This is a genomic window from Cupriavidus sp. a3, from assembly GCF_051015765.1.
Taxonomy (GTDB): Bacteria; Pseudomonadota; Gammaproteobacteria; order Burkholderiales; family Burkholderiaceae; genus Cupriavidus; species Cupriavidus oxalaticus_A.
This window is the reverse complement of sequence record NZ_CP170644.1, coordinates 1,832,762-2,254,375: the sequence shown is the minus strand read 5'-3', so window position 1 is coordinate 2,254,375 and position 421,614 is coordinate 1,832,762. Positions and strand designations below refer to the sequence as shown.

At 67.6% G+C, this 421,614-nt stretch carries 378 protein-coding genes, 10 pseudogenes and 3 riboswitches; of the genes and pseudogenes, 234 read left to right on the top strand and 154 right to left on the bottom strand.

Translation table 11 applies throughout. The annotated features are described in order from the left end of the window. Positions 1 to 293 (bottom strand): hypothetical protein (locus tag ACAD63_RS32110; RefSeq protein WP_434034303.1); only part of this gene is annotated, 293 nt, incomplete at its 3' end. Between the two features lie 152 nt (positions 294 to 445). Here ACAD63_RS32110 and ACAD63_RS32105 point away from each other — a divergent pair. Together ACAD63_RS32105 and ACAD63_RS32100 are read left to right on the top strand one after the other, a co-directional pair. Further along, on the top strand, positions 446 to 2,047 hold the full coding sequence (locus ACAD63_RS32105) for a 3'-5' exonuclease family protein (protein WP_133098426.1): 1,602 nt from the start codon (positions 446 to 448) through the stop codon (positions 2,045 to 2,047). Positions 2,048 to 2,168: 121 nt separating this feature from the next. Beyond that, positions 2,169 to 2,609, top strand: coding sequence for a hypothetical protein (locus ACAD63_RS32100; protein ID WP_133098425.1), 441 nt, complete (start codon positions 2,169 to 2,171; stop codon positions 2,607 to 2,609). A gap of 103 nt (positions 2,610 to 2,712) precedes the next feature. Here the strand turns inward: ACAD63_RS32100 and ACAD63_RS32095 are convergent, their stop codons facing one another. Together ACAD63_RS32095 and ACAD63_RS32090 are read right to left on the bottom strand one after the other, a co-directional pair. Further along, positions 2,713 to 3,684, bottom strand: a complete 972-nt coding sequence (locus tag ACAD63_RS32095) for a pyridoxamine 5'-phosphate oxidase family protein (protein ID WP_135703679.1) — start codon at positions 3,682 to 3,684, stop codon at positions 2,713 to 2,715. Positions 3,685 to 3,742: 58 nt separating this feature from the next. Beyond that, positions 3,743 to 4,393, bottom strand: coding sequence for a glutathione S-transferase family protein (locus tag ACAD63_RS32090; protein ID WP_133098423.1), 651 nt, complete (start codon positions 4,391 to 4,393; stop codon positions 3,743 to 3,745). Positions 4,394 to 4,491: 98 nt separating this feature from the next. Here ACAD63_RS32090 and ACAD63_RS32085 point away from each other — a divergent pair, with 98 nt between their 5' ends. The 4 genes from ACAD63_RS32085 (at position 4,492) to ACAD63_RS32070 (ending at position 7,554) form a co-directional block, all read left to right on the top strand. After that, entirely contained in the window at positions 4,492 to 5,394 is a 903-nt protein-coding gene (locus tag ACAD63_RS32085; protein WP_084402443.1) for a LysR family transcriptional regulator, read from the top strand. A gap of 100 nt (positions 5,395 to 5,494) precedes the next feature. After that, a complete protein-coding gene (locus ACAD63_RS32080; protein ID WP_255519971.1) occupies positions 5,495 to 5,884 on the top strand; it encodes a VIT1/CCC1 transporter family protein in 390 nt (129 codons plus the stop codon). Positions 5,885 to 6,056: 172 nt separating this feature from the next. Then, on the top strand, positions 6,057 to 6,743 hold the full coding sequence (locus tag ACAD63_RS32075) for a TetR/AcrR family transcriptional regulator (protein ID WP_133098420.1): 687 nt from the start codon (positions 6,057 to 6,059) through the stop codon (positions 6,741 to 6,743). 136 nt (positions 6,744 to 6,879) lie between these two features. Next, positions 6,880 to 7,554 (top strand): histidine phosphatase family protein, encoded by a 675-nt coding sequence (locus tag ACAD63_RS32070; RefSeq protein ID WP_434034302.1) that lies wholly within the window; start codon positions 6,880 to 6,882, stop codon positions 7,552 to 7,554. Positions 7,555 to 7,744: 190 nt separating this feature from the next. Here the strand turns inward: ACAD63_RS32070 and ACAD63_RS32065 are convergent, their stop codons facing one another. The 3 genes from ACAD63_RS32065 to ACAD63_RS32055 form a co-directional block, all read right to left on the bottom strand. Continuing rightward, positions 7,745 to 8,920, bottom strand: a complete 1,176-nt coding sequence (locus ACAD63_RS32065) for an acetyl-CoA C-acetyltransferase (protein WP_135703677.1) — start codon at positions 8,918 to 8,920, stop codon at positions 7,745 to 7,747. Positions 8,921 to 9,119: 199 nt separating this feature from the next. Further along, positions 9,120 to 9,581 (bottom strand): PaaI family thioesterase, encoded by a 462-nt coding sequence (locus ACAD63_RS32060; RefSeq protein ID WP_133098417.1) that lies wholly within the window; start codon positions 9,579 to 9,581, stop codon positions 9,120 to 9,122. A gap of 4 nt (positions 9,582 to 9,585) precedes the next feature. After that, complete coding sequence (locus ACAD63_RS32055) at positions 9,586 to 10,560, bottom strand: NAD(P)H-dependent flavin oxidoreductase (RefSeq protein WP_368671211.1); 975 nt, start codon at positions 10,558 to 10,560, stop codon at positions 9,586 to 9,588. 196 nt (positions 10,561 to 10,756) lie between these two features. Between ACAD63_RS32055 and ACAD63_RS32050 the strand changes: the two genes are divergently transcribed. Together ACAD63_RS32050 and ACAD63_RS32045 are read left to right on the top strand one after the other, a co-directional pair. Further along, positions 10,757 to 11,632: a crotonase/enoyl-CoA hydratase family protein gene (locus ACAD63_RS32050; RefSeq protein WP_434034301.1), complete on the top strand. Its 876-nt coding sequence runs from the start codon at positions 10,757 to 10,759 to the stop codon at positions 11,630 to 11,632. Positions 11,633 to 11,674: 42 nt separating this feature from the next. Continuing rightward, positions 11,675 to 12,346 (top strand): nitroreductase, encoded by a 672-nt coding sequence (locus tag ACAD63_RS32045; RefSeq protein WP_133098414.1) that lies wholly within the window; start codon positions 11,675 to 11,677, stop codon positions 12,344 to 12,346. Between the two features lie 39 nt (positions 12,347 to 12,385). On the opposite strand, the gene ACAD63_RS32040 is transcribed toward ACAD63_RS32045, so the two are convergent. Further along, positions 12,386 to 15,160: a LuxR C-terminal-related transcriptional regulator gene (locus tag ACAD63_RS32040; protein WP_434034300.1), complete on the bottom strand. Its 2,775-nt coding sequence runs from the start codon at positions 15,158 to 15,160 to the stop codon at positions 12,386 to 12,388. A gap of 254 nt (positions 15,161 to 15,414) precedes the next feature. Then, positions 15,415 to 16,962, bottom strand: coding sequence for an AMP-binding protein (locus ACAD63_RS32035; RefSeq protein WP_135703674.1), 1,548 nt, complete (start codon positions 16,960 to 16,962; stop codon positions 15,415 to 15,417). Between the two features lie 267 nt (positions 16,963 to 17,229). On the opposite strand from ACAD63_RS32035, the gene ACAD63_RS32030 reads away from it, so the two are divergent. Next, positions 17,230 to 18,375, top strand: a complete 1,146-nt coding sequence (locus tag ACAD63_RS32030; RefSeq protein ID WP_135704014.1) for an acyl-CoA dehydrogenase family protein — start codon at positions 17,230 to 17,232, stop codon at positions 18,373 to 18,375. Between the two features lie 39 nt (positions 18,376 to 18,414). After that, the gene (locus ACAD63_RS32025; protein ID WP_434034299.1) at positions 18,415 to 19,650 is read left to right on the top strand and encodes an acyl-CoA dehydrogenase family protein; all 1,236 of its coding nucleotides are present in this window, start codon (positions 18,415 to 18,417) and stop codon (positions 19,648 to 19,650) included. A gap of 37 nt (positions 19,651 to 19,687) precedes the next feature. On the opposite strand, the gene ACAD63_RS32020 is transcribed toward ACAD63_RS32025, so the two are convergent. Beyond that, positions 19,688 to 20,251, bottom strand: coding sequence for a nuclear transport factor 2 family protein (locus ACAD63_RS32020; protein ID WP_434034298.1), 564 nt, complete (start codon positions 20,249 to 20,251; stop codon positions 19,688 to 19,690). Between the two features lie 112 nt (positions 20,252 to 20,363). Between ACAD63_RS32020 and ACAD63_RS32015 the strand changes: the two genes are divergently transcribed. Next, entirely contained in the window at positions 20,364 to 20,906 is a 543-nt protein-coding gene (locus tag ACAD63_RS32015; protein ID WP_133098409.1) for a MarR family winged helix-turn-helix transcriptional regulator, read from the top strand. Between the two features lie 13 nt (positions 20,907 to 20,919). Here ACAD63_RS32015 and ACAD63_RS32010 read toward each other — a convergent pair whose 3' ends face one another. Then, positions 20,920 to 22,143, bottom strand: coding sequence for an IscS subfamily cysteine desulfurase (locus ACAD63_RS32010; RefSeq protein WP_434034297.1), 1,224 nt, complete (start codon positions 22,141 to 22,143; stop codon positions 20,920 to 20,922). Positions 22,144 to 22,542: 399 nt separating this feature from the next. Between ACAD63_RS32010 and ACAD63_RS32005 the strand changes: the two genes are divergently transcribed. The 9 genes and pseudogenes from ACAD63_RS32005 to ACAD63_RS31965 all read left to right on the top strand — a co-directional run bounded on the left by ACAD63_RS32005 (position 22,543) and on the right by ACAD63_RS31965 (position 29,792). After that, positions 22,543 to 23,073 (top strand): flavin reductase family protein, encoded by a 531-nt coding sequence (locus ACAD63_RS32005; protein WP_434034296.1) that lies wholly within the window; start codon positions 22,543 to 22,545, stop codon positions 23,071 to 23,073. Positions 23,074 to 23,110: 37 nt separating this feature from the next. After that, positions 23,111 to 24,595 carry a 4-hydroxyphenylacetate 3-hydroxylase family protein gene (locus ACAD63_RS32000; protein ID WP_434034295.1) on the top strand — a complete coding sequence of 495 codons (1,485 nt, stop codon included), beginning with the start codon at positions 23,111 to 23,113 and terminating at the stop codon, positions 24,593 to 24,595. 48 nt (positions 24,596 to 24,643) lie between these two features. Beyond that, entirely contained in the window at positions 24,644 to 25,024 is a 381-nt protein-coding gene (locus ACAD63_RS31995) for a cupin (RefSeq protein ID WP_434034294.1), read from the top strand. 2 nt (positions 25,025 to 25,026) lie between these two features. Beyond that, positions 25,027 to 26,370, top strand: a complete 1,344-nt coding sequence (locus ACAD63_RS31990) for an amidase (protein ID WP_133098404.1) — start codon at positions 25,027 to 25,029, stop codon at positions 26,368 to 26,370. Between the two features lie 48 nt (positions 26,371 to 26,418). Beyond that, entirely contained in the window at positions 26,419 to 27,642 is a 1,224-nt protein-coding gene (locus ACAD63_RS31985; protein WP_434034293.1) for an ABC transporter substrate-binding protein, read from the top strand. A gap of 66 nt (positions 27,643 to 27,708) precedes the next feature. Next, positions 27,709 to 28,398: a DUF2848 domain-containing protein gene (locus tag ACAD63_RS31980; protein ID WP_133098402.1), complete on the top strand. Its 690-nt coding sequence runs from the start codon at positions 27,709 to 27,711 to the stop codon at positions 28,396 to 28,398. Between the two features lie 61 nt (positions 28,399 to 28,459). Further along, positions 28,460 to 29,236 carry an ABC transporter ATP-binding protein gene (locus ACAD63_RS31975; protein ID WP_434034292.1) on the top strand — a complete coding sequence of 259 codons (777 nt, stop codon included), beginning with the start codon at positions 28,460 to 28,462 and terminating at the stop codon, positions 29,234 to 29,236. 16 nt (positions 29,237 to 29,252) lie between these two features. Next, positions 29,253 to 29,393 (top strand): annotated as a pseudogene (locus ACAD63_RS31970) (ABC transporter ATP-binding protein); the annotation flags it as partial. 129 nt (positions 29,394 to 29,522) lie between these two features. Further along, the gene (locus ACAD63_RS31965; protein ID WP_063241085.1) at positions 29,523 to 29,792 is read left to right on the top strand and encodes a GIY-YIG nuclease family protein; all 270 of its coding nucleotides are present in this window, start codon (positions 29,523 to 29,525) and stop codon (positions 29,790 to 29,792) included. Positions 29,793 to 29,842: 50 nt separating this feature from the next. Here ACAD63_RS31965 and ACAD63_RS31960 read toward each other — a convergent pair whose 3' ends face one another. Continuing rightward, a complete protein-coding gene (locus ACAD63_RS31960) occupies positions 29,843 to 30,265 on the bottom strand; it encodes an organic hydroperoxide resistance protein (RefSeq protein WP_133097912.1) in 423 nt (140 codons plus the stop codon). Between the two features lie 33 nt (positions 30,266 to 30,298). Then, the gene (locus ACAD63_RS31955; protein ID WP_135703444.1) at positions 30,299 to 30,787 is read right to left on the bottom strand and encodes a MarR family winged helix-turn-helix transcriptional regulator; all 489 of its coding nucleotides are present in this window, start codon (positions 30,785 to 30,787) and stop codon (positions 30,299 to 30,301) included. A gap of 170 nt (positions 30,788 to 30,957) precedes the next feature. On the opposite strand from ACAD63_RS31955, the gene ACAD63_RS31950 reads away from it, so the two are divergent. Further along, positions 30,958 to 32,427, top strand: a complete 1,470-nt coding sequence (locus ACAD63_RS31950) for a DegQ family serine endoprotease (RefSeq protein ID WP_434034291.1) — start codon at positions 30,958 to 30,960, stop codon at positions 32,425 to 32,427. 235 nt (positions 32,428 to 32,662) lie between these two features. Then, positions 32,663 to 32,995, top strand: coding sequence for a hypothetical protein (locus ACAD63_RS31945; protein ID WP_133097915.1), 333 nt, complete (start codon positions 32,663 to 32,665; stop codon positions 32,993 to 32,995). A gap of 351 nt (positions 32,996 to 33,346) precedes the next feature. On the opposite strand, the pseudogene ACAD63_RS31940 reads toward ACAD63_RS31945, so the two are convergent. The 5 genes and pseudogenes from ACAD63_RS31940 to ACAD63_RS31920 all read right to left on the bottom strand — a co-directional run. After that, positions 33,347 to 33,738: pseudogene (locus tag ACAD63_RS31940) on the bottom strand (MFS transporter); the annotation flags it as partial. Next, the gene (locus tag ACAD63_RS31935; protein WP_434034290.1) at positions 33,735 to 34,205 is read right to left on the bottom strand and encodes a MarR family winged helix-turn-helix transcriptional regulator; all 471 of its coding nucleotides are present in this window, start codon (positions 34,203 to 34,205) and stop codon (positions 33,735 to 33,737) included. The gene ACAD63_RS31935 and the pseudogene ACAD63_RS31940, both read right to left, overlap by 4 nt. 31 nt (positions 34,206 to 34,236) lie before the next feature. Next, positions 34,237 to 36,210, bottom strand: a complete 1,974-nt coding sequence (locus ACAD63_RS31930; RefSeq protein ID WP_434034289.1) for a transglutaminase TgpA family protein — start codon at positions 36,208 to 36,210, stop codon at positions 34,237 to 34,239. Next, positions 36,207 to 37,274 (bottom strand): DUF58 domain-containing protein, encoded by a 1,068-nt coding sequence (locus ACAD63_RS31925; RefSeq protein ID WP_434034288.1) that lies wholly within the window; start codon positions 37,272 to 37,274, stop codon positions 36,207 to 36,209. Before ACAD63_RS31925 ends, ACAD63_RS31930 begins: the two co-directional genes overlap by 4 nt. A 5-nt stretch (positions 37,275 to 37,279) precedes the next feature. Beyond that, positions 37,280 to 38,206 (bottom strand): AAA family ATPase, encoded by a 927-nt coding sequence (locus ACAD63_RS31920; RefSeq protein ID WP_434034287.1) that lies wholly within the window; start codon positions 38,204 to 38,206, stop codon positions 37,280 to 37,282. A 250-nt stretch (positions 38,207 to 38,456) separates the two neighbouring features. Here ACAD63_RS31920 and ACAD63_RS31915 point away from each other — a divergent pair, with 250 nt between their 5' ends. Next, positions 38,457 to 39,317, top strand: a complete 861-nt coding sequence (locus ACAD63_RS31915) for a phytanoyl-CoA dioxygenase family protein (protein WP_434034286.1) — start codon at positions 38,457 to 38,459, stop codon at positions 39,315 to 39,317. Between the two features lie 30 nt (positions 39,318 to 39,347). Here ACAD63_RS31915 and ACAD63_RS31910 read toward each other — a convergent pair whose 3' ends face one another. Continuing rightward, on the bottom strand, positions 39,348 to 40,184 hold the full coding sequence (locus ACAD63_RS31910; RefSeq protein ID WP_133097921.1) for an IclR family transcriptional regulator: 837 nt from the start codon (positions 40,182 to 40,184) through the stop codon (positions 39,348 to 39,350). Positions 40,185 to 40,387: 203 nt separating this feature from the next. Then, on the bottom strand, positions 40,388 to 42,010 hold the full coding sequence (locus tag ACAD63_RS31905) for an MFS transporter (RefSeq protein ID WP_434034285.1): 1,623 nt from the start codon (positions 42,008 to 42,010) through the stop codon (positions 40,388 to 40,390). A 60-nt stretch (positions 42,011 to 42,070) separates the two neighbouring features. Here ACAD63_RS31905 and ACAD63_RS31900 point away from each other — a divergent pair, with 60 nt between their 5' ends. Then, positions 42,071 to 43,090: a LysR family transcriptional regulator gene (locus ACAD63_RS31900; protein WP_133097923.1), complete on the top strand. Its 1,020-nt coding sequence runs from the start codon at positions 42,071 to 42,073 to the stop codon at positions 43,088 to 43,090. Between the two features lie 54 nt (positions 43,091 to 43,144). Here ACAD63_RS31900 and ACAD63_RS31895 read toward each other — a convergent pair whose 3' ends face one another. Then, positions 43,145 to 43,438, bottom strand: coding sequence for a hypothetical protein (locus ACAD63_RS31895; RefSeq protein WP_135703452.1), 294 nt, complete (start codon positions 43,436 to 43,438; stop codon positions 43,145 to 43,147). A gap of 160 nt (positions 43,439 to 43,598) precedes the next feature. Beyond that, complete coding sequence (locus tag ACAD63_RS31890) at positions 43,599 to 44,162, bottom strand: YggT family protein (RefSeq protein ID WP_133097925.1); 564 nt, start codon at positions 44,160 to 44,162, stop codon at positions 43,599 to 43,601. Positions 44,163 to 44,373: 211 nt separating this feature from the next. Here ACAD63_RS31890 and ACAD63_RS31885 point away from each other — a divergent pair, with 211 nt between their 5' ends. Beyond that, complete coding sequence (locus ACAD63_RS31885; protein ID WP_133097926.1) at positions 44,374 to 44,832, top strand: MarR family winged helix-turn-helix transcriptional regulator; 459 nt, start codon at positions 44,374 to 44,376, stop codon at positions 44,830 to 44,832. A 174-nt stretch (positions 44,833 to 45,006) separates the two neighbouring features. Continuing rightward, entirely contained in the window at positions 45,007 to 45,708 is a 702-nt protein-coding gene (locus ACAD63_RS31880) for a glycine zipper 2TM domain-containing protein (protein WP_135703453.1), read from the top strand. 31 nt (positions 45,709 to 45,739) lie between these two features. Here ACAD63_RS31880 and ACAD63_RS31875 read toward each other — a convergent pair whose 3' ends face one another. The 3 genes from ACAD63_RS31875 to ACAD63_RS31865 form a co-directional block, all read right to left on the bottom strand. Then, positions 45,740 to 47,287, bottom strand: coding sequence for an acyl-CoA synthetase (locus ACAD63_RS31875; protein ID WP_135703454.1), 1,548 nt, complete (start codon positions 47,285 to 47,287; stop codon positions 45,740 to 45,742). Between the two features lie 121 nt (positions 47,288 to 47,408). Continuing rightward, entirely contained in the window at positions 47,409 to 48,119 is a 711-nt protein-coding gene (locus ACAD63_RS31870; RefSeq protein ID WP_135703455.1) for a dienelactone hydrolase family protein, read from the bottom strand. A 147-nt stretch (positions 48,120 to 48,266) separates the two neighbouring features. Further along, positions 48,267 to 48,962 (bottom strand): phospholipase D family protein, encoded by a 696-nt coding sequence (locus ACAD63_RS31865; RefSeq protein ID WP_133097930.1) that lies wholly within the window; start codon positions 48,960 to 48,962, stop codon positions 48,267 to 48,269. Positions 48,963 to 49,199: 237 nt separating this feature from the next. Between ACAD63_RS31865 and ACAD63_RS31860 the strand changes: the two genes are divergently transcribed. Then, positions 49,200 to 49,406, top strand: coding sequence for a dodecin (locus ACAD63_RS31860; RefSeq protein ID WP_029048440.1), 207 nt, complete (start codon positions 49,200 to 49,202; stop codon positions 49,404 to 49,406). Between the two features lie 147 nt (positions 49,407 to 49,553). On the opposite strand, the gene ACAD63_RS31855 is transcribed toward ACAD63_RS31860, so the two are convergent. Further along, positions 49,554 to 49,688 carry a hypothetical protein gene (locus ACAD63_RS31855; protein WP_276609531.1) on the bottom strand — a complete coding sequence of 45 codons (135 nt, stop codon included), beginning with the start codon at positions 49,686 to 49,688 and terminating at the stop codon, positions 49,554 to 49,556. 112 nt (positions 49,689 to 49,800) lie between these two features. Here ACAD63_RS31855 and ACAD63_RS31850 point away from each other — a divergent pair, with 112 nt between their 5' ends. Both ACAD63_RS31850 and ACAD63_RS31845 read left to right on the top strand, forming a co-directional pair. After that, positions 49,801 to 50,949, top strand: coding sequence for an exonuclease SbcCD subunit D (locus tag ACAD63_RS31850; RefSeq protein WP_135703456.1), 1,149 nt, complete (start codon positions 49,801 to 49,803; stop codon positions 50,947 to 50,949). Next, positions 50,946 to 54,008, top strand: a complete 3,063-nt coding sequence (locus ACAD63_RS31845) for an AAA family ATPase (RefSeq protein WP_135703457.1) — start codon at positions 50,946 to 50,948, stop codon at positions 54,006 to 54,008. Before ACAD63_RS31850 ends, ACAD63_RS31845 begins: the two co-directional genes overlap by 4 nt. A 42-nt stretch (positions 54,009 to 54,050) precedes the next feature. Here ACAD63_RS31845 and ACAD63_RS31840 read toward each other — a convergent pair whose 3' ends face one another. Beyond that, positions 54,051 to 54,290 carry a hypothetical protein gene (locus ACAD63_RS31840; protein WP_135703458.1) on the bottom strand — a complete coding sequence of 80 codons (240 nt, stop codon included), beginning with the start codon at positions 54,288 to 54,290 and terminating at the stop codon, positions 54,051 to 54,053. Between the two features lie 518 nt (positions 54,291 to 54,808). Between ACAD63_RS31840 and ACAD63_RS31835 the strand changes: the two genes are divergently transcribed. The 5 genes from ACAD63_RS31835 (at position 54,809) to ACAD63_RS31815 (ending at position 59,398) form a co-directional block, all read left to right on the top strand. Then, complete coding sequence (locus ACAD63_RS31835; RefSeq protein ID WP_195428012.1) at positions 54,809 to 55,471, top strand: 3-oxoacid CoA-transferase subunit A; 663 nt, start codon at positions 54,809 to 54,811, stop codon at positions 55,469 to 55,471. A 22-nt stretch (positions 55,472 to 55,493) separates the two neighbouring features. Beyond that, complete coding sequence (locus ACAD63_RS31830) at positions 55,494 to 56,132, top strand: 3-oxoacid CoA-transferase subunit B (RefSeq protein ID WP_063241051.1); 639 nt, start codon at positions 55,494 to 55,496, stop codon at positions 56,130 to 56,132. Positions 56,133 to 56,169: 37 nt separating this feature from the next. Further along, on the top strand, positions 56,170 to 57,372 hold the full coding sequence (gene pcaF, locus ACAD63_RS31825; protein ID WP_133097935.1) for a 3-oxoadipyl-CoA thiolase: 1,203 nt from the start codon (positions 56,170 to 56,172) through the stop codon (positions 57,370 to 57,372). Positions 57,373 to 57,462: 90 nt separating this feature from the next. Beyond that, a complete protein-coding gene (locus ACAD63_RS31820; RefSeq protein ID WP_133097936.1) occupies positions 57,463 to 58,194 on the top strand; it encodes an SDR family NAD(P)-dependent oxidoreductase in 732 nt (243 codons plus the stop codon). Between the two features lie 196 nt (positions 58,195 to 58,390). Beyond that, on the top strand, positions 58,391 to 59,398 hold the full coding sequence (locus tag ACAD63_RS31815; RefSeq protein WP_133097937.1) for a Bug family tripartite tricarboxylate transporter substrate binding protein: 1,008 nt from the start codon (positions 58,391 to 58,393) through the stop codon (positions 59,396 to 59,398). Between the two features lie 131 nt (positions 59,399 to 59,529). On the opposite strand, the gene tcuB is transcribed toward ACAD63_RS31815, so the two are convergent. The 3 genes from tcuB to ACAD63_RS31800 form a co-directional block, all read right to left on the bottom strand. Beyond that, entirely contained in the window at positions 59,530 to 60,729 is a 1,200-nt protein-coding gene (gene tcuB / locus ACAD63_RS31810; RefSeq protein ID WP_135703460.1) for a tricarballylate utilization 4Fe-4S protein TcuB, read from the bottom strand. Then, entirely contained in the window at positions 60,716 to 62,125 is a 1,410-nt protein-coding gene (gene tcuA / locus ACAD63_RS31805) for an FAD-dependent tricarballylate dehydrogenase TcuA (protein ID WP_135703994.1), read from the bottom strand. Before tcuA ends, tcuB begins: the two co-directional genes overlap by 14 nt. Positions 62,126 to 62,253: 128 nt before the next feature. Next, the gene (locus ACAD63_RS31800) at positions 62,254 to 63,180 is read right to left on the bottom strand and encodes a LysR family transcriptional regulator (RefSeq protein WP_133097939.1); all 927 of its coding nucleotides are present in this window, start codon (positions 63,178 to 63,180) and stop codon (positions 62,254 to 62,256) included. Positions 63,181 to 63,366: 186 nt separating this feature from the next. Between ACAD63_RS31800 and ACAD63_RS31795 the strand changes: the two genes are divergently transcribed. Beyond that, positions 63,367 to 64,365 carry a tripartite tricarboxylate transporter substrate binding protein gene (locus ACAD63_RS31795; protein ID WP_195428013.1) on the top strand — a complete coding sequence of 333 codons (999 nt, stop codon included), beginning with the start codon at positions 63,367 to 63,369 and terminating at the stop codon, positions 64,363 to 64,365. Between the two features lie 91 nt (positions 64,366 to 64,456). Continuing rightward, a complete protein-coding gene (locus ACAD63_RS31790) occupies positions 64,457 to 65,635 on the top strand; it encodes an FIST signal transduction protein (protein ID WP_434034284.1) in 1,179 nt (392 codons plus the stop codon). Between the two features lie 18 nt (positions 65,636 to 65,653). Here the strand turns inward: ACAD63_RS31790 and ACAD63_RS31785 are convergent, their stop codons facing one another. Both ACAD63_RS31785 and ACAD63_RS31780 read right to left on the bottom strand, forming a co-directional pair. Continuing rightward, positions 65,654 to 66,703 carry a phytoene/squalene synthase family protein gene (locus ACAD63_RS31785; RefSeq protein ID WP_195428014.1) on the bottom strand — a complete coding sequence of 350 codons (1,050 nt, stop codon included), beginning with the start codon at positions 66,701 to 66,703 and terminating at the stop codon, positions 65,654 to 65,656. Between the two features lie 123 nt (positions 66,704 to 66,826). Continuing rightward, positions 66,827 to 67,486, bottom strand: coding sequence for a dienelactone hydrolase family protein (locus ACAD63_RS31780; protein ID WP_133097943.1), 660 nt, complete (start codon positions 67,484 to 67,486; stop codon positions 66,827 to 66,829). A 167-nt stretch (positions 67,487 to 67,653) separates the two neighbouring features. On the opposite strand from ACAD63_RS31780, the gene ACAD63_RS31775 reads away from it, so the two are divergent. Together ACAD63_RS31775 and ACAD63_RS31770 are read left to right on the top strand one after the other, a co-directional pair. Then, complete coding sequence (locus ACAD63_RS31775; RefSeq protein ID WP_135703464.1) at positions 67,654 to 68,142, top strand: SixA phosphatase family protein; 489 nt, start codon at positions 67,654 to 67,656, stop codon at positions 68,140 to 68,142. Between the two features lie 122 nt (positions 68,143 to 68,264). After that, the gene (locus ACAD63_RS31770) at positions 68,265 to 69,191 is read left to right on the top strand and encodes a LysR family transcriptional regulator (protein ID WP_135703465.1); all 927 of its coding nucleotides are present in this window, start codon (positions 68,265 to 68,267) and stop codon (positions 69,189 to 69,191) included. Here ACAD63_RS31770 and ACAD63_RS31765 read toward each other — a convergent pair. Then, positions 69,188 to 70,762, bottom strand: coding sequence for an aldehyde dehydrogenase (NADP(+)) (locus ACAD63_RS31765; protein ID WP_135703466.1), 1,575 nt, complete (start codon positions 70,760 to 70,762; stop codon positions 69,188 to 69,190). The two genes, ACAD63_RS31770 and ACAD63_RS31765, sit on opposite strands and share 4 nt — an antisense overlap. A gap of 166 nt (positions 70,763 to 70,928) precedes the next feature. Next, positions 70,929 to 71,858 carry a dihydrodipicolinate synthase family protein gene (locus ACAD63_RS31760; protein ID WP_434034283.1) on the bottom strand — a complete coding sequence of 310 codons (930 nt, stop codon included), beginning with the start codon at positions 71,856 to 71,858 and terminating at the stop codon, positions 70,929 to 70,931. 142 nt (positions 71,859 to 72,000) lie between these two features. Between ACAD63_RS31760 and ACAD63_RS31755 the strand changes: the two genes are divergently transcribed. From ACAD63_RS31755 to ACAD63_RS31735, 5 genes are all read left to right on the top strand, one after another. Next, positions 72,001 to 72,948, top strand: coding sequence for a LysR family transcriptional regulator (locus tag ACAD63_RS31755; protein ID WP_135703468.1), 948 nt, complete (start codon positions 72,001 to 72,003; stop codon positions 72,946 to 72,948). Between the two features lie 107 nt (positions 72,949 to 73,055). Further along, a complete protein-coding gene (locus tag ACAD63_RS31750; RefSeq protein ID WP_434034282.1) occupies positions 73,056 to 74,048 on the top strand; it encodes a Bug family tripartite tricarboxylate transporter substrate binding protein in 993 nt (330 codons plus the stop codon). 22 nt (positions 74,049 to 74,070) lie between these two features. After that, positions 74,071 to 75,090: a 4-hydroxythreonine-4-phosphate dehydrogenase PdxA gene (locus tag ACAD63_RS31745; RefSeq protein WP_135703470.1), complete on the top strand. Its 1,020-nt coding sequence runs from the start codon at positions 74,071 to 74,073 to the stop codon at positions 75,088 to 75,090. Positions 75,091 to 75,179: 89 nt separating this feature from the next. Continuing rightward, the gene (locus ACAD63_RS31740) at positions 75,180 to 76,355 is read left to right on the top strand and encodes an L-rhamnonate dehydratase (protein WP_133097951.1); all 1,176 of its coding nucleotides are present in this window, start codon (positions 75,180 to 75,182) and stop codon (positions 76,353 to 76,355) included. 85 nt (positions 76,356 to 76,440) lie between these two features. Continuing rightward, positions 76,441 to 77,007, top strand: coding sequence for a DUF3016 domain-containing protein (locus tag ACAD63_RS31735; protein ID WP_434034281.1), 567 nt, complete (start codon positions 76,441 to 76,443; stop codon positions 77,005 to 77,007). 19 nt (positions 77,008 to 77,026) lie between these two features. On the opposite strand, the gene ACAD63_RS31730 is transcribed toward ACAD63_RS31735, so the two are convergent. Next, on the bottom strand, positions 77,027 to 78,007 hold the full coding sequence (locus ACAD63_RS31730; protein WP_195428017.1) for a LysR substrate-binding domain-containing protein: 981 nt from the start codon (positions 78,005 to 78,007) through the stop codon (positions 77,027 to 77,029). A gap of 192 nt (positions 78,008 to 78,199) precedes the next feature. Between ACAD63_RS31730 and ACAD63_RS31725 the strand changes: the two genes are divergently transcribed. Both ACAD63_RS31725 and ACAD63_RS31720 read left to right on the top strand, forming a co-directional pair. Continuing rightward, entirely contained in the window at positions 78,200 to 79,945 is a 1,746-nt protein-coding gene (locus ACAD63_RS31725) for an IlvD/Edd family dehydratase (protein ID WP_434034280.1), read from the top strand. Between the two features lie 75 nt (positions 79,946 to 80,020). Next, positions 80,021 to 81,385 carry an MFS transporter gene (locus ACAD63_RS31720; RefSeq protein WP_133097954.1) on the top strand — a complete coding sequence of 455 codons (1,365 nt, stop codon included), beginning with the start codon at positions 80,021 to 80,023 and terminating at the stop codon, positions 81,383 to 81,385. 9 nt (positions 81,386 to 81,394) lie between these two features. Here the strand turns inward: ACAD63_RS31720 and ACAD63_RS31715 are convergent, their stop codons facing one another. Further along, positions 81,395 to 81,631, bottom strand: coding sequence for a hypothetical protein (locus ACAD63_RS31715; protein WP_029048395.1), 237 nt, complete (start codon positions 81,629 to 81,631; stop codon positions 81,395 to 81,397). Positions 81,632 to 81,839: 208 nt separating this feature from the next. On the opposite strand from ACAD63_RS31715, the gene ACAD63_RS31710 reads away from it, so the two are divergent. Both ACAD63_RS31710 and ACAD63_RS31705 read left to right on the top strand, forming a co-directional pair. Continuing rightward, positions 81,840 to 82,385, top strand: a complete 546-nt coding sequence (locus ACAD63_RS31710; RefSeq protein WP_135703996.1) for a GNAT family N-acetyltransferase — start codon at positions 81,840 to 81,842, stop codon at positions 82,383 to 82,385. 86 nt (positions 82,386 to 82,471) lie between these two features. Then, complete coding sequence (locus ACAD63_RS31705) at positions 82,472 to 83,614, top strand: hypothetical protein (RefSeq protein ID WP_195428018.1); 1,143 nt, start codon at positions 82,472 to 82,474, stop codon at positions 83,612 to 83,614. A gap of 118 nt (positions 83,615 to 83,732) precedes the next feature. Here ACAD63_RS31705 and ACAD63_RS31700 read toward each other — a convergent pair whose 3' ends face one another. Beyond that, positions 83,733 to 83,957, bottom strand: coding sequence for a hypothetical protein (locus tag ACAD63_RS31700; protein WP_135703474.1), 225 nt, complete (start codon positions 83,955 to 83,957; stop codon positions 83,733 to 83,735). A gap of 352 nt (positions 83,958 to 84,309) precedes the next feature. Between ACAD63_RS31700 and ACAD63_RS31695 the strand changes: the two genes are divergently transcribed. Then, positions 84,310 to 84,870: a PadR family transcriptional regulator gene (locus tag ACAD63_RS31695; protein ID WP_133097957.1), complete on the top strand. Its 561-nt coding sequence runs from the start codon at positions 84,310 to 84,312 to the stop codon at positions 84,868 to 84,870. 66 nt (positions 84,871 to 84,936) lie between these two features. Here the strand turns inward: ACAD63_RS31695 and ACAD63_RS31690 are convergent, their stop codons facing one another. Together ACAD63_RS31690 and ACAD63_RS31685 are read right to left on the bottom strand one after the other, a co-directional pair. After that, positions 84,937 to 85,932, bottom strand: coding sequence for an NAD(P)H-dependent flavin oxidoreductase (locus tag ACAD63_RS31690; protein WP_434034279.1), 996 nt, complete (start codon positions 85,930 to 85,932; stop codon positions 84,937 to 84,939). A 69-nt stretch (positions 85,933 to 86,001) separates the two neighbouring features. Continuing rightward, positions 86,002 to 86,433 (bottom strand): nuclear transport factor 2 family protein, encoded by a 432-nt coding sequence (locus tag ACAD63_RS31685; RefSeq protein WP_133097959.1) that lies wholly within the window; start codon positions 86,431 to 86,433, stop codon positions 86,002 to 86,004. Between the two features lie 247 nt (positions 86,434 to 86,680). Between ACAD63_RS31685 and ACAD63_RS31680 the strand changes: the two genes are divergently transcribed. Then, complete coding sequence (locus ACAD63_RS31680; RefSeq protein WP_434034278.1) at positions 86,681 to 87,706, top strand: tyrosine-type recombinase/integrase; 1,026 nt, start codon at positions 86,681 to 86,683, stop codon at positions 87,704 to 87,706. A 171-nt stretch (positions 87,707 to 87,877) separates the two neighbouring features. Then, on the top strand, positions 87,878 to 88,897 hold the full coding sequence (gene galE / locus ACAD63_RS31675) for a UDP-glucose 4-epimerase GalE (protein WP_434034277.1): 1,020 nt from the start codon (positions 87,878 to 87,880) through the stop codon (positions 88,895 to 88,897). A 79-nt stretch (positions 88,898 to 88,976) separates the two neighbouring features. Here galE and ACAD63_RS31670 read toward each other — a convergent pair whose 3' ends face one another. Then, the gene (locus ACAD63_RS31670) at positions 88,977 to 89,285 is read right to left on the bottom strand and encodes an H-NS family nucleoid-associated regulatory protein (protein ID WP_133097962.1); all 309 of its coding nucleotides are present in this window, start codon (positions 89,283 to 89,285) and stop codon (positions 88,977 to 88,979) included. Between the two features lie 588 nt (positions 89,286 to 89,873). Between ACAD63_RS31670 and ACAD63_RS31665 the strand changes: the two are divergent. From ACAD63_RS31665 to cheZ, 18 genes and pseudogenes are all read left to right on the top strand, one after another. Next, a pseudogene (locus ACAD63_RS31665) lies at positions 89,874 to 90,353 on the top strand (Tar ligand binding domain-containing protein); the annotation flags it as partial. A gap of 241 nt (positions 90,354 to 90,594) precedes the next feature. Next, a complete protein-coding gene (locus tag ACAD63_RS31660) occupies positions 90,595 to 92,559 on the top strand; it encodes a putative bifunctional diguanylate cyclase/phosphodiesterase (RefSeq protein WP_434034276.1) in 1,965 nt (654 codons plus the stop codon). Between the two features lie 210 nt (positions 92,560 to 92,769). Beyond that, a complete protein-coding gene (locus ACAD63_RS31655; protein WP_434034275.1) occupies positions 92,770 to 93,189 on the top strand; it encodes a response regulator in 420 nt (139 codons plus the stop codon). 116 nt (positions 93,190 to 93,305) lie between these two features. Next, on the top strand, positions 93,306 to 93,803 hold the full coding sequence (locus ACAD63_RS31650; protein WP_133097965.1) for a chemotaxis protein CheW: 498 nt from the start codon (positions 93,306 to 93,308) through the stop codon (positions 93,801 to 93,803). A 124-nt stretch (positions 93,804 to 93,927) separates the two neighbouring features. After that, positions 93,928 to 95,589 carry a methyl-accepting chemotaxis protein gene (locus ACAD63_RS31645; RefSeq protein ID WP_135703479.1) on the top strand — a complete coding sequence of 554 codons (1,662 nt, stop codon included), beginning with the start codon at positions 93,928 to 93,930 and terminating at the stop codon, positions 95,587 to 95,589. A 39-nt stretch (positions 95,590 to 95,628) separates the two neighbouring features. Next, positions 95,629 to 97,473, top strand: coding sequence for a methyl-accepting chemotaxis protein (locus ACAD63_RS31640; protein WP_135703480.1), 1,845 nt, complete (start codon positions 95,629 to 95,631; stop codon positions 97,471 to 97,473). Positions 97,474 to 97,531: 58 nt separating this feature from the next. Beyond that, the gene (locus ACAD63_RS31635; protein ID WP_135703481.1) at positions 97,532 to 98,266 is read left to right on the top strand and encodes a DUF4088 family protein; all 735 of its coding nucleotides are present in this window, start codon (positions 97,532 to 97,534) and stop codon (positions 98,264 to 98,266) included. Between the two features lie 482 nt (positions 98,267 to 98,748). Continuing rightward, positions 98,749 to 99,066: a flagellar transcriptional regulator FlhD gene (gene flhD / locus ACAD63_RS31630; protein ID WP_022537455.1), complete on the top strand. Its 318-nt coding sequence runs from the start codon at positions 98,749 to 98,751 to the stop codon at positions 99,064 to 99,066. Further along, on the top strand, positions 99,063 to 99,668 hold the full coding sequence (flhC, locus tag ACAD63_RS31625) for a flagellar transcriptional regulator FlhC (RefSeq protein WP_133095423.1): 606 nt from the start codon (positions 99,063 to 99,065) through the stop codon (positions 99,666 to 99,668). Before flhD ends, flhC begins: the two co-directional genes overlap by 4 nt. A gap of 119 nt (positions 99,669 to 99,787) precedes the next feature. Beyond that, positions 99,788 to 100,651 (top strand): flagellar motor stator protein MotA, encoded by an 864-nt coding sequence (motA, locus tag ACAD63_RS31620; protein WP_063241017.1) that lies wholly within the window; start codon positions 99,788 to 99,790, stop codon positions 100,649 to 100,651. 24 nt (positions 100,652 to 100,675) lie between these two features. Further along, the gene (gene motB / locus ACAD63_RS31615; RefSeq protein ID WP_133095422.1) at positions 100,676 to 101,653 is read left to right on the top strand and encodes a flagellar motor protein MotB; all 978 of its coding nucleotides are present in this window, start codon (positions 100,676 to 100,678) and stop codon (positions 101,651 to 101,653) included. A 74-nt stretch (positions 101,654 to 101,727) separates the two neighbouring features. After that, entirely contained in the window at positions 101,728 to 103,755 is a 2,028-nt protein-coding gene (gene cheA / locus ACAD63_RS31610) for a chemotaxis protein CheA (RefSeq protein ID WP_195427994.1), read from the top strand. 35 nt (positions 103,756 to 103,790) lie between these two features. Continuing rightward, a complete protein-coding gene (locus ACAD63_RS31605; RefSeq protein ID WP_133095420.1) occupies positions 103,791 to 104,285 on the top strand; it encodes a chemotaxis protein CheW in 495 nt (164 codons plus the stop codon). Between the two features lie 37 nt (positions 104,286 to 104,322). Next, positions 104,323 to 105,246 (top strand): CheR family methyltransferase, encoded by a 924-nt coding sequence (locus tag ACAD63_RS31600; protein WP_195427993.1) that lies wholly within the window; start codon positions 104,323 to 104,325, stop codon positions 105,244 to 105,246. Beyond that, a complete protein-coding gene (gene cheD / locus ACAD63_RS31595; RefSeq protein WP_133095419.1) occupies positions 105,246 to 105,917 on the top strand; it encodes a chemoreceptor glutamine deamidase CheD in 672 nt (223 codons plus the stop codon). Before ACAD63_RS31600 ends, cheD begins: the two co-directional genes overlap by 1 nt. 21 nt (positions 105,918 to 105,938) lie before the next feature. Continuing rightward, positions 105,939 to 107,012, top strand: coding sequence for a protein-glutamate methylesterase/protein-glutamine glutaminase (locus ACAD63_RS31590; RefSeq protein WP_135703483.1), 1,074 nt, complete (start codon positions 105,939 to 105,941; stop codon positions 107,010 to 107,012). Between the two features lie 70 nt (positions 107,013 to 107,082). Further along, positions 107,083 to 107,469, top strand: a complete 387-nt coding sequence (gene cheY / locus ACAD63_RS31585) for a chemotaxis response regulator CheY (RefSeq protein ID WP_133095417.1) — start codon at positions 107,083 to 107,085, stop codon at positions 107,467 to 107,469. A gap of 18 nt (positions 107,470 to 107,487) precedes the next feature. Beyond that, a complete protein-coding gene (gene cheZ, locus ACAD63_RS31580; RefSeq protein WP_135703484.1) occupies positions 107,488 to 108,123 on the top strand; it encodes a protein phosphatase CheZ in 636 nt (211 codons plus the stop codon). 453 nt (positions 108,124 to 108,576) lie between these two features. Here the strand turns inward: cheZ and ACAD63_RS31575 are convergent, their stop codons facing one another. The 5 genes from ACAD63_RS31575 to ACAD63_RS31555 form a co-directional block, all read right to left on the bottom strand. Next, complete coding sequence (locus ACAD63_RS31575; RefSeq protein WP_135703485.1) at positions 108,577 to 108,966, bottom strand: cupin domain-containing protein; 390 nt, start codon at positions 108,964 to 108,966, stop codon at positions 108,577 to 108,579. 88 nt (positions 108,967 to 109,054) lie between these two features. Next, positions 109,055 to 109,534: a YbhB/YbcL family Raf kinase inhibitor-like protein gene (locus ACAD63_RS31570; RefSeq protein WP_135703486.1), complete on the bottom strand. Its 480-nt coding sequence runs from the start codon at positions 109,532 to 109,534 to the stop codon at positions 109,055 to 109,057. 275 nt (positions 109,535 to 109,809) lie between these two features. After that, on the bottom strand, positions 109,810 to 110,823 hold the full coding sequence (locus ACAD63_RS31565; RefSeq protein ID WP_195427992.1) for a 1-aminocyclopropane-1-carboxylate deaminase: 1,014 nt from the start codon (positions 110,821 to 110,823) through the stop codon (positions 109,810 to 109,812). 327 nt (positions 110,824 to 111,150) lie between these two features. Beyond that, entirely contained in the window at positions 111,151 to 111,867 is a 717-nt protein-coding gene (locus ACAD63_RS31560; RefSeq protein ID WP_135703488.1) for a hypothetical protein, read from the bottom strand. Positions 111,868 to 112,239: 372 nt separating this feature from the next. Beyond that, positions 112,240 to 112,695: a DUF1772 domain-containing protein gene (locus ACAD63_RS31555; RefSeq protein WP_135703489.1), complete on the bottom strand. Its 456-nt coding sequence runs from the start codon at positions 112,693 to 112,695 to the stop codon at positions 112,240 to 112,242. 376 nt (positions 112,696 to 113,071) lie between these two features. Between ACAD63_RS31555 and flhB the strand changes: the two genes are divergently transcribed. From flhB to ACAD63_RS31525, 6 genes are all read left to right on the top strand, one after another. Beyond that, entirely contained in the window at positions 113,072 to 114,214 is a 1,143-nt protein-coding gene (gene flhB / locus ACAD63_RS31550) for a flagellar biosynthesis protein FlhB (RefSeq protein WP_135703490.1), read from the top strand. Beyond that, complete coding sequence (flhA, locus tag ACAD63_RS31545) at positions 114,211 to 116,292, top strand: flagellar biosynthesis protein FlhA (RefSeq protein ID WP_135703491.1); 2,082 nt, start codon at positions 114,211 to 114,213, stop codon at positions 116,290 to 116,292. The genes flhB and flhA overlap by 4 nt, the downstream gene beginning before the upstream one ends. Before the next feature lie 23 nt (positions 116,293 to 116,315). After that, on the top strand, positions 116,316 to 118,655 hold the full coding sequence (flhF, locus tag ACAD63_RS31540) for a flagellar biosynthesis protein FlhF (protein ID WP_434034274.1): 2,340 nt from the start codon (positions 116,316 to 116,318) through the stop codon (positions 118,653 to 118,655). A gap of 11 nt (positions 118,656 to 118,666) precedes the next feature. After that, a complete protein-coding gene (locus ACAD63_RS31535; RefSeq protein WP_434034678.1) occupies positions 118,667 to 119,461 on the top strand; it encodes a MinD/ParA family ATP-binding protein in 795 nt (264 codons plus the stop codon). A gap of 102 nt (positions 119,462 to 119,563) precedes the next feature. Next, positions 119,564 to 120,280, top strand: coding sequence for an RNA polymerase sigma factor FliA (locus ACAD63_RS31530; RefSeq protein WP_133098475.1), 717 nt, complete (start codon positions 119,564 to 119,566; stop codon positions 120,278 to 120,280). Further along, on the top strand, positions 120,280 to 120,717 hold the full coding sequence (locus ACAD63_RS31525; RefSeq protein WP_434034273.1) for a flagellar protein FlhE: 438 nt from the start codon (positions 120,280 to 120,282) through the stop codon (positions 120,715 to 120,717). The genes ACAD63_RS31530 and ACAD63_RS31525 overlap by 1 nt, the downstream gene beginning before the upstream one ends. Positions 120,718 to 120,813: 96 nt before the next feature. On the opposite strand, the gene ACAD63_RS31520 is transcribed toward ACAD63_RS31525, so the two are convergent. The 3 genes from ACAD63_RS31520 to flgA all read right to left on the bottom strand — a co-directional run bounded on the left by ACAD63_RS31520 (position 120,814) and on the right by flgA (position 122,570). After that, the gene (locus tag ACAD63_RS31520) at positions 120,814 to 121,272 is read right to left on the bottom strand and encodes a flagella synthesis protein FlgN (protein ID WP_434034272.1); all 459 of its coding nucleotides are present in this window, start codon (positions 121,270 to 121,272) and stop codon (positions 120,814 to 120,816) included. Between the two features lie 7 nt (positions 121,273 to 121,279). Beyond that, complete coding sequence (flgM, locus tag ACAD63_RS31515; protein WP_133093411.1) at positions 121,280 to 121,588, bottom strand: flagellar biosynthesis anti-sigma factor FlgM; 309 nt, start codon at positions 121,586 to 121,588, stop codon at positions 121,280 to 121,282. A 172-nt stretch (positions 121,589 to 121,760) separates the two neighbouring features. Further along, positions 121,761 to 122,570, bottom strand: coding sequence for a flagellar basal body P-ring formation chaperone FlgA (flgA, locus tag ACAD63_RS31510; protein WP_434034271.1), 810 nt, complete (start codon positions 122,568 to 122,570; stop codon positions 121,761 to 121,763). A 230-nt stretch (positions 122,571 to 122,800) separates the two neighbouring features. Between flgA and flgB the strand changes: the two genes are divergently transcribed. From flgB to ACAD63_RS31440, 14 genes are all read left to right on the top strand, one after another. Further along, a complete protein-coding gene (flgB, locus tag ACAD63_RS31505; RefSeq protein WP_135703496.1) occupies positions 122,801 to 123,208 on the top strand; it encodes a flagellar basal body rod protein FlgB in 408 nt (135 codons plus the stop codon). A 34-nt stretch (positions 123,209 to 123,242) separates the two neighbouring features. Beyond that, positions 123,243 to 123,650: a flagellar basal body rod protein FlgC gene (gene flgC, locus ACAD63_RS31500; RefSeq protein ID WP_029048751.1), complete on the top strand. Its 408-nt coding sequence runs from the start codon at positions 123,243 to 123,245 to the stop codon at positions 123,648 to 123,650. 38 nt (positions 123,651 to 123,688) lie between these two features. After that, positions 123,689 to 124,360, top strand: a complete 672-nt coding sequence (gene flgD / locus ACAD63_RS31495; RefSeq protein WP_135703497.1) for a flagellar hook assembly protein FlgD — start codon at positions 123,689 to 123,691, stop codon at positions 124,358 to 124,360. 66 nt (positions 124,361 to 124,426) lie between these two features. Then, positions 124,427 to 125,689, top strand: coding sequence for a flagellar hook protein FlgE (gene flgE, locus ACAD63_RS31490; protein ID WP_195427988.1), 1,263 nt, complete (start codon positions 124,427 to 124,429; stop codon positions 125,687 to 125,689). A 44-nt stretch (positions 125,690 to 125,733) separates the two neighbouring features. Beyond that, on the top strand, positions 125,734 to 126,477 hold the full coding sequence (gene flgF / locus ACAD63_RS31485; RefSeq protein WP_195427987.1) for a flagellar basal-body rod protein FlgF: 744 nt from the start codon (positions 125,734 to 125,736) through the stop codon (positions 126,475 to 126,477). 89 nt (positions 126,478 to 126,566) lie between these two features. After that, positions 126,567 to 127,352 carry a flagellar basal-body rod protein FlgG gene (gene flgG / locus ACAD63_RS31480; RefSeq protein WP_063240993.1) on the top strand — a complete coding sequence of 262 codons (786 nt, stop codon included), beginning with the start codon at positions 126,567 to 126,569 and terminating at the stop codon, positions 127,350 to 127,352. Between the two features lie 11 nt (positions 127,353 to 127,363). Next, positions 127,364 to 128,062, top strand: coding sequence for a flagellar basal body L-ring protein FlgH (gene flgH, locus ACAD63_RS31475; protein WP_133093405.1), 699 nt, complete (start codon positions 127,364 to 127,366; stop codon positions 128,060 to 128,062). Then, positions 128,046 to 129,215 carry a flagellar basal body P-ring protein FlgI gene (locus ACAD63_RS31470; protein WP_133093404.1) on the top strand — a complete coding sequence of 390 codons (1,170 nt, stop codon included), beginning with the start codon at positions 128,046 to 128,048 and terminating at the stop codon, positions 129,213 to 129,215. The genes flgH and ACAD63_RS31470 overlap by 17 nt, the downstream gene beginning before the upstream one ends. Positions 129,216 to 129,217: 2 nt before the next feature. Further along, positions 129,218 to 130,273 (top strand): flagellar assembly peptidoglycan hydrolase FlgJ, encoded by a 1,056-nt coding sequence (gene flgJ / locus ACAD63_RS31465; protein ID WP_434034270.1) that lies wholly within the window; start codon positions 129,218 to 129,220, stop codon positions 130,271 to 130,273. A 221-nt stretch (positions 130,274 to 130,494) separates the two neighbouring features. After that, positions 130,495 to 132,417, top strand: coding sequence for a flagellar hook-associated protein FlgK (flgK, locus tag ACAD63_RS31460; RefSeq protein ID WP_135703500.1), 1,923 nt, complete (start codon positions 130,495 to 130,497; stop codon positions 132,415 to 132,417). Positions 132,418 to 132,458: 41 nt separating this feature from the next. Then, positions 132,459 to 133,682, top strand: a complete 1,224-nt coding sequence (gene flgL, locus ACAD63_RS31455; protein ID WP_133093401.1) for a flagellar hook-associated protein FlgL — start codon at positions 132,459 to 132,461, stop codon at positions 133,680 to 133,682. 1,236 nt (positions 133,683 to 134,918) lie between these two features. Further along, positions 134,919 to 135,077, top strand: coding sequence for a hypothetical protein (locus ACAD63_RS31450; RefSeq protein ID WP_434034269.1), 159 nt, complete (start codon positions 134,919 to 134,921; stop codon positions 135,075 to 135,077). 1,198 nt (positions 135,078 to 136,275) lie between these two features. Then, positions 136,276 to 136,566, top strand: coding sequence for a DUF2188 domain-containing protein (locus ACAD63_RS31445; RefSeq protein ID WP_434034268.1), 291 nt, complete (start codon positions 136,276 to 136,278; stop codon positions 136,564 to 136,566). 842 nt (positions 136,567 to 137,408) lie between these two features. Further along, positions 137,409 to 137,726 carry a hypothetical protein gene (locus ACAD63_RS31440; RefSeq protein ID WP_135703503.1) on the top strand — a complete coding sequence of 106 codons (318 nt, stop codon included), beginning with the start codon at positions 137,409 to 137,411 and terminating at the stop codon, positions 137,724 to 137,726. A gap of 6 nt (positions 137,727 to 137,732) precedes the next feature. On the opposite strand, the gene ACAD63_RS31435 is transcribed toward ACAD63_RS31440, so the two are convergent. Then, positions 137,733 to 138,590 (bottom strand): transglutaminase-like domain-containing protein, encoded by an 858-nt coding sequence (locus ACAD63_RS31435; RefSeq protein WP_135703504.1) that lies wholly within the window; start codon positions 138,588 to 138,590, stop codon positions 137,733 to 137,735. Positions 138,591 to 139,554: 964 nt separating this feature from the next. Here ACAD63_RS31435 and ACAD63_RS31430 point away from each other — a divergent pair. The 4 genes from ACAD63_RS31430 to ACAD63_RS31415 all read left to right on the top strand — a co-directional run bounded on the left by ACAD63_RS31430 (position 139,555) and on the right by ACAD63_RS31415 (position 141,437). Next, entirely contained in the window at positions 139,555 to 140,073 is a 519-nt protein-coding gene (locus ACAD63_RS31430) for a hypothetical protein (RefSeq protein WP_135703505.1), read from the top strand. A gap of 217 nt (positions 140,074 to 140,290) precedes the next feature. Continuing rightward, a complete protein-coding gene (locus ACAD63_RS31425) occupies positions 140,291 to 140,527 on the top strand; it encodes a hypothetical protein (RefSeq protein WP_135703506.1) in 237 nt (78 codons plus the stop codon). A gap of 347 nt (positions 140,528 to 140,874) precedes the next feature. Continuing rightward, positions 140,875 to 141,144 carry a GTP cyclohydrolase gene (locus tag ACAD63_RS31420; RefSeq protein WP_135703508.1) on the top strand — a complete coding sequence of 90 codons (270 nt, stop codon included), beginning with the start codon at positions 140,875 to 140,877 and terminating at the stop codon, positions 141,142 to 141,144. 50 nt (positions 141,145 to 141,194) lie between these two features. Then, complete coding sequence (locus ACAD63_RS31415; RefSeq protein WP_135703509.1) at positions 141,195 to 141,437, top strand: hypothetical protein; 243 nt, start codon at positions 141,195 to 141,197, stop codon at positions 141,435 to 141,437. Between the two features lie 89 nt (positions 141,438 to 141,526). Here ACAD63_RS31415 and ACAD63_RS31410 read toward each other — a convergent pair whose 3' ends face one another. The 5 genes and pseudogenes from ACAD63_RS31410 to ACAD63_RS31390 form a co-directional block, all read right to left on the bottom strand. Beyond that, positions 141,527 to 141,811: a hypothetical protein gene (locus ACAD63_RS31410; protein WP_135703998.1), complete on the bottom strand. Its 285-nt coding sequence runs from the start codon at positions 141,809 to 141,811 to the stop codon at positions 141,527 to 141,529. Between the two features lie 206 nt (positions 141,812 to 142,017). Beyond that, a complete protein-coding gene (locus ACAD63_RS31405; RefSeq protein WP_240745759.1) occupies positions 142,018 to 142,248 on the bottom strand; it encodes a hypothetical protein in 231 nt (76 codons plus the stop codon). A 1,235-nt stretch (positions 142,249 to 143,483) separates the two neighbouring features. Next, positions 143,484 to 143,705 carry a translation initiation factor IF-1 gene (gene infA / locus ACAD63_RS31400; RefSeq protein WP_135703512.1) on the bottom strand — a complete coding sequence of 74 codons (222 nt, stop codon included), beginning with the start codon at positions 143,703 to 143,705 and terminating at the stop codon, positions 143,484 to 143,486. A gap of 17 nt (positions 143,706 to 143,722) precedes the next feature. Beyond that, positions 143,723 to 143,998: an isochorismatase gene (locus tag ACAD63_RS31395; protein WP_434034677.1), complete on the bottom strand. Its 276-nt coding sequence runs from the start codon at positions 143,996 to 143,998 to the stop codon at positions 143,723 to 143,725. A gap of 465 nt (positions 143,999 to 144,463) precedes the next feature. Then, positions 144,464 to 145,189: pseudogene (locus ACAD63_RS31390) on the bottom strand (S1 family peptidase). 789 nt (positions 145,190 to 145,978) lie between these two features. Between ACAD63_RS31390 and ACAD63_RS31385 the strand changes: the two are divergent. Both ACAD63_RS31385 and ACAD63_RS31380 read left to right on the top strand, forming a co-directional pair. Continuing rightward, positions 145,979 to 146,182: a cold-shock protein gene (locus ACAD63_RS31385; RefSeq protein ID WP_010812830.1), complete on the top strand. Its 204-nt coding sequence runs from the start codon at positions 145,979 to 145,981 to the stop codon at positions 146,180 to 146,182. Positions 146,183 to 146,330: 148 nt separating this feature from the next. Next, positions 146,331 to 146,705 carry a hypothetical protein gene (locus ACAD63_RS31380; protein WP_195427982.1) on the top strand — a complete coding sequence of 125 codons (375 nt, stop codon included), beginning with the start codon at positions 146,331 to 146,333 and terminating at the stop codon, positions 146,703 to 146,705. A 689-nt stretch (positions 146,706 to 147,394) separates the two neighbouring features. Here ACAD63_RS31380 and ACAD63_RS31375 read toward each other — a convergent pair. Together ACAD63_RS31375 and ACAD63_RS31370 are read right to left on the bottom strand one after the other, a co-directional pair. After that, a complete protein-coding gene (locus ACAD63_RS31375) occupies positions 147,395 to 147,736 on the bottom strand; it encodes a zinc ribbon domain-containing protein YjdM (protein ID WP_133093400.1) in 342 nt (113 codons plus the stop codon). A 110-nt stretch (positions 147,737 to 147,846) separates the two neighbouring features. Continuing rightward, the gene (locus tag ACAD63_RS31370; RefSeq protein ID WP_135703514.1) at positions 147,847 to 148,773 is read right to left on the bottom strand and encodes a LysR family transcriptional regulator; all 927 of its coding nucleotides are present in this window, start codon (positions 148,771 to 148,773) and stop codon (positions 147,847 to 147,849) included. Between the two features lie 63 nt (positions 148,774 to 148,836). On the opposite strand from ACAD63_RS31370, the pseudogene dkgB reads away from it, so the two are divergent. The 5 genes and pseudogenes from dkgB to ACAD63_RS31345 form a co-directional block, all read left to right on the top strand. Beyond that, a pseudogene (dkgB, locus tag ACAD63_RS31365) lies at positions 148,837 to 149,029 on the top strand (2,5-didehydrogluconate reductase DkgB); the annotation flags it as partial. 292 nt (positions 149,030 to 149,321) lie between these two features. Beyond that, entirely contained in the window at positions 149,322 to 149,948 is a 627-nt protein-coding gene (locus ACAD63_RS31360) for a CsgG/HfaB family protein (RefSeq protein ID WP_133093421.1), read from the top strand. Between the two features lie 28 nt (positions 149,949 to 149,976). After that, a complete protein-coding gene (locus ACAD63_RS31355) occupies positions 149,977 to 150,396 on the top strand; it encodes a DUF4810 domain-containing protein (protein ID WP_133093420.1) in 420 nt (139 codons plus the stop codon). Next, entirely contained in the window at positions 150,393 to 151,049 is a 657-nt protein-coding gene (locus ACAD63_RS31350) for a DUF799 domain-containing protein (protein WP_434034267.1), read from the top strand. The genes ACAD63_RS31355 and ACAD63_RS31350 overlap by 4 nt, the downstream gene beginning before the upstream one ends. Positions 151,050 to 151,290: 241 nt before the next feature. Further along, positions 151,291 to 152,373: an AraC family transcriptional regulator gene (locus tag ACAD63_RS31345; protein ID WP_133093397.1), complete on the top strand. Its 1,083-nt coding sequence runs from the start codon at positions 151,291 to 151,293 to the stop codon at positions 152,371 to 152,373. On the opposite strand, the gene ACAD63_RS31340 is transcribed toward ACAD63_RS31345, so the two are convergent. The 5 genes from ACAD63_RS31340 to ACAD63_RS31320 all read right to left on the bottom strand — a co-directional run bounded on the left by ACAD63_RS31340 (position 152,360) and on the right by ACAD63_RS31320 (position 156,958). Then, the gene (locus tag ACAD63_RS31340) at positions 152,360 to 153,331 is read right to left on the bottom strand and encodes a quinone oxidoreductase family protein (RefSeq protein ID WP_133093396.1); all 972 of its coding nucleotides are present in this window, start codon (positions 153,329 to 153,331) and stop codon (positions 152,360 to 152,362) included. The genes ACAD63_RS31345 and ACAD63_RS31340 overlap by 14 nt on opposite strands. 56 nt (positions 153,332 to 153,387) lie before the next feature. Next, a complete protein-coding gene (locus tag ACAD63_RS31335) occupies positions 153,388 to 154,389 on the bottom strand; it encodes a tripartite tricarboxylate transporter substrate binding protein (protein ID WP_133093395.1) in 1,002 nt (333 codons plus the stop codon). 66 nt (positions 154,390 to 154,455) lie between these two features. Then, positions 154,456 to 155,514, bottom strand: coding sequence for a 3-keto-5-aminohexanoate cleavage protein (locus tag ACAD63_RS31330; protein WP_133093394.1), 1,059 nt, complete (start codon positions 155,512 to 155,514; stop codon positions 154,456 to 154,458). A gap of 32 nt (positions 155,515 to 155,546) precedes the next feature. Then, positions 155,547 to 156,392 carry a TauD/TfdA dioxygenase family protein gene (locus tag ACAD63_RS31325; RefSeq protein ID WP_133093393.1) on the bottom strand — a complete coding sequence of 282 codons (846 nt, stop codon included), beginning with the start codon at positions 156,390 to 156,392 and terminating at the stop codon, positions 155,547 to 155,549. Positions 156,393 to 156,670: 278 nt separating this feature from the next. Further along, positions 156,671 to 156,958, bottom strand: a complete 288-nt coding sequence (locus ACAD63_RS31320) for a DUF2188 domain-containing protein (protein ID WP_240745760.1) — start codon at positions 156,956 to 156,958, stop codon at positions 156,671 to 156,673. A 63-nt stretch (positions 156,959 to 157,021) separates the two neighbouring features. Between ACAD63_RS31320 and ACAD63_RS31315 the strand changes: the two genes are divergently transcribed. After that, entirely contained in the window at positions 157,022 to 157,459 is a 438-nt protein-coding gene (locus tag ACAD63_RS31315; RefSeq protein WP_133093392.1) for a MerR family transcriptional regulator, read from the top strand. Between the two features lie 40 nt (positions 157,460 to 157,499). Here ACAD63_RS31315 and mdeB read toward each other — a convergent pair. Next, positions 157,500 to 160,201: pseudogene (gene mdeB / locus ACAD63_RS31310) on the bottom strand (alpha-ketoglutarate dehydrogenase). 171 nt (positions 160,202 to 160,372) lie between these two features. Here mdeB and ACAD63_RS31305 point away from each other — a divergent pair. Continuing rightward, positions 160,373 to 160,891, top strand: a complete 519-nt coding sequence (locus tag ACAD63_RS31305) for an Lrp/AsnC family transcriptional regulator (RefSeq protein WP_133093390.1) — start codon at positions 160,373 to 160,375, stop codon at positions 160,889 to 160,891. Between the two features lie 11 nt (positions 160,892 to 160,902). On the opposite strand, the gene ACAD63_RS31300 is transcribed toward ACAD63_RS31305, so the two are convergent. Further along, the gene (locus tag ACAD63_RS31300; RefSeq protein ID WP_133093389.1) at positions 160,903 to 161,826 is read right to left on the bottom strand and encodes a LysR family transcriptional regulator; all 924 of its coding nucleotides are present in this window, start codon (positions 161,824 to 161,826) and stop codon (positions 160,903 to 160,905) included. A gap of 283 nt (positions 161,827 to 162,109) precedes the next feature. Here ACAD63_RS31300 and ACAD63_RS31295 point away from each other — a divergent pair, with 283 nt between their 5' ends. From ACAD63_RS31295 to ACAD63_RS31285, 3 genes are read left to right on the top strand one after another with little or no spacing between them, the layout of a single operon-like run. Continuing rightward, on the top strand, positions 162,110 to 162,568 hold the full coding sequence (locus ACAD63_RS31295; RefSeq protein WP_135703518.1) for a MaoC family dehydratase: 459 nt from the start codon (positions 162,110 to 162,112) through the stop codon (positions 162,566 to 162,568). A 38-nt stretch (positions 162,569 to 162,606) separates the two neighbouring features. Then, positions 162,607 to 163,773 (top strand): thiolase domain-containing protein, encoded by a 1,167-nt coding sequence (locus ACAD63_RS31290; protein WP_135703519.1) that lies wholly within the window; start codon positions 162,607 to 162,609, stop codon positions 163,771 to 163,773. A 24-nt stretch (positions 163,774 to 163,797) separates the two neighbouring features. Continuing rightward, entirely contained in the window at positions 163,798 to 164,196 is a 399-nt protein-coding gene (locus ACAD63_RS31285; RefSeq protein WP_135703520.1) for a Zn-ribbon domain-containing OB-fold protein, read from the top strand. A gap of 133 nt (positions 164,197 to 164,329) precedes the next feature. Here the strand turns inward: ACAD63_RS31285 and ACAD63_RS31280 are convergent, their stop codons facing one another. Further along, positions 164,330 to 165,595 (bottom strand): D-amino acid dehydrogenase, encoded by a 1,266-nt coding sequence (locus ACAD63_RS31280; protein WP_135703521.1) that lies wholly within the window; start codon positions 165,593 to 165,595, stop codon positions 164,330 to 164,332. Positions 165,596 to 165,649: 54 nt separating this feature from the next. After that, positions 165,650 to 165,780: riboswitch (glycine riboswitch) on the bottom strand. Then, positions 165,781 to 165,882: riboswitch (glycine riboswitch) on the bottom strand. 254 nt (positions 165,883 to 166,136) lie between these two features. On the opposite strand from ACAD63_RS31280, the gene ACAD63_RS31275 reads away from it, so the two are divergent. The 3 genes from ACAD63_RS31275 to ACAD63_RS31265 are packed head-to-tail and all read left to right on the top strand — an operon-like array spanning position 166,137 to position 170,175. Further along, positions 166,137 to 168,422 carry a TonB-dependent receptor gene (locus tag ACAD63_RS31275; RefSeq protein ID WP_135703522.1) on the top strand — a complete coding sequence of 762 codons (2,286 nt, stop codon included), beginning with the start codon at positions 166,137 to 166,139 and terminating at the stop codon, positions 168,420 to 168,422. Positions 168,423 to 168,427: 5 nt separating this feature from the next. Then, positions 168,428 to 169,678, top strand: a complete 1,251-nt coding sequence (locus tag ACAD63_RS31270; protein WP_431189852.1) for a sialidase family protein — start codon at positions 168,428 to 168,430, stop codon at positions 169,676 to 169,678. Continuing rightward, a complete protein-coding gene (locus tag ACAD63_RS31265; protein ID WP_135703523.1) occupies positions 169,675 to 170,175 on the top strand; it encodes a TlpA family protein disulfide reductase in 501 nt (166 codons plus the stop codon). Before ACAD63_RS31270 ends, ACAD63_RS31265 begins: the two co-directional genes overlap by 4 nt. Positions 170,176 to 170,226: 51 nt before the next feature. On the opposite strand, the gene ACAD63_RS31260 is transcribed toward ACAD63_RS31265, so the two are convergent. After that, positions 170,227 to 170,703 carry a DUF3597 domain-containing protein gene (locus tag ACAD63_RS31260; RefSeq protein ID WP_135703524.1) on the bottom strand — a complete coding sequence of 159 codons (477 nt, stop codon included), beginning with the start codon at positions 170,701 to 170,703 and terminating at the stop codon, positions 170,227 to 170,229. Positions 170,704 to 170,835: 132 nt separating this feature from the next. Then, entirely contained in the window at positions 170,836 to 171,777 is a 942-nt protein-coding gene (locus ACAD63_RS31255) for a LysR family transcriptional regulator (RefSeq protein WP_133093381.1), read from the bottom strand. A 132-nt stretch (positions 171,778 to 171,909) separates the two neighbouring features. Here ACAD63_RS31255 and ACAD63_RS31250 point away from each other — a divergent pair, with 132 nt between their 5' ends. From ACAD63_RS31250 to ACAD63_RS31230, 5 genes are all read left to right on the top strand, one after another. Beyond that, a complete protein-coding gene (locus ACAD63_RS31250; RefSeq protein ID WP_133093380.1) occupies positions 171,910 to 172,995 on the top strand; it encodes a tartrate dehydrogenase in 1,086 nt (361 codons plus the stop codon). A gap of 176 nt (positions 172,996 to 173,171) precedes the next feature. After that, on the top strand, positions 173,172 to 174,482 hold the full coding sequence (locus ACAD63_RS31245) for a glycerate kinase type-2 family protein (RefSeq protein WP_434034266.1): 1,311 nt from the start codon (positions 173,172 to 173,174) through the stop codon (positions 174,480 to 174,482). Further along, entirely contained in the window at positions 174,479 to 175,897 is a 1,419-nt protein-coding gene (gene pyk / locus ACAD63_RS31240) for a pyruvate kinase (protein ID WP_434034265.1), read from the top strand. Before ACAD63_RS31245 ends, pyk begins: the two co-directional genes overlap by 4 nt. A gap of 10 nt (positions 175,898 to 175,907) precedes the next feature. Continuing rightward, complete coding sequence (eno, locus tag ACAD63_RS31235; protein WP_434034264.1) at positions 175,908 to 177,194, top strand: phosphopyruvate hydratase; 1,287 nt, start codon at positions 175,908 to 175,910, stop codon at positions 177,192 to 177,194. 69 nt (positions 177,195 to 177,263) lie between these two features. Continuing rightward, positions 177,264 to 178,250, top strand: coding sequence for a Bug family tripartite tricarboxylate transporter substrate binding protein (locus ACAD63_RS31230; protein WP_133093377.1), 987 nt, complete (start codon positions 177,264 to 177,266; stop codon positions 178,248 to 178,250). Between the two features lie 72 nt (positions 178,251 to 178,322). On the opposite strand, the gene ACAD63_RS31225 is transcribed toward ACAD63_RS31230, so the two are convergent. From ACAD63_RS31225 to ACAD63_RS31215, 3 genes are all read right to left on the bottom strand, one after another. Further along, a complete protein-coding gene (locus ACAD63_RS31225) occupies positions 178,323 to 179,312 on the bottom strand; it encodes a Bug family tripartite tricarboxylate transporter substrate binding protein (RefSeq protein ID WP_133093376.1) in 990 nt (329 codons plus the stop codon). A gap of 67 nt (positions 179,313 to 179,379) precedes the next feature. Further along, complete coding sequence (locus ACAD63_RS31220; protein WP_133093375.1) at positions 179,380 to 180,366, bottom strand: tripartite tricarboxylate transporter substrate binding protein; 987 nt, start codon at positions 180,364 to 180,366, stop codon at positions 179,380 to 179,382. Positions 180,367 to 180,405: 39 nt separating this feature from the next. Continuing rightward, entirely contained in the window at positions 180,406 to 181,155 is a 750-nt protein-coding gene (locus tag ACAD63_RS31215) for a GntR family transcriptional regulator (protein WP_135703530.1), read from the bottom strand. 121 nt (positions 181,156 to 181,276) lie between these two features. Here ACAD63_RS31215 and ACAD63_RS31210 point away from each other — a divergent pair, with 121 nt between their 5' ends. Beyond that, positions 181,277 to 182,125 (top strand): amidohydrolase family protein, encoded by an 849-nt coding sequence (locus ACAD63_RS31210; RefSeq protein WP_135703531.1) that lies wholly within the window; start codon positions 181,277 to 181,279, stop codon positions 182,123 to 182,125. Here the strand turns inward: ACAD63_RS31210 and ACAD63_RS31205 are convergent. The 8 genes from ACAD63_RS31205 to ACAD63_RS31170 form a co-directional block, all read right to left on the bottom strand. Then, on the bottom strand, positions 182,122 to 182,814 hold the full coding sequence (locus tag ACAD63_RS31205; protein WP_135703532.1) for a DUF2894 domain-containing protein: 693 nt from the start codon (positions 182,812 to 182,814) through the stop codon (positions 182,122 to 182,124). The genes ACAD63_RS31210 and ACAD63_RS31205 overlap by 4 nt on opposite strands. Then, positions 182,807 to 183,457: an OmpA family protein gene (locus ACAD63_RS31200; RefSeq protein ID WP_133093371.1), complete on the bottom strand. Its 651-nt coding sequence runs from the start codon at positions 183,455 to 183,457 to the stop codon at positions 182,807 to 182,809. The genes ACAD63_RS31205 and ACAD63_RS31200 overlap by 8 nt, the downstream gene beginning before the upstream one ends. Next, the gene (locus ACAD63_RS31195) at positions 183,454 to 186,591 is read right to left on the bottom strand and encodes a DUF802 domain-containing protein (protein ID WP_195427978.1); all 3,138 of its coding nucleotides are present in this window, start codon (positions 186,589 to 186,591) and stop codon (positions 183,454 to 183,456) included. Before ACAD63_RS31195 ends, ACAD63_RS31200 begins: the two co-directional genes overlap by 4 nt. Positions 186,592 to 186,601: 10 nt before the next feature. Further along, entirely contained in the window at positions 186,602 to 187,345 is a 744-nt protein-coding gene (locus ACAD63_RS31190; protein ID WP_135703534.1) for a DUF3348 domain-containing protein, read from the bottom strand. Between the two features lie 182 nt (positions 187,346 to 187,527). Further along, positions 187,528 to 188,037, bottom strand: coding sequence for a 6,7-dimethyl-8-ribityllumazine synthase (locus ACAD63_RS31185; RefSeq protein WP_133093368.1), 510 nt, complete (start codon positions 188,035 to 188,037; stop codon positions 187,528 to 187,530). Positions 188,038 to 188,112: 75 nt separating this feature from the next. Continuing rightward, positions 188,113 to 188,264: riboswitch (FMN riboswitch) on the bottom strand. An 81-nt stretch (positions 188,265 to 188,345) separates the two neighbouring features. Next, positions 188,346 to 188,894, bottom strand: coding sequence for a GAF domain-containing protein (locus ACAD63_RS31180; RefSeq protein ID WP_346769547.1), 549 nt, complete (start codon positions 188,892 to 188,894; stop codon positions 188,346 to 188,348). Between the two features lies 1 nt (position 188,895). Next, entirely contained in the window at positions 188,896 to 189,873 is a 978-nt protein-coding gene (locus ACAD63_RS31175; RefSeq protein WP_195427976.1) for a Bug family tripartite tricarboxylate transporter substrate binding protein, read from the bottom strand. A gap of 60 nt (positions 189,874 to 189,933) precedes the next feature. After that, positions 189,934 to 191,763 carry a gamma-glutamyltransferase family protein gene (locus ACAD63_RS31170; protein ID WP_135703537.1) on the bottom strand — a complete coding sequence of 610 codons (1,830 nt, stop codon included), beginning with the start codon at positions 191,761 to 191,763 and terminating at the stop codon, positions 189,934 to 189,936. Positions 191,764 to 191,884: 121 nt separating this feature from the next. Here ACAD63_RS31170 and ACAD63_RS31165 point away from each other — a divergent pair, with 121 nt between their 5' ends. From ACAD63_RS31165 to ACAD63_RS31155, 3 genes are all read left to right on the top strand, one after another. Then, the gene (locus ACAD63_RS31165) at positions 191,885 to 192,838 is read left to right on the top strand and encodes a LysR family transcriptional regulator (protein WP_434034263.1); all 954 of its coding nucleotides are present in this window, start codon (positions 191,885 to 191,887) and stop codon (positions 192,836 to 192,838) included. A 159-nt stretch (positions 192,839 to 192,997) separates the two neighbouring features. Next, positions 192,998 to 193,606, top strand: a complete 609-nt coding sequence (locus tag ACAD63_RS31160) for a glutathione S-transferase (protein ID WP_195427973.1) — start codon at positions 192,998 to 193,000, stop codon at positions 193,604 to 193,606. 51 nt (positions 193,607 to 193,657) lie between these two features. Next, positions 193,658 to 193,810: a hypothetical protein gene (locus ACAD63_RS31155; RefSeq protein WP_195427972.1), complete on the top strand. Its 153-nt coding sequence runs from the start codon at positions 193,658 to 193,660 to the stop codon at positions 193,808 to 193,810. On the opposite strand, the gene dmpG (ACAD63_RS31150) is transcribed toward ACAD63_RS31155, so the two are convergent. From dmpG (ACAD63_RS31150) to ACAD63_RS31120, 7 genes are all read right to left on the bottom strand, one after another. Continuing rightward, positions 193,788 to 194,837 carry a 4-hydroxy-2-oxovalerate aldolase gene (gene dmpG, locus ACAD63_RS31150; RefSeq protein ID WP_434034262.1) on the bottom strand — a complete coding sequence of 350 codons (1,050 nt, stop codon included), beginning with the start codon at positions 194,835 to 194,837 and terminating at the stop codon, positions 193,788 to 193,790. The genes ACAD63_RS31155 and dmpG (ACAD63_RS31150) overlap by 23 nt on opposite strands. Positions 194,838 to 194,851: 14 nt before the next feature. Next, positions 194,852 to 195,802, bottom strand: a complete 951-nt coding sequence (locus ACAD63_RS31145; protein WP_133093363.1) for an acetaldehyde dehydrogenase (acetylating) — start codon at positions 195,800 to 195,802, stop codon at positions 194,852 to 194,854. 20 nt (positions 195,803 to 195,822) lie between these two features. Beyond that, the gene (locus ACAD63_RS31140; RefSeq protein ID WP_243736811.1) at positions 195,823 to 196,830 is read right to left on the bottom strand and encodes a Bug family tripartite tricarboxylate transporter substrate binding protein; all 1,008 of its coding nucleotides are present in this window, start codon (positions 196,828 to 196,830) and stop codon (positions 195,823 to 195,825) included. A 50-nt stretch (positions 196,831 to 196,880) separates the two neighbouring features. Next, a complete protein-coding gene (mhpD, locus tag ACAD63_RS31135) occupies positions 196,881 to 197,672 on the bottom strand; it encodes a 2-keto-4-pentenoate hydratase (protein WP_434034261.1) in 792 nt (263 codons plus the stop codon). 20 nt (positions 197,673 to 197,692) lie between these two features. Further along, positions 197,693 to 198,637 (bottom strand): 3-carboxyethylcatechol 2,3-dioxygenase, encoded by a 945-nt coding sequence (locus ACAD63_RS31130; protein ID WP_434034260.1) that lies wholly within the window; start codon positions 198,635 to 198,637, stop codon positions 197,693 to 197,695. 1 nt (position 198,638) lies between these two features. Next, complete coding sequence (locus ACAD63_RS31125) at positions 198,639 to 200,522, bottom strand: bifunctional 3-(3-hydroxy-phenyl)propionate/3-hydroxycinnamic acid hydroxylase (RefSeq protein ID WP_135703543.1); 1,884 nt, start codon at positions 200,520 to 200,522, stop codon at positions 198,639 to 198,641. Between the two features lie 91 nt (positions 200,523 to 200,613). Continuing rightward, complete coding sequence (locus tag ACAD63_RS31120; RefSeq protein ID WP_195427970.1) at positions 200,614 to 201,552, bottom strand: alpha/beta fold hydrolase; 939 nt, start codon at positions 201,550 to 201,552, stop codon at positions 200,614 to 200,616. Positions 201,553 to 201,694: 142 nt separating this feature from the next. Here ACAD63_RS31120 and ACAD63_RS31115 point away from each other — a divergent pair, with 142 nt between their 5' ends. Next, a complete protein-coding gene (locus tag ACAD63_RS31115) occupies positions 201,695 to 202,495 on the top strand; it encodes a DNA-binding transcriptional regulator (protein ID WP_135703545.1) in 801 nt (266 codons plus the stop codon). A 54-nt stretch (positions 202,496 to 202,549) separates the two neighbouring features. Here the strand turns inward: ACAD63_RS31115 and ACAD63_RS31110 are convergent, their stop codons facing one another. From ACAD63_RS31110 to ACAD63_RS31095, 4 genes are all read right to left on the bottom strand, one after another. Continuing rightward, the gene (locus ACAD63_RS31110; protein ID WP_434034259.1) at positions 202,550 to 204,562 is read right to left on the bottom strand and encodes an alkaline phosphatase D family protein; all 2,013 of its coding nucleotides are present in this window, start codon (positions 204,560 to 204,562) and stop codon (positions 202,550 to 202,552) included. A gap of 264 nt (positions 204,563 to 204,826) precedes the next feature. Next, positions 204,827 to 205,702, bottom strand: a complete 876-nt coding sequence (locus ACAD63_RS31105; RefSeq protein WP_434034258.1) for a citryl-CoA lyase — start codon at positions 205,700 to 205,702, stop codon at positions 204,827 to 204,829. After that, a complete protein-coding gene (locus ACAD63_RS31100) occupies positions 205,699 to 206,898 on the bottom strand; it encodes a CaiB/BaiF CoA transferase family protein (RefSeq protein WP_434034257.1) in 1,200 nt (399 codons plus the stop codon). Before ACAD63_RS31100 ends, ACAD63_RS31105 begins: the two co-directional genes overlap by 4 nt. A gap of 34 nt (positions 206,899 to 206,932) precedes the next feature. After that, the gene (locus ACAD63_RS31095) at positions 206,933 to 207,952 is read right to left on the bottom strand and encodes a Bug family tripartite tricarboxylate transporter substrate binding protein (RefSeq protein WP_434034256.1); all 1,020 of its coding nucleotides are present in this window, start codon (positions 207,950 to 207,952) and stop codon (positions 206,933 to 206,935) included. A 174-nt stretch (positions 207,953 to 208,126) separates the two neighbouring features. On the opposite strand from ACAD63_RS31095, the gene ACAD63_RS31090 reads away from it, so the two are divergent. Next, complete coding sequence (locus tag ACAD63_RS31090; protein WP_133093346.1) at positions 208,127 to 208,936, top strand: IclR family transcriptional regulator; 810 nt, start codon at positions 208,127 to 208,129, stop codon at positions 208,934 to 208,936. 22 nt (positions 208,937 to 208,958) lie between these two features. On the opposite strand, the pseudogene ACAD63_RS31085 reads toward ACAD63_RS31090, so the two are convergent. After that, a pseudogene (locus tag ACAD63_RS31085) lies at positions 208,959 to 209,189 on the bottom strand (glyoxalase superfamily protein); the annotation flags it as partial. Positions 209,190 to 209,461: 272 nt separating this feature from the next. On the opposite strand from ACAD63_RS31085, the gene ACAD63_RS31080 reads away from it, so the two are divergent. The 19 genes and pseudogenes from ACAD63_RS31080 (at position 209,462) to ACAD63_RS30990 (ending at position 229,261) form a co-directional block, all read left to right on the top strand. Further along, positions 209,462 to 211,585 carry a catalase gene (locus ACAD63_RS31080; RefSeq protein ID WP_135703549.1) on the top strand — a complete coding sequence of 708 codons (2,124 nt, stop codon included), beginning with the start codon at positions 209,462 to 209,464 and terminating at the stop codon, positions 211,583 to 211,585. Positions 211,586 to 211,792: 207 nt separating this feature from the next. Next, the gene (gene poxR / locus ACAD63_RS31075) at positions 211,793 to 213,496 is read left to right on the top strand and encodes a phenol degradation transcriptional regulator PoxR (RefSeq protein WP_434034255.1); all 1,704 of its coding nucleotides are present in this window, start codon (positions 211,793 to 211,795) and stop codon (positions 213,494 to 213,496) included. A 1,257-nt stretch (positions 213,497 to 214,753) separates the two neighbouring features. Next, positions 214,754 to 214,975 carry a phenol hydroxylase subunit gene (locus ACAD63_RS31070; RefSeq protein WP_133094757.1) on the top strand — a complete coding sequence of 74 codons (222 nt, stop codon included), beginning with the start codon at positions 214,754 to 214,756 and terminating at the stop codon, positions 214,973 to 214,975. Between the two features lie 53 nt (positions 214,976 to 215,028). After that, positions 215,029 to 216,024, top strand: coding sequence for an aromatic/alkene monooxygenase hydroxylase subunit beta (locus ACAD63_RS31065; protein ID WP_133094758.1), 996 nt, complete (start codon positions 215,029 to 215,031; stop codon positions 216,022 to 216,024). Between the two features lie 21 nt (positions 216,025 to 216,045). Next, positions 216,046 to 216,324 (top strand): MmoB/DmpM family protein, encoded by a 279-nt coding sequence (locus ACAD63_RS31060; protein WP_133094759.1) that lies wholly within the window; start codon positions 216,046 to 216,048, stop codon positions 216,322 to 216,324. Between the two features lie 31 nt (positions 216,325 to 216,355). Next, on the top strand, positions 216,356 to 217,867 hold the full coding sequence (locus ACAD63_RS31055; protein WP_135703551.1) for an aromatic/alkene/methane monooxygenase hydroxylase/oxygenase subunit alpha: 1,512 nt from the start codon (positions 216,356 to 216,358) through the stop codon (positions 217,865 to 217,867). Positions 217,868 to 217,895: 28 nt separating this feature from the next. Then, complete coding sequence (locus ACAD63_RS31050; RefSeq protein ID WP_133094761.1) at positions 217,896 to 218,255, top strand: phenol hydroxylase subunit P4; 360 nt, start codon at positions 217,896 to 217,898, stop codon at positions 218,253 to 218,255. Between the two features lie 28 nt (positions 218,256 to 218,283). After that, positions 218,284 to 219,351, top strand: a complete 1,068-nt coding sequence (locus ACAD63_RS31045) for an NADH:ubiquinone reductase (Na(+)-transporting) subunit F (protein ID WP_133094762.1) — start codon at positions 218,284 to 218,286, stop codon at positions 219,349 to 219,351. A gap of 16 nt (positions 219,352 to 219,367) precedes the next feature. Then, on the top strand, positions 219,368 to 219,691 hold the full coding sequence (locus ACAD63_RS31040) for a 2Fe-2S iron-sulfur cluster binding domain-containing protein (protein WP_133094763.1): 324 nt from the start codon (positions 219,368 to 219,370) through the stop codon (positions 219,689 to 219,691). 33 nt (positions 219,692 to 219,724) lie between these two features. After that, positions 219,725 to 220,660, top strand: coding sequence for a catechol 2,3-dioxygenase (locus ACAD63_RS31035; protein ID WP_133094764.1), 936 nt, complete (start codon positions 219,725 to 219,727; stop codon positions 220,658 to 220,660). Positions 220,661 to 220,778: 118 nt separating this feature from the next. Continuing rightward, positions 220,779 to 222,233 (top strand): 2-hydroxymuconic semialdehyde dehydrogenase, encoded by a 1,455-nt coding sequence (locus tag ACAD63_RS31030; RefSeq protein WP_434034254.1) that lies wholly within the window; start codon positions 220,779 to 220,781, stop codon positions 222,231 to 222,233. Positions 222,234 to 222,241: 8 nt separating this feature from the next. After that, on the top strand, positions 222,242 to 223,024 hold the full coding sequence (gene dmpE / locus ACAD63_RS31025; RefSeq protein WP_434034253.1) for a 2-oxopent-4-enoate hydratase: 783 nt from the start codon (positions 222,242 to 222,244) through the stop codon (positions 223,022 to 223,024). A gap of 30 nt (positions 223,025 to 223,054) precedes the next feature. Then, positions 223,055 to 223,843, top strand: coding sequence for a 2-oxo-3-hexenedioate decarboxylase (gene dmpH, locus ACAD63_RS31020; protein WP_133094767.1), 789 nt, complete (start codon positions 223,055 to 223,057; stop codon positions 223,841 to 223,843). Next, positions 223,812 to 224,072, top strand: a complete 261-nt coding sequence (locus ACAD63_RS31015; protein WP_368671140.1) for a 2-hydroxymuconate tautomerase — start codon at positions 223,812 to 223,814, stop codon at positions 224,070 to 224,072. Before dmpH ends, ACAD63_RS31015 begins: the two co-directional genes overlap by 32 nt. A gap of 41 nt (positions 224,073 to 224,113) precedes the next feature. Beyond that, positions 224,114 to 225,058, top strand: a complete 945-nt coding sequence (locus tag ACAD63_RS31010) for an acetaldehyde dehydrogenase (acetylating) (RefSeq protein ID WP_195427966.1) — start codon at positions 224,114 to 224,116, stop codon at positions 225,056 to 225,058. 30 nt (positions 225,059 to 225,088) lie between these two features. Further along, a complete protein-coding gene (gene dmpG / locus ACAD63_RS31005) occupies positions 225,089 to 226,153 on the top strand; it encodes a 4-hydroxy-2-oxovalerate aldolase (protein ID WP_133094770.1) in 1,065 nt (354 codons plus the stop codon). Further along, positions 226,087 to 226,772 (top strand): annotated as a pseudogene (locus ACAD63_RS31000) (methyl-accepting chemotaxis protein); the annotation flags it as partial. The gene dmpG (ACAD63_RS31005) and the pseudogene ACAD63_RS31000, both read left to right, overlap by 67 nt. Positions 226,773 to 226,974: 202 nt before the next feature. Beyond that, positions 226,975 to 227,949 (top strand): threo-3-hydroxy-L-aspartate ammonia-lyase, encoded by a 975-nt coding sequence (locus ACAD63_RS30995; RefSeq protein WP_434034676.1) that lies wholly within the window; start codon positions 226,975 to 226,977, stop codon positions 227,947 to 227,949. Between the two features lie 82 nt (positions 227,950 to 228,031). Continuing rightward, complete coding sequence (locus tag ACAD63_RS30990; protein ID WP_135703554.1) at positions 228,032 to 229,261, top strand: RtcB family protein; 1,230 nt, start codon at positions 228,032 to 228,034, stop codon at positions 229,259 to 229,261. Between the two features lie 82 nt (positions 229,262 to 229,343). On the opposite strand, the gene ACAD63_RS30985 is transcribed toward ACAD63_RS30990, so the two are convergent. Next, positions 229,344 to 230,336, bottom strand: coding sequence for a tripartite tricarboxylate transporter substrate binding protein (locus ACAD63_RS30985; RefSeq protein WP_133094772.1), 993 nt, complete (start codon positions 230,334 to 230,336; stop codon positions 229,344 to 229,346). A 43-nt stretch (positions 230,337 to 230,379) separates the two neighbouring features. Beyond that, on the bottom strand, positions 230,380 to 232,185 hold the full coding sequence (phnN, locus tag ACAD63_RS30980; protein WP_135703556.1) for a phosphonate metabolism protein/1,5-bisphosphokinase (PRPP-forming) PhnN: 1,806 nt from the start codon (positions 232,183 to 232,185) through the stop codon (positions 230,380 to 230,382). Between the two features lie 350 nt (positions 232,186 to 232,535). Here phnN and ACAD63_RS30975 point away from each other — a divergent pair, with 350 nt between their 5' ends. Then, positions 232,536 to 233,081 carry a MarR family winged helix-turn-helix transcriptional regulator gene (locus ACAD63_RS30975; RefSeq protein ID WP_133094774.1) on the top strand — a complete coding sequence of 182 codons (546 nt, stop codon included), beginning with the start codon at positions 232,536 to 232,538 and terminating at the stop codon, positions 233,079 to 233,081. A gap of 119 nt (positions 233,082 to 233,200) precedes the next feature. Here the strand turns inward: ACAD63_RS30975 and nadC are convergent, their stop codons facing one another. The 8 genes from nadC to fliL form a co-directional block, all read right to left on the bottom strand. Beyond that, positions 233,201 to 234,034 (bottom strand): carboxylating nicotinate-nucleotide diphosphorylase, encoded by an 834-nt coding sequence (gene nadC / locus ACAD63_RS30970; RefSeq protein WP_343657343.1) that lies wholly within the window; start codon positions 234,032 to 234,034, stop codon positions 233,201 to 233,203. A gap of 213 nt (positions 234,035 to 234,247) precedes the next feature. Further along, on the bottom strand, positions 234,248 to 235,033 hold the full coding sequence (gene fliR / locus ACAD63_RS30965) for a flagellar biosynthetic protein FliR (RefSeq protein WP_133094776.1): 786 nt from the start codon (positions 235,031 to 235,033) through the stop codon (positions 234,248 to 234,250). Between the two features lie 33 nt (positions 235,034 to 235,066). After that, entirely contained in the window at positions 235,067 to 235,336 is a 270-nt protein-coding gene (gene fliQ / locus ACAD63_RS30960; RefSeq protein WP_029047088.1) for a flagellar biosynthesis protein FliQ, read from the bottom strand. Positions 235,337 to 235,382: 46 nt separating this feature from the next. Further along, positions 235,383 to 236,204 (bottom strand): flagellar type III secretion system pore protein FliP, encoded by an 822-nt coding sequence (gene fliP, locus ACAD63_RS30955; protein ID WP_255519743.1) that lies wholly within the window; start codon positions 236,202 to 236,204, stop codon positions 235,383 to 235,385. Further along, on the bottom strand, positions 236,201 to 236,644 hold the full coding sequence (gene fliO / locus ACAD63_RS30950; RefSeq protein WP_133094925.1) for a flagellar biosynthetic protein FliO: 444 nt from the start codon (positions 236,642 to 236,644) through the stop codon (positions 236,201 to 236,203). Before fliO ends, fliP begins: the two co-directional genes overlap by 4 nt. Before the next feature lie 68 nt (positions 236,645 to 236,712). Next, on the bottom strand, positions 236,713 to 237,165 hold the full coding sequence (gene fliN / locus ACAD63_RS30945) for a flagellar motor switch protein FliN (RefSeq protein WP_135703558.1): 453 nt from the start codon (positions 237,163 to 237,165) through the stop codon (positions 236,713 to 236,715). Then, a complete protein-coding gene (gene fliM, locus ACAD63_RS30940) occupies positions 237,158 to 238,177 on the bottom strand; it encodes a flagellar motor switch protein FliM (protein WP_434034252.1) in 1,020 nt (339 codons plus the stop codon). The genes fliN and fliM overlap by 8 nt, the downstream gene beginning before the upstream one ends. 171 nt (positions 238,178 to 238,348) lie before the next feature. Then, positions 238,349 to 238,843 (bottom strand): flagellar basal body-associated protein FliL, encoded by a 495-nt coding sequence (fliL, locus tag ACAD63_RS30935; protein WP_135703559.1) that lies wholly within the window; start codon positions 238,841 to 238,843, stop codon positions 238,349 to 238,351. Between the two features lie 868 nt (positions 238,844 to 239,711). On the opposite strand from fliL, the gene acnB reads away from it, so the two are divergent. The 4 genes from acnB to ACAD63_RS30915 all read left to right on the top strand — a co-directional run bounded on the left by acnB (position 239,712) and on the right by ACAD63_RS30915 (position 245,728). Further along, positions 239,712 to 242,303: a bifunctional aconitate hydratase 2/2-methylisocitrate dehydratase gene (acnB, locus tag ACAD63_RS30930; RefSeq protein WP_195427963.1), complete on the top strand. Its 2,592-nt coding sequence runs from the start codon at positions 239,712 to 239,714 to the stop codon at positions 242,301 to 242,303. Between the two features lie 208 nt (positions 242,304 to 242,511). Continuing rightward, complete coding sequence (locus ACAD63_RS30925) at positions 242,512 to 243,216, top strand: glutathione S-transferase N-terminal domain-containing protein (RefSeq protein WP_135703561.1); 705 nt, start codon at positions 242,512 to 242,514, stop codon at positions 243,214 to 243,216. A 133-nt stretch (positions 243,217 to 243,349) separates the two neighbouring features. Further along, complete coding sequence (locus tag ACAD63_RS30920) at positions 243,350 to 244,693, top strand: PQQ-dependent sugar dehydrogenase (RefSeq protein ID WP_135703562.1); 1,344 nt, start codon at positions 243,350 to 243,352, stop codon at positions 244,691 to 244,693. Positions 244,694 to 244,903: 210 nt separating this feature from the next. Continuing rightward, a complete protein-coding gene (locus tag ACAD63_RS30915) occupies positions 244,904 to 245,728 on the top strand; it encodes a class I SAM-dependent methyltransferase (RefSeq protein ID WP_135703563.1) in 825 nt (274 codons plus the stop codon). A gap of 49 nt (positions 245,729 to 245,777) precedes the next feature. Here ACAD63_RS30915 and ACAD63_RS30910 read toward each other — a convergent pair whose 3' ends face one another. After that, complete coding sequence (locus ACAD63_RS30910) at positions 245,778 to 246,629, bottom strand: AraC family transcriptional regulator (RefSeq protein WP_135703564.1); 852 nt, start codon at positions 246,627 to 246,629, stop codon at positions 245,778 to 245,780. Between the two features lie 167 nt (positions 246,630 to 246,796). Here ACAD63_RS30910 and ACAD63_RS30905 point away from each other — a divergent pair, with 167 nt between their 5' ends. The 3 genes from ACAD63_RS30905 (at position 246,797) to ACAD63_RS30895 (ending at position 249,801) form a co-directional block, all read left to right on the top strand. Beyond that, positions 246,797 to 248,278 carry an SLC13 family permease gene (locus ACAD63_RS30905; RefSeq protein ID WP_135703565.1) on the top strand — a complete coding sequence of 494 codons (1,482 nt, stop codon included), beginning with the start codon at positions 246,797 to 246,799 and terminating at the stop codon, positions 248,276 to 248,278. A 210-nt stretch (positions 248,279 to 248,488) separates the two neighbouring features. Beyond that, complete coding sequence (locus ACAD63_RS30900) at positions 248,489 to 248,851, top strand: hypothetical protein (protein WP_135703566.1); 363 nt, start codon at positions 248,489 to 248,491, stop codon at positions 248,849 to 248,851. Positions 248,852 to 248,940: 89 nt separating this feature from the next. Further along, the gene (locus tag ACAD63_RS30895) at positions 248,941 to 249,801 is read left to right on the top strand and encodes a LysR family transcriptional regulator (RefSeq protein WP_195427961.1); all 861 of its coding nucleotides are present in this window, start codon (positions 248,941 to 248,943) and stop codon (positions 249,799 to 249,801) included. A gap of 15 nt (positions 249,802 to 249,816) precedes the next feature. Here ACAD63_RS30895 and ACAD63_RS30890 read toward each other — a convergent pair whose 3' ends face one another. Next, complete coding sequence (locus ACAD63_RS30890; RefSeq protein WP_133094789.1) at positions 249,817 to 250,071, bottom strand: hypothetical protein; 255 nt, start codon at positions 250,069 to 250,071, stop codon at positions 249,817 to 249,819. Between the two features lie 238 nt (positions 250,072 to 250,309). On the opposite strand from ACAD63_RS30890, the gene ACAD63_RS30885 reads away from it, so the two are divergent. The 7 genes from ACAD63_RS30885 (at position 250,310) to ACAD63_RS30855 (ending at position 260,518) form a co-directional block, all read left to right on the top strand. Beyond that, entirely contained in the window at positions 250,310 to 251,467 is a 1,158-nt protein-coding gene (locus ACAD63_RS30885) for an acyl-CoA dehydrogenase family protein (RefSeq protein WP_434034251.1), read from the top strand. A gap of 459 nt (positions 251,468 to 251,926) precedes the next feature. After that, on the top strand, positions 251,927 to 253,261 hold the full coding sequence (locus tag ACAD63_RS30880) for a TolC family protein (protein WP_434034675.1): 1,335 nt from the start codon (positions 251,927 to 251,929) through the stop codon (positions 253,259 to 253,261). A gap of 92 nt (positions 253,262 to 253,353) precedes the next feature. Continuing rightward, the gene (locus ACAD63_RS30875; RefSeq protein WP_434034250.1) at positions 253,354 to 254,493 is read left to right on the top strand and encodes an efflux RND transporter periplasmic adaptor subunit; all 1,140 of its coding nucleotides are present in this window, start codon (positions 253,354 to 253,356) and stop codon (positions 254,491 to 254,493) included. 13 nt (positions 254,494 to 254,506) lie between these two features. Next, positions 254,507 to 257,629 (top strand): efflux RND transporter permease subunit, encoded by a 3,123-nt coding sequence (locus tag ACAD63_RS30870; RefSeq protein ID WP_133094792.1) that lies wholly within the window; start codon positions 254,507 to 254,509, stop codon positions 257,627 to 257,629. A 255-nt stretch (positions 257,630 to 257,884) separates the two neighbouring features. Next, on the top strand, positions 257,885 to 258,496 hold the full coding sequence (locus tag ACAD63_RS30865) for a hypothetical protein (protein WP_133094793.1): 612 nt from the start codon (positions 257,885 to 257,887) through the stop codon (positions 258,494 to 258,496). A gap of 150 nt (positions 258,497 to 258,646) precedes the next feature. Next, positions 258,647 to 258,850, top strand: a complete 204-nt coding sequence (locus ACAD63_RS30860; protein ID WP_133094794.1) for a CsbD family protein — start codon at positions 258,647 to 258,649, stop codon at positions 258,848 to 258,850. 249 nt (positions 258,851 to 259,099) lie between these two features. Continuing rightward, a complete protein-coding gene (locus ACAD63_RS30855; RefSeq protein ID WP_195427998.1) occupies positions 259,100 to 260,518 on the top strand; it encodes a sensor histidine kinase in 1,419 nt (472 codons plus the stop codon). Positions 260,519 to 260,629: 111 nt separating this feature from the next. On the opposite strand, the gene ACAD63_RS30850 is transcribed toward ACAD63_RS30855, so the two are convergent. Then, positions 260,630 to 261,127, bottom strand: a complete 498-nt coding sequence (locus tag ACAD63_RS30850; protein ID WP_133094795.1) for an acyl-CoA thioesterase — start codon at positions 261,125 to 261,127, stop codon at positions 260,630 to 260,632. A 182-nt stretch (positions 261,128 to 261,309) separates the two neighbouring features. Here ACAD63_RS30850 and ACAD63_RS30845 point away from each other — a divergent pair. Then, a pseudogene (locus ACAD63_RS30845) lies at positions 261,310 to 261,709 on the top strand (thiamine pyrophosphate-dependent enzyme); the annotation flags it as partial. Between the two features lie 64 nt (positions 261,710 to 261,773). Here ACAD63_RS30845 and bcsR read toward each other — a convergent pair. From bcsR to ACAD63_RS30765, 16 genes are all read right to left on the bottom strand, one after another. Continuing rightward, positions 261,774 to 261,971, bottom strand: a complete 198-nt coding sequence (gene bcsR, locus ACAD63_RS30840; protein WP_135703571.1) for a BcsR/BcsP family cellulose biosynthesis protein — start codon at positions 261,969 to 261,971, stop codon at positions 261,774 to 261,776. Continuing rightward, positions 261,968 to 263,557 (bottom strand): cellulose biosynthesis protein BcsG, encoded by a 1,590-nt coding sequence (gene bcsG, locus ACAD63_RS30835; RefSeq protein ID WP_434034249.1) that lies wholly within the window; start codon positions 263,555 to 263,557, stop codon positions 261,968 to 261,970. The genes bcsR and bcsG overlap by 4 nt, the downstream gene beginning before the upstream one ends. Before the next feature lie 42 nt (positions 263,558 to 263,599). Next, positions 263,600 to 266,194, bottom strand: a complete 2,595-nt coding sequence (gene bcsA / locus ACAD63_RS30830) for a UDP-forming cellulose synthase catalytic subunit (RefSeq protein ID WP_434034248.1) — start codon at positions 266,192 to 266,194, stop codon at positions 263,600 to 263,602. Further along, positions 266,191 to 267,003: a cellulose biosynthesis protein BcsQ gene (gene bcsQ, locus ACAD63_RS30825; RefSeq protein ID WP_434034247.1), complete on the bottom strand. Its 813-nt coding sequence runs from the start codon at positions 267,001 to 267,003 to the stop codon at positions 266,191 to 266,193. Before bcsQ ends, bcsA begins: the two co-directional genes overlap by 4 nt. Next, positions 267,000 to 267,203: a hypothetical protein gene (locus ACAD63_RS30820; protein ID WP_029047114.1), complete on the bottom strand. Its 204-nt coding sequence runs from the start codon at positions 267,201 to 267,203 to the stop codon at positions 267,000 to 267,002. The genes bcsQ and ACAD63_RS30820 overlap by 4 nt, the downstream gene beginning before the upstream one ends. Positions 267,204 to 267,224: 21 nt before the next feature. Continuing rightward, the gene (bcsE, locus tag ACAD63_RS30815; RefSeq protein ID WP_135703574.1) at positions 267,225 to 268,964 is read right to left on the bottom strand and encodes a cellulose biosynthesis protein BcsE; all 1,740 of its coding nucleotides are present in this window, start codon (positions 268,962 to 268,964) and stop codon (positions 267,225 to 267,227) included. A gap of 14 nt (positions 268,965 to 268,978) precedes the next feature. Next, positions 268,979 to 272,821, bottom strand: coding sequence for a cellulose synthase subunit BcsC-related outer membrane protein (locus ACAD63_RS30810; protein ID WP_434034246.1), 3,843 nt, complete (start codon positions 272,819 to 272,821; stop codon positions 268,979 to 268,981). After that, the gene (bcsZ, locus tag ACAD63_RS30805) at positions 272,806 to 274,020 is read right to left on the bottom strand and encodes a cellulose synthase complex periplasmic endoglucanase BcsZ (RefSeq protein ID WP_133094801.1); all 1,215 of its coding nucleotides are present in this window, start codon (positions 274,018 to 274,020) and stop codon (positions 272,806 to 272,808) included. The genes ACAD63_RS30810 and bcsZ overlap by 16 nt, the downstream gene beginning before the upstream one ends. Position 274,021: 1 nt before the next feature. Next, positions 274,022 to 276,337: a cellulose biosynthesis cyclic di-GMP-binding regulatory protein BcsB gene (bcsB, locus tag ACAD63_RS30800; RefSeq protein WP_434034245.1), complete on the bottom strand. Its 2,316-nt coding sequence runs from the start codon at positions 276,335 to 276,337 to the stop codon at positions 274,022 to 274,024. A gap of 327 nt (positions 276,338 to 276,664) precedes the next feature. Continuing rightward, positions 276,665 to 277,327 carry a hypothetical protein gene (locus tag ACAD63_RS30795; protein WP_135703578.1) on the bottom strand — a complete coding sequence of 221 codons (663 nt, stop codon included), beginning with the start codon at positions 277,325 to 277,327 and terminating at the stop codon, positions 276,665 to 276,667. Positions 277,328 to 277,349: 22 nt separating this feature from the next. Then, complete coding sequence (gene surE, locus ACAD63_RS30790; protein WP_434034244.1) at positions 277,350 to 278,336, bottom strand: 5'/3'-nucleotidase SurE; 987 nt, start codon at positions 278,334 to 278,336, stop codon at positions 277,350 to 277,352. Positions 278,337 to 278,426: 90 nt separating this feature from the next. Next, the gene (gene dmpG / locus ACAD63_RS30785) at positions 278,427 to 279,452 is read right to left on the bottom strand and encodes a 4-hydroxy-2-oxovalerate aldolase (RefSeq protein ID WP_133094805.1); all 1,026 of its coding nucleotides are present in this window, start codon (positions 279,450 to 279,452) and stop codon (positions 278,427 to 278,429) included. An 11-nt stretch (positions 279,453 to 279,463) separates the two neighbouring features. Beyond that, on the bottom strand, positions 279,464 to 280,363 hold the full coding sequence (locus ACAD63_RS30780; protein WP_133094806.1) for an acetaldehyde dehydrogenase (acetylating): 900 nt from the start codon (positions 280,361 to 280,363) through the stop codon (positions 279,464 to 279,466). 47 nt (positions 280,364 to 280,410) lie between these two features. Continuing rightward, entirely contained in the window at positions 280,411 to 281,193 is a 783-nt protein-coding gene (gene dmpE, locus ACAD63_RS30775) for a 2-oxopent-4-enoate hydratase (RefSeq protein ID WP_135703581.1), read from the bottom strand. A gap of 59 nt (positions 281,194 to 281,252) precedes the next feature. Beyond that, positions 281,253 to 282,821 carry a DUF1302 domain-containing protein gene (locus ACAD63_RS30770; protein ID WP_133094808.1) on the bottom strand — a complete coding sequence of 523 codons (1,569 nt, stop codon included), beginning with the start codon at positions 282,819 to 282,821 and terminating at the stop codon, positions 281,253 to 281,255. A 122-nt stretch (positions 282,822 to 282,943) separates the two neighbouring features. Next, positions 282,944 to 283,735, bottom strand: coding sequence for an SDR family oxidoreductase (locus ACAD63_RS30765; RefSeq protein WP_195427954.1), 792 nt, complete (start codon positions 283,733 to 283,735; stop codon positions 282,944 to 282,946). Between the two features lie 129 nt (positions 283,736 to 283,864). Between ACAD63_RS30765 and ACAD63_RS30760 the strand changes: the two genes are divergently transcribed. The 4 genes from ACAD63_RS30760 to ACAD63_RS30745 are packed head-to-tail and all read left to right on the top strand — an operon-like array spanning position 283,865 to position 286,622. Then, positions 283,865 to 284,737, top strand: coding sequence for an alpha/beta fold hydrolase (locus ACAD63_RS30760; RefSeq protein ID WP_135703583.1), 873 nt, complete (start codon positions 283,865 to 283,867; stop codon positions 284,735 to 284,737). A gap of 40 nt (positions 284,738 to 284,777) precedes the next feature. Beyond that, complete coding sequence (locus ACAD63_RS30755) at positions 284,778 to 285,563, top strand: SDR family NAD(P)-dependent oxidoreductase (protein ID WP_135703584.1); 786 nt, start codon at positions 284,778 to 284,780, stop codon at positions 285,561 to 285,563. Between the two features lie 18 nt (positions 285,564 to 285,581). Further along, complete coding sequence (locus ACAD63_RS30750; protein ID WP_195427951.1) at positions 285,582 to 285,959, top strand: nuclear transport factor 2 family protein; 378 nt, start codon at positions 285,582 to 285,584, stop codon at positions 285,957 to 285,959. A 24-nt stretch (positions 285,960 to 285,983) separates the two neighbouring features. Next, the gene (locus ACAD63_RS30745; RefSeq protein WP_133094813.1) at positions 285,984 to 286,622 is read left to right on the top strand and encodes a TetR/AcrR family transcriptional regulator; all 639 of its coding nucleotides are present in this window, start codon (positions 285,984 to 285,986) and stop codon (positions 286,620 to 286,622) included. Between the two features lie 335 nt (positions 286,623 to 286,957). Here ACAD63_RS30745 and ACAD63_RS30740 read toward each other — a convergent pair whose 3' ends face one another. The 4 genes from ACAD63_RS30740 to cysD form a co-directional block, all read right to left on the bottom strand. Next, the gene (locus tag ACAD63_RS30740) at positions 286,958 to 287,428 is read right to left on the bottom strand and encodes an SRPBCC domain-containing protein (RefSeq protein ID WP_195427950.1); all 471 of its coding nucleotides are present in this window, start codon (positions 287,426 to 287,428) and stop codon (positions 286,958 to 286,960) included. Between the two features lie 263 nt (positions 287,429 to 287,691). Continuing rightward, positions 287,692 to 288,831, bottom strand: a complete 1,140-nt coding sequence (locus tag ACAD63_RS30735; RefSeq protein ID WP_434034243.1) for a helix-turn-helix transcriptional regulator — start codon at positions 288,829 to 288,831, stop codon at positions 287,692 to 287,694. A gap of 175 nt (positions 288,832 to 289,006) precedes the next feature. After that, positions 289,007 to 290,929: a sulfate adenylyltransferase subunit CysN gene (gene cysN / locus ACAD63_RS30730; protein WP_135703588.1), complete on the bottom strand. Its 1,923-nt coding sequence runs from the start codon at positions 290,927 to 290,929 to the stop codon at positions 289,007 to 289,009. Then, positions 290,929 to 291,825: a sulfate adenylyltransferase subunit CysD gene (cysD, locus tag ACAD63_RS30725; protein ID WP_063239596.1), complete on the bottom strand. Its 897-nt coding sequence runs from the start codon at positions 291,823 to 291,825 to the stop codon at positions 290,929 to 290,931. The genes cysN and cysD overlap by 1 nt, the downstream gene beginning before the upstream one ends. 211 nt (positions 291,826 to 292,036) lie before the next feature. Between cysD and ACAD63_RS30720 the strand changes: the two genes are divergently transcribed. From ACAD63_RS30720 to ACAD63_RS30705, 4 genes are read left to right on the top strand one after another with little or no spacing between them, the layout of a single operon-like run. Continuing rightward, a complete protein-coding gene (locus ACAD63_RS30720) occupies positions 292,037 to 293,146 on the top strand; it encodes a DUF1214 domain-containing protein (protein ID WP_135703589.1) in 1,110 nt (369 codons plus the stop codon). Then, on the top strand, positions 293,143 to 294,312 hold the full coding sequence (locus ACAD63_RS30715; RefSeq protein WP_434034242.1) for a sulfotransferase family protein: 1,170 nt from the start codon (positions 293,143 to 293,145) through the stop codon (positions 294,310 to 294,312). The genes ACAD63_RS30720 and ACAD63_RS30715 overlap by 4 nt, the downstream gene beginning before the upstream one ends. Positions 294,313 to 294,341: 29 nt before the next feature. After that, complete coding sequence (locus ACAD63_RS30710; protein ID WP_434034241.1) at positions 294,342 to 295,133, top strand: SDR family oxidoreductase; 792 nt, start codon at positions 294,342 to 294,344, stop codon at positions 295,131 to 295,133. 33 nt (positions 295,134 to 295,166) lie between these two features. Then, positions 295,167 to 296,171 carry an acetyltransferase gene (locus tag ACAD63_RS30705; protein ID WP_434034240.1) on the top strand — a complete coding sequence of 335 codons (1,005 nt, stop codon included), beginning with the start codon at positions 295,167 to 295,169 and terminating at the stop codon, positions 296,169 to 296,171. Here the strand turns inward: ACAD63_RS30705 and ACAD63_RS30700 are convergent. From ACAD63_RS30700 to ACAD63_RS30690, 3 genes are read right to left on the bottom strand one after another with little or no spacing between them, the layout of a single operon-like run. After that, a complete protein-coding gene (locus tag ACAD63_RS30700) occupies positions 296,137 to 297,258 on the bottom strand; it encodes a 3,4-dihydroxy-2-butanone-4-phosphate synthase (RefSeq protein ID WP_133094823.1) in 1,122 nt (373 codons plus the stop codon). The two genes, ACAD63_RS30705 and ACAD63_RS30700, sit on opposite strands and share 35 nt — an antisense overlap. Then, complete coding sequence (locus tag ACAD63_RS30695; RefSeq protein WP_434034239.1) at positions 297,255 to 298,208, bottom strand: alpha/beta hydrolase; 954 nt, start codon at positions 298,206 to 298,208, stop codon at positions 297,255 to 297,257. The genes ACAD63_RS30700 and ACAD63_RS30695 overlap by 4 nt, the downstream gene beginning before the upstream one ends. A 45-nt stretch (positions 298,209 to 298,253) precedes the next feature. Further along, complete coding sequence (locus ACAD63_RS30690) at positions 298,254 to 299,063, bottom strand: SDR family NAD(P)-dependent oxidoreductase (RefSeq protein ID WP_434034238.1); 810 nt, start codon at positions 299,061 to 299,063, stop codon at positions 298,254 to 298,256. A 449-nt stretch (positions 299,064 to 299,512) separates the two neighbouring features. On the opposite strand from ACAD63_RS30690, the gene ACAD63_RS30685 reads away from it, so the two are divergent. After that, complete coding sequence (locus tag ACAD63_RS30685; protein ID WP_135704007.1) at positions 299,513 to 300,700, top strand: helix-turn-helix transcriptional regulator; 1,188 nt, start codon at positions 299,513 to 299,515, stop codon at positions 300,698 to 300,700. An 8-nt stretch (positions 300,701 to 300,708) separates the two neighbouring features. Here the strand turns inward: ACAD63_RS30685 and ACAD63_RS30680 are convergent, their stop codons facing one another. Beyond that, positions 300,709 to 301,053: a VOC family protein gene (locus ACAD63_RS30680; protein ID WP_135703596.1), complete on the bottom strand. Its 345-nt coding sequence runs from the start codon at positions 301,051 to 301,053 to the stop codon at positions 300,709 to 300,711. A 215-nt stretch (positions 301,054 to 301,268) separates the two neighbouring features. Between ACAD63_RS30680 and ACAD63_RS30675 the strand changes: the two genes are divergently transcribed. The 9 genes from ACAD63_RS30675 to ACAD63_RS30635 all read left to right on the top strand — a co-directional run bounded on the left by ACAD63_RS30675 (position 301,269) and on the right by ACAD63_RS30635 (position 311,739). Continuing rightward, complete coding sequence (locus tag ACAD63_RS30675; RefSeq protein WP_135703597.1) at positions 301,269 to 302,420, top strand: LLM class flavin-dependent oxidoreductase; 1,152 nt, start codon at positions 301,269 to 301,271, stop codon at positions 302,418 to 302,420. Between the two features lie 180 nt (positions 302,421 to 302,600). Next, positions 302,601 to 303,794 carry a flavin-dependent monooxygenase gene (locus ACAD63_RS30670; RefSeq protein WP_133094829.1) on the top strand — a complete coding sequence of 398 codons (1,194 nt, stop codon included), beginning with the start codon at positions 302,601 to 302,603 and terminating at the stop codon, positions 303,792 to 303,794. Positions 303,795 to 303,821: 27 nt separating this feature from the next. Then, the gene (locus ACAD63_RS30665; RefSeq protein WP_434034237.1) at positions 303,822 to 305,576 is read left to right on the top strand and encodes an FAD-dependent oxidoreductase; all 1,755 of its coding nucleotides are present in this window, start codon (positions 303,822 to 303,824) and stop codon (positions 305,574 to 305,576) included. After that, positions 305,573 to 306,097, top strand: coding sequence for a flavin reductase family protein (locus ACAD63_RS30660; protein WP_135703599.1), 525 nt, complete (start codon positions 305,573 to 305,575; stop codon positions 306,095 to 306,097). Before ACAD63_RS30665 ends, ACAD63_RS30660 begins: the two co-directional genes overlap by 4 nt. A 17-nt stretch (positions 306,098 to 306,114) precedes the next feature. Then, positions 306,115 to 307,815 (top strand): FAD-binding protein, encoded by a 1,701-nt coding sequence (locus ACAD63_RS30655; protein WP_434034236.1) that lies wholly within the window; start codon positions 306,115 to 306,117, stop codon positions 307,813 to 307,815. After that, a complete protein-coding gene (locus tag ACAD63_RS30650) occupies positions 307,799 to 308,563 on the top strand; it encodes an SDR family oxidoreductase (protein WP_434034235.1) in 765 nt (254 codons plus the stop codon). The genes ACAD63_RS30655 and ACAD63_RS30650 overlap by 17 nt, the downstream gene beginning before the upstream one ends. A gap of 27 nt (positions 308,564 to 308,590) precedes the next feature. Continuing rightward, positions 308,591 to 309,634 carry a ferredoxin--NADP reductase gene (locus ACAD63_RS30645; protein ID WP_135703601.1) on the top strand — a complete coding sequence of 348 codons (1,044 nt, stop codon included), beginning with the start codon at positions 308,591 to 308,593 and terminating at the stop codon, positions 309,632 to 309,634. A gap of 1 nt (position 309,635) precedes the next feature. After that, on the top strand, positions 309,636 to 311,276 hold the full coding sequence (locus ACAD63_RS30640) for a FadD3 family acyl-CoA ligase (protein WP_434034234.1): 1,641 nt from the start codon (positions 309,636 to 309,638) through the stop codon (positions 311,274 to 311,276). A 16-nt stretch (positions 311,277 to 311,292) separates the two neighbouring features. Then, positions 311,293 to 311,739 carry a nuclear transport factor 2 family protein gene (locus ACAD63_RS30635; protein ID WP_135703603.1) on the top strand — a complete coding sequence of 149 codons (447 nt, stop codon included), beginning with the start codon at positions 311,293 to 311,295 and terminating at the stop codon, positions 311,737 to 311,739. 77 nt (positions 311,740 to 311,816) lie between these two features. On the opposite strand, the gene ACAD63_RS30630 is transcribed toward ACAD63_RS30635, so the two are convergent. Then, on the bottom strand, positions 311,817 to 312,683 hold the full coding sequence (locus tag ACAD63_RS30630) for an SDR family NAD(P)-dependent oxidoreductase (protein ID WP_434034233.1): 867 nt from the start codon (positions 312,681 to 312,683) through the stop codon (positions 311,817 to 311,819). Positions 312,684 to 312,915: 232 nt separating this feature from the next. Here ACAD63_RS30630 and ACAD63_RS30625 point away from each other — a divergent pair, with 232 nt between their 5' ends. From ACAD63_RS30625 to ACAD63_RS30615, 3 genes are read left to right on the top strand one after another with little or no spacing between them, the layout of a single operon-like run. After that, complete coding sequence (locus ACAD63_RS30625) at positions 312,916 to 313,335, top strand: nuclear transport factor 2 family protein (protein WP_135703605.1); 420 nt, start codon at positions 312,916 to 312,918, stop codon at positions 313,333 to 313,335. Further along, positions 313,335 to 314,189: an SDR family NAD(P)-dependent oxidoreductase gene (locus tag ACAD63_RS30620; protein ID WP_434034674.1), complete on the top strand. Its 855-nt coding sequence runs from the start codon at positions 313,335 to 313,337 to the stop codon at positions 314,187 to 314,189. Before ACAD63_RS30625 ends, ACAD63_RS30620 begins: the two co-directional genes overlap by 1 nt. 25 nt (positions 314,190 to 314,214) lie before the next feature. Further along, entirely contained in the window at positions 314,215 to 314,973 is a 759-nt protein-coding gene (locus ACAD63_RS30615; protein ID WP_133094840.1) for an SDR family oxidoreductase, read from the top strand. A gap of 42 nt (positions 314,974 to 315,015) precedes the next feature. Here ACAD63_RS30615 and ACAD63_RS30610 read toward each other — a convergent pair whose 3' ends face one another. Next, positions 315,016 to 315,915 (bottom strand): NAD-dependent epimerase/dehydratase family protein, encoded by a 900-nt coding sequence (locus tag ACAD63_RS30610; RefSeq protein ID WP_135703607.1) that lies wholly within the window; start codon positions 315,913 to 315,915, stop codon positions 315,016 to 315,018. Between the two features lie 56 nt (positions 315,916 to 315,971). After that, entirely contained in the window at positions 315,972 to 316,802 is an 831-nt protein-coding gene (locus ACAD63_RS30605) for an SDR family NAD(P)-dependent oxidoreductase (protein WP_195427939.1), read from the bottom strand. Between the two features lie 211 nt (positions 316,803 to 317,013). Between ACAD63_RS30605 and ACAD63_RS30600 the strand changes: the two genes are divergently transcribed. From ACAD63_RS30600 to ACAD63_RS30495, 22 genes are all read left to right on the top strand, one after another. Next, complete coding sequence (locus ACAD63_RS30600) at positions 317,014 to 318,201, top strand: helix-turn-helix transcriptional regulator (protein WP_133094843.1); 1,188 nt, start codon at positions 317,014 to 317,016, stop codon at positions 318,199 to 318,201. A 205-nt stretch (positions 318,202 to 318,406) separates the two neighbouring features. Continuing rightward, the gene (locus tag ACAD63_RS30595; protein ID WP_135703609.1) at positions 318,407 to 319,123 is read left to right on the top strand and encodes an EthD domain-containing protein; all 717 of its coding nucleotides are present in this window, start codon (positions 318,407 to 318,409) and stop codon (positions 319,121 to 319,123) included. A 105-nt stretch (positions 319,124 to 319,228) separates the two neighbouring features. After that, the gene (locus tag ACAD63_RS30590) at positions 319,229 to 320,125 is read left to right on the top strand and encodes a VOC family protein (RefSeq protein ID WP_434034232.1); all 897 of its coding nucleotides are present in this window, start codon (positions 319,229 to 319,231) and stop codon (positions 320,123 to 320,125) included. 5 nt (positions 320,126 to 320,130) lie between these two features. Further along, positions 320,131 to 321,024: a CoA transferase subunit A gene (locus ACAD63_RS30585; RefSeq protein WP_434034231.1), complete on the top strand. Its 894-nt coding sequence runs from the start codon at positions 320,131 to 320,133 to the stop codon at positions 321,022 to 321,024. A gap of 35 nt (positions 321,025 to 321,059) precedes the next feature. After that, positions 321,060 to 321,860: a CoA-transferase subunit beta gene (locus ACAD63_RS30580; RefSeq protein ID WP_434034230.1), complete on the top strand. Its 801-nt coding sequence runs from the start codon at positions 321,060 to 321,062 to the stop codon at positions 321,858 to 321,860. Positions 321,861 to 321,867: 7 nt separating this feature from the next. After that, positions 321,868 to 322,758: an enoyl-CoA hydratase gene (locus tag ACAD63_RS30575; protein WP_195427936.1), complete on the top strand. Its 891-nt coding sequence runs from the start codon at positions 321,868 to 321,870 to the stop codon at positions 322,756 to 322,758. An 8-nt stretch (positions 322,759 to 322,766) separates the two neighbouring features. Continuing rightward, entirely contained in the window at positions 322,767 to 323,849 is a 1,083-nt protein-coding gene (locus ACAD63_RS30570) for an NAD(P)H-dependent flavin oxidoreductase (RefSeq protein ID WP_195427996.1), read from the top strand. 19 nt (positions 323,850 to 323,868) lie between these two features. Beyond that, a complete protein-coding gene (locus tag ACAD63_RS30565) occupies positions 323,869 to 324,660 on the top strand; it encodes an enoyl-CoA hydratase family protein (RefSeq protein ID WP_133094849.1) in 792 nt (263 codons plus the stop codon). After that, on the top strand, positions 324,650 to 325,825 hold the full coding sequence (locus ACAD63_RS30560; protein ID WP_135703615.1) for an acyl-CoA dehydrogenase family protein: 1,176 nt from the start codon (positions 324,650 to 324,652) through the stop codon (positions 325,823 to 325,825). Before ACAD63_RS30565 ends, ACAD63_RS30560 begins: the two co-directional genes overlap by 11 nt. A 20-nt stretch (positions 325,826 to 325,845) precedes the next feature. Further along, entirely contained in the window at positions 325,846 to 326,925 is a 1,080-nt protein-coding gene (locus ACAD63_RS30555; protein WP_135703616.1) for an acyl-CoA dehydrogenase family protein, read from the top strand. Between the two features lie 29 nt (positions 326,926 to 326,954). Beyond that, positions 326,955 to 328,106, top strand: coding sequence for an acetyl-CoA C-acetyltransferase (locus tag ACAD63_RS30550; protein ID WP_434034673.1), 1,152 nt, complete (start codon positions 326,955 to 326,957; stop codon positions 328,104 to 328,106). 10 nt (positions 328,107 to 328,116) lie between these two features. Next, complete coding sequence (locus ACAD63_RS30545) at positions 328,117 to 328,992, top strand: SDR family oxidoreductase (protein ID WP_135703617.1); 876 nt, start codon at positions 328,117 to 328,119, stop codon at positions 328,990 to 328,992. An 11-nt stretch (positions 328,993 to 329,003) separates the two neighbouring features. Further along, positions 329,004 to 330,164, top strand: a complete 1,161-nt coding sequence (locus tag ACAD63_RS30540; RefSeq protein ID WP_434034229.1) for an acyl-CoA dehydrogenase family protein — start codon at positions 329,004 to 329,006, stop codon at positions 330,162 to 330,164. Beyond that, complete coding sequence (locus ACAD63_RS30535; RefSeq protein ID WP_434034228.1) at positions 330,161 to 331,363, top strand: acyl-CoA dehydrogenase family protein; 1,203 nt, start codon at positions 330,161 to 330,163, stop codon at positions 331,361 to 331,363. The genes ACAD63_RS30540 and ACAD63_RS30535 overlap by 4 nt, the downstream gene beginning before the upstream one ends. Beyond that, positions 331,360 to 332,163 carry an SDR family oxidoreductase gene (locus tag ACAD63_RS30530; RefSeq protein WP_133094855.1) on the top strand — a complete coding sequence of 268 codons (804 nt, stop codon included), beginning with the start codon at positions 331,360 to 331,362 and terminating at the stop codon, positions 332,161 to 332,163. The genes ACAD63_RS30535 and ACAD63_RS30530 overlap by 4 nt, the downstream gene beginning before the upstream one ends. Before the next feature lie 165 nt (positions 332,164 to 332,328). Further along, positions 332,329 to 332,784, top strand: a complete 456-nt coding sequence (locus tag ACAD63_RS30525; RefSeq protein ID WP_135703621.1) for a MaoC family dehydratase — start codon at positions 332,329 to 332,331, stop codon at positions 332,782 to 332,784. A gap of 14 nt (positions 332,785 to 332,798) precedes the next feature. Next, positions 332,799 to 334,001, top strand: a complete 1,203-nt coding sequence (locus ACAD63_RS30520) for an acetyl-CoA C-acyltransferase (RefSeq protein WP_135703622.1) — start codon at positions 332,799 to 332,801, stop codon at positions 333,999 to 334,001. 84 nt (positions 334,002 to 334,085) lie between these two features. Next, the gene (locus ACAD63_RS30515) at positions 334,086 to 335,057 is read left to right on the top strand and encodes a WD40/YVTN/BNR-like repeat-containing protein (RefSeq protein WP_195427931.1); all 972 of its coding nucleotides are present in this window, start codon (positions 334,086 to 334,088) and stop codon (positions 335,055 to 335,057) included. A gap of 42 nt (positions 335,058 to 335,099) precedes the next feature. Next, complete coding sequence (locus tag ACAD63_RS30510; RefSeq protein ID WP_135703624.1) at positions 335,100 to 337,544, top strand: efflux RND transporter permease subunit; 2,445 nt, start codon at positions 335,100 to 335,102, stop codon at positions 337,542 to 337,544. 29 nt (positions 337,545 to 337,573) lie between these two features. Continuing rightward, positions 337,574 to 338,815 carry an NADH:flavin oxidoreductase gene (locus ACAD63_RS30505; RefSeq protein WP_135703625.1) on the top strand — a complete coding sequence of 414 codons (1,242 nt, stop codon included), beginning with the start codon at positions 337,574 to 337,576 and terminating at the stop codon, positions 338,813 to 338,815. 71 nt (positions 338,816 to 338,886) lie between these two features. Then, the gene (locus ACAD63_RS30500) at positions 338,887 to 339,972 is read left to right on the top strand and encodes a Rieske 2Fe-2S domain-containing protein (protein WP_133094861.1); all 1,086 of its coding nucleotides are present in this window, start codon (positions 338,887 to 338,889) and stop codon (positions 339,970 to 339,972) included. A 2-nt stretch (positions 339,973 to 339,974) separates the two neighbouring features. Beyond that, positions 339,975 to 340,766, top strand: a complete 792-nt coding sequence (locus ACAD63_RS30495) for an SDR family oxidoreductase (protein WP_135703626.1) — start codon at positions 339,975 to 339,977, stop codon at positions 340,764 to 340,766. A 78-nt stretch (positions 340,767 to 340,844) separates the two neighbouring features. Here the strand turns inward: ACAD63_RS30495 and ACAD63_RS30490 are convergent, their stop codons facing one another. The 6 genes from ACAD63_RS30490 to ACAD63_RS30465 form a co-directional block, all read right to left on the bottom strand. Further along, a complete protein-coding gene (locus ACAD63_RS30490; protein ID WP_135703627.1) occupies positions 340,845 to 342,575 on the bottom strand; it encodes a ShlB/FhaC/HecB family hemolysin secretion/activation protein in 1,731 nt (576 codons plus the stop codon). A gap of 47 nt (positions 342,576 to 342,622) precedes the next feature. Continuing rightward, positions 342,623 to 342,757 (bottom strand): hypothetical protein, encoded by a 135-nt coding sequence (locus tag ACAD63_RS30485; protein WP_255519741.1) that lies wholly within the window; start codon positions 342,755 to 342,757, stop codon positions 342,623 to 342,625. A gap of 11 nt (positions 342,758 to 342,768) precedes the next feature. After that, positions 342,769 to 351,237: a hemagglutinin repeat-containing protein gene (locus tag ACAD63_RS30480; RefSeq protein WP_434034227.1), complete on the bottom strand. Its 8,469-nt coding sequence runs from the start codon at positions 351,235 to 351,237 to the stop codon at positions 342,769 to 342,771. A gap of 377 nt (positions 351,238 to 351,614) precedes the next feature. Next, the gene (locus tag ACAD63_RS30475; protein WP_195427927.1) at positions 351,615 to 352,994 is read right to left on the bottom strand and encodes a DUF1329 domain-containing protein; all 1,380 of its coding nucleotides are present in this window, start codon (positions 352,992 to 352,994) and stop codon (positions 351,615 to 351,617) included. Between the two features lie 194 nt (positions 352,995 to 353,188). Next, positions 353,189 to 354,316, bottom strand: coding sequence for an acyl-CoA dehydrogenase family protein (locus ACAD63_RS30470; protein WP_133094868.1), 1,128 nt, complete (start codon positions 354,314 to 354,316; stop codon positions 353,189 to 353,191). Between the two features lie 13 nt (positions 354,317 to 354,329). Then, positions 354,330 to 355,523 carry an acyl-CoA dehydrogenase family protein gene (locus tag ACAD63_RS30465; RefSeq protein WP_195427925.1) on the bottom strand — a complete coding sequence of 398 codons (1,194 nt, stop codon included), beginning with the start codon at positions 355,521 to 355,523 and terminating at the stop codon, positions 354,330 to 354,332. A 316-nt stretch (positions 355,524 to 355,839) separates the two neighbouring features. Here ACAD63_RS30465 and ACAD63_RS30460 point away from each other — a divergent pair, with 316 nt between their 5' ends. The 3 genes from ACAD63_RS30460 (at position 355,840) to ACAD63_RS30450 (ending at position 359,093) form a co-directional block, all read left to right on the top strand. Further along, positions 355,840 to 357,360 (top strand): class I adenylate-forming enzyme family protein, encoded by a 1,521-nt coding sequence (locus ACAD63_RS30460; RefSeq protein ID WP_434034226.1) that lies wholly within the window; start codon positions 355,840 to 355,842, stop codon positions 357,358 to 357,360. Positions 357,361 to 357,434: 74 nt separating this feature from the next. Next, a complete protein-coding gene (locus tag ACAD63_RS30455) occupies positions 357,435 to 358,406 on the top strand; it encodes a Bug family tripartite tricarboxylate transporter substrate binding protein (protein ID WP_195427923.1) in 972 nt (323 codons plus the stop codon). 336 nt (positions 358,407 to 358,742) lie between these two features. After that, positions 358,743 to 359,093 carry a hypothetical protein gene (locus ACAD63_RS30450; protein ID WP_135703634.1) on the top strand — a complete coding sequence of 117 codons (351 nt, stop codon included), beginning with the start codon at positions 358,743 to 358,745 and terminating at the stop codon, positions 359,091 to 359,093. A 95-nt stretch (positions 359,094 to 359,188) separates the two neighbouring features. Here ACAD63_RS30450 and ACAD63_RS30445 read toward each other — a convergent pair whose 3' ends face one another. The 5 genes from ACAD63_RS30445 to ACAD63_RS30425 form a co-directional block, all read right to left on the bottom strand. After that, on the bottom strand, positions 359,189 to 360,055 hold the full coding sequence (locus tag ACAD63_RS30445) for an FAS1-like dehydratase domain-containing protein (protein WP_135703635.1): 867 nt from the start codon (positions 360,053 to 360,055) through the stop codon (positions 359,189 to 359,191). Between the two features lie 38 nt (positions 360,056 to 360,093). Continuing rightward, positions 360,094 to 360,918 carry an HpcH/HpaI aldolase/citrate lyase family protein gene (locus ACAD63_RS30440; RefSeq protein WP_434034225.1) on the bottom strand — a complete coding sequence of 275 codons (825 nt, stop codon included), beginning with the start codon at positions 360,916 to 360,918 and terminating at the stop codon, positions 360,094 to 360,096. Positions 360,919 to 360,928: 10 nt separating this feature from the next. Then, positions 360,929 to 362,311 carry an MmgE/PrpD family protein gene (locus tag ACAD63_RS30435; RefSeq protein ID WP_434034224.1) on the bottom strand — a complete coding sequence of 461 codons (1,383 nt, stop codon included), beginning with the start codon at positions 362,309 to 362,311 and terminating at the stop codon, positions 360,929 to 360,931. Between the two features lie 87 nt (positions 362,312 to 362,398). Beyond that, positions 362,399 to 363,598 carry a CaiB/BaiF CoA transferase family protein gene (locus ACAD63_RS30430; RefSeq protein ID WP_434034223.1) on the bottom strand — a complete coding sequence of 400 codons (1,200 nt, stop codon included), beginning with the start codon at positions 363,596 to 363,598 and terminating at the stop codon, positions 362,399 to 362,401. A gap of 12 nt (positions 363,599 to 363,610) precedes the next feature. Beyond that, positions 363,611 to 364,780 carry an acyl-CoA dehydrogenase family protein gene (locus ACAD63_RS30425; RefSeq protein ID WP_133094876.1) on the bottom strand — a complete coding sequence of 390 codons (1,170 nt, stop codon included), beginning with the start codon at positions 364,778 to 364,780 and terminating at the stop codon, positions 363,611 to 363,613. Between the two features lie 492 nt (positions 364,781 to 365,272). On the opposite strand from ACAD63_RS30425, the gene ACAD63_RS30420 reads away from it, so the two are divergent. Beyond that, on the top strand, positions 365,273 to 365,740 hold the full coding sequence (locus tag ACAD63_RS30420) for an MgtC/SapB family protein (RefSeq protein ID WP_133094877.1): 468 nt from the start codon (positions 365,273 to 365,275) through the stop codon (positions 365,738 to 365,740). Positions 365,741 to 365,889: 149 nt separating this feature from the next. Beyond that, positions 365,890 to 366,399, top strand: coding sequence for a DUF2628 domain-containing protein (locus tag ACAD63_RS30415; protein WP_135703639.1), 510 nt, complete (start codon positions 365,890 to 365,892; stop codon positions 366,397 to 366,399). Positions 366,400 to 366,421: 22 nt separating this feature from the next. Here ACAD63_RS30415 and ACAD63_RS30410 read toward each other — a convergent pair whose 3' ends face one another. Beyond that, positions 366,422 to 367,324: a LysR substrate-binding domain-containing protein gene (locus ACAD63_RS30410; RefSeq protein WP_029047285.1), complete on the bottom strand. Its 903-nt coding sequence runs from the start codon at positions 367,322 to 367,324 to the stop codon at positions 366,422 to 366,424. A gap of 274 nt (positions 367,325 to 367,598) precedes the next feature. Between ACAD63_RS30410 and ACAD63_RS30405 the strand changes: the two genes are divergently transcribed. The 3 genes from ACAD63_RS30405 (at position 367,599) to ACAD63_RS30395 (ending at position 370,067) form a co-directional block, all read left to right on the top strand. Beyond that, a complete protein-coding gene (locus tag ACAD63_RS30405; protein ID WP_133094880.1) occupies positions 367,599 to 368,513 on the top strand; it encodes an SDR family NAD(P)-dependent oxidoreductase in 915 nt (304 codons plus the stop codon). Position 368,514: 1 nt separating this feature from the next. Beyond that, positions 368,515 to 369,768: a CaiB/BaiF CoA transferase family protein gene (locus ACAD63_RS30400; RefSeq protein WP_135703640.1), complete on the top strand. Its 1,254-nt coding sequence runs from the start codon at positions 368,515 to 368,517 to the stop codon at positions 369,766 to 369,768. A 92-nt stretch (positions 369,769 to 369,860) separates the two neighbouring features. Next, complete coding sequence (locus tag ACAD63_RS30395; protein ID WP_133094882.1) at positions 369,861 to 370,067, top strand: DUF6494 family protein; 207 nt, start codon at positions 369,861 to 369,863, stop codon at positions 370,065 to 370,067. A gap of 6 nt (positions 370,068 to 370,073) precedes the next feature. Here ACAD63_RS30395 and ACAD63_RS30390 read toward each other — a convergent pair whose 3' ends face one another. Next, positions 370,074 to 371,270: an AraC family transcriptional regulator gene (locus ACAD63_RS30390; protein ID WP_195427921.1), complete on the bottom strand. Its 1,197-nt coding sequence runs from the start codon at positions 371,268 to 371,270 to the stop codon at positions 370,074 to 370,076. 277 nt (positions 371,271 to 371,547) lie between these two features. On the opposite strand from ACAD63_RS30390, the gene ACAD63_RS30385 reads away from it, so the two are divergent. The 8 genes from ACAD63_RS30385 to ACAD63_RS30350 all read left to right on the top strand — a co-directional run bounded on the left by ACAD63_RS30385 (position 371,548) and on the right by ACAD63_RS30350 (position 382,816). After that, positions 371,548 to 372,561, top strand: a complete 1,014-nt coding sequence (locus ACAD63_RS30385; protein ID WP_133094884.1) for a Bug family tripartite tricarboxylate transporter substrate binding protein — start codon at positions 371,548 to 371,550, stop codon at positions 372,559 to 372,561. Between the two features lie 47 nt (positions 372,562 to 372,608). Further along, positions 372,609 to 374,321: a long-chain fatty acid--CoA ligase gene (locus tag ACAD63_RS30380; protein ID WP_195427919.1), complete on the top strand. Its 1,713-nt coding sequence runs from the start codon at positions 372,609 to 372,611 to the stop codon at positions 374,319 to 374,321. A gap of 34 nt (positions 374,322 to 374,355) precedes the next feature. Beyond that, a complete protein-coding gene (locus ACAD63_RS30375; protein ID WP_135703643.1) occupies positions 374,356 to 375,339 on the top strand; it encodes a Bug family tripartite tricarboxylate transporter substrate binding protein in 984 nt (327 codons plus the stop codon). Between the two features lie 32 nt (positions 375,340 to 375,371). After that, positions 375,372 to 376,151, top strand: coding sequence for an enoyl-CoA hydratase/isomerase family protein (locus ACAD63_RS30370; protein ID WP_133094887.1), 780 nt, complete (start codon positions 375,372 to 375,374; stop codon positions 376,149 to 376,151). Positions 376,152 to 376,271: 120 nt separating this feature from the next. Next, positions 376,272 to 377,459 (top strand): acyl-CoA dehydrogenase family protein, encoded by a 1,188-nt coding sequence (locus ACAD63_RS30365; RefSeq protein WP_195427918.1) that lies wholly within the window; start codon positions 376,272 to 376,274, stop codon positions 377,457 to 377,459. Positions 377,460 to 377,917: 458 nt separating this feature from the next. Next, complete coding sequence (locus ACAD63_RS30360) at positions 377,918 to 379,840, top strand: PrkA family serine protein kinase (protein WP_133094889.1); 1,923 nt, start codon at positions 377,918 to 377,920, stop codon at positions 379,838 to 379,840. Positions 379,841 to 379,877: 37 nt separating this feature from the next. Continuing rightward, complete coding sequence (locus ACAD63_RS30355; RefSeq protein WP_133094890.1) at positions 379,878 to 381,140, top strand: YeaH/YhbH family protein; 1,263 nt, start codon at positions 379,878 to 379,880, stop codon at positions 381,138 to 381,140. Between the two features lie 131 nt (positions 381,141 to 381,271). Then, positions 381,272 to 382,816 (top strand): SpoVR family protein, encoded by a 1,545-nt coding sequence (locus ACAD63_RS30350; protein WP_135703645.1) that lies wholly within the window; start codon positions 381,272 to 381,274, stop codon positions 382,814 to 382,816. Between the two features lie 68 nt (positions 382,817 to 382,884). On the opposite strand, the gene ACAD63_RS30345 is transcribed toward ACAD63_RS30350, so the two are convergent. From ACAD63_RS30345 to ACAD63_RS30330, 4 genes are all read right to left on the bottom strand, one after another. Further along, the gene (locus ACAD63_RS30345) at positions 382,885 to 383,868 is read right to left on the bottom strand and encodes an acyl-CoA dehydrogenase family protein (protein WP_434034222.1); all 984 of its coding nucleotides are present in this window, start codon (positions 383,866 to 383,868) and stop codon (positions 382,885 to 382,887) included. Between the two features lie 48 nt (positions 383,869 to 383,916). Next, the gene (locus ACAD63_RS30340) at positions 383,917 to 385,077 is read right to left on the bottom strand and encodes an acyl-CoA dehydrogenase family protein (protein WP_434034672.1); all 1,161 of its coding nucleotides are present in this window, start codon (positions 385,075 to 385,077) and stop codon (positions 383,917 to 383,919) included. 198 nt (positions 385,078 to 385,275) lie between these two features. Next, positions 385,276 to 386,469: a helix-turn-helix transcriptional regulator gene (locus ACAD63_RS30335; protein ID WP_135703647.1), complete on the bottom strand. Its 1,194-nt coding sequence runs from the start codon at positions 386,467 to 386,469 to the stop codon at positions 385,276 to 385,278. Between the two features lie 482 nt (positions 386,470 to 386,951). Next, positions 386,952 to 389,297 carry a mechanosensitive ion channel family protein gene (locus ACAD63_RS30330; protein ID WP_434034221.1) on the bottom strand — a complete coding sequence of 782 codons (2,346 nt, stop codon included), beginning with the start codon at positions 389,295 to 389,297 and terminating at the stop codon, positions 386,952 to 386,954. Between the two features lie 333 nt (positions 389,298 to 389,630). On the opposite strand from ACAD63_RS30330, the gene ACAD63_RS30325 reads away from it, so the two are divergent. Together ACAD63_RS30325 and ACAD63_RS30320 are read left to right on the top strand one after the other, a co-directional pair. Continuing rightward, the gene (locus tag ACAD63_RS30325; protein ID WP_133094895.1) at positions 389,631 to 390,413 is read left to right on the top strand and encodes an SDR family NAD(P)-dependent oxidoreductase; all 783 of its coding nucleotides are present in this window, start codon (positions 389,631 to 389,633) and stop codon (positions 390,411 to 390,413) included. A 37-nt stretch (positions 390,414 to 390,450) separates the two neighbouring features. Continuing rightward, complete coding sequence (locus ACAD63_RS30320; RefSeq protein ID WP_135703649.1) at positions 390,451 to 392,034, top strand: fatty acid--CoA ligase; 1,584 nt, start codon at positions 390,451 to 390,453, stop codon at positions 392,032 to 392,034. 37 nt (positions 392,035 to 392,071) lie between these two features. On the opposite strand, the gene ACAD63_RS30315 is transcribed toward ACAD63_RS30320, so the two are convergent. The 3 genes from ACAD63_RS30315 to ACAD63_RS30305 form a co-directional block, all read right to left on the bottom strand. Then, positions 392,072 to 392,563, bottom strand: a complete 492-nt coding sequence (locus ACAD63_RS30315; RefSeq protein ID WP_133094897.1) for a DUF421 domain-containing protein — start codon at positions 392,561 to 392,563, stop codon at positions 392,072 to 392,074. Between the two features lie 156 nt (positions 392,564 to 392,719). Beyond that, complete coding sequence (locus ACAD63_RS30310) at positions 392,720 to 393,706, bottom strand: Bug family tripartite tricarboxylate transporter substrate binding protein (RefSeq protein ID WP_133094898.1); 987 nt, start codon at positions 393,704 to 393,706, stop codon at positions 392,720 to 392,722. A gap of 118 nt (positions 393,707 to 393,824) precedes the next feature. Then, entirely contained in the window at positions 393,825 to 394,919 is a 1,095-nt protein-coding gene (locus ACAD63_RS30305; protein ID WP_135703650.1) for a porin, read from the bottom strand. 568 nt (positions 394,920 to 395,487) lie between these two features. Between ACAD63_RS30305 and ACAD63_RS30300 the strand changes: the two genes are divergently transcribed. From ACAD63_RS30300 to ACAD63_RS30240, 13 genes are all read left to right on the top strand, one after another. Further along, positions 395,488 to 396,360 (top strand): alpha/beta fold hydrolase, encoded by an 873-nt coding sequence (locus ACAD63_RS30300; RefSeq protein ID WP_195427914.1) that lies wholly within the window; start codon positions 395,488 to 395,490, stop codon positions 396,358 to 396,360. Positions 396,361 to 396,632: 272 nt separating this feature from the next. Then, complete coding sequence (locus tag ACAD63_RS30295) at positions 396,633 to 396,938, top strand: recombinase-like helix-turn-helix domain-containing protein (protein ID WP_371704171.1); 306 nt, start codon at positions 396,633 to 396,635, stop codon at positions 396,936 to 396,938. A gap of 34 nt (positions 396,939 to 396,972) precedes the next feature. Further along, complete coding sequence (locus ACAD63_RS30290; protein WP_133094902.1) at positions 396,973 to 398,043, top strand: aromatic ring-hydroxylating oxygenase subunit alpha; 1,071 nt, start codon at positions 396,973 to 396,975, stop codon at positions 398,041 to 398,043. Beyond that, positions 398,036 to 398,809 (top strand): SDR family oxidoreductase, encoded by a 774-nt coding sequence (locus ACAD63_RS30285; protein WP_195427913.1) that lies wholly within the window; start codon positions 398,036 to 398,038, stop codon positions 398,807 to 398,809. The genes ACAD63_RS30290 and ACAD63_RS30285 overlap by 8 nt, the downstream gene beginning before the upstream one ends. Before the next feature lie 35 nt (positions 398,810 to 398,844). After that, positions 398,845 to 399,381, top strand: coding sequence for a cupin domain-containing protein (locus ACAD63_RS30280; protein ID WP_133094904.1), 537 nt, complete (start codon positions 398,845 to 398,847; stop codon positions 399,379 to 399,381). 31 nt (positions 399,382 to 399,412) lie between these two features. Continuing rightward, on the top strand, positions 399,413 to 400,264 hold the full coding sequence (locus ACAD63_RS30275; protein WP_133094905.1) for an IclR family transcriptional regulator: 852 nt from the start codon (positions 399,413 to 399,415) through the stop codon (positions 400,262 to 400,264). 5 nt (positions 400,265 to 400,269) lie between these two features. Continuing rightward, the gene (locus ACAD63_RS30270) at positions 400,270 to 401,073 is read left to right on the top strand and encodes an SDR family oxidoreductase (RefSeq protein ID WP_135703653.1); all 804 of its coding nucleotides are present in this window, start codon (positions 400,270 to 400,272) and stop codon (positions 401,071 to 401,073) included. Beyond that, the gene (locus tag ACAD63_RS30265) at positions 401,066 to 402,775 is read left to right on the top strand and encodes a thiamine pyrophosphate-binding protein (protein ID WP_195427912.1); all 1,710 of its coding nucleotides are present in this window, start codon (positions 401,066 to 401,068) and stop codon (positions 402,773 to 402,775) included. The genes ACAD63_RS30270 and ACAD63_RS30265 overlap by 8 nt, the downstream gene beginning before the upstream one ends. Before the next feature lie 13 nt (positions 402,776 to 402,788). Then, entirely contained in the window at positions 402,789 to 403,589 is an 801-nt protein-coding gene (locus ACAD63_RS30260; protein WP_135703655.1) for an aspartate dehydrogenase, read from the top strand. Positions 403,590 to 403,628: 39 nt separating this feature from the next. Next, positions 403,629 to 405,107, top strand: coding sequence for an aldehyde dehydrogenase (locus tag ACAD63_RS30255; protein WP_135703656.1), 1,479 nt, complete (start codon positions 403,629 to 403,631; stop codon positions 405,105 to 405,107). 23 nt (positions 405,108 to 405,130) lie between these two features. Continuing rightward, complete coding sequence (locus ACAD63_RS30250; RefSeq protein WP_135703657.1) at positions 405,131 to 406,105, top strand: VOC family protein; 975 nt, start codon at positions 405,131 to 405,133, stop codon at positions 406,103 to 406,105. Positions 406,106 to 406,135: 30 nt separating this feature from the next. After that, a complete protein-coding gene (locus ACAD63_RS30245; RefSeq protein ID WP_133094911.1) occupies positions 406,136 to 407,092 on the top strand; it encodes a PDR/VanB family oxidoreductase in 957 nt (318 codons plus the stop codon). Positions 407,093 to 407,367: 275 nt separating this feature from the next. Next, positions 407,368 to 408,786: an MFS transporter gene (locus tag ACAD63_RS30240; protein ID WP_135704011.1), complete on the top strand. Its 1,419-nt coding sequence runs from the start codon at positions 407,368 to 407,370 to the stop codon at positions 408,784 to 408,786. An 88-nt stretch (positions 408,787 to 408,874) separates the two neighbouring features. Here ACAD63_RS30240 and ACAD63_RS30235 read toward each other — a convergent pair whose 3' ends face one another. Then, on the bottom strand, positions 408,875 to 409,390 hold the full coding sequence (locus ACAD63_RS30235) for a MarR family winged helix-turn-helix transcriptional regulator (RefSeq protein WP_133094912.1): 516 nt from the start codon (positions 409,388 to 409,390) through the stop codon (positions 408,875 to 408,877). Between the two features lie 324 nt (positions 409,391 to 409,714). Here ACAD63_RS30235 and ACAD63_RS30230 point away from each other — a divergent pair, with 324 nt between their 5' ends. From ACAD63_RS30230 to ACAD63_RS30200, 7 genes are all read left to right on the top strand, one after another. Further along, positions 409,715 to 410,704: a Bug family tripartite tricarboxylate transporter substrate binding protein gene (locus ACAD63_RS30230; RefSeq protein WP_431189856.1), complete on the top strand. Its 990-nt coding sequence runs from the start codon at positions 409,715 to 409,717 to the stop codon at positions 410,702 to 410,704. Between the two features lie 62 nt (positions 410,705 to 410,766). After that, positions 410,767 to 413,076 carry a xanthine dehydrogenase family protein molybdopterin-binding subunit gene (locus ACAD63_RS30225; RefSeq protein WP_135703658.1) on the top strand — a complete coding sequence of 770 codons (2,310 nt, stop codon included), beginning with the start codon at positions 410,767 to 410,769 and terminating at the stop codon, positions 413,074 to 413,076. Further along, positions 413,069 to 413,935 carry an FAD binding domain-containing protein gene (locus ACAD63_RS30220; protein WP_133094914.1) on the top strand — a complete coding sequence of 289 codons (867 nt, stop codon included), beginning with the start codon at positions 413,069 to 413,071 and terminating at the stop codon, positions 413,933 to 413,935. Before ACAD63_RS30225 ends, ACAD63_RS30220 begins: the two co-directional genes overlap by 8 nt. 9 nt (positions 413,936 to 413,944) lie before the next feature. Continuing rightward, on the top strand, positions 413,945 to 414,421 hold the full coding sequence (locus ACAD63_RS30215; RefSeq protein ID WP_135703659.1) for a (2Fe-2S)-binding protein: 477 nt from the start codon (positions 413,945 to 413,947) through the stop codon (positions 414,419 to 414,421). Beyond that, positions 414,411 to 415,133, top strand: coding sequence for a CoxG family protein (locus tag ACAD63_RS30210; RefSeq protein WP_434034220.1), 723 nt, complete (start codon positions 414,411 to 414,413; stop codon positions 415,131 to 415,133). Before ACAD63_RS30215 ends, ACAD63_RS30210 begins: the two co-directional genes overlap by 11 nt. A gap of 308 nt (positions 415,134 to 415,441) precedes the next feature. Then, the gene (locus tag ACAD63_RS30205) at positions 415,442 to 416,269 is read left to right on the top strand and encodes an IclR family transcriptional regulator (protein WP_133094917.1); all 828 of its coding nucleotides are present in this window, start codon (positions 415,442 to 415,444) and stop codon (positions 416,267 to 416,269) included. Between the two features lie 20 nt (positions 416,270 to 416,289). After that, positions 416,290 to 417,294, top strand: a complete 1,005-nt coding sequence (locus tag ACAD63_RS30200) for a Bug family tripartite tricarboxylate transporter substrate binding protein (RefSeq protein WP_135703661.1) — start codon at positions 416,290 to 416,292, stop codon at positions 417,292 to 417,294. A gap of 23 nt (positions 417,295 to 417,317) precedes the next feature. On the opposite strand, the gene ACAD63_RS30195 is transcribed toward ACAD63_RS30200, so the two are convergent. From ACAD63_RS30195 to ACAD63_RS30175, 5 genes and pseudogenes are all read right to left on the bottom strand, one after another. Further along, complete coding sequence (locus ACAD63_RS30195) at positions 417,318 to 418,160, bottom strand: IclR family transcriptional regulator (RefSeq protein WP_135703662.1); 843 nt, start codon at positions 418,158 to 418,160, stop codon at positions 417,318 to 417,320. 162 nt (positions 418,161 to 418,322) lie between these two features. Beyond that, positions 418,323 to 419,459, bottom strand: a complete 1,137-nt coding sequence (locus ACAD63_RS30190) for an FAD-dependent monooxygenase (RefSeq protein WP_135703663.1) — start codon at positions 419,457 to 419,459, stop codon at positions 418,323 to 418,325. A gap of 149 nt (positions 419,460 to 419,608) precedes the next feature. After that, positions 419,609 to 420,625: a branched-chain amino acid ABC transporter permease gene (locus ACAD63_RS30185; RefSeq protein WP_135703664.1), complete on the bottom strand. Its 1,017-nt coding sequence runs from the start codon at positions 420,623 to 420,625 to the stop codon at positions 419,609 to 419,611. After that, positions 420,625 to 421,509 (bottom strand): branched-chain amino acid ABC transporter permease, encoded by an 885-nt coding sequence (locus ACAD63_RS30180; protein WP_135703665.1) that lies wholly within the window; start codon positions 421,507 to 421,509, stop codon positions 420,625 to 420,627. Before ACAD63_RS30180 ends, ACAD63_RS30185 begins: the two co-directional genes overlap by 1 nt. Positions 421,510 to 421,527: 18 nt before the next feature. After that, positions 421,528 to 421,614: pseudogene (locus ACAD63_RS30175) on the bottom strand (ABC transporter ATP-binding protein); the annotation flags it as partial.

The window sequence follows — 421,614 nt, the reverse complement described above, 5'->3', positions numbered from 1 at the left end:
CGCTCACTCTCAGAAAACTGACTGACCAGATCCGAAGACCCAGTCACGTTTTGCTGTGCGAGCACTGTATAACTTGTGAAGCAACACTGTCCGAAGACAGCGGCGTCCGCTACCCAGCGCCCACACTTATCGGTTGTTTGTTTGTTAAAGAACTTCGCTTCCCGGCTTTGCCGTTCAGCGCGCTGCGTTGTCTGCAGCAGAGAAACGAGATTATGCAGAGCTTTCTTCGTTTCGTCAACCGTTGCAGCAATCTTTTTTTGCTGCGGCCAGCGCTGCCAACTTCGCTGCGCCAACCTTGCGGTCGACCCCGCAACCCTTGCTGCGTCTGCCTTGCAGCGCCGCGTTGTGTTGCGAGGGGGCGAATATTAAGGGACCCGGAGGTGCTTGGCAAGGGGTTTCTGAAAACTTCTTCGTGCCGCCATCGCCAGGCACTTAAAATCGGCTGATGCCGGATATGCCCACTTACCTGCCGTCGCGCATGCCCGCGGACGGCAAGCACTTTGCAGACGCCCTCGCGCTCGCCGCGGCGCTGTCGCGCCCGATCGTCTTCGTCGACCTCGAAACCACCGGCGCCGATGCCCAGCGGGACCGGATCACCGAGATCGGCGTCGTCGAGGTCGGCCCGGACGGAATTACCGAATGGGATACCTTGCTGGACCCCGGCATGGGGATCCCGCCGTTTATCCAGCGCATGACCGGCATCTCCGACGAGATGGTGCGTGGCCAGCCGACGTTCGAGTCACTCGCCGAGCCACTTGCCGAGCGCCTGCAGGGCCGGCTTTTCGTAGCCCATAACGCACGCTTCGATTATGGCTTCCTGAAGAACGCATTCCGCCGCGCCGGCGTTACGTTCCGTGCGGATGTGCTGTGCACGGTACGCCTGTCGCGCTCGCTGTACCCGTCGGTGGAACGCCATGGTCTCGATGCGCTGATCGCCCGCTTTGGCCTGACGCCTAAGGGGCGGCACCGCGCCCTGGCCGATGCCGAGCTGCTTTGGCAGTTCTGGCAGAAGATCCACGACACCTATTCGGTCGAGCTGGTCGAGGCCGCGGTGCGCACCCTGGTGCGTCGCGCCAGCCTGCCGGCTGGCCTGGACGAGACCGCGCTGGAAGACGTGCCCGCCGCTCCCGGTGTCTATATCTTCTACGGCGATGACGACGTCCCGCTGTATGTAGGCAAGAGCGTGCACCTGCGCCAGCGCATCGGTGCCCATTTCTCGGGCGACTACCGCTACGGCAAGGATATGCGGCTGGCGCGGCTGGTGCGCCGGGTCGAGTGGCGCGAGACCGGCGGCGAGACCGGCGCGCTGTTGCTCGAGGCCAGGCTGGTCAAGACGATGCAGCCTGTCCACAACCAGCTGCTGCGCAGCAATGCCCGGCTCTACGCATGGGAGCTGCCGCCGCAGTTGCCGGTGCCGCGCCTGCGCACCAGCCGCGACACCGATTTCTGCCGGCATCGCGATCTGTTCGGCGCCTTTGGCAGCCGCGGTGCGGCCGAGGCGCGCCTGCGTGCGCTGGCCGAAGAGCACGGCTTGTGCATGGCCACGCTGTCGCTGGAAAAGACCACGCCGCGAGGCAACCCGTGCTTCGCGCGGCAGGTACACCGCTGCGCCGGCGCCTGCGTCGGCGCCGAGCCGGCCGCCGCGCATCGCGCGCGCCTGGCCACCGCACTGGCGCCGCTGGCACTGGTGCCGTGGCCATTTGACGGTCCGGTGGCATGGCGCGAGGAGCATGCCGGACGCACGTGGTGGCATGTCGCCAACGACTGGTGCTATCTGGGCTGCTCACTCACGCTGGACGAGGCCCGCGCGCTGGCCGTTGCGCCGGCGCACTTCGACCTGGACACCTACCATATCCTCGCCCCGCGCATGGCGCAGTGGATGCCGGAAACGGTCCCGCTGCCGGTAGCGAGCCTGTTCGAGCTGACCCCGCCGGCGAAGCCGCAGGAGCAGGATGTACTGCGGCCGGTGCGTGCTACCGCGGCGACCGCCCCACGCAGGCCAGCCCGCGCGGCCGGTCAGCAAGCCCTGGATCTGTTCGCGGACTGAACCGCGCCGCCGGCTGCCCGCTGTGTGGGCTGGCGCGCAGACCGTGCTTGTGGGCAGGCGTGCCCTTCCGTTAGTCTCGACGGACCGCCCTTGCCGCCGGGCGCGCCGATGCGGAGTCTCAATGCCTGCCAAACTGTTCCGTCCTGCCGAATCGGCCCGCGGCGCCGCGCGGGTGCGCGCGTGCCTGGCCATCCTCTGGGCCGGAGCCTTCACCGGCGCGTGTGCCAACCTGGGCGGCGGCGCCATGCAGGAAATCTTCGACTCCTGGAAGAACGTCTCGGTCGACGAGGCCAAGCGCCAGTGGGGACCGCCACAGGCGGTTCAGGCGATGCCGTCCGGCACCGCCTATGTCTGGAACGAGACCATCCCGGCAGCCCGCGCGCCAGGCAGCGGCCCCCGCGATGCCGGCATGGAACGCACGCCGGTGCCGGGCCATTGCCAGCGCAAGCTGATCGCGGGCCCGGACGGCATTGTCATCGGCGGCGAATGGAGCGGCGATGCCTGCTGCATCAGCACGCTGGTCGGCCGCTGTGCCGCACTGAAATACCGAGGGCCCGGCTGACCGGCGGCACGGCGCCTTGAAGTCCTTGAAGTACTGCATGACCAGCAGGACCGGGGCCGCCATCAGCTGCGCCTGCCCTCCCGTCGCAGAGCGGAAGCGCCATTCAGGCCGCCGGCCACGCGCCGGTGGCAGCCAGGACCGGCGAGTATTCGCGCAACTGCCAGCGCATCGGCAGCACCGACGGGCGCCGCATCACCTGCTCGACATGCAGCCGCACCAGCCGCTCCGCCCCGGCGAATGTCGCCAGCTCGGCGCCGTCCCAGATCACTTCGGCATGGCCACCGACATGGAGCAGCGCGCCTTCGGCAAAATCGGGCACCACCAGCCCGGCGCGTGGGTTCTGCAGCAAGTTGCCGACGGTATTGAAGAAGTTGTTGCCGTTGAAATCCGGGAAGGTGAGCGTGCCATTGCCGTCCACGCGGATAAAACCCGGCTTGCCGCCGCGGTGCGATACATCGACGCCGCCGGTGTGCGCGCCCTCCTCCGGCGAGGCAGCATGGCTGGTGGCAATGAACAGCGTATCGGCGGCCCGCAGCCACGCTGCCGCGGCGTCGTCCAGCACCGTGCCGTGCCATGCCGGCACGGGAGCTCCCGGTTGTGCCATGGTGCCTTCGCGCAGCTGGATATAACGCGGGCAGTTGCCGAAGCTCTGCTCGACTTCGACCGTGAACCCGCGCTGGTCGCGCGCCACGATGATGCCGTTCATCCGGTTGCGCCGGCGCGTGGACAGCTCGATGCCCAGCAAGCCAACGCTCGCACCGTGCTCCAGGGCCTGTTCCAGCGGATCGCCAGGCAGCGGCAAGGAGTCGATGCGCAAGTGCGTGGCATCGGGGCTATATGCAAACCCCGGCGCACCGGCAAGCACCGATGCCCACGGCAAGCCACCGGCATCGACCGCGCCAACCAGCAGGATCGGCAGCTGGGCATAGAAGTCGCGATGCTGTGCGGGCATTTCGCCGCGGATCACGCGCGCGCCGGCCGCAGCCATGCGCTCGCGCTTGCCGGCGCGCTCCTGCGCGGCCAGTTCCCCGGCGTGGAAAGGCAGGCCGGCATGCGGCCAGACGGGCAGTTCCATGATGGACTCCTTGGCTGATGCAGCCGGCGCTCGCGCGGCGGCGTCCGGTTATCCGGCCTCAGGCAGCCCTGCCGGGCCGGGATACGATCATCGGCACGAAGCCGGGCAGCGCCTCGATGCGGCGCAGCCACGCGTTCAGTGCGGGATACGGCGCCAGGGGCACGTTGCCTTCTTCGGCGCGGGCAATGTAGCTGTAGGCGGCGACGTCGGCGAGCGTGGCATGGCTGGCTGCCAGGAACGGCTGCTCGGCCAGCAGAGATTCCATCAGCACGAACAGGCGCTGCGCGCGGGCGATGGCGTCGTCCAGCGGCACCGGCCGGCCGAACAGCACGCCCAGGCGCGCCGCGGCGGGGCCGAAGGCGATTTCCCCGGCGGCCACCGACAGCCAGCGCTGCACGCGCGCGGCTCCGACCGGGTCGCGCGGCAGCCAGCGGCCATCGTCATAGCGCGTGGCCAGGTAGACCAGGATCGCGTTCGAATCGCCGATCACCGCGCCGTTGTCGTCCAGCACCGGCACCTGCCCGAAGGGATTGAGCCGCAGGAACGGCTCGCGATGCTGTTCGCCGCCGCGCAGGTCGACGTCGACCAGCCGGTACGGCAGTCCCAGCAGCGACAGGAACAGTTCGGCGCGATGGGCGTGGCCCGAGAGCGGCGAGCGATAAAGGACGAGCGGAACGCGGGGCTCGGCGGGATGGCTGGCGGCTTGCATGACACACTCCTCGGGGGTTGGGATACCGGGATTCTGGACGCGGAAGGCGCTGCAATAAATGGGGCGCCTGATATTTGACTACTCCAAAAATCGGAGTAATGTGTGGCGCCATGGACAAGCTTCGAGCCATGCAGACCTTCGTGCGCATCGTCGACGCGGGCAGCCTGACTGCCGCCGCGGCGACGCTGCACACTTCCCTGCCCGCGGTGGTGCGCACACTGGCCGCGCTCGAGTCCGAGCTGCAGGTGCGGCTGCTCAACCGCACCACGCGGCGGCTGTCCCTGACCGGCGAGGGGCGCAGCTACCTGGACAGCTGCCGGCGCATCCTGGCCACCATCGATGAAGTCGAGGCCGGCCTGACCGCCAGCCATGTCGAGCCCAGCGGCCAGCTCACGCTGACCGCGCCGGTGCTGTTCGGGCAGATGTATATCGCGCCGGCAGTCACGCGCTTCGTGCAGCGCTATCCGCGCGTGCGCTGCCGCATGGAATTCACCGACCGCGTGGTGAACCTGCTGGAAGAAGAACTCGACGTCGGCGTACGCATCGGCCCGCTGGCGGATTCGACCCTGGTGGCGCAGCCGGTCGGCCATATCCGGCGCGTGGTGGTGGCCACCCCCGCCTACCTGCGCAAGCATGGCACGCCGCGCCATCCCGACGACCTCGCGCGCGCCAATTGCGTGCGCTTCACCGGCAATGCCGCGCACTGGTGGACGTTCCAGGAAAACGGCAAGCCGTTCCAGGTGCAGGTGACGGGCAACCTCGAATTCAACCAGACCGCGCCGGCCGTGGCCGCTTGCGCGGAAGGCGCCGGCTTCGGCAATTTCCTGTCGTACCAGGTGGCGCAACTGGTGCAGGCGCGCAAGCTGCGCATTGTGCTGGAGACGTTCGAGCAGCCCGCCTGGCCGTTGTCGCTGATCTATCCGCATGCGCGCTTGCTGCCGGCGCGCACGCGCGCCTTTATCGACTGGATGCGCGACGACCTCGGTCCGCGCTTTCGCTGAGACAGCGTTCCCGCGGTGCGCGAGAGCAAGACCAAGACGCAGAGATGCCGATTCCATGCCCCTGGCCAGCGCTCCAACTCCGACGGGCTTCGGCGCCCGCTTGCGCCACCTCATCCGCCGACCCAGCGGCAATGCGCTGCGCGCGGCGGTGCTTGGCGTCAACGACGGCCTCGTCTGCCTGGTGATGGGGCTGGAGGGCGCGGCCGCCACGCGTGAAGCCGTGATCCTGGCAGGGCTCGCCGGCCTGACCGCGGGTGCCTGCTCGATGGCACTGGGCGAATGGCTGTCGGTCACCAACAGCCGCGAGATGAACAACAAGCGGCTGCGCGACATGGCGCAACAGATCGCGCACGATACCGCCCGCGCGCGGCAGCGGCTGGTGGCGGTGCTGTCTGGCAAAGGCATGCCTCCGGCGGATGCGGAACGTGCCGCCGACGAGATCATGCGCGATCCGCGCGCCACGCTCGATATGGTATTCGGCTCGCTCTGATGCTGCCCGCCAGGGTATCCACGACGCGGAGCAACAGGCGTGCGTACCTTGCGCGCACGAGTGGCGACCCACCCGTTCGCAGCGACCGGCCACCCGACAAAAGCCTTGACGCCGCGCGGCGCGCACCGGTATTTTTCAAAAGCGAATCTGCATTCGAATACGGAAAATCCCTATGCCAGCGACGTCGTCCGGCCTTCCGGCCACCTCTTCCTTCCCCCGTATCGATACGCCCTCGATCCTGCAGCCGCCGCGGCAGCGGCGCGCGCGCGAGACCGAGCAGGCGCTGCTCGGCGCGGGCCGTGAACTGCTGGCGAAGCGCGATTTCGCCGCGGTTTCGGTGGCCCAGATCGCCGCTGCGTGCCAGGTGTCGGTGGGCGCTTTCTATGGCCGCTTCCGCGACAAGATGGCTTATTTCGAGGCATTGCGCGCGCTGGTGATGGAGGAAACCTCGGCATCGATCGACCGTTACCTCGCGCAGGAGCGCTGGGAAGACGTGCCGACCGCCGTACTGCTAGACAAGGCCGCGCGCTTCATGGTGCTGGGCACGCTGGCCAATCGCGGCGTGATGCGCGCTTCGCTGCGGCATGCCTCGACGAAGCCGGAAGAGTGGCAGCCGCACCGCCAGAATGGCGAAGCGATCGTCGAGCGGATGGTGCAGTTGCTGGTACCACGGCTGTCGCTGCCCGCGGATATCGCCGATCTGCGTGTGCGCTTTGCCATGCAGGCGGTCTTTAGCGTGCTGGTCAATGCGGTGCTGAACGATTCGGGGCCGCTGCATCTCGACGATGAGCGAATGATCCCCGAACTGAGCCGCATGATGGCGGGGTACCTCGGCGTCACAGGCAACGCCCAGGCCTGAATTCGCGCCGTAGTGCAGTCTGGTAATGCAGCGCGCCCATGGCCGCTATGAATTCGGTGGTGCTTGCTTGGCGGCGGCGCACGTCCTCTCTAGAATGCGTCCACGCTGACTGCATCCACGCCCACTGATACCGCACATGGCCACGCTTTTCCTCGTCCGCCACGGACAAGCCTCGTTTGGCGCCGCCAACTACGATTGCCTGTCGGAGACAGGCCGCCAGCAGGCGCGCTGGCTGGGCGAGTATTTCAGCGAGCGCGGCTTGCGCTTCGCACGCGTGGCCGCGGGCAACCTTGTGCGGCAGCAGGACACCGCGCGCGAGATCCTGGCCGCGATGGGCCAGCCGCAAGCGGAAATTGCCACGCATACCGGCCTGAACGAATATGACGGCGAGGCGCTGTACCGCTGCCACACCGGCGGCGCCGACCATCGCGCCCACCAGAACGGCGATTACAACGACTACTGGCGCACTTTCCGCGCCGCCTACCATGCCTGGACCCAGGATGGGCTGACCGACATGACGGAAAGCTGGGCCGATTTCGGCGCGCGCATTGCCGGCGCGCTGACGCAAGCCTGCGAAGGCACCACGCGCGAAGACGCCATCCTCGTGGTCAGCTCCGGCGGCGCCATCGGCCGCGCCACGGCCGACCTGCTCGGCGCCCCCGCGGCCACTGCCATCGAAATGAACCTGCAGTTCCGCAATACCGCGTTCTGCGAAATCATCGTCGGCCGCGGCGTGCAGCGCTTGCTGAGCTTCAACAATATCCCGCACCTGGACCGGCCGCAACGCCGCAGCGCGCTGACCTTCGCCTGAAGGCCACAGGCACCACGCGCAACAATGACAAACCCGCCTGACGGCAGGTTTCTGTTTGGCGTGGAATGCGGCGGCAATCGCTCCGGCAACTGGCGCGGGCACTTTGACATGCCCGCGCCGCCGGTCCTTCTCCCTTTACTACCTTTTCTGCTGCATTCCTGCTCGGTCGCCCGACACGGACGCCAGTGCCTTACAGGCGTTCGACGATGGTCACGTTGGCCAGCCCGCCGCCTTCGCACATGGTCTGCAGGCCGTAGCGCTTGCCGTGCGTATGCAGCGCATGCACCAGCGTCGTCATCAGCTTGGCGCCCGAGCCGCCCAGCGGATGGCCCAGCGCAATCGCGCCGCCATGCACGTTGAGGCGCTCCGGATCGGCGCCCGTTGCCTGCAGCCAGGCCAGCGGCACCGGTGCGAAAGCTTCGTTGACTTCGAACAGGTCGATGTCGTTGATGCTCAGGCCGGCCTTCTTCAGCGCGTGCATGGTCGCCGGCAGCGGCGCTTCGAGCATCACCACCGGGTCGTGGCCGATTACGGTCATATGGTGCACGCGCGCCAGCGGCTTGACGCCGAGCTTCTTCAGGCCAGCCTCGTTGACCACCAGCAGGCCGGCGGCGCCGTCGCAGATCTGGCTCGACGAGGCAGCGGTCACGCGCCCGCCTTCGGCGATCAGCTTGACCGCGCCGATGCTGTCCATCGTGGCGTCATAGCGGATGCCTTCGTCCGCGGTATGCATTTCGCCGTTGGCGCCCTCGGCGGTGCGCACTTCGACCGGCACGATCTCGGCGTTGAAGCGGCCCGCCCTGGTCGCTGCCGCGGCGCGCTGGTGGCTGAGCAGCGCGTAGGCATCGAGCTGCTCGCGCGACAGGTTGTACTTGCGCGCAATCATCTCGGCGCCGGTGAACTGGCTGAACTGCACGCCGGGGTAGCGCGCCTCGACGCCCGGGCTCTTGGGCACGCCGAAGCCGTTCTTGGCCGGCAACTGCGACGACAGGCCCATCGGCACGCGTGTCATGCTTTCCACGCCGGCCGCGATCACGATGTCCATCGCGCCCGACATCACCGCCTGTGCGGCAAAGTGCAGCGCCTGCTGCGACGACCCGCACTGGCGGTCGACCGACGTGCCCGGCACGCTTTCAGGCAGCCGCGACGCGAGGATGGCGTTGCGCGCCACGTTGCCAGCCTGCTCGCCGACCTGGCTGACGCAGCCCATGATGACGTCTTCGACCAGCGCGGGATCGGCGCCGGTGCGCTCGACCAGCGCATCGAGCACCTGCGCGGCGAGGTCGGCCGGATGCCAGCCCGACAGCTTGCCGCCCTTGCGCCCGCCGGCGGTCCGTGCCGCGGCGACGATATATGCCTCTGCCATTTGATCTCCTTGTTCGGTGCCAGCCGCCCCGCGGCCGGCCGGTGCTTGATGCGGGGTGCCGGCGGCTGCCGGCAGGTTGGACCCTATTGTTGTCCCGGGCCGGCCGGCCAGCGTCGTCGGAAGCGACGAAGTTGGCCGGCCGCCTCAGGGCGATGTCAGGGCGATGTCAGGGCGATGTCAGGGCCAAGTCAGCGCGGTGTCAGCTGCGCGGGCCGAGCACCGCGAAGATCGCGGTGGCGCGCAGCAGGCAGCGCTCGCCGCTGACCAGCCGGCAGCTGCCGTAGCGCAGCCGCGAGCCGAGCTTGTCGAACTCCACGCGCGCCTCGACCCAGTCGCCCAGGCGCGCCGAGTCCAGGAAGTCCAGGCTCAGGTTGGCGGTGACCGCGCTCTTCTCGCGGCCGGTCTCCAGCGACATCATCATGCCGATGGCGGTATCGGCCAGCGTCGCCAGCATGCCGCCGTGCGGGATGCCGAGGTTGTTGAGATGGCTCTCGTCGATGCGCACCGCCAGCGTGCGGCGTTCGCGGTTCAGGTAAAGCTGGCCGAAGTTGGCCATGTAGCCTCCCGGCTGCCGCAGCGGCACGAAGCCCTCGGGCACGGCAGAGCCACTGGAGCTTTCGGCCGCCTGCGGCATCGCCGCCTCGATTCCGGCTTCAGCCATGGCGTCAGGCGAAGTAGCGCGAGGCCGAGCCAAGTTGCTCGCGGCATTCGCGGACCATGCGTGCGAGCAACTCCTCGCAGCTCGGCACGTCGTCGATCAGGCCCACGCACTGGCCGGCGCTGATGATGCCGCCGTCGGTCTCGCCCGCTTTCAGCGCTGCCTTGCCGCGCACACCGGCAACCAGGTGCTTGACGTCTTCGAACTGCGCACCGCCGGGGCGGCGCTCGATGCTCACGACCTCATCCGACACGGCGTTCTTCAGCACCCGTGCGGTGTTGTGCAGCGTGCGGAAGATCAGGTTGGTGTCGCGCTCGCTGGCCTGCACCAGCGCCTGCTTGACGTTGTCGTGGATCGGCGCTTCCTGGGTGGCGCAGAAGCGCGTACCCATGTTCACGCCCTCGGCGCCGAGCACCAGCGCGGCGGCCATGCCGCGGCCGTCGGCGATGCCGCCCGAGGCGATCACCGGCACCGACAGCTTGCGTGCCGCCAGCGGGATCAGCACCATGCCGGGGACATCGTCCTCGCCCGGGTGGCCGGCGCACTCGAAGCCGTCGATCGACACCGCGTCGACGCCCAGGCGCTCGGCCGACTGGGCATGGCGGATCGCCACGCACTTGTGGATCACCTTCATGCCTGCGGCCTTGGCGCGCGCGATGTGTTCCCTGGGGTTGTTGCCGGCGGTCTCCAGCACCTTGACGCCGTTTTCGATGATGACGTCGAGGTAGCGCGCGTATGGCGGCGGGTTGATCGAAGGCAGCAGCGTCAGGTTCACGCCGAATGGCTTGTCGGTCATATCGCGGCAGCGGCGGATTTCCTCGCCCAGCGCCTCGGGGGTCGGCTGCGTCAGCGCGGTGAGGATGCCCAGCCCGCCGGCGTTGGAGACGGCAGCGGCCATCTCCGCATAGCCGACCCATTGCATGCCGCCCTGGATGATCGGGTAGCGGATGCCAAGCAGTTCGGTGATTCGAGTCTTCATGATTGTCCTTTTTGCTGTCAGCTAGCGGGCCTTGCCGGCGTTCGGGCCAGTCTACGGCGCGCGCGTGCGCGATGCTTCGTCGGAAGCGACGATTGCGGGCGGCGCATTCTGCACTAGTGTTGGCTGCCCCCGCGCCGTTCCGGGCCCTTGCCGCCCTCCGGCCCGCGGCACCCGCCCCCTTCCCTCAGCAGGAGTCGCCATGACGCAAGCCACGCCTTCGTTCGAAACCCTGCGCTACGCCGTTGAAGACGGTGTCGCCACCATCACGCTGCATCGCCCGGACCAGCTCAACGCCTTCACCGCGCAGATGATGCAGGACCTGATCGCCGCCTTCGACGCCACCGATGCCGACGACAACGTCCGCGCGGTGATCGTCACCGGCTCGGGCCGCGCCTTCTGCGCCGGTGCCGACCTGTCCGGCGGCAGCTCGACCTTCGATTTCGAGAAGCGCTATGGCGCCAGCCCCGACACCGCGCACCGCGACGGCGGCGGCCGCGTGTCGCTGCGCATCTTCCGCAGCCTCAAGCCGGTGATTGCCGCGGTCAACGGCGCCGCGGTCGGCGTGGGCGTGACCATGCAGCTGCCGATGGACATCCGGCTGGCCTCGACCGACGCCAAGTTCGGCTTCGTGTTCGCGCGCCGCGGCATCACGCCCGAGGCCGCATCATCGTGGTTCCTGTCGCGCGTGGTCGGCGTTTCGACGGCGCTGGAATGGTGCTATACGGGGCGGGTGTTCTCGGCGCAGGAGGCGCATGAGCGCGGGCTGGTGCGCTCGCTGCACGCGCCCGAAAACCTGCTGCCGGCAGCGCGGGCGATCGCGCGGGAGATTGCGGACAACGCCGCGCCGGTCTCGGTCGCGATCTCCCGCCAGCTGATCTGGCGCATGGCCGGGGCCAGCCACCCCATGGAGGCGCACAAGCTCGACAGCCGGGCGATCCAGTCGCGCGGGCGCTCCGCCGACGTCAAGGAAGGCGTCAGCGCATTCCTGGAAAAGCGCCTGGCCGCGTTCCCCGACACCGTCTCGCACGACCTGCCGGACTTCTTCGACTGGCGCGGCGAGCCGCCGTTCGCCTGAAGCGCCTGAAGCCGGCGCCACCACGTACCCACCGGAGTCAGCATGAAAGTCAGTCAAGCCGTCGCCAGCCGCAAGTCCGTTCGCGGCTTCCTGGACAAGCCCGTGCCAGCCGACACCATCCGCCGCGTGCTCGACGCCGCGGCGCGCGCGCCGTCAGGCGGCAACCTGCAGCCGTGGCATATCCACGTGATCGGCGGCGAGGCGCTGGAGCGCTTGCGCGGCATCATGCGCGAGCGCATCGCGCACACGCCCAAGGGTGAAGACCGCGAATACAACGTCTATCCGCCCGAACTGGTTGCGCCTTATCGCGACCGGCGCTTCGAGGTGGGCGAGGCGCTCTACCACTACCTTGGCATCCCGCGTGAAGACAAGGCGCGGCGCCTCGCCCAGTTCGCCAGCAACTTCACGTTCTTCGGCGCGCCGCTGGCGCTGTTCTGCACCGTGGACCGGCGCATGGGTCCGCCGCAGTGGTCGGACCTGGGCATGTACCTGCAGACCGTGATGCTGCTGCTGCGCGAGGAAGGGCTCGACAGCTGCGCGCAGGAATGCTGGGCGATGTATCCGGAGACCATCGGCAGCTTCCTGCAGCTGCCGGCCGAGCGCATGCTGTTCACCGGCATGGCGATCGGCTTCGAGGATCCGGAGGCGCCGGCCAACCAGTTGCGCGCGGCGCGCGCACCGCTGGCGGAGTTCGCCGAGTTCATCGGCATCTGAGAACTGGCGCCGCGCGCAGTTACGCACGCGGCGCCAGGATCAGAGCAGCCCCAGCTGCCGCGCGATCGCCACCGCCTGGGTGCGGTTGCTGGCGTGCAGCTTGGCGCTGATATTGCGCAGGTGCGTGCGCACCGTGGTCTCGGACACGAACAGGCGCTCGGCCATGGCGACATTGGAAAAGCCTTCCGCCAGCAACTGCAGCACCTTCTGCTCCTTGGGCGTCAGCGGCTCCACCAGCGCCGGCGGTGCGGGGCGGCCGGCCGCCCCGCCAGGCGCTTCGCCGGCTTGCTGGCCGCATGCATGCAGCAGTTTTTCCACGTAGGCGGATGGCAGGCTGGCGCCCTGGCGGGCGCAGGCGTCGGCCACCAGCCGGCGCACGTCGTCACCTTCGTCGGCGAAAATCCGCACGAAGCCCTCGGCTGCCCCGAAGCGCAACGCCTCGCCCATCACCACCAGCGCATGCGCGCCGTCGCCGCTGCGCTGGCACGCCTGTGCCAGCAGGATGCGCAGCTTGAGCGCGCGGCGCATCAGCTGGTTGCTGGTGGCGGCCGCCAGTTCGCGCTCGATCGCGTCGCGTACCTGCGCCCCCGGGCGGGCATGCACGTCCAGCCGCAGCCTGCCGACAAAAATGTCCTCGACGTCGCTGGCAAACGAGCTGACGCCCGGACGCGTGCGCCACAGCGCCGGGTCGGCGGCGCGCTCGATCGCCTCCTGCGCGGCGTGCACGTTGCCCTGGCGCAGCGCCAGCCGCGCGCGCTCCAGCATCGCCGCCATCACCAGCCGGGTCAGGCCGCGGTGGTGGCCGAGCGCCTCCAGCTGCGCCAGCCATTCATGGGCCTGGTCGGTCTCGCCACGCTCGAAGGCGATGCGGGCCAGCACGGTATGGCCGGTGATGATCTGGTCCGGCAGGCCGAGGTCGCGCGACAGCGGCAGATACACGGTAAGCAGCCGGCTGGCGCGGTCGGTATCGCCGCTCTCGTACAGCCCTTCGGCCAACAAAATGCCGGCCATGGCGTTGCCGTTGGTCGGGCCGAAGCGGTTCGGCAGCATCGTGCGCGCGGCGATGCGGAAGCGCCCGAGCGCCTGCTGCAGCCGTCCCTGGCGCAGGTCGATCAGGCCTTCGACCGATTCGGAGAAGATCTTGTTGAAGTTGCTGTCCGAGCCGCGCACGGCCTGGCGCGCGATCTGGAGCAGCCGGCGCGCCTCGGGATAGTCGCCGATGACCGCGGCCAGCCGCGCCATCGACGTACCCAGGATCGCATCCGGGAAGGCGTAGCCCATCGGCAGCGGCGGCACCTCGTTGCGGGCGAAGGCACGCGCGTCGTCGAAGCGGTCCATCATGTTGAGCAGCACGTGGCGCAGCGCGCGGATATGCGCGAGCAGGTCGCCGGCCGCGCCTTCGGTCGGGATCGCCTGCAGCAGCGCGATCGCGTCGGCCGGGCCGCGCGTGAATGACACCGCCCACGCATGCGCGATCTGCAGCTTGGGCCAGCGGGCCAGCTGTTCGGCCGGTACCGCCTCCAGCCAGCGTGTCAGCAGCCGCATGCGGCCCTGCCCCAGCAGGTCATCGACGGCGCTGTCCAGCAATTCCAGCGCATGGCCCAGCGCGCCGGCCGCGAGTGCGTGCTCGATGGCGGGCACCGGGCGGCCCTGAGACTCGTACCAGCGCGAGGCAGCCAGGTGCAATGGCGGCACGGCTTCGGGCATCGACTGCGCCAGCTGGCCGCGCAGGAAGCCGGAAAACAGGCTGTGATAGCGGTACCACTGCTCCGCTGCCGCGCCGGTGCCGCGCTCGCCGTAGCGCTCGCTCTCCAGCGGCAGCAGGAACAGGTTGGCGCGCTCCAGCCAGGCCAGGATTTCGTCGCTGCTGCCGGCGCCGCCCCCGGATGGCGGAGCGGCCTGGCAGACCGCGTCGCACAGCGGGCCGCAGAGCTGGTCGAGGATCGAGGTCCGCAACAGGAAGTCCCGCACCGCATCGGGCAGGTGCAGGAAGACGTCTTCGACCAGATAGTCGGCAATTGCCGCGTTGGAGCCGGAAAAGCCGGCAATGAACCCCTCGGGCTGGCTGCGCCGCTCCATCGCCACCGAAGCCAGCCACAATGCCGTGGCCCAGCCTTCGGTGCGCCGGTGCAGCGCGCTGATCGCGGCTGGCTGCAATTTGAGCCCACGGGCCTCGCGCAGGAAGGATTCGGTCTCGCTGGCGCTGAAGCGCAGTTGCGCGGGCTCGATCTCGAGCAGCTCGCCGCGCGCGCGCAGCCGGCCCAGGCCGCTCTCCGGCACCCAGCGCGTACCGATTACGACACGGCAGCCCGGCGGCAGGCTTTCGACCATCTGCCACACCAGGCCGCTGACGGCGGCGTTCTGGATCGATTCGAAGTCGTCGAGGAACAGCGTGAAGGCGCCGCTGTGGCTGCCCAGCCGGTCGATCAGCGCGAGCGCCTGCTCGCCGGGATCCTGCATCAGCCCGGAGCGGGGCGGCTGGGCCGCTGCGCCGAGCGCCTGCGCGATGGCGGCCTCGACCGAGCCCAGGAAGCGGGTGGCATCGTTGTCGGAGCGGTCAAGGGTGAGCCAGGCGGTGCGCCCGCCCGCGGCTTCCAGGCGCGCACGGCACTGGAGCATGGCGGTGGTCTTGCCAAAGCCCGCGGGCGCGCGCACCAGCACGAGCTTGACGAAATCCGCGGCGCACACGGCGTCGCAGATCGACGCGCGCTCGACCTGGAACGGCGTCAGCAGCGGTGGACGCAGCTTGGCGGCCAGCGCAGCGGCGCCGGTGGCGGACGGCATGCGCCGCCCGGTCTCCTCGATACTTGCCATTGGCGATTTGTCGTCTTCCGCGCCGCAGCGCCCTTGCGGCAATGCGAAGGGCAATGCGAAGCGATGCGCCCGCCCGCGCAGCAGCGCGGGCGGGCGTGACTGTGATGGAACACGGAATTATGGCGTAAACGCGCGCGGCCGCGCGCCGCCGAGGGTTCGGGGTCTCTTCAGGCGGCCTTCCGGCTGGATTAAGGGGCTCCCGGACCGCAGCGCCGCTGCGCTCGCCGGGCACAAGCCGGATGCCGGCGCCGCCTTCACACCAGCTTGTTGCCGTGGCCGGTCCAGTAGCGGTCGCGCAGCAGCCGCTTGAGCAGCTTGCCGGTCGGCAGGCGCGGCAGCTCGGACTCGAAATCGACCGAGCGCGGGCATTTGATGGTGGACAGGTTGGCGCGGCAGAACGCGATCAGCTCGGCTGCCAGTTCCGGCCCGGCCTGCGCCATGTCGGCCGGCTGCACCACAGCCTTGACCTCTTCGCCAAAATCCTCGTTAGGTACCCCGATCACCGCCACGTCAAGCACCTTGGGGTGCGTCATCAGCAGGTTCTCGGCTTCCTGCGGGTAGATGTTGACACCGCCGGAGATGATCATATTGGCCTTGCGGTCGGTCAGGAACAGGTAGCCGTCGGCATCGGCATAGCCGACATCGCCGATGGTGCTCCAGTCCGGATGCCGGGGATGGCGCGATTCGGCCGTCTTGGCCGGGTCGTTGTGGTATTCGAAGGCGCGGCCTTCGGCAAAATAGATGGTGCCGGGCTCGCCGGGCGGTTGCAGTTCGCCGTCGGGGCCGCAGATGCGCAGCTTGCCGACCATGGCCCGGCCGACGGTGCCCTTGCGCTGCAGCCATTCCTGGGTGCTGACCACGGTCACGCCGTTGCCTTCGGTGCCGGCGTAATACTCCCAGATCACCGGCCCCCACCACGCGATCATCGCCTCCTTGACCTGCACCGGGCATGGCGCCGCGGCATGGATCGCCACGCGCAGCGACGACACGTCATAGGCCCGGCGCTGTGCCTCGGGCAGTTTGAGCATCCGCGAGAACATCGTCGGCACCAGCTGCGTATGCGTGATGCGGTGCTGCTGCACCAGTTGCAGGTATTTCTCCGCGTCGAAATGCTCCATCACCACCGCGGTGCCCCCCAGCGCTTGCACCGACATGTTGTAGCGCAGCGGCGCGGCATGGTATAGCGGCGCCGGCGACAGGTAACGGGTCTCGGCATCGAAGCCATAGAGCCGCTGGCACAGGCTGGTCAACGTGGTGGCATCCTCGATGCGCGGGCTGCCCGGCGGCGCGAATACGCCTTTGGGCCGGCCCGTGGTGCCCGACGAATAGAGCATGTCGCCGCCAGTCACCTCGTCCGCGACGCGCGTCGTCGGGCAGCTTGCCAGGGCCGGTTCATAGGCGTCGTAGCCGGGCACCGTGCCGTCCAGCATCAGCCGGCGCTTCAGCGCCGGCGTCTGCGCCACCAGCGCGGCCGCGATCTCCGCCTGGGCGTGCGTGGTCACCAGCACCTGCGCGGCGCTGTCGTTGACGATGTAGGCGGCATCGGCCGCGTTCAGCTTGGTGCTCAGGCAGATATAGACGATGCCGCTGCGTTGCGCGCCCCAGCATAGCTCGAACATGCGCGGATGGTTCTCCAGCATGAACGCCACACGGTCGCCAGGGCGCAGGCCCAGCGTGCGGAACAGGTGCGCCACCTGGTTCGAGCGCTCGTCCAGCTCGCGGTACGTGACGACTGCGCCGCTGCTGCCCATGATGACGGCCGGCTTCTCCGGCGTGCGCTGCGCGTGGATGGACGGATGCATGGCGTTGGGCTCCTCGACAGGGGTTCGCTGGATTGGGATGGTGATCCCGCATTCTGTGAACGACCCGCCGGTTCAACCATCGTCGGAAGCGACGAAGCGTGGCGCCGGCATTTTGATGCGGCGCCGCATGAAACGAGCAAGTGCGGGCGTTGAGCGGCGCCTGCGCACCTTCGTCCGATGCGACGATGCGCCGCCCGTCGGCGTGCCCGGATCATGCTGACGCAAACTATCGCAGCCACGCCATCCCCCATTCCCGAAGGAGCCGAGGTGGATTTCAAGTTCAGCGAAGAACAATCGATGCTGCGCGACACGCTCGCGCGTTACCTGGCCGACCACTACGCTTTTGAAGCGCGCCGCGCCGCGGTCCAGTCCGCAACGGGCTGGCGGCCCGATTGCTGGCGTGCGTTCGCGCGCGACCTCGGCATCCTGGGCGCGGGCTTTGCCGAGTCGGTCGGCGGGCTGGGCGGCGGCGCTGCCGAGCACATGATCGTGATGGAACAGTTCGGCCGCCACCTGGTGCTCGAACCTTATCTCGGCACCGTGGTGCTGGCTGGCGGCGCGCTGGCGCAAGGCAGCCCGGAACTGGCGGCGCAGTGGCTGCCCGCCATCATCGGTGGCGAGGTCACCGCGGCCTGGGCGCATGCCGAGCCCGCCAGCCGCTATTGCCGGCATGACGTGCAAGCCAGCGCCACGCGCGCTGGCGACGGCTACAAGCTGAGCGGACACAAGCACGCCGTGGTGGGCGCGCCTTCCGCGTCGCACCTGGTGGTCAGCGCCCGCACCGCTGGGGCGCGCCGCGACCGCGAGGGCATCAGCCTGTTCTGGATCGCACGCGACACGCCCGGCGTGACCCTGCGCGAATATCCCACCTTCGACGGCATGCGCGCGGCCGAGGTGCTGCTCGATAACGTACAGGTGCCGGCCAGCCAGCGCATCGGCGCAGAAGGCGAGGCCTTAGCGCTGATCGAGCGGCTGTGCGACCACGCCCTGGTCGCGCTGGCCGCGGAAGCCAACGGCGCGATGGCGCGCATGCTGGCCGACACCATCGACTACGCACGCCAGCGCAAGCAGTTCGGCGTGCCGATCGGCACGTTCCAGGTGCTGCAGCACCGCATGGCCGACATGTATATGCAGCTGGAGCAATCCGTGGCACTGACGCAGGTCGCGGCGATGCAGGCCGACGGCGCGCAGGCGGACTTTGCGCAGGCGGCGTGCGCGGCCAAGGTCCAGGCCGGCCAGGCCGGGGCCTTCGTCGGCCAGGGCGCCGTGCAGATCCACGGCGGCATGGGGGTCACGGAGGAGCTGGCGGTGGGCCACTATTTCAAGCGCGTCACGGCGATCGACCTGCAGTTCGGCTCGGCCGAGCACCACCTGCGCCGCTACGCCGACCTGCTCTATCCCGTCGCGGCCTGAACCGCCACCCCCTGACGACTACCCCAGCGAGGCCCGTCGATGCATCTCGATTTTTCCCCGCAAGACCAGCAATTCCGTGAAGACGTGCGCGCCTGGATCACCGAGGCGTATGACGACGAACTGCGCGCGATGATGGCGCAGTCCAAGAACGGCTATCTCGACAAGGCCGGCCAGGTGCGCTGGCAAAAGGCACTGCATGCGCGCGGCTGGGCCGCGCCCAACTGGCCGCAGGAATATGGCGGCCCGGGCTGGACGCCGACGCAGCGCTTTATCTTCCAGTCCGAGCTGGCCACGGCCGGCTGCCCGCCGGTATCGCCGATGGGGCTGAAGATGGTGGCGCCGGTGCTCATGAAATACGGCACGCCGGCGCAAAAGGCGCGCTTCCTGCCGCCGATCCTGGCATCGGACGTGTGGTGGTGCCAGGGTTATTCAGAGCCCAATTCCGGCTCTGACCTCGCGTCCTTGCAGCTGCGCGCCGATCCCGGCACCGACAGCGACGGCGAGCACTACATCCTCAACGGCTCCAAGATCTGGACGACGCATGCGCAGTGGGCCGACTGGATGTTCTGCCTGGTCCGCACCAGCCGCGAGTCGAAGCGGCAGGAAGGGATCTCGTTCCTGCTGCTCGACATGCGTACCCCCGGCATCACGGTGTCACCTCTGCCGACGCTGGACGGTCCCGTGGCCGGGCAACAGGAAGTGAACCAGGTCTTCTTCGAGAACGTGCGCGTACCGGCGGAGAATCGCATCGGCGACGAAGGCAAGGGCTGGACCTATGCCAAGTACCTGCTGGAGTTCGAACGCGGCGGCACCTACAGCCCGATGCTGCGCAAGCAACTGGCCAAGGTGGCGCAGATCGCCGCCGAGCAGACCGCCGACGATGGCGGGCGGCTGCTCGACGACCCCTCCTTCCGGCGCAAGCTGGCCACGCTGCACGTGCGCACCGCCGCGCTGGAGGCGGTCGAACTGCGCGTGTTTTCGGGCGTGGAATCGGGCACGTCGATCGGGGCCGCGTCGAGCATGCTGAAGCTCACCGGCACGGAGACGTTGCAGGCCGTCAGCGAGCTGGCGGTCGAGGCCGCCGGTCCCGCGGCATTGCCGTTCGTGCAGGACACCTGGGCCGGAATCCAGGGCCGCGAGGCCGCGCTGCGCGTGGGGCCGGACTATGCGGCCGTGCTGGCGCCGCGCTACTTCAACTACCGCAAGGCGTCGATCTACGGCGGATCAAACGAGATCCAGCGCAATATCATCGCCAAGCTGGTGCTGGGGCTTTGACGTGGCGTGCCGGCAGGTTGGTCCTGCCGGCTAGGCCTCAGACAAATTCCTTCAGGAACGCCAGCCTGGCGTCAGCCGATACCTGGGCGTGAACTGCCGCCTGCAGCGTCTGCGACGGCAGCCAGGGATACGGCAAGGCAGCCTGCAAGGCCGCCAGCATGGCCGCGCCGGCATCCGGCACCACGTCCATCCGCGCGATATGGATGTGCAGGCTGCCGATGCGGTACGTCCCATCTTGCTGCCGCGCAAAGCCCCAGCGGTAGACGCCCTTCCCCGCGCGCAAGGTATGCACCGCCTTCTCGCGCATCAGCACCAGCCACGGCACCGTCAGCGTGGCTCCCGCCTCCGCCAGCGACAGGTCGCCGACGTAGTAGGTCCGGCAGCGGTCGAAGGTCTGCGCGAAGTCAGTCACCAGCGTCGCCGCGATCGCCGCGGCGCCTTCGGTCTTTGCCGGGAAGCTGATGGTGTCGGTGTCGATCGAGAAGGTCAGCGTCGCATCTTGCGCGAACGCCTCGTGGATCAGCGCGGGACGGTTGTTGTCCTTGGCCTCGACATAGCTGGCCAGCAGCGCTTGCGCTTCGGGTAGGGAGATCGGGTTCATACAGGCAACGCGTTGGCGTAAAAAGTGAGGCCGGGCAGCACGGCAGGCCGCGCGGCGAGTTTGGTAGAATTTGGCACAAAGCTTGCATTACAAGCTAATTGAACAATCCGCGATGGCTACGACTCCTGCAAACAAGACCCTGACAATCACGCATCCGGCTTGCCTGATCGATGGCTCGGACCGCGAGTTCCGGCACCTCGTCAATGGCCTGCTGCCGTTTGCCGCGCGGCTGCTGTCGGTGCGGGACGGCTTTGGCAACCTGGTCGGGCTGACCGGCGTGCAATATTCGCTGATCCGCTCGATCGCCCACCTGTCGCAGCAGGGCGAGGTGACGGTGAACCAGCTGGCCGACCACCTGCACCTGAGCGGGCCGTTCATCACCATCGAGACCGGCAAGCTGAAGAAGCTCGGCCTGATCGACAAGAAGGCGCACCCCGACGACAAGCGCAAGATGCGCCTGACCATCACCACGGCGGGCAACAAGCTGCTCAATGAACTGCTGCCGGTGCAGCAGCAGATCAATGACGTGCTGTTCGACGGCGTCACGCGCACCGAATTCAAGGTGCTGTGCTCGGTGGTCGATCGCCTTGTCGCCAACGGCGACCGTGCCGCGCTCGACCTTGAGCACCTGCAGGCGCGCCGCCTGAAAGGCTAGGGACATGCCCCTGTCAATGCGCGGCCCATTGCACCGTGCCGACATCGATGCCCTCCTGATGCATCTCCCATAGCGGGCTGAGCTCGCGCAGCTTCGACACCGTGGCGCTGACCTGGAGGATGACTTCGTCGACTTCGGCCCCGGTGGTGTAGCGGCCCAGCGTGAAGCGGATCGAGCTGTGCGCCAGCTCGTCGCTGCGGCCCAGCGCACGCAGCACGAACGACGGTTCCAGCGAGGCCGAGGTACAGGCCGATCCCGAAGACACCGCCACGTCCTTGATGCCCATGATCAGCGACTCGCCCTCGACGTAGTTGAAGCTGATATTCAGGTTGTGCGGGATGCGGTGTTCCAGGCTGCCGTTGACGTAGACCTCGTCCAGCCGCGACAGGCCCGCCAGCAGCCGGTCGCGCAGCGCACCGACACGGCGTCCTTCCTCTTCCAGTTCCAGCCGCGCCAGCCGGAACGCCTCGCCCATGCCCACGATCTGGTGCGTCGGCAAGGTACCGGAACGCATGCCGCGCTCATGGCCGCCGCCGTGGATCTGCGCCTCCAGCCGGATGCGCGGCTTGCGGCGCACGTACAGCGCGCCGATGCCCTTGGGCCCGTAGACCTTGTGCGCGGTCACGGTCAGCAGGTCGATCTTCAGCGCCGCCAGGTCGATGGGGATCTTGCCGGCGGCCTGCACCGCGTCGCAGTGGAACACGATGCCAGCAGCGCGGCAGATCTCGCCGATCCGCGCGACCGGCTGGATCACGCCGATCTCGTTGTTGACCATCATCACCGACACCAGGATGGTGTCCGGCCGCAGCGCCGCGCTCAGCACATCGAGATCGACCAGGCCGTCCGTTCCCACATCGAGATACGTCACCTCGAAGCCTTGCCGCTCCAGTTCGCGGCAGGTATCGAGCACGGCCTTGTGCTCGGTCTTGACCGTGACGATGTGATTGCCCTTGCCGCGGTAGAAATGCGCCGCGCCCTTGATCGCGAGGTTGTTGCCTTCGGTGGCGCCGGAGGTCCAGACGATCTCGCGCGGGTCGGCATTGAGCAGCGCCGCGACGTGCGCGCGCGCGGTTTCCACCGCCGCTTCCGACTGCCAGCCATAGCTGTGGCTGCGCGATGCCGGGTTGCCGAACTGCTGGTGAAGGAACGGCACCATCTTGTCGACGACGCGGAGGTCCACCGGCGTCGTCGCGCTGTAGTCCATGTAGATGGGAAGGTTGTCTTGCTGGTTTTGCATGGGGCGCATTCCTGGCTGCGGAGGGAGTACGACCGGGGGAGAAAGTGAAACCGCGCGAACCGCGCGAACCCGCTGGTCAGGGAAAGTGCGGCCGAGTCTAGCACCGGGCCGCGCGCCCGGGGGCGGGCCGCCATGCTGCCGATAGGGTTGCTCCGTGGTGTCGCACGCGCCATCTGCAACGCCCCAACCCCCAATTCCACTTCCCGAAAACCTTTGTGCCACAAGGCTTTCCGGCATTCACGCGGCGGCGCAGCGTGCGCGCCAGGCTCCTCGCCTAGGGTTTCCACCAACTTGAATACCGCAGTTTGTTAGCATTCAATGAAACCTAAGTTACAAAGCTAATTAAGAAAACAAACCGCGGCAGCCACAGCGGTTGCCCAAACATGCGTAGGAGTCGTGATGGCTGAGTCATCTGTCGATCAGGGCGTCGTAACGGACGCCGACGCGCAGCGCCGCTTTCGCAACGCGCTGGCCATGTTCGCCACCGGCGTCGCCGTGATCACCGCGCCGCGCGCCGGCGAGGTCCCGGTCGGCATCACGGTGGCGTCGTTCAACTCGGTATCGCTGGATCCGCCGCTGGTGCTGTTCTCGGTCGATCGCCGCTGCCTGAGCCTGGCTGACCTGCGCAGCGCGCCGCGCTACGCGGTCAACGTGCTGGCCGAGGCGCAGCAGGATCTCTCGAACCGCTTTGCCCGCGCCAGCTCGGGCAAGTGGGATGGCATCGACTTCGGCAACGTCAGCGACAGCCATGTGCTCTTGCCAGACACGCTGGCGACGTTCGAGTGCGAGCCCTATGCGATGCATGACGGCGGCGACCACGTGATCTTTATCGGTCGGGTGGTCCGCCATCACGCCCGGCATGACGGCCGGCCGCTGATCTTCTTTGGCGGCAAGTACCGGGCGCTGGAATACAGCCCCACCGCGGCCTGAACCCAACAACACAAGCAGTCAGCTACAGGAGAACGACATGATCAAGACCGGCACCCAGCACATCGCCATGCTGCGCGATGGGCGCGAAGTGTACCTCGATGGCAAGCGCGTCACCGACGTCACGGCGCACCCCGCCTTCCGCAACTCGATCCGCAGCTATGCCAATCTCTACGACTTCCAGGCGCTTCCCGAGAACGTCGACATGATGACCTTCCAGCCGGAAGGCAGCGACCGGCGCGTCAGCCGCATCTGGGAGCTGCCCACCAGCTACAACGAACTGGTCGAGCGCCGCGAGATGCTGGAAGCCTGGACCGCGCTGCACTACGGCTTCATGGGCCGCTCGCCCGATCATGTCGCGTCGTGCATCTCCGGCATGTACATGGGCATCGACGTGCTCGAGCAGGCCGATCCGGCGCGCGCCGGCGCCTTGCGCGACTACTACCGCTACGCCCGCGACAACGACCTGTTCCTCACCTATGTGATCGTCAACCCGCAGGCCAACCAGGCCAAGGCGGCGCACGAGCAGGAAGACAAGTACCTGGCGGTGGGCATCGTCGACCAGGACGCGGAAGGCATTACCGTGCGCGGCGCCAAGATGCTCGCCACCAGCGGCATCATGGCCAACGAAGTGTTCTGCAGCTGCATCCAGCCGCTGCGCGAGGGCGACGAGATGTATGCGCTGTCCTTCGCGGTGCCGATGAACAGCAAGGGCCTGAAGGTGATGTCGCGCAAGTCGTACGAGGCCAGCGCCACCTCGGTCTTCGACAACCCGCTGGCGAGCCGCTTCGACGAGAACGATGCGGTGCTCTACTTCGACGACGTCAAGGTGCCCTGGGAACGGATCTTCGTCGCGGGCGACGTCGCTATGTGCGCGAAGCAGTTCCATGCCACGCCGGCGCACGTCTACCAGAACTACCAGTGCCAGGTGAGGCTGATGGTCAAGCTGCGCTTCCTGGTCGGCCTGGCGCACCGCATCACCGAGATCAACGGCACTGCCGGCTTCCCGCAGGTCAAGGAGCTTCTGGGCCAGCTCGCCGCCGAGGCAGGCATGGTCGAGGCCTGGGTCTATGGAATGGAAGCGAAGGGCCAGGTCAACCAGAACGGCTACTTCATTCCCGACCGCGGCATGCTGTACGGCTCGCAGGTGGTGACGCAGCAGCTCTACGCCAAGGTGCTGAACACGCTGCGCGAGCTGGCCGGCGGCGGCATGATCATGCTGCCCTCCAGCATCGAGGATTTCGCCAATCCCACGCTGGCCGACATCATCGCCAAGACGCAGAAATCGCCGGTGTGCAGCCCGGAGGAGCGCGTCAAGTTCTTCAAGCTCGCCTGGGACGCGGTCGGCTCCGAGTTTGCCTCGCGCCACAACCAGTACGAAATGTTCTACGCCGGCGCCACCTTCGTCACCAAGGGCCATGCCTACCGCACCTACGACTGGAAGCGCGCGTCGGGCCTGGTCGACAGCATGCTCGGCAGCTATTCCCTGCAGGACGAACTGGCCCGGCTGCCGCAGGCCGCCTGACCCGCTCCCCTCCCGTTCCCCACCCTTGCCTCGATAACGGAGATCAGCATGGCGATCAACAAACTTCACGACGAGTTCCATACCCTGGACCTGGCCACCGGCTGGGAAGTGCCCGAAGGCTACCCCGCCGGCATCCAGCAGAAGATCCTGTCCGGCGCGCTGGACGAAAGCGGCCGCCGCGGCAGCCGTACCCGCCTGCTGCGCTTCGACGCGGGCATCTTCACCAGGGCGCCGTTCGTCCACGAGTACTGGGAGGAGGTGTACCTGCTCAGCGGCGACCTGACCGTCGGCAACGATGCCAACGGCGACGGCGGCGAAGCCTTCGCGCCCAATACCTACGCCTGCCGCCCTCCCGGCGCGTTCCACGGCCCGTTCCGGTCCAACGGCGGCTGCATGCTGCTGGAAATCCACTACTACGACCCGGCCTGATCATGGAAGCGACCGTAGCCACCGCCAGGCGCCAGCTTGCCGACGGCAGCGCCAATGCGCTGTCCCTGCTGGCCTCCTGTGTCGAACGCATCTGCAATCCCGGCGGCGAAGGCGCGCGCGTCTTCCCGCACGGCGTCAGCATGGCCGCCCGCAAGCAGGCGCAGGCCAGCGACATGCTGCGCGAACAGGGCGTGGCCGGTGCCCTTGCGGGGGTGCCGGTGTCGGTGAAGGACCTGTTCGACGTGCAGGGCGATGTGACCCGCGCCGGCGCGAAGGTACTGCCGGAACGCGCCGCCAGCGCCGATGCCCCGGCCATTGCGCGGCTGCGCGCCGCGGGCGCGGTCTTCGTCGGCCGGACCAACATGACCGAGTTCGCCTATTCCGGCGTCGGCATCAACCCGCACTACGGTACGCCGCGCAACCCGTTCGACCGGCAGGCCGGGCGCATTCCGGGCGGCTCGTCGTCCGGCGCTGCGGTCTCGGTGACCGACGGCATGGCGCTGGCCGCGATTGGGTCGGACACTGGCGGCTCGTGCCGCATCCCGGCAGCGCTGTGCGGGATCGTCGGATTCAAGCCCAGCGCGAGCCGGGTGCCGCTGCAGGGCGCGGTGCCGCTGTCGCCCAGCTACGACTCGGTCGGCTGCCTGGCCAATACCGTGGCGTGCTGCGCCGCCGTCGACGCGGTAATGGCCGGCGCAGCGCCGCCCGCGGCGCCGGCCAGCCTGGCCGGACTGCGCCTGGCCGTGCCCGGCGGGATGGTGCTGGATGCCATCGACTATGCGGTAGCGCAGGCGTTCAGCGACGCCCTGCGCCGGCTTTCCGCCGCCGGCGCGCTACTGCACGACGTGGATTTCGACACCTGGGGCCAGCTCGGCGACCTCGGCCACGGCGGCGGGCTGGTGGCCGCCGAGGCCAGCGCCTGGCACGGCAAGCTGATGGCGGCGCACGCCGACCGCTACGACCCGCGCGTGCTGTCGCGCATCCGGCTGGCCGACGGGCAGCTCGCCGCCGACTACCTGCGCATGCGCGACCGCCGCGCCGCGCTGTGCCGGCAGGCGGATGCCGAACTGGCGGGCTTCGATGCCGTGGTGCTGCCAACCGTGCCGATCCTGGCGCCGCGCATCGCCGACCTCGATGACGACGACGCCTTTTTCGCCACCAACCGCCTGCTGCTGCGCAACCCCGCCATCGCCAACATGCTCGACCTTTGCGCGCTGTCGGTCCCTTGCCATCGCCCTGGCGAAGCGCCGGTGGGCCTGATGCTGTTCGGCCGGCACGGCGCCGACCGCAGGCTGCTGGCGATCGGCATGGCCGTGGAAGCGGCGCTGCGGCAGTGCCACAGGTAGCGCAGCCTGAGCAGTACTCACTATTCCTACAAAACCCAAGGAGACAACATGCCTGATATCCGCATCGGCGCGGCCGCGCTCGCCTGCGCCGCCCTCATCTCGGGAACCGCCGTGGCGGCCGATCCCGCCCCCGTCAGCGATGGCGTCGTCAAGATCGGCGTGCTCACCGACATGTCGTCCATCTTTTCCGATATCGGCGGCAAGGGCTCGGTGATCGCCGCGCAGATGGCTGTCGACGACTTCGGCGGCAAGGTGCTCGGCGCACCCGTGCAGGTGGTCAGCGCCGACCACCAGAACAAGACCGACGTCGCCGCCACGCTGGCGCGCGGCTGGTTTGACAACCAGAAGGTCGATGTCATCCAGGACGCGCTGCCGTCGTCGGTGGCGCTGGCCGTTTCCAACCTGGGCAAGCTCAAGCACAAGATCGTCATTGCCAGTGGTGCCGGCACCACGCGGCTGAGCAACGAGGACTGCTCGCCCTATACGATCCAGTACTCGTACGACACCTACGCCTTCGCCGCCAACACGGTCAAGGCGCTGACCCGCGGCGGCGACAACAGCTGGTACTTCCTGACCGTCGACTACGCCCTGGGCGCGTCGCTGGAGAAGGACGGCACCGAGGCGCTGTCGAGCGTCGGCGGCACGCTCAAGGGCAAGGCGAAGCACCCGATCAACTCCGCCGACCTGTCGTCGTACCTGCTGCAGGGGCAGGCGTCCGGCGCCCGCGTGATCGGGCTGGCCAACGCCGGCGCCGATACCGTCAACGCGATCAAGACCGCGGCGGACTTCGGCATCAACGGCAGCAAGCAGCGGCTGGCGGGCCTGCACATGTTCATCAGCGACATCCACAGCCTGGGGCTGCAGGCCGCGCAAGGCATGACGCTGACGACTTCGTTCTATTGGGACCGCGACGACGCCACGCGCGCGTGGTCGCAGCGCTTCTTCGCCAAGACCGGCAGGATGCCGACACTGGTCCATGCCGGCGTGTATTCGTCGACCATGCACTACCTGAAGGCGATCCAGGCCGCGCGCACCGACGAAAGCGACGCGGTACTGGCCAAAATGCGCGCCACGCCGGTCAATGACTTCTTCGCGACCAACGGCACCATTCGCGCCGATGGCCTGATGGTGCATGACATGTACCTGGTCGAGGTCAAGCGGCCACAGGAATCGAAGCGCCCGTGGGACTACTACAAGATCAAGAGCGTGATCCCCGCCAGCGAAGCGTTCCGGCCGCTCAGCGCCAGCGCCTGTCCGCTGGTCAAGAAGTAAGCCAACCCGTCCATGCGGCCGGCGCTGACGCTGGCCGCCCCTCCCCCGCACAGAGAGCCCCCGAACATGAAGACCCTTACCTTTGATATCGACAGCCGCCAGGGCAAGTCGCAACGCGCCGTCGCCATTCGCCAGCTGGTGGTGGCGGGATGGACCGGCCGCGACGTCGAGGCCATGGAAGCCCATATCCGCGAACTGGAAGAACTTGGCGTCAAGCGCCCGCCCTACACGCCCGTGTTCTATCGCGTCGCCGCAGAACGGCTGGGCGCCGCGCCGGAGATCCAGGTTAGCGGCGAAGCCAGCAGCGGCGAAGCGGAATTCCTGCTCGTGAACGACGGCGGCGAGATCCTGGTGGGCATCGCCTCGGACCACACCGACCGCGAGGCCGAGATCTATGGCATCACTGTGTCCAAGCAGATGTGCGAGAAGCCCTGTGCGCAGACCCTGTGGAAGCTGGCTGAAGTGGAAGGCCACTGGGACCGGCTGGTGCTGCGCTCTTACGCCACCATCGACGGCGAACGCGTGCTGTACCAGCAAGGCGCGGTGACGGCGATGCGCTCGCCGGCCGACCTGCTCGACCGCTTTGCCGGGCATGGCGGCAGCTTTGGCGAGGGCTCGGCGATGCTGTGCGGCACGCTGCCGGCCATCGGCGGCATCCGCCCGGCGCAGCGTTTCGAGATCGAGCTGGAAGACCCGGTGCTGGGCCGCACGCTGCGCCACGCGTACGCGATCGCGACGCTGCCGGTGGAGGGCTAAGCATGGCGCGCTATCTCTTTCGCCACGGCAACGTGGCAGCCAACGATAAGGAGGCACGGCCATGCCGCATGACGACCTGATCCTGGCGACCCGCGATCTCGGCAAGTCGTTCCGCGGCTTTACCGCGGTCAACGGCGTCAACCTGCAAATCCGGCGCGGCTCGATCCATGCATTGATCGGCCCTAATGGCGCAGGCAAGACCACTTGCTTCAACCTGCTCACCAAGTTCCTGGAGCCGACCACCGGCACCATCGTATTCAACGGCATCGACATCACCCGCGAGAAGCCCGCGCAGATCGCGCGCCGCGGCGTGATCCGTTCGTTCCAGATCTCGGCGGTGTTCCCGCACCTGACGGTGATGGAGAACGTGCGCATCGGGCTGCAGCGACAGCTTGGCACCGCGTACCAGTTCTGGCGCAGCGAGCGCTCGCTCGATGTGCTCAACGACCGCGCCATGGAGCTGCTCGAGCAGGTGGGGCTGACCGAGTTCGCGCACACGCTGACGGTGAACCTGCCGTACGGGCGCAAGCGCGCGCTGGAGATCGCCACCACGCTGGCGATGGAGCCGGAGCTGATGCTGCTCGACGAGCCCACGCAGGGCATGGGCCACGAGGACGTGGACCGCGTCACGCAGCTGATCAAGAAGGTCTCCGCCGGCCGCACCATTTTGATGGTCGAGCACAACATGAGCGTGGTCTCGTCGATCGCCGACAAGATCACCGTGCTGCAGCGGGGCGCGATCCTGGCCGAGGGGCCTTACGCCGAGGTGTCGAAGGACCCGCGCGTGATGGAGGCCTACATGGGCACGGCCGATGCCGAGCTGCAGGGCGCGCACTGAAGCGGGGGACGAGCAAATGAGTACGATCAGCACGAACAACACTCCCGCCCTCGAAATCAAGGGCCTGCAGGCCTGGTATGGCGAATCGCACATCCTGCACGGCGTCGACCTCACGGTGAACCGCGGCGAAGTGGTGACGCTGCTGGGCCGCAACGGGTGTGAAAGTAGGTCATCGCCAGGCTCTTATTGTGCAAAACCCCTCGACAGCGTGTGCTGCGAGGGGTTTTTGCTTTTTGCGGCTTCGAGTTTATCAGCGGTTTATCGGCTCGCTTAGACCTTTCATTCCATGTCAGACGACTGCGCCTGGTATCTCTACCTGCTCGAATGCACCGGTGACTCGATCTATACCGGGATCACCACCGACGTCGATCGGCGCTTTGCGGAGCATCTGTCGGGAAAGGGGGCCAAATATACGCGTTCGCGCAAGCCCATCCGGGTCATGGTGCGGCTTCGTTTTGAAACCAAATCGGAAGCATTGAAGGCGGAAATCGAGATCAAGCGGATGAGTGCGGCGCAGAAGCGCGCGTTCTGTGCGCAGCACGAAGACCCAAAATAAAAACGGCCAGGACCGCTAGGCGATCCTGGCCGTTTTGTCTGGGCGCGGAATCAGACGACCGTCAGCGTCACGTCGATATTGCCGCGGGTGGCATTCGAATACGGGCAAACCTGGTGAGCCTGCTCCACCAGTTTCTCCGCCGCTTCGCGTTCGAAGCCCGGCAGCGAAATCTTCAGCTCGACCTGGATGCCGAAACCTTGCGGAATCGGCCCGATGCCGACGGCGCCTTCGATCGAAGCCTCTGCCGGTACATTGATTTTTTGCTGGCCGGCCACGTACCGGATCGCGCCCAGGAAGCAGGCCGAGTAGCCAGCGGCAAACAGCTGTTCCGGGTTCAGGCCGTTGCCGGCGCCGCCCATTTCCTTGGGCACTGCCAGCTTGACGTCGAGTTGGCTATCGGAGGTTGTGGCCCGGCCATCGCGGCCGCCGGTTGCTTTGGCATGGGCGGTATAAACGACTTTTTCGAGTTTCATTTAAGGCTCCGTTTGGTTGCCCGCAGGGGCGTATCAAGGCTTGCCGTCGTGCGGCGGTGGGAAATCGGTACGCGCTGCTTCCAGCGTGGACCGCAGTGCATGCAGGCGCTGCGTCAGGGCCTGGATTTCTTCGACCGGGCACTGCGTGGCGCACAACATCTGTTCAGGAATACGTTCGGCTGCATCGCGCAGGGCCCGACCGGCCTCGGTCACGCGCACCAGTACCCGGCGCTCGTCGCCGGTATCGCGGTTGCGGGTAACCAGGCCGGTGGCTTCCAGCCGCTTCAACAACGGTGTCAGCGTGCCGGAATCCAGCGCAAGGCGACCACCCAGTTCCGATACCGTCAGCGTTTCAGTCTCCCACAATACAAGCATCACCAGGTATTGCGGATAAGTGAGTCCAAGCTCACCAAGCATGGGCTTGTACAGCTTGGTCATCGCAAGCGACGTCGAATACAGGGCAAAGCATAGTTGCCGATCGAGCAGCAGCCAATTCGAGGTGTCATCGTTGTCGCGTTCCATGCCGATATATTATACGCAATTGAATTGTGTGCAACATAAATTTGTCATCTGCGCTAAAAGTGATAATCAAGGCACTCGTAACCTTAAGCCTGTTTTAAGTCTCGGTCGTTAGCATGATCCCGTCGCGTCGCAAAGTGCCGACGCCAGATCTTCTACGTAAGGACCCTGACATGATTCGCCAGACCATTGCTCGCACGGCCGTCGGTATTGCGGCCCTCGCCGCCCTGGGCGGCGGGTATGCCTACCTGCAGAAGGAAGTCGTCACGCCCGGATACGCTGCTCCCATGCCGACGCCCGTCGCAGCCACGCAGCCAGCGGCCGCCGTGGCCACGCCGGCGGACTTCTCCGGCATCGTTGCGCAATATGGACCCGCCGTGGTCAATATCAGCGTGACCGCGCGCGCCCAACGCACCGCCGCGCAGATGCCGCCCGGGATCGATCCCGACGATCCGCTGTTCCAGTTCTTCAAGCGCTTCGGCCCTCAGTTCCAGGGCCCGCAAGGTGGCCAGCAGCAACTGGTGCGCGGCCTGGGCTCCGGCTTTATCGTCAGCCCTGACGGCCTGATCCTGACCAATGCGCACGTCGTCGACGGCGCGCAGGAGGTGACCGTCAAGCTCACCGACCGTCGCGAATTCAAGGCCAAGGTATTGGGCACGGATCCGCAGACCGATGTGGCGGTGATCCGCATCGATGCCAAGAACCTGCCGACGGTTCGCTTGGGCGATCCCTCGCAGGTGCGCGTCGGCGAGCCCGTGCTGGCCATCGGTTCGCCGTACGGCTTCGAGAACACCGTGACTGCCGGCATCGTCAGCGCCAAGTCGCGCTCGCTGCCTGACGATACCTACGTGCCGTTCATCCAGACCGACGTGGCCGTCAACCCGGGCAACTCGGGCGGCCCGCTGTTCAACCAGCGTGGCGAGGTGATCGGCATCAACGCGCAGATCTACAGCCAGACCGGTGGCTACCAGGGCTTGTCGTTCGCGATCCCGATAGACGTGGCCACCAAGGTCCAGCAGCAGCTGGTGGCGACCGGCAAGGTCACGCGCGGCCGCCTCGGCATCAGCGTGCAGGAAGTCAACCAGGCGCTGGCGCAATCGTTCGGCTTGTCCAAGCCGACCGGCGCGCTGGTCAACTCGGTCGAGCCGGACAGTCCCGCAGCGCGAGCCGGCCTGAAGCCGGGCGACGTGATCGTGCAGCTGGGCAACGACGTGATCGACCATTCGGGCGACCTGCCCGAGCATGTGGCCGACCTCAAGCCCGGCACGCAAAGCTCGCTGAAGATCATCCGCAAGGGCGAACCGATGACCTTGTCGGTGAAAATCGGCACGGCCAAGGACCAGGCGGTGGCGCAGAAGGGCGGCACCAACGAGGCCAGCGGCCGGCTCGGGCTGGCGGTGCGTCCGCTGTCGCCGGCAGAAAAGCGCGACAGCGGCATCGAAGGCGGCCTGGTGGTCGAAGGCGTGGCCGGGCCAGCGGCGCGGGTTGGCATCCAGCCGGGCGACGTGATCCTGTCGCTCAACGGCACGCCGATCACTTCGGCCGAGCAGCTGAAAGCGCTGGTGGCAAAGTCCGGCAAGCAGGTGGCGCTGCTGGTGCAGCGCGACGATGCCCGCATCTTTATTCCGCTCGATATCGGCTGACACCGGGCGCGCCGGCGCTACCCGCTAATCGTTAACAGACAAGGCTTTTGGGTTAACGCGGGCCGTATACCTCGACCGGTATACGGCCCGCTAAGCCTTATGGGAAGCGGCATTCCGCACAACCAATTACTTACAGAAGGCGCGCCAACAGGTATTATCTCGACTGCGATGCACGAAGCATGCGGCGGTAGCCCCCGCCGGCCCTGGTTCTGCTGAATCGACAAAAAGGAAGTCTATGCAGTTGGATTTCACCCGCGCCACAACGCCGGGTACCGATAGAGCGCGGCGACTGGCGTCAACGACGTCGGCGGCCGGCTCCGCGCCGAAGCCCCGGCGGCGCAAGAAAGTAGTCGCCCCGCATTGGGAGCGCGGCTATCGCTCGCATTTCTACCGCAATGAACGCGGCGACAAGCTTGGCGAGGTGCGCCTGTCCGAGCGCGGCGAAGTTCCCGTGGTCTACCACTGGGCCGCAGGCAATTACTCGGGCGCCGAAGGATCGCTGGCCCACGCACGCGCGCGCGTCGAAGAAACCATCGGTTTCGGCATGCGCCAGCTGTCGCTGTTCTGAGCAGGTATTTCGCCGCTGCCGCCTCTGCCGGCACTGCGACCCGTCCGCGCCATCATCCGCTGCGCGGCGACTCCGCACCTCCCCGATTCATTCGCCCTGCAGTCAATCCAGCGTTCCGCCACTGACGGCGGGAAAATGCGCGCGTTTCAGGCCAGACGCCGCTGCGCCAGCATGAAACGCCGCCGCGCCAAGCGCGAGCACCGCAATCAACCGGTAGATATCCTCGCAGGCAATCAGCCTGGCCTGTTGCTCGACCATCGCTGCGAGTTGCGCCAGTGCTCCCTGGTGTGCCTGTGCCATGTCGAAGCCGCGCGCGGACAGCGCCGCCTGCACCGACGCCCCCCATTGCTGCACGCCCTGGACAAAACGCGCCGCCACATCTGCGCCAGCGTATGGCCGGTGGCCGCAGCAAGCGTACCGGCCATGAACAGCAGCAGGGCGCCGGTCAGCTAATAGCGGTACCCAAACCGGCGCAACAGCCACCGCTGCTTGAGGATCATCAGCATGCTGCCGACGGCGTAGGCCGCCTGCACCGGGGCAAAGGTGCGCGGATCGGCGCCGATGCCGCCGACGATATGGCTCGACGCGAACACGAACATGATGTTCTCGAGGAACTCCACGCCGGTGGCCAGCGCCAGCAGCATCATCAGCAGCGTCTGGCGCTGGCGGTGGCTGAGCCAGCGCAGCCAGCGCATGTCGACGCGCAGCCGCGACAGCGGCCGCCAGGATGTGCCGGCCGTCATGGCTGCAGGGCTTGCAGGGTCCGGTGCAACTGCGTCAGCGCGCGGGTGGCACCGGCGAGGCCGCTCGCGCCCACCGGTGCCCAGGCCTCGCCGTAGGCGGCGTGGACCACCGGCGCGGCCCGCTCCAGCAGGCGCCGTCCGGCCGCGGTCAGGGTCAGTTCGAGGCTGCGGCGGTCCTGCGCCGACGCCTGGCGGCGCAGCAGGCCGCGCGCTTCGAGCCCGTCCCGCAGCCTCGTCATCTGCGTGCGGGTGACGTCCAGTGTCGTACCCAACTCGGACGCCATGCTGGGCTGGCCTTCGTCGGCCGACAGCATGCTCATCACCAGGTACTGGTTCATGTCCAGCTCAAAGGGGGCGAGCGCCTGGTCGATATGCGCGCGCAGCAGCAAGCGCGAGGCCAGGATCAGGTCGCGCGGCGCTTCGGGATGGTTGGCGCAATAGCGATCTATGCGGGCTTCGAAACTCATGGCGGGCAGCAATCCGTTGGCGACGGATTGATTACCGACGCAGCGCGCCCGCGATGTCCCGCGTACCCGCCCGCATGCGCTCCGCCGCCTGCCGCACGTGAGCCGGATCGGCATTGCCATAGCGTTGCCCGATGTAGGCCGCGGCAACCGCCGCGATGGCTGCGGCCGCCTGCGGCAGTCGGGTGCTGGCGCGTGCGGCGAAGTCCTGGGGACCTTCGGCCGGCGCGCGCGCGCAGCCGTGCCGGGCCAACAGTTCGCAGAAGCGGTCGTAGGCTGCGTCAAGCGGATCGGCCCGCTCCCGGCGCCGCCACAGCGGCACCAGTGCGAGCAGGCACAGCACCCCGAGCGCGCCGGCCAGCAGCTGCCCGGCACTGGCGCCCGTGCCGAGGGTGGCCAGCAGGCGCGCCTGTTGCGCGTGGTCGTACTGCAGCACCCAGCGCTGCCAGCGGTAGACCATGCCCTCGTAGGCCCAACGGACATCCTGCAGCCAGCCCGGCTGGTGCGCCGGGCGCCAGGCCGCGGCCTCGGCGCCAAGGACGGCGTCCAGGCCCCGCTCGATCCGGCTGGGCGCGACCGCGCTGGTGGGATCGACGCGCACCCAGCCGCGGCCGTCGAGCCAGACTTCGGCCCAGGCGTGGGCATCGGACTGGCGCACCACGTAGTGGCCGCCGATGGGGTTGTATTCGCCGCCCTGGTAGCCAGTGACGACCCGTGCCGGCACGCCGCCGGCGCGCATCAGGAAGACGAAGCTGCTGGCGTAGTGTTCGCAGAAGCCGCGCCGGGTGTCGAACACAAAGCTGTCGACCTGCTCCGCGCCGAGCTGTGGCGGGCTAAGCGTGTAGGCAAACGGCGCGGCGGCGAACAGGCGCAGTGCCGCCTGCACGCGTGCGGCGGGATCGGCGTGCTGCGCGGCCCAGGTTGACGCCAGCGCGCGGGCGCGCGGGTTGCCTGCGGGCAGGGCCAGCGCCAGCCGGCGCGTGGCGGCATCCAGCGCCTCCGGTGCCGGCGTGAGCGTCGATCGCGCCTGGTAGCGGATGCGCTGGTCCACCGGCCGGCGCGACAGGAATTCGCCATCTGGCGTGACGGCGGCGTCGGCGGATGGCGACAGGGCCTGTCCGCGGTCCAGCACCAGCAGCCAGTGCTGCGAACTGGGCTCGAGCGTGATGCTGTAGTCGACTCCACGTCCAGCCACTGCCATCGCAGGTGCGGGCGCCTGCGCGTGCAGGCGCTGCCGCGCCGGACGCCAGGTGGTGCCGTCGTACTCCCACAGCACCAGCGCGCGCCAGTACAGCGCCGCGGCAGGCAGCGGCGGGCCGGTGACTTCAGCGCGCAGCGCCAGCGCCGGCGAGCGGATCAGCTGGCCGACGCTGCCTGGCCGCATGGTATCGCTGAGGCCGGTGGTGCCGGTGGGCGCGGACTGCGGCAGCTGCCACAGCGGATGCTCCAGCCGCGGGAACAGCACGAACATGGCCACCGCCCACGGCAGGCCGAGCAGCGCCATGCGGCCCAGCATCGGCCAGATCGCCAGCCGGCTGCGCGCCTCCGGGTGGTGCAGCAGCAGCCAGTTGCGCAACACCCAGGCGCCGATGGCCAGGCTGTACAGCGCCAGCCAGAAAGGCTGGTCCGACAGGTACAGCGTCAGTAGCAGGTAGAAGGACAACTGCGTCACCAGCGTGGCATCGCCGAGCGCGCGGCACTCCAGCAGCTTGAGGATGACGAACGCACCCAGCAGCGCCACCGCCAGCTCGCGCCCCACGCCGCCGCCGGCCTGCCAGGCCAGCGCACTGGCCATCAGCAGCACCAGCAGCGCGGTGGTGCCGAGCATCCAGCGCGACGGCAGCGGCGCGCGCCGGCGCCACAGCAGCCAGCGCCAGCCCAGCAGCAGCAACAACAGCAGGCTGACCGACACCGGCAAGGTCCGCGCCTGCGGCGCCAGCACCAGCGCCAGCTGGCCGAGCAGCATGCCGTGGTCTTCATGCCGCAGCGGCCTTGCCACGGCGTTCATCGGCGGGCTCCGGGCCGCGTTGGATGCTGCGGCCACAACGCCAGCGCTTCAAGACAGGCGCGCCGATGGCTTGCGCCGCATGCGGGCGGCAATTCGAGGCCCGGCAGGCGCAGGCCGATTTCCGCATCGTCCGGCGCGGCCAGCAGCCAGGCGCACAGCCGCGACAGCCGCGCTTCGGCGTCCATGCCCGCAGGCATCGCCTGCCAGTCGAGCCAGCGCGCCGGGCGCTGCGGCGGATCGCCGCTGCGGCTCAGCCATCGGCCGGTGCGCGCGCTGTGCTTCCACGCGATCCGGTGCAGCGGGTCGCCGCTGCGGTAGCGCCGCAGCTGGTCGATGCCGTCGTCGCCCGGAACGGATGACGCGGCAGGTCCCGCGTCATCCGCGCCAGGGCGATACGCGGCGGGCGGGGGCGGTGCATTAACTTCCGGCGCCGGGTAGACCAGCGTCGACAGCGGCAGGTCCGCATGGCTCCAGACGCGGAACAGCCCGAATGGGAAGCGGCTGCTGATCACCACGCGCGGCAGCACCAGCCGCCCGCGCCGCGGGGCCGGCACGTGCAGTGCAAGCGTGCCGCTGGCGTGGCCATCGAGCGTCAGCGTGGCCGGCACCACTTCTGGCAGCGCCGGCACGCGCGCCTCGATGCCGATGCGGGCGCCAGCGTCGGCGTTGTCGGCGCGCAGCGCAAACACCGCGAGCTGGCCGGCATGCACCGGCGCCACCGTGCCCGCGCTCACCGCCAGTTCGAGCAGGTTGCGGTAGGCCAGCCACATGCATGACATGCCGATGCCGGCCAGCAGGAAGGTCAGCGCGAAGCCTAGGCTGATGTTGTAGTTGAGCGAAGTCAGCAGCATCGCGCCGAGCAGCACGGCAAAGCCGATGCCGCCCCGCGCGGGAAGGATATAGAGATGGCGCCGGTCCAGCCGCACGGTGCCGCCGGACGGCCGGCGCGCGGCAATGCGCTGGCGGAAGAGCCTGACGGACGCGAACAGGCCTGGCCAGGGCAGGCGATGGTGTGCGGCCGCGTTCCGGTTGTCGTGCGGCGCCGCCAGCGGATCGCTCGCCATGGGCGTCAGGGAATGGCCACGCCGGCAAGCAGCGCCGCCAGCTCGCCGTCCACCGCCGCGGGGCTGCCGCCGCCCGCCGGCAGCAGCCGGTGCGCGGCAACGGCGGCAAAGACCGCCTGCACATCCTCGGGCAGCACCAGTTCGCGCTGCGCCAGCAGGGCCCATGCGCGCGCGCAGGCCAGCAGCGCCAGCCCGGCGCGCGGCGACAGGCCGGCGGCAAAGCCGCTGTGGCGCCGCGTGGCCTGCACCAGTGCCAGCACATAATCGACCAGCGCGGGGCTGGCGTACACCTGCGCGGCGGCCTGCTGCAGGGCCAGCACCTGCGCGGCATCCATGACCGGCGTGGCTTCCGCCGCGCTGGCGCCGCCGAGGTACAGCACGCGCTCGAAGGCGGGATCGGGATAGCCCAGCGACACGCGCATGGTGAAGCGGTCGAGCTGCGATTCAGGCAGCGCATGGGTGCCCAGCTGCTCCAGCGGATTCTGCGTGGCGATCACGAAGAACGGTTCCGGCAGCGCGTGCGTGGTGCCGTCATGGGTCACCTGTCGCTCGGCCATGGCTTCGAGCAGGGCGCTCTGGGTTTTGGGCGGCGCCCGGTTGATCTCGTCGGCCAGCACTACCTGCGCGAACACCGGGCCGCGATGGAAGCGGAATTCGCCCGCATCGCGCACGAACACCGAGACGCCGATCAGGTCCGCCGGCAGCAGGTCGCTGGTGAACTGCACGCGCTGGTACTGCAGCCCGAGCGTACGCGCCAGCGCATGCGCGAGCGTGGTCTTGCCCACGCCGGGCACGTCTTCCAGCAGCAGGTGGCCTCCCGCCAGCATGCAGGCCAGCGCCAGCCGGACCTGCTGCGGCTTGCCAAGGACGATGCGGCCCAGCTGGGCCTGGGCCTCGGCCAGCGAAGCGACGATGCGTGGGCGAGCAGTCACGTTGGACCTCGGCGCAAGGGAGTTGGAAGGGAGCCGGACCGGCGGCAAAAACGGGGACGCAGTGCAGCGCATTGTAGCGGCGTGCGCGGCACGCGGCACCGTCTGTTTCCGAACGGAGACACCCCGGGCCGGCGGCGATGCACCCGGATGGCGCACAGGCTGCGCCAGTTTGCGCCGGTTCTGGCATCATGAGCCTGTCGGGCCACCGCCGGCCCAACCGTATTTCTTTCTCCTTCCGCTGCCCGCTGCAATGACTGCCTCGCTGGACCCCTCCGCCGACCTCCGTGGCGACCTCCGTGCCGACCTCCCTGCGGCTGCCGTGCTGACCCCCGGCGCCGCCGATTCCGACGCGCTGCTGCGCCTGGCGCAGGCCTTCCATGCCAACGGCTTCGTGATCCTGCGCGGCTTCGGGAGCGAGGCAGACTGCGCCGCGCTGGAAGCGGTGGCGCGCAGGCACCTGGCGGCGGTGGTGCCACCGGTGGAGTTCGAGGCCGACCTGGGCTATCCCGGCGCCCCGGCCGCGCGCGACGCCGCCGGCGGCGGCACCGTCAGGCGGCTGCGCCAGGCCTACGGCCGCGACGAAGTGTTCCACGACTGGGCTACCGCTCCGAAGCTGGTGTCGGTGGTGCAGGCGCTGCTGGGCGAACCCGCGTGCCTGACGCTGGCGCACCACAACTGCGTGATGACCAAGCACCCGCACTACGGCAGCCAGACCGGCTGGCACCGCGATACGCGCTATTGGTCGTTTGCCAAGCCCGAGCTGGTGACGGTCTGGCTGGCGCTGGGCGACGAGGATGAAAGCAACGGCGTGCTGCGCGTCATTCCGGGCTCGCACCGCGCGGCGCTGGAGCCGGGCCAGCTGGATCCCGCGGAATTCCTGATCGAGGCGCATCCCGCCAGCCAGCCGCTGCTGCAGGCGGCGCGGCCGCTCGCGCTGCACCGCGGCGACGTGCTGTTCTTCGACAGCCGGCTGTTCCACGCGGCGGGCCGCAATGCCTCCAACGCGGTCAAGCTGTCGGTTGCCTTTGCGTACTTCGGCGCCAGCAACCGGCCGCTGGACGGCACGCGTTCGGCCGAGTTCGGCAGCGTGGCGCTGCCGGTGGCCGGCTGAGGCAGCCGGCGCGGGTGGTGGGGCCGGCCTTCAGGTACGCAGCCCGACCAGCCCCGAAATTTTTTCCGAAGCTTCGAGCAGCGGCGGCAGGAAGCGCTCCAGCATTTCCTGCGCGCTGGTGCGATTGGCCTGGCCGCTGATATTGATCGCGGCGATGGTCTGGCCGGCGCGGTTGCGGATCGGCGCCGCCAGCGACACCAGTCCCTCTTCCAGCTCCTGGTCGTTCAACGCCCAGCCGCGCGTGCGGATATCGGCGACGATGGTCTTCAGCGCTTCGATGTCAGTCACGGTGCGGCTGGTGCGCGCGCGCAGTTCGCTGGCGCGCAGCACGGCGTCCAGCTCGGCTTCGTTCAGCCCTGCCATCAGCACGCGGCCCATCGACGAGCAATACGCCGGCAGCCGGCTGCCGATCGACAGGTTGATGGTCATGATCTTGCGCGCCGGCACGCGCAGCACGTAGACGATCTCGGTCCCGTCCAGCACGGAGATCGAGCAGCTTTCATGCACCTGCTGCGACAGCGTCTCCATGATCGGCTCGGCCAGGTTCCAGAACGGCATCGAGGTCAGGTAGGCAAAGCCGAGGTCGAGGATCTTGGGCGTCAGCCGGAACAGCCGCCCGTCCGCCTGCACATAGCCCAGTCCCACCAGTGTCAGCAGGATGCGGCGCGCGCCCGCGCGCGTCAGGCCGCTGGCCTGGGCGATTTCCGTCAGCGTCTGTGCCGGGTGCTGGGCATTGAAGGCACGGATGACCGACAGCCCGCGTGCAAAGGACTGCACATAGCTGTCGCTTGGCTTCTCGGGCGCGGCGGCGCTGCCTGCGCCCTGGGGCGTCTGCGCGTCGCGGGGGGAGTCGGTGGAACTGGCCATCGGTGTAGCACCGGCGCGGGTCGCCGGATTGGCACGGAAAGGCCGAAAGGGTAGAGGAAATGCCGGCACAACGCCAGTGCCGGCCCCCATGGCTCACCACCAGCGGGGGATGGCGGCATGGCCCCGGCGGCGCCCGTTCGGAACGCCGCCGCCATGCTGTCTCCTGCACCGCCTCCCTTGTTATCGGGGGCTGGAGAGGCGTCTTAGCGGAAGCTGCGCTGCACCAGCACGAACACCGCGCCAAGCACACAGATCACCGCGAAGCCATGCAGCATGTCCATACCTGCCAGCAGCGTGGCCTGCCGGTCGATTTCCAGCGAGATCTTCGCCAGCCCGGAGGCCGACAGCGCATCCGGCGATTGCAGCGCCGGGTTGAAGCGCGTGACCTGCTCGACCAGGTGGGTGCGGTGCTCGGCCAGCCCGTCCTGCATGAACACGCTGGCCAGGCCGGTGCCCACGGCCGAGGCAATCTGCTTGCACACGTTCTTGAACTGGTAGGCGTGCGAGAAATCCTCGACCGGCACCTCCAGGTAGGTCATCGATGCCACCTGCACCATCAGCAGCACCGGCGTCAGCCCTTCCAGCAGCACCACCGGCACCAGCGCATAGTCGGGCGCGCCCGGCATCAGCTGGTGCGAAAACAGCATCGCTGCGCAGGCATAGAAGACAAAGCCAAGCGCGATCACGCGCCGCTTGCGGAACACCAGCGCCATGCCCAGCGTGATGACGATGGCGCCGATGGTCGCCACCGTGCCGCTGGTTGCCAGCAGCATGCAGGTGGTGCGGAAGGTCAGGCCCAGGCCGGTCTGCGTCAGCGACGGCAGCAGGAAGGCCCATGCCGACGACATCAGGTAATACAGCGTGTAGAAGCCCAGCCCGTAGAGATACTGGCGCCCGGCCAGCCGCGACAGGTCGATCCACGGGTCGGGATGGCGGTACAGGCGCCAGCCGGCGAAGGCAAACAGCGCCAGCCCGCACAGCGCCGCCAGCGGCATTTCCAGCGAACTGAAGAAGCGCGTGTAGCGCATTTCCTGCAGCGTATGCAGGAACACCAGCGCGCCGGCCGCGGCGGCGATCGCGGCGGGCCAGTCCAGCGTCGACACCGGCGGATGCCGGTCGCGCGGCGCGCGCGTGGGGTAGGTCAGCGCCACCGACAGCAGCACCGGCAAGGCAATGCCGGCCTGGAACAGGAACACCGCGCGCCAGCCGATATCGTCGAGGAACATGCTGGTCAGCCACGGCGCGAGCGCCAGCATCGAGAACGCGCCGCCGCCGAAGCGCAGCATCAGCGCGCCGCGTTCGGCCGGCGTCGACACCAGCTGCACCAGGATGCGCGAGGCCGCGAACAGGCCCCCGGCGCCCAGGCCCTGCACCGCCTTGCCGGAGATGAGCCCGGTGGGGCTGGCAAATTCGGCACAGATCAGCGAACCCAGGATGAACACCACCAGCGACACCAGCGTAAAGCGCTTGTACGTGATGCGGCGCGCGACCTGGTCGAGCACCATGTTCATCAGCACCGCGGTGGCGGCATAAGCCGAGACCGCGTACAGGTAATCTTCGGGCGCGGCGCCGACGCCGCCCTGGATATGCTGGCTGGCCACGCCCATCATCAACGTGGAAGAAAAGTCGATGCCGGTGACCAGGCCGAGCGTCAGGCCGAACAATGAAAGACGCCAGTGACCCATTTCGGGGTGACTGGTGAGTTGCATGCGGGGGTGTGCTGGGGCGGAGGCCGGTGTCGTAGCGGGGGCGAGGGCTGCCGGGACTGATGTTGCCAGCGCTGGGGCTGAGCCGTCCGGTGCAGCCGGGACAGGCGTTTGTTGCATCGCTCAAGCATAATGTCGCCTGCCGCCGAGAACTACAGGCTGTCAGGGAAACATTGTCCGGTGAATCAAACAATTCAATGGAACGACTGGGAAGCGTTCTGCTGCGTCGTCGAGCAGGGAACGTTCACGGCCGCGGCGGAGCAGCTCGATTGCCCCAAGTCGCGCGTCTCGGCCGCGGTCGCGCGGCTGGAAACCGCCATCGGCGCCAAGCTGCTGGAGCGCACCACGCGGCGCATGCGCCTCACCGATGCCGGCAAGGCGGTCTATCGCGACGTGGCGCCGCTGTTCGCGCGGCTGCGCGAGATCCGCCAGGAAACGCTGGCGCGCGAGGAGCGCGTGCAGGGCGTGCTGCGCATCGCCACACCTTATGAATTTGGCGCCCAGCAACTGGGCGGGGTGATCTGCCGTACACTCGTCGCGCATCCGGCGCTGGATGTGGCGGTCGAGATCACGCAGGGACTGGTCGACCCGATCCGCGACGGGTTTGACGTGGCGTTCGTCATCGTCGATGCCGACCTGCCCGACTCCGGCACGGTGGCCCGCCGCATCTACCACGTCGAGCGCGGGCTGTTCGCCGCGCCGTCGCTGGCGGACAGCCTGCCGGCGCAGCTGCGCCCGGAAGACCTGGCCAACATGCCGACGCTGACCACGCCGGGCGACACGGTGTGGGAATTCACCCGCGACGGCGAGACCGTCTCCGTGCCGATCCGCCCGCGCATGCAGACCTTCAACGCCGAGCTGCGCCTGCAGGGCGCGCTGGCGGGCCTCGGCATCGCGCGCCTGTCGGTGAACTACTGCGAGGCCGAGATCGCGCAGGGCCGCCTGGTGCGGGTGCTGCCGGATTTCCCGCTGCCGCCGCTGCGCGTGTTCGCGCTGCTGCCGGACCGGCGCCTGCAACCGCGCAAGGTGCGCGTGTTCATGGAAGCGATCGAGTCGATGATGGTGTCGGAGCTGGGGCCCGAGCCAGGCCTGGAAGGGATCGAGCCCGGCGAGTGGGCGAGGGAGGGCGCTGGGCCCGAAGACGACGCGCAGGCTGACGGAAGCGGCCTGGCACAGGGAGAGGCCCGCCCTGCGGGTTGAGGACGCCGGCGGGCCACCACGGCGCAAGGCCGTGGCAAGGGAAAACGCGCAGACTCAGGCGCCTTCGGTGAAGCTGTCGCGACGGCCGGTGATGGCGGCGCCGTCGGTGAACGGATCGACCTTGCCTTGCCTGGCACCGTCGGTGAACGGATCGGCGCGGCCGTTCCGGAAGGCATATCGAGCGCCGTCCAGGAAAGGATCGGCCTTGCTGGCGTGGGCGATGCCGCCGTCGAGGCGCGCAATATCGGAAACGGGTTCAGAGGCGTGCGCGGCAGCGGCGGCAAACGACAGGCCGGCCGCGCACAGCAGCGAAAGCGCCAGGTTGCGGGGTTGTGCGAGGGTCTTCATGGTGTGGTCCTTCTTGGCAGGGTGCGTGGCTGCAGCGCCACGTTGCCTGTAATGTAGGACTTCACACTAAGCAGAAAAAGCGTCAATTCTCGAAACACTGTCCAGACATCTGGACAATGCGCCGGCCAGTGCCCGGCCCCATCGCAGCGGCCTGCGGTCCTCAAAAATGCATGTTGAACACGCTCGCGCCCAGCCTGGCGACCACCATCAGCAGGATCTGCGCGATCACGAACAGCACCAGCGGCGAGACATCGAAGCCCCCGAGGCGGGGCACCACGCGCTGGATCGGGCGCAGCACCGGCGCGGTCAGGTGGTCGATGGCGGGCGTGATCGGCGAATGCGGGTTGACCCACGACAGGATCGCCATCAGCAGCGTGACCCACATCACCAGGCTGATCGCCCACTTCAGCACATAGAGCAACGCGGTCAGCAGCACCGCCGGCAGGAACGCCAGCAGGTCGGCGCCGCTGAGCAGCGCGACCAGCAGCAGGAACACGACCGCCGTCAGCCAGGCCGCCACCACCGTGGCCCAGTCGATGCCGCCCACGCCCGGAATGATCCGGCGCAGCGGCCGCACCAGCCAGTCGGTGATCTGGAACACGCCCTGCGAGACCGGGTTGCGCGTCGGCAGCCGCGTCAGCTGCATCCAGACGCGCAGCAGCAGGGCCATGCCGAACAAGGTAAAGATGGTATCCAGCAGGAAGAGGGCGATTTCCGTAAACATCGATGCGGTTTCCGGTGGGGTTAGGGTGTCTGCAACCGCACAGATTCTGCCATAGCCCGGCGTCACGTCGGCACATCCGGGTCGCGTGCCTGTGGCGCGTCCAACATGCCGGCGCCGCCCTATAATTGCGAGCGCCCGCGGCCGCACTGCGCCGGCGGCGGGCACGTCCCCGTTTTTTTTTGCGCCTTGCGCCGTTCTTCCGTCTCGTCCTATGCCCAGCAAGCCAGCCTCGTCCCGCAACCCTGCGCCGCTCAACAAGGCGGATTTCGAGGCGCTCTCGGACTTCCGCTACCAGCTGCGGCGCTTCCTGCGGTTTTCCGAGGATGCGGCGCGCGAGGAAGGGCTGACCGTGCAGCAGTACCTGCTGCTGCTGCATATCCGCGGCAGCGCCGACAAGGAGTGGGCCTCGATCGGCGAGCTGGCCGAACGACTGCAGGCCAAGCAGCACGGCGTGGTGGCGCTGGTCAACCGCTGCGAGGCGGCCGGACTGGTCAAGCGCCGCCTCAATCCCGAGGACCGGCGCGTGGTGCAGGTGCACCTGCTGGCCAAGGGCGAGCGCAGCCTGAACCGGCTGGCGATGCTGCACCGGACCGAGCTGGAATCGCTGCGCAACACCTTCCGCGTGGCACGCATCACGCAGTTCAACGACGACGGCGCCGAGCGCGGCTGAGCCTGCCAGCCGAGCGCCAACCGGGTGCCAACCGGGTGCCAACCGGGTGCCACGGATCCGGTTACAGGCGGTTACCAATCAAAAGCTCCGGTGACACCCGCCGCCCGCGCGCGGCCCTAGACTCGCGCGCATTCATCACCATCATCAATAAGCGCAGTGCGCAGGAGTCGAGCCATGTCCATCCCCTTTCGTTCGGTTGTGCTTGCGGTGCTGGGCGCCGGTGCGCTCGCCGGGTGTGCCACGCCGTATGGCTATGACAACGGCTATGGCGGGGGGTATGGCAGCGGCTACGGCAGCTACGGCACCAATACCGCCTATGGCGGCAGCTATGGTGGAAGCTATGGCGGCAACTACGGCACCAGCGGCACCACCATCAGCGGCTACCCGGCGCAGCAGGGCTATCCCCAGCAGGGCTACCCTCAACAGCAATATCCGCAGCAAGGCTATCCGCAACAGGGGTATCCGCAGCAGCAATATCCGGACGGCGGCTACGACAGCAACGGCTATGGCAACAGCAACTACGGCAACCAGGCGTACGGCGTACGCTACGGCTGGGTAGAGGCCATCGAAGTGGTTGCCGGCCAGCCGCCCTCGACCAGCGGCGCGGGCGCGGTGGTCGGCGGCATCGTCGGTGGCTTGCTCGGCCACCAGGTCGGCGGCGGCCGCGGCAATACGGTAGCGACCATCGGCGGCGCCGTGGTAGGCGCGGTGGCCGGCAACGAGGTCGAGAAGCGCACCGGCACCAGCGCGTCGGCCTACCGCGTGCGCGTGCGCACCAGCGACAACGCCTACCTGACGCTGACGCAGTCCAACGCCTACCAGATGCGCATCGGCGACCGCGTCAAGGTCGAGAACGGCGTGGCGGTACCGTACTGACCGATGCCGATGCGATGGCGCTCCCGGCCGGCTAGGCTTCGGTGCTGAACAGCTGCGCGTAATCCGTGCGCAGCTGGCGCTTGAGCAGCTTGCCGGCCGTATTGCGCGGCAGGTCGTCGACGAACACGATGCGCTTGGGCACCTTGAACGGCGCCAGCGCTTCGCGCGCATGCGCGATCAGCGCCTCTTCGCTGGCCTCCTGGCCGCGCTTGCGCACCACGCACGCGGCCACTGCCTCGACCCACTTCGGATGCGGCAGCGCGAACACCGCCGCTTCGGCCACCGCGCCATGCGTGTACAGGCACTCCTCCACTTCCCGGCTCGAGACCAGCACGCCGCCTGAATTGATCACGTCCTTGATCCGGTCGACCACGTACAGGTAGCCCTCGGCATCCATGTAGCCGAGGTCGCCGGAATGGAACCAGCCGCCGGCAAATGCTTCGGCGGTCTGCTCCGGCTTGTCCCAGTACCCGGTCAGCAGTTGCGGCGAGCGGTGCACGATCTCGCCGAGCTCGCCGGGAGGGACGTCCTGCATGGTCTCGTCGACGATGCGCGTCTCGACATTCAGCACCGGCCGTCCTGCCGACGCGGGCCGCGCCGCATGCTCGTCGGGGCCCAGCACTGTCGCCAGCGGCCCGATTTCGCTCTGCCCGTAGCAGTTGTAGAAGCGCAGCGCCGGCAGCTTCTGCTGCAACTCCAGCAGCACCGGCACCGGCATGATCGATGCCCCGTAGTAGGACTTGACCAGCGCGCCGAGCCTGGCGGGCTCGAACTCGGCATGGCGCAGCAGCGAGATCCAGACCGTGGGCGGGGCAAAGAAGCTGGTGATGCCTTCCGCGTGGATGGTGCGCAGGCAGTAGCCCGCCTCGGGGCTGTCGGCGATCAGCGTGGTGCCGCCGCACAGCAGCAGCGGCATCAGGAACACGTGCATCTGCGCCGAGTGGTACAGCGGCAGCGCTGCCAGCGAATAGTCCGTGGCGCGGATGTCGCAGGCGTCAATCGTGCTGACATACTCGGCCAGCAGCGCGCGGTGGGTCAGCACCGCGCCCTTGGGTGCGGAGGTCGTGCCGGAGGTGTACAGGATCTGCGCCGGCGTGGTGTCGGCGAGGCTGTCGAGTATTGGTGCTTCGGGCCCGCTGGCTGCCGCGGCGAGGATATCGCGCGCACTGCCGCCGCCATGCAGCGTGCCGCCGATGCGGCACGGCAGGCCTTCGATGCGCGCCGCCAGTACCGGGTCGGCAAAGATCGCGCTGGCGCCCGACTGCGTCACGAGGTATTCCACCTCCGCTCGCGTCATCGAGAAGTTGACCGGCACATGGACCAGGCCGCTGCGCAGGCAGGCCAGCCACAGCAGCACGTACGCATCCGAGTTCTTGCCAAAGGCCGCGACCCGGTCGCCGGGGCGCAGGCCCCATCGTGCCAGCGCGCCGGCCACGCGCGCGGCGGCGAGGTCGAGTTCGCGGTAGCTCCAGGCCCGCTCGCCGAAGCGGAGCGCGGTCTTGGCGGGACTGCGCCGCACCGCGCGGGCGATGGCGTCGGGGATGGTGTTGCGCAGGGCGCGCTGCTGCTCTGACTGCATGGTGGTCTCCGTCGTTATGGTTTGAGGGTCCAGCAAGTCTTTGAAGCCAAGCGCCGAGGATAAGGGCTGCCGCCTCGCCCTGGCAAGGCGGCGCAGGGGGCGAGCGCCCCCGGGTGGCCTGTTACAGCGTCTGCGCCAGGAAGGCCAGCGCGCGCCCGTGTGCCAGCGCGGCACTGGGCTGGTGGTACGAGGCCCGCGCCCAGCAGTTGAAGCCGTGGTCGGCGTTGCCGTAGACGTGGATCTCGGTGCCGGGTTTGCCGGCCACCGCGTCGCGCACGCTCAGCACGGCCTCGGGCGGGATGTGCGCGTCGAGCGCGCCGTAGTGGAACTGCACCGGCACGCGGATGTTCGCCGCTTCCTGCAGCTGGTTCTGGATGCCGCCGCCATAGTACGGCACCGCCGCGTCGACCAGCCCGCGCGCCGCGCTCAGGTACGACAGCAGGCCGCCGAAGCAGTAGCCCACCGCTGCGACCTTGCCGGCGCCGGTACGCTGGCGCAGCGCCTGCACGGTGGCGGCGATGTCGCCCATCGCGGCTTCGATGTCGACCGCCTGGCGCAGCGCCAGCGCACGCGTCATGTCGTCGCCGGCGTAGCCCAGTTCGACGCGCGGCGCGTCGCGCCAGAACACGTCGGGCGCCAGCACGGCATAGCCGTCGGCGGCGTACTGGTCAGCCACCGCGCGGATGTGTTCGTTCACGCCGAAGATTTCCTGCAGCAGCACGATGCCGGGCGCGCCGGGCCGGACGCCCGCCGGCGGCAGGCTGAGGTAGGCGTCGAAGCTGCCCGCGTCGCTGTCGACGCGGATCCATTGGCTGTCGGGAATGGCTGTCATGGCAAAGGCTCTCCGGAATGGCTCACTAGGTAGGCGGAACGCGCGGCGGGTCGGCGGAATGCGCGGCGCGTGCCGCGCGCCAGCCGCAAGTTTGCCACCGCGCGCGCCGTCGTGCCGGCGCTGTCGTTTGCCGGGTCAGGGAAGCGCTCAATATGCGCGCGATTGCCGGTAGCGCTTGTGCCAGTTGTCCGTATAGGCCTTCACCACCGCCGCATCGCCGCGGATCAGCATGCCGTTCTCGGCATTGCGCTCCTGCGCCGACTTGGTGAAGTTGAACGAGCCGGTGAACACTGCCTGTTCGTCGAACACCATCACTTTGTTGTGCGCGATCGCGGGCTTGTTGTCGATCACCACCGGCACGCCCGCGTGCTTGAGATAGGTGGCGCTGGTATAGCGCTCCGACTGCTGGCTCTTGTCGAGGATCACGCGCACGTCCACGCCGCGCCGGTGCGCCTGCGCCACGGCCTCGGCGATCGGTGCGCTGGTGAACGAGTAAGCCTGGATCAGCAGCTGCCGGCGCGTGCTGCGGATGGCATTGACCAGCAGCGCCTGGCAGCTCGCACCGTCGGGCACGAAGCACAGCGTGTAGCCGCTGCCCTGCGCGAACGCCTTGCTCGGCGCGGGGCTGGCCTCGGGCGGCTGCGCTGGCTTGCCGGACCGCGAAGGCAGGTGCTTCGCTACCGCTTCGCTGAAGGTGTCGCTGATGCTGTTGGTGATGGACTCGGTGACCTGGTCGAAGCCGGACGCCGAACGCGCATGCGCGATCAGGGCGAAGGGGCTGAACGAGGTGAAGGCCGATACGGCGGCGGCGAGGGCAAGGCCCAGTACGGTACGGCGGAACATTCGGTAAGTCAGGGCGCGTAGGTCGCGACGTTTATGCTGGCTTCGGTCAGGGACAGCCTGCGCGCGCCGCGCGGCGCGGGCTGTGGTGCGCGGGACCGCAGCGTAGCAGCCGCATACGCCACTGGCAAAGGGCGATGTGTAACAGGATATGCGCCGGCGGCACCGGCCTTGGGACTATCGGCGCATGGCGCCTATGATGGATGGAACCCCGCGGGCCTGCCCGCCAAGGAGAGGGACATGTCGAACCATACCTACAAGCTGGTCGAAATCGTCGGCTCTTCGCCGGATGGCTGCGATGCGGCGATCCGCAGCGCCATCGCCAAGGCTGGCGAAACCATCAAGAACATCGACTGGTTCGAAGTGGTGGAAACGCGCGGCCATATCGAGAACGGCAAGATCGCTCATTTCCAGGTCACGCTGAAGGTCGGCTTCCGCGTGACCTGAGCCCGGCGCGCTCGCGGCTTGCGCCGCGTATCGTTCCTGCTTCGGACTGCTTGGCCTCCTGCATTTACAGAGCGGCCGGCGGCGGCCCGTTCGCCGCGGTCAACTGCGGCGCAATCCCCGACGGGCGCATGCCCGCGCGGTCAACGATCAAGGCAGGCGGATTTCCTTCACGTCGAAGTGCGATTCGCCGATCAGCTCCGTGTCGTACTCGCCGACCAGCTCCACCGTGGTGCTGGCGTCGACGGGCTTCTGCGCCGGCCACACCTTCTGCTTGGTCTTCACGGATGATGCGCCGGCGCGGCTGAACCGTCGCTGAACGGTCATGCAGGCACCGCGACGATTTATCATGCTGGGTTCGCGCGCCACATGCGCGCAAAATCCACCGGATCCCAGATTGCGTTTCCTGCACACCGCCGACTGGCATCTCGGCCGGCTCTTCCATGCCCGCAGCCTGCTGGAAGACCAGGCCCATATCCTTGGCCAGTTCGTTGAACTGGTCAAAGCCGAACGACCCGACGCCGTGCTGATCGCCGGCGACGTCTATGACCGCGCCGTGCCACCGCCCGAGGCCGTGGCGCTGCTCGACGACGTGCTGGGCCGCATCGTCGTCGATGCCGGCGTTCCGGTGGTGATGATCGCCGGTAACCATGACAGCGCGCAGCGGCTGGAATTCGGCGCGCGCCTGATGCGCGCGCAGGGCCTGCACGTGGCCGGCCGCACGCTGGCCGAGGCCGCCAGCGTGACGCTGCAGGACGCGCACGGCGAAGTGCGCGTCTACGCGCTGCCCTATGCCGAGCCCGCGGTGGTGCGCGACGCCATGGGCGCCGATCTGCCCTCGCACGAAGCCGCGCTGCGCGCGCAGCTCGACGCGATCCGCGCGGTCCATCCCCCGGGCGTGCGCGCGGTGGTGGTGGGCCATGCCTTCGTGGTCGGCGGCGCGGCCAGCGAATCGGAGCGGCCGCTGTCGGTCGGCGGCAGCGGCGCCGTGGCGGCCGACCTCTTCGCCGGTTTCGACCTGGTCGCGCTGGGCCACCTGCACCGGCCGCAGACGCTTGGCGGGGGCCGCATCCATTACGCCGGCTCGCTGCTCAAGTACTCGCTGTCCGAATGCGCGCACGACAAGTCGGTGTCGCGCATCGAGCTGGATGGCGATGGCACCGTCTCGATCACGCCGGTGCCGCTGCAGCCGCTGCGCGACGTGCGCGTGGTGGAAGGCGAACTGGCCGCGCTGCTTGCCGCTGGCGCAGATGACCCGCAGCGCGACGACTATATCCACGCGCGCCTGACCGATGCCGGCGCGCTGCTCGACCCCATGGCCAAGCTGCGCCAGGTCTACCCCAATGCGCTGGCGATCGAGCGCGCGGTGCTGGCGCGCAGCGGCACGGCCTCGGAAGCGGGCCGCCAGCTGCGCCAGCTTGGCACCGGCGAGCTGTTTGCCAGCTTTTTCCGCGAGGTGGCCGATGCCGAGCTGGAGCCGGGCCACCGCGAGGTGCTGGACCATGTGCTGGCCGGCATGGCGGCGGCGGAGCGGGAGTCGGCATGAGACCTCTGCACCTGACCCTGCAGGCCTTCGGGCCGTTTGCCGCGACCGAGCAGGTCGATTTCACGCGGCTCGGCGACCAGGCCTTCTTCCTGATCCACGGCCCCACCGGCGCCGGCAAGACCACGCTGCTCGACGCCATCTGCTTTGCGCTGTATGGCGATACCTCCGGCGGCGAGCGCAGTGCGCAGGCCATGCGCAGCGCCAACGCCGCGCCGGGACTGCGCACCGAGGTCACGCTGGAATTCAGCCTGGGCGCGCAACGCTGGCGCGTGGTGCGCTCGCCCGCGCAGGAGCGGCCCAAGCAGCGCGGCGAGGGCTGGCTGACGGAGCCGGCCAAGGCGCAGCTCGACCAGCATGACGGCAATGGCTGGGTCAGCAAGGCTGGCCAGCCGGGCAAGGTCAGCGATGCCATCCGCGAGCTGCTCGGCTTCGACAGCGCGCAGTTCCGCCAGGTCATCGTGCTGCCGCAAGGGCGCTTCCGCGAACTGCTGACCGCCAGTTCGCAGGCGCGGCAGGCGATCCTGGAGCGCTTGTTCCGGACCGAGCTCTATCGCCGCGTGGAAGAACTGCTGAAGACGCAGGCGGCCGGCATCCGCCGCGATGCCGAGCGCATCGGCATCCAGCGCGACGAAGCGCTGCGGCAGGCCGGCATGGAGAGCGCGCAGGCGCTTGCCGACGGCATCGCCGCGCTGCAGGCGGAAATGCATGCGCTGCAGGCACAGGAGCAGGTCGCACGCCAGGCGCTGGCCGCTGCGCAGGCGGCGCTGGGCGCGGGCGAACAGGTCGCGGCGCGGCTGCAGGAGCGCCAGCAGGCCGAAGCCGCGCACACGGCGTTGCTGGCACAGCAACCCGTGATGGAGGCCGAACGCATGCGGCTGCAGGCGGCGCAGCGGGCGGCACGCGTCAACCCGGCATTGCAGCAGTGGCAGCTCGCGCAGCGGGACCTCACTGCGGCCGGGACCGCGCTTGAGCAGGCCGAAGCGGGCGCGGCACGCACCACGCAGCAGGCGGCGCAGGCCGCCGCCGCATTGCAGGCCGAGACCGGCCGTGCCGGATTGCGCTCGGCCGCGCAGCGGCGCTGCGCGGAACTGGACGCCATGCTGCCGCGCGCGCGCCAGCTCGGCACGCTGCGCGAGGCCCTGGAGGCGGCACAGCAGAAGCAAGCCGCCACCACCGCGGCGCGCGAGCGTGCCGCCGCCAGGCTGGCGGCGAGCCAGGCCGAGGCCGTGGCGGCGGAGGCCGCGCTCGGGCAGGCACAGCTGGCTGCCGCGCAGCTGCAAGGCACGCAACTGCAGCTCGCCGCGCTGCAGGAAAAGTCGCGGCAATTCAGCCGTCACGCGCAGGCGATGCAGGCGCTCGCCAATGCCGTCGCGCAGGCAGCCGACGTGGAAGCGGCGCTGCAACTGGCCGACCGCATGCGCGAACGCCGCCGTGCCGCGCTGGCCGAAGCCGAAGCCGCGTGGCGCGCCGGCCAGGCGGCCCGGCTGGCGGCGTTGCTCGCCACCGGCGAGGCGTGTCCGGTATGCGGCAGCAGTGCGCATCCCACGCCGGCGCAGCATGTCGAGACACCGCTGTCCGATGAGGCGCTGGAGCAGGCGCGCGGCGCCATGCTCGAGGCCGAGTCGCAGGCGGTGCGTTGCGCCGGCCAGCTACAAGCCGCGCAGGCCGCCAGCTTGCAGGCGCGCGAGCGCGCCGAGGAACTCGCGCAGGCCCTGGGCGATGTCTCGGAGGAGGCCGCGCGCCAGCTGAAGACAGACATGGCAACGCTGGAAGCCGCGCTGGCAGCAGGCCAGCAGGCAGCGGCCAGCGTTGGCCAGTGCGAAGCGGCCATCGCCGCCAGCCGCGCCGCGCGCGAAGCGGCGGAGCTCGCCGGCCGCGAAGCCGCCGCCGCAGCGGAAACGGCTTCGCAAGCGCTGGCGCAGTGCCAGGTCGAATGGCAGGTTGCCTGCGCGCAGGTCCCCGAAGACTCGCGCGATCCGGTGGCGCTGGCCGAAGCCCTGCGCCAGGCCCAGGCCGATGCCGCGGCGCTGGAGCACGCGCTCGCCACCGCGCAGGCGGCGGAACGGCAGGCAGCCACCGATGCCGCCGCCGCGCAGGCCGCGCTCGGCTCGGCCCGGCAGGCCCAGGCGCAAGCCGCCGCGCGCCTTGCCGAGTCGGAAGGCGCGCTGGCGCAAGCGTTGGCGCGTGAAGGTCTTGCCGATGCACGGGCGCATGCCGCGGCCAGCCTGCCCGATGCCGACATGGCGCGTATCGACCAGGCGCTGCGTGCATTCGATATGGAGCTGGTCTCCGCCGCCCGGCTGCGCGAGCGCGCCGACGCCGCCGCGCAAGGGCTCGGCGTGCCGGACCTGGACGGATTGCGCGCCGCCCGGCAGGCCGCCGCCGACGCAGTCGAAGCCCTGGTCCGGCAACAGGCGGATCGCGGCCGCGCGCGCGACACGCTGCAGCAATGCCAGTTGCGCCTGCAGCAGCTCGACGCGCAGGGCCGCGATATCGAAGCCCGCTATGCGGTGCTGGGCCGGCTGGCCGAGGTGGCCAACGGCAACAACCCGCGCCGCATGACCTTCCAGCGCTTCGTGCTGGCAACGCTGCTTGACGAGGTGCTGGAAGCCGCGTCGGCGCGGCTGCTGGCGATGAGCCGGGGCCGCTATGTGCTGCAGCGCGTGCGCGAGCAGGCCGACCAGCGCAGTGCAGGCGGGCTGGATATTGAAGTGTTCGACCACGACACCGGGGCGCCGCGCCCGGCCAATACGCTGTCGGGCGGCGAAGGCTTCCTGGCGTCGCTGTCGCTGGCTCTTGGCCTGGCCGACGTGGTGCAGTCGCGCGCGGGCGGCATCCAGCTCGATACGCTGTTCGTTGACGAAGGGTTCGGCACGCTGGATCCGGAAAGCCTGGACTTTGCCATCCGCACGCTGCTCGACCTGCAGCAAGCCGGCCGATTGGTAGGGATCATCTCGCACGTGGCAGAACTGCGCGAGCGCATCGACGTGCGTCTGGAAGTGCGGCCGGGGGTTGGCGGCAGCCGCGCCACGCTGAGCGGCGTGGCGGCCGCGGCCTGAGAATATTTGCGTATTTGCCGGCCGGGGTGGCCGGCATGCCGCTCAGCCGACGAACACCTGGCGGCAGCGGATCGCCATGACCTGCGCCTCGAACGCGCGTGCGGCGGCCCGCGCCAGCCGCGCGCGGCGCGACAGCTTGGGCGCAACGCCGAGACCTGTCGCGGACGCGATGCTTCGCTTGTTTTCCTGGCCCAATCCCCACGCCTGCTGCGTAACCTGCAGGATGCGCGCAAGGGCTGCGGCATGTTGCGTGGAGGCATTCGGGACATTGACGGTGGCCATGGTCTGACTCCTCGTTCTTGTCTGTTGCCTGGCGGCGCGCCTGAGCCGGGTGGTCCGGGGGCTGCTGTGCGGGCGCTGCCGTCCTCTGATTCAACGATAGTCCCCGCGACCCCGGCGCAACATCGACAGCGAACCGATTCCCCTGTCGGTTCTGTCCTACACGGGAAGCCGCCGTCACCTCGCGCGGTGATCGCCCACCGTGTGTGCCCTGGGCGGGCCCACTGGTTGACCGTCGCCCGCGCGCAGGTGTAATCTGTTCATTCTGCGAATTCAAGTTCTAATAGCGAACAATGGTCCAGCCAACCGCTGGCGGCTTTCGGATCGCGGCCGTGGGAACCGCGCGGCCCCAAACAACACCACGCAGACTGCTGGACCGTTCAACGGGCGGTACTGGCGGCGCCAATGCCGCCGGCTGCGAACGAACATCCTTCCGGCAGGACTATCGGAGACCGTCTTTCATGCGCCGCGCCTTGCGGCCCGCTCCGGTAGCCTGCGGATCTTCCGACCTGGAAACGCAAGTGATCAACAAGCTATACGACACGGTGGAAGCGGCGGTGGCCGGCATCCACGACGGCGCCACCATCCTCATTGGTGGCTTTGGCCTCGCAGGCATGCCCGCGGAACTGATCGACGCGCTGATCGAGCAAGGCGCGCGCGACCTGACCATCGTCAACAACAACGCCGGCAACGGCGACACCGGCCTGGCCGCGCTGCTGAAGGCCAGGCGCGTGCGCAAGATCATTTGCTCGTTCCCGCGCCAGACGGACTCGTACGTGTTCGACTCGCTCTACCACGCCGGCGAGATCGAGCTGGAACTGGTGCCGCAGGGCAACCTGGCCGAGCGCATCCGCGCTGCTGGCGCCGGCATCGGCGGCTTCTTTACCCGCACCGCCTACGGCACGCCGCTGGCAGAGGGCAAGGAGACCCGCATCATCGATGGCCAGGGCTACGTGTTCGAATCGCCGATCCACGCCGACTTCGCGCTGATCAAGGCCGACACCGCCGACCGCTGGGGCAACCTCACCTACCGCAAGACCGCGCGCAACTTTGGCCCGATCATGGCCATGGCCGCCAAGTGCGCCATCGTGCAGGTCAACAAGGTTGTCGAGCTGGGTGAGATGAACCCCGAACACATCGTGACGCCGGGCCTCTTCGTCAAGCGCGTCGTCAAGGTCGCCTGAGCGCGGCAACAGGAGAAACAGCATGCAACGCCTGACCCGCGACCAGATGGCCGCCCGCGTGGCCAAAGACATTCCGGAAGGTGCCGTGGTCAACCTCGGCATCGGCCTGCCGACGCTCGTCGGCAACCACCTGCCCGCAGACAAGGAAATCCTGCTGCATAGCGAGAACGGCCTGCTCGGCATGGGCCCCGCGCCCGCTGCCGGCGAGGAAGACGGCGACCTGATCAACGCCGGCAAGCAGCCGGTGACGATCAAGCCGGGCGGCTCGTACTTCCACCACGCCGATTCGTTCGCGATGATGCGCGGCGGCCACCTCGACTTCTGCGTGCTGGGCGCGTTCCAGGTGTCGGAAAAGGGCGACCTGGCCAACTGGCACACCGGCGCGCCCGGCGCCATCCCCGCCGTGGGCGGCGCGATGGACCTGGCGATCGGCGCCAAGCAGGTGTTCGTGATGATGGAACACCAGACCAAGCAGGGCGAAAGCAAGATCGTGCCGCAGTGCACTTATCCGCTGACCGGCATCGGTTGCGTGACGCGCATCTACACTGACCTTGCCACGCTCGACGTGACCCCCGACGGCCTGGTCGCGCGCGACCTGGTGGAAGGCCTGAGTTTTGAAGAACTGCAGCGCCTGACCGGCGTGCCCCTGAAGCAGGCCTGAGCGCCGCATCGATATCCATCACAAAGAGAGACACACCATGACCGAAGCCTTTATCTGCGACGCCATCCGCACGCCCATCGGCCGCTACGGCGGCAGCCTGTCCGCGGTGCGCCCGGATGACCTCGGCGCGGTGCCGCTGAAGGCACTGATGGCCCGCAATCCCAATGTCGACTGGAAGGCCATCGATGACGTGATCTACGGCAACGCCAACCAGGCCGGCGAAGACAACCGCAACGTGGCGCGCATGTCGTCGCTGCTGGCGGGCCTGCCGCAGGACGTGCCGGGCGCCACCATCAACCGTCTGTGCGGCTCCGGCATGGACGCCACCGGCACCGCCGCGCGCGCCATCAAGGCGGGCGAAGCGCAGCTGATGATCGCCGGCGGCGTGGAAAGCATGAGCCGCGCCCCGTTCGTGATGGGCAAGGCCACCAGCGCCTTCTCGCGCGATGCGCAGATCTTCGACACCACCATCGGCTGGCGCTTCATCAACCCGGCCATGCGCGCGGCCTACGGCGTGGACTCCATGCCCGAGACCGCCGAGAACGTCGCCACCGACTACAAGATCAGCCGCGAAGACCAGGACCTGATGGCGCTGCGCAGCCAGGAGAAGGCTTCGCGCGCGCAGGCCGACGGCACGCTGGCGCAGGAGATCACCGCGGTCACCATCGCCCAGAAGAAGGGCGACCCGATCGTGGTCGAGCGCGACGAGCACCCGCGCGCCACCAGCATGGAAGCGCTGGCCAAGCTGCGCGGCGTGGTCCGCCCTGACGGCACCGTCACCGCCGGCAACGCCTCGGGCGTGAACGACGGCGCCTGCGCGCTGCTGCTGGCGAGCGAAGCCGGCATCAAGCAACACGGCCTGACCCCGCGTGCGCGCATCGTCGGCATGGCCACCGCCGGCGTGGCGCCGCGCGTGATGGGCATCGGCCCGGCACCGGCGACGCAGAAGCTGCTCAAGCAACTGGGCATGACGCTGGACCAGATCGACGTGATCGAGCTGAACGAAGCGTTCGCCGCGCAGGGCCTGGCTGTGCTGCGCGAACTGGGCGTGGCCGACGACGACAAGCGCGTCAACCCGAACGGCGGCGCGATCGCGCTGGGCCACCCGCTCGGCATGAGCGGCGCGCGCCTGGTGACCACCGCGATGTACCAGCTGCACCGCACCGGCGGCCGCTTCGCGCTGTGCACGATGTGCATCGGCGTGGGCCAGGGTATTGCGATGGTGATCGAGCGCGTTTAATCGTTGTCGTCGCATTGCTGAGTGTTGGCTCCCCTCTCCCGCTTGCGGGAGGGGGAGCAAGACCGCGGTAGTCCTGAAAGTGAGTCAAAGATGTCCCTCCCCGTAGCCACCCTCGTCACCGGCGGCAGTTCCGGCATCGGCCGCGCCATCTGCGAAATGCTGCTGGCCGATGGCGTGACCCAGGTGGTCAATGTCGACTACGCCGCGCCGGCCTGGTCGCATCCCAACATGACCTTTTTCCAGGCCGACCTGACCGACGCCGACGCGACCCGCGCCGTGGCCGAGCAGGTCACGTCGCGCTTTGCCGTCACGCGCCTGGTGAACAATGCCGGCGCCACCCGTCCCGGCACCGCCGACAGCGCCACCGTTGCCGACCTGGACTACGTGACCGGCCTGCACCTGCAAGCGCCGCTGCTGCTGCTGCAAGCCTGCCTGCCCGCGATGCGCGCCGCAGGCTTCGGCCGCATCGTCAACATGGCCTCGCGCGCCGCGCTGGGAAAGCCCGAGCGCGTGGTGTACTCGGCCACCAAGGCCGGCCTGATCGGCATGACCCGCACGCTCGCGATGGAACTTGGCGGCGACGGCATCACCGTCAACGCGGTGGCCCCGGGCCCGATCGCCACCGAGCTGTTCCGCAAGAGCAACCCGGAAGGCGCCGAGCAGACCAAACGCATCCTTGCCAGCATCACCGTCAAGCGCATGGGCACCCCGGAAGACGTCGCGCGCGCCGCGCTGTTCTTCCTGTCGCCGGACAACGGTTTCGTCACCGGCCAGGTGATGTACGTGTGCGGCGGCACCACGCTGGGCGTTGCGCCGGTATAAGCGCGCCCCGGCACTCAAAGATTCGACAAGAAGAGACGTTAACCAAACGTCACGCATGGCGGCCCGGAGCCGGGCCGTCAACCGGGATGCGCGCGAGTGCGCGGCATCCGTTCGGGAACGGCAATCACGCCATTTCAGCACAACGTCCTGCACGGGCCCCAATCTCCGTTGGGACAGCTTTACCGGAGTAATACCGATGAGACACGATTCCCAGACCTCCACCACGCGCCGCCGCCTGCTCGCCGCCGGCGTGGCGCTGGCCACCACCTTTGCCGGCTTCGCTGGCGCCGCGCACGCACAAGGCGGCTACCCGACCAAGCCGATCACGCTGATCGTGCCGTTCTCGGCCGGCGGCACCACCGACATCCTGGCCCGCATCGTCGGCCTGCAACTGGGCAAGGCGCTCGGCCAGCCGGTGGTGATCGACAACCGTCCGGGCGCGGGCGGCAACATCGGCGCTTCGCTGGCGGCCAAGGCGCCGGGCGACGGCTACACGCTGTTCATGGGCACCATCGGCACGCACGCGATCAACCAGTCGCTGTATTCCAAGCTGCCGTATGACCCGGTCAAGGACTTCGCGCCGATCACGCGCGTGGCGATGGTGCCGAACCTGGTGGTGGTGAACCCCAAGGTGCCGGTCAACAACGTCAAGGAACTGATCGCCTACGTGAAGGCCAATCCGGACAAGCTGTCGTATGGCTCGTCGGGCAGCGGCTCGTCGATGCACCTGTCGGGTGAGCTGTTCAACTCGATGACCGGCCTGCATATCCAGCACATTCCGTACAAGGGCAGCGCGCCGGCGGTGAATGACCTGCTGGGCAACCAGATCGGCCTGATGTTCGACAACATGCCGTCGTCGTATCCGCATGTGAAGGCGGGCAAGCTGCGTGCGATCGCCGTGACTTCGGCCAAGCGCTCGCCGGCGCTGCCGAACGTGCCGACCGTGGCCGAGTCGGGCGTGCCGGGCTATGAGGCGACTTCGTGGTTCGCGCTGTACGCCACGGGCGGCACGCCGCAGCCGATCGTCGATCGCCTGAACGCGGAAGTGGTCAAGATCCTGGCCATGCCGGAAGTGAAGAAGCAGATGGCCGACCAGGGCGCTGAACCCAATCCGGAAAAGCCGGCGCAGCTGGCCGCGTTCATGAAGTCGGAAACCGCCAAGTGGGCGAAGGTTGTGAAGGCTTCGGGTGCTACGGTAGACTGAGCCTGAAGCTTTCTTAGCCTGGAAAATCGCCGGTCCCGTCGGGCTGGTCAGATGGTTGATAACCCCACATTCTTCGGAATGTGGGGTTTTGCTTTTTGGTGGCCAGGGTCAGACGCCCGACCTTACAAGCCTCAATCGCTTCCCAGCTGCGGCCCGCCCCCATGCCGCTTCTCGATCGCGGACTTGAGCAGCGCCGCGCTACGATAGATCCCGTGCGCAAACTTCCCATACGGCAGGGTCGCAAACAACGCCATCACCACGCCAAGATGCACCGCTAGTAGCAACGGCATCGCCAACGTGTCACGCAACGCCAGCAACCCGAGCCCGGTAGCACTGGTCAGCAACAACAGCGCGATGAAACCCCGATCCATCGGGCGTTGGCGCACATCCCCCTGCATCGGATGCCGCCGGAGATTCAGCCATAGCAAGCCAGCAGGCCCGATCAACAGCCCCAGCCCGCCAGCGATACCCAGCAGCACCGGCAGGCTGGCAACCGGATACGGCGCATGCCAGCCCAGCAGATAGTGGTACCCGGTAGCTACCGCCGTCGAGGCAAGGCACAGCATGAAGCCATAGAACGTGAAATGGTGGAAGCGCCGCCGTGCCAGCGTAAAGCGATCACTCGCCTCATTGCATCCATCGCCATGACCTCCGTCCAGGTAGGTCAGCGCCAGCACGTTCTTCGCCGCCTCGGCCACCGCAGGCGCTGACGCCGTCCCGGCCGACACATCGCGCCAGAAGCGCCGCACGCCAACCCCGAGCGCAAGCACCGAGAACCCAAACACCGCGCCAAACATCGCCGCCAGCGTGTTGTGCGGGAACACCGCGTAGAAGTTGCCGCCGGCATGCCGCTGCCACAGGGCACCGCCCGTCGTCACCGCCAGCACCAGGAACAATGCCAGCCCGATCGCCAGCGCCACCGCTACCGTCAGGCCGTTGCGCTGGTACAGCTTGCCCAGCGGCGCGGGCCACGCATACTCGCTGTACGTCTCCAGCCGCACCCTGGCCATCGCCTGCGGCACGTTGACGCCAAAGTCATGCGGCGGCGCATACTGGCAAGCGTGGTAGCACGCCCCGCAGTTGTGGCACAGGTTCGCCAGGTAGTTGACATCGGCCTTGCCGAACTCAAGCCGCCGCGTCATCGCCGGGAACACCGCGCAGAACCCTTCGCAATAGCGGCAGGCATTGCAGATCTGCATCTGCCGCGCGACTTCGGCTTCGTTGTCGGTCAGCGGCAGCACCCGGATCACGCGTGCGTTGCCATGCCTGGCGACAGCGTCTGCGCCTGCCAGATCGGCGGCCTCTCGCGCCAGGGCTTCAAGCTTCTGCATGGCTCGCTCCCGAGTTGATCCCAGCTGCCCGCGCGGCTTGCGTGCCGGCAATGCGCCCGAAGGCGGTGCCGATCGACATGCCGACTCCGGCCGTATATCCCTTGCCCAGCACGTTGCCCGCCATCATTTCTCCTGCCACAAATAGATTTCCGCTCGGCCTGCCGCCGAAATGCACCTGGGCCCGGTCGTTCACCTTTAGCCCCAGGTAAGTGAAGGTAATGCCCGGCCGCAGCGCATAGCCGTAGAACGGCGCCTGGTCCAGCGGTCGTGCCCAGTGCGTCTTGGCCGGTGCCAGGCCCTCGGTATGGCAATCGTCCAGCGCGGTATGGTCGAACGTGCCGACGCGGCACGCGGTGTTGTAGTCCTGCACGGTGCGCACGAACTGCGCCTCCGGCAGCCCGAGCTTGCGCGCGAGTTCGGGCAGCGTGTCGGCCTTCTCGCCGGGAAATACCGGCGGCATGAAGCGGCCGACGGCCTTGCTGTCGATGATCGAATAGCCGATCTGCCCCGGCTGCTGCGCCACGAGCCGGCCCCAGATCGCATAGCGCTTGGGCCAGAAGTCCTCGCCTTCGTCATAGAAGCGCTCGGCGTCGCGGTTGACGACGATGCCCAGCGACACGCAGTCGATGCGCGTGCAGATGCCGCCGTCATAGAGCGGCGCGCGCGCATCGATGGCGACGCAGTGCGATTGCGACGGATCGCCGATGGCATCGGCACCGGCTTCGATCATGTGCCGCAGCAGCACGCCCTGGTTGAAGCGCGTGCCGCGGATCAGGAAGTTGTCGGCGGGCCATTCGCCGCGTTCGTTCCGGCCCCAGGCCTCGCGCAGCCATTCGCGGTTGGACTCGAAGCCGCCGGCGGCCAGCACGCAGGACCGCGCGGTGAAGCGCTGGCCACCGCTGCGCGCGGCGACGAAGCGGTCGCCATCCATCTCGATCGCGTCGACCGGCGTTTCATAGCGGATCTGCACGCCCATCGCCTCGGCGCTGCGGTAATACGCATTGACCAGCGCCTTGCCGCCACCCATGAAGAAGGCGTTAGTGCGCGCCACATGCAGCGCGCCCGACAGCGGCGGCTGGAAGCGCACGCCATGCTTGCGCATCCACGGCCGGCAGGTGGACGAGGCGCGGATCACCAGCCGCGCCAGGTGCTCGTCGGTGATGCCGCCGGTGACCTTGAGCAGGTCCTGCCAGTACTCTTCCTCGGGATAGGCATCGACCAGCACGTCTTGCGGCGCGTCGTGCATGCAGCGCAGGTTGCGGGTGTGCTGGGAATTGCCGCCACGCCAGGCGCGCGGCGCGGATTCGAGCAGCAGCACCGAGGCCCCGGCTTCGCGCGCCATCAGCGCCGCGCACAGGGCCGCGTTGCCGCCGCCAATAATCAATACGTCCACCAATACGTCGACCATCGGGATTGTCTCCTTGCTGGCGCCATCTTGGCCGGCAAGGCGCACCGCCGCCATCAGGGCCGCGGCAAGGGGGCTTCAGCTTTCGTGAAGCCCTGGCGGGGACAATCCCGAAGGCGTCAGCGAGGGCGCAGCGTGGCCCCCGGCCAGCGCCCTTCGCGCACCAGCGTGGCGGCCACGTCGGCCAGCACCACGCGCGCGGCCAGCCCCGCCGGGGATAGCTCATCGTCCGACAGGCTCACCAGCAGGTTGGGGCGGGTCGCGCCGGTGTCGGTGAGCAGCACGCTACGGTAGGGCATGCCCTGGCTGCGCGCCAGCGCCGCGCCGGGCTGGATGGTGGCGCCCAGGCCACCCTGCACGGCATCCATCAGGATCGCCAGGCCATCGATCTCGGCCACCACCTGCGGCTCGCGCTTTGCCTGCCGGAAGCAGGCGGCGACCAGTGCGCGCAAGCCGTGCGAGCCGCTGGGCAGGATCAGCGGCAGCTTGTCCAGCGCCGCCACCGAGGTGCTTTCTCCGCGCGGCATCCCGGCCAGCCCTTCGGCGCCGATCACGAACAGGCGCTCGTCGAGCAGCGGCAGCACGCTCCAGCGCTGCGCCGGCTCCTCGCTGAACAGCACCGCCAGGTCGATCTGGCGCGCGCTCAGCATGGCGCCGAGATAGCCAGACAGGCTCTCCACCATGCGCAGCCGCACGTCGGGGTAGCGCTCGCGCATGGCCTGCATGAAAGGCAGCGCCAGTACTCCCGCCGTGCTGGGCGGCAGCCCCACGCTGACATGGCCGGACAAGCGCGCCTGCCGGGCCGCGAGCGCAGCGTCGTCGATATGGCGCAGCGCCAGCTGGGCCTGGCGCCAGAAGGCCAGGCCGGCATCGGTGGCGACCACGCCGGTCGAGGTGCGCTGCAGCAGCCGCGTCGACAGTTCGCTTTCCAGCCGGCTGATCTGCTGGCTCAGCGCGGAGGTGACCACGCCAAGCTCCAGCGCCGCCTTGCCCATGCTGCCATGCTCGATCACGCTGACGAAGTAGCGCAATTGCCTCAGTTCCATGTCGCATCCCCGCTGCCGCAAATTGGCGGCATGGTAGCGGAAAACCCGTCGCGGTTCACGAATCCTGAAGACCCCTTAACGCCCGCCCGATGGCGCGCGCCATGGCGGCTGCGTAGAGTCGCACCACCAGAAGCGGGCGCCCGCCCGCCGTCCCATAACAACATGACTTCCCGCAAAGGAGACTGCATGCCTTCCGTTTCGCGCATCCGCCGCGGCGTGCTTGCGGCGCTGGCCGCCGGCGCCGTGCTGGGCAATCCCGCCGCCATCACTTCCGCATTCGCTGCCGACAGCTGGCCGACCAAGCCGATCACGCTGGTGGTGCCCTTCGCCAGCGGCGGCACCACCGACATCCTCGCGCGCACCGTCGGCCAGAAGCTGGGCGAGGCGCTGCAGCAGCCCGTTGTGATCGACAACCGCCCCGGCGCCGGCGGCACCATTGGCGCGGCCAATGTCGCGCGCGCGCAGCCCGACGGCTATACCTTCCTGCTCGCCACCGTGGCGCACACCATGGCGCCGGCCATCTACAAGAGCCTGCCGTACGAGTTCACGCGCGACCTCGATCCCGTGGGGCTGGTGGCGCTGACGCCCAACGTGCTGGTGGTCAATCCCGCCATCCCGGCGCGGTCGGTGCCGGAGCTGATCGCCTACATCAAGGCGCACCCCGGCAAGGTCAACTACGGCTCGGCCGGCATCGGCAGCACCGAGCACATGTCCGGCGAGCTGTTCCGCTCGCTCACCGGGACCGATATCGCGCACGTGCCGTACAAGGGCGGCGCGCCGATGATGACTGACCTGATCGCCGGCCAGATCCAGATGGCGATCGAGACCAGCCCGTCGGCCTCGCAGCACGTGCGCAGCGGCAAGGTCAAGGCGCTGGCCGTCACCACCGCGAAGCGCTCAGGCGCCTATCCGGGCGTGCCGACGCTGGCCGAGAGCGGCGTGAAAGGCTATGAAGTCACCACGTGGTTCGCGCTGATGGCGCCGCGCGGTACGCCGGCGGCGATCGGGCAGCGGGTGTCGGCGGAACTGGGCAAGCTGCTGAAGGCGCCGGATGTGCAGAAGCGCTTCGAAGAGCAGGGCGTGACCGCCGGCGACATGACGCCGGCGCAGCTCGCGGCGTTTATCCGCGCCGAGACCGACAAGTGGGTCAAGGTCGCACGCGAGTCGGGGGCGAAGGCGGACTAAGCCAGGGCCACGCGCATCGACGCGGGACCTGAACACCCGCTGTCTGCCACAGTCCAATGGTATGACGCCAGCCTGGACCCGGAGGCAAGCCATGCATGACCTGACCTTTGTTCACGCTGACGCCGCCCATGTCGAGTGGCAGGTCGCACTGGCTGACTGCCAGAGGCAGCTGGACACGCAGGACCTGCTGCGCCAGGCGCGGCTGGATCATGCGCCGCCGCTGACGCTCGGCTGGTGCTACCTGAGCGATTACTACGCGCTCGCCGCCGAGGCGATCCTTGCCGCGTTGCAGCAGAACTGGCCCGGGGTGTCGTGGGTCGGCACGGTTGGCCTCGGCGTGTTGGCGAGCGGCGTGGAGTACTTCGACCAGCCGGCGATGGTGCTGCTGGCAGCGCCGCTTCCGCGCCAGGCCTTCCAGCTGTTCTCGGGGCGCCAGCCCTTGCCGGCCGCGTCGTCGGGCTTCGTTCCCCATACCGCGCTGGTGCATGCCGAAGGCAGCACACCCGACGTGCAGGAGCTGCTGCACGAGCTGAGCGTGCGTACCGCCACCGGCTACCTGTTCGGCGGACTGAGCTCGGCACGCAACCGTACGCTGCATATTGCCGACGGCGTGTATTCCGGTGGCCTGTCCGGCGTGCTGTTTGGCCCGGAAGTCGAACTCGTCTCCCGCGTCACGCAGGGCTGCCAGCCGATCGGCCCGGCACGCGCGGTCACGCGCAGCGAACACAACCTGCTGTTTGCGCTGGACGGCAAGCCCGCGCTGGATTGCGTGCTGCAGGACCTGGGCGTCGAGCGCGACGCACCCGTGGAAGCGATGGCGGCAGCGTTGTCGGGAACGCTTGCGGGCCTGAACGCTGCCACCGACGATGCGCCGGTGCAGCCGGGCCGGTTCGGCGCGGATACGCTGGTGCGCCACCTGATCGGCCTCGATGTGCAGCATCGCGTGCTCGCGCTTGCCGACCAGGTCGCGCCCGGCATGCGGCTGGCATTCTGCATGCGCAACGCCGCCGCGGCGCGCGCGGACCTGGAACGCATCGCCACGGAAATCCGCACGGATATCGAACACGGCGGCGGCCACGCGCGTGGCGCGCTCTATATCAGCTGCTCGGGCCGGGGCGGGCCGCATTTCGGCGCGCCGCATGCCGAACTGCAAACCGTGCGCGCTGCGCTGGGCGACCTGCCGCTGGCCGGCTTCTTCGCCGGCGGCGAGATCGCGAGGGATCACCTCTATGGCTATACGGGGGTGCTGACGGTCTTCACCAGCCATTGAACGGACCTGGCGCCCGAGTCAGCGGATGACGTTTTCGATGCTGCGCTTTTGGCGCGCAAACCAGCTGCTCAGCAAGCCGTTCGACCAGATCATCGGAAGCGAAGCCGCAACCATGCGGTAGACCTCGCGGCGCGGCATCTTCGAGGCGCGGGCCGGGTCCAGCCAGTACTCATTGCGCACCAGCAGCAGCAGGGTCTCCATGCCGATCAGGATCGGCCACAGGCAGGCCAGCCGCAGCCGGACGAAACGCTTAGGGATAGCCAGCGTGTATGCCATGGCCTCATGAAAATGCGCCAGCGTCATGCCGGCGAGCGAACGCATCAGGGCACGCGCGCGTTGCGAGGCGTCAGGCAGCAGCAAGTCCTGGGGGCCCAGCCCGTGCTGAACCAGTAGCGACGCCGGCAGGTAACACCGGCCGATGCGCAGGTCCTTGCCGCAGTCGCGCAACACATTGGTCATCTGCAAGGCTTTGCCGAAGCGGACCCCACTGCGCAGCATGGCGCCGAGGTCGCCATTGATCGCACCCGGCACATGCGCCGCGGTCATGCGGGTCCAGAATTCGCCAACGCAACCGGCGACCATGTAGGTGTAGTGGTCCAACGCCGCCAGGTCAGGCAGCGCCACGACACGGCCGGCGCGCTCGTCGGGGAACGTGCGCAGGTCGAACTCCATGCCTTCGCTGAGGATGGAAACGATCTGCCTCACCGCTTGCCGGTCAGCCGGTTCCAGCTGCGTCAGCACCGCCAGCGCGGGATCGAGCGACTCCAGCAGGATCCGCTCATCCGAATGCTCCTGGTGGCGAGCCATTTCCGTCGCGATGCTGAGCGCCGGCGCTGCGCCATCCGGGTTGCCGTTGACCTGGTCACGCAAGGACAGCAGCAACGCCAGCCGCCTTTCCGGCGCAACCAGCGCCGTATCCGCAATCGTGTCCGCAGCGCGCGCCAGCAGGTAGGCCAGGCCGACCGGATCGCGCATCCGGGCAGGGAGCACGCCCAGCGTGAGGTAGAACGAACGCGAAACGCCTTTGAGCAGCGGACCGAGGAGGAATTCCCGGCTGGGTTCGCGCATGGGTGGTGTCCTGTTCCCAGAGAGGTTTGCGGAATGGCATGGCCCGCCCGGCCGTCAGGCCGGGCCCGGGCGCATTGTACCTTTGGCGCGAAAAGCGGATCCCGGGATCCGCAGGCCCCGTGGTCAGGGCGAGGCCTTGCCCAGATAACGCTCGAACCACTGCGCTGCCAGGCGGGCGACGGATTCCAGTGCGCCGGGCTCCTCGAACAAGTGAGAGGCGCCGGGCACGATTACCAGCTTCTTCTGGCACTTGAGCTGGGCAAAGGCGAACTCATTCCGTTCAATGACGCTCACATCGAGTCCGCCGATGATCAGCATGGTCGGCGTGGACAGGCTCGCAAGGGCGTCGGCGCCCGCCAGGTCGACCCTGCCGCCTCGTGAAACGATGGCGTGTATCGGGATCGGCGACTGGCTCGCGGCACGGATCGACGCGGCGGCACCTATGCTGGCGCCGAAGTAGCCCAACCGCGGTGGCACGCCTTGCTGCCGCGCCACCCAGTCGGTCGCCTGTGCCAGCCGCTTGGCCAGCAGCCCGACGTCGAAGCGGATCGCCTGCACCTGGTCCTCCTCCGGCATGAGCAGGTCCATCAACAGCGTTCCCATGCCGCAGCGGTTGAGTTCGGCGGCCACGTACCGATTGCGCGGACTATGCCGCGAACTGCCGGTGCCGTGCGCAAACAATACCAGGGCGCCTGCGCCTGGCGGCAAGGCCAGCATGCCTTGCAACGCCACGCCATCCGCGGGGATCACAACCTCGCTGGCATCTGCACTGCTGCTACGCATGGCCGCCCTCCGGAAGATGGTGCTTCGACGCTGCCCGCGTTGCAATCGGCCCCATCGCAGTCCACTATAGGGCGAGCGTGGCGGCGAGGCCAGCCTTCGTCTGCTGGTCCGCGGACGCCCGCAATCGAACAACAGTCGACCAACATCCCGATGCATCAGGAGGGGCCATGAAGACCCTGTTTCTCGTCCGCCACGCCAAGTCAAGTCGCGATGACCCGTCCTTGCCCGACCGCGAGCGTCCGCTTGACGATCGCGGCCTGCGCGACGCCCCGGAGATGGGCAAGCGCCTGGCCGAGCGCAAGGTCAAGCCAGACCTGCTCGTGTCGAGTCCGGCCGTGCGCGCGCTGACCACGGCGCACCTGATCGCCGACGAACTCGGCATTGCCCGCAAGGACATCGAGATCGAAGACCGGCTGTACGCCAGTAGCGCGGATGACCTGCTCGCTGTCGTCCGTGCGCTCGACAAGAAGCTTGGCAGCGTGATGTTGTTCGGTCACAACCCCGAGTTCACTGACTTCGCGCAGCGCTTGTCGGACGAGATCAGCGACATGCCGACCTGCGCCGTCGCCAAATTCCGTTTCGACACCAAGGCATGGACGGATGTCGGGGAAATCACCCCGTCGAAAGTCTCGCTGGATTCGCCCAGGAAGTCGTAGTCGAATGTCGGGCGTGGGCTTTGCAGCGATATCTCCGGCTTGACCATCCGGGATGAAGCGATAAGAATTTGTGATCGCAGGCGCAAGCCGGCCTTCACGCTTTTCTGCCCCTCGCCCCACCCATGATCCCACCCGTCAGCACACTCCACGGCCGCCTCAAGATGCAGCACCTGCGCCTGCTGCTGGCGGTGGAGGAACGCGGCTCGCTGCGGCAGGCCGCCGAAGCGCTGACGCTGACCCAGCCCGCGGTCAGCAAGATGCTGCAGGATATGGAAGACCTGCTGGCCGTGCCGTTGTTCGAGCGCCATGCGCGCGGGCTGCGTGCGACGCGCTTCGGGATGGCGGCCACGCGCTACGCCCGGCTGGTGTTTGCCGACATGGATGGCTTGCGCGACGAGCTGGTGGCGCTGGAGTCGGGCAAGATCGGGCGCGTGCGGGTCGGCGCGGTGATGGCGCCGACGCCGGGCCTGCTGGCCGAGGTGATCCGCCGGCTGAATCGCGATCATCCGCGGCTGGAGGTGGCGGTGCAGGTGGAGACCAGCGACCTGCTGGTGCCGCTGCTGGAGCGCGACCAGCTCGATATCGTGCTGGGCCGCGTGCCCGATGGCTGGGACAGCAGCGGCCTCGAGTTCGAGCAGCTTGGCGACGAGGGGCTGGCGATCGTGGTCGGGCCGCAACATCCGCTGGCGCGGCGGCGCAAGCTGTCGTTCGCGGAACTGACCAGCTACCCGTGGATCATGCAGCCACGGCCGAGCCCGATGCGCGCGCTGATCGACCGCTCGTTCGAGGATGCCGGCGTGCCGGCGCCGCCGTCGACCATCGAGACCGCCGCGGTGCTGATGACCACGTCGCTGCTGGCCGACAGCGAGCTGATCGCGGTGCTGCCGGAGTCGGTGGCGGCTTACTACGGCCGCCTGGGCGCGCTGGCGGTGCTGCCATTGCCGCTGCCGCGGAAACTGGGGCCGTACGGCATCGTCACGCGGCGCGGGCGCCCGCCGACCGCATCGATGAGCCTGCTGATCGATACGCTGCGGGCGCTGTCGCGCTAGCGCTGCGGCTTGCCGTCGAGGCGCCAGAGATGGCGCTGTTCGCTGTCGGGGCGCAGCGACGCGGGCAGCAGGTCCGCCGGCATGTCCTGGTAGCTGACCGGCCGCACGAAGCGCGCGATCGCCAGGCTGCCGACCGAGGTCGAGCGGCCATCCGACGTAGCCGGCCAGGGGCCGCCGTGGACCATGGCATGTCCGACTTCAACGCCGGTGCCGAAGCCGTTGACCAGGATGCGGCCCGCCAGGCGCTCCAGCGCGGGCAGCAGCGTGCGCGCCGCGTCGTGGTCGGCGGGGTCGATATGCAGCGCCGCGGTAAGCTGGCCCTCCAGCGATTCGACCACGCGCCGCATTTCCGCGGCGTCGCGGCAGCGCACCACCAGTGACGACGCGCCGAAGACTTCATGGCGCAGCGTCTCGTCGGCCAGGAAGGCCTCGGCGCTGGTGCTGAACAGTGCCGCCTGACCTTGCAGCGCATTGCCTGCCTTGCCGCGCGCCACCAGCTGTACCTGCGGATGCTGCGCGAGCGTGCCCACGCCGTTGCAGAAGGCGCGCAGGATGCCGGCGGTCAGCATGTTCTGTGCGCCGATGTCCGCCAGGCTCGCCGCCGCCGCTTCCAGGAACTGGTCCAGGCCCTCGCTTTCCACCGCCAGCACCAGTCCGGGGTTGGTGCAGAACTGTCCGGCGCCCAGCGTCAGCGAGCTGGCGAACGCCGTGCCGATGGCTTGCGCGCGGTTGGCCAGCGCGTGTGGGAACAGCAGCACCGGATTGATGCTGCTCATCTCCGCATAGACGGGAATCGGCTCCTGGCGCGCCGCGGCGATCGCCATCAGCGCCTGGCCGCCGGCGCGCGAGCCGGTGAAGCCGACTGCCTTGATGCGGCGGTCCGCCACCAACCCCTGGCCGATTTCCAATCCGGTATCGAAGAGCAAGGAGAAGGTGCCTTCGGGCAGGTCCAGTTCCGCCACCGCTTTCTGGATGGCGCGGCCGACCAGTTCGGAGGTGCCGGGGTGCGCAGGATGCGCCTTGACGATGACGGGGCAGCCGGCGGCCAGTGCGGATGCGGTATCGCCGCCCGCCACCGAGAACGCCAGCGGGAAGTTGCTGGCGCCGAACACCGCGACCGGGCCCAGCGGGATATGGCGCAGGCGCAGGTCGGGGCGCGGCAGCGGCTGGCGCTCGGGCTGGGCCGGGTCGACGCGCAGCTCAAGGAAATCGCCCTGGCGCAGCATGCCGGCGAACAGCCGCAGCTGGCCCACGGTGCGTCCGCGCTCGCCTTCGATGCGGGCGCGCGGCAGGCCCGATTCGCTGACGCAGCGCTCGATCAGCGCATCGCCCAGCGCCAGGATGTTGCCGGCGATGGCTTCGAGGAAGTCGGCGCGCCGCGCGGGCGCGGTCTCGCGATAGGTGTCGAAGGCCTGCCAGGCGAGGGCGCAGGTCTGGTCGAGTTGTGCCAGCGTGGCGCCACCAAAGGCGGGTTCGAGCGTTGCGCCGGTGGTTGCGTCGATGGCGTGGAGGGTGCCGTGGGTGCCAGGTACGGATTGACGGCCGACCAGGAGTTCGCCGGTGAGGGTCATGGTTGGTCCTTTGAAAGGGTGTTGTGGCTAGCGATGGAGTATGCGCAGTGGCATTGGTTACCCGCCGCGACTTCGTGGAGGCTCTTGCCCTCTCCCCCGGCCCTCTCCCACTACGCGGGAGAGGGCCGGGGGAGAGGGCCGGCGCTACAAGATGCGTGGCGCTTCCTTACCGCCCCCAGCGCAGCACCAGCGGATCCAGCCGCCGCGCAATCTTCAGCAGCCCCTCGCGCGTGGCCGGATGCATCGGCTGCAGCGGATGCCTTACCGCATCCGAGGCAATCACCCCGCCTTCCTTCATCAGTACCTTGCTGGTTGCCAGCCAGCCCTGCCGGTTCTCGTAGTTGATCAGCGGCAGCCACTGCTGGTAGCGCTGCGCCGCCAGCTCGGCGTCGCCGGCCTGCCATGCATCCAGGACCTGGCGGATGCCGTCCGGGAAGCCCGCGCCGGTCATCGCGCCGGTGGCGCCCGCTTCCAGGTCGGCCATCAGCGTGATGGCCTCCTCGCCGTCCCACGGGCCAACGATGGCGTCGCCGCCCAGCTTGATGAGTTCGCGCAGCTTGGCCGCGGCCTGCGGCACTTCGATCTTGAAGTACGAGACATTGGCCAGCTCGCGCGCCATGCGGGCGAGGAAGGGCGCGGACAGCGTGGTGCCGCTGACCGGCGCGTCCTGGATCATGATGGGGATGTCGATGGCATCGGAGACGGTGGCGAAGAAGTCGTAGATGCCGCGCTCGGGCACGCGGATGGTGGCGCCGTGGTAGGGAGGCATCACCATCACCATGGCGGCGCCGGCGTCCTGCGCGGCGCGGCTGCGCTCGGCGCAGATGCGCGAGCTGAAATGCGTGGTGGTGACGATCACCGGCACGCGGCCGTCCACGTGCTCGAGCACGGTCTTCATCAGCACGCTGCGTTCGTCGTCGGTCAGCACGAACTGCTCGGAGAAGTTGGCCAGGATGCAGATGCCGTGCGAGCCGGCGTCGATCATGAAGTCGATGCAGCGGCGCTGGCCGTCGAGGTCGAGGCCGCCTTGCTCGTCGAAAATGGTTGGCGCTACCGGGAATACGCCGCGGTAGACGGGCGGCTGGGATCGGGTCATGGTCTCCTCCTTGCGGCTGGCACGCGGCCGGCGCGGGTTCTGGGCAGTCAATCGGGTCGGGCCAATATACGAGCGGGGGGAGGGCCTGTATATTGAATCATTTCCATCTTGTGATCGCTTTTGCGACTCACACGGTCCCGATATGAAATCCACCCTGGACACCCTCACCGGCCGACTGCGCATGAAGCAACTGCAACTGCTGATCGCGCTGGACGAGCACCAGTCACTGCACCAGGCCGCGGGCGCGATGGCGATGACGCAGTCGGCCGCCAGCAAGTCTTTGCAGGAACTGGAAGGCATGCTGGAAGCGCCACTGTTCGAGCGCTCCAAACGCGGCATGCGCCCCAACGCCTTCGGCCATTGCGTGATCCGCCATGCACGGCAGCTGGTGGCGGACCTGGGGGCGATGTGCGAGGAAGTGGCCGGCATCCGCGCTGGCAGTGGCGGGCGCGTCGCCGTCGGCGTGATCATGGGCGCCGTGCCCGAGGTGCTGGTGCCGGCGCTTGAACAACTGCGGCAGGCGCATCCCGACCTGGCGCTCGAGATCATCGAGGACACCAGCCTGCGCCTGCTCGGCCAGCTCGACGACGGCCACCTCGACCTCGTGCTCGGCCGCTCGCTGGTCAGCGACGAACCCGGCAAGTACCACTATCACCCGCTCGGCGACGAGCAGGTGTCCGTGGTGGTCGGTCACGTTCACCCCGCATCCAGGGTGCAGGCGATGGACTTTGCCGACCTTGAGGGTTATCGCTGGATCACTTACGCGGGGCACATGCCGATGCATGCCCTGCTGCAGCGCGAACTGGACCATGCCGGCGTCAGCTTCCCCGCCAACGCCATTTCGACGTCGTCGGCGCTGATCACCGTGGCCATGCTCCAGCGCGATCCCGGGCTGGTGTCGCTGCTGCCGACCAGCGTGGCGGAGCTGTTCGTGCGCCAGAAGATGCTGCGCATACTGCCAGTGCACCTGCAGTCGCGCCAGCAGACCTTCGGCATCGTCACGCGGCGCGGCGGCGCCTTGTCGGCTTCCGCACGGCAACTGGTGGCGATCCTGAAAGCGCAGGCGGGGAAGCCAGCGGCCGAGGTATAACGCCAGGTGATCGCCAGTTCAAAAAACGTCAGTAGTAGCGAATCGCTGATACCCATATAGTCTGCTCATCCGCGCCACCAGAGCCGGACAGCACAACGGAGACAGCGATGAAGACACGGAATGTTGGCAAGTGCGCCGGCAAACTCGCCGGCGCACTTGCCGGCCTGGCCACGGTGGCCGTTGCAGCGACGACCAGCGCCTGGGCGCAGGACACACGGCCGGTGCGCCTGATGGTGGGCGCCGCGCCCGGCGGCGGCACCGACGTGATGGCGCGTATCGTCTCCGACAAGCTGGCCGCACAGCTGAAGCAGCCCGTCGTGGTCGACAACCGCCCCGGCGCGTCCAACACCATCGCCGCGGACATCACCGCCAAGGCCGCGCCGGACGGCAACACGCTGCTGATGGGCGTGGTCACCTCGCAGGCGATCGCGCCGCACCTGCTCAAGCTGCAGTTCGACCCGCTCAAGGACCTGGCGCCGGTGGCGCTGGTGTCGTCGGTGCCCAACGTGCTGGTGGTCAACAACCAGGTCACGGCGCGCGACGTCAAGGCGCTGGTGCCGCAGATCCAGGCGAGCCCGGACAAGTTCCGCTTCAGCTCGTCGGGCGTCGGCAGCACCCAGCACCTGGCCGGTGCCGCGTTTGCGCGCCAGATCCAGGGCAAGCTGCTGCACGTGCCTTACAAGAGCAGCAGCAGCGCGCTGGTGGACCTGATGGGCGGCCAGGTGGACATGAGCTTCGAGACCATGCCGTCGGTGATCAACCATATCAAGGCCGGCAAGCTGCGCGCGCTGGCGGTGACCGTGAACAAGCGCTCGGCGCTGCTGCCCAATGTGCCGACGCTGGCCGAGGCCGGCGTGCCGGGCATCCAGATGAACGCCTGGTACGGCGTCTATGCGCCGGCCGGCACGCCTCCCGCCACGCTGCAGAAGCTCGGCACGGCGCTGACCACGGTGATCAAGGACCCGGATACCGTGCGCCGCCTGAGCGAGGTCGGCGCCGTGCCCGGCACGCTGACTGCCGCGCAGTTCGATGCCTTCTCGCGCGCCGAGTACGCGCGCTATGGCAAGCTGATCGCCGAGCTTGGCGTCAAGCTCGACTGAGCCTGTATTTCAAGAGAATTTCATGACTTCACGTCCACGAATCGCGATGGTGCTGGGCGATCCCGCCGGCATCGGCCCCGAGCTGATCGCACGCCTGCTGGCCGACCCGGCCACCAGCGAACAGGCCGACATCCTGCTGATCGCCGACCGCGACGAATGGCGCCACGGCATGCAGGTGGCGGGCGTCGAGCTGGCGCTGGCAGAGACCGATACCCTCGCGTTCGCACAAGGCGCGCCGCGCCTCTACCACTGGGAGCTGGACGGCAAGCCCGCCTATCCGCGCGGCGCATCCAGTGCCGAGGGCGGCCGCTACAGCCTCGGCACGCTGTCGCTCGCGCTGGAGCTGGCGCAGTCGGGCCAGGCAGATTCGATCCTGTTCGGGCCGCTCAATAAAAGCTCGCTGCATGCCGCCGGCATGGACCACAGCGACGAGCTGCACTGGTTTGCCGAGCAGCTCGGCTACCACGGCAATTTTTGCGAATTCAACGTGCTCGACGGCCTGTGGACCTCGCGCGTCACCTCGCACGTAGCCCTGAAGGACGTGCCGGCGATGATCACGCCGGAACGCGTCGGTGGTGCCATCGACCTGATCGACCAGGCACTGCGCCGCGCCGGCATGGCAAGCCCGCGCATCGCCGTGTGCGGCCTGAATCCGCACAACGGCGACAACGGCGCCTTCGGCCGCGAAGAGATCGACGTGATCGCCCCGGCCGTCGCCGCTGCCCGCGGGCGCGGCGTGAACGTCGAGGGCCCGTTCCCGGCCGACACCATCTTCCTGAAGGTGCAGGGCGGCCCGTCGCAGCGGCAGTTCGACGCCATCGTCACCATGTACCACGACCAGGGACAGATCGGCATCAAGCTGATGGGATTCTCGCGCGGCGTGACGGTGCAGGGCGGGCTGCCGGTGCCGATCACCACGCCGGCGCACGGTACCGCGTTCGATATCACGCAGCAGGGCCGCGCCGATCCCGGCGCCACGCAGCAGGCGTTCCAGATCGCCTGCCGCATGGGCGCGCAACGGCGCGCCGCCGCAAACGCCTAGCCACCATCAATCCATACCGGATCCAGCATGACCGCCCCCGGCGCGGCCGGGGAGCGTTCGCGCCAACGCATTGCCATCAGGAGCTGAACATGAAGATCACCAACGTCCGCGCCCGCGTCTTCGAATGGAAGGGCAAGACCGTGCCGCCGCAGGCGCATTTCTGCACCAACGCCACCGACATCCTGTTCGAGCGCGGCGACGCCATGGGCTCGTTCCGCTTCCACGGCTGGATGGTGGTCGAGATCGAGACCGATAGCGGGCTGGTCGGCATCGGCAACTGCGCGCTGGCCCCGCGCGTGGCCAAGCAGATCGTCGACGAATACCTGGCGCCGGTGGTGATCGGCCAGGACCCGTTCGACAACGAATACCTGTGGCAGAAGATGTACCGCCGCACCCAGGCCTGGGGCCGCAAGGGCATCGGCATGGCGGCGATCTCGGCGGTCGATATCGCGCTGTGGGACCTGATGGGCAAGGCCGTCGGCAAGCCGGTGTTCAAGCTGTTGGGGGGGCGCACCAAGGAGAAGATCTGGTGCTATGCCTCCAAGCTCTACAACAACGACGACCGCGACGCCTTCCTGGCCGAAGCGCAAGGCTACCTCGACCAGGGCTTTACCGCGATGAAGATGCGCTTCGGCTACGGCCCCAAGGACGGCCCTGCCGGCATGCGGAAGAACATCGAGCAGGTGCGGCTGCTGCGCGAGCTGGTCGGCGACGGCGTCGACATCATGCTGGAGTGCTACATGGGCTGGACGCTGGAATACGCGCGCCGCATGCTGCCGCGCCTGGCGGAGTTCAATCCCCGCTGGCTGGAAGAGCCGGTGATCGCCGACGATATCGAAGGCTATGTTGAGCTGAAGAAGGCGAGCCCGTTCCCGATCTCCGGCGGCGAGCACGAGTTCACTTCGTACGGCTTCAAGGACCTGCTGGAGCGCCGCGCCGTCGACGTGATCCAGTACGACACCAACCGCGTCGGCGGCATCACCGCGGCGCAGAAGATCAACGCGATGGCCGAGGCGTGGTCGGTGCCGGTGATCCCGCACGCGGGGCAGATGCATAACTACCACCTGACCATGGCGTCGACCGCATCGCCGATGTCGGAGTACTTCCCCGTGCACGACGTCGAGGTCGGCAACGAGCTGTTTTACTACATCTTCAAGGGGGATCCGGCCCCGGACAACGGCTACCTGCAGCTTGACGACAACCTGCCGGGGCTGGGGCTGGAGTTGAACGAGGAGTACTTCAGCCAGTTCAACATCATCGGCTGACAGGCTGACAGGCGGGCTGTCGCTGGCTGACCGGCCCTGGCGCACTACAATCAAGAAGCGCAATGCCCTTGTGCTGGAGTTCGCCATGGCCAGATCCCGCCGTCTGCTGGCCGCCTGCGCGGCACCCATGGGCCTGATGTGTGCCATCGGTGCCGTCAGCGCCATCAGTGCCTTCGCCGCGCCGCCTGCCGGAACGCTGACAGTTTCCTTCCCCCATCCCGAAACCTACACCGATGCCGCCTACCGCAGCGCATACGGCAGCGACCGCGAGCGCGCGCAGGTGATGAACGATATCCGCCGACACTTCGACGAGCTGGCGGCACGCTACCTGCCGCAGGGCTATGCGCTCAGCATCGCGGTGCTGGATGTCGATCTCGCAGGACATTTCGAGCCATGGCGCGTGCGCGGCGATGACGTGCGCATCGTGCGCGATGTCACCTGGCCGCGCATGACGCTGCGCTATGAACTGCGCGGCAGCGACGGTGCCGTGATCGGCAGCGGCGAGCAGCGCATCTCCGACCAGAACTTCAACATGGGTGTCAACGTCTACAGCCAGAGCGACAGGCTGCGCTATGAAAAGGCGATGATGGACCGCTGGTTCGACGAGACCGTCAGGCGCCGGATCGCAGCGCGCGAGGACGGGCAGGGATGATCTGAAGCGGGCATTAGCACTACGGGCCGTAGATGCGCAGCGCCGTCTCGCGCAGCGCATCCGCGACCAGCAGCGCGCCGGGCGACATCAGCCGGTCGGTCGGCGTGATCAGGCCGAAGTCGTCCATATGGCAGGGCATCGCCATCGGCAGCACCTCCACCATGCCGAACGCCGCGTAGTACTGCGCAACATCCGCGGTCAGCACCGCGATCATGTCTGACTGCGTCACCATGCGCGTCAGGAACAGCAGCGCGGCGGTTTCCACCACGTTGGTCGGCGGCGCCAGGCTCGCGCGCTGGAACATCAGCTCGAAGCGGTGGCGCAGCACCGTGCCGGCCGGCGGTATCATCCAGGCGGCGTCGGTGGTGTCGGCCAGCGACAGGGCGGGCGCCGCCAGCATCGGGTGGCCGGGCCGCACCACGGCGCAGACGGGCTCTTCCGCCATCGGCTCGTAGCGCAACCGGCCCTTGTCGTGCTCGGGAAACAGCCGCGCGACCACCATGTCCAGCTTCTCCTGCCCCAGCCGGTCGAGCAGCACGTTGCTGTTGTCGATCTCCACCGAGACCCGCAATCCCGGATAGCTGGCCTTCACCCGGGCGATCGCCGGCGGCAGCAGCCGCACGCCGGGCGAGGTGATCGCACCGATCGCCACGTGGCCGAGCCGGCCCGCCTTCAACGCCAGCACTTCCTCGCGCGCCTGGTTCAGGCTGCCGATCGCCGCGCGCGCGTGCCGGATCATCGCGCGGCCATAGTCCGTCGGCGCCATGCCGCGCGGAAGGCGCTCGAACAGGGGGACCGACAGCATCTCTTCCAGCTCGCGCAGCAGCTTGGACGCGGCCGGCTGCGTCATCGCCAGCCGTTCCGCGGCGCGGTGGATGCTGCCCTCGTCGGCGACGGCCAGTAAAAGCAGCAGCTGGCGCGTCTTCAGGCGGGTGTGGCTGTGCCATACGGGTGCCGCAGGTGCTGCATCAGCCGCGACGGAAAGGTTGGGGGCGTCCATAGGGTAAATACCAATGCCGATATCGATATCGCAAATGCCGAACTCTTCATTAGTAGCATATCGGCAAGCTGCATACACTCCGTCCGACAAAACAACAACGACAGGAGACAGCGTGGCGCTTGCCAGGCCGCTGGATCCGTCGTCCCTGCCATTCCCGCCGCCTTCCCGGGCAGCCCTCGCATCAGGAACAACATGTCGGATTCCAAGGACAAGCAACGCAAGCCGCTGCGCTCGACGGCGTGGTTCGGCACCGCCGACAAGAACGGCTTCATGTATCGCAGCTGGATGAAGAACCAGGGCATTCCCGAGCACGCGTTCGACGGCCGCCCGGTGATCGGCATCTGCAATACGTGGTCGGAACTCACGCCCTGCAACGCGCATTTCCGCAAGCTGGCCGAGCACGTCAAGCGTGGCGTGTACGAGGCCGGCGGCTTCCCGGTGGAATTCCCGGTGTTTTCCAACGGCGAATCGAACCTGCGCCCGACCGCCATGCTGACACGCAACCTGGCCGCGATGGACGTGGAAGAAGCGATCCGCGGCAATCCGATCGATGCGGTGGTGCTGCTGACCGGCTGCGACAAGACCACGCCGGCGCTGCTGATGGGCGCGGCCAGCTGCGACGTGCCGGCCATCGTCGTTACCGGCGGGCCCATGCTCAACGGCAAGCTCGACGGCAAGGACATCGGCTCGGGCACTGCGGTGTGGCAGCTGCATGAATCGCTGAAGGCAGGCGAGATCAACCTGCACCAGTTCCTGTCGGCCGAAGCCGGCATGTCGCGCTCGGCCGGCACCTGCAACACCATGGGCACCGCCTCGACCATGGCCTGCATGGCCGAAGCGCTGGGCACGTCGCTGCCGCACAACGCGGCGATCCCGGCGGTCGATTCGCGCCGCTACGTGCTGGCGCACATGTCCGGCATCCGCATCGTGGAGATGGCGCGCGAGGACCTGACGCTGTCGAAGATCCTGACGCGCCAGGCGTTCGAGAACGCGATCCGCGTCAATGCGGCGATCGGCGGCTCGACCAACGCCGTGATCCACCTGAAGGCGATCGCCGGCCGCATCGGCGTGCCGCTGGAGCTGGAAGACTGGAGCAACGTGGGGCGCGACACGCCGACCATCGTCGACCTGATGCCGTCGGGCCGCTTCCTGATGGAAGAGTTCTACTACGCGGGCGGCCTGCCCGCGGTGCTGCGCCGCATGGGCGAGGCCGGCCTGCTGCCGCATCCGGGCGCGCTGACCGTCAACGGCAAGGCGATCTGGGACAACGTCAGGGATGCGCCGATCACCAACGACGAAGTCATCCGACCGCTGGATAAGCCGCTGATCCGCGACGGCAGCATCCGCATCCTGCGCGGCAACCTGTCGCCGCGCGGCGCGGTGCTCAAGCCGTCGGCGGCAACGCCCAAGCTGCTGCGCCACCGCGGCCGCGCGGTGGTGTTCGAGAACCTGGAGCACTACAAGGAGCGCATCGTCGATGAATCGCTCGATGTCGACGAGAATTCCGTCCTCGTCCTCAAGCGCTGCGGCCCGCGCGGCTATCCCGGCATGGCCGAGGTCGGCAACATGGGCCTGCCGCCCAAGTTGCTGCGCCAGGGCATCAAGGACATGGTGCGCATATCCGATGCACGCATGAGCGGCACCGCCTACGGCACCGTGGTGCTGCACGTGGCGCCCGAGGCCGCCGCCGGCGGGCCGCTGGCGATCGTGCGCGACGGCGACTGGATCGAGCTGGACTGCGAGGCCGGGCGCCTGCACCTGGATATCGATCCCGCCGAGTTCGAACGCCGCATGGCCGACGTGCAGCCGCTGCAGGCGCCCGCCGACGGCGGTTATCGCAAGCTCTACGTCAACCACGTGCTGCAGGCCGACGAAGGTTGCGACCTCGACTTCCTGGTCGGCTGCCGCGGACGTGAAGTGCCGCGCCACTCGCACTGATTCCATCCCATTGCATTGAATGCGCGCGGCCCCGGCGGCGCGCGCGACCCCTTACAAGAACAGAGGAGACTAGCCATGCAAGGCACACAGACCGCGCCGCTGGAGCGCGCCGTCCCAGCACAGGAAACCGGCGCACAGGCGCAGGAAGAGACCCGCATCGTCGGCATGCTGGTGCGCCGGCTGATCCCGTTCCTGGCGCTGATCTACGTGGTCGCGTATATCGACCGCTCGGTGGTCGGCTTTGCCAAGCTGCACATGAACGCGGCGATCGGCATCAGCGACGCGGCCTATGGCCTGGGCGCGGGTTTGTTCTTCGTCGGCTATTTCCTGTGCGAGGTGCCGAGCAACCTGGCGCTGGAGCGCTTCGGCGCGCGCCGCTGGTTCGCGCGCATCCTGCTGACCTGGGGCCTGATCACCATGGCGATGGCGTTCACGCAGGGCGCGCACAGCTTCTACGTGCTGCGCTTCCTGCTGGGCGCGGCCGAAGCCGGCCTGTATCCGGGCATCCTGTACTTCCTGACCAAGTGGTTCCCGATGCGGCATCGCGCGCGCATCATCGGCCTGCTGGTGCTGGCCCAGCCGATCGCGCTGATCATCACCGGACCGATTGCAGGCCTGGTGCTGTCGACACAGGGGCTGTTCGGCATGTCCAACTGGCAGACGCTGTTCGTGCTGAGCGGCCTGCCCGCGGTGCTGCTGTGCCTGCCGACGCTGCGCATCCTGCCGGAATCGCCCGCCAGTGCCGCATGGCTGGCACCGGCCGACCGCGCCTGGATCGAGCGCGAACTCGCCGCCGACCAGGCCGCCTATGCGCTCAAGCCGCACGGCAATCCTCTGCAGGCGCTCAGGGACAAGCGCGTGCTGCTGCTGTCGCTGCTGTTCCTGCCGTTCCCGCTGAGCATCTACGGGCTATCGCTGTGGCTGCCGACCATCATCAAGCAGTTCGGCGTGACCGATGCAATGACCGGCCTGCTGTCGGCGGTGCCCTACCTGTTCGCCGTGGTCGGCCTGTACCTGGTGCCGCGCCACTCGGACCGCAAGGGCGAGCGCTACGGCCATATCGTGGTGGTGTCGGGGATGGCAGCGATCACCATGGCGCTGAGCGCCTGGGTGCAGTCGCCGGTGCTGCAGTTCCTGTTTATCTGCCTGACCGCGTTCTCGATCTATTCGATCCAGGCGGTGGTATGGGCACTGCCGGGCGAATTCCTGACCGGCGCCAGCGCCGCGGTGGGGATTGCCACCATCAACTCGCTGGCCAACCTCGGCGGCTACTTCGGGCCGTATGGCATCGGCGTGATCAAGGACGCCACCGGCAGCCTGGCGGCGGGGCTGTACTTCCTGGCGGCGATGCTGGTGTTCGCGGTGGTGATGGCGTTCGTGGTGCGCGCCGCGCTGCGGCCGGCGGCGCGCGCCGGTGCGGCGCAGCAGGCCGGTGCCTGACCGCAATCGTCACGGCCGCCGCTTCTTCCACTCGTAGTCGGGCGGCGGATCCGCCGCGCCGGCGCGGCCGACCGAGTTGGGGTTTTCCGAGCACAGCGTGACAAAGCTCACCGGCTCGCCCGCATGCTGGCGCTGGCGCAGCGCTTCGGTGAAGTGCAGCGCCTCGCGCATCGCGTCGCTCGGGAACGACTGCGCGTGCGGCGTCAGTCCGGTGCCGTGGGCTTCGGACCAGTAGACCATGTACATAAGGCATTCCTCTCGATTGCGCCGGTGACCACGAGGCGCTGCAACCTTCGTTCCCGGCAGGGCAGGGGCGAAGGCAGGGTTCGCGGTGCATGCCGATTGCAATCTGTTCCTCGGACTTTTGCAAGCTTTGGCGTGCCCCGGGCACAATGGGCGTTTCTGGCATCGTCGCTGTGCCGTTCCCGTCTCGTCCCGATACTCCATGCACTCCATGCCCGATATTGCGCTGATTCCCGCCACCGCAGCCGATGCCGACCGCCTCGCCGCCATGCACACCGCCAGCTGGCAGCACACCTATCCCGGCATGCTGCCAGACGCGTACCTGCGCGAGCAGGCCAATCCGGAGCGGCTGGCGGCCTGGCGCGCGCGCATGCATGACGGCGCGGATGGCCCCGTGGAGGCCACGCTGGCGCTGGTCGATGGCGCGGACGCCGGCTTTGCCTGCCTGTTGCCCGAGGCCGACCCCCGCTACGGCATCTACCTGGACAACCTGCATGTCCTGCCTGCCTTCCATGGCCAGGGACTGGGCAAGCGGCTGCTGGCGCATTGCGTGCAGCGCGTGGCGCAGCGCTGGCCCGGGCAGCCGCTGTTCCTCTATGTGCTCGAGGCCAATACGCAGGCGCGCGAGTTCTACCAGCGGCTGGGCGGCGAGGCATCGGAACCGTTCGAAGACGATTTCCACGGGCCGGGCCTGCGCGTCATGGTGCGGCGCGTGACCTGGCCCGACGTGGCGGCGCTGGCCAGGCGGCTGGCGTAACGCAGGGATGGCGGGCACGGCAGGCGTTGCCGAACCGCTTGCCCCTGGCCTACCATCGCCGGCATGCCAACCGGAGGCGCCCAGCCATGATCCTGTCGACCGCCAGCTTGCCTCAGCACAACCGTTCTCGCCTGTCCCTGGCCCTGGCCGCTGCAGCCATGACTGTGGTACTGGCCGGCTGCGCCGGCACGACGGCAGTGCCGCCCGCCGCGGCCAAGGCTGCCGATACCGCGGTGGCCGCACCGCACTGGCAACGCGTGCATCTTGGCGCTGGCGCCGGCTATGACTTCCCGGTCTATGCCAACCACCGGCTCGACGGCGACCTGTCGCGCATTCGTGAAGTCGTGTTTGTCCAGCATGGCCTGCAGCGCAACGGCGACGACTACTATGCCGCCGGCGCCGAACTGCTGAAGGCCAGCGGCCGCAAGCCGGACGAGGTGCTGCTGCTCGCGCCGAATTTTCCCGGCACGCCTGACCAGAAGAAGGGTTTTACCGGCATGCCGCAATGGTCGGTGCAAGGCTGGCTCAGCGGCGAGGACGCGATCGACGGCCCGGCCCGCGTCAGTTCGCTGCAGGTGCTCGACGACCTGCTCGCCTTCGTCACCGACAAGGCGCGGCTGCCGCAGGTCGGCAAGGTGACGGTGGCCGGCCATTCCGGCGGCGCCCAGGTCGTGCACCGCTACGCGGTGCTGAACAATGTCGACGAGCGCATCCGCGCGGGCGGCATCGACCTGCGCTACGTCGTGGCCAATCCGTCGTCCTACCTGTATTTCACGCCGGTACGGCCGGCCGGCGCCAATGGCAAGTCGTTCGCGCCGTATGACAAGGCCATTTGCCCGGACTACGACAAGTACAGCTACGGCGTGCAGGACATGGTGCCGTACGCGAGAGGTGCCGACGGCATGGCGCTGTACAAGCGCTATGCCGGGCGCAAGGTGACCTATCTCGCCGGCACCGAGGATAACGATCCCAACCACCGCGTACTCGACAAGGCCTGCGGCGCCGAGGCCGAGGGCGCGACGCGGCTGCAGCGTGCGCGCGGCTACCTGCGCTACGAGCGCTACCTCGCCAGCCCGGGCCTGGCCATCCGCCATCAGGCGTATGAAGTGGTGGGCGTGGGGCACGACCAGGCGCGCATGTTCGGTTCGCAGTGCGGGGCGCGGGCGGTGTTCGGCATGCCTGAAGCCGCCAATGCCGGCGGTGCGGCCTGCCGTGCGCCGCAGCTCTGAGGCGGGCGCATCCGGACACCGTCACGGCAAGAAAAAAACCCGCGGCAATCGCGGGTTCAAGTCCCTGCCCGCAGGATCGGGCTCGGAGGAGACAACCACAGGAAAGGCAGCGCGCCAGTCAGGTCAGGCAGTATTTGACGACCTGTTCTTCGACGCCGACAAAACGTACCAGCTGGCGCAGGCCGCTGGCGAATTCCTTGATATGGTGCCCGTCAGGCGTATCGGGCAACCGGTAGTAGATCGGGGCCTTGTCGCGCAGCGGCGCCAGCAGGCCGAACGGGCGTTCGCCCGCATCGGCTTCCCAGGCGACGTCGCGCTCTTCGGCAATGGGTTTTCCGGTCATGGGCATACTCCAGATTCGGTGCATGGTGCGGCCGGGGACGGATTTTTCTTGCTCGCACAGCGTTTCAATGTATGAAATGTATGGCAGGTAACGCAAAAATGCTATTCAGCATTATTTAATTCTGTTTGCTGCCAAATCTCGAAATTGCCAGATTTACCGAATATATGTCGGCGTTTGCAGGTATTGCCGGATTGCGGCGATCCTTGCATCACGGCTTGCCGACAGCAGGGGGGCATTGCGCTAACATAGCGCCAGTTTTTTGCGGTCCGTGGCGCACCGGCATGACCGGCGCTCCTGCCGCATGGCATCTCCGAAACCATCACCCGCCCCCGACGGGCCATTGCCAAGACGCATGTCGACCCAGCACGCCTTGTTGATCTCCCTGCTTGAAAAGCCGTCGTCCGGCTATGACCTGGCGCGCCGCTTCGATCGCTCCATCGGCTATTTCTGGCATGCCACCCACCAGCAGATCTACCGCGAGCTGGGGCGCATGGCGGACAGCGGGTGGATCGCGGCCGACGAGAACGAGGCGGCGGAAAACGAGGGCGGCGCCGACCGCAAGAATCGCAAGAAGGTCTACCAGGTGCTGCCGGCCGGGCGCGACGAACTGGTGCGCTGGGTGCTGACCCCGGGGGCCGGGCTCGACCAGCGCGAGGAAATCCTGGTCAAGCTGCGTGCCGATGCCGCGATCGGGCCGCTCGGCCTGGGCGATGAAATGCGGCGGCTGATCGCGCTGCACCAGGCACGGCTCGAGACCTACCTGGCGATCGAGCGCAAGGATTTTTCCGCGCCCGACATGGACCGCGCGCAGCGGTTGCGCTACGCGCTGCTGCGCCGTGGCATCCGCTTCGAGCAGGACTGGGTGGCGTGGGGCGAAGACCTGCTGCCGCTGCTGGAGCAGCAGTCGGCGTAGCGCGCCGCGCGCCAAAGCAAGACGCCGGCCTTGCGGCCGGCGCTCTTTATTGGGGTTTGGTCAGGCTCAGGCCACGTCGAGCGCGCGGGCATCCGCCTGGCTGGCTTCGCCCAACCCCAGGCGCCGGCGCGCCAGCGCATACTCCTCGGCAAAGCGCCGCACCAGCTCGCCGGCCGGCACCACGCGCTTGATCGCGCCCACGCCCTGGCCAGCGCCCCAGATATCCTTCCAGGCCTTCACGCTGGTCGAGCCGAAGTTCATCTTGGACGGATCCGACTGCGGCAGCGCCTCCGGGTCCAGCCCGGCGCGCTCGATGCTGCCGCGCAGGTAGTTGCCGTGCACGCCGGTAAAGAGGTTGGAGTAGACGATGTCGCCGGCGCTGCTGTCGACGATCATCTGCTTGTAGCCGTCCTGCGCGTTGGCTTCCTGCGTGGCGATGAAGGCAGAGCCGATGTAGGCCAGGTCGGCGCCGGCGGCCTGCGCCGCCAGGATGGCGTCGCCGCTGGAGATCGAGCCTGACAGCAGCAGCGGGCCATCGAACCATTCACGGATCTCGTGCAGCAGCGCGAACGGCGACAGCGTGCCGGCATGGCCGCCGGCGCCGGCCGCCACCGCCACCAGCCCGTCGGCGCCTTTCTCGATGGCCTTGCGCGCGAAAGCGTTGTTGATCACGTCGTGCAGCACGATGCCGCCATACGAGTGCACCGAGTCGTTGACTTCCTTGCGCGCGCCCAGCGAGGTGATCACGATCGGCACCTTGTAGCGCACGCACAGCTCCAGGTCATGCTCGAGCCGGTCGTTGGACTTGTGCACGATCTGGTTGACCGCGAACGGCGCCGCCGGACGGTCCGGATGCTTGTCGTTGTGCTCGGCCAGTTCAGTGGTGATGCGGTCCAGCCATTCTTCCAGCTTGGGCGCCGGGCGCGCGTTCAGCGCCGGGAACGAGCCCACCACGCCGGCCTTGCACTGGGCAATCACCAGGTCGGGGTTGGAGATGATGAACAGCGGCGAGCAGACCACCGGCAGCGACAGCCGGTTCTGCAGCAGGGCGGGGAGGGCCATGGGTGAAGTCTCCTGGGTAGTACGGTGAGGCAATGAGAATCTGGCGGGCGCGGGCGGCGGCCTGGCCGCTTACGCGGCACCGGTCAGTACGTCCTTCTGGCTGGCGAGGCGCGCGCCCATGGCGGCGGCCAGCGCCTCCAGTCCGGAGCGCGGGCGCACCATTACTTCGAATTCGGCAATATGGCCGGCGTCGTTGAAGCGGATCATGTCGATGCCCTTGAGCGCCTTGCCATCGACCGTGGCGCTGAACTCGAGCACCACGCTGTGGCCGTCCTCGCTGACGAAGCTGCGGTGGTAGCGGAAATCGCGGAACACCTGGTTCACCGTGGTCAGCACCAGTGCGATCGCGGCACGGCCTGGGTAGGCCGTATGCGCCACCGGCGAGCGGAAAACAACGTCGTCGGCGACGATGGCGTCGAGTCCGGCCATCGAATTGCTGGCAATCAACTGGTGCCAGGTGTCGAGCGAGGCCTGCGCTGCGGGAATCAGCTGGGTGGTCACTGCAGTCTCCTTAAACTGTTCTGGGCGGTCGCGGCATGCGCCGGCTACGTCGTGTTCTTGTTTGTGTTCGCGTCTTATGCAACCAGTTGCATAGTGGGATGAAAGGTAGCATGCGCTGCTGCACTGCGCAAGCCGGTTTTGGTCCCGTGCCCGCCCAGGGCGCCTTGCAGTGACGGGTTGACTACAATAGGCGGCATCGCACAGCGGGAATCCCGCCCGCGCCCGCAAGCCACCGGCAGGAGAGTCAGTGACCACTAAGTCGACCGCGCACCAACCCGGCCAGGCGGCGCTATTCGATGCCGACCTCGACGCCTGGCGCGCCCATCCCGAGCGCGCCTTCGACGGCTGGCTGGCGCGGCATGGCTTCCGCCACGGCACCAGCGTGGTGTACCGGGCGATGTGGGGCAAGCTGCTGCGCTGGTCGGCCGAGCGCGGACTGCCGCCGCTGAGCTGGTCGGCGGAGCAGATCGGCGAATTCCTCGACGCCCAGCAGTTGCACAAGTCGCACCGCTACCGCTATGCGCGGCTGATCGAACGGGTGTTCCACCATCTCTCCCAGTTGCGCGAGGGCATGCACAACCCGGGAAGCCAGGCGGTGCGCGCGCACCTCGCCGAGGGCGAGAACGACCCCACTGCCTTCCTGCTGCCGGGCGAGCGCGACCTGCTGGTGGCCCGCATCCTCGGCCCGGCCGGCATGCCGCCGACGGCGGAGGAATGCCGTGCGGCATCGCCGACGCAATGGAAGCGCGCGCGCGATGCCGCCTTGCTGGCGGTGCTGCTGGGCGGCGGGCTGAAGGTGGGCGAAGCGCGCGCCCTGCGCCTGGAGGCGATCGACGATGGCGCCCCGGGCCGAATGGCGCTGCGCATGGTGCGTCCCGACAATGGCCGCGCCTATACCGCGCCGTTGTTCGCGCTGGCGCATGCCCCGCTGCGGGCGTGGCTGGTGCTGCGCGAGGCGTCGGGCACGCTCGGCAGCCTGCTGTTCCCGGCCATGCCGGCGGGCCGGCCGATGCATGCGGCTTCGGTCTACCGACGCGTGGAAATTTTGCTTGACGAAGCCGGCGTACTAGCCGGCCGCCATGAACGGGCCTCGCCGCAGACCCTGCGCAATACCTGCGCGGCCATGCATTTCGAGGCCGGCACGACGCCGGCCGAGGTGGCGCAATGCCTGGGCATGCGCGACCTGGAATCGGGCTGGCGGCTGCGCGGCGCGTATGAGGCCTGGCAGGCACGGGCGGGGCTGGTGGTTCAGGCGAGCGACAGACACGCCTGAGTCCGGCGGTGCCATGCTTGTAACTGTGTGTGCCAGCTGAGCGGGTGCGGCTGACTCATCGTGGATAATAGGCGACACTACCGCCTGCGCGGGTTCAATGTGCGGTATCAGGCATTGCATGCTCGCGCATGAGACCGCGCCGCCCTGAATCGAAATCCGACGCTTATTTTCATGCCCGAAACCCTGCTTCTTACCGGTGCCACCGGCTATATCGCCTCGCATACCTGGGTCGCGCTGCTCAATGCCGGCTACCACGTGATCGGACTGGATAATCTGTGCAACAGCAGCCCGGTGGTGATCGAGCGGCTCGTTGCCATTACCGGCAAGACCCCGCATTTTGTCCAGGGCGACGTGCGCGACCGCGCCTTGCTGGACCAGCTTTTTGCCGAACACCGCATCAGCGGCGTGATTCATTTTGCCGCGCTCAAGGCGGTGGGCGAATCCGTGAGCCAGCCGCTGCAGTATTACAGCAACAACCTTGACGGCCTGCTGACGGTCTGCGCCGCCATGGGTGCGGCCGGGGTGAAACAACTGGTGTTCAGCTCCTCGGCGACGGTTTATGGCAATCCCCAGACGGTGCCGATCCTTGAGGATTTCCCGCTGTCGGCGACCAATCCGTATGGCCAGACCAAGCTGATGGGCGAGCAAATCCTGCGCGACCTGGAAAAATCAGACCCGGCATGGCGCATTGCCTACCTGCGCTATTTCAATCCGGTCGGCGCGCATGAAAGCGGTCTGATCGGCGAAGATCCGCGCGGAATTCCGAATAATCTGATGCCATACGTGGCACAGGTGGCCGGCGGGCGCCGCGAGAAACTGATGGTATTCGGCGGCGACTATCCCACGCCCGACGGTACCGGCGTGCGCGACTATATCCACGTGTGCGATCTCGCTGACGGCCACCTGGCGGCGCTGGTCTACTTGCGCGACCAGGGGCGGGGCATGACCGTCAACCTGGGCACCGGACGCGGCTACAGCGTGCTGGAAGTGGTCGAGGCCTACCAGCGCGCCAGTGGCAAGCCGGTACCGTATGAGATCGTGGCGCGCCGCCCGGGCGATATCGCCTCCTGCTATGCCGATCCCGCGCTGGCCAACCAATTGCTGGGCTGGCGCGCGCAGCACGACATCGAACGCATGTGCCAGGACTCGTGGCGCTGGCAGTCGATGAACCCGCAGGGATTCGGCGCTTGAGCGGCAACGCCGGTAATACACCAAACAAAAACGCCACGGTTTGCAACCGTGGCGTTTTTCCATGTGCCGGCGTCGCGCTTCAGCGAATCAGGAAGTCCTCGACAGTTTTGCCCTGTGCCAGGGCCTGGGTCAGCCAGCCCGGACGCTTGCCGCGGCCGGTCCAGGTATTGCCCGCACTGTCGCGATAGCGCACCGGCACCTTGCGGTTTGCCGCCTTCTTGCCGGCCGGCGCTTTCACGCCAAAACCCAGGTCTTCAGCGGTCAGGCCATATTGCTCGATTTTCTCGCGAATATCCGAGATCACCGAAGCCTGTTCGCGCGCCTTGATTTCCTCGGCTTGCTTCTGCAGTTCACTGATTTGCTGAACGATTTCCTGATAAGTCGCCATTGCGTCCTCGGTTTCCGGTGGGGTGATATGCGTGGGTGTCGGTACAGCGGGGTGTCGCGCAATGCTGCGCAGCGCTGTGGGTGTGCTGAAATGCTGAAAACAATTATAACGGGGTAGCGAGCCGCTGCAAATCCCGGGGCGCTATTCCTGCATGGTTTTTGCGAAAATTCTTGCAGCCGATATTGCTGTGAACTTTCGTGAACCATTCCGGTCGCCCCGCCGGATTTGAACCGGAACGCAATGCCGCACTACCTCTGTTGTACTGTCGGGCCGGCACATAAATCGGCCTGAGCGGCGCGATCCGCGCAAACCAGTGGCGCCGGGGCGCGCCGGCGCCGGGAAATCAAATTGCCATAATCGGCACCGCTCCGGTGAATAAAGCGTCTGCTTACATGCCGCGAGACGCGGCGTGCCGTATATCCGACATCCGGGTTAATTCCGGCCATTTGCCGCGCGGCCGGGCGCTGCTGCTCAAGTACCAGATGGGCCGCGCCGTTATCCGGGCAGGGCGGATCAAGCGGGTGTCTGGTCTTGCCGTAACGAGGCCAGGAGCGTGCCTCGCGGAATGCTTACGTTTTCCTTTCAACAATGTCTTTCCACCACAATATCCAGATCAAGACCCTGTTGCGGGGCGCCATGGGAATGCTGTCGGTGCTGCTGTTGCTGGTAGGCGGCGCCGGGCTGCACGGTATTTCCTCCGGCAACGACTCGCTCAAGGAGACGTATTCCAACCAGCTGGCTTCGTCCATTGCGCTGAGCGACGCCATGCTGGCCATGACCCGCATGCGCCTGGCCCGCAAGGTACTGCCCGATCTGCAACGCAGCATGTCCAGCGCGCATGAAGCGCTGCAGAAATTCCAGCTGGGCGCCGGCAAGGCCAATTTCGACGCCGCGCAGGCCAGCTTTGCCAGCATTCGCACGCTGTCGATCGCGCTGGTCGTGCTGGGGCTGGCGGTCGCGGTGCTGTGCACGGTGGCACTGAACCGCGCCATCGTCACGCCGGTGCAGGAAGCGCTGGCCATGTTCGAGCGCATTGCGCGCGGCGACCTGGCCTCGCGCATCACCAGCAGCTGAAGGACGTGGTTTCGGTATTTACCCTTGCAGGCGGTACCGTGGCCCCGGCACCGCGCCGCGGCCGGCGCCGGTCGCCGCCGGCCGCGACGATGACTGGAGTGCGTTCTAAACAGATGTCCCCGGCAGGGGACCCCCGTATTGTGTTGTTCACACGGCGACCGCAAGATGCCATGATGCGAGGTTTGCCCCGCGTCGGCTTTGTCTTCGCGCATTTTCTTTACCACCGCGCAGCCCAATGATTGCCCTGAGTACCGTCCTGTTGCTGCTCGCCGCCCTGCTGGGCGTGGCCGCCGCCCTCGGCGCCCGCGCCGGGCGTGCGGACGAGGGCGCCGGAAGCCGGTCGCTGCGCACGCTGACCTGGACGGCGGCGCTGCTGTCGCAGCTCGCCGTGAGCCTGCCCGTGGTGGTGGTGGTGCTGTCGGGCAGCGTGCCGGTGGCCAACGACACCGCCGAGATGGCCGCCAGCTTCGCCGCCGCCGCGGCCGCCACCGCCGCCGCCAAGCTGCTGTTGCAGTGGCTGCGCCAGGGCGCGCGCCTGTGGCGCGGCGCGGCGGTGCTGGCGGTGGTCGCCGGCGCCGGCATGGTGGCCGCGGCCGGCACCCACCTGGGCCGGGCCTGCGGCGCCGGCGCGCCTTCGGCGCGCGCCTGCATCGACGCGGCCGGACTGCCTCATCCCGCCTGGCTGGCAGGCGGCCTGACCGCGCTGTGCGCACTGATGTTCGCGCTGCACCGGGCGCAGTCGCGCGGCTGGCTGCCGGTATCGCGCACCGAGACCAGCCCCGCCGGGGATCTTGCCGATGATGCCGCCACCGCCCTGGTGCGCGGCGCCGAGCCGCGGCTGGTGCGGCGCGGCGCCCGCATTCCCGGCCGGCTTACGGTGCGCGCCACCGCGCGCGGGCAGGGCACGGTGGGCGAGTACAGCGTCGCCACCGTGATGCCCGACCGCGTCGCGTTCGGCCGCTGGTTGGACCAGGCCATGGCCCAGGCGCGGCTGGCCGACACCGGCTGCGCCGTGCTGCTGATCCATATTGCCGACTACCGCGAGGTCGACGAAGTCTTCGAGATCCGCGCCGACGATATCCTGGCGCAGGACGCCGGCGCGCTGGCGCAGGCCGTGCTGGAGCCGCACGACTTCCTCGCCCGGCTGGCGCGCGACGAGTTCGCCGTCGGCGTGCCCGAGCTGGTGCACCACGGCCGCGCGCAGGAGCTGGGCTCGCGCGTGCTGGGCTCGCTGGCGGAATTCATCGCCGCGCGCGGGCTGCAGATGCAGATCGGCGTCAATATCGGCATCGCCATCTACCCGCGCGACGCCCAGACCTCCGAGGCGCTGATGCAAGCCGCACGAGTGAGCCTGGCCGAGGCCCGCGAAAGCGGCTCGAACCAGGTGCGCCTGTTCAATAGCGCTGCCGGCGAGCGGGCCCGCCGCACCCGCGTGATCCGCCGCGACCTGTGGCTGGCGATCCAGGATGAGGCGCTGTCGCTGCAGTTCCAGCCCAAGTATGACGCCCGCCGCCGCACGCTGGTGGGCGCCGAGGCGCTGTGCCGCTGGCGCCATCCCGCGCTGGGCCAGGTCAGCCCGGCCGAGTTCATCGCCGTGGCCGAGCAGTCCGGCCAGATCGACAAGCTCGACGACTGGGTGCTGACCAGCGTCTGCCGCCAGGTGCGCCTGTGGCAGGACGCCGGCCTGCCGACCGTGCCGGTGGCGATCAACGTGTCGGGGTTGCGCTTTGCCAGCCGCAATTTCCCGCAGTACCTGCTCGAGCAGATCCACCAGCACGACATCCCGCCGTCGGCGATCACGCTGGAGATCACCGAGACCGCCGCCATGAAGGACATCGGCAAATCGCTGGAGACGCTGGCCGAGCTGCAGTCGCTCGGCATCCAGGTGGCGCTGGACGACTTCGGCAGCGGCTATTCGAGCCTGGGCTATCTCAAGCGCCTGCGCGTGGGCACGCTCAAGATCGACCGCACGCTGATCGGCGGGCTCGACACCGATGCGCAAGGGCGCGCCATCGTCGGCTCGATGGTGGCGCTGGCGCACGAGCTGCGCATGAAGGTGGTGGCCGAAGGCGTCGAGTCGGCCTCGCAGCTGGAAATCCTCAACGAGATGGGCTGCGACGAGGTGCAGGGCTACCTGCTGTCGCTGCCGCTCGATGCGGCAGGGTTTGCCGAGGCGTTGCGCGGGCCGCAGCCTGCCTGAGCGCCGCGCCGCACGCACGAGCACCAGGCCGAAAAAACGCCAAAAAACGCTAAAGCGTCGCGCCTGCCATGCCGATATCCACGCTGGCAGGGCCCGCGCGCTTGCAGCGCGGCCCTGCGCTGGCCTGTCCGTCGCCGGCCGCGCGCCATCCGCGCCAAGCACTGCTTCAGCATCCGGCGGATCAACCGAGCCCTGCCAACGGAGGCGCCAATGTCATTGCCCAGCATTCTCGTCGTCGACGATTCCCCCTCGCTACGCCGCATGATCGGCGCATGCCTGCGTGCCGGCGGGTTCGACGTCACCGAGGCGGCCGACGGCGAACAGGCGTATGCGCTGGCCGACACCGCGACTGCGGACGATGCCGCGGATCATGTCGCGTTCGGCATGCTGGTCACCGACCAGGTCATGCCCGGCATGGACGGCCTGACCCTGATCCGCCGACTGCGCGCCAGCGCGCGCTACGCCGCCATCCCGATCCTGATGCTGACCACCGAGCATGACGGCAGCATCCGCGAGCAGGCCCGCGCCGCGGGCGCCTCGGGCTTCCTGCCCAAGCCCTTCGATCCCGATGCGCTGATGCAGGCCGTGGCGGCGCTGCTGGCGCCCCCGCACCCCTCCTCGGAAGGGTAAGGAAGGCGCCGCATCGGCCTTCAGTCACCCCGTTTGCTGCCGTAAACACTGGTGGGCGAAACCACGCCCCGGCGCACGGCGCCAGGAAACCGGCATGACCAGAATGGGGGCTGACGATGCGGCATATCGACAAGGCAAACGGCGCGGCAGGCGTGAACGAAGGCGCGGGCGAGGAATTCCTGGCCTTCACGCTGGGCCGCGAAGAGTACGGCATCGATATCCTGAAGGTCCAGGAGATCCGCGGCTACGAGTCGGTCACCCAGCTTGCCAATGCGCCCGACTACATCAAGGGCGTGATCAACCTGCGCGGCATCATCGTGCCGATCATCGACCTGCGCATCAAGTTCCGCCAGGCCAACGTCAGCTATGACCAGTACACCGTGGTCATCATCGTCGATCTCAACGAGCGCACCACCGGCATCGTCGTCGACGGCGTCTCCGACGTGCTGACGCTGACGCCCGCGCAGATCAAGCCCACGCCGCATTTTTCCGGCGAGCTGGCTACCGACTACATCCGCGGCCTCGGCTCGGTCGAGCAGCGCATGCTGATCCTGGTCGATATCGAGAAGCTGCTCAATACCGAAGAACTGGCCGCGCTCGACGCCGTGGCCTGATCCCTGCCACACCTGCCTGTTCACCCCCGCCGCCCGGCTGGCACGCCTGCCGGATCGTACCGCCCGGAATTGCGCCATGCCTGGCAGCCATGGTTTCTTCGGGCAAGCAGTATCGATATCATCCATGCGAAACAACCAACCCGTTACGCAGCGCGAATACCAGCTCTCACCATCTGACTACCTGATCTCGCGCACGGACCTCAAGGGCCGTATCACCTTCGCCAACCGCACCTTTATCGAGGCCAGCGGCTATGCAGCCGAGGAACTGATGGGCGCGCCGCACAACCTGGTGCGCCATCCCGACATGCCGCCCGAGGCGTTTGCCGACCTGTGGCAAAACCTGGAAGCCGGCCGCACCTGGATCGGCGTGGTCAAGAACCGCCGCAAGAACGGCGACTTCTACTGGGTCACCGCCACCGTGACGCCCACGCGCATCGACGGGCGCGTGGTCGGCTATACCTCGGTGCGTTCGATGCCCTCGCGCGAGCAGGTCGAAGCCGCCGGCGCGCTGTATGCGCGCTTCCGAGCGGGACGCGCTGCGGGACTGGCGATCCGTGACGGCGCCGTGGTGCGCACGGGGCTCGCCGGCCTGGCGCAACGCGCGCTGCGCATGAACCTGAAGCGCCGCATCCTGTGGGCGCAGGCGGGCGGGCTGGTGTGGTTCCTGGCGGCGCTGGCAGCGGTCGAGATCCTGGACCCGGCAGGGGCCGCGACGCTGCGACCGTGGCTGTGGGGCGGCTTCGCACTGGCGCTGGCGACCTCGTTCGCGGCCGGCACCATGCTGCTGGCGCGCGTGCACCGGCCGCTGGGCGACATGCTGGACTTTGCGCTGCGGCTGGGCGCGGGCGACCTGACCACGCGCTTCGAGCATCGCAGCGGCGACGAGATCGGCGCGCTGGCGCAGGCGATGCAGACCATGCAGCGCAGCCTGCTGTCAGTGGTGCATGAAATCCAGGAAGGCATGGCCAGCATTTCCACGGCAACGCACCAGGTCGCTGCCGGCAACAACGACCTGTCGCAGCGCACGGAGCAGCAGGCGGCGTCGCTGGAGCAGACCGCCTCCAGCATGGAGCAGCTGACCGGCACCGTGCGCCAGAACGCGGACAACGCGCGCCAGGCCAGCGGGCTGGCGGCCAATGCGTCGGAGACCGCGCTGCGCGGCGGCGAGGTGGTCGGCCGCGTGGTGCAGACCATGGACGAGATCAACGATGCATCCAGGAAGATCGTCGACATCATCGGCGTGATCGAGGGCATTGCCTTCCAGACCAACATCCTGGCGCTGAACGCCGCGGTGGAAGCCGCGCGCGCCGGCGAGCAGGGCCGCGGCTTTGCCGTGGTCGCGGGCGAGGTGCGCAGCCTCGCGCAGCGCAGCGCCAACGCGGCCAAGGAGATCAAGGGCCTGATCGGCGATACCGTCGAGCGCGTCGACAACGGCTCGGCGCTGGTGGGCCAGGCCGGCAAGACCATGGACGAGATCGTGCAGGCGGTGAAGCGCGTGACCGACATCATGGGCGAGATCAGCGCGGCCTCGGCCGAGCAGAGCGCCGGCATCGAGCAGGTCAACCAGGCCGTGGCGCAGATGGATGAAGGCACGCAGCAGAACGCCGCGCTGGTCGAGCAGGCCGCAGCAGCAGCGGGCTCGCTGGAAGAGCAGGCTTTGCGGCTGCGCGATGCGGTTGCCACCTTCCGCGTCAGCATGCAGGCCGAGGTTCGTCCACAACGGCGCCCGCAACGCCTGCCGGCCGCGCAGCGCGAAGCGGCGGCCCGGTCCATGGCACAGGCTTAGTGCGAAGTTCAGTAACAAGGGTCACAAGGGGGAGTTGCTATGCAGTGGTTCAATCAATTGCGCGTCACGACCAGGCTGGTTGCCGGATTCCTGGTCGTCGCGGTGATCGGTGCCGTCATGGGCCTGTTGGGCGTCGTCAACATGGGGCGCATGGCCGACTGGACCGGCAGGATCTATCACGGCGACCTGCAGGCGCTCAAGGCCGTGCAGGACGCCAACATCAACCTGGTCTACGCCAGCCGCTCGCAGATCGGCCTGCTGTCCGCGTCGACCATGGGCGAGCGCGCCACCGAGAAGGAGCAGATCGCCAAGTCGCTGGGCGTGATGGACGAGCGCATCCGCAGCGTGGCAGGCGCCTTCTCGTCGACCGCCGAGTCGCAGGCGCTGGTCAAGCAGTACCACGACCTGGCGCCGGCCTTCCGGGCGCGCATGGAGAAGTACGTCGAGCTGGTCAGCAAGCAGCCGCTCGATACCTCGCAGTTCGAGAGCCAGGTGTTCACCGAGAGCACCGACCTGCTCAAGGACAGCCATGCGCTGGAAGCCGTGATGGCCAGGATGGTCAAGCGCCGCGACGACCGCGCCCGCGGCAACATGGAAGAGGCGCAAAGCGTGTATGACGCGACGCGGCTGTGGATGCTGGGCCTGGTGCTGGGCGGCCTGGCGCTCTCGGTGCTGCTGGGCGTGCTCCTGGCACGCGGGCTGTCGCGCCAGCTCGGCGGCGAGCCGGGCTACGCGGCCGAGATCGCGAAGCGCATCGCCGACGGCGACTTCTCCGCGCCGGTGGCTACGCGAGCCGGCGACAAGAGCAGCCTGGTCTATGCCATGCAGCAGATGCAGCAGCAGCTGTCGCACATGGTCCGCGATTTCAAGGAATCGGCCGAATCGATCGGCACCGCCTCGCGTGAAATTGCGGCCGGCAACAACGACCTGTCGCAACGCACCGAGCAGCAGGCCGCGTCGCTGGAAGAGACCGCCTCCAGCATGGAAGAGCTGACCAGCACCGTGCGCCAGAACGCGGATAACGCGCGCCAGGCCAGCGGGCTGGCGGCCAATGCGTCGGAGACCGCGCTGCGCGGCGGCGAGGTGGTCGGCCGCGTGGTGCAGACCATGGACGAGATCAACGATGCATCCAGGAAGATCGTCGACATCATCGGCGTGATCGAGGGCATTGCCTTCCAGACCAACATCCTGGCGCTGAACGCCGCGGTGGAAGCCGCGCGCGCCGGCGAGCAGGGCCGCGGCTTTGCCGTGGTTGCGGGCGAAGTGCGCAGCCTGGCGCAGCGCAGCGCCAACGCGGCCAAGGAGATCAAGGGCCTGATCGGCGATACCGTCGAGCGCGTCGACAACGGCTCGGCGCTGGTGGGCCAGGCCGGCAAGACCATGGACGAGATCGTGCAGGCGGTGAAGCGCGTGACCGACATCATGGGCGAGATCAGCGCGGCCTCGGCCGAGCAGAGCTCAGGCATCGAACAGGTCAACCAGGCCGTGGCGCAGATGGACGAGGTGACGCAGCAGAACGCGGCACTGGTCGAGCAGGCCGCGGCCGCTGCCGGCGCGCTGGAAGAGCAGGCCGGCCGCCTGCAGGGCGCGGTGGCGATGTTCCGCCTGGCGGCGGAGGATGCGCAGGCATCGTTCTCGCTGCCTGCCACGAAGCCAGTTTCCGCTGCGGTGCCAGGCAAGGCGGCGGGGAAGGTGCGCACGCCGGCCATCCACAAGCGTGCGGCCGCTCCGGTTGCGGCAAACGCGGCGGCATCCGCTGAAGCCGATGCCTCGCGCCCCGCCGAGCCGATGGAGCAGAAACAGCCAGTGCATTCGGTCACCACCGCACGCGCGCCGCGCCCCGCGCTGGCCGGCGCCGACAACGGCGACTGGAGCGCGTTCTGATCCACCGGCGCCTTCTACCGGAACCACGGGCCGTGGCGCGGCCCGGGATGGCAATGCTATGACGAGCGAGATCACCCTGGCCCTGCCGCCTGATGACGCGGCCAGGCTGCGCAAGGAATTCGACCAGTTCATCGGCGTCTCGACCGGCCTGGACCGCGAGTTCCTGCCGCCCGAGTTCAACGACTTCCTGCGCGCCAGGCTGCTGCAGCACGATGGCCCGCTGACCGAGCGCGCCGTGAACCGGCTGTTGTCCGGCGGCGAGTACGGCTGGGCCCGGCGCGTGTTCGACAAGCAACTGCCCAACGCGCTGGCGGCGCTGATGCGCGACGCGCAGCGTTTCGGCTTTGGCCTCGCGGTGCAGCCGGACTGGAACGCGGCGCAGCGCCTTGCGCATGCGCGCGAATGGGCCGCGAAGGTGCTGGCCGAATGCGGGGCTGACGCCGCCTTCACCGAAGCGCTTGCGACCCAGGTCGCGGCCTCGGCCGAAGACGTGCGCGCGCTCGAGGAGCGCATGCGCACACCGGCATGGCGGCTGGCCGAAAGCCTGCGCCAGCGTGCCTATGACCTGATGTACGCGCTGCAGACCGACGACAACGAGGCCACGGGCCGTGCGCGCGTCGGCGAACTGCGCGGCATGCTGGGACTGGCGCTCGAATATGGCTCGGTGCAGCCGGAAGAAGCCGCGCGCGTGCTCGAGCAGGTGGAGCGCTCGCGCCCCGCGTTGTTCCGCGACGCGCCCGACGATGTCTTTGCGCGCCTGGCGGCGTGGCTGCGGCGCATGTTCGGCGGTTGAACGCGCGCGTGCCGTGCCGCGGATTTTGGACATGCCGTTTTCGGACAGGGCAGGGCAAGCCACGTGCGCAATGAGCACCCCGCACGCACTTCGTCAATAGAGGAATCCAGCAGGCACCGGGACGGCGTTTCGCGCGTTTGGTTCTTATGACGATTGCGTTACAGCGTTGATCGAAATCAAGCTACGGGACTGTGAAATGTTACAAAATCCGCAGGCCTCATGTATGTTTCGTACGACATTTGCAACCCCCCCGCGTAAGTAGGGATTGGCATTGCGGGCAGATTGCCGATATAAACGTACCAGTCTCACTTACACTCTGTAACACTTGTAACGGGGCTGATAACAGTGTGACAAGGGCGCAGTTTCTTTAGGTCGTACGTTGTACCCGCCCAGCCGCAAATCAACGATCTGGTCGCCGGAGCCCTCGGGCCCGGTAAGCGCCGGACAAGCGGCAACGGTGGGTTTTTGGTAGCGGGGAAAAATTGGAAAGCAGTGAAGTTCTCCAGGAGATCAGGGAGGTTAACCTCGCCTATCTGCTGCTCGCGCAACGACTCGTGCGCGAAAACCAGGTCGAAGCCATGTTTCGGCTCGGGGTCAGCAAGGAAATCGCGGATATCCTCGGCAAGCTGACTTCGGCGCAACTCGTCAAGCTCGCGGCATCCAACATGGTGCTGTGCAGGTTCCGCTTCGACGACCATGCGCTTCTGTCCACTCTCACCCACACGGCCAAGAGCCATGACATGCAGCAGATCCACGCCGCGATCCTGCTTGCTCGCCAGCCTGTGGAGTCACTCAATTGACCGCGCTGCTGAAGGCCGAGCCGAACCGGAGTTTCACGGCCACCTCCACAGCCGCCCGCAAGAGCGTTCTCCAGGATGCCAACCAGACCCAGCTCGCCATCGAGCTGATCGGCCTGGGTGCGCGCCTGCAGGTGCTTGAAGCCGAGACCACGCTGTCGCGCGACCGGCTCATCCGCCTGTACAAGGAACTGCGCGGGGTCTCGCCTCCCAAGGGCATGCTGCCCTTCTCGACGGACTGGTTCACCACCTGGCTGCCGAATATCCACTCGTCGCTGTTCTTCTCTGCCTACCAGTTCATGGTGCAGGAAGGCGAGACCGTGGGCATCCGAGCCGTGGTGGCGGCCTATCGCCTGTACCTCGAGCACGTATCGCTGCTGGGCGGCGAAATTGTCTTAAGTTTCACGCGTGCCTGGACGTTAGTACGGTTCTTCGAGAGCAATATGCTGCAGCTGTCCGGCTGCACGTGTTGCGGCGGACAGTTCGTCACGCACGCGTATGAGCCGCACGCGAACTTCGTGTGCAGCCTGTGCCGTCCGCCCTCGCGCGCAGGGAAAGTGAAAAAGCTCTCGAAAGACGCAGCCGCCGTGCAGACCAACGCCTGATCCTGGTTGAGGTCCGTCGGCCGGCAAGCTTGCAGCGCTGGCGGACGGACCACTCCCCGTTCGCCCGTGCGCGGGCCATTGTGCGTGATTGACGCGCGTTTTTTGACGGGGATCCCATCGTGCTAGTAGTTCTTGGCTATGTCGTCGTGGTTGTCGCGGTGCTTGGCGGTTACGCCATGACCGGCGGCCACATGGGCGCGCTATATCAACCGGCGGAATTCGTCATCATCGGGGGCGCCGCCTTCGGTGCCTTCATCGCCACCAACACCACCAAGGCCATCAAGGCCACCGCCCGCGCCCTGCCGGGCCTGTTCAAGGGCTCCAAGTACAAGAAGGAGCTGTACCTGGACGTCATGTCGCTGCTCTACGTGCTGCTGTCCAAGGCACGACGCGAGGGCATCCTGTTCCTGGAAAAGGAAATCGCGGATCCCGCTTCCAGCAGCGTCTTCAGCCAGTACCCGCGCATCCTGTCGGATCCGGTGGTGATGGAATTCCTCACCGACTACCTGCGCATGATGGTCAACGGCAACATGAACGCCTTCGAGATCGAGGCCCTGATGGACCACGAGATCGAGACCTTCCGCCACGAGGCCGAGATTCCCGCCCATGCGCTGTCGCGCGTCGGCGATGCGCTGCCCGCCTTCGGCATCGTCGCCGCGGTGATGGGCGTGGTGCATGCGCTGGGTTCTGCCGACCTGCCGCCGGCCGAGCTGGGCGCGCTGATCGCGCACGCCATGGTCGGCACCTTCCTGGGCATTCTGCTGGCCTACGGCTTTATCTCGCCGCTGGCCGCGCGCATCGAGCTGCAGGTGTCCGAGAACGTCAAGGTCTACGAGTGCATCAAGGTGGTGCTGCTCGCCTCCCTGAACGGCTACGCCCCGCTGGTCGCGGTGGAATTCGGCCGCAAGGTGCTGTACTCCACGGTGCGGCCGTCGTTCCTCGAGCTCGACGACCACGTGCGCGAAGTCAAGAGCCTGAACTGAGCACGGCAAGGCAGGAGGCACCCCATGAGCAGCGCACATGACATGCGTCCGATCATCGTCCGCCGGGCGAAATCGCACGCCAGGCCGCACGGCAACCACAGCTGGAAGATCGCCTATGCCGACTTTATGACGGCGATGATGGCGCTGTTCCTGGTGCTGTGGCTGCTGTCCAGCGCCAACAAGAAGACGCTGGAAGGCATCGCGGAATATTTCCGCATGCCGCTCAAGGTGGCTGTCGTCGGCGGCGAGAAAAGCAGCCAGTCGCCCAGCGTGATTCCGGGCGGCGGCATGGACGTCATGCGCAAGGACGGCGAGATCATGCGCGCGCGCGACAACGAGCCGAGCGAGGAGCAGCGCCGCAACGAACTGCAGGAAGGGCAGCGCCTGCGCGCGCTCAAGCAGCGCCTGGAGCAGATCATCGAGAACAACCCGATGCTGCGCCAGTTCCGTCCGCAGCTGCTGCTCGATATCACCAGCGAAGGCCTGCGCATCCAGATCCTCGATACGCAGAACCGTCCGATGTTCCGCACCGGCAGCGCCGCCGTCGAAAGCTATATGCGCACCATCCTGCGCGAGATCGGCCCGGTGCTGAACGAGCTGCCGAACAAGGTCAGCCTGTCCGGCCATACCGACGCGGCCAACTATTCCAACGGCGAGCGCACCTACAGCAACTGGGAGCTGTCCAGCGACCGCGCTAATGCCTCGCGCCGCGAACTGATCGCGGGCGGCATGCAGGAGGGCAAGGTGCTGCGCGTGCTGGGCCTGGCCGCGACCATGCCGCTGGACAAGGGCGACCTGCTCGCACCGGTGAACCGCCGCATCAGCATTGTGGTGCTCAACCAGAAGGCGCAGGCGCGCTTCGAGGCCGAGAACGCCAGCGCCGCCGAGGTTTCGGTGTCGGCGCAGGCCGGCAAGGCGGCGCAGGAGATGCAGGCCGGTTTGGCCGCTGCCTCCGCGCCGGCGGCAGCGGCCGCCCCGGAAGCGCAGGGCCGCAAGCCATGACACAGCAAACCACCAGTCGCGGCCGCACCAGCGGCGCCCGCGCCTAGCGCAGTAACCTAGTGAGTCAGGACGCCATGTCTGTCGATATCGATATCACACAGTTTTACCAGACCTTCTTCGAAGAAGCGGAAGAACTGCTCGTGGAAATGGAGCAGCTGCTGCTCGGCCTGGACATCGAGTCTCCCGATGCAGAGCATCTGAACGCGATCTTCCGCGCAGCGCATTCGATCAAGGGCGGAGCCGCCACCTTCGGCTTCGCGGCGCTGACCGAGACCACCCACATCTTCGAGAACCTGCTGGACCGCACGCGCCGGCGGGAACTGGCGTTGACCAGGACCATCATCGACACCTTTCTGGAAACCAAGGACGTGTTGCAAGACCAGCTCAACGCCTACCGCAACGGCACCGAACCCGATCCGCAAACGCTGGCGCGCATCTGCGCCGTGCTGCAGCAGCTCGCGCAGGAAGCCGCCGGCGAGGCGGGCGCACCCGCGGCCGCGCCGGCCCCTGCACCCGCTGCCGCACCGGTAGCGACTCCTGTTGCCGGCGGCGCGCTGAAGATCCGGCTGATCAAGGTCTCGGCCAACGACCAGGCGCTGCTGCGCGAAGAACTCGCCAACCTCGGCGAGATCACCGGGCAGCAGGAGGTCAACGGCGAACTGGTGGTGTGGCTCAACACCCAGTGCAGCGCCGACGACATCATCGCGGTGTGCTGCTTCGTGATCGACATGGACCAGATCGTGATCGAGCCCGCGACCGACGCACCCACGCCGGCACCGGCACCGGCACCTGCGGCAGTGCCCGCGCCGGCTCCGGCCGCGGCCGCCCCGGCAGTGCCTGCTCCCGCCGCACGCGAGAAAGAGAAGGAGAAGGAAAAAGCCAGGCCGGCCCCGGCCGCCGCGCACGGCGAAGGCTCGATCCGCGTGCCGACCGAGAAGGTCGACCAGATCATCAACCTGGTGGGCGAACTGGTGATCACCCAGTCGATGCTGGCGCAGACCGCGTCGTCGCTCGACCCGGTGCTGTTTGACCGCCTGTTTTCCGGAATGGGCCAGCTCGAACGCAACGCGCGCGACCTGCAGGAAGCGGTGATGTCGATCCGCATGATGCCGATGGACTATGTGTTCTCGCGCTTCCCGCGCCTGGTGCGCGACCTGGCCAGCAAGCTCGGCAAGCAGATCGACCTGGTCACCTTCGGCAAGGCCACCGAGCTCGACAAGAGCCTGATCGAACGCATCATCGACCCGCTCACGCACCTGGTGCGCAACAGCCTGGACCACGGCATCGAAACGCCCGACAAGCGCGTCGCCGCCGGCAAGGAGCCGACCGGCCAGCTGGTGCTGTCCGCGCAGCACCACGGCGGCAATATCGTGATCGAAGTGAGCGACGACGGCGGCGGCCTGAACCGCGAGCGCATCCTGGCCAAGGCGATCCAGAACGGCCTGCCGGTGTCCGAGAACATCAGCGACGAGGAAGTCTGGCAGCTGATCTTCGCACCTGGCTTCTCCACCGCCGAAGTCGTCACCGACGTCTCCGGCCGCGGCGTGGGCATGGACGTGGTCAAGCGCAACATCCAGGAGATGGGCGGCCATGTGCAGATCAGCTCGCGCCCGGGCCTGGGCACCACCATCCGCATCGTGCTGCCGCTGACGCTTGCGATCCTGGACGGCATGTCGGTCAAGGTCGGCGACGAGACCTTCATCCTGCCGCTGAACTGCGTGATGGAATCGCTGCAGCCCAAGGCAGAGGACGTGCATACCGCCGCCAACTCTGACCGCGTCATGCACGTGCGCGGCGAATACCTGCCGCTGCTGGAAATGCACCGCGTCTTCAACGTCGCCGGCGCGCTGCAGGAGCCGACGCAGGGCATCGCCGTGATCCTGCAGGCCGAAGGCAAGCGCTTCGCGCTGCTGGTAGACCAGCTGATCGGCCAGCACCAGGTGGTGCTGAAGAACCTGGAAACCAACTACCGCAAGGTGCCGTGCATTTCGGCGGCGACCATCCTCGGCGACGGCAGCGTGGCGCTGATCGTCGATGTCGGCGCGCTGCAGCGCACCGGCGTGCGCCGGCAGGAGCCGGCGCTGGCCTCGTCGTTGGCCTGATCCCCCCGACCCACTACAGGAAGAGAAAACACATCATGGCCGGCATCGGACACATCGATACCCCCGGAAGCGACGCTTCGGGCCAGGAGTTCCTGGTCTTCACGCTGGGCTCGGAGGAATACGGCATCGACATCCTCAAGGTGCAAGAGATCCGCAGCTACGAGACCGTCACGCGCATCGCCAGCGCGCCCGAATTCATCAAGGGCGTGACCAACCTGCGCGGCGTGATCGTGCCGATCGTCGACCTGCGCCTGAAGTTCCGCCTGGGCAACGTGCGCTACGACCACCAGACCGTGGTCATCATCCTCAACGTGGCCAGCCGCGTGGTCGGCATCGTGGTCGATGGCGTGTCGGACGTGCTGACGCTGACCGGCGAGGCGATCAAGCCGGCGCCGGAGTTCGGCGTGTCGATCTCGACCGAGCACCTGACCGGGCTGGGTACCGTCGACGGCCGCATGCTGGTGCTGATCGATATCGAGAAGCTGATGACCAGCCCCGAGATGGCGCTGGTCGAGGCCGAGCTGGCCTGAACCCGGCGCCGCCGCAACCTGAAACGCCACGCCAGCCATGACGCCGTTCCGCACTGCCGCCAGCGCTCCCGCCAGCCTCCAGGGCCTGGCGGGCGCAGTCGCCGCGCCGGTCGCCAACCCGCGGCGCGACGAGATGCGCGACTTCCTGCTGACCGAGCGCGACTTCGAGAAGATCCGCGCGCTGATCCACAAGCGCGCGGGCATTTCGCTGGGCAGCCACAAGCGCGAAATGGTCTACAGCCGCCTGGCGCGCCGCCTGCGCACGCTGCAGCTGGCCGACTTTGCCTCGTACCTGGCGATCCTGGAAGCGGATGACCGCTCGCCCGAGTGGGAGTTCTTTACCAACTCGCTGACGACCAACCTGACTTCGTTCTTCCGCGAATCGCACCATTTCCCGCTGCTGGCCGAGCACGCGAAGAAAATAGGGCGCCCGTACAGCGTGTGGTGCTCCGCGGCGTCCACCGGCGAGGAACCGTACTCGATCGCCATCACACTGGCCGAGGCGCTGGGCGACCGCGCCGCCACCGTGCTGGCCACCGACATCGACACGCAGGTGCTGGCCAAGGCCCGCAGCGGTGTGTATTCGGCCGACCAGGTCGCACGGCTGTCGCCCGAACGGCTCAAGCGCTTCTTCCTGAAGGGCACCGGCCCGCGCGCGGGCTCGGTCAAGGTCAAGCCCGAGCTGGCCGCCACCATCACGTTCGATCCGCTCAACCTGCTCGCGCCCGACTGGGGCATCCGCGAGCAGTTCGATGCGATCTTCTGCCGCAACGTGATGATCTATTTCGACAAGCCGACGCAGGGCCGCATCCTGGAGCGCTTCGTGCCGCTGCTCAAGCCGCACGGCCTGCTCTTCGCCGGCCATTCGGAGAACTTTTCCTACGTCACGCGCGCATTCCAGCTGCGCGGGCAGACTGTCTACGAACTGGCGCCCGATGCCGCCAGGGCGGGAAGGGCCTGATGCGCACGCCCTATCTGCCCGAGGCGCTGGCCACGCGCACCTACTTCGACCGCGAGTTCGGCAAGCAGGCGGTCAAGCTGCTGCCCAACGAGTACTACGTGACGCGCGAGGACGTGGTGCTGACCACCGTGCTGGGGTCGTGCGTGGCCGCGTGCATCCGCGACGAGGTCGCCGGCGTCGGCGGCATGAACCACTTCATGCTGCCCGACGACGAAGGTGGCGGCGCTGGCGCCGACCGCATGCTGTCGCCATCGATGCGCTACGGCAGCTACGCGCTCGAGGTGCTGATCAACGAGCTGCTCAAGATGGGCGCGCGGCGCGAGCGGCTGGAGGCCAAGGTCTTCGGCGGCGGTGCGGTGCTGGCCAACATGACCACGCTGAACATCGGCGACCGCAACGCGGATTTCGTGCTGCGCTACCTCAAGGCCGAAGAGATCCGTGTGGCGGCGCAGGACCTGCGCGGCCCGCATGCGCGCCGCGTCAGCTATTTCCCGATCGGCGGGCTGGCGCTGGTGCGCCGCCTGACGCGGCAGGACGACGAGGTCTCGGTGGCGCGCGACGAACGCGCGCTGGCACGGGCCATCGCCACCTCGGCCAGGACCCCGGCGCGCGCGCCGGAGCGCACCCCCGAACTGTTTGCGCGGCAGTCTCCCACGCGCCAGCTTCCCTGACCCAACCGAGCACGAATTCCTATGACTGCCGCCAAGATCAAGGTGCTCTGCGTGGACGATTCCGCGCTGATCCGCAGCCTGATGACGGAGATCATCAACAGCCAGCCCGACATGGAAGTGGTTGGCACCGCGCCCGACCCGCTGGTGGCGCGCGACCTGATCAAGCGCCTGAACCCGGACGTGCTGACGCTGGACGTCGAAATGCCGCGCATGGACGGGCTGGATTTCCTTGAGCGCCTGATGCGGCTGCGGCCGATGCCGGTGCTGATGGTGTCGTCGCTGACCGAGCGCGGCTCGGAAATCACCATGCGCGCGCTGGAACTGGGCGCAGTGGATTTCGTCACCAAGCCCAAGCTCGGTATCCGCGACGGGCTGATCGAATACACCGACACCATTGCCGACAAGCTGCGTGCCGCATCGCGCGCGCGGGTGCGTGCGGCCGCGCAACCCGCGGCAGGCGTCGCTGCCCCCGCGCCGATTCTGCGCAGCCCGCTACTGTCGACCGAGAAGCTGATCATCCTTGGCGCCTCCACCGGCGGCACCGAGGCGATCAAGGAATTCCTGATGCCGCTGCCGCCCGACAGCCCCGCGGTGATGATCGTGCAGCATATGCCGGCCGGCTTCACGCGCTCGTTCGCGCAGCGCCTGGACGGGCTGTGCCGGGTCACCGTGAAGGAAGCCGAGCACGGCGAACGCGTGCTGCCGGGCCATGCGTACATCGCGCCGGGCGACTCGCACCTGCGCCTGGCGCGCAGCGGCGCCAACTATGTCGCGCACCTGTCGCAGGAAGCGCCGGTCAACCGCCACCGGCCCTCGGTCGACGTGCTGTTCGATTCCGCCGCCGAGCATGGCGGCAAGAACGTGATCGGCGTGATCCTGACCGGCATGGGCAAGGACGGCGCGCGCGGCATGCTGCGCATGCGCGAGGCCGGCGCCTATAACCTGGCGCAGGACGAGCACACCTGCATCGTGTTTGGCATGCCGAAGGAGGCGATCGCCACCGGCGGCGTGCATGAAATCGTGCCCTTGCCGGCGATGACCCAGCGCGTGATGGCGCGCCTGGCCACGTACGGCACGCGCGCGCAACGGGTCTAGTCGAGCCGGCAAGCCGAAACAACAAAGCCGGACCAACAAGCCATAACTGCATTTACCTGGAGCCCTCAAAGTGGACAAGAACATCAAGATCCTGGTCGTGGACGATTTCCCGACCATGCGCCGGATCATCCGCAACCTGCTCAAGGAGCTGGGATTCGTCAACGTCGAGGAAGCCGAGGACGGCGCCGCCGGCCTGGAGAAGGCCCGGGACGGCAGCTTCCAGTTCGTGATCTCGGACTGGAACATGCCTAACATGGACGGCCTGTCGATGCTGCAGGCGATCCGCGCCGACGCGAACATCGGCAAGATGCCGGTGCTGATGGTGACGGCCGAGGCCAAGAAGGAAAACATCATCGCCGCGGCCCAGGCCGGCGCCAACGGCTATGTGGTCAAGCCGTTCACGGCCGCCACGCTGGACGAGAAGATCACCAAGATCTTCGAGAAGCTCGCCGGTTGATCAAGAGGAGCCTTTGCCATGACTCCGACGCTGAGCAACGATTCGGCCGAGCAACTGATCCTGCGCATCGGCAACCTGACGCGGATGCTGCGCGACAATATGCGCGAGCTCGGCCTGGACAAGGAGATCGAGCGCGCCGCGCAGGCCATTCCCGACGCGCGCGACCGGCTCAACTACATCGCGGCGATGACCGAGCAGGCCGCCGAGCGCACGCTGAACGCGGTCGAACTGGCGCAGCCGATCCAGTCCGGCATCGAGCAGCAGGCCGAGACCCTGGACAAGCGCTGGGAGGCGTGGTTCGAGAAGCCGGTGGAGTTGGCCGACGCCCGCTCGCTGGTGCTCGACACGCGCGCCTTCCTGTCCGAGGTGCCGGGCCAGGCCCGCGCCACCAACAGCCACCTGCTCGACATCATGATGGCGCAGGACTTCCAGGACCTGACCGGGCAGGTGATCAAGAAGATGATGGACATGATCCGAACGCTGGAGCAGGAACTGCTGCAGGTGCTGATCGACAATGTCCCGTCCGAGCGCCGCGTGGAAGCGCAGGCGCCGTCGACGCTGCTCAACGGACCGCAGGTGAATCCGGAGGGCAAGGCCGACGTGGTGTCGGACCAGTCGCAGGTGGATGATCTGCTGGCTAGTTTGGGCTTCTGACGTTTCGTTTGGGCGCGCCTTTAAGAGTTTGCCCATACCCGCGCTTGCTGCCCCAGTTCCCGTTGGGTTCGTCGTTGCGCCGTGGCGACCGGGTTTAGCAGCCTGAGTGAGAAAGTTGGCCGACCGCCTTCTGGCGGTATCCTTACATCCGCCGTGTCTGCGCACGCCTCTTCCATGCGCGGGCCATGGCGGGGGAGCCCTCGGGCTCGCCGGCTCCTTCTCACCGGTCTGCTAACCCTGCCTTGCGCCTGCCCACCCCGATTAGCAGCGGGGTAGCGGGACTCAACCTGTAGGTCGGTGCTGTTTGGGGCCCCGAACGAATGCCCGCGGTGCCAACCTTCCTTTCTTGCCGATCAGTACGAGAACTCCCGCGGCTTTATGGTTCCTCTGAGGGAAGTCAAAGGCCTTGGCGCCCTCTTCTGATGTGCCAACCCGCACCGACCGACACATCACTCACGGCGCCGGCGATGCCAGCGGCTTCCCTTTCTCGACCACGTACACGCCCACCACCCGCGCCGCCGTGCCACCATTGTTGTGGGCGTCATGCACCACGCCGGCCGGCACCACGAACGACTCTCCGGCCTTAATGGTGCGCGGCGACTGGCCGTCGATCAGGAGTTGCACCTCGCCGTCCATGACGTAGCTGATCTCGTCTCCAGGATGCGTATGCCGCCCCGCATAGGTGCCTGGCGCCACCTCCACGCGCGCGACCACGGCTTCGCGACCCGGCACGGATACATCGGCCCGGCCGACCACGGTGCGGGTCAGTCCCGAACCCTGCGCCAGCGCGCTGCCTGTCATCAGCGCCACGATGCTCAAAATGACCAGATTCTTGTAGTGCATGATTTCTCCTCGAAATTATTTATCTTTTCCAGAGATGACTGCCCCGTCTGGTCCCCGCCGACATTCATGCTGGCAGGCTGTTACTACGTCAGCGCCCCTGCTTCTGGTAGGTCCCGATCAGTTCGGCATGGGCCAGTATGTGCCCCCGCATCGCCTGTTCCAGCGCCGCCTTGTCGGGCTTGCCGAGATCCGGCAGCACGACGTCCAGGGCATATAGCTTGTGGAAATACCGGTGCCGGCCAATTGGAGGACACGGCCCGCCGTAATCGGCACGGTGCCAGTCGTTCAAACCTTCGCGAGCGCCCGGCGGCAAGCTATGCCGGCTCATGCCCTGCGCAAGCGAGCCGGCCTTCGGCGGCAGGTTGTACACGACCCAATGGACCCATGTCATTTGCGGTGACGCCGGGTCCGGGGCATCCGGGTCGTCGACAATCAGGACCAGGCTGGCAGTGGAGGGTGGCAACCCAGACCAAGCCAGTGGCGGTGACACATCGGTGCCTTCGCACGTGTGCACGGTGGGGATCTCCCCGCCTTGGGCAAACGCGGGGGATGTCAGTATGAGCGGCATCGATGGCCTCTGCTGGGCAAGTAGCGTTGGTCCGAACAGCATGGCCGCTAAGGCCAGCCACCTCGGTAGAAGTGCCAATCGCACCATATCTGCCTCCGCCGGCGCATGACGGCTGTTCCAACTTAGCCCGGATTCAATCCCTGTACAAGGGACCGTGCAGCTTTCCGAAGCCGGCGGCTGACATTCGCGCGCGGATTCCCCTGTCTTGGGACATCTGATACGTGCAGGCCTGGCAAGCGCTTGCTATCAGACTCACACGATCTTGTGCAAGCCGATCATGCGAACGCCTTGTGATACGCGTTGAGTGCGGGCGCGCCGCCCAGATGCACGTACAGCACGTTCGTTCCCTTCGGAATCTCACCCGCCTGCGCCATCGCGATCAGGCCCGCCATGGATTTGCCCTCGTACACCGGATCGGTGAGCATCGCCTCAAGCCGCGCTGCCGTGCGGATCGCATCGATCGTCCGATCGTCGGGCAGGCCATAGTCCGGGCCCGCGAAACGCGGATCGACGATCACGTCGGCGTCGTCGATCGGCTTGCGGATGCCGATCAGTTCCGCAGTCTGCCGCGCGCTCTTTGTCACGGCGCGGCGGGTCATCGCCTCGTTGCAAGCGGTATCGATGCCAATCAGGCGGCGCGGCCTGTCCTGCGCCTTGAACCCAGCGACCATGCCGCCCTGTGTCGAGCCGGTGCAGGTCGCGGTAATCACGGTGTCGAAGAACATGCCCATTTCCTGTTCCTGGCGCGCAAGTTCCTCGGTGAAGTTCGCATAGCCAAGGCCACCAAGGGGATGGTCGGATGCACCCGCCGGAATCGCATAAGGCTTGCCGCCTTCCCGGCGCACCTGCTCGAGGGCGCGCGACCAGGTCTCCTTCACCTCGGTCGAGTAGCCCTCGCCCTCCAGCAGCGTCTCGGCGCCCATCAGCCGCGACAGCAGGATATTGCCGACCTTGTCGTAGACCGGATCGTCCCAGTGTGTCCACTCCTCCTGCACCAGCCGGCAGCGCATGCCGAGCACCGCCGCGACGGCCGCAACCTGGCGCGTGTGATTCGACTGAATGTTTCCGATGGAAACGAGCGTGTCGGCGCCTTTTTTCACTGCGTCAGCGGCGAGCCACTCGAGCTTGCGAATCTTGTTGCCGCCAAACGCGAGCCCGGACGACACATCGTCGCGCTTTGCCCACACCGAAATGCCGAGCACATCGGACAGGCGATTGAGCCGATGAATCGGCGATGGGAAGAAGCCAAGCGAGATGTGGCCGAAGCGATGCTCGAGATCAAGTGCCATGGCGGGCTCCCTGTCGAGGAACGGGGAAAGATTGACTCTAGATTAGGTCCAAAAGGCCGAGACATTGGAGCGTGGCGCGCATACACCTGGGCGCCTCGCCAGGGTCGAATCGGAATTCAAATGCGCCCTCGCTCTGGACGGAATGTTGAGGTGCAAACATCACATTCGAACGAGCTGCTTCGGCGCCGTCGAACGGCGCCTTATGGCCCGATTCCGGTCGGACGAGAAGGCGATCGCCGGCGCTTTTGTCGTTCGAGTCGTTAGATTCTAGAAGGCCAGGTATCAGTGGCCTCGCATGATTGGCCTATAGGCCTGCTCCTGACTACCCTACTGGAACACCAGCGTGCCCAGCGATTGCCCATTGATATTGAACATCGTGGATCTGGACGAAACAAAGCTGATGTTGCCGCTGGTGTCGATGCGGAATATGGTCTCATCCTCGGCGATGCGGGCATTGCTGTTGTCGAACACCTTGTCGAGCAAGGTCAAGAGCAGGCTGCTTCCGGTATCGGCGGCAACGCTATAGGACTCGGTAAGTGTTCCCACCTTCGTGGCCTGTGTGCTGTCCGAGTAAATCGTGGCGCTTGCCAGAGGTCCCGAGTCGCCGGCCTTCACTGTCGGTGGAATCGTATAGTCGGCGAACACCACAAAGGCATCCCCCTCGTCGATCACCATCACGGCATAGGTAACGGTATTGCGGGAGATGGTCCTGGTGTTCGAGAACGGCATCGAATTACCATTTGCGACAACCGTGCCGCTGACGGTTTCAGTGGTCCTCAATACCGAAGTGTTATTCAGAGAGGTCGCAACGAAAGGGGTTGCGGTCAGGGTTCCGGAGCCTGATACCGGCACATTCTCTACCGTGCCGGAAATCGAGAAACTTGCGGTCAGTCCATTCGCCGCCAGACTTGCCATGGCTGTGCTGAGCGGCACCGTCAGAGGCTGCACCGGCGTGGTGGCTGCTTCGTTGCTGTCGTTGTCGTCGCCGCCGCAGCCGCCGAGAAAGAATGAAATTGCAAGCACAAGAAGGAATCTCCCGGACATCGCAGTCTCCTGGCCGAAGTGCCCCGGATTCGAAACCTGTCTTGGCATGCGACCCGGCGGAACGGGTAGGGCATGGCGCAAACCCGCAATCTTTCCATACCCGCAACCCATGCAAAATGCCCTGCTGTTCGGCAGGCTTGGCGCGCGAGCCCGTCACCCCAAATAAGCCGCAACAAAGATGCCAACACTGCCGGATGTGTTGTTTTTATTATGTTATGGCAGACATATAGATTCGAGGCGCTGGTGAAATCGGTGCAATCTGTTTCGTTCGAGATACAGGCCGGAAGCTGTCAGGCGTATGCCCTCATCCGGACGCCGCGATGGGCGAACTCAGGGTCGTCATGTCATTCACCGGCTGGCGGGATCTTCAGTTCAAGTGACTCCATTTCCAACTCCACCCAACTGCCACACATCGATGGCGGACGCGACAAGACTCAATGCTGTGCGCACTCCATGCAGCCTGGCCCATTTCTGCAAGAGTTCCCGGGTCTCCACCGACGATAGATCGCGATCCGGCTCGAGAATCTTGTGGTTGATGGGCATTACGACGAGCAAGGTGTACGGCACGACAGATCCGATCAGTAGCGCGGCAGCAAACCACCAGATACTGGCGCCCAAAAGCCATGCCATCACTCCGCTCAGTAAGCTGACCAGCGCCAATGGAGCCTGCATGAGCGTGGCGCGCTTATAGCTGGGCGCCCACTGCTGTGCCGCGGACCTTGTCTCAAGCACCATTCTTGCGGGATGCTCAACCACGTTGATATACAAGGCGGCCCCGGCGAAGAGCATCGCAGCGAACGCGGCAATCATTTGCAGTGCGTGGTTCATCACACCCTCCGTGAAGCCTACCTCCAATTATGGTGAAGAACCCGAGAGGCCCCACAGGGAGTTCGTAAGGCATTGGAAGGCTTCCGGCGTTTTGCGCGCGACTGGCAGGTTCGCTGACGATGCCTGATGGACAAGCACAGCGCTCACCCACAGGAGTGCGTCCACGACGGGCGGTGGCTTGTTTCAAGGCACTCGCCGGTCGACGGCCACTCCAGATTTCCCTAAAGTCTCCCAACCCCCCGCCGTTAATCCCCCAAGTCCCCCGATTTCCCAAACAACACCCAAATCCCCCGCCTTTTCCCATGAATGGGAAGCCCCCCACGCTTCGATAATCCGTGCTGACGAATAGCGGTCTGCCGCTTCGCACGGAGCGTGGATGTCCGAAGAAAGCGATCTCGAGAAAACCGAACCCGCCTCACCCCGGCGCCTGGAAAAGGCGCGCGAGGAGGGGCAGGTGGTGCGTTCGCGCGAGCTGGCCACGTTCATCATGCTGATCGCCGGCGTCCTCGGCCTGTGGACGCTGGGCGGCCACATGGGCCGCAGCCTCAATCAGGTCATGCAGGGCGCGCTGCGCTTCGAGCGGGAAACCGCCTTTGATACCTCGCGCATGCTGTCGCGCTTCGTGCTGATGGTGTGGGACAGCCTGCTCGCCTTCCTGCCGCTGCTGCTGCTGTTCGGCGTTGCCGCACTGGCCGCGCCGCTGATGCTGGGCGGCTGGGTGTTCTCGGCCAAGTCGTTCGCGCCGCAGTTCTCGCGCATGTCGCCGATGGCCGGATTGGGCCGCCTGTTCTCCGCGCATTCCCTGGTGGAGTTGCTCAAGGCGGTGGCCAAGTCGCTGCTGGTCGGCGCGGTCGGCGCCTGGGTGCTGTGGCAGCGCCTGCCTGAGGCGATCGCGCTGATGAACGCACCGGTCCAGGAAGCGCTGCTGCACATGGTCGACCTGGTGCTGTACTGCTGCCTGGTGGTGTCGCTGTCGCTGCTGGTGGTGGCGGCCATCGACGTGCCCTGGCAGTACTGGGAGTTCTTCAAGAAGCTGCGCATGACCAAGGAAGAGGTCAAGCAGGAATTCAAGGAGAGCGAGGGCGATCCGCATATCAAGAACCGCATCCGCCAGCAGCAGCGCGCCATGGCCCGCCGCCGCATGATGACCGAGGTGCCCAAGGCCGACGTGGTGGTGACCAACCCCACGCACTTCGCCGTGGCGCTGCGCTATGAAGAGGGCCGCATGGGCGCGCCGCGCGTGGTGGCCAAGGGCACCGGCGAAGTCGCCGCGCGCATCCGCGCGCTGGCCGCCGAGCACCGCGTGCCGCTGATGTCGGCGCCGCCGCTGGCGCGCGCGCTGCACCGCCACGTGGAGCTGGGCCACGAGATTCCCGCCGGACTCTATACCGCCGTGGCCGAAGTGCTGGCCTGGGTCTACCAACTGAAGCACTGGCACTACTCGCAGGGCCCGCAGCCGCAGGCGCCGTCGGACCTGCTGGTGCCTGATGAACTCGCCGTACCGGAAAGCCGCGAATGAATGCTCTGAGCTCATTGCTGAACCTGCCTGGCCTGCGCTCGGCCGGCCAGATGAAGGCCTTCACCGGGCCGCTGCTGATCATCATGATCCTGGGGATGATGATCCTGCCGCTGCCGGCCTTCGTGCTGGATCTGCTGTTCACCTTCAATATCGCGCTGGCGATCATGGTGCTGCTGGTCAGCATGTACACGCAGAAGCCGCTGGACTTTGCCGCGTTCCCCGCGGTGCTGCTGTTTACCACGCTGCTGCGCCTGTCGCTGAATGTCGCCTCCACCCGCGTGGTGCTGCTCGAAGGCCATACCGGCCCGGACGCCGCCGGCAAAGTGGTGGAAGCGTTCGGCCACTTCCTGGTGGGCGGCAACTTCGCGGTCGGCATCGTGGTGTTCGCAATCCTGGTTGTGATCAACTTCATGGTCATCACCAAGGGCGCGGGCCGGATTGCCGAGGTGGGCGCGCGCTTCATGCTGGACTCGATGCCCGGCAAGCAGATGTCGATCGATGCCGACCTCAACGCCGGCCTGATCGACGAAGCGGCGGCCAAGAAGCGCCGCGCCGAAGTGGCGCAGGAATCCGACTTCTACGGCGCCATGGACGGTGCCAGCAAGTTCGTGCGCGGTGACGCCGTGGCGGGCCTGATCATCATGTTCATCAACGTCGCCGCGGGCATGGTGGTGGGCATGGTGCAGCACGACCTGGACTTCGGCACCGCAGTGCACAACTACACGCTGCTGACCATCGGCGACGGCCTGGTCGCGCAGATCCCGGCGCTGGTGATCTCCACCGCGGCCGGCGTGATCGTGTCGCGCGTGGCCAATGAGCAGGATGTCGGCGAACAGCTGACCGGGCAGCTGTTCTCCAACCCGCGCGTGTTGTACCTGACCGCCGGCATCATGGGGCTGATGGGCATCATCCCGGGCATGCCGCATTTCGCCTTCCTGCTGCTGTCCGGCGCGCTGGTCTGGATGGGCCGCTACCTGTCGCGCAAGGCGGCGACGCAGCAGCAGGTCAGGCAGCGCGAGGAACGCGCGCCCGCTGTCGCGCAGGAGTCGACCGAAGCCAGCTGGGACGACGTCTCGCTGGTCGACCCGCTTGGCATGGAAGTGGGCTATCGCCTGATCACGCTGGTCGACCGCGCGCAGGACGGCGAACTGCTCGGCCGCATCAAGAGCATCCGCAAGAAGGTGGCGCAGGAAATCGGCTTCCTGGTGCCGGTGGTGCATATCCGCGACAACCTGGAACTCAAGCCCAACGCCTACCGCATCACGCTCAAGGGCGTCGAGATCGGCCGCGGCGAAGCCATGCCGGGGCAATGGATGGCGATCAACCCGGGCCAGGTCAGCGGCACGCTGCCGGGCGCGGCCACGCGCGATCCCGCCTTCGGCCTGCCGGCGGTATGGATCGACGCGGGCATCAAGGAGCAGGCGCAGTCCTACGGCTACACCGTGGTCGATGCCAGCACCGTGGTCGCCACGCACCTGAATCACCTGATCCACATGCATGCGGCCGAGCTGCTCGGCCGCCAGGAAGTGCAGGCGCTGCTGGACCGCATCGCCAGGGACGCGCCCAAGCTGACCGAAGACCTGGTGCCCAAGACCATCTCGCTGACGGCGCTGCAGAAGATCCTGCAGAACCTGCTCGACGAAGGCGTGGCGATCCGCGACATGCGCACCATCCTCGACGTGGTGGCCGAGCATGCGCCCAAGATCAGCGATCCGAACGAACTGACCGCGATGGTGCGCGTGGCCATGGGCCGCGCCATCACGCAGCAGCTGTTCCCCAACAACGCCGACCTGCAGGTGATCGGCCTCGACGCCGGCCTCGAGCGGGTGCTGTCGCAGGCGCTGACCAACGGCGGCGGCATCGAGCCGGGCCTGGCCGATGCGCTGCTGCAGCAGACCCAGGGCGCGGTCACGCGCCAGGAGCAGATGGGGCTGGACCCGGTGCTGCTGGTGCCGTCGCAGCTGCGCCCGCTGATGGCGCGCTTCCTGCGCCGCACGCTGCCGCAGCTGCGGGTGCTGTCGCATGCCGAAGTGCCTGACAACCGCAATATCCGCATCACCGCCATGATCGGCGCGTGAGCGATCACCCGACAGAGCCAACGATGAGCGTAGCTAAATTTGTTGCCGCCAACGGCCGTGAAGCCATGCGCCAGGTGCGCGAAGCCATGGGCCCCGATGCCGTGGTGCTGTCCAACCGTACCGTAGAGGGCGGTGTCGAGATCGTCGCGATGCGCGATGCCGACCTGGGCAGCGTATCGGCCAGCGCGCAGGCCTATGTGCCGCCCGCGCCGGCGGCGGAGCCTGCAGCCATTGGCGACCTGCGCGGCGAGCTGCAGTCGATGCGCGCGATGCTGGAGCGCCAGCTTGCCGGCATCGGCAATGCGCCCACCGCGGCGGGCCACGGCGTTGCCGCCAGCGACCCGCTGCGCGAATCGCTGTTCGAATGGATGGTGGGGGCCGGCTTCTCCGGCCAGCTGGCGCGCACGCTGCTGGCACGCCTGCCGCTGTGCTACGACCGTCCGGCCGCGATGACCTGGATCCGCAAGGAGCTGGCCAGCAAGGTGCCGGTGCTGGGCGACGAAGACCAGCTGTTCGCACAGGGCGGCGTGCTGGCGCTGATCGGGCCCACCGGCGTGGGCAAGACCACCACCACCGCCAAGCTGGCGGCGCGGTTCGTGCTGCGCCACGGCGCTGACAAGCTGGCGTTGCTGACCACCGACAGCTTCCGTATCGGCGCGCATGAACAGCTGCGCATCTATGGCGACATCCTCGGCGTGCCGGTGCATGCGGTGAAGGACGCCGCCGACCTGCGCTTCGCGCTGGCGGCAATGAAGGACAAGCACCTGGTCATCATCGACACCGTCGGCATGAGCCAGCGCGACCGCAGCCTGTCGGAGCAGATCGCCATGCTCGCCGGCGTGCCCGCGCCGGTGCAGCGCGTGCTGCTGCTCAACGGCGCCAGCCACGGCGACACGCTCAATGAAGTCGTGCATGCCTACCGACACGACGCCGCGCCCGACGATGGCGGCATCGACGGCTGCATCATCAGCAAGCTGGATGAAGCTACCCACCTGGGCTCGGTGCTCGATGTGGTGATCCGCCATCGGCTGCCGGTGTTCTACGCCTCGACCGGCCAGCGCGTGCCCGAGCACCTGGAGCTGGCCAGCAGCGCCGCGCTGGTCGAACGCGCTTTCCTGACACCGCGCCGCGGCTCGGTCTTTAACGATGCCGACGTCGCGCGCCGCCGCCACGCGGCAGCGGACGATCAGTCCGGGAAGGGCGGGAAGGGCGGCGCCGAAGACGTGCTGCGCTCGCTCACCGACAGCGCCGATGCGCTGGGCCAGTGTGTCGCGGAACTCAACGGCGCGGGCCTGGGCTTCGACCTGGCGCGCTCGCTGTGGCAGCAGCGCACCGCGGGCGATACCGCGCTGCGCGCGATGGCGCAGCAGGTGCGCGAAGCGGTCTGCCGCGACGTCAACCGTGCCTGCGACCAGTACGTGCTGGCGCTGGCGGCCACGCTGCCGGTCAGCGTGCCCGGCCGCCGCACGCCGCAGCCGCTGCAGCACACGCTGTGGCTGGGCGACCGCGACGGCACGCCGCTGGCCGCCACCGTCACCGCCGCTGGCCGCGCCGGCCAGCCGCTGGGCGAGGCCGACGCCGAGGCCGCCAACCTGCGCGCCGCCATGAGCGCTGCGCGCAGGGTGGTCAACGTGGTCGACGCGATGCCGTCCGCCGCCACGCTGGCGCGCTGGCAGCAGGCCGGCGAACGCTGGATCGCGGGCGCGCGCAAGACCGTGCGCGTGGTGGGCGCAGGCGCCGCCTGGAAGCTCGATGCACTCGCCGATACGCTGACCTTCCACGCCATCGGCGACGCCATCGTGTGCGAGCGCGACGCGGTACGCTGGCTGGCCACTGCCGACGTGCGCGTGCCCGACAGCCCCGCGCGTGGCAAGGGCGCTCCCGAAGGCGGCATCGATGCCTGCCTGGTGGTGGTGCGCCTGGTCGACCGCGCCAGCGGCGAGCTGCTCGATACCCGTTATCTGCTGTGCGACCCGGCGCTGGCGCCGGATGCAGCACAGGTGGCGCACTGGGCGCCATGGTCGGATACGGCCGAAACGCGCCTGCGCACGCTGCGCCATGCCATCGACCACTTCGCGCAGGATGCCGAAGCCGGCCACGCCGCCAGTGCCGCGCTCGCGGCGCTGCAGCTTGGCCTGTCGGTGCTGTGCCTCGAACACGCGCCAACCGCGACCGCGCCGGCGTTCCTGGCACGCCTGGCCGGGCGCACCGTGCGAGCCGGCACGGCGGTGCCGGGCACCGTGCTCAATGAAGGCATGGGCCGCATGCTGGCGCTGCTCGACGTGCTGGAGAATTACTCCGGCCGCGCCGCGGCGGCACCCGCTGTCGCGGAAGCGGCCGATGTCATGGGAGCCCTGCAGTGAGCACGCTCGCCATGGACCAGGCGGAAAGCCTGCGGCGCATGCTGGCGCCGCGCACCACGCGCCGCATCGCCGTGGTCGCCAGCGAACGCGGTGCCGGCGCCACCACGGTGGCGCTGGGCCTTTCGCACGCGCTTGCGATGCAGGGCGAGCGCGTACTGCTGCTCGACGAAGACCCGGCCACGGCGCGCGCGACCAGGCTCGCCGGCGCGACCCCGGCCGGCACGCTCGCCGACGTGCAGGAAGGACGCCTGCCGCTGGAAGCCGTGGCGGGCGTCGGCACCGGCGGCGCGGTATCGGTGCTGCCGGCCGGCCGCCAACGCGCGGGGCTCGACGTGCCCGCCGCGGCGCTGTCGGCCTTTCGCAGCGTGCTGGTCGATGCCACCGCCGATGCCGACGGCGCGCTGTCGCCCTTTGCCGGCGGCGCGCACAACGTGGTGATCGTGATGCGCCCGGAGCTGGCGTCGATCACCGCCGCCTATGCCTGCATCAAGCGCCTGCATCACCTGTATGCCTGGCGCCGCTTCTACCTGGTGGTCAACATGGCCGCCACCGAAGCCGCCGTGCAGGCGATCCTGCGCAACCTGGCGCGTACCGCCAGCCAGTACCTCGGCGTGGAAGTGCTGTGCGCCGGCTGGCTGCCGGCCGACCCGCTGGTGGCGCGCGGCGTGCAGCTTGGCCGCTGCGTGGTCGAGGCCTTCCCGGCAGCACCCGCGACCAGCGCGCTGCGACGCACCGCCGGCAGCATCGGCGGCTGGCCGCTGCGCGCCGAGACGCCGGCCCCTGCCGCGACGCCGGTGCCGGCGTGAGCGCCACCCGAGCCATGCCTTACCAACGAACCAGACCCTGAGCCAGCCGGCGCGCCGCGTGGCGTGCCCGTCCAGCAATCCAGCATTCACGAGAATTGCACCATGTACACGATCCAGGGAAAGCTCGACCAGGCCGATGTGGTCAAGGCGCACGCACAGCTGGTGCGTCGCATCGCCTTGCAGCTGGCCGCCAAGCTGCCTGCCAGCGTGCAGATCGACGACCTGATCCAGGCCGGCATGATCGGCCTGCTCGACGCCGCCAAGCGCTATGAAGACACCCACGGCGCGCGCTTCGAGACCTACGCCAGCCAGCGCATCCGCGGCGCCATGCTCGACGAGGTGCGCGCTAACGACTGGCAGTCGCGCAGCCTGCGCCAGTTCACGCGGCGCATCGAACGCACCCAGCGCTCGCTCGAGCAGAAGCTCGGACGCACGCCGCTCGATTCCGAGGTGGCCGAGGCGATGGAGATGCCGCTGGGCGAATACCAGGTCCTGCTCAACGAGGTCTATGGCTGCCAGCTGCTGCATTACGAGGATTTCGAGCGCTCCGGGGAAGAGGATTTCCTCGACCGCCATCTTGCCGGCAGCGACGACGGCAATCCGCTGACGGTGCTGATGGAAAGCGGCATGCGCCAAGCGCTGATCCGCGCCATCGACCGGCTGCCCGAGCGCGAGAAGCTGGTGCTGTCGCTGTGCTATGACCAGGAGCTGAACCTGCGGGAGATCGGGGCGGTGCTGGATGTGACCGAGTCGCGCGTGTGCCAGATCCGGGGGCAGGCGATTACGCGGTTGCGGAACCAGTTGCGTGGGTTGTTGTGATGGGTGTTGGTGGCCTGCTTGCCCGCGGCGCCGGCGTCGTGCTGCTCGCTGCGTCGGCTTGTGCCTGGTCGGCGATCGAAGGTGGGACACGGCATGCGTGGACCGGGTCGGTCAATGGGCCGGCGTTGCATGGGCGGGGGCAGCGGGCGGTGTCGGCGCCGATTCAGCCTGTGGGGGTGTTGCCGCAGGCTGAAGGGGTGATTACGACGGTGCGGTGGCGTTACAGCTTTGCGCGGACGCCGCCGGCCGAGTTGCAGGCATATTTGTGCAATGCGCAGCGGTGTGTGATGTTGCCCCAGGCCGAGGGGCTAACGTCCGCGTTCTCCGGCGATGATGCTACCAAGGGGTTTGTGTTTGCGTTTCGGGTGCCGGGACAGGGGAGTCTGGTGCCGGTTTTGCAGGGGCGGAGTAATGAGGTGGTTGTGGGCTTTCGGTAGGCATCTGTTCTAGGTGCCTGGCTGGCCACCAGATGGGGACCTATCCGCAAGGCACGCAACAAAAAGCCGATGCCGGTCCGCAAAGCAAAACCCAAATCAGCCTGCCGCCAGGCTCACCCCCCCAACCCCGGTCGCCGCCTTCCCATCCTTCCCATACAACCCGGCATCCCCGCCACTATGCTGCCGCAGCGCCTGAATCGCCTGCTGCGTGAAATCGAGATGTGCCTTGATGACCGCGCCATTCAGCGCATTGCCATCCCGCGTCACCCGCGCAGCAAAGATCAGCTTGCGCCAGGCCTCCGCCACGCCGGCATCGAGCCGGCCAAGCAATTGCCCGTCCGCGCCAGCACGCAGGCCCAGCACCTGCATCTGCGCTTCCCGCGCCCGGACCTGCCGCGACAGCCCCTGACCCACTTCCACCTTGCGCGTCAGCAACTCGCTGAGCGCAGTGAAATCCCCGCGCTTGATGGCATCTCGCTCTTGCGCAAGAAGTTGCCCGAAAGCTTCAACGCCTTCGGTTTCACGCTGCAGGGACTGGATCAGGCTTTGGCTCATGATTTGGCTATTGAGGGTCGGCCTGGCCTAGCTCGCGCAAGCTGGCGAGCAGGCCATCGGCAATCTTGCCCGGGTCGATCTTGATCCGGCCTTCGGCGATGGCCTGGCGGATTTCTTCGACCTTGGCGGTATCGATATCGTCGTCGGTTTCCTGCGCCAGGCGGCTGCTGATCTCGCGCACCTGTGCGGCCAGCGGACTGACGCTCAGCCCGGAGGACGGCGGGGCGGCGCTGGCCGGTGCGGCCTGGGGCCGGGCGGCGGCGTCGCCTGCGGGCGCGTCGGCGGGCCGGGACGAGGTGGAATGGTTGATCTTCACGGGCGTTCCTTGCTGGTTTCCTATGGCATTACGGCCGTGGCGGGGAAATCTTTAGGGAACGTGCCCCAGGGGTGCGTCCCATATCGCCCGCACGGCTGGACCGGCGGCATTTTCGCATGCCGCGGTGCCATCGGAATCCGGCTGCCAGCCACGATCGGCAGACTCGAAGTGCTTATTGCAGCACGACGGTATCACCGCTGCGCACCAGCCCGTTGACCACCTGGCCGTTGCGCAGGCGGACCTGCACGGTATTGCCGGTGGCGGCGTCGGCCAGCACCTTGCCCTCGCTGGAGATCTGGAACGCCTCACCCTCGACCGACACCGTGACGGTCTGTCCCTGGCGCACCGCGATGGCCTTGCGCAGCAGGTCGCTGCGCATGGGCGAGCCGGCGGCGATGCGGTTGGCGGCGACGGCGCCGGCGAGCTGGGCCGGGTCGGTGATGACCGCGCGCGGCAAGGTGGCAAGGTCGCCCTGGCGCACTTCGATATCGGCCTGGCTGACCGGTTCGCCCGGACCCAGGGCGCGCGACGCGACGTAATAGTCGGTCAGCACCGATACGCGCGCCTGCATATAGCGCACCCACGGCCGCTCGCCGCCACAGCGCACGCCGACCGAGACCCGCCCCCACGGCGAGGCGCCGGCGGGCAGGAACGGGTCGGGCGATACGCACTCCGGCGCGCGGCCGCCCGACGGCGGAGCCACCTGCACGCTGACCTTGCCGGGCAGGCCGGCGGTCTGCTGCAGCAGGAAGCGCTCCACGGCAGCGCGTGCGGGATCCTCGGTGAAGGGGCTTGCAGTGGCCGTGTGCTGGCCGGCCGCCGGTGCCTGCATGGCGACCGGAGTGGCCTGCGCCGGCGCAGCGCCGGCGGCCCCGGCAAGGCACAGCAGGCCTGCCGCCAGCAGGGTCTGCGCCTTGCGCGGGCCGTTGCGGCGGGAATAGCGGCCGAGGGTGCGTCGGAGGGAGCGGCGATTGGGGTTCATCTGGTCTTCCCGGCAAGGACGGCGGGCCTGCGCTGGCATGCCCGGCGCGCTGCCCCGTGACCGGCGGCGCGCCCCCGTCTACATCAGTCATCGGGTTCCGATTGTAGGCAGCGCCTCGCGCGAGGGCGTGCCGAAATGCAAGGATTTCCCGTCCTTATTCATCCGATTGGCGCGACAGGCCCCCGCCTAAGATGGCACCCCTGAAGAAGGTCGTCCAGGGAGATGCCAGCATGATCGACAGACTCGACGCGTCGCTACGCTTCCAGCAGGAAGCGCTGAGCCTGCGCAACCAGCGGCAATCGGTGATTGCCTCCAACATCGCGCACGCCGATACCCCGGGCTACAAGGCCCGCGACTTCGATTTCGCCAGCACGCTGGCGCAGTCCGTGGAACGCGGCCATCGCAACGAAGGCATGTCGCTGTCGACCACCCAGGTCCGCCACCTGCCCGCGCAGGCGCCGACCCGCGAGGCGTTCGATCTGGCCTACCGCATTCCGCTGCAGTCCAGCGTCGACGGCAACACCGTTGAAATGGATGCCGAGCGCGTGGCCTTCGCCGACAACGCGGTGCATTTCGAGTCGGGCCTGACGGTGATGAACTCGAAGATCAAGACCATGCTGGCGGCGATCCAGCAATAAGCGAGCAACAGATCCAGCAGCAAGGAGGGAGCGCATGCCGGCAATGAACATCTTCGACGTCGCGGGCTCGGCCATGGCGGCGCAGTCGCAGCGCATGAACGTGACCGCGTCCAACCTGGCCAACGCCGACAGCGTGGTCAGCCCGGACGGGCAGGCCTACCGTGCCAAGCAGGTCGTGTTCGGCATGGCGCCCACGCCCGGCCAGAGCGACGTCGGCGGGGTACAGGTGGCCGGCATCAGCGAAGACCCTTCGCCGCCGCGCATGGTCCACAACCCCACGCATCCGATGGCGAACGCGCAGGGCTACGTGGTCATGCCCAACGTCAACCCGGTGGAAGAGATGGTCAACATGATCTCGGCCTCGCGCTCGTACCAGGCCAATGTCGAGGTGCTCAACTCCGCCAAGAACATGATGCTCAAGACGCTGACGATCGGCCAGTAACGGCCCTCGACGAGCTAAGGAAAGAGGAACCGCGCGACATGACAACCACTTCTTCGGTCAACAGCAACAGCAGTACCACCAACATCAACGATGCTCTGAAGAACAGCAGCGCCAGCGCCGCCGACCTGCAGAACAACTTCCTGAAGATGCTGGTGACCCAGCTCAACAACCAGGACCCGCTCAAGCCGCTGGACAACTCGCAGCTGACCTCGCAGCTGGCGCAGATCTCCACCGTCAGCGGCATGCAGACCATGAATGCGACCCTGTCGCAGCTGCTGAACCAGGTCAGCGCCAGCCGCGCGATGGACTCCGCCGCGCTGATCGGCCGCACGGTGATGGTGCCGGGCAAGCAGGTGTCGGTCGAAGGCGGTGTGCCCTCCAGGTTCGGCGTCGACCTGCCGTCCACGGCGGACGCCGTCACGGTCGACGTGCTCGACGACAAGGGCAACGTGGTGCGCACCATCGACATGAAGGGCCAGACCTCGGGCGTGCACGACGTGGCGTGGGACGGGAAGAATGATGCCGGTGTCGCGGTCGCGGACGGCGAATACACCTTCCGCGTCAACGCCACAGCCAACGGCACCTCGGTGCAGCCGGTGGCGCTGGTCTACGGCAAGGTACAGAGCATCAGCGGTGACGCGTCCGGCGTGCTGGTCAACCTGGCCGACGGCCAGGCAGCGAACGTCGACGAGGTGCGGCGCATTCTCTAATCGCAGGCGCTGGCGCATGCTGCGCGCACCGGCATCAACGACAGCCAAGTCAAAAGGAAGATATCCATGGGTTTCGGTCAAGGGGTAAGCGGCATCAACGCCGCGGCAGCCAATCTGGATGTAATCGGCAACAACATTGCCAATGCCAACACGGTCGGCTACAAGCAATCGAGCACGCAGTTCGCCGATGTCTACGCCGGCAGCAAGATCGGCCTGGGCACCACGGTGAACTCGGTGGTCCAGTCGTTCAAGCAGGGCAATATCGAGGCCTCCGGGCGATCGCTGGATGTGGCCATCACCAATGGCAGCGGCTTCTACCGGCTGGTCGGGACGGATGGATCGGTGCATTTCTCGCGCAATGGGCAGTTCCTGCGCACGGATGACGGCCGCATCGTCAACGCGCAGGGCCTGCAGCTGACCGGCTATCCGGCAGCCGCGGCCGGCGGCGGCGCCACGCCGCAGCCGCTGGTGGTATCCAATGCGCAGATGCCGCCCCAGGAAACCACCGACATCACGGCGCAGTACAACCTCGATTCGCGCAGCACCGTGCCGACGACCGCGTTCGCCAGCACGCCCGGCAACCTGCCTGACTCGTCGATGTACAACTACAGCACCAGCATGACGGTGTACGACTCGCTCGGCAATGCCAGGCAGGTGGTTGCCTATTTCGGCAAGGAGATGGGAGGGGCGCCGACGGTGCCCGGCGGCACCGATTGGGTGCTGAACGTGACCGACGAGGCCGGCAACCGGCTTGGAATCGGCGATGCCGCCACGACGCCGCCCACCCCCGCCGGCCAGACGGTCACGCTGGCGTTCGACAGTGCCGGCAAACTGGTCTCCACCAACCCCGCCTCGTTCGCATTGACCTCGCCGGCGGCAAACGGCGCCGGCGCCATGTCGATGAAGGTAGACCTGGCCGGCACGACGCAATTTGGCTCCGACCACGACGCCAAGCCGCCCCAACAGAATGGCTATGCCTCGGGCAGCCTGCTCGGCTTCTCGATCGAAGCCGACGGCACCATCCGCGGCAGCTACTCGAACGAGCAGACCCAGGAACTCGGCACCGTGGTGCTGGCCAGCTTCGGCAACGCCGAAGGCCTGCGCGCCGAGGGCGGCAATACGTGGGCAGCCACCGGCGCCTCCGGCCAGCCGGTCATCGGCACGCCGGGCGGCGCGCGCGGCCAGCTGATGTCGAACGCCAATGAAGCGTCCAACGTCGACCTCTCCGCCGAGCTGGTCAACCTGATCATCGCCCAGCGCAACTACCAGGCCAACGCCAAGACCATCGAGACCCAGAACCAGGTCATGCAGTCGCTGGTGAATATGTAAGGCACGACGCGTCGCGTGAAGAGCAAACCAGCTGAGGCAAGTCGATGGACCGCATGATCTATACCGCCCTGTCGGGCGCCAAGCAGATACTCGACCAGCAGGCGGCGGTATCGAACAATCTGGCCAACGTGTCGACGCCCGGGTTCCGCGCGCAGGTCAACCTGTACCGCGCGGTGCCCGTGGTCGGTGCCGAGGCCGGCACGCGCGCCTTCACGCTGGCCTCGACGCCCGGCGCCGACATGCGCGCCGGTCCGTTGACCTACACCGGCCGCAATCTCGACGTGGCGCTGCAGGGCAACGGCTGGCTGGTGGTGCAAGCGCCTGATGGCTCCGAGGCCTATACCCGTGCCGGCGCGCTGCAGGTCGCGCAGGACGGCCAGGTGCAGACCCTGTCCGGCCTGCCGGTGATGGGCGACGGCGGCCCGCTGGCGGTGCCGCCGGGCTCGCAGGTCACCATCGGCACGGATGGCACCATCACCGCGCGCGGCCCGGGCGAAGCATCGGCTGGCCTGGCCCAGGTAGGCAAGCTGCGCGTGGTCAACCCGCCCAACGACGCCATCGCGCGCGGCGACGATGGCCTGTTCCGCCTGCGCCCCGGCGCGCAGCCGCTGGAAGCCGACCCCACCGTGCGCGTGATTTCCGGCGCGCTCGAGGGCAGCAACGTCAACCCGACCGAAGCCATGGTCGAGATGATCGCCAATGCGCGCCGCTTCGAGATGCAGATGAAGATGATCCAGGGCGCGGACGGCAACGAGCAGCGCGCCAACCAGCTGCTGTCGACCAACTGACGCGGCGGCAAAACAGAACCGAGCGCGGCGCGCCGATTGCACGCCCCTCGCTCCAGCTACCAGCTACAAGACTCCCAGCAAGGACCACCATGATCCGCTCTCTCTGGATTGCCAAGACCGGCCTCGATGCGCAGCAGACGCAGATGGACGTGATCTCGAACAACCTGGCCAACGTGTCGACCAACGGCTTCAAGCGCGGCCGCGCGGTGTTCGAGGAACTGATGTACCAGACCATCCGCCAGCCCGGCGCGCTGTCGTCGGACCAGACCACGCTGCCCTCGGGCATGCAGCTGGGCACCGGCGTGCGCCCGGTCGCGACCGAGCGCATCCACACCCAGGGCAATCCGCAGCAGACCGGCAACAACAAGGACGTGGCCATCATCGGCCAGGGCTTCTTCCAGGTAGCGCTGCCCGACGGCACCACTGCCTACACCCGCGACGGCTCGTTCCAGGTGGACCAGAACGGCCAGCTGGTGACGTCCAGCGGCTTCGTGATCCAGCCCGCCATCACCATCCCGGCCAACACGCTGTCGCTGACGGTGGCGCGCGACGGCACGGTGTCGGTGACGCAGCCGGGCTCGAGCGCCAATGTGCAGGTCGGCCAGCTGCAGCTGGCCACCTTCATGAACCCGGCCGGCCTGGAAAGCATGGGCGAAAACCTGTATGTGCAGACCGATGCTTCGGGCGCGCCCAATACCACCGTGCCGGGCCTGAACGGCGCCGGCGTGCTGCAGCAGAACTACGTGGAAGCGTCCAACGTCAACGTGGTGGAAGAGCTGGTCAGCATGATCCAGACCCAGCGCGCGTACGAGATCAACAGCAAGGCAGTGCAGACTTCAGACCAGATGCTGCAGCGCCTGGCGCAGATGGGTTGAGAGTTGTGGACATGGCCACCTTGCTTTCCCGCCTGGGCGCGCATGCGCTGGTTTGCCTGGCCGGCGTGGCAATGCTGGCCACGAGCGGCTGCGCGCTGGTGCCGCGCGAGCCGCTGGTGCAACTGCCCACCACCGCGCGCGCCGAGCCGCGCCCGGTCGGGCCGGCTTCCGGATCGATCTACCAGTCGTCGTATGCCGGCAACCCGCTGTTCGAGGACCGCCGCCCGCGCAACGTGGGCGACATCCTGACCATCGTCATCACCGAGAACGTCAACGCCAGCAAGAACTCCGGCACCAATACCAGCCGTAGCGGCAGCACCACGCTGACGTTCGATGCCGTGCCGCGCGCACTGGGCGGGCTGTTCGGCGCCAGCCAGAACGCCGACATCAATGGCGGCAACAACATGAAGGCCAGCGGCGGCGCCAGCGCGGCCAACACCTTCAACGGCACTATCACCGTCACCGTGCTGGAAGTCTTGCAGAACGGCAACCTGGTGGTCTCCGGCGAAAAACAGATGGCGATCAACCAGGGCGCCGAGTTCATCCGCTTCTCGGGCGTGGTCAACCCGCGCACCGTCACCGGCGACAACGCCGTGCTGTCCACGCAGGTGGCCGACGCGCGCATCGAGTACACCGCCAAGGGCGTGATCGACGAAGCGCAGAACATGGGCTGGCTGCAGCGCTTCTTCCTCAATGTCTTACCGTTCTGACCGCGCCATGTCCGCTTCCATGCTCGCCTATTTCCTGTCACGCCTGCTGCGCGTGAGCGTGATCAGCCTGGCGCTGGGCGTGGCCTTCGGCGCCTTCGCCACCGCTGCCAAGGCCGAGCGCCTGAAGAACCTGGCCACTTTCCAGGGCGTGCGCGACAACCCGCTGGTGGGCTACGGCCTGGTGGTCGGCCTGGACAACACCGGCGACCAGACCATGCAGACGCCGTTCACCACGCAGAGCCTGACCAACATGCTCTCGCAGCTGGGGATCACGCTGCCGGCCGGCAAGAACATGCAGCTCAAGAACGTGGCCGCGGTGATGGTCACGGCCACGTTGCCCGCGTTTGCGCAGCCGGGCAGCCAGCTTGACGTGGTGGTGTCGTCGATGGGCAATGCCAAGAGCCTGCGCGGCGGCACGCTGCTGATGACGCCGCTCAAGGGCGCCGACGGGCAGGTCTACGCCATCGCGCAGGGCAACATGCTGGTGGGCGGCGCGGGCGCGTCGGCCAACGGCAGCAAGGTGCAGATCAACCAGCTTGCGGTGGGCCGTATCGCCAACGGCGCTATCGTCGAGCGCGCGGTCGCGCCGTTCCAGCCGGACGGCGGCGTGCTCAACCTGGAGCTGAAGGAAACCGATTTCGGCACCGCCGAGCGCGTGGTCGAAGCCATCAACCGTTCCATGGGCGGCGGCGTCGCCGCGGCGCTCGACGGCCGCACCGTGCAGGTGCGCGCTCCCGCCGCGCCGAGCGCGCGCGTGGGCTTCCTGGCCCGCATCGAGAATATCGACGTGACCCCCGCCAAGGCCGCGGCCAAGGTCATCCTGAACGCCCGCACCGGTTCGATCGTGATGAACCAGGCGGTGACGGTGGAAGACTGCGCGGTCGCGCACGGCAACCTGTCGGTGGTGATCAACACGCAGCCGGTGATCAGCCAGCCCGCGCCATTCAGCGAGGGCCGGACCGTGGTGGCGCCGGTGTCCCAGATCGACATGAGGCAGCAGGGCGGCTCGCTGCAGGTGGTCAGGGCGGGCGCCTCGCTGGCGGCCGTGGTCAAGGGCCTGAACGCGCTGGGCGCGACCCCGGCCGACCTGCAGACCATCCTGGAAGCGATGCGCGCCGCCGGTGCGCTGCGTGCGGAACTGGAAGTGATCTGATCATGAGCGCGTCCATGCCACCGCAGGCCGCGGACCTGACGCAGCGCTTCGCGCTCGACACGCAGGGCTTCGAGGCGCTCAAGCACAGCGCGCGCAACGGTGCCAACGCGGCCACCCTGCAGGCGGCCGCCAAACAGTTCGAGGCGGTGTTCACGCAGATGGTGCTCAAGAGCATGCGCAACGCCACGCCGCAGGATGGACTCTTCGACAACGAGCAGAGCAAGCTCTATATGTCGATGATGGACCAGCAGCTCGCGCAGCAGATGTCGTCGCGCGGCATCGGGCTGGCCGAAGTGATGGTGCGCCAGCTGGCGCGCGCCGCGGGCACGCCGATGCCCGCGGGCATGAATGCGATGACGCCGGCCGAGTCCGGCCGTGCCGCCGATGCCGAGATGGCTCGATTGCTCGACAGCCGCGGCGCGGCCTCCGCCGGCGGCAATGAAGCCGCGGACCTACCTGCTGTCGGCACGGTGGTGCCGGGACAGAACTGGAACCCAACCGCGGGCTTGCGCCAGTACCAGTCGCAGTTCTACGGCGACCGAGGCCAGGACGGGCAGGACGGCCAGGGCGGCGAAGTGCTCGGCCCGCTGCCTGCCGATGCGCCCGCCCACGTCAGCGCCTTTGTCGCGCGCATGGCGGCGCCGGCCGAAGCCGCATCCCGTGCCTCGGGCGTGCCGGCACGGCTGATCGTCGGCCAGGCGGCGCTCGAGTCGGGCTGGGGCCAGCGCGAAATCCTGCATGCCGATGGCTCGACCACCTTCAACGTGTTCGGTATCAAGGCCGGATCGAGCTGGAAGGGCCGCGTGGCCGAGATCACCACCACCGAGTACGTCGACGGCCAGCCGCAGAAGGTGAAGGCGAAGTTCCGCGCGTATGGATCGTATGACGAGGCCTGCGCGGACTACGCGCGGCTGCTGACCAATAATCCGCGCTATGCCGGCGTGGTGAGCGCGGGGTCGGCGGAGGAGGCGGCGCATGGGTTGCAGCGTGCGGGGTATGCGACGGATCCTGCGTACGGGCACAAGCTGGTGAAGATCATGAAAAAGGTGGCGGTTTAACGCGCAGGCCGTAGCTGACACCGCCGGAACGAGGCTCCCCTCTCCCGCGAAGTGGGAGAGGGGAGCAAACCGCCGCAAGTTGCGCGGCATATGGACCTCAAGGTCGCGCGCTATCCCCGCACGTCAGCCTAAAGTCCCACCTCAAATCGGCCGATAACACCCCCATCCACCACCGCCGCGCCACGCCGCGGGCAGCCCAACGAATCCGGGGTCAGAGCACAATGTCTCTCTTCAGTATTGGTCTTTCCGGCCTGAACACCGCGCAGAACGCGCTGACGACGACCAGCCACAACTTTGCCAACTCGGCGACCGAAGGCTATTCGCGCCAGAACACCATCGTGGCATCGGCCGGCGGCCAGTACACCAGCCAGGGCTTCTACGGCTATGGCTCCAACACCACCACCGTGATCCGCGTCTATGACGAGTTCCTGACCGGCCAGCTGCGTGGCGCCACCTCGGCCAGCGCCTCGCTGGCGACCTATTCCGACCAGATCGCCCAGATCGACAACCTGCTCGCCGACCAGAAGGGCGGCCTGGCGCCGCTGATGCAGAAATTCTTTGCCGCGGTGCAGGCAGTGGCCGACACGCCGGCCGACCCCGCCGCGCGCCAGGGCATGCTCTCCGCCGGCCAGGCCCTGGTCGGCCAGGTCCGCTCCGCCAGCAACTACTTCAAGCAACTGCAGTCGGGCGTCAACGAGCAGATCGGCACCGCGGTCACGCAGGTCAATGCCTACACCACGCAGATCGCCAACCTGAACCAGGAAATCACGCGGATGAAGGCCGCGTCCGGCGGCCAGCCGCCCAACGACCTGCTCGACCAGCGCGACCAGGCGGTGGCCGAGCTGAACAAGCTCGTCGGCGCCAAGGTAGTGGTGCAGGACGGTGGCACCTACAACGTCTTCGTCGGCAACGGCCAGCCGCTGGTGATGGGCAACGAGTCGTACGACCTGAAGGCAGTGACTTCCGCTGCCGACCCGGGCCGTACCGTGGTCGCCTATTCCCTGCCGAACGGCAGCGTCTATGAAAGCCAGCCGGGCGCGATCACCGGCGGCTCCCTGGGCGGCCTGCTGCAGTTCCGCACCGAGACCCTCGATGCCGCGCAAAGCGCGATCGGCCGGCTGTCGCTGGCGATCGGCCAGAGCTTCAACGAACAGCACAAGCTGGGCATGGACCTGAACGGCGACATCGGCACCGACATGTTCAAGCTGGGCAATGCCACGGTGCTGCCCAACGACAGGAACACTGCCATCAGCACCGTGGCCACGGCCACCATCGACGACGCCTCGGCACTGACCACCAGCGACTACAAGCTGCAGTTCGACGGCACCAGCTACACGCTGACGCGCCTGTCCGACAACGCGCAGGTGGCCACGCCAGTGCCGGGCACGCCCGCGCCCACCTATCCGCTGACCTTCAGTGCCGATGGCTTCAGCGTGACGATCGATGCGGCAATGGGCACCAACGATTCGTTCGTGATCCAGCCGACGCGCAATGCCGCGGCCGGCTTCGACATGGCGATCAGCGATCCCGCCAGGATCGCCGCAGCCTCGCCGGCGCGGGCCGATGCCGCTCCCGGCAACAAGGGCAGCGCCACTGCCAGCCTGAGCAACGTTGCGCCGGGCTTCACGCCGCTGGCGGGCAAGATCACCGCCGTCTATACCGCGGCCGGTTACGTGTTCAAGGATGCGGCAGGCACGAACCTGACGCCGCAGCCCACGGGCGTGCCTAATGGCAGCAATACCGACTACAACATCGGCGGCCTGACCTTCAGCTTTGGCGGCACGCCCAAGGTAGACGATTCCTTCACGCTCGGCGGCAACGCCGGTGGCGTCAAGGACAACGGCAACATGCTGAACCTGGCCAAGCTGCAGAACGCCAAGACCATCGGCGGCGTATCCAGCTTCAGCGATGCCTACGCGCAGCTGGTCAACGACGTCGGCACGCGCGCCAAGTCAGTCAAGATCGCCTCGGCATCGCAGGACAGCATCACCACGCAGATCAAGGCCGCCCAGCAGTCGGTGTCGGGCGTCAACATGGACGAGGAAACCGTGTCGATGCTGCGCTTCCAGCAGCTATACCAGGCCAACGCCCGCGTGATCCAGACGGCCGGCTCGCTGTTCGACACCCTCATCGGCATCCGGTAAGGCCAGCCGGCAAGTCAACGTATCCGAATAGGCAATCCATCATGCGTGTTGCAAGCTCTACCCTGTATCAGCAAGGCCTGGCGTCGATGAACCTGCAGCAGGGCTCGCTGCTGCATATCCAGCAGCAGCTCGGCACCGGCCGCCGTATTCTCACGCCGTCGGATGACCCGGTCGCGGCCACCCGCGCCCTTGGCGTCAGCCAGGCCCAGGCGGTCAACGGCCAGTACGCGACGTCGCGCAGCCAGGCGAATATCGCGCTGGCCGCGGAAGAAAACGCGCTGCAATCGTTGACCACCGTCACGCAGAACATCCAGACGCTGCTGGTGCAGGCCGGCAACGGCACCATGAGCGACGCCGACCGCGGCTCGCTCGCCACCGCGCTGGAAGGCCTGTACAACCAGCTGGTCGGCCTGGCCAACTCCGATGACGGCAACGGCCAGTACCTGTTCGGCGGCACCCGCTCCGGTACGGCGCCGTTTTCGCAAGCCAGCGGCGCCGGCGTCTACATCGGCGACACCGGCCAGCAACTGCTGCAGGTCGACGTCGCGCGCCAGATGCCCGCGGGCGACAACGGCCGCGACGTGTTCATGAGCGTCACCGGCGGTGCTGGTTATGTCGTCAAGGGCAATAGCGCCAACACCGGCAGCGCCACCTTCGGCACGGTCTCGATCACCGATCCCAGCGACCCGCTGTATGGCAAGTCGCTGCAGGTTACGTTCCAGGCCAACGCCGGCGGCCAGATGGAATACACCATCACCGACATGGCCGATCCCGCCGCGCCCGCGCTGGCCGGCCCGACTGCCTACAACGCACCGGCGCGCATCGAGATCGGCGGCGTGACCTTCAACGTCAGCGGCGAGCCGAAGGACGGCGATACCCTGACCATGCAACCTGCCAGGGAAGCCGGCACTGACATGTTCGCCAATCTGCAGAACGTGATCGACACGCTGCGCAAGCCGACTACCACTCCGGGCGATCAGGCCAACCTGAGCAACGTGCTGTCCACGGCGACGCGCCAGTTTTCCAACTCGCTGGATAACGTGCTGACGGTGCGCGCCTCGGTGGGTTCGCGGATGCAGGAACTGGATGCGCTGGACGATGTCGGCACGAACCGCGACCTGACGTACTCGCAGACGCTGTCGGGGCTGCAGGACCTGGATTATGCGGCGGCGATTACCGAGTACTACCAGCGGCAGACTGCGCTGCAGGGGGCGCAGCAATCGTTTATGCAGATTCAAGGAATGAATTTGTTTAAATATTTGTGATGCAAGAAATCCGCGCAGAATAAGCAAAGCCAGTGTGCGACGGAAACAAAGTCTGGAAAGACCTTCACTGAAGTTTGGAAAATTTGGCGTCGCTACCCTGGAAGCTGCGCCAGACAAGGATTTTCCAGACTTTGGCCGAGCGCGAGGTACCCGCGTGCGAGAGATCTGTCCGTCCATTTGGCTCCAGACCTCGCGCAAAGACCCAAGTAACCATTCTTCAGGCAGTTCGCCAGCGTCCGCCCCCAAATATAGGCTACTTGCGCGAGGGTGCATGGGGGGCTGTAGGCATTACGCATGAAACCGCATCGTTCCTGATGCACAACGCAAGCGATACGTTGGACGGAATTCCCACTTCGGTGCTGATACGTTCGGTCGGTGCCCTGCTTGAAGAGCTCGACCAGCTACCGATTCAGACGCTAGAGCGACTTGCCATTGAGATTGTGCTACCGCGTGGGAGCCAGCCTGTGAGTGAGCTGTGGTCCTACGAGCATAGTGGCGACAATGCGCTTCATTATGCCTTTGTGAGTCGGGATGGCACCATGGAGCCGTGCCATCCGGCGCAACCGCCAACTATGACGAGACTGAAGCGCAAGTTCGTCTTGAACGGGTACTTGGGTAGCAGTGGCGGGGCTGCTGTAGCAGCGGCAACGGCATCAACACCGGTCCGAGAAGACCAAGTTGTCAGCGATCAGGATAACGCTTGTCTTGACTAATGCTGAGAAATTCCACTACCAGCCTTTCGCGAGTGCATAACGCGGACACGGAGGTAGCCGATGATTCAGCGGTCAGAAGAACCGTCAAAAGGGCGCTCAATCAGTTATGCATGGAAGCTCCCGCGATCAGCCTAGCCTCCACACACAATCGACGACGCACCTGGCGCAGACGCGCGAGGCGCTTGCATCAGCGCGTCGAGTACATTCAGCAATCGATCGTCGATGATCGCGACGATGTGATTGAGATTTGGATCGCGGCCACGCGTGCGAACGCCGGTCGGCTGCCCGCAGGTCTGATTTCAGATCCGGCCTTGGCCGTCGCCGGAGAAAGCGATAACGCTGCCCTAGCGCCTTATCCCATCTGTGCTGGCGCGTGGGTCTCACCGAGCGACCCGCGCCTTGAGCGCGGAGGGCGCCGTCGCGCTCGGCAAAGAGATAGCCGCGAAAGGGGGAAGGTAACCAGCTTGGTCGGTTCGATAGTGGGCAAGAGATCCGTTCAATGAAGTTTAGGGAGATGCGCAAAATGAATCAGGAGCACGCGATGATCGACTTTCGCGAAACGAAATCTGAGGCAAACGCTGTCTCGTTGGATGCGATGTTCGAGAACGAACAAAGAATGAAGGACTTGGCCAAGTTGCGAGGCCGAAAAGATCTGCTGCCAGCGCTTGATCGGGCAAAGTAGTTGACGCTCTACAATTAGCCTTGGCGCCGCTCCGTCACCATGTGAGGCCTTAACCGGTCAATCTGACCGGCCCCTGCCGCATTGCTTGCTTCGTCCGCATCAAGCTCGGCGTGCAGAGGAAACTCGGTCATAACGCCTCTTCCGTCGATATTCGTCACAACTTCGGACGTTTGACGGAACGGATGTTATGCCTTGATGCTGGCCTGAGGCTGTCGGTTGTGAAGCGATACCTACAGGCTTCGCTGCAGACAATCGATGAGCAGGCATCGCTTGTAGTCCGATCCTCCCCTCAGGATCCCCTGCAAGGGGCTGTATTGGCCAATGCTTCCGCCATCGAAGCGCTAGCGGAAATGGCAGAAGCTGGTTTCTGCCGGCTACCCGAGCGCCGGCCACGGCTGTCTCTGATCGACTGCGGATTCAACCGGTGGTTGCTGCAAGGGTGGACGGCCGAGAATGGCCGGGCTCGGACGGATACCTGTCGCCAGAACTGCGCTTGTCGCTGATCGGCTCCCGGGCGGCCGTTCGAATCGGCGATTTCACTGCCCCCAAAGCCGCCGCTCAACTTTGCGATCACCGGTTTTTCCGGTTGGTAGAGAGACCTGCGGCGTTTAAACCCACCGATTGCAGCTAGCGTGGGAAGCGAGGGTGGGTATCGAGTCGCGCCGGCTACCATGGCTCTTCAGCTTCGACATAAATCATTGACTCTTAAAGATTGGCCGTTCGAAAGTAAAATTTGGCGAACCAGCGGCCAATGCTCAACTCGGCACTCGACAGAGGCGGCCCATGGCCGGACCAGCGCCAGATGGTGTCGCCAGTCTGCGAGCAAGAGATGATAGCCGGCGTCTGAATGCGTTGCCTTTCTTCTTCGTGCCAAAGGCAGGTGCCGACCCCTCTCAGTCATTCGCTGAGTTCGCTCCGAATGGCCGCTGCGATGAAGAGCGGACGTTTGGCAGCGGCACGTCCGTATGTTGCTCGGCATTCGCCATATCGGACTTGCGCACAGCAATCTCCCTGCGGCGCATGTGGGCGTGGCCATGGGTTGACTGACCTGTCGAATGGTCATAAGCATGTGCGCGCCTGATCTCCGCCGACACACGCTCGGACAGATGTGCGCTTTCCGTCTTGGGACAGCGACTGATTGTGGAGGCACAATTGTCTGCGCGAGACTGGCTGTAAGCGCGATCAACCGGGGGCGATCATGACTTCTCGAAATATCCACGTCATGCCGGAAGGCGATCGAGGCTGGGCTGTAACAGTGGAAGGCCCGAACGGCGCCACCGTCCTATTCCCAACGGAAGCTGAGGCAATCGCTGCTGGCACGGACGCGGCGAAGCAGGACGGGGTCGAGCTCTTCATTTATGATCGTGATGGCCAGATCCGTGAGCGCAATTCCTTCGATCCTATGAAGCATCCAATCATGACGACGCGGATTTCCTATGGGCGAGCTCCGAAAGCCGCGCCGCGGATGTGGCGTAGCCCTGTCCACTAACCGCATGTTCTCGCAGCTATCACTCACGGGTTCCCAGGCGCGCTCGATGAGCTCACAAGTCAAGGGAACTGCTATCGTTGGATACAACGTTCAGTGGGGCGTTGATGCCTAGCGTCTCCCGATTGTCGCGCACGAGGTCATGAACATCGGCAGCGACCATGCGTCACTGGGCACGGTGGCGAAGGTCGTGGGTGAGGCCTCGGGCTGGAACAAACTGCAAACCTCTGCCGATCGTGGGTACTTCAATGGGCCGGAGATCAGCGAGTGCGGAGACGCAGGCGTTACGCCCCATCGTACCGAAGCCAATGACGTCAAGCGCCAGGGCCGACGGACGTCTTGGCAAGGCAGACTTCATCTACGTGGCGCCGCCGGTGCTGGTGGATACAGCGGCGTCAGGAAATTGGGCGGCACGCACGCTTGTTCCAATCACGGGAAAATGGGCTGCGTATCGCTCGCGTCCGCGCTGGGGCGCGAGGCGGAAGGGTTCAGTCGCGATGCGAGGGACAGGGACTCTCACGCCTTGGAGCCATACGAAGTTGGACGAAATAATTCCCTTTGCCAAACATTAAGCGCGTATGCTGGGATTGCCAACCGGCAAGCAACACAATAGGAGTTCTCATGGCAAAAAGCCCACTACGCGGCAACCGCGAAGCGAAAAAGCTAAAGCAACCCAAGAAGCCATTCGCACCGACAACTCCGTTCAGCACGGTTCAGTCGCGGGTCCGGACCGACGGTCTGGCCAAGAGGAAGTCGTAAGCCGGGCAAGTGCCTGGCAAGTCGCGATATCACCGCAAGGTGATACCTCTTCATTCAACGTAAGCCGACCGATAGGGAGGCGCACCATGATCCACCCTGACACAGGCCCGACGTTCCGAGGCCTGCCACTTACCGCCGAGCAAGACTCGGAGGTTCGCCACTATCAGAACAGAAAAACGAGGCTTGGCAAGCCATGGGATACCCCGGAACTACGCGGGATGCTCGAAGACATGTTGCTGCCGCCGAAGACCGAGGATGGCGGTCAGGAAGATGTTCTTCTGGGACCGTTCGCTGCCGCGGAACGTGCGGCATCGTTCGTCGACGAGGCCATGGAACCGATTGCAGCATACGAAGATTGGAACGCCGCCATGGAAATCGAGGGGATGAAAGGCGAAGCGCGCTAATGCCGGTTACCAGGTAGAGATGGCGCTTGTCGTTGCGAGTGGCAGGCCAATACCGGCAGCCGGGTCGGCTATCGGCTGGATTTCGATAAAGGGCCGCTCCGACGCGACCTTGCCGAATATGGCGGCAAACGGAATGTCGGCGGCATCCCGGCCGGTGCCGATCCGCAGCAGGCCAGTCGGAATGGACACCCCCGAGGGATCAAGCAGGTACCAGCCGCCTGACAGGAACACCTCAACCACCGCGTGAAAGTCCGGCGCACCCAAGGCGGGATTCGCGCCATAGTCCACGCTGCTGGACATACGGGCGGGAATACTCAGGGCGCGGCAGATCGCGATCATCAGGTGGGAAAAATCCCGGCATACGCCGGTGCGCTCGACAATCGTATCGATCGCCGAGGTGCGCTCATTGGTGGATCGCGAAAGAAAGCGCACATGGTTGCGCACCCACTCCCGAATCGCATACACGCGCGAATAGCCGGGGCGCATGGCGCCAAACTCGCGCATGGCGAATTCCATCATGCGATCGGATTCGCAATACCGGCTCGGCGCCAGGTACGAAAGTACATCGAAGGGGAGTTCGGCGACGGGTACCTCCGTTAGTGACATGCCATCGTCCAGACGATGGTCGATGTCCACCACAGCTTCATAGCGGATGGCCAGTGGGCCCTTGTTCGCATGTATTCTGAGCAGGCGGTTGCAGAGTGGATCCGTGTGGCGAGCGGCGTGAACCGGTGGCGTGAGCGCCAGACGCTCGGAGACAACGGACTGTCTTGCAGTTTTCGCAGCTTCGACAATTAACAGAAAGTCTGCCGTGGGATCCAGGATCTCATAGGACAGGTTCACCGAGTACCGAAGGCGGTTCATTTCTGACCTTGTGTCGACATGAAGGCGGAGACGGTGTCGGCCGCGGGAACGGCTCTGGCCATCCAATTCAGTGTAGCGCCAGAAGCGGGCGAGCGGTCCGCGCCAGCGGGCACCGCAGGTGCGTGACGCAGCGCCTGCTTGACCAATTTGTAAGCGGGTTAGGACGGTGTGAATCACCCCCCTATACTGCTAGGTGTAGCGTTTCAGAAGCGAAGTGCTTCTGGTCCGCCTATCACTCGTTTCCGGGCCCTCCCCCTCGATGACGTCTTAGGACTGGTGACTCCTGAAGTCACTTATGGGGATTCCTGGAACATTCATGCAAGATGCCACGCGGCGACCGCCGTTCGCCCAATCCCCCAGTAGCCAGGCAAGGCAGTCTTTCGCCAGGATCGATCCAATCGATGTCTGGGGAGAGAGACTCTTCTTCGCAAAACCGATCGCAAAGTTGGCTTCCGCCTTCGTTGCTGCTCTTCCGCGTTTCACGTTGGCGGAGTCGTGCTCTCATCGTGATGAAGATGCCGTAACGATCCTGAGCAATGCGATATGGGTGGAAATGATTACCCGTTGGCAATGGAAGATCAGCGCCCACAACGGTGACAGTTGTTCAACACTGCCATCACCATGCCACCCTGGCAGGCAATGAAGGAAGATATCGTGCCGAGAGAATCTACAGAGACCACTTACCGGATCATACATGTCACGCGCCTTCTGCGCGACGGCCATGTAGGCACGTCGCAGAAGAGGAACACCCAGCGATTCGGAGTCATGCGATTGGCAGCGCCCAGATGGCGTCAGGCAATCACGCTGCTGATTGACTGGGATCGCGCTGTCAACGAAGGCTGGCCAGACCTGCGGTCACCGTCCTGCACCCGAACCAGGGCCATCAGGAGCATCGGTCGCAGTCATCAAGCAAGCATCCGCCGGCTCGCCAGAAATGGAAACTGAGATTGCGTGAGGCAACTTCATGCGTACGCTGTTGTATTTCAGTCTGAAAGACATCGCCACGGCACGACTGGCACAAGTGCGAATCGGCGATTTGGCCGGTACCTCAGCACGCGTCAAAGGGCCGTGGTTTGTCCAGCGCGACAATCAGCCAGTTGAGGGATTTCCGCAGACTGACATCGGCCAGACTACGTACCGCGAAGAGGCGGCGATCGCCGGAATCTTCGTCGGCGCGTTTGTGGGCGCGCTTGTCATCTTGCGATACGGAGTCTCCGTCGGCGCCGGTGCCACGGCCGTTGCGTATGTTGGCGCTGTCATGCTTGGCGCGATGATCGGCTGGTGGGCCGGCGGATTGGTCGGCGGCAAGATCGGTCGCCTTCGGTTGTGGCGGCAGAATGCGCAAACTGCACGGGGCCCGTTGCTGATGATAGCCAGTTGCGATTCGAAATCGAAGGAGGCCTTGAAGCAGATCATCAAGGAACTGGGCGGCGTCAGGATCGACGAGCATAGTGACCTGATGCCGAATTTCAGATGGCTATGATTGCCGCTTCGGATCGGCCGTGGCGATGCCCCCTCGGATACGTACGTTACGCAGGCTGAACGAAAAGGCGAAGCCCGAACTGTCACCAGGAAGTTTGGCTGTCAAATCGCCAGGTGCCTATGGTTGGATCCTGCTGCTCCGGGCTCAGATCAGCTTCGATTCCTACTGGGTAGGGCATTACGTTGACAAAGTCACTCCAGGAAGATTGAAGATGGCTATGGATCGCGTGACCGAGTATCGTGGGTTCGATATCCATGTCGATCTCCATATGTCAGCCAAGGACATGTTCGACGTCTGGTTCCAGGTCGAGGGGCCCATGAGACCGCCGGGCGTCGCGGCGTTTGGCAAGCGAATCAAAGTCTTTGGCGGGCCTTATTCCAGACGTTGGGCTTACCTCGTGGCGGAACTGGCAGGGCGGGCCGCCGTGGACGTTGTTCTTGGACCGGATGAATGAACGGAGGCCGGGAGTTGAGGTCAGATATGCAAAGACGCGTCACGATCGGTGAATACGAAGTGTTGATCGAGGCTGAGCAACACCTCGGTCCCACCCCGTTGGTCGGAGCGATTGGCTACGTAGTACGCTACTCGATCGCTCGTACGGACCGCCGGCCCGTCAGAGGTGATCTTCTCAGCGTACATTCCTACGATCTCATTGACGGTACCGGCTACTTCCACAGCCTCGATGCGGCGTTTGACTATGGAGACGCAAAGGCTCGCGATGACATTGCTACCTTGTCGCCGAAAGTAAATCGGACACATCCCGGCATATCCGCGTATGCTCGGTGATGAAAGGAGACCGACATGTCTCAGAACAACGCAATCTACAAAGGCTTCAGGGTATCTGCGAGGGTGCGTCACGTATCCGGTGCAGTCCCCGGTGGCGACCTGGTCCACCTGCGCTTCCTCGCTACCGTAACGATCACGCAAGTCAGTTCAGGAATGGGTTCCCGCAGACGGCTGCCACCCATGATCCAACATTTCGCCAGCGCGCCGCACACTGCCATCGCACTGGCCTTGTCATCGGCCAGGGACGCAATCGACGGCTTGCCCACCTTCGTCAAGGCGAGGTAGTCTCGGCGGCCATGCCATGGGCTCTGATCGAAAGAGAAGGGGAGGACATCATGTCGAGACAGCTCAAGAACAAGGCCGAACTACGCGCCATGCTTCGTGCGGAACAGGAAAAATTTACAGAATGCGAGGGCGCTTGCTTTGGCGACGTGTTCTGGCATGCCGCAGATGCCGGGGGCTGCAACTGGAGTCTGTCAACCATGGAAGGCGGCAACAGCGCCGCGTGCCTGGAGGCGATCCGCCCGTTCGCCAGCCGGCTGCGCGAGCTGTACAACGTGCCGGACGAGGGAAAATAACGCATTACGGCCGCCGTACGAGTGACCTGTGCATGGTTAGCCTGTCTGTAGGCAAGTGTATGTCCGAAGAAGGGTCTCAGCGTTTACGATCACAGGCCGACGATCGACTCACCTGCGACCAGGCCATCGATAACGTGTTCGCCGTGTCGTACGGCGGCACGCTTCGCCAATCCCAAGTCAGCCCAGTGCATATCTGGAACGTGGAACACCCGCGCGTTATTTCCACTAGGTGGCTGACCTTCCCGACAGATGACCACGGACGCACTGTATGAGCGGTCTGGCCGGCGCTCGTGCCATTTGCGAGGTGCGTCGAATTTATAGACCAACGGGTAGATATCAAAGCCCTTACAGTTTGCTGCAGGATAGTTGTCCATCATTTCACTCCAAGTATGGTTTGTTCCCGTATGCGCTTTTCGTGATGGCGTTAAGGTATTTCATCAGGATTTTTGACTATCCACTATGGCATTACTTTATGTTCTTCATATTCGATCTAAATAAAGGCCGCTAGTGCACGACAATTCTTATTCGCTGTGAACGCTCATGGAATTTTTACCTTTCCATGGCGATACGCGGCGACGCCTCAGATCAGGTCATGAATAATATCGACAGCGAATTTTCCATAGTGGACGGCAGCCTGCTCCGCGGCCGCGCGCGTGTAGTAATCATCCTCTTCGTCGAATGATTCACAGAGCATTCGATCGTCCCGATTCGCTGTGTAACGGATGGCCATCATATAGCGCCATTTCGGCCCGGGAGCGCCAGTTCGAACACACTCGCGGGGAGACTCGAATGCCGCGACGTGTATGTACATGCCTCGATACTCCTGGCACAGCCAACTCATTCGTGCTTGCATGGCGAACGCTCGTCAGTGAGCATCTTTGCAACAGCACATACCATCACCAGTAATGATGTGGAATAGGCGAACACACTGAGCCAATGGAGCATTCTGCTCGGTATTTCGCTTCGTCGTTGTCGCCAATCAAATAGCTGAGAGAGGACAAATAGGATAAAACTGGAAGAGTAAACTGCCAACACACGCCCCCCCCTCGTAAACGAATAGCGTTTCTCTACAGTCAGTGGTTCAGCGATCCCCGATGAGGAATGGCTCAATAGAAAAGAAGTGGGCTCTCGCAGACCCTGGCTGGCATATGGATTCGCACGCTGCGCGTTGTGTCTTGCGGCAATCTAAGCCTCAGTAAGTAGGGCGCAGCGAGAAGATCAAGGAGGCGGCATTGATGACGGTCGCCCCGTAGAGGCCGACGTTTCAACGCAGGTGGCATGGCTGCTTGAAGATCCTGCTCAGTAGTTATACGGAGCTTTCCAACCGTAGTCAATGAGACTATCGCGCGAATCTGCAAGCGGTCTACCCAAGGCGGCGTAGTATTGTTCTGCGCACTCGGATCGGCATGACGCTGTCTTGTAAGGAGAGCCGCTCGAGAGCGCCATGACCTGCGGAGCGGTTGCCATGACCCATGCGGATCATGCACAGCGCTGGCGCCAAGCGACGGTTCGCGCCAGGGTTGGATATCGCTACACGGTAACGGCCGGTGCGGTTGCAAAGGGATGCTGGCTCATGGGGATATTCTGCCAAAGCAGCCGTTCCGCGCGTCGTTCAGTAACCACGCCTGGCGCCAGCGAGCTAAGACTTCAGGCTGGCGTCTGCTCGATCGTGGCCGTTCCACGTCAGGCGCCACGCCATATTTGGGGTCTTCTCCACCAGTCTATGGTCCTGCAGGAGCAGGAGATGGTGGGCTAGCCTGGAAGGGTCGACATTGCAAGAGCCTTGCCAAGCTGGACGTCGGTCATCGAGGCCTGGATCTCGGCTCGTAGCGCCAAGAGGATTCTGTCCAGCAAAGACTTGTCTCGTTGCATCTCGCACCTCGGATCCTATTGGCTTACGCCATGTATTGTTGCTGCGTGGATTGGAGTGCTATGTGGATCCAGAGGTTGCGCTCTTGTGTACCTGGACGAAGACAAAGATGGTCCTATACCGAGGTGGTGTCAACGGTGGTCGCCATTTCGGGAACGTGGAAACGCCGCATTCGCTCAGAACTTGTGGCGATAGTTGATGCGTCCCTTTGTCAGATCGTATGGCGACATTTCGAGCGTGACACGATCCCCGGCAAGAATACGTATGCGATTCTTCTTGAGCCGCCCGGACGAATAGGCCCAAACCTCGAAGCCATTCTCCAGGGTGACACGAAAGCGGTTATCCGGAAGGACTTCCGAAACCTTTCCGCCAAATTCCACCAGTTCTTCTTTAGCCAAGGACGCTCCTTTCTGATTCAGCGAGTGCCACGCGGTAGCGTGGAATGGGTTGCAGCTTGCCGATGCGGGGATGGTTGCAGGCGTATGTGTACCACTGCGCTTTCCCCTGCGCTACGGGCGGCTTGCCTGGCCTTGGCTTCCGTATGGTGCGTGGCATGCCGCATCGAGACGTTGGCGACGATGCGTTCAGCGCCGTCCTTATACTCGGAGATCATGTAGTTCGCGAACCAGACGCCGGGCTCTTGTTGGATGGGGTAAACCGAAACGGTGAACGGAGTAATGCTGGGATTCAAATTGTTGCTTGTTCGGAAGGCGCTCGATTCCGGAGGGCATGTCCAGCGTTCCCATTTGGTGTGGTACGTGCGTGCCCGGCGATCGGTTGCCATTGCAAAAGCCAGTGTCGCGTCCCGCGTGCCATCGCAGGCGGAGAAACTGGCGTGGGATTGACCGTGCTTGCGCTAGCCAGTACGCCTAGTACATGCGCGCTGGTTACGGAGCGGACGCGCCGCGGGTCGGAGATGATTGCGGCCGATTGTTGCCGCGAAAGGTTCGGGTGTACGCCCGTGCTGCCGCTAATACTCTTCTAATGATGATGTCTGGCGGACGGCGCATTGGGCATCGACTGGTGTCGACACAAACGCATGGTACCACCTGCGGGGATTTCCTGCCTGGAGGGTGCGTCCTAGGCCGGCGGGTACCGCGCATCCGGGGTAATTCCATGGAGTGCCGAATCCATCAGGTCCGATCGCCTTACCGGATCATGCCTCGGTCAGGGGCAGTAGGATGTCGGCATACCAGGCGGAATTCAAGCCCAAGGCTTCGTCCAGTTCAAAGTCCCGCGAGCCCACGTCCAGTCTGGCCGAATGGGTGCCGAGCAGCATCCCCGGCAGCGCGCGCGTGGATGCATCGATCCTGGGTATGCGCATGACCACCGGTGCTCCACTTGTGCCGCGATGCGTCCTCGCATCGGTCAGGAAGTAGCCATGCCCCTGAAAGCGCATGCCGAACGAGGACGAGATGACTTCCTGGCGTACGACGGGCAGATGATGAAGCGTGTCATGGAAACCCAGCGGGAAGCCGACGCTCAGCACCGGAGTGCCTGCTTCGATGCGTTCGTGTGGCCGGTAAAGGTGGGCCGGCGTAAAGGCACGGTAGACCGCTCGACGGCAGAACGGTACGGTCGAGTTCGATCAAGGCCACGTCGATGCCGCCGCCATCGAGCCCATCGCGCCAAACACTCTTGCGGTCGCGATACAGTGGAATTGAGAAGCCGATGGACTCCGCCAAGTTGTCCGGATTGACGTGCAGCTCTGTCTCGATCCGGTCGGGAAGTGTCTTGTCGGCTCGTCGATCAGCACGTGCCGGCTTGTCACAATGAACAGTCGCTGGCCTCGTTTGAAGAAAAAGCCGGTGGCGTTGGTCTTTGCCTGTTGAGCTTCGAATGTGGCAACGCACGTGACGGCCAGCAGGATTGGCTCGATCATGATTCGGTGGTCCCCCTCTGCTCGCTCAACAGCATAGTCGGAATGCACCGCGGTTCAGCGCCGCCCAGTTCGATCGCGGTCCTTGCCTGAAAAATATGTGTTGGCGTTGGCATCCATCGACTACAGGCTTGTGCTGTCACCCAAGGCACGACGACCCAAAAGGTTGTGATGGCGGGAGTGTAGACGGTGCAAGAGACCGGTCATGTCTCTCCGTATCTGTGCAAGTCTGCAGCATGTGGCTCGGCGTATCAGCCACCATCGCCGGTCTTTTCGCACGGCACCAGCGACCAGCCTTGCGGACCGCTGTCCTTTGCTTCACGGTAGCTCCAGATTGCGCTGCAGTCCGAGCAGCGGAATGTACTGATCGTGCTCGTGACCGACCGAGGCATCTTGCTTCGACGGGTATCGATGATGCGCAACCCGAGATGTCCAGGGGCACCGGAGGCGTCACTCGCCACAGCGAGACAGTTTGCGCAGAGAAACATACCGACCTCTTGTGCTGAAGGCGTACCACTGTAGCATGCATCGCGGAACAATCCGGCACTCTTTCTCGGACGTCTTCAGCGCATTGGCTTGTGACGGACCTGGCGAGTACGTATCGGTCGCCGTGAGATCTTCATTGACCGCGATGCGGCATGCCTGTATAAGAATAAATGCAGGATCTTCAAGCGTAACCTCGAAGCGTTAGGTACACGCCCCGGCGGCGCCACTTTCTCTCCATGTTTCCTCCTTGATTGTCATGCCTCGCCCGCTTTTTCGGCTCGGCGAGAATTCTTAAGGGGTCCTCACATGGAAACCGGTACTGTAAAGTGGTTTAACGATTCAAAGGGTTTTGGCTTCATTACGCCTGATGCAGGCGGAAACGACCTGTTCGCTCATTTCTCCGAAATTCAGGGGAACGGGTTCAAGTCGCTCCAGGAAGGCCAGAAAGTGCGCTATGTGGCTGGCGTAGGCCAGAAGGGCCCGGCCGCGACCAAGATCGAACCGATCTAAGCCGACCGTTCAAGGTGCGCAAGAAGCCCCGCCAGGAAAGCCGGCGGGGCTTTTTCTTTATTGGTTCACCGTGATGGGTGCGGAAGGAGTAGAGTCGGAAACAGGTCTTGAAGTCGGAGACTCCCCCGAAACTCCAGGATCGCCAGTCATGCACAACGCAACCTCGCCATCCAGTTTTCTCTGCATGCTGTTCGCCGATGGCAAGGGCCTTGCCTATCACGTGTCTGTCAGCTTCCGCGACAGCACTCATGCCGGGGGCATCCAGTTCACCAGCTTTATCGGCACGGGAAGACGTTCTTTTACCGTACGAAGCACCGATAGCAATCTGCCGTCGGCAACTGACCAGACCTCCGAAGTGCTGTGTCGAATCGCGATCGGCCAGGTCGTACGAGATCATCTCTATGAGAAGGCCACCGAGGGAGAGCATCTGCTGGATCCGGATGCATTGCCATTGGAGGGGGAACTCAGACCCGTGGGAACCGGCAATAGCGCAAAGCCGCCACAGCGACGCTGGCCCGGCTAGAGCGATTGATACGGTCGGCCATGCCGCGCAGAGCGAGGGGTGAGGTGGCTGGGGGCCAGTAGTGTTCTGCGCCGCGATCAAGCCATCAATGTTCTGCTACCCTTCCTGATGGCCGCCCCCTCGCGAGACCCAGGCCGCGCCGGCGAAGGAGGGACGCCGCGTCTCCTTTCCACTATATTCCGATCGTGGCCGACGTTGGAAGCTTGCGCTGATAATCGACGGCACCGAAAGCAAAGCAAGTTGGGGAGCGCAAGCTGCCGTTCGGCAGTGCAAGACGGGTCCGGAAGTCTGTACCCGTGAAGGTGTCGCCAGGTTTTCCAAACTATGTTCCCGTTCTGGCTCAGGTGCCAGCATGCGTGAACTCTCGGCAAATTGGCCCGAAAAGCGAACCTCCCGATGAGTTGGAAGGTTTCCCGGAAACCCATACGGCACAACGGTTTCAGGCTGATTGATAGGGGCCAAAAGCTGAGCTTTCCATACTTTGTTCCCGACAGACAGCCAGTGCTTCATGCTGGACCGGCGAGAGCTTCGTCAGCAGCGCGGAAGCCGCGGCAGGGGCATCTCGGGTGCCATCGTCGACACGTTGGTCATGCATCGGAGGAAACCTCCTGTCGGGATCGATGGCATTGATGAGCCCCAGATAGGCATCGGTCTCCGCGCCTTGCGGGCGAAGCGCAATCTCGATCCCGTCACACCTTCCTGACGAACTCCGATTTCAGGCTCATGGCACCAAAGCCATCGATCTTGCAGTCGATATCGTGGTCACCGTCAACCAGGCGAATGTTCTTCACCTTGGTGCCCATCTTGACCACACCGGCCGATCCCTTCAGCTTGAGATCCTTGATGACTGTGACGGTATCCCCATCCTGCAATACGTTGCCGGCTGAATCGCGATAAACCCGGGCTTCCGCTTCGGCCGGTGCCGATGCCTGCGCCGACCATTCATGAGCGCATTCCGGGCAAATATAGAGACCCCCATCCTCATAGGTGAACTCGGAATGACATTTCGGGCAGGAGGGTAACGCGCTCATGGATAATCCTTGGGTACCTGGTGAAGGCTGGAAGTATACCGGCCGGTTCGGCGGCCAGGCTGAGTACGACAACTGGGCCAGCCAGGGTGCCACCGGGCTTGAGCGCGAGGTTACCGGTCCGTCCACGCCGGCGCCCCGCGCGCGGCGCTTCCGCTGCCGAGCACTTCGATCAGATACTCGACGAACGACGCGATCCGCGATGAAATCGCCGTGTTGCGGTAGTAGACCGCATGCACCGGCTGCCGCACGTCCTGCGTTTGGCGCGCAAGGACCTGCACGAGGCGCCCGGACTCGCGGTCCTGCGCGGTCATGAAATCCGACAGGCAGACGATGCCTGAGCCGTCGAGCGCAAGTTGCCGGAGCGTTTCACCGCTCGACGACCACACGGCCGGCGCGATCCGGTACGGTTCCCCGTCCGCGCCAAGTATCGGCCACACGTTCAGCGACTCGGGCTGGTTGAAGCCGAGCAGAGCATGCCCGCCAAGGTCGTCGGCCTTGCGCGGATGGCCATGTGCGTCGAGATAGGCGGGACTGGCGAGAATGCGCACCCGGCTATTGCCGATCAGCCGGCTATGCAGCGTCGAATCCTTCAGGCGGCCGATCCGGATCGCCACGTCGGTGCGCCGCTCGAGCAGGTCGATGATGCCTTCGTTGCTGTTCAGCTCCAGTTCCACCTGCGGATAGCGCTCGCGGTAGCCGCGCACGAGCGGCACGATCACGTGCAGCATGAACGGCGTCGCGGCGTCGACCCGCAAGCGCCCGGACGGCTTCTCGCGCCGCGCCAGCATCTGTTCCTCGGCGCTTTCGACCGAGTCGATGATCGCCCGCGCATTCTGCAGGAATGCCCGGCCTTCCTCGGTCAATTCCAGGCGGCGCGTGGTCCGGCGCAGCAGCGTGGTTTTCAGCTTTTCCTCGAGCCGCGCGAGCGTGCGGCTGGTGGCCGACACGGTCAGGTCCAGCTGCTGCGCGGCGGCGGTGATCGAGCCGGTGTCGACCACGGTCGCAAACGCCTGGATTTCGTCGAGCGTGATGTTCATTGTTGATCTGAAATCAAGACAGTCTGGTTTATAGACCACTTTTTGAGCGAAAGTAAAGCGGGCACACTGGCGTGCGGCAAGGTGCTTGGCGTACTCGGTGATCGGCGCGATCGCGCAGCGGCACCAGGCGACGCCGGCCCGGTAGTGCTGGCCTGGGCGCTGCAACTCGGCTACTCGGTGATCCCGTCGTCCACCAGGTGCGAGAACCTCGAGGTGCGAGAACCTCGCCAGCAACCTGCTCGCGAACGCCCTTCGGCGGCGTTGCGCAAGGCCTCACCGATTCCCCCGCGCTGGCCCCGGCCGCAGCCTGAACCCCGCCATTGCAGGGGCTTCTCTACCTCCAGCTCCCTCCTGCGGCCGGTCGCTGTAGCTGGCCGGATACACCTCCCTCCCTCTTTCCTCCCGGAATGACGCCGCCGGCTGTGCCACCAGTCGCGGCCCGGGCGCCGCCGCGCCATAATAGCCGCCGCGTCCCCACTGCAAACCAGGAGAAATCAGTGAAACAAGCCAAGACTTGCTGCCTGCTCGCCGTCGTTGCCGCGCTTGGCATGGCTGGCTGCGCCACCGAATCCTCGACCGCGTTGCCGGTCCAGAAGGTGGAAAGCGCCAGCCGCCCGTACAACGGCGTGCGCACGCCTATTGCGGTAGGCAAGTTCGACAACCGCTCGAACTACATGCGTGGTGTTTTTTCGGACGGCATCGATCGCCTGAGCGGCCAGGCCAAGACCAGCCTGGTCACCCACCTGCAGCAGACCAACCGCTTCAACGTGCTGGAGCGTGAAAACCTGGACGAGATCAGGCGCGAGGCAACCATCAAGAACCAGGCGCAGCGCCTGAAGGGGGCGGACTTTGTCGTCACCGGCGACATCACCGAATTTGGCCGCAAGGAAGTCGGCGACGTGCAGCTGTTCGGCATCCTTGGCCGGGGCAAATCCCAGGTGGCCTATGCCAAGGTCAACCTGAACATCATCAACATCTCGACCTCGGAAGTGGTTTATTCAACCCAGGGCGCGGGTGAATACACGCTGTCGAACCGCGAAGTGATCGGCTTCGGCGGCACCGCCAGCTATGACTCGACGCTGAACGGCAAGGTCATGGACCTGGCCATGCGCGAGGCCATCAACAACCTCGTGGCTGCCATCGAGAACGGGGCGTGGAACCCGGGTCAGAGATAACCATTCCATTACCAAAATGAAAACAATGATGATGCAAACGGTCACGCTGCGCAGGGCAGCGTTATGGTCTGTCGCTGGCAGTATCCTGCTTGCCGGCTGCGCGGCCCCACAGCCCATGTATCAGTGGGAGGGGTACCAGGCCCAGGTCTACGAATATTTCAAGGGCGAGTCCCGGGAGGCGCAAGTTACGGCGCTGGAAGCGGGCTTGCAGAAGATCCAGGCCAAGGGCGGCGCCGTGCCGCCGGGCTACCATGCCCAGCTTGGCATGCTGTACCTCAACCTTGGCAAGCCGGACCAGATGGTCAGCGCATTCCAGACCGAGAAAACCCTTTTCCCCGAAGCCACGCCGTACATGGATTTCCTGCTGCGTAACGTCAAGAGCGACAGCCGCACTGAAATCAAGGCGGACGCCGCCAAGGCCGCGCCCGCGGCAGGGAGTGCCAAATGATGCGCCGGATCCTGACCTATATCGCCAGCGTGGGTGTCGTGCTGCTGTTCGCCGGTTGCGCGGTGCAGAACAAGCAGGTGGACTACTCCGCGTTCAAGGCCAGCCGTCCCCGCTCGATCGTGGTGCTGCCGCCGCTGAACGAGTCGCCGGACGTCAAGGCCACCTATGCCATGCTGTCGCAAGCGACGGTCCCGCTGGCGGAATCGGGCTACTACGTGTTGCCGGTCGCAGTGGTTGAAGAGACGTTCCGGCAGAACGGCCTGACCGTGCCGGCTGACATCCATTCCGTGCCGGTGGCCAAGCTGCGCCAGATCTTCGGGGCCGACGCCGCGCTGTACGTGACCGTCACCGAGTATGGTTCGAAATACCAGGTCATCAGCAGCGTGACCCGCGTGGCCGCCAACGCCAAGCTGGTCGATCTCAAGACGGGCGACGTCCTGTGGAGCGGTACGGCCGTGTCAGCCACCGACAGCTCCAGCGGTGGCGGCGGACTGATCGGCATGCTCATCAATGCGGCGGTGACGCAGGTCATGAACCACACGTTCGATGCCAGCTACAGTGTGGCGGGCACCGCCAGCTACCGGCTGCTGTCTGCCGGCCAGCCTGCCGGCATTCTCTACGGGCCGCGCTCGCCCAAGTACCAGTCTGACTGACCTCAGGCAAAACGGACCGGTGCCATGTGCCGGTCCGACCATGCGATCTCTCCTGATCTGGTGCCTTGGTCCCGTGCCTTGATCGCGTGTCTTGAAATCTCCAACGCTCCCCACTCGCCGGTCCCAGGCCTCCGTTTGAGGCATACTGCACGCACCCGCGTGCGCGACCCCCGTCCCGCAGCGCCCCCATCGACTCACACGAATGCCCCGGCGCAGTCCCCGCGCGCGCCGGGTCCTCGCCATGCAAAACGTCGGAAGACTTGTCCGCAGCGCCAGCCTGAGTGGCTTCATCGAGCTGACGGAGTCGCTCGGGCATGATCCCGGGGCCTTGCTGCGCAAGGCCGGGCTGTCCGCGCGGCTGCTCAGGGACCCGCAGGCGCTGATTCCCAGCCAGGCGCTGCGCGAGTTGCTGGAGCTGGCCGCCAGCGCCACCGGTACGGAGGATTTTGCGCTGCGGCTGGCGGCGCGCCGCACGCTTTCCAACCTAGGGCCGATCAGCCTGGTGCTGAAGGAGGAGCCATCGCCGAGGCAGGCGCTCGATGCCTTGTGCCGCTACCTGAAGCTGATCAGCACTTCGCTGGTCATGCGCATCGAGGAGACCGGGCAGACCGTGGTCATCCGCGAAGACCTGCTGCCGGGGCCGGGCGCGCCAACGCGGCAGGCGATGGAGTTGAGCGTCGCCATGATGTTCCGGATCCTGCGCGAGCTGATCGGGCCGCAGTGGCGGCCGCAGCAGGTCTGCTTTACGCACCGGCCGCCGGCGGATATGGCGGCGCACCGCGCATTCTTCGGCCGCAACCCGATGTTCAACCAGTCGTTCAATGGCATGGTCTGCGCGACGGCCGACCTGGACACGCCGCGCACGCCCGACCATTCCGGGGCCATCCAGCTGGCACGGGACTACCTCGAGGCATCGCTGCGCCAGCGCGGCGAGGGCATGCGCGAGGCGTGCCGCGAGCTGATCATGGCGCTGTTGCCCGGCGGACGCTGTACCGCCCAGCAGGTGGCGCGGCATCTTCGGGTGGACCGCCGCACGCTGCATCGCCATCTCATCGTCGATGGGCTGACCTTCTCGGACTTGCTCGACGAGGTTCGTACCGAGCTGGTCAAACGGCACCTGCAGGAGAGCGACCTGCCGCTCGGCGAGATCGCGGGGCTGCTCGGATTCTCGAACCAGAGCAGTTTCAGCCATTGGTTTCGCGCGAGCTTCGGCTGCAGCGTCACGCAATGGCGCTTGCAGGCAGCCGTGTCGGGTGGCCAGCCAGCAGCGGAGCGCGCTGGCACGGGGCGCCGGCGCGCGGGAACTGCCGTCAGTCGGCAATAAGCACGATTTTTCCCATATGCTGGCTGCGCTCGATGTAGGCATAGGCCTCGCCGATCGCATCCATCTGGAAGGTGCGGTCGATCGGCAGGCGCAGCTTGCCTTCGCGGAAGAAGTGCATCAGGTCGCGCGCGCAGGCCTGCACGCAGGCGAGGCGTTCGGCCTCGGTGCGCGTGCGGAAGGTGGCGCCGATCAGCTTCAGCCGGTTAAGCCATAGCAAGTTGAGATCGACCTGGGCCGTACTGGCGCCGCCGAGGCGCGCCAGGTTCACCAGCCGGCCCTTGACCGCCAGGCTCTTGATGTGGTCTTCGAAGACCGTGCCGCCGATGGTATCGATGATGACGTCGACGCCACGCCCGTCGGTGGCGGCCATGATGGCCTCGACCTGCGATTCGCTCGATGCATTGACGCCGACATCGACGCCATAGCCTGCCAGCCGCTCCAGCTTGGCCGCCGAGCGCGACGATGCGATCACCTTCGCGCCAAGCGCGGAGGCGGCCATCACCGCGGCCATGCCGACCCCGCCCGAGGCGCCGTTGATGAACACCGTCTCGCCGGCCTTGAGCTCGCCGTTGCTGACCAGCGCGTCATGGGCGGTGATGAACACATTGGGGAATGCGGCCGCGTCGACCCACGATACCTCCGGCGGCACCGGCATCAGCGCCAGCGGCGCCGCGATGACGTACTGGGCATGACAGCCACGCCCATGGCCCATCACCCGGTCACCTTCGCGCCAGCCGCGGACCTGCGCGCCGACGCTGGCGACCTCGCCCGCGAATTCCACGCCGGCGGTCATCGGGGCACCGGTGCGGTGTTCCCGCATGTACTTGATTTCGCCATAGTTGATGCCGGATGCGCGTACGCGCACCAGCACCTCGCCGGGGCCGGGTTGCGGCGTGGGGATATCTTGCACGGCCAGCTGGCCACCCTCCGCGCGCGGTAGTACTCGTACTGCTTTCATGCTGTCTCCTGACAGGGATTGTGCTGGCAGGGCCGAGGCAGGCGCCCCGGCTGCCGTCATTCCGGCTTGAACTGAATCGAACGCAGCAGCTTGCCCTGGCGCTCGTAGGACTCGCGCACGTCTCTGGCAAGCTCATCCGTAGTGGCCGGCGTGCCGATCTCCATGCCCAGCTCTTCGATCTTGCGCTGCAGCGCGGGCGATTTCATGGCCGCGAGCGTGGCCTCGCGCACCTTGGCGACCACTGCCGGCGGCACGCCCGGCGCCGCCCACAGCCCCATCCAGCCCACCTCGCTCAGGTCGGGATAGCCCAGCTCGGCAAACGTGGGAACGTTCGGCAGCGCGGCGAGCCGCTGCGGGAAGGCCACCGCGAAGGCCCGCAGCTTGCCCGCCTTGATGAACGGCATGGACGTCGCCGGACCGTCGAACATCAGCGGAACCTGCCCGCCCATGATGTCCTGCAGCGCGGGCGGCGAGCCCTTGTAGCTGACCGCGCCGGTATCGAGCCCCGCCAGCCGGTTGAACTGGACGCCGATGGTGTGGCCGCGCAGGCCGATGCCGAAGTTCGCGATATCGACCTTGCCCGGATTCGCCTTTACGTACGTGACCAGCTCGGCGAGGTTCTTCGCGGGAAGACCGGGATTGCCGACCAGGACCAGGCCCTGGCGCGTGAGCTGGACCAGCGGGACGATGTCCTTGAACGGGTTGTAGGACACCTTGATCGCTTGCGGCACCTCCGAGGCGATGCCCTTCTGGATCAGCAGCAGCGTATAGCCGTCACGCGGCGCGGACAGCAGGCTTTGCACGGCGATGGTTCCCGCCGCGCCGGACTTGTAGTCGACGATCACGGGCTGCCCGAGCGGCCGTTGCAGTTCATGGGCAAAGAGCCGTGCCAGGATGTCAGCGGTGCCGCCGGGGGGCGCGCCGACGAGTATCCGCACCGGCTTGGTCGGCCACTCGGTGGCCGGCGCGGCGCGCACCGCCTGGGCGGCCGGCAGCAGTGCGCCGAGGGCAAGCGCGAGCACGACCGCGCGGCGCCGGGTCTGGGGGAAGCGTTTCATGTTTGTCTCCGTTTCTCTGTGTCCCCTCGGCCCTGTCGGCGGGCCGTGTCGGCGGGGGAGTGCGGCTTACTGGGTCTTGCGCAGGAAGCCCTGGGTAGCGCCGTTGCGGTTGGGCGCGAAGCCGTTGGCCCGCAGCGACTCTTCCACCGTGTCGTAGAACACGCCGATCCGGCAGATCTCGCGCGCCTCTTTGGCGGTGGCGATGTCACGGCCCAGTTCGCGGGAGATGCGCACCAGTTGCTCGATCTGGTCCACGGATCCCTGCTTTGCGGTGCGGCGCGGGTTCCACAGCACGTCCTCGGTGCCGCAGCGCACGTGCAGGCCCATGGCAATGCCCATGGTATTGACCGGCAGCACGTTGCGCACATTGCTCTCGACCGTCACCACCGCGCCGTCCGGCACCGCGCGCATGAAGTTGGCCAGGCTGTAGACGCTGGGCGTGTCCATGCCGCCGCCGATCGCCACCCAGTTGATGTTCAGCGGGCCCTTGTAGAAACCGCGCCGCATCAGCCGCTCCACCGACTCCAGGCTGTTGATGTTGTAGCACTGGAATTCGCTCTGGATGCCGGCGGCGGTCAGCCGGCGCACATGCTCTTCCACCCAGCCCGGATTGGCGGGCACCGTCATGTTCTTGTAGGCGTCGAAGAGCGCCATGTCCTGGCGCGAGGTGCCGTGGAAGTCAGCGTCTTCCGCATGGTCGGTGACGTTCATCTGCGAGGTATTGACCGTCACCGTGACCTGGTCCGGCGTGGGATCCAGGTCGGCCAGCATGTGGCGGGTGTCGTCCGACAGCCACTTGGCTGCCTGCCCTTCATCCTCCGGCGCGAAGGAAATCGAGCCGCCCACCTGGATGATCATGTCGGGCACCGCGGCGCGCACGCCGGAAATCAGTTCGTTGAACTTGGACAGGCGCTTGGAGCCCTTGCCGTCCAGTTCGCGCACATGCAGGTGCAGCACGGTGGCGCCGGCGTTGTAGCAGTCCACGGCCTTCTGGATCTGTGCCTCCATGGTGACCGGAATGTCTTCCGGGAAATCGGAAGGCAGCCAGCCGGGGGCATACGGTGCGGCCGTGATGATCAGCGGCTGCTGGTTTTCGGGAAAGAGGTGGCCGTCGAGGAAGTTCATGGGGAGTCTCCGGGTCGGAAGGCGGCTTCGGTTCAGTAGGGGATGTCGCCGACGATGGCTGCGCGCTCCATCTTGCGCGGCGCGGGAAAGTAGTCGTTGAGCGCGTAGTGCTGCGTGCAGCGGTTGTCCCACACGGCGACGTCGCCCCGCTGCCACGACCAGCGCACCTGGTATTCGGGAATGGTGGCGCGGCTGATCAGGTAGTTGAGCAGCAGGGCCGCGCCGGGCGCCTTGTCGATGCCGTGCCGCACATTGGCCGGCGTGCTGTAGTTGGTGAAGTAGGTCGAGAAGCCGGCACCGACGAACAGCACCTTTTCGCCGGTTTCCGGGTGCGTGCGCACGACCGGATGCTCCACGGGCGGATGGTCCTGCGCGAGCTTCGCGCGCGCCTCGGGCGTCATGACCGCGCCGAAGCTCTGCTCGATGCTGGCGCGGGCACGAAGCCCGTCGACCTTCGCCTTGATGTCGTCGGGCAGTTCCTCATACGCCTTCACCATGTTGACCCAGATGGTGTCGCCGCCGATGTCGGGGCATTCGATGCAGCGCAGTACCGCGCCCATGGCCGGATTGGGACGCCACAGGCCGTCGCAGTGGTAGTTGTTCTCGTAGCTGTGCGGGTTGTCGCTGCGATAGACACGCACCAGGCCAGGATGATCCGGATCGCTGCCGACCACGGGGTGGTCTTCCAGCTTGCCGAAGGCGCTGGCGAACGCCACGTGCTCGGCACGCGTGATGTCCTGCTTGCGGAAGAAGAGCACGCGATGCCTGAGCAGCGCTGCCTTGATGTCGGCGAACAGCGCGGGATCGCGCGCCGCGTCGCCGAGATGGATGCCCGTGATTTCGGCACCGATGGCCGGGGTGATCTGCCTGATCTCCATGTCATGTCTCCAGCAGTGATTGGATCTGCGTACAGGTTCAGGGCCTGCTTGGAGATGGAGTATCGGGCGATCGAAGCGGACCCGCTTGCTTTACGGGGACATTCGTTTGTTAATTTGGGACATGCGGAGCGCGCTTCGCCTGGCGGCGTGCCGCTTGATCAAGGCCACGTATCGACTGCTGACCTTTCCTCGCGAGATCTGTGCAAAAGGCTCGCTTTCCGGCGCACGCTAGTGATATGGCCTTGCATCACGCACGCGGCCGCCGCCGCTGCGCGGCATCACTGCTCCGGCTTCTGTTGCTTGTCGCCGAACGGGCTGCGCAGATGCACATCCCCGTCAAGACGATGGATATGCAATTCGGCCTGATGCCGCCTGGCCACGTTCCAGCCGGCCGCGATTGCCGCTTCCATGGTCGGAAACCGCTGGGGCTTGATATCGAGGCCGCTGAATTCCAATGTCCAGCCATGTTCCGCGGGCAGAACACGAATGATGCGCGATTGCATGATGACCTTTTTAGAGATACCGCTACGTAAGGCGGCCGCCGTCATTCTGCGGTCGAAATGCAATCCCCTTCACTTAAAGGCGGGTTTGGCATAGGCTAGGTCCGTACCAAGGTACGGAGTCAAGCGATGGAGCAAACACTGACGATCGGGAAGCTGGCCAAGGCGGCTGGCGTTGGCGTGGAGACGGTACGGTACTACCATCGCTGCGGGCTGCTGCCGGTGCCAGAGCGCGCCCATGGCGCAATTCGCCAGTATTCGCAACAGAGCCTGCAGCGGATGCATTTCATCCGCCAGGCACAGTCGCTCGGGTTCACGCTGGATGAGATCCGGGGACTGCTGCAGCAGAAGCATGGCCGGTGCAGCACGGCCCGAGCACTGGCCGAGCGCAAGCTCAGCCTGGTGGAGGAAAGGCTTAGGGATTTGCGCGGGATGCGCGCGGAACTAAAGATCCTGATCGGACAATGCCACGCCAATGGCACCGAGGATTGCTGCCCCTTGATGAACACCTTGTCTGCGAACGGCAACCCGGAAAACGGGCGCGCCGCGGCATTGCGGGGCCGGTGACGCAAGCCTGCTGACCGAGAAGGTCAGGGCATGCGGCGTGTCACGCCTGCCACGACGCGGCCTTGTCCCCCGACTTGCCATAGCGCTCCCGCGCCGCGCGCACGACATCGGAAGGCAGCTTGCCGTCATCGGCCAGCGCCCGCAGCGCCGCGACCACGACAGAATGGCGGTCCACCTCGAAGAACGCGCGCAACGCCTGCCGCGTGTCGCTGCGCCCGAAGCCGTCGGTGCCCAGCGTGACATAGCGCCCCGGCACGCACGCGCGGATCAGCTCCGGCACCGCGCGCACATAATCGGTGGCGGCGATCACCGGGCCGTTCGACCCTGCCAGCGCTGTTTCGACATACGAGCGGGCATGCTGGTCGTTCAGGCGGTTGCTGCGTTCCACGGCGATCGCGTCGCGCTGCAGCTCGGTGAAACTGGTCACGCTCCAGACCTGCGCCACCACGCCCCAGTCGTCTTCGAGCAGGCGCGCGGCGGCGATCACCTCGGGCAGGATGGCGCCCGCGCCGAGCAGGTCGACCTGGCTGGCATCGCGCCGTTCGGGCGTAAGCGAGTACATGCCCTTCAGGATGCCGTCGCGCACGGCATCGGCCGGCTGCGGCATCGACGGCTGCGCATAGTTCTCGTTGCCGACGGTGACGTAGTAGAAGACGTCGCGCTGCTGCTCACCCATCTCGCGCATGCCATGCTCCACGATCACTGCCACTTCATAGGCAAAGGCGGGATCCCACGCGCGGCAGTTGGGGATGGTCGACGCGGCCAGGTGGCTGGTGCCGTCCTGGTGCTGCAGCCCCTCGCCGCCGAGCGTGGTCTTGCCCGAGGTGGCGCCGATCAGGAAGCCGCGGGCGCGCTGGTCGGCAGCGGCCCAGATCAGGTCGCCGATGCGCTGGAAGCCGAACATCGAGTAGTAGATGTAGAAGGGCAGCATCGGCAGGTCGTGCACGCTGTAGGCGGTGGCCGCGGCGATCCATGACGAGATCGCGCCGGCTTCGGAGATGCCTTCTTCCAGGATCTGCCCGCCGGTGGATTCGCGGTAGTACAGCATCGAACCCAGGTCTTCCGGCTCATAGCGCTGGCCCAGCGGCGAATAGATGCCGACCTGCCGGAACAGGTTGGCCATGCCGAAGGTGCGTGCCTCGTCAGCAACCACCGGCACGATGCGCGGCCCCAGCGCGGCGTCCTTGAGCAGGCTGCCGAGCATGCGCACCACGGCCATGGTGGTCGACATTTCCTTGCCGTCCGCGGCCAGTGCGAAGCCGGCCCACTGGCCGGACGGCGGCACCGTGAGCGCGGTGGTCGCGGCCTGCCGGCGCCGCGGCAGGTAGCCGCCGAGCGCGGCCCGGCGTGCGTGCAGGTAGCGCATTTCCGGGCTGTCGTCGGCGGGTTTGTAGAAGCGCAGGTTGGCGACGTCGTCGTCCGACAGCGGCAGCTGGAAGCGGTCGCGGAAGGCCTTCAGGTCTTCCAGCTCCAGCTTCTTCTGCTGGTGCGTGGTCATGCGCCCCTGGCCAGCCGTGCCCATGCCGAAGCCCTTCATGGTCTTGGCCAGGATCACGGTGGGCTGGCCGCGGTGGCCCATGGCGCGTGTGTAGGCGGCGTGCAGCTTGCGCAGGTCGTGGCCGCCGCGGCGCAGGCGGTCGATGTCGTCGTTGCTCAGGTGCGCGGCGAGTGCGGCGAGCTCGGGGTTCTGCTGGAAGAAATGCTCGCGGTTGTAGGCGCCGTCGTTGGCGGAGAAGGTCTGGAACTGGCCGTCGACGGTCTGCGCGAAGGCCCGCACCAGCGCGCCGGAGCGGTCGCGGGCGAACAGCTCGTCCCAGTCCGAGCCCCACAGCACCTTGATCACGTTCCAGCCGGCGCCGGCGAACAGCGCTTCGAGCTCATCGACGATGCGGCCGTTGCCGCGCACGGGCCCGTCGAGCCGCTGCAGGTTGCAGTTGATGACGAAGACCAGGTTGTCGAGCTGCTCGCGCGCGGCCAGCGACAATGCGCCGATCGACTCGGGCTCGTCCATCTCGCCATCGCCGAAGAAGCCCCAGACCTTGCGCGACGACGCCGGCTGCAGCCCGCGGTTCTGCAGGTAGCGCATGAAGCGCGCCTGGTAGATCGATTGATGGGGCCGATGCCCATCGAGCCGGTCGGGAACTGCCAGAAGTCCCGCATCAGCCAGGGATGCGGGTAGGAGCACAGGCCCGGCCCGCCGATCTCGCGCCGGTAGTGCTGCAGGTGGGTCTCGTCGAGGAAACCCTCCAGGTAGGCGCGGGCGTAGACGCCGGGGGCCGAGTGCGGCTGGAAGTAGACCAGGTCGCCGCCCTGTTCGGCGCTGTCGCCGCGGAAGAAGTGGTTGAATCCGACTTCGAACAGATCGGCCGCGGAGGCATAGCTGGCGATATGGCCGCCCAGTTCGCCATAGGCGCGGTTGGCGCGCACCACCATGGCCAACGCATTCCAGCGCAGCGCGGCGCCCAGCCGGGCTTCGATCTCCAGGTCGCCAGGGTAGGGCGGCTGCGCCTGCACGGGGATGGTATTCACATAGGCGCTCGGGCCGGCGCCGGGCGGCGGCAGGCCCTGCGCTGCGGCATGCGCCGCCAGGCGCCGCAGCAGGAAGCTGGCGCGCGCGCTGCCGGCATGCGCCAGCACGCCTTCGAGCGCGTCCAGCCATTCGCGCGTTTCCTGGGGATCGCTGTCCTCGTTGGCCGAAGGCAGCGCGAGCATCGATTGCACACCGTTTGCCAGGTTGGTCATGGCACCGCTCCTGTCCATGTTGCTTGTCTGTGGCGGCATGTCAGTCACGCTCGCCGATGCCAACAAGATTACGCCTGGAGCCGCAGAGAATGTGTCTGAATTTCCTTGCCAGAAGCGGGTATCACAGTATAAAAATTCTCAATAGATGCCAAAATCCGGAATTGTTACATCATGAACGACACCTCGCTCAGGCTCGATCGCATCGATATCGCCATCCTCAACCAGCTGCAGCAGAACGCCCGCATCACCAATGCCGAGCTGGCGCGCGCCGTGAACCTGTCGCCGACGCCTTGCTTCAACCGCGTCAAGGCGCTGGAGAAAATGGGATTGATCAAGCAGCAGGTCACATTGCTGAATGCCGAGGCGCTGGGCCTGCGCATCAATGTGTTTATCCAGGTCAGCCTGGAAAAACAGGTGGAAGACGCGCTGCGCCGCTTCGAGGCGGCAATCGACAAGCGGCCCGAAGTGATGGAGTGCTACCTGATGACCGGCGATGCGGACTACCTGCTGCGCGTTGTCGTGCCCAGCATGCAGAGCCTGGAGCGCTTTATCCTGGAGCAGCTGACCAAGATCCCTGGCGTGTCCAATATCCGGTCGAGCTTCGCGCTGAAGCAGGTGCGGTACCGCACGGCGCTGCCGCTGCCGGCGGGCGGATTGACCTTGAGCCTGGCGGAAGAAGAGGGCGAATAGCCTGCTGCGGGCTACGGCGCGCCACGCTCCTCGTTGCCGCCATCCACCGCGAATTCCGACAACGCCACCTCGCGGAAATGCCGAACCACCGGGGTGTCGTGCGCCGGCAGCCAGGTGAGCGCCAGGCCGATACCGGCACTGTCCGGATAACCCGCCAGGTCGCGGATCACCATGCGGTCGTTGGCAAAGCGCTGCATGATCGACGGCACCAGGGCCACGCCCAGCCCGCTCTCCACCAGCGCCAGCACGGTCTGCACCTGCGTGGCCTCCTGCGTGACGCGCGGCTGGAAGCCGGCCACCTGGCACGCCGACAGCGCGGCGCTGCGCAGGCCCGACGCTTCGGCCTGCTCGTACATGACAAAGCGCTCCTGCGCGAGGTCGGCCAGCGTCAGCGCGGGCTTGCCCGCCAGCGGGTGGCTGCGCGGCAGGGCGGCGACAAAGCGGTCGCGCTCCAGCAGCGCCAGCGCGGTATTGCCCGGCGTCAGCAGCGGCGTGCGCACCAGGCCCACGTCCAGCGCCTCGTCTTCCAGCCATTGCATGATGCGGGTCGAGGTCGCTTCGCGCAGCACCAGTTCGACGCCGGGGTATTCATTGCGGAAGCGCGTCACCAGCCGTGGCAGCAGGTGCGAGGTCGTGGTGCCGACAAAGCCCACCCGCAGGATGCCGGCCATGCCGCTGCTGGCCGACTGCACCAGCTCGCTGAACTGGCCGGCGTGGAACAGGATGCGCCGGGCCTCGGCCAGCGCGGCGCGGCCGGTCTCGGTCAGCGTGACGCCGCGCGGCTCGCGCACGAACAGGGTGGCGTCGAGCTCGGACTCGAGCTTCTGGATCGAGACCGTCAGCGCGGGCTGGGCGATATGCAGGCGCTCTGCCGCGCGGCGGAAATTGAGGGTCTCGGCCAGCACGACGAAGTGCCGGATGCGGCGCAGTTCCATGGGGTCAGCGGGGATGCGGGAGCCACATCTTAGTGCGCCGCGCGCCCCCCGGGCAACCGCGCGCGCCGGGTGGGTCGATAAACAGCGCTTATCGATCGCGCGGCAAACGATATTGGACGCCGGTTCCGCGGCGTCGCTACACTCGATTGCAAGCTGCGGTGCAGCAACAGATTCCGTATCAAGGAACACTCAAGGAACACAACGGAGACAGCCGGCCGGGCGCAGGCCGATCGCGCCGATCGCGCCCGCCGCGCCTGACCAGGCCTGGACCGACAGGAGCCTCATGCACAGCATTGCATCGCTCGACGACCTGCGCGCGCTTTGCGCCGCGCCCGCCGCCGTGAGCGAGTATTTCCCCATCGGGCAGGACGCCATCGATACCTTCGCCGAGCTGACGCATGACCGGCAGTGGATCTACGTGGACCCCGAGCGCGCCGCGGCGGATTCGCCATACGGCTGCACGGTCGCGCACGCCTTCCTGATCGTGTCGATGGTGTCGGCGGCGTTCGGGCAGTGCTTTACCTTTCCGGGCCGCAAGCTGGCGCTGAACTATGGCTTCGACCGGCTGCGCTTCACCGGCCCGGTGCCGGCCGGCGCGCGCGTGCGCGGCGCGTTCACGCTGCAGCAGCTCGACGAAGTCCGCCCCGGTGAAGTGCGCTGCCACTGGAAGGTAGAGATGCAGGTCGAAGGCAGCGAGCGGCCGGCCATGGTGGCGACCTGGCTGGTGCAGATGCGCTTCTGAAGTTCCCCAATATCAATCCCAAGCAGGACGAGACTCCCATGAGCATCAAAGGCAAGGCATATATCGTCGGGGCCTACGAGCACCCGACCCGCAAGGCGCCGGACAAGTCGGTGGCGCAGCTGCACGCGGAATCCGCGCGCGGCGCGCTGGCCGATGCCGGCCTGACCCTGGCGGACGTGGATGGCTACTTCTGCGCCGGCGATGCGCCGGGGCTGGGCGCCACCAACATGGTCGACTACCTCGGCCTGAAGGTGCGCCACGTGGACTCCACCGACACCGGCGGCTCCGCCTACCTGGTGCATGTCTCGCACGCCGCGCAGGCCATTGCCGCCGGCAAGTGCAACGTGGCGCTGATCACGCTGGCGGGCCGGCCGCGCTCCGAAGGCTCGACCGGCACGCAGGCGCGCAACTGGGGCGCCAACCTGCCGGACGCCCCGTTCGAGGCGCCGTTCAATCCCGTCACCGTCAACCTGTACGCGATGGTGGCGATGCGCCATATGTACGAGTACGGCACCACGCCCGAGCAGCTGGCATGGGTCAAGGTGGCGGCGTCGCACCACGCGCAGCACAACCCGCACGCGATGCTGCGCAACGTGGTCACGGTGGAAGAGGTGCTGAACTCGCCGTTGATCGCCGACCCGCTGCACAAGCTCGACTGCTGCGTGGTGTCCGACGGCGGCGGCGCGCTGATCGTGGCGCGGCCCGAGATCGCGGCCACGCTCAGGCGCCCGAAGGTGAAGATCATCGGCGCCGGTGAATACGTCAAGGGCCAGCTCGGCGGCGAGGTCGACCTGAGCTGGTCGGGCGCGAAGTTTTCCGGCGCGGCCGCGTTCGCTGAAGCCGGCGTGACCCCGGCCGACATCAAGTACGCCTCGATCTACGACAGCTTCACCATCACCGTGCTGATGCAGCTGGAAGACCTGGGCTTCTGCAAGAAGGGCGAAGGCGGCAAGTTCGTGGCCGACGGCAACCTGATCTCGGGCGTCGGCAAGCTGCCGTTCAATACCGATGGCGGTGGCCTGTGCAACAACCACCCGGCCAACCGCGGCGGCATCACCAAGGTGATCGAGGCCGTGCGCCAGCTGCGCGGCGAGGCGCATCCAGCGGTGCAGGTGAAGAACTGCGACCTGGCGCTGGCGCAAGGCACCGGCGGCTACCTGGGCTCGCGCCACGGCAGCGCCACCCTGATCCTCGAGCGCGAATAATGAACGATCGCCGGAGCAACTGACATGACGACCCCGCACACTCCCATGGCCTACAAGGCCCCGGACGAACAGCCCGACAACATCGAATTCTGGCAGGCCGCGCGCGAAGGCCGGCTGCTGGTCAAGCACTGCCAGTCATGCGGCAAGACGCACTGGTATCCGCGCACGCTGTGCCCGTTCTGCATGGGCGATACGGTCTGGAAGACCGCCAGCGGCCGCGGCACCATCTACTCGTACAGCGTCACGCGCAAGGCTGGCCCGCAGGCGTATTGCATTGCCTATGTGACGCTGGACGAGGGCGTGACCATGATGACCCATATCGTCGATTGCGATCTCGATGAGGTGCGCATCGGGCAGAAGGTGAAGGTCAGGTTCGCGCCCAGCGTGGATGGGGCGCCGGTGCCGGTGTTTGCGCCGGCCTGAGCGGTTCACGGCGGGCGATGGCGCTTCACTCCGTGGAGGCTCCCGCCCTCTCCCCCGTACCTCTCCCGCGAGCGGGAGAGGGGCTGGGGGAGAGGGCCAGCGCTGGCAATAGCGAGGCGCTCAACTGGCAATCTCAAGCCTTGGCAAGTCCCAGCGAGCCCACGCCCGAGACTTTCGGCTCAACCAGCGCCTGCGCCACCACCCCCGCCACCATATCCGCCGTCACCGCCGACAGCGTCCAGCCAAGGTGCCCATGCCCGGTGTTGTAGAACACGCACCGGGCCCGCCCCCGCCCAACACGCGGCAGCATATCCGGCAGCATCGGCCGCAGCCCCGCCCACGGCACCACGCTGCGCGTGCTGACGCCGGGGAAGCACTGCTGCACCCATTCCACCAGCGGCCGGATGCGGTCGGCGCGGATGTCGCGGTTGAAGCCGTTGAACTCCGCGGTGCCGGCCACGCGGAAGCGGTCGTCGCCCAGGCGGCTGGTGACCAGCTTGGTTTCATCGTCGAGCAGGCTGACGGTCGGCGCCGCGGTGCGGCTGCCCGCGTCGTTCAGGTTGACGGTGATGGAATAGCCCTTGACCGGATAGATGTTGACGCGGTCGCCCAGCCCGGCGGCCAGCGCGCGGCTGGCGGTGCCGGCGCAGATCACCGCGCCGTCGAAGGTCGAGGTGGCGCTGTCCGCGCCTTCCTGCACGGTCACGCTGGCGCTGCGGCCATCGGTGGTGACCTTGCGCACGTCCTCGCCGTAGCGGCAGTGCACGCCCATGCGCTCGATGGCGGCGGCCAGGCCGCTGGTGAACTTGTGGATGTCGCCGGTCGAATCGCTTTCGGTGAAATAGCCGCCGTAGTAGGTGCCGGCCAGCGTCGGCTCGATCGCGCGCATTTCCGCCGGCGTCACCGCGCGGCGCTCCAGCCCGCCCTGCGCCAGCAGCGCCGAGACGCGGCCCGCGTGCTCGAAGCCCGCCTTGTCGCGATAGATATGCAGGATGCCTTCGCGCTTGTGGTCGAAGTCGATGCCTTCCTGCGCCGCCCACGCGAACAGGTGCTCGCGCGCCGCGATGGCCAGGCGCGCGGTCTCGATGGTGTTGCGGCGGTAATGCGGGATCGAGGCGATGAACTCGGCGAACCAGCTCAGCTTGTGCCAGCTCGGGCGCGGGTTGACCAGCAGCGGGGCGTCGCTGCGCAGCATCCACTTCAGGCCCTTGATGATGGTGGACCAGTGCGTCCACACCTCGGCATTGGAGGCGGATAGCTGCCCGCCGTTGGCGAACGAGGTTTCCATCGCGGCGTAGCGGTGGCGCTCGAACAGGGTGACGGAGAATCCGCGCCGGGCGAGCGCGTAGGCCGTGGTGACACCGGTGATGCCACCGCCGATGACGGCGATTGTCTTCATGATCTGGCAGTCCAGAAACGTCGGGGTGGGAGCCCGCACGCGACATGCGTGGCGGACGCCCCCTCTGTTCCTGACCTGAGAGATTCACGACAGCCGCCGGTGGTGCCCGGGGGTACCGGTGGCGGGGGCCGCTTGCTCCTTCGGTATGCCGGCTGACGATGGCGGCATTCTTCAGAGTGCTGTGACGCGTGATACCGGTCCTTTTGCCTGAGAGTTTCCGGGGCGGTTGCTCCTTCGGCGCTGTCCGCGGCGGCTGCCGCCGGATCAGTCTCTCCCAGCATCACGTTGGCGCGAACGCCAATCCGCGCAAATCTAGAGACAAAGGCCGCAAGTGGATATGCGGGTAAACGCGAATAGAGCCAGTCGTGTTCGCATGGATGGGTCGAGTCGCTTCTTTACCGGCGCGGCGCTATGTCGCACTGCGTCAAGCCGACCCGCCCCCTAGAATGTCAGCACTCGCTACGCGGAGGAAGTGCGCCGTAGCACGAGCCGGATACGGCGCACCGGTCGGGCGAGCCAGAAGAACAGAAAAGGTATTCCAGTGAGAAGAAATCGGATTGCGCTGGCCGCCTCGGCCGCGCTGATGGGCCCCGGCATCGCCGGCGCGCAGCCGGATGAACCCGTCAGCGCGCCGCAGCCCTTGCAGGAAGTCGTGGTCTCGGCGAAGACCGGGCGCGGCGAAACGCCGGCCACGCCGCCCAATACGCCATCGCCCGCCTATGGCATCAGCGCCGCACGCATGGCGGACTTCAACGTGGTCAACACCGAAGACGCGCTCAAGTACGCGCCCAACCTCGCCGTGCGCAAGCGCTTCATCGGCGATATGAACTCGATCATCTCGGTGCGCAGCACTAGCTCGCGCCAGTCGGCGCGCGGGCTGGTCTATGCCGACGGCCTGCTGCTTTCCAACCTGCTGGGCTCCGATTTCACTTTCCCGCCGCGCTGGTCGCTGGTCAACGCCGCCGAGATCGAGCGCGTCGACGTGCTGTATGGCCCGTATTCGGCGCTGTACCCGGGCAATTCGCTGGGCGCGACCGTGCTGATCAGTACGCGCACACCGGAGAAGTTCGAGGGCGATGCCAGCGTGCAGCTATTCACGCAGCGCTTCAACCTGTACGGCACGCACGACAGTTTCAACGGCGTGCACGCCAACGCCTACGTGGGCGACCGCGCCGGGCCGTTCTCGTGGCTGGTCAGCGTCGACCGGCAGGACAGCAAGAGCCAGCCGCTGAGCTTCTACACCGCGGCGCGCTCCAGCGTGCGGGCGACTTCGGCCGACAAGCCCGTGACCGGCGCCTACTTCGACCAGGACCAGACCGGCGCCGACCGCACCGTGATGGGCGTCAACAGCGAGGGCGTCACGCACACCGTGCAGGACCAGCTCAAGCTCAAGCTCGGCTACGACATCACCAATACCCTGCAGGCGCAATTCACCGCCGCCTACTGGCAGCAGGACCGCTCCAGCGCCACCGGCAGCTACCTGCGCGATGCCGACGGCAACGTGGTGTCGAGCGGCCCGGTCAATATCGGCGGCCTCCGCTACGTGATCCCCGCCAACGCGTTTGCGCCGGGCAATGGCGAGGACGCGCGCTGGCTCTACGGCCTGTCGCTGCGCACGCGCAACGAGACCGGGTGGAATTTCTCCGGCGTGGCATCGCTGTTCGATGTCACCAAGGACATCAGCCGCACCGCCAGCACCGCGGGCAATGGCCCGGGCACGGTGACCTATGGCGACGGCACCGGCTGGCGCACGCTCGACCTGAAGGCCGACTACCGCCCGCAGCAGCTCAAGGGCGGCCACTGGGTCACCCTCGGCTACCACTACGACAACTACAGGCTCAGCAACACCACCTACAACACCTCGGACTGGCAGGCCGCCACCATCTCCGCGTTCAACAACGCCTTTGCCGGCAAGACCGAGACGCAGGCGCTGTACGCGCAGGACGCGTGGTACTTCGCCGAGGACTGGAAGCTGATCCCGGGCGTGCGCTGGGAGCACTGGCGCGCCTATGACGGCAGCCGCAGCCAGCCAGGCGTAGATGTCGCCTACCCGGTGCGCAGCGAGTCCAACTGGTCGCCCAAGCTGGCGCTGGAAAAGGCCATCGGTCAGGACTGGCTGGGCCGGCTGTCGCTCGGCCAGGCCTGGCGCTACCCGACCGTCGCCGAGCTGTTCCAGGGCCGCATCACCGGCACCTCGCTGATCAACAACGATCCCAACCTGAAACCGGAGCGCTCCTTCTCGAAGGACCTGACCTTCGAACGCACGGTCGACCGTTCGTACTTCCGCGTGTCGGTGTATGAAGACGACATCCGCGATGCGCTGGTCAGCCAGACCAATACCACGGTGTTCCCCACCGTCACCAGTTTCCAGAACGTGGACCGCGTGCGTACGCGTGGCATCGAGCTTGCCTACGACGGGCGCGACGTGCTGACCAGCGGCTTCGACCTGTCGGCCAGCGGCGCGTACAACCATTCCAAGACGCTGGAGAATGCCAATAACCCGGCATCGGTGGGCAAGTATTTCTATCGCATCCCGCAGTGGCGCGCGAACCTGGTCGGCACCTACCGCTTTACGCCGGCATGGGCCGGCACGCTGGCGATGACCTATTCGGGGCGGCAGTACAATACGCTCGATAACAGCGACGTCAATCCCGACACCTTCGGCGGCACCAGCAGTTTCCTGACCTTCGACGTCAAGGTGACCTACAAGCCCGCCAGGAACGTGCGGCTCGGGCTTGGCATCGACAACCTGACCGACCAGCGTTACTTCGTCTACCACCCGTACCCGGGCCGGACGTTCTACGCCGAGGCCAAGCTTTCCTTCTGAGTGCAGTGACCAGTCCGATCCTGACCATTCCCCTGCAGCGCTTGCCCCGCAGCTTCCGCTTCCTTGCCGCCGGCGTGATCGCCTGCACGGCGTTCGCCGCGATGGCGCAGTCCCATGGCAACCATGCCGGCCACGGTGCGCAAAGCGCGGCGCCGAAGGCGATGAGCGAACTCGGCACCGGCGCCGCCTTCGATCGCGACGGCCGCTTGTGGATCGCCTACAAGGACGGCCAGCACGTGGCCGTGCGCGCGTCGGCCGACCAGGGTCGCAGCTTCGGGCCGGTGCAGCACGTCAACCGCGTGCCCGAAGCCGTGGCTGCTGACCACGACAGCCGGCCCAAGGTTGCCACCGGCCGCGACGGCGAGATCTACGTCACCTGGACCCAGCCGCTGCCCAAGCCCTATACCGGCTTTATCCGCTTCGCGCGCTCCGCCGACGGCGGCAAGACCTTTGCCGCGCCGGTGACCGTGCATGCCAACCGCGACCAGATCGCGCACCGCTTCGACGCGATCGCGGTGGACCCGGCCGGCCGCGTCTTCGTCAGCTGGATCGACAAGCGCGACGTGGTCGCCGCCGAAGCGCGCAGGCAGCCCTATGCCGGCGCTGCGATCTACTACGCGGTATCGGCCGACCACGGCAAGAGCTTCCAGGGCGATTACAAGATCGCCGACCAGTCCTGCGAATGCTGCCGCATCGCGCTCGCGCCGACGCCGGACGGCAAGATGCTGGCGCTGTGGCGCCACGTGTTCCCGCCCAACGCGCGCGACCACGCGGTGGCACTGCTCGGCGCCGACGGCACGCCCGCGCCGATGCAGCGCGCGACCTTCGACGACTGGCGCATCGACGCCTGCCCGCACCACGGCCCGGGCGCCGCGGTGGCGCCGGACGGCATGCTGCACATGGTCTGGTTCAACGTGAAGGCAGGCAAGCCGACGGTATCGGTCGGCCGCTTCCGGGACGGCAAGCTGCAGGCGCAGCGTCCGCTGGACGACCCGCGCGCGCAGCATGCCGATATCGTCGCGCTCGACGACCATCGCATCGTGGTGGCGTGGAAATCGTTCGACGGCCAGCAGACCCGGCTCTCGGCGATGCTGTCGCAGGACGGCGGCAAGACCTGGCAGACGCGCCAGGTTGCCGGCACCGCGCGCGATTCGGACCAGCCGCACCTGCTGCAGCACGGCGGCCGCGCCTACGTGCTGTGGCGCACCGAGGCCGAAGGCTTCCAGGTCTTCCCGCTGGCGCAGGAGGGCGCATGACATTGCGTCGCAAACTCATCGCCGCGCTGGCGGGCGCCACGATCGCGCTCGGCGTCGCCGGCATGGCGCACGCGGCCGAACGCGTATCGGTGTTCGAATCCGCCAGTGCCGCGCAGCTCAGTGCCAGCCAGCAGGGCAAGCCCTTCGTGCTGGTGGTGTGGTCGCTCGACTGCGTCTACTGCAAGCGTAATTTCGAAGCCATCGGCAAGCTGCAGGCGAAGCATCGCAGCCTGCGCGTGGTCACGCTGGCCATGGACCGGCCCGACGCGCTGCCGCAGGTGCAGCAGCTGCTCAAGCGCGTCAACCTGACGCGCGACGCGTGGATGTTCGGCAACGAGCCGCAGGAGAGGCTGCGCTATTCGGTCGATCCCGACTGGATGGGGGAGATGCCGCGCACGTACTTCTATCGGGCCGACGGCCAGCGGCAGGGCGTATCCGGCGTGATCGGCGACGCCGACTGGGACAAGCACCTGCGCTGGGCGGGCATCGGCGGCTGAGGCGGCCGCCGGCCCTTTCCTGAGGCAGCCGCCAACGCTTCCCGGATTTCCTTACGACAAGTCCGCCGGCAGCTTGCCGCCGTTGGCCGCAAGCTCCTGCATCAGGCGCTTGTGCAGCCAGACATTCATCCCGGCGGAATCGTTCATGTCGCCGCTGTAGTGCAGCTCGCGCGCCAGTTCCTTGCGGTGCTCGAGGCTGCTGTCGATGCCCAGCGCCTTCATCGTGTCAACGATGGACGTGCGCCAGTTCAGCGTCTGGCCGCTCTCCCTGACCAGGTTGTCCATGATGGATTCGACGTCGACGCCCGACAGCGGCGTGGGTTTGGCCGCGGCCTGGCCAGCGCTGCCTGCGGGCGTGGTGGCGCCTGCCGACGCGGGCGACGGGCTCGACGGCGCGGGTGCCGCGCCTGCCGAGGTCGGCGTGCCAGCCGCTGTGCCGGCGGATGTGCCGGCGGGGGTGCCCGAAGTCGTGGCAGCCGGCTTGGCCCGGCCCAGCAGCTTGTTGAGGATGTCCTTGAAGATGCTCATGGCGGTGGCCTCCTGTCCGTTTGGATCGCAGCACGTGGAGTACAGCGCCATGCAGGAAACGCACCATCCACGCAGGCCTTGCTTTCGGCGCACCAGGCAGCGCCGGGTTGTAAATGCTGCATGCAGCGACAGTCATGCCGGCACTTTTGCCGGCTCGCCGAACTCGCTGAACTTCGCCGCCATGAACTCGACGAACAGCCGGAGCCGCGACGACAGCTGATGCCGCTGGTGATAGACCGCGTAGATGTCGGCCTCCGGCGTGGCGTACTGCGGCAACACCTGCACCAACCGTCCGCTGCGCAGGAATCGCTCGATATCCCATTCGGCCCGCATCAGGATGCCGTGGCCTTCCAGCGCCCAGTTGACCGCGATCTCGCCGTCGTTGGTGGTCAGGTTGCCGCGCACGCGCACGGTTTCGGTACGCGCCTTGGCCCCCTTGCCGGTGGTCAGGCGCCACACGCCATAGGCGTCGCTGCCCTGCCGGATGCCGATGCAGTTGTGGCGGCGCAGGTCGGCCGGCGTGTTGGGGATGCCGTGATCGCGCAGGTACTTGGGCGACGCGCATAGCAGGCGCCGGTTGGGCGCCAGCTTGCGCGCCACGATGCGCGCATCGGGCGGCTGGCCGAAGCGGATGCAGACGTCGAACGCGTCTTCGTTCAGCGGTGGCGGGTCGGCCGACAGCTGCAGCTGCACGTCGACTTCGGGATAGGCCGCGACGTACTCGGAAATCACCGGCGCCACGTGCATGCGGCCGAACCCCAGCGTGGCATTGACGCGCAGCAGGCCGCTCGGCTTGCCCTTGGAACGCGTCAGCAGCTGGTCCAGGTCCTCGATCTCGCTCAGGATGCGCCGCGCGTGCTCCAGGTAGACCTCGCCCTCGGGCGTCAGGCTCATGCGCCGGGTGGTGCGCGTGACCAGCGGCATGCCGATTCGCGCCTCCATCTGTGCCAGCCGCTTGCTGACCGCCGCGGTTGTGATGCCAAGGTCGCGCGCGGCCGCGCTCAGGCTGCCGGCGGTGGCCACCGACGTGAAAAAGCCCAGTTCCGACGGCTGGATCCCTGCGGACGATGCCATGCCAGCTTTAATCTCAGGTTAAGAATGGTTTAACTTTACAAGCGATCCAAAACCTTGTCCACGGCCCAGAATCCATTCCACGCAATCGTGCAAACACACGGATTCACACGGATTCTGACCAGGAGACAAGAGATGAAGACCTACCGCATCGCGACCATCCCCGGCGATGGCATCGGCAAGGAAGTGATACCCGCGGGCCGCCAGGTGATGGAAGCGCTGGCCGCCGCCGGCGCCGATTTCCGCTTCGAGTTCGAAGACTTCGACTGGGGCGGAGACTACTACCGCCAGCACGGCGTGATGATGCCCGCCGATGGCCTGGACGCGCTGCGCGACAAGGATGCGATCCTGTTCGGCTCGGCCGGCGACCCGCATATCCCCGACCACATCACGCTGTGGGGCCTGCGCCTGAAGATCTGCCAGGGCTTCGACCAGTACGCCAACGTGCGCCCGACCCGCATCCTGCCGGGCATCGACGCGCCGCTCAAGCGCTGCGCGCCGGAAGACCTGAACTGGGTGATCGTGCGCGAGAACTCGGAAGGCGAATACTCGGGCGTCGGCGGCCGCGTGCACCAGGGCCATCCGATCGAGGCCGCCACCGATGTCAGCATGATGACCCGCGTCGGCGTCGAACGCATCCTGCGCTTCGCCTTCAAGCTGGCGCAATCGCGTCCGCGCAAGCAGTTGACGGTGATCACCAAGTCCAACGCGCAGCGCCACGCCATGGTGATGTGGGACGAGGTCGCGGTGCAGGTGGCGAAGGATTTCCCGGACGTCACCTGGGACAAGGAACTGGTCGATGCCGCCACCGCGCGCATGGTCAACCGCCCGAAGTCGCTCGACACCATCGTTGCCACCAACCTGCACGCCGACATCCTGAGCGACCTGGCCGCGGCGCTGGCCGGCAGCCTGGGCATCGCCCCAACCGGCAATATCGACCCGGAACGCCGCTATCCGTCGATGTTCGAGCCGATCCACGGTTCGGCCTTCGACATCATGGGCAAGGGCCTGGCCAATCCGGTCGGCACGTTCTGGTCGGTGGTGATGCTGCTGGAACACCTGGGCGAGCACGCCGCGGCCCAGCGTGTGATGGAGGCGGTCGAGGCGGTGACCGCCAACGCGGCGCTGCATACCGGCGACCTGGGTGGCAAGGCCACCACCGCGCAGGTGACGCAAGCCGTGTGCGAACTGCTGTCCGGCAAGCAGGCCAGGGCAGCCTGAGCGTTCGCGCGCCAACCGCTAGCCGCTACCCGTCGTGAACGCTCCCCTCTCCCGCGCGCGGGAGAGGGGAGCAAACCAGCGGCATAGCCGCACCGCCTTCCGCCACAAGCAGCACGCCCAGAGCTGTGCCGGGGGAGCGTTTGCCTTACGAAACACCGAATCAGCAGGAAACAGCCATGATCCATGAGCGCGCCGTGACCATGCCAACGATCGATCCCGACGTGCTGCTGCGGCGCATGTTCGACGCGGCCATCGCCGCCGCGCAGCCGGCACGCACGCTGGCGCGCCACCTGCCCGCAGCGCCGCGCGGCCGCACCATCGTCATCGGTGCCGGCAAGGCCTCTGCGGCCATGGCCGCAGCGCTGGAAGCAGCGTGGCCAGGCCCGCTGCAGGGGCTGGTGGTGACGCGCTACGGCTACGCGGTGCCTTGCGCGCGCATCGAGATCGTCGAAGCCGCGCACCCGGTGCCGGACGATGCCGGGCTGGCCGCCTCGCGCCGCATGCTGGAACTGGTGTCCGGCCTCAGCGAGGACGACCTCGTGATCTGCCTGGTCTCCGGCGGCGGCTCGTCGCTGCTGCCGCTGCCGCTGGCCGGCATCACGCTGGACGACAAGCAGCAGGTGAACCGCGCGCTGCTCAAGTCGGGGGCGACAATCTCCGAGATGAACTGCGTGCGCCGCCACCTGTCCGCGATCAAGGGCGGCAGGCTGGCCGCCGCGTGCTACCCCGCGCAGGTGCTGAACCTGCTGATTTCCGACGTGCCGGGCGACGACGCCATCGACGTCGCCTCCGGCCCGACCGTGCCCGACCCGACCACGTGCGCCGATGCGCTGGCCATCGTCAGGCGCTACGCCATCGACCTGCCTGCCCACGTGCTGGCCGCGCTGCAGTCCGACGCGGCCGAGACGCCCAAGCCCGGCGACCCGCGCCTGCCGCGCATCCGCACCGAGTGGATCGCCACGCCGCGGCTGGCGCTGCAGGCCGCTGCGCAAGCGGGCCGCGACGCCGGGTATGTCGTGCATGTGCTCGGCGACGCCATCGAGGGCGAGGCCCGCGAGGTTGGCAAGGTGCTGGGCGGCATCGCGCTGGCGGCGGCCAGGCACGGCCAGCCCTTTGCCGCGCCGTGCGTGCTGCTGTCCGGCGGCGAGACCACGGTCACCGTGCGCGGCAACGGCCAGGGCGGCCGCAATGTCGAGTTCCTGCTGTCGCTGGCGCTGGCCCTGCGCGGCGAGGCCGGCATCCATGCCATCGCCGGCGACACCGACGGCGTCGACGGGCAGGAAGAGATCGCCGGTGCGGTGATCGGCCCTGACACGCTCGAGCGCGCATGGCGCGCCGGCCTGAACCCGCAGGACGCGCTGGCCGCCAACGACGGCCATGGATTCTTCGAGGCGCTGGGGGACGCGGTCGTGACCGGCCCCACGCTGACCAATGTCAATGATTTCCGCGCGATCGTGCTGACGCGCGCTTCCGGAGCCAACACATGAGACGCCTTCGCAACGCAAAGATCGTGGCCACGCTCGGGCCCGCCAGTTCGGATCCGGCCACCATCGGCCAGCTGTTCGATGCGGGAGCCGATGTGTTCCGGCTCAACTTCAGCCATGGCTCGCATGAAGACCACAAGCAGCGCCTGCACGCCGTCCGCGCGATCGAACAGGAACGCGGCCGCCCGATCGGCGTGCTGCTTGACCTGCAGGGTCCCAAGCTGCGCATCGGCACCTTTGCCGAGGGTCCGGTGCAAGTGGCGGCGCAGGCAGCATTCCGGCTCGATCTGGATGCGTCCGTGCCCGGAAGCGCGCAGCGCGTGAGCCTGCCGCATCCGGAGATCTTCGCGGCGCTGCAGCCGGGCGCGGAACTGCTGGTCGACGACGGCCGGGTGCGGCTGCGCGTGGAGCGCTGCGGCGCCGACTATGCCGAGACCGTGGTCGTCAACGGCGGCACGCTGTCCGACCGCAAGGGCGTCAACGTGCCGGGCGTGGTGCTGCCGCTGTCGGCCATGACCGAAAAGGACCGCGCCGACCTGGACTTCGGGCTGTCGCTCGGGGTGGACTGGGTGGCGCTGTCGTTCGTGCAGCGCGCCGAGGATATCGAGGAGATCCGCCAGATCGTCGACGGCCGCGCCGGCATCGTCGCCAAGCTGGAGAAGCCGGCCGCGATCCAGAGCCTGGAGGCGATCGTCGAGGCGTCCGACGCAATCATGGTGGCACGCGGCGACCTCGGCGTGGAAATGCCTGCCGAACAGGTGCCGTCGCTGCAGAAGCGCATCGTGCGCGCCTGCCGCAAGGCCGGCAAGCCGGTGATAGTGGCCACGCAAATGCTGGAGTCGATGGTGGCCGCACCGGTGCCGACCCGCGCCGAGGCATCCGACGTCGCCACCGCCATCTATGACGGCGCCGACGCAGTGATGCTGTCCGCGGAATCGGCGTCGGGCCGCTATCCGGTGGAAGCGGTGAAGATGATGGACAGCATCATCACCCGCACCGAATCCGACCCGCACTACCACGAAGCCATCCAGGCCTCGCATTCGGCGCCGCGTGCCGACGCTGCCGACGCCATCGGCTACGCCGTGCGGCACGTGGCCAGCCTGCTGGGCGCGCCCGCGGCGGTAGCCTATACCAGCTCCGGCTATTCCGCGCTGCGCATGGCGCGCGAACGGCCCGAGGTGCCGATCCTCGGCATGACGCCGCGGCTTGCCACCGCGCGCCGCCTCGCGCTGGCGTGGGGCGTGCACGCGGTGCTCTGCCATGAAGTGGTCGACGTGGTGGAAATGACCGAAGTGGCCAGCCGCACCGTGCTCAAGGAGCAGTTCGGCGCGGCCGGCCAGTCGATCGTGATCTCGGCGGGGCTGCCCTTTACCGTCGCGGGCACGACCAACCTGCTGCGCATCGCGCAGGTCCAGTAGGGGGAGCGAGATGGCTGTCATCAAGGAAATCCTCGGCTACGAGATCCTCGACTCGCGCGGCAATCCCACCGTGGCCGCGCGCGTGCTGCTGGCCGATGGCGCGCAAGGGTTCGCGGCAGCACCGTCGGGCGCCTCCACCGGCTCGCGCGAGGCGCTGGAGCTGCGCGACGGCGATCCGCGCCGCTATCTCGGCAAGGGCGTGCGCAAGGCCGTGCAGCATATCAATGTCGATATCGCCCGCACGCTCGCCGGCATGCAGGCAGCGGACCAGGACGAAGTGGATGCGTGCCTGATCCGGCTGGACGGCACCGCCGACAAGTCGCGCCTCGGCGCCAATGCGTTGCTCGCGGTTTCGCTCGCCACCGCGCGGGCGGCTGCGGCGTCGGCGGGCGTGCCGCTGTACCGCTCGCTTGGGGCAGGGCGCGCCGAGACGCGCCTGCCCTTGCCGATGATGAACATCATCAACGGCGGTGCGCATGCCGACAACAGCGTCGACATGCAGGAATTCATGATCCTGCCCGTGGGCGCGCCCAGTTTTTCCGAAGCGCTGCGCTGGGGCGCCGAGGTGTTCCATACGCTCAAGTGCGTGCTGCGCGAGCGCGGCTTTTCCACCGCGGTCGGCGACGAGGGCGGCTTTGCCCCGGACCTGGCCTCGAACGAGCATGCGCTGGAAGTGATCCTGCAAGCGGTGGAGGCCGCCGGCTTCGGGGCCGGCCGCGATATCGCGCTGGGCCTGGACGTGGCCAGCTCGGAGTTCCATGCCGAGGGCCGCTACGTGCTGGCGTCGGAAGGCCGCAGCTACGACGCCGAAGGCTTTGTCGACCTGCTGGCCGGCTGGGTGCGCCAGTATCCCATCGTCACCATCGAAGACGGCATGGCCGAGCAGGACTGGCGGGGCTGGCGGCTTCTGACTGAGAAACTCGGCGCGCAGGTGCAGCTGGTAGGCGACGACCTGTTCGTCACCAACGCCGCGATCCTGTCCGAAGGCATCGCGCAGGGCGTTGCCAACGCGATCCTGATCAAGCCCAACCAGATCGGCACGCTGACCGAGACGCTGCAGGCCATCGACGTGGCCGAGCGTGCCGGCTATGCGTCGGTGATCTCGCACCGCTCCGGCGAGACCGAGGACACCACCATTGCCGACCTGAGCGTATGCACCGCGGCCACGCAGATCAAGACCGGCTCGCTTAGCCGTTCCGACCGCGTGGCCAAGTACAACCGGCTGCTTTGCATCGAAGCGGAGCTGGGCTGCGCCGCGGCCTTCGCCGGCAGCAGTGCGCTGCGACAACTGCGCTAGTGCCCGAAGCAGCAACCGACAGACAAGCCATGAAGGCTTGCTGAAAATCCATCAGACAGGAGACAAGACATGCATGCAACCGACTTTCTGCGCCGCGTATCGGCATTGACCCTGGCCGCCGCCGGCCTCGCCCTCAGCGGTGGCGCCATGGCGCAAGCCTGGCCGGCCAAGCCAATTACGCTGGTCGTGCCGTTCCCTTCGGGCGGCACCACCGACGTGCTGGCGCGCGCGCTGGGCGACCAGCTTTCCAAAAGCCTCGGCCAGCCGGTGATCGTCGAGAACCGGCCTGGCGCAGGCGCCACGGTCGGCGCCGACTATGTCGCCAAGAACAAGCCGGACGGCTACACGCTGCTGATGGGCGCGGTGCACCACACCATCGCCACCAGCGTGTACAAGAAGCTTCCCTATAGCTTCGAGAAAGACCTCGCGCCGGTGGCCCCGGTGGCGATGGTGCCCAATGTGCTGGTGATCAACGCCGCGAAGACGCCGGCGAAGACTGTCAGCGAACTGGTGGCGCTGGCCAAGCGTGCCTCGCCCGAGTTTGCCTACGGTTCCAACGGCAACGGCACCGCGCAGCACCTGATCGGCACGCAGTTCCAGGCCGCCACCGGCGCGCCGCTGCTGCACGTGCCTTACAAGGGCAGTGGTCCGCTGACCACCGACCTGCTTGGCGGGCAGGTGACCATGTCGTTCGACACGCTGACGCCGGTGCTGCAGCACATCAAGTCGGGCAAGCTGCGTGCGCTGGCGGTGACCACGGCGAAGCGTTCGACCGTGCTGCCCGACGTGCCGACGCTGGAAGAGGCCGGCCTGAAGGGATTCGACATCGGCACGTGGTTCGGCGTGATGGCGCCGGTCGCCACGCCGGAGCCGGTCGTGACGCGCCTCAACGCCGAGATCGTCAGGATCGTGAAATCGCCGGATTTCCAGCAGCGCATGCAGGCCATCGGCGCCGAGCCGATGACCAGCACGCCGAAGGAATTCGCGCGCCGCATCCAGGATGAGACGGTGAAGTTCGCAAAGCTGGTGAAGGACGGGAAGGTGACGATCGAATAGATGCTGCCCCGCGGTTTGCTCCCTCTCCCGCAAGCGGGAGAGGGAGCAAACATAGCATCCTCCGGAAGCCACTCAATCCGGCTTGATCTGCGCCCGCGCAATGATCGGCTTCCAGCGCTGCTGCTCCTGCGCGATAAACCGTGCAAACTCCGCCGGCGTATTGCCCACCACGATGGCCGCGTCCGCGCTCAGCCGCTCGACCGAGCTCTGGCTCTTGACGGCCTTGATGGTCGCATCCGCCAGCTTGTCCGCGGCCGCCTGCGGCAGCGTTGCGGGCGCGAGCAGCCCATACCACTGCGTCATCTCGAACCCGGGATACCCTTGCTCGGCCACGGTCGGTACATCCGGCAGCTGCGGAATGCGCTGCGTGGTGCCGGTGGCGATGCAGCGCACCTTGCCGGTCTTGATGAACTGCAGGATTGCCGGCGCGCCCACGGCGGCCGCTTCCAGCCGACCGGAGAGCAGGTCGGTGATCTGCGGGCCGCTGCCGCGGTACGGCACGTGCGTGATGAAGGTGCCGGTCGCCGCCTTCAGGTACTCGAAAGCCAGGTGCCCGGCGCTGCCATTGCCGGCCGAGCCGTAGTTGAGCTTGCCCGGCTTGCTCTTGGCCAGCGCCACGAATTCCTTCAGGTTCTTCGCCGGCACGTCGGGATGCACCACGTACAGGCTCGGCACCTTGGACAGCAGCGAGATCGGGCGGAAGTCCTTGATCGGGTCGTAGGGCAGCTTGGGGAAGATGAACGGGTTCACCGCCAGCGTGCCGATATGGCCGAGGATCAGCGTATGGTTGTCTTCGGCGCGCGCCACTTCGCCCATGGCGATATTGCCGGCGGCGCCCGGCTTGTTTTCCACGAACACCGACACGCCCAGCAGCTTGGTCAGTTCCGCCGCGGTGGAGCGCGCGACGATTTCCGAGCTGCCGCCCGGCGCGAACGGCACTACCAGCCGGACCGGCTTGGCCGGCCACGCCTGGGCGCGGGCGAGCGTGGGGAAGAGGGCGCTGGCGCCGAGTGCCGCGGTCGCTTGCAGCAACTGGCGGCGGGTGTGGTTGATGCGGGTCATGCGGGTCTCCGTGGGTATCCGGTCGTAGTGATTGCGGCGATTGCGGCGCGGCTGGCGATGCCGGCGATCATTCAGGCTTGACGTTGCCGTCTTTGATCACCTTGGCCCACAGCCGGGCCTGGCCGTCGATGAATTGCTGCGCCTGTGCCGGCGGCGCGGCCACCACCTCGCCGCCAAGTTCGGTCACGCGCTGCCGCGTCTCGGGGCTGTGCATCACCTTCTGCAACGCCTCGGCAAATTTGGCGACGATCGGTTCGGGCGTGGCAGCCGGCAGGAAGGCTGCGTTCCACTCATAGACTTCATAGCCGGGCACGCCGGCCTCCTGCATCGTCGGCACGCCCGGCAGCGCGTTGGTGCGCTGGTGGCTGGTGACCGCCAGCGGCTTGAGCTTGCCGGCCTTGATGTGCTGCAGGCTCGATGCAACGTTGGCGAAGAACAGCGGCACCTGCCCGGCGATGACATCGGTCATGGCCGGGCCGCCGCCCTTGTAAGGCACGTGCAGCAGGTCCACCCCTGCGCGCTGTTCGAACAGCACGCCCGCCAGGTGCTGCGCCGAGCCATTGCCGGATGAGGCAAACGCTACCGAACCGGGGTTCTGCTTCGCCATCGCCAGCACGTCGCCGACCTTGGTGGCCGGGAAGCTGGCAGTGGAAACCAGCACGTTGGGATAGCGCGCCAGCACGCCGACGGGCTTGAACGCCTTGGCCGGATCGTAGGGCAGCCTGGCGTAGAGGCTGGGATTCACGGCGTAGGAAGAGGCATCGACCATCACCGTATAGCCGTCGGGCGCCGCCTTGGCGACATAGGCCGCGCCGATCTGGCCGCCGGCGCCGGGGCGGTTCTCCACCACCACCGACTGGCCGAGTTCGCGGCCGAGTCCCGGCGCGATCAGCCGTGCCATCAGGTCGGCGCCGCCGCCCGGCGGATACGTGACCACGATCGTGATGGGCCGAGACGGCCACGTGGCGGCGCTCTCGGCGGCCTGCGCCGGCGCAAGTTGCAGCAGGATGCCGGCGGCGCCGATGGCCGCGCCCAGCGCCTTGATGGAATGCATGAAACGGTCTCCTCGGATGCGGATCAGGATCGGGATCGGTTAGCGGATGTCCGCGGTATAGCGAAAAGCGAAGGCATCGCCCCGGGTCAGCCGGTATTCGATGCAGGTGCCGCGCAGGTCGAAGGCGTGCCGGGTCACCACCGCGCAGGGGTGCGCATCGGGCAGTTCCAGCAACTCGGCCTCGTCATGCGCCAGCGTGCGGAAGGTGACCTCGTCGACCGCGCGGTGCACGGTGATGCCGCACTGGCTGCCGAGCAGCGGATACAGCAGGTCGCCCCATTCCCATACCGGCAACTGCTGCAGCGCTTCGCAACGCGGCAGCGGCAGCCAGATCGATTCCAGCAGGCGCGGCTTGTCGTCCAGCCAGCGGCGGCGCGTGATCGCCAGGCCGCGCGCTCCGGATGGCAGTTCGAAGCGCTCCGCCATGGCCTTGTCCAGGCGCACGGCGCGGCACGACAGGATTTCCGAGCGCGGCACCTTGGCGTCGCCGTCGGCGCCTCCGAAGCGGAAGAAACGCATCGGGCTGGCGCCGGTCAGGCCCTTGCGCACAAAGGTGCCCCGGCCCTGCACGCGTTCCAGCAGCCCTTCCTGCACCAGCACGGCGATTGCCTGTCGGATCGTTCCCAGCGCTATGCCGAATTCTTTCGCCAGGGCGCCCTCGGCGGGTATCGCCTCGCCCGGCGGCCAGTCGCCAGAAACAATGCGCGCCTGGAGCTGTGCGGCGATCTGGCCATACCGGCTCAGGCCGGCCGCGCTGGTGATTTTCTGAAGCAGGTCAATGTCCGCCATCGGTTGTCCGTCGGTCTGGAGCCGTGCTAAATTGTTGTCCATGTCCTCTAGAGGACTAGAATACTGACGCGGGCTTGCTTCCCCTATCCGGAATTACCCGCGGACACAGCAGGGCAGACAGATGAATCAACCCGAAACGCCGGTGGTGGACTGCCACTTCCATACCTTCGATGCCGGCCCGGCAGCGCCCTCCGCTCGCTACCGGCCCCCGTATGCCGCCACGCTGCCGGACTGGCGGCTGCTGGCCGGGGCGCTTGGCGATCCGTTCGGGGTGGTGGTGCAGACCAGCTTCCTCGGCACCGACAACTCCGCGCTGCTGGCGGCGCTGCGCGCCATGCCGGCGCGGCTGCGCGGCGTCGCGGTGGTCGATCCCGACGTATCCGATGCGGCATTGCGCGAACTGGACGACGCCGGCGTGCGCGGCATCCGGTTGAACCTCTATCGCGATCCCGGCTGGCAGCGCATCGGCACAGCGCCGTGGCGCGCATTGTTCGCACGTATCGCCGCGCTGGGCTGGCATGTCGAGCTCCATACCGACAACGGCGACGGCAGCGCGGTGCTGGCCGCGCTGGATGGCGTACTGGGCGAGTCAGGCGTACCGGTGGTGCTCGACCATTTTGGCAGGCCGGGCGCGGCGGGCGTGGCGGACCCGGTGTTCAGCGTGGCCGCGGCGGTGCGAGCGCGTCGGCAGGTGTGGGTCAAGTTCAGCGCGCCATACCGGTTGGTGGCGCCGGGGGCGTGGCGCGAACTGGCGCAGCGCTGGCTGGAAGTGGTCGGTGCCGACCGGCTGCTTTGGGGCAGCGATTGGCCGTGGACCAATCATGAAGCCGGGGAGCGGGCGGGGGAGTGCGGGGAAACCAGCCGCTGGCCCGGAACCGCGCCGGCGGAGGCTTCGCTGAATGAAGCGCTGCGCTGGCGCAATGCCGCGGCGCTCTACGGGTTTGCGATCGCGCCAGGGACGGCGGACTAGCCCGCCGCCTTGCGCGGCCTGGCGCGGGTGGTCTTCTTCGCGCTGGTGGCCCGCACCGCTTCGTTCTCGGCCGGTGCGCCGCCGCGATGCAGTTGCTCCAGCCACGCCATCGCCTCGACATACGAGAAGAACTGCTCCAGGTAGCCTGGCGACACCTCATGCATCAGCGTCAGCGCACGATGCACGAGGTGGTCGGAATTGAGCGGTCCGGCATTGCCCGGCAACTGCGCCTGCGACTGCCGCAACTGCCGGCTCACGCTGACGCGCGACCACGTGTCGCGGAAATAGTCGACCAGTTCCGGCTCGGGTTCGGGACGCACGGCGCGCGCCGGTGCAGCGGCGCGCGGCGCAGGGGCGCTCGGTGCGGACGCGATCCCTGCAGCGCGCGTATTAGCCTTGATGTAGCCGACCAGTCCGGCAAGCGTGCCGATCGGATTTGCGGTGGCTTCCTGTTCGGTTGCTGCGGCCGTTTCGCGCCGCGCAGCGTCTTGCGCCACGGCTTCGCGGTAGCTGTCGACCAGCGCCGCCAGCCGCGCATCCAGCATCTGCCGCACCGCGCCGTCATGGCCGGCCGAGCGCCGCGCCAGCGCATCGATCAGCCGGAAGCGCACCGGGTCGACGCCGGCGGCATCGCTGTCGCGCCAGGCGTCGAGCTGCGCGCGTGCGCTTGCGGCGACGTCTTCAGTCACGCGGCTTCCCCGTCCCCATGGTCACGCGCGGCACCGGCGCGATTTCCACGCGCCGGTTCTTCGCGCGGCTCCCGGCATCGGTATTGGCCGTGACCGGCTGCTGCGAGCCGAAGCCCGCGGAGAACAGCGAAGCGGGCGGCACGCCGGCATCGATCAGCGCGCGCGTCACGGTCAGCGCGCGCTGCGCCGACAGCTCCCAGTTGTCGGCGAAGCGGCGGTTGCCCTCGCGTACCTGCTGGTCGTCGGTGAAGCCGCTGACCATCAGCATCTCGTCGCGCGTGCGCAGGTAGGCCGACAGCGGTGCGGCCAGGCTGCGCAACAGCTCGCGGCCCTCGGGCTGCAGCTGGTCGGAGTTCAAGGCAAAGAGCACGCTGCCGCTGATGCCGATGCGCCCGTTCACCAGCGTCACGCGCCCGGCGGCGAGCGGGCCGGCCAGCGCCTGCTCCAGCGTCTGGCGGCGCTGCGCTTCTTCCTGCCGCTGCCGCACCTCGTCCTCAAGCCGCGCCGACAGTTCGAGCTGCACGCCGATGACGCCTAGCAGCACCAGCACGAACGCGCCCAGCAGCACCGACATCAGGTCGCCGAAGACCGCCCAGGCCGGCACCGTCGGCTCGGCGCCGGCGTCGATGTAGTCGTCCTTCATGCCGCCTCTGCGCGCGGTGCCTGCCGGCCGCCCAGATGCTGCAGGTCTTCCAGGATCTGCTTCTGCGACAGCATGCTGAGGTCGACCACCTCGCGCGCCTGCGCCACGTAGTAGGCCAGCTGCTCATCGCTGCGCGCCATCGACTTGTCGAGCGCGGCCTCGATGCGCTGCAGCTGTTCGGAGAGCTTGTCGTTGGAGGCGCTGAACATCTGCACCGCCACGCCGAAGGCTTCGCCCAGGCTCGCCACCTCGACGGCGCTGCCGGTGACCTGCGCCGCGGCCTGCGCCAGGCGGCCGGTCTCGGACTCTACCTGCTCGGTGAAGCGGCCGCCGACGCGCTCCAGCAGCTCGGACGTGGTCGCGAGCAGCGTGTCGACCGCGGCGCGCTGGCCGGTGGAGGCGTGGTTCACGGCGTCGAGCAGCGTGCCCAGCGTTTCCAGCATGCGGCTGCGCTCTTCCAGCATGGCGTTGTCGCGGGCCATGCCTTCGGTGAGCTTCTGGCGCAGTTCGGCGATGACTTCGGCCGCGGCCCTGGGCGCTTCGGCGGACGCCTGCATCAGGCGCGCGACTTCGGCGATGGTGCTGCTGGCGTGCGCCTCGGCCTGCGCGGTGATGTCGCGCGCGGTCTGCGCCAGCGTGTCGCAGATCTCCTGCTGGCGGCTGGCGCTGTGGCTGCCGGCCTGTTCCCATTGCTGGCGCAGCGAGCCGGCCATGCTGTCGAGGTGGCCGGTCCAGGCGGCCAGGCGCTGTTCGTCGCGCGCGGCCAGCTCGGCCTGCAGGGCGGCGGCGGCCCTGGGCGCCTCGGCGGCGGCCTGCACCAGGCGCTCGATTTCGGCCAGCGTGCCGCTGGCGTGCGCCTGCGTTTCGGTGGAAATCGCTTGCGCGGTCTGCGCCAGTGCTGCGCAGATTTCCTGCTGGCGGGTGGCGGTCTGCGCGCCCGCCTGCTGCCATTCCTGGCGCAGCGTGGCGGCCATCGCGGCGAGGGCTTCGGTCCAGGCTGCGAGGCGTTGCTCGTCGCGCGCGCTCAGTTCGGTCTGCAGGGCCAGCGCGGCCTTCGGCGCGTCGGCGGCGGCCTGCACCAGACGCTCGATCTCTGCGATGGTGCCGCTGGCGTGGGCTTGCGCCTGCGCCGAGATGTCGCTGGCAGTCTGCGCCAGCGCGGCGCAGATTTCCTGCTGGCGGCTCGCGGCCAGTGCGCTCGCCTGTTCCCATTCCCCGCGCAGTCCGGCGGCCATGTTGCCAAGCGCGTCGGTCCAGGCTGCGAGGCGTTGTTCGTCGCGCGCGCTCAGCTCGGCCTGCATGCCCAGCGCGGCCTTGGGGGCGTCGGCGGCGGCCTGCACCAGCCGGTCGATCTCGGCGATGGTGCCGCTGGCATGCGCCTGCGTCTGGGCGGAGATGTCGTTCGCCGTCTGCGCCAGCGCCGCGCAGATCTCCCGCTGGCGATGCGCCGTTTGCACGCTCGCCTGTTCCCATTGCTCGCGCAAGCCGGTAGCCATGGCGCCGAGCGAATCGGTCCATGCGGCCAGACGCTGTTCGTCGCGTGCGGCCAGTTCCGCCTGCAGCGCGAGGGCGGCCTTGGGCGCGTCGGCGGCGGCCTGCACCAGCCGCTCGATCTCGGCGATGGTGCCGCTGGCATGCGCTTGCGCCTGCGCGGCGATCTCGCGCGCGGTCTGCGCCAGCGTCTCGCTGATTTCCTGCTGGCGGCTCGCGGCCTGCGCGCTGGCCTGGTCCCACTGCTGGCGCAGCGCCTCGGTCATGCTGCCGAGCGTGCCGGCCCACGCAGCCAGGCGCTGCTCGTCATGCGATGCCAGGCCCGCCTGCAGGTCGGCGTGCGACTGGCCCACGGTGCACACCAGCGACGCCGCCTGCTGTTCGAATGCCGCCGTGGCGGCGGCCAGCGCCTGCTGGTTGTCGGCGGCGAGCTTCTCGCCGGTGCGGGCCTGCTGCGACAGGGCCTCGGTCCACGCCCGCGCGGTGCTGGCGGAGGTTGTTTCCAGCCGTGCCGCGACCTGCTCGACCAGGCCGGCCGAACGTTGCTCGAATGCCTGTGCAAAGCCGTCGAGCGCGCCGCGCAGTTCGCCCGTCAGGACTTCATTGCTGCGCTGCTGGCTGGCCAGCGCTTCGTTCCAGATCCCGGCGACGCCGGCGGTCGAGGTCTCGAAGCGTGCCGAGATGCCTTCGAGCTGCTGCTGCACGGACTGCGTGACGGCGTCGCGCATGGCGGCGGTCTCGCGCGCCAGGCCGGCCATGGTCGCTTCCACGGCCGGCTGGATCGCCGTGCCGGCGGCGCGCGCGCTGTCGGCAACGCTGTCTTTCAGCGATTGCCCGACCGCGGCGGCCAGCTGCGTGTACACCGTTTCGGTCTTGCCGTGGAAGGCTTCCTGGCTGGCCGCCAGGCGCTCCGCCATGGCCTGGTTCTGCTGCTCCATGGTCGCCATCATGGCCTGCAGCCGGTCGACCAGCGCCGGCATGGCATCGGCCTGGCGCTGCAGCAGCCGGAACGACTCGTCGCGCTGGTGGCTGCGGGAATAGGGGCGCAGCGTGGTGGCGATGCGCGCATCGAGCGCCTGCGCGGCCTGCACGCGTTCGCGCCGGCACAGGGCCGACAGCAGCCCCAGCATGGCCGACGTGGCCACGCCGGCCACCGAGGTGCCGAAGGCGAAGCCCAGCCCCTTCACCGGCGCCGCCAGCGACGCGCGGATCGCCTGCAGGTCGGTCGCGGTTTCCAGCGCCATGCCGGTGCCGCGCAGCGTCGACACCATGCCGAGGAACGTGCCGAGCATGCCCAGCAGCACCAGCAGGCCGACCAGGTACGGCGTCAGCGCCGGCCCCGGCAGCGCTACGCGCTCGCCCTCGACGCGCAGGCGCACCGCGTTGCGCAGTCCCGCGGGCAGGCGCTCCAGCCAGCCATCCAGGCTTGCCGGCGCTTCGGACAGCCCCTGCACCGCCTGCGCCAGCCCCAGCGTGCCCTGCCGGTAGCGCAGCAGCTCATGCGCGCCGGCCACGTAGCAGGCGCCGATCAGCAGCGTGACCGACAACGCCAGCGCATTCGAGCCGGCATAGCCTGCGGCGATCCAGCACACGGCCGCCAGGCCCGCCAGGAAAACAACAAGATGGAAGAAGTATCGGTTCATGGGGTCCTGGTCAGCTGCCGCGCAGCGCGGCGAGCAATCCTTCGACGGGTTGGAAGCGTATTTCCAGCTCGGCCAGCAATACGCTTTGCATATCCTTGCGAAACACGGCCAGCCACGCGCCGGGCGCGACCGGGGCTGCGGCGGCCGGCTTTGTGGCGGCCTGGGCCTCGGCCAGCGCCGCGGCTTCCGCCTGGCGCAAACGCTGGAAATGCCCTTCCAGCAGGGTCGGCACGCTGCCGAGCACGCTTTGCTCGCGCGCGCCCAGCACGCGCTCCATTACTGCATCGACCATGGCCAGCCGGGCCATGTCCGGCGCACGCGTCGACAACGCCGCCCGCAACCGCCCGCGCAAGGCGCCGATCGCGGTTTCCATGGACTGCTGCTGCGACACGTAGCGGTGGCGGTAGATGGCGAAGTCCACCTGCGCATCCACGGCCTCGGACGGTCGCCCCGGCCCGCGCCGGCGTGCGGCGAGGGCGTTGTCCCCCGCGATGGCGTCGCTCAGCGCCGCGCGCACGCGTGCGCACTCCTGCTCTTCGGCGGTGGCGCCGGAGGCACGTGCAACGGCCGGCCCCGCGCCCGGCGCGGCTTTCAGCGCCGCCGACAACGCGATCGCATCCGGCCAGCCCAGCCATTGGCTCAGCTGGCCCGAAAGTGACGTTGCAGGAGGTGGGGCGTCGGCGTCGGTCAGGCGCGCCAGCAGCCGGACTAGCGTCGGACCGCTGAAACCTGTGCGCCGGGGCTCTTGGGACATACCGCCGGATTCAAAAAGCCAGCAGTTTACACGCCTCGGGGAGGCGGAAGGCAGTATCCGGGGGAGGGGAGCGGCGGCAACGGATGCCGCCGCGGGCGAGCCGTGCCGTTTAGCAAGTCCCGCGGTTCATGATTCCTGAACATGCCGCGGACATGAACCGCGCGGCACAGCCCTTCAACGCATCAGGCCGCCAGCTTCTGCAGCGACGCCACCGTGCGGACGCAGGCCTGCGCCGCCTCGCGGCCCTTGACCACGAAATGCTCGGCAAAGAAGCGATGGTGCTCGTCGTGCTCATGGAAGCTCTTCGGCGTCAGCACGGCCGAGAACACAGGGATCTCGGTGTCGAGCTGGACGCGCATCAGGCCGCTGATGACGGCATCGGCGACGAATTCATGACGGTAGATGCCACCGTCGACGACAAAGCCGCTGGCGACGATGGCGGCGTACTTGCCGGACCTGGCAAGCCGTTGCGCATGCAGCGGGATTTCGAAGGCACCGGGGACATCGTAGATGTCGATGGCATCCGCGGCGACGCCGAGCTTTGCCATTTCGACCACGAACGCGTCGCGCGCACGATGGACGATATCGGCATGCCATTGGGCATGGATGTAGGCAATGCGCTTGCCGTCGGGGAGGGAAAAGCCGGCCGCGGGTGCGGTGGCGCGCTGGAATGCAGAGACAGGCTGATTCATGGTGTTCCTGTACGGATGGAGTTGGCCAGAATCAGGGCGCACGAGACTTGCCCCCGTGAAGACGGGGGCATTTTTGCTCGCTCTCTTTCATCCGGACTATCACCGTCGGCTTCGGATTTGAACCGAATCTGCTGACCCCGGCATGTGGGCATGCCGGGCGCTCGCGGGCTTGTGCGTCAGACGCCTTCACCGCCGGTAGGGACTTTCACCCTGCCCTGAGAACGTTGCCGCGCTGTGCTTCGTTGTGCTTTCAACGCGGCGGGGGAATCATACCGCAGAGTAGCGTTCGGCGTGGGCGGACGCTTCCGTCAGCGGCGCGCAGCGGTCAGCGCCTGCACCGGCGCCACCGCCAGCGCCGCCAGCAGCCTGAGCGCCGCAACCTCCGCCGCCGACCAGATGGCGCGATCGGCCAGGTAGTTGAAGGTGCCGATCACCGGGCCCTGATAGCCCAGCGGCACATTGACCACTGCCGTGCACCCGAGCTTGCGGATCACCTGCACGTCATCGAACACCGCCGCCAGCGCTTCATCGCCCTCGCCGACAAAGACCTCACCGCGCTCCAGCAATTGCCGGCGCCACGGGCTGTCGCCCTTGGTCTTGTGCCCGCCGACCGGATAGGCGGCGGTGTCGGATGACCACAGACGTTCGATCCGCGCCGTCTCCGCATGCCAGGCATTGATCGTCAGCAGGCCGGGGCCGAGCGTGCGCAGCGTGGCTGCGCCGATCGCGTCGAGCGCCGCGGCGGGGCCGCGCGCCTGCCGCAGCGCGTCGCACAGCAGGTTGACCTGCGCGATCAGCGAGCCGGCGTCTTCCAGCGGTGCGCCGGCTTGCGGGGCCGGGTGCGTTGCCTGGCTCACTTCATTCCCCCTGGATGCCCAGCTCGCGGATCAGCTTGCCGTAGCGGTCGGCATCGCGGCGCAGGATGGTGGCGAACTGCTGCGGCGTGGAGGTCGCGGTTTCAACGCCGATGGCGTTCATCTTGGCTTTCACTTCAGGCAGCGCCATCACGGCGTTGATCTCGCGATTGAGCCGTGCCGTCAGCTCGGCGGGCATGTCCTTCGGCCCGAAGGCGCCATACCAGACTGCCAGCTCATAGCCGGGCAGGGTCTCGGCCACGGTCGGCACGTTGGGCAGCAGCGGCGAGCGCTTGCTCTCGGTCACGGCCAGCAGGCGCAGCTTGCCTGCCTTGACGTGCGGCAGCGTCTGCGTGCCCGCCGAGAACAGCAGCTGGGTCTGCCCGGCCACGGTATCGACCACCGCCGGCGCGCCGCCCTTGTACGGCACGTGCAGCATCCGGATGCCGGCCATCTTCTCGAACAGCACCGCGCTGAGGTGGTTGGTGGAGCCCGGACCCGCGCTGGCGTAGGCGAGCTTGCCCGGATTGGCCTTGGCGTAGGCCACCAGCTCCTTCACGTTCTGCGCCGGCACCGAGGGGTGGACCACCATGGTGTTGGTCACGTAAGCCAGCAGGCCCAGCGGCGTGAAGTCATCCACGCCGCGGAACGGCATGTTGGACATCAGCGCCGGGTTCATGGCGTGGGTGCTCATCGAGCCCACCAGCAGCGTGTAGCCGTCCGGCCTGGCGCGCGCCACCATGGCCGAGCCGATGTTGCCGGACGCGCCCGGCTTGTTGTCGACGATCACCGGCTGGCCGAGCGAGCGCGTCAGGTGCTCGGACAGCACGCGCGCCAGGATATCGGTCGAGCCGCCGGCGGCCCAGGGCACGATCAGCGTGATCGGCTTCTGCGGCCAGGCTTCGCTGGCGCCGGCCGGGGCCGCCAGGCACATCGCCAGCGCGGCCACGCCGCCCAGCAGGGTTTTCAGTACTGCGCGCATTTTCCTTCCTCCTTGGGACTGGCGCGGACCTGGTGCGGTCCGCTGTCATGATTTGAATCGTCAGCGACCCACTGCGTAGCCCTGCATGCCGCGCGGATTGGCGCCGGCGCGCAGCACCAGCCGCCCGCGCCCGTCGCGTTCGCGCGAGCATGCCGACATGCGGCCTTCTGACCAGGGTTCGCCCACGCGGACTTCGTGCCCGCGTCCGCGCAGCGCCGCCAGCGTTGCCGCCGGGAAGCGCGATTCCACGCTGATGCGGTTGAGCACGGTCTGGCGCGGCCAGAACGAGCCCGGGAAATGGTCGATATGCCACGCGGGTGCATCGATTGCTTCCTGCAGGTTCATGCCATGCACCGCATGGCGCAGGAAGAATGCCAGCGACCACTGGTCCTGCTGGTCGCCGCCCGGGGTGCCGAACACCATATACGGCTCGCCGTCGCGCAGCGCCAGCGACGGCGACAGCGTGGTGCAGGGGCGCTTGCCGGGGGCCAGCGTGTTGGGCAGGCCGGGCTCCAGCCAGGTCATCTGCAGGCGGGTATTGAGCGCGAAGCCGAGCGCCGGGATGGTCGGGCTCGACGAGAGCCAGCCGCCCGACGGCGTGGCGGCGACCATGTTGCCGTGGCGGTCGATCACGTCGATATGGCAGGTGTCGCCGACAAAGAGTTCGCGTTCGGCCCATTCGGCTACCGGCGGCAGCTCGGCGAAGGTCGGCTCGCCCACGCCGAAGCGCACGTCGGCTTGCCGCAGCGTGCGCTCGGCGACACCCAGGTCGGGCAGGCGCGGCGCCATGCGATCGAGCGTGCCGGGATCGATCGCCAGCGCCGCGCGCTCGCCGATGCGCTGCGCGCGCGCGGCCAGGTAGCCGTCGTCGAGCAATGTGGCAAGCGGGCTCTGCGTGAAGCGGGGATCGCCGTACCAGGCCAGGCGATCGGCCATCGCCAGCTTGGTGGCTTCGGCAATGCGGTGCACGAATTCGGGCGAATCGGGCGCATGCTGCGCCAGCCCGGCGTGGCGCAGCATGCCGAGCTGCTGCAGGAACACCGGACCCTGGCTCCAGATGCCGCACTTGGCCACCGTGTAGCGGCCGAAGTCGAGCGTGACCGGATCCTCTTCCCCGGGTCTCCAGCCGGCCATGTCGTCGTAGCGCAGCAGGCCGGTGTGCTTGTCGCCGGTGGTGTCGCGCACCGGCGTGTTGCGGCAGTAGGCGTCGATTTCCTCGGCGACGAAGCCGCGGTACCAGCAATCCAGCGCGGCGTCGATCTGGCCGGTGCGGCTGTCGCTGCGGCGCTGGGCATCCTCGACGATGCGGGTGTAGGTATCGGCCAGCGCCGGCAACGTGTGCAGGCTGCCCGGGCGCGGCACCTTGCCGTCCGGCAGCCAGGTGGCCGCCGAGCTGTGCCATTCGTCGCGGAACAGCGCCTGCACCGCCAGGATCGCGCGCGAGATGCGCGGCACCAGCGGGAAGCCGTCGCGCGCGTAGCCGATGGCGGGCGCCAGCACATCGGCCAGCGACCACGTGCCGTGATCGCGCAGCATCGTCAGCCACGCGCCGAAGGCGCCGGGAACGGCGGCGGGCACCAGCCCGATGCCCGGCATCAGCTCCAGGCCCTGCGCGCGCAACGCGGCGGGATCGGCAAGCGCCGGTGCCGGGCCCTGTCCGCACAGGGTGCGCATGCGGCGCTCGCGCTCGCTCCAGAACAGGATCGGTACTTCGCCCCCGGGGCCGTTCAGGTGCGGCTCGACCACCTGCAGCACGAAGCCGGCCGCCGCCGCGGCATCGAAGGCATTGCCGCCGCGTTCGAGCACGCCCATGGCGGTTTGCGTGGCCAGCCAGTGGGTGGAGGCGGCAACGCCAAAGGTACCGACGATTTCGGGGCGGGTAGTGAACATGGGTTGCAACTCCGGTGATGCGAGCCAGTATAGGATTGTGGAATAACCGCGAGAGTCTGATTGGTTATCGTTGCATTACCATTTGGTAATACGACATTAGCGCCCCCGTTGCAGGATTCCTGTGCCCATAGCCGCCTCCGACAAGCTGGTCCACAACCTCGTCTCCCGCCTGCGCCTCAGGCACCTGCCGCTGCTGCTGGCGCTGGAGCGCCAGCGCTCGGTGTCGCGCGTGGCGGCCGAGCTGAACCTGTCGCAGCCCGCCGTCACCAAGACCCTGCGCGAGATCGAGGACATCTTCATGGTGCCGCTGTTCACCCGCACCCGGCGCGGCCTGGAGCCCACGCCCACGGGCCGCGCGGTGCTGGCGCATGCGCGGCTGACGCTGGCGGATACCGATGCGCTGGGGCGCGAGCTGGCGGCGATCGGCGCCGGCATGTCGGGGCGGCTGCGCATCGGCGTGATCCCGTTCATCAGCCGCACCGTGCTCGATGCGGCCTGCAGCTTCGGCCTGACCCAGTCGCCGCGGGTTTCGGTGCTGGTGCGCGAGGGCACCACCGACGAGCTGGTGGCGGCGCTGCGCGAACATGAGCTGGACTGCGTGGTGGCGCGGACCTTCTACGCGCCCGGCGCGGACATCGCCCAGCAGCCGCTCTACCGCGAAGAGCCCGCGCTGGTGGTGCCCGCCGCGGCCGCCGGCCGGCTCGGGCGCGGGCCGCTCGACTGGCGCCGGCTGGCCGAGCGCGACTGGATCCTGCCGCCGCCGAACACGCCGATCCGGCGCACCATCAACACCATCTTCGCGGTGGCCGGCGTGGCGCAGCCGGTGCCGATCGTCGAGACCTACTCGATCAAGACCATGGCCACGCTGCTGCGCAACCACGCCGCGGCTACCACCATCGTGCCGCGCGCGGTGGCTGCCGAGCTGGTCGAAGGCGGGGGCGCGGCGGTCCTGCCGCATGCGCTGAGCTGGGACTTGCCGCCGGTGGGGGTGATGTGGCGGCGGCAGGCGCTGGAGGACGATGTGGTGGTATCGCTGGTGGCGGCGTTGGGGAAATTGCGGTGGAAGGAGGGATAGGGCGCCGGGACTGCGCAGTCATCAGAGCTTGCTTCCGCCCCTCGCATACGCTCCGCTCTCCCGCGCGCGGGGTAGGCGAGCAAACCGCTGGCGGTCATGGCGCGTGCGCGCTCATAATCAGCCTCGCATCCCCAACCAACCCAACCCGGAGCCATACCCATGCGACTCATCGGCATGCTCGATTCCCCCTACGTGCGCCGTGCCGCCATCACGCTGCGCCTGCTGGGTTTGCCGTTCACCCACGAATCCATCTCGGTGTTCCGCACCTTCGACCAGTTCCGCGCCATCAACCCGGTGGTCAAGGCGCCGTCGCTGGTGTGCGACAACGGCGTGGTGCTGATGGACTCGACGCTGATCATCGACTACGCCGAAGCGCTGGCGGGCCGCAGCCTGATGCCGGCGTCGCTGGAAGAGCGCCAGCGCGCGCTGCGCACCATCGGCCTGGCGCTGGCGGCCAGCGAGAAGGCCGTGCAGCACGTGTACGAGCACAACCTGCGGCCGGCGGAGAAGGTGCACCAGCCGTGGGTGGAGCGCGTCGATGGCCAGCGCACCAGTGCCTTTGCCCTGCTGGAAGACGAGATCGCGCGCATGCCCGTGCCGGCCGATGAGGCGGCGGTGAGCCAGGCCACGCTGACCGCCGGCGTGGTGTGGACCTTCACCCAGGCGCTGCTCCCCGGTCATGTCGACCGCGCGGCGCACCCGGGGCTGGCGGCGCTCGCGGCGCAGCTCGAAAGCTTTCCTGCGTTCAGCGCGCTGCCCCACGCATGACAGCCCGGGGGATCGCGGTCGCGATGGGTGGCAATGGATCGGTCGTGGTTCATGGTGGTCCAGCACGTGCAGGTGCTGCCTCGCGTGTTCGGGGTAGACCTGCTCGCGCGCGGGCGCAACGAGGAAGCCTCGCAGGCGACGCGCGAGCACCTGCAGCACACGCTCAACGCGCTGGCGCAGATCAGCCGGCTGCTCGAGCCGTAGCCGATTGGTTCAGAGGCTGGTTCAGCAGGTCCAGCGCCACGTCCACGATCATGTCTTCCTGCCCGCCCACCATGCGGCGGCGGCCCAGCTCGACCAGCACGTCGACGGTCTTCAGGCCATAGCGTGCCGCGGCAGCTTCGCTATGGCGCAGGAAGCTGGAATACACCCCCGCATACCCCAGCGCCAGCGTCTCGCGATCGACCCGCACCGGGCGGTCCTGCAGCGGGCGCACCAGGTCATCGGCGGCGTCCATCAGCCGGTACAGGTCGGTGCCGTGATGCCAGCCCATGCGCTCGGCGGCGGCGACAAACACTTCCAGCGGTGCATTGCCCGCGCCCGCGCCCATGCCGGCCAGGCTGGCGTCGATGCGGTCGCAGCCTTCCTCCACCGCGACGATGCTATTGGCCACGCCCAGGCTCAGGTTGTGGTGCGCATGCATGCCGGTCAGCGTTTCGGGCTTGAGCACGTCCTTGAACGCGCGGAAGCGGTCGCGCACGCCGTCCATGGTCAGCGCGCCGCCGGAGTCGACCACGTAGCAGCAGGTCGCGCCGTAGCTCTCCATCAGCTTGGCCTGCTGCGCCAGCTGCTGCGGCGTGGTCATGTGGCTCATCATCAGGAAGCCGACCGCTTCCATGCCCAGCTCGCGCGCCGCCTCGATATGCTGGCGCGAGATATCGGCCTCGGTGCAGTGCGTGGCCACGCGCACGATGCGCGCGCCGGCCTGGTAGGCGTCCTTGAGGTCGTGCACGGTGCCGATGCCGGGCAGCAGCAGCGTCGCGATCCTGGCGTGGCTGACCACGTCGGCAACGGCCTCGATCCACTCCAGGTCGGTATGCGCGCCGAAGCCGTAGTTGAAGCTGGAGCCCTGCAGCCCGTCGCCGTGCGCGACTTCGATCGAATCGACGCCGGCCTGATCGAGCGCGGCGGCGATCTGGCGGACCTGCGCCACGCTGTACTGGTGGCGGATGGCGTGGCTGCCGTCGCGCAGCGTCACGTCGGAAATATAGAGTTTCTTGTCGATGCTCATGGCGTGGTTCCGGTTCAGGCGGCAGCGGACTCGGCCAGCATGGCTTCGGCCATGCTTTCGGCGGTGTTCAGCGCGGCGCTGGTCATGATGTCCAGGTTGCCCGCGTAGGCAGGCAGGTAGTGCGCGGCGCCCTCGACTTCGAGGAAAACCGTGGTCTTCAGGCCGGCGAGTCGGCCCAGCCCCGGGATATTGAGCGGCGCCTCCGCGGGGATTTCCTCGAACTGCACCGCCTGCTTGAGTCGGTAGCCCGGCACATAGCGCTGCACGTCGGCGGCCATGCGCGCCACCGATTCGGCAATGGCATCCTGGTCGGCCGGCTCGCTCAGGCAGTACACGGTGTCGCGCATGATCAGCGGCGGCTCGGCCGGGTTCAGCACGATGATGGCCTTGCCGCGGCGCGCGCCGCCCACCTGCTCGATGGCGCGCGAGGTGGTTTCGGTAAATTCGTCGATATTGGCGCGCGTGCCGGGGCCGGCGCTCTTGCTGGAGATGCTGGCGACGATCTCCGCGTAGTGGACCGGCGCCACGCGCGATACCGCCGCCACCATCGGGATGGTGGCCTGGCCGCCGCAGGTGACCATGTTGACGTTGGGCGCGTCGAGGTGCGCGGCGCCGTTGACCACCGGGATGCAGTACGGGCCGATCGCCGCCGGGGTCAGGTCGACCATGCGCAGCGCCGGGCGCAGCGCGCGCAGGAACGCATCGTTCTTCACGTGCGCGCCGGCGCTGGTGGCATCGAACACGATGTCGATGTCGCCGAACACCGGCAGCCGGGCCAGCCCTTCCACGCCTTCATGCGTGGTGGCAACGCCCATGCGGGCCGCGCGGGCCAGGCCGTCGGAGGCGGGGTCGATGCCGACCATCGCGCCCATCTCGACATGCCGGCCATGCCGCAGGATCTTGATCATCAGGTCGGTGCCGATATTGCCCGAGCCGATGATGGCGGCTTTGAGCTTGCGCGTCATAGGGATTCTCCTTGGATGGGTTACTCGACGCTGGCGCCGCTGGCCTTGACCAGCGGGGTCCAGCGCGTGCTTTCGCTGGCGAGGAAGGTGCCGAACTGCTGCGGGCTCATCGGCATGGGATCGAGGCCCTGGTCGGCGAAGCGCCTGGCCACTTCCGGGGCCTTGAGCGCCTTCAGCGCGGATTCATTGAGCCGCGCGACCACCGCGTCGGGCGTGCCGCTGCGCACCACCATGCCGAACCACACGCCGGCATCCAGGCCGGGCACGCCCAGCTCGGCCAGCGTGCGCACGTCGGGCAGGCTGGGGGAGCGCTTGCTTGAAGCGATCGCCAGGGCCTTGACCTTGCCGCCCTTGATCAGCGGCGAGGTGGTGATGACCGGGTCGAACATCATGTCGACCTGGCCCGCCATCACGTCCTGCAGCGCGGGGGCCGAGCCCTTGTAGGCGACATGGGTGAACTTGCCGCCGGTCTTGTCGCCGAACAGGCCGCCGAGCAGGTGCCCGATCGAGCCGATGCCCTGCGAAGCGTAGTTGACCCCGTCCGCGCGCGACTTCGCCAGCGCGACCAGGTCCTTCACGGAGCCGGCCGGGCTGTTCTGCGGCACCACCAGCACCAGCGGCGAGGCGGCCAGCGCCGTCACCGGCTTGAAGTCCTTGAGCGGGTCGTATGAGAAGTTGCGGTACAGGCCCGGGTTGATCGCGAACATCTCGGTGGCCGCGACGAACACCATGTGGCCATCCGGCTCGGCGCGCTTGACCGCCAGCGCGGCGATCTGCCCGCCGCCGCCGGGGCGGTTCTCGACGATCACCGGCTTGCCGAGGTCGCTCTGCATCTGCTGCGCGACCTGGCGCGCGATCATGTCGGTGATGCCGCCCGCCGGGAACGGGACCACGATGGTGACGGGGCGGTTGGGGAAGGCGGGCGCCTGCGCCGTGGCCGCGCCGGCGCTGCCGACCAGGGCGGCGCCGATGGCGAAGGGGGCGAGCAGCCTGGCAATCAGGCGATGCATGCGATGGGGGCGTTGCATGGTTGTCTCCGTTTCTCTGTCGTTATGGGTTCAAAGCTTCGGCAGTCATGTCAGCTGTCGGCGAACTTCGCGCGTACGGTGCCGACGCCGGTGATATGCGCTGCATAGGTCTTGCCGGCCTGCACCGGCACCATCGGCCCCAGCGCCCCGGTCAGCACCAGGTCGCCGGCGCGCAGCGGGTCGCGCAGGCTGGCCAGCTTGCGCGCCAGCCACACCGCGGCGTTGAGCGGATGGCCCAGGCAGGCGGCGCCGCTGCCGTGCGAGACGCGTTCGTCGCCGCACCGCATTTCCATCTCCACCGCTTTCAGGTCGAGGCCAGCCAGGGGCACCGGAACTGCGCCGATTACCACCAGCCCGCTGGAGGCGTTGTCGGCCACCGTGTCGACATACGAGATGTCCCAGTTGGCGATGCGGCTGCCGACCACCTCGATCGCCGGCAGCACGTAGTCCACCGCGCCCAGCACGTCGAGCACGGTGGCATCGGCCACGTCGAGGTCGCGGCGCAGCACCAGCGCCACTTCGGCCTCGGCCTTGGGCTGCAGCGTGCGCGCCATCGGGATCGGCTCGTCGTCGCCGTAGACCATGTCGGCGAACAACGTGCCGAAGTCGGGCTGGTCAACGCCCAACTGGCGCTGCACCGCGGGCGAAGTCAGGCCGATCTTGCGGCCGATCACGCGGCGGCCGCCGGCTTGCCAGACGGCGACGTTGGCGCGTTGCACGGCGTAGGCGGTGGCCGCGTCGTCCGTGGCGATCTCGCCGCGCAGCGGCGCTACCGGTGTGCGCGTTCGCTCGGCTTCGCGCAGGCGTGCGGCGAGGGCGAGGATGGTTTCCTGGTCTTGCATGGCTGTGTCCTTGAGAAGTGTCAGTGATGCGCGGAAGCGGCGTGCATCAGCCCGAAGCCGGCAATCCATTCCGGGATCGGGCGGTAGTAGTCCAGTTCGGCGCGGTAGGCGCCGCTCGCAGCGAGTGCGGCAAAGGCGGCGATCCACGTGCGCACTTCATGGGCCGACTTGCCGGCGTCACGCGTGATGCCGTCGTTGGTCATGCCGTCGACGCGGGTCAGTTCGCCGCTTGCGAGCAGCGCCAGCAACGCGCGGTCCCAGTCGGGGTTGAGCGCATGCAGGTGGCTGTCGCCGCCGGCAAAGGCGCGCGCGGCGGCCACGGTGCGCTCCTGCCGCGCCTGGCGCGAAGCCGGCGGCGGGTTGCGCCCCGCGATCAGGCGTTCCGCCACTTCCGCGCTGGCGCCGGCAATCTCCGGCACCGGCGGCTCGTGCGAGATCCCGCCGGAGCCGACCACCAGCACGCGCTTGCCCAGCCCCGACAGGTAGCGGCCGATGGCATCGCCCAGCAGGCGCGCGCGGCGGCAGCTTGCCATCGGCGGCGCGACCGAGTTGATGAACACCGGGATCACAGGGTAGCGGTCGAGCGCGCCGGTCAGCACTTCCAGCGCCTGCGCGCAGCCGTGGTCGACCTGCATGCGGTACGACACCGCCACGTCGAGGTCCTGCGCCATCACCGCTTCGGCCAGGCCCAGCGCCACGTCCTGCGGCACGTCGAGCGGACCGGCGAGGCTGTTGAAGTCGCCGATGGCGCTGGCCGCCACGCCGACGCAAAACGGCGGCATTACGTCATAGAAGAAGCCGTTGTAGTGGTCGGGCGCGAACACCACCACCAGCTCGGGATCGAAGGCTTCCACGCGGGCGCGCGCGGCGGCCTGCAGGCGCTCGACCTCGGCCACGATTGCCGGCGCCGGGTCGTAGTAACCGTGCAGCGGCGTATGCGACAGGCATTCGAGATGAATCGGCATGTCAGGCTCCCGCGGCAAGCTGCCGGACGGCGGCGGCCTGCGCCTCGTACGAAGGCGCGGCGGCACGGGCGGCGGCGCGCGTATCGGTTTCCCCGGCCTCCTCGGCCGCCGGCGTGCGCAAGGCCAGCTTGCGCGCCAGCGCCACCACCGAATCCGAGACCTGCTGCGGCGAGCACATGCCCGCGACAAAGCGGTCGGGCCGCAGCAGTACCACCGAGCCGGGCTGGTTGCCGAACCAGTCCTTGAGGCGGTTATGCACGTCGCCCACGGCGATCACGCCAGCGGGCACGTCGTCGCGGTAGTCGAGCTGCGGATCCGGCTTGGCCAGCACGAACACCCCGCCGAGCTGGCGCCACACCGCGCGCGCCTGCGCCGTCAGGCCGAAGGTGGGATCGGTGCCCCAGCCGAGGATGGCGAAGCGGTTGCCAATCACATCGTCGAGGCGCTCGACGTTATTGGCTTCGGTGCGCACCAGCGGCTGGATGAACATGCGGCCCACCGGCGAGTTGCCCGCGGGGTCGCGGCCATGCACCAGCCGGCCGACCAGCGATTCGCGCTTCTCGCTCATCAGGCCCAGCAGTCGGCCCAGCGCGGAGTTGCCGGAGCGCGCCAGGCAGCGGGCCAGCAGGCCGGGATGCGCGCGGCGCTGGCCTTCGGGCAGGAGCACGACGCCTTGCTCGTAGCGCGGCATCGGCTTGAAGCGCATCTCGACGAAGTACTGCTTGACCGCGGGGAAGCGGTTCAGCACCCTGGTCAGCCCGTCGCGCAGCGCCGAGCCCGCGCGGCTGGCAGGCGCGAAGATATCGCCGGCCACCTCCGACAGGTGGATCATCGAACGCGCATGGGCGCGGCGCTCGGCCGTATAGGTGTCGAGCAGCGCATCGCCGGCCTGGCCCTTGACCACCATCGCCAGCTTCCAGCCCAGGTTGCTGGCGTCGCGGATGCCGCTGTTGTAGCCCTGGCCCTGCCACACCGGCATGATGTGCGCGGCATCGCCCGCCAGCAGCACGCGGCCGGCACGGAAGTCGCGCGCCAGGCGTGCATTGTGGGTATAGACGCGCTTGCGGATGTAGTCGACCTTGTCCGGGTCGGCCACCACCTTGCGAATCAGCGCGGCCATGTTCTCGGGGCGCGACAGTTCTTCCTCGGTCTCGCCGGGCATGACCATGAACTCGAAGCGGCGGATGCCGTGCGGCAGCGCGGCCGACACATAGGGCCGCTCGGGGTCGCAGTGCATGTAGATGTGCGGCGTGCCGATCGGGTCGTTGCGCACGTCCACCACGATCCACTGGTTGGGCTTGGTGCGGCCTTCGAACGGCATGTCGAGCGCGCGGCGCACCAGGCTGTTGCCGCCGTCGGCACCGACCATATAGGCGGCACGGATGCGCACCGGCCGGCCGGCTTCGTCGGCGGCTTCGATCTGCACGCCGTGGTCGTCATGCGTGAACGACGCCACGCCGTGGCCCAGCAGCGTGCGCACATGCGGGAAGCGCCGCAGGCCTTCGAACAGGATGCGGTCGGCCAGCGGCTGGATGAAGGCATTACGGCGCGGCCAGCCGAACTCGTCGGTGCGCGGCTCGATCGACGCAAAGCAGCGCCCGCCCGCGGTGACGAAGCGCATCCAGTGGTGGGGCGTGGTGTGCGGCAGCAGCGTCTGCGCCAGGCCGACCGACTGGAATACGCGCAGCGCTTCGTCGTCGAGGCCGATGGCACGCGGGTAGTCGATGATCTGCGCGAGCTTTTCCACCAGCACCACGCTGACGCCCTGCAGGCCGAGGATATTGGCGATCATCAGGCCGACCGGCCCGGCACCGACGATGGCGACATCGCAATCGACAGTGTCAGGACGAGCGTCGCCGCCCGCCATGGCGATGGCGTGGGTCATGTCTGTCTCCGTTATGTGTTGTGGGTGTCCGGGCGCGGCCCGGACCGTCAGGGATGTGCGCAGCCCAGTCGTCAGGGATGCGCGCAGCGCATCAGACCGCGGTGGCCTCGGGCACCGGCTTGCCGAGCAGGAAGTTCAGGTGGATGCGGTTGAAGGTGTCGGCATCCTCGAACTGCGGCCAGTGGCCGCAGCCATCCATCACCGTGAACAGCGCGCCGGGAATCATGGTGGCGATGCGCCGTCCTTCCGAGACATCTGCGGTGGGATCGTCGGAGGTCCACAGCACCAGCGTCGGCGCCTGGATGCGGCCATAGTCGCCGGCGCGCAGGATGTTGCGCTGGCGCGTCTCCATGTCCTGCAGCACCATGTTGCCGCGCTGCGCCTCGACCATGCCGGGCTGCGCATAGATCGCCTGGCGCGTGGCGACGAGGTCGTCGAAGACCTTGGACTTGTCGGCCATCAGCCATTCCACGCGCGCCTTGATGAAGTCCCAGCTCGGGTCTTCGACCGCGCGCATCGACAACGTCTTCAGGCGTTCCATCACCACGGGGTCGGCCTGCGAGCCGCCGGCGGTGTTCAGTACCAGGCGCTCGACACGACCGGGATGGTCGATCGCCAACTGCGAGGCGACCCAGCCGCCCAGCGATTCGCCGCTGAACGAGGCGCGTTCGATGTCGAGCGCATCGAGCACGCGGATCACGTGGTCGACATAGGCAGACACCTCGCGCGGGCCATCGGGCTTGTCGGTCCAGCCGTGGCCGATCATGTCGATGGCCCAGACGTCGAAGTGTTCGGCATGCGCCTTCAGGTTGCGCACATAGGCTTCGGCGTGGCCGCCGACGCCGTGCAGCAGGATCAGCGCGGGCTTGCTGCGGTCGCCGGCGTGCAGGTAGCGTGTCTGGATGCCGCCGGCATCGAGCCAGCCCTGGGTGAAGCTGACGCCGCGCAGGTCGGCCCAGATGCTCTGGAACGGCTTGGCGGCAGTGGTGGACGTATTGAGGGCGGTGGCCGGGACGGCTTGCGTCGACATTCGGTTGTCTCCAGGTTCTGTGCAGGGTGCCTGCATTCGGGGGGCTTGCTTTGAACGGAAGTCTAGAGACCGCATTGCTCGCGGCAAAAAAAATGTGCAAACTGTGCAAGGAGTGCACAACGTTGATTTAAAAGGATTTTTTATGGCGCTGGAACGGGATGCCATTTACGCCAATGTCAGGGGGCTGACGCGTGGCCTGGATGTGCTGCGGGCGCTGAACCGCATGGAAAGCGGGCGCGCGACGGCCCAGCAACTCGCGCAGGAGACGGGGCTGCATCGCACCACCGTACGGCGCCTGCTGGAGACGCTGGTGGCGCAGGGCTTCGTTCGTCGCAGCGAGTCGGACGACACCTTCCGCCTGACGCTGCAGGTGCGCGCGCTCAGCGAAGGCTTCACCGACGACGAATGGATCTCCACCACCGCCGCGCCGCTGATGGGCGAACTGCTGCAGCAAGTGGTATGGCCCTCCGACCTGACCACCCCCGACGGCGACGCGATGATCATCCGCGAGACCACGCACCGCTTCAGCCCGCTGTCGTTCCACCGCGCCATGGTGGGGCGGCGGCTGCCGATGCTGCTGACGGCGTCGGGGCGCGCCTACTTTGCCAACTGCACCGAGGCCGAGCAGGAGAGCATCGTCGCGATGCTGCGCTCAGGTGCCGGGGGCGAGCACCAGGCCGCGCTCGCCAGCGATGCGCAGTTCGTGCAGAACCTGGTGAAGCGTGTGCGGCAGGATGGCTTCAGCACCAATCATGGCGACTGGAGCGAGCAGCGCAACATCAGCGCCATTGCCGTGCCGCTGCGCGCGGGGGAACGCGTGCTCGGAAGCCTGAACGTGGTCTACCTGTCGCGCGCGCTCAAGCCGGCTGAGGCGGAGGCGAAGTTTGTGGCGCCGCTGGCTGGCATTGCGGGCAAGATCGCGGCGGGTATGGCTGGCGCCTGAGCGGACTGGCGCAGCAGCCGAATACACCCACCGTACCGCACCGCACCCATCCTGCTACAGCACATTCACATCCGCCGTGCCTGCCGCCACTTCAAGCACCCGCGTGCTTGCGGTCGCCGGCAGCGCCGGTGCGACGCCGCCGCTGATGGACTTCAGCGTATGGTACGTGCAGCTGAGCTTGTCCGGCGTCAGCGTCACCAGCGCGTATCCTTCCGCGTTGGTGTCGGCGTGGCGGATCCAGGAATTGAAGGCGCGCAGCGTGTTGTCGAACGCGTTGAACAGCACACCGCCCACGTCGCTGTAAACCAGTTCGCGCAACGCGGCGAATTCCTGGTCGTTGTCGACGATAGCGCGGAACGAACTCAGCAGCGAATTGCTGGACAACCCCGCGGTGACCAGGTCGACCATCACCGGCATGGGCGAGGCCGCATCGTAGTCGTCCATGACCTGGCCGCCGAAGAACCCATGGATGTCGCCGCTCAGCGCCACCACGTTGCGCACGCTGTTGGCCTTCAGGAACGCCATCAGGTTCTTGCGCTCGGCATTGAAGCCGTCCCACTGGTCGGTATTGAGGATAAACCGGTCGAGCAGCGCGATCGCCGGCAGCCGGCTTTCGATCAGCGGGCGGATGCTGGCGTCGAAGGCCGCCGCATCGATGCCGGCCTGCGACAGCAGGTTGCGCAATTCGGTGTACGCCAGGTTGGCATAGGTGCCAGCCGCCTTGGCCGCGGCCAGGTCGCTTTCCAGCGCGCTGGCGATGGCGGATTGCAGCGATGACAGCGCACTGTGGGCCTGCACCAGCGCCCGCGCGATCAGGTCGGCGATGGCCTTGGTGACGTCGACCTGCATGCGCAGCAGCGACAGCTGGTTGCCCCACAGCTTCCACGTGGTATTGGCCCCGCCCACGCGGTCCTGCCACCATGCGCGCTGCGTGTCGCCGAGCATCGATACCGGCGTCAGCGCATTGCCGGCGGCGCTGATCTTCTGCGCCTCGGTGGCGGCCAGCGTGTCGGCGGGAACGAGGTACAGGCTGCCCACGGTGCGGCCGATGGTTTCCTCCGGCATGACGTGGTTGGCGCGGTACAGGCGCTCGTCGGTCATCAGCAGCGTCGCCAGGTTGCCGAAGGTGAAAGAACGGTAGATCTGGATGTTCTGGAACGACGGGTTGCTGGTGTCGAGGCTGACGTCTGCGGGCAGGTATTCGAACCAGGCCTGGCTGGCCGCGCGCCGGCGCGCGGTGCGTGGCGTCTGGTCGTCGTCCGAGTCATAGGTCTGGCGGTCCTGCCAGCAGTTGTCCGAGAACTCATGGTCGTCCCAGATCGCGATCATCGGGAAGGCCGCGTGCAGCGCCTGCAAGCGGGTATCGCTGCGGTAGCTGCGGTACAGGTAACGGTAGTCGTCGAGCGTGGTGGCGTAGACGCTGGCATCCGGCAGCACCGTGCCGTTGGGCAGCTGCAGCGCGGTGTGGCGGTCTTCCACCAGGCCGGCGCGCGAGCCGCCGGGCACCGCTTCGTAGATGTAGTCGCCCACGTGGACGATGAAGTCCAGGTCCTGCTGCACCAGTTCTTCCATGCCGGCCCAATGGTTGGCGTTCCAGTCCTGGCAGCTGACAAAGGCAAAGCGCAGCTGCGACAGCGGCGTGCCGGCCGCAGCGGCGGTGCGCGTGCGGCCCACGGTGCTGGCGCGGTTGCCGAGCAGGAAGCGGTAGAAATAGCGCGTGCCGGCGGTGAGTCCCGTGACCTTGTTGCGAATGGTGTAGTCCCATTCCGGACGGGCCATCAGCGGCTCGTTGACCAGCAGCGATTGCGGCGCGAAATCCTGCTGCGTCGAGACTTGCAGGCGTACCACCACGGGCCGCTTGCCGTTGTTGCCTTCGACGCGGGTCCACACCACCACGCTGTCAGGCTTGGGATCTCCCGAGGCGACGCCATGTACGAAATTGAAGTTTTCCGGATTGCCGGTATCGGGCTCATCGCCGTTGTCACCGCCGCCGCAGGCGGTCAGGCCGCCGGTGGCGATCGTGACGGTCATGAAACTTCCCCACTTCAGGAACTGGCGTCGATCCATGATCGTTCTCCTACTCTCGGGTTGCGGAACGCAGCCGCGGCCCGGACGCCGGAGAGGGCATCAGTTTTTTGTGGGGAGCGTGACTGCTTGTTGCATGGATACTAGTGGCCGCCTTCTGTCTTCGCTGTCGGTGAGGCGCCGACATCGATATAGGAAAAGGATGACTGGTGCCGCGATGCGTTGTGCATGGGCTTGCCAGTCTTGCATGGCGGCGAGGCGCAGGCGTGCCGCCGCCACGCAATGATTCATCAACGACTAACTAAACTAAGGCACGTCGCGCTGCGGCGCGCCGTCATAGGTCCACAGGAACTGGCGCGGGATGGGTCCCTTGTTGCGCCCGCCCTGGCAGGTCTGCTCCCACGCGTGCGCAAGGATGCCGACCGAGCGCGACAGGCAGAACAGGCCGCGGGCCAGCGGGGCGGGGAAGCCCAGCTCGGCATAGATGACCGCGGTGGCGCCATCGATATTCATCGGAATGGCTTTGCTGCGTCCGGCGGACAGTGCCTGTTCGATCGCGCGCGCGATCGACGCACAGCGCCCGGTGACGACGCCATCGGCAGCGGCTTGTTCGACCAGCGCAAGCAGCCGCGGTGCGCGTGGGTCGACAGGATGGAAGCGGTGGCCAAAGCCAGAAACGAACTTGCCGTGCAGGTCGCGGTAGCCATGCAGTGCCGCGGCGACGGCATCGTCCATGCTGCTGCCGTTGTCGATGCGCGCGGCGACGTCCTGATACAGCGCCACCGCCTGCTCGCCGGCGCCGCCATGCACATCGCCCAGCACGTTGACCGCCGACGCCATCGCATTGTTCAGCCCCACGCCACAGGTGGCTGCCATGCGCGCGATGGCGATGCTAGGTGCCTGCGGGCCATGGTCGACCGCGGCCATCAGTGCGGCGTCGAGCAGTTCGCCCTGGCCCGGGCCCGGCAGTTCGCCGCGCAGCATCAGCCAGATCATCTGCGCGAACGAAACGCGGCCGATCAACTGCTCGATGGGATAGCCGCGGTAGCGGATCTCGCCGGGCTTCATGTCGATGATGCCGGTGTGCCACCAGTCCTGCGACAGGCGCTGGCCCGGGTCCATGTCGTCCTTGCCGTCCTTGCCGTCCTTGCCGGCGTTGCTGGGTTGGCCGATGCCGCTCATATTGCGCGCTCCTGGCTGAGTTGGTCGATGTCCGTGCTGCTGTAGCCCAGGCTTTCCAGCACCTGGCGCGTGTGCTGGCCCAGCTGTGGCGGCGGCGCATCCACTGCCGGGGCCTCGCGGTTGAGCTTGAAGCCGGTGCGCACCACGCGGATGTCGCGGCCCACGCCGGGCACTTCGGCAAATTCGCCGATCATGCCGCGGTCGCGCACCTGCGGATGCGCCAGCGTGCCGGGCACATCGAGCACCGGGCCGGCGGGGACGCCGGCGGCATTCAGCAGCGGCCACCAATCGGTGGCCGGCTTCTTCTCCAGCTCCGCTTCCAGTGCTTCGGTCAACGCAGCGCGGTTGGCGAGCCGCGCCTGCCGCTGCGCGAAGCGCGTATCGCCCGCCAGGTCGGGACGGCCGACCACGCGGCATACCGCCTCGAACTGCTCCTGCTTGTTGGCGGCGATATTGAGCAGCCCGTCGCCGGTGCGGAAGGTGCCCGACGGGCTCGCGGTCATGTTCTCGTTGCCCATCGGCACCGGCGCCTTGCCGGCGATCAGGTGGTTGGAGACCACCCAGCCCATCGTGGCCAGCGTGGCCTCAAGCATCGATACGTCGATGAAATAGCCCTCGGTGCGCTGGTGGTCCGCCAGCGATGCCGCCACCGCAAACGCGGCGGTCAGGCCGCCAATGGTGTCGGACACCGGATAGCCGACGCGGTAGGGCGCCGTCTGCGGATCGCCGGTGATGCTCATCACGCCCGACATGCCCTGGATGATCTGGTCATAGGCCGGCAGTTCCGCCAGCGGCCCGTCCTGGCCGAAGCCGGAGATCGCGCAATAGACCAGCCGCGGGTTCTCCTGCCTGAGCGTCTCGTAGCCGAGCCCAAGCCGGTCCATCACGCCGGGGCGGAAGTTCTCGACCACCACGTCGGCGCTGCGCACCAGCTTGCGGAACACTTCCTTGCCGCGAGCGTGCTTGAGATTGATGGTCACCGACTGCTTGCCGGGGTTCTGTGCCAGGAAGGAGACGCCCATCAGGCGCTGGTTCAGCTCGGCATCCGCGCCCAGCTGGCGCGCGAGGTCGCCGGTGCCCGGCGTTTCCACCTTGATGACCTCGGCGCCCAGGTGGGCGAGCTGGTGGCAGCAGAACGGGCCGGCCAGCACGTTGGTGAGGTCGAGCACGCGGATGTTGCGCAAGGGCTTTTGCATGGTGTTGGTGTCTGATCCGTTGATGTCTGAACCGCTATTCGACGCGCGCGCCGGACTGGCGCACGATCTCGCCCCAGCGCATGTTCTCGCTCTGGATAAAGGCGCCGAGCTCCCTGGCGGTGCCGCCGCGCGGCTCGCTGCCTTCCTCGCGCAGCTTGCTGACGGTGTCGGCCTGCGCCAGCGCCTTGTTGACTTCGGCATTCAGCCGCGCCACCACCTCGGGCGGCGTGCCGGCCGGCGCCACCAGCGCCTTCCAGTCTTCCGCCTGGAAGCCGGCGTAGCCCGACTCCGCAACGGTAGGCACGGCGGACAGCAGCGGCATGCGCTTGGCCGAGGTCACCGCCAGCGCGCGGACCTTTCCAGCCTTGATCATGGGCATGGCGATCGGCGGCGTGGCGAAATAGAAGTCGGTCTGCCCGCCCATCAGGTCGGTCAGCGCCGGCGAGGCGCCCTTGTAGGGAACATGCAGCATCCTGATGCCGGCGCGCCGCGCGAACATCTCGCCGGTCAGGTGGCCGACCGTGCCGGTGCCTGCAGACGCCATCGACAGCTGCTTCGCCTTGGCCGCGGCCACCAGGTCGGCGACCGTCTTGTAGGGGGCGTCGTTGCGCACGATCAGCACCACCGGCTGTGCCGCTACCAGTGCCACGGGCGTGAAATCCTTTTGCGCGTTGTAGGGCATCCTGGGGTACAGCGTGGGGTTGATCGCCAGGTTGGCGGTCTGGCCCATGCCCAGGGTGTAGCCGTCGGGCTTTGCCTTGGCCACGCTGTCGAGCCCGATATTGCCACCGGCGCCAGCGCGGTTTTCCACCACCACGTTCCACTTGGTCGCCATGCCGATCTTGTTGAAGACCAGCCGCGACAGCACGTCGGTGCCGCCGGCCGGCGGGAAGGGCACGATGAGGCGGACCGGTTGCGCGGGATAGGCGTCGGCGGCATGGGCGACGCCGGCGCCGGCGGCAAGCAGCGCCGGCAGCGCGCAGCAGGCAACGGCGCGAACCAGCGCGCGCGTCGGCTTTGCAAGCATCGGGGAAGGAAGGGATCGGCGGGTCATTGGGTCTCCTGACTGGCGGCGAGTGTGGCGTCGTTTTGTTCTTTCAGATAGAACATGGTTCTACGTAAAAGAACTTTAATGCCGTCCGGCAGCGAAACTAATCCGGGTATACCCGCGAATTTCGAGAATTCTAGGATTTGTGTTCTACTAGACAGAACTTCGACCGCTTTGCCCATGGAAGACAACCAACCCGCCCAACCTGCCGGCGCCCCCGATACCTCCAGCGGCGTCGCTGTACTGGACCGCGCCTTCGCCATCCTCGGCGCCTTCGGGCCGACCGACGAGCGCCTGTCGCTGACCGAACTGTCGCGCCGCACCGACCTGTACAAGAGCACCGTGCTGCGCCTGCTGGCGGCGCTGGAGCATGGCGGCTATATCCGCAAGCTCGACGACGGCCAGTATGCGATCGGGCCGCAGCCGCTGCGGCTGGCGGCGATCTACCAGCGCTCGTTCCGCGTCGGTCCGGTGATCGAGCCGCTGCTCGAGCAGGTCAGCCGCGAACTGGGCGAAACCTCATCGTTCTACGTGCGCCAGGGCGAGCAGCGCCTCGTGCTCTACCGCGTCGAGCCGGCGCGCGCCGTGCGCGTCTCGATCGGCGTCGGCGATGCCTTCCCGATCGACCGCGGCGCCTCGGGCAAGGTGCTGCGCGCTTTCACCGAACCCGGCGACGAGCGATGGGGCGAAGTGCGGGCGCGGCTATGGGCGGTGTCGTATGGCGAGCGCGATGCCGAGACCGCCTCGGCCTCGGTGCCGGTGTTCGGCGCCACCGGCGAGCTGGTGGGCGCGCTGACCTTGTCGGGCCCGAAGCAGAGGCTTGCCGCGGCGCCGACGATGTACGCGGCAGTGGCAACGTTGCTCAAGGTCGCGCGGCAGGCCACCGGGGTGCTAGGCGGCAATGGCGCCCGCTACGACCAGGGCATCGCGCAGCTGAGCATGGAGCAGGTCATGGCCAGCGGCGCGATCGGTGCCGGGGATGCAGACTAGCGGGCGTAGCGAAGGCTCGCGCCTATTCCGGCTGCTCGCAGAAGCGCAACCGGTTGCCGAACGGATCCGCTACCTGCAATTGCCTTCCCCAGCCGAGCGTCTCGATACCGGGGCGCGCATACGCATAGTCCTTCGCCGCCAGTTCGCGCTGCAGCGCATCGATGTCCTGCATCGGCACGAACACCGTCGATCCCGGCGTGGCGTCGCCGTAGTGCTCGCTCAAATGCAGCGCCAGGCCGGAGCGCCTGACCTGCATTAGGCCCTTCCACACGCCGGCACGCAGGCATCGCTGCCTGCGAGCCGGTTTTTTTGCCAGTCAGAAGCCTGACGCGAAGCACATTTGGTCTCCTTGGTCTTGCAACCGGACGTTCTGTATCGCCAGGCGCGGCAATTGCTGGCGGTTGGATGGTCTTGTGATCGGCGTAAAGCACTCAATAGATATCGGCTATCCAGCCGATAGCGAGCACCGATCGCGAAGGTTCCCATTCCTCCCGTCCTCCAACTACCCAGTGCAAGGAGATCGATATGGCCGACAAACAGGCAAGGCCCAGGGCAAACAACGCTGCAGGCCAGGCGGCAGCAGGCACGCCGGCGGGCTACGGCGACGCCCGGCGCGGCACCGGCGGCGAACTGCACCAGACTGCCGGCAGCAGCCATCCGCCGCTGACCACCGCGCAGGGCATTCCCATTCCGGACAACCAGAACTCGCTCAGGGCAAATCCGCGCGGCCCGACTTTGCTCGAAGATTTCATCCTGCGCGAAAAAATTACACACTTCGACCATGAGCGCATCCCGGAGCGGATCGTCCACGCACGCGGCTCGGCCGCGCATGGCTACTTCGAGCTGACCGAGTCGCTCGCGGCTTTCACCACCGCCAGGATGCTGACCGAAGTCGGCGAGAAAACGCCGGTCTTTACCCGCTTTTCCACCGTGGCCGGCGGTGCGGGTTCGGTCGACACGCCGCGCGACGTGCGCGGCTTCGCGGTCAAGTTCTATACCAAGGAAGGCAACTGGGACCTGGTCGGCAACAACATCCCGGTGTTCTTTATCCAGGACGCGATGAAATTCCCGGACGTGGTCCACTCCGTCAAGATGGAGCCGGACCGGGGCTTCCCGCAATCGGCCAGCGCGCACGACACCTTCTGGGATTTCATCTCGCTTACGCCCGAGTCGATGCACATGGTGATGTGGATCATGTCGGACCGCACCATCCCGCGCTCGCTGCGCATGATCGAAGGCTTTGGCGTGCATAGCTTCCGGCTGCTCGACGGGCAGGGCAACTCCACCTTCGTCAAGTTTCACTGGCGGCCCAGGCTGGGCTTGCAGTCGACCGTGTGGGACGAGGCGGTCAAGATCGCCGGCGCCGATCCCGACTTCCATCGCCGCGACCTGTTCAACGCGATCCAGTCGGGCAACTTCCCTGAATGGGAACTGGGCGTGCAGCTCTTTACCGAGGACGACGCGGCGAAATTTCCGTTCGACCACCTCGATCCCACCAAGATCATCCCGGAAGAGACGGTACCGCTGAAGATCGTCGGCCGCATGGTGCTCGACCGCTGGCCCGACAACTTCTTTGCCGAGACCGAGCAGGTGGCCTTCTGCCCGGCCAATATCGTGCCGGGCGTGGATTTCTCCAACGACCCGCTGCTGCAGGGGCGGCTGTTCTCCTATCTTGACACGCAGCTGCTGCGGCTGGGCTCGCCGAACTTCCACCAGATCCCGGTCAACGCGCCCAAGTGCCCGTTCGCCCACCACCAGCGCGACGGCAAGATGCAGATGGAGGTGCCGCGCGGACGCGTGGCCTATGATCCCAGCTCGCTCGACGACGCATCGCCGCGCGAGGCGCCGGACCTCGGCTTCCCGAACGCGCGCGTGCCCGAGCAGGGCGACAAGGGCCGCATCCGCGCCGAGAGCTTTGCCGACCACTACAGCCAGGCGCGCATGTTCTTTCGCAGCCAGAACCGCGCAGAACAGGCGCATATCGCCTCGGCGCTGGTGTTCGAGCTGTCCAAGGTCGAGCATGTGCACGTGCGCGAGCGCATGGTGGCGCACCTGCGCAATATCGACGAAGGCCTGGGCCGGCGCGTCGCCGACGGCCTGGCGCTGGACCGGGTGCCCGATCCGCTGCCCACCGCCGCACCGGTGCAGGACCTGCCGCCGTCACCGGCGCTGCAGATCATCGACCGCATGAAAGACACGCTGCAGGGGCGCGAGGTTGGCATCCTGGTTGCCGATGGCTCCGATGGCGCGACCGTCGAGGCGATCCGGCAGGCTGCGGCCACCGCCGGCGCCACGGTCAGGATCGTCGCGCCCAAGGTGGGCGGCGCGGTAATGGCCGACGGCTCCAGGCTGGCCGCCGACGGGCAGCTTGCCGGCACCCCATCCGTGATGTTCGACGCGGTGGCGGTGGTGCTGTCCGCCGACGGCGCGGCGCAGCTGGCGCAGGAAAGCGCGGCGCTGGACTTCGTCTGCTTTGCCTACGCGCACCTGAAAGCCATCGCGGCCGATGCCGGCGGCGATGCGCTGCTGGCGCAGGCCAACCTCAAGCCCGATAACGGGGTGGTGCCGGCCGGCGATACCGCGCGCTTTATCGCGGCCGCCAAGACGCGGCAGTGGGACCGCGAGCCGCAGGTGCGGATGCTGGCGTAATGCCGGGACCGGCCCGCAATATAGCGCCGGCCGTGGCGGGCCGGCGTCCCACCGTAAGCGCCCGCGGTGCTTTGCCGGGCCTGAGCACGGCCGTTTCTCCAAGGGAAATCCACTAGAAACCCCCTCTGCCTTTGGCACATAATGTGCAAGCGATGCCGGTGAAACGGCACACGCGAGCGGGTTACCCGCCGCCACAGAGGGGAGACAATGAGCAGTTCAACCGACAAGTTCTCGGCGACCATGCGCGCCGGGCTGGCCGACCTTGCGCGCCGGCTGCGCTTTGCCATGGAGGAAGGCGCGATCTGGCTCGACGAGCAGCGCATGATCCTGATCCACACCGCGGCGCTTGGCGCGCTGCGCAAGGAGCTGGTCGACACCATGGGCATGGAGCGCGCGCGCGGCCTGTTTATGCGCATGGGCTTCCATTCCGGCATGCGCGATGCCGAGGTCGCGAAGAAGCTGCGCGCCGGCCAGAGCGATTTCGGCCAGCTCGAGATCGGGCCGTGCCTGCATACCATCGAGGGCGTGGTCCGCGTCACGCCGGTCAAGGTCGATATCGATATCGCCGCCGGCATCTACGACGGCGAATTCCTGTGGGAAGACTCGTTCGAGGGCGACGTGCACCGGCAACTGTTCGGTATTGTCGACGAGCCCGCCTGCTGGATGCAGATCGGCTATGCCACCGGCTACACTTCGGCGCTGATGGGCCGCACCATCCTCTATCGCGAGGTGGAGTGCATTGCCTGCGGCCATGCGCACTGCCGCATCGTCGGCAAGCCGGTCGAGGCCTGGGAAGACGGGCAGCAGGTGCTGGCGCTGTACCAGCCGGATCCCGTGATCGAAACCATCATGGCGCTGCAGAGCGAGGTCGAGAACCTGCGCGCGCTGCAAGAAACGCGCGTGACGCCGGCCGACCTGGTCGGCAGCTCGCCTGGCTTCCGTGCCGCATGGAACCTGCTGCAGCGCGCCGCGGCCAGCAACGTGACGGTGCTGCTGCTGGGCGAGACCGGCGTGGGCAAGGAGCGCTTTGCGCAGGCGCTGCACAGCGTCAGTGGCCGCGCTGACAAGCCTTTTGTCGCGGTCAACTGCGCGGCGATCCCGGACGAGCTGATCGAGTCGGAGCTGTTCGGCGTGGAGAAGGGCGCCTTCACCGGCGCGCACCAGTCGCGGCCCGGCCGTTTCGAGCGCGCGCACGGCGGCACGCTGTTCCTGGACGAGCTGGGGGAGTTGTCGGCATCGGCGCAGTCCAAGCTGCTGCGCGTGCTGCAGGAGGGAGAGGTCGAGCGCGTGGGCGGCTCGGGATCGCGCAAGGTCGATGTGCGGCTGGTGGCCGCGACTAATGTCGACCTGGCGCAGGCGGTCAGGGAAGGCACCTTCCGCAAGGATCTGTATTACCGGCTCAATGTGTATCCGGTGACGATTCCGCCGTTGCGGGAGCGGCTGGATGATATTCGTTTGCTGGCGGAACGCTTTCTGGCGCGCTATGGCGCGCGCCATGGGAAGCGCATCCTTGGTATTACCGATCGGGCGCTGGCGGAGCTGCGGCGCTATGACTGGCCGGGGAATGTGCGGGAACTGGAGAATGTGATTGAGCGGGGAGTGATTCTTGCAAGCAATGGGGGGCAGATTGGTGCGGATCATTTGTTCCTGCCGGCAAGCGCTGCGCCGCCGGTGGATACCGCACCACGCCTTGGTGCTGGCGGGACGCTGCCCGAACTGCGTGAGGCGGCTGTGCATGCGTTGCTTGACCAGTTGTCGGAGCAGCAGCTGGCGCTGGGGGATGTGGAGACGGTGTTGATGGAGGCTGCGATGCAGCGGACGGATGGGAATATGAGTCAGGCGGCGCGGTTGTTGGGGATTACGCGGCCGCAGTTGGCTTATCGATGGAAGATTAGGAGAGGGGGGAATTGAAGTTGCTTTAATCCCTTCGGCTCGGCATCTGGTAGCTATTTGATATGCCCTGGTTTCGCCCCTAAAGGGGCGAGTCACTTTTGCCCGAGCGGCAAAAGTAACCAAAAGCGCGTTAACTGCCCTGCGGGCGGCCACTCTTATCGTAGTGGGCAACGGCTTTCGTACGGGGCTTGGCTTCGTTGCAGGGCAGGACTGCCTGACGCCTTGGCGCGCCACCGTGGCTCGGGATTGACGCCATTGTTGAACGAGCCCAGAGCTGTTGGGTGGCCGCCTGCTGCTGGCGTCAACGCGGGGACGCCTACGGCTGCGCTGCGCGCCGGCAGCATCTCAGGTCAGGAGCTCCGGCACGAACGCGTCGCTGCGCTCGCTTGGCGCTATCGCCGATGAGCCCACAGGCGCATCCCTACCCATTGCTCGCTCCCCTCGTCCGCTTGCGGGAGAGGGGCCGGGGGAGAGGGCCGGAGCCTCCACGAAGTGCATCCAGCCAATTCCCTCAGACCGGGCCCCGGATTCTCATTAGCGATAGCCATATCGCCAAGCCCAGCAAACCAACTAGGACCCGCGCGCAGCGCAGCCGCAGGCGTTCCTACCACGCCGCCAGCAGCAGGGGCCACCCAACAGCTCTGGGCTCGTTCAAAAATCGAATCAATCCCAGCCACCGTGGCGCACCAGGGCGTCAGGCAGTCCTGCCCTGCAACGAAGCCAAGCCCCGTACGAAAGCCCCAGCCCACTACGATAAGAGTGGCCGTCCGCCCAGGACAGTAATGCGCTTTCTGGTGACTCTTTGTCGCTCGGACAAAGAGTTACCCGCCCTTTAGGGCGGAACCGGGCGCATCAAGTATCCGCCAGATGCCGAGCCGTCAGGCACAGCAAAACCTGGCTTCACCATTTAATCCATCCCCAGTCCATCCTGTCAGTTCCCGCGGTAGCGCAATGCTGCACTGCCTCACTGCATTTCCCCTGTCACATCAGCAACTTAAAGGCACAACCGTGTAACTAGCTGCTGCGCCGCAAGGCAAACACGCCCAATACCCCCGCTACCCGCAATCGCCCACCCCAAGCGGCTTTTGATCATTTGATCAAACACTCCCCCCAGCTTGATCAATCGAATGATCGCCACAACGCCAGCGCCTGCGGGTTAACGCCGACGCAAGCCACGTCCATCCCCCGCAATCCCTTATCCCACCAGCCTTCCAAGCCCTTGGCACAGTCTTCGCAATAACCCCCGCACCCCAAGCCATTGCGAAGGAGCCTGCCATGACCACCCCATCGGTCCCCTTGTTCGAAGCCACGCCGCGCTACGTCCGCGTCGAAGGCCGTACTCCGGAAGGCTTCGTGCAATTCGCCTTCAGCGTGGCCGACCCCGACCTCAACGTCGAACTGATCATGCCAGAGCCGATGTTCGAAGCCTTCTGCTGCGTCAACCGCGTGCGCTTCCTGCCGCCGCTGGCAGAAGCCCCGCAGCAAGACGAAGCCTGACAGAACCAACCCCACCCACCGCACCACAAGAGAGGGACACAGGAGACCAAGCGATGCAAGTCGATATCAAGACCCAGCAGATCCAGCCGCTGCGCCAGACCTACGGCCACGTGGCGCGCCGCTTCGGCGACAAGCCCGCGTCGCGCTACCAGGAGGCGACCTACGACGTGCAGTCGGAGGTCAACTTCCACTACCGCCCCACCTGGGACCCCGGCTTCGAGCTGTACGACAAGCGCCGCACCGCCATCGTGATGCAGGACTGGTACGCGCTAAAGGATCCGCGCCAGTACTACTACGGCGCCTACGTGACCACGCGCGGCCGCCAGCAGGATGCCGCCGAGAAGAACTTCGCCTTCGTCGAGAAGCGCGGCCTGCTGCAGGCGTTGCCGGCTGAATGGCAGGAGCGCCTGGCCACGGGCCTGCTGCCGCTGCGCCACGTGGAGTGGGGCGCGAACATGAACAACTTCTATTGCGCCGACTATGGCTGGGGCACGGCGATCACGCAGGCCTGCACCTACTGCGCGATGGATCGCCTCGGCATCGCGCAGTACCTGTCGCGCATCGGCATGCTGCTCGACGGCAATACCGGCGTGGCGCTGGAGCGCGCGAGAGTGGCGTGGCTGGAAGGCGCGGCGTGGCAGCCGCTGCGCCGCTATGTCGAACACAGCTTCGTCACCGATGACTGGTTCGAGACCTTCGTCGCGCAGAACCTGGTGCTCGACGGGCTGCTCTACCCGCTGGTCTACCAGCACGCCGACGCGGTCATCGTGCGCGCCTGCGGCACCGGCCTCGCCGTGCTGACCGAGTTCATGAATGACTGGCGCGACGAGCATGCGCGCTGGGTCGATGCGGTGATCCAGGCCGCCGCCGCGGAGTCCGACGCGAACCGCGCGCTGCTGTCCGGCTGGGCGCACGCCGCCGCGGCGCAGGTAGCCGAAGCGCTGGTCCCAGTTGCCAACGCACTGACCGGAGCCGACGGTGCCCAGATGGTGGCGTTGTGCCGCGAACAGTTTGAAGTCCGCCTGAACAAGCTCGGCCTTGCTGCCTGACTGCAAAGAAGGAGACCCGCCATGACGACCGCTGCCAACGTCTACATCGCCCTGCAGAACAACGACGACACCCGCCCCATCATCGACGCCATCACCGAAGCCAACCCGCACGCCGTGGTCTCGCAGTTCCCGGCCATGGTCAAGATCGACGCCCCCGGCCACCTGACCATCGTGCGCGAGCTGGTCGCTGGCAAGCTCGGCCGCGACTGGGACCTGCAGGAGATCCACCTCAACCTGATCTCGCTGTGCGGAAACATCGACGAAGACGAAGACGCCTTCACGCTGCGCTGGAACGCCTGACCCCACGCATACAGGACAACACGGAGACATCATGGACGCACGCAAGAAGCTCAACCTGCGCGAGAAGTACGCCTCGATGACGCGCGACCTCGCCTGGGAAACGACCTACGAGCCGATGGACCAGGTCTTTCCTTTCGACAAGTACGAAGGGATCAAGATCCACGACTGGGACAAGTGGGAAGACCCGTTCCGCATGACCATGGACGCCTACTGGAAATACCAGTCGGAGAAGGAGCGCAAGCTGTACGCGATCATCGACTCGTTCGTGCAGAACAACGGCCACCTCAACGTATCCGACCCGCGCTACCTGAACGCGCTGCGGCTGTTCCTGACCGGCGTGACGCCGCTTGAATATGCCGCGCACCGCGGCTATGCCCACCTGGGCCGGCACTTTCGCGGCGCCGGCGCGCGCGTGGCGGCGCAGATGCAGTCGATCGACGAACTGCGCCACGCGCAGACCCAGCTGCATACGCTGTCGGTCTACAACAAGTACTTCCACGGCTTCGGCGAATGGCGCCATATGCACGACCGGGTCTGGTACCTGTCGGTGCCCAAGTCCTACTTTGAAGACGCAATGAGCGCGGGGCCGTTCGAGTTCATCACCGCGATCTCGTTCTCGTTCGAATACGTGCTGACCAACCTGCTGTTCATGCCGTTCATGTCGGGCGCGGCGTACAACGGCGACATGGCCACCGTGACCTTCGGCTTCTCGGCGCAGTCGGACGAGTCGCGCCACATGACGCTGGGGCTGGAGGTGGTCAAGTTCCTGTGCGAGCAGGACCCCGGCAACATCCCGATCTTGCAGAAGTGGCTGGACAAATGGTTCTGGCGCGGCTTCCGCCTGCTGACGCTGGTCGGGATGATGATGGACTACATGCTGCCCAAGCGCGTGATGTCGTGGGCCGAGGCGTGGGAGATGTACTTCGAGCAGGCCGGCGGCGCGCTGTTCAAGGACCTGGAGCGCTACGGGCTGCGCATGCCCAAGTACCACGAGGTCGCCACCAGGACCAAGGACCGCATCACGCACGAGGCGTGGGGCACTTTCTACAACTACGCGGCCGCGGCGGGCTTCCACACCTGGATCCCGAAGGCCGACGAGATGGCGTGGCTGGCCGAGAAATACCCCCAGACCTTCGAGCGCTACTACAAGCCGCGCCTGGACCACTGGCAGGATCGGCAGCAGGCCGGCGGGCGCTTCTACAACGCCACGCTGCCGATGCTGTGCCAGACCTGCCAGATCCCGATGGTGTTCTCCGAAGCGGACGACCCCACCCAGACCTGCTACCGCGAAAGCAGCTACCACGGCATGAAGTTCCACTTCTGCTCCGACGGCTGCAAGGACATCTTCGACGACGAGCCGGGCAAGTACGCGCAGGCCTGGCTGCCGGTGCACCAGATCTACCAGGGCAATTGCGGCGGCGCCACGCTGCCTGAGGTGCTGCAGTGGTACCGCATCAATCAGGGCGCCGACAACCTCGACTTCGAAGGCTCGCAGGACCAGCGCAACTGGAATGCCTGGAAGGGCATCGCGCCGGCCGCCTGAGCGACGCATCACAGACAAGGAGACAACCATGCCCGTCGTATCCATCGGCGACTACACCTTCGCGCCGGCCGACCGCGAAGACGCGTTCCACGGCAACCGCCTGCTCTATATCGGCTGGGACGGCCACCTGCTGTTCTGCGCGCCGCACTGCTTCCCGTTTGCGCCGTCGATGCCGCTGCGCGCGGTGGTGCAGGACGTGCTTCCTGGCGTCTACGGCTATCACCCGGACTTCGCCCGCATCGACTGGAGCGCGGTGCAGTGGCTGCGCGGCGGCCAGCCGTGGCAGCCCGACCTGGACCGCACGCTGGCAGAGAACGGCCTGGGCCACAAGGACGTGATCCGCTTCCGCACACCAGGGCTGGATGGCATCGGCGGCAGCGGCAGCTGATGCGCGGTTGGCAAGCAAGGAGACCGAGATGTATTCGCTGACCATTGAACCGATCGGCCAGACCATTCCCATCGCGCCGGGGCAGACCGTGCTCGATGCCTGCCTGCGCAACGGCGTGTGGCTGCCGCATGCCTGCTGCCATGGCCTGTGCGCCACCTGCAAGGTGCAGGTGGTCGACGGCGAGGTCGACCAGGGCGATGCCTCCGGCTTCGCGCTGATGGACTTCGAGCGCGACAACGGGCAGTGCCTGGCCTGCTGCGCCACCGCGCAGTCAGACCTCGTGATCGAAGCCGATATCGAGGAAGACGCCGACGCCGAAGGCCTGCCGCTGGCCGACTACCGCGCCGAGGTGGTGGCCACGCGCGCGCTGACGCCGACCATCCTCGGCATCTGGCTGAAGCCGAAGGACGGCCAGCGCACCGCGTTCCAGGCCGGCCAGTACCTGAACCTGCAGGTGCCGGGCTGCGACCAGCCCCGTGCCTTCTCGCTTGCCAGCAAGCCCGGCGATGAACTGGTCGAGCTGCATGTGCGCCGCGTGCCCGGCGGGCCCGCCACCACATGGCTGCACGAGCAGCTGGCCGTAGGCAGCGAACTGCGTTTCTCGGCCCCGTACGGGCGCTTCTTCGTGCGCAAGTCGGCGCAGGTGCCGATGCTGTTCCTGGCCGGCGGCTCGGGCCTGTCCAGCCCGCGCTCGATGATCCTCGACCTGCTCGCCGCCGGCGAAACGCTGCCGATCACGCTGGTGCAGGGCGCGCGCAACCGTGATGAGCTGTACTACGACGACGAGTTCCACGCGCTGGCGCAGGCGCATGCAAACTTCCGCTACGTGCCGGCGCTGTCGGACGAGCCCGCCGGCAGCGGCTGGGACGGCGCGCGCGGCTACGTGCATGACGTGCTGCACCAGCTCTACGCAAAGGACGGCAGCGCCGACTTCCGCGGCCACAAGGCTTACCTGTGCGGGCCGCCGCCGATGATCGAGGCCTGCATCCGCACGTTGATGCAGGGACGCCTGTTCGAGGCGGATATCCACACAGAGAAGTTCCTGTCCGCGGGCGATGCGCAGAACAGCGCGCGCAGCCCGCTGTTCAAGATCTGATCGGGGAGGGCCATGCATGCATACCGTCGAAATCGCCGGCAGCGGCCAGCGCTACGCATGCGCGCCGGAGCAGAACCTGTTGCGGGCCATGGAAGTGCTGGGCCAGCGTGGCATTCCCGCCGGCTGCCGCGGTGGCGGCTGCGGTGTGTGCAAGGTGCGTATTGAGGCCGGGCACTACCACGTGGGCAAGATGAGCCGCACCTGCCTGTCCGAGTCGGAGCAGCGCGACGGACTGGTGCTCGCCTGCAAGACCTATCCCGACAGCGATATCCGGCTGCGCCCGGTGGCGCTGCTGCAGCGCTGCCTGGAGCGGCATGCCGGCAAAAGCAATCACGCATGACCAAGCAGTGAAGACACACACAAGGAGACAGACATGGCATTGACTGGCGTATTGCGCCCGGGGCATGTGGCCCTGCGCGTGCTGGAGCTGGAACCGGCGGTAAAGCACTACACCGAGGTCCTCGGCCTGATCGAAACCGCCCGCGACGAGCACGGCCGCGTGTTCCTGAAGGCGTGGGACGAGCACGACCACCACAGCGTGGTGCTGCGCGAGTCCGACAGCCCGGGCATGGACTACATGGGTTTTCGCGTCGACAGCGGCCGCACGCTGGAGCGGCTGGCGCAGGAGGTGGAGCAGTCGGGGCTGGCCACCGAATGCCAGTGGATCGCCGCGGGCGAGCATCCGCACACCGGCGTGCGCTTCCGCTTCACGATTCCCACCGGCCATGCGATGGAGCTGTTCGCGGACAAGGACAAGCCCGGCTGCAAGACCGGAGACCTCAACCCGGATCCCTGGCCGGACGACCTGCGCGGCATGGCGCCCAGCCGCTTCGACCACTGCCTGCTGTATGGCGACGATGTCGACGGCACGGTGAAGCTGTTCCGCGATGTGCTGGGGTTCTCGCTGGCGGAGCAGGTGGTGGCCGGGCCGGACGGCGAGGTGCTGATCGGTGCCTTCCTGACATGCTCGAACAAGGCGCATGACGTGGCCTTCATCCGGCACCCGGAGAAGAACCGCTTCCACCATGCGTCGTTCCTGCTCGACAACTGGAGCGAGGTGCTGAAGGCGGCGGACATTATTTCCAAGAAGGACGTGTCGCTGGATATCGGGCCGACGCGGCATGGGATCACGCGCGGGGCGACGATCTACTTCTTCGATCCTTCGGGAAACCGGAACGAGGTGTTTTCCGGTGGCTATATCCACTATCCGGACAAGCCGACGATCACGTGGACGGACAACGAGCTGGGCAAGGCGATTTTCTATCACGACCGCAAGCTGAACGAGGCGTTTTTGAATGTGCTGACTTGAGAACGCATTGCGCCAGCCCGCAGCTGGTTTGCTCCCTCTCCCGCTTGCGGGAGAGGGAGCAACCAATCGGTGAGCGGGAAAGCCGTAGTGGATACGTCGCCCAACACAGAGAACCAACATGAAAGACTTCAAGAACTTCATCAACGGCGAGTGGGTCGGCACTACCCGCACGTTCCCCAACCGCAACCCCGCCGACAACACCGTGATCGGCCATGTCCACGAAGCCGGCCAGGCCGAAGTCGACGTCGCCGTGCAGGCCGCGCGCAATGCGCTGCATGGTCCCTGGGGCCGCATGACCGTAGCGCAGCGCGTCGAACTGCTGCACGCCGTCGCCGACGGCATCAACCGCCGCTTCGACGAATTCGTGCAGGCCGAGATTGCCGATACCGGCAAGCCCTATGCGCTCGCCAGCCATATCGACATCCCGCGCGGCGCAGCCAACTTCAAGGTCTTTGCCGACCTGATCCGCAACGTGCCCACCGAAAGCTTCGCCATGGATACGCCGGATGGCGGCAAGGCCATCAACTATGCGGTGCGCAGCCCGCGCGGCGTGATCGGCGTGGTCTGCCCATGGAACCTGCCGTTGCTGCTGATGACGTGGAAGGTCGGCCCCGCGCTGGCCTGCGGCAATACCGTGGTGGTCAAGCCGTCCGAGGAAACCCCCGCCACCGCCACGCTGCTGGGCGAGGTTATGAACGAGGCCGGCGTGCCGCCGGGCGTCTACAACGTGGTCCACGGCTTTGGCCCGGATTCCGCTGGCGCCTTCCTGACGGCGCATCCGCAAGTCAACGGCATCACCTTCACCGGCGAAACGCGCACCGGCGAAGCGATCATGAAGGCCGCCGCCAGCGGCGTGCGTCCGGTGTCGTTTGAACTGGGCGGCAAGAACGCGGGCATCGTCTTCGCCGATGCCGATTTCGACAAGGCGGTCGCCGGCATCACCCGCTCGGCATTCGAGAACAGCGGCCAGGTCTGCCTGGGCACCGAGCGCGTCTACGTGCAGCGCCCGATCTTCGAGCGCTTCGTCGCCGCGCTCAAGGCCAGGGCTGAAGGGCTGAAGCTCGGCGCACCGACGGAAACCGGCGTCAACATGGGGCCGCTGGTCTCGCATGAGCACCGCGACAAGGTGCTGTCCTACTACCGCAAGGCCGCCGAGGAAGGCGCCACGGTGATAACCGGCGGAGGCGTGCCGCAGATGCAGGGCAAGCTCGCCGAAGGCGCCTGGGTGCAGCCGACCATCTGGACCGGCCTGCCGGAAAGCGCCGCGGTGATCCGCGAGGAGATCTTCGGACCGTGCTGCCATATCGCCCCGTTCGACACCGAAGAGGAAGTCATCGCGCTGGCCAACGCCACGCCGTATGGTCTCGCGGCCACCGTGTGGACCGGCGACCTCGGCACCGCGCACCGCATGGGCAGCGCGCTGGAAGTCGGCATTTGCTGGATCAACGCGTGGTTCCTGCGCGACCTGCGCACCGCGTTCGGCGGCGCGAAGCAATCCGGCATCGGCCGCGAAGGCGGCGTCCATTCGCTCGAGTTCTACACCGAGCTGCGCAACGTCTGCGTCAAACTGTGAGCCACCACATGCAAAGCGAAAAAATCCGCGAACTTGGCGCCAGCCTGCACCAGGCGCTGGCGAGCCGCCGCCCGCTGGCGCCGCTGACCGAAACCTGGCCCGAGCTCACCCTCGACGACGCCTACCGCATCCAGCTCGCCATGGTGCAGCACCGGCTAGATGCCGGCGAGCGCGTGGTCGGCAAGAAGATCGGCGTGACCAGCCGCGTGGTGATGGACATGCTGGACGTGCGCCAGCCCGACTTCGGCCACCTGCTGTCGGGCATGGTGTATGCCGACGGCGCCGCCATTGCCGCCGATTCCCTGATCGCGCCCAAGGCCGAAGGCGAGATCGCCTTCGTGTTGAAGGACGACCTTGAAGGACCCGGCATGACCAATGCCGATGTGCTGCGCGCCACTGCCTACGTGCTGCCGTGCTTCGAGATCGTCGACTCGCGCATCCGCGACTGGAAGATCCGCATCCAGGACACCGTCGCCGACAACGCCTCCTCCGGCGTGTTCGTGCTGGGCGATGCGGCGGTCGATCCGCGCCGGCTCGACCTCGGCACGGTCGGCATGACGCTGGAGAAGAACGGCGAGATCGTCGCCACCGGCGCCGGCGCGGCCGCGCTCGGGCACCCCGCCAATGCGGTGGCGTGGCTGGCCAACACGCTCGGCCGGCTGGGGCTTGGCCTGAAGCGCGGCGAGGTGATCCTGTCGGGCTCGCTGGCGGCGATGGTGCCGGTCGCCGCCGGCGACCAGCTGCGCATCAGCCTGGGTGGCATCGGCTCGGCCGGCGTGCGCTTCGTCTGACCCCTTCCATCCCTTCAGCAGGACAAAGCCATGAACCTCACGCAAGACACCATCGCCCGGCTGGCCGAGCATCTGGAAAACGCCGAGCTGCACCGGGAAGCGGTGCCGAAGATCACCGACGCGCATCCGGAGATGGACTGGGACGACGCCTACGCCATCCAGGACGCGATTCGCGCGCGCAAGTTGGCGCGGGGCACCCGCATCGCCGGCCTCAAGATGGGCCTGACCTCGTTCGCCAAGATGCGCCAGATGGGCGTGAGCGATCCGGTCTACGGCTTCCTCACCGACTACGGCGCCTGCATGGACGGCGCCGCCATCGATACGTCGTCGCTGATCCACCCCAAGGTCGAGGCCGAGATCGCCTTCGTGCTCAAGGCGCCGCTGAAAGGCCCCGGCTGCCATATCGGCGACGTGCTGGCGGCGACCGACTTCGTGGTGCCGGCGGTGGAGGTGATCGATTCGCGCTACGAGAACTTCCGCTTCGACCTCAAGAGCGTGATTGCCGACAACACCTCGTCCGCGCGCTTCGTGGTCGGCGGCAGCCACCGCGGCGCCGACGGGCTCGACCTGAAGACCCTCGGCGTGGTGCTGGAGAAGAACGGCGAGGTGGTCGCCACCGCCGCCGGCGCCGCGGTGCTGGGCCATCCCGCCAACAGCGTTGCCATGCTGGCCAACATGCTGGGCGCGCGCGGCCGCGAGCTGCCTGCAGGGACCTTCATCATGACCGGCGGCGTGACCGAGGCCATCGCGGTCGCCGCGGGCGACAGCATCACCGTGCGCTACCAGCATCTCGGCACGGTCTCGATGCGCTTCACCTGAACCCGCGCCGCGAACGTTTGGAAAAAGGAGACACACCATGCCGATCATGCAGGTCTTCCTGATCGAAGGCCGTACCGACGAACAGAAGGCGCGCCTGATCCGCGCGCTGACCGATGCCGCGGTGGAAGCGGTGGGCGCGCCGGTGGAAACCGTGCGCGTGATGATCACCGAGGTGCCGAAGACGCAGTTCGGCATAGGCGGCACGACCGCCAAGGCGCTGGGGCGCTGAGCACTGCGCAGAGACAGGGAAGACAACGGAGAGACAGCGACATGGACATGAAAGCAAACGCCCGGCACAAGGTGGCCATCATCGGTTCGGGCAATATCGGCACCGACCTGATGATCAAGGTGATGCGGCAATCGCAGCACCTGGAGATGGGCGCCATGGTGGGCATCGACGCGGCGTCGGACGGGCTCGCCCGCGCCGCGCGGCTGGGCGTGCCGACCACCGCGGAAGGGATCGACGGGCTGGTCGCCATGCCCGGCTTTGGCGAGATCCGCATCGCCTTCGATGCCACCTCGGCCGGCGCGCACGCGCACCACAACCGCGTGCTGCAGCAGCACGGCGTGCGCGTGATCGACCTGACGCCGGCGTCGATCGGGCCGCACGTGGTGCCGGTGGTCAACCTCGACCAGCACCTGGCGGCGCCCAATATCAACATGGTCACGTGCGGTGGCCAGGCCACCATCCCGATGGTGGCGGCGGTGTCGCGCGTGGCGAAGGTGTATTACGCCGAGATCGTCGCGTCGATCTCCAGCAAGTCGGCGGGGCCGGGCACGCGCGCCAATATCGACGAATTCACCGAGACCACCAGCCAGGCGCTGTGCTCGGTGGGCGGCGCGGCGCGCGGCAAGGCCATCATCGTGCTGAACCCGGCCGAGCCGCCGCTGATGATGCGCGACACCGTCTTCACCTTGTCGGAGGATGCCGACACGGCGGCGATCGAGGCGAGCATCGAAGCGATGGCGCAGGCGGTGCAGGCCTACGTGCCGGGCTACCGGCTCAAGCAGCGCGTGCAGTTCGAGCGCATCGACCCCTCGGCGCCGCTGAACATCCCGGGGCTGGGACCGATGAGCGGCCTCAAGACCTCGATCTTCCTCGAGGTGGAGGGCGCCGCGCACTACCTGCCGGCCTATGCCGGCAATCTCGACATCATGACCAGCGCCGCGCTGGCCTGCGCCGAGCGCCTGGCCGCGACCCGGCTGTCCGCCTGAGCGCGGCCCCATCACCGCAGGGAGACGAACATGACCTTACCGTCCAACACGCCCAACAAGAAGCTCTACATCTCCGACGTGACGCTGCGCGACGGCAGCCACGCCATCCGCCACCAGTACAGCCTGGACCAGGTGCGCCGCATCGCCGCGGCGCTCGACGCGGCCCGGGTCGATTCGATCGAAGTGGCCCACGGCGATGGCCTGTCGGGCTCCAGCTTCAACTACGGCTTCGGCGCGCATACCGACCTGGAATGGATCGCCGCTGTGGCGGAGACCGTGCGCCATGCGCGCGTGGCGACGCTCCTGCTGCCTGGCGTCGGCACCGTGCACGACCTGCGCGCCGCCTATGACGCCGGCGCGCGCGTGGTACGCGTGGCCACGCACTGCACCGAGGCCGATGTCTCGCGCCAGCATATCGAGTCGGCGCGCGAACTCGGCATGGACACCGTGGGCTTCCTGATGATGAGCCACATGACCACGCCGGCGGCGCTGGCGCAGCAGGCAAAGCTGATGGAAAGCTACGGCGCGCAATGCGTGTATGTGGTCGATTCGGGCGGCGCGCTCGGCATGCAGGACGTGCGCGAGCGCTTCCGCGCGTTCAAGGACGTGCTGAAGCCCGAAACGCTGACCGGCATGCATGCGCACCACAACCTGAGCCTGGGCGTGGCCAACTCCATCGTCGCCGTGGAAGAGGGATGCGACCGCATCGACGCCAGCCTGGCAGGCATGGGTGCCGGCGCGGGCAACGCGCCGCTGGAAGTGTTCATCGCTGCCGCCGAGCGGCTGGGCTGGGACCACGGCTGCGACCTGTACACGCTGATGGATGCCGCCGACGATATCGTGCGGCCGCTGCAGGACCGCCCGGTGCGGGTCGACCGCGAGACGCTGGCGCTGGGCTATGCGGGCGTGTATTCCAGCTTCCTGCGCCATGCCGAAGCGGCGGCGGCACGCTATGGGCTGGGTACGGTCGACATCCTGGTCGAGCTGGGCCGCCGCCGCATGGTGGGCGGGCAGGAAGACATGATCGTCGACGTGGCGCTGGACCTGCTGGCGCGGCGACAGGGGCAGCGGCAGCCGGGGGAGGTGTCTGCCTGAGGGACGGCGCGACCGCCACCGTCACGCAGGTGCGCGCGAGCAGCGCCAATATCGCGCTGTCGACCAGCGAGATCGCCGCCGGCAATGCCGCCGAGGTGGCATTGCGCGGCAGCACCACCGTGCAGCGCGTGGTCGGCACCATGCAGGACATCAGCGCCAGCTCGGCCAAGATTGCCGAGATCACCGGCATCATCGAAGGCATTGCTTTCCAGACCAATATCCTGGCGCTCAACGCCGCGGTCGAGGCGGCGCGCGCGGGCGAGCAGGGGCGCGGCTTCGCGGTGGTGGCCAGCGAGGTGCGCGGGCTGGCACAGCGGTCGTCGAGCGCGGCCAGGGAAATCAAGGAGCTGATCGAGGCTTCGGGCCGCCAGGTGCGGCCGAGCAGAGCCGCGGCATCGAGCAGGTCAACCAGGCCATCGTGCAGATCGACCAGGTGACCCAGCAGAACGCGTCATTGGTGAACGAGGCCGCCATGGCATCGCGCGTGCTGGAAGAGCAGGGCCGCGAGCTGAACGAGGTGGTGTCGTTCTTCCGGCTGCCGGGTGAGGGTGGCGGGCGTGCGGTGCCGGGTGCGGCAGTCGCGGCGCGCCGTCAGGCAGGCTCGCTGGCGACGGCATAGCGCTGCCTTGTTTCCTCTCCCTCTGGGAGAGGGTTGGGCAGAGGGCCGGCGTAGCAACGATGTCAGCGCAGCGGTATGCCACGGCCATGCCCTCTCCCCCGGCTCCTCTCCCGCAAGCGGGAGAGGAGAGCAAACCGGCGGATGCATTGGCGGCGCGGGACGGGTAGACTTGCCTGTCCCATTCCCTTCCATCGCCACCGTCATGCCCAACCTGCCGATCTCCTTCGAAGACGTTGCCGCCGCCCACGACCGCATCCGCGCCGCGGCCCACCGCACGCCGGTGCTGACTTCCGCGACCGCCGATGCGGCCACCGGCGCGCAGCTGTTCTTCAAGTGCGAGAATTTCCAGCGCATCGGCGCCTTCAAGTTCCGCGGCGCCTATAACGCCATCGCCCAGTTCACGCCGCAGCAGAAGGCCGGCGGGGTGCTGGCGTTCTCCTCCGGCAACCACGCGCAGGCGATCGCGCTGTCGGCTCGGCTGCTCGGCGTACAGGCGGTGATCGTGATGCCGCAGGACGCACCGGCGATCAAGATCGAGGCCACGCGCGGCTATGGCGCCGAGGTGGTGCTGTACGACCGCTACACCGAGGATCGCGAGGCCCTGGGCCGGCGCATCGCCGCCGAGCGCGGCATGACGCTGATCCCGCCGTACGACCATCCGCACGTGATGGCCGGGCAGGGTACCGCGGCCAAGGAACTGCTGGAGGAAACCGGCCCGCTGGACATGCTGGCGGTGTGCCTGGGTGGCGGCGGGCTGCTGTCGGGCTGTGCCGTGGCGGCGCACGCCATGTCGCCCGGCTGCGAGGTCTACGGCGTCGAGCCCGAAGCCGGCAACGACGGCCAGCGCAGCCTGCGCAGCGGCGAGATCGTCCGCATCGACACCCCGCGCACCATCGCCGACGGTGCCCAGACTCCCTTCCTCGGCCAGTACACCTTTGCCGTGATCCGCGAACGGGTGACCGATATCGTGACCGTTTCGGACGCCGAGCTGGTCGAGACCATGAAGTTCTTCGCTGGCCGCATGAAGATCGTGGTCGAGCCCACCGGCTGCCTGGCCGCGGCCGCCGTGCTGCATGGCAAGCTCGATGTGCGGGGCAAGCGTGTGGGCATCATCGTTTCCGGCGGCAATGTCGACCTGGGCAGCTTTGCCGGCTTCCTGCAGGGGCAGCCGACCTGAGCCGCGACTGCCTTGCGTTATCCGGAATCCGTGCGGCGCCCGGCCGTCTAACCTGCAACGCAACGCCAGAGCAGGACAGACCATGACGGCCAGGCAGCACTATGACGTTCTCGATACCGGCGCCGGCAAGCCGGCAAAGATGTGGACCCGCGGTGTCCCCGTGGAGGACTCCGCGCGCCAGCAGCTCGTCAATACCGCGCAGATGCCGTTTATCTTCCGCCACCTGGCGGTGATGCCGGACGTGCACCTCGGCAAGGGCTCGACCATCGGCTCGGTGATCCCGACCGTGGGCGCGGTGATCCCGGCCGCGGTGGGCGTGGATATCGGTTGCGGCATGATGGCGGTAAAGACCTCGCTGACCGCCTCGGACCTGCCCGACAACCTCGGCCCGCTGCGCAGCGCGATCGAGCACGCCGTGCCGCACGGCCGCACGGCGCAGGGCGGGCGGCGCGACCAGGGCGCCTGGGGCTCGGTGCCCACGCACGTCGACGCGGCGTGGGCGGGCATGGCCGCGGATTTCCGCCGCATTACCGACAAATACCCGCAGCTGGCGCGCACCAACCACCGCAACCACCTGGGCACGCTCGGCACCGGCAACCACTTTATCGAGGTCTGCCTGGACGAGTCGCAAGCGGTCTGGTTCATGCTCCACTCCGGCTCGCGCGGGGTGGGCAACGCCATCGGCACCACCTTCATCACGCTGGCGCAGCAGGACATGCGGCGCCACCTGGCCAACCTGCCGGATCGCGACCTGGCCTACCTTGTCGAAGGCTCGCAGCACTACGAGGACTATGTCTTCGCGGTGTCGTGGGCGCAGGCGTTCGCGCGCCGCAACCGCGAGCTGATGATGGAAGCGGTGCTGGCCGCGGCGCAGCGCGTGCTGCGCAAGCCGTTCCAGGCACGGCTCGAAGCCGTCAACTGCCACCACAACTATGTGCAGAAGGAACATCACTTCGGCAAGGAAGTGCTGGTGACACGCAAGGGCGCGGTCAGTGCGCGCGCGGGCGAGCTGGGCATCATCCCCGGCTCGATGGGCGCGCGCTCTTTCATCGTGCGCGGCAAGGGCAATCCGGAATCGTTCTGCTCATGCAGCCACGGCGCGGGCCGCACCATGAGCCGCAGCGAAGCCAAGCGCCGCTTCACCGTGGCTGACCAGAAGCAAGCCACCGAAGGGGTGGAATGCCGCAAGGACGCCGCGGTGATCGACGAGATCCCGATGGCGTACAAGGACATCGATGCGGTGATGGCGGCGCAGTCGGACCTGGTCGAGGTGGTGCATACGCTGCGGCAGGTGGTGTGTGTAAAGGGGTAGGCGCGACAAGGCCCGCGCGGCAACAATGCAAGGGAGAAAGGCAGGGCTCCGGCTGCTGTGGCCCGGCCGGTCACCCGGGTGGTCAGTCGACCAGCAGATTGATCTTCGTCGCGAATTTCTGCCAGCGATCGATATCGGAGGTCACCAGCTTCTGGAATTCGGCAGGGGTGCTCGTGGTCGTGGCAAAGCCGAGCTGCTCCAGCGAAGACCTGACCTCGGGCTTGGAGATGGCCCTGGCGATTTCCGTGTTCAGCTTCTGCACGATTTCGGGCGGCGTGTTCGCCGGAGCCAGGATGCCGAACCATTGGTCGACGTCATAGCCGGGGATGCCAAGCTCGCTCACGCTTGGCACGTCGGGCAGGAACGGCGAACGTGCCTTCGAGGTGACGGCCAGCGCGCGCAACCTGTTGCTTTTCAGGTAGGGCATGGTGTTGGTCAGCGTATTGATACTGACATCGGCCTGATTGCCGAGCACGTCGGCGATGGCGGGTGCACAACCTTTGTACGGCACGTGAAGCATAGCGATCTTTGCCGAGACCTTCAGCAATTCACCGGCCAGATGCTGGGGCGTGCCGTTACCGCACGAGGCATAGCTGGGGGGGGAGGCGCTCTTGCCCGTCGCCAGCAAGTCGTTGAAGGTGCGGATCTTCGAGTGCGATGGCACGGCGATCACCGACGGCACCGAAGCAAAGGTGATGACGGCGCTGAAATCGGACTTCGGGTTGAACTGTAGCTTCTTGAAGACGCTCGGGTTGATGGCAAAACTGCTGTTGACGATCAGCAGCGTGTAGCCGTCGGCAGGGCTCTTGGCGACGTACTCGGCGCCGATGTTGCCGCTGGCGCCGGGCCGGTTGTCGACGACTACCTGCTGCCCCAGCGACTTGCTGATGTCCGCTCCGATCACGCGCGCAAGGGAATCGGTCCCGCCTCCGGCCGGGAACGTCACCACCATGCGGATGGGCTTCTGCGGGAAGGTACTGGCGATATTGGCCTCGGCGCGCCCGGGCAGGGTGCCCAGGCTCCCTGCAACAAACAGGAGCGATGCCAGGCTGTTGACGACGGATAGGGGTCTCATCAATATGTCTCGTCGGTTAGGTTGAAGGAAGGTGAAACGCTGGTCAATCGGAATCTATACGCACTGCCTGATGGCACTCGCCACCAACGCCGACCAGTGCCGATGCCGCCTCAAGTGCTGCAGCGGAGTCGGCGTGGATACGGTAGAGAGGTTGCCCTGGCGCCACCTGCGCACCGAGCGTGCACAGCAGGTCGATGCCTGCACCCGCAGCGCGCGGTGCCCCGGCGGCGCGCGCCACGCCGGAAATCTGCAAGCCGTCGATGGCCGTCACCTGGCCCCGCGTCGTGGCGGCCACGATCCGTGTATGCGTACCCGGCGCCACCGGGCGGGAGCGAATACCCTGCGCTGCGGCGATCCGGTCGAATGCGGCCTTTGCCTTGCCTTCGTCCAGCAGCGCAGCCGCAATGCGCATGCCTTGTTCGGCGCAGCCCACGCGCGGATCGAAGGCGATGATTCCGCCGGCAAAGCGCAGGGCCTTTTCACGCAGGTCCGCGGGAGCCGCGGGATCGTTGTCGAGCACCAGCCGGACGTCGCGCACTTCCAGCGCGGGGCCGATGCCACGGCCTATCGGGTGGCTGCCGTCCGTGACCAGCGCGCGCACGTGCAGGCCCAGTCCCTTGCCGACGTGTTCGAACAGTGCGCCAAGCGCCTCGGCGTCGGCGCGCGTCGCCAGCTTGGTCTGCGGCCCGAAGGGCAGGTCGACGATGACATGGGTCGCGCCGGCGGTGAACTTCTTCGACAGGATCGACGCCACCGACCAGCGTCGCGAATCGAGGCGCAGGGGCCGGGTGATCGCGTTCATCACGTCGTCGATCACGGAATGGTTCAGGCGTCCGTTCCATGCAATGCATGCACGCGCCTGCGCCACGCATCGGCGCACGTCCTCGTGCGTCAGGTCGACCCGCGCGATGGTTTCCATGGCATCGGCGGTGCCGGCAGCAGATGTGATAGCGCGCGATGACGTCTTGGGCATGGCCAGGCCGTAGGCCGCGACAATCGGCACCACGACCAGCGTGATGCGACTGCCGGGAACGCCGCCCATTGAGTGCTTGTCGACGACAAGAGGCTCGTCCCAGTCGATGCGGGGTGTGAAGGCCGTCCGAGCGCGTGCCAGCGCCACCACTTCGTCATCGGTCAGCGTGAGGGTTGCGGCAATGAGGAAGTCGGTCAGCTCTGCCTCGGTGTACCGCCCGGCGATGGCGTCTTGCAGCACGGCAACATAGGCAGCTTCGTCGAGCGGCTCGCCGCGCAGCTTGGCCATGAGGTTGGCGCGGCTGGCCGGCTGCCTGGCGGCGGATGTACTGGTGCCGTTTCGCAGCGCTTCGACAAAGCGTGCCATGCCCGCTTCCAGCGTGCCGTCGTTTGACACCGTGATGCAGGCGACCTCGGGAGGCATCGATACTCCCGCTCGCGCCACTCGCCTGGCGACCTGGTCGCCCGATTCACGTCCGCGCGCGCTGATGCGCTGTGCCAGCACCTCCTGCGGTGCCGTCACCAGGATGACCACGAAGCGCGGCAAGCGGGCGGCAAGGTCGGCGACGACGCCGCGCGAGCCATTGGCTACGACGTTGCGCCCGCGTTCCAGCTCGCGCACCAGCGACATGGGCAATCCATAGCGAAGGTCGTGTGCGTCCCAGGTGGCCAGGAACTCGCCCTTTCGCTGGCGCCGTGCGAACTCGGCTTCCGAAACGCCCTCGTGATCCTCGCCGGCAGACCCGCCCGGGCGCGTGATGACGCGCCGTGCGAAGACATAGTCGTCATCGAGCGAGGCACGCGCACCGTCGATCAAGGAATCCTTGCCAGCGCCACTGGGCCCTACAACGAGAAAGAATGTGCCGGTTGCCTTCATGATTATCTTAGATGTCGAAGTTGTACGGCTATGCTAGCACCGGCTAGACGGGTGTCAAGATAAGTTCGATGTCTAAGGTAATGCAAGCAATGGACCATCCCCCGCAAATCCAGTGTGTACGCGGGATTCGCATGGTCGTAGGGGAAAACACGGGTCACCGCATGCGCGCTGCCGGTGCCTCATGCATCGGTTGCGCGCATGGTGCACTAATGGAGTGAATACTACATAAAGAGGACCGGAGGCCAGGGGCGCGGTGCCGGACGCGCGAGCTCGCGAGGCGCTATCATGTGCGCTGTCGCTTGCACCGCATCATGGTGCCGCATGCATACATCTCATTTCCCGTCACAACTATGGCCACAAGGAAGCCGGATGCTCCGGTCAAAATCACGCCGCCGGATGAAGCCGATGAAGAACGGCTTGCCCACCTGGTAAAGGACGCTGCGCGCGCCTATATCCGGGCGCTGCAACTGCGCCTGGCGGAACATTCGGTTTCGTACGGCCACTGGACCATTCTGCGTATCCTGTGGCGCCATGATGGTCTGTCGCAGCGGGAGCTGAGCGAACGGGCCGGCGTGACCGAGCCGACCACCTTTGCGGCGGTGAAGGCGCTGGAAGCGCTGGGCTATGTGGAACGCACGCACCTTCCCGGCAACAAGAAGAAGGTGCACGTGTTCCTGAGCAAGACCGGGCGCGCGTTGCGCCGCAAGCTCGAACCGCTGGCCACCGAGGTCAACGAACTCAGCGTGGAAGGCGTGAGCGAAGAGGATGTGCTGACCACGCGCCGCGTACTGATTACCATCGCCAAGCGCTTGGTCGCCGACGAAATCGCGTCGGCAGAGAACGGCCGGCGGGTGCCGTCCACGCAGGAGGTGGGGCGGCTGTTGTCGGACCTGTAGCGGTAGTCGGCTGGCGCCAATGAAAAAGCCCCCGTCGGCCATGCCGGCGAGGGGGAATGCCTTGGGTAGAAGGCGTGAAACCGATGCCGGAGCGCCTGGGCCCCGACAGGCGCGATGCGTCAGGCGTCGTCCAGTCCAATATCCACGGCCGGTGCCGACTGCGTGATCTTGCTCGTCGAGATGTAGTCCACGCCGGTTTCCGCCACGGCCCGGATCGTTTCCAGGCGAATGCCGCCCGAGGCCTCGACCTTGGTCCGGCCATTGACGATCTGAACGGCCTCTTTCATGTCGGGCACCGACATGTTGTCCAGCATGATCACGTCGACACCGGCGGCCAGGGCCTCGTGCACCTGCTCTAGCCGGTCGCATTCCACTTCCAGTTTGGTCAGCACCGGCAGCTTGCGGCGCACGCGTTCCACGGCGGCGGCGATGCTGCCGCACACGGAGATGTGGTTGTCCTTGATCATCACGCCATTGTCCAGGCTTAGTCGGTGGTTCAGGCCGCCGCCGCAGGTCACCGCATGCTTTTCCAGCGCCCGCAGGCCTGGCGTGGTCTTGCGGCTGTCGATCAGGCGCGCCCTGGTATGCGCAATGGCCTGGGCATAGGTGGCCGTGAGGTTGGCGATGCCGCACAGCCGCTGCATGATGTTCAGCGCGGTGCGCTCGGCCGTCAGCACGCTGCGCGCATTGCCGCTCACGTTCAGCAGCACCGCCCCTTTGGCGACCTTGTCGCCGTCGGCGACGCGCACGTCGACAGACAGCGTGGGATCGTAGCGGGCGAAGATACGTGCCGCCACGTCGATGCCGGCGATGATCATCGGCTCGCGGGCGTTCATGCAGAAGGTGCCGGTCTCGCCGGGCTCGATCATGGTCTGGACGGTCAAGTCGCAGATGCCGATGTCTTCGGTCAGCCAGAGGTCGATCAGCTTGTCGGTGGCAAAGAGGTCGTACATGTAAGGGCTCCTGGGCAGGGGTTGCGGTACTTCAATAATCTTAGAGATCGAAGTACATGGCGCAATCTTAGCGCCTTGCCGCCTCGTGTCAAGACATATTCGAGGTCTAAGATTAATGCGCGCACGCGTTGAAGATCGGCGTGGCGCCGCGTTACCTTGTTGCCGAAAAGAGTGGAATTGCAGCCGCAAAGAAGGCGCGGTGCCGCCGTGGCGCTAGCGCCCGAACTGCCCCAGCACCGTTCCGATCGATTCCAACCCGGCCTCGATCAGGTGCTGCATGAAGGTGCCCATCTGCGGCATCACCAGCATCAGCACCAGGAACCCGCCCGACAGCGTCACCGGGAAGCCCACCGCGAAGATCGACAGCTGCGGCGAGGCACGGTTCAGGATGCCCATGGCCAGGTTCAGCGTCAGCAGCGCGGCGATCATCGGCAGCGCCAGCAGCAGCCCCGAAGCGAACACCATGCCGCCGGCGCGCGCCACGGCCATGGCGCCGCCCGCTGACAGCGGCGTCCCCCCGATCGGCAGCCCATTGAAGCTGTCGACCAGCGCGCCCAGCATCATCAGGTGGCCGTCCAGCGCGAGGAACAGCAGCACCGCGATGATGTTGAGAAAGCGCGACAGCACCATGGTCTGGCCGCCGGCGGCGCGGTCGAAGAAGGAGGCGAACGACAGGCCCATCTGCAGGCCGATGATTTCGCCGGCCTGCTGCACGGTGGCGAACACCAGCCGCATGACAAAGCCGGTGGCCAGGCCGATGCCGACCTCGTTGAGGATGATCAGCAGGCCCTCGAAGGAGTACACCGGCGCCGCCGGCAGCTGGGCGATGGTAGGCGACACCACCATCGCGATCATCGCCGACAGCGCGATCTTGGCGCGCCGCGGGATGGTCGACTCACCGAACAGCGGCGCGGTGCCGATCAGCGCCAGGATGCGGAAGAAGGGCCACAGGAATGCCGCGAGCCAGCCATAGAGCTGGGCTGAAGTGAACTCGACCACGGCAGTCTGGCGGAAGGCGGGAGTGAGCGCGCGTCAGTGCGCCAGCGCGGGAATGCTCTGGAACACCTCGCGCATATAGTCGACCATGGTGTTGATCATCCACGGGCCGGCCAGCACCATGGTGGCAAACAGCGCGATCAGCTTGGGGATGAAGGTCAGCGTCATCTCGTTGATCTGCGTTGCGGCCTGGAACAGGCTCACCACCAGGCCGGCCGCGAGCGCCACCAGCAGCAGCGGCGCGGCTAGCAGCAGGGTCATCTTCATCGCCTGGGTGGCGATGGTCATTACGGTTTCCGGGGTCATGGCTCGGATCCTGCGGATAGGAATGCGAAGGGCGAGGCAACTGGCCTCAGTTCATGAAGCTCTGCGCCAGCGATCCCAGCAGCAGCTGCCAGCCGTCCACCAGCACGAACAGCATCAGCTTGAACGGCAGCGAGATGGTTGCCGGCGGCACCATCATCATGCCCATCGCCATCAGCACGCTGGCAACCACCAGGTCGATGATCAGGAACGGGATAAAGATGGTGAAGCCGATCTGGAACGCGGTCTTCAGCTCGCTGGTGACGAAGGCGGGCACCAGGATGCTCAGCGGCACTTCTTCCGGGCCCTGCATCTCCGGCGCCTTGGCCATCTGCGCGAACATCGCCAGGTCCTTTTCGCGGGTCTGGCGCAGCATGAAGGCCTTGAGCGGCTCGGCGGCCCTGGCGGCGGCGGTTTCCAGGCTGATCTTGTTTTCCGATAGCGGCTTGTAGGCGTCGTTGTAGACGCGGTCCAGCACCGGCGCCATCACGAAAAAGGTCAGGAACAGCGACAGCCCCACCAGCACCTGGTTGGGCGGCGAGGTGGCCGTGCCCAGCGCGTTGCGCAGCAGGCCCAGCACGATGATGATGCGGGTGAAGCCGGTCATCATCAGCATCGCCGCCGGCAGGAACGACAGCGAGGTCAGCAGCACCAGCGTCTGGATCGGCAGCGACCAGATCTGGCCGCCGCCCGGGGCGGGCTTGCTGACCACGCCGGGCAGCTGCTGCGCCCAGGCAGGCGCTGGGGCCAATGCCAGTACGGCGGCGGCAAGCGCCAGGACCAGGGCAATCGACAACGGGCGGTAGCGCGCGGCCACGGCGAGGCACGCGGGCCGGAAGCGGCGCCGCCATGCGGCACGCAGGGAATTCATGACTTGAACTGGGATTGCAGCGAACGCAGCAGCTTCTCGGCGAAGGTGCCGCCGGTCGGCGGTTGCGGCATGCCGGTGGCGTGTGCCGGGGTCAGCGGGTTGGCGGAGGCAGAGGAGGAACCGCCAGCGGTGTGCGCCGGCATGCTGTGCAGCGGGCGGATTTCGCCGGGGCTGACGCCCAGCACCAGCCAGGTATCGCCGACTTCCACCAGCACCAGCCGCTGGCGCGCGCCCAGCATGGTGCTGCCGACCACCTTCATCACCCCGCCGGTGGCATGGCGCACCAGTCCGGCACGCCGGGCCAGCCATGCCATGCCAAGGATCAGCGCGATCACGGCAAACAGCCCCAGCCCGGCCTGGGCCAGGCTGCCCGCGCCACTGATGGCCGGTGCCGGCTTGTCGTCGGCGGCCAGTGCCAGCGCCGGGGTCAGCGCCAGCATCAGCGTGGCGAGACTGGCGCCGACGGCCCGGAGGCGGCCAGCACCGGGCGCGGGGTACTTCCGGATGGTCATTTGTTCAGCTTGCGGATGCGTTCGGACGGCGTGATGATGTCCGTCAGGCGGATGCCGAACTTGTCGTTCACCACCACCACCTCGCCCTGCGCGATCAGGTAGCCGTTGACCAGCACGTCCATCGGCTCGCCGGCCAGCCCGTCCAGTTCGACCACCGAGCCCTGTGCCAGCTGCAACAGGTTCTTGATGGGCACCTTGGTGCGGCCCAGTTCCACCGTCAGCTGCACCGGGATATCGAGGATCATCTCGATATCGTTGTGGAAGCCGCTGGTCGTTTCCTTCGCCAGCGGCTGGAAGACAGTGGCGGCGGCCGGGGTGGCCGCGGGCGCGGAGGCCGCCGAAGGGGCCGCGGCGGGCACCCCGGCGGCTGTGGCGCTGGTCTGCTCCGCCAGCGCGCTGGCCCAGTCGTCCATCGGATCGACCGGCTTGTCCTCGAAGCCGTCACTCATAATCGGTGTCCTCGGTGTCCAGGTGGGATTGGCCGTCCTGGTGATTGATCATTCGTTCTACCCGCAGCGCGTATTGGCCGTTCATGGTGCCGAAGCCGCACTGCATCACGGGCACGCCGTCCACCTTGCCGAAGATCTTCTCCGGCAGCTCGATCGGCAGCACGTCGCCGGCGCGCAGCGCCAGCACTTCGGCCACCGTGCTTTGCAGGTGCGCGAACTCGGCGACCAGTTCCACTTCGGCCGCGCGCAGCTGCCTTGACAGCTGGTTGACCCAGCCCTTGTCGACTTCCTTCTCGTCCTGCAGCGGATTCATCAGCAGGTCCTTGAGCGGCTCGATCATCGCGTACGGCAGGCACACGTGGAGCTGCCCGCCGACTGCGCCCAGTTCGATATGGAAGGCGGTGGTCACCACGGCTTCGTTCTGCGTGGCGACATTGGCAAACTTGGTGTGCATCTCCGAGCGGATGTACTCGGTCTCGATCGGATGCACGGTGCGCCAGGCGCTGCCGTAGCTGGCCAGCGTCAGCTCCAGCATGCGCTGGATGATGCGCTGCTCGGTCTGGGTGAAGTCGCGCCCTTCCACGCGGGTGTGGAAGCGGCCGTCGCCGCCGAACAGGTTGTCCACCACCAGGAACACCAGGTTCGGGTCGTAGACGAACAGCGCCGTGCCGCGCAGCGGCTTCAGGTGGACCAGGTTCAGGTTGGTCGGCATCGGCAGGTTGCGGGCGAAATCGCCGAACTTCTCGATCCTGATGCTGCCGACCGAAATATCCGCGCCGCGGCGGATGAAATTGAACAGTGCCGAGCGCAGCGAACGCGCAAAGCGCTCGTTGATGATTTCCAGCGTATGCAGGCGGCCGCGGATGATGCGTTCCTGCGTCGCCAGGTTGTACGGGCGCACCCCGCTGTCGTCCGGCGCCGGCTCGCTGGCCTTGGGCGTATCGGCCTCGCCGGATACGCCCTTGAGCAGCTCGTCGACCTCGTCTTGCGAGAGGAACTTGTCGTAGGCCATCTGGTGTCCTGCCCCTTGTGCGGCTTTATGCGGCGTCGTTATGGATGAAACCGTTGCGGCATGGCCAGGCGCGCATCACCGTGCCCGGCGGCATGCGTGTGCAGGGCGGGCCTTTGTGGCGGCGGACGGTTTCATATCGGTTTGCGGGCGGGGCAGGGCGCAAGCGGGCGCTTACTGCACCACGAAAGAGGTGAACAACACATCCAGCACGCGCTGGGCCGGCAGGCCGGTGGCGAAGGGCTGGGCGATGGTGGTGCGGATGTCGTCGGCCAGCTTGCGCTTGCCTTCGACCGTGGCCAGATCCGCGGGCTGGCGTGCCGACAACAGCAGCAGGATGCGGCTGCGTGCCTCGGGCAGGTACTGCGCCAGGCGCGCCTGCGTCTCGGCATCCGCCACCTTCAGCGACAGGCCGGTATGCAGGAAGCGGTCGCCGTCCTCGCTCTTCAGGTTGACGGTGAACGCATCCAGCGGCACGAAGATCGGTGGCGGAATGACCGGGGCGGCGGGCGCGGCGGGCGCCGCCGGCAGGCGGTTGCTCAGCACGCTGCCCAGCACAAAGCCTCCGGCACCCAGTGCCACGACAAGCACGCCGCCGCCGATCAGCAGCAGCCGGCCGCGCTTGCCTGTGTTGCTGCCAGTCTGGGAAGGGGAAGCCGTGTTCGCCATGAGAAGCCTGTGTCGGAATGCCTGCCATTCTTCCGGAATCGCAGGCCAGCAAAGGGCCGAAAAAAAGGGGGAAACCCTTTCAGCTTGGCCGTTTGAGCGGAAAGGGAGCAGGCATGGCTACGCTAGCGGGCGCTTTGTGGTGCGCGCCTGCAGGGGGGTTAACGAGTGGTGGGGCGGGAACTTGAGTTTGGGGGTGGTGGGGGTGGGATGTGGTTGTTTTTGTGTTTTTGTTTTGCCTGGCGGCTGGCATCTGGCGGGATTTGATATGCCCCGGTTTCGCCCCTAAAGGGGCGAGTCACTTTTGCCCGAGCGGCAAAAGTAACCAAAAGCGCGTAACGGCCCTGCGGGCGGCCACCGTCTCCCCTCTCCCGCTTGCGGGCGGGGGAGAGGGCCGGAGCCGCCACGGAGTGAAGCCCAACCAATTCGCTCAAGCCGACCCCTGCGAGGCCCTGCAACGAAGCAAAGCCCCGTACGAAAGCCCGGGCACACTACGATAAGAGTGGCCGCCCGCACGGCCGTAAACGCGTTTTTTGGTGGCTTTTTGGCGCTCGGCCAAAAAGTGACCTGCCCGGGAGGGCGGAACAGGGCGCATCCATCACCACCAGATACCAAGCCGAAGGCGCACGAACCCATCAAATGCCATGCCAAAGCCACATATCCAAGACAAAGCCACCATTCCCGACTCCCCTACTCAAGTAGTCCCCCTGCAACCCACCAACTCTTCTATCCAGAACCCCATTGATTAATAAGGATTTTCAAAACCCAACTCTTATATAAGATATAAGACATTTGACCGAAGCCCCCACACCGACTACAATCGCGAACGTCAAAGGAAGTTTTTCAAAACCTAATTACTCAGCAGGTTCCCATGCTTGAAAACTATCGCGCACATGTGGCCGAGCGCGCCGCGCTTGGTATCCCTCCTCTGCCCCTGACCGCCAAGCAGACGGCCGAGCTGATCGAACTGCTGAAGAACCCGCCCGCAGGCGAAGAGCAGAACCTGGTCGACCTGATCAGCAACCGCGTTCCCGCCGGCGTGGACGACGCCGCCAAGGTCAAGGCCTCGTACCTGGCCGCCGTCGCCCTGGGCAAGGAAAAGTGCGCGCTGATCTCCCGCGCCAAGGCTACCGAGCTGCTCGGCACCATGCTGGGCGGCTACAACATCTCGCCGCTGATCGAGCTGCTGGACGACGCTGAAGTCGGTACCGTGGCTGCCGACGCGCTGAAGAAGACCCTGCTGATGTTCGACGCCTTCCACGACGTGAAGGAGAAGGCCGACAAGGGCAACGCCAACGCCAAGGCAGTGCTGCAAAGCTGGGCCGACGCCGAATGGTTCACCAGCCGTCCGGAAGTCCCGCAAAGCCTGACCATCACCGTGTTCAAGGTGCCGGGCGAAACGAACACCGACGACCTGTCGCCGGCCCCGGACGCCACCACCCGCCCGGACATCCCGATGCACGCGCTGGCCATGCTGAAGAACAAGCGCGAAGGCGCGGCGTTCCAGCCGGAAGAAGACGGCAAGCGCGGCCCGGTCAAGTTCATCGAATCGCTGAAGGAAAAGGGCCACCTGGTTGCCTACGTGGGCGACGTGGTCGGTACCGGCTCCAGCCGCAAGTCCGCCACCAACTCGGTGCTGTGGTTCACCGGCGAAGACATCCCGTTCATCCCGAACAAGCGCTTCGGCGGCGTGTGCCTGGGCAACAAGATCGCCCCGATCTTCTACAACACCATGGAAGACGCCGGCGCGCTGCCGATCGAGCTGGACGTGTCGAAGATGGAAATGGGCGATGTGGTCGAACTGCGCCCGTACGAAGGCAAGGCCCTGAAGGACGGCGCAGTGATCGCCGAGTTCAAGGTCAAGTCGGACGTGCTGTTCGACGAAGTCCGTGCCGGCGGCCGTATCCCCCTGATCGTCGGCCGCGGCCTGACCGCCAAGGCGCGTGAAGCGCTGGGCCTGGCCCCGTCGACGCTGTTCCGCCTGCCGCAAAACCCGGCCGATACCGGCAAGGGCTTCACGCTGGCGCAGAAGATGGTCGGCCGTGCCTGCGGCCTGGCCGAAGGCAAGGGCATCCGCCCGGGCACATACTGCGAACCGAAGATGACCTCGGTGGGCTCGCAGGACACCACCGGCCCGATGACCCGCGACGAGCTGAAGGACCTGGCCTGCCTGGGCTTCTCGGCCGACCTGGTGATGCAGTCGTTCTGCCATACCGCCGCCTATCCGAAGCCGGTCGACGTCAAGACCCACCACACCCTGCCCGAGTTCATCAGCACCCGCGGCGGCATCTCGCTGCGCCCGGGCGACGGCGTGATCCACTCGTGGCTGAACCGCATGCTGCTGCCGGATACCGTCGGCACCGGCGGCGACTCGCACACCCGCTTCCCGATCGGCATCAGCTTCCCGGCCGGTTCGGGCCTGGTGGCCTTTGCCGCCGCCACCGGCGTGATGCCGCTGGACATGCCGGAATCGGTGCTGGTCCGCTTCAAGGGCCAGATGCAGCCGGGCGTGACCCTGCGCGACCTGGTCAACGCGATCCCGCTGTATGCGATCAAGCAAGGCCTGCTGACCGTGGCCAAGCAAGGCAAGAAGAACATCTTCTCGGGCCGCATCCTGGAAATCGAAGGCCTGCCCGACCTGAAGGTCGAGCAAGCGTTTGAACTGTCGGACGCCTCGGCAGAACGCTCGGCCGCCGGTTGCACGGTGCGCCTGAACAAGGACCCGATCATCGAATACATCAACAGCAACATCACGCTGCTGAAGTGGATGATCGCCCAGGGCTACCAGGACCCGCGCAGCCTGCAGCGCCGTATCAAGGCCATGGAAGCGTGGCTGGCCGATCCGAAGCTGCTGGAGCCGGACGCCGACGCCGAGTACGCCGCCGTGATCGAGATCGACCTGGCCGACGTGCACGAGCCGATCGTGGCCTGCCCGAACGACCCGGACGACGTCAAGACCCTGTCGGACGTGGCCGGCGCCAAGATCGACGAAGTCTTCATCGGTTCGTGCATGACCAACATCGGCCACTTCCGCGCGGCTTCCAAGCTGCTCGAAGGCAAGCGCGACATCCCGGTCAAGCTGTGGGTGGCGCCGCCGACCAAGATGGACCAGAAGCAGCTGACCGAGGAAGGCCACTACGGCGTGTTCGGCACCGCCGGTGCCCGCACCGAAATGCCGGGCTGCTCGCTGTGCATGGGCAACCAGGCACAGGTGCGCGAAGGCGCGACGGTGATGTCGACCTCGACCCGCAACTTCCCGAACCGCCTGGGCAAGAACACCAACGTGTACCTGGGTTCCGCCGAACTGGCAGCGATCTGCTCGCGCCTGGGCCGCATCCCGACCAAGGACGAGTACATGGCCGATATTGGCGTCATCAACCAGAATGGCGACAAGATCTACAAGTACATGAACTTCGACCAGATCGAGGACTTCAAGGAAGTGGCTGACGGCGTGACGGTCTGAGCGTCGCACTGAGCTGGTAAGGGCGGCGGGGCGCCGCCGCACAACAGCGCCCCACACGGCAAAACAAAACCCCGCATCTCGCGAGAGATGCGGGGTTTTGCATATTGGCCAGCCTCCCGGCATGGTTTGCCGCGCCGGGCTATCATCCGGGCTTTCAGCCATCCGGTGCCGGCCGCGCGTCTGGCACCATGCCACCACCGGAGCCCACGTGTCCGATCTGTCCGCCTTCCCCATCACCCGCAAATGGCCGGCGCAGCATCCCGAGCGCATCCAGCTCTATTCGCTGCCGACGCCCAACGGCGTCAAGGCATCGATCATGCTGGAAGAGACGGGCCTGCCGTACGAGCCGCACCTGGTGCGCTTCGACACCGACGACCAGCTCTCGCCGGAATTCCTGTCGCTCAACCCCAACAACAAGATCCCCGCGATTCTCGATCCCAATGGCCCGGGCGGCAAGCCGCTGCCGCTGTTCGAATCGGGCGCGATCCTGCTGTACCTGGCCGACAAGTCGGGCAAGCTGATTCCGGCCGATCCGGCACGGCGCTACGAGACCATCCAGTGGCTGATGTTCCAGATGGGCGGCATCGGCCCGATGTTCGGGCAGGTCGGCTTCTTCCACAAGTTCGCCGGCAAGGCCTATGAAGACAAGCGCCCGCGCGACCGCTATGTCGCGGAAAGCCGGCGCCTGCTCAACGTGCTCGAGCAGCGCCTGGCCGGGCGCGCGTGGATCATGGGCGACGAGTACACCATTGCAGACATCGCCACCTTCCCGTGGGTGCGCAACCTGGTCGGCTTCTACGAGGCAGGCGACCTGGTCGGCTTCAAGGATTTTGCCAACGTGCGGCGCGTGCTGGAGGCGTTCGTGCAGCGCCCGGCGGTGGTGAAGGGGCTGGATACGCCGCATCGCGGCTGAGTGCCGGCATGCGGTGGGCCGGCGTGGGCGTTGTCCTACACCGGGTCTTTCCGGGGGCCTACAGAGGGGACGGCGGCACGCATCCTATAGTCGAGTAGCGGGCGCATCCTGCCTCGCCCGAGGAGTCCGCACCATGCCGCTGCCCGAGCCCTTCCCGCCTTCTTCCCGCTTGTGTGGCGCAGTGCTGCTGGCGGGCGCCGCCGCGACGCTGGGCGCGTGCGGCGAATCGGCCAAGCTGCCTTCCGAGGCCGGCTTCGGACCCACGCCGCAGCTGCCGCCGCCGAACGAGACCGCCATCCCCACCGTCAAGATCGCGCCCGCCGTCGGCTGGGGCGAAGGGCAGCGCCCGGTGGCGGCCGAGGGCATGGCGGTGACCGCCTTCGCCGACAAGCTCGATCATCCGCGCTGGGTCTACGTGCTGCCCAACGGCGATGTGCTGGTGGCCGAGAGCAATGCCCCGCCCAAGCCCGACGACGGCAAGGGCATCAAGGGCTGGATCATGAAGAAGGTGATGAAGCGCGCCGGCGCCGGCACGCCCAGCGCCAACCGCATCACGCTGCTGCGCGACAGCAACGGCGACGGTGTCGCCGACCAGCGGTCGATATTCCTGAAAAACATCAACTCGCCGTTCGGCATGGTGCTGGTCGGCAACGATTTCTACGTGGCTGCCACCGACGCGGTGCTGCGCTTCCCGTACCAGCCCGGCCAGACCGAGATCGCCGCGGCGCCGCAGAAGGTGGTCGACCTGCCCGGCGGGCCGCTCAATCACCACTGGACCAAGAACATCATCGCCAGCCGCGACGGCCGCAAGCTCTACGTGACAGTGGGCTCTAACAGCAACGTGGCCGAGAACGGCATGGACAAGGAAGCGGGCCGCGCCGCCATTTGGGAGGTCGATCCCAGGAACGGCTCGCACCGCATTTTTGCCAGCGGCCTGCGCAATCCCAACGGTATGGCGTGGGAGCCGGTCACCGGCGCGCTGTGGACCGCGGTCAACGAGCGCGACGAGCTCGGCAGCGACCTGGTGCCCGACTACATCACCACCGTGCGCGACGGCGGTTTCTATGGCTGGCCATACAGCTACTTCGGGCAGCACGTCGACAAGCGCGTCAAGCCCCCGGCGCCCGACCTGGTGGCCAGGGCGATCGTGCCCGACTACGCGGTCGGCGCGCATACCGCGCCGCTGGGGCTCGCGGCCGCCACCGGCAACAGCCTGCCGGCGCGCTTCAGCGAGGGCATGTTCGTGGGCCAGCATGGGTCCTGGAACCGGCGGCCGCTGGCGGGGTACAAGGTCATCTTCGTGCCGTTCAGCAAAGGCCGTCCGAACGGCGCGCCCTTCGACGTGCTGACCGGTTTTGTCGACGGCGAGGGCAATGCGCGCGGCCGGCCCGTGGGCGTGGCGATCGACAAGCGCGGCGGGCTGCTGGTGGCGGACGACGTCGGCAATGTCATCTGGCGTGTGAGCGGGGCGAAATAGCGGCCAGGCCCATGCCGGACTGCCCCGGCGCTGCCACGCTGCGCTGCGTGTGAGCGGGGCCATCGCCTGGCCATCTGCTGGCCATTTCCAGGCCATTGCGCCGGCGCCACGCTGACTATACTTCGCTTGGAGGGGGCCGCGGCGCATCAATCGTGCCTGCTTCGTCCCCGCGCAAACCGCAGCCTGGACACCGACGCCTGGGAGGGGGGCATGGATCACACCGGAGATTCGTTTCGCGCCTTTGAGCTGGCTGGCTGGGAGGACCCCGAAGTCGTCAGCCGCTACCAGGAGCACCTGTCGCACGTGACCCGGCAATCGATCGAGGCGCTGCTGGACGACGCGCGCGCCGCCAGCGGGCAGCGTGTGCTCGATGTCGCCAGCGGCTCGGGCCATATCGCCGCGGCGGCGGCACGGCGCGGCGCCGAGGCCATCGGCATCGACTTCTCGCTGGCGCAGGTGGAGCTGGCGCGCAAGCTGTATCCCCACATCGACTACCAGCAGGCCGACGCGCAGGCGCTGCCCTTCGGCGACGCCAGCTTCGACGTCGTGGTCAACGGCTTCGGCATGTGCCACCTGTCCGATCCCGATGCCGCGCTGCGCGAAGCCTTCCGCGTGCTGCGCCCAGGCGGTCGCATAGCCTTCACGGTGTGGGATGCCCCCGAACGCGCGGTGGGCTTCGGCGCGGTCTATGCCGCCATCCGTGCCTATGGCTCGATGGAGGTCGACCTGCCGGCGGGGCCCAATTTCTTTCTCTTCAGCGATCCCAACGAGTGCCGCAGCGCCTTGCAGCAGGCCGGCTTCGTTGCCCCGTCGTGCCGGCACGTGCACCAGGTATGGCGCTTTTCCACGCCGGACCAGCTGTTCGATGCGCTTGCGCAAGGCACCGTGCGCGCGGCCGCCACGCTGCGCGCGCAGACCCCGCGGGCGCGCGACGAGATCCGGGCCGTGCTGCGCGGTACGGTGGCCGGCTATATGCGCGGCAGCGGCTTCGAGGTGCCGATGCCGGCGGTGCTGGCCGCCGCGGTGAAGCCCTGACCCGGCGCCGCTGTACGTTACCCACCCGCGTCACCTCCCGTGCGTCACCTCAAGCCAGCACGCGGCGCCGGCGCGCCATGAAGTCGCGCGGGGTTTGCCCGAGCGCGCGGCGGAACATGGTCGAAAACGCGCCCGCGTGGGCGTAGCCGGTTTCCGCGGCCACATGCGCCAGCGGCCGGCCGCGGCTCATCAGGTCGATCGCATGGGCCAGCCGCAACTGCTGGCGCCAGCTGCCGAAGCTGGTCTTCAGCTCGCTTTCGAACAGCCGCGCCAGCGTCCGCTCGCTGGCGCCGGTGCGGGCCGCCCATTCGGACAACGTCAGGCTGGAGCCGGGATCTTCCATCAGCGCGTGGCACAGCGCCTGCAGCCGCCGGTCCGACGGCAGCGCCAGCCCCAATGACAGCGTGGGCGCGGCCGCCAGTTCCTCCACCAGCAGGCTGGCGCAGAGCTGGCGGCGGCGCTCGCCGAGCGTGTCGTCGTGGGCCAGGGCCTCCATCAGCTCGCGCAACAGAGGCGACACCTCCAGCACCGCGCATGAATCGGCCGACAGCGCGCAGGCCTGCGGCGCGATATAGCAGGCGTAAAAGCGCACCGTGCCCAGCACCACCACGTTGTGCTCCACGTCGGGCGGGATCCAGACTGCGCGCATCGCTGGCACCAGCCATGTGGTGCCGCCGGCGGTGATGCGCAGGCTGCCGCTGATCGGGAACGACAGCTGGCCCCACGGATGGCGGTGCGGGTGGATCACCGCGTTGGGAGGCGGCCGGCGCAGGTGTGCGATCACCGGGTCGGCGGCGCTGGGACGTGCGCGCGGCACCGGCGAGTAGACCGGGCGGCGGCGGGCCGGGGCGGGCGGCGAGGCGGCAGGCAGGGCAGGGGCGGGGGCGACGTCGTGTGGCATGAAATCGTAAGAAATTGCCTGATTAGTGTAACTCCGCCAATCGCGGTCGGCCTACGATGCATCGAGCGGCCGCGACCGGAAAGGTGACCGGCCAATTGCCGAACAGGCACCGGCCCGCCGAAATCGCGCGCGGCATGGGACCGGCGCCATAGACGAGATGTTCTTCCATGCCTCCATTCGTACGCCGCGCCGCGGCGCGTTTCGGCCTGAGCGGCCCGGATGCCACGCTGGCCGCCACCGCGCCGGTGCGGGACACCATTTCCGACCCCGGCCTGCGGCAATCCGCCAGGGCCGCCTTTGCCATCGGCGTGTGCATTGCGCTGGTGTTGAGCGCCGGCCACGCCATCGACGCGCCGCCGGCGCTGGTCTGGGCCGCGGCGCTGGTGTTGTCCACGGTGTGCTGCTGGGCGCTCGGCGCCTTGCCCGAGCCCACCGCCACGCTGCTGTTCTTCCTGTGCGCGGTCGTATTCCAGATTGCGCCGCCCAAGGTGGTGTTCAGCGGCTTTGCGTCGCCCGCGTGGTGGCTGATGTTCGGCGGCGCCGTCACCGGCGTGGCGCTGCGCAACAGCGGGCTGGCGCTGCGGCTGGCCGACGCCATCTTCCAGCGCCGGGTGCACGGGTATCCGCAACTGGTCGCGCTGGTCGCGGCCAGCGCCGTGGGCCTCGCGTTCCTGATGCCGTCCACCACCGGCCGCGTGCTGCTGCTGATCCCGATCGTGCTGGCGCTGGCGGACCGCGTGGGCCTGGCCCCCGGCTCCAACGGCCGTATCGGTCTGGTGCTGACGGTGGCTGCGGCCAGCTATATGCCGCCGACCACCATCCTGCCCGCCAATATCCCCAACAGCGTGCTGCTGGGCGCGGCCAGCTCGCTGTACGGCATCAACCTCAGCTACGGCGGCTACCTGCTGCTGCACTTCCCGATCCTCGGGCTGCTCAAGACCGTGGTGCTGGTCTGGCTGGTGTGCCGGCTGTTTCCGCATGACGCACCGCTGGCCGCGGCGCCGGCGGCAGCGCGCGCGCCGATGGGCCGGCAGGAGCGGCTGCTGGCGGTCATCCTGGCGATCGCCGTGGTGGGATTCGCCACCGACGCGCTGCATGGCATCTCGCCGGCCTGGATCGCGCTGGCCGCAAGCATCGTCTGCCTGCTGCCGGGCGTGGGGCTGGTCTCGTCCAGGGCGCTGGCCGAGCAGGTTCACCTGGTGCCGCTGCTCTATGTGGCGGGCTTCCTCGGACTTGGCGCGGTGGTGGAGTCGACCGGCCTGGGCACTGCCGTCAGCCACGCGCTGCTGAACTGGCTGCAGCTGACGCCGGGGCACACGGTGGCGAACGTCGGCGCGCTCGGCGCCGTGGGCGCCAGCATGGGCCTGATGACCACGCTGCCGAGCCTGCCGGCGGTGTTGTCTCCGCTGGCGCGGGAATTTGCCAGCGCCACCGGCTTGCCGCTGGAGACGGTACTGATGCTGCAGGTGCCGGTGTTCTCCACGGTGTTCTTCCCCTACCAGTCGCCGCCGATCGTGATCGCGATGCAGCTGGGCGGCGTCGGGCTACGCCATGGCACGCGGCTGTGCCTGGCATTGGCGGCCATCACGGTGGTGGCGTTGCTGCCGCTGGATTACCTCTGGTGGCGGCTGCTGGGGTACCTGCCCTGAGCTTCATGCGGTGTTGGAGGGATACCGACAGCTTTTCGCTGGTCGTCGGCCCGGTGCCAACGAATGATCAGCGGAACAGCCCGGAAAGTGCCCTGCACCGCGCCGCAGGCGGCGTAGTGGTGGTGGCACGGTCATTGCGGAATGGACAGCGAGCGCGGCGCCGATGCTCGTTGTCCCACCCGCCAGCAATGGCTTCCCCGGAGAACACCGATGAACCCCCAATCCCCCTGCCAGCGCGGGCAGGCCGCATCGCGCCCGCAAAAGAAACTGCTGCACCGCACCCGCCGCGCCGTCGTGCTGCTGCGTGTGCTGGGGCTGTGCCTGAACAGCGTCGCCTGCGCACAGGCCGAAGCCCCGCAGCCCGCCGCTCCCGCGGCAGCGGCTGTCACCCCTGAACAGAAATTCGCCCCCGGCTACCTCGAGGCCGTGTCCACCGGCTATGACAATGGCGTGGCGTGGCGGGAACCGGAAGGCATCGCGCCGCTGCGGCAGCCGCGCGAGGTGCGTGGGCCGAGTGCGGGAGATGCCGGCGCGGCGATGCGACCGGTTTCGGCAAAGCCGCGGGTTCGTTGAGCGGGATGCAAGGGAGTCAGTGTGAGATTTCCGATTCTCGGTTGGGATCTGCTTACAATCCGTCACACCGGCCCAACGCAGCCCCGACCATGGACATCGAACTCGCCCGCACCTTCCTGCAAGTCGTGCGCACCGGCAGCCTGCTGGCGGCGGCCGACAAGCTGCACGTCACGCAAACCGCGGTAACGGCCCGGATCAAGAGCCTGGAGTCACAGCTGAACTGCCGGCTGTTCGAGCGCAACAAGGCCGGCGCGCGCCTCACCGCCGACGGCCAGCGTTTCCTGGGCTATGCCAGCCAGCTGGTGCAGACCTGGGAGGCGGCTTGCCGCGAGTTGCCACTGCCGGCTGGGCTGGCAAACCTGTTCCGCTTTGGCGCCGAGATCAGCCTGGGCAATCCGCTGGCGCTGCTGTGGGCCACGCGCATGCGCCAGCAGATGCCGGCGCTGGCGGTGCGCGCTGAAGTGGGGGAGGGCGAGGCGCTGCAGTACAAGCTGCAGTCGGGCACGCTCGATGCGGCGCTGGTCTACCAGCCGGAGTACGCGCCCGGCATGCATGTCGAGGCGCTGATGGAGGAAAAGCTGATCCTGATCCGCTCGGCCCAGCGCGACGGCCCCTATGTCTACGTTGACTGGGGGCCGGAATTCCGGCGCCAGCATGACAGCGTCCTGCCCCAGCATGCGCGCGCGTCGCTGTATTTCAACCTCGGGCCACTGGCTTTGCAGTACATCCTCCAGTTCGGCGGCAGCGGGTATTTCCGTACGCGGGTCGTGCAGAGCTACCTCGACAGCGGCGCGCTGGTGCGAGTCGACAGCGCATCGGAATTCTCGTATCCGGTCTTCCTTGTCTGCGCCAGGACGCCAGCCGGCATGACGCAGGAGGCCGTGCGCATGCTGCGCGATATCGTGCGCGAAGAATCGGACTGGTCGCAGCGTTGGGACGTGCCACTGTAGCGGGCGCCCGCGGCATCAGGCGCGCACTGGCATGGGCTGCGCCGACAGCCCCGCCCAGCCGGGCATGCCGGCCGGCACCAGCCGGTACTGCCGCACGCGCTTGCCGCCCCGCGGCCGGCGCGGCGGCCTGGGTTCGAGGCCGGCGAAGCGGCCATGCCGCTGCACGCGCTCGAATACCGGTTCAGGTACCCGCGTGCCGATCAGCCAGGTAACAGTGCCTCCCAGCGCCAACAGCGCCAGCGCCAGCGCGATCCAGAGGACGGTTTCCATGATTTCCCGCTCCATCGAATAAGTGTCGGTGTCTCCTAGTATTGGCACAAACCATGCCCGCGGGTAAATGAAAGTTATCATGGGTTCATATCAATAAAACTGCATTGAATGGCCTGTCCCGGCAACCCCAGCGTGGGCACGGGTTGTAGAAAAATCATCTTTTCCGACGAACCTCAGGCGCGCGGCACGGCAGACACTCAACCGATCCGAACATCACACCAGAAGGGGGACTCCAGCCATGCAACGCCTGATCTTCGAAGCCGAACACGACGCCTTCCGCGAATCCGCCCGCCGCTTCTACCAGCGCGAGGTCGGGCCGCACGGCGAGCGCTGGCGCGAGCAGGGCTGCGTCGACCGCGAGGTGTTCCGCAAGGCCGGCGAGCAGGGCTACCTGCTGATGTGGGCCGACGAGAAATACGGCGGCGCCGGCGTCGATGACTTCCGCTATGAGCAGATCCTGATCGAGGAAAACGCGCGCCATGGCGACTCCGGCTTCTTCGGCACGCTCCATTCGCGCCTGGTGGCGCCGTATGTCGGCCGCATCGGCAACGAAGAGCAGCGCCTGCGCCTGCTGCCGGCCGCGGCGCGCGGCGAGGCGATTTTCGCCATCGCCATGACCGAGCCGCAGACCGGCTCCGACCTGGCCGGCATCCGCACCCGGGCCGAGGATCATGGCGACCACTGGGTGCTGAACGGCGCCAAGACCTATATCTCCAACGGCCAGCTGGCCGACTACGTGGTAGTGGTGGCGCGCACCGACCCCGAGCGCAGCCACGGCCTGACGCTGTTTATCGTCGAGCGAGGCATGCCGGGCTTCGAGCGCGGCCGCAAGCTGCGCAAGATGGGCCTGCATTCGCAGGACACCTCGGAGCTGTTCTTCGACAACGTGAAGGTGCCCAAGGCCAACGTGCTCGGCGAGCCCGGCCAGGCCTTCCGCTACCTGACCCGGCACCTGGCCGAGGAGCGGCTGATCGGCGCCTGCGGCTACATGGCGTCGGCGCAGGTGGCGTTCGACCTGACGCTGGACTACGTCAAGGAACGCAAGGCCTTCGGCCGGCCGATCGGCACCTTCCAGAACTCGCGCTTCAAGCTGGCCGAGCTGCGCGCCCGGCTCGACGCGATCCAGACCTTTGTCGACCAGTGCGTGCTGCAGCATAACGCCGGCACGCTGACGGTGGAGACGGCGGCGTCGGCCAAGCTGCTGACCTCCGAGCTGCAGGGCCGCGTGGTGGACGAGGGCGTGCAGCTGCACGGCGGCGCCGGCTATATGGAGGAGTACCGCATCTGCCGGATGTACACCGATGCGCGGATCTCGCGAATCTACGCCGGCAGCAGCGAAATCATGAAAGAAATCATCGGGCGCAGCCTCGGGCTGGACGACCGCGCCAAGGCATAAGCCACCAGGGCGGCCAAGGCTGGAAAAACGGCCCGGGAATCACCGACGCACGCGTCGGTGATTCCCGGGCCGCTTGCATTCTTGATCGAAGTCGCGCGGACTGGGGTTTTCACGCAGTTAAAGGCTTTTGTCAGCGATATGAAAGCCGTTTGTAAAGCGATTCGGTTTGAATGCCGTCGGGAGATCGTGTCCGGGTGGCGTTTGAAGCATCGGGACAGCAGGGCGAGGGCGCGCGAGGACGCGGCATGACAGCCCAGCCGGGCGACCGCCGGAGCAGCTGCCAGACGGATGAAAATTCATCGGTCGGTGCACCGCTTTGGGGGCACGGTCGTTTACCGCAGACCGTTGACCGCAAAACCGCTTTCGAACCGAGCCTGACTGACCGTGCCCGTTGTCTTTGCCCGTGCCACCGCGGGAACCCTGCTCCTGCTGGGCGTTCTCGCCACACCTGCGGCCAGCATTGCCGCCGAATCCGAGCCTGCGGCCGATACCGCTGCCGATACCGTCGATGCCGCCGCCCCCTGCACGCCACCGCCCGCCGGCGCCACGCTGACGCTGGCCCAGGCGCGCCTGGACGCGCTGCGCTGCAACCGCACCATCATTGCCGCGCGCCGGGGCGTGGAAGCCAGCCAGGCCGATGTGCAGATCGCGTCGCAGCGGCCCAACCCGGTGCTGAGCCTGGGTGTGGAGAACATCAACCCGCATGCCGGCGTCGGCTCCGGCAACCTGCGCAGCAAGACGGTGGACTCCAAGCTGCGCGTCGACCAGCTCATCGAGACCGCCAACAAGGGCAACCTGCGCGTCGACGCCGCGCAAAAGGCCAGCGCCGCGGCGGGCGAGGCGGTGCAGGCCGTGGTGGCGCAGCAGACTGCCGCGGTCGAGCAGGCCTTCTTCGAGGCGCTGGTCAGCCAGGAACATGTGGCGGTGCTCCGGGAAACGCTGGCTTTGTACGAGCGTACCCGCCAGGCCAGCGAAACGCGGCTGAAGGCAGGCGACGTGGCGCGCGCCGACGTGAACAAGCTGCAGCTCGACGTCCTGCGCGCGCAGAACGACATGCGCCAGGCCATGACCGACCACTACAGCGACAAGGCCGCGCTGGCGCAGGCGATGGGGGTTCCCGGCACGCTGTCGGATAACCGGCTGGTCGCCGACTGGCCAGCGCTCGATGCGCCGGCGCCGCAACCCGATCCCTACCTGCTCGAGCGCCGCCCCGACGTGACCGCCGCCGAGGCCCGCCTGGCAGCGGCCGCCGCCGCGCGCGACCTGGCCCGCGCCGGACGCGTGCCTGACGTGACCATCGGGGCGCAGGCCGAGCACTATCCGGTCTCTCCCACCAACTCCTATGGCACCGGCAACAGCTTCGGCGTGTTCCTGTCGATCCCGCTGTTCGTGCGCCACCGCAACAGCGGCGAGGCACGGCGTGCCGAAGTCGACTACTACGCCGCGCTGAACGAGCGCAACCGCGTGATGCTGGAGGCCGGCAACGAAATCGACCGGCTGCGCAGCCAGCTCGAAACCGCGCGCCAGTCGCTGCGCCAGATGCGCGACGAGGTGCTGCCCGCCGCGGAAAGCGTCGCCGGCAGCGCCGAGTTCGCCTACAGCAAGGGCGCCACCGGCGTGCTCGACCTGCTCGACGCGCGCCGTGCGCTGCGCCAGACCCGGCTCGACGCCGTCGAAGCGCAGGGCGCATACGCCAAGGCGTTGTCGGCCTACCGCGCCGCCTTGCAGACCTCCAAGACCTCCAAGACCTCCGGCACCGCGGGCGCGCCCGTGGCCTCGCAGGCACGTCCCTGATACCGCAGTTCCCGCGCATTCTTCATGTCTTACTTGTCACGCATGTTCCGCCGCACGTCCTGCAGCCCGCACGGCTGTCTTCCGTCTGCGCCATGGCGCTGTGCGCGCTGGTGCTCGCCGCCTGCGGCAAGTCCGAGCCGCCCAAGCCCGATGACGATCCCAAGGTCAGCGGCAACACCATCCAGTTCCCGGCCAGCGTGAAATCGCTGCCCGGCATTGCCGGCGAACCCGCCAAGTCCGGCGGCGAGCGCATGCTGAACCTGCCGGGCCGGCTGGTCTGGAACGAGGACAAGACTGTGCGCGTGTCCACGCCCTTTGCCGGCCGCGTGACCGAGGTCCTGGTGCAGCCCGGCGCCACGGTCAAAGCCGGCCAGCCGCTGGCCAGCCTGACGTCGCCGGACTTCGGCGTGGCCCAGGCCGACGCACGCAAGGCCGCCGCCGACAGCGCGGTCGCGGCCAAGGCGCTGGCGCGCCAGCGCGAGCTGTACGGCGCCGGCGTCATCGCACAGAAGGACCTGGAACAGTCGCAGGCCGACGCGGCGCGCGCCGCGGCCGACCTGCAGCGCACGCAGGCGGCGCTGCGCCAGTACGGCGCAGCGGCGGGCAGCGACGGCGTGAACCAGCGCTTCGCGCTGCGCAGCCCGATCGACGGCCTGGTGGTCGAGCGCAACATCAACCAGGGCATGGAGCTGCGCCCCGACCAGCCGCCGGCCGCGCCGCTGTTCCTGATCACCGACCCCACCACGCTGTGGGCGCAGGTCGATGCCGGTGAATCCGACCTCAGCCTGTTTCGCGACGGTGTCATCGTGCAGGTGGTCACCGCCGCCTACCCCGGCGAAACCTTCACCGGCACCGTGGTCAAGATCGCCGACTATGTCGACCCGACCGCGCGCAGCATCAAGGTCCGGCTGAGCGTGCCCAATCCCGGGCGCCGCCTGAAGGCCGAGATGTTCGTCACGGCGCGCCTGCCCGCGGCGTCGTTCGAAGGCATCGCGGTGCCATCCAAGGCCGTGTTCCTGGCCGACAACCGCAACTATGTCTTTGTGCGCACCGCCCCCAATACCTTCGAGCGCCGCCAGGTGCGCGTGGGCGTGACCATGCCCGGCACCACCGAACTGCTGGAAGGCGTGAAGGAAGGCGAGACCGTGGTGACCGAGGGCAACCTCTACCTGCAGGACATCCTGCGCGATGCCACAGCAGTCAATGCGGCGCGTGCGGCCGACAAGAAGTGAGGACGGTCGCCACATGATCTCGCGCATCGTCAGCTTTGCCCTGCACCAGAAGCTCTTTGTCTGGCTGGGCCTGCTCATCTTCGTCGGCGGCGGCCTGGCCGCGTTCAAGAACCTGCCCATCGAGGCCTTCCCCGACGTATCCGACATCCAGGTCAACGTCATCACGCTGTACCCGGGGCGCGCCGCGGAAGAAGTCGAGCGGCAGGTCACCATCCCGATCGAGACCGCGCTGGCCGGCACGCCCAACGCGGTGCGGGTGTTCTCGCACACCCAGTTCGGCCTGTCGTTCATGATGGTGACCTTCAATGACCGTGCCACCGACGTGACCGCGCGCCAGCAGATCCTGGAGCGGCTGCGCAGCGTCGACCTGCCCGACGGCGTGCATCCGGACCTGGCGCCGCTGTCGACCGCGATCGGCGAGATCTTCCGCTTCCGGCTGACCGGCAAGGGCTATACGCCGCAGGAGCTGCGCACGCTGCAGGACTGGGTGGTCGAGAAGAACCTGCGCCAGGTGCCGGGCGTGGCCGACCTGGTGACGATCGGCGGCACCATCAAGCAGTACGAGGTCAACCCCAACCTCGCGCGCATGCGCGACGCCAAGATCTCGCTGTCGCAGCTGTTCACCGCGCTGCAGCGCGCCAACGCCAACGCCGGCGGCGGCGCCGTCGCGCACGGGCGCCAGCAGTTCCTGCTGCGCTCGCTGGGCAGCTTCCGCACCTCGGCCGACATCGCCAACGTGGTGGTGGCCGAGAACAACGGCACGCCGATCCTGGTCAAGGACATCGCCGACGTCAAGGTTGGCAGCGCGCCGCCGCAGGGCCTGATGGGCCAGGACGACGAAGACGACATCGTCTCGGGCATCGTGGTGATGCGCAAGGGCGAGAACCCGTCGCTGGTGCTCGAAGCGCTGAAGAAGCGCATCGACCTGCTCGACGACCAGATCCTGCCCAAGGGCGTGAAAATCGTGCCGTACTACGACCGCTCCACGCTGATCGACAAGACGCTGCACACGGTGTTCGGCAACCTGGTCGAAGGCGCGCTGCTGGTGATGGCCGTGCTGTACCTGTTCCTGGCCAACGTGCGCGCCGCGGCGATCGTGGCGCTGGTGATCCCGCTGGCGCTGCTGTCGACCTTCATCGGGCTCACCTGGGTCGGCATCCCGGCCAACCTGCTGTCATTGGGGGCGATGGACTTCGGTATCATCGTCGACGGCGCGGTGATCGTGGTCGAGAACATCTTCAAGCGCCTGGGCGAGCTCAAGGAGCAGCAGATCCGCGACAGCAAGGCGCGGCTGCACGCGATCCTGCTGGCCACCACCGAGGTGGGCCGCCCGACCGTGTTCTCGATGGTCATCATCATCGCCGCGCACATTCCGATCTTCACGCTGCAGCGGCACGAGGGCAAGATCTTCGCGCCGATGGCCTATACCGTGACGGGTGCGCTGATCGGTTCGCTGATCATTTCGCTGACGCTGGTGCCGCTGCTGTGCCACCTGCTGCTGACGAAGAACATCGCGCACGACGACAACTTCATCGTGCGCCATTGCAAGCGGCTGTACGAGCCCATGCTGGGCTGGGCGCTGGACCACAAGAAGCTGGTGATCGGTGCCGCGCTGGGCCTGCTGCTGGTGACGGTGGGCGTGGGCAAGTTCCTCGGCAGCGAATTCCTGCCCGAACTGGACGAAGGCTCGATGTGGGTCAGCTTCGACCTGCCGGCCTCGGTCTCGGTCGATGAGGCGCGCGACCAGGCGCGGCTGCTGCGCAGCATCATCCGCAAGACGCCGGAGGTCAATACCACCATCTCCAAGGTGGGCCGCCCCGACGACGGCACCGATCCCAAGCTGATCAACACCGTCGAGGTCCTGGTCGATCTCAAGCCCGAGAAGCAATGGCGCGATGGCTTCAACAAGCGCGCCATCATCGGCGAAATCGACAAGAACCTGCGCCAGCTGCCTGGCATCGAGCCCAATTTCTCGCAGCCGGTGCGCGACAACATCCTGGAAAGCATCTCGCAGATCAAGGGCCAGATCGTGATCAAGGTGCAGAGCGACAGCCTCGAGCAGAACAAGAAGGTGGCCGACCAGATCCTGGCCAACGTGCAGTCGGTCAAGGGCGTGATGCGCGCCTTTATCGACCGCGACGGCGAGCTGCCGCAGTATGTGCTGGAGTTCGACCGCGCCCAGGCCGCGCGCTACGGCATCAACGTGGCCGACGTGCAGGACCTGATGGAAACCGCGCTGGCGGGCAAGGCCGCCACCGAGCTGTGGGAAGGCGAGCGCCACTTCAGCGTGGCGGTGCGCCTGAAGCCGTCCGAGCGCGAGCTGCCCAACCTGCCCAATATCTTCATGCAGACCGCCGATGGCGCGCAGGTGCCGCTGTCGCAGCTGGTGACCTTCCGCGCAGCGTCGGGCGCGATGAACATCAGCCGCGAGAACGGCCAGCGCACCACCTCGATCGGCATCTTCATCCGCGACCGCGACATGGGCAGCGTGGTCAAGGACATGCAGGCGCTGGTGAAGAAGAACGTCAAGGCCGACGACGTCAAGATCAGCTGGTCGGGCGAATTCGAGAACCAGGAGCGCGCCATGGCGCGGCTGGCGATCGTGGTGCCGCTGTCGGTGCTGATGATCTTCCTGCTGCTGTTCAACGCGTTCAAGTCGTTCAAGAGCGCGACGCTGATTATCTCGAACATCCCGTTCGCGCTGGTCGGCGGCGTGTTCGCGCTGTTCCTGACCGGCATCCCGCTGTCGGTGTCGGCGGCGATCGGATTTATCGCACTGTTCGGCCAGGCCGTGCTCAACGGCGTGGTGATGGTGACCTACTTCAACCAGCTGCGCGACGAGGGCATGCCGGTGCGCCAGGCCGTGCTGACCGGTTCGATGGACCGGCTGCGCACAGTGCTGATGACGGCGCTGCTGGCAATGCTTGGCCTGTTCCCGATGGCGATCTCGCGTGCGATCGGTTCGGAGACGCAGCGCCCGCTGGCCATCGTCATCATCGGCGGCCTGATCACCGCCACGGTGCTGACGCTGATCGTGCTGCCGACGCTGTACGAATGGATGGTCGGCCGCAACTGGCCGGACGAAGAAGCCCCGGCGCCTGACGAGAACAGGCTGACGACGTCTATCTCCGGCTGAGGCTCCCCGGCTGGTGTCCTCCCCTGTTCCGTGAGCGGTACAGGGGATTCTTTTTTTGCGCGCTATCCCCGCAAGTGCCGCTCCCGGACCCTGGTGTCGGAATAGTCTGACGCGCCTTTCGGAACCCAACGCCTGCTTCCCATTACCCCTGCAGCCTACGCTGTACATACGGCGTGGCCAGCAGCGCATCGCCGCCGGCCCCTTATGCGTACGACTATGCGTACGACCACGCAACCAACTGGAAAGGAGCTCGACATGATGAAGAAATGGCTCACTGCAGCAGTGTGTTCGATGATGGTCGCGGCCCCCGCGGGCTATGCCCTGGCCCAGGCGACAGCGCCCGGCACGCCGCCGGCCACCACGGCCGCCGCTGGCACCCGCGCCGACTATGACGCCGCGGCCAAGCAGGCTGATGCGGACTACAAGGCTGCCACGGCCAAGTGCGACGGCATGAAGGACAACGCCAAGGACGTGTGCAAGGCCGAGGCCAAGCGCGACCGCGACGTGGCCAAGGCCCAGGCCGAAGCCCGGCGCGACGGCACGCAGAAGTCCATGGCCAAGGCCGAGAAAGTGAAGGCCGACCGTGACTACGACGTTGCCAAGGAAATGTGCGACGACAAGAAGGGCAACGACAAGGACGTTTGCAAGAAGGACGCCAAGGCTGCCCATGAAAAGGCCCTGACCGCCGCCAAGGTCGACAAGGCCGCGGCAACCGGCTCGCGCACCGATGTGGCGGAAGCCCGCGCAGATGCCAAGAAGGACACGATGGACGCCGCTTACAAGGCCGACAAGGAACGTTGCGATGCAATGTCCGGCGATGCCAAGGACAAGTGCCAGGCTGACGTAAAGGCCAAGTACGGCAAGTAAGGTGGCAAGTAAGCCGACAGGCAGCCCATGCCGGCGCTGTCGCCGGCATGGTCCAGCCGGGCCGCCCGCCAGCCCCTGGCGGACCATTCATCGACGCAATGGCGGGCGGCCACCGCGCGGCCCGTCCGCCCCCGCATGAAGGAGCACAACATGAACTGGGACCAGATCGAAGGCAAGTGGGAGCAGGCCAAGGGCAAGATCAAGGAAAAGTGGGGCAAGCTCACCGACGATGACATCGCGCAGATCAATGGCAAGCGCGACCAGCTCGCCGGCCGCATCCAGGAGCGCTATGGCTACTCCAAGGAGCGCGCCGAGGAAGAGATGAAGGCGTGGGAAAACGACTCGCGCTGGTAAGCCGGTTTGTCACGGCAGCATAAGGCGGGACGTCCTTGGACGTCCCGCCTTCTTTGTTGCCCGGGCTGCGCTCTGGATACCCCCACGTCGTGGGGAGTGATCCCCGCTGCATTAAGCAGGCGTTAGCTCTGTATGCAAAGAAATGAAGCACGCATCACGCGTAGACGTCATAACATGTCGCGTCGCGGCAGCGCGCCAGCGATGGGCGCCGACCTGCCGCTGCACGCCTGCTGGCTACCCGCACCGCGCATGTACGCTGCCCTGCCTGCCTTCGTCTCGTCCACCTTCCTCGGTTACGGCCTCTACGTGCTGGTGACCAAGGGGGTCACGCGCGTGTCGGCATCGTTCTTCCTGCTGTGCGTGACCACCTTCGCCTGGCAGGGCACGTGGGTCTTCCTGTACCAGGCCACGCATCCCGACGTGGCGCTGTTGCTGGCCCGCCTGGGTTACCTGTTCATCCTGTTCCTGCCGACGACGTTCTACCACTTCATCGCCGAAGTGACCGAGCGCCGCCGGGAACGGCCGCTGCTGCTGGCCTCCTATGGGCTCAGCCTGGTGCTGGTGGTGCTGCTGCTGACCACCGGGCAGGTGGTGTCGGGCTACTACACCTATTTCTTCGGCGACTATCCCAAGGCCGGGCCGCTGCATCCGCTGCACCTCGCGCAGACCGTGCTGGTGGCGATCCGCAGCGCCTGGATCCTGGCCGAGGCCCGCCGCAACGCCACCGCCGAACGCCGCAAGCGCTACAACCTGTGCCTGGTGGCGGTGGTGCTGTATTCGCTGGCGGCGGTGGACTACCTGGTCAACTACGGCGTGGCCTTCTACCCGCCGGGTGTGGTCTTCGTGGCGGCGAGCCTGGGCATGCTGGCTGTCAGCGTGGTGCGCTACGACCTGATGCATCCGTATTCGCTGGCGGCCACGGTCGCGCATGAAGTGCGCACGCCGCTGGCCACGATCCGCATGCAGGCGCAGGAGCTGGCGTGCACCTGGCCGCAGGTGCTGCAGGGTTACCAGCTGGCGGTCGAGCAGGGCCTGTGCGAAGACCGCATGCGCCCCGGGCAGCTCGAGCGCGTGTCGAGCCTGGTCGGCGCGATCACGCGCGAGGTCGATGGCACCAGCACGGTGATCGACATGGCGCTGGCCTCGGTCACGCTCGAGCGGCTGGACCGCAGCACCTTCGCGCCGCACGGCATTGCCGACTGTGTCCATGCGGCGCTGGAGCGCTACCCGTTCCAGGGCGATGAGCGCGGCTGGGTGCATGTGCGCGGCATCGATGCGGGCTGGCGCTTCGTCGGTTCCGACACGCTGCTGGTCTACGTGCTGTTCAACCTGCTCAAGAATGCGCTGCATGCGATCCGCGCCACCGGCGGCGGGCGCATCGACATCACCGGCGCGACCGAAGGCCAGCACCATGTGATCCGCTTCCGCGATTCCGGCCCCGGCATCGCGGCCGACGTGCTGCCGCGCATCTTCGAGCCGTTTTTCTCGACCAAGGCGCATGGCCTCGGCGCCGGCCTCGGGCTGGCATTCTGCCGCCGCGTGATCGAGACCTTTGGCGGCCGCATCGAGTGCGAGTCGGTGCCCAGGGTGCACACCACCTTCACGCTGCGGCTGCCGCGCTTCACCCCGATGGCCGACAGCCGGCTGCGCACCAGCACCGCCGGCTGAACCACGCCGGCGGTAGGGGTCATGCCACAACGTCTTGCTGCCTTTCAGCGTGCATTTCAGCGGGTATCAGGCCAGGCGCTGCACTGACGCATGCCACGCCGGGCCGCTGCATCAGCTGGCAAACCGGGGCAACGCCAGCTCATACTCCTTCACCCGTTCGATGATTCCCGCCGGGAAGCGCGAAATGCGCTTCTGACGGTCGGCAAACACGATCTGCTGGTAACCCAGCGACACCGGCTTGCCGCCCACGCAGAAGCGGAACAGCAGGTAGGCCGAGCACTGGCGCACCTGGAAGGTGTTCAGGTAGCAGTCCACGCGCTGGAACGGGAAGGTCTCCTCGACATACTCCTGGTGCGCGCGCTTGGTCACGAAGACGCCGCCGGCGGCCAGCAGGTTGTCATGGATGCATTCATGGAACCACCGCTCGCGGCAGATGCCCTGCCATTCGAAATAGCGGGCGAAGTACGTATTCATGAAGGCGTTGGAATCCTTGAGGTAGATGTCGATTGCATGGTGGAAGGTCTTGTGTTCGCCGGCCTCGAGCGAGCCTGGCTCCGGCATCGTCGTCGCGTGGTTCAGGACTTGGGGGATCACGTCTCGCATCAACATGTGTTGACTCCTTGAAAGGGCTGCAGGCGGCAGCCGCGCCTGCCCCGGGGAGGTCGGGGCATGCTGGCATTCTGGCCGGATGCGGTGCGCTGATGTGCATGGTGTGGCACGCAACATCATCGGCGACCAGGCCACCTGCCACCGGCCGTTCGATGCGCCGCTGACCGCCGATACCGAAGGCTCTGACCGGTGGCGCCATCGGCGACGGCCTGCCCCTGGCGGTCGGCGCGGCGGTGGCGCCACCGGACCGGCGCGTGGTGTCGCTGCAGGCCGACGGCTCGGCCATGTACACGCTGCAGTCGCTGTGGACCATGGCGCGCGAACGGCTCGATGTCACCGTGGTGCTGCTCGCCAACCGCAAGTACGCGATCCTGCTGGGCGAACTGGCCGGCGTCGGGGCAAGCCCCGGCAAGACCGCGCTCGACATGCTGGGCCTTGGCAATACCGGACCTGGACTGGGTCAAGCTGGCCAACGGCATGGGCGTGGAAGGAGCGCGGGCGAAGGACATGGAGACCTTCGCCGACCTGTTCCGGACGGCGAACGGCCGCAAGGGACCGTTCCTGATCGAGCTGGTGATCTGACCGGACGATAGCGGCCACGCCGTCGAGCCATGCAACGGCCGTGCCGGTACGGCGGCCGCGGCGGTCAGGCGTCGCGCGGCGGCGCCTCCGCGTCATAGCCCAGCAACCCCGCCAGCAGCGGCCAGCGCCGCGCGGCCGCTTGCGCGGCCCGCCGTTCCTGGTGGTCGAAATACCGGCGCGGGTCGAAGCCGTCGACCTCGCTGCCAAGGACGTCGATATCGCTGCGCGCCAGCGGCTGTCCGCGTGCGTTGGCCGGCTTCATGGCTTGCCCTCGATCCAGACCCCGTCCGGCGTGCGCACGACATAGCCGTTGCCTTCGCGCATGGTCACGGTGGCCTCGTTCTCGCCGACCATCTGCGTCTGCGGCAGGTCGCTGGCATAGCTGGCCAGCGCCGGCGCCTGCGCGGCGAACGGGTTCTCGGCAATCAGGTTGGACAGCAGCTGCGACAGGCCCAGGTAGCTGGTGGGCGCATCGATGGTGACGGTGCTGTTGTTGGGCCTGGGCAGTCCCACCAGCTTGACGCCCACCGGCACGTTGATGATGCGCGGGGTCGGGATCTCGCGCATGCCGGCGATCTGGTTGGCGTCGCCGCGCAAGGCCGCGCCATGCTCGGGCACGAACACGATCACCGCGCGCCGGCCCGATTGCGCCACCATCTCGATGACCTTGTCGATGTCGCCCAGCAGCCGCGACAGCCGCAGCGGATAGGACTCCAGGCTGGACAGCCGGTTGTCGGTCATGCGGTTGCCGTCGTGCAGCGTCACGGTGTTGTAGTACAGCGCCTGCGGCCCGCCGCCGGCCTGCTGGCGATCGCGGAACCAGCGCTGCAGCACGTCGAAGTCGCCGATGACGGGCGAGTTGTCGAACGAGCGCATCGCCACCGGCAGGCCGGTGTTGGGGGGCGGCGCGACGCCGTCGACGCCGATCTCCTTCTGCACTTCCTTCAGGAAGTTGTCGAAGTGGCCGTCGTGGTTGAGCAGCATGCGCGTGGAGAAACCGGCCTGCGCCAGCGCCTGGAACAGGTGGCACTGGGCCGGCGCCGGGTCGTACAGCGCCTTGTGCTCGGGCTGGCCGCAGGCCGCGCGCAGCACGCGGATCGCCGCCGGGCCGCTATAGCTGGCCGCCGAGCTGAAATTGGTGAACAGGAAATCGAAGCGCTGCAGCAGCGGGTTGTCGCGCGCGCGCGCCGTGTCCAGGTCGTCCCATGACAGCGAGCAGACATGCAGCACGATCACGTCGTACTGCGTGTCTGGCGTGGCCGCCATCCGCGGGAAGCTGACCTGGCGCAGCGCTTCCTGGTTGCGGAACGCGGCCAGCCGGGCATCCGGGCCGCTTGCGGCGACCTCGGCACCGCCAGTGCCCAGCGCAGCGCCCGTGGTCAGCGCCGCGGTCGCGGTGCCGGCGGGGGCGCCCGCGATGCCGCCCGGTTCGCCGGCGCCGTACAGCGCCTGCCACAGCGGAACCGCGACCAGCGCGCCCAGCACCAGCGTTGTCACCCGCACCCAGCGGTTCACGAGCCAGAAGATCACCAGCGCGGCCAGCGCGACCAGCAGCATCTCGCGCGTGATCACGCGCTGCGCCAGTTCCAGCATGTACGCGGGCGTAAACGCCTGCAGGCTGGTGAACTGCGAGACCACGCGCGCGAAGGGCGGCAGCTCCGATTCGCGGTACATCAGCGCGGCGCCCGCCACCACCGCCAGCATGTGCCGCAGCGCGGACAGCGCCGGATGGCGGATGCGCACCACCAGCACCAGCGCGAACAGCAGGTTCAGCAGCCATTGCGGATGCAGCCGGCCGATAAAAAACAGGTACAGCTTGGCGATGAAGTAAAGGTTCCAGATGCCCATTGTCCGAAGCGTGGCGTGGCCGCGTTTCCGTTGTGTTTGAGTTCAGAGCCGTCGCGGGCGCACGCGCTCGGCCAGCGCCGTGGTGGCGCCGCGGAACGCATCGACCAGCCGCAGCAGCCCCTGGTAGCCCATCTCGATCACTTCCTTGAGACCGCGCAGCGGCACGTCCACCGGTTGCTCGTCGACCCAGTGGATCCAGGCGTCGGCGCGGCCGAAGGTGCACTGGACCAGTTGCTGCTCGGTGCGCGCGTCCATGCCGTCGAAGCGCACGCCCATCTGCCGCTCGACATTGCGCGTCACCACCGCCGGGAAATGGTAGCTGCGGGTGCCGCGCGACAGGCACACGCCGACGTGCGTGCCGGGCTCGACCCTGGCCTCCACCGGCAGCGCCAGGCCCAGCCCGCCCAGCGAGTAATTCTCGGTCTTGCAGGCGAGCGTGCGGCCGTCGGGCAGCAGCAGCGTCGCCGGCACGCGCATCGGGATGCGGTGCGACACGCGCACCTGGCGCGCCTCGCGCGCCACGCCGATGGCCGCGCCCAGCATCACCAGGTTGGCCAGCGCCCAGCCCAGGTTCATGATGATCGCCGAGGGCTCGAAGGCCGGATCGAACAGGATGCGCCCCAGCCCCAGCAGCAGCGCGATCACGTTCAGCGCCAGCAATACCAGGTAAGGCTTGGAAATGGTCCAGTCCAGGTATTCCTCGCGGATTTGTCCGCCCTTGGCCGTGACGTTGAACTTGCCCAGCTTCGGGTTGATGAACGCCATCGTGGTCGGCAGCACGATGTACCACGCCAGCACCGATTCATAGACCTCGGCCCAGAACGAATGCCGGTAGCGTCCCTGCAGGCGCGAGTTGGTGATGTTGGCGACGAACAGGTAGGGCAGCACGTAGGCCATGATCAGTACCGCCGAGGTATGGATCACATGCAGCCCGAAATACAGGTACGCGATCGGCATGGTCAGGAAGATCAGCCGCGGCACGCCGTAGAAGAAGTGCAGCATCGCGTTGGTGTAGCACAGGCGCTGGAACAGGTGCAGGCCCTTGCCGAACATCGGATTGTCGATGCGGAAGATCTGCGCCATGCCGCGCGCCCAGCGGATGCGCTGGCCGATATGGCCCGCCAGGTTCTCGGTGGCGAGCCCGGCGGCCTGCACGATGCGGATATAGGCGCTGTTGTAGCCGCGGCGATGCAGTTTGAGCGCGGTGTGGGCGTCCTCGGTCACGGTCTCCACCGCGATGCCGCCGACTTCTTCCAGCGGCGCGCGCTTGATCACCGCGCACGAACCGCAGAAGAAGGTGGCATTCCAGAAGTCGTTGCCGTCCTGGATCAGGCCGTAGAACAGGCTGCCTTCATTGGGCACGCGGCGGAAGGTGTCGAAGTTGCGCTCGAACGGGTCCGGCGAGAAGAAATGGTGCGGCGTCTGCACCATCGCGCATTTGGGGTCGGCGAGGAACTCGCCCATCGTCATCTGCAGGAAGGAGCGCACCGGCATGTGGTCGCAGTCGAAAATCGCGACGTACTCGCCCTGCGTGTGCCGCAGCGCCGAATTGATATTGCCCGCCTTGGCATGCGCGTGCTCGGTGCGTGCCAGGTAGCCCACGCCGGCGTCGCGCGCGAAGTCGCGCACTTCGTCGCGGGCACCGTCGTCGAGGATATAGATGCGCAGCTTGTCCTGCGGCCAGTCCAGCCCCAGTGCGGCGTAGACGGTCGGCTGCAGCACCCGCAACGGCTCGTTGTAGGTGGGGATCAGCACGTCGACGGTAGGCCAGCTCGCGGTATCGGGAGGCAGCGGCGCCGGCTGGCGGTTGAGCGGCCAGATGGTTTGAACGTAGCCCAGGAACAGCACGATCCAGGTATAGACCTCGGCCGCGAACAGCAGGTAGCCGAAGACAGCCTCCGGCACGCTCTCGAACTGCAGCGTGGTCGTGATGCGCCACCAGATATAGCGGCCGGCCATCATTACCGACAGCGCGGCCATGGTCAGCGTGGCGGCGCGCCCCGGGATGCGGCGCAGCACCAGCAGCCCCAGGATGATCAGCACGGCCAGCAGGAGCTGGTCGTGCAGCGGCAGCGGCGTGGTGCACAGCAGGATGCCCGCGGCGGCGGCCAGCGACAGCAGCGCCGGCATCAGCCACGGCACGCCGGACAAGGTGGGCGACAGCGACTCGAGGCGCAGTCCCACGCGTTTCCAGTCGATGCCCGGCAGCCGCGCCAGCAGTCGCCGGCGCAGCCGCTTGGCGCGGAAGTAGACCGGCTCGAGCCAGCCGCGGAACCAGCGGCGCAGCGCGCTCGGCTCGGGCGGCGCCTGCGGCTTGCGGCGATGGTGCACGTCGGCGGCGAGCGGCACCAGTGCGCGCGGCGGCCGCAGCAGCGCCCGGCTCAGCCAGATGCCGGGGCCGTGCCGGTGGCGCGGGATGTCCAGGCGCTGGCGCAGGCGCCGCCGCATCCAGCTGGCGGTGAGCAGCGCCAGGTCGGGGCGCCCGCGCGGCGGGGTGCGGAAGAACACCCGCAGCAGCCACAGGCTGACCGGGGCTTCGGCGGCCACGCCCAGCTCGCGCGCCAGCGCGCGGCGCAGCGCCTGGAACCAGTCGGCCGCGCGCTGGCGCAGCGGCAGGGGCAGCAGCGCGCGCATCATGTCCGGTCGGCCTCGGCGGCCATCTGGCGGGCGCCCATGTCGCGCACGCTGGCGGGTCCGGCGTTGCCGCGCACGGCCAGCAGGCTCCAGCCCGATACCCACGAGGCCAACCCCTGCAGGTCATGCGCCGCCTGCGAGTACGGCGTGCTGCGGCAGAAGCTCTCGCCGCGGGCAAAGGCTTCGGGCACGGCGGCGTCCTCGTGCACTTCATACGGCAGCAGCTCGCCGTCCAGCGTGGCGCGCAGCAGCACCGAGATATCGGTATGGAGCTGGCGCGCCGGCTGCAGCCGCGTGACCGCGCAGGCCACGGCGGCGCCGCTCTCGCGCAGCGCCGCGCGCAGCGGCGGCAGCGTGGCGCAGGTCTGCGGCTGCGGCGGCACCAGCACCAGCACGAGATCGGCCGCGGCAATGGCCTGGCGCGCATGCGGCGACGGCCACGGCGCGCTGTCGACCAGCGCCAAAGCATTGCTCGGCAGGTCGACCTGGGCCAGCAGGCCGCGCAGCCAGTGCGGATCGCGCTCCATCCGCTCGGCCATGCGGCCTTGCTCGGCCGCGCTGCCGGGATCGCCCCACGGCACGAACAGCACGCCGTCGTCGCTGCGCTGTCCCGCTTCATTCCACCTGGCGCTGTTGCACAACCCTGCGCCGGCCGGCGCGCGCAGGCCGAAGTGGAAGCCAAGCACCCCGCGCGGGTCGCATTCGACGGCCAGCGCCGGATGGCCGTGCCAGGTCAGCAGCGTGGCGAGTTCGGCGGTGACGGTGGTGCGGCCCGCGCCGCCGACGGTCGAGACGATGGCCACGGTCTTCATTCGCGCTCTCCGCTCGCCTCGCGCCAGCGCCGGCCGCGGATCACCACCGGCTGCAGCTGGGGCGGCAGCCGCACCGCGCGGCGCGCGCGCGGCAGGCGCCAGCGCGGCAGCAGGCGCAGCAGCCGGAAGTGCCAGACGACCCAGGCCACCGGCACGGCCAGGATCAGCCCCCAGATGAAATAGCCGAGAAACAAGTCCATGGTGTTTCCTGTCGATCTTGCCTAGCGTTGCGGCTTCAGCGGGATGGCAAACGCCTGTGGCTGCGCGCGCCGGCCACGGCGCGCGCGCGAGGTCGCGGGCAGCGGGATCGGCGCGTCCTGCGGCGGCAGTTCCGCCGGCGCCGCCACCGGCGACGGACCGGGCTGGCTGGCCAGCCAGCCGCTGTAGTCCTGCACCGGGCGCTGCGCGAGATCGGATTCGAGCCGCTTGAGCGAGCCCAGGATCGATTCGGGATCGCCGCAGCGCAGCTCCCCGCCGAACAGCTCGGACATCGGCCGCACAAACACATGGCGGCACGCGGTCTCGACGTTCTCCATGCGGCAGGCGAAGAAGAAGGCGTAGACCGCGTTGCTGCCGGCGGTGCACAGGTCGCCGGCATCCTGCATCTGGCACGCGCGCAGCGCGTCGACATGCGCCACCTCGGGCAGCAGCGGCAGCTCCAGCAGCACGTGCGGCAGCCGGATCACGCTGCTGCGTTCGAGCGTGGTGCGCACCAGCGAGACAAAGTCGGCGGGCGGCACGTAGCCCGTGGCGGCGGTGGCCACCACCGCGGACAGCGCGTTCTTGTAGTCCGGCAGGATCGGGCGCGAGAACACCTGGCCCTGGATCGCCTCGATCATGGTCTGCACGCGCGCGAACGGCGTGTTGCGGTGGATCACCAGGCTGGCGCCCAGCGTCAACATCAGCAACTCGTAGCGCTGGCGCAGGATCTCGTGGTCCTCGCGCACCACGATCTTGAGCGCCTTGCCGCCGTCATGGCGCAGCTGGTGCACCTGGCCGGCCAGGGTCTCGAGCTCGGCGATCTGGCCGTAGTGCAACACCACGGTGGCCGCGACCGCTCCGGCGGCGGCGGCCACCGCGGCGGCGTTGTCGTCGACCACCTGCCAGTGCGCGGGGATCCAGCGTTCGCGCAGCACGGCTGCGCGGCTGACGATGATGCGGTCCTCGTCGGGGGCCAGCAGCGTCGGCGCCTCGCCGGGCGCGATGGCTTCGTCGGCGCCGCTGCCAGCCACCAGGCCGCGGTCTACCGGCGAGAAGCGCAGCGGCACCATCTCGGGCGGCAGGATCGCGTCCTTGTGGCGCCAGAAGCCGACTTCCCAGACAAAGTGCCCGTGCTGCTGCGCCAGCCGCGCGACGCCGGCGAAATGCCGGTGGAACCCCGCCAGCGACGCCAGCTGCAGCGCTTCCGTGCCGCCGGGCGGCGCCATCACCAGCAGCACGCCACAGCTGTTGCTTCTGCACCATCGTGCCAGCAGCTCGCCGTCATCGGCCAGCGCGACCGGGTCGTCCCAGCGGAAATACGCCTGCGCGCCTTCCACCAGGAACTGGCTGCCCTGTGCGCCGCACTGGTCCACCATGGCCTGCAGCGCTTCGGTCAGCACGGCGATGCCGGAGCGGCCGGGCACGCCACGCAGCGTGCAGACGTTGGCGCGCGGATGCAGCGTGCGCGAGCGTTCGATGTCGAGGCCGTGCGCGCGCAGCATGTCGGCGATCCCGGCCGGTTCGCGCGGGGACAGCACCGTGGTGCGTGCGCGCAGCAGCCGTGCCGCGCTCTGCCAGAACAGCGCGTCGCAGGCGGGCGTGGCGTCGGCATAGACCACGTGCACGGCGGTGGGCTCGAGCGCCGCCAGCGCCGGCGGCAGCGCATCGATGGCCAGCGCCGGGCGCGCCTGCAGCCAGGCGCGCGGCTTGTTGCGCGTGCGCGGCGGCGGCGGGGCGGTGGGGCGGCTGGCGTCGTTCATCGTGTCGGGATGGCTCAGTAAGTCGAATACGGCCGCACCGGGGTGGGCGGGTAGGGCACGGGGCCCTGTTGCTTGTCGAAGATATAGCGCACGTAGGCCTGCGCGCGGTTTGGCGCGTAGTCGCGCGAGCGGTCGATCTCGAACACCGCGCCGGCGACCCAGTGCGGGGCAAGACGGTACTCGATCGCCGCGCCGATGGTATAGCTGAGGCCGCCGCCGGAGCCGCCGCCATAGGTGGCATTGCCGGAGAGTTCCTGCAGCCGGGAATCCGTCGGGTAGTACGGCATCGACTTCTCATACGTGCTCGACAGCCCCACCGAGCCGCGCACGCGCCACGACAGCTTGTCGCGGCGCCCGGTCCAGTCCAGCGGGATGCCGAACGACAGGTAGCGCTGCGGGCTGTAGTAGCCGCCGTGTCCGAAGCTGTAGTAGCGCTCGTTCTCGCTGTAGCGCCAGTAGTTCAGCACCAGGCCGCTGGTGAGGCGCTGGTCGCGCCGCACGAAGACGGGCACGTCGAAGCCGGTGCGCACGGTGAACTCGCGGTTGGTCAGGACATTGTGACCAGTGTAGATGCCGTATCCCAGATCGGCGAACAGGCCAAAGCGCCCCACGTCGCGCGCATAGCGCACATGCACGCCGTTGCGCACCACGCCGCCCCAGGTGGCCGCGGGCGAGACCACGCCGGTGGCCGGCTCGACATGGGCGGGATCGGTGGCGCCGGCGTACGACACCAGGCTGCTGGTGACGGCGCGGCGCGAGACGTCGATGGTGGTCGATGCCGGCCCCATCTCGCCGCGCCAGCGCAGCCCGCCGACGATGTTCTGCCGCAGGAAGCCCAGCGGCGTGGTGCCGATGTCGGCACGCCAGCTGTTGTAGGCGCCGTTGAACTCGTAGCCGGCCGCCAGCGCCACGCCGCGGTCGTTCTGGCCGATCGGGCCGAGGCCGGTGTTGCCGAGCGCGCGGATGCGCCCGAAGTCGCGCGAGGCGGACAGGTTGTCGGCGGGCAGCGTGCCGGCATCGAGCAGCACCGTGTCGGCATGGAAGAATGTGTGGCCGGTGTAGCCGTGCGGAATGCGCACGTACAGCGGGATCTCGGTTGCCAGCAGGCGCGAGATGCCGGGATCGCCGGTCTTGTGCGAGAACAGCACCGCCGAGGCCACCTGGCCTTCGCGCCGGGCTTCGAGCGAGGCCAGCGCGCGGCCGGCCGCGGTGCCTTCGGCGCCCTCGGGGCCCGGGCTGACGCCCTCGCGCTGCTCCAGCACGCGCGCCTCGCGGTACAGCGCCGCGGCCTGGTCGAAATCGCCGCGCGACTGCGCGATGCGCCCGGCCTGCACCGCGATGTCGGCGCGCCCGGGATAGCGCTGGCGCAGCGGGCCGACCACCGCCACCGCCTCGTCCTCGCGCCGCATCGCCGTGAAGCGGCGCGCGATCGACAGGCGCGTGTCGATGTCGTCCTCCGGGGTATCGGCGAGCACCGCGCGCACGATCTCCAGCGCCTGGTTCTCGTCGCCCTGGCGCTCCAGCATGTTGGCCACCATCAGGCGCGCGCCGGCGTCCGTCGGGTTGGCCGCCAGCACCTGGCGCGCGGCGTCGGCGGCGCCGGCATAGTCGCCGCGGGCCTCGCGCAGGTCGGCCAGCGCCAGCAGCCAGCGGCGCTCGCGCTGCTGCGCTGCGGGCACGGCCATCAGCGTGCGCTGCGCCCCGGCGAAATCGCCCTCGGCAATCAGGCGGTCGCTCTCGCGCACCGCCAGCCGCAGCGACTGGTCGTCGAGATCGGCGCGCTGCGCGGCGTTCAGGCCGGGACGCGCGCGCACGTCGGCGATCCACGCGCGCAGCGCATCGTCGCGCCCGGCCGCGGCCAGCAGTTCGCCATAGCGGATGCGCACGTCGATGGCGGGGTCGTCCGGATGCGCGTCGAGCCAGTCCGTGACCAGCTTCAGGCCGGTGTCCGGCTGGCCCAGCGCGATCCATTCGCGCCCGACCGAGGCCAGCATCTGCGGATCGTCGGGCACCTCGGCTGCGGCCGCGCGCAGCCGGGCCATGGCTTCGTCTTCGCGGCCCTGCGCGGACAGCTGGCGCGCTTCGCGCAGGAGGCGCTGCGCGGCCAGGTTGCCGGACAGGCGGCGCATGCCGTCGGAGCGCTCGGCGTCCGGCACGCCAGCCAGCAGCGCACTGGCGGCGTCGATGTCGTCGACCGAATTCAGGTAGAGCGCCGCGGCATAGCGCATCTCGGCGTTGCCGGCGGCGGCCACGCCTTCGTCCATCACGCGCCGGGCCAGCACGGGCAGGCCCAGGTCGCGGTAGGCGCGTGCCAGCGTGAAGCGCGTCCAGGGATCCTGCGGCGCCAGCCGGATCGATTCTTCCAGCCGTGCCAGCGCCGGGCTCTGCTTGCGCTGCGCCAGCAGCTGTTCGCCCTGCAGCGCGAGCAGTTCGGCGCGCAGGCTGCGCAGCTCTTCGGCCGAGTCCTTGAGGCGGCTTGCGGTGCTGGCGATCAGTGGCCCGGTCTCGTCGCCACGCCCGCTTTCATTGAGCAGCCTGACCAGCGTGCGCAGGCTGCCGATATCCGGCTCGGGGCCGGCAAGGTTGGCGCGCAGCAGGCGTTCGGCCTCGGCCGGCCGGTCCTGCGCGATCAGCGCGTCGGCGAGGATGGCGCGGGCATTGGCGTTGTCCGGCTGCTGCTGCAGCGCCTGGCGCGCCAGCGCTTCGGCCTGCGCCGGCTTGCCCTGGGCGTTGGCCTCGCGCGCGCGCGCCAGCGTGCCCCAGAACGTGGCGGTGCCCTGCAGGCTGCGCCATTTGCCGCGGTTGCCGGGATCGAGCTCGGCGGCGCGCGTGAACAGTTCGCGCGCTTCGTCGTGGCGTCCCTGGCGCAGGCGCACCAGCCCCAGGTTGCCAAGCGTCTCGCCTTCGTTGCGGCGCTTGCGGTTGGCGCTCTCCAGCGCGGTTTCGGCCTCGCGCACATTGCCGCGCGCCAGCTGCTTCTCGCCCTCGCGCCGCGCCTGGTAGGCCGGGCTGGCCTGCTCGCGCTGGCGCGCGGTGCCGTGCTTGCCCAGCTCGGCCAGCGTCTGGCGCGCGGCGTCGTCGTCCGGCACTTCCTGCAGGTAGGCCTCGTACCACTTGTAGTACGCGGGATCGTCGCTGACGTTGTAGAGCGTGCGCCGCCACATCTCCAGCGCGCCCTTGCGGTCGCCGTCGGGCCGCCGGGCAATGCGCTGCAGGATGCCGAGCCCTTCCTGGCGCGTCGCCTCGCGGTCGGTCAGCAGGCTGGCCAGTGCCATCTGCAGGCGCAGGTCGTCAGGGTTCTGGCGCACGCGCGTGCGCAGCTCGGCAATGGTGGCGGTGCGCCCGGCGGGCGTGCCGGCCAGGATGCGGTAGTAATCGATCGCCAGCTCGCCGCGCGGGGCGCCGTGCGGGAACAGCCTGTGCAGCCGGGCGATCGCTTCGTCGGACTTGCCGGCGCGCGCCAGCAGCCGGATGCGCGCCATCTCGGCCTTGTCGCGCGTGGCGATTCGCCAGGCGTCTTCCAGTTCGAGCGTGGCGGGATGGCCGGGGTTGGCCTGGCGCAGCCGGCGCAGGATCTTCTCGGCTTCGAGCGGGCGGTTGGAGCGCAGCTCGATCAGGCCCATCAGCATCAGCGCGTCGGGCTGGTTGGGATCGATCAGCAGCGCCTTGTCGAGGATGCCGCGGGCCACGTCGGTGCGGTTCTTGGCTTCCCACATGCGTGCCGCGGACAGCAGTTGCGCCAGCTCGGGCGAGGGCTTTGCAGCCGGTTGGGCCAGCGCCGGCGCGGCCGCCATCGGTGCCACCGTGGCGGCGCCGAACAGTGCCGGCAGCAGGATCGGATTCAGCGCGCGGGGCATCCGGTCTTCCATGCGGGCAGCAGCGCGCCGTCTTGGGCAAAACGGTACTGGCCGTCGAGATAGCCGAGCCCGAACAGCGTCAGCACCTGGGTGTAGTAGCCGGCCTGGCCGCCGGGCTCGCGCTGCGCCAGCTCGCGCGTGCGGCGCGCCTGCGCGGCGGCCTGCTCGGCGCGGCCGAGCGCGGCCAGGTAAGGCGCCACCGCGGCGCTGAAGCCGCCGTTGCCCGCGTTGGGGCCGGGCTGGCCGGTCTGGGTATCGATGCGCTCGGGCGGGTAGCCCCTGGCCGCGACATAGTCGGCCAGCGGCGTGAAGGTGCGCAGCAGCGCGGCGCGCTGGGGCTCGTCGGCCGGCAGCGTGCCGGCCCACAGGTAGACGCGGATCGCGTTGTAGGCGCTTTCGGCGCGGGTGGCCGCGTCGGGCAGGAAGCCGCGGCCGGCTTCGTATTCGACCCAGTCGGGCGAAAAGCCGCGCGGCGCGGTGTCCAGCATCAGCCGCGCCGACGTGCCGACCATCTGCTGCCACGCCGGCTCTTCCGGCAGCGCGGCGGCGAGCCGGCGCATCACCTGCAGCGGCACGTAGCTGGGGTTCAGGCGCCAGCGCTTGTCGCCCAGCCTGAAGCCCTGCGGACCCGGCAGCACAGTACGGCCCAGGCCGGGCAGCAGCGCGGTTTCCTCGCGCAGGATGCGGCGCGCCAGCAAGGTGCCGAGCGCGGTGAAGCGGCGCTCCTGCCACAGCCGGCCCGCTTCCAGCAGCGCGTAGGCGATCCACAGGTCAGCGTCGGATGCCGGGTTGCTGTCGATCACGCCCCAGCCGCTGCCCGGGTTGTCCACATGGCCGGCGCTGGCTGCCTGCGCGGGCGTGAGCTTGCCCCAGATCCACGCGGGCAGGCGCGAGGCCAGGTCGCCCTGGGCCAGGTTGTTCTCGGTCCAGGCCAGCAATTTCTCGAAGCTGGCGCGGTCATTGGCCACCAGCGCGAAGAACAGGCCATAGGCCTGGCCTTCGGACACGGTGGCCTGCTGGTCCGAGCTGCGGTCGATCACGCGCCCGTCGGCGCTCATGAGGTGCTGGCGGAAGGCATCCCAGTCGGCCCACTTGCAGGCCGGTGCGGGCGCGGCATTGGCCGCAATGGGGGCCAGCGCGGCACAGGCCAGCGCGCCGGCCGCCAGCCATCGGCCCAGCCCTGTCAGCGTGCGCCGCATGTCAGCTCCCGCCGCGCCGCGCCGCCAGCCTGCCCAATGTCCAGAACAGCGACAGCGCCACCACCAGTCCGGCCAGCAACCCGCCGATCGCCATCAGGCTCGGGAAGGCCGACACCCGCACCCAGATGCGCGCATACCACGGCAGGTCGCCGACGTAGTAGCGCTCGCCCAGGCGCAGGCCATCGACCTGGTCCTGCCGGATCACGGTCAGGTCGCCGCGCATCTGCGCCACCTTGCCGGGGTTCTCGAGGGCGTCCAGCACGTCGGCCACGCGGCGGTCCTCGGTGGCGGTCAGCGCGACCACGGTATTGCCGTCGGCCAGCGGCGATTCGAAGCCGACCAGCGCCGCCACCGGGCCATCGGCTGACAGGATGGCGCGCCCCACCGGCGTGACCGGGTCTTCGCGCACGCCGGCGAGCCAGTTCGACCGGATGCTGGTGCGCTGGTCGCGCAGCGAGATCTCGGTCTTGCCGCGCGCGATCAGCAGCGGCAGCGACTTGCCCCATTTTTCCAGCGTGGCGGCGCCGCTGCCGGTGCCGATCAGCAGCAGGTTATGGTCGCGCACGGTATCGATCTTTGCCGTCGGCACCACCGTCACGCGCAGCGACGGCAGGCCGGTCCACTTGCCCATGTGGCCCAGCAGCGACAGCAGCGCTTCCTGGTCCGTCGCGGTCGGCGCGTCGGGCACGACCACGGCGGTGTCGGCGAGATCGGCCAGCCGGGTGAAGGGATAGCCGCTGTTGGCGAAGTACGCCAGGTTGGGCAGGCCGGTGTAGTGGGAAAATTGGCTGAAGTCGATGGTCGAGTCGGGATCGATCGCCGCACGGGCCACGTCGGTCGCGGTGGAGCTGCACAGCGCCGTCTTCTGCGAATCGATATGGAACTGGAACTGCATCTGGTTGTTGCTGCCGACGCGGAACGCCGGGATGCCGACCCGCTGCGCCGCCGACGCGGTGGTGCCCGACAGCAGCGGCACGCTGACCACGTTGTGGTCGTCGGTGCTGGCCAGCGGGCGCAGCCGGTACGAGCGCACCAGCTGGTCGTTGATGTCGATGCTCAGTACCGAGTCGTTGTAGGTGGGCGGCGCGGTGTAGCGGTAGCGCAGGTTCAGCGGCACGTTGCTGCGGGTCCAGTCGTACAGGTCCGCCGGCACGCGCAGGTTGACGCGGATCGGGTTCGGGTTGCCGCCGGCGACCTGCAGGTCCCGCGGGTCCTCCACCAGTTCGCGTAACAGCACCGGGCGGTCGGTCGGCGCCCACGCCGGCGCGTCATAAGGCCGGCGCGGCTTGCCTATGTCGACCGACTCCACCCGCGCGCTGTTGCCGGCCATGGCCACCTTGCCCAGCACCAGGGCATTGACCGCGGTCTGCAGCTCCTGCGCATTGCGGCCGGCCACCACCAGCAGCTTGCGGTCCGGGCTGGCCGGGTTGGGCATGAGACTCACGGTGGGGCCGGCGATCGCCGGCAGGTTATGGCCCGCCGGAATGGTCTGCGGCGTGACGAAGGCAATGGCATCGCTGCCGGCCGGCGCGGTCCGCGCCACGGGGAAGCGCGCCTCGCGCCAGGCGGCCAGCGCGCCCAGCCACGATGCCGCCACGCCGGCGGCGCGCAGCGTCGCGCTGTCGGCGCCGGCCGGCAGCACGAACGGCACGGTCACGCGGCGGTTGTCGCGGCGGTCGAAGAACGGTGCCGGCAGCAGCGCCAGGTTATCCGGCAGCGACACGCGCGAGGTATTGAGCGTCAGCGTGGTGGCCGGGCTGATGTCGGCCCACAGGCTCGAGTGCAGCGGGTCCTCGCAATGATCCAGCGTGTAGTGCGCGATCAGCTGCACCCGCAGGTGGTTGAAGTCGGTGAAGAAGCGCGGGTCGATATCGAGCTCGCGCGTGACCAGTCGCCCGGCTTCCTTCTCTTCCAGCGGCAAAGTCGCGATGACCTCGTCGTTCAGCGTCAGCTTGATATGCGACAGCGGGAACACCAGCGCCGGCGAATAGGTAAACGCCAGCTTGAGCCTGGCCGCCGTGACCACTTCATCGAGCCGCACGCCGATATCGAGCTGGCGCGCGTGGTCCACGCCGCGCAGCGCGATCGGTCCGTAGGCGCCCATCTGGCGCAGGGTGAGGACGTGGGTGGCGGAGTTGGCCGGCGCGGTTGCGGCAGGCGTGAGGAGCGTGGCTGACGGCCTTGCGGCAGGCACGGACGCGGCGCCCGCGGCCGGAGCTTGCGCGCCCGCCGGCCACGAGAGGCATGACAGGGCGAGCAGGCCGGCGGCGGCGTGTAGCGGGGGCCGGTGGAAGCGGGGCGGGACGGAGCGGGTCATGGGCAGGATGGCAGTTCCTTTGCATGCTTCCAGGGCGGACGGCCCACGCGGCGCGGGAACTTTGATACCCGCCGCGATGGCACGGCGCAATGTTGCGGCAACTGGTACGGCTTCTGGCTGATAACGGTCGCGCAAGTGTAGCTGCAAATGCACCCCGGGGCTCCACTTTGCGACAGCGCTCTAAAAAAGATTCAACGGCGAATAAAAAAGGCGGAAAAGCCACCCTCTTGCCAAAGGGGACATTTCCGCGCGGTTTGGTAGGAGAAGCACCGGCGCGGAAGCACGGCAAGTCGCCCGCGCTTCACTCCGTCCACTCCGGCGTGCCACTTACCCGCAGGAATCGTCTGCCCGGCAAACGCCGTGCAGCACCATCTCTCCCATCAGGTCCAGGGCTGGCTGGTCGGCGATCGCCTCGCGCATGGCATCCAGCGCGGCGTCGTGCGGATCGGCGGGGTTGCCGGCCGCAAGCGGCGTGTCATGCCAGCGGCGCGGCACGGCGGCGGGATCGATGCCGACACCGGCGCCCTCGGCCAGCGCGTCAAGCACCGCCTGCTCGGCCGCCGCGATGGCATCGGCGCCCAGGCGCGCCGCGTGCTGCGGGCCGAAGCTGTCGAAGGCTTGCGCCGGCGGCCCGTCCAGCAGCTTCCACAGTGCCAGTTCGGTCAACGGGGTGCAATTGACGGTTTGCCCGGCCAGCACCAGGCCGTGGAGCCGCTGCCGGTTGGCCTCGCCCTGTGCCTGCCCGCCGTCGCAACGCACCATCACCGCGCCGTCCGGCACGCTGTGCAGGCGGAAGGCGCCGCTGGCGTCGGCGGTGGCCTGGCGCACCTGGCCTTGCGTGTCGCGCAGCTGGACCGATGCGCCTGCCAGGGCCGCGCCGACCGCGGCGGTGCCGCCGATGTCGCGCGATTCGTCATCCCCGCATGCCGCCAGGGCCGCCACCGCGCCTGCGAGCACGAGGTGGCGCCAGTTTCCAGGTTGCTTGCCCATGGTGTCTTCCTCAGTGTCGTCCTCAGGGCGCCAGCGCGGCCAGGTCGCGGTGCGAGCGGTTGAACAGGCCGCGCGCAAGCGGCGTCGGGCGGAAATCCACGTCGAGCGGCGAGATGGTGATGAACTTGGCCAGGAACGCCGGGGTCTCGGCGGTGCGGGCGAGCGCCTTCAACTCGGCATCCGCTGCGCCGGCTTCGATCGACACCGTGTTGTCGGCATTGCGCTTGTATGCGGTGGTGAACGAATCCACCGTGCCCGGCACGGTCAGGCGCACGCCGGCCGGGGCCTGGCCGCCCGCGGTGATCGGGTAGTTGATGCTGAGCGGATTGGCCACGGGCAGCAACGGCTGCCCCGCGCGCCGCGTGGCCTCCAGGCTGGCGATCACGCGGGCCAGGAAGGCCCCGGCCTTGGGAAAGGCTGCCAGCGTTGCCGGAAACCCGCTGCGCGCCTCGGCAAAGTCGACGCCGACGCTCAACGCGATGGCCGGCACGCCGCGCCGCGCGGCGAACAGCACGTTCATCACCGTCCCCGAATGCGGGATCGAGTCCGACAGGTTCTCGCCGAAGTTGGCGCCGGAGACGACGAGGTCGGGCGTGAAACCGCTTTCCGGGCCGACGATCTTCAGGCCCATGGCGGTGGCATCGACCGGCGAGCCGCTGCCGATGTAGTCGGCATTGGTGGCGTTGAGCGCGCCGCCGGCCACGTAGGTGGGCTTGACCCGGTGCACGCAGTACGTGTCGGCGCCGCCGGCCAGCGGTTCCACCACCAGCCGCGTGCGTCCGTCGGGCACGGCATAGGCGGCACCGGAGCCGCTCTGGTTGCTGGCCGGGCCAACCGTGATGACGCGGTGCCCGGCATCCTGCAAGGCCTTGCGCACCGCGGTGATACCGGGCGCGGCGCAGCCGTCGTCATTGGTCAGCAGCACATTGAGCGCCTGGGCGGGGGTGGCCACAGCGGCCAGGGCCGCGGCAGCGAGACTCAGCCGCAAAGTGGCGGGAAGTCGAAGCATGGAACCAGTTCCTCGTTCTGATGGTGTGGAAAGCGCTGCATGGCCGCGGCGCCGGGTAAAAGTAATGAAGCGAACCGATGAAGCGGCGCCCTACGCCGCGAGCAATCCCCGCGCGCGCGCCAGCGTGATCGCCGTGTCCTCGATCATGTCTTCCTGGCCGCCCACCAGGCGCTGCCGGCCCAGTTCGACCAGGATCTCGCGCGCGGGGATGCGGTACTTGGCCTCGGCGCGCTTGGCGAACAGCAGGAACGACGAATACACGCCGGCATAGCCCAGCGTGAGCGCGTCGCGGTCGATGCGGATGGGCTGGTCCATGATCGGCACGACCAGGTCTTCGGCCACGTCGGCGATGCGGAACACATCGACGCCGGTCTCGATGCCCATGCGCTCGCACACCGCCACCAGCACCTCCATCGGCGTGTTGCCCGCGCCGGCGCCCAGTCCCGCGGCGGCGGCGTCGATGCGGGTGGCGCCGGCGGCAATCGCGGCGAGCGAGTTGGCCACGCCCATGGCGAGGTTGTGGTGGCCGTGGAAGCCCAGTTCGGTTTCGGGACGCAGCGCCTGCCGGACCGCGGTCAGCTTTTCGGTGACGTCGTGCGGCAGCATGTGGCCGGCCGAGTCGGTGATGTACAGGCAGTTGGCGCCATAGCTTTCCATCAGCAGCGCCTGCTGCACCAGCACCTCTACGGGCGCCATGTGCGCCATCATCAGGAAGCCCACGGTATCCATGCCGAGCCGGCGCGCCATGCCGATATGCTGCTCGGACACGTCGGCCTCGGTGCAATGGGTGGCGACGCGGATGGTCTGCACGCCGATGTCGTGCGCCATGCGCAGGTGGTCGACGGTGCCGATGCCGGGCAGCAGCAGCGCGGACACGTGCGCGTTCTTCAGTTCGCCCAGCACCGCGCGCAAATACTCTTCATCGCTGTGCGCCGGAAAGCCGTAGTTGACCGAGGCGCCGCCCAGGCCATCGCCGTGGGTCACTTCGATCAGCGGCACGCCGGCGGCGTCCAGGCCGCGGGCGATGCCCTTCATCTGTTCCAGCGAGATCTGGTGGCGCTTCGGATGCATGCCGTCGCGCAGGGTCATGTCGTGCAGGGTGATGCGTTGGACCATGGCGTGGCTCCTCAGGCAGTGGTGGTGGCGGTGGACAGCATCGCGGCGGCGATGCACTCCGCGGTGCGGGCGGCGGAGGCGGTCATGATGTCTAGGTTGCCGGCGTACTTCGGCAGGTAGTCGCCCAGGCCCTCGACCTCCAGGAAGATCGAGACGCGCTTGCCGTCGAACACCGGGCCGTTCTTCAGCGTGTAGCCGGGCACGTACTTGCGCACCTCGGCGATCATGTCGTGCACCGACGCGGTAATCGCCGCGACGTCGGGCGCCTCGTCGGTGAGGCAGTGGATGGTGTCGCGCATGATCAGCGGCGGCTCGGCCGGGTTGATCACGATGATGGCCTTGCCCTGGCGCGCGCCGCCCACGGCTTCGATCGCGCCCGCCGTGGTGCGCGTGAATTCGTCGATATTGCGGCGCGTGCCGGGCCCGACCGAGCGCGACGACACCGTCGCCACGATCTCGCCATAGGCCACCGGCTGCACGCGCGACACCGCAAACACCATCGGAATGGTGGCCTGGCCGCCGCAGGTGACCATGTTCACGTTCATCTCGTTGCTGCCGATATGGGCCTCGAGGTTGACGGGCGGCACGCAGAACGGCCCGATCGCCGCCGGCGTCAGGTCGATCACGCGCACGCCGCGCGCGGTCAGCCTGGCCGAGTGCCCGGCGTGGACGTAGGCCGACGTGGCATCGAAGGCGATGCGGATATCGTCGGCCTCCAGGTGCGGCAGCAGGCCGTCGATGCCGTCGCTGGTAGTCTTCAGGCCGAGCTCGCGCGCGCGTGCCAGGCCCTCGGATGACGGCTCCACGCCGACCATCCAGACCGGTTCCAGGATGTCGCTGCGGCGCAGCTTGTAGAGCAGGTCGGTGCCGATATTGCCGGGCCCGATCAGGGCGCATCGGATCTTGTTCATGGTGTCTCGCGTGGCAAGTGGAAGGAATCAGGAAGTCAGCAAGGAAGTCAGCAGAACGCGGCGCTGCAGCCGCCGATGCCGGTGATGTGCATGGACAGCCGGTCGCCGGCCTGGACCGGGATCAGCGCCGCGAGCGAGCCCGACAGGATGGCCTCGCCGGCCAGCAGCGGGATGCCGAAGCTGCCCAGCGTGTTGGCCAGCCAGGCCACCGCATCGGCGGGATGGCCGAGCGCGGCGCTGCCCAGGCCCGTTGCTACGCATTCGCCGTTTTTCTCCAGCGTCATCGCGCAGGCGGCCAGGTCGAGTCCGTGCGGGCTGACGCGCTCGTCGCCGAGTACGTAGACGCCGCAGGATGCGTTGTCGGCGACGGTGTCCTCGATGCGGATGCGCCAGTCGCGGATGCGCGAGTCAACGATCTCGAAGCACGCCGCCACCGACTCGGTCGCGGCGAGCACGTCCTCGCGCGTCACGCCCGGCCCGCGCAGGTCGCGCCGCAGGAAAAAGGCGATTTCGCCCTCGGCGCGGGGCTGGATCAGCGTATCGGTCGGAATGGGCTGGCCCGCCGCGTAGTGCATGCTCTGCAGCAGGATGCCGAAGTCCGGCTGGTGCACGTCCAGCATCTGCTGCACGGGCTTGCTGGTCACGCCGATCTTCTTGCCGGCGACGCGGTCGCCCGCGGCGAGGCGGTGGGCAATGAAGCCTTGCTGGATGCGATAGGCGTCGTTCACATCCAGCGCCAGGCCGCGGCCGCTCAGTGGCGGCACCGGCGAGCGCGTGACGAGCGCGTGGTGGAGTTCTTGGCTGAGCGTGGCGATCTGGTCCGGGTGCATGGGGAGGAACGGGTTGCGCTGCCGCGGACCTGCCGCGGCAGCCAGGGACGAAGCAGACGTCAGAACGAATACTTGGCGTTGAACGCCACGTAGTCGCGGTCAGCCAGCGGACGGTTGGTAATGCTCGGCCCGCCGATGAACGCCGCGTAGGTCAGGTTGAGCTCCAGGTTGTTCAGGTACTTGAAGGTCAGCCCCACGCTGGCGCGCCGGTCGCCATAGCCCATCAGCGTGCCGAAGGCGCCGGCCACCGCCGAGCGGCCGCTGAACTGGTGCGCGTAGGTGAGCGGCACGGTCAGGTCCCAGCCATCGAACACGTTGTTGTAGGTCAGCGACCAGCCGAGCTGGAACGCCGCCGAGTTGCGCGTGTTGGTCAGCTGGCTGAAGCCCATCACCGGATCGACGCTCAGCACATGCAGGTAGGCGACTTCACCGAGCAGCGACTGCGAGTTGGCGAGGAAGGTCGGCCCCACCGAGTAGATCGCGGACAGCTGTCCCTGCAGTGCCTTGCCGCGCGAGGCGGTGGGCGAGCCGGCCACGTCTACCAGCATCGGGATGCCGTCCTTGTAGCTGACTTCGCCGGCGATGTTGGCGCCGAGCACCTGGGTGGAGAAGCTGGCGCCGGTCAGGTTGATGCCGCCGAAGAACTTCTCCTGGTATTGCAGCGTGGGGAACAGCGAGGTCACGACGCTCGGGTTCTTGTCGTGGTAGCGCAGCTGGTAGAGCCCGAGCTCGGTGCCTTCGAACACGCGCCAGCGCGCGCCCACGCCCCACTGTCCCCAGTCGGACGGGCGCACGTCCGGCCCGCGCGGGATGCGGAAGCCGGGCCCGATGATGAACTCCGCACCCGGGCCGACCACGTCGCTGGTGCTGAAATAGCTGCCCGGCGCCGACAGCTGGTTCGGCTTGAAGGTGAACTGGTAATAGCCCATCAGGCTGAACGACGGCGTGACCTGCAGCTGCAGCGAGGCCTGCGGCACCGGCAGCAGGATGTCCTTGACCTCTGCGCCAGGCACGAACGCCTTGGTGGCGTCCGCTGGCCCCTGCGCGCCGGCGATATTGGCGAAGAACAGGCTCTCGCCCCATGCCACCACCTGGTTGCCCAGCTTGAAGCTCAGCTGGGTGCCGCCGACCGGCGTGGCGCCGTAGACATAGGCATCGAGCAGCTGGGCGCGATGCTCGTGGTAGTCCTGCGCCGATTCCGTGAACTGGTTGAACGGGCCGCTGTGGTTGACCGTGAACGGCGCGTTGTTCGAGTTGGTGCCGCGGTAGGCCCAGTCGTAGAACACGCTGCCGCGCACCAGCGCGCCGAAGGCGCCGTGGCGCAGATGTGCCTCGCCCAGCAGCGACACGCGGTTGGCGATCATGTCGCCGGGCTTGAAGTTGCGGTCGCCGTCGTCGCCGTTGATATTCGCCGGGCTCAGCAGCGTGTCGCTGCGGTGGCCGGTGCGCACGGCGGCGCCGTAGGATGCGGTGACGCTGTAGTCGAGCGTGGTGCCGCGGCCGAATTCGATGGTGTCGCCGGCATGCGCGGCAGGCGCGAGCAGCGTGGCCAGCGTAGCCAGTGCCGCGGCGGCGATCGGCCGCAGCCGGCTGCGGCGCTTCACTGGGCCGCGTGGTGGTTGTTGCATGGTGGTCTCCCCTTGGTTTCGGTGGTGGTTCATGGCCTGGCACTTCGAATGGCGCGCATCTGGCCGCAAGCGTAGAGAGGGGGAGACCTGCACAAATCGGCAGAACGGACTAGGCGGTTTCCCTACGGCACGCGGTTGAGCGATGCCGCGTCGAGAAAGGCCGGGCGTTCGCCGCCGCCATCGATCACGAGGTTGGCGCCCGACACATACGACGCCTGCGGCGAAGCCAGGAACAGGCATGCATTGGCGATGTCATCAGGCTGTGCCAGGCGGCCCAGCGGCACTGTCGCGGCCATCGCGCGCAGTGCCCCGGGATCGCCGTAGTGCTGGTCGCGCGAGGTGTCGGTCAGCACCATGCCCGGACTGACCGCGGCAACGCGCACGCGCGGCGCCCATTCCACCGCGAGGGTGCGCACCGCGTTGAGGATGCCGGCCTTGGCGGCGCCATAGGCCGCGGTGCCGGGCGAGGGCCGCAGCGCGCTGACGCTGCCGACGAACAGTTGCGTGCCGCCGCCGGGCTGCCGCTGCATGCGGGCATTGACGCGCTGCGCCAGCTGCAGCGGTGCCACCAGGTTCAGCCGGATCACCGATTCCAGCAGGCGTGGCGAGGCTTCGGCGACCAGCGCGTACGGCGAGCCGCCGGCGTTGTGGATCACGACGTCCAGCGTGGGGCTGGCCTGCGCGATCTCGGCCAGCATGGCATCGGCCTGTTCGAGGTCGCGTATGTCCGCGGCGATAAAGCGGGCGCTGCGCCCGTCTGCGCTCGGCAGCTCGCCGTCGTGCGCGGGCGCGGTGCGTCCGCAGACGAAGACCTGCGCGCCCGCGCGCAGGAAAGCCTCGCTGATGGCGCGGCCGATGCCGCGCATGCCGCCGGTCACCAGCACGGCCTGGCCGGTGTAGTCGAATCCTGTCATGGGGTCCCCCCTGATGCATGGAGGGCCCATCGTAGGAGAAGTGGAGGGATCGCTCTTAGTCCGAATGAACGATGCCCGGCAGGCCGTGGCTGCGCAATATCGCTGCACGATTCCACGGGAGACGCCCTCATGTCCGCTACGCCACAGCAACCGCCTTCATCCCTGCATCCCAACCTGCCGGTCGGGCGCTTCGTCACCACGTCCGGGGGCCTGCGGCTGCACAGCCTGGACGCTGGCAGTGGCGAACCGGTGGTCTTTATCCACGGCAGCGGCCCGGGCGCGAGCGGGCACAGCAACTTCCGCTTCAACGTGCCGGCCTTCGCTGCGGCGGGCTTCCGTACCGTGGTGGTGGATCTGCCCGGCTATGGCTTGTCGTCCAAGCCGGATGACGTCGAATACACGCTGGATTTCTTCGTCGCCGCGCTACGGGAGCAGCTGGTGGCACTGGAGCTGCAGCGCTGCGTATTGGTCGGCAATTCGCTCGGCGGCGCGATTGCGCTGAAGTACGCGCTGGACTATCCCGAGCATGTGAGCCGGCTGGTCATGATGGCCCCGGGCGGCGTGGAAGAGCGCGAGACCTACTTCCAGATGGAAGGCATCCAGCGCATGGTGTCGCTGTTCACCGGCGGGCACATGAACCCGGACACCATGCGGCAGCTGCTGCAATTGCTGGTGCATGACGCCAGCCTGGTCACCGACGCGCTGGTGGACGAGCGCATGGCGGTGTGCCGCGAGCAGCCGCGCGAGGTGCTGGCCACCATGAGGGTGCCCAACCTGACGGAGCGGCTGGGCGAGATCCGCTGCCCGGTGCTCGGCTTCTGGGGCACGGAGGACCAGTTCAATCCCGCCGCCGGCGCGATGAAGTTCCTCGGCGGCTGCGCCGATGCCCGCTTTGTCATGATCAACCGCTGCGGGCACTGGGTGATGGTCGAGCACGCCGCGTATTTCAATCGCGAATGCCTAGGCTTCCTGGCCGATACCGCGCAGGCCGTGGCGGCATAATTGGCGCGCATATCCATACAACGACATCTCAGGAGACATCATGGAATACCCGTATAGCCTGTTCGACCTGCGCGGCAAGGTAGCCGCCATCACCGGCGCCGCGCGCGGCATCGGCGCGGAAACCGCCCGTGTGCTGGCGGCGGCAGGCGCGAAGGTGGCCGTGCTCGATGTGCTGGAAGCCGACGGCAAGGCCACCGCCGAGGCCATCTGCGGCGCAGGCGGCGAGGCCGCGTTCTGGCAGCTCGACGTCACCAGCGAAATCGACGTGGCGCGCGTGCTGGGCGCGGTGGCGGCGCGCTTCGGCGGGCTCGACATCCTCGTCAACAACGCCGGCATCGAAGGCCCGAACGAACCGACCCACCAGGTGACGCTGGAGCAATGGCAGAAGGTGATGGCGGTGAATGTGACCGGCACCTTCCTGTGCACCAAGCATGCCATCGCGCATATGGAGCGCGCCGGCAGCGGGGCCATCGTCAACGTGTCGTCGATGTATGGCATTGCCGCGGGGCCGGACGTGCCGCCTTACCATGCGTCGAAGGCCGCGGTGCGGATGATGGCCAAGACCGATGCCATGCTCTATGCGGCCAAGGGGATTCGCGCCAACTCTATCCATCCCGGCTATATCCGCACCCCAATGCTCGAGCACGTGGCCCAGGCCTCGGGGCAGGGCGAGGCGCTGTTCGACTATCTCGGCGGCCTGACGCCGGTCGGCCAAGTCGGGCAGCCGCGCGACATCGCGGCGGGCATCCTGTACCTGGTCTCCGATGCCGGACGCTATGTCACCGGCGCCGAGCTGGTGATCGACGGCGGCTACACCGCGCGCTGACAGGACGAGGAGAGCACGATGCCCGATAGCGCCGCGATGAAAGCCACGCTGCTTGCCTATGTCGAACGCTTCAATGCCGGCGATGCCGAGGGCATCGCCGCGCTCTACGCGGACGATGCCACGGTGGAGGATCCGGTCGGCGCGCAGCCGCTTGCCGGCAAGCCGGCCATCCTTGCCTTCTACCAGCACGCCACCTCGCTCGGCGCGCGCCTGGAGATGGTGGCGCCGCCGCGCGGTTCGCACGGCAATGCCGCCGCCCTGACCTTCGCGGTGCATGCCCGGCTTGAAGGACGGGCGGCACGCATCGACGTGACCGACATCATGACGTTCGGCGCGGACGGGCGCATCCAGAGCATGCGCGCCCACTGGGCGCCGGACGACGTGCATTTCCTCTAAGACGACACCGCACCCACCGCACCGATGGTCCGGCGTAGCCGAGACGATGCCGTAGCCACGCGCGGGCGCATTCTTGCCAGCGCGCAGCAACTGATGCGCCAGCGGGGCGTGCATTGCGTCACGCTGGAGGATGTGGCCCGCGCCATCGGCATGACGCGCGGGGCGGTGTATGCCCATTTCCGTTCGCGCGCCGCATTGATGGGCGCGCTGCTGTCCTGTGCCGAAGCGGATCTTGCCGAACGGCTCGCACCGCTGGCCCGGCGCTCCGCCGGCGCGGCCACGGACCTGCTGGAGCCGGCGCTTGCCGCCTTGCTCGATGGCGATGATGGCGATGGCATGGCATGCCATGTCAGCCTGCTGGCGTTCCTGCTGCAGCACAAGTGCGGCACCGCCTGCGAGCTGTGTCCGCTGCGCGCGCGCGTGTTGCAGGGTGCCAATACCCTGCGCAACGCGCTGGCGGCCCGGATGGCCGAGCCAGCCCAGGCTGGCCTGCTGGTCGCGCACCTGTGGGGCTTGCTCAGCGCCCATGCGCTGCAGCTGGCGCCGTCCGGCTTGTCCGGGTGCGCAGCATCGCTGGCGCGGCTGTATGCGGCACCTGGTATGCAACGCGGTGCATGCCCGGACGGGGCCACCGGCCCGGCATTTCCTCGGGATACCCCCTAGTCTGCTCGGACGAAGAGACGGCGGCGAGCGCCGCCTACGATGCTGTCAAAGGACCCGGAAAGGGTGCGGAGGAGACAGCGATGAAGCGGCTCGGATTGCGTTGGGCGGCCGGGCTGGCCGCGGTAGGGGCCGGCCTGGGAGTGGCCTGGGTGCTTGCAGGCGGGAATGGGGTCGCCGTGGCATACGGCGGCCACGATGAAGCCCGTGCTGCCGGCACGGCGGGTCCGGATGGGTGCGATGCTGCCTGCGTGCGCAGCCGGGGCGTTGCGGCCATGGTGGTGCTCAGCCAGCGCCCGCCGCAATGACGGCGGCGGGGTGGTCTTCCACGCTATGGGTCAGCCCTGGCGCTGCGCGTGCAGCGCTTCGGCGCGCGCCTTGACATCCCTTGCCACCTGGTCGAAGCCCTGTTTTACCCAGGCGCCGTGTTCGCGCATGATGGTTTCGGCGTTCAGGCCCAGGAACAGGTCGGTGGTGAAGTAGCGGGTGCGGGCGGGTGCGATTGCTTCTATGTACTGGTCGCGGCGGGCGGCGTCCTTGTTTGCGTCGGTGGGGCGTTGCTCCCACGACAGCAGGCGTTCCGGTTCCCATGCCACGAGGTACTCATTGACCGGGATGATCTGGTCGGTGCCCGGGATGCGGACTTGCATGTGGACCATGTCGCCAAGCTTCGCAGTGGTTTCCAGGCCGGGGCAGAAGGTGTTCCATTCCGCGTAGCGGGGGAAGTCGGTCAGGACTTCCCATACCAGGGAAGCGGGGGCTTCGATTTCCACGGTGATTGAGGTGACCAGATTTTCTGGCTTGGCCATTCTGTTGTCTCCTTTCATTTCTTTGTTTGGGAATCCAACACTAGGGCTGGGCTGTGCGGGGCGCATACCCTGAATGGACGAGTCTGGGTGGACGATGATGATTTGGTGTTGCTGGGGGATACTGGGGGTATGCTCCGCGAGTCTCCGGATGCTGTGAGCTTGGTGCCGGCCTTGGGGGTGATGGTCGGCATTTTTTTTATGGAATGTTGGCTTGCGGCTCGGCATTGACGCGATTGTTGAACGAGCCCAGAGCTGTGGGTGCCTCACCCCATCCCCACCACACTAGACAACAGCATCTTCACCAACACCGCCTGCCTTGTCGCCCCGGTCTTGGCAAAGATCCCCCGCAGGTGCGCGCGTACCGTGTTCTTCTTCACGCCGAGCCTGACGGCTGCTTCATCCAGCGTCAGGCCATCGACCATCAGCAAGGCCAGCTCGATCTCCGTTGGCGTCAGGTGGAACAGCTTGCGCAGGCTGGCGTGCGTGTTGCGCGGCGACCCGGCCGGGTCGCGGATGAATACCGCGACCGCGGGGCGGCGGGCCTTGTCTTCGGTGCGGTAGCTGAGGGGAATGGGCCGCACCAGCACGCTCAGCGGCGTGGCCGCCGCGGGGCGGCTGAGCAGCGTGACTTCGCTGCGCGAGGTGGCCAGTGCGTGGGCTTGCGCGGCGTCTTCGAGGATCTTGCGGAAGCGGCGGTTTTCCACCGGGCAGTGTGCGTGCAGCGTGCCGCCGGACAGATGGAGGCCGTCGCGCTCTTGCAGCAGGCGCCTGGCGACGTCGTTGCTGCGGATGGCCTTGCCGTGTTCGTCGAGGATGATGGTGCCGACCAGCAGCCGGTCCACGGCTTCCGCGTACAGGGCGCGCTCGGATTGCAGCAGGTCGAGCGCGGCATGCAGGTCGACCGCGCGCTTCAGGTGCGGCAGCAGGCCTTGCAGCAGCGCCCTCTCGGTGGTGCCGAAATCCTGGCCGGCCTCGCCGCGGCTGATGAACAGCGCGCATTCCACGCCGTCGGCGGTGACGAGGTTGGCGGCGAGGATATAGCGCAGGTCCAGCGGCGCGAGGTACTGGGTATAGAACGGGTGGGCCAGCCACCCGGCTTCGCCGAACAGTTCATCGGCGCTGAAGAGGCGGTCGGGATGGAGGTCGAGGAAGGGGCACAGCGCGTAGTACTGCTCGCTGTACGAGGGTTCGCCGGGCAGGTGCGGGCCGTAGGCGGAGGCGTTGACGATCAGGCCGGGGCGGTCGGTGGCGGGGTGGCGCAGCACCAGCGTGACGAAGACGGCCTCGAGGCGCTGGCGCACGGTTTCGAGGAAGCCGGCCCAGGGGACGGCTTCGGTGGGACCCTGGTAGAGCTGGGCGAGCAGGGCGCTGAGTTCGGCGGCCTGCAGGGAATGTGGCAGCATGGTCGAGGCGTGTGGGTTGATGGCCGGTGTGCTCCCTCTCCCGCAGGCGGGAGAGGGAGCAAGCAGTCGGCCATGCAAGCGCATTGGTCCCGGGTGGGCGCGGTCAGGATCTCCGGCAGAAACTCGGATTCACCCATCGTACCCACCCCCACCACGGCCTCATCGTCCATTCAGCCTAAGTCCTATCCCGCAGCCACGCCACGATCCGTTCCGCCGCCTGCTCAGCCGTGTCGGCGGTGGTGTCGATGCGCAGCTCGGGCCGGTCGGGCGCCTCGTACGGCGAATCGATGCCGGTGAAGTTCTTCAGCTCGCCGCGCCGCGCCTTGCGGTACAGGCCCTTGGGGTCGCGCTGCTCGGCCACCGCCAGCGGCGTATCGATGAAGACCTCGACGAATTCGCCGTCGCCCGCCAGCGTGCGCGCCATCTCACGCTCGGAGCGGAACGGCGAGATGAACGACACCAGCACGATCAGCCCCGCATCGAGCATCAGCCTTGCCACTTCAGCCACGCGCCGGATGTTCTCGACGCGGTCGGCCTCGGAGAAGCCCAGGTCCTTGTTCAGCCCATGGCGCACGTTGTCGCCATCGAGCAGGTAGGTGTGGTGGCCGAGCGCATGCAGACGTTTTTCCACCAGGTTGGCGATGGTGGACTTGCCCGCGCCGGACAGCCCGGTGAACCAGACGATGCGAGGTGACTGGTGCTTGAGCGCGGCGTGGGCGCGGCGGTCTACGTCGATCGCCTGCCAGTGGACGTTCTGCGCCCGGCGCAGCGCAAAATGCAGCATGCCGGCGCCGACGGTGTTGTTGGTCAGGCGGTCGATGACGATGAAGCCGCCCAGTTCGCGGCTGCGCGCATAGGGGTCGAACGCCACCGGCCGGTCCAGGTGCAGGTTGCACACGCCGATCTCGTTGAGCTCCAGCGTGCGCGCGGCCAGGTGTTCGAGCGTGTTGACGTTGACCTTGTACTTGGGCTGCGCGACCGTCACGCCCACGGTGCGCGTGCCGAGCTTGAGCAGGTAGGGGCGGCCGGGCAGCATCGCATCCTCGCTCATCCACACCAGCGTGGCTTCGAACTGGTCGGCCACCGCGGGCGGGTCTTCCGCGCACGCGAGCACATCGCCGCGGCTGATGTCGATCTCGTCGGCCAGCGTCAGCGTCACCGCCTGGCCGCGTACCGCATGCTCGCATTCGCCATTGGCGCCGACGATGGCGGCCACGCGGCTTTCGCGGCCCGAGGGCAGCGCGCGCACCCGGTCGCCGCGGCGGATTTCGCCGGCGCTGACGGTGCCGGCGAAGCCGCGGAAATCCAGGTTGGGCCGGTTGACCCACTGCACCGGCAGCCGGAACGACTCGTCCTGCACGGGTGCGCTGTCGATCGGCACGGTTTCCAGGTGCTGCATCAGCGTCGGGCCCTGGTACCACGGCGTGCTGGCGCTGGGCGCGGTGATGTTGTCCCCACGCAGCGCGGACATCGGGATGCAGGTGATATCGGTCAGCCCGATCTGGCGTGCGAATTCGCGGTACTCGGTTTCGATGCGCGTATGGACCTCGCGCGAGTAGTCCACCATGTCGAGCTTGTTGACCGCCAGCACCACGCGCCGGATGCCCAGCGTTGACACCAGGTAGCTGTGCCGGCGCGTCTGCGTCTGCACGCCGCGGCGCGCGTCCACCAGCAGGATGGCCAGGTCGGCGGTGGACGCGCCCGTGACCATGTTGCGGGTGTATTGCTCGTGCCCCGGCGTGTCGGCGACGATGAACTTGCGCTTGTCGGTGGCAAAGAAGCGGTAGGCCACGTCGATAGTGATGCCCTGTTCGCGTTCGGCGGCCAGGCCATCCACCAGCAGCGCGAAGTCGAGGTTGTCGCCCTGCGTGCCCATCTTCCTCGAATCGGCTTCGAGTTGCGCCAGCTGGTCCTCGAACAGCATCTTCGACTCATACAGCAGCCGGCCGATCAGCGTGCTCTTGCCGTCGTCGACGCTGCCGCAGGTGATGAAGCGCAGCAGGCTCTTGCCTTGCTGGGCATGGAGGTAGTGGGCGATCTCGCTCTGCGTGCCCGCGGGCTGCGCCATCGGCGGCGCGGTGTCGATCAGCGTTGCCATCAGAAGTATCCCTCCTGCTTCTTCTTCTCCATCGAACCGGCCGAATCGCTGTCGATCAGCCGTCCCTGGCGCTCCGACGTGGTCGCCAGCAGCATTTCCTGGATGATGCCGCCGAGCGTGTCGGCCTCGCTCTCGATCGCGCCGGTGAGCGGGTAGCAGCCCAGCGTGCGGAAGCGGACCTTGCGCATCCGCGGCGTTTCGCCGGGGCGCAGCGGCAGGCGCTCGTCGTCGACCATGATCAGCGTGCCGTCGCGCTCGACTACCGGACGCTCCCTGGCAAAGTAGAGCGGCACGATCGGGATGTCGTTGAGGTAGATGTATTGCCAGATATCGAGCTCGGTCCAGTTCGACAGCGGAAACACGCGCAGGCTCTCGCCTTTGCGCTTGCGGGTGTTGTACTGGCGCCAGAGTTCGGGGCGCTGCATCTTCGGGTCCCAGCGGTGCTGGGCGGTGCGCACCGAGAACACCCGCTCCTTGGCGCGCGACTTTTCCTCGTCGCGGCGCGCGCCGCCGAAAGCGGCGTCAAAGCCGTAGTGGTCCAGCGCCTGCTTCAGGCCCTGCGTTTTCCATACGTCGGTGTGGACGGCCGAGCCGTGCTCGTGAGGGCTGATATTGCGCTCCACCCCTTCGGGGTTGATATGCACGCGCAGGTCCAGGCCGAGCCGGTCGGCGGTCTGGTCGCGGAACGCGATCATCTCGCGGAATTTCCACGTGGTATCGACATGCAGCAGCGGGAACGGCGGCCGCGCGGGATGGAAGGCCTTCATCGCAAGGTGCAGCATCACGGCGCTGTCCTTGCCGATGGAATAGAGCATGACGGGGTTTTCGCATTCCGCCACCACCTCCCGCATGATGTGGATGCTCTCCGCCTCCAGTTGCTCCAGGTGGGTCAACATCGGGTTCTCCTCTTGGTTTGCCGGCCCATGCACGGATCTCGCGGTGGCCTGGCATGGCCACAAGGTAGCGAGCCGGGGCCCCGCGCCACTTCGTCCGGGCGGACTAGGAAATCGCGGGCCGCGGCATGCAATTCCTAGTCCGCCCGGACGAGGAAGCGCTGGGCCTGCACTGGGTATCGTTGCTTCGCCGACGAACCACGGGAGCAGGCAGATGGCGACCTCCGCCGAAGACCAATTGCTGAGCGGCCACACCTGGGCCGAGTTTTGCGAAGTGCTCAAGCGCAGCGGGCAGCAGATCCTGCGCCCCGAAGCGCCGACCGACGCGCTCACGCGCGCCGAGGGCTTCCGCTACCTGAGCCGCTTGCTGCGCATTGCGCTGGAGATGCATGTGGAGTTCGCCGATCCGGCGTTTCCCGGCTTCTTCTCGCCGTCGCACGAGACCGCCAAGATCGGCGCTGACAATCCGGACAACCTGTACCGCTACGCGCGCCTGGACGGCAATGCGGCGTACCGCATCCGCGGCCGGCGCGGCACGGTGGCGTACCTCAGCTTCGGCACGCAGAAGGGTGGCTACGAAACCGATGGACGCATGGTCCAGACCGGCTTTATCGACAGCAGCCAGCTGGCGGTGGCGGCGGACGGCAGCTTCGAGATCGTCCTCGGCGCTCAGCCGCAGCAGGGCAACTGGGTGCGCATGGAGCCGGCCACCAATGCGCTGGTGGTGCGCCAGACCTTCCTCGACCGCAAGGCAGAGACCCCGGCCGAACTGCATATCGAACGCGTTGACGGCAACGGCAAGCCGCCCGCGCTGAGCGCCGAGCGCCTGCACGGCGGCCTGCTGCGCGCCGCCGGCTTTGTCGAAAGCACCGCGCGCATCTTTGCCGACTGGGCCAGGGGCTACGGTGGCCACGTCAACGCCCTGCCGCCCGCGGACCAGGCCGTGTGCCAGGCGGCGGGCGGCGATCCCAACATCTTCTACTACCATTCCTGCTGGCAGCTCGCGGATGACGAGGCGCTGGTGGTCGAGGTCGACCGGGTGCCGGACTGCGAGTTCTGGAACTTCCAGATCAACAACTACTGGATGGAGTCGCTCGACTACCGCTACCACGACATCTGCATCAACAAGCACGGCGCCCGGCTCGATGCCGGTGGCGGCGTCACCGTCATCCTCAGTGCGGGCGATCCGGGCCTGTCCAACTGGCTGGAGACCGCCGGCCATCGCAACGGCACCATGTGCTGGCGCTGGGTGGGCGCGGCGCAGCCGGCGCATCCGCGCACGCGCGTGGTCAAGCTCGCATCGCTCAGGGAGAACAACGCATGAAGGGCATCAACGTGAAGGGCCTGCTTGCGCAGGCGAGCGAGCAGGCCGGCGGCCTGGCCGACTTCGGCCCGGGCAACTACCGCGAGGCCCTGGACGTGCTGTCCGATTCGCTGGCACGCGAGGCCGGCCTCTCGCAGCAAGGCGAGCAACTGCTGCAAGCCAAGCTGCAGGCCCAGCTGGTGAACCGGCTGGTGATCCAGGACTACTGCAGGCGCCATCCGGGGATCCTGCAGGAGCGCGTGGAAGACCCGCTGGTCATCGTCGGGCTGCCGCGCACCGGCACCACGCTGCTGCAGCGCATGCTGGCTACCGACGCGCGCTTCTGCTCGGCGGCGTGGTGGGAAACCCGCTACCCCGCGCCGCTGCCCGGCGAGGACGTGCGCGATGCCAGCCGGCGCATTGCGCTGGCGCGCGACGAAGTGGCGCAGATGATCCGCTTCATCCCGGACATCCTCGCCATCCATCCGCTCGACGCCATGGCCGCCGACGAGGAATTCATGCTGATGGAGCATTCATTCCTGTGCGCAATGGACTCCTACGCCAACGTGCCCGGCTACACCGGCTGGCTGGCGTGCCAGGACCGCACCGAGGTCTACGACTACCTGAAGACCATGCTGCAGTTCCTTCAGTGGCAGAAGCGCCAGCGCGGCGAGGGGACCGCGCAGCGCTGGGTGCTGAAGACCCCGCAGCATTTGCATACGCTGGAAGTCCTGTTCCGGGTGTTCCCGGGCGCGCAGGTGGTGCTGACCCACCGCGATCCGGTCCAGACCATCCCGTCGATGGCCAGCATGGCGCATACGTTGTGGAGGATGTACGCCGATGCGCCGGATCCGGTCGCGGTAGGCCGCCAATGGAGCGAACAGATGCGGCGCGGCACCGATCACGCCATGGCCGTGCGCGACGCCATGCCCGCCGGCCGCTTCCTCGACGTGCGTTTCGAGGACACGGTGCGCGATCCCTTCGGCGTGGCGCAGGCGGTCTATCGCTTCGCCGGCATGCCGCTGACCGAGGCCGCGCGCGCCGGCATGTGGGCATGGATGGAAAGCAATCCGCGCAACCGGCGCGCGGCGCATGCCTATACGCCCGAGCAGTTCGGGCTGAGCCAGGCACAGCTGGCACGCGATTTCGCCGGCTATCGCGCACGCCATGTGCTGAGCCGCGACTGATACCGAAAACACACCGAGGAGACATCCACATGCTGCTGAAAGACAAGATCGTCATCGTATCGGGCATCGGCCCGGGTCTGGGCATCAAGCTGGCGGTAGCGGCCGCGCGCGAGGGCGCCCGCGCCGTTGCCATCGCCGCGCGCACCGCCGCGAAGCTGGACGAGGCCCAGGCCCGCATCGATGCACTGGGCGCCGACTGTGAAGTGCTGAAGGTGGTGACCGACATCACCGACCGCGCCCAGTCCCGCCATCTCGCCAGCGAGACCGTGCGCCGCTTCGGCCGCATCGACGCGCTGGTCAACAGCGCCTTCCAGCACGGCAATTTCCCCGAGCCGGTGGAAGCCGCCGACCTGGACGTCTGGCGCCAGGTGTTCGACACCAATGTCTTCGGCACCATGACGCTGACGCAGGAGGTGGCCGCGCTGATGAAGCCGCAGGGCGGCGGCGCCATCGTGATGATCAACACCCAGGCCACGCGCAAGCCGATGCCCGGCGAATCGGGCTACGCCGCGTCCAAGGGCGCGCTGGCGGTGGCAGTCAAGTACCTGGCGCGCGAACTGGGGCCGCATGGCATCCGCGCCAACAGCATCTTCATGGGCTGGATGTGGGGCGCGCCGGTGCAGGGTTATGTGCGTCACGCCGCGGCCGAACAGGGGGTCGCCGAGGACGCTATCATCGCACCGGTGGCTTCCCAGATTGCGTTGGGCCGCATGCCGACGGACGACGACTGCGCGCGCGCGGCGCTGTTCCTGGTGTCGGACTACGCCCGTGCGATCACCGGGGCCTCGCTGGATGCCAACGGTGGCGACTTCATGCCCTGACCGGCCGGACCGACTGCTCTACTGCCAACTGCCATGACCCGCTACTTTGCCTTCAACGGCGACGCCGACGGCCTGTGTGCCCTGCAGCAGCTGCGCCTGGCCCGTCGTTTGCACCCCGGCGATGCGACGCTGGTCACCGGCGTCAAGCGCGATATCCGCCTGCTCGAGCGGATCGACGCCTGCGCCGGCGATACCGTGACGGCGCTGGACATCTCGCTCGAACAGAACCGCGACGGGCTGCTGCGGCTGCTCGCCGCCGGTGCGCAGGTGGACTACTTCGACCACCACCACGCCGGCGAGCTGCCGTCGCATGCCGGTCTGGGTGCGCATATCGACGAAAGCGCGGCGGTCTGCACCAGCATCCTGGTCGACCGCCACCTCGACGGGCTCCACCGGCGCTGGGCGATCACCGCTGCCTTTGGCGACAACCTCGGCGACGTGGCGCGCGCGATGGCGGCGCAGGCGCGGCTGGACGCGCGCGAAACCCTGATGCTGGAACGGCTCGGCACCTGCCTGAACTACAACGCGTATGGCGAGTGCGTGGCGGACCTGCATTGCGATCCCGCCGAGCTGGCGCAGCACATGCTGCCGTTCGCCGACCCGCTGGAGTTCGCCGCGCAGTGCGCCACCTACGCGCTGCTGTGCGATGGCTACGAGGACGACATGGCCCAGGCGCGCCGGCTGTCGCCCGTGCATGAAGTCCCCGGCGCCGCGCTGCTGGTGCTGCCGGACGCACCGTGGGCACGGCGCGCGATCGGTGTGCTGGCCAACGAGCTGGTGCGCGGACGTCCCGGCGATGCGATCGGCCTGCTGTCGCCCAAATCCGGCGGCGGCTTTGCGGTCAGCGTGCGCGTGCCGGCGCACAGCATCACCGGTGCGGCCGACTTCTGCCGCGCCTTCGAGACCGGAGGCGGCCGGCGCCTGGCCGGGGGCATCAACCACCTGCCCGACGCCGAAGTGGAGCGCTTCACGCGCAGCTTTGCCGACTGCTTCGGCGCGCCGTTCAACCAGGCTGGCCCGGCGGGACAAACTCCGTAACCTCCAGGTCGAAGCCGGTGACCGCGCGGTAAGGCACCGGATGGCTGAGCAGGCGCAGCTTGTGCGCGCCCACATCGCGCAGGATCTGCGCCCCGACCCCCAGCGCGCGCTGCGCGAAGGCCGGCGCCGGCGCGGCGGCAGGCGGCGCGGCCAGCCGCGCCAGCCGCTGCTGCGGCGATTCGCGCTCGTCCAGCAGCACCAGCACGCCGCAGCCCTCCGCGCCGATGCGGGCGAGCGAGCGTTCCAGGTTCCAGGCGGGCTGAGAGGTGGACTGTGCCGGCGTGCCGAAGGCCAGCACGTCGCGCTGCATTTCCACCGCCTGCACGCGCGTCAGTACCGGCCTGGACGGATCGGGCTCGCCCAGCACCAATGCCAGGTGCAGCGCGTCGGCAGGGGCGTCGTGGTACGCGTGCACGGTGAAGCGCCCGAACGGCGTATCCAGCCCGGTCGAGCGGGTACGGCGCAGCGCGCCTTCGGTCAGCAGCCGGTGGTGGATCAGCCCGCTGATCGAGACCGCAGCTAACCCGTGGCGTTGCGCAAACGCCAGCAGGCCGGGGCCGCGCAGCAGGTCGCCGTCGTCATCAAGCAGCATCGCATAGGCGCCGGCGGCGACACGCCCGGCCAGCCGCGGCAGGTCGGAGCAGGCCTCGGCAAAGCCGGCGCGGCGCAGCACGCCGTCGGCCTGCGCTACCACCGGAAAGATGTGTCCCGGCTGGACCAGGTCTGCCGGTTGGGCGCGCGCCGCTGCCGCTACGCGCAGCGTCAGCGCCCGGTCCGCCGCGGAAATGCCGGTGCTGACGCCGGTGGCCGCTTCGATCGACACCGTGTAGCGCTCGCGCTGGCGCTGGCTGGCGGCCATCGGCGGCAACTGCAGCCGGTCGCGGCGCGCCTCGGTGATGGCCATGCAGACCAGGCCGCGCGCCTCGGCGGCCATGAAGTTGACGTCGGCCTCGGTGGTGCGTTCGGCGGTAACCAGCACGCAGCCGGTGGCCTCGGTGGTCTCGTCCTCGATCACCACCACGCGCTGGCCAGCAGCCAGTGCGGCAAGCACGTCGGCCATCGGCGGCAAGGCGTTGGCCGTGCTCATGCTGCTTCCTGCCGGCTGCTGCCGAACGCGTGGCGCAGCGCCGCTGCGGCCGCATCCAGTGCGTCGCTGGCGGCATCGATCACGCCCTGCATGCTGATGAAGCCATGGAACTGCCCCGGCCAGCGGCGCACGGTGGCGCTGTTGCCCGCGCGCTGCAGCGCTTCGCCGTAGCCTTCGCCCTGGTCGCGCAGCGGGTCGTACTCGGCGGTGATGATGGTGGCCGGTGGCAAGCCATGCAGGTCGCGCTGGCGCAGCGGGCTGGCGCGCACGTCCGCGGCATCGGCGCGATTGCCGAGATACTGGGCGCGATACCAGTCCAGTTCCGCCGCGCTCAGGAAGTAGCCGGTTGCGCATTCGCGGTAGCTGGCGCTGCCGGTCGCGGCATCGGTGCAGTCCAGGTAAGGGTAGAGCAGCAACTGGTGCCGCAGGGCGATGCCGCTGCCGCGCAACTGCTGGCAGGCTACGGCGGCGAGGTTGCCACCGGCGCTGTCGCCCGCCACGGCGATCCGCGCCGGATCCGCACCCAGTTGCGCCGCATGCGCAGCTGCCCATCGCACCGCCGCGACCGCGTCTTCCGCGGCGGCCGGGAAGCACGCTTCCGGCGCGAGCCGGTAGTCGACCGACAGCACCAGCGCGCCGCTGCGGCGCGCCAGGGTGCGGCAGATGTTGTCGTGCGAATCGAGGCCGCACAGCACGAAGCCGCCGCCGTGGAAATTGATCACCAGCGGCAGCGCGGCGCTGTCGTCCGGCCGGTACAGGCGCGCCCGCAGCGGGCCGGCCGCACCGTCCAGGATCAGGTCGTGCTGCGCGGCGATGGCATCGCCGGGTGCGAATCCCGGCATGGCCGCCAGCGCGGCACGGTAGTCGGCGGCGCGCAGCGTGGAGAAGTCGGGGCTGGGCAAGGCGGCCATGGCATCAAGCATGGCGCGGGCCTGGGGGTCGAGCGGCATGGTGTCTCCCGGTTGCGGTTGAGGATTCAAGTTCGGAGCGCGATCTCAGAGCGCGAAGGCTGGCTGGCTGCCGGCGGCAATGCCTTGCGCGCGCGCCAGCGCGGCGTGCGCCGCCTGCTCGTGCGGCAGGATCCAGAAGCGGCCGGCCGACACGCCGTCGAGGATCACGCGCGCGACCTCGTCCGGCGTCATGCCGGCGGCAATGCCGCTGCGCAGCGCGCCGTTCATCTGGTTCACCTCCTGCGGCCCGGCGCCGTCCAGGCCCGCGGCAATGCCGGTGGCGACCGGGCCGGGGCAGACCACCGACACCCGGATCGGCAGGCCGGCCGCCTGCAGCTCCAGCGCCAGTCCTTCGCTGAGCGCTACCACGCCCTGCTTGGACAGCGTGTAGGGCGCCAGCCAGGGGCCGACCGCGAGGCCGGCCATCGACGCCACGTTGACGATATGGCCCGAACCCTGCGCCGCCATGCGCGGCACGAAGCAGCGCAGTGCGTACAGCACGCTCCACAGGTTGATGCGCAGCACGCGCTCGAAGACCTCCGGCGCCAGCTCCCAGCAGCGGCCCGTGGCCAGCACCCCGGCGTTGTTGACCAGCAGGTCGACACGGCCCAGGCGCAGGAAGGCTTCAGCGCACAGGTGCGCCATCTGCCGCAGGTCGGAGACGTCGGTGGGGACCGCGATAGCGATGGCACCCTGGCCCGCAAGCGCCGCGCGCGTCGCTTCGAGCGCGTCGGCGTCGATGTCCGCCAGTGCCAGCGCATAGCCCTGCGCTGCCAATGCATGCGCCAGCGCGCGGCCGATGCCGCTGCCCGCCCCGGTAATCACTGCGGCCTGCTGCCGCGGGTTTGCCGCCATGGTCGTGGTTCTCCGTAGGAAAAAGACGTGGAAAAAGGGCGGGGATTGCCGCCCATGCACGACTTGTAGCGGCGCCGCGGCGGCGCGGCATCGTCTGTTTGGGTGGGGCGGCGCCACCTGGCGTCATGCGGATTCACATGGCGTCACATGGCACCCCATGACGCCTAGGGGTTTGCCCGCAGCCGGACGGCCATGGGTTGGTCCTTAGTCTGTTTGGAGTATGTGTTTGCGCCGCCGGCGCGTGAGGATTGGCCTGTCCCTCGGGACTAGTCCGGCATGCGTGCCATGCCGGCGTGGACTAGGGCAAACCATGAAGGCGGGGGGCAAGCCGCGACCCCTGCGCCGTCCCTATAATCGGGGCACAAAAAAAGGGCCACAGAGCCCGCACAGGAAGGCCAGCCGACCGGCACGTCCGGTGCGCTGCGCACGCCACAATGGAGACAGAGGAAATGCTGATGGAGGCGAGCCACAATCAGGCAGCCGCGCACCTGTTCGCGCAGACGACGGTGTCGCTGTCTGACTTCAGCGCGTTGCTGGGCAATATCTACCAGGGACCGATGGAGCAGGTGCCATGGGGCAAGGCGCTGGAGCAGATCCGCAGGCAGCTCGACGCCAACTACGTCACGCTGATCCTGCGTTCGCCGGCCACGGACCGGCGCGGGCTCATGATCAATGCCTCGGAGCATGGCGGTTCGACCCTGCCGGGGGAGACCTCGTACAACAACTACTACTACGCGCTCGATCCCTTCATCGGCCTGCCGTCGGACCGGGTGGTGACCATCGACGAGCATCTAGGGCCGGGCGTCTGGTGCCAGAGCGAGATCTACCTGCAGTTCCTCAAGGACGTCGGCATCCGCTACATCCTGGGCGCGGACCTGCGTACCGACGACGGCGTCGAATGCCGCTTCCGTGTCTGCCGCAAGCATGAGGGCCGCGATTTCTCGGCCGCGGACAAGGCGCTGTGCACCGCGCTGCTGCCGCACCTGAAGCGCGCGGTGGACCTGCATTCGCGCCTCGACGTGGTGGAGTCGGAGCGCACCGTCTATGCCAGCGCCATCGACCGCATGCTGGTCGGCATGGTGATCCTGGACGAGACCGGCGCCATCATCAAGACCAACGCCGCGGCCGACGAGATCCTGGGCGCCAAGGACGGCATCCGGATTGCCAAGGGCGGGCTGGACGTCGAGTACGGCCAGGAGAACCGCAAGTTCCAGCGCCTGCTGCGCCAGGCAATGATGGGGCACCTGGGCACCGCGCCGGCGGTGATGGAGGCGATGTCGATCACGCGTCCGTCCGGCAGCGCCAGGCTGGGCGTGCTGATCCGCACCATCCCGCTCAGCGAGTGGTCGGAGGACAACCGCAAGCGCCCGGCCTGCGTGGTCTTCATCCGCGATCCGGAGCGGCGCTCGCAGGCCTCGCACGATGTGGTGCGCCAGCTGTTCGACTTCACGCCGGCGGAGACGCAACTGGCGCTGCAGCTGGCCAACGGGCTCACGCTCGACGAAGCCGCCGATGAACTCGGCATCAGCAAGAACACGGCACGCGCGCACCTGCGCGCGATCTTCTCCAAGACCGGCGTGACCCGGCAGGCCACGCTGGTGCGCATGCTGCTGAGCAGCGTGATTTCGCTGGGCTGATGTAAGCGTCAGGGCTTTGCGCTGAGCACCAGCGCAAAGCCCTGCGGGGTCTGCAGTACCGCGCGGGTCTCATGCGGGCCCTGCGCCGCGGGCAGCGTCACGCTGGCCCCCGCACCCACCAGCCGCGCAATCGCCGCGGCAAAGTCTTTCCCCTCATCCACCTTGAACGCGAGCGCGGGCTGGTCGACCAGCCGTTCTTCACCGGCCACCAGCGCCAGTGTCAGCGCGCCCGCGTCCAGCGCGCAATAGCGGTCGCCGTCGCGAAATTTCACGGCGAGTCCGAGTCCTTGCGTGAAGAACGGCAGCGCGGTGTCGATGTCCGTGACGGGGTAAAGCAGCAGTCTGGCTTGCATGTGTCCTGGTCCTTTCGAAGGTCAAAAGCGGGCATCGTTGCCCGCGAATCATGATAGGGATGGGCCAGGCACTGCTCATAATCCAATCAGACGATGTTGCAACGCCTTGCGCCGCCCACACTGCAAGCACACAGGCCGCTTCCGGCCCGAGGCGCGGCAACCGGCGGCGTCCCGGCAGCGGTCCTGAACCATCAATGCCAGGGAAGGGGACTGCAATGCGTTTTTCGCTGATCTATGAAGCACAGACCGTCGATGCCTCGCGCGCCGGCGACCACAAGGTGTTCGATGAAATCATGGAACAGGTGGTGCTGGCCGAGGACATGGGCTTCGACGTGGTCTGGGCGGTCGAGCACACCGCGCTGACCAACTACGCGCACATGAGCGCGCCGGAGACTTTCCTCGCCTTTGTCGCCGGGCGCACGCAGCGCATCGGCATCGGCCACGGCGTGGTGTGCCTGCCGCCGGCGATGAACCACCCGGTCAAGGTGGCCGAGCGCATCGCCACGCTCGACATCCTGTCCGGCGGCCGCGTGCACTTCGGCGTGGGCAAGGGCGGCACGCAGCAGGAGGCGGGCACGTTCGGCTACGACCTGAACAGCCTGCACCCGATGATCGACGAGTCGATGTACCTGATCCCGAGGATCATGACGCAGGACGAGATCGAGCACGATGGCGAGTTCATCAAGATCCCGCGCCGCCCGATCCACCCCAAGCCGCGCCAGGACCCGCATCCGCTGATGTACCTGGCCTGCACTAATGCCGATACGCTGCAGCGCGCCGGCGCGCGCGGCATGGGCGCGCTGGTGCTCGGCTTTGGCGGCCCCGAGGATGTGGCGAAGAAGAACGAGATCTATCGCGCCGCGTGGGAAAGCCGCAAGGCCGAGGACCAGGTGGGCTTCCGCCCGCACCAGCACCTGGCGGCGCTGTGCCCGACCATCGTGCTGGAAGACGGCCTGGCTGCGCGCAAGATCGGCATCAAGGGCCAGCGCTATTTCATGGAGTCGCTGTCGTACTGGTATGCCGGCGGCGAGCGCCCGGATCCGTCCGCGTGGGACGACGAGCATGTCACCGCCACCGACGCGCAGGGCAAGGCCGTCATCAATACCAGGTTCGCTTCCGAGAAGGTCTCGGTCGACTTCAGCGACCCCTCGATGATGATGCTGAACCCGAACCACGCCTACGGCACGGTGGAGGATTGCATCGGCTACGTGCAGCGGCTGATCGATGCCGGCGCCGACGAGATCCTGTTTATCTGCCAGATGGGCACGGTGCCGCAGTGGGCGCAGATGGAGACCATCCGCAATATCGGCGAGCACGTGATCCCGCATTTCCGCAAGCAGGGCCGCAAGCTGAGCGCGGTGGCGTGAACGTTTGCTGATCGATGGTTTGCTCCCCTCTCCCGCGAGCGGGAGAGGGGGGCCGGGGGAGAGGGCCGGCGCATCCACGAAGTGCCGCAGGAAACAGCTAGTCCCATCAGACGATGGCGCCCCGCCCGCCCGATGCAAACATCAACGCCAGCCACAAGACAAAGCGAAAAGGAGACCGCGGTGCATCACGACAACAACCCCAAGGAACTGGCCGCACGCCTGATCGCGCGCGCCGAGCAGATGATCCCCGTGCTGGCGCAGCGCGCCGCGCAGGCAGAGTCCGAAGCGCGTATCCCCGCCGAAACTATCGCCGAGATGCAGGCCGCCGGCTTCTTCAAGGTGCTGCAGCCGCGCCGCTACGGTGGCTATGAACTCGACCCGCAGACCTTCTTCCGCATCCAGATGGCGCTGGCCAAAGGCTGCATGTCCACCGCCTGGGTCTACGGCGTGGTCGGCGTGCACAACTGGCAGCTCGCCCTGTTCGACGAACGCGCGCAGCAAGAGGTCTGGGGCAACGATCCCACCACGCTGATCGCCTCGACCTACATGCCGGTCGGCAAGGTCACCCCGGTCGAAGGCGGCTACCGTTTCTCAGGCCACTGGAAGTTCTCCAGCGGCAGCGAACTGTGCGACTGGATCTTCCTCGGGGGCCTGGTGCCGCCGTCCGAACCGGGCGGTGCCTACGATTACCGCACCTTCCTGCTGCCGCGCACCGACTACAAGATCGTGCGCAACTGGGATGTGCTGGGACTGCGCGCCACCGGCAGCCACGATATCGTCGTCGATGACGTGTTCGTCCCCGACTACCGCACCCATCGCGCCGTCGATGGCGCCATGGGCACCAGCCCGGGCCTTGCCGTCAACGACGTGCCGCTATATCGCCTGCCGTTCGCGCAGATCTTCGTGCGTGCCGTGTGCACCGCGTGCATCGGCGCGCTGGAAGGCACCCTTGACGATTTCGTCGCCTACGCCGACGGCCGCGTCAGCAGCAACGGCGGCAGCAAGACCGCCGAGGACGGCGGTGCGCAACTGGCCTGCGCCAATGCCCAGGTGGCCGTCGACGAAATGCGCACCGTCCTCGAACGCAATTTCGACGAGCTGCTGGCCGTAGCGCGTGAAGGCGGCCAGGTGCAGACGCCGCGACGGCTGCATTTCCGCTACCAGTCGTCGCAGGTGGCCGAGCGCTGCGCGCAGCTCGCCAACAGCCTGCTGCGCTATGCCGGCGGCAACGGCATCTACCGCACCAACCCGATGGTGCGCCGCTTCCTCGACCTGCACGCGGCACGCGCCCACTACGCCAACAACCTGGACCGCTTCGGCCAGAACCTGGGCGGCGTGATGATGGGCCGCGCCAACACCGACTTCTTCATCTGAAGCCGCGCACCGGCAAGGGAACCCATCATGACCCAGAACACAGCGCGCCTGCAGGCCAGGGAGTTTGACGTGGTGGTGGTCGGCTCGGGCGCCGGCGGCATGCTGGCCGCCTGCCGGGCCGCCGACCGCGGGCTGTCGGTGGTGGTGCTGGAGAAGAGCAGCCAGTACGGCGGCACCTCGGCGGTGTCCGGCGGCGGCATCTGGATCCCGCTCAACCACCATATCGCGCCGGCGGGCGGGCAGGACGACTACGCCAAGGCGCTCGAGTACATACTCGCCTGCACCGGCGACGACGGCGACCCGCGGCGGATCCGCGCCTACCTGGAGCAGGCGCCGCGCATGCTGCAATACCTGGAGCAGCAGACCGGTGTGCGTTACTACACGCTGCCGCGCTACGCCGACTACTTCCAGAAGCTGCCCGGCGCGATGCCCGGCTACCGCGCGCTCGACCCGATGCCGTTCGACGGTGCGCGCCTGCGTGAGGAGTTCGACCGGCTGCGTCCGCCGTCACCCGGCACGCTGGTGGGCGGCCGCGTGGCCGTGACCTCCGGCGAGGCGCACGCGCTGCTGTGCCGCTCGCCCGGCTGGTTCGGACTGGCGGTGCGCCAGTTCGCCCGCTACTGGCTCGACTTCGGCTGGCGCCGCAAGACCCGGCGCGACCGCCGCCTTACGCTCGGCAACAGCCTGGCCGGCGGCCTGCGGCGGGCAATGATGGACCGCGCGATCCCGCTGTGGCTCGACACCGCGCTGCAAGACCTGGTCGTCGAAGACGGCTCGGTCCGCGGTGTGCGCGCCGTGCAGGACGGGCAGGTGGTGGAAATCCGCGCGCTGCATGGCGTGATCCTGGCCGCCGGCGGCTTCGAGCGCAGCCAGGCCATGCGCGAGCAATACCTGCCGCAGCCGACGCAGGCCGGCTGGAGCGCGACGCCGCCCAACAACACCGGCGACGCGATCCGCGCGGGGCAGGCCGCCGGCGCCGGCGTCGCCCTGATGTCGCATGTGTGGGGCGCGCCGACTGTGCAGGTGCAGGGCGAGGAAAAGCAGCGCGCGCTCTTTATCGAGCGCGCCATGCCGGGCTGCCTGGTGGTGAACGGGCAGGGCCGCCGCTTCGTCAACGAGGCCGCGCCGTATTCCGAGTTCGTGCCGGCCATGTACCGCGACCACGACAAGACCGGCTGCAGCGTGCCGGCGTGGATGGTGTTCGACGCCACCTTCCGCCACAAGTACCCGTGCGGGCCGATCCTGCCTGCCTCGGTGATGCCGGACCGCAGCATTCCGGCCGGCCTGTCCGGCATCCTGGTGCGCGCCGACACGCTGGCGCAGCTGGCGCAGCGGATCGGCGTGGACGCCGACGGGCTCGCCGGCAGCGTCGCCCGCATGAACCGCTACGCCGCCACCGGCGTGGACGAGGAATTCGGCAAGGGCGACAACCTGTTCGATACCTATTACAGCGACCCGGCGGTGCGCCCCAACCCGTGCCTGGCGCCGATCGGCAAGGCGCCGTTCTACGCCGTGCGGCTCGATGCCGGCGATATCGGCACCAAGGGCGGACTGGTGACCGACGCCAGCGCGCGCGCGCTGCGGGAGGACGGCAGCGCTATCGCCGGGCTGTTCGCCATCGGCAATACCAGTGCCTCGATGATGGGCACCAGCTATCCCGGCGCGGGCTCGACGCTCGGGCCCGCGATGACCTTCGGCTATATCGCTGCGGAAGTGATCGCGCAGCAAGCGCGGCAGCCTGCCGCCGCGCCCCACGCTCAAACCGTACAGGAGGCCCTATGAGCGCCAATCCGGAATCCAGCCAGACGCTGCGCGACGACATGCTGAAGGCGATGCGCCGCATGGCGCGCTCGGTGGCGGTCATCAGCTGCCGCGATGGCGAGCGCCGCTATTCGATGTCGGTGACGGCGGTCGATTCGCTGTCGGCGGATCCGCCATCGCTGCTGATCTGCATCAACCGCAACTCGTCGATCTATCCGCCGCTCGATGCCGGCACCGATTTCTGCATCAACCTGCTGGCCGCCGACCACCAGGACATCGCGGTCGATTGCAGCGGCCGCCTCAAGGGCGAGGAACGCTTCACCAGCGGCGAGTGGGAGGACGACCTGCTCGGCGTGCCGTGCCTGCGCAATGCCCAGGCCAACCTGGTGTGCCGGCAGGACGGCCGCTTCGACTATGGCACCCACGCTGTCTTCATCGGCCGGCTGCGCGAGGTGCGGCTGGCAGGCGAGGTGTCACCGCTGGTCTATGTCGACGGCGCCTATACCACCTCCGCGCCGCTGCGCGCGCTGTGTTCCGCCTGAGCCCCGGAGGCGCCAGCATGCATCCCGATTCCGTCACGCCGGTCTACGCACCGCTGCGGCTCGATGACCCGGACGCGCATCCGTGGCAGGCCGCCTGCGATGCTGTGGTAGTGGGCTTCGGCGCCGCCGGTGCCTGCGCAGCGCTGGAAGCCGCGCGCGGCGGCGCGCGCGTGATCGTCGCCGAGCGCTTCGAAGGCGGCGGCGCCAGCGCGAAGAGCGGCGGCGTGGTGTATGCCGGCGGCGGCACGTCCTACCAGGCCGCCGCGGGCTATGCCGATACGCCGCGGGCGATGGCGGATTACCTGCGCCAGGAGACCGGCGGCGTCGTCAGCGAAGGCACGCTGCAGTCCTTCTGCGAGCGCAGCCGCGACATGCTGGCCTGGCTGGAAGACGTGGGCGTGCGCTTTGCCGCCACCGTGCCGCCGCGCAAGACGTCGTACCCGGCGCAGCCGTATTACCTCTATTACTCCGGCAACGAAGCCGTGCCGGCGTACGCGCAGCATGCCGCACCGGCCCCGCGCGGGCATCGCGTGAAAGGCCCCGGCATGTCCGGGCGCACGCTGTACGGCGCGCTGCGCGGCGCCGTGGAAGCCCGGGCGGAAATCACGGTCATGCGCCAGGCCGCGGCGCGCCGGCTGATCGTCGACAAGGACGGCGCAGTCATCGGCATCGAGCTGTGGCAGGTGCCGCCGGGACGCCACCAGAAGCGCCACGCGCGCCTGGCGCGGCTGGCCGAGCGCCTGCACAACGCCATGCCGGGCGTTGCCGACCTGCTGCGCCAGCGCGTGCTGCAGCTCGAGCTGCGCCATGCGCAGCCCGTGGCAGTGCGCACCCGCGCCGTCGTGCTGGCCACCGGCGGCTTTATCTTCAACCGCGCCATGGTGGCGCGCCATGCCGGCAAGTACCTGCAGAACTGGCGCCTCGGCGCGACCGGGTGCGACGGCAGCGGCATCCGGCTCGGCGAATCGGCGGGCGCGGTCACGCGACACCTGGAGCGCGTGTCGGCCTGGCGCTTTATCAATCCGCCGTTCGACTGGGCGCGCGGTTGCGTGGTCGACGCTCGGGGCGAGCGCATCGGCAACGAGGAAACCTATGGCGCCACGCTGGGCCACGCCATCTGCGAGCGGCATGGCGGGCGCGCCTGGCTGATCCTGGACCGCGCGCTGGCGCGCGCCGCACTGCGTGAATGCCTGGGCGGCCGCCTGTGGGCGTTCCAGGCCTTGCCCGCGGCGATGCTGTTGCTCGCCGGCGCCAGGCGTGCGTCCAGCATCGAGGCGCTGGCCGGCAAGCTGGGCATGCCGCCGGCCGCACTGCGCGCTACCGTCGACGCCTGCAGCGCCGCTGCCCGCGGAGAGATTCCCGACCCGGCCGGCAAGTCCGCGCCGATGTGCGCCTCGCTGGAGGCCGGGCCATGGCTCGCCATCGACATCTCGGCGAACTCCCGCGTCTTCCCCTGTCCGGCGATCACGCTCGGCGGCTTGTCCGTGGAAGAGCCGAGCGGCCGTGTGCTGGCCGTCGCAGGCGGCGCCCCCATTTCGGGCCTCTACGCCGTCGGCCGGACCGCGGTGGGCATCGCCTCCAACCATTACGTAAGCGGCCTGTCGCTTGCCGACTGCATCTGGTCGGGGCGCAATGCCGGCCGCCACCTGACACAACAGCCCGCCGGCGAGCGGCAGGCACACACCAACGAGGAGATTACCCATGAGCCGACGTACTGAAGGCAAGATCGCGATCGTCACCGGGGCCGCCAGCGGCGTCGGCAAGGAAGACGCCCTGCTGCTGGCCCGCGAAGGCGCGCGCGTGGTGCTGACCGACCTGAACGAGGAAGCGGGCCACGCGCTGGCGCGCGAGATCGGCGAGACCGCGCTGTTCGTGCCGCACGACATCGCCAGCGAAGCCGGCTGGCAGCAGGTGATGGCGCGCACCGAGCAGCGCTTCGGCGCGCCCGGCGTGCTGGTCAACAACGCCGCCATCCTGATGCTGGGCTCGGTCGAGGATGCCACGCTGGAGCAATGGCAGCGCGTGATGCGCATCAACGCCGACGGCTACTTCCTGGGCTGCAAGTACGGCGTGGCCGCGATGAAGGCAGGCGGCGGCAGCATCGTCAACATGTCGTCGGTGGCAGCACTGGGCGGCATGGGTGCGTTCTGCGCCTACAGCGCCAGCAAGGGCGCGGTGGCGGCGCTGACGCGTGCCGTCGCGGGCCATTGCAAGCAGAGCGGCTACCGTATCCGCTGCAACTCGATCCATCCCGACGGCATCCTCACGCCGATGACCGCTGCCTTCCTGCCGGGCGGCGCGGAGGCCCTGCCGGAAGAGGTGGGCGGCGCCGAGCCGATGCAGCGCATGTGCCATCCGCGCGACGTCGCCAACCTGGTGCTGTTCCTGGCGTCGGACGAATCGCGCTTCATCAACGGCGCGGAACTGCGCATCGACAACGCACAGACCATCATGGGCGTGGCCTGACGCCACCCCCGGCGAGAGAAGGAAATCATGGCGCCAGTGCAATTCCATCGGCTGCAGATCGCCGAAGTCATCACGGAAACGGAGCAGGCGCATTCGCTGGTCTTCGCGCTGCCTGACGGCTTGCGCGACGCCTTTGCCTACCGTCCCGGCCAGTTCCTGACGCTGCGCGTGGCCGTCGACGGCGTGCCGCTGCAGCGCTGCTATTCGCTGTCGAGCACACCCGAGGTCGACCACGCCTTGCGCGTGACGATCAAGCGGGTGCAAAGCGGGCGCGTCTCCAACTGGATCTGCGACCACCTCGGCGCGGGCGATACGGTCGAGGTGATGCCGCCGGCCGGCGTCTTCACCCCGCCCACGCTGCATGGCGATTTCCTGCTGCTGGCCGGCGGCAGCGGCATCACGCCGGTGCTGTCGATCGCGAAGGCCGCACTGCGCCAGGGGCGCGGCGCGGTGACGCTGGTCTATGCCAACCGCGACGAGCGCTCCGTCATCTTCCGCGAGGCGCTCGGCGAGCTGGCGAACAGCCACCCCGGCCGGCTGCGCGTGATCCACTGGCTGGACAGCGTGCAGGGGCCGCCGACGCAGCGCCAGGTCGAGGAACTGGTGCGGCCGTGGAGCCTGGCCGAGTGCTTTGTCTGCGGGCCTGGTCCATTCATGGACGCGGCGCAGGCGGCGCTGCAGCAGCTTGGCGTGCCGCGCGGCAAGCTGCATGTGGAGCGCTTCGTGTCCCTGCCGGATGTGGCAGCGGCCAAGACACCGGCGGCGCCTGTCCCGAACGAGCCCGCCGCCATGCGCGGCGCGGCGCTGACCGTGCAGCTCGACGGCGCAGCCCACCAGCTCAATGTCGCGCCCGACGAGACGGTGCTGGATGCGCTGCAGCGCGCCGGCGTCGCCGCCCCCAGTTCCTGCCGTGCGGGCCTGTGCGGCGCCTGCATGTGCCAGGTGACGCAGGGCGACGTGACGCTCGGCGAAAACCACGTGCTCGATCGCGCCGACCTCGACGCGGGCTGGACGCTGGCCTGCCAGGCGCGCCCCGCGAGCGACGAACTCCACCTGAAGTTCCCGGATTGACATGACCCCATCTGACACCATCGACGACATTGCGGTGCTGGCCGGCCAGGACGCCCAGGAAGCCGCCGCCAACGAGGATATCGCTGCCACCATTCCCGAGCTGGTGCGGCGCGCGGCGCTGCGCCACGGCGAGCGTATCGCCATCCAGGAGGACGGGCTGCGCCTGAGCTACGCCGCGCTGGATGCCTGCCGGACCGAAGCGGGCCGCGCGCTGATGGCGCTCGGCGTGCAGCCGGGCGACCGCGTGGCGGTTTGGGCGCCGAACTTCTCGGAATGGATCATCGCGGCGCTGGCCACGCACAGCGTGGGTGCCGCGCTGGTGCCGCTCAATACGCGCATGAAGGGCGCCGAAGCGGGCGCCGTGCTGGCCGACAGCGGCGCGCGGCTGCTGGTCTGCGTCGACGACTTCCTCGGCGAAAGCTATCCGCAGATGCTGGCGCCGCATCGTCCCGCCACGCTGGAGCGGCTGGTGATCCTGCGGCCGGGGCAGGGCAGGGCGCTGGGCGACGGCGAGCTGGCGTGGGATGGCTTCCTTGCACAGGCGCAGCAGGTGGACATGGCGGCGTTTTCGCAGCGCGAGGCCGGGGTGCGCGGCGACACGCCGATGGACATCATGTTCACCTCGGGCACCACCGGGCGGCCCAAGGGCGTGATGACCGCGCACGCACAGAACCTGCGCGCCATCGACGGCTGGGCGGCGATCACGGGCGTGCGCGCCGGGGACCGCTACCTGATCGTCAATCCCTTCTTCCACACCTTCGGCTACAAGGCGGGATGGCTTGCCGCCTTGTCGCGCGGGGCCACGGTGCTGCCGCACCTGGTGTTCGATGCCGAAGCCGTGATGACGCGCGTGGAGAACGAGCGCATTACGGTGCTGCCGGGGCCGCCGACGCTCTACCAGACGCTGCTCAACGCGCCGCGGCTGCGCGAGTTCGACCTGTCATCGCTGCGGGTTGCGGTGACCGGCGCCTCGGCGATCGCGCCGGTGCTGATCGAACGCATGCGCGAGGAACTGGGCTTTGACACCGTGATCACCGGCTATGGCCTGACCGAATCGTGCGGCTTTGCCACGCTGACCCGCGCCGGCGACGATGCCGAAACGGTGGCCGGCACCTCCGGCCGCGCCATGCCGGGGATCGAGCTGCGCTGCGTCGACGCGCAGGGGCGGCCGGTCGCGACCGGCGAGCCGGGCGAGGTGCTGGTGCGCGGCTACAACGTGATGCAGGGCTACTTTGGCTTGCCGGAGGCGACCGCCGAAGCCATCGACGCCGACGGCTGGCTGCATACCGGCGATGTCGGCACGCTCGATGCGCGGGGCTACCTGCGCATTACCGACCGCATCAAGGACATGTTCATCGTCGGCGGCTTCAACTGCTATCCGGCGGAGGTGGAGAAGCTGCTGACGGCCCACCCGGCGGTGGCCCAGGTCGCGGTGGTGGGCATGCCGCATGAGCGGCTGGGCGAAGTGGGGCGCGCCTACGTGGTGCTGCGCCATGGCGCACGCCTGGATGCCGAGACCCTGATCGTCTGGGCGCGCAGGCACATGGCCAACTACAAGGTGCCGCGCGAGGTGCTGTTCGTCACATCGCTGCCGGTGAGCGCGGCGGGCAAGGTGCTGAAGTATCAGCTGCGTGAAGCCTGATCAACGGAGATTGAATATGACCGAGATTGCCGGCATTGCCGACCGCCTTTCACGGCTGGAAGCCGCGGATGCGATCCGGGCGCTTAAGCTGCGCTACCTGCGGGCGTGCGATGACAAGGATCCGGAAGCCATGCGGGCCTGCTTCGTGCCGGACAACGCGCATATCCACTATGACCGCATTGGCAGCTTTGCCGGGCGTGATGCGCTGGTGCAGTGTTTTGCGGAGCTGGCTTGCCGGCCTACGCTGCGGGAGATGCATTTTGCCGGGCAGTCGGAGATCCGGGTGCTGGATGAGGCGTCGGCGCAGGGTAGCTGGGATCTGGCGTATCTGGCGCTGGATGACGTCAACGGTTCGCGCACGTTCCTGACCGGGCGCTATGCGGATGAGTATGTGCGGATCGATGGGGTGTGGTTGATCCGGTCGACGGAGTTTACGACGGCGTTGCTGTCGCAGGGCAGCTAAAACCTCGCTTGTTTGCTCCCCTCTCCCACTGCGCGGGAGAGGGGAGCGTATGCGTGGGGCGTTGGCTAGCCCAGGCCCTACTCCACGATCGCAGAATGCACCGCCGGCGGACCGCCCAGCACCTCCCGGTACGAAGGCGGCTGCACCCCCTGCGCATCGACAATCCCATACCCCAGCGCGGCCTCCGCCGCGATCAGCACCTGGCCGGATTTCTCCATCAGCCCGGGATCGCGATACAGCGCCGCAATGACTTTCCCGGTGAATTCAGGGGTCTCCGCCACGGTGGCGAACGATGCGTACTTGTCGGGATGCTGTTCCCACACGCGCTGCGTGCGCGCGGTGCGCAACGGCCCCATCCACACCGAGACCGCCGCCACGCCGTGCGGGCGCAAGTCGACCGCCATGTCATGGGCAAACTTGTCGATGCCGGCCTTCTGCGCCCCATACGCCGGGCCATGCATATAGCAGTTGGCGCCAAATGACGACGTGAACACGATCAGCCCCCGCCCGCGCGCCGCCATCATCGGCGCCGCATGCCAGCTGGCCACGTAGCCCGAGCGCAGGCCAACGTCGAGAATCCCGGTCATCTCCAGCGGCTTCTGCCAGAAGGGGCCGGGCATGATGAGTTCGTCATGCAGGAAGGTGGCGTTGTTGACGAGGATATCGATCCGCCCGATCTCCTCGCGCACGCGCGCGAACAGCTGCGCCACCTGCGCATCGTCGCGATGATCGCAGGCGACCGCGATGCCGCGACCGCCCAGCGCATCGATCTCGCGCGCCGTGGCGTGGATGGTGCCGGGCAGCGGCGCGCTGCCTTCCTGCTCCGTACGCCCGGTCACGTACACCGTGGCACCGGCAGCGCCGAGCGCCAGCGCAATGCCCTTGCCGGCACCACGAGAGCCGCCCGTGACGACCGCGACGATGGGCTGTTCCGTCTGCTTCATTTCTGTCTCCTGTATCAGTGATATGCGGGCGCCGTTGGGGCCGCCCGTCCTCGTCGAAAGCTTGGGGCGGGCGAGGCACCGCTACATCCTTCGTTCGGACTAAACGGCATCCGTACCGGTTACTACACGCGGACGATGGCCGGCTGCGCGGCAGGGTTGACGATAGTCGCCATCCCAACGACCGGTCGCGCATCCTGCCCCGGCCGGTCACAACCAAGGAGTGAGCCTGGCCATGTCCGATCTGGAGCACAAGCAAGCCATTCACGCGCTGACCTGCCGCTATGCGCAGGCGGTGGACCGGCGCGATTTCCCGCGCCTGGCGGATCTGTTCACCCCCGATGCGCGGCTCACCGGGCCAGGCTTCTGCATGGACGGACCGCAAGCGATTGCCGAGGGCATGTCGGCACTCGGCAAGTACAGCGCCACGCAGCACCACATGCACCAGCAATTGGTTGAGCTCGATGGCGATGCCGCCACCGGCGAAACCTATTGCGTCGCCAACCACTTGTATGAGCAGGACGGCATGCAGCGCAAGCTGGACTGGGGCATCCGTTACCAGGACCGCTTCGAGCGATGGCAGGGCCGGTGGCGCATCGCAGCGCGCGAGCTGGTGGTCGACTGGACGCAGGACCTGCCGCTGCGGGGGGCATGATGACGACGAATCGTGTACTGGAAGGGAAGACCGCCCTCGTTACCGGCGGCGCGGGCGGCATCGGTGCGGCCAGCGCGCTGGCGCTGCTGCGCGACGGCGCGGCGGTAGTGCTGATGGGGCGGCGCCGCGAAGCGCTGGAAGCAGCACGGCGCGACCTGCTTGCGCAAGTGGCCGGCGCCGCGGTTGAAATCAACGTCGGCGACGCATGCCGCGAGGAGGATGTGCAGGCCGCGCTGCGGCAGGCCTGGGAGATGGAACGCCGCCTCGATATCGTCGTGGCGACGGTCGGCGGCGGCGGCTTCCGTCCCATGCTGATGCATGACACCGCGTCACTGATGGCGGAGCTGGAGCTGAATATCGCCAGCGCCTTCCTGGCGATCCGTCACGCCTCGCCGCTGATGGCGCCGCATGGCGGCGCGATCGTCTGCATTTCGTCGAACGCGGCGCGCATGACCTGCCGCTGGCTGTCGGCGTACTGCGCCGCCAAGGCGGGCCTGGAAGCCTTCGTGCGCGCGGCGGCCGAGGAACTGGCCGGCTGCGGCATCCGCGTCAATGCGGTGCGCCCGGGCCTGACCCGGTCCGGCGCGACCGGGCCGATGTTCGACAACCCCGCCATGCTCGACAAGTTCGTCGCGCAGATGCCGCTCGGCCGCGCCGGCGAACCGGACGACATTGCCAGCGCGGTGCGCTACCTGGCTGGGCCGGAATCGGGCTGGGTCACCGGCCAGAGCATTGCCGTCGATGGCGGCAGCGAGTTGCGCGGCAATCCCATCCTCGACGAAACCGTGGCGGCGGTGTACGGCGAAGCCGCGCTGCACGCGGTGCTGGCCGGCAGGATTCCCGACGCCGCGTGAAGCGGACCACACAAGGAGAGAGAAGATGGATCAGGTCAAGGGCAAGGTCGCGCTGGTCACCGGCGCGGCCAGTGGGGTAGGGCGCGCCGACGCGCTGCTGCTGGCTGCGCAAGGCGCGCGCGTGGTGCTCAGCGACGTCAATGAGGAAGCCGGGCAGGCGCTCGCCCGCGAGATCGGCGATGCGGCATTGTTTATACGCCACGACATCGCCAGCGAAGACGACTGGCGCAAGGCCGTGGCCGCGGCACAGGACCGCTTCGGGCGGCTCGATGTGCTGGTCAACAATGCGGCCATCTGCCCGCCGGGATCGATCGAGGAAACCTCGCTCGACTGCTGGCGGCAGGTCATGCGCGTCAATGCCGACGGGTATTTCCTCGGCTGCAAGTTCGGCGTGCAGGCGATGAAAGGCAATCCGGCCGGCGGCTCCATCATCGTGATGTCGTCCGTGGCAGCGCTGGGCGGCTTGCCGATGATGTGCGCGTACAGCGGCGCGAAAGGCGCCGTGACAGCGCTGGCGCGCAGCGTGGCCGTGCACTGCAAGCGCAACGGCTATCGCATCCGCTGCAACTCGATCCACCCCGACGGCATCTGGACACCGATGACGCAGGCGCTGGTGCCGGATCTTGACCCGGTGGCGCTGGGCATCGGCACGGACCCGATGGCACGCATGTGCCAGCCGGAGGATGTGGCCAACCTGGTGCTGTTCCTGGCTTCGGACGCATCGCGCTTCATCAATGGCGCGGAACTGCGCATCGACAACGCGCAACTGATCTCGGGGCTGTAAGACCCGCCGCGGCGGCCTGCGCGGGCCGCCGCGGTGCCGCCTTTAGCTGTACTGCGCCACGATTTCGCTCACCGTGCGCAGGATGTCGCGGCGGCGATAGCCGAGCAGGACAGTCTCGGCCGCGTCCGGCTCGTAGTAGAGCGTGTTGCCCCGGCCGAAGCAGATCGCCGAGTCAGGCAGCAACGGGTGCTCCTGGTCGATGACCGGCGGTACCGGGCGGCCGGCATCGCGGAAGAATGCGCCGAAGTATTCCTGGAAGGTCAGGTTCTCGTCGCCCACGAGGTAGGCCTTGCCATTCTCGCCGCGCAGCAAGGCACCTTCGATCGCTTCGGACAGCGACATGGCCGAGATGAAGTTGACGCCGCCCGGCGGCGCGAAGTCCGGCATCGGCGCAAAGCCGCCCCTGGCGTAGTCGGTATAGGCCTTGAACATCGGAACAGTCAGGCCCGGCACCGTGCCCACGACGAACGGGGCATTGACGCTGCTGACGCGGAAGGCAGCCGTCGCCAGTGCGCGCACGCCTGCGTCGGCCAGCTTGCGCGAGCGGATATAGGCGTTGTCTTCGGCCAGTTGCGGTGCCGCCTGCGGATAGAAGCTGCCGACGTGCACCGCGACCCGGATGCCGGCATCGCGCGCGGCGCGGAAAAAACGCGGCACGCCTTCGACGTTGGCGCGTTCCCAGTGTGCCGCTTCGTCGCCGCCAGGCGGGACGTGGCGCACATCGTTGCCGGCGGCGAAAACCAGCGCATCGAAGGCACCGAGCTGCGCCGCAGGCAGGTCGTTGGCGATGTAGTCGCAGCGCAGGAAGTCCAGCCCGCCCAGCGGCGTGCCGGGGGCGGGTCGGTTGCGGCCCGCGATGGTGACTTCGTGCCCGCGGCTGCGCAGGTGCAGGGCCGCGTGGCCCCCGATCATGCCGGCGCCGCCGACGATCAGTATCTTCATGCTTGTCTCCTTGGTTGGATGGTGTGGCCGGGTGGTGTGGCTGCGTGGCGCCGCCATCAGAGGTTCATGCCGTTGCCGCCGATGACCGGCATGTTGGTCCACGCGCCCTGCGGATCGCGGTACCAGCCGGCGGCGGCCAGCGCGCCGCCGTTGACATGCAGCGCCGTGCCGGTGATCCAGGCGGCGCGCGGGCTGCCCAGGAACAGGATGCCGTCGGCGATGTCCTGCGGCGTGCCGAAGCGGCCCAGCGGGATCCAGCGCGGGATATGGTGCTGGTGCTCCGCGGCGACCATCTGCGATACGGGGACCTGCGGCGTTTCGGTGGTTTCGGGGGCGATCAGGTTGACGCGGATGCCCGCGGGCGCCAGCTCCAGCGCCAGGCTCTGCGTGAAGCCGGTGATGGCGGCCTTGAAGGCGCCGTAGACGCTGCAGTACGGAATGCCGCGGAAGGCCTCGATCGACGACACGCTGACGATGCTGCCGGCTTCACTGCGCCGCAGCAGCGGCAGCATGGCGCGCGTGACGGTGAAGACGTGGCCGAGGTTGGCCGCGTAGAGGCTGGCAATCTCGGCGTCGTCATAGTGCTCGAACGGCTTGGCGATGCGCAGGAAGTCGCCGACGTTGTTGACCAGCACGTCGAGCCGCCCGAACCGCTGTTCGAGCTGCGCGGCCAGTTCGCGTACGGTGCCGGCGTCGGCGGCGTCTCCCTGTACCACCAGCACATCGGCGCCGGCCTTGCCCAGCAGCGTGTGGGCATGGTCGGCGCGCTGCGCGTCGATCTCGATGATCGCCACGCGCGCGCCCTGGTCCAGAAAGGCTTGCGCGGTAGCGAGCCCGATGCCGGCGCCGCCGCCGGTGACCAGCACGGTCTTGTCGGTGAAATCCATCTCGGTTGCTCTCCTTCGGTTGCACTGCGGGAATGCGCGCATTTGATCCGCGCCTGGCGGGACGAACATCGTCCGATTGCAGGTCAGGGAAAACACCGAGGGCTGCGCATTGGCGGGCAACGGGCGGGCAGCATCCCTATAATCTGCGCTGCCTCCAGGTGCCGCAGAGCGCCGGCAGGCACACACGTGGTGTGGAAACAGGAGACAAGGTATATTGATGGCGACCGTTGAGGCGCAGGAAATGGCGTCGCCTTTGCTTGCGCAGTCAGGTCTGAGCGTCACGCAGTTCGGCGCGCTGCTGGCCGCGGTCTATGAAGGGCCGATGGAACCCGTGCCCTGGGGCCGCGCGCTCGAAATGCTGCGCAAGCAACTCGATGCCAGCTATGTGAGCTTTATCCTGCGCTCGCCCGCCAGCGACCGCAGCGGCCTGGCGGTGCATGCGTCGGCGCACGGCACCTCGCTGGAGGCAGAGGCTTCCTACAACAGCTACTACTACGCGATCGATCCGTTCATCAACCTGCCCACCGACCGCGCGGTGACGGTCGACGAGGCGCTGGGCGCGGGCAACTGGTGCCGCAGCGAGATCTACCGCCAGTTCCTGCAGCCGCTAGGCATCCGCTACCTGCTGGGCGCGGACATTCGTACCGAGGACGGTGTCGAGTGCCGCCTGCGCATCTGCCGGCAGGACGACACGCAGGATTTCTCCGAAGTGGACAAGGCGGCCTGTGGCGCCATCCTGCCGCACCTGAAGCGCGCGATCCGGCTGCATTCCCGGCTGGACGTGGTCGAATCCGAGCGCTCGCTCTATGCGGGGGCGATCGACCGCATGCTGGTGGGCATGGTGATCCTCGACGCCTCCGGCACGATCCTCAAGAAGAATCCCGAGGCCGACGAGATCCTGGCGGAGAACGACGGCATCCGCCTCAACGGGAACATCTTCGAGATTGCCTACGCCCAGGAGAGCCGCAAGTTCCAGTACCTGCTGCGCCGCGCGCAGATGGGACACCACGGCAGCGCGCCGGCACTGGCCGAAGCCATGTCCATCACCCGCCCGTCCGGGCGCGGCAAGCTCGGCGTGCTGATCCGCACCATCCCGCTCAGCGAATGGTCCGAAGAAAACCGGCACCGGCCAGCGTGCGCGGTCTTTATCCGCGATCCCGAGCGCAAGTCGCGCGCCTCGCACGAGGTGGTGCGCAAGCTGTTCGACCTCACCCCCGCCGAAACGGCGCTGGCACTGGTGCTTGCCGACGGCATGACCCTTGACGAAGCCGCGGAGGCATTGGGTACCAGCAAGAACACGGTACGCGCCCACCTGCGCGCGATCTTCTCCAAGACCGGGGTCACGCGGCAGGCCACGCTGGTGCGCATGCTGCTGAGCAGTGTCGTGACGCTCGGCTGAGCGCCAGCGTGTCGTCCTCCCTCTAGTCCGACTGGAGGATGATCGCCGCCATCCACGCGCCTAGCATGCACAGGACCAGCGGGCGCGGCAGCCGGATGGCACGTCATGCGGACGCAGCGAGGCATGGGTTCCGCAATCAATCCGGTTCCGCGCACGCTTCAACCTGTCCGGCCACGGCCGGCAACTTTACCAGGGAGCGTGGAGCATGGAAAAAGTCATCTATATCGTCTGGCGCGATCCGCGGAACGAGCCGGCGGAGTTCGCGCGCCGGTTGCGCACGACGCTGGCCGACAAGCTGCTGGCGCTGGGCGCGCGCGGATTGCAGGTCAACGTGGCGGATGACGCCGTGCTGCCTGCAGCGGGCCTGCGGCAGACGAACACCCGGCCGCAAATGGAAGGGCTGGTCTCGCTCTGGATCGACAGCGCCGTCGACCGCCTGCGCCAGCCGTTCGACCAGGCGGTCGAGGCCGCGGTCGGCCGCATGGCAGCGTACCTCGTCACGGAGTCCCAGCCGATCCGCAATACGCGTTTCCCCGTCGCGACGGGGGAGCGCACCCCCGGCTTCGCGCAACTGGCCTTCCTGACGCGCCCGCCGCGGCTCACGCCGCAGGCGTGGCTGGATACCTGGCACAACCATCACACCCAGGTGGCGGTCGAGACCCAGGATAACTTCCTGTACGTGCAGAACGTGGTGGTGCGGCCGCTCAGCTACGCCGCGCCACCTTGCGACGCGATCGTCGAGGAATGCTTCCCCGACGCGGCAATGACCGACCCGCAGGCGTTCTTCGACGCCGTCGGCGATGAAGAGAAGTTCCAGCGCAACCTGCAGGCCATGATGGCCAGCTGCCAGCGCTTCATCGACTTCGACAGGATCGACGTGGTCCCCACCAGCCAGTACGTCGTCCGCCCCGCCAGCGCCTGAATCCGGCCCCGGATCGGCTAGTCCCACTGGACGATGTGCCGGGTGGCCGCGCACGGAAGAATAGGTCTCATCAGCCCGCAGTGGCAACGAACAGAGGAGACCGGCATGTTGGATATCCGTGCGCTTGGCTACATCGTGGTCGAGTCCACCGACCTGGGGCAGTGGCGGCACTATGCCGAACAGGTGCTGGGCATGGCCTGCTCCGGCGCCCCGGGCGGCGCGCTGTACGTGAAGATGGATGAGCGCGACTACCGCTACCTGGTGGTGCGGGGCGCGCGCGACCGCTATCTCGCATCGGGTTGGGAACTGGCCGACGAGCTGGCCTATCGCCATGCGCTCGACACGCTGCGGCATGCCGACGTCGAAGTCGTGCACGCCAGCCCCGCGGAGCTGGCACAACGCCGCGTGCAGGCCATGGCGTGGTTCACCGATCCGTCGGGCAACCGCCACGAGATTTCATGGGGCATGCGCTCGGACTTCCTGCGCTTTGTCTCGCCGGTCGGCGTGCCGCGCTTCATCACCGACCCGATGGGCGCCGGCCATACCGTGCTGCCCGCGCCGGCCTTCGACCAGACCTACGCCTTCCTGCGCGACGTGATGGGCTTCGGCCTGTCCGACATCTACCGCGTGCGCTTCAGCAGCGATCCCGATGAGCCGGAGAAGCGCATCCACTTCCTGCACTGCGCCAACGGCCGCCACCACAGCCTGGCGATCTTCGAGATGCCGTCGGAAGCCGGCTGCATCCACGTGATGGCCGAAGTGCCCGACATGGCCGAGGTGGGGCGCGCGCTCGACCGCGTGCACCAGCACGGCGTGAAGCTGTCCGCCACGCTGGGCCAGCACTGCAACGACCGCATGACTTCCTTCTACATGAAGACGCCGGGCGGCTTCGACCTCGAATACGGGCACGGCGGACTGGTGGTGGACTGGGGCCACCACGCCGCCTACGAAGCCACGCGCGTCAGCCTGTGGGGACACGACTTCAGCATCGGATACCGCTAGACACCATGACCAAGACAATCGACAAGACCATGAGCGCGGCCGACGTGGTCGGCCAGCTCGCCGATGGCATGACCATCGGCATCGGCGGCTGGGGCCCGCGCCGCAAACCGATGGCGCTGGTGCGCGAGATCCTGCGCTCGCCGCTGAAGGACCTGACCCTGGTCGCCTATGGCGGCCCCGAGGTCGGCATGCTGTGCGCGGCCGGCAAGGTGCGCCGGCTCGTGTTCGGCTTTGTCTCGCTCGACGTGATCCCGCTCGAGCCATATTTCCGCCAGGCGCGCGAGCGTGGCTCGCTGGAAGTGACCGAGCTTGACGAAGGCATGTTGCAGCTCGGCCTGCGCGCGGCGGCGGCGCGGCTGCCGTTCCTGCCGACGCGCGCATCGCTGGGCACCGACGTGCAGGCGAGGAATCCGCAGCTGAAGACCGTGCGCTCGCCCTATGCCGATGGCGAGGTGCTGCTGGCGATGCCGGCGATCGAACTCGACGCGGCGCTGCTGCATGTGAACGAGAGCGATGTGCTCGGCAACACCCGCATCGACGGCCCCGATCCGTTCTTCGATGAGTGGTTCGCCCGCGCCGCGCGGCGCTGCTATGTGAGCTGCGAAACGCTGCATCCGCGTCTTGAAGAGGAGGACCTGGCGCACGCCCGCAGCAACCCCTTCGAACGCTCGCTGGTAACAGGCGTGGTGCACGCGCCCGCCGGTGCTCATCCCACCTCGTGCGCACCCGCCTATGGCTGGGACCTGCCGGCGCTGAAGGCGTACTGTGCCAGCGCCGAGGCCGAGGATGACGGCTTCCGCGCGTACCGCGACGAGGTGGTGGGCGCCAGCGAAGCGGCCTACCTGGAGCGCATCGGCGGCCTCGGCCACGTGCACGACCTGCCGCTGCCCGTCCTTTGAACCGCCGTCTGAACCCGCCAACCCAAGGAGCGACCGTGAGCGCCACTTATGAATTCACCCGCGCCGAGCTGATGATCGCCGCCGCCGCCCGCGCCTGGCGCGACGACGGCGAGGTGCTGGCCACCGGCATCGGCACCGGCCCGCGCATCGCCGCCGGCCTGGCGCGGCTTGCGCACAACCCAGGGCTGCTGATGACCGACGGCGAGGCCTACCTGGTGGAGACGCCGGTGCCGCTGGGTCCGCGCGAGGCCGGCTACAAGGTCCGCGCCAGCGGCTGGATGGGCTATTCGCGCGTGTTCGACTGCCTGTGGGGCGGGCGCCGCCACGCGCTGGTGATGCCGACGCAGATCGACCGCTTCGGGCAGGCCAATATTTCCTGCCTGGGCGGCACCCATGCTCAGCCTAAGACGCAGCTGCTCGGCGCGCGCGGTTTCCCGGGCAACAGCATCCACCACGCAAACTCCTTCTTCGTGCCGGGGCACAGCACGCGCGCGTTTGTCGGCGGCGAAGTCGACATGGTCTGCAGCGCCGGCTACAACCCGGCGCGCCTGATCGAAGGCATGCGCAGTTTCGTCGACCTGCGCGTGATCGTCACCGACCTGTGCGTGATGGATTTCGGCGGGCCTGCCCATGCCATCCGCGTGCGCTCGCTGCACCCGGGGGTGAGCTTCGAGCAGGTGCAGGCGGCGACCGGCTTTGCGCTGGCAAACGCCCCCGGCGAAGCCTTGCCGGAAACGGCGCCACCGACGCCGGAAGAGCTGCGGCTGATGGCCCGGCTCGATCCGCACAACCTGCGCGCCACGATCGTGCGCGGCAACCCTTCCGGACGCGCGTGAAACTGACATGACATCGCCTGCCATCGAACCCATCAGCCTGGGCCCGAACGCCGAGGTGCTCTACCAGGTTACGGACGGCATCGCCACCGTGACCATGAACCGGCCGCAGTTCCACAACGCCCAGAACTCGAAGATGACGTATGCGCTGGACGAGGCCTACCGGCGCGCTTCCGCCGACGACGCGGTCAAGGTCATCGTGCTGCGCGGCGCCGGCAAGCACTTCTCCGCGGGGCACGACATCGGCACGCCGGGGCGCGACATCAACGAGTCGTTCGAGCGCGCCTCGCTCTGGTACGACCACGTCAACAAGCCCGGCGGCGAGTTCCTCTATGCGCGCGAGCAGGAGGTCTACCTGGGCATGTGCCGGCGCTGGCGCGAACTGCCCAAGCCGACCATTGCGATGGTGCACGGCGCCTGCATTGCCGGTGGCCTGATGCTGGCCTGGGTGTGCGACCTGATCGTGGCCTCGGACGATGCCTTCTTTGCCGATCCGGTGGTGCGCATGGGCATCCCGGGCGTGGAGTACTTCGCGCATGCCTACGAGCTGCACCCGCGCATCGCCAAGGAGTTCCTGTTCCTGGGCGAGCGCATGGGCGCGCAGCGCGCCGAGCGCATGGGCATGGTCAACCGCGTGGTGCCGCGGGATGCGCTGGAGGACACCGTCTACGGCATGGCCGCCAGGGTCGCGCAGATGCCGCGGCTGGGCCTGACGCTGACCAAGCAGGCGGTCAACCATGTGGAAGACCTGCAGGGCAAGCGTACGGCGATGGATGCGGTCTTTGCCTGGCACCACTTCGCGCATGCGCACAACGAGCTGGTCAGCGGCGACAAGCTCGGCGGCTATGACGCGCGCGCCATGGCGGCGTCGCAACGCAGCGGCGGCGAGGAGAAGGCATGAGCACCGGCATGAGCAACGCGAGCCTGCACACCGTGCTTTGCGACCTGCTGGGCTGCCGCTACCCCATCGTCCAGACCGCGATGGGCTGGGTGGCGGACGCAAAGCTGGTCGCCGCCAGCGGCAACGCCGGGGCCTTTGGCTTCCTGGCCGGCGCAACCATTCCGTCCGGCGAGGTCGAGCAGGAGATCCTGCGCGTCAAGGCGCTCAGCGACCGGCCCTTCGGCATCAACTTCCACATGTTCCAGCCGAACGCGGACGAAGTGATCGAAATGGCGATCCGCCACCGGCTGCGCGCGGTCAGCTACGGGCGCGGCCCTGACGCGAAGATGGTCGGCCGGCTCAAGGCGGCGGGGATCGTCTGCATGCCGACGGTCGGCGCCGGCAAGCATGCGGCCAAGGCCGTGGAGATGGGTGCGGACGTGGTCACCGTGCAGGGCGGCGAGGGTGGCGGCCATACCGGCGGCACGCCGACAACGCTGCTGCTGCCGCAGGTGCTGGACAGTGTCAGCGTGCCGGTGGTGGCCGCGGGCGGCTTCTTCGACGGCCGCGGGCTGGCCGCCGCGCTGGCCTATGGCGCGGCCGGCGTGGCCATGGGCACGCGCTTCCTGATGTCGGCCGAATCGCCGGTGCCGGCGCAGACGCTGGAGCGCTACGTCAAGGTGCGCGACCCGGGCCGGATCCGCGTGTCGCTGGCCATTGACGGGCTGCCGCAGCGGATGATCGACAACACGCTGCTGCTGGAACTGGAGAAAGCCGGCCCGTGGCGGCGCACCTGGCTGGCGCTGTCGGCCGCGCGCAAATGGCAGGCGCGCACCGGCATGCGCAGCGCACAGATGCTGGCGACTGCCTGGCGCGCGATGCGCGAGCAGGACTACAGCGCCGCGCAGACGCTGATGGCCGCCAACGCGCCGGTGCTGATCCAGCGCGCGATGGTGGAAGGGTGTCCGGATGAAGGCGTGTTGCCCAGCGGGCAGGCAGCGGCGGTAATCGGCGCGATCGAATCGTGCGAGCAGATCGTTTCCGGCATGGCCGCGCAGGCGCAGGCACGGCTCGAGGCGCTGGCAGGAGCCGGACTGGCTGCAGCGGCCTGACCTACAGACAGATGAGACCATGCAAATGAACCACAAGACCGGGCCGTTCCGCATCGACACCGCCGACGGCATCGCCGAACTGGTGATCGACCATCCGCCCGTCAACGCGCTCGACAACGCCGGCTGGCACGCGCTGGCGGCCGCCATTGATCGCCTGGGCGCGGACCCCGCCGTGCGCGTGATCGTACTGCGCGGCGAAGGGCGCGGCTTCTGCGCGGGCGTCGATATCAAGGAGCTGTCCGCACACCCCGAGCGCATCGTCGAGGTCAATGCCGGCAACTACGCCACCTTCCGCGCCGTGCACCGCAATCCCAAGCCGGTCATCGTGGCCGTGCACGGCTTTGTGCTCGGCGGCGGCATCGGCATCTGCGGCGCCGCCGACATCATCGTCGCGTCGGATTGCGCGCGCTTTGGCGTGCCCGAAATCGACCGCGGCGCCATGGGCGGCGGCGCGCACCTGCAGCGCATGTTCGGCGTGCAGAAGGTCAGGGCGATGTACTTCACCGGCGAGATGATCGATGCCGCCGAAGCGTACCGGCTCGGCGCGGTCGAGCGCGTGGTTTCGCGTGTCGAGCTGCGCGACGCGGCCATGACCCTGGCCCGCCAGATCGCCGCCAAGAGCCCTGCCATGCTGCAGCTCGCCAAGGAAGCGCTCAACGGCGTCGAAGACGGCAACCTGGAGGACAAGTACCGCTGGGAGCAGGGCTTCACGCTGCAGGCCTATATGAGTGCGGATTCCGGCGAGGCGCGCGCCGCGTTTGTCGAACGGCGCGAAGCCAGCTTTTCACAAGGGGCGCGCGATGCAGCTTGAATACACCGACGCCCAGCGCGCCTTCCGCGCCGAGGTGCGCGACTGGATGGCCGCGCACGTACCGCGTTCGCCGCTGGCCAGCTTCGACACCGGGGAAGGCTTTGCCCAGCACCGCGCCTGGGAAGCCACCCTCAACCAGGGCCGCTGGAGCATGGTCACGTGGCCGGCCGAACTGGGCGGGCGCGGCTGCGACCTGATCGAGTGGCTGATCTTCGAGGAGGAGTACTGGCGTGCCGGCGCGCCGATGCGCGTCAACCAGAACGGCATCTTCCTGCTCGGTCCGACGTTGATGGAGTTCGGCACCGCGGCGCAGAAGGCGCGTTTCCTGCCGCGCATGGCCTCCGGCGAGCATATCTGGGCGCAGGGCTGGTCCGAGCCAAACGCCGGCTCCGACATGGCCGCGATCCGCTGCAGCGCGATCCGCGATGGCGATGACTATGTGATCAACGGCCAGAAGATCTGGTCGACGCGGGCGGTTTGGGCGGACTGGCTGTTCGGGCTGTTCCGCACCGACCCGGCCTCGACGCGCCACCACGGGCTGACCTTCGTGCTGGTGCCGCTCGATACGCCGGGCATCACCGTGCGCCCGATCCGCCAGCTCAACGGCCAGACCGGCTTTGCCGAGATCTTCTTCGACGACGTGCGCGTGCCGGTGGAGAACCGGCTGGCCGCGGAAGGCGCCGGCTGGCAGGTGGCCATGGCCACTGCCGGCTTCGAGCGCGGACTGATGCTGCGTTCGCCCGCCCGCTTCCAGGAGACCGCCCGCGCGCTGGTCAGGCTGTACCAGGCCAACCGCGATGCGGCTGACCGCGACCCCTCGCTGCGCGACGCGGTGCTGCGCGCATGGATGGATGCGGAGGCCTACACGCTCTCGACCTACGCCACCGCGAGCCGGCTGGTGCGGGGCGGCCCGAATGCTCATATCGGCGCGGAATCGAGCACGAACAAGGTGTTCTGGTCCGAGCTGGACATCCATATGCACGATACCGCGCTGGCCATCCTGGGGCAGGCCGCAGAAGTCGCGCCAGCGGGCCAGCCGCCGGGTTCTCTCGGCCACTGGCTGGATGGCTTCCTGTTCTCGCAGGCCGGGCCGATCTATGCCGGCACCAACGAGATCCAGCGCAACATCGTCGCCGAGCGCCTGCTTGGCATGCCGCGCGCATGACGGCACCCGGGGGAAACACCATGGATTTCGCATTGACCGAAGAGCAGGAACAGTTTGCCGAGGCGATCCGGCGCTTCCTGATGACCGAGATGACGCCCGAGCTGACGCGCGAGCTGTGGAGCACCGGGACCGGCCGCTCCGACGCGCTGTGGCGCCAGCTTGCCGACCAGGGACTGACCGCGCTGATGGTGCCGCAGGAGCAGGGCGGGCTGGGGCTGGGCGAGGTGGAATGGGCGCCGCTGGCGCAGGCATGCGGCTACTTCGCGCTGCCTGAGCCGCTGCTCGACACCGCGCTGGTGGCAACCGGCCTGCTGCGCGATGCACTGGCGCTCGGGCCACACCCGGCGCCCCACGCGGCGGCGCGCGAGCGCTGCGCCGCGCTGCTGGAGCGCATCGCCGGCGGCGATGCCCGCGTGGCGGTCGCGCATCCGCAGGAGCGGCTGGTGGCCGACGCCCATGTCGCCGACGCCATCCTGTGCGCGCATGAAGGCACGGTCCACCTGCTGCGGCCAGCCCAGGCCACGCTGACGGCGCGCAGCGGCCTCGATCCGTCGCGCCGGCTGTTCGAGCTGGCGTGGACGCCGGCCCCTGACACTGAGCTGATCCCCGCCGGCACTGGCCTGTGGGACATGGCACTGAACCGCGGCGCGCTCGGCGTGGCCGCGCAGCAGATGGGCCTGACGCAGCGCATGCTGGACCTGGCGATCGACTACAGCGCGCAGCGCAAGCAGTTCGGCAAGGCCATCGGCGCCTACCAGGCGGTCAAGCACCTGCTGGCCGACGTGGCGATCCAGCTCGAGTTCGCCAAGCCGGTGCTGCTGCGCGCCGCCGCGGCGCTGGCGCATGGCTTGCCGCACGCAGGAATGCATGTCTCGCATGCCCGCGTCGCGGCCGCGCGCTGCGCATGGACCGCGGCACGCCAGGCCATCCAGGTGCATGGCGCGATGGGCTACACCTGGGAGCTGGACCTGCAGATCTTCACCAAGCGTGCCTGGGCCCTGGCGGGAAGCTGGGGCGACCGCGCCTTCCACAAGGCGCGCCTGGGCGCGCACATCCTGGACGGCGAGCATGCCCTCGGCGCCGGCGCCACGTTTGCCTGAATTGCCCGATCCCAAGGAGAACCATGACCATGAAAGACGCCTATATCGTTGATGCCCTGCGCACGCCCACCGGGCGCCGCAAGGGCGGACTGTCGCACGTGCACGGCGCCGACCTGGGCGGCTTCGTGCTGGCCGAGCTGGTGCGCCGCAACGGCATTCCCGCGGAAGACTACGACGACGTTGTGTTCGGCTGTGTCGACACCATCGGCCCGCTGGCCGGCAATATCGCGCGCAGCGCGTGGCTGGCCGCCGGCCTGCCGCTGACGGTGCCGGGCGTGACCGTTGACCGCCAGTGCGGCTCGTCGCAGCAGGCCGTGCACTTTGCCGCGCAGGCGGTGATGAGCGGCACGCAGGACGTGGTGATCGCGGGCGGCGTGCAGACCATGACGCAGATCTCGATCTCGTCGGCCATGCTGGCCGGGCAGGCGCTGGGCTTTGCCGATCCGTTCTCGGGCAGCAAGGGCTGGCAGGCGCGCTTCGGCGATGCGCCGGTGTCGCAGTTCCATGCCGCGCAGCGCATTGCCGAGCACTGGAAGCTGTCGCGCGAGGCGATGGAAGCCTATGCGCTGCAAAGCCACCAGCGCGCCGCGGCCGCGATCGAGGGCGGCCGCTTTGCCCGCGAGATCGTGCCGTGCGAGGGCGTGAAGCATGACGAGACGCCGCGCCCCGATACCACGCTGGCCAGGATGGCCGCGCTGGAACCGCTGATGCCGGGCAGTGCGCTGACCGCCGCGGTGTCCAGCCAGACCGCCGACGCCGCCGCCGCGCTGCTGATCGTTTCCGAAGACGCGCTCAAGCGCTACCAGCTCAAGCCGCGGGCGCGCATCGCGCATATGAGCGTGATGGGCGACGACCCGCTGTGGATGCTGACGGCGCCGGTCCCCGCGACCAAGCGCGCGCTGGAGCGCAGCGGCTTGCGCCTGGCGGATATCGACGTGGTCGAGATCAACGAAGCCTTCGCCTCGGTGGCGATGGCCTGGCTGGCCGAGACCGGCTACGCGCCCGAGCGCACCAACCCCAACGGCGGCGCGATCGCGCTGGGCCACCCGCTGGGCGCCACCGGCGCGCGCCTGATGACCACGCTGCTGCACGAACTCGAACGCACCGGCGGCCGCTACGGCCTGCAGACCATGTGCGAGGGCGGCGGGCTGGCCAACGTCACCATCATCGAACGGCTGTAAGGAGACCGCCATGGGAATCTGCGACGGACGCACTGTCATCATCACCGGCGCCGGCGGCGGGCTGGGGCGCGCCTATGCACTGGCCTTCGGCGCCGAGGGCGCTAATGTGGTCGTCAACGACATCCGGCGCGAGGCGGCCGAGGCGGTCTGCGCGGAGATCCGCGCAGCCGGCGGCAGTGCGCTGGCCAGCGATGACGACATCACGCAGCTGGCCACCGCGCAGCGCATCGTCGATGCCGCGGTCGAGGCCTTCGGCGAGGTGCACGTGCTGGTCAACAACGCCGGCATCTGCCGCGACCGCATGTTCGTCAGCCTGACCGAGGCGGACTGGGACGACGTGATGCGTGTGCACCTGCGCGGCCACTTCTGCCTGGCCAACCTGCTGGCCAGGCGGTGGCGCGATGCGGCCAAGGCCGGCCGCGCCGTCGACGCGCGCATCATCAACACCAGCTCCGGCGCGGGCCTGCAGGGCTCGGTCGGACAGTCCAACTACGCCGCCGCCAAGGCCGGCATTGCCGCGCTGACGCTGGTGCAGGCCGCCGAGCTGGGCCGCTATGGCATCACCGCCAACGCGCTGGCGCCGGCCGCGCGCACCGGCATGACCGAGCAGGTGTTCGCCGCCATGATGAAGGCGCCGGAAGGCGGCTTCGACTACTACGATCCGGCCAACGTTGCGCCGCTGGTGGTGTGGCTCGGCAGCGCGGACTCGGCGCAGGTCAACGGCCGCATGTTCGAGGCGGCCGGCGGCATGGTGTCGCTTGCCGATGGCTGGCGCACCGGGCCGAAAGCCGACAAGGGCGGGCGCTGGCAGCCGGCAGAAGTGGGCGCGGCGGTGGCCGGACTGCTGGCGCAGGCGCAGCCGCCGCAGGCGGTCTACGGCACCTGAGCGCGACGGCCATGGACTTCTCTCATTCCGTGGAATTTGGCGTCGAACACCAGATGGTCCGCGACAGCGCGCGCGACTACCTCGCCGTGCACAGCGATTCGGCGGCGGTGCGGCGCGCGACCGAGGCGGGTCCGGCGCACGATGACGCGCTGTGGCGCGCAATCGCGGGCGAGCTTGGCTGGTGCGGCATCGCGTTGCCCGAAGCGGTGGGCGGCGCCGGCCTGGGCGCTCCCGGGCTGGTGCTGCTGCAGGAGCAACTGGGACAGCGCCTGGCTTGCGTGCCGTTCTGGTCGACGGCGTGCGTGGCGGCGCCGTGGCTGCAGGGCAGCGTCGGCCACAGCGCGCAGTGGCTGGAACGATTGGCTGCTGGCGAGTGCCGCGCCGCGGCAGTGCTGCCGGACGATGGCGGCTGGCACTACGACGGTGTCGCGATCACCGCGCAGGCAGGCGCGGACGGCTTCGTGCTGCGCGGCAGCGCCGGCCAGGTGGCCGATGCCGCTGGCGCCGACTGGTTGCTGGTGCCGGCACGGCTCGATGACGGCTCGCCCGCGCTGTTCCTGCTGGAACCCGCTGCGCTGGCGCAGGATGCGCGCTTCGTGCTGGCGCCGCTGGACACGCTCGACCGCACGCGGCCGCTGGCATCGCTGCGGCTGGACGGCCTGTCCGTTGCGCCAGGTGCCTGCCTGGTACGCGGGAACGACGCGGCGCAGGGCCTGGCCCGGGCCTGGTGGCACGGCAAGCTGATGCTGGCGGCGGAGCAGCTCGGCGCGGCCCAGCAGTGCCTGGACCTGACCGTCGCCTATGCGTCGGAGCGCATCCAGTTCGGCCGCGCCATCGCTTCGTTCCAGGCGGTCAAGCACCGCTGCGCGCAGATGATGGTGCTGGTCGAGGCCGCACGCTCGGCGGTGTATGGCGCGGCGCAGGCGTGGGAATCGGAGCCTGCCGACCAGGCCCGCCTCGACATCGCCGCCGCTTCCGTCGCGGCCGACGATGCCCTGCGCTTCTGTGCGCAGGAGGCCATCCAGCTGCATGGCGGCGTTGGCTTTACCTGGGAATATGACCCCCAGCTCTATTTCAAGCGCGCACAGGCTGCCGGCCACTGGCTGGGCGGCGCCCGGGCAGCGCTCGCATATCTCGCAGACCATGGCCCGCAAGCCTGGAGGACAGCATGAGCGCGCATGAAGAGCAGGCATTCCGCGCCGAGGTGGCGCAGTGGATGGTCGCCAACCTGGCCGGCGAGTTCGCCTGCCTGAAGCACCGCGGCGGCCCCGGCGACGAAGAGGCCTTCCCCAAACTGCGCAAGGCGTGGGAACGGCGCCTGGCCGAGGGCGGCTGGACCGGGCTGGGCTGGCCGCGCGCGCATGGCGGGCGCGAGCTGCCGGTGATGCAGCAGGTGATCTTCCACGAGGAATACGCGCGCGCCGGCGGCCCGGGCCGCATGGGTCATATCGGCGAAGGGCTGATTGGCCCGACCCTGATCGCCTTCGGCACCGCGGACCAGAAGGCGCGCCTGCTGCCCGGCATCCGCAACGGCACCACATTCTGGTGCCAGGGCTATTCAGAGCCCGGCGCGGGCTCGGACCTGGCCAATGTGCGCACGCGCGCGGTCCGCGATGCCGCCAGCGGCGACTGGCTGGTCAGCGGCCAGAAGGTGTGGACCTCGCTCGCGCACGATTCGGACTGGATTTTCGTGCTGGCGCGCTGCGAGCCCGGCTCGCGCGGCAGCAAGGGGCTGGTGTTCCTGATGCTGCCGCTGGACCAGCCCGGCATCGAGATCCGCCCGATCCGGCAGATGGGCGGCGGCGCCGAATTCAACGAGGTGTTCTTCGACGGTGCGCGCGCCGCGGCTGCCGACGTACTGGGCGAGCCTGGCGACGGCTGGCGCATCGCCATGGCGCTGCTCGGCTTCGAGCGCGGCATCTCCACGCTCGGCCAGCAGATGCAGTTCACGCATGAGCTGGAATGGGTGGCGCAGGCCGCGCGCGACAACGGCAGCAGCCGCGACGCGCTGGTGCGCCAGCGCATCGCGCGCGCCTGGGCCGGCCTGCGCGTGATGCGCGCCAATGCGCTGCGCATGCTGGCCGGTGCGGCGCAGGCCGGGCAGGACGGCGGCACTGCCTTGCAGCGGGAGGCGCTGATCTACAAGTACTACTGGTCCAACTGGCACCGCGACCTTGGCCAGCTCGCGCTGGACGTGCTGGGCCCGCTCGCCAACGTGCTCGACCCCGGTGACACGCGCCGCACCCGGCTGCAGCAGATGGCGCTGTTCTCGCGCGCCGACACCATCTACGCCGGCACCAACGAAATCCAGCTCAACATCATCGCCGAACGCGGGCTGGGCATGCCGCGCGAGGCCCGAGGACAGTCATGACCCTGAACACCGAAGCTCCCGCAGTGCCGGCCTATGTGCCCGGCCACCAACTGCTCGCCGGCAAGAGCGTTCTGATTACCGCCGCGGCCGGCGCCGGCATCGGCTTTGCCGCCGCGCGCCGCTGTGCGGAGGAGGGCTGCCGCGCGCTAATGATTTCCGATATCCATCCGAAGCGGCTGGACGAGGCGGTCGAAAGCCTGCGCGCGGAAACCGGCCTGCAAGCCATTCACGGCCAGCTGTGCGATGTGTCCGACGAAGCGCAGGTACGCGCACTCGTGGCCGCCGCCGAGGAAGCGCTCGGCGGTACCGACGTGCTGATCAACAACGCCGGCCTGGGCGGCTCGCGCCGCCTAGTTGATATGGACGATGCCGAGTGGTCGCGCGTGATCGATATTTCCCTCACCGGCACCTTCCGCATGACGCGCGCGATGCTGCCGCATATGCAGGCGCGCCGGCGCGGCGCCATCGTCAACAACGCGTCGGTGCTCGGCTGGCGCGCGCAGAAGGAGCAGTCGCACTATGCCGCGGCCAAGGCCGGGGTGATGGCGCTGACGCGCTGCAGCGCGATGGAGGCCGCGGAATTTGGTGTGCGCATCAATGCCGTGGCGCCGAGCATCGCGCTGCACGACTTCCTGAAGAAGTCGGCGCCGGCGGACCTGCTGCGGCAACTCAGCGAACGCGAGGCGTTCGGGCGTGCGGCGGAGGTGTGGGAGGTGGCCAATGTGATGGTGTTTCTGGCTAGTGACTATGCGTCGTACATGACGGGGGAAGTGTTGCCGGTGAGCAGCCAGCGGGCCTGAAAGGCTGAAAGTTGGTGCCGGCGGTATGCGAAAGCGTTGGGGCTAGCCACCACCCCTCGCAGGCGCTCCCCTCTCCAGCGCGCGGGAGAGGGGAGCAAACCAGACGGGAGTGATGGACTCGTCGGCAAGTCAGGCCGCCATGGTGAAGAAACACAGGAAACAGCAATGCCAAGAATCTTCCGTTCAGCCGAAGACATCCACGCCGCCGTCGGCCAACCCCTCGGCGAAAGCGCCTGGACGCGCATCACCCAGGACCAGGTCACCCAGTTCGCCCACGCCACCGGCGACCACCAGTGGCTCCACGTCGACCCCGAACGCGCCGCGCAAGGTCCCTACGGCGCCTGCATCGCCCACGGCTACCTGACGCTAGCGCTGGTCAACCAGTTCCTGCCCGAGCTGGTCACCGTCGAAGGCATGAAGTTCGGCGTCAACTACGGCTGCGACAAGGTGCGCTTCCCGGCCCCGGTGAGGGTGGGCGCCCGCGTGCGCGGCGTGGGTGAGTTGATACGAGCCGAGCCGTTGCAGGGCGGCGTGCAGTCGGTGGTGCGCATGACGGTGGAGATTGAAGGCGAAGCCAAGCCCGCCTGCGTGGCCGAGACGATCAGCCGCTACTACTTCTGAAACAGGAATCCAGCATGAATGAAGCAGTCATTGTCGCCGTCGCGCGCACCCCCATCGGCAAGGCGTTCCGTGGCGCCTTCAACGATACCGAAGCCCCGGTGCTGGGCGGCCACGTGGTGCGCGCGGTGGTCGAGCGCGCCGGCGTGGACCCGGCCGAGGTGGACGACGTGCTGATCGGCGCGGCCGCGCAGCAGGGCACGCAGGGCTACAACCTGGGCCGCCTGTGCGCGGTCGCGGCCGGCATGCCGGACAGCGTGCCCGGCATGACCATGGACCGCATGTGCGGCTCGGGCCTGATGACGATCGCCGCGGGCGCCCGTGCGATCCAGTGCGGCGAGGCCGGCATCATCGTCGCCGGCGGCGCGGAGTCGATCTCGCTGACGCAGAACAAGCATAAGAACGGCTACCGCGCCCAGTCCGAAGCGGTGGTGGCGCGCCAGCCGGCCGCCTACATGGCGATGATCGAGACCGCCGAGGTGGTGGCGCGCCGCTACGGCATCAGTCGCGCCGAGCAGGATGCCTACGCCTGGCGCAGCCAGCAGCGCACCGCCGAGGCGCAGCGGCGCGGCGCCTTCGACGACGAGATCGTGCCGCTGGCAACGCGCCGCGCGCTGTTCGACAAGGCCGGCGCACTGGCCGGGCACGAGACCGTAACGCTGGCGCAGGACGAATGCAACCGGCCCGATACCACGGCTGCAAGCCTGGCTGCGCTCAAGCCGGTCTGGAGCGGCGGGCAGGCGGTGGCCGAGGGCGAGCACATCACCGCCGGCAATGCCTCGCAACTGTCTGACGGCGCCGCCGCGGTGCTGCTGATGAGCGCGGACGAGGCGCGCCGCCGCGGCCTGCGCCCGCTGGGCCGCTATCGCGGCATGGCGGTGGCGGGCTGTGCGCCGGACGAGATGGGCATCGGTCCGGTGTTTGCCGTGCCGAAGCTGCTCGCGCGCCATGGCATGACGGTGGCGGATGTGGGCCTGTGGGAGCTGAACGAGGCCTTTGCCTGCCAGGTGCTGTACTGCCAGCGGGAGCTGGGTATCCCGGATGCGCGGCTGAACGTGAATGGCGGCGCGATCTCGGTTGGGCATCCGTTCGGCATGTCGGGCGCGCGCATGACTGCGCATGCGCTGGTCGAAGGGCGTCGCCGCGGCGTGCAGCAGGCGGTGGTGACGATGTGCATTGGTGGCGGGATGGGTGCTGCGGCGCTGTTCGACGTCCTGTAGCAAACATTCAGCTTATGGAAGCAGCCCCGGCACGGACGGCCCGCCACGAGGCCACCTGCCACCGCTCCACTCGGAGGACACATCATGAAACGACTGATCGGCCTCGCCATGTCGCTGGCGGTGCTGGCCACCGCGGTCTGGGCCTTCGCGCCGCGCCCGCTGCCGCCGTTCCCGGCCACCGCACTGCGCGCCGACGGCCTGCAGATCAACGGCATCGCCCGCGCCGGCGAGCGCCTGGTGGCCGTGGGCGAGCGCGGCAAGATCCTGTTCAGCGATGACCGGGGCGGCGACTGGCGCGTGGCCGCCGTGGACAAGCCCCAGGGCGCCACGCTGACGCAGGTGGCCTTTGCCGACAGCCGCCATGGCATCGCCGTCGGCCACAGCGGCCTGATCCTGCGCACGGAAGATGGCGGCACGCACTGGCAGCAGGTCGCCTTCGACGCGAAATCGTCCGACCCCTTGCTGGGTGCCCTGGCGCAACGCAACGGGCCGTGGTTCGCTGTGGGCAGCTTCGGGCGGTTCCTGGTCTCGCGCGACCAGGGCAGGCATTGGGAAGAGGCCGCCCGCAATGCCAACTCAGCCATGCAGGACCGCCATCTCAACGCCATCGCCGGCGACGGGAACGGACGCCTGATGCTGGTCGGTGAAGCAGGGCTGGTGCTGCGCTCCACCGATGGCGGCAGCCGCTGGGAGCCAGTCAAGACCCCCTATGAAGGCTCGCTGTACGGCGTGCTGCCGCTGCGCGACGGCGCCTGGCTGGCCTTCGGCATGCGCGGCAATGCGCTGCGCAGCGACGACTTCGGCACCACCTGGCAGGCCGCGGAAACCGGCTTGCGGACCTCGTTCTTCGGCGGCGCCGAATTGCCCGACGGCCGCATCGTGCTGGCCGGGCAGGGCGGCACGCTGGTGATGTCCGCGGATGGCGGACGCCACTTCGCGCCGTTGCCGGCCGGCAGCCCGCAGACGCTGGCCGCGCTGGTGCCTGCCGGCACGGACAAGCTGGCGCTGGGCGGCAGCAGCGGCCTGGCCGGCGCGACGCTCGCCGCAAATCGCTGAACCCCCGGTTGAACCCCCGCCTGACCGAACGCGAGAACGATCATGACCCGCCCCCAATCCTCCGGCCGCCTGGGCCGCTTCGTCGATGCCTGCGCCAGCGTGCTGATGCACCGGCGCCGCCTGCTGCTGTTGCTGTGCCTGGCCGTGACCGTGGCGCTGGGCTTCTCGGCCACGCGCCTGCGGCTCGATCCCGGCTTCAACAAGATGATCCCGCTGCAGCACCCCTACATGCAGGTGTTCACCAAGTACGCGAGCACCTTCTCCGGTGCCAATACGGTGCTGGTAAGCCTGCGCTGGAAGGGCGACGGCGACATCTACAACGCCGCCTTCATGGACAAGCTGCGCCACGCCACCGATGAAGTCTTCTTCATCCCGGGCGTGGACCGCTCCCGCGTGTTCTCGCTGTTCACGCCCAACGTGCGCTACACCGAGGTGACGGAGGCCGGCTTCCGCGGCGACGTGGTGGTGCCGGGGCGCTTCTCGGGCGCGCCGGACGAGCTCGACAAGGTGCGGCGCAACGTGGCGCGCTCCGGGCAGATCGGCCGGCTGGTCAGCAATGACCTCAGGTCCGCGCTGATCCGCGCGGAGCTGCGCGAGACCGATCCGGCCACCGGCAAGACCATCGACTACGGCTCCGTCGCACGCCAGCTGGAGAAGATCCGCGCGCAATTCAGCGGCCAGGACGTCGAAGTCAATGTCGTCGGTTTTGCCAAGCTGGTGGGCGATGTCGAGGAGGGCATCGCCGGCGTGATGGGCTTCTTCGCGCTGGCCTTTGCCGTCACGGCGCTGCTGCTGTGGCTGTACACGCGCTCGCTGCGCATCACCGTGCTGGCGCTGGTGGTAGCGCTGCTGCCGGTGGGCTGGCTGCTGGGGCTGCTGCCGCTGCTGGGCTATGGCATCGACCCGATGTCGATCCTGGTGCCGTTCCTGATCTTCTCGATCGGGGTTTCGCACGCGGTGCAGATGACCAATGCCTGGAAGCAGGAGGTGGTGCAGGGGCACAGCCCGCGGGAGAGCGCCAGCGCGGCCTTCCGCAAGCTGTTCATTCCCGGCACGGTGGCGCTGCTGACCAATGCGCTGGGCTTCATGGTCATCATGCGCATCGAGATCGATATCGTGCGCGAGCTTGGCATCACCGCCTGCCTGGGCGTGCTGCTGATGATCGTGACCAACAAGGTGTTCCTGCCGATCCTGCTGTCGTACACGCGGCTGGAGCCGTCGGCGCTGGCACGGTCGCAGGCGCGGCGCGCGCAGGGTGGCGGCGGGCTGTGGCACAAGTTCGGCGCGTTGGCCCGTCCGGCTCCGGCACTCGGCGTTTTCGTCGCCGCGCTCGCCCTGCTGGCGGCGGGCGCGATCGAGTCGCGCGGCCTGAAGATCGGCGATGTCGGCAGCGGCGCGCCCGAGCTGCGCGCGGATTCGCGCTACAACCGCGACAGCGCCAGCATCGTCAGCCAGTACAACATCGGCTCGGATGCGCTCACCGTGGTGGTGGAGCCGACCGGCTTCGACGACGGCTGCCTGCACTACCCGGTGATGAGCGCGGTGGAACGCTTCGAAATGCATATGCGCGGCGTGTCCGGCGTGCAGTCGGTGGTGAGCGTGTCGTCGCTGGCCAAGGTGGTGATCGGCGCCTACAACGAGGGCAACCCGCGCTGGGAGGCGCTGCCGCGCAGCAGCGAGGGCCTGGGGCAGGGCGCCAAGGCCTACGACCCGGACAACGGCATGAACACGTCCAACTGCCAGGCGATCCAGGTGCTGATCTACACCGCCAACCACGAGGGCGCCACCATTGCCCATATCGTCCGTGAGATCCGCCGCTTTACCGCCGCCGACAAGACTCCCAATGTCGCGTTCCGGCTGGCAGGCGGCAATATCGGCGTGATGGCCGCCACCAACGAGGCCGTGGAAGAGGCCGAGGTGGCAATGCTGCTGGCGATCTTCGGCGCGATCACGCTGCTGTGCCTGCTGACGTTCCGCTCGTGGCGCGCGGTGCTGTGCATCATCGTGCCGCTGACGCTGGTGTCGGTGCTGTGCAATGCGCTGATGGCGCGCCTCGGCATCGGCCTGAAGGTATCGACGCTGCCGGTCATCACGCTGGGTGTTGGCGTTGGCGTGGACTATGGCATCTACCTGTACGAGCGCATCCAGCACCAGATCCGCGAGGAAGGGCAGGCGTTGCCGCAGGCATTCGCCGAGGCGATGCGCCAGCGCGGCTCGGCGGCGCTGTTCACGGCGCTGACGATGTGCATCGGGGTCGGCACATGGGCCTTTGCCGCGCTCAAGTTCCAGGCCGACATGGGGATCCTGCTGGCCTTCATGTTCCTGGTGAACCTGTTCGGCGCGGTGTCGCTGCTGCCGGCGCTGGCCGCGTGGCTGGGTGTCGAGCAGGAGGAGCGCGCCCGCGTGAAGGCAGGCGTTGCGGCAGATATTGCGGCAGGCGGAGACACGACGCCGCCCGCGCGTGCCCTCAAGTCCGATGCGGCTTGAACGTCGCGGATAAAAAGCGGAGAGACAGCATGCACGACACCCAGGCATCCGCAGCAACGGCTTTCACGCCGCTGCGCATCGGTCCGCTCACGCTGCGCAACCGCTTCATCAAGGCGGGCGCCAATGAAGGCATGACGCCGCACGGCTTGCCGACGCAGGCGCTGGTCGGGCACCACCGCGATCTCGCCGCCGGCGGCGTGGGCATGACCACGGTGGCCTACGCCGCCGTGGCCGACGACGGACTGACCTTCGCGCACCAGCTCAGCATGCGCCCGGAGCAGGTGCCATACCTGCGCGTACTGACCGACGCAGTGCATCGCGAAGGCGCGGCGGCCTGCCTGCAGATCACGCATGCAGGGTCGTTCACCACCATGCGCCACGGCGGCAGCCGCGCGCCGGGCAGCGCCTCATCCGGTCTCAATGCCTTCGGCATGATGCACGGCGTGTATTTCCAGCGCGCCATGCGCGAGGCGGACATGGCGCGCGTGGCCGGCCAGTTTGCCGCGGCGGCCAGGCTGGCGCGCGAAGCCGGCTTCGACGCGGTCGAGATCCATATGGGCCACGGCTACCTGCTCAACCAGTTCCTGTCGCCGCTGAGCAACCGGCGGCGCGACGCGTTCGGCGGCAGCGTGGAGAACCGCACCCGCTTCCCGGCCGCGGTGCTGCGGCAGGTCAAGGATGCCGTCGGCAACGGACTGGCCGTCTGCTGCAAGCTCAGCGTCAGCGACGGCGTGCCGGGCGGCAACCAGCCCGCGGACTCCGCCGTGACCGCGCGCATGCTGGAGGCGGAAGGGGCCGACCTGCTGACGCTCAGCGGCGGCCGCAACGTGGAAAGCCCGTGGGTGCTGTTCGGCAGCCCGATGCCTACGGCGCAGATGAAGGCCGCGGCCCCGACCGCGCTGGCGCGCTTCGGCATCACCATGCTGGAGCGCAGCACGCCGCGCGACCTGGCGTTCCGCGAGCTGTATTTCATCGAGGCGTCGCGCGTGGTGCGGCAGGCGGTGCACATGCCGCTGGCTTATGTCGGCGGCGTCAAGTCGCTCGACAACGTGGCGCAGCTGATGGCGGAAAGATTCGACTGCATCGCGCTGGCACGCGCGCTGATCCACGATCCCGCGCTGGTCGCCAACTGGCGCAGCGGCGCGGTGCGGCGCTCGGCCTGCGACAGCTGCAATGGCTGCGTGGCCAGGATCTACGATCCCGCCGGCGTCAGCTGCGTGCATGGCCCGGGCAACGATCCGGCGCTGACGCGCCTGGTCGCACTGCAGTAGTCCGATGGGACGATGAGGCAGCGGCCGGAGGCTCTTATCTTGAAGTTCCCACGGGATTTCAAGGAGACACCATGAGCCAAACCGGCATCAGCGGCTACAAGATCGAATCACGCCCGCCCGAGGCCCGCTACGCGCGCGGCTGGCACTGCCTCGGCCTGGCCGACGCCTATCGCGACGGCAAGCCGCACACACTCGATATCTTTGGCAGGCGCCTGGCGGCGTTCGCCGACTCTACCGGCGCCATCCGCGTGATCGACGGCTTCTGCCCGCACATGGGCGCGGACCTCAGCACCGGCACAGTGCAGGGCGACAACCTGGTATGCCCGTTCCACGGCTGGCAGTGGGGCGGCGACGGCGGCTGCAAGTCGATCCCTTATTGCAAACGCGTGCCGCCCAAGGCGCGCGTCGGCGCGTGGCAGACCTGCGAGCAGAACCGGCTGCTGTTCATCTGGCACGATCCAGAGGGCCGTCCGGCGCCGCCGGAGGTGGCGATTCCGCGCATCGAGGCCTGCTTCTCGCCGGAGTGGTCGGAATGGGCCATGGACGAGATGGTGATCCGCACCAACTGCCGGGAGCTGGTAGACAATATCTCCGACATGGCGCATTTCGGCACCGTACACGGGTCGCCGGTCGACTATTTCGCCAATCTGTTCGAAGACCACAAGGCCACACAGCTGATGATCGGGCGCAGTGCCCGGCTGTCGGGCGATGCGCAGCTGACGGCGTTGTCGACTTACTTCGGTCCGGCGTACCACATCACCGACATGAGCGGCCGCATGGGCGACCAGGAGATCCACTCCGTCCTGCTCAACTGCCATGTGCCGATCGACCTGAACAGCTTCGTGCTGCGCTACGGCGTGCTGGTGAAGAAGATTCCGGGGCTGAGCGACGAGCAGAACCGCGCCATGGCGCAAGCCTACGTCGAGCAGGCGCGCCAGGCCTTCTATGAGGACGTGGCCATCTGGGACAGCAAGATCCGCATCGACAACCCGCTGCTGTGCGAAGGCGACGGGCCGATCTACCAGATGCGTGACTGGTACCAGCAGTTCTACACCGACATCGAGCAGGTGCGGCCGTCCAGCGTGGCGCGCCGCGTGATCGAGCTGAACCCGGGCAATATCGTGCCGCCGGCCCTGCGGCACGTGTTCGAGGACTGACCATGAAAACCGCAGTCATTACCGGTGCCGCGTCCGGCATGGGCGCGGCCGTGCGGGCGCGCATGCTGGCCGACGGTTGCCGGGTCATCGGCGTCGACCTGCGCGACGCGGACATTCTTGCCGATCTTTCCACCGGGCCAGGCCGCGCTGCGGCGATCGATGCTGTGCTGTCGCATTCGGACGGCCGCATCGACCAGTTGATCTGCTGCGCCGGCCTGGGCCCGCATGTCGATCCTGCAACACTGGTGGCGTCGGTCAACTACTTCGGCGTGGTGGCGTTGCTGGATGGCTTGTTCGATGCGCTGCGCCACGGGCGGGATCCGTGCGCCGTGGTGGTGTCTTCCAGTTCCGCCACGCTGCAGTGCTGGGAGGGCAGCCCTTTGCGCGATGCCTACCTCGCCGTCGATGAGGCCGGCGTGCGTGCCTTGCTCGAAGCTGCCGCGGCGGCGGAAGCGACGCGGGACCAGGCTGGCTATATCGCCTATGCCAGCTCCAAGCATGCGGTGACGGCAGCTGCGCGGCAACGTGCCGGAGCCTGGGGGCAGGCGGGTGTTCGCCTCAACGTGGTGGCGCCGGGTGCGGTGGAAACACCGCTGCTGCAGGCGGGGTTGAAGGATCCGCGCTACGGCGATGCCATACGCGATTTCCTGCCACCGCTGGGTCGCCGTGCGCAGCCTGAGGAGGTGGCTGGTCTGATTACTTTCCTTTGCGGGCCGCAGGCAGGCTATATGCATGGCAACGTGGTGTTCATCGACGGCGGCGTCGATGCCGCGCAGCGTCCGCTGACGTTCTGAAGCGGTGGCGGCATGTGCCAATGCCGCCTGGTTTGCCCTCGCGACACGGCCGGAAAGCCTTGCCGTGGCATAGGGGGATCAGAACTCGAGCCCGACCTGGGCGGCGACGTTGTGCGATTTGGTGCGGAACAGTTCCGGCTTCTTGACGGGCCAGCCAAGCGTCACTTCGTAAGTCAGCGCCGCATCGTGGCACATGGCCCAGCGCCCGCGCGCCCCGATCACCGCGCCGATCAGTGTCTGGCCCACCAGGAACTGCGCGGAGGGACCGCCTACGTGACCGGCGTCAAAGCCGACGAACGCCTCCTGACGGGCGTTGCCGAGTTGCCAGGCGAGGTCGTTGCGCCAAGTGATGCCGTTTTCGGCCGCCAGGGTGAGTTGCTCATCGAAGCCGCGCACCGAATAGCGGTTGCCGATGGTGTAATAGTCGGATGGCAGGATGCGTGTGCGCGCGTACTGCATGCGGACATTGGTCTGGTAACGCAGGTGCTGGCCAGCCACCTGGAGCGGCACCATCAGACCGGCATTCGCCAGCACGATCTCCGATTTGCCAGCCCAGGACGGATCGCCGAGGACGAAGCCCGGCGCCTTCGAGTGCGCCGGCAGCGATCTGCGCCACGCCGCGCCAATGTCGAACACATTGGCGCCGAAGAACTGGCGGTGTGCTGCGCCGAACTCCAGGCCGACGAAGTCGCGGTGCTGCACGGCGAGGTCGATGCCGTCCAGCGTGCTGCTCGCTGTCTTGCGGAAAACCTTGCCGTACAGGCTGGTCTTGCCCGAGGCATTGCGGAATGGCACATAGCCCAGGCCCGCCTCGATCTGCGTGCTGCGCCCGCCGTAGACGATATCGCCCTCGAAGCCCGCTACGGTCTGGTGGTATTTCGACTGGTTGGCATCGACGAATGCGTTCCAGTAGCCAAACGGAATGCTGTAGTTGATGGCCGACGAGCGCGTGCCGGCGGCGCCGTTGCCGACGTCGGCATTGGTGTTGCCCGAGATCGTCAGGCTGTCATACAGGAACAGCGGCGAATCTACGGTCAGCGTGCCGCCCATCTGGTACTTGCCGGTGGACTCCAGGCCGCCGTTGTCGCCTGTCACCAGCGCATGCCAGCGCTTGCCCGTGCCGGGCTTGACGACCAGATCGGTGTCGCCTGGATTGTCACCGGGCACGAGGTCGATGCCGGCATCGGCCTGGCCCTGCAGGCGGCGCATGTTCTCCATGCCCTGGTCGAGGTCGCGCTGGTTGACCAGTCCGCCGGGACCAGTCGGCAGGGCCGTGCGCCACCAGCCGGGCGTGCCGTCGGCCTTGACGCCGGTGATGCGCCCGGCCACCACGCGCAGGCGCAACGTGCCGCTGGCGAGGTTTTGTTCGGGGATCAGCACGCGCGTGGTCACATAGCCCAGGGCGACGAGGCGTGCGGCGAAGTATTGCTGAATAGTCTCCAATCCCTTGCCGCCGACGCATTGGCCGGGCAGGATGCCGGCCTCGGCGCGCAGCCATTCGAAGTCTTCGGCGCCTTCCCATTCCGCGGTCAGAATCGGGAAGCACGGCGCCTCGGTGGGCAGGATCAGCTGCCCGGTTACGGTGGGTGTCTCGGGCGCGGGCGTCAATACGTCGGGACGGGCCAGGGCGCGTTCACGCGCGGCCCCCTGCTGTTGTTCCTGGCGGCGCTCGATGGCGTCGTTCGGAGTGACGGCCGGGAAGAACGGCAATGCCTGGGCAACCGCCAGCGAGGGGAACGACAGGAGGAACGGGACAAATGGAGAGGTAGCGCGCGCCTTGTGACGCGCGTTCTTGGTCTTGGGAAGCATGAATTAAAATGCCAGAAACATCAAACGGGCTTGCACAACCTGTAACGCTATGCAATCCATTTTTCGTAGGCGAAATAGAGAATCACGCCGAAGACGAATGCAAGGAATAGGACGTAGGAGATCTTTTCCGATCGACTCATCTTCTTCCATTGATCCGGTGTTGGGCCACCGCCGATTGCCATAGTTTTTTCCTTTACCTTGAATTCTCTTTTGTCGGTGAGGAATGACCCCATGGCATTAAGCCAAAGCTGATCCTTCCTGGTGACGCAACGCCAAACTCAATTGCCGTGGCACCGCCGTACGCGTGCGTAATCGCGGCATAACCATTGACGCGGAAAGGTGTTGGAATAGAAATGAAGGCTTGGTTTCCGTCGCCATTTATGAACGAATTGGTATCATTCCCATTGTTTGCCCCGAATATCCAGCCAAAGCTCATTGCTCCACCAAGTGAAAATGAAACTGCGGATGGATTTGTCAGGACCACCCCCGTGGAAAGATACTTCGTGCCGTCATGAAGATTCATCGCTCCGCCGACGGTGCCCGACAATGCTCCTCCGCTGACTGTTACGTAGTCGGGTAGCAAGCCACGGCCACCGGTACCTCCGATGCCAGCGGCACATTCCGCAGTGATACATCCGCTAGCAGCAGGGGTAAACAGGTTCTGCGGAGAAGTTGATGTCGATGCAGTTGACTGACCGAGGGTATCCGTACTCCAGTTGTAGGGCGACATTTCTCCCCCGGTCTTCCCCTGAATATAGGCGGCAAGCCCGGGATCAACGTTGGACTGAACCTGCTGAACCAAATAGCGGCCATTTCCGTTTTCGTCCTGACCCACCTCCCATTTTGCGCCCATGTCGCTGACACCGTTGGGGTTGTTCTTACCATCGACAACCATGCCGCTCGTCACATTCTCGCCACGCAGGGAGTTGCCACCCGCGCGCATCGCGTTCTCGATCTGCTCTGTCGTGTACTTTCCGCCGCTGTCTTTTGCCAGCTTGATCGTCAATGCTCGTTCGTCATTGCCGAGCTGGCGGTTGAAGCGATCCGTAGTGGACGCCGTAGCCGCGCCGGAGCCGCCGCCGAGAACCGCACCAATACTGCCTGCAGCAATATTGGCTGCAAGGTTACCAATCGCTTGATCAAGTTCGCTGCTGCCGGTGCTAACTGCGCTATTGGCGGCGTTAGCCAACTGGCTTAAATTGCCGCCGGCCAAGGATGCCGCGCCCGCGCCAGCCGCTCCGGCCAACGCATTGCCTCCACCCAGGCCGGCGACGAGTGCACCGCCCGCGCTGTGGAGTGCAGCGCGATACTCACCCCCTTCCTTCCAGCCGTCGATATCGGACTGGGCTGCCGCCATGGCCGCCTGGTTTTCGGCGCTCGGATCCTGGCGATACGCCTCCGCAGCAGCCTTGTACCGTTCTTCCGCCGCCGCCTGCTTAGCATTGGCAACCTGACCTACCGTCTTCGCTATTGCCTCGCCCGCCGCCAGCGCCGCAGCCATCGTGTCCGCCTGCTTGTCGAGCACGTTCTTCAGGTCGGGATTCTTTTCCACCGTAGTGTTCGTGGCGGCGGTGTCGCGCTTGAGGCTCGACAAGTCCTGCTTCTGATGCGCCTCGTCTCGGATCGCGATGGTGCCATCCGCAATGGCGCTGAGCGCCACGCCGTCCTGGCTGCCGCTCTCATGCTGCGGGATCATCGGGCTGATGCCGCCGGTGTTCCTGCCCGAGGTCTGGCCGCTGTTCTTCTCGCTGTTCTGTGGGCCAGCGGTAATGCCACCCGAAACGCCGAACGAGGTTGCGCTGTAGTCGGAGTGGCTCCGGATATCGCTGAAGCTGAGCGTGCCGGTGTCGAGCTGGTTCTTGTCCTTGCCGGCGGCGCTGGCGATCACCGCGCCCTTGAGGTCAGTATTGCCCTCCACCCGGATGTCGAAGCCGCCTTCTCCTGCGTAGATGCCCGATTGCTCGCTCACGTTCGCGTAGTTGCCGCTGGCCTTGCCCTGGCTCGCGGAGCCGCTGGCCGAACCGCCGCCCTGGCTGATGCTGAAGCCGCCACCCGTGCTTTCCTGCCGGGCGCGCACCTTTTCGGTGTCCTGGCGGCTGGCAATGTTCAGGTTGCCGCCGACATCGCCCAGCACCTTGCCACCGCTCACCGTGGCGCCCAGGATATTGGTGTCGTTGCCCGACACCAAGGTGACGGACTCCTTGCCGGTCACATGGCTGTTGGCCTGCGTGGCGCCCTGGCTGTCGGCGTTGCCTCTGGCCGTCGAGGCCGAGGCCGAGGCGCCAAAGCCTGCGTTGTTCGGACCCATGCCGTAGGAGACACCGACGCTGGCGCTGCTCGACTTGTTGGTGCTGTGGCTCTCGTTCGTGTCCGTGGCCGACACGATGTTGATGTCATTCTTCACACCGAGCACCACCTTGTTGGCGTCGATGTTCGAGCTGATGATGTTCAGGTTGCCGGCCGTCCCGTTGCCATTGGCATCCACGCCCGTGGCAGTAAAGGCGGTCGTGCCGCCCGCTGACACGTTGGACCCATTGTGAAGGGTGCTGTCCTCGGTAAGGGTTTGCTTGCTCCGGCTATTGCCGAAAGACAGGGTAAGCGCGGCGCCGCCGGCAAGTCCATCCTTGGCGAGCGATGTGGCGGCGTCGTAGGCATCGCGCCCGGCGGCCATGCCCCACAGCGCCGAGGCGCGTCCGTCCTGGCTCTGGCTGGCCGAGATGACTTTGTTGCCCGCATTGATCGCCGCGCCGATGGCGCCGCCCGACACGCCCAGCGTGAAGCCGCTTTGCTTGACCTCATGCGTCTCGTCATGGTGCTGGCGGTTCTGCGCGGCCTCGATGGTCACGTCGGCGCCCACACCGGTGATGTCCTTGGCGGCGATCAGGTCGCTGCCAGTGAGCTTCAGCGTACTGCCCGCATTCATGTGCACGCTGCCACCCGTGGAGCCTACCAGGCTGCCCACTTGCTGCGTGCTGTTGTCGCTGACGGTGTCCTTCTGTTCGCGCTTGCCGTAGGAGAGGCCGGAACCGGTGGCGCCAAATCCGGTCTTCTTCTCCTCCTTGAAGCTGTAGGATGAGGACGTGGTCTCTGCCGTGCCGATGGCGATATTGCGTCCGGCGTCGAGGGTCACGTCGTGCGTGGCGGCAATGGTGCTGCCAGAGGTGTTCAGGTCACGACCCGCCGTCATGTCAACCGTGTCGCCCGAGAAGGTGCTGCCGAGCGCCTCAGTGCGGCTTGCCGCGTCGATGGTATGGGTGGACTTCTTCGACAGGACGCCGCCGCTTTGCTTCGACTGCTCGTCGCGTATCGCCGCGCTTGCCTCAACGGCCTTCACGTTGATGTCACGGGTCGCGCTGACGGCGAGGGCGCCGTCAGCGTTCACGTACGCGGCCTTGGCATTGATATCCCGGCCGGCAACGAGCGCTACATCGTGGCCGATGATCTGTGAGCCGAGCTCCGCGCTGCGCGCCACGCTGGAGCGGTTCTTCGCGTCCGCGACGGCATCGAAGCTCTCGGCGACCTTCACCGTGTCCAGGTTGATATCCCGTCCGGCGCCCATGCCGAGGCTGCCGGTTGCCGTGATGCTGGCCGCCTGGCTATTGATATCCCGGCCCGCTACGAGCACGGCATTGTCCACGTCCACGCTCGCGACGCCGCTTATTACGGTGCGGCTGGCGGTGGATTCGCCGGCCTTGTTGCTGTCCGAGGCTGTGGTGGTGGACAGGTTGATGTCCCTGCCGGCCGTGGCTGCCAACTCGCCGGCACTGATCCTGCCCGCCAGATTCTCGATATCCTGCTTCGCGTGCAATTCCATGTTGCCGGCTGACAGCGTGCCGCGCTCGTTACGGATATTGCCGGCATCGATCAGCATCACGTCGCGCGCCGCGATGGTGCCGGTGTTCTTCACATCCCCGCCGGTCTGGATCGCCATGTTGCGCGCCGTGATCAGCGTGCCGTCGCCCTTGAGGTCGCCCTCGCGCACCTTTAGGTAAACCTGTGGCACCAGCACCTGCTGCGTGGAGCCGTCCGGCAGCGTGACGGTCTTCTCGACCAGCCAGACGATGTCGGTGGTGAGCGCCTGCATCTGCTCAGCGGTGAGTGCCGTCCCAATGGTCAGGGAGAACTGTTTGGCGAATTCGGCGCCCAACTGCATTAGCGCCTTGTACTGGGCCTCATTGTCGGTGTAGTCCCCAACGAAGCGCTGGCCGGTGCCGAGCATCACGGCGTCGGCCACCAGCCGCGCCTCATAGAAGCCGTCGCCCAGGCGCTTGAGGGCCCTGGTCGGGTCCTGGCCGAGCTGGGTCAGCATGTAATCGCTGGACAGCCACTGGCGCTGGTTGGTGAAGCGCGGGTCGGTCTCGATCAGGTAGCGCGCGCCGGGGTCGGTGCGCGTGACGAATAGCGCGTTGCCGGGCATCGCCAGCGACGGGGTGACGGTGCGGATCAGCTCGCCGCCCAGGCGCCCTCCGGCCGTACTGCCGCCGGGATTTAGCGACACCTGCATCAAGCTTGGCGCGCTGGCAATCGGGCCGGTGCCGGCCTTCGGGTCGACGGACGCACCGCTGCCAGGGACCGTTTGCAGATGCTCCTGCGTGGTGCCCGTTGCCAGAACCAGCGGAAGCGTCAGATTGAGCGGAGCCAAGGGGGAGCTGTCGCTGCGCCGGTCCGGTGCGTTGACGCCGCGATTGATGTAGTGCCACGCCTGGGTGCCGGTGCTAGTCTCGAAGCGGGTGCCGGTATAGCCTTCGTTGCGTACTGGTGCCGGCGCGGTCAGTGTGCCGCCGACGGCAATCTCGCTCTTGTCGTTGGCCACGGCCCCGTTGATCGTGGCATTGCCGCCAACCAGCAATCGGGCGGGATCGGTATGCAAGACCACCTCCTCGCGCACTTGCGTCTGCTTGTCCACGGAATAGAAGTTGTCGACAGTGCGCGCGTGAAAATCCTTGTTGAAGGCAACGATCCTTTCGTTTAGCGCTTCATATTTCGCAACATTGGCGCCTTGCCAGTCGCGGTACTTCTGGTATGCGGCATTGCACGCCGGCGGGGCGTCGATCTCGCACGGTGCGGCATAAGGAGGAGGCGCACTGTCGGGACGCTCGACCTTCAGCTTGTCCCAGATCGGGTGGTCGGGTGGATAGTTGTACTGCTGCGTCACCAGCACCGGATTTCCGTTTGCATCCTTCTCGTAGTGCGAGGTGTAGGCCAGACCCAGCGGCGACCACTGTTCTTGTGGCAGGCCGCCGTAGTAGTCCAGGTAATAGGGGTCCTGCCAAGGCATCACTGGTCCGGCCTCGCCGTCGGGGCGGCGCGACCAGTCGAACGGCGGACCGAATTCAGCAAATGGATATTGCTCCGAGGGCAGCAGCAGCACGCGTGCCACGCCTTTCTGGTTGCCATCGCGGTACAGCCAGCCAAGGTCCGTGCCTGGATGGAAGTAATCGTCCTTGCCGCTCCAGTCGAAGATAAGCGCTGTGGTCGGGTCGATATCGTCCATTGACCCCTTGAGGCGGTAGACCAGAGTCCTTTTCACGCCGGTGTCCGTCTCCTGGGCCTCGAAATGGCTGTTTTCGTTGCGGATGCTGGCCGCGTTGATGTTGGCGTCGCGTGCCACATCGATGACGGCCGAGGCGTTGGTGAGCGAGCTGGCCTGTCCCGTGGCTTTGCCCTCGGCGTCCAGCGCACCGCCGACGTTCAGGTCCTGCGACGACAGGATGAGCGCGTGCTCGCGGTTGACGATGTCCGGCGCGCCCAGGTTGACATCCCCGGTGCGCGAGGCGATCACGGCCCCTTTGCCAGTGGCGGCGTCCTGGTCGTTCAGGATCTGCACGCCGGCGCCGATGGCAACAGCGTCCCCGAAGATGCGGTCGGTATTGGTGACCGTCGTGCCGGCCTGCACACGCACCGTGCCGCCTTCGATCAGGCCGCTGTTGGTGACTGCCTCGTCGGCGCGCACGGTGTTGGCGACTTCGCCGTACAACTCCCCCGAGTTGTCGACATTGCGGGCATGTACGTCGATCGAGTTGGCGGACAGCATCTTGCCGCTGTTGACGATATTGCCAGCGGTGTCGAAGGTCAGGTTCCCGCCGGCGGCGAGCGTTTTGGTGTTGGTGAAGTCGTTGGTCAGGTGGATATCAACATCCCCCTTGGACCGCACTGTACCGTCGCCGGAAAGGCTATTGCCAACGATGGCGAGCCGGGTGTCGGCCGCCAGCAGGCCATCGGTGTTGGTGGTGGCGCCGACATTGAACTGCGCGGTGCCGCCCGAAGTCATCTCGCCCCGGGTGTTGTTGAACGTCGCCGAGGCGACCGTCATGGCTGTGTCGGCCCGTAGGGCACCATCGATATTGTCGATGGTGCTGGCGGCGATCCGGACGCTGCCGCCTTCCATACCTTTCGGCGCCGCGTCGGTCCCGCCGAGCGTGCTGCGGTTCACCACCGTGCTCGCTTGAACGTCGAGCAGGCCGCCGGCATGGGCAAAGCCCGCCGTGTTGTCGAAGCCGCCGGTCAGGCGGATTGTCGCGTCGCCTTTCGAGGCGAGATAGCCGCTGTTGTTGGCCAGGCTCCCGGCGGTCACGTCAAGCGGCCCACCGGTAACGAACTTGCCTCCGGAGTTATCCAGGATCGTCGCATTGACCTTAGCCGACTGCTGCCCGGAGACCGTCCCGGCCTGGTTGCTGAAGACCCCCGTGGCGAGCGTCAATGGCCCGTCGGCGACTGTCAGGCCACCGTTGCCGTTGTCGTACAGGTGCCCGTGCGTGTCTGCCACCAGCAGTCCGGTGGACTGCACCACACCTCCGCGGTTGTCGAAGAGGCCCGTGTCGGTTTGGACGCTGGCACCCGAGATCTCACCGGCGTTGTTCGTGAGCGCCTGGCCGCCGGTATCGGCCTTGAGCGCCTGGACTGCCGACAGTTGCCCATGGTCGTTGGTGATGGCGCCGCCGACAATGACCAAGTCCCTGGTCGCCAGGGCCTTGCCGGCGGTGTTGTCCAGAGCGCCATTCAGGGTCAGGTTGTCCTGCACGGAGCCGATCACGCCGCCGCGGTTGGCGATGGTCGCCCCAGCTACAGTCGTCGCTCCGGTGCCGGCTACGGTGGCGCCGGCATTGTCCACGGTATGCGATGCGGCGACGCGCAGTGCGCCGGCACTGGTGATGGCGCCGTTCTGGTTCAACACGGTAGCGCCGCTGACCTGGCCGCCGTTGGTGCCGGCCACGATGGCGCCGCCCCGGTTATCCACCCTGCCGCCGGCATTGACCTGCAAGGCAGTGGCTTCGAGCCGCGCGTTCTGGAGCGTGATGTCACCCGAGGCGTTCAGGGTGGCAGTGTTGTGCGCGACGGTCGTACCGTTGGACAGGTCCAGCGTTGGCGCCGACAGGTTGGAATCGGCCCCGGTGACGAGCTTGCCGCTGGACTGGATGGCGGTGCGCGCGGCAAGGCTGGCCGTGCCCGCGCCGGTGACGCTGGCATTGGCATCGACCCCGGCGCCGATGGTCCCGGTGTTCACAATACGCTCGGCGAAGCCCAGCAGATCCGTGCCGGCCGCCATCGTTCCGCTGTTGGCCAGCTGCCCCGGCGTGCTGCCATTGATGGCGCCGCGCGTAGTGATGGTGCCGGCGTTATCGATGTTGGTCCCGGCAACGTTGGCGCCACCCTCGGACTGCAGGCGGCCACCCGGCACGATGCGCACGTCCCCATTGTTGTCCACGACGATATCGCCAGCGCGGGTTGTGATGCCGCCGCCGACATTGAAGCCGATGCCTTTTTCGGTCCCGATGAGACGTACCGAATTCGCGTACATCGACCCCAGCGCCGCCGCATCCAGCGCGAACTGCGGCGCGGCGCCCGTGCCCGCCTGCGGCGTGGCGTTGAGCGTCGAGTGGTCAATATGGTTCGCGCCTGCAATGGCGTTCAGGTGCCTGGCCCACAGTTCGGCGTTAATGCTGATTGAGCGCGCCAGCAGATCGACCTGCGCCTGCGGGCTGGACAGGCCTGGGCCATCAATCCCGATATGGCCTTCCCGCACATCGAACCCGGTCAGGCTGCCATCGGCCCCAAACACCGGGCGCCCCGTTGAAAGCGTGAAGCGGTCTGCATTGATCACGCCGCAGCCCGAGCAGGTGATGCCCGCGGGGTTGGCCAGGACCAGGTTGGCGCGATTGCCGGCGATTTCCTGCGCCCCTAGCAATTGTGACGGATTGGGTTGCGTCACCTGAACCACGATATTGCCGGCACTGCTGTTGCCCAGCTGCACGTTGCCCTGAACCCAGCCCGCAATCCGGGTCTGCGAGTTCTGGCCGCCGTTGTTCAGCACCACGCCGGACGGGCCTACGTTGTACTGGATGAAATTGTTGACGCTGGTTCCACCGTTGCGTTGGGGCGGGGCGATGTTCACGACCGGGACGCCATTGGACGCGACCCCGACCACCGGACGTTGCCCTGGCACATTCCTGTCCGCCTGGATCGGCAGCGTCTGCGCCGCTACGGGGACGCCCATCATTGCCGTCGTCACAGCGGTGAGCCATAGCACCGGCACGAACGCCGTTGTCGCGCCGCCGCGCGTTCCGCCATGGCGGCCCTTGGCGCATCCCGTCGCGCTTTCGCGAACTGCCACCAGCATGCCGCGAACGGCATTGAATACCAGCCGATAGAGTCTTGTGTTCATGATGGCTCTTGTCTTGCACAGCTTCACCCGGCGAGAACACCGTCCCCGGGCACTGGCATCGCGCTGCCATCGTTGATGTGCACCGGGCCTGGATCGCCAGCGGTCAAAGAAAAGGCGGACGGGTTGAGGTCACCGCCAGAGCAGCGGTGCACGGCAGGAGGCACGCACCGCAATGTGCAAGGGTATCGACGGCAGGCCGATAAGTTGCTGGGACGAATCCGACTTTGAGACGGGAATTTCTCAAAGGTGGGCTTGCGGCCAATCCACGAGGGGCTTATGGCGCATGGCTACGCCGGCGCAGTGGCGAGGGAGGAGGAAGGAAGGGGAGACGTGGCGCGGCCGGGCGAAGACTCGCCCGGCCGGATCATGCGATGTGGTCAGGTACCCGATCCGCGCGCGGCGTCCGGGGAGAAGAACGCTTCGGTGAACTCAGGGCTGTTGTTCAGCTGGAACATCGGGCCTTCGTTGGTCAGGCGGTCCGCAAAGTAAGCGCCGGAAATCAGGTCATGGTAGAACACCGCGGTCGGATGATAGCGGCGCGCATCGTAGGCGTAGACCGAGGCCTGCAGGTTGGTGCGCCACAGCTGGCCGCGGCCATCGTAGTTGTCGGCGGCGAGGGCTTGCCAGGTGTCTTCGTCGAGATACAGCACGCGCTTCGCATACTGGTGCCGGAAGCCGGACTTGAGCGTTGCTTCCAGGATCCATACGCGATGCAGCTCATAACGCATGACGTCAGGGCTGGCATGGCCGTTGGTCAGCAGGTCCTTGTACTTGATCGACGTGCTCAGCAGCTTGTAGTTGTGGTACGGGACATAGATCTCCTTCTTGCCGACGATCTTCCAGTTGTAGCGCTCGCCGGAGCCGTTGAAGAGGCGGTCGTCATCCACGGTGCGGAAGCCGCCGGGGCCCTGCGGCTGGTCGAAGCCGAATTCCGGCGCCTGGCGCACGCGCCGCGTGCCCGGGTTGTAGATCCAGGTGCGGTTGGTGTCCGAGCCTTCCTGGTCCCACACGGCATAACCCACGATCACCTGGCCCCGGTCGCGCAGCGGCAGGTCGGTTGCAGTGCGGAAGAAGGAGCGCTCGTTGAGCGTGTTGTGCGGGTCGAACTTGCCGTTGTTGCGCGGCGAGAGGATGCTGTACGAGACCCGTCCCCATGCGATCGAGCCGTTCGGGTAGACCACGGCCTGGTCGTACTGCGCCTTCTCGGTGCCGACGGCCGACGAGAAGCGCTGGTTCCACAGCAGCTCCATGGCCGTCTTCGGGATCGGGTAGGGCACTTGCGGGCCCGCGTCCTTCAGGCCGTTGGCATCGCTCGTCATCTTGACGGTGGTGGCGTAGGTGCGGACGTCCTTGTAGACGGTGTCTTCGTAGCGGAAGTCGCGATGGCTGGCGTACACCGGCATCTTGAAGGTATCGGGGTACTTCTTGAACAGCGCCTTCTGGCCGTCGGTCAGGCGTTCGGCATACTGCGCCACGTTCTGCGCCGTGATGACGAACAGCGGTTTTTCGTCGGCGTACGGATCGGGATAGCGATCGCCGCGCTGGTATTTGACGCCTGGCGGCGTGCCCAGCCACTTGCCGGACCATGCGGGCACATCGCCGTCCTTGCTGGCGGCCCGCTCCGCGCCCATCGGCGTCAGGTTGCCGTCAAGCTGCTTGAGGTCTTCGGGGGTGACCTTCGCCCACGATGCCGCGGCCAGTGCCATGCTGGTCACCAGCAGGCTGCCGCGCAGCAGTCTATGTGTAGTGGATGTCATTGCAGTCTCGCTCCTAGGGGAATGGCCGGCGACGTCCGTGCCTGTGGTCACAGGGTAGTGACGGCGCCGCGGCCGGGAATCGTTGGAACGGACTAGTGGATTTCCCTAGCCTGTCGGAGCGAGGTGTAAACAAGAAGAGGCCGGGTAACTACCCGGCCTCATAGCAACCTGGCGGCCAGCGGCCGCTGGCCGGATCAGGCTTCCATCACTTCGCCGAAGCGCTGCAGGTGATAGTCGCTGTCGCCCAGCAGCTGGTCCAGCATGGTCAGGCGCTTGAAGTAGTCGCCCACGGACAGCTCGTCGGTCATGCCCATGCCGCCGTGCAGTTGCACCGCCTGCTGGCCGACAAAGCGCCCGGCGCGGGCGACCGTCACCTTGGCGGCCGACAGCATGCGGCGGCGCGCGGCAGGATCGGTTTCATCCAGCGCCTGCGCCGCCACGTAGGCCATCGACAGCGCCAGTTCCTTCTGCACCAGCATGTCGGCCATGCGGTGCTGCAGTGCCTGGAAGCTGGCCAGCGGCTTGCCGAACTGCTGGCGCGTGCCCAGGTATTCGCCGGTGATCTGGATCAGCTTTTCCATGGCGCCCGCGCCTTCGGCGCACAGCGCGGCGATGCCGTGCTCGAGGCCGACACCCAGCGCCGCCAGGCCGTCTGCGGCCTGGCCCACCAGTGCGCTGGCCGGCACGGTGACGTTCTGCAGCGACAGGTCGGCGGCGCGCAGGCCGTCGATGGTGGGATAGGCGGTCACGCCAAGGCCTTTGCTGTCGCGCGGCACCAGGAACAGTGCGATCTCGTTGCTGCCGGATACCCGTGCGGTCAGCAGGTAGGCGTCGGCGGCGGCGCCGTGCCAGACCACGCTCTTGGTGCCGCTGATCACGTAGCCGTCGCCGCTGCGCTCGGCGCTGGCGCGGGCCGATTCCGGGCGGTAGCGCGTGGTTGGCTCCAGGTAGGCCAGCGTGACGATGCGCTCGCCAGAGGCGATCGCGGGCAGCCATTCCTGCTTCTGCGCGTCGCTGCCGCAGGCGTTGAGGATGGAGGCGGCCATCACGCCGCTGGGCGTGACCGGCTCGAGCACCAGGCCGCGGCCCAGCTCGCGCTGCACCACCAGCTGGCTGGCGGCGCCTTCGCCGAAGCCGCCGAAGTCCGCCGGCACGGTCAGGCCCAGCACGCCCATCTCGGCGAGCTTGTTCCACACGCCGCGATCCAGGCTTTCGCCCTGGCGCGCGCTCTTGCGGCGGGCCTCGAAGGTGTATTCGGTATCGATGAAGCGACGCAGGCTGTCCGCCAGCATCTGTTGCTCTTCGCTGTAGGTGAAGTCCATGTCAGCTATCCCTTCAGAAACCCAGGATCATCTTGGAGATGATGTTCTTCTGCACTTCGGTCGCGCCGCCGTAGATGGAGGTCTTGCGCATGTCGTAGTACGTAGAGGAGGCGGGGGCGGCCCACTCGGGGCCGGACACCGGCTGCGTGGCGCCCGGCTCGAGCCAGTCCGGCGAATACGGCCAGGCGTTGGGGCCGGCCACTTCCATCATCAGCATGCCCAGGTCCTGCTGCACTTCCGAGCCGCGGATCTTGACGATCGACGCTTCCGGTCCGGGCGTGCCGGCGGCCTGCGTGGCGACGCGCAGCAGCAGCATTTCCAGCGCCATGATGTCCATCTCGACGCGGGCGATCTTGTCGCGCATGCGCACGTCCTCGATCAGCGGGCGGCCGGCGCCGTCGGTGGCCTGGCTGGCGTAGTGCTTGAGCTGGCGCAGCTCGCGGTGGCAGTGGCCGATGCCGGCAATGCCGGTGCGCTCGTGGCCGAGCAGGTATTTGGCGTAGGTCCAGGCGCGGTTCTCTTCGCCGACCAGGTTCTCCACGGGCACTTCCACGTCTTCGAACCAGGTCTCGTTCACGTCGTGGCCGCCGTCGAGCGTCTTGATCGGGCGTACGGTCACGCCGGGCGATTTCATGTCGATCAGCAGCATGGAGATGCCTTCCTGCGCCTTGGCATCGGGATCGGTGCGCACCAGGCAGAAGATCCAGTCGGCGAAGTGGGCCATCGTGGTCCAGGTCTTCTGGCCGTTGACGATGTACTTGTCACCCTTGCGCACGGCGCGGGTCTTCAGAGAGGCCAGGTCGGAACCGGAGCCCGGCTCGGAATAGCCCTGGCACCAGAAGTCTTCCACGCCCGGGATGCGCGGCAGGAAGCGCTGCTGCATCTCGGGGCTGGCGTATTTCATCAGCACCGGGCCGATCATGGTCAGGCCGAACGGCAGCAGGCGTGGCGCGCCGGCGCGGAACGTCTCGATTTCAAAGATCAGGCGCTGCAGCGCGGTCCAGCCGGTTCCGCCCCATTGCGTGGGCCAGGTGGGAGCGCCCCAGCCGTGGGCCTGCAGGATGCGGTGCCAGCGGACGTAGTCGTCCTTCTCGACGCGCTGGTGGTTGAGCACCTTGTTGCGGATGTCTTCCGGCAGGCTGGCCTGCACGAAAGCGCGGACTTCCTCGCGGAAGGCCTGTTCCTCGGCGGTGAAACGCAAATCCATCTGAATGTCCCCTCGTTACGCGGGCGTCCGCTGCTGGCAAGCAACCGGTGCAGCCCTAGGTGTGCCGGCCGATTGTAGGGCGCGGGGCGTTCTCCATTGCTTTATCAATCATAAAGTCGCCCTTCGTGCCGGCGGAACCACCTGAGCCGGGTGGTGGCGGCGTGGACGAACACGGCCTTAGCCAATTCCAAATACCGCGGCGCGCAGCCTTGGCGCAAACTGGCACGGCCTGCTCAAGTGCGTCGGGGTGCATTCCGGCGCATTTGCCGCCGGCAAGCATCGCCAACCCAGCCGTATCCCGAACGAGCCCAGCCGCATGTCTTCCTTCCGCCCCGAATACATCCACGATATCCCCCGACACTGGGCCGCGCAGACGCCCGCCGCGCCTTGCCTGTTCGAAAGCGGCGCCGTGATCAGCTATGGCGAACTGTGGCAGCGCATCGAAGCGGCGCGCGACTGGCTGGCGGCGCAGGGCGTGGGCGAAGGCGACCGGGTCATGATGGTCGGCGAGAACTGCAACGAGATGGTGGTGACGCTGTTCGCCAGCAGCCTGCTGCATGCCTGGCCGATCCAGGTCAACGCGCGCTTGTCCGCGCGCGAAATCGACAATATCCGCGACCACGCCCAGCCGGCGCTGGTGCTGTTCACCGGCCATGTGTCCGACGTGGCGGCCGCGCACGGTGCGCGGCTCGGCGCGCAAGCGAGCACCTGCCCCGTCTTTGCCGACGGCATGCTGGCACTGCGCGCAGCCAGCGCGCCGGAACGCGTGGCCAGCGAGCAGGCGCGCCAGGTCGCCACGCTGATCTATACCTCCGGCACCACCGGCGCGCCCAAGGGCGTGATGGTGCCGCATGTCGGCCTGACGCACTTTGCCCGCATCTCCGCCACCTCGCGCGACATGGGGCAGGCGGACGTAGCCTACGGGGCGCTGCCGATGTCGCATATCTTCGGCATCGCCACGGTGCTGATGGCTACGCTCTACGCCGGCGCCAGCCTGTTCCTGCGCCCGCGCTTCGATGGCAATGACGTGTTCGAGGCGCTGGCATCGCCGGGCGTCACCATCCTGCAGGGCGTGCCGACCATGTTTACGCGCATCCTGGCGGTGGCGGCGCAGCACGGCGCAGGCCCGGGCAAGTATCCGCGCCTGCGCTACCTCTACACCGGCGGCGCGCCGCTCGATCCCACGCTCAAGCGCGACGTCGAGACGCTGTTTGGCCAGCCGCTGCACCATGGCTACGGCATCACCGAATATGCCGGCTCGCTCTTCATCACGCGCTTGGACGCGCCGCGTGCCGACTGCTCGGCCGGGCATATCGTCGAAGGCGTCGAAATCGAGATTACCGACGATGCCGGCACGCCTCTGCCCGCAGGCGAGCGCGGCCAGATCCGCGTGCGCGGTCCCGGCGTGATGCTTGGCTACTACCGCAACGCGGAGCAGACGGCTGATGCGCTGTTGCCGGGCGGCTGGCTCAACACCGGCGACCTGGGCTACCTGGATGCCGACGGGGCGCTGTTTATCTCCGGCCGCTCCAAGGACCTGATCATCCGCTCGGGGTTCAACGTCTACCCGATCGAAGTCGAGTCGGTGATCAACGCCTTCCCCGGCGTGCGCCAGTCGGCGGTGGTGGGGCGCCCCGCCAGCGACGGCAACGAAGAGGTGGTCGCCTTTATCGAGACGCAGGAAGGCGCGAGCGTCGATCCCAAGGCGCTCGACGTCTACCTGCGCGAGAGCCTGGCACCGTACAAGCGCCCGGCCGAGATCCGCACCGTCGATGTCATTCCCACTACTGCCAGCGGCAAGCTGCTCAAGCAGCCGCTGCGCGCGCTGCTGGACTGAGCGCCTGAATCCCTTTACCGGGCTGGCGTCATACGCCGGCCCGGGCATTTCAGCCCTATCTGGAGGAGACAACAATGAAAACCTGGACCACACTCGCGGCACTGACCACGACCCTGCTGCTGCAGGGCGCGGCCTGGGCGACGGACGCCTACCCGTCGCGGCCGGTCAAGCTGCTGGTGGGCTATGCCCCCGGCGGCCCGGTCGACACCGCCGCGCGCATCTACGCCGAGCAGCTGGGCCGCGTGCTCAAGCAGCCGGTGGTGGTGGACAACCGCGCCGGCGCCAGCGGCGCCATTGCCGCCGACATGACTGCCAAGGCGACGCCGGATGGCTACACGCTGTACTTTGTCGCCAGCCCCACCATGACCATGACTCCGCTGATCCAGCGTTCGGTCAACTTCAACCCGGTCAAGGATTTCACCTACATCGGCCTGATCACCGACTACACCAACGTGCTGTTGGTGAACAAGGATTTCCCGGCAAAGAACGTCGGGGAGCTGGTCGACTACGCGCGCAAGCATCCGCAGGATGTCTCGTTCGGCTCGGCCGGCGTGGGCGCATCGAACCACCTGTCGGCGGAACTGCTGGCGCAGATGAATGGCGTGAAGATGCTGCACGTGCCGTACAAAGGCAATTCGCCGGCGATGGCGGACGTGATGAGCGGCAAGGTGACCTTCATGTTCGATATCACCGGCACCGCCATCGGCCATATCAACGGCGGCAAGGTGCGCGCGCTGGCGGTCACGTCGAAGACGCGCAATCCGGCGCTGCCCACGGTGCCGACCATGATCGAGTCGGGGCAGAAGGACTATGACCTGACTGGATGGTATGCCCTGATCGGGCCGCAGAAGCTGCCGGCGGATGTGGTCGACAAGCTGGTGAAGGCGCAGAAGGCCATCGGCGACGATCCTGCTTATCGGCAGCGGATGGCGGCGGGTGGGTATGACGTCAATGTCAGCACGCCGAAGCAGCTTGGGGATCGGATCCAGCGGGAGCTGGCGCTGTGGGGTGGGGTGGTGAAGAAGGCGGGAATTCAGGCGGATTAAGGGGGATTTTGGGGGCGCTACGGTTAGCTCGGCGTCCTTTCGCCGTGCCCGTGCATGGCGCCTTTGATTTGATGTTGTCGGCCGTTGAACCAGGCGGTTCAAACTGCGACAACATTTCACCAGTGCCACAGATCAAGTCGTGGCCCGAACCCGCAATTCTTCGCAACATGGAGCTTGGCCGCTTCTGAAACTGCCTTGACGTATCGATCCTTCACAATCTGCGCCTTGATTGTGAACGGCAAGCGGCTCTAGACTGACTGGGCTCCTGACACAGCAGGAGCCGGGAGTGAGAACCTGGTTAACGCTACCTCATCTTCGACCTTACGGAGGTCAGTAATGCTCCAATCCAGCCTCGAACCCGACGCCTTCATCCCGCCTCGACTAGATGATTCGCTTTCGCGTTTCAGTCCCGAAACCCGGCGCGCAGCGCGTGAGGACGCGCTACCTGTCCCCCGGCAACTCTTGTTATTGAATCTGCTGGATCAAGCCGATGCGATTGTGCGAGGCGCGGCCTGCGTACTGACATTGGTGACACACAGCGATTGCGATGCACAGGAAGAAGGAAGCGTAGTCTTGCGGGCGACTACGCTGGATGCCTTGCGAGAGCTCTGCCGGACCTCACTTGAATTGCTGGCCGACAGGGTAGAACAAGTCGCGGAGGGAATTGAGGACGCGATGCCCGGGTAACCAATCGAGGTTGGGCGCTGATTCCCTGAGATGGCAGGCGCCCTTCATGCTCAGAGAATCAGCGCCTGCAGCATCCGCCTGCGGCCCTCGCCCCTTTACCCTTCTATCTCAGCCCACCCCTGCATCGCCTGCCCACCAGCATCATCGCCCGTCCAAAGCACCAGCCGGCCAGCCTGCTCCGGATCGGCCGCGCCGCCAACGGTGATGGTGTCCTGATCAAACAGCGGCGCCAGCCCCCGGAACCCAAAACGCTTCACGCGCGCCTGCGGCTGCTCGCGTGCCACCAGGTCCAGCATCAGCATGGCCTGCATCGGCCCATGCACCACCAGGCCGGGATACCCTTCAACATCGCGGGTATAGCTGCGATCGTAGTGAATACGGTGGCCGTTGAAGGTCAGCGCCGAATAGCGGAACAACATGACCGGGTCGGCCTGCAGCGTGCGCTGCCATTGCGCGGTGTGTTCCAGCCGCGGGCGCGGTGGCTGCGGTTTGGACGGGTCCGGCATGGCGCGGTAGACGATGTCGTGACGCTCGTTGATCGCAGTCTTGCCGTTGACGGTCAGTTCATGGTCGACCGCGACGAACCACAGTTCGCCGCTGCGGCCGGTCTTGTACTGCACGTCTGCGATGGTGGAGGTGCGCGTGACGGTATCGCCGATATGCAGCGGATGGCTGAAAGTCAGTTCGCTGCCGGCCCACATGCGGCGCGGCAGCGGCACCGGCGGCATGAAGCCGCCGAGGTGCGGGTGGCCGTCGCGGCCGATGTCGCGTTGCTGCGCGCGCGGCAGGAAATACAGCCAGTGCCACAGCGGCGGCAGCGGGCCGGCGGCGACCGCCTCGGGGTCGAGGTCGAAGGTCGCGGCCAGGCCGATCACCGGTTCGGGCGACAGCGTTTCGGTGCGCGATTCGCTGCGGCCGATCCAGCCGCGCAGGCGTTCGAGTTCGGAAGTGGCGTCAGTCATGGGCTTGCAGGTTCGGGGTGGACAGGAAAAGCGGGGCGCTATTGCGCCAGCGCCAGCAGGCGTTTCGCCTGCTCGATCACGGGCCGGTCGACCATCTTGCCATCGACCTGCACGGCATGGCTGCCGCTGGCGGTGGCTGCGAGGACGCGGCGGGCCCAGTCGAGCTGTTCTGCGCTGGGCAGGAAGCCTGCGCGCACGGCGCCCAGCTGCGCCGGGTGGATGCACAGCTTGCCGGCAAAGCCGAGTTCGCGCGCGTAGGCAACGTCGCTCGCCAGCACGGCTTCATCCTTCAGCGCGGTGGTGACGCCGTCCACCGGCGGCGGCAGCCCGGCCACGCGCGAAGCCAGCACGATGCGGGCGCGCGCGAACGCCAGCGCGTCGCGGGTGTGGCTGCAGCCGAGGTCCACCGCATAGTCGAGCGAACCGAACGCCAGCCGTGCCACGCCGCTGGCCGTGGCCACCGTGTCGACCTGGTGCAGGCCGAGAGCGGTCTCGATGATGGCGACCAGCTCACCTTGCGGATTGATGGCGTGCAGCGCCTGCGCGATCTGTGCCAGCGCGGCGGCGTCTTCGGCCTTGGGCACCATCAGCCCGGCCAGCGCCGTGCCGGCCGGCAGCGAGCGCAGCCAGGCCAGGTCGGCGGGAAACGCGGGCGAGGCGCTGTCGTTGATGCGGACCATGGCGCGCGCGGCGGGCTTGCCCGCCAGCCACGCGCCGATCGCCTCGCGCGCGGCGGGCTTGGCGTCGGGGTGCACGGCGTCCTCGAGGTCGAGGATCATCACGTCGGGGCCCGCGGCGGCGGCCTTGTCAAAACGCTCCGGCCGGTCGCCGGGGACGAACAGGTAGGTGACGGCAGTAGTCATGCAGCGTTCCTCAGCGTGCGGCGGGCAGCCAGTCGTTGACGTTGGGCGCCTGCTCCAGTGCCCACACGCGCGCGATGATGGCGCGCATCTCGGCCTCGCTGGCACCGTTGCGGAACGCGCCCAGCTGCAGCGCCTTGGCTTCCAGCTCGGGGCGCGACAGGGTGTTGTCCGGGTCGCCCTTGGGCACGTCCACGCGTGCGGCCAGCGTGCGGCCGTCGGTGGTCTTCACCGTGACGCGGCCGATCCACTGGCGCGGGTAGGCGGCGTTGATCTCCGGGTCGAGTTCCATCGTGACCTTCTCCCGGAAGTCGACGACTTTGGCATCGGGCAGCGCGTGCTGCTCGAATTCCGCCAGGCCGGCGTGGCCGTGCACGGCGACCAGGCCCAGCACCGTGCCCATCGAGAACTTGGCCTGGTGGATGGTGACCGGGTTGACCACCGGGCCGAGCACGTCGATCGCGCCCTGGTGCACATGGGTGGTGACGCTGGCGACCTGGTCGGCGCTGAGACCTTCGCGCTGCAGCAGCACCTTGAGTGCATCGGCTGCCGGATGCGTGTGGCGGCATGAGGCAAAGAACTTGAACGAGGTCTCGGCGGTGGCCCAGCGCGTGCTCAGGCCATCGGTCAGCGCGGCGGGATCGGCGTCGCTCGACATGCCGGCGGCCATGCCTTGCCTGCCTTCCAGGATCTGCTTCGCGCCGGTGAAGCCCGCGCGCGCCAGCCACGCCGATTGCAGGCCGTCGGCCGCGGCCTTGGCGGTGTGCAGCTGCTTGGAGTCGGCGGCGTCGCGCAGGAATTCCCACAGGCCTGCGGCCTGCGTACCGGCCGAGCCCAGCGCCTGGTTGATGCCTTCGGCATCCAGGTTGTAGAGCTTGGCCACGGCGGCAGCGGCGGCCAGCGTGCCGACGGTGCCGGTGGTGTGGAACACGGTGTAGTGCGAGCGGCCCATGAACTCGCCAATTCGGATGCCGGCCTCATAGCCGGCGATCGACGCCAGCAGCACTTCGGCCCCGGTCTTGCCTTCGGCCTGCGCCGCGGCCACCACGGCCGGGAACACCACCGCGGCCGGGTGCAGCACCGAGCCGTTGTGCACGTCGTCCTGCTCGACCACGTGCGACGAAGCGCCGTTGATCAGCGCGGCGAAGTAGGGCGAGGTGCGGCGGCGGTCGACCAGCACTTCGGCGTCGCCCTGGCCCGGACCCATGGCGGCCGCGAATTCCTGCAGGCGGCGCACGGCCGGTGCGTCCTTGCCGGCGATGGCCGAGGCGATCCAGTCAAGGAACAGGTCCTTGGTGCGCTCGATCACGGGCGCGGGCACGTCCGCCAGCTTGAAGTCGGCCAGGAACTGGCACAGCTGGCGGGTCGGGTAGTTGGTGTCTGCGGCTTGGCTCATGCAGGCTCCGATGCGGAATTGGATTTCGTGGAAATGGAAAAAGCCCGGGGCTCAGTTGCGAGATGGCCGGGCGTGGTGTGTTCGATTTCAGATGGTCTGCTTGTCGGCCAGCGCGGCGATGTCGCCATCGGCATAGCCGAGCTCGGCCAGGATCTGCCGGCTGTGCGCGCCCAGTGCCGGCACGTCGCCCATGACAGGTTCCACGCCCGACAGGTTGGCGGGCGGCAGCAGCGCGCCGATCGGACCGCCCGGGGTGGCCACTTCGCGCCAGCGCTGGCGTGCCTGCAACTGCGGATGGTTCCATACGCCCTCGATGTCGTTCATCGGGGCATTGGCGATCTGCGCCTCGTCCAGCAGTGCCTCGGCCTGCGCCACGGTCATCGACGCGAAGCGCTCCTCGATGATGGCGGTGAGCTCGGGGCGATTGCGCACGCGGGCCGTATTGCTGGAGAAGCGTTCGTCCTGCGCCAGTTCCCGGTTGCCGAGCACGATCTCGCAGAAGCTGGCAAACTCGCGTTCGTTCTGCACGCTGAAGATCACGCTGCCGTCGCCGGTGCGATGCACGCCATACGGCGCGATGGTCGGGTGCGAAGCGCCGAAGCGCGCCGGCGGCTTGCCGCCGTAGTGGCCGAAGTAGAGGACTTGGTTCATCCACTCGGCCATCGCCTCGAGCATGGTCACCTGCACGCGCAGGCCCTTGCCGGTGCGGCCACGCTGCAGCAGCGCCGAAAGGATGCCGCTGTAGGCGTACATGCCGGCCGAGATGTCGGCGATCGAAACGCCGGCGCGCGACGGCTCGTTGGGGCCGCCGGTGAGGCCCACCAGGCCGGCGGCGGCCTGGATCAGCAGATCGTAGGCCTTCTTGTCGCGATAGGGGCCGGAGTCGCCATAGCCCGAGATGTCGCAGACGATGAGCTTGTCGTACTTGCCGTGCAGGCTGTCGAAGTCCAGGCCCATGCGCGCGGCCGCGCCGGGAGCGAGGTTCTGCACCAGCACATCGGCATCGGCCAGCAGCCGGTGCAGGATGGTCTGCGCCTCTGGATCCTTCAGGTCCAGGGTCAGGCTTTCCTTGCCCCGGTTGAGCCACACAAAGTACGAGGCCTGGCCGTGCACGGACTGGTCATAGCCGCGCGCAAAGTCGCCCACGCCGGGACGCTCGATCTTGATGACGCGGGCACCAAGGTCGGCAAGCTGGCGCGTGGCGAAGGGGGCCGCAACCGCGTGCTCCAGCGAAACCACGCGGATGCCGTCGAGCGGGCGGATGCCCTTGGAGTTATTGGGGGACATGCGAAAAAAACCTCAGAACGAACGCGGCAGTTCGAGCACGTGCTCGGCCACGTAGGACAGGATCAGGTTGGTGGAGATCGGCGCGACCTGGTACAGGCGCGTTTCGCGGAACTTGCGCTCGATGTCGTATTCGGCGGCAAAGCCGAAGCCGCCGTGCGTCTGCAGGCAGGCGTTGGCCGCTTCCCACGAGGCATCGGCGGCCAGCAGCTTGGCGATATTGGCTTCCTTGCCGCACGCCTTGCCGGCATCGAATAGCCGCGCCGCCTTGTAGCGCATCAGGCTGGCGGCCTCGACATTGACGTACGAGCGCGCGATCGGGAACTGCACGGCCTGGTTCTGGCCGATCGGGCGGTCGAACACGATGCGGTCGCGCGCATAGTTGCTGGCGCGCCCGACGAACCAGTAGCCGTCGCCGATGCACTCGGCGGCGATCAGGATGCGCTCGGCGTTGAGGCCGTCGAGGATGTATTTCAGGCCCTTGCCTTCCTCGCCGATCAGATTCGCGGCCGGCACTTCGAGGTTATCGAAGAACAGTTCGTTGGTCTCGTGGTTGACCATATTGCGGATCGGCTTGACCGTCAGGCCCTTGCCGATGGCGTCGCGCAGGTCGACCACGAACACCGACAGCCCGTCGGACTTGCGCTTGACCTGGTCCAGCGGCGTGGTGCGCGCCAGCAGCAGCATCAGGTCGGAGTGCTGCACGCGCGAAATCCATACCTTCTGGCCATTGACGATGTACTTGTCGCCCTGGCGCACCGCGGTGGTCTTGAGTTTGGTGGTGTCGGTGCCGGTGGTGGGCTCGGTCACGGCCATCGACTGCATGCGCAGTTCGCCCGAGGCGATGCCGGGCAGCCAGCGGCGCTTCTGTCCCTCGGAGCCGTGGCGCAGCAGGCAGCCCATCACGTACATCTGGCCATGGCAGGCGCCGGAATTGCCGCCGCTGCGGTTGATTTCTTCCATGATGACCGAGGCCGCGGTCAGCGACAGGCCCGAGCCGCCGTAGGCCTCGGGAATCAGGGCCGACAGCCAGCCGGCCTGGGTCAGCGCCTGCACGAACCGCTCGGGAAAGGCTTCCTGCTCTTCCACGCGCTGCCAGTATGCCGAATCGAAGCCGGCGCAAAGGTCGCGCACGGCCTCGCGGATTTCGGGATACAGCAGTTCCGGATCCTGTTCTGCAAGCATGGGGAGGCCCCGTCTATTTCGAATGGGGCCATTATTCCCGACCCCCCTGCCCGCCGAAATTCGGATTTGCGAAAGAGCGGCTTAGGGCCGCCGGAAGCGCTTGCGGCGCGCTGTGCACCTGGTTGCATAGCGCAAGACGCCCGGCTGTGCCGGGCGTCCGGGGGGCGCTTCAGGGGCGCTTCAAAGGCAGACGCGCGGGCCTGCGGGTGGGTATCAGTGTACGAACAGCCAGATCAGGATCAGGACAAAGGCCGGGACACCAAGTAGCCAGGCAAGGATGTAGGGCATGGTGTAGCTCCTGTTTTGCACTAGTCGTGGTGATTCCAATATAGGGTCGGGCCCGTGGCGGCACTGTCGGGGAGGTTCCGCTTGCCGTGTAGGACGCCGCCGCACGGCCAGGTAAGGCGTAGCCGCATTCGGCTGCGGCCAGCGCCGGAGGCCAGCGGTGCGTGCTAGGCTCAGGTCTGTACCAAAGCACCTTGGGGGCGAGCGATGGACGGGGTCTGGTCGGAAATCTACGGCGCCCTTCGCGCCGAATTCAGCGATTTGCCCGACGCCGGCGAAGCCACCCGCCTGCTGGTGCGGCTGACCATGGCGGTGGTGCTGGGCGGGCTGATCGGCTATGAGCGGGAGGCCTCGGGCAAGGCCGCGGGGCTGCGCACCCATATGCTGGTGGCGCTGGGCTCGGCGCTGTTCGTGCTGGTGCCGCTGCAGGCGGGCGTGCCGCTGGCGGACATCAGCCGTGTGCTGCAGGGGCTGACCGCCGGGATCGGCTTCCTGGGCGCGGGTGCGATCCTGAAACACGGCAGCGAATCCGATATCAAGGGCCTGACCACGGCAGCCAGCATCTGGATGGTGGCGGCAATCGGCGTGGCGGCCGGCCTCGGGCGCGAAACCACGGCAGTCATCGCCACGGTTTTCACGCTGGTCATCCTGCAGCTCCTGCTGCGCTTGAAATAGCGCTTCGGGACACTACAGGCCGGTTCTCCCACCGGACTGCGCCAATCTCCTTTCAATGCGCGCCAGCGCACGCTGCGCCGGCGCGTACCGGCCTATGCTGCAAATGCTGTTCCGCGATGACGGGGCAGGCAGCAGGCAGGGGAGGGGGCATGAAATCATCGATCCGTGACGATGCGGCGCTGGCCGCTTTCGTGGGCCCGCGCTACGCGTATTACAGCGGCCGCTGGGCCCTGGCCGAGGCGCGCGGCGGCATGTCGTGGAACTGGGCGGCGTGCCTGTTCGGCCCGTTCTGGATGGCCTACCGGCGCATGTACTGGCAAGTCGGCGTCTATGCGCTGATCGTCTGCATGGAGCCGGTGCTGCACGCGTTATTCCGCGTCGACATGCCGCTGGCGCTGTCCCGGCCGCTGCTTTATGCGCTGGCGCTGCTGCTGGGCATGTATGGCAACCAGCTGTACCGTTGGCAGGCCGAGTCCACCATCCGGCGCCTGCGTGAATACCACTGGTCGCCGGAACTGGTCCACGATTCGCTGGCGCGCTGCGGCCGCACCAGTTGGCCGGGAGTCTTCGCCATGGGGCTGCTTCTGGCGGTCATGGCGGTCTCGCTGCGGCCGCTGGCCGGGCTGGTGGCGCACTCCACGGGGCTGGCCGCCGGCTAGGGCACGGCGCTTATACCGGCGCTTATACCGGCTCGCGCGACGCGTCGACCAGGTACTGGATCAGGGTCTCGGCGAACTGGGGCAGCTCGCGCCCGGGGCGCCGGACCAGGCGCAGCTCGCGCTTGGCCCATTCGTCTTCCAGCTGGATAAAGCGCAGCACCTTGCGGCTGGCGTAGCGCCGCGCGCAGCTGTTGGGCACGATGGCAATGCCGGCGCCGGCCTCGACCATGCGGCACACCGCGTCGAAGCTGCCGACCTGGATGCGCAGGCTGATGCGCTTGCCCATGCCGCTGGCGATGCGGTCCAGGAACGACTGGATCGCGCTGAACTGGTTCAGCCCGACAAAGCGGCAGGTATCGAGCAGGTCGGCGAAATGCAGCCGCTTGAACGCCGGCAGCGGGTGGTTCACCGGTGCGATCACGATCAGCTCGTCGCTGCACAGGTGCATCACGTCCAGGTCCTGGGTCGCGACTTCACCCGCCACGATGCCGAGGTCGGCTGCGCCCGCGCTGATGGCCGACACGATTTCCTGCGACAGATGCTCTTCCAGTTCGATATCGATGTCGGGATTCTCGGTCAGGAAACGCGACACGCCGGTGGCGAGGAAGGAATTGGTGGCGGTGGTATTGGCCAGCAGCCGCACGCGCCCCTTGATGCCCTTGGCATAGGGGCGCAGGTCTGCGTGCAGGCATTCCAGCTCGCGGAAGACTTCGCGCGCATGGCGCAGCAGCGCATCGCCCGCCGGGGTGAGGCGCACGCCCTTGACCTGGCGGATCAGCAATTGTGTCTGGAACGCCTCTTCCAGCTGCTTGATCCGGGTGCTGGCCGCCGGCAGCGACAGGAAGCTGCGCTCGGCGGCGCGGGTGAGGTTTTCCGTCTCGCCGACGTTCAGGAAAAGGCGCAGATCGGTCAGGTCGTAATGCATGGGCTTCCGTCAGGCCAAAGGCCACTTTTGTGATTCGTGAATTCCAAAGACGCGGGTGCCAATTTATCGTATCCCACGTGGCATTGACATCCGGAATGACAGCACTCGGGCGTCGCCGGTCGCGCCGTGCCGATAATCGCACCGGAATTTGGACCGGACCGGCATGTGAACGGCGAATCCGGACGATCATCGCGCCGTACGCACGGTGATCACCCCGCCCACGGCGGCAGTGACCGGACGACAGGATTTCAGAAGATTTCAGAGGAGCAAGGCAATGAGCGGTTTGATGGCAGGCAAGGTCGCGCTGGTGACGGGCGCGGGTGGCGGGATCGGGCGCGGCATCGCGCTGGCAATGGCCGCCGCCGGGGCCAAGGTGGTGGTCAATGACCTGGGCGTGTCGATGACCGGCGAGGGTGGCGACACCGGCCCCGCGCAGCGCGTGGTGGAAGAAATCCGCGCCGCCGGCGGCGAGGCCGTGGCCAACACCGACAGCGTCTCGACCTGGAACGGCGCCAACGCCATCGTGCAGTGCGCGCTGGACAATTTCGGCCGCATCGACGCGGTGGTCAACAACGCGGGCAACCTGCGCGACCGCATGTTCTTCAAGATGAATGAAGAAGAATGGCGCTCGGTGATCGACGTGCACCTGCACGGCACCTTCTTCGTCAGCCGCGCCGCCGCCAGCTACTTCAAGGACCAGGAGAGCGGTGCCTACGTGCACATGACCTCGACCTCGGGCCTGATCGGCAACCTGGGCCAGGCCAACTACTCGGCGGCCAAGCTGGGCATCGCCGCGCTGTCGAAGTCGATCGCGCTGGACATGCAGCGCTTCAACGTGCGCTCGAACTGCATCGCGCCGTTCGCGTGGAGCCGCATGACCAGCTCGATCCCCGCTGAAACGCCGGAAGAGAAGGCCCGTGTCGCCAAGCTGCAGAAGATGGAAGCCGGCAAGATCGCCCCCGTGGCGGTGTACCTGGCCAGCGACGCCGCGTCCGAAGTCAACGCCCAGATCTTCGCGGTGCGCGCAAACGAGATCATGCTGATGAGCCAGCCGCGCCCGGTGCGCTCGGTGCACATGAGCGAAGGCTGGACCCCGGAGAGCGTGGCCGAGATCGCCATGCCGGCGATGCGCAACAGCTTCTTCAAGCTGGAGCGCTCGCCCGACGTGATCGGCTGGGACCCGATCTGAGATGGCGGGGGCGCAATCGCTGCCCGGCACCGCCCGCGGCGCCCTCCAGGGCGTGCGGGTGCTTGACCTGTCGCGCATCCTGGCCGGACCGTGGTGCGCGCAGAACCTGGCCGACCTGGGGGCCGAGGTCATCAAGGTGGAGCGCCCCGGCGCCGGCGACGACACCCGTTCGTGGGGGCCGCCCTGGCTGCCCGATGCGAACGGCCAGCCGTCGCGCGACGCCACCTACTTTGCCGGCGCCAACCGCGGCAAGCAGTCGGTGACGCTGGATATCGCCAGCCCGGAAGGGCAGGCGATCGTGCGCGAACTGGCGGCGAAGTCGCAGATCGTGCTGGAGAACTACAAGGTCGGCGACCTGAAGCGCTACGGGCTGGACTATGACAGCCTGAAGGCGGTCAACCCGGCGATTGTCTATTGCTCGATCACGGGCTACGGCCAGACCGGGCCGAGCGCGCACAAGCCCGGCTACGACTTCATCTTCCAGGGCCTCGGCGGCCTGATGAGCGTCACCGGCGAGCGCGACGACTTGCCCGGCGGCGGGCCGCAGAAGGTCGGCGTCGCGGTGGTCGACATGCTGACCGGCATGTATGCCACGGTGGCGGTGCTGGCCGCGCTGCGCCATGCGGAACGTACCGGCGAGGGCCAGCATATCGACATGGCGCTGCTCGACGCGGTGGTGGCGGTCGGTGCCACGCCGATCATCGCCCAGCGCGTGACCGGCAAGGCCATGCCGCGCTTTGGCAACGCGCACGCCAACATGGTGCCCTACCATGTGTTCGCCACCGCCGACGGTTACATGATCGTGGCGGCGGGCAACGACGGGCAGTGGCAGGCCTACTGCCGCGGCATCGAACGCCCTGACCTGGCGGCCGACGAGCGCTTTGCCACCGGCCCCGGCCGCATCGTCCACCGCGAGACGCTGGTGCCGATGCTGGAGGCGCACATGCGCACGCGCGAGACCGCCCACTGGGTCCAGGCGCTGGAGGCGCAGGGCATCCCGTGTGGGCCGATCAACGACTACGGCCAGGTGCTGGAAGACCCGCAGGTGCGGCACCGCGAGCTGCAGGTCGACCTGGTGCGCGACGACGGCAGCCTGTGCCCGACGGTCAAGAGCCCGTTGCGGCTGTCGGCAACGCCGGTGCAGTACGATGCGCCGCCGCCGCGGCTGGGACAGCATACCGGGCGCGTGCTGGAAGACGTGCTGGGTTTGTCCGCCGCACGCATTGCCGCGCTGCGGGAGCAGGGCGTCATCTGAAGCACAGGTCCCCGGGGGCGCCTGCACAAGGCCCCCGCATCGCCTAGGCTGTTTCCAGGGCGCACCGAGCGCCTAACTCCCGGAGACAGCACATGGATGAGGAAACCTTCAACCTCAGCATCCGCAAGTTCCTCAAGGTCGTCGGCGTCAGTTCCCAGCGCGAGATCGAGCAGGCGATCGCCCAGGCCATTGCCGATGGCACCATCTCCGCCACCGGACGCTTTCCGGTGACGATGACGCTGGAACTGCCGGCGGCAAAGCTCAAGGCGAAATTCGACGGCGAGATCCAGCTTGAATAGCGCGGCTCAGGCGGGATCCAGCTCGCCGCGCATCCCCCGCAACCGGTACTCGCCTGGCGCCACCCCGGTCCACTTCTTGAACGCGCGATGGAAGGTGCTCGGCTCCGAGAAGCCGAGCCGCAGCGCCACTTCCTGCAGCGTCATGCCGGGGTGTTCCAGCATACCGATGGCGACATCGCGGCGCAGGCTGTCCTTGATGCTCTGGTAGCCGCGGCCTTCGTCGCGCAGCCGGCGGCGCAGCGTCTGCGGCGTCAGCCGCAGCATCTGCGCCATCTGCTCGAGCGATGGCAGTTCGTCGCTCAGATGCGAGCGCAGGTGCTGGCGGATGCGTTCGGCCAGGCAGCAGCTGTCGCGGTAGCGGATCAGCAGGTTGCGCGGCGCTTCCTGCAGGAAGGCGCGCAGGCTGTCGCCGTCCTGCATCACCGGCAGGCGCAGGCAGGCGGCATCGAAATGCAGCGCCGTGAACGGCTGGCCGTAGTGCACGGCGGTCTTGAACACGCGTTCGGTGTCGCTGCCGCCCTGCGGGCGTTCGTTGGCCAGGTCGACGCGGAGCAGCGGGATATGCTGCGCCACCAGCCAGCTCACCAGCGCATAGCCCTGGAACACGAAGGTCGATTCCGCGAAGCTGCGGCAGGCGGAGGTCGGTGCGCGCCGCTGCAGCCGGATGGAGGCAACCCTGCCGTCGGCGCTGACATGCAGGCGCGGTGTAAAGGCATCGAGATGCAGCCGGTACAGGCGCATGGCGGCGTGGATCGCGTCTTCCAGCGTGGCGCAATGGATCATGGCCCGCGCCGCCTGGGCAAACGTGCCGGGCGGGACCGGCCGCTCCAGCAGCCCCCACAGCTCGTCGCGCATGACGCGGCGCAGCGTGCGGATCAGCGCCGCGTACTGCCCCTGTGTCACGCGCGCGCTGGGCGAGGCCAGCAGCGCCGGCGAAACGCCGGCGCGGCGCAGCAATGCGTCGACGTCGTGACCGAGGCGGCGCGCACCCTGCAGGATGCGGTGCACGTGCTGGATCGCGACAGTGTGGCGTGCCGGGGCCTGGGCAGTCGTGGCTGCCACGGCTCCCTTGGCGCCCTGGGCTTGTGCCGCGCCGGTCAGGCGCGCGGCGCTGCCGGGCAGCGGACCCTGCGTCAGGGCGCCGGCGAAGTGCAGCTTGCCCGGTACTGGCGGGCGCAGCGATGGCAGGACAGCGGTGTGCATGGGTCTCCTCGTCACGTGACGCGCCGGCGCGGACATTTCCTGTCTTTGCGCCACCTTATCAAGCGCCTGCAGCACCGCACAATCGGGATTTGCCAAAGCCTGCCTTTTGCCTGAACGATTCGGCCAATCATTTTGGCCCGTCTGGTCATTGTCCACGCACCGCAGCATCGCGCACTCTCCGGCTAATACAAGAGAACCGGCCCGCCAGCGCGGCCAGTACCGGGTGAACCGGGGCCAGGCCCCCAACCGCCCCGGAAAAAACCAAAGGAGACAACACATGCAGGCAAATCGTCGTGGTGCGGATCTTCGTCATGCATCGAGGCGCTTCGGTGCAGGGCTGCTGGCGGCGGTGGGCGTGGGCCTGCTGACTTCGGGCACCGCCTGGGCCGAGGCAGCCTTCCCGAGCAAGGCCGTGCGCCTGGTGGTGCCATATCCGGCCGGCGGCGCCACCGACGTGCTGGGGCGCGCGGTGGCGGATGGCCTGGGCAAGGCCTGGAAGCGCCCGGTGGTGGTGGAGAACCGCCCCGGTGCCAGCAGCATGATCGGCTCCGAAGCGGTGGCCCGTGCCGAGGCCGACGGCCATACCGCGCTGCTGACGATTACCACGCTGGTGCAGGCGCCCAGCCTCTACGCCAAGCCGCCGTTCGACCCGGTCAAGGATTTCGTGCCGGTGTCGGAGCTTGCCACCACCAACCTCGTCTTTGCCGTGCACAGCTCGGTGCCGGCCAACAACCTGAAGGAATTCATCGAACTGGTCCGCGCCAAGCCGAAGCAGTTCTCCTACGGCTCGTACGGCACCGGCTCGAGCGGCCACCTGTACGGCGAGATCTTTAAGGAGTCGGCCAGGCTCGACATGGTGCACGTCTCATACAAGGGCGAGGCGCCGGAGCTGAACGACCTGCTTGGCGGCCAGGTGCCGGCCGCCGTCATTTCCGTGATGGGCGCCAAGCCGCACAACGCCTCGGGCCGCTTGCGCGCGCTCGCCGTGACCGGCGCGGCGCGCTCGCCGCAACTCCCGGATGTGCCGACCTTCCGCGAAGCCGGCGTGGCCGGCATGGACGGCCAGGGCTGGTTCGGCCTGTTCCTGCCGGCGGCGACGCCGCGCGCGGTGGTCGACAAGTACGCCGCCGAGGTCAACCGCATCCTGGCCCAGCCCGAGCTGCGCAAGCGCATGGGCGAAATGGGGATCGTGCTGACCGGCAGCACGCCAGACGCCTTCGCGCAGACCGTGCAGGCCGACTACGCCCGCTGGGGCAAGGTGATCCGTATCAACAACATCCGGCTGGACTGATTTTCCATTTTGAATTGAACCGCTTGAACCGCTCACCCCTGCTGCAAATGAAGCCTGCTACAAGTACCAACCTGCCGTTCCGCTCTCCGGCCTGGCCGCCGGGCCTGCCCGCCACGCTGCACACGCCGCGCACCAGCCTGTACTACAACGTCGAGGCCGCCGCGCGCCGCTATCCGGACAAGGCCGCGATCCGGTACTTCGGCACCGCGATCTCGTACGCGCAGCTGCAGGACGAGATCGAGCGCATGGCCGGCTACCTGCAGCAGGCCTGCGGCATCCAGCCCGGCGACCGCGTGCTGCTGTTCAGCCAGAACTGCCCGCAGTTCATCATTGCCTACTACGCGATCCTGCGCGCCGAAGGCGTGGTGGTGCCCGCCAACCCGATGTGGCTGGAGGCCGAGCTGGCGCACGTGGTCTCCGACAGCGGCGCGGTTGCCGCCTTTGCCGGCAGCGAGCTGTACCAGTGCCTGTCGCCGCTGCATGGCCAGGCTTTGCGCCACGTGATCGTGCACGACTACGCCGGCATGCTGCGCGACGACGGCGGCCTGCCGGTGCCGGCATGGCTGCGCGAGCCCGCGCCGGCGCTGCGGGCGGCGCCGTCCGGCGCAATGCCGGTGGCATGGGAGACCGCCAGCGCGGCCGGGCATCGCCCGCTGCCGCACCAGGCCGGCTTCGACACGCTGTGCATGCTGGCCTACACCTCGGGCACCACCGGCAATCCCAAGGGCTGCATGCATACGCACGGCACCATGATGACCGCCGCAGTCGGCTCGCAGATCTGGCGCAGCAGCACGCCCGAATCGGTGGTGCTGGCGGTGGCGCCGATGTTCCACCTGCTGGGCATGCAGAACTGCATGAATTCGCCGATCTACCTCGGCGCCACCGTGGTGCTGATGCCGCGCTGGGACCGTGCGCTCGCCGCCGACCTGATCGAGCGCTACCGCGTCTCGGTGTGGGGCGCGCCGCCGGCGATGATGGTGGACTTCTTCTCCCAGCCCGGCATCGCGCAGCGCGACCTGTCGAGCCTGGCCTTCCTCGGCGGCGGCGGTGCGGCCATGCCCGACGCGGTCGCGAACATGCTGCAGGAACGCTTCGGCCTGCCTTACGTGGAAGCCTACGGCATGACCGAGACCGCCTCGTTCCTCTTGTCCAACCCGCGCAACAAGCCCAAGCGCGAATGCCTGGGCATCGCCACCTTCGGCGTCGACGCGCGCGTGATCGACCCGCAGACGCTGCAGGAACTGCCGCAAGGCCAGACCGGCGAGATCGTCGCCCACGGCGGCCAGGTGATGCAGGGCTACTGGCGCAACCCCGAAGCCAACGAGGCCTCGTTCGTCGAGCTCGACGGCAAGCGTTTCCTGCGCACCGGCGACCTGGGCTTCATGGACGAAGAGGGCTACTTCTTCATGCGCGACCGCCTCAAGCGCATGATCAACGCCTCGGGCTTCAAGGTCTGGCCGGCGGAGGTGGAAAACCTGCTGTATGGCCACCCGGCCATCCACGAGGCCTGCGTGATCGCCGCGCGCGACAAGCGCCGCGGCGAGACCGTCAAGGCGGTGATCGCGCTGCGCCCCGAGGCGCGCGGCACCGCCGAGGCCGATCCCGAACGCATCATGGCCTGGTGCCGTGAGCGGCTGGCTGCCTACAAGGTGCCGCGCATCGTCGAGTTCGTCGAGGCGCTGCCCAAGTCGGGCACCGGCAAGATCCAGTGGCGCGCCCTGCAGGAACGCGAGATGCAGGCCGAAGCCCCGCGCGCCTGAGGGCGGCGAAACCCGGAACAAAGAGAGACACAGCATGCAGCAAAGCAGACGCAACTGGCTGGCGCAGGCCGGCACCCTGGCCGGCGCGGCCATCCTCGGCAGCACCGGCCAGGCCTTCGCCCAGCAACCGTATCCGAGCAAGCCGATCCGCCTGATCGTGCCGTATCCCGCCGGTGGCGGCACCGATACCGTCGGCCGCCTGGTCGGCCAGCGCCTGGCCGAGATCCTGGGCCAGCCGGTGGTGGTGGAGAACAAGCCCGGTGCCAGCGGCATGCTCGGCAACGACACCGTCGCCAAGGCGCCGGCCGACGGCTACACGCTGCTGCTGGCCATCACCGCGATGATCCAGTCGCCCAGCCTATACAAGCGCATGCCGTACGACGTGGCCAGGGACTTCACGCCGGTGTCGCTGATCGCCAAGTCCTCGGACCTGTTCGTCGTGCCCAACCGCGTGCCGGCCAGCAACATGCGCGAGTTCCTGGCGCTGGCCAAGGCAGGCAAGCTCAGCTACGGCTCCTACGGCAACGGCACCTCGTCGCACCTGCATGGCGAGCTGCTGCGCCAGCAGGCCGGCATCGACATGGCCCATATCCCGTACAAGGGCGCCGCGCCGCTGATGAGCGACGTGCTTGGCGGGCAGGTGGATTCGGCCTTTGTCGACGTGACGTCGGCCAATCCCTACCTGGGCAGCAACAAGTTCAGGATCCTCGGCATCACCGGCAGCCAGCGCTACAAGGCGCTGCCCAATGTGCCGACCTTTGCCGAGCTGGGTTTGAAGGGCTTCGAGCCGAACGGCTGGTTCGCGCTGTTCCTGCCGTCCGGCGCGCCCAAGGACGTGACCGCCAGGCTGGCGGCCGAGACCGCGCGCATCGTGAAGCTGCCCGAGGTCTCGCAGAAGCTGGCCGGCATGGGCCTGCAGCCGGTCGGCTCGAGCCCGCAGGAACTGGCCGAGGTGGTCAGCGGCGACATGCCCAAGTGGGCCAAGATCGTGCGCGACGCCAACATCCAGCTGGACTGAGCGCCCACGGCACCGCATACCGGAGTCTATCCATGGAAACCATCCGCTTTGCCATCGAAGACGGCATCGCCACCCTGACCCTGAACTACCCCGAGCGCAAGAACGCGCTGTCGATCCCGATGCGCGGCGAAATCGGCGAAGCCATCCGCCAGGTGCGTGCCGACGAGAGCGTGCGCGCGCTGATCCTGACCGGCGCCGGCACCGACTTCTGCTCGGGCGGCGACATCAGCTCGATGCAGGTCGAGATCGACGCGCCGCGGGGCCGCCGCCGGCTGCAGCAGGCGCACGGCTGGCTGGAAGACCTGATCCAGCTGGACGTGCCGGTCATTGCCGCCGTCAACGGCGCGGCCTACGGTGCCGGCTTCAGCCTGGCGCTGACCGCCGACATCATCCTGGCCACGCCGCGGGCGCGCTTCGGACTGCCGTTCCTGCGCATGGGCCTGATTCCCGACTGTGGCGTCTTCTACACCTTGCCGCGGATGATCGGGCTGCAGCGCGCCAAGGCGCTGATGTTCTCGATGCGCGAGCTCAATGCCGAGGCCGCGCAAGACCTTGGCATCGTCATGGAAATCGTGCCGGAAGAAAGCCTGGCCGGGCGCGCGCAAGCGCTGGCACGCGCCTTCACCGAGGCCTCGCCGGTCGCGGTGGGCCTGACCAAGCAGGCGCTGAACGCGTCGCTCAACCAGGACCTGCACACCATGCTGGCGATGGAAGCGGACGGACAGGGCATCGCCTTTTCCACCGGCTATCGCCGCGAGGCCGCAGACCGCTTCATGGCCAGGCAGCCGCTGCGCTACCGCTGGCCCGACTGAGCGCCGCCGCCATGTTGCTCCGCAGCATGGCGACTCACAGTTGTTTACGTATACAGGCAGGCCGCGCGAGACGCCGCTTGCCCCTGTCGATCATCCGTCTATCCCCGTATCCGAATACTTATGGCAACCCAACACCACCATGCGGCGCCCGCCGCACGCCAGACTCCCTGGATGACCGAAGACCTGGAAATGTTCCAGGACACCGTACGCCGCTTTATCGAGCGCGAACTGGCACCGAATGAAGCGCGCTGGGCCGAGCAGGGCTATATCGACCGCGACGTGTGGCGCCGCGCCGGCCAGGCCGGCCTGCTGTGCGCCAGCATCCCCGAAGAGTACGGCGGCGGCGGCGGCAACTTCGCGCATGAAGCCGTGATCACGCGCGAGATGGCGCGCGCCATCTTCACCAGCCTGGGCAACAACGTGCACAGTGGCATCGTGGCACATTACCTGCTCAACTACGGCACCGAAGCGCAGAAGAAGAAGTGGCTGCCGCAGATGGCCAGCGGCGAGATGGTCGCGGCCATCGCCATGTCGGAACCTGGCGCCGGCTCGGACCTCAAATCGGTACGCACCCGCGCGGTGCGCGAACAGACCGCAAACGGAGACTGCTATCGCATAAACGGTGCAAAGACGTTTATTACGAACGGTTACCACGCCGACCTCGTGTGCCTGGTCGCCAAGACCGATCCGGAAGCCGGCTCGCGTGGCGTCTCGCTGATCATGATCGAGGCGCGCGACCTCGAAGGCTTCCGCCGCGGCCGCATCCTCGAGAAGATCGGACAGAAGGGCCAGGACACCGCCGAGCTGTTCTTCGACGACGTGCTGGTGCCGTGCGAGAACCTGCTCGGCGAGCAGGAAGGGCAGGGTTTTTACCAACTGATGCAGCAGCTGCCGCAGGAGCGGATGATCATCGCGCTGGGCGCGACCGCTTCGATGCATCGCGCGATCGAGCTCACCACCGAATACGTGCGCGAGCGCAAGGTCTTCGGGCAGGCGCTGGCCGACCTGCAGAACACCCGCTTCCGCCTGGCCGAGTGCAAGACCGAGGCCACCATCGCCTCCACCTTCGTCGACGACTGCATGATGCGCCTGATGGCGGGTACGCTGGATGCCGCGACCGCCGCGATGGCCAAGTGGTGGTGCACGCAAAAGAATTGCGAGATCATCGACGAGTGCCTGCAGTTCCACGGCGGCTACGGCTACATGCTGGAATATCCGATCGCGCGCATGTACGCCAACGCACGCGTCGGCAAGATCTACGGCGGCTCCAACGAAATCATGAAAGAGCTGGTGGCACGCACGCTCTGATGGCCGCGCGCAGTGCCAACTGCTATCAGCACTCTGCGTTTGCTGATGCGCGTCTAAGCTAATTCTGAAAGCAACACAAAAGCCGGCACAGGATGCCGGCTTTTGTGTTTCCGGTTACAAAACCGGCTGTGCACGGATCGGCGGAAAGGTGTAAGGTGTGTCACAAGCATAGTCAATGGCCCGTCGCGCGCGGGGTGCGGCACCGAGTGGAAATATCAGCCAAAAGCTGACAGCGCCACCAGCGGAATCAGGCGATAAACGCAGCGTGGAAACAAGCGTTGCGTCGATGCAAGATTCGTCAACTCGGACTCCACCATCGCCGTTATTTGACTATGATGAAGTAAAGTCTTCGCAACATTCACCGGTCGTCAAGCCGGGGTGGCGAACCGCGGAACTTGCGAAGTCTTGAAGGGTAGAACTACCTTCGCCTCGGATGTGAACTCTGACGGGAGTGAGGTATGGACATTTTCGGCCATTACGCTACGCGCTTCGAAGCCCGCAAGGAAGAGGAATACAGCATCCAGGAGTACCTGGAGATCTGCAAGAAGGATCCGACTGCCTACGCGACCGCTGCCGAACGCATGCTCGCCGCGATCGGCCAGCCTGAACTGGTGGACACCCACCACGATCCGAGGCTGTCCCGGCTCTTCTTCAACAAGGTCATCCGCATCTATCCGGCCTTCCGCGACTTCTATGGCATGGAGGACACGATCGAGCAGATCGTCTCATTCTTCAAGCATGCCGCGCAGGGCCTGGAAGAGCGCAAGCAGATCCTGTATCTGCTCGGGCCTCCCGGCGGCGGCAAGTCCTCGCTCGCGGAGAAGCTCAAGGCGTTGATGGAACAGATCCCCATCTACGCGCTGAAGGGTTCGCCGATCCACGAGTCGCCACTGGGCCTGTTCTCGCCGGAAGAAGACGGCAAGATCCTGGAAGAGGACTACGGCATCCCGATCCGCTACCTGAACACGATTGCCTCGCCATGGGCAGTCAAGCGCCTGCACGAGTTCAACGGCGACATCACCAAGTTCAAGGTGGTGAAGCTGCGCCCGTCGGTGCTGTCGCAGATCGCGATCTCGAAGACCGAGCCGGGCGACGAGAACAACCAGGACATCTCGTCGCTGGTGGGCAAGGTGGACATCCGCAAGCTCGAGGACTTCCCGCAGGACGATCCGGATGCGTACTCGTATTCCGGCGGCCTGTGCCTGGCCAACCGCGGCCTGCTCGAGTTCGTCGAAATGTTCAAGGCGCCGATCAAGGTGCTGCACCCGCTGCTGACCGCGACCCAGGAAGGCAACTACAAGGGCACGGAAGGCTTCGGCGCGATTCCGTTCGACGGCATCATCCTGGCGCACTCGAACGAGGCGGAGTGGACCACCTTCAAGTCGGACAAGAACAACGAGGCATTCCTGGACCGTATCTATATCGTCAAGGTGCCGTACGTGCTGCGCGTGTCCGACGAGGTGAAGATCTACGACAAGCTGCTGCGCTGCAGTTCGCTGTCGGCCGCGCCGTGCGCGCCGAACACGCTGAAGATGATGGCGCAGTTCGCGGTGCTGACCCGGATCAAGGAGCCCGAGAACTCCAACGTCTTCTCGAAGATGCGCGTCTATGACGGCGAAAGCCTGAAGGACGTGGACCCGAAGGCGAAGTCGTACCAGGAGTACCGCGACTACGCCGGCATCGACGAGGGCATGAACGGGCTGTCGACGCGCTTTGCGTTCAAGGTCCTGTCCAAGGTCTTCAACTTCGACAATACCGAAGTTGCGGCCAACCCGGTGCACCTGCTGTATGTGCTCGAGCAGCAGATCGAGCGCGAGCAGTTCCCGCCGGAGCAGGAAGCCAAGCTGCTGTCGTACATCAAGGAGTACCTGACCACGCCGTTCGTGGAGTTCATCGGCAAGGAGATCCAGACCGCTTACCTGGAGTCGTACTCCGAATATGGCCAGAACATCTTCGACCGCTATGTGGTGTTCGCCGACCTGTGGATCCAGGACCAGGAGTACCGTGATCCCAACACCGGCGAAATCCTCGACCGCAACGCGCTGAACGACGAGCTGGAGAAAGTGGAAAAACCGGCGGGTATCTCGAACCCGAAGGACTTCCGCAACGAGATCGTCAACTTCGTGCTGCGGGCGCGGGCCAACAACAGTGGCAAGAACCCGGTCTGGACCAGCTATGAAAAGCTGCGGATGGTGATCGAGAAGCGCATGTTCTCCACCACGGAGGACCTGCTGCCGGTGATCTCGTTCAACGCCAAGTCTTCTCGCGAAGACCAGGACAAGCACGAGAACTTCGTCAACCGCATGGTCGAGAAGGGGTACACGCCCAAGCAAGTGAGACTTCTGGTGGAGTGGTATCTGCGCGTAAGAAAATCATCGTAACGGCGCCGCGGAAGCAGTCTCTCAACGAGGGCAACATATGGCTACGGTCATCGATCGGCGCGAGAACGGCGGCAACAAGAGTGCCGTCAACCAGCAACGCTTCATCAAGCGCTACCGCGAACAGATTCGGCAGGCGGTGGCAAAGGCGGTGTCCGGCCGGAAGATCATGGACATCGAGCAGAGCGGCCAGGTGTCCATTCCGGTCAAGGACATCACCGAACCGATCTTCCACCACGGCCCGGGCGGCCGGCGCGAGTGGATCCACCCTGGCAACAAGAAGTTCGTCAAGGGCGATTCCTTCGACCGGCAGCAGCAGGGCGGTGGCGGGAGCGGTTCGCGGGCCAGCGACAGCGGCGAAGGCGAGGACGATTTCGTCTTCACGCTGTCGCGCGAGGATTTCCTCAATTTCTTCTTCGAGGACATGGCGCTGCCGGACCTGGCCAAGCGCCACCTTGCCAAGATCGCCGAAGTGCGCAAGGTGCGCGCCGGCTATTCCATCGACGGCACCCCGTCCAACCTGTCGATCCTGCGCACCATGCGCAGCTCGATCGGGCGGCGCATCGCCTTGTCCAGCCCTTACCAGAAGCGCCTGCGCGACCTGGAGCTGGAGTACGCCGAGGCGCTGGACAAGGACGGCCCCTACGCCGAAGGCACGCTCGAACTGATGGAGAAGATGCGGCACCTGCGCGCCTGCATCGATCGCGTGCCCTTTATCGAGAAGCTCGACCTGCGCTACAACAACCGCGTGCTCAAGAAGCGCCCGCAGGCCCAGGCGGTGATGTTCTGCCTGATGGACGTGTCCGGCTCGATGGACGAGAGCCGCAAGGACCTGGCCAAGCGCTTCTTCATGCTGCTGTACCTGTTCCTGAAGCGCAACTACGAGCGTATCGACGTGGTGTTCATCCGGCATCACACGGTGGCCAAGGAAGTCGAAGAGGAAGACTTCTTCCACTCGCGCGAGTCCGGTGGTACCGTGGTGTCCAGTGCGCTGAAGCTGATGGTGGAGGTGGTCCATGACCGTTATCCGCCAAGCCAGTGGAACATTTACTGCGCGCAGGCCTCCGACGGCGACAACTGGGCTGGCGATTCCGAACTGTGCGGACGCCTGCTGCGCGAGTCGATCCTGCCGCTGGTGCAGTACTACGCATACGTGGAAGTGGCGTCCGAGGAACCACAGAACCTCTGGGAAGAGTATCTGACGGTCAAGGGCCAGTTCGAGCACTTTGCGATGCAGCGCATCATCGGCGCGGACGAAATCTACCCGGTGCTGCACGACCTGTTCCAGAAGCGGGCGGCTTAGTTGGGGCCTGCTGCCGGGGCAACCGGCAGCGAAGGCCGCAGTGAAGTCTGGTGGCAAGGCAACGCGGACCACGCGGCGCGCCAGCGCGCGCGCCTGCGCGGTTGGCGCCTTGCCCGCAACAAGGGGCGAAGATGGCTTATCTGTCCACGGGTTCGGAATGGACCTTCGAGCTGGTCAACCGGTATGACCGCGAGATCGCCCGCATCGCCGGCGAGTTCGGGCTGGATACCTATCCCAACCAGATCGAGATCATCACGGCCGAGCAGATGCTGGACGCCTACGCGTCGGCAGGGCTGCCGGTGGGCTACAACCACTGGTCCTATGGCAAGCACTTCCTGGCGTCGGAGCGCAGCTACCAGCGCGGCCACATGGGCCTGGCTTACGAGATCGTCATCAACTCCAACCCCTGCATCGCCTACCTGATGGAGGAGAACACCATGCCGATGCAGGCGCTGACGATCGCGCATGCCTGCTACGGCCACAACTCCTTCTTCAAGGGCAACTACCTGTTCCGCACCTGGACCAACGCGGACGCCATCGTCGATTACCTGCTGTTCGCCAAGAACTACGTGGCCGAGTGCGAACAGCGCTACGGCGAACAGGAAGTGGAACTGCTGCTCGACTCCTGCCATGCCTTGCAGAACTACGGGGTGGACCGCTACAAGCGGCCCAAGAAGCTCTCCATCACCGAAGAGAAGGCGCGCCAGGCCGATCGCGAGAACTACCTGCAGATGCAGGTCAACGATCTGTGGCGCACGCTGCCCAAGCATCGCCCGCACGCGCTGACGGCCGACGAAGAGGCGCCGGAAATGACGTTCCCGCCCGAGCCGCAGGAGAACCTGCTGTACTTCATCGAGAAGAACGCGCCCAAGCTGGCGCCGTGGCAGCGCGAGATCGTGCGCATCGTGCGCAAGATCGCGCAGTACTTCTACCCGCAGCGCCAGACCAAGGTGATGAACGAAGGGTGGGCAACGTTCTGGCACTACACCATCATCCACCAGCTCTACGAAGAAAAGCTGGTCAACGATGCCTTCATGATGGAGCTGCTGCAGGCGCACACCAACGTGATTTACCAGCCGCCGTACCACAGCCCGTATTACAGCGGGTTGAACCCGTACACGGTGGGCTTCCTGATCTTCCAGGACCTGCGCCGCATGTGCGAGAACCCGACCGACGAGGACTACCGCTGGGCGCCGGAGATCGCCGGCAGCGACTGGCGCACGACGCTGGACTTTGCGATGCGAAATTTCAAGGACGAGAGCTTCCTGCTGCAGTTCCTGTCGCCGCGCGTGATCCGCGAACTGAAGCTGTTCTCGGTGCTGGACGACGACCGCGAGGGCAAGCTGCGCGTCACCGCCATCCACGACGACGAGGGCTATCGCGCGATCCGCCAGCTGATGGCGGCGCAGTATGACCTGTCGACCATGGAGCCCAATATCCAGGTCACCAATGTCGATATCGGCGGCGACCGTTCGCTGACGCTGCGCCACCTGCAGAATGACCGCCGGCCGCTGGCGCACAATTTCGACGAAGTGGTGCGGCACGTGACGCGGCTGTGGGGCTTTACCGTGCGCCTGGAAGTGGCCTATGAAGACGGGCGCACCGAACTCAAGTACGAATGCAAGCCGGAGCGCCGGCACCGCAAGTCGCACAGCGGGCTGAGCCTGGCCGCGTGATCGCCTGATCCTTCGCAGTGCTTGCCACGCGCGTTGCCTGAAACCTCAGGCAATGCGCGTTTTCATTTTCACTCGCACCATCCACGCACCAGTTCGACCGCCCGGCTGTCCGTGCCGTCGAGCACCGCCTCGCCCAGCACGCGGCTCCACCAGCGCTCCGACCCGTCCGCCACGCGCCACGCATGCAGCCGGCGCGTGCAGAGCTGCAGGTCGTATTCCTCCGTGATCCCGATCGCGCCGTGCACCGCATGGGCGATGGCCGCCACTGGCGTGACGGCATCGCTGGCGCGCAGCTTGCCGAGCGCGGCGCGCAGGCGCTCGGGCTGGCCGGTGGTGCTGGCGCAGGCCAGCTGCGCCGCCACGCGCGCTGCCGCCACATGCTCGGCCATCTCGCTGACCTGATGCTGGATCGCCTGGAACTTGCCGATGGCGCGGCCGAACTGCTGGCGGTCGTTGGCGTACTGCAGCGTCAGGTCGAGCACCCGCGACAGCGCCCCGGCCAGCTGGACCGCGTGCAGGCAGGCGCCGAGTGTGCGCAGCGTGCCGGGCGCCAGCCGGAACGCAGCCGGCATGGCCGCGTCCGGGCGCGGCAGCCGCAGGGTCAGGTCGGCGTGCGCCCCGGTGGGCTCGGCGCGCGCGTCGGCCGCCGGCAGCAAGAGGCAACGCTCGCCGTCCTGCACCAGGAACCACCGGGCATGGCGCGCATCGGCGACGAGCGCAGCGGGCGCGCCGTCGTCGAAGCCCGCCAGGGCGATGGGTCCGTCGGGCAGGGCGATGCCCTGCGCGTGCAGCAGGGCGCGGGCGAAGATGGTTTGCGCCAGCGGCAGCGGCAGGACATGGCGGCCGGTGACGAACAGCACGGGGGCCAGTTCAGGCAGCGGCAGCGCGGCGCCGCCGGCGGCCTCGGGCAGCAGGCAGTCGGCAAAGCCGCTGTCGCGCAGGGTTTGCCACAAGGGAGAGGGATCGGCCTGCCGTTCCAGCGCGCGGACCGTGGCGGGCGTGCAGCAATCGCGCAGCAGCGCGTCGAGGGCGTCGGAGTAAGCGTTATGCATGATGGGTCTCGTCGGGGGGGCGGGACGTCGGGACGGTGCGGCGGGTCTTCAGCGCAGGCCGAGGCCGCGCGCGATCATGCCGCGCAGGATCTCGCGCGTGCCGCCGCGCAGCGAATACGACGGGGCGATCTGCGTGACGTAGGCCAGCGTGCGATAGAGCGCGCCGTCGGCGGCCAGTGCCGCTTCGTCGCCGAGCGCCGCTTCCACCAGCGCGGGGACCGATTGCTCGAAGGTCGTGCCCAGGTCCTTGACCAGTGCGGCCTCGACCACGGGGCTTTCACCGGCCGCCAGGCGCGCGGTCACCGCCAGCGACATCGCGCGCAGCACCGCCAGGTGCCCGGCAAGGCGGCCCGCGGTCACGGTGTCGCGCCGTGCCGGCGGCAGGCGGCGCATGGCGTCGAGCCAGGTGTCGAGCAGCACCACGCTGGAGTACAGCCGCTCGGGGCCGCTGCGCTCGAACGCGAGTTCGGCGTTGACCTGCTCCCAGCCGCTGCCGTCCTGGCCGACCAGCGCATCCGGGGCCAGCGCGACGTCGTCGAAGGTGACCTCGGAGAAGTGCGCATCGCCGGCCAGGTCGTGGATCGGCCGTACCGAGACGCCGGGCGCGTGCAGGTCGACGATGAACTGCGACAGGCCCGCCTGCCGGTCCTGCGGCGTGCCCGAGGTGCGCACCAGCGCGATCATGAAGTGGCAGCGGTCGGCGTTGGTCGTCCAGATCTTGCGGCCGGTCAGGCGCCACGAGCCATCGGGCTGGCGCACGGCGCGGGTCGTCACGCTGGCGAGGTCGGAGCCGGAGTTCGGCTCGCTCATGCCGATGCAGAAGAACGCCTCGCCGCGGCAGATCGCGGGCAGGTAGCGGGCCTTCTGCGCGTCGCTGCCGTAACGCAGGATCAGCGGGCCGCTCTGGCGGTCGGCGATCCAGTGCGCCGACACCGGCGCGCCGCAGGCCAGCAACTCCTCCACCAGCACGAAGCGCGAGTAAGGATCGAGGCCGGCGCCGCCGTATTGCGCCGGCAGCGTAATGCCGACCCAGCCGCGCGCCGCAAGTGCGCGGCTGAACGCCGCATCGAACCCCATCCACGAGCGCGCGCGGGTTTCCGGCGGCAGGGCGGGCAGGTGGTCGTCAAGAAAGGCGCGGACCTCGGCGCGGAACGCGAGCGCGTGCGGCGGCAGGGGCGTCAGGTCGAAGGTGGATAGCAAGGCGGTCACGGTGAAGTCCGGTAGCTGTGGCACGCGAGCCCTGCGGAACGCGGCGGCGGCTGCCTTGCATTCCGGATGGCTCAGGGTGGGCCACAGCGTAGTTCACGCGTCGAGCGCCAGTCCAATATTGATTTATTGGGAAGCGATACCGATTCGATATGGAGGTGCCCCCCGGCCGGGTCACCCTTGGGGGCCGGTGCCAGTGCTTCAGGCCGTCCCCGCTCGCGGCGTACGCGGCCGGACCGCCGAGGTCACCCCGGCGCGTTCGAGATTGACGCCCGGCAGCAGGTGCAGCAGGCGCACCAGCTCGGACTGGCGGTGCGTGCCGGTCTTGCGCAGCGTATCGCGGATATGCACGCGCACCGTATGCGGCGACAGGAACTCGCGCTCGGCGATTTCATTCAGCGTCTCGCCGGCGGCGAGACGGACGGCGATGATGCTTTCCTTGCGCGACAGCCCGAACAGCGAGGCCAGCACGCCCGCATCGAGCACCGCGCGCGATTCCGAATTGCCGAACAGCATCATCGCGGCCGGCAATTGCCACGGGCCTTCCACCGGCTGGCGCGAGACCAGCGGCGTGACGATGATCGGCACCGGCTGCCCGCCGGAGGTGATGTGCATCCAGGAGCCCGACGCGGCTTCGGCGCCGCGGCCGCGCATGGCGCCGTCGAGCAGCTTGCGCAGCACCGCCTGCAGCGTGTCGCTGTGGGCGCGCAGCACGCCGTCCTGCAGCGACAGGTGGCTGTCGGCCTGCACCAGCGCCTCGGCCCAGCTGTTGGCGTAGCGCACGCGCAGGTCGGCCTGCAGCACCATCACGCCAAAATCCAGGGTATCGAGCCCGGCCAGGCCAAGGCTGGCCAGCCCGCTCAGTTCAAAGTTGCGCTGCTGCATGCGCGCGGCACGCACCCAATGCGGCATGACGTGGGCCAGGCGCCGCTCGCGCTGGCCGGCGCTGATGCTGCCCGCGCTGGTGCCGCTCATCAGTACGCAGACCTCGGCGTTCTCGACCAGGCGGATGCCATGTTCGAGTCCGCTGCATGCCAGCGTGGAGACTGGACGCTCGGCCACGGCGCCATCGTGAGAGGCCGTGTGCAGCGGCGCGCAGGCGGGGCTGTCAGGCGTGTCGGCCGGCATACAGCAGGCGCCGGCGTAGGGCAGCTCGAGCGGATTGGGCAGCCAGCCGCCAACGCTTGCGCCGTTGGTGAAGCAGCCGTGGGGCGTGACGCCCAGGCGTGCATGGCCGGCGAGCTTGTCCCAGATCAGGTAACGCGGGCTGCCGGTGGAGGTGTACCGGGAGAAAAGGTCGAGTGCCGCCGGCATTGCCGCAACGTCCAGCGCGGACTCGTAGATCGAGTCGACCAGACGATGGAAGTCCTCGTCCGTAGTCGGGTGTTCGCCCATGTTCACATTCCCCCCGGCGGCAAACGCCTCCTGCTTGTGCCACGGCAAGTGGCCACTTTCTTTTGTGTTATCGGTGCCGCTCTGGCGTTCTGTACCTGCGCCGATACGGCTCGCAGCGGTCCCGTCAGGCTCATCCGGCGCGCTGCGATAAGGCAATCATGCCAAACAATGTTGTTTCTTTTGTCCCCCGTGTCGGGAGGGAAAACACGGATTGCAGGCATAACACTTAGCTGGGGCCATACCAAATTGCTGCTTTGCAGCGTATGGGAGGTCGGGCGCACTACCGACTTGTGAGGCGTGATGGTAATGCGGGTGACGAGAACGCCGAAATTTTCAGCACGGAAATAGTGCCGGGCGTTTCACACACGCCACACGTGTCCAGAATGTTGGCGGCAAAAAGCCCCCGTTGCCGGGCCGAGAATAGGTTGCCATACCCGTGTTTCTGCGAACGGGCCGGTTCGAACCGGCATTCGAACCGGCTGCTATGGCGCCGCCGGGTTCGCTTGCTCGTCGCCCCCCACCTGCAGCCCTTTGCCATCGACCTGAATGGTCAGGCTGGGCGATGCCATGCGGATGCCGTGGGCGTCGAAGTTGCGCTTCAGGCGTGCATTGAACGCGCGCGTGATTTCCGCCTGCGTCAGCGGCCGGGTCTTGAACTGTGCCATCACCACCGGCCCGCTCGGGTCGAAGCGGTCCAGGCCGAGGATGTCCAGCCCCGACATCAGGTTGCGCGAGTAGCGGAAATCTCGCGCGATTTCCGTGCCGGTGGTGCGGATCAGCTCGAGGGCGCGGTCGAGGTCGCTGTGGTAGCTGATGCCGATGCTGAACACGGCATAGCCATAGCCGCGCGACAGGTTCTTGACCGCCTTGATCTGGCTGTACGGCAGCGTATGCAGCGCGCCGCGTCCGTCGCGCAGCTTGACCGTGCGGATGGTCATACCTTCGACCACGCCGGCATGGTCAGGCAGCTCGATCGAGTCGCCGATGGCGATAGAGTCCTCGACCACGATAAACAATCCGGTGATCAGGTCCTGCACCAGGCTCTGCGCCCCGAAGCCGATCGCCAGCCCGACCACCCCCGCGCCGGCCAGCAACGGTGTCACGTTGACGCCCAGGTTGGCCAGCACGGCAATCACCGCGATCAGCAGCAGCCCGATGAACGAGGCATTGCGCACCAGCGGCAGGATGGTCTTGGCGCGCAGGCTGGGCTGCGCGCCGCGTCCATGCGCGGGCGACAGCGTCTGCGTGATGGCGGTGTCGATCAGCAGCCAGACCAGCCAGGCCAGCAGCACGGTGCTGGTCACGCTGAACACGGTCTCGGTGATATGGCGGCCCACTGCGGAAGATTCCGCCAGCTGCATCAGCGACGTGTCCCAGACGCGCATCACCATGGCAAGAAATACCACCCAGATCGCCACCCGCAGCAGCGCCATGGCGAAGCGGCCAAAGCGCTGCACATAGGCCGAGCGCCGGCGGTCGCGGAAGCGGGGCGGCCGTGCCGTTGCCTTGGGCGAGCGCCTGGCGACCATCGTCAGCAGCAGTGCCGCCACGAACAGCGCGACCGAAGCCACGGTGCGGCGCAGGAATACATCGGCGTGGCCGGCGGCGAGCAGCGTGCCGATCACCGACGCGACCACCACCGCGAGCACCGGCAAGTGCCAGGCCTGGCCGATCAGCCGCAGCAGGTCGGTCAGGCCCGGGTGGGACTGGCGGAAGGCCAGCGGCCGGTGGCTGATCAGCTGGCCGATCTGGCGACTGAAAACGAGCGCGAACACGCCGATGCCCAGTGCTGCGGCGATATTGGCCGTGGTCGACACCAGCGCGGCGAGGTTGGTGCCGAGCACCGCGACGACGCGGCTGTCGGTGGCGCTGTCGCCCAGGGCCGCCAGTGCGCCGGTGCAGAACAGCAGCCACGGCGAGCGCGCCAGCAGCTGCCGGACCGCAAGCTGGCGGTGCGCGGTGCGGAACAGGACGAAGATGACCTGGCACATCGCGGCGGCGACGGCACCCGCCACGATGGCGTATGCGACCAGCACCGCGGCCACGGCTGCTGGCGACTGCGCGAAGGTGCGCGTCGCCATCAGCAGCGTGATGCCGAATGCGATCACCCAGGGCCCGATATGCCGCAGCATGAAGACGCCGACATCCACCCAGGACGGCACCTCGGGCAGCCTGGCGCGCTCGGTACGCGGGCGCGGCGGCGCGCGCCGGCGCCGGATGCGATGGCCGATCTCCCACAGGCCCCAGCCGCTCGCCGCCCATACCGCCAGCACCAGCGCGAATTCGCGCAGCGATTCCAGCCCCGAGCGGGTGCCCCGGTGGGTCAGCGCGGCGCGCCATTCCTCGCCTGCGAAGCGCGAGCGCCAGCCCCAGTATTGCCACGGGCCGCGGTCCTTGCGCAGGTGCGTGTCGACTTCGTCGAGCACCTCGGCCACGGCTCCGATCAGCCCGGGTGCCGAAGCGCCGGCCGCAGCGGCGGACGCCGGCGCCGGCGCCACCGCGGAAGCGTCCAGGCCGCGCCGCAAGGCCTGCAATTGGCCGACCAGCGCGCGCCGTTCGCGATCGTCCTGCAGTGTTGCGATGACCTGGTCGAGCGACTGCGCCAGCGGCACGCTGGCCGGGGCCGCCGGCGCGCTGGCCGGCGCCGGAGCGGGCTTGGCCGGTGCCAGCAGGGTGGCAAGCGGGCCTGCCGCCATAGCGGGCGCTGGAACCGTACAACACAGCAGTGCGAGCGCCAGCAGCGCGGCATGCATGGCCAGGCTCGCACCTGGCGTGAGCCGGCGTGGCCACATCGATCGGGAGGGGGCGTTGCGATCGGGTTTGCGCATGGCTGGATGTCCGCACCCGGCCCGGCGTGACGCTGCCGGCGGAGGCGCGGGAATGAACGTCGATCGCGCCACTGTAGCGCATCGGCGGTGCCGGGTGACGCACCGCCGCATCCGGCACGTCGGGCCACCCCGGGTCCACGTCTGGGTCCACGTCTGGGTCCACGTCGGAACCATTCGTCGCTTCGGACGATGCGTCGCTTGCGCCGATCCACGAATCTCGAACCCACTCCGGCGTGGGCATTTCGGCGCCCGCCGGCCACTCTCAGATCGCGGGCGCGCGCACCAGAACCGGTGGCCCGTCCGGCCAGCAACAAGACACAAAGGAAAGACGGCATGGAACTCAATGCATCGGTATCGGCAGTGATCACGGGCGGCGCCTCGGGCCTGGGCGCGGCAACGGCGCGCGCGCTGGCGGCGCACGGCGTGCGCGTGGCGCTGTTCGACCTCAACGCCGAGAAGGGCGAAGCACTGGCGCGCGAACTGGGCGGCGTGTTCTGCCAGGTGAACGTGACCTCGGAAGCTGAAGTCGAGGCCGGCTTCGCCAGGGCACGTGCCGCCATCGGCCAGGAGCGCATCCTGGTCAACTGCGCCGGCACCGGCAATGCCATCAAGACCGCGTCGCGTTCCAAGGAAGCGCCGGACCAGATCAAGCACTTTCCCTCCGATGCCTTCGAACGCATCATCCAGATCAACCTGATCGGCACCTTCCGCTGCATCGCGCGCTCGGCGGCCGGCATGCTGACGCTGGACACCGCGGGCGGCGAGCGCGGCGTGATCATCAGCACCGCATCGGTGGCGGCGCAGGATGGCCAGATGGGGCAGGCCGCGTACTCGGCGTCCAAGGCCGCCGTGGTCGGCATGACGCTGCCGATCGCGCGCGACCTCGCGGGCGAGGGCATCCGCGTCAATACCATCCTGCCGGGCATCTTCAATACGCCGCTGCTGCAGGGCGCGGCCGAGAACGTCAAGGCCGCGCTGGCCGCTTCGGTGCCGTTTCCCAAGCGCCTGGGCCAGCCGGAAGAGTTCGCCTCGCTGGCCGTCGAGATGTGCCGCAACGGCTATTTCAACGGCGAATCCGTGCGGCTGGACGGCGCCATCCGGATGGCGCCGCGCTGAGCGAAGCGGCCTGGATGGAATCAACACGGAGACGCGGATGGATTTCAGCTACCTGAGCACGCTGCCCGATGCCGTGCGCCATTTCGCCGGACTGCGGCCCGACGCGGTGGCATATGCGTTCGAGGGCCGCCAGACTACCTACGCCGACTTCGAGCGCAATACCGACCGGGTCGCGCAGGCGCTGCTGGCCGAGGGTATCCACGCCGGCGACCGCATTGCCTATATCGGCAAGAACAGCGACCACTACTTCGAACTGCTGCTCGGCGCGGCCAAGGCTGGCGTCGTCACCACTCCGGCCAGCTGGCGCCTGGCGCCGCCGGAGATCGAGTTCATCGTCGGCCATTGCGACGCGGTGGTGCTGTTCGTCGGGCCGGAATCGGCGGCGATGGCAAAGTCGCTGCTGCCGGCGCTGCCGATGGTGCGCACGGTGGTGCTGATGGAGCCGTGCGCCGACGGCGGCGATGCCCCTTGCTACACCGACTGGCGCGACGCGCAGCCGGCCACGCCGCCGGCACACCGGCCGGCGCCGCACGACGTGGTGCTGCAGCTGTACACCTCTGGCACCACCGGGCGGCCCAAGGGCGCGATGCTGACGCACCGCAACCTGACCATCGGCACCGAGGTCAGCGAGCGCGAAGGCATTGCCTGGTCGCACTGGACGGCCGACGATATCTCGCTGGTGGCGATGCCCGTCGCGCATATCGGCGGCTCGGGCTGGGGACTGCGCAATCTGCTGTCTGGCGCCAAGGGCGTGGTCGCGCGCGAATTCGACCCGCGCGCGGTGCTGGATTTCATCGAGCACGAGCGCGTCAGCAAGCTGTTCATGGTGCCGGCGGCCATGCAGATCGTGCTGCGCGATCCGCGCGCGCGCCAGGTGGATTACTCGCGGCTGAAGTACCTGCTGTATGGCGCCGCGCCGATTCCGGCGGCGCTGCTGCGCGAGGGCATCGAGGTGTTCGGCTGCGGCTTCGTGCAGCAGTACGGCATGACCGAGACCACCGGCACCATCGTCGCGCTGCCGCCCGAGGACCACACCACCGAAGAGGTGCCGCGCATGCGTGCCGCGGGCAAGCCGCTGCCAGGCGTGGAAATCAAGGTGGTCGACTATGAGGGGCGCGGGCTGGGTCCCGATGAAGTCGGCGAGATCGTGGTGCGCTCGCAGCACAACATGGCCGGCTACTGGAAGCAGCCCGAGGAGACCGCGCGCACCATCGACGCCGATGGCTGGCTGCGCACCGGCGACGCGGGCTACATGGATGCGCAGGGTTACCTGTACATCCACGACCGCGTCAAGGACATGATCATCAGCGGCGGCGAGAACGTCTATCCGGCCGAGGTCGAAAGCGCGATCTACGGCCACCCGCAGGTGGCTGACGTGGCGGTGATCGGCGTGCCGGACGAGAAGTGGGGCGAAGCGGTGAAAGCCATCGTCGTGCTGAAGCCGGGACAATCGCCCGATCGCGACGGCATCATCGCGTGGACGCGCCAGCGGCTGGCCGGCTTCAAGGTGCCGAAGAGCATCGAGTTCGTCGACGCGCTGCCGCGCAATCCGTCCGGCAAGCTGCTGCGGCGCAAGCTGCGCGAGCCGTTCTGGGAGGGGATGAACCGGCAGGTGAACTGAGCCTGGCTCCCTGTCCCGCGAGCGGGGCGGGGAGCATCTACTTCTTCTTGATCACGCTGACCTTGCCATCCGCCTCCAGGTACAGCGCCTTGATCTCCTCGAGCTTTTCTACCCCCTGCTCGCGATATTTGGCTTCCAGCTCGTCGTCGGTGATCGATTCGCGCCGCATGTTTTCTTGCAGCCTGGTGCCGTCGCGCACGAGCAGGATTTTCTTCGCTTCGGCAAAGCGCTGGAACGTGGGGAAGTGGTAGGCCAACAGGTCGATCAACCGGTTCCACGCAATCAGCGTGACGACCAGCAGCATGGCGTCGGCAACGCCTTCACCCTTGCCGGCCATGCCGTTCTGCGCCGCGTCGGCAACGATCACGACCAGAAGCAGGTCGGCAATGCCCATCGAGCCGATGTCGCGCCGCACGACGAAACGGAACAGCAGGAACAGCGCCCAGTACATCACCGTGCCGCGAACGACGATCTCGAGTGGCGAGACGGTGAAGAAGAGCGCTTCGCGCCAGTCGAACGAGAAGTCCATGCCCGAAACACAGCAACTTCCGGACCACTTTGCAGCGATGGCGCTTGTGCACGCCACGCCGCCGCGCTGACGGTAATTCTTGCAGCGGCTGCGTACGGATTGCCGTCGCGCAGCCGGGCGGGCTCCTGCTTCCGCAGGAAGCCGCCGGTGCGAGGATCAGTCGGCCTGGATGCCGAACTCCTTCACGATCTTCGTATAGCGCGTGGTATCCGCGGCGATCAGCTTCGACAGCGCGGCCGGCTCGCCGCCCGCCGGCGTGACCGCGATGGTGGCCATGCGCGACACCACGTCGGGCATCTTCAGGATGTCGTTGACGTGCGTATTGAGCGTTCGCACCACGTCGGCGGGCATGTTCTTCGGACCCAGCAGCGCCTGCCAGGCGCCGATCTCGACATCCTTGTAGCCCAGCTCCGCCAGCGTCGGCACGTTGGGCGCGAACGGCGAGCGCTTCAGGTCCGCCACCGCCAGCGGCACCAGGCTGCCGTTGCCCACGTACTGCGCCACCGCGCCGTAGGTGACGTAGGTCACCGGCACCTGCCCGCCGATCACGTCGACAATGGCGGGCGCCAGGCCGCGATACGGCACCTGGCTGATCTTGATGCCGGCGGACTTGTTGAACAGTTCGCCCATGATGTGCATCGGCGAGCCGTTGCCCGGCGTGGCATAGGTTTCCACCTTGCCCGACTTGGCGCGTGCCACCAGGTCGCTGACCTTGGTGATGCCGGTGCCCTTGTTGACCACCACGAACAGGGACTGCGTGCCGATCTGCGAGATCGGCGTGAAGTCATGCTGCACGTCGTAGCTGGCGCCGGTGCCGGCCTTCAGCACCAGCGGAGCGATGGCGACCGTGTTGGGCGCCAGCAGCAGCGTGTAGCCGTCGGGGTTGGCGCGCGCGACATAGGCGCTGCCGATCGTGCCGGCGGCGCCGGTGCGGTTTTCCACCACCACCGACTGCTTCAGCCGCGGTGCCAGCTTTTCCGCGAACATGCGGGCCAGTACGTCGACATCGCCGCCGGCCGGATACGCAACGACGATGGTGATGGGTTTGTTCGGGTACGCGCCCTGGGCCAGGGCGGCGCCGGTGCAAAGCACGGTGGTGGCGGCGGCCAGCGTGGCCAGGACTTTGCGGCGTGCAGACTTCATGATGTTCAGACCTCGGTAAGACTTGGCGCCCGGCGGGGGCCGGGGGCCAACATGGCTGGTGAAGCGGCTGGTGAAGCCCGGCGCGCGGCGCCGGGGCATGGTGGCCAACTCGGCCGACTCAGAAGATGTGCTTGATGCCCAGCATCGAGCCCCACTGGTTCGCGCCGGGGCGGGGGTTGGAGCCGGGCGAACCACCGCTCACCGACATGGCGAGCTGGCCGTCGTTATTGATATAGCCCGCGGTGGCGTAGACCGAGGTGCGCTTGCTGAAACTGTATGTCGCACGCAGCGCGTAGAGCATGGCCTCGTTGTCGCTGCCGTGGTAGTTCAGGAAGTAGACCTGGCCGGCCAGGTTGACCGCCGGAGTGATGTCGTAGGAGACGCCGGCGTAGTACAGGTCGCTGATCGGCGTCGGGCTGCCTTCGTTGTCGCGGCGGATCCAGCCGGCGCCAAGCTTGGTGTTCTTCAGCAGCATGTAGCCGCCCAGCGACAGGCGGTCGTCGGTCAGGTTGCTGTTGGTCAGGCCGCCGAAGGCGCCGGGGCCGCCGCGCTGCGAATCGTAGGCTGCGATCAGGCCCCAGGTCTTGCTGTCATAGCCGATCATGGCCGACCACTCGCGGCAGGCCTTCTTGTCGGCCGGGTTCTCGCCGGCGCAGTTGGTGCCGGCCGGGCTGGGGCCGGCGTTGACCGCGTCGCGGCCGAAGCTGTAGGTGGCACCGACCACGAAGCCGTTGAAGTTGGCCTTGTATGCGACCGCGTTGTCGGCGCGCGTGTTGGGCAGGTAGTTGTCGAGCGAGCCCGAGCCGTACACGTTCGGCCCGAGGATATCGCTGTCGAGGATGGCCCAGAACAGCATCGTGTACTGGCGGCCGAACGACAGCTGGCCATACTGGTTGCTCAGGCCGACCAGCGCCTGGCGCCCGAACAGGCGGCCGCCCTGGTTGGCGTTGCCCGTGTCCGGCGAAAAGCCCGATTCCAGCACGAACAGGCCCTTCAGCCCGCCGCCGAGGTCTTCCGTGCCGCGGATGCCCCAGCGCGACGGCACCGTGGCGGTGTTGTTGGGCATGCGCACCAGGCTGTCGCCGTTGGCGCCGACATTGCTCACGTACTCGACACCGCTATCGATGACGCCGTACAGCGTCACCGACGACTGGGCCGAGGCCAGCAGGGGGGAAGCCGCGAGCAGCGCCGCGGCGGTTCGTGCAAGTTTCATCTACCAGTTTCCTTCCGTTTTTCCGTCTTGTAATCGTCTTTGTGGTCCGGGCCGCTGCGATGGCGCCCGGGTTTCAGGGCAGGCTTGTTATTGGCAGGGTGTTCTCCTCTTGTGGATCCCGCAGGCTGTCAAAAGCCGCAGTGTCTAGCAAAAATGCTGCCATAGCCGCTTTTGTGTTTTATATATGGAACATCAAACAACATAAGAAACGTTGAGCAAAATATAGCCGCGAGTTTCCAAAACCTGCGAGGAGGGTTATCCCCTAGTGCGGCAGGGCGGCGACGCGCCGGACAGCCGCCGGCTGCACCCGAGCAGGGCCCGGCGTGAGCGCGGGGGTGCATCGGCACGGCGCGGCGCGCGCTGCCGGAGGACTTGCCGTCTACGCGTTTTGCCGCACCGGCAAAGGCGCCGCGCCCGATGCCATGGGCAGGGACTGGCAAGCCGTTGCATGCACCAGCTCGGCGCGATTACGTTTCGGGTCGGATGTGCCTATCGTTTACCCTCATCCCGTTTCCCAATACGCACGCCTATGCTGCAGAAGTTTTATTTACAAACCTGAGTTTCATATATGGAACAAAATAACCCCCCCCTTCGTACGCAGCCGGACCGGCAGCTACTGGAGGCCCTGAACAGCGGGTTTGCGGAACGCGTGGTGACGGTCGACGGCGGCGCGCAGGTGGCCTACCGCAGCGGCGGGACCGGCGGGCCGGCCGTCGTGCTGCTGCATGGCATCAGCTCCGGCGCGGCCTCGTGGCTGCCGTGCGCCAGCCTGCTGTCGGCGCAGGCGCGCGTGATCGCCTGGGACGCGCCGGGCTACGGCAATTCGACGCCGCTGGCGCCGGAGCGCCCGCTGGCATCGGACTACGCGGAGCGGCTCGACGGCTTGCTGCAGGGGCTGGGAATTGCGCCGGCGCTGATCGTCGGCCATTCGCTGGGCGCGCTGATGGCCGCGGCCTATGTCGCCAACGCGAGGAACCTGCCGGCGCGGCTGCTGCTGCTGAGCGTGGCCCAGGGCTACGGTGGGGCGGGCAAGGAGGCGCAGGCCCGGCAGGTGGCACAGCAGCGGCTGGCGGCACTGGACACACTCGGCGTGGAAGGGCTGGCGCAACGCGGACCGGCGCGGCTGCTGAGCGAACTGGCCGATGCCGGCGCGCAGGCATGGGTGCAGTGGAACATGCAGCGGCTCAACCCGGACGGCTACCGCCAGGCCGTGGCGATGCTGTGCGGCGACGATATCGACCGTTACCTGTCGCGCCGGCCGGCGTCACTGCCCACGCGCATCGCCTGCGGCAGCCACGACGTGGTGACCACGCCGCTGGCCTGCGGCACGCTGGCCGAACGCTTTGACCTGCCGATTGCGCTGATCCCCGATGCCGGCCATGCCTGCTATATCGAGCAGGCCGCCGCTACGGCGCGCCTGATCCGCTCGGCGCTGCCCTAACTGCCCCAAGGCAACGCCTTACCCTTTCCGGCGCCGCCAACTGCGCGGCACCACTCAGCTGGCGCGCCTGTCATGCGCCGACTGCGCCGCCTGGCCCCGGCTTCGCGGGTTTACCCCAGTCAATTTTTACGGTTGTGTTGTCTATAGTCGTACCTGTGTTCAATATCTAAACCAGTGTTTCATTAGTAAAACACGACGGGCGCAAAAGCAGGTCGCGCCCGGGCGGCGTCGGAACACGGTCCCCCAAGCTGCAAGACATGGAGCAAAGCGCAATGGAAAGCCTCTCGTACAACCCGAACCTGGTGCCCTGGGAGCGTCCGGCGCCGAACAACGTCGCAGGCAAGGGCCATATCGAACAACCCGGCAAGGTTGCCAACATTGTCTGGCAGACCCGCGCCACCGCGCCGAGCGCCTACGAGAACGCGCTGGGCGACGCGCTTGAGGCCGCCTTCGAAGGCGGCGCGCAGAACCCGCAGGACATCGTGCGCGCGTTCAACGCCGCCGGCTTCCTGGGCGTCGACGGCCAGCCATGGACCGAAGAGCGCTTCCTCTCCGAAATGCGCCGCCTGGGCGCCTGAACCGCGTCCGCATCGCGACCATAGCGAGAACAACATGGAATCGAACAAGCAAGCCCGCGCCGAAGCCCGACTGAATACCGGCCTGCGCAACTACTGGTACCCGGTCGCCGCCTCGTGGGCGGTGAGCCATGCCCCGATCGGCATCACCCGCCTGAGCCAGAACATCGTGCTGTGGCGCGACGGCGCCGGCCAGGTCCACGCGCTGGAAGACCGCTGCCCGCATCGCGGCGCGCGCCTGTCGATGGGCTGGAACCTGGGCGACCGCGTCGCCTGCTGGTACCACGGCGTGGAAGTCGGCGGCGACGGCCAGGTCAAGAGCGTGCCGGCGGTGGAAAGCTGCCCGCTGGAAGGCCGCACCTGCGTGCGCAGCTACCCGGTGCAGGAAAAGGCCGGCGCGATCTTCCTGTGGTTCGGCGACCAGGCCCCGCAGGGCGAAGGCAGCCCCGACGAGCTGCGCCTGCCGGAAGAACTGGTCAGCGAAGAACACAGCAACTTCCTGTGCGTGGCGCACTGGGACTGCAATTACCGCTACGCCATCGACAACGTGATGGACCCGATGCACGGCGCCTACCTGCACGCGGTGTCGCACTCGATGGCATCCGGCGAGAAGTCCGCCGTGATGCAGATCCGCGAGACCGAGCACGGCCTGGTGTTCGAGAAGACCGGCCAGCGCGGCGTCAACTTCGACTGGGTGGAGTTCGGCGAGACCGGCACGCTGTGGCTGCGCCTGGCGATCCCGTACCGCGCCAAGGTCGGCCCCGGCGGCCCGTTCGGCATCGTCGGCATGGCCACGCCGGTGGATGAAGACCACTGCATGGTGTTCTTCTGGCGCACCCGCCACGTGCAGGGCTGGGAGCGCGACGTGTGGCGCTTCCTTTATCGCAACCGCCTGGAGCAGCTGCACTGGGACGTGCTGGAGCAGGACCGCGTGGTGCTGGAAATGATGGCCCCCAACGCACGCGACCACGAGATGCTGTACCAGCACGACGCCGGCATCACGCGCGTGCGCCGTCTGCTGAAGCGCCGCGCCGACCAGGAAATCGCCGACGAGCCGGTGGCGATGCTCAAGCCCACGCAAGCCGCCGGAGCCGCCAGCCATGCCTGAGGCCATCACCAACAACGCTCTGCTGGCCGGCCGCAAGGTGCTGGTCACCGGCGCCGCACGCGGCCTCGGGCTGGCCTTCGCGAAGTCGCTGGCGGAAGCCGGCGCCAGCGTGGCCATGGCCGACATCCTGGCCGAACGCCTGCAGCAGGAAGCCGACGCGCTGCGCGCCCGCGGCCTGAAGGTGGTGCCGGTCCTGCTGGACCTGTCGGACCCCGCCTCGGTGCAGGCTTGCGCCGATGCCGCGGTGAAGGCACTGGGCGGCCTCGACGGGCTGGTCAACAACGCCGCCGTGACCGACTCGGGCGGCCGCGATGCCAGCGCCATCGACATCGCCACCTGGGACCGCGTGATGAATGTCAACGTGCGCGGCACCTGGCTGATGACCGCTGCCTGCCTGCCGGCGCTGCGCGCCAGCGGCCGTGGCGCGGTGGTCAACCTGGCCTCGGACACGCCGCTGTGGGGCGCGCCCAACCTGCTCGCCTATGTGGCCAGCAAGAGCGCCATCATCGGCATGACCCGTTCGCTGGCGCGCGAGCTGGGCCGCGACCAGATCACTGTCAACGCGGTGGCCCCGGGCCTGACGCTGGTGGAAGCCACCGAGTACGTGCCCCAGCACCGGCACGACCTGTACCGCGAGCAACGCGCGATCTCGCGCGAGCAGCTGCCCGACGATGTCTGCGGCGCGGTGCTGTTCGCACTGTCCGACCTTGCCCGTTTCGTGACCGGCCAGACGCTGGCGGTCAACGGCGGCTTTGTCATGCATTGATCCGAAATCCACTGAAGAAAACCGAAGGAATCCAAATGAGCGATCTTTCCCAACAGCAAAACATCAAGCGTTCCTGGGACCAGCCGGACGGCGCCTCGTTCGACCAGTGGATGGAAAGCCGCGTGGCGCGCTTCTCCACGCGCAAGTACGACTGGGACGCGCTGAAGTTCCAGGCCGACTACGACCCCAAGTACCGCCGCGCGCAGATGCGCTACCTGGGCACCGGCGGCACCGGCGTGGCCGCGGACACCAACACCGTGCCGTCGGAGCACTTCACCTTCTCCACCATGATCATCCCGGCCGGCCATGAAGGCCCGTCGCATATCCACACCGACGTGGAAGAGGTGTTCTTCGTCCTGCGCGGCAAGATCAAGCTGATCCTGGAAAAGGATGGCGAGCGCTTCGAGACCGTCCTGACCGACCGCGACCTGGTCTCGGTGCCGCCGGGCGTGTATCGGGAGGAAATCAATATCGGCGAGGAAGACGCGCTGATGTGCGTGATGCTCGGCGCCAAGAAGCCGGTCACGCCGACCTACCCGCCCGAGCACCCGCTCGCGAAGATCAAGCGCTGATGCGCCATCGGCCTGTCCGCACGCACTGACCATGAGCACCAACGCCATCCCGACGACGCCAGCCGCCAACGAAACCCCGGACAAGTACATCGTCCCGGGCCTGGAGCGCGGGCTGCGCCTGCTCGGCGAGTTCAGCAGCAAGGACCGCACCATGTCGGCCGCCGAACTGGCGCGCCGCCTGAAGGTGCCGCGCTCCACCGTGTTCCGCCTGCTGGCCACGCTGGAAATGCTGGGTTTTGTCGAGCGCGCCGATGGCGGCCGCGATTTCCGGCTGGGCATGGCGGTGCTGCGGCTGGGGTTCGAGTACCTGGCGTCGCTGGAGCTGACCGAACTGGGCCGCCCGCTGCTGGAGCGGCTGCGCGACGAGATCGGCTATCCGACCAACCTGGTGGTGCGCGACGGGCGTTCGATCGTCTACGTGGCCAAGGCGGTGTCGCCGCGGCCCTTCGCCAGCTCGGTCAACGTCGGCACGCGGCTGCCCGCGCATGCCACGGTGCTGGGCCGGGTGCTGCTGGAAGACCTGCCGCTGGCGGAACTGCACGCGCTGTATCCGGAGGCGCAGCTGGAAGTGTTCTCCGACAGCACGCCGCGCACGGTCGATGCGCTCTTTGCCATCGTCCAGCGCGACCGCGAGCGTGGCTACGTGCTGCAGGAAGGCTTTTTCGAATCGAGCATCTCGACCATTGCCGCGCCGGTGCGCGACCGCACCGGCAAGGTGGTGGCGGCGCTGGGCGCCACCATCCCCGCTGCGCATATCGATCCGGAACAGCTGGACGCGATGGTGGAGAAGGTGAGGAGCACAGCGGGCGAGCTGTCGCGCCTGCTTGACTACCGGCTGTCGCTGCACAGCGCCGGCAAGGTCGTGAATCTGTATCGGGAGTGAGGACAATGTCCATGATTGAACTCGGCGGCAAGGTTGCCGTCGTTACCGGCGGGTCCTCCGGCATCGGGCTGGCGACCGTCGAACTGCTGCTCGAAGCGGGCGCCGCCGTCGCCATGTGCGGCCGCGACGAAGCCCGCCTGCGCAGCGCCGAAGCGCAGTTGCGCGAGAAATTCCCCGGGTGCCGGCTCCATGCCGCCACCTGCGACGTGCTCAAGCCGGAACAGGTCGCCGCCTTCGCGGCCGACGTGCAGCAGAAGCTCGGCAATGTCGACATGCTGGTCAACAACGCCGGCCAGGGCCGCGTGTCCACCTTCGCCAATACCGAAGACGCGGCCTGGATGGACGAACTGCAGCTCAAGTTCTTCTCGGTGATCCACCCGACGCGCGCCTTCCTGCCGCAGCTGGAGAAGTCGGGCCAGGGCGCGATCGTCTGCGTCAACTCGCTGCTGGCGCAACAGCCCGAGCCGCACATGGTGGCCACCTCCGCCGCGCGCGCCGGCGTGCTGAACCTGGTGCGCTCGATGGCCACCGAATTCGCGCCCAAGGGTGTCCGCGTCAACGGCATCCTGATCGGGCTGGTCGAATCGGGCCAGTGGCGCCGCCGCTTCGAGGCGCGTCCTGAAGCAGACCGCCACCTGGACTGGGCCGCGTGGACCGCGCGCCTGGCCCAGCAGAAACATATTCCCCTTGGCCGCCTGGGCCTGCCCGTCGAGGCAGCCCGCGCCATCCTGTTCCTTGCCTCGCCGTTGTCTTCGTACACCACGGGCAGCCATATCGATATCTCCGGAGGACACTCCCGTCATGCCTAATCAACACCAGTACGAACAACAGCAGGTCACCGTCGGCTGCGCCATCACGGCGTTTCTCGAGCAGTGCGGGGTCAAGGCCGCGTTCGGCGTGATCTCGATCCACAACATGCCGATCCTCGACGCCATGGGCGAGCGCGGCCACATCCGCTTCGTGCCGGCACGCGGCGAAGCGGGCGGCACCAACATGGCCGACGCCTACGCCCGCACCACCGGCGGCCTGGGCGTGTGCCTGACCAGCACCGGCACCGCCGCGGGCAATGCCGCCGGCGCCATGGTCGAAGCGCTGACCGCCGGCACGCCGATGCTGCATATCACCGGCCAGATCGAGACGCCGTATCTGGACCAGAGCCTGGCCTACATCCACGAAGCGCCGGACCAGCTCACCATGCTGAAGGCCGTGTCGAAGGCCGCCTTCCGCATCCGCAGCGCCGACACCGCGATCAGCACCATCAAGCTGGCGGTGCAGACCGCGCTGACGGCGCCGACCGGCCCGGTCAGCGTGGAGATCCCCATCGACATACAGGCCGCGCTGATCGACCTGCCGGCCGACCTGCAGCCGCTGCCGGTGCCTAAGCATGTGCCGTCGGCGCACGCGCTGGACGCGCTGGCCGAGCGCCTGGTGAATGCCAAACGCCCGCTGCTGTGGCTGGGCGGCGGTGCCCGCCACGCCAGCAAGCAGGTGCAGCGCCTGCTGGACCTGGGCTTCGGCGTGGTCACCAGCACGCAAGGCCGCGGCATCGTGGCGGAAGACGATCCGCGCTCGCTGGGCGCCTACAACCTGCACAAGCCGGTCGAGGCCTTTTACCAGACCTGCGACGCGATGCTGGTGGTGGGCTCGCGCCTGCGCGGCAATGAAACGCTGAAGTACGAACTGAAGCTGCCGCGCCCGCTGCTGCGCATCGACGCCGATCCCGCCGCCGAAGGCCGCTGCTACCAGAGCGATTACTTTGTCAGCGGCGATGCCGCGCTGGCGCTGGACGCGCTCGCGGATCGGCTCGAAAAGCGCATGAAGGTCGATCCGGCCTTCGCCGCCGACCTGCGCCGCGCGCATGACGTCGCCGTCAACGGCCTGGTCGATGGCCTGGGCCCGTACTCGGCACTGGTGCAGGCGCTGCAAGGCGCAGTCGGCCGCAACTTCAACTGGGTGCGCGACGTGACCGTGTCGAACAGCACCTGGGGCAATCGCGAACTGCGCATCTTCGACTCGCGCGCCGGCGTGCATGCGCTGGGCGGCGGCATTGGCCAGGGCCTGGCCATGGGCATCGGCGCCGCGATCGGCGCGGCGGCCACCGCGTCGGGCAAGAAGACCTTCACGCTGGCCGGCGACGGCGGCTTCATCCTGAACCTGGGTGAGCTGGCGACTGCCGTGCAGGAACGTGCCGACATGGTCATCGTGCTGATGAACGACAAGGGCTACGGCGTGATCAAGAACATCCAGGACGCGCAGTACGGCGGCCGCCGCCACTACGTCGACCTGCATACGCCCGACTACGCCGCGCTGGCCAGGTCGCTGTCGCTGCGCCATGCGCGCGTCAGCAGCCTGGCCGAAGTCGGCGCCGCGCTGGAGCAGGCCACGGTGGAGCCCGGCCCGTTCCTGCTGGAAATCGACATGCTGTCGATCGGCAGCTTCAAGACCGTGTTTGCCGGCCCGCCGGTGAACAAGGAAACCCCGGCTTCGGAACAGGCCACCGTCAGCGCCTGAGGAGAGCAGAAAAATGCTGCATGTGTCCATGATTGGGTGCGGTGCGATCGGCCGGGGCGTGCTTGAGCTGCTCAAGAGCGATCCCGACGTCGCCTTCGACGTGGTGATCGTGCCCGAGAGCGCGATGGACGAGGCCCGCGGCGCGCTGTCCGCGCTGGCGCCCAGCGCCCGCGTGGCCACGCACCTTGACGACCAGCGCCCCGACCTGCTGGTCGAGTGCGCCGGCCACCATGCGCTGGAAGAGCACATCGTGCCGGCGCTGGAGCGCGGCATCCCGTGCATGGTGGTGTCGGTGGGCGCGCTGTCCGAGCCCGGCATGGCCGAGCGGCTGGAAGCGGCGGCACGCCGTGGCGGCACGCAGGTGCAGCTGCTGTCCGGTGCCATCGGCGCCATCGACGCGCTGGCCGCGGCGCGCGTCGGCGGGCTGGATGAAGTGATCTACACCGGCCGCAAGCCGGCGCGCGCCTGGGCTGGCACCCCGGCCGAGAAGCTGTTCGACCTGGATGCGCTGACCGAGGCGACGGTGATCTTCGAAGGCACGGCGCGCGACGCCGCGCGCCTGTACCCGAAGAACGCCAACGTCGCCGCCACGGTGTCGCTGGCCGGCCTCGGGCTGGATCGCACTGCGGTGAAGCTGCTGGCCGATCCGCATGCGGTGGAGAACGTGCATCACGTGGAAGCGCGCGGGGCGTTTGGCGGGTTCGAGCTGACGATGCGGGGCAAGCCGCTGGCGGCGAATCCGAAGACGTCGGCGCTGACGGTGTTCAGCGTGGTGCGGGCGCTGGGCAACCGCGCGCATGCGGTATCGATCTAGTTCCGGCAGCCACGCCCCACAGACTTAGCAGGCAACGACATGAACCCACAAGAAGTCCTCCCCATCTGCATCGCCGGCGAATGGCGCCTCGGCACGGGCGACCGCTACGGCACGCGCTATCCAGCGACCGGCGAGGTCGTCGCAGAACTGAATGCCGCCAGCCCGGCTGACGTGGAAGAAGCCGTGCAGGGCGCGCACCATGCCTTCCTTACCAGCGGCTGGGCCCAGCGCAAGCCGCACGAGCGTGCCGCTGTGCTGTACCGCGTGGCCGAACTGATCCGCGCACAAGCCGAGCCGCTGGCACAACGGCAGCGCCTGGACAACGGCAAGCCCATCAGCGAAACGCGCGCCCTGGTCGCCAGCGCGGCCGGCACCTTCCAGTTCTTTGCCGCCGCCTGCGAAACGCTGGAAGAAACCATCACGCCGCAGCGCGGCGACTGCCTGACCATGAGCGTCTACGAGCCGATGGGCGTGGTCGCGGCGATCACGCCGTGGAACTCGCCGATCGCCAGCGAGGCGCAGAAGATGGCCCCCGCGCTCGCCGCCGGCAATGCCGTGGTGGTCAAGCCGGCCGAAGTCACGCCGCTGATGGCACTGGAACTGGCGCGCATTTGCGAAGAAGCCGGCGTGCCCAAGGGCCTGATCAGCGTGCTGCCGGGCAAGGGCTCGGTGATCGGTGATGCCATCACCAAGCATCCGCTGGTGCGGCGCGTGTCGTTCACCGGCGGCACTACCACCGGCAAGCACATCGCGCATATCGCCGCCGACAAGATGATGCCGGTGTCGCTGGAGCTGGGCGGCAAGTCGCCGACCATGGTGTTCGACGACGCGGACCTCGACCACGCGGTCAACGGCGTGCTGTACGGCATTTTCAGCTCGTCGGGCGAGTCGTGCATCGCCGGCTCGCGCCTGTTCGTCGCGCGTTCGCAGTATGAGCCGTTCATCGACCGCCTGGCGGCCGCCGCTTCGCACCTGCGCGTTGGCGACCCCGCCGATGAACGTACCCAGATGGGCCCCCTGATCACCGACCGCCACCGCGACAGCATCGAATCGTACGTCGCGACCGGCGTGCACGAAGGCGGCCAGCTGCGCACCGGCGGCGTGCGTCCCGACGTGGCCGGCCTGCCCAACGGCTACTTCTACACGCCCACCATCATCGAAGGCCTGGATAACAACGCCCGCATCTGCCAGGAAGAGATTTTCGGGCCGGTGCTGGTGGCGATCCCGTTCGACGACGAGGACGACCTGATCGGACAGGCCAACGACAGCGTCTACGCGCTGGCCGCCGGCATCTGGACACGCGACTACAAGCGCGCCTGGCGCGTGGCCCGTGCGGTGCAGGCGGGCAATGTGTGGATCAACACCTACAAGCAGTTCTCGATCTCGACGCCGTTCGGCGGCTGGCGCGACAGCGGCCTGGGCCGCGAGAAGGGACGGCTGGGCATCCTGCAGTACATGGAGCAGAAAAGCGTGTACTGGGGCCTGAACGAACAACCGCTGCCGTGGGCCAGCCACTGAGCCCGGCAGGCAGGAGAGAAGCAATGATCAAGGTATTGGGAATCGACGAGATCGTCTACGGCGCGGATGACTTTGACGCCTGCCGTGGCTTTTTCTCGGACTGGGGCCTGGCCATCAAGCGCGATGACGCGCAGGGCCTGGACTTCGAAACGCTGAACGGCTGCCGCGTGCTGGTGCGCCGCATCGACGATGCTTCGCTGCCGCCCGCGATCGAGGCCGGCCCGACGCTGCGCGAAGTGGTGTGGGGCGTCGAGTCGCAGGCATCGCTCGACCATCTGGCTGACGCGATCGCCGATGCGCCGGGCTTCGTGAAGCAAGGCGAAGGCGCCACGCTGCGCATCGGCTGCACCGACCCGAACGGCCTGGCGGTGCGCTTCCAGGTCACGCGCAAGCATGACGTGCAGGTCGAATGCGCGCTGATGAATACGTGGAACGACAAGCCGCGCCTGAACCAGCGCAGCCCGATCTACGACCACGCCACGCCGATCGAAGTCGGCCACGTGGTGTTCTTCGTGAAGGACGTCAAGGCCACCGAGCAGTTCTATGTGGAGAAGTTCGGCTTCGTGCCGTCGGACCGCTACCCGGACCGCGGCGCGTTCCTGCGCTGCACCGCGGATGGCGGCCACCACGACCTGTTCCTGCTACAGCTGCCGGAACCGAAGAGCGGCCTGAACCACGTCGCCTTCACCGTGCGCGACATCCATGAAGTCTTCGGCGGCGGCATGCATGTCTCGCGCAAGGGCTGGGACACGCAGCTCGGCCCGGGCCGGCATCCGATTTCCTCGGCCTACTTCTGGTACTTCAAGAACCCGGCCGGCGGCCTGATCGAATACTACGCCGATGAAGACCAGCTCGACGAGCACTGGGAGCCGCGCGCCTTCGAGCCGGGCCCGACCATGTTCGCCGAATGGGCGATCGAGGGCGGCATCGACGGCAACACCCGCCGCCAGAAGAACGCGGGCGGCCCGGCAGGCAAGTTCCTGACCGAGAAGCGGTAAGAGAGAGAAGCGCGACAGAAGGAAGCAGCAATGAGTGCCCACCAGTCCCTGACCCTGCGCGTCCAGGCCATGCGTTTTGAAGCGCGCGGCGTGGTCAGCATCGAACTCCAAGATCCCGAAGGCAAGACCCTGCCCGAGTACAGCCCGGGCGCCCATATCGACCTGCACCTGGGCAATGGCCTGGTGCGCAGCTACTCGCTGTGCGGCGCGCCGGAAGCGCGCAACCGCTACACCGTGGGCGTGCTGCTGGACCGCGGCAGCCGCGGCGGCTCGCGCTACGTGCACGAGCAGCTGCGCGTGGGTGCCACGCTGACGGTGGGTGCGCCGCGCAACAACTTCGAGCTGGACGAGAGCGCCGCGCATACCGTGCTGGTGGCCGGCGGCATCGGCGTCACGCCGATCGTCTGCATGGCGCGCCGGCTGGCGGAGCTGGGCAAGTCGTTCACGCTGATCTACTGCGCCCGTTCGCGCGCCGAGGCGGCATTCGTCGAACCGCTGTCGGCCTATGGCGATGCGGTGCGCTTCCACTTCGACGACGAAGCGGGCGCGCCGCCGGACCTGAAGGCGATGCTGGGCGGACAGGACGCGCAGACGCATTTCTATTGCTGCGGCCCGGGCCCGATGCTGAATGCGTTCGAGGCCGCATGCGAGGCGCATGCCTACCCCAATGTCCATATCGAGCGCTTTGCCGCCGACCCGTCGACCGAGGCGGTGCAGGAGGGCGAATACGTGGTGCAGCTGTCGCGCACCGGCTCGCTGGTCAAGGTGCCGTCGGGCAAGTCGCTGCTCGATGCGCTGCTCGATTCCGGCGTGGAGGTCGAGTACAGCTGCCGCGAAGGCGTGTGCGGCTCGTGCGAAACCGCCGTGCTGGAAGGCTGCCCGGACCACCGCGACAGCGTGCTGAGCAACAGCGAGCGCGCCAGCAACAAGACCATGATGGTGTGCGTGTCCGGGTGCAAGGGCAGCAAGCTGGTGCTGGACTTGTAATTCGCGATTGCTCGTTCCGAGAGTGTTTTCTCCCCTCTCCCGCGCGCGGGAGAGGGGCGGGGGAGAGGGCCAGCGCTGGCCGCAGCCAGCGCGTTGCCAGGTCCCGATTTCCTCATCCAAGGCCGCCGGGCAAGCCGGGCGTATGCCGCCTGCAGCGCCTGCCCTCTCCCCAAACCCCTCTCCCGCAAGCGGGAGAGGGGAGCAACCCCCGAAGAATCAAACCGAGAAGTACCGTGTTCACACAGAGACAAGACGCAGCGTCCCCCGGCGCACCGGTGGCCGCCACCGCAGGTATCGTGACCACGGCCGACAGCGCCGGCCAAAGCGCTGCGGCTGCCCGCAGCGGCCCGGTCACGCGCGGCAACATCGTCGCCCGCATTGAACGCATGCCGGGCAACGCCATGCATATCCGCGCCCGGCTGCTGATCGGCCTGGCCACCTTCTTCGACGGCTTCGATGTCATCGCCATTGCCGCCACGCTGCCGCTGCTGATCGCGCAATGGTCGCTGACGCCGGCGCAGATCGGGGTCCTGATCGCCGCGCCGTCGGTCGGCCAGCTGGTCGGCGCGCTGCTGTTCCCGGGGCTGGCCGAGCGCTTCGGCCGGCTGCGCTCGATCGGCTGGAGCGCGGGCATCATCGGCCTGATGAGCATTGCCTGCGGCTTCGCGCCGTCGTTCGAGATCTTCCTGCTGCTGCGCATCGTGCAGGGCCTGGGCCTGGGCGGCGAGCTGCCGGTGGCCGCCACCTATATCAATGAAGTCACACGCGCGCATGGCCGCGGCCGCTTCGTGCTGCTGTACGAGGTGGTGTTCCCGATCGGCCTGATGGTGTCCAACGGCGTCGGCGCCTGGCTGGTGCCGCACTACGGCTGGGAGGTGATGTACTTCATCGGCGGCGTGCCGCTGGTGCTGTTCTTCATCCTGAAGCGCGTGATCCCGGAATCGCCGCGCTGGCTGGCCGAGAAGGGCCGCCTGGAAGAAGCCGACGCGGCGCTGCGTGCGTTCGAGGCACGCGCCAGGGGACCGCTGCCGCCGCCGCAGAATGCCAGCGCCTATGACCGCATGACCCAGCATCCGCGCCGGCGCGTGCGCGACCTGGTCAGCAAGGCCTACCTGGGCCGCACGATCGCGGTGTGGATGCTGTGGGCAACCTGCGGCTTTATCCAGTACGGCCTGTCGACCTGGCTGCCCACGGTCTACAAGACCGTCTACCACGCGCCGCTGCAGCTGGCGCTGAACCTGGCCGCGGGCGCCTCGGTGCTGGGCGTGGTCGGCTCGCTGGTGTGCGCGATGATCGTCGACAAGGTCGGCCGCAAGCCGGTGATCAACGTGTCGTTCCTGCTGTGCGCGCTGTCGCTGGTGCTGGCCGGCGTGTTCCACGCCGCGTCGGTGTATGTGGTGGCGACCTTCTGCGCGCTGGCGATGGGCTTTTTGGCCAGCGGCTTTATCACCGCCTATGTCTATACGCCCGAGCTGTACCCGACCAGCGTGCGCGCGATGGGCTGCGGCCTGGGCGGCGCCTGGCTGAAACTGGCCGCGATCTTCGCGCCGACGCTGATCGCCGGCACCATCGGCAACGGCACCCTCAACGTGGCGTTCTTCGCGCTGGCCGTGGTGCCCGCGCTGGCAGCCGTCACCGTTCACTTCTTCGGCATCGAGACCAAGGGGCAGGTGCTGGAGGAACTGGAGGTCTGAACGGGCGCGTGCTTGTCCCGTTTATCTTTGAAGGCCGCGCCGGGATCCGGGGCGGCCTTTTTCTTTTGCTGTGCGACCTGGCGCTGCGCTATCCCTGCGCCCGCAGCAGCTTGCGCAGCCCCTGATAAACCGCCTCCCTTTCCTGCGGCGACAGCATCCGGATCACTTCTGCCTGGCCCTTGCGTGCCAGCGGCATCACCTGGTCGTGCAGCGTCGAGCCGGCCTCGGTGATGGCGCAGATCAGCTTCTTGCGCGGCGTGTTGCCGGCCGAAGTCAGGCGTACCAGCCCGCGGTCTTCCAGCAGCCGCAGCGTGCGGCTGACCAGCGCCTTGTCCGAGGTCGATTGCGTGACCAGCTCGGAGAAGGGCAGTTCTTTCGCATGCGCCAGCAGCGCCAGGATGCGCCACTCCGGCACGGTCAGGCCGAACTGCTCGGCGTAGGGCTTGGTGACGGTGCTGCGCAGCGCGGTCACCAGCTGGCTCAGCATGGTGGTCAGGAAATTGTCGACAGTCAGGCCGTTGCCGGCCTCGTCGAGATCGGTCCAGGGGCTGGCGGTCAGTTCTGGCGCGGGCTGGCCCTGGGCGGGCGCGGCGTCACGGGGCATGCGGTCCTCTTGTCTGGGGTCTGCCGGCAGGTTGGTCGGGGCCGGTGGGCGGGCCAGATTGTCTCACAGGCCGCAGCGAGTCCGGTGCCAATGTCTCGTCATTACCACCAGAAAAAATCAATGAGCGAATATAAAAAGTCAATTGGTGTTTTCAGTAAGTTGAGTTGTCAATATTTGCCACCTACAGTAGTCACGTTCCTGATGTGAACATGTGTTTTACCAATAAAACAACCGCAGTGTTGTGATCCATAAGCCAACCCTGTTTCGCGGTGTGCACAACAGCCCACCTCCAACGCCGCGACTGCGCCCCCTCAGGAGCTGTTGATGAGACATGATCGCCCCCGCCGCCATTTTCTCGCCGCCACTGCCATGGCCGCGCTCGCACTTGCCGCGGGCAGCGCGGTGGCCGCGCCCTATCCGGCAAAGACCGTGACCATGGTCGTCGCCTATCCGCCCGGCGGCGATACCGACGCCATGGCGCGGCTGTATGCCGACAAGCTGTCCGCGCGCCTGAAGCAGCCGGTGATCGTCGAGAACCGTCCCGGCGCCGGCGGGGTGGTCGGCGCCAGCTTTGTCAGCCGGGCGCCCGCCGACGGCTACACGCTGCTCTACACGCCGAACCCGTTCACGCTCGCGCCGATGGTGCTCAAGCTGGCGCCGGCCGCCAGCTACGACCCGCTGCACGGTTTCACGCCGGTGATCCAGACAGCGGTGCAGGCGGTGCTGCTGGTGGCCAACCCGGCCGCTGGTGTCAAGACCCTGCCGGAAATGATCGCGGCGGCCAGGGCGGGCAAGACCTTCACCTACGGCAGCCCGGGTGCCGGGTCGCCGATGCACATCGCCGGTGAAATGCTGAACCGCGCCGCCGGCGTGAAGATCCAGCACGTGCCGTACAAGGGCGTGGCGCCGGCGGTCAACGACGTGGTGGCGGGGCATGTGAACTTCGCCTACGTCACGCTGGGTCCGGTGGCCCAGTACATCAACACTGGCCGGCTGATCCCGCTGGCGATCACGGACGCGAAGCGCTCGCCGCTGCTGCCCAACGTGCCGACGCTGGCCGAGCTTGGCTACAAGGACGTGGTAGTCGGTGCCTGGCATGGCGTGATGGCGCCAAAGGGCACGCCGCCGGAAGTGGTCAAGGTGCTGAACCAGCAGCTCAATGACGTGATCCGCCTGCCCGACGTGGCCGAGAAGATGGCCACGTTCGGTGCCATCCCGGTGGGCGGCGCGCCGGCCGCGCTCGACAAGGTCAATGCGGGCGACTACGAGCGCCTGGGCAAGGTGATCCGCGACCTCGGCATCACCGCGGAGTGAGAGCAGCCAGCGCATCGATTCATGCAACACGCTATTTGCAGCACGACACGCAGGAGGCCGGCATGAGCAAGGCCATCGTGGGAACGTCCACGCCGCAGGTGACCGCGCGGGAAAAGGTCATGGGGCGCGCGCAGTATGCCGGCGACATCAAGCTGCCCGGCATGCTGCACGCCAAGGTGCTGCGCAGCCCGCACCCGCATGCGCGCATCGTCGGCATCGACACGTCGGCGGCGCGCGCATTGCCCGGCGTGAAGCTGGTGGTAACGGGACACGACGTGCCCACCCGCAGCTGGGGCCCGCACCGCAAGGAACAGCGCATCCTGGCCTGCGGCGTGGTGCGCCACGTGGGCGAGGAAGTGGCGGCCGTGGCGGCAGTCAGCGACGAGGTGGCGCGCGATGCGCTGGACCTGATCCGCGTCGAGTATGAACCGCTGCCGGCATTGCTGACGCCGGCAGCGGCGCTGGCCGAAGGCGCGCCTGAGCTGCACCCCGGCACGCGCAATATCGGCCACCAGATGCGGATCGAACGCGGTGACGTGGAAGCGGGCTTCGCCGGCGCCGCCGTTGTGTATGAGGCCACCTACGACATGCATTCGCAGTACCCGGGCTACCTGGAGCCGATGGCGTCGGTCGCGGCGCAGGACGGCAACGGCCGGCTGACGCTGTGGGCCTCGACCCAGTCGGTGTTCCTGGCTCGCATGCGGCTGGCCGAGGCGCTGGACCGGCCGGTGTCGACCATCCGCGTGGTGCAGGCCACCACCGGCGGCGGCTTTGGCGCCAAGATCGTCGAGGAGAACAACAGCCTGATCTGTGCGTTCCTGGCCAGCAGGCTGGACCGGCCGGTGCGGCTGGTCAACAGCCGGCTGGAGGACTTCCAGGGCGCGCGCGCCAGCGTGCCGATGACGGTCTGGTTGCGCATGGGCCTGTCCGCGGACGGCATGATCGTGGCCAAGGACGTGCGCATCACCGCCGAGTGCGGCGCGTATGCCGGCCTGGCCGGCGACGTGATGCATGTCACCGCCATGCGCAGCGACAACATGCACCAGGTGCGCAACGTGCGCTCGCACGCGGTGATGGCCTATACCAACAACCCGCCGCGCGGCGCGTTCCGCGGCTTCGGCGGCCAGCAGATGCAGTTTCCGCTGAACTGCCACCTGACGGTGCTGGCCGGCATGCTCGGCATCGACCCGATTGAAGTGCACAAGCGCAATGCGATTCCCGCCGGCGCGACCAGCGTGCATGGCTGGAAGATCAGCAGCACCGGCATGGCCGAGTGCCTGGAGATGACGCGCAAGGCGATCGGATGGGATCAGAAGCGCGCCACCCTGAACTTCGCCGCGCGCGGCACCGGCACGCGCCGGCGCGGCGTCGGCATCGCGGCGGCGATGCATGTCAGCGGCAACCGTACGCTGGGCAACTGGGACGGCTCGACTATCCTGCTCAAGCTCAACGAAGACGGCCGCGTGATGCTGCAGACCAGCGAATGCGACATGGGGCAGGGCGCCAACACCATGCTCAGCCAGATCTGCGCGCAGGAGCTGGGCATCCCGCTGTCGCACGTGACGGTGATGGTGCCCGACACCGACACCGCACCGTTCTGCCTGGGATCGCTGGCGTCGCGCGTGACCATCATCGCCGGCAACGCGGCATTGCGCGCCGCGCGCGAGGCGCGGCAGAAGCTGCTGGCGCTGGCGGCGGAGAAGCTGGGCGTCGCGGCCGAGCTCCTGACGATTGCCGATGGCCGCATCGTTGCATCCGGACAGCCGGACAAGTCCGCCACGCTGGCCGAGATCGCGCGGCTGCACATCTTCCGCCACGGCGGCGAAGGCATCCATGTGCGGGCCACCTATGACGCGCCCACCGTGATGCATGACGACAACTACTACGGCAACGTCGCGCCGTCGCACTCGTTCGCGGCGCATGCGGTCGAGGTGGAAGTCGATACCTGCACGGGCCAGGTCACCGTGGTCGACAGCTTTGTCGCCGACGACTGCGGCAAGGCCATCAACCCGCTTGCGGTGCATGGCCAGACCCATGGCGCCACGGTGCAGGCGATCGGCTGGACGCTGTACGAAAACCTGCACTACGAGGAAGGCCGCCTGATGAACGGCAACCTTGCCGACTACACCATGCCCACCGCCGACGCGGTGCCGATGCTGCGCACCGACGTGGTTGAATCGAACGATCCCAACGGGCCGTATGGCGCCAAGGGTGCCAGCGAAACCGCGATCCTGCCTGGTGCGGCGGCGATCGCCAATGCCGTATTCGACGCCGTGGGCGTGCGCATCCAGTCGCTGCCGATCACGCCGGAGAAGGTGCTGGCGGGTTTGCGCGCCTTGCAGCAGCAGGACGGGGAGGCCGCCCATGCGTGATTTCGAGTTCCTGGAGCCGGCGTCGGTGGCCGAGGCCAGCCGCATGCTGGCCGACCTTGGCGACAGCTGCCGCGTCTTTGCCGGCGGCACCGCACTGATGCTCGGCATGCGGCAGCGCATGCTGACGCCCGGCCACCTGGTGTCGCTGGGCAGGCTGGAAGCGCTGCGCGGCATCAGCTTCGATGCGCGCGAGGGCCTGCGCATCGGCGCGCTGACGCGGCATGCCGAGGTGGCGCGTTCGACGCTGGTGCAGGCGCATTACCCGATGCTGGCCAGCATGGCCGCGCGCGTGGCCAACCCGCAGGTGCGCAACCAGGGCACCATCGGCGGCAACCTCTGCTACGCCGACCCGGCCACCGATCCGCCGGGCTGCCTGCTGGCGCTGGGGGCGCAGGTCGTGGTCAGCGGCAGCGGCGGCGAGCGCGTGATCCCCATCGAAGATTTCCTGGTCGACTACTACGTGACCGCGCTGGCGCCCGACGAGGTGCTCACGCAGATCCGCGTGCCCGCACCGGGTGCGGGCGCCGACGGCCGCTACGCGCGCTTCCTGCGCACCGCCGCCGAGCACCGGCCACTTGCCAGCGTGGCGCTGGCGGTGCGCCGTGAAGGCGCTTTCTGCGTGGAAGCAAGGCTCGCAGTGGGCGCGTCGACGCCGATCCCGGCGCGGCTGGGCCGCGCCGAAGCGCTGCTCGCCGGCAAGATCGTGACCGCCGAACTGGCTGCCGAGACGGCCGCCATCGTCGCCACCGACATCAATGCGGTCTCGGACATGCGCGGCTCGGACACGTACCGCCGCGAGATGGTGCGCGTGGTCGCGCGCCGCACTATCGCCGAGTTGTTCGGCGTGGCCTCGGAGTAAGGAATCGCCATGAACAAAGTCAGCATCGAACTCACCGTCAATGGTGAAGAACACGAGGTGGAAGTGCCGGCCCGGCGCCTGCTCTCCGACCTGCTGCGCGACGGCCTCAACCTGACCGGCACCAAGCGCGGCTGCGAGACCGGCATCTGCGGCGCCTGCTCCGTGCTGGTCGACGGCGAGGTGGTCAAGTCCTGCCTGATGCTTGCCGTGCAGGCGCGCGGGCGTCATGTGATGACGGTGGAAGGGCTGGCCGCCGACGGCCAGCTGCATCCGCTGCAGCAGTGCTTCATGGACAACGGCGGGCTGCAGTGCGGCTATTGCACGCCGGGCTTCCTGATGGCGTCGTGCGCGCTGCTTGCCAACAATCCCAACCCGACGGAGGACGAAGTCCGCCACGGCCTGAACGGCAATCTGTGCCGCTGCACCGGCTATGTGGGCATCGTCGAATCCGTGCTGTCCGCCGCGGAGAAAATGCGTGGAAATTGAAAAGACCCTTGTGACCGCGGCGCCGCCGGCGCGCGTATGGGAACTGCTGCTCGACCCCAACGTAATGGGCGCGTGCGTCCCCGGCATGGAATCGATCGAGGTGCTGAGCGATGTCGAGTACATCGCGCACATGGCGGTGAAGATTGCCTTTATCAACGCGCGCTTCCGGCTGCATACGAAGATCGTCGAAACCCGCGCCCCGCATTACCTGCGCACCGAGGGCACCGGCGAGGATGCGTCGGTGGCAAGTTCGCTGCGCCAGGCGAGCGAGATCTTCCTGACCCCACAGGAAGATGGCTCGACGCAGCTGCGCATCAGGGTGCAGGTGGATGTATTGGGGCGGCTCGGCACGTTCGGGCTGAGTGTGATGAAGACCAAGGCAGACCGGATGTGGGATGAGTTTGGCGCCAACCTGCTGGTGCGGTTGTCGCCGCAGGGGCAATTGCAGGCTCCGCCGCAAGGGCAGGCACAACCGCAGCTGTCTTCGGCGGTGCGCTTGCAACCCGCTGCCGTGCCTGCGGCCAATGGTCATGCGGTTCGGGCGCCAATTGCTGCGCCGGGACTGTTTGCGCGGCTGCTTGGGCGTGGCGATGCTAGGCCGTTGAGCGATATTTGCGTTGAGTTGCGGCGTCGCGACGAGACCATTGTGGTGCGGTGGCCGGCGGCGCAGGGGGAGCAGTGTCTGGCTTGGTTGCGGGAGTATTTGCGGTGAGGCTCTTGGGGGCTAGCGCTGCGGCTGATATCTGGTGGCGCTTGGGATGCCCGGTTCCGCCCGCGTGGCGCCGTCGCGGCGCTGCCCGCAATCCCTTCTATCCCGCTTGTTTGCTCCCCTCTCCCGCTCGCGGGAGAGGAGCGGGGGAGAGGGCCGGGAGAGAGGGCCGGAGCAACAACAAAGTGCTGGTCGTCAAGCCCCCAAACCTGGCCGAATCGCGGGTCTCATCCCCGGAACAGGTACCCTATCGGTTTCAGGCGTGGTATATGAAAGCGTTACGCCAAGACCGAAACCTGCAGAGACAGACCATGACCACCGAAACGCCGCCAGAGGACGACAAGGACAGCGGCCAGGACAAGTACATCGTGCCCGGCCTGGAGCGCGGCCTGCGGCTGCTGGGCGAGTTCAGCAGCCGCGAGCGCACGCTGTCCGCCGCCGACCTGGCGCGCCGCCTCAAGGTGCCGCGCTCGACCGTGTTCCGGCTGCTGGCCACGCTTGAAATGATGGGATTTGTCGAGCGCACCGATGGCGGGCGCGAATTCCGCCTGGGCATGGCGGTGCTGCGGCTGGGCTTTGACTACCTGGCTTCGCTGGAACTGACCGAGCTGGGCCGGCCGCTGCTCGACCGGCTGCGCGACGAGATCCACTATCCGTGCAACCTAGTGGTGCGCGACGGGCGCTCGATCGTCTACGTGGCCAAGTCGGTCGCGGCGCGGCCGTTCGCCAGCACGGTCAACGTCGGCACGCGGCTGCCGGCGCACGCCACCGTGCTGGGCCGGGTGCTGCTGGAAGACCTGACGCTGGAAGAACTGCGCGCGCTGTATCCCGAAGACCGCCTTGAAGTGTATTCCGAGAGCACCCCGCGCACGGTCCAGGAGCTGTATGAGATGGTCCAGCGCGACCGCGAGCGCGGCTACGTGCTGCATGAAGGCTTCTTCGAGGCCAGCATTTCCACCATCGCGGCGCCGGTGCGCGACCGCACCGGCAAGGTTGTGGCGGCGCTCGGTGCCACCATCCCCGCCGCGCGCATCGAACCCGACCAGCTGGACGGCATGGTCGAGAAAGTCCGGCAGGCGGCGGCAGAGCTGTCGCGCCTGCTCGACTACCGTCCGGTCATGCCGAAACCGTTTGTATAGGCGTTTGTACAGGCAGCGACATGCAGCAATCCAGGCAATCGAAGCATTCGCCGCGACGACGCCGATGGCTGGGCGCGGCAATCGCCCTGGCGGCGATGCCGTGGACCGTGGCGCAGGCGGCCAGTTGCGCCAATGTGCGTATCGTGGTGCCGTTTCCCGCCGGCGGCCCGGCCGACCAGCTGGCGCGCACGCTCGCGCACGGCCTGCAGCAGAAGCGCGGCACGCCGTTCGTGGTCGACAACAAGCCGGGCGCCAACGGCAATATCGGCATCGACACCGTGCGGCGCGCTCCTGGCGACGGCTGCACGCTGCTGGTGGCGCCGGCCGGCAACCTCACCATCAATCCCACGCTGATGCCGGCGCTGACCTACAGCGTCGAACGCGATTTCCGCGCGGTGTCGCTGCTGGCAGGGTCGCCCAACGTGCTGGCGGTGCATCCGTCGGTCAAGGCCAACAGCGTGCAGGAGCTGGTGAAGCTGGCGCAGCAGGCGGACAAGAGCGGCAAGCCGCTGGGCTACGCCAGCCCAGGCGTCGGCAGCGGGCTGCACCTGGCGGGCGAGCTGTTCCGGCACAAGGCCGGCATTGCGCTGCTGCACGTGCCGTACAAGGGCACCACGCAGGCGCTCAATGACGTGGTGGGCGGGCAGGTGCCGATCTTGTTCGGCACCTGGCCTACGCTGGCGCCGTTCATCCAGTCGGGCCAGCTGCGCGCGCTGGCCGTGACGCAGGCCAGACGCTCGCCTGCGGCACCGGGCGTGCCGTCGCTGGCGGAGCAGGGCGTGGCCGGCATCGATGTCAGTTCCTGGTATGCGCTGCTGGTGCCCAGGGCGACGCCGCAGCCGGCGGCGGATGCGCTCAGCGCTGACGTGCGCGCGTTGCTGGCTACGCCGGCAGTGCGAGAGGAACTGCAGCGCCAGGGCATGGAGCCCGCCGGCAGCACGCCGCAGGCGCTGGACGCGCGCATTCGCCAGGAGACCGCGTCGTGGGCAAAGCTGATCCGCGAGTACGGGATTACCGCGGAATGACGGCGAAATAGCTGCCGCTGGCGTCAGCGCTGGCGCTCGGGGCGATGGCCGAGCAGCGCCGACAGGTCGCGCGCCGCTGCCTTGACTTCCTTTTCCACGCGTGCGCGCAGCGTGCCGTCCGACTCGAAGCGCTGCTGCGGTCCCGCCACGCTGAGGGCCGCGACGACTTCGCCATCGGCGCCGCGCACCGGCGCCGCGCACGAATCGATCCCCGGTTCGTAGGCCGAAAAACTCCACGCGCAGTCGCGCTCGCGGTCGGCGGCCAGGATATCGGCCAGCCGCGCATGGGTGGCCGGGCTCTGGCCGGTGACGGTCGGCAGCGGGTCCGGGCCCAGCAATTCCTTCAGTGTTTCCGGCGGCAGGCCGGCGATCAGCATCCGGCCGGGCGTGGTCAGGTGCGCCGGCACGCGGCTGCCCACCTGGATATTGCTGACCAGCGTCGCTGCCGGCATGTGGCGCAGCAGGTAGAGCGCGTCGCCGCCGTCGCGCACCACCAGGTACGCGGACAGCTGCAGCGAACCGCTCAGCGTGGCCAGCACGCGCGCGGCCAGGCTGGTCAGGTCGTTCGATGCCAGCACGCGCGACGCGAGCTTCAGGAAATTGAAGCCGACCTGGTGGCCGCCATGAGGCAGGCGTTCGACCATGCCTTCGTGCTCCAGCGTGTCCAGCAGCCGCATCACGGTGACGCGGTTCACGTCGATGCGGCGGCCGACCTCGCTCAGGTTGGCGGTGGGACCGCCTTCGGCGATATAGCGCAGCAGACGCAGGCCGCGGATCACCGGCGAAACCAGCTGGGCTTCGCGGGCGTCTTCGGCTTCGGCGCTGTCGTCGAGGTCGGGTTCGGTCGGCGGACGGGACTTGGGCATCTGAGGTTTTGGTGTTAACGGAAGACGGCCGCGCGCGCGGCCGTCAGGCTGGTGATCTCTAGTGCGGGCCCGTTGGTATGTGAGCGCGCTATGGTTCACTACCACCCCTGGCAGGCGCTCCCCGCAAGCGGGAGTGGGGGAGCAACCCCCCAAAGGATACGTTCACCCCAGCGCCACGTTCCAGGCGTCGTAATCGTACACCCAGTCGGCATTGCCGCCTTCCTTGAGCCACGCATTGCTGCGCGAGCCGATCTGGATGCGACTGGTGCGCTCATGGCGCGCAGCCTGGTAACGGTCCAGCGCCGCGGGCACGGCGGCAGCGCCATCTTTCGCCGCATCGGCCAGGCAGCGCGCCAGCACCACCCCATCCTCGATCGCCATGCCGGCGCCCTGCGCCATGAACGGCATCATCGGATGGCAGGCATCGCCCAGCAGCGTGACCGGGCCGGACGACCATCGCGGCAGCGGATCGCGCACGTACAGCGCAGAAATCAGCACGTCGTCGCAGGCATCGAGCAGCGCGCGCGCTTCCTGATGGAAGCCGGCATAGGCGCTGCGCAAGTCTTCCACGCGGCCCGGCGTGGTCCACGACTCGTGCCGCCACGCTTCCTGTGCCACGGTGGCAAAGACAAAGATGTCGCGGCCACGGTTGAGCGGGAAGGTGACGATCTGCGTGGCGGCATCCGGACCCCACCATTTGGTGAAGGCGCCCAGGTTGGGCACGCCGGCCAGCTTATCGGCGGGCACCACGGCACGGTACGCGACCACACCGGTGAAGATCGGGCTTTCCTGGCCCAGCAGCGCGGTGCGCACCGTGGAATGGATGCCGTCGGCGCCGACCAGCACGTCGACACGCTCTTCCGTGCCGCTGGCAAAGCGCAGCGTGGCGCCGTCGGCGTCCGACACGATCGCCACGGCCTTGTGATCCAGGCGTACGGTCGCGGCGGGCACCGCGGCTTCCAGCGCAGTCATCAGGTCGGCGCGGTGCATGGTGAGCTGCGGAGCGCCGTAGCGGCGCTCGGCATCTTCCTGCATCGGCAGGCGCGACGTTTCTTCACCGGTATCCCACATGCGGCTGATCCGGTGCGAAGGCCGCGCGGCGGTCTCGCGCAGCGCGTCGCCGACGCCAAGGCCGTCCAGCGCGCGCACCGCGTTGGGCGTCAGGTTGATGTCCGCGCCGACCCGGGCAAAGCGGGGCGCCTGTTCATACACCACCGCGTCCAGGCCGAGCCTGCGCAGCGCGATGGCCGCGGCCAGTCCGCCGATGCCGGCGCCGTTGATGCCGATCTTCAAAGTCATGTTGCCGTTCCGGTAACGCCAGCGGGGCGTTCCGGAATCGGTCGGGCACGCGCTGACTTTTATGTTCATAAATGAACTATATGTTCATAAAAAGTCTATGCGCGAGTGGGGCAGCGGGTCAACCAAGGGTTAACGCGTAGCGAATGCAGCTAGTCCGGTTGCCGCCCGAAGCTGCCGACAATGCCTTTGCGGAACGCCAGCACGCAGATGACAAAGATGAAGCCGGTCACCATCGACACCGATTCGCCAAGCCCGTTGAACCACTGGAGCCCGGTGGCCGAGGCCAGCAGGTTGCCGATGTCGCCCAGCTTGTTCTCCAGCGCCACGATCACGAAGGCGCCGACGATGGGGCCGGCCAAAGTGCCCAGCCCGCCGACCAGCGTCATCAGGATCACCAGCCCCGACATCGACCAGTGCACGTCGCTGAGGGTCTCGAAGCCCAGCACCAGCGCCTTGACCGAACCCGCCAGACCCGCGAGCGCCGCCGACAGCACGAAGGCAGCCAGCTTGAAGCGGTCGACGTCATAGCCCAGCGAGATCGCGCGCGGCTCGTTCTCCTTGATCGCCTTCAGGATCTGGCCGAACGGCGAATGCACCGTGCGCACGATCAGCGCGAACGCCGCCACGACGATCGCCAGCGCCACGTAGTACAGCGTCAGGTCATTGGACAGCGGCAGCACGCCGAACAGCTTGCCGCGCGGGATGCCCTGCAGCCCGTCCTCGCCGCCGGTGAACGGCGCCTGCAGGCAGAGGAAGAACAGCATCTGCGCCAACGCCAGCGTGATCATCGAGAAGTAGATGCCCTGGCGCCGGATCGCCAGCGCCCCCATCACCAGGCCGACCAGCGCGCCGGTTCCCGTGCCCAGCAGCAGCCCGATCTCGGGCGTCACGCCCCACACCTTTATGGCGTGGCCGGCCGCATAGCCCGCACCGCCGAAGAACGCCGCATGGCCGAACGACAGCAGGCCGGCATAGCCGATCAGCAGGTTGAACGCGCACGCGAACAGCGCGAAGCAGAGCACCTTGAGCACAAACACCGGATACGCGCCAGCCAGCGGCGCGGCCAGCAGGCAAGCCAGCAGCGCGCCGTAGAGCGCCCGCTTCGGCAGGCGGCGCGCGGCCTGTGCCGGCTGCATGCCGAGGGTAGCGATAGTCGATCCGTTCATCACTTCTCCTTTCCAAACAGTCCGGCCGGGCGCAGCAGCAGCACGACCACCATGACCACGAACACCACCGTCGACGACGCCTCGGGGTAGACCACCTTGGCCAGCCCCTCGATCACGCCCAGCCCCAGGCCGGTCAGGATCGCGCCGAGGATCGAACCCATGCCGCCGATCACCACCACCGCGAACACGACGATGATCAGGTTCTGCCCCATCAGCGGCGACACCTGCATCACCGGCGCCGCCAGCACGCCGGCGAAGCCGGCCAGTGCGACGCCGAAGCCGTAGGTCAGCGTCACCATCCTCGGCACGTTGACGCCGAATGCCTCGACCACCTTCGGGTTCTCGGTGCCGGCGCGCAGATACGCGCCGAGCCTGGTCTTCTCGATCACGTACCACGTCGACAGGCACGACGCCAGCGATGCGACCACCACCCACACGCGGTAGTTCGGCAGCCGCATGAAGCCCAGGTCCGTTGCGCCCTGCAGCGCTTCAGGCGGGGCATAGGGCAGGCCTGAAACGCCATAGGCCGAACGGAGCACGCCTTCGATCACCAGCGTGATGCCCAGCGTCAGCAGCAGGCCGTAGATATGGTCGAGCCTGTAGATCCAGCGCAGCATGGTTTTCTCGATCAACACGCCGACGCCGGCCACCGCAAGCGGCGCCAGTGCCAGCATCGCCCAGTAGCTCAGGCCGGCATACGACATGCCGGCCCAGGCCAGCACCGCGCCCAGCATGAACAGCGCGCCGTGGGCAAAGTTGATGACATTGAGCAGGCCGAAGATCACGGCCAGGCCCAGGCTCAGCATGGCGTAGAAGGCGCCATTGACGAGCCCCAGCAGCAGTTGCGACAGCAGGGCCGGCAGGGGGATTTCAAACAGGTTCATGGGTGCTCCTCGTCAGACTCATACGCCCAGCAGTTCATGCAGCACCGGCATCTTTGCCTGCAGATCGCCGGCATCGAAGCGCTCGACGATGCTGCCGTGCTCCAT

Coding starts and splice junctions, on each gene's coding strand:
- ACAD63_RS32105 (WP_133098426.1), top strand. CDS start 446: ATGCCGGATATGCCCACTTACCTGCCGTCGCGCATGCCCGCGGACGGC.
- ACAD63_RS32100 (WP_133098425.1), top strand. CDS start 2,169: ATGCCTGCCAAACTGTTCCGTCCTGCCGAATCGGCCCGCGGCGCCGCG.
- ACAD63_RS32095 (WP_135703679.1), bottom strand. CDS start 3,684: ATGGAACTGCCCGTCTGGCCGCATGCCGGCCTGCCTTTCCACGCCGGG.
- ACAD63_RS32090 (WP_133098423.1), bottom strand. CDS start 4,393: ATGCAAGCCGCCAGCCATCCCGCCGAGCCCCGCGTTCCGCTCGTCCTT.
- ACAD63_RS32085 (WP_084402443.1), top strand. CDS start 4,492: ATGTGTGGCGCCATGGACAAGCTTCGAGCCATGCAGACCTTCGTGCGC.
- ACAD63_RS32075 (WP_133098420.1), top strand. CDS start 6,057: ATGCCAGCGACGTCGTCCGGCCTTCCGGCCACCTCTTCCTTCCCCCGT.
- ACAD63_RS32070 (WP_434034302.1), top strand. CDS start 6,880: ATGGCCACGCTTTTCCTCGTCCGCCACGGACAAGCCTCGTTTGGCGCC.
- ACAD63_RS32065 (WP_135703677.1), bottom strand. CDS start 8,920: ATGGCAGAGGCATATATCGTCGCCGCGGCACGGACCGCCGGCGGGCGC.
- ACAD63_RS32060 (WP_133098417.1), bottom strand. CDS start 9,581: ATGGCTGAAGCCGGAATCGAGGCGGCGATGCCGCAGGCGGCCGAAAGC.
- ACAD63_RS32050 (WP_434034301.1), top strand. CDS start 10,757: ATGACGCAAGCCACGCCTTCGTTCGAAACCCTGCGCTACGCCGTTGAA.
- ACAD63_RS32045 (WP_133098414.1), top strand. CDS start 11,675: ATGAAAGTCAGTCAAGCCGTCGCCAGCCGCAAGTCCGTTCGCGGCTTC.
- ACAD63_RS32040 (WP_434034300.1), bottom strand. CDS start 15,160: ATGGCAAGTATCGAGGAGACCGGGCGGCGCATGCCGTCCGCCACCGGC.
- ACAD63_RS32035 (WP_135703674.1), bottom strand. CDS start 16,962: ATGCATCCGTCCATCCACGCGCAGCGCACGCCGGAGAAGCCGGCCGTC.
- ACAD63_RS32025 (WP_434034299.1), top strand. CDS start 18,415: ATGCATCTCGATTTTTCCCCGCAAGACCAGCAATTCCGTGAAGACGTG.
- ACAD63_RS32020 (WP_434034298.1), bottom strand. CDS start 20,251: ATGAACCCGATCTCCCTACCCGAAGCGCAAGCGCTGCTGGCCAGCTAT.
- ACAD63_RS32015 (WP_133098409.1), top strand. CDS start 20,364: ATGGCTACGACTCCTGCAAACAAGACCCTGACAATCACGCATCCGGCT.
- ACAD63_RS32010 (WP_434034297.1), bottom strand. CDS start 22,143: ATGCAAAACCAGCAAGACAACCTTCCCATCTACATGGACTACAGCGCG.
- ACAD63_RS32005 (WP_434034296.1), top strand. CDS start 22,543: ATGGCTGAGTCATCTGTCGATCAGGGCGTCGTAACGGACGCCGACGCG.
- ACAD63_RS32000 (WP_434034295.1), top strand. CDS start 23,111: ATGATCAAGACCGGCACCCAGCACATCGCCATGCTGCGCGATGGGCGC.
- ACAD63_RS31995 (WP_434034294.1), top strand. CDS start 24,644: ATGGCGATCAACAAACTTCACGACGAGTTCCATACCCTGGACCTGGCC.
- ACAD63_RS31990 (WP_133098404.1), top strand. CDS start 25,027: ATGGAAGCGACCGTAGCCACCGCCAGGCGCCAGCTTGCCGACGGCAGC.
- ACAD63_RS31985 (WP_434034293.1), top strand. CDS start 26,419: ATGCCTGATATCCGCATCGGCGCGGCCGCGCTCGCCTGCGCCGCCCTC.
- ACAD63_RS31980 (WP_133098402.1), top strand. CDS start 27,709: ATGAAGACCCTTACCTTTGATATCGACAGCCGCCAGGGCAAGTCGCAA.
- ACAD63_RS31975 (WP_434034292.1), top strand. CDS start 28,460: ATGCCGCATGACGACCTGATCCTGGCGACCCGCGATCTCGGCAAGTCG.
- ACAD63_RS31965 (WP_063241085.1), top strand. CDS start 29,523: ATGTCAGACGACTGCGCCTGGTATCTCTACCTGCTCGAATGCACCGGT.
- ACAD63_RS31960 (WP_133097912.1), bottom strand. CDS start 30,265: ATGAAACTCGAAAAAGTCGTTTATACCGCCCATGCCAAAGCAACCGGC.
- ACAD63_RS31955 (WP_135703444.1), bottom strand. CDS start 30,787: ATGGAACGCGACAACGATGACACCTCGAATTGGCTGCTGCTCGATCGG.
- ACAD63_RS31950 (WP_434034291.1), top strand. CDS start 30,958: ATGATTCGCCAGACCATTGCTCGCACGGCCGTCGGTATTGCGGCCCTC.
- ACAD63_RS31945 (WP_133097915.1), top strand. CDS start 32,663: ATGCAGTTGGATTTCACCCGCGCCACAACGCCGGGTACCGATAGAGCG.
- ACAD63_RS31935 (WP_434034290.1), bottom strand. CDS start 34,205: ATGAGTTTCGAAGCCCGCATAGATCGCTATTGCGCCAACCATCCCGAA.
- ACAD63_RS31930 (WP_434034289.1), bottom strand. CDS start 36,210: ATGAACGCCGTGGCAAGGCCGCTGCGGCATGAAGACCACGGCATGCTG.
- ACAD63_RS31925 (WP_434034288.1), bottom strand. CDS start 37,274: ATGGCGAGCGATCCGCTGGCGGCGCCGCACGACAACCGGAACGCGGCC.
- ACAD63_RS31915 (WP_434034286.1), top strand. CDS start 38,457: ATGACTGCCTCGCTGGACCCCTCCGCCGACCTCCGTGGCGACCTCCGT.
- ACAD63_RS31910 (WP_133097921.1), bottom strand. CDS start 40,184: ATGGCCAGTTCCACCGACTCCCCCCGCGACGCGCAGACGCCCCAGGGC.
- ACAD63_RS31905 (WP_434034285.1), bottom strand. CDS start 42,010: ATGCAACAAACGCCTGTCCCGGCTGCACCGGACGGCTCAGCCCCAGCG.
- ACAD63_RS31895 (WP_135703452.1), bottom strand. CDS start 43,438: ATGAAGACCCTCGCACAACCCCGCAACCTGGCGCTTTCGCTGCTGTGC.
- ACAD63_RS31890 (WP_133097925.1), bottom strand. CDS start 44,162: ATGTTTACGGAAATCGCCCTCTTCCTGCTGGATACCATCTTTACCTTG.
- ACAD63_RS31885 (WP_133097926.1), top strand. CDS start 44,374: ATGCCCAGCAAGCCAGCCTCGTCCCGCAACCCTGCGCCGCTCAACAAG.
- ACAD63_RS31880 (WP_135703453.1), top strand. CDS start 45,007: ATGTCCATCCCCTTTCGTTCGGTTGTGCTTGCGGTGCTGGGCGCCGGT.
- ACAD63_RS31875 (WP_135703454.1), bottom strand. CDS start 47,287: ATGCAGTCAGAGCAGCAGCGCGCCCTGCGCAACACCATCCCCGACGCC.
- ACAD63_RS31870 (WP_135703455.1), bottom strand. CDS start 48,119: ATGACAGCCATTCCCGACAGCCAATGGATCCGCGTCGACAGCGACGCG.
- ACAD63_RS31865 (WP_133097930.1), bottom strand. CDS start 48,962: ATGTTCCGCCGTACCGTACTGGGCCTTGCCCTCGCCGCCGCCGTATCG.
- ACAD63_RS31860 (WP_029048440.1), top strand. CDS start 49,200: ATGTCGAACCATACCTACAAGCTGGTCGAAATCGTCGGCTCTTCGCCG.
- ACAD63_RS31845 (WP_135703457.1), top strand. CDS start 50,946: ATGAGACCTCTGCACCTGACCCTGCAGGCCTTCGGGCCGTTTGCCGCG.
- ACAD63_RS31840 (WP_135703458.1), bottom strand. CDS start 54,290: ATGGCCACCGTCAATGTCCCGAATGCCTCCACGCAACATGCCGCAGCC.
- ACAD63_RS31830 (WP_063241051.1), top strand. CDS start 55,494: ATGCAACGCCTGACCCGCGACCAGATGGCCGCCCGCGTGGCCAAAGAC.
- pcaF (WP_133097935.1), top strand. CDS start 56,170: ATGACCGAAGCCTTTATCTGCGACGCCATCCGCACGCCCATCGGCCGC.
- ACAD63_RS31820 (WP_133097936.1), top strand. CDS start 57,463: ATGTCCCTCCCCGTAGCCACCCTCGTCACCGGCGGCAGTTCCGGCATC.
- ACAD63_RS31815 (WP_133097937.1), top strand. CDS start 58,391: ATGAGACACGATTCCCAGACCTCCACCACGCGCCGCCGCCTGCTCGCC.
- tcuB (WP_135703460.1), bottom strand. CDS start 60,729: ATGCAGAAGCTTGAAGCCCTGGCGCGAGAGGCCGCCGATCTGGCAGGC.
- ACAD63_RS31800 (WP_133097939.1), bottom strand. CDS start 63,180: ATGGAACTGAGGCAATTGCGCTACTTCGTCAGCGTGATCGAGCATGGC.
- ACAD63_RS31795 (WP_195428013.1), top strand. CDS start 63,367: ATGCCTTCCGTTTCGCGCATCCGCCGCGGCGTGCTTGCGGCGCTGGCC.
- ACAD63_RS31790 (WP_434034284.1), top strand. CDS start 64,457: ATGCATGACCTGACCTTTGTTCACGCTGACGCCGCCCATGTCGAGTGG.
- ACAD63_RS31785 (WP_195428014.1), bottom strand. CDS start 66,703: ATGCGCGAACCCAGCCGGGAATTCCTCCTCGGTCCGCTGCTCAAAGGC.
- ACAD63_RS31780 (WP_133097943.1), bottom strand. CDS start 67,486: ATGCGTAGCAGCAGTGCAGATGCCAGCGAGGTTGTGATCCCCGCGGAT.
- ACAD63_RS31775 (WP_135703464.1), top strand. CDS start 67,654: ATGAAGACCCTGTTTCTCGTCCGCCACGCCAAGTCAAGTCGCGATGAC.
- ACAD63_RS31770 (WP_135703465.1), top strand. CDS start 68,265: ATGATCCCACCCGTCAGCACACTCCACGGCCGCCTCAAGATGCAGCAC.
- ACAD63_RS31765 (WP_135703466.1), bottom strand. CDS start 70,762: ATGACCCTCACCGGCGAACTCCTGGTCGGCCGTCAATCCGTACCTGGC.
- ACAD63_RS31760 (WP_434034283.1), bottom strand. CDS start 71,858: ATGACCCGATCCCAGCCGCCCGTCTACCGCGGCGTATTCCCGGTAGCG.
- ACAD63_RS31755 (WP_135703468.1), top strand. CDS start 72,001: ATGAAATCCACCCTGGACACCCTCACCGGCCGACTGCGCATGAAGCAA.
- ACAD63_RS31750 (WP_434034282.1), top strand. CDS start 73,056: ATGAAGACACGGAATGTTGGCAAGTGCGCCGGCAAACTCGCCGGCGCA.
- ACAD63_RS31745 (WP_135703470.1), top strand. CDS start 74,071: ATGACTTCACGTCCACGAATCGCGATGGTGCTGGGCGATCCCGCCGGC.
- ACAD63_RS31740 (WP_133097951.1), top strand. CDS start 75,180: ATGAAGATCACCAACGTCCGCGCCCGCGTCTTCGAATGGAAGGGCAAG.
- ACAD63_RS31735 (WP_434034281.1), top strand. CDS start 76,441: ATGGCCAGATCCCGCCGTCTGCTGGCCGCCTGCGCGGCACCCATGGGC.
- ACAD63_RS31730 (WP_195428017.1), bottom strand. CDS start 78,007: ATGGACGCCCCCAACCTTTCCGTCGCGGCTGATGCAGCACCTGCGGCA.
- ACAD63_RS31725 (WP_434034280.1), top strand. CDS start 78,200: ATGTCGGATTCCAAGGACAAGCAACGCAAGCCGCTGCGCTCGACGGCG.
- ACAD63_RS31720 (WP_133097954.1), top strand. CDS start 80,021: ATGCAAGGCACACAGACCGCGCCGCTGGAGCGCGCCGTCCCAGCACAG.
- ACAD63_RS31715 (WP_029048395.1), bottom strand. CDS start 81,631: ATGTACATGGTCTACTGGTCCGAAGCCCACGGCACCGGACTGACGCCG.
- ACAD63_RS31710 (WP_135703996.1), top strand. CDS start 81,840: ATGCCCGATATTGCGCTGATTCCCGCCACCGCAGCCGATGCCGACCGC.
- ACAD63_RS31705 (WP_195428018.1), top strand. CDS start 82,472: ATGATCCTGTCGACCGCCAGCTTGCCTCAGCACAACCGTTCTCGCCTG.
- ACAD63_RS31700 (WP_135703474.1), bottom strand. CDS start 83,957: ATGACCGGAAAACCCATTGCCGAAGAGCGCGACGTCGCCTGGGAAGCC.
- ACAD63_RS31695 (WP_133097957.1), top strand. CDS start 84,310: ATGTCGACCCAGCACGCCTTGTTGATCTCCCTGCTTGAAAAGCCGTCG.
- ACAD63_RS31690 (WP_434034279.1), bottom strand. CDS start 85,932: ATGGCCCTCCCCGCCCTGCTGCAGAACCGGCTGTCGCTGCCGGTGGTC.
- galE (WP_434034277.1), top strand. CDS start 87,878: ATGCCCGAAACCCTGCTTCTTACCGGTGCCACCGGCTATATCGCCTCG.
- ACAD63_RS31670 (WP_133097962.1), bottom strand. CDS start 89,285: ATGGCGACTTATCAGGAAATCGTTCAGCAAATCAGTGAACTGCAGAAG.
- ACAD63_RS31660 (WP_434034276.1), top strand. CDS start 90,595: ATGATTGCCCTGAGTACCGTCCTGTTGCTGCTCGCCGCCCTGCTGGGC.
- ACAD63_RS31655 (WP_434034275.1), top strand. CDS start 92,770: ATGTCATTGCCCAGCATTCTCGTCGTCGACGATTCCCCCTCGCTACGC.
- ACAD63_RS31650 (WP_133097965.1), top strand. CDS start 93,306: ATGCGGCATATCGACAAGGCAAACGGCGCGGCAGGCGTGAACGAAGGC.
- ACAD63_RS31645 (WP_135703479.1), top strand. CDS start 93,928: ATGCGAAACAACCAACCCGTTACGCAGCGCGAATACCAGCTCTCACCA.
- ACAD63_RS31640 (WP_135703480.1), top strand. CDS start 95,629: ATGCAGTGGTTCAATCAATTGCGCGTCACGACCAGGCTGGTTGCCGGA.
- ACAD63_RS31635 (WP_135703481.1), top strand. CDS start 97,532: ATGACGAGCGAGATCACCCTGGCCCTGCCGCCTGATGACGCGGCCAGG.
- motB (WP_133095422.1), top strand. CDS start 100,676: ATGAGCAGCGCACATGACATGCGTCCGATCATCGTCCGCCGGGCGAAA.
- cheA (WP_195427994.1), top strand. CDS start 101,728: ATGTCTGTCGATATCGATATCACACAGTTTTACCAGACCTTCTTCGAA.
- ACAD63_RS31605 (WP_133095420.1), top strand. CDS start 103,791: ATGGCCGGCATCGGACACATCGATACCCCCGGAAGCGACGCTTCGGGC.
- ACAD63_RS31600 (WP_195427993.1), top strand. CDS start 104,323: ATGACGCCGTTCCGCACTGCCGCCAGCGCTCCCGCCAGCCTCCAGGGC.
- cheD (WP_133095419.1), top strand. CDS start 105,246: ATGCGCACGCCCTATCTGCCCGAGGCGCTGGCCACGCGCACCTACTTC.
- ACAD63_RS31590 (WP_135703483.1), top strand. CDS start 105,939: ATGACTGCCGCCAAGATCAAGGTGCTCTGCGTGGACGATTCCGCGCTG.
- cheZ (WP_135703484.1), top strand. CDS start 107,488: ATGACTCCGACGCTGAGCAACGATTCGGCCGAGCAACTGATCCTGCGC.
- ACAD63_RS31575 (WP_135703485.1), bottom strand. CDS start 108,966: ATGCACTACAAGAATCTGGTCATTTTGAGCATCGTGGCGCTGATGACA.
- ACAD63_RS31570 (WP_135703486.1), bottom strand. CDS start 109,534: ATGCCGCTCATACTGACATCCCCCGCGTTTGCCCAAGGCGGGGAGATC.
- ACAD63_RS31565 (WP_195427992.1), bottom strand. CDS start 110,823: ATGGCACTTGATCTCGAGCATCGCTTCGGCCACATCTCGCTTGGCTTC.
- ACAD63_RS31560 (WP_135703488.1), bottom strand. CDS start 111,867: ATGTCCGGGAGATTCCTTCTTGTGCTTGCAATTTCATTCTTTCTCGGC.
- ACAD63_RS31555 (WP_135703489.1), bottom strand. CDS start 112,695: ATGAACCACGCACTGCAAATGATTGCCGCGTTCGCTGCGATGCTCTTC.
- flhB (WP_135703490.1), top strand. CDS start 113,072: ATGTCCGAAGAAAGCGATCTCGAGAAAACCGAACCCGCCTCACCCCGG.
- flhA (WP_135703491.1), top strand. CDS start 114,211: ATGAATGCTCTGAGCTCATTGCTGAACCTGCCTGGCCTGCGCTCGGCC.
- flhF (WP_434034274.1), top strand. CDS start 116,316: ATGAGCGTAGCTAAATTTGTTGCCGCCAACGGCCGTGAAGCCATGCGC.
- ACAD63_RS31535 (WP_434034678.1), top strand. CDS start 118,667: ATGGACCAGGCGGAAAGCCTGCGGCGCATGCTGGCGCCGCGCACCACG.
- ACAD63_RS31530 (WP_133098475.1), top strand. CDS start 119,564: ATGTACACGATCCAGGGAAAGCTCGACCAGGCCGATGTGGTCAAGGCG.
- ACAD63_RS31525 (WP_434034273.1), top strand. CDS start 120,280: ATGGGTGTTGGTGGCCTGCTTGCCCGCGGCGCCGGCGTCGTGCTGCTC.
- ACAD63_RS31520 (WP_434034272.1), bottom strand. CDS start 121,272: ATGAGCCAAAGCCTGATCCAGTCCCTGCAGCGTGAAACCGAAGGCGTT.
- flgA (WP_434034271.1), bottom strand. CDS start 122,570: ATGAACCCCAATCGCCGCTCCCTCCGACGCACCCTCGGCCGCTATTCC.
- flgB (WP_135703496.1), top strand. CDS start 122,801: ATGATCGACAGACTCGACGCGTCGCTACGCTTCCAGCAGGAAGCGCTG.
- flgC (WP_029048751.1), top strand. CDS start 123,243: ATGCCGGCAATGAACATCTTCGACGTCGCGGGCTCGGCCATGGCGGCG.
- flgD (WP_135703497.1), top strand. CDS start 123,689: ATGACAACCACTTCTTCGGTCAACAGCAACAGCAGTACCACCAACATC.
- flgE (WP_195427988.1), top strand. CDS start 124,427: ATGGGTTTCGGTCAAGGGGTAAGCGGCATCAACGCCGCGGCAGCCAAT.
- flgF (WP_195427987.1), top strand. CDS start 125,734: ATGGACCGCATGATCTATACCGCCCTGTCGGGCGCCAAGCAGATACTC.
- flgG (WP_063240993.1), top strand. CDS start 126,567: ATGATCCGCTCTCTCTGGATTGCCAAGACCGGCCTCGATGCGCAGCAG.
- flgH (WP_133093405.1), top strand. CDS start 127,364: ATGGCCACCTTGCTTTCCCGCCTGGGCGCGCATGCGCTGGTTTGCCTG.
- ACAD63_RS31470 (WP_133093404.1), top strand. CDS start 128,046: ATGTCTTACCGTTCTGACCGCGCCATGTCCGCTTCCATGCTCGCCTAT.
- flgJ (WP_434034270.1), top strand. CDS start 129,218: ATGAGCGCGTCCATGCCACCGCAGGCCGCGGACCTGACGCAGCGCTTC.
- flgK (WP_135703500.1), top strand. CDS start 130,495: ATGTCTCTCTTCAGTATTGGTCTTTCCGGCCTGAACACCGCGCAGAAC.
- flgL (WP_133093401.1), top strand. CDS start 132,459: ATGCGTGTTGCAAGCTCTACCCTGTATCAGCAAGGCCTGGCGTCGATG.
- ACAD63_RS31450 (WP_434034269.1), top strand. CDS start 134,919: ATGAATCAGGAGCACGCGATGATCGACTTTCGCGAAACGAAATCTGAG.
- ACAD63_RS31445 (WP_434034268.1), top strand. CDS start 136,276: ATGACTTCTCGAAATATCCACGTCATGCCGGAAGGCGATCGAGGCTGG.
- ACAD63_RS31440 (WP_135703503.1), top strand. CDS start 137,409: ATGATCCACCCTGACACAGGCCCGACGTTCCGAGGCCTGCCACTTACC.
- ACAD63_RS31435 (WP_135703504.1), bottom strand. CDS start 138,590: ATGAACCGCCTTCGGTACTCGGTGAACCTGTCCTATGAGATCCTGGAT.
- ACAD63_RS31430 (WP_135703505.1), top strand. CDS start 139,555: ATGCGTACGCTGTTGTATTTCAGTCTGAAAGACATCGCCACGGCACGA.
- ACAD63_RS31425 (WP_135703506.1), top strand. CDS start 140,291: ATGGATCGCGTGACCGAGTATCGTGGGTTCGATATCCATGTCGATCTC.
- ACAD63_RS31420 (WP_135703508.1), top strand. CDS start 140,875: ATGTCTCAGAACAACGCAATCTACAAAGGCTTCAGGGTATCTGCGAGG.
- ACAD63_RS31415 (WP_135703509.1), top strand. CDS start 141,195: ATGTCGAGACAGCTCAAGAACAAGGCCGAACTACGCGCCATGCTTCGT.
- ACAD63_RS31410 (WP_135703998.1), bottom strand. CDS start 141,811: ATGGACAACTATCCTGCAGCAAACTGTAAGGGCTTTGATATCTACCCG.
- ACAD63_RS31405 (WP_240745759.1), bottom strand. CDS start 142,248: ATGTACATACACGTCGCGGCATTCGAGTCTCCCCGCGAGTGTGTTCGA.
- ACAD63_RS31385 (WP_010812830.1), top strand. CDS start 145,979: ATGGAAACCGGTACTGTAAAGTGGTTTAACGATTCAAAGGGTTTTGGC.
- ACAD63_RS31380 (WP_195427982.1), top strand. CDS start 146,331: ATGCACAACGCAACCTCGCCATCCAGTTTTCTCTGCATGCTGTTCGCC.
- ACAD63_RS31375 (WP_133093400.1), bottom strand. CDS start 147,736: ATGAGCGCGTTACCCTCCTGCCCGAAATGTCATTCCGAGTTCACCTAT.
- ACAD63_RS31370 (WP_135703514.1), bottom strand. CDS start 148,773: ATGAACATCACGCTCGACGAAATCCAGGCGTTTGCGACCGTGGTCGAC.
- ACAD63_RS31360 (WP_133093421.1), top strand. CDS start 149,322: ATGGCTGGCTGCGCCACCGAATCCTCGACCGCGTTGCCGGTCCAGAAG.
- ACAD63_RS31355 (WP_133093420.1), top strand. CDS start 149,977: ATGATGCAAACGGTCACGCTGCGCAGGGCAGCGTTATGGTCTGTCGCT.
- ACAD63_RS31350 (WP_434034267.1), top strand. CDS start 150,393: ATGATGCGCCGGATCCTGACCTATATCGCCAGCGTGGGTGTCGTGCTG.
- ACAD63_RS31345 (WP_133093397.1), top strand. CDS start 151,291: ATGCAAAACGTCGGAAGACTTGTCCGCAGCGCCAGCCTGAGTGGCTTC.
- ACAD63_RS31340 (WP_133093396.1), bottom strand. CDS start 153,331: ATGAAAGCAGTACGAGTACTACCGCGCGCGGAGGGTGGCCAGCTGGCC.
- ACAD63_RS31335 (WP_133093395.1), bottom strand. CDS start 154,389: ATGAAACGCTTCCCCCAGACCCGGCGCCGCGCGGTCGTGCTCGCGCTT.
- ACAD63_RS31330 (WP_133093394.1), bottom strand. CDS start 155,514: ATGAACTTCCTCGACGGCCACCTCTTTCCCGAAAACCAGCAGCCGCTG.
- ACAD63_RS31325 (WP_133093393.1), bottom strand. CDS start 156,392: ATGGAGATCAGGCAGATCACCCCGGCCATCGGTGCCGAAATCACGGGC.
- ACAD63_RS31315 (WP_133093392.1), top strand. CDS start 157,022: ATGGAGCAAACACTGACGATCGGGAAGCTGGCCAAGGCGGCTGGCGTT.
- ACAD63_RS31305 (WP_133093390.1), top strand. CDS start 160,373: ATGAACGACACCTCGCTCAGGCTCGATCGCATCGATATCGCCATCCTC.
- ACAD63_RS31300 (WP_133093389.1), bottom strand. CDS start 161,826: ATGGAACTGCGCCGCATCCGGCACTTCGTCGTGCTGGCCGAGACCCTC.
- ACAD63_RS31295 (WP_135703518.1), top strand. CDS start 162,110: ATGCACAGCATTGCATCGCTCGACGACCTGCGCGCGCTTTGCGCCGCG.
- ACAD63_RS31290 (WP_135703519.1), top strand. CDS start 162,607: ATGAGCATCAAAGGCAAGGCATATATCGTCGGGGCCTACGAGCACCCG.
- ACAD63_RS31285 (WP_135703520.1), top strand. CDS start 163,798: ATGACGACCCCGCACACTCCCATGGCCTACAAGGCCCCGGACGAACAG.
- ACAD63_RS31280 (WP_135703521.1), bottom strand. CDS start 165,595: ATGAAGACAATCGCCGTCATCGGCGGTGGCATCACCGGTGTCACCACG.
- ACAD63_RS31265 (WP_135703523.1), top strand. CDS start 169,675: ATGACATTGCGTCGCAAACTCATCGCCGCGCTGGCGGGCGCCACGATC.
- ACAD63_RS31260 (WP_135703524.1), bottom strand. CDS start 170,703: ATGAGCATCTTCAAGGACATCCTCAACAAGCTGCTGGGCCGGGCCAAG.
- ACAD63_RS31255 (WP_133093381.1), bottom strand. CDS start 171,777: ATGGCATCGTCCGCAGGGATCCAGCCGTCGGAACTGGGCTTTTTCACG.
- ACAD63_RS31250 (WP_133093380.1), top strand. CDS start 171,910: ATGAAGACCTACCGCATCGCGACCATCCCCGGCGATGGCATCGGCAAG.
- ACAD63_RS31245 (WP_434034266.1), top strand. CDS start 173,172: ATGATCCATGAGCGCGCCGTGACCATGCCAACGATCGATCCCGACGTG.
- pyk (WP_434034265.1), top strand. CDS start 174,479: ATGAGACGCCTTCGCAACGCAAAGATCGTGGCCACGCTCGGGCCCGCC.
- eno (WP_434034264.1), top strand. CDS start 175,908: ATGGCTGTCATCAAGGAAATCCTCGGCTACGAGATCCTCGACTCGCGC.
- ACAD63_RS31230 (WP_133093377.1), top strand. CDS start 177,264: ATGCATGCAACCGACTTTCTGCGCCGCGTATCGGCATTGACCCTGGCC.
- ACAD63_RS31225 (WP_133093376.1), bottom strand. CDS start 179,312: ATGACCCGCATCAACCACACCCGCCGCCAGTTGCTGCAAGCGACCGCG.
- ACAD63_RS31220 (WP_133093375.1), bottom strand. CDS start 180,366: ATGCATTCCATCAAGGCGCTGGGCGCGGCCATCGGCGCCGCCGGCATC.
- ACAD63_RS31215 (WP_135703530.1), bottom strand. CDS start 181,155: ATGGCGGACATTGACCTGCTTCAGAAAATCACCAGCGCGGCCGGCCTG.
- ACAD63_RS31210 (WP_135703531.1), top strand. CDS start 181,277: ATGAATCAACCCGAAACGCCGGTGGTGGACTGCCACTTCCATACCTTC.
- ACAD63_RS31200 (WP_133093371.1), bottom strand. CDS start 183,457: ATGAAGGACGACTACATCGACGCCGGCGCCGAGCCGACGGTGCCGGCC.
- ACAD63_RS31195 (WP_195427978.1), bottom strand. CDS start 186,591: ATGAACCGATACTTCTTCCATCTTGTTGTTTTCCTGGCGGGCCTGGCG.
- ACAD63_RS31190 (WP_135703534.1), bottom strand. CDS start 187,345: ATGTCCCAAGAGCCCCGGCGCACAGGTTTCAGCGGTCCGACGCTAGTC.
- ACAD63_RS31185 (WP_133093368.1), bottom strand. CDS start 188,037: ATGAATCAGCCTGTCTCTGCATTCCAGCGCGCCACCGCACCCGCGGCC.
- ACAD63_RS31175 (WP_195427976.1), bottom strand. CDS start 189,873: ATGCGCGCAGTACTGAAAACCCTGCTGGGCGGCGTGGCCGCGCTGGCG.
- ACAD63_RS31170 (WP_135703537.1), bottom strand. CDS start 191,763: ATGTTCACTACCCGCCCCGAAATCGTCGGTACCTTTGGCGTTGCCGCC.
- ACAD63_RS31160 (WP_195427973.1), top strand. CDS start 192,998: ATGCGACTCATCGGCATGCTCGATTCCCCCTACGTGCGCCGTGCCGCC.
- ACAD63_RS31155 (WP_195427972.1), top strand. CDS start 193,658: ATGGTGGTCCAGCACGTGCAGGTGCTGCCTCGCGTGTTCGGGGTAGAC.
- dmpG (WP_434034262.1), bottom strand. CDS start 194,837: ATGAGCATCGACAAGAAACTCTATATTTCCGACGTGACGCTGCGCGAC.
- ACAD63_RS31145 (WP_133093363.1), bottom strand. CDS start 195,802: ATGACGCGCAAGCTCAAAGCCGCCATCATCGGCTCGGGCAATATCGGC.
- ACAD63_RS31140 (WP_243736811.1), bottom strand. CDS start 196,830: ATGCAACGCCCCCATCGCATGCATCGCCTGATTGCCAGGCTGCTCGCC.
- mhpD (WP_434034261.1), bottom strand. CDS start 197,672: ATGCAAGACCAGGAAACCATCCTCGCCCTCGCCGCACGCCTGCGCGAA.
- ACAD63_RS31130 (WP_434034260.1), bottom strand. CDS start 198,637: ATGCCGATTCATCTCGAATGCCTGTCGCATACGCCGCTGCACGGTTAC.
- ACAD63_RS31125 (WP_135703543.1), bottom strand. CDS start 200,522: ATGACCCACGCCATCGCCATGGCGGGCGGCGACGCTCGTCCTGACACT.
- ACAD63_RS31120 (WP_195427970.1), bottom strand. CDS start 201,552: ATGTCGACGCAAGCCGTCCCGGCCACCGCCCTCAATACGTCCACCACT.
- ACAD63_RS31115 (WP_135703545.1), top strand. CDS start 201,695: ATGGCGCTGGAACGGGATGCCATTTACGCCAATGTCAGGGGGCTGACG.
- ACAD63_RS31110 (WP_434034259.1), bottom strand. CDS start 204,562: ATGGATCGACGCCAGTTCCTGAAGTGGGGAAGTTTCATGACCGTCACG.
- ACAD63_RS31105 (WP_434034258.1), bottom strand. CDS start 205,702: ATGAGCGGCATCGGCCAACCCAGCAACGCCGGCAAGGACGGCAAGGAC.
- ACAD63_RS31100 (WP_434034257.1), bottom strand. CDS start 206,898: ATGCAAAAGCCCTTGCGCAACATCCGCGTGCTCGACCTCACCAACGTG.
- ACAD63_RS31095 (WP_434034256.1), bottom strand. CDS start 207,952: ATGACCCGCCGATCCCTTCCTTCCCCGATGCTTGCAAAGCCGACGCGC.
- ACAD63_RS31090 (WP_133093346.1), top strand. CDS start 208,127: ATGGAAGACAACCAACCCGCCCAACCTGCCGGCGCCCCCGATACCTCC.
- ACAD63_RS31080 (WP_135703549.1), top strand. CDS start 209,462: ATGGCCGACAAACAGGCAAGGCCCAGGGCAAACAACGCTGCAGGCCAG.
- poxR (WP_434034255.1), top strand. CDS start 211,793: ATGAGCAGTTCAACCGACAAGTTCTCGGCGACCATGCGCGCCGGGCTG.
- ACAD63_RS31070 (WP_133094757.1), top strand. CDS start 214,754: ATGACCACCCCATCGGTCCCCTTGTTCGAAGCCACGCCGCGCTACGTC.
- ACAD63_RS31065 (WP_133094758.1), top strand. CDS start 215,029: ATGCAAGTCGATATCAAGACCCAGCAGATCCAGCCGCTGCGCCAGACC.
- ACAD63_RS31060 (WP_133094759.1), top strand. CDS start 216,046: ATGACGACCGCTGCCAACGTCTACATCGCCCTGCAGAACAACGACGAC.
- ACAD63_RS31055 (WP_135703551.1), top strand. CDS start 216,356: ATGGACGCACGCAAGAAGCTCAACCTGCGCGAGAAGTACGCCTCGATG.
- ACAD63_RS31050 (WP_133094761.1), top strand. CDS start 217,896: ATGCCCGTCGTATCCATCGGCGACTACACCTTCGCGCCGGCCGACCGC.
- ACAD63_RS31045 (WP_133094762.1), top strand. CDS start 218,284: ATGTATTCGCTGACCATTGAACCGATCGGCCAGACCATTCCCATCGCG.
- ACAD63_RS31040 (WP_133094763.1), top strand. CDS start 219,368: ATGCATACCGTCGAAATCGCCGGCAGCGGCCAGCGCTACGCATGCGCG.
- ACAD63_RS31035 (WP_133094764.1), top strand. CDS start 219,725: ATGGCATTGACTGGCGTATTGCGCCCGGGGCATGTGGCCCTGCGCGTG.
- ACAD63_RS31030 (WP_434034254.1), top strand. CDS start 220,779: ATGAAAGACTTCAAGAACTTCATCAACGGCGAGTGGGTCGGCACTACC.
- dmpE (WP_434034253.1), top strand. CDS start 222,242: ATGCAAAGCGAAAAAATCCGCGAACTTGGCGCCAGCCTGCACCAGGCG.
- dmpH (WP_133094767.1), top strand. CDS start 223,055: ATGAACCTCACGCAAGACACCATCGCCCGGCTGGCCGAGCATCTGGAA.
- ACAD63_RS31010 (WP_195427966.1), top strand. CDS start 224,114: ATGGACATGAAAGCAAACGCCCGGCACAAGGTGGCCATCATCGGTTCG.
- dmpG (WP_133094770.1), top strand. CDS start 225,089: ATGACCTTACCGTCCAACACGCCCAACAAGAAGCTCTACATCTCCGAC.
- ACAD63_RS30995 (WP_434034676.1), top strand. CDS start 226,975: ATGCCCAACCTGCCGATCTCCTTCGAAGACGTTGCCGCCGCCCACGAC.
- ACAD63_RS30990 (WP_135703554.1), top strand. CDS start 228,032: ATGACGGCCAGGCAGCACTATGACGTTCTCGATACCGGCGCCGGCAAG.
- ACAD63_RS30985 (WP_133094772.1), bottom strand. CDS start 230,336: ATGAGACCCCTATCCGTCGTCAACAGCCTGGCATCGCTCCTGTTTGTT.
- phnN (WP_135703556.1), bottom strand. CDS start 232,185: ATGAAGGCAACCGGCACATTCTTTCTCGTTGTAGGGCCCAGTGGCGCT.
- ACAD63_RS30975 (WP_133094774.1), top strand. CDS start 232,536: ATGGCCACAAGGAAGCCGGATGCTCCGGTCAAAATCACGCCGCCGGAT.
- nadC (WP_343657343.1), bottom strand. CDS start 234,034: ATGTACGACCTCTTTGCCACCGACAAGCTGATCGACCTCTGGCTGACC.
- fliQ (WP_029047088.1), bottom strand. CDS start 235,336: ATGACCCCGGAAACCGTAATGACCATCGCCACCCAGGCGATGAAGATG.
- fliP (WP_255519743.1), bottom strand. CDS start 236,204: ATGAATTCCCTGCGTGCCGCATGGCGGCGCCGCTTCCGGCCCGCGTGC.
- fliO (WP_133094925.1), bottom strand. CDS start 236,644: ATGCTGGCGCTGACCCCGGCGCTGGCACTGGCCGCCGACGACAAGCCG.
- fliN (WP_135703558.1), bottom strand. CDS start 237,165: ATGAGTGACGGCTTCGAGGACAAGCCGGTCGATCCGATGGACGACTGG.
- fliM (WP_434034252.1), bottom strand. CDS start 238,177: ATGGCCTACGACAAGTTCCTCTCGCAAGACGAGGTCGACGAGCTGCTC.
- fliL (WP_135703559.1), bottom strand. CDS start 238,843: ATGGCGAACACGGCTTCCCCTTCCCAGACTGGCAGCAACACAGGCAAG.
- acnB (WP_195427963.1), top strand. CDS start 239,712: ATGCTTGAAAACTATCGCGCACATGTGGCCGAGCGCGCCGCGCTTGGT.
- ACAD63_RS30920 (WP_135703562.1), top strand. CDS start 243,350: ATGCCGCTGCCCGAGCCCTTCCCGCCTTCTTCCCGCTTGTGTGGCGCA.
- ACAD63_RS30915 (WP_135703563.1), top strand. CDS start 244,904: ATGGATCACACCGGAGATTCGTTTCGCGCCTTTGAGCTGGCTGGCTGG.
- ACAD63_RS30910 (WP_135703564.1), bottom strand. CDS start 246,629: ATGCCACACGACGTCGCCCCCGCCCCTGCCCTGCCTGCCGCCTCGCCG.
- ACAD63_RS30905 (WP_135703565.1), top strand. CDS start 246,797: ATGCCTCCATTCGTACGCCGCGCCGCGGCGCGTTTCGGCCTGAGCGGC.
- ACAD63_RS30900 (WP_135703566.1), top strand. CDS start 248,489: ATGAACCCCCAATCCCCCTGCCAGCGCGGGCAGGCCGCATCGCGCCCG.
- ACAD63_RS30895 (WP_195427961.1), top strand. CDS start 248,941: ATGGACATCGAACTCGCCCGCACCTTCCTGCAAGTCGTGCGCACCGGC.
- ACAD63_RS30890 (WP_133094789.1), bottom strand. CDS start 250,071: ATGGAAACCGTCCTCTGGATCGCGCTGGCGCTGGCGCTGTTGGCGCTG.
- ACAD63_RS30885 (WP_434034251.1), top strand. CDS start 250,310: ATGCAACGCCTGATCTTCGAAGCCGAACACGACGCCTTCCGCGAATCC.
- ACAD63_RS30875 (WP_434034250.1), top strand. CDS start 253,354: ATGGCGCTGTGCGCGCTGGTGCTCGCCGCCTGCGGCAAGTCCGAGCCG.
- ACAD63_RS30870 (WP_133094792.1), top strand. CDS start 254,507: ATGATCTCGCGCATCGTCAGCTTTGCCCTGCACCAGAAGCTCTTTGTC.
- ACAD63_RS30865 (WP_133094793.1), top strand. CDS start 257,885: ATGATGAAGAAATGGCTCACTGCAGCAGTGTGTTCGATGATGGTCGCG.
- ACAD63_RS30860 (WP_133094794.1), top strand. CDS start 258,647: ATGAACTGGGACCAGATCGAAGGCAAGTGGGAGCAGGCCAAGGGCAAG.
- ACAD63_RS30855 (WP_195427998.1), top strand. CDS start 259,100: ATGTACGCTGCCCTGCCTGCCTTCGTCTCGTCCACCTTCCTCGGTTAC.
- ACAD63_RS30850 (WP_133094795.1), bottom strand. CDS start 261,127: ATGTTGATGCGAGACGTGATCCCCCAAGTCCTGAACCACGCGACGACG.
- bcsR (WP_135703571.1), bottom strand. CDS start 261,971: ATGAAGCCGGCCAACGCACGCGGACAGCCGCTGGCGCGCAGCGATATC.
- bcsG (WP_434034249.1), bottom strand. CDS start 263,557: ATGGGCATCTGGAACCTTTACTTCATCGCCAAGCTGTACCTGTTTTTT.
- bcsA (WP_434034248.1), bottom strand. CDS start 266,194: ATGATGCGCGCGCTGCTGCCCCTGCCGCTGCGCCAGCGCGCGGCCGAC.
- bcsQ (WP_434034247.1), bottom strand. CDS start 267,003: ATGAAGACCGTGGCCATCGTCTCGACCGTCGGCGGCGCGGGCCGCACC.
- ACAD63_RS30820 (WP_029047114.1), bottom strand. CDS start 267,203: ATGGACTTGTTTCTCGGCTATTTCATCTGGGGGCTGATCCTGGCCGTG.
- bcsE (WP_135703574.1), bottom strand. CDS start 268,964: ATGAACGACGCCAGCCGCCCCACCGCCCCGCCGCCGCCGCGCACGCGC.
- ACAD63_RS30810 (WP_434034246.1), bottom strand. CDS start 272,821: ATGCCCCGCGCGCTGAATCCGATCCTGCTGCCGGCACTGTTCGGCGCC.
- bcsZ (WP_133094801.1), bottom strand. CDS start 274,020: ATGCGGCGCACGCTGACAGGGCTGGGCCGATGGCTGGCGGCCGGCGCG.
- bcsB (WP_434034245.1), bottom strand. CDS start 276,337: ATGACCCGCTCCGTCCCGCCCCGCTTCCACCGGCCCCCGCTACACGCC.
- ACAD63_RS30795 (WP_135703578.1), bottom strand. CDS start 277,327: ATGGGCAAGCAACCTGGAAACTGGCGCCACCTCGTGCTCGCAGGCGCG.
- surE (WP_434034244.1), bottom strand. CDS start 278,336: ATGCTTCGACTTCCCGCCACTTTGCGGCTGAGTCTCGCTGCCGCGGCC.
- dmpG (WP_133094805.1), bottom strand. CDS start 279,452: ATGGTCCAACGCATCACCCTGCACGACATGACCCTGCGCGACGGCATG.
- ACAD63_RS30780 (WP_133094806.1), bottom strand. CDS start 280,363: ATGAACAAGATCCGATGCGCCCTGATCGGGCCCGGCAATATCGGCACC.
- dmpE (WP_135703581.1), bottom strand. CDS start 281,193: ATGCACCCGGACCAGATCGCCACGCTCAGCCAAGAACTCCACCACGCG.
- ACAD63_RS30770 (WP_133094808.1), bottom strand. CDS start 282,821: ATGCAACAACCACCACGCGGCCCAGTGAAGCGCCGCAGCCGGCTGCGG.
- ACAD63_RS30765 (WP_195427954.1), bottom strand. CDS start 283,735: ATGACAGGATTCGACTACACCGGCCAGGCCGTGCTGGTGACCGGCGGC.
- ACAD63_RS30760 (WP_135703583.1), top strand. CDS start 283,865: ATGTCCGCTACGCCACAGCAACCGCCTTCATCCCTGCATCCCAACCTG.
- ACAD63_RS30755 (WP_135703584.1), top strand. CDS start 284,778: ATGGAATACCCGTATAGCCTGTTCGACCTGCGCGGCAAGGTAGCCGCC.
- ACAD63_RS30750 (WP_195427951.1), top strand. CDS start 285,582: ATGCCCGATAGCGCCGCGATGAAAGCCACGCTGCTTGCCTATGTCGAA.
- ACAD63_RS30745 (WP_133094813.1), top strand. CDS start 285,984: ATGGTCCGGCGTAGCCGAGACGATGCCGTAGCCACGCGCGGGCGCATT.
- ACAD63_RS30740 (WP_195427950.1), bottom strand. CDS start 287,428: ATGGCCAAGCCAGAAAATCTGGTCACCTCAATCACCGTGGAAATCGAA.
- ACAD63_RS30735 (WP_434034243.1), bottom strand. CDS start 288,831: ATGCTGCCACATTCCCTGCAGGCCGCCGAACTCAGCGCCCTGCTCGCC.
- cysN (WP_135703588.1), bottom strand. CDS start 290,929: ATGGCAACGCTGATCGACACCGCGCCGCCGATGGCGCAGCCCGCGGGC.
- cysD (WP_063239596.1), bottom strand. CDS start 291,825: ATGTTGACCCACCTGGAGCAACTGGAGGCGGAGAGCATCCACATCATG.
- ACAD63_RS30720 (WP_135703589.1), top strand. CDS start 292,037: ATGGCGACCTCCGCCGAAGACCAATTGCTGAGCGGCCACACCTGGGCC.
- ACAD63_RS30715 (WP_434034242.1), top strand. CDS start 293,143: ATGAAGGGCATCAACGTGAAGGGCCTGCTTGCGCAGGCGAGCGAGCAG.
- ACAD63_RS30710 (WP_434034241.1), top strand. CDS start 294,342: ATGCTGCTGAAAGACAAGATCGTCATCGTATCGGGCATCGGCCCGGGT.
- ACAD63_RS30705 (WP_434034240.1), top strand. CDS start 295,167: ATGACCCGCTACTTTGCCTTCAACGGCGACGCCGACGGCCTGTGTGCC.
- ACAD63_RS30700 (WP_133094823.1), bottom strand. CDS start 297,258: ATGAGCACGGCCAACGCCTTGCCGCCGATGGCCGACGTGCTTGCCGCA.
- ACAD63_RS30695 (WP_434034239.1), bottom strand. CDS start 298,208: ATGCCGCTCGACCCCCAGGCCCGCGCCATGCTTGATGCCATGGCCGCC.
- ACAD63_RS30690 (WP_434034238.1), bottom strand. CDS start 299,063: ATGGCGGCAAACCCGCGGCAGCAGGCCGCAGTGATTACCGGGGCGGGC.
- ACAD63_RS30685 (WP_135704007.1), top strand. CDS start 299,513: ATGCTGATGGAGGCGAGCCACAATCAGGCAGCCGCGCACCTGTTCGCG.
- ACAD63_RS30680 (WP_135703596.1), bottom strand. CDS start 301,053: ATGCAAGCCAGACTGCTGCTTTACCCCGTCACGGACATCGACACCGCG.
- ACAD63_RS30675 (WP_135703597.1), top strand. CDS start 301,269: ATGCGTTTTTCGCTGATCTATGAAGCACAGACCGTCGATGCCTCGCGC.
- ACAD63_RS30665 (WP_434034237.1), top strand. CDS start 303,822: ATGACCCAGAACACAGCGCGCCTGCAGGCCAGGGAGTTTGACGTGGTG.
- ACAD63_RS30660 (WP_135703599.1), top strand. CDS start 305,573: ATGAGCGCCAATCCGGAATCCAGCCAGACGCTGCGCGACGACATGCTG.
- ACAD63_RS30655 (WP_434034236.1), top strand. CDS start 306,115: ATGCATCCCGATTCCGTCACGCCGGTCTACGCACCGCTGCGGCTCGAT.
- ACAD63_RS30650 (WP_434034235.1), top strand. CDS start 307,799: ATGAGCCGACGTACTGAAGGCAAGATCGCGATCGTCACCGGGGCCGCC.
- ACAD63_RS30645 (WP_135703601.1), top strand. CDS start 308,591: ATGGCGCCAGTGCAATTCCATCGGCTGCAGATCGCCGAAGTCATCACG.
- ACAD63_RS30640 (WP_434034234.1), top strand. CDS start 309,636: ATGACCCCATCTGACACCATCGACGACATTGCGGTGCTGGCCGGCCAG.
- ACAD63_RS30635 (WP_135703603.1), top strand. CDS start 311,293: ATGACCGAGATTGCCGGCATTGCCGACCGCCTTTCACGGCTGGAAGCC.
- ACAD63_RS30630 (WP_434034233.1), bottom strand. CDS start 312,683: ATGAAGCAGACGGAACAGCCCATCGTCGCGGTCGTCACGGGCGGCTCT.
- ACAD63_RS30625 (WP_135703605.1), top strand. CDS start 312,916: ATGTCCGATCTGGAGCACAAGCAAGCCATTCACGCGCTGACCTGCCGC.
- ACAD63_RS30620 (WP_434034674.1), top strand. CDS start 313,335: ATGACGACGAATCGTGTACTGGAAGGGAAGACCGCCCTCGTTACCGGC.
- ACAD63_RS30615 (WP_133094840.1), top strand. CDS start 314,215: ATGGATCAGGTCAAGGGCAAGGTCGCGCTGGTCACCGGCGCGGCCAGT.
- ACAD63_RS30610 (WP_135703607.1), bottom strand. CDS start 315,915: ATGAAGATACTGATCGTCGGCGGCGCCGGCATGATCGGGGGCCACGCG.
- ACAD63_RS30605 (WP_195427939.1), bottom strand. CDS start 316,802: ATGGATTTCACCGACAAGACCGTGCTGGTCACCGGCGGCGGCGCCGGC.
- ACAD63_RS30595 (WP_135703609.1), top strand. CDS start 318,407: ATGGAAAAAGTCATCTATATCGTCTGGCGCGATCCGCGGAACGAGCCG.
- ACAD63_RS30590 (WP_434034232.1), top strand. CDS start 319,229: ATGTTGGATATCCGTGCGCTTGGCTACATCGTGGTCGAGTCCACCGAC.
- ACAD63_RS30585 (WP_434034231.1), top strand. CDS start 320,131: ATGACCAAGACAATCGACAAGACCATGAGCGCGGCCGACGTGGTCGGC.
- ACAD63_RS30575 (WP_195427936.1), top strand. CDS start 321,868: ATGACATCGCCTGCCATCGAACCCATCAGCCTGGGCCCGAACGCCGAG.
- ACAD63_RS30570 (WP_195427996.1), top strand. CDS start 322,767: ATGAGCAACGCGAGCCTGCACACCGTGCTTTGCGACCTGCTGGGCTGC.
- ACAD63_RS30565 (WP_133094849.1), top strand. CDS start 323,869: ATGCAAATGAACCACAAGACCGGGCCGTTCCGCATCGACACCGCCGAC.
- ACAD63_RS30560 (WP_135703615.1), top strand. CDS start 324,650: ATGCAGCTTGAATACACCGACGCCCAGCGCGCCTTCCGCGCCGAGGTG.
- ACAD63_RS30555 (WP_135703616.1), top strand. CDS start 325,846: ATGGATTTCGCATTGACCGAAGAGCAGGAACAGTTTGCCGAGGCGATC.
- ACAD63_RS30550 (WP_434034673.1), top strand. CDS start 326,955: ATGAAAGACGCCTATATCGTTGATGCCCTGCGCACGCCCACCGGGCGC.
- ACAD63_RS30545 (WP_135703617.1), top strand. CDS start 328,117: ATGGGAATCTGCGACGGACGCACTGTCATCATCACCGGCGCCGGCGGC.
- ACAD63_RS30540 (WP_434034229.1), top strand. CDS start 329,004: ATGGACTTCTCTCATTCCGTGGAATTTGGCGTCGAACACCAGATGGTC.
- ACAD63_RS30535 (WP_434034228.1), top strand. CDS start 330,161: ATGAGCGCGCATGAAGAGCAGGCATTCCGCGCCGAGGTGGCGCAGTGG.
- ACAD63_RS30530 (WP_133094855.1), top strand. CDS start 331,360: ATGACCCTGAACACCGAAGCTCCCGCAGTGCCGGCCTATGTGCCCGGC.
- ACAD63_RS30525 (WP_135703621.1), top strand. CDS start 332,329: ATGCCAAGAATCTTCCGTTCAGCCGAAGACATCCACGCCGCCGTCGGC.
- ACAD63_RS30520 (WP_135703622.1), top strand. CDS start 332,799: ATGAATGAAGCAGTCATTGTCGCCGTCGCGCGCACCCCCATCGGCAAG.
- ACAD63_RS30515 (WP_195427931.1), top strand. CDS start 334,086: ATGAAACGACTGATCGGCCTCGCCATGTCGCTGGCGGTGCTGGCCACC.
- ACAD63_RS30510 (WP_135703624.1), top strand. CDS start 335,100: ATGACCCGCCCCCAATCCTCCGGCCGCCTGGGCCGCTTCGTCGATGCC.
- ACAD63_RS30505 (WP_135703625.1), top strand. CDS start 337,574: ATGCACGACACCCAGGCATCCGCAGCAACGGCTTTCACGCCGCTGCGC.
- ACAD63_RS30500 (WP_133094861.1), top strand. CDS start 338,887: ATGAGCCAAACCGGCATCAGCGGCTACAAGATCGAATCACGCCCGCCC.
- ACAD63_RS30495 (WP_135703626.1), top strand. CDS start 339,975: ATGAAAACCGCAGTCATTACCGGTGCCGCGTCCGGCATGGGCGCGGCC.
- ACAD63_RS30490 (WP_135703627.1), bottom strand. CDS start 342,575: ATGCTTCCCAAGACCAAGAACGCGCGTCACAAGGCGCGCGCTACCTCT.
- ACAD63_RS30485 (WP_255519741.1), bottom strand. CDS start 342,757: ATGGCAATCGGCGGTGGCCCAACACCGGATCAATGGAAGAAGATGAGT.
- ACAD63_RS30480 (WP_434034227.1), bottom strand. CDS start 351,237: ATGAACACAAGACTCTATCGGCTGGTATTCAATGCCGTTCGCGGCATG.
- ACAD63_RS30475 (WP_195427927.1), bottom strand. CDS start 352,994: ATGACATCCACTACACATAGACTGCTGCGCGGCAGCCTGCTGGTGACC.
- ACAD63_RS30470 (WP_133094868.1), bottom strand. CDS start 354,316: ATGGACTTCACCTACAGCGAAGAGCAACAGATGCTGGCGGACAGCCTG.
- ACAD63_RS30465 (WP_195427925.1), bottom strand. CDS start 355,523: ATGGATTTGCGTTTCACCGCCGAGGAACAGGCCTTCCGCGAGGAAGTC.
- ACAD63_RS30460 (WP_434034226.1), top strand. CDS start 355,840: ATGTCTTCCTTCCGCCCCGAATACATCCACGATATCCCCCGACACTGG.
- ACAD63_RS30455 (WP_195427923.1), top strand. CDS start 357,435: ATGAAAACCTGGACCACACTCGCGGCACTGACCACGACCCTGCTGCTG.
- ACAD63_RS30450 (WP_135703634.1), top strand. CDS start 358,743: ATGCTCCAATCCAGCCTCGAACCCGACGCCTTCATCCCGCCTCGACTA.
- ACAD63_RS30445 (WP_135703635.1), bottom strand. CDS start 360,055: ATGACTGACGCCACTTCCGAACTCGAACGCCTGCGCGGCTGGATCGGC.
- ACAD63_RS30440 (WP_434034225.1), bottom strand. CDS start 360,918: ATGACTACTGCCGTCACCTACCTGTTCGTCCCCGGCGACCGGCCGGAG.
- ACAD63_RS30435 (WP_434034224.1), bottom strand. CDS start 362,311: ATGAGCCAAGCCGCAGACACCAACTACCCGACCCGCCAGCTGTGCCAG.
- ACAD63_RS30430 (WP_434034223.1), bottom strand. CDS start 363,598: ATGTCCCCCAATAACTCCAAGGGCATCCGCCCGCTCGACGGCATCCGC.
- ACAD63_RS30425 (WP_133094876.1), bottom strand. CDS start 364,780: ATGCTTGCAGAACAGGATCCGGAACTGCTGTATCCCGAAATCCGCGAG.
- ACAD63_RS30420 (WP_133094877.1), top strand. CDS start 365,273: ATGGACGGGGTCTGGTCGGAAATCTACGGCGCCCTTCGCGCCGAATTC.
- ACAD63_RS30415 (WP_135703639.1), top strand. CDS start 365,890: ATGAAATCATCGATCCGTGACGATGCGGCGCTGGCCGCTTTCGTGGGC.
- ACAD63_RS30410 (WP_029047285.1), bottom strand. CDS start 367,324: ATGCATTACGACCTGACCGATCTGCGCCTTTTCCTGAACGTCGGCGAG.
- ACAD63_RS30405 (WP_133094880.1), top strand. CDS start 367,599: ATGAGCGGTTTGATGGCAGGCAAGGTCGCGCTGGTGACGGGCGCGGGT.
- ACAD63_RS30400 (WP_135703640.1), top strand. CDS start 368,515: ATGGCGGGGGCGCAATCGCTGCCCGGCACCGCCCGCGGCGCCCTCCAG.
- ACAD63_RS30395 (WP_133094882.1), top strand. CDS start 369,861: ATGGATGAGGAAACCTTCAACCTCAGCATCCGCAAGTTCCTCAAGGTC.
- ACAD63_RS30390 (WP_195427921.1), bottom strand. CDS start 371,270: ATGCACACCGCTGTCCTGCCATCGCTGCGCCCGCCAGTACCGGGCAAG.
- ACAD63_RS30385 (WP_133094884.1), top strand. CDS start 371,548: ATGCAGGCAAATCGTCGTGGTGCGGATCTTCGTCATGCATCGAGGCGC.
- ACAD63_RS30380 (WP_195427919.1), top strand. CDS start 372,609: ATGAAGCCTGCTACAAGTACCAACCTGCCGTTCCGCTCTCCGGCCTGG.
- ACAD63_RS30375 (WP_135703643.1), top strand. CDS start 374,356: ATGCAGCAAAGCAGACGCAACTGGCTGGCGCAGGCCGGCACCCTGGCC.
- ACAD63_RS30370 (WP_133094887.1), top strand. CDS start 375,372: ATGGAAACCATCCGCTTTGCCATCGAAGACGGCATCGCCACCCTGACC.
- ACAD63_RS30365 (WP_195427918.1), top strand. CDS start 376,272: ATGGCAACCCAACACCACCATGCGGCGCCCGCCGCACGCCAGACTCCC.
- ACAD63_RS30360 (WP_133094889.1), top strand. CDS start 377,918: ATGGACATTTTCGGCCATTACGCTACGCGCTTCGAAGCCCGCAAGGAA.
- ACAD63_RS30355 (WP_133094890.1), top strand. CDS start 379,878: ATGGCTACGGTCATCGATCGGCGCGAGAACGGCGGCAACAAGAGTGCC.
- ACAD63_RS30350 (WP_135703645.1), top strand. CDS start 381,272: ATGGCTTATCTGTCCACGGGTTCGGAATGGACCTTCGAGCTGGTCAAC.
- ACAD63_RS30345 (WP_434034222.1), bottom strand. CDS start 383,868: ATGCATAACGCTTACTCCGACGCCCTCGACGCGCTGCTGCGCGATTGC.
- ACAD63_RS30335 (WP_135703647.1), bottom strand. CDS start 386,469: ATGGGCGAACACCCGACTACGGACGAGGACTTCCATCGTCTGGTCGAC.
- ACAD63_RS30330 (WP_434034221.1), bottom strand. CDS start 389,297: ATGCGCAAACCCGATCGCAACGCCCCCTCCCGATCGATGTGGCCACGC.
- ACAD63_RS30325 (WP_133094895.1), top strand. CDS start 389,631: ATGGAACTCAATGCATCGGTATCGGCAGTGATCACGGGCGGCGCCTCG.
- ACAD63_RS30320 (WP_135703649.1), top strand. CDS start 390,451: ATGGATTTCAGCTACCTGAGCACGCTGCCCGATGCCGTGCGCCATTTC.
- ACAD63_RS30315 (WP_133094897.1), bottom strand. CDS start 392,563: ATGGACTTCTCGTTCGACTGGCGCGAAGCGCTCTTCTTCACCGTCTCG.
- ACAD63_RS30310 (WP_133094898.1), bottom strand. CDS start 393,706: ATGAAGTCTGCACGCCGCAAAGTCCTGGCCACGCTGGCCGCCGCCACC.
- ACAD63_RS30305 (WP_135703650.1), bottom strand. CDS start 394,919: ATGAAACTTGCACGAACCGCCGCGGCGCTGCTCGCGGCTTCCCCCCTG.
- ACAD63_RS30300 (WP_195427914.1), top strand. CDS start 395,488: ATGGAACAAAATAACCCCCCCCTTCGTACGCAGCCGGACCGGCAGCTA.
- ACAD63_RS30295 (WP_371704171.1), top strand. CDS start 396,633: ATGGAAAGCCTCTCGTACAACCCGAACCTGGTGCCCTGGGAGCGTCCG.
- ACAD63_RS30290 (WP_133094902.1), top strand. CDS start 396,973: ATGGAATCGAACAAGCAAGCCCGCGCCGAAGCCCGACTGAATACCGGC.
- ACAD63_RS30285 (WP_195427913.1), top strand. CDS start 398,036: ATGCCTGAGGCCATCACCAACAACGCTCTGCTGGCCGGCCGCAAGGTG.
- ACAD63_RS30280 (WP_133094904.1), top strand. CDS start 398,845: ATGAGCGATCTTTCCCAACAGCAAAACATCAAGCGTTCCTGGGACCAG.
- ACAD63_RS30275 (WP_133094905.1), top strand. CDS start 399,413: ATGAGCACCAACGCCATCCCGACGACGCCAGCCGCCAACGAAACCCCG.
- ACAD63_RS30270 (WP_135703653.1), top strand. CDS start 400,270: ATGTCCATGATTGAACTCGGCGGCAAGGTTGCCGTCGTTACCGGCGGG.
- ACAD63_RS30265 (WP_195427912.1), top strand. CDS start 401,066: ATGCCTAATCAACACCAGTACGAACAACAGCAGGTCACCGTCGGCTGC.
- ACAD63_RS30260 (WP_135703655.1), top strand. CDS start 402,789: ATGCTGCATGTGTCCATGATTGGGTGCGGTGCGATCGGCCGGGGCGTG.
- ACAD63_RS30255 (WP_135703656.1), top strand. CDS start 403,629: ATGAACCCACAAGAAGTCCTCCCCATCTGCATCGCCGGCGAATGGCGC.
- ACAD63_RS30250 (WP_135703657.1), top strand. CDS start 405,131: ATGATCAAGGTATTGGGAATCGACGAGATCGTCTACGGCGCGGATGAC.
- ACAD63_RS30245 (WP_133094911.1), top strand. CDS start 406,136: ATGAGTGCCCACCAGTCCCTGACCCTGCGCGTCCAGGCCATGCGTTTT.
- ACAD63_RS30235 (WP_133094912.1), bottom strand. CDS start 409,390: ATGCCCCGTGACGCCGCGCCCGCCCAGGGCCAGCCCGCGCCAGAACTG.
- ACAD63_RS30230 (WP_431189856.1), top strand. CDS start 409,715: ATGAGACATGATCGCCCCCGCCGCCATTTTCTCGCCGCCACTGCCATG.
- ACAD63_RS30225 (WP_135703658.1), top strand. CDS start 410,767: ATGAGCAAGGCCATCGTGGGAACGTCCACGCCGCAGGTGACCGCGCGG.
- ACAD63_RS30220 (WP_133094914.1), top strand. CDS start 413,069: ATGCGTGATTTCGAGTTCCTGGAGCCGGCGTCGGTGGCCGAGGCCAGC.
- ACAD63_RS30215 (WP_135703659.1), top strand. CDS start 413,945: ATGAACAAAGTCAGCATCGAACTCACCGTCAATGGTGAAGAACACGAG.
- ACAD63_RS30205 (WP_133094917.1), top strand. CDS start 415,442: ATGACCACCGAAACGCCGCCAGAGGACGACAAGGACAGCGGCCAGGAC.
- ACAD63_RS30200 (WP_135703661.1), top strand. CDS start 416,290: ATGCAGCAATCCAGGCAATCGAAGCATTCGCCGCGACGACGCCGATGG.
- ACAD63_RS30195 (WP_135703662.1), bottom strand. CDS start 418,160: ATGCCCAAGTCCCGTCCGCCGACCGAACCCGACCTCGACGACAGCGCC.
- ACAD63_RS30190 (WP_135703663.1), bottom strand. CDS start 419,459: ATGACTTTGAAGATCGGCATCAACGGCGCCGGCATCGGCGGACTGGCC.
- ACAD63_RS30185 (WP_135703664.1), bottom strand. CDS start 420,625: ATGAACGGATCGACTATCGCTACCCTCGGCATGCAGCCGGCACAGGCC.
- ACAD63_RS30180 (WP_135703665.1), bottom strand. CDS start 421,509: ATGAACCTGTTTGAAATCCCCCTGCCGGCCCTGCTGTCGCAACTGCTG.